At 59.3% G+C, this 461373-nt stretch carries 419 protein-coding genes, 3 tRNA genes and 1 pseudogene (2 of these 423 only partly in view); 170 read left to right on the top strand and 253 right to left on the bottom strand.

What is annotated here, in order from left to right; translation table 11 throughout:
• The 4 genes from ACA070_RS05850 to tsaA form a co-directional block, all read left to right on the top strand.
• Positions 1–581, top strand: partial view of an rRNA pseudouridine synthase gene (locus ACA070_RS05850; protein ID WP_010462687.1) — the 3' portion only. The gene continues 130 nt to the left of window position 1, outside the view; 581 of the gene's 711 nt are visible here — the last part of the coding sequence; its start codon lies beyond the left edge, outside the window; the stop codon is at positions 579–581.
• 75 nt (positions 582–656) lie between these two features.
• Positions 657–1127: a YehS family protein gene (locus tag ACA070_RS05845; protein WP_056739223.1), complete on the top strand. Its 471-nt coding sequence runs from the start codon at positions 657–659 to the stop codon at positions 1125–1127.
• A gap of 192 nt (positions 1128–1319) precedes the next feature.
• Entirely contained in the window at positions 1320–2090 is a 771-nt protein-coding gene (locus ACA070_RS05840; protein ID WP_497450391.1) for an SDR family oxidoreductase, read from the top strand.
• Between the two features lie 186 nt (positions 2091–2276).
• The gene (gene tsaA / locus ACA070_RS05835; protein ID WP_497450390.1) at positions 2277–2975 is read left to right on the top strand and encodes a tRNA (N6-threonylcarbamoyladenosine(37)-N6)-methyltransferase TrmO; all 699 of its coding nucleotides are present in this window, start codon (positions 2277–2279) and stop codon (positions 2973–2975) included.
• Positions 2976–3122: 147 nt separating this feature from the next.
• Here tsaA and fpr read toward each other — a convergent pair whose 3' ends face one another.
• Complete coding sequence (fpr, locus tag ACA070_RS05830) at positions 3123–3902, bottom strand: ferredoxin-NADP reductase (protein WP_003443014.1); 780 nt, start codon at positions 3900–3902, stop codon at positions 3123–3125.
• Between the two features lie 122 nt (positions 3903–4024).
• Between fpr and ACA070_RS05825 the strand changes: the two genes are divergently transcribed.
• Entirely contained in the window at positions 4025–4951 is a 927-nt protein-coding gene (locus tag ACA070_RS05825; RefSeq protein WP_401357356.1) for a LysR family transcriptional regulator, read from the top strand.
• Here the strand turns inward: ACA070_RS05825 and ACA070_RS05820 are convergent.
• The 3 genes from ACA070_RS05820 to ACA070_RS05810 form a co-directional block, all read right to left on the bottom strand.
• Positions 4948–5310 (bottom strand): diacylglycerol kinase, encoded by a 363-nt coding sequence (locus ACA070_RS05820; protein ID WP_008010143.1) that lies wholly within the window; start codon positions 5308–5310, stop codon positions 4948–4950. The genes ACA070_RS05825 and ACA070_RS05820 overlap by 4 nt on opposite strands.
• 74 nt (positions 5311–5384) lie before the next feature.
• Positions 5385–6035, bottom strand: a complete 651-nt coding sequence (gene erdR / locus ACA070_RS05815; protein ID WP_010462704.1) for a response regulator transcription factor ErdR — start codon at positions 6033–6035, stop codon at positions 5385–5387.
• A gap of 209 nt (positions 6036–6244) precedes the next feature.
• Positions 6245–7003, bottom strand: coding sequence for a tRNA-uridine aminocarboxypropyltransferase (locus tag ACA070_RS05810; RefSeq protein WP_497450389.1), 759 nt, complete (start codon positions 7001–7003; stop codon positions 6245–6247).
• Between the two features lie 189 nt (positions 7004–7192).
• Here ACA070_RS05810 and ACA070_RS05805 point away from each other — a divergent pair, with 189 nt between their 5' ends.
• Positions 7193–7618: a PA3611 family quorum-sensing-regulated virulence factor gene (locus ACA070_RS05805; RefSeq protein WP_497450388.1), complete on the top strand. Its 426-nt coding sequence runs from the start codon at positions 7193–7195 to the stop codon at positions 7616–7618.
• Here ACA070_RS05805 and ACA070_RS05800 read toward each other — a convergent pair whose 3' ends face one another.
• Entirely contained in the window at positions 7619–7813 is a 195-nt protein-coding gene (locus ACA070_RS05800) for a hypothetical protein (protein WP_462025857.1), read from the bottom strand.
• A 477-nt stretch (positions 7814–8290) separates the two neighbouring features.
• On the opposite strand from ACA070_RS05800, the gene ACA070_RS05795 reads away from it, so the two are divergent.
• Positions 8291–9409, top strand: coding sequence for an LOG family protein (locus ACA070_RS05795; RefSeq protein WP_497450387.1), 1119 nt, complete (start codon positions 8291–8293; stop codon positions 9407–9409).
• 55 nt (positions 9410–9464) lie between these two features.
• On the opposite strand, the gene recX is transcribed toward ACA070_RS05795, so the two are convergent.
• The 23 genes from recX to ACA070_RS05680 all read right to left on the bottom strand — a co-directional run bounded on the left by recX (position 9465) and on the right by ACA070_RS05680 (position 27086).
• Positions 9465–9932 carry a recombination regulator RecX gene (recX, locus tag ACA070_RS05790; protein ID WP_219096805.1) on the bottom strand — a complete coding sequence of 156 codons (468 nt, stop codon included), beginning with the start codon at positions 9930–9932 and terminating at the stop codon, positions 9465–9467.
• A gap of 8 nt (positions 9933–9940) precedes the next feature.
• On the bottom strand, positions 9941–10993 hold the full coding sequence (gene recA / locus ACA070_RS05785) for a recombinase RecA (RefSeq protein WP_497450386.1): 1053 nt from the start codon (positions 10991–10993) through the stop codon (positions 9941–9943).
• 83 nt (positions 10994–11076) lie between these two features.
• Positions 11077–11577, bottom strand: a complete 501-nt coding sequence (locus ACA070_RS05780) for a CinA family protein (RefSeq protein ID WP_497450385.1) — start codon at positions 11575–11577, stop codon at positions 11077–11079.
• A gap of 80 nt (positions 11578–11657) precedes the next feature.
• Positions 11658–12194: a lysis system spanin subunit gene (locus ACA070_RS05775; RefSeq protein WP_497450384.1), complete on the bottom strand. Its 537-nt coding sequence runs from the start codon at positions 12192–12194 to the stop codon at positions 11658–11660.
• Positions 12176–12739, bottom strand: a complete 564-nt coding sequence (locus ACA070_RS05770; protein WP_497450383.1) for a glycoside hydrolase family 19 protein — start codon at positions 12737–12739, stop codon at positions 12176–12178. Before ACA070_RS05770 ends, ACA070_RS05775 begins: the two co-directional genes overlap by 19 nt.
• Positions 12740–12805: 66 nt before the next feature.
• Entirely contained in the window at positions 12806–13822 is a 1017-nt protein-coding gene (locus tag ACA070_RS05765; RefSeq protein WP_497450382.1) for a phage late control D family protein, read from the bottom strand.
• A 9-nt stretch (positions 13823–13831) separates the two neighbouring features.
• Complete coding sequence (locus tag ACA070_RS05760) at positions 13832–14044, bottom strand: tail protein X (protein ID WP_497450381.1); 213 nt, start codon at positions 14042–14044, stop codon at positions 13832–13834.
• On the bottom strand, positions 14037–14420 hold the full coding sequence (locus tag ACA070_RS05755) for a phage tail protein (RefSeq protein ID WP_497450380.1): 384 nt from the start codon (positions 14418–14420) through the stop codon (positions 14037–14039). The genes ACA070_RS05760 and ACA070_RS05755 overlap by 8 nt, the downstream gene beginning before the upstream one ends.
• On the bottom strand, positions 14420–16489 hold the full coding sequence (locus tag ACA070_RS05750; RefSeq protein ID WP_497450379.1) for a phage tail tape measure protein: 2070 nt from the start codon (positions 16487–16489) through the stop codon (positions 14420–14422). The genes ACA070_RS05755 and ACA070_RS05750 overlap by 1 nt, the downstream gene beginning before the upstream one ends.
• 128 nt (positions 16490–16617) lie before the next feature.
• A complete protein-coding gene (locus ACA070_RS05745) occupies positions 16618–17202 on the bottom strand; it encodes a phage tail assembly protein (RefSeq protein ID WP_497450378.1) in 585 nt (194 codons plus the stop codon).
• Between the two features lie 179 nt (positions 17203–17381).
• Positions 17382–17888 (bottom strand): phage major tail tube protein, encoded by a 507-nt coding sequence (locus ACA070_RS05740; protein ID WP_497450377.1) that lies wholly within the window; start codon positions 17886–17888, stop codon positions 17382–17384.
• Entirely contained in the window at positions 17888–19054 is a 1167-nt protein-coding gene (locus ACA070_RS05735) for a phage tail sheath protein (RefSeq protein ID WP_497450376.1), read from the bottom strand. The genes ACA070_RS05740 and ACA070_RS05735 overlap by 1 nt, the downstream gene beginning before the upstream one ends.
• Positions 19055–19056: 2 nt before the next feature.
• Positions 19057–19242 carry a hypothetical protein gene (locus ACA070_RS05730; RefSeq protein WP_497450375.1) on the bottom strand — a complete coding sequence of 62 codons (186 nt, stop codon included), beginning with the start codon at positions 19240–19242 and terminating at the stop codon, positions 19057–19059.
• Between the two features lie 97 nt (positions 19243–19339).
• A complete protein-coding gene (locus ACA070_RS05725) occupies positions 19340–19888 on the bottom strand; it encodes a DUF4376 domain-containing protein (protein WP_497450374.1) in 549 nt (182 codons plus the stop codon).
• A gap of 3 nt (positions 19889–19891) precedes the next feature.
• Positions 19892–21808, bottom strand: coding sequence for a phage tail-collar fiber domain-containing protein (locus tag ACA070_RS05720; protein WP_497450373.1), 1917 nt, complete (start codon positions 21806–21808; stop codon positions 19892–19894).
• A complete protein-coding gene (locus ACA070_RS05715) occupies positions 21809–22444 on the bottom strand; it encodes a phage tail protein I (protein WP_497450372.1) in 636 nt (211 codons plus the stop codon).
• Complete coding sequence (locus ACA070_RS05710; protein ID WP_497450371.1) at positions 22441–23436, bottom strand: baseplate J/gp47 family protein; 996 nt, start codon at positions 23434–23436, stop codon at positions 22441–22443. The genes ACA070_RS05715 and ACA070_RS05710 overlap by 4 nt, the downstream gene beginning before the upstream one ends.
• Positions 23433–23765, bottom strand: a complete 333-nt coding sequence (locus ACA070_RS05705; RefSeq protein WP_497450370.1) for a phage baseplate protein — start codon at positions 23763–23765, stop codon at positions 23433–23435. Before ACA070_RS05705 ends, ACA070_RS05710 begins: the two co-directional genes overlap by 4 nt.
• Before the next feature lie 9 nt (positions 23766–23774).
• Positions 23775–24386 carry a phage baseplate assembly protein V gene (locus ACA070_RS05700; protein ID WP_497450369.1) on the bottom strand — a complete coding sequence of 204 codons (612 nt, stop codon included), beginning with the start codon at positions 24384–24386 and terminating at the stop codon, positions 23775–23777.
• A gap of 3 nt (positions 24387–24389) precedes the next feature.
• Positions 24390–24902, bottom strand: a complete 513-nt coding sequence (locus tag ACA070_RS05695; RefSeq protein ID WP_497450368.1) for a hypothetical protein — start codon at positions 24900–24902, stop codon at positions 24390–24392.
• A 48-nt stretch (positions 24903–24950) separates the two neighbouring features.
• Positions 24951–25301, bottom strand: coding sequence for a phage holin family protein (locus tag ACA070_RS05690; RefSeq protein WP_497315937.1), 351 nt, complete (start codon positions 25299–25301; stop codon positions 24951–24953).
• 144 nt (positions 25302–25445) lie between these two features.
• Positions 25446–25865: a tail fiber assembly protein gene (locus tag ACA070_RS05685; RefSeq protein WP_461957454.1), complete on the bottom strand. Its 420-nt coding sequence runs from the start codon at positions 25863–25865 to the stop codon at positions 25446–25448.
• 486 nt (positions 25866–26351) lie between these two features.
• Positions 26352–27086 (bottom strand): XRE family transcriptional regulator, encoded by a 735-nt coding sequence (locus tag ACA070_RS05680; protein ID WP_497451917.1) that lies wholly within the window; start codon positions 27084–27086, stop codon positions 26352–26354.
• Between the two features lie 199 nt (positions 27087–27285).
• Between ACA070_RS05680 and mutS the strand changes: the two genes are divergently transcribed.
• Together mutS and fdxA are read left to right on the top strand one after the other, a co-directional pair.
• Positions 27286–29865 (top strand): DNA mismatch repair protein MutS, encoded by a 2580-nt coding sequence (gene mutS, locus ACA070_RS05675; RefSeq protein WP_497450367.1) that lies wholly within the window; start codon positions 27286–27288, stop codon positions 29863–29865.
• 142 nt (positions 29866–30007) lie between these two features.
• Positions 30008–30346 (top strand): ferredoxin FdxA, encoded by a 339-nt coding sequence (gene fdxA, locus ACA070_RS05670; RefSeq protein ID WP_497450366.1) that lies wholly within the window; start codon positions 30008–30010, stop codon positions 30344–30346.
• Positions 30347–30816: 470 nt separating this feature from the next.
• Here the strand turns inward: fdxA and rpoS are convergent, their stop codons facing one another.
• From rpoS to ACA070_RS05630, 8 genes are all read right to left on the bottom strand, one after another.
• Positions 30817–31824, bottom strand: a complete 1008-nt coding sequence (gene rpoS, locus ACA070_RS05665; RefSeq protein ID WP_403106961.1) for an RNA polymerase sigma factor RpoS — start codon at positions 31822–31824, stop codon at positions 30817–30819.
• Positions 31825–31929: 105 nt separating this feature from the next.
• A complete protein-coding gene (locus ACA070_RS05660; protein WP_497450365.1) occupies positions 31930–32787 on the bottom strand; it encodes a peptidoglycan DD-metalloendopeptidase family protein in 858 nt (285 codons plus the stop codon).
• Positions 32788–32998: 211 nt separating this feature from the next.
• Positions 32999–33634 (bottom strand): protein-L-isoaspartate(D-aspartate) O-methyltransferase, encoded by a 636-nt coding sequence (locus ACA070_RS05655; RefSeq protein ID WP_010462773.1) that lies wholly within the window; start codon positions 33632–33634, stop codon positions 32999–33001.
• A 41-nt stretch (positions 33635–33675) separates the two neighbouring features.
• A complete protein-coding gene (surE, locus tag ACA070_RS05650) occupies positions 33676–34425 on the bottom strand; it encodes a 5'/3'-nucleotidase SurE (protein WP_497450364.1) in 750 nt (249 codons plus the stop codon).
• Positions 34413–35471, bottom strand: coding sequence for a tRNA pseudouridine(13) synthase TruD (gene truD, locus ACA070_RS05645; RefSeq protein WP_497450363.1), 1059 nt, complete (start codon positions 35469–35471; stop codon positions 34413–34415). Before truD ends, surE begins: the two co-directional genes overlap by 13 nt.
• Positions 35468–35941, bottom strand: a complete 474-nt coding sequence (ispF, locus tag ACA070_RS05640; protein WP_010462780.1) for a 2-C-methyl-D-erythritol 2,4-cyclodiphosphate synthase — start codon at positions 35939–35941, stop codon at positions 35468–35470. The genes truD and ispF overlap by 4 nt, the downstream gene beginning before the upstream one ends.
• A 43-nt stretch (positions 35942–35984) precedes the next feature.
• Entirely contained in the window at positions 35985–36830 is an 846-nt protein-coding gene (gene fghA, locus ACA070_RS05635) for an S-formylglutathione hydrolase (protein WP_497450362.1), read from the bottom strand.
• Positions 36831–36838: 8 nt separating this feature from the next.
• Positions 36839–37951, bottom strand: coding sequence for an S-(hydroxymethyl)glutathione dehydrogenase/class III alcohol dehydrogenase (locus ACA070_RS05630; RefSeq protein WP_131059174.1), 1113 nt, complete (start codon positions 37949–37951; stop codon positions 36839–36841).
• 107 nt (positions 37952–38058) lie between these two features.
• On the opposite strand from ACA070_RS05630, the gene ACA070_RS05625 reads away from it, so the two are divergent.
• Positions 38059–38955, top strand: coding sequence for a LysR substrate-binding domain-containing protein (locus tag ACA070_RS05625; protein WP_497450361.1), 897 nt, complete (start codon positions 38059–38061; stop codon positions 38953–38955).
• Positions 38956–39095: 140 nt separating this feature from the next.
• Here the strand turns inward: ACA070_RS05625 and ispD are convergent, their stop codons facing one another.
• From ispD to rpsB, 23 genes are all read right to left on the bottom strand, one after another.
• Entirely contained in the window at positions 39096–39803 is a 708-nt protein-coding gene (gene ispD, locus ACA070_RS05620; protein ID WP_497450360.1) for a 2-C-methyl-D-erythritol 4-phosphate cytidylyltransferase, read from the bottom strand.
• Complete coding sequence (ftsB, locus tag ACA070_RS05615) at positions 39800–40078, bottom strand: cell division protein FtsB (protein ID WP_008028992.1); 279 nt, start codon at positions 40076–40078, stop codon at positions 39800–39802. The genes ispD and ftsB overlap by 4 nt, the downstream gene beginning before the upstream one ends.
• A 171-nt stretch (positions 40079–40249) precedes the next feature.
• The gene (eno, locus tag ACA070_RS05610; RefSeq protein WP_008154033.1) at positions 40250–41539 is read right to left on the bottom strand and encodes a phosphopyruvate hydratase; all 1290 of its coding nucleotides are present in this window, start codon (positions 41537–41539) and stop codon (positions 40250–40252) included.
• Positions 41540–41687: 148 nt separating this feature from the next.
• Positions 41688–42533, bottom strand: a complete 846-nt coding sequence (gene kdsA, locus ACA070_RS05605) for a 3-deoxy-8-phosphooctulonate synthase (protein WP_007949350.1) — start codon at positions 42531–42533, stop codon at positions 41688–41690.
• A gap of 5 nt (positions 42534–42538) precedes the next feature.
• Entirely contained in the window at positions 42539–44170 is a 1632-nt protein-coding gene (gene pyrG / locus ACA070_RS05600) for a CTP synthase (RefSeq protein WP_131059170.1), read from the bottom strand.
• Between the two features lie 274 nt (positions 44171–44444).
• Positions 44445–45773: a tRNA lysidine(34) synthetase TilS gene (gene tilS / locus ACA070_RS05595; RefSeq protein WP_497450359.1), complete on the bottom strand. Its 1329-nt coding sequence runs from the start codon at positions 45771–45773 to the stop codon at positions 44445–44447.
• A 133-nt stretch (positions 45774–45906) separates the two neighbouring features.
• Complete coding sequence (locus ACA070_RS05590) at positions 45907–46854, bottom strand: acetyl-CoA carboxylase carboxyltransferase subunit alpha (RefSeq protein ID WP_010462799.1); 948 nt, start codon at positions 46852–46854, stop codon at positions 45907–45909.
• A gap of 139 nt (positions 46855–46993) precedes the next feature.
• A complete protein-coding gene (gene dnaE, locus ACA070_RS05585; protein WP_497450358.1) occupies positions 46994–50515 on the bottom strand; it encodes a DNA polymerase III subunit alpha in 3522 nt (1173 codons plus the stop codon).
• A gap of 83 nt (positions 50516–50598) precedes the next feature.
• Positions 50599–51237: a ribonuclease HII gene (gene rnhB, locus ACA070_RS05580; RefSeq protein WP_497450357.1), complete on the bottom strand. Its 639-nt coding sequence runs from the start codon at positions 51235–51237 to the stop codon at positions 50599–50601.
• On the bottom strand, positions 51234–52364 hold the full coding sequence (gene lpxB, locus ACA070_RS05575) for a lipid-A-disaccharide synthase (protein ID WP_497450356.1): 1131 nt from the start codon (positions 52362–52364) through the stop codon (positions 51234–51236). Before lpxB ends, rnhB begins: the two co-directional genes overlap by 4 nt.
• A gap of 2 nt (positions 52365–52366) precedes the next feature.
• Positions 52367–53143, bottom strand: a complete 777-nt coding sequence (gene lpxA / locus ACA070_RS05570; RefSeq protein WP_131059164.1) for an acyl-ACP--UDP-N-acetylglucosamine O-acyltransferase — start codon at positions 53141–53143, stop codon at positions 52367–52369.
• The gene (gene fabZ, locus ACA070_RS05565) at positions 53140–53580 is read right to left on the bottom strand and encodes a 3-hydroxyacyl-ACP dehydratase FabZ (RefSeq protein WP_008154051.1); all 441 of its coding nucleotides are present in this window, start codon (positions 53578–53580) and stop codon (positions 53140–53142) included. The genes lpxA and fabZ overlap by 4 nt, the downstream gene beginning before the upstream one ends.
• A gap of 108 nt (positions 53581–53688) precedes the next feature.
• Complete coding sequence (gene lpxD, locus ACA070_RS05560) at positions 53689–54744, bottom strand: UDP-3-O-(3-hydroxymyristoyl)glucosamine N-acyltransferase (RefSeq protein WP_497315907.1); 1056 nt, start codon at positions 54742–54744, stop codon at positions 53689–53691.
• A gap of 3 nt (positions 54745–54747) precedes the next feature.
• Entirely contained in the window at positions 54748–55251 is a 504-nt protein-coding gene (locus ACA070_RS05555) for an OmpH/Skp family outer membrane protein (RefSeq protein WP_010462812.1), read from the bottom strand.
• Between the two features lie 45 nt (positions 55252–55296).
• Positions 55297–57672 carry an outer membrane protein assembly factor BamA gene (gene bamA / locus ACA070_RS05550; protein WP_497450355.1) on the bottom strand — a complete coding sequence of 792 codons (2376 nt, stop codon included), beginning with the start codon at positions 57670–57672 and terminating at the stop codon, positions 55297–55299.
• Between the two features lie 74 nt (positions 57673–57746).
• Positions 57747–59099: a sigma E protease regulator RseP gene (gene rseP / locus ACA070_RS05545; protein ID WP_497450354.1), complete on the bottom strand. Its 1353-nt coding sequence runs from the start codon at positions 59097–59099 to the stop codon at positions 57747–57749.
• Between the two features lie 53 nt (positions 59100–59152).
• Positions 59153–60343: a 1-deoxy-D-xylulose-5-phosphate reductoisomerase gene (ispC, locus tag ACA070_RS05540; RefSeq protein WP_497450353.1), complete on the bottom strand. Its 1191-nt coding sequence runs from the start codon at positions 60341–60343 to the stop codon at positions 59153–59155.
• On the bottom strand, positions 60340–61146 hold the full coding sequence (locus ACA070_RS05535) for a phosphatidate cytidylyltransferase (protein WP_497450352.1): 807 nt from the start codon (positions 61144–61146) through the stop codon (positions 60340–60342). Before ACA070_RS05535 ends, ispC begins: the two co-directional genes overlap by 4 nt.
• A complete protein-coding gene (gene uppS, locus ACA070_RS05530) occupies positions 61146–61901 on the bottom strand; it encodes a polyprenyl diphosphate synthase (RefSeq protein WP_461979908.1) in 756 nt (251 codons plus the stop codon). The genes ACA070_RS05535 and uppS overlap by 1 nt, the downstream gene beginning before the upstream one ends.
• 13 nt (positions 61902–61914) lie before the next feature.
• Positions 61915–62472, bottom strand: a complete 558-nt coding sequence (gene frr / locus ACA070_RS05525) for a ribosome recycling factor (protein WP_338585033.1) — start codon at positions 62470–62472, stop codon at positions 61915–61917.
• Entirely contained in the window at positions 62469–63212 is a 744-nt protein-coding gene (gene pyrH, locus ACA070_RS05520; RefSeq protein ID WP_003172271.1) for a UMP kinase, read from the bottom strand. Before pyrH ends, frr begins: the two co-directional genes overlap by 4 nt.
• Positions 63213–63421: 209 nt before the next feature.
• Positions 63422–64285, bottom strand: coding sequence for a translation elongation factor Ts (gene tsf / locus ACA070_RS05515; protein ID WP_497450351.1), 864 nt, complete (start codon positions 64283–64285; stop codon positions 63422–63424).
• Positions 64286–64476: 191 nt separating this feature from the next.
• On the bottom strand, positions 64477–65214 hold the full coding sequence (gene rpsB, locus ACA070_RS05510; RefSeq protein ID WP_003219330.1) for a 30S ribosomal protein S2: 738 nt from the start codon (positions 65212–65214) through the stop codon (positions 64477–64479).
• A gap of 373 nt (positions 65215–65587) precedes the next feature.
• On the opposite strand from rpsB, the gene map reads away from it, so the two are divergent.
• From map to ACA070_RS05470, 8 genes are all read left to right on the top strand, one after another.
• Positions 65588–66370: a type I methionyl aminopeptidase gene (map, locus tag ACA070_RS05505; protein WP_497450350.1), complete on the top strand. Its 783-nt coding sequence runs from the start codon at positions 65588–65590 to the stop codon at positions 66368–66370.
• 52 nt (positions 66371–66422) lie between these two features.
• The gene (locus ACA070_RS05500; RefSeq protein WP_497450349.1) at positions 66423–69125 is read left to right on the top strand and encodes a [protein-PII] uridylyltransferase; all 2703 of its coding nucleotides are present in this window, start codon (positions 66423–66425) and stop codon (positions 69123–69125) included.
• Positions 69126–69181: 56 nt separating this feature from the next.
• Positions 69182–70381, top strand: a complete 1200-nt coding sequence (gene dapC, locus ACA070_RS05495) for a succinyldiaminopimelate transaminase (RefSeq protein WP_497450348.1) — start codon at positions 69182–69184, stop codon at positions 70379–70381.
• Positions 70382–70753: 372 nt separating this feature from the next.
• The gene (locus ACA070_RS05490) at positions 70754–71404 is read left to right on the top strand and encodes a zinc metalloprotease (RefSeq protein WP_497450347.1); all 651 of its coding nucleotides are present in this window, start codon (positions 70754–70756) and stop codon (positions 71402–71404) included.
• Positions 71405–71871: 467 nt separating this feature from the next.
• Positions 71872–72180, top strand: a complete 309-nt coding sequence (locus tag ACA070_RS05485; protein WP_497451916.1) for an arsenate reductase — start codon at positions 71872–71874, stop codon at positions 72178–72180.
• Between the two features lie 33 nt (positions 72181–72213).
• Positions 72214–73248 (top strand): 2,3,4,5-tetrahydropyridine-2,6-dicarboxylate N-succinyltransferase, encoded by a 1035-nt coding sequence (gene dapD, locus ACA070_RS05480; protein ID WP_200667793.1) that lies wholly within the window; start codon positions 72214–72216, stop codon positions 73246–73248.
• Between the two features lie 186 nt (positions 73249–73434).
• Positions 73435–74640, top strand: coding sequence for an aminotransferase class V-fold PLP-dependent enzyme (locus ACA070_RS05475; protein ID WP_497450346.1), 1206 nt, complete (start codon positions 73435–73437; stop codon positions 74638–74640).
• Positions 74637–75041, top strand: coding sequence for a SufE family protein (locus ACA070_RS05470; RefSeq protein WP_497450345.1), 405 nt, complete (start codon positions 74637–74639; stop codon positions 75039–75041). The genes ACA070_RS05475 and ACA070_RS05470 overlap by 4 nt, the downstream gene beginning before the upstream one ends.
• 102 nt (positions 75042–75143) lie before the next feature.
• Here the strand turns inward: ACA070_RS05470 and tcdA are convergent, their stop codons facing one another.
• The gene (gene tcdA / locus ACA070_RS05465) at positions 75144–75953 is read right to left on the bottom strand and encodes a tRNA cyclic N6-threonylcarbamoyladenosine(37) synthase TcdA (protein ID WP_497450344.1); all 810 of its coding nucleotides are present in this window, start codon (positions 75951–75953) and stop codon (positions 75144–75146) included.
• A gap of 218 nt (positions 75954–76171) precedes the next feature.
• Between tcdA and ACA070_RS05460 the strand changes: the two genes are divergently transcribed.
• The 4 genes from ACA070_RS05460 (at position 76172) to ACA070_RS05445 (ending at position 81397) form a co-directional block, all read left to right on the top strand.
• On the top strand, positions 76172–78763 hold the full coding sequence (locus ACA070_RS05460; RefSeq protein WP_497450343.1) for a glycosyltransferase: 2592 nt from the start codon (positions 76172–76174) through the stop codon (positions 78761–78763).
• Between the two features lie 220 nt (positions 78764–78983).
• Positions 78984–80135: a succinyl-diaminopimelate desuccinylase gene (gene dapE, locus ACA070_RS05455; RefSeq protein ID WP_497450342.1), complete on the top strand. Its 1152-nt coding sequence runs from the start codon at positions 78984–78986 to the stop codon at positions 80133–80135.
• Positions 80135–80944, top strand: coding sequence for a putative RNA methyltransferase (locus ACA070_RS05450; RefSeq protein ID WP_497450341.1), 810 nt, complete (start codon positions 80135–80137; stop codon positions 80942–80944). The genes dapE and ACA070_RS05450 overlap by 1 nt, the downstream gene beginning before the upstream one ends.
• Positions 80945–81019: 75 nt before the next feature.
• On the top strand, positions 81020–81397 hold the full coding sequence (locus tag ACA070_RS05445) for a hypothetical protein (protein WP_497450340.1): 378 nt from the start codon (positions 81020–81022) through the stop codon (positions 81395–81397).
• A 118-nt stretch (positions 81398–81515) separates the two neighbouring features.
• On the opposite strand, the gene ACA070_RS05440 is transcribed toward ACA070_RS05445, so the two are convergent.
• Positions 81516–81725, bottom strand: coding sequence for a cold-shock protein (locus ACA070_RS05440; protein WP_042557861.1), 210 nt, complete (start codon positions 81723–81725; stop codon positions 81516–81518).
• A 235-nt stretch (positions 81726–81960) separates the two neighbouring features.
• On the opposite strand from ACA070_RS05440, the gene plsB reads away from it, so the two are divergent.
• The 5 genes from plsB (at position 81961) to ACA070_RS05415 (ending at position 86861) form a co-directional block, all read left to right on the top strand.
• Complete coding sequence (gene plsB, locus ACA070_RS05435; protein WP_497450339.1) at positions 81961–84444, top strand: glycerol-3-phosphate 1-O-acyltransferase PlsB; 2484 nt, start codon at positions 81961–81963, stop codon at positions 84442–84444.
• Positions 84445–84553: 109 nt separating this feature from the next.
• Positions 84554–85150 (top strand): hypothetical protein, encoded by a 597-nt coding sequence (locus ACA070_RS05430; RefSeq protein ID WP_497450338.1) that lies wholly within the window; start codon positions 84554–84556, stop codon positions 85148–85150.
• A 153-nt stretch (positions 85151–85303) separates the two neighbouring features.
• A complete protein-coding gene (locus ACA070_RS05425; RefSeq protein WP_497450337.1) occupies positions 85304–85669 on the top strand; it encodes a YbaY family lipoprotein in 366 nt (121 codons plus the stop codon).
• 76 nt (positions 85670–85745) lie between these two features.
• Entirely contained in the window at positions 85746–86144 is a 399-nt protein-coding gene (locus ACA070_RS05420) for a YbaY family lipoprotein (protein ID WP_497450336.1), read from the top strand.
• Between the two features lie 27 nt (positions 86145–86171).
• Positions 86172–86861, top strand: a complete 690-nt coding sequence (locus ACA070_RS05415) for a DUF4197 domain-containing protein (protein ID WP_497450335.1) — start codon at positions 86172–86174, stop codon at positions 86859–86861.
• 180 nt (positions 86862–87041) lie between these two features.
• Here the strand turns inward: ACA070_RS05415 and ACA070_RS05410 are convergent, their stop codons facing one another.
• The 3 genes from ACA070_RS05410 to ACA070_RS05400 form a co-directional block, all read right to left on the bottom strand.
• Complete coding sequence (locus ACA070_RS05410; RefSeq protein ID WP_497450334.1) at positions 87042–88388, bottom strand: Fic family protein; 1347 nt, start codon at positions 88386–88388, stop codon at positions 87042–87044.
• Positions 88389–88484: 96 nt separating this feature from the next.
• On the bottom strand, positions 88485–91550 hold the full coding sequence (locus tag ACA070_RS05405) for an efflux RND transporter permease subunit (protein WP_497450333.1): 3066 nt from the start codon (positions 91548–91550) through the stop codon (positions 88485–88487).
• 6 nt (positions 91551–91556) lie between these two features.
• Complete coding sequence (locus tag ACA070_RS05400; RefSeq protein ID WP_497450332.1) at positions 91557–92657, bottom strand: efflux RND transporter periplasmic adaptor subunit; 1101 nt, start codon at positions 92655–92657, stop codon at positions 91557–91559.
• Between the two features lie 94 nt (positions 92658–92751).
• Here ACA070_RS05400 and ACA070_RS05395 point away from each other — a divergent pair, with 94 nt between their 5' ends.
• Positions 92752–93390 (top strand): TetR/AcrR family transcriptional regulator, encoded by a 639-nt coding sequence (locus ACA070_RS05395; protein ID WP_497450331.1) that lies wholly within the window; start codon positions 92752–92754, stop codon positions 93388–93390.
• A 114-nt stretch (positions 93391–93504) separates the two neighbouring features.
• On the opposite strand, the gene ACA070_RS05390 is transcribed toward ACA070_RS05395, so the two are convergent.
• Positions 93505–94287, bottom strand: coding sequence for a class I SAM-dependent methyltransferase (locus ACA070_RS05390; RefSeq protein ID WP_010462878.1), 783 nt, complete (start codon positions 94285–94287; stop codon positions 93505–93507).
• Between the two features lie 93 nt (positions 94288–94380).
• On the opposite strand from ACA070_RS05390, the gene ACA070_RS05385 reads away from it, so the two are divergent.
• Complete coding sequence (locus ACA070_RS05385; RefSeq protein ID WP_497450330.1) at positions 94381–95001, top strand: energy transducer TonB; 621 nt, start codon at positions 94381–94383, stop codon at positions 94999–95001.
• Between the two features lie 17 nt (positions 95002–95018).
• On the opposite strand, the gene ACA070_RS05380 is transcribed toward ACA070_RS05385, so the two are convergent.
• From ACA070_RS05380 to ppc, 7 genes are all read right to left on the bottom strand, one after another.
• Positions 95019–95714: an extensin-like domain-containing protein gene (locus tag ACA070_RS05380; protein WP_497450329.1), complete on the bottom strand. Its 696-nt coding sequence runs from the start codon at positions 95712–95714 to the stop codon at positions 95019–95021.
• 2 nt (positions 95715–95716) lie between these two features.
• The gene (locus ACA070_RS05375; RefSeq protein WP_497450328.1) at positions 95717–96538 is read right to left on the bottom strand and encodes an isocitrate lyase/PEP mutase family protein; all 822 of its coding nucleotides are present in this window, start codon (positions 96536–96538) and stop codon (positions 95717–95719) included.
• 33 nt (positions 96539–96571) lie between these two features.
• Positions 96572–97432 (bottom strand): DUF72 domain-containing protein, encoded by an 861-nt coding sequence (locus tag ACA070_RS05370; protein ID WP_497450327.1) that lies wholly within the window; start codon positions 97430–97432, stop codon positions 96572–96574.
• Entirely contained in the window at positions 97432–97737 is a 306-nt protein-coding gene (locus ACA070_RS05365) for a hypothetical protein (RefSeq protein WP_497450326.1), read from the bottom strand. Before ACA070_RS05365 ends, ACA070_RS05370 begins: the two co-directional genes overlap by 1 nt.
• Before the next feature lie 278 nt (positions 97738–98015).
• On the bottom strand, positions 98016–98690 hold the full coding sequence (tsaB, locus tag ACA070_RS05360) for a tRNA (adenosine(37)-N6)-threonylcarbamoyltransferase complex dimerization subunit type 1 TsaB (RefSeq protein ID WP_497450325.1): 675 nt from the start codon (positions 98688–98690) through the stop codon (positions 98016–98018).
• A 93-nt stretch (positions 98691–98783) separates the two neighbouring features.
• Complete coding sequence (gene adk, locus ACA070_RS05355; RefSeq protein WP_497450324.1) at positions 98784–99431, bottom strand: adenylate kinase; 648 nt, start codon at positions 99429–99431, stop codon at positions 98784–98786.
• Between the two features lie 288 nt (positions 99432–99719).
• Positions 99720–102350 (bottom strand): phosphoenolpyruvate carboxylase, encoded by a 2631-nt coding sequence (gene ppc / locus ACA070_RS05350; RefSeq protein ID WP_497450323.1) that lies wholly within the window; start codon positions 102348–102350, stop codon positions 99720–99722.
• A 215-nt stretch (positions 102351–102565) separates the two neighbouring features.
• Here ppc and ACA070_RS05345 point away from each other — a divergent pair, with 215 nt between their 5' ends.
• The 3 genes from ACA070_RS05345 to lptF (ACA070_RS05335) all read left to right on the top strand — a co-directional run bounded on the left by ACA070_RS05345 (position 102566) and on the right by lptF (ACA070_RS05335) (position 104558).
• A complete protein-coding gene (locus tag ACA070_RS05345; protein WP_462025727.1) occupies positions 102566–102910 on the top strand; it encodes a pilin assembly protein in 345 nt (114 codons plus the stop codon).
• Between the two features lie 390 nt (positions 102911–103300).
• The gene (locus ACA070_RS05340; protein ID WP_462025726.1) at positions 103301–103714 is read left to right on the top strand and encodes a DUF4398 domain-containing protein; all 414 of its coding nucleotides are present in this window, start codon (positions 103301–103303) and stop codon (positions 103712–103714) included.
• Positions 103715–103769: 55 nt separating this feature from the next.
• On the top strand, positions 103770–104558 hold the full coding sequence (gene lptF / locus ACA070_RS05335) for a lipotoxin F family OmpA-related lipoprotein LptF (protein ID WP_462025725.1): 789 nt from the start codon (positions 103770–103772) through the stop codon (positions 104556–104558).
• 179 nt (positions 104559–104737) lie between these two features.
• Here lptF (ACA070_RS05335) and ACA070_RS05330 read toward each other — a convergent pair whose 3' ends face one another.
• The 16 genes from ACA070_RS05330 to ACA070_RS05255 all read right to left on the bottom strand — a co-directional run bounded on the left by ACA070_RS05330 (position 104738) and on the right by ACA070_RS05255 (position 123045).
• Positions 104738–105067, bottom strand: a complete 330-nt coding sequence (locus ACA070_RS05330) for a PA3694 family proteiin (RefSeq protein WP_497450322.1) — start codon at positions 105065–105067, stop codon at positions 104738–104740.
• Complete coding sequence (locus ACA070_RS05325; RefSeq protein ID WP_497450321.1) at positions 105064–105978, bottom strand: alpha/beta hydrolase; 915 nt, start codon at positions 105976–105978, stop codon at positions 105064–105066. Before ACA070_RS05325 ends, ACA070_RS05330 begins: the two co-directional genes overlap by 4 nt.
• A 149-nt stretch (positions 105979–106127) precedes the next feature.
• Complete coding sequence (locus tag ACA070_RS05320) at positions 106128–107405, bottom strand: flavohemoglobin expression-modulating QEGLA motif protein (protein WP_462025723.1); 1278 nt, start codon at positions 107403–107405, stop codon at positions 106128–106130.
• A 36-nt stretch (positions 107406–107441) separates the two neighbouring features.
• The gene (locus tag ACA070_RS05315; protein ID WP_497450320.1) at positions 107442–108008 is read right to left on the bottom strand and encodes a hypothetical protein; all 567 of its coding nucleotides are present in this window, start codon (positions 108006–108008) and stop codon (positions 107442–107444) included.
• Between the two features lie 157 nt (positions 108009–108165).
• Positions 108166–108882, bottom strand: a complete 717-nt coding sequence (locus ACA070_RS05310) for a TetR/AcrR family transcriptional regulator (RefSeq protein ID WP_497450319.1) — start codon at positions 108880–108882, stop codon at positions 108166–108168.
• Between the two features lie 102 nt (positions 108883–108984).
• Positions 108985–110487: a lysine--tRNA ligase gene (gene lysS / locus ACA070_RS05305; protein WP_497450318.1), complete on the bottom strand. Its 1503-nt coding sequence runs from the start codon at positions 110485–110487 to the stop codon at positions 108985–108987.
• Between the two features lie 71 nt (positions 110488–110558).
• Positions 110559–111654 (bottom strand): peptide chain release factor 2 gene (prfB, locus tag ACA070_RS05300; protein ID WP_102593528.1). Its coding sequence is split into 2 segments (ribosomal slippage): positions 110559–111581 and positions 111583–111654, totalling 1095 coding nucleotides; the frame shifts between segments, so codons are not numbered across the junction.
• A gap of 293 nt (positions 111655–111947) precedes the next feature.
• Positions 111948–112949: a diguanylate cyclase domain-containing protein gene (locus tag ACA070_RS05295; RefSeq protein ID WP_497450317.1), complete on the bottom strand. Its 1002-nt coding sequence runs from the start codon at positions 112947–112949 to the stop codon at positions 111948–111950.
• Positions 112950–112997: 48 nt separating this feature from the next.
• Positions 112998–114008 (bottom strand): chemotaxis response regulator protein-glutamate methylesterase, encoded by a 1011-nt coding sequence (locus tag ACA070_RS05290; protein WP_497450316.1) that lies wholly within the window; start codon positions 114006–114008, stop codon positions 112998–113000.
• Positions 114005–116293: a hybrid sensor histidine kinase/response regulator gene (locus ACA070_RS05285; RefSeq protein WP_497450315.1), complete on the bottom strand. Its 2289-nt coding sequence runs from the start codon at positions 116291–116293 to the stop codon at positions 114005–114007. Before ACA070_RS05285 ends, ACA070_RS05290 begins: the two co-directional genes overlap by 4 nt.
• Complete coding sequence (locus tag ACA070_RS05280) at positions 116290–116973, bottom strand: chemotaxis protein CheW (RefSeq protein ID WP_497450314.1); 684 nt, start codon at positions 116971–116973, stop codon at positions 116290–116292. The genes ACA070_RS05285 and ACA070_RS05280 overlap by 4 nt, the downstream gene beginning before the upstream one ends.
• Complete coding sequence (locus ACA070_RS05275) at positions 116970–118235, bottom strand: CheR family methyltransferase (RefSeq protein WP_497450313.1); 1266 nt, start codon at positions 118233–118235, stop codon at positions 116970–116972. Before ACA070_RS05275 ends, ACA070_RS05280 begins: the two co-directional genes overlap by 4 nt.
• On the bottom strand, positions 118232–118768 hold the full coding sequence (locus ACA070_RS05270; protein WP_497450312.1) for a chemotaxis protein CheW: 537 nt from the start codon (positions 118766–118768) through the stop codon (positions 118232–118234). Before ACA070_RS05270 ends, ACA070_RS05275 begins: the two co-directional genes overlap by 4 nt.
• Positions 118768–120330, bottom strand: coding sequence for a methyl-accepting chemotaxis protein (locus ACA070_RS05265; RefSeq protein ID WP_497451915.1), 1563 nt, complete (start codon positions 120328–120330; stop codon positions 118768–118770). Before ACA070_RS05265 ends, ACA070_RS05270 begins: the two co-directional genes overlap by 1 nt.
• Before the next feature lie 461 nt (positions 120331–120791).
• The gene (locus ACA070_RS05260; RefSeq protein ID WP_497450311.1) at positions 120792–122177 is read right to left on the bottom strand and encodes a hypothetical protein; all 1386 of its coding nucleotides are present in this window, start codon (positions 122175–122177) and stop codon (positions 120792–120794) included.
• 145 nt (positions 122178–122322) lie between these two features.
• A complete protein-coding gene (locus ACA070_RS05255) occupies positions 122323–123045 on the bottom strand; it encodes a tellurite resistance TerB family protein (RefSeq protein ID WP_497450310.1) in 723 nt (240 codons plus the stop codon).
• Positions 123046–123220: 175 nt separating this feature from the next.
• Between ACA070_RS05255 and ACA070_RS05250 the strand changes: the two genes are divergently transcribed.
• From ACA070_RS05250 to ACA070_RS05220, 7 genes are all read left to right on the top strand, one after another.
• Positions 123221–124135: a LysR family transcriptional regulator gene (locus ACA070_RS05250; protein ID WP_094468922.1), complete on the top strand. Its 915-nt coding sequence runs from the start codon at positions 123221–123223 to the stop codon at positions 124133–124135.
• Positions 124136–124234: 99 nt separating this feature from the next.
• Positions 124235–125722 (top strand): gamma-aminobutyraldehyde dehydrogenase, encoded by a 1488-nt coding sequence (locus ACA070_RS05245; RefSeq protein ID WP_462025713.1) that lies wholly within the window; start codon positions 124235–124237, stop codon positions 125720–125722.
• An 82-nt stretch (positions 125723–125804) separates the two neighbouring features.
• Positions 125805–126956 (top strand): putative ABC transporter substrate-binding protein YdcS, encoded by a 1152-nt coding sequence (gene ydcS, locus ACA070_RS05240; protein ID WP_497450309.1) that lies wholly within the window; start codon positions 125805–125807, stop codon positions 126954–126956.
• Between the two features lie 213 nt (positions 126957–127169).
• The gene (locus ACA070_RS05235) at positions 127170–128207 is read left to right on the top strand and encodes an ABC transporter ATP-binding protein (protein ID WP_497450308.1); all 1038 of its coding nucleotides are present in this window, start codon (positions 127170–127172) and stop codon (positions 128205–128207) included.
• Between the two features lies 1 nt (position 128208).
• The gene (locus ACA070_RS05230) at positions 128209–129156 is read left to right on the top strand and encodes an ABC transporter permease (protein WP_497450307.1); all 948 of its coding nucleotides are present in this window, start codon (positions 128209–128211) and stop codon (positions 129154–129156) included.
• Entirely contained in the window at positions 129146–129955 is an 810-nt protein-coding gene (locus ACA070_RS05225) for an ABC transporter permease (RefSeq protein WP_497450306.1), read from the top strand. Before ACA070_RS05230 ends, ACA070_RS05225 begins: the two co-directional genes overlap by 11 nt.
• Before the next feature lie 167 nt (positions 129956–130122).
• Positions 130123–131547: a gamma-aminobutyraldehyde dehydrogenase gene (locus ACA070_RS05220; protein WP_497450305.1), complete on the top strand. Its 1425-nt coding sequence runs from the start codon at positions 130123–130125 to the stop codon at positions 131545–131547.
• A gap of 125 nt (positions 131548–131672) precedes the next feature.
• On the opposite strand, the gene ACA070_RS05215 is transcribed toward ACA070_RS05220, so the two are convergent.
• Both ACA070_RS05215 and ACA070_RS05210 read right to left on the bottom strand, forming a co-directional pair.
• Entirely contained in the window at positions 131673–132299 is a 627-nt protein-coding gene (locus tag ACA070_RS05215) for an RloB family protein (RefSeq protein ID WP_497451914.1), read from the bottom strand.
• Positions 132300–132301: 2 nt separating this feature from the next.
• The gene (locus ACA070_RS05210) at positions 132302–133552 is read right to left on the bottom strand and encodes an AAA family ATPase (RefSeq protein ID WP_497450304.1); all 1251 of its coding nucleotides are present in this window, start codon (positions 133550–133552) and stop codon (positions 132302–132304) included.
• Positions 133553–133854: 302 nt separating this feature from the next.
• Between ACA070_RS05210 and ACA070_RS05205 the strand changes: the two genes are divergently transcribed.
• Complete coding sequence (locus tag ACA070_RS05205) at positions 133855–134364, top strand: BRO-N domain-containing protein (RefSeq protein WP_497451913.1); 510 nt, start codon at positions 133855–133857, stop codon at positions 134362–134364.
• 98 nt (positions 134365–134462) lie between these two features.
• Complete coding sequence (locus tag ACA070_RS05200; RefSeq protein ID WP_497450303.1) at positions 134463–134666, top strand: hypothetical protein; 204 nt, start codon at positions 134463–134465, stop codon at positions 134664–134666.
• Positions 134667–134676: 10 nt separating this feature from the next.
• On the opposite strand, the gene ACA070_RS05195 is transcribed toward ACA070_RS05200, so the two are convergent.
• On the bottom strand, positions 134677–134862 hold the full coding sequence (locus ACA070_RS05195) for a hypothetical protein (RefSeq protein WP_438662641.1): 186 nt from the start codon (positions 134860–134862) through the stop codon (positions 134677–134679).
• A 391-nt stretch (positions 134863–135253) separates the two neighbouring features.
• Between ACA070_RS05195 and ACA070_RS05190 the strand changes: the two genes are divergently transcribed.
• On the top strand, positions 135254–136879 hold the full coding sequence (locus ACA070_RS05190) for a glucan biosynthesis protein D (RefSeq protein ID WP_497450302.1): 1626 nt from the start codon (positions 135254–135256) through the stop codon (positions 136877–136879).
• A gap of 107 nt (positions 136880–136986) precedes the next feature.
• On the opposite strand, the gene ACA070_RS05185 is transcribed toward ACA070_RS05190, so the two are convergent.
• The 4 genes from ACA070_RS05185 to ACA070_RS05170 all read right to left on the bottom strand — a co-directional run bounded on the left by ACA070_RS05185 (position 136987) and on the right by ACA070_RS05170 (position 142034).
• Positions 136987–137949, bottom strand: a complete 963-nt coding sequence (locus ACA070_RS05185) for an IS110 family transposase (RefSeq protein ID WP_497450301.1) — start codon at positions 137947–137949, stop codon at positions 136987–136989.
• A 307-nt stretch (positions 137950–138256) separates the two neighbouring features.
• Entirely contained in the window at positions 138257–139363 is a 1107-nt protein-coding gene (locus ACA070_RS05180; RefSeq protein WP_497450300.1) for an NADH:flavin oxidoreductase/NADH oxidase, read from the bottom strand.
• A gap of 360 nt (positions 139364–139723) precedes the next feature.
• Complete coding sequence (gene recJ, locus ACA070_RS05175) at positions 139724–141433, bottom strand: single-stranded-DNA-specific exonuclease RecJ (RefSeq protein WP_497450299.1); 1710 nt, start codon at positions 141431–141433, stop codon at positions 139724–139726.
• A 58-nt stretch (positions 141434–141491) separates the two neighbouring features.
• Positions 141492–142034, bottom strand: a complete 543-nt coding sequence (locus ACA070_RS05170; protein ID WP_028623872.1) for a YaeQ family protein — start codon at positions 142032–142034, stop codon at positions 141492–141494.
• A gap of 147 nt (positions 142035–142181) precedes the next feature.
• Here ACA070_RS05170 and ACA070_RS05165 point away from each other — a divergent pair, with 147 nt between their 5' ends.
• Positions 142182–143381 (top strand): CaiB/BaiF CoA transferase family protein, encoded by a 1200-nt coding sequence (locus ACA070_RS05165; RefSeq protein WP_497450298.1) that lies wholly within the window; start codon positions 142182–142184, stop codon positions 143379–143381.
• Positions 143308–144288, top strand: coding sequence for a TIGR02285 family protein (locus ACA070_RS05160; protein ID WP_497450297.1), 981 nt, complete (start codon positions 143308–143310; stop codon positions 144286–144288). The genes ACA070_RS05165 and ACA070_RS05160 overlap by 74 nt, the downstream gene beginning before the upstream one ends.
• A 169-nt stretch (positions 144289–144457) precedes the next feature.
• Here the strand turns inward: ACA070_RS05160 and ACA070_RS05155 are convergent, their stop codons facing one another.
• The 11 genes from ACA070_RS05155 to ffh all read right to left on the bottom strand — a co-directional run bounded on the left by ACA070_RS05155 (position 144458) and on the right by ffh (position 154900).
• A complete protein-coding gene (locus ACA070_RS05155) occupies positions 144458–144745 on the bottom strand; it encodes a DUF3509 domain-containing protein (RefSeq protein WP_497450296.1) in 288 nt (95 codons plus the stop codon).
• Between the two features lie 161 nt (positions 144746–144906).
• Positions 144907–146262, bottom strand: a complete 1356-nt coding sequence (locus ACA070_RS05150; protein WP_497450295.1) for a transporter substrate-binding domain-containing protein — start codon at positions 146260–146262, stop codon at positions 144907–144909.
• A 121-nt stretch (positions 146263–146383) separates the two neighbouring features.
• Positions 146384–147793: a threonine synthase gene (gene thrC / locus ACA070_RS05145; protein ID WP_497450294.1), complete on the bottom strand. Its 1410-nt coding sequence runs from the start codon at positions 147791–147793 to the stop codon at positions 146384–146386.
• A 66-nt stretch (positions 147794–147859) separates the two neighbouring features.
• The gene (locus ACA070_RS05140) at positions 147860–149164 is read right to left on the bottom strand and encodes a homoserine dehydrogenase (RefSeq protein WP_497451912.1); all 1305 of its coding nucleotides are present in this window, start codon (positions 149162–149164) and stop codon (positions 147860–147862) included.
• Between the two features lie 133 nt (positions 149165–149297).
• Positions 149298–150029, bottom strand: a complete 732-nt coding sequence (gene dsbC, locus ACA070_RS05135) for a bifunctional protein-disulfide isomerase/oxidoreductase DsbC (RefSeq protein WP_034149004.1) — start codon at positions 150027–150029, stop codon at positions 149298–149300.
• A 303-nt stretch (positions 150030–150332) separates the two neighbouring features.
• Positions 150333–151229 (bottom strand): site-specific tyrosine recombinase XerD, encoded by an 897-nt coding sequence (gene xerD / locus ACA070_RS05130; RefSeq protein WP_010462986.1) that lies wholly within the window; start codon positions 151227–151229, stop codon positions 150333–150335.
• A 99-nt stretch (positions 151230–151328) separates the two neighbouring features.
• The gene (rplS, locus tag ACA070_RS05125; RefSeq protein WP_003175895.1) at positions 151329–151679 is read right to left on the bottom strand and encodes a 50S ribosomal protein L19; all 351 of its coding nucleotides are present in this window, start codon (positions 151677–151679) and stop codon (positions 151329–151331) included.
• A 45-nt stretch (positions 151680–151724) separates the two neighbouring features.
• Positions 151725–152498, bottom strand: coding sequence for a tRNA (guanosine(37)-N1)-methyltransferase TrmD (gene trmD, locus ACA070_RS05120; RefSeq protein WP_497450293.1), 774 nt, complete (start codon positions 152496–152498; stop codon positions 151725–151727).
• The gene (rimM, locus tag ACA070_RS05115) at positions 152480–153016 is read right to left on the bottom strand and encodes a ribosome maturation factor RimM (RefSeq protein ID WP_010463008.1); all 537 of its coding nucleotides are present in this window, start codon (positions 153014–153016) and stop codon (positions 152480–152482) included. The genes trmD and rimM overlap by 19 nt, the downstream gene beginning before the upstream one ends.
• A 5-nt stretch (positions 153017–153021) precedes the next feature.
• On the bottom strand, positions 153022–153273 hold the full coding sequence (gene rpsP, locus ACA070_RS05110; RefSeq protein WP_010463010.1) for a 30S ribosomal protein S16: 252 nt from the start codon (positions 153271–153273) through the stop codon (positions 153022–153024).
• A 250-nt stretch (positions 153274–153523) separates the two neighbouring features.
• Entirely contained in the window at positions 153524–154900 is a 1377-nt protein-coding gene (gene ffh / locus ACA070_RS05105) for a signal recognition particle protein (protein ID WP_003209589.1), read from the bottom strand.
• Positions 154901–155110: 210 nt separating this feature from the next.
• Here ffh and ACA070_RS05100 point away from each other — a divergent pair, with 210 nt between their 5' ends.
• The 3 genes from ACA070_RS05100 to ACA070_RS05090 all read left to right on the top strand — a co-directional run bounded on the left by ACA070_RS05100 (position 155111) and on the right by ACA070_RS05090 (position 158890).
• Positions 155111–155923, top strand: a complete 813-nt coding sequence (locus ACA070_RS05100; protein ID WP_497450292.1) for a cytochrome C assembly family protein — start codon at positions 155111–155113, stop codon at positions 155921–155923.
• Positions 155924–155935: 12 nt separating this feature from the next.
• Positions 155936–157171, top strand: coding sequence for a transporter associated domain-containing protein (locus ACA070_RS05095; RefSeq protein WP_497450291.1), 1236 nt, complete (start codon positions 155936–155938; stop codon positions 157169–157171).
• A 402-nt stretch (positions 157172–157573) separates the two neighbouring features.
• A complete protein-coding gene (locus ACA070_RS05090; protein ID WP_497450290.1) occupies positions 157574–158890 on the top strand; it encodes an MFS transporter in 1317 nt (438 codons plus the stop codon).
• 114 nt (positions 158891–159004) lie between these two features.
• Here the strand turns inward: ACA070_RS05090 and purT are convergent, their stop codons facing one another.
• The 5 genes from purT to ACA070_RS05065 all read right to left on the bottom strand — a co-directional run bounded on the left by purT (position 159005) and on the right by ACA070_RS05065 (position 162352).
• Positions 159005–160186 carry a formate-dependent phosphoribosylglycinamide formyltransferase gene (gene purT, locus ACA070_RS05085; RefSeq protein WP_461957368.1) on the bottom strand — a complete coding sequence of 394 codons (1182 nt, stop codon included), beginning with the start codon at positions 160184–160186 and terminating at the stop codon, positions 159005–159007.
• 99 nt (positions 160187–160285) lie between these two features.
• Complete coding sequence (locus ACA070_RS05080; RefSeq protein ID WP_497450289.1) at positions 160286–160753, bottom strand: preQ0 transporter; 468 nt, start codon at positions 160751–160753, stop codon at positions 160286–160288.
• A gap of 205 nt (positions 160754–160958) precedes the next feature.
• Positions 160959–161174, bottom strand: a complete 216-nt coding sequence (locus ACA070_RS05075) for a DUF1289 domain-containing protein (protein ID WP_497450288.1) — start codon at positions 161172–161174, stop codon at positions 160959–160961.
• Positions 161171–161695 (bottom strand): gamma carbonic anhydrase family protein, encoded by a 525-nt coding sequence (locus ACA070_RS05070; protein ID WP_150701971.1) that lies wholly within the window; start codon positions 161693–161695, stop codon positions 161171–161173. Before ACA070_RS05070 ends, ACA070_RS05075 begins: the two co-directional genes overlap by 4 nt.
• 57 nt (positions 161696–161752) lie before the next feature.
• Complete coding sequence (locus tag ACA070_RS05065) at positions 161753–162352, bottom strand: CoA pyrophosphatase (RefSeq protein WP_461979771.1); 600 nt, start codon at positions 162350–162352, stop codon at positions 161753–161755.
• A 146-nt stretch (positions 162353–162498) separates the two neighbouring features.
• On the opposite strand from ACA070_RS05065, the gene ACA070_RS05060 reads away from it, so the two are divergent.
• The 7 genes from ACA070_RS05060 to nagE all read left to right on the top strand — a co-directional run bounded on the left by ACA070_RS05060 (position 162499) and on the right by nagE (position 171237).
• Positions 162499–163050 (top strand): NUDIX hydrolase, encoded by a 552-nt coding sequence (locus ACA070_RS05060; RefSeq protein ID WP_497450287.1) that lies wholly within the window; start codon positions 162499–162501, stop codon positions 163048–163050.
• 68 nt (positions 163051–163118) lie between these two features.
• On the top strand, positions 163119–163622 hold the full coding sequence (locus ACA070_RS05055; RefSeq protein WP_497450286.1) for a L,D-transpeptidase family protein: 504 nt from the start codon (positions 163119–163121) through the stop codon (positions 163620–163622).
• A gap of 445 nt (positions 163623–164067) precedes the next feature.
• A complete protein-coding gene (locus ACA070_RS05050; protein WP_497450285.1) occupies positions 164068–164799 on the top strand; it encodes a GntR family transcriptional regulator in 732 nt (243 codons plus the stop codon).
• Between the two features lie 31 nt (positions 164800–164830).
• Positions 164831–165937 carry an N-acetylglucosamine-6-phosphate deacetylase gene (gene nagA, locus ACA070_RS05045; RefSeq protein ID WP_497450284.1) on the top strand — a complete coding sequence of 369 codons (1107 nt, stop codon included), beginning with the start codon at positions 164831–164833 and terminating at the stop codon, positions 165935–165937.
• Positions 165918–166940, top strand: coding sequence for an SIS domain-containing protein (locus ACA070_RS05040; RefSeq protein ID WP_497450283.1), 1023 nt, complete (start codon positions 165918–165920; stop codon positions 166938–166940). Before nagA ends, ACA070_RS05040 begins: the two co-directional genes overlap by 20 nt.
• 35 nt (positions 166941–166975) lie before the next feature.
• Positions 166976–169492, top strand: coding sequence for a phosphoenolpyruvate--protein phosphotransferase (gene ptsP, locus ACA070_RS05035; protein WP_497450282.1), 2517 nt, complete (start codon positions 166976–166978; stop codon positions 169490–169492).
• 29 nt (positions 169493–169521) lie between these two features.
• Complete coding sequence (nagE, locus tag ACA070_RS05030; RefSeq protein ID WP_497450281.1) at positions 169522–171237, top strand: N-acetylglucosamine-specific PTS transporter subunit IIBC; 1716 nt, start codon at positions 169522–169524, stop codon at positions 171235–171237.
• Positions 171238–171878: 641 nt separating this feature from the next.
• Here nagE and ACA070_RS05025 read toward each other — a convergent pair.
• On the bottom strand, positions 171879–172190 hold the full coding sequence (locus tag ACA070_RS05025) for an NGG1p interacting factor NIF3 (RefSeq protein ID WP_497450280.1): 312 nt from the start codon (positions 172188–172190) through the stop codon (positions 171879–171881).
• Positions 172191–172195: 5 nt separating this feature from the next.
• The gene (gene purL, locus ACA070_RS05020; protein WP_497450279.1) at positions 172196–176092 is read right to left on the bottom strand and encodes a phosphoribosylformylglycinamidine synthase; all 3897 of its coding nucleotides are present in this window, start codon (positions 176090–176092) and stop codon (positions 172196–172198) included.
• A 274-nt stretch (positions 176093–176366) separates the two neighbouring features.
• Between purL and mltF the strand changes: the two genes are divergently transcribed.
• Positions 176367–177827 carry a membrane-bound lytic murein transglycosylase MltF gene (mltF, locus tag ACA070_RS05015; RefSeq protein WP_497450278.1) on the top strand — a complete coding sequence of 487 codons (1461 nt, stop codon included), beginning with the start codon at positions 176367–176369 and terminating at the stop codon, positions 177825–177827.
• A gap of 131 nt (positions 177828–177958) precedes the next feature.
• Here the strand turns inward: mltF and pdxJ are convergent, their stop codons facing one another.
• The 8 genes from pdxJ to lptF (ACA070_RS04975) form a co-directional block, all read right to left on the bottom strand.
• The gene (gene pdxJ / locus ACA070_RS05010) at positions 177959–178702 is read right to left on the bottom strand and encodes a pyridoxine 5'-phosphate synthase (RefSeq protein ID WP_497450277.1); all 744 of its coding nucleotides are present in this window, start codon (positions 178700–178702) and stop codon (positions 177959–177961) included.
• Positions 178703–178749: 47 nt separating this feature from the next.
• The gene (gene recO, locus ACA070_RS05005) at positions 178750–179436 is read right to left on the bottom strand and encodes a DNA repair protein RecO (RefSeq protein WP_497450276.1); all 687 of its coding nucleotides are present in this window, start codon (positions 179434–179436) and stop codon (positions 178750–178752) included.
• A 171-nt stretch (positions 179437–179607) separates the two neighbouring features.
• The gene (gene era / locus ACA070_RS05000) at positions 179608–180510 is read right to left on the bottom strand and encodes a GTPase Era (RefSeq protein WP_059403406.1); all 903 of its coding nucleotides are present in this window, start codon (positions 180508–180510) and stop codon (positions 179608–179610) included.
• Positions 180503–181192 (bottom strand): ribonuclease III, encoded by a 690-nt coding sequence (gene rnc, locus ACA070_RS04995; protein ID WP_010463056.1) that lies wholly within the window; start codon positions 181190–181192, stop codon positions 180503–180505. The genes era and rnc overlap by 8 nt, the downstream gene beginning before the upstream one ends.
• Before the next feature lie 184 nt (positions 181193–181376).
• On the bottom strand, positions 181377–182231 hold the full coding sequence (lepB, locus tag ACA070_RS04990; protein ID WP_462025675.1) for a signal peptidase I: 855 nt from the start codon (positions 182229–182231) through the stop codon (positions 181377–181379).
• A 5-nt stretch (positions 182232–182236) separates the two neighbouring features.
• Positions 182237–184036, bottom strand: a complete 1800-nt coding sequence (gene lepA / locus ACA070_RS04985; RefSeq protein WP_169356213.1) for a translation elongation factor 4 — start codon at positions 184034–184036, stop codon at positions 182237–182239.
• A 171-nt stretch (positions 184037–184207) separates the two neighbouring features.
• Entirely contained in the window at positions 184208–185269 is a 1062-nt protein-coding gene (gene lptG / locus ACA070_RS04980; protein ID WP_497450275.1) for an LPS export ABC transporter permease LptG, read from the bottom strand.
• Positions 185262–186380 carry an LPS export ABC transporter permease LptF gene (gene lptF, locus ACA070_RS04975; RefSeq protein ID WP_497450274.1) on the bottom strand — a complete coding sequence of 373 codons (1119 nt, stop codon included), beginning with the start codon at positions 186378–186380 and terminating at the stop codon, positions 185262–185264. The genes lptG and lptF (ACA070_RS04975) overlap by 8 nt, the downstream gene beginning before the upstream one ends.
• A gap of 307 nt (positions 186381–186687) precedes the next feature.
• Between lptF (ACA070_RS04975) and ACA070_RS04970 the strand changes: the two genes are divergently transcribed.
• From ACA070_RS04970 to rlmF, 5 genes are all read left to right on the top strand, one after another.
• Positions 186688–188178, top strand: coding sequence for a leucyl aminopeptidase (locus ACA070_RS04970; RefSeq protein WP_497450273.1), 1491 nt, complete (start codon positions 186688–186690; stop codon positions 188176–188178).
• Between the two features lie 60 nt (positions 188179–188238).
• Positions 188239–188667, top strand: coding sequence for a DNA polymerase III subunit chi (locus tag ACA070_RS04965; protein ID WP_497450272.1), 429 nt, complete (start codon positions 188239–188241; stop codon positions 188665–188667).
• A gap of 8 nt (positions 188668–188675) precedes the next feature.
• Complete coding sequence (locus ACA070_RS04960) at positions 188676–189062, top strand: DNA polymerase III subunit chi (RefSeq protein ID WP_497450271.1); 387 nt, start codon at positions 188676–188678, stop codon at positions 189060–189062.
• Positions 189063–189326: 264 nt separating this feature from the next.
• Complete coding sequence (locus tag ACA070_RS04955; RefSeq protein WP_497450270.1) at positions 189327–192173, top strand: valine--tRNA ligase; 2847 nt, start codon at positions 189327–189329, stop codon at positions 192171–192173.
• Between the two features lie 245 nt (positions 192174–192418).
• Positions 192419–193441: a 23S rRNA (adenine(1618)-N(6))-methyltransferase RlmF gene (gene rlmF / locus ACA070_RS04950; RefSeq protein ID WP_497450269.1), complete on the top strand. Its 1023-nt coding sequence runs from the start codon at positions 192419–192421 to the stop codon at positions 193439–193441.
• Positions 193442–193661: 220 nt separating this feature from the next.
• Here rlmF and ACA070_RS04945 read toward each other — a convergent pair whose 3' ends face one another.
• Positions 193662–193943, bottom strand: coding sequence for an HU family DNA-binding protein (locus ACA070_RS04945; protein WP_007905514.1), 282 nt, complete (start codon positions 193941–193943; stop codon positions 193662–193664).
• A gap of 395 nt (positions 193944–194338) precedes the next feature.
• Between ACA070_RS04945 and yejK the strand changes: the two genes are divergently transcribed.
• A complete protein-coding gene (yejK, locus tag ACA070_RS04940; RefSeq protein ID WP_497450268.1) occupies positions 194339–195343 on the top strand; it encodes a nucleoid-associated protein YejK in 1005 nt (334 codons plus the stop codon).
• Positions 195343–195693, top strand: coding sequence for a glutaredoxin family protein (locus ACA070_RS04935; protein ID WP_497450267.1), 351 nt, complete (start codon positions 195343–195345; stop codon positions 195691–195693). The genes yejK and ACA070_RS04935 overlap by 1 nt, the downstream gene beginning before the upstream one ends.
• Before the next feature lie 121 nt (positions 195694–195814).
• Here ACA070_RS04935 and ACA070_RS04930 read toward each other — a convergent pair whose 3' ends face one another.
• The 4 genes from ACA070_RS04930 to ACA070_RS04915 form a co-directional block, all read right to left on the bottom strand.
• A complete protein-coding gene (locus tag ACA070_RS04930) occupies positions 195815–196753 on the bottom strand; it encodes a glutathione S-transferase family protein (RefSeq protein WP_497450266.1) in 939 nt (312 codons plus the stop codon).
• 88 nt (positions 196754–196841) lie between these two features.
• Positions 196842–197153 carry a GIY-YIG nuclease family protein gene (locus tag ACA070_RS04925; protein WP_497450265.1) on the bottom strand — a complete coding sequence of 104 codons (312 nt, stop codon included), beginning with the start codon at positions 197151–197153 and terminating at the stop codon, positions 196842–196844.
• Between the two features lie 39 nt (positions 197154–197192).
• Positions 197193–197663: a nuclear transport factor 2 family protein gene (locus ACA070_RS04920; protein WP_497450264.1), complete on the bottom strand. Its 471-nt coding sequence runs from the start codon at positions 197661–197663 to the stop codon at positions 197193–197195.
• Positions 197664–197765: 102 nt separating this feature from the next.
• Complete coding sequence (locus tag ACA070_RS04915; RefSeq protein ID WP_497450263.1) at positions 197766–198398, bottom strand: response regulator; 633 nt, start codon at positions 198396–198398, stop codon at positions 197766–197768.
• A 354-nt stretch (positions 198399–198752) separates the two neighbouring features.
• Between ACA070_RS04915 and ACA070_RS04910 the strand changes: the two genes are divergently transcribed.
• The 5 genes from ACA070_RS04910 (at position 198753) to ACA070_RS04890 (ending at position 204578) form a co-directional block, all read left to right on the top strand.
• Complete coding sequence (locus tag ACA070_RS04910; RefSeq protein WP_497450262.1) at positions 198753–199385, top strand: DUF1120 domain-containing protein; 633 nt, start codon at positions 198753–198755, stop codon at positions 199383–199385.
• 67 nt (positions 199386–199452) lie between these two features.
• Complete coding sequence (locus ACA070_RS04905; RefSeq protein ID WP_497450261.1) at positions 199453–200073, top strand: DUF1120 domain-containing protein; 621 nt, start codon at positions 199453–199455, stop codon at positions 200071–200073.
• 51 nt (positions 200074–200124) lie between these two features.
• The gene (locus ACA070_RS04900) at positions 200125–200841 is read left to right on the top strand and encodes a fimbria/pilus chaperone family protein (protein WP_497450260.1); all 717 of its coding nucleotides are present in this window, start codon (positions 200125–200127) and stop codon (positions 200839–200841) included.
• A 121-nt stretch (positions 200842–200962) separates the two neighbouring features.
• Positions 200963–203428 carry a fimbria/pilus outer membrane usher protein gene (locus ACA070_RS04895; protein WP_497450259.1) on the top strand — a complete coding sequence of 822 codons (2466 nt, stop codon included), beginning with the start codon at positions 200963–200965 and terminating at the stop codon, positions 203426–203428.
• 10 nt (positions 203429–203438) lie between these two features.
• Positions 203439–204578 carry a DUF1120 domain-containing protein gene (locus tag ACA070_RS04890; RefSeq protein WP_497450258.1) on the top strand — a complete coding sequence of 380 codons (1140 nt, stop codon included), beginning with the start codon at positions 203439–203441 and terminating at the stop codon, positions 204576–204578.
• A gap of 17 nt (positions 204579–204595) precedes the next feature.
• Here ACA070_RS04890 and ACA070_RS04885 read toward each other — a convergent pair whose 3' ends face one another.
• The 6 genes from ACA070_RS04885 to ACA070_RS04860 all read right to left on the bottom strand — a co-directional run bounded on the left by ACA070_RS04885 (position 204596) and on the right by ACA070_RS04860 (position 211003).
• Positions 204596–205897 carry a CynX/NimT family MFS transporter gene (locus ACA070_RS04885; protein WP_497450257.1) on the bottom strand — a complete coding sequence of 434 codons (1302 nt, stop codon included), beginning with the start codon at positions 205895–205897 and terminating at the stop codon, positions 204596–204598.
• Positions 205887–206546, bottom strand: a complete 660-nt coding sequence (locus tag ACA070_RS04880; RefSeq protein ID WP_497450256.1) for a FadR/GntR family transcriptional regulator — start codon at positions 206544–206546, stop codon at positions 205887–205889. Before ACA070_RS04880 ends, ACA070_RS04885 begins: the two co-directional genes overlap by 11 nt.
• 277 nt (positions 206547–206823) lie before the next feature.
• Entirely contained in the window at positions 206824–207588 is a 765-nt protein-coding gene (locus ACA070_RS04875) for an amino acid ABC transporter ATP-binding protein (protein WP_497450255.1), read from the bottom strand.
• Between the two features lie 28 nt (positions 207589–207616).
• The gene (locus ACA070_RS04870) at positions 207617–208714 is read right to left on the bottom strand and encodes an amino acid ABC transporter permease (RefSeq protein ID WP_497450254.1); all 1098 of its coding nucleotides are present in this window, start codon (positions 208712–208714) and stop codon (positions 207617–207619) included.
• 10 nt (positions 208715–208724) lie between these two features.
• Positions 208725–209906 (bottom strand): amino acid ABC transporter permease, encoded by a 1182-nt coding sequence (locus ACA070_RS04865; protein WP_497450253.1) that lies wholly within the window; start codon positions 209904–209906, stop codon positions 208725–208727.
• Between the two features lie 65 nt (positions 209907–209971).
• Positions 209972–211003, bottom strand: a complete 1032-nt coding sequence (locus ACA070_RS04860) for an amino acid ABC transporter substrate-binding protein (protein ID WP_497450252.1) — start codon at positions 211001–211003, stop codon at positions 209972–209974.
• A gap of 467 nt (positions 211004–211470) precedes the next feature.
• Here ACA070_RS04860 and ACA070_RS04855 point away from each other — a divergent pair, with 467 nt between their 5' ends.
• The 5 genes from ACA070_RS04855 to ACA070_RS04835 all read left to right on the top strand — a co-directional run bounded on the left by ACA070_RS04855 (position 211471) and on the right by ACA070_RS04835 (position 216757).
• On the top strand, positions 211471–212127 hold the full coding sequence (locus ACA070_RS04855) for an alpha/beta hydrolase (RefSeq protein WP_497450251.1): 657 nt from the start codon (positions 211471–211473) through the stop codon (positions 212125–212127).
• Between the two features lie 85 nt (positions 212128–212212).
• Positions 212213–213700, top strand: coding sequence for an ATP-dependent RNA helicase RhlB (rhlB, locus tag ACA070_RS04850; RefSeq protein ID WP_497450250.1), 1488 nt, complete (start codon positions 212213–212215; stop codon positions 213698–213700).
• Between the two features lie 126 nt (positions 213701–213826).
• On the top strand, positions 213827–214774 hold the full coding sequence (locus tag ACA070_RS04845; RefSeq protein WP_497450249.1) for an ornithine cyclodeaminase family protein: 948 nt from the start codon (positions 213827–213829) through the stop codon (positions 214772–214774).
• 138 nt (positions 214775–214912) lie between these two features.
• Positions 214913–216040 (top strand): NAD(P)/FAD-dependent oxidoreductase, encoded by a 1128-nt coding sequence (locus ACA070_RS04840; protein WP_497450248.1) that lies wholly within the window; start codon positions 214913–214915, stop codon positions 216038–216040.
• A gap of 90 nt (positions 216041–216130) precedes the next feature.
• Positions 216131–216757, top strand: coding sequence for a helix-turn-helix transcriptional regulator (locus ACA070_RS04835; protein ID WP_497450247.1), 627 nt, complete (start codon positions 216131–216133; stop codon positions 216755–216757).
• Between the two features lie 134 nt (positions 216758–216891).
• Here ACA070_RS04835 and ACA070_RS04830 read toward each other — a convergent pair whose 3' ends face one another.
• From ACA070_RS04830 to ACA070_RS04805, 6 genes are all read right to left on the bottom strand, one after another.
• Positions 216892–217668, bottom strand: a complete 777-nt coding sequence (locus tag ACA070_RS04830; protein WP_497450246.1) for an ABC transporter substrate-binding protein — start codon at positions 217666–217668, stop codon at positions 216892–216894.
• Positions 217669–217987: 319 nt separating this feature from the next.
• A complete protein-coding gene (gene moaE, locus ACA070_RS04825; protein ID WP_461979689.1) occupies positions 217988–218440 on the bottom strand; it encodes a molybdopterin synthase catalytic subunit MoaE in 453 nt (150 codons plus the stop codon).
• Between the two features lie 2 nt (positions 218441–218442).
• Entirely contained in the window at positions 218443–218685 is a 243-nt protein-coding gene (gene moaD / locus ACA070_RS04820) for a molybdopterin converting factor subunit 1 (protein WP_497450245.1), read from the bottom strand.
• The gene (gene moaC / locus ACA070_RS04815) at positions 218682–219155 is read right to left on the bottom strand and encodes a cyclic pyranopterin monophosphate synthase MoaC (RefSeq protein ID WP_059406245.1); all 474 of its coding nucleotides are present in this window, start codon (positions 219153–219155) and stop codon (positions 218682–218684) included. Before moaC ends, moaD begins: the two co-directional genes overlap by 4 nt.
• Before the next feature lie 230 nt (positions 219156–219385).
• Positions 219386–220780 (bottom strand): PhoH family protein, encoded by a 1395-nt coding sequence (locus ACA070_RS04810; RefSeq protein ID WP_109628080.1) that lies wholly within the window; start codon positions 220778–220780, stop codon positions 219386–219388.
• A gap of 349 nt (positions 220781–221129) precedes the next feature.
• Positions 221130–222254: a polysaccharide deacetylase family protein gene (locus ACA070_RS04805; RefSeq protein WP_497450244.1), complete on the bottom strand. Its 1125-nt coding sequence runs from the start codon at positions 222252–222254 to the stop codon at positions 221130–221132.
• Between the two features lie 265 nt (positions 222255–222519).
• On the opposite strand from ACA070_RS04805, the gene yaaA reads away from it, so the two are divergent.
• The 13 genes from yaaA (at position 222520) to ACA070_RS04740 (ending at position 240776) form a co-directional block, all read left to right on the top strand.
• Positions 222520–223299, top strand: a complete 780-nt coding sequence (gene yaaA, locus ACA070_RS04800; RefSeq protein ID WP_497450243.1) for a peroxide stress protein YaaA — start codon at positions 222520–222522, stop codon at positions 223297–223299.
• Between the two features lie 808 nt (positions 223300–224107).
• Positions 224108–225424: a nucleotide sugar dehydrogenase gene (locus ACA070_RS04795; protein WP_497450242.1), complete on the top strand. Its 1317-nt coding sequence runs from the start codon at positions 224108–224110 to the stop codon at positions 225422–225424.
• 121 nt (positions 225425–225545) lie between these two features.
• Positions 225546–227027 carry a mannuronan synthase gene (alg8, locus tag ACA070_RS04790; protein WP_497450241.1) on the top strand — a complete coding sequence of 494 codons (1482 nt, stop codon included), beginning with the start codon at positions 225546–225548 and terminating at the stop codon, positions 227025–227027.
• Between the two features lie 36 nt (positions 227028–227063).
• Positions 227064–228233, top strand: coding sequence for a PilZ domain-containing protein (locus ACA070_RS04785; RefSeq protein ID WP_497450240.1), 1170 nt, complete (start codon positions 227064–227066; stop codon positions 228231–228233).
• 138 nt (positions 228234–228371) lie between these two features.
• The gene (gene algK / locus ACA070_RS04780) at positions 228372–229751 is read left to right on the top strand and encodes an alginate biosynthesis TPR repeat lipoprotein AlgK (RefSeq protein WP_497451911.1); all 1380 of its coding nucleotides are present in this window, start codon (positions 228372–228374) and stop codon (positions 229749–229751) included.
• Complete coding sequence (locus ACA070_RS04775; RefSeq protein ID WP_497450239.1) at positions 229748–231235, top strand: alginate export family protein; 1488 nt, start codon at positions 229748–229750, stop codon at positions 231233–231235. Before algK ends, ACA070_RS04775 begins: the two co-directional genes overlap by 4 nt.
• Before the next feature lie 26 nt (positions 231236–231261).
• The gene (gene algG / locus ACA070_RS04770) at positions 231262–232851 is read left to right on the top strand and encodes a mannuronan 5-epimerase AlgG (RefSeq protein WP_497450238.1); all 1590 of its coding nucleotides are present in this window, start codon (positions 231262–231264) and stop codon (positions 232849–232851) included.
• A gap of 10 nt (positions 232852–232861) precedes the next feature.
• The gene (locus ACA070_RS04765; RefSeq protein WP_497450237.1) at positions 232862–234310 is read left to right on the top strand and encodes an alginate O-acetyltransferase; all 1449 of its coding nucleotides are present in this window, start codon (positions 232862–232864) and stop codon (positions 234308–234310) included.
• A 7-nt stretch (positions 234311–234317) separates the two neighbouring features.
• Positions 234318–235442 (top strand): mannuronate-specific alginate lyase, encoded by a 1125-nt coding sequence (locus tag ACA070_RS04760; protein WP_497450236.1) that lies wholly within the window; start codon positions 234318–234320, stop codon positions 235440–235442.
• Between the two features lie 198 nt (positions 235443–235640).
• Positions 235641–237206, top strand: a complete 1566-nt coding sequence (locus tag ACA070_RS04755) for an MBOAT family O-acyltransferase (RefSeq protein WP_497450235.1) — start codon at positions 235641–235643, stop codon at positions 237204–237206.
• A gap of 11 nt (positions 237207–237217) precedes the next feature.
• A complete protein-coding gene (locus tag ACA070_RS04750; protein WP_497450234.1) occupies positions 237218–238393 on the top strand; it encodes an alginate O-acetyltransferase in 1176 nt (391 codons plus the stop codon).
• Positions 238394–238410: 17 nt separating this feature from the next.
• A complete protein-coding gene (locus tag ACA070_RS04745; protein ID WP_497450233.1) occupies positions 238411–239064 on the top strand; it encodes an alginate O-acetyltransferase AlgF in 654 nt (217 codons plus the stop codon).
• Positions 239065–239324: 260 nt separating this feature from the next.
• Complete coding sequence (locus ACA070_RS04740; protein WP_497450232.1) at positions 239325–240776, top strand: mannose-1-phosphate guanylyltransferase/mannose-6-phosphate isomerase; 1452 nt, start codon at positions 239325–239327, stop codon at positions 240774–240776.
• 81 nt (positions 240777–240857) lie between these two features.
• Here the strand turns inward: ACA070_RS04740 and ACA070_RS04735 are convergent, their stop codons facing one another.
• Complete coding sequence (locus ACA070_RS04735) at positions 240858–243725, bottom strand: RHS repeat domain-containing protein (protein ID WP_497450231.1); 2868 nt, start codon at positions 243723–243725, stop codon at positions 240858–240860.
• A gap of 166 nt (positions 243726–243891) precedes the next feature.
• Here ACA070_RS04735 and ACA070_RS04730 point away from each other — a divergent pair, with 166 nt between their 5' ends.
• From ACA070_RS04730 to ACA070_RS04720, 3 genes are all read left to right on the top strand, one after another.
• The gene (locus ACA070_RS04730; RefSeq protein ID WP_131063464.1) at positions 243892–244356 is read left to right on the top strand and encodes a multidrug transporter; all 465 of its coding nucleotides are present in this window, start codon (positions 243892–243894) and stop codon (positions 244354–244356) included.
• A 32-nt stretch (positions 244357–244388) separates the two neighbouring features.
• Positions 244389–245213, top strand: a complete 825-nt coding sequence (locus tag ACA070_RS04725; protein WP_497450230.1) for an SDR family oxidoreductase — start codon at positions 244389–244391, stop codon at positions 245211–245213.
• A 119-nt stretch (positions 245214–245332) separates the two neighbouring features.
• A complete protein-coding gene (locus ACA070_RS04720; protein WP_497450229.1) occupies positions 245333–245731 on the top strand; it encodes a DUF4440 domain-containing protein in 399 nt (132 codons plus the stop codon).
• Positions 245732–245838: 107 nt separating this feature from the next.
• On the opposite strand, the gene ACA070_RS04715 is transcribed toward ACA070_RS04720, so the two are convergent.
• From ACA070_RS04715 to ACA070_RS04700, 4 genes are all read right to left on the bottom strand, one after another.
• Positions 245839–246702 carry an efflux RND transporter periplasmic adaptor subunit gene (locus ACA070_RS04715; RefSeq protein WP_497450228.1) on the bottom strand — a complete coding sequence of 288 codons (864 nt, stop codon included), beginning with the start codon at positions 246700–246702 and terminating at the stop codon, positions 245839–245841.
• 10 nt (positions 246703–246712) lie between these two features.
• Complete coding sequence (locus tag ACA070_RS04710) at positions 246713–246913, bottom strand: DUF1656 domain-containing protein (protein ID WP_253553025.1); 201 nt, start codon at positions 246911–246913, stop codon at positions 246713–246715.
• Positions 246903–249095, bottom strand: a complete 2193-nt coding sequence (locus tag ACA070_RS04705) for an FUSC family protein (protein WP_497450227.1) — start codon at positions 249093–249095, stop codon at positions 246903–246905. The genes ACA070_RS04710 and ACA070_RS04705 overlap by 11 nt, the downstream gene beginning before the upstream one ends.
• A gap of 139 nt (positions 249096–249234) precedes the next feature.
• Positions 249235–250734 carry an efflux transporter outer membrane subunit gene (locus ACA070_RS04700; RefSeq protein WP_497450226.1) on the bottom strand — a complete coding sequence of 500 codons (1500 nt, stop codon included), beginning with the start codon at positions 250732–250734 and terminating at the stop codon, positions 249235–249237.
• 262 nt (positions 250735–250996) lie between these two features.
• Between ACA070_RS04700 and ACA070_RS04695 the strand changes: the two genes are divergently transcribed.
• From ACA070_RS04695 to ACA070_RS04675, 5 genes are all read left to right on the top strand, one after another.
• Complete coding sequence (locus tag ACA070_RS04695; RefSeq protein ID WP_010463147.1) at positions 250997–251965, top strand: LysR family transcriptional regulator; 969 nt, start codon at positions 250997–250999, stop codon at positions 251963–251965.
• 164 nt (positions 251966–252129) lie between these two features.
• A complete protein-coding gene (locus tag ACA070_RS04690; protein ID WP_497450225.1) occupies positions 252130–252642 on the top strand; it encodes a hypothetical protein in 513 nt (170 codons plus the stop codon).
• A gap of 346 nt (positions 252643–252988) precedes the next feature.
• Positions 252989–253354: a DUF6124 family protein gene (locus tag ACA070_RS04685; protein WP_497450224.1), complete on the top strand. Its 366-nt coding sequence runs from the start codon at positions 252989–252991 to the stop codon at positions 253352–253354.
• Positions 253355–253968: 614 nt separating this feature from the next.
• Positions 253969–254943: a 2-hydroxyacid dehydrogenase gene (locus ACA070_RS04680; RefSeq protein WP_497450223.1), complete on the top strand. Its 975-nt coding sequence runs from the start codon at positions 253969–253971 to the stop codon at positions 254941–254943.
• A 144-nt stretch (positions 254944–255087) separates the two neighbouring features.
• On the top strand, positions 255088–255597 hold the full coding sequence (locus ACA070_RS04675) for a DUF2165 family protein (protein ID WP_497450222.1): 510 nt from the start codon (positions 255088–255090) through the stop codon (positions 255595–255597).
• A gap of 21 nt (positions 255598–255618) precedes the next feature.
• On the opposite strand, the gene ACA070_RS04670 is transcribed toward ACA070_RS04675, so the two are convergent.
• Positions 255619–256521 (bottom strand): DMT family transporter, encoded by a 903-nt coding sequence (locus tag ACA070_RS04670; protein ID WP_497450221.1) that lies wholly within the window; start codon positions 256519–256521, stop codon positions 255619–255621.
• 283 nt (positions 256522–256804) lie between these two features.
• On the opposite strand from ACA070_RS04670, the gene ACA070_RS04665 reads away from it, so the two are divergent.
• Entirely contained in the window at positions 256805–257680 is an 876-nt protein-coding gene (locus ACA070_RS04665) for a helix-turn-helix domain-containing protein (protein WP_497450220.1), read from the top strand.
• A 118-nt stretch (positions 257681–257798) separates the two neighbouring features.
• Here the strand turns inward: ACA070_RS04665 and ACA070_RS04660 are convergent, their stop codons facing one another.
• From ACA070_RS04660 to ACA070_RS04635, 6 genes are all read right to left on the bottom strand, one after another.
• On the bottom strand, positions 257799–260228 hold the full coding sequence (locus tag ACA070_RS04660; protein WP_497450219.1) for a TonB-dependent siderophore receptor: 2430 nt from the start codon (positions 260226–260228) through the stop codon (positions 257799–257801).
• A 243-nt stretch (positions 260229–260471) separates the two neighbouring features.
• Positions 260472–261461 (bottom strand): FecR family protein, encoded by a 990-nt coding sequence (locus ACA070_RS04655; RefSeq protein ID WP_497450218.1) that lies wholly within the window; start codon positions 261459–261461, stop codon positions 260472–260474.
• Positions 261458–262021 carry an RNA polymerase sigma factor gene (locus tag ACA070_RS04650; protein ID WP_497450217.1) on the bottom strand — a complete coding sequence of 188 codons (564 nt, stop codon included), beginning with the start codon at positions 262019–262021 and terminating at the stop codon, positions 261458–261460. Before ACA070_RS04650 ends, ACA070_RS04655 begins: the two co-directional genes overlap by 4 nt.
• The gene (locus ACA070_RS04645) at positions 262021–262344 is read right to left on the bottom strand and encodes a DUF3325 domain-containing protein (RefSeq protein WP_497450216.1); all 324 of its coding nucleotides are present in this window, start codon (positions 262342–262344) and stop codon (positions 262021–262023) included. The genes ACA070_RS04650 and ACA070_RS04645 overlap by 1 nt, the downstream gene beginning before the upstream one ends.
• A complete protein-coding gene (locus ACA070_RS04640; protein WP_497450215.1) occupies positions 262345–263925 on the bottom strand; it encodes a PepSY-associated TM helix domain-containing protein in 1581 nt (526 codons plus the stop codon).
• Complete coding sequence (locus ACA070_RS04635; RefSeq protein WP_497450214.1) at positions 263922–264227, bottom strand: DUF3649 domain-containing protein; 306 nt, start codon at positions 264225–264227, stop codon at positions 263922–263924. The genes ACA070_RS04640 and ACA070_RS04635 overlap by 4 nt, the downstream gene beginning before the upstream one ends.
• 177 nt (positions 264228–264404) lie before the next feature.
• Between ACA070_RS04635 and ACA070_RS04630 the strand changes: the two genes are divergently transcribed.
• The 3 genes from ACA070_RS04630 to fecA all read left to right on the top strand — a co-directional run bounded on the left by ACA070_RS04630 (position 264405) and on the right by fecA (position 268393).
• Positions 264405–264893, top strand: a complete 489-nt coding sequence (locus ACA070_RS04630) for a sigma-70 family RNA polymerase sigma factor (protein ID WP_497450213.1) — start codon at positions 264405–264407, stop codon at positions 264891–264893.
• Positions 264890–265828, top strand: coding sequence for a FecR domain-containing protein (locus ACA070_RS04625; protein ID WP_497450212.1), 939 nt, complete (start codon positions 264890–264892; stop codon positions 265826–265828). Before ACA070_RS04630 ends, ACA070_RS04625 begins: the two co-directional genes overlap by 4 nt.
• Positions 265829–266059: 231 nt before the next feature.
• Positions 266060–268393 carry a TonB-dependent Fe(3+) dicitrate receptor FecA gene (fecA, locus tag ACA070_RS04620; RefSeq protein WP_497450211.1) on the top strand — a complete coding sequence of 778 codons (2334 nt, stop codon included), beginning with the start codon at positions 266060–266062 and terminating at the stop codon, positions 268391–268393.
• A 266-nt stretch (positions 268394–268659) separates the two neighbouring features.
• Here fecA and ACA070_RS04615 read toward each other — a convergent pair whose 3' ends face one another.
• Both ACA070_RS04615 and ACA070_RS04610 read right to left on the bottom strand, forming a co-directional pair.
• Positions 268660–269067, bottom strand: a complete 408-nt coding sequence (locus ACA070_RS04615) for an HPF/RaiA family ribosome-associated protein (RefSeq protein WP_497450210.1) — start codon at positions 269065–269067, stop codon at positions 268660–268662.
• Positions 269068–269280: 213 nt separating this feature from the next.
• Complete coding sequence (locus ACA070_RS04610) at positions 269281–270228, bottom strand: LysR substrate-binding domain-containing protein (RefSeq protein ID WP_497450209.1); 948 nt, start codon at positions 270226–270228, stop codon at positions 269281–269283.
• A 135-nt stretch (positions 270229–270363) separates the two neighbouring features.
• Between ACA070_RS04610 and ACA070_RS04605 the strand changes: the two genes are divergently transcribed.
• The 3 genes from ACA070_RS04605 (at position 270364) to ACA070_RS04595 (ending at position 273637) form a co-directional block, all read left to right on the top strand.
• Positions 270364–271740, top strand: a complete 1377-nt coding sequence (locus ACA070_RS04605; protein WP_497450208.1) for an L-serine ammonia-lyase — start codon at positions 270364–270366, stop codon at positions 271738–271740.
• Positions 271741–271801: 61 nt separating this feature from the next.
• Entirely contained in the window at positions 271802–273103 is a 1302-nt protein-coding gene (locus tag ACA070_RS04600; RefSeq protein ID WP_497450207.1) for an HAAAP family serine/threonine permease, read from the top strand.
• Positions 273104–273319: 216 nt separating this feature from the next.
• Entirely contained in the window at positions 273320–273637 is a 318-nt protein-coding gene (locus tag ACA070_RS04595) for a DUF3509 domain-containing protein (protein WP_497450206.1), read from the top strand.
• Here ACA070_RS04595 and ACA070_RS04590 read toward each other — a convergent pair.
• Positions 273634–274134 (bottom strand): phosphate-starvation-inducible protein PsiE, encoded by a 501-nt coding sequence (locus ACA070_RS04590; protein ID WP_131061150.1) that lies wholly within the window; start codon positions 274132–274134, stop codon positions 273634–273636. The genes ACA070_RS04595 and ACA070_RS04590 overlap by 4 nt on opposite strands.
• A gap of 335 nt (positions 274135–274469) precedes the next feature.
• On the opposite strand from ACA070_RS04590, the pseudogene ACA070_RS04585 reads away from it, so the two are divergent.
• Positions 274470–274724: pseudogene (locus ACA070_RS04585) on the top strand (YebG family protein); the annotation flags it as partial.
• A gap of 160 nt (positions 274725–274884) precedes the next feature.
• Here ACA070_RS04585 and ACA070_RS04580 read toward each other — a convergent pair.
• Positions 274885–275904, bottom strand: coding sequence for a Glu/Leu/Phe/Val dehydrogenase family protein (locus tag ACA070_RS04580; protein ID WP_219095759.1), 1020 nt, complete (start codon positions 275902–275904; stop codon positions 274885–274887).
• A gap of 183 nt (positions 275905–276087) precedes the next feature.
• On the opposite strand from ACA070_RS04580, the gene ACA070_RS04575 reads away from it, so the two are divergent.
• Positions 276088–276891: a SirB1 family protein gene (locus tag ACA070_RS04575; RefSeq protein ID WP_497450205.1), complete on the top strand. Its 804-nt coding sequence runs from the start codon at positions 276088–276090 to the stop codon at positions 276889–276891.
• A 111-nt stretch (positions 276892–277002) separates the two neighbouring features.
• Here ACA070_RS04575 and maiA read toward each other — a convergent pair whose 3' ends face one another.
• Genes maiA through hmgA form a run of 3 tightly spaced genes read right to left on the bottom strand, consistent with a single transcriptional unit; the run spans position 277003 to position 280263 of the window.
• A complete protein-coding gene (maiA, locus tag ACA070_RS04570) occupies positions 277003–277638 on the bottom strand; it encodes a maleylacetoacetate isomerase (RefSeq protein ID WP_497450204.1) in 636 nt (211 codons plus the stop codon).
• A 12-nt stretch (positions 277639–277650) separates the two neighbouring features.
• Positions 277651–278955 carry a fumarylacetoacetase gene (fahA, locus tag ACA070_RS04565; RefSeq protein ID WP_497450203.1) on the bottom strand — a complete coding sequence of 435 codons (1305 nt, stop codon included), beginning with the start codon at positions 278953–278955 and terminating at the stop codon, positions 277651–277653.
• A 3-nt stretch (positions 278956–278958) separates the two neighbouring features.
• Positions 278959–280263 carry a homogentisate 1,2-dioxygenase gene (hmgA, locus tag ACA070_RS04560; protein WP_497450202.1) on the bottom strand — a complete coding sequence of 435 codons (1305 nt, stop codon included), beginning with the start codon at positions 280261–280263 and terminating at the stop codon, positions 278959–278961.
• A gap of 165 nt (positions 280264–280428) precedes the next feature.
• Between hmgA and ACA070_RS04555 the strand changes: the two genes are divergently transcribed.
• Positions 280429–281220: an IclR family transcriptional regulator gene (locus ACA070_RS04555; protein WP_497450201.1), complete on the top strand. Its 792-nt coding sequence runs from the start codon at positions 280429–280431 to the stop codon at positions 281218–281220.
• 38 nt (positions 281221–281258) lie between these two features.
• On the opposite strand, the gene ACA070_RS04550 is transcribed toward ACA070_RS04555, so the two are convergent.
• From ACA070_RS04550 to ACA070_RS04510, 9 genes are all read right to left on the bottom strand, one after another.
• Entirely contained in the window at positions 281259–284675 is a 3417-nt protein-coding gene (locus tag ACA070_RS04550; RefSeq protein ID WP_497450200.1) for a dermonecrotic toxin domain-containing protein, read from the bottom strand.
• A 119-nt stretch (positions 284676–284794) separates the two neighbouring features.
• The gene (locus ACA070_RS04545) at positions 284795–287329 is read right to left on the bottom strand and encodes a LuxR C-terminal-related transcriptional regulator (protein ID WP_497450199.1); all 2535 of its coding nucleotides are present in this window, start codon (positions 287327–287329) and stop codon (positions 284795–284797) included.
• A 140-nt stretch (positions 287330–287469) separates the two neighbouring features.
• The gene (locus ACA070_RS04540; protein ID WP_497450198.1) at positions 287470–288837 is read right to left on the bottom strand and encodes a DUF1329 domain-containing protein; all 1368 of its coding nucleotides are present in this window, start codon (positions 288835–288837) and stop codon (positions 287470–287472) included.
• A 23-nt stretch (positions 288838–288860) separates the two neighbouring features.
• Positions 288861–290654 (bottom strand): DUF1302 domain-containing protein, encoded by a 1794-nt coding sequence (locus tag ACA070_RS04535; RefSeq protein WP_497450197.1) that lies wholly within the window; start codon positions 290652–290654, stop codon positions 288861–288863.
• A gap of 695 nt (positions 290655–291349) precedes the next feature.
• Complete coding sequence (locus ACA070_RS04530; protein ID WP_497450196.1) at positions 291350–292261, bottom strand: SDR family oxidoreductase; 912 nt, start codon at positions 292259–292261, stop codon at positions 291350–291352.
• 109 nt (positions 292262–292370) lie between these two features.
• Positions 292371–293273, bottom strand: coding sequence for an alpha/beta fold hydrolase (locus ACA070_RS04525; protein ID WP_497450195.1), 903 nt, complete (start codon positions 293271–293273; stop codon positions 292371–292373).
• Positions 293273–294055, bottom strand: coding sequence for a class II aldolase/adducin family protein (locus ACA070_RS04520; RefSeq protein ID WP_497308115.1), 783 nt, complete (start codon positions 294053–294055; stop codon positions 293273–293275). Before ACA070_RS04520 ends, ACA070_RS04525 begins: the two co-directional genes overlap by 1 nt.
• Positions 294056–294187: 132 nt before the next feature.
• Entirely contained in the window at positions 294188–294874 is a 687-nt protein-coding gene (locus tag ACA070_RS04515) for an LrgB family protein (protein ID WP_497450194.1), read from the bottom strand.
• Complete coding sequence (locus tag ACA070_RS04510; RefSeq protein ID WP_497450193.1) at positions 294864–295250, bottom strand: CidA/LrgA family protein; 387 nt, start codon at positions 295248–295250, stop codon at positions 294864–294866. The genes ACA070_RS04515 and ACA070_RS04510 overlap by 11 nt, the downstream gene beginning before the upstream one ends.
• Positions 295251–295346: 96 nt before the next feature.
• Here ACA070_RS04510 and ACA070_RS04505 point away from each other — a divergent pair, with 96 nt between their 5' ends.
• On the top strand, positions 295347–296243 hold the full coding sequence (locus ACA070_RS04505; RefSeq protein WP_497450192.1) for a LysR family transcriptional regulator: 897 nt from the start codon (positions 295347–295349) through the stop codon (positions 296241–296243).
• Here the strand turns inward: ACA070_RS04505 and ACA070_RS04500 are convergent.
• Positions 296224–296679: a flavodoxin gene (locus tag ACA070_RS04500; protein WP_497450191.1), complete on the bottom strand. Its 456-nt coding sequence runs from the start codon at positions 296677–296679 to the stop codon at positions 296224–296226. The two genes, ACA070_RS04505 and ACA070_RS04500, sit on opposite strands and share 20 nt — an antisense overlap.
• A 101-nt stretch (positions 296680–296780) precedes the next feature.
• Between ACA070_RS04500 and ACA070_RS04495 the strand changes: the two genes are divergently transcribed.
• Both ACA070_RS04495 and ACA070_RS04490 read left to right on the top strand, forming a co-directional pair.
• The gene (locus ACA070_RS04495) at positions 296781–297257 is read left to right on the top strand and encodes a PAS domain-containing protein (RefSeq protein WP_497450190.1); all 477 of its coding nucleotides are present in this window, start codon (positions 296781–296783) and stop codon (positions 297255–297257) included.
• A gap of 54 nt (positions 297258–297311) precedes the next feature.
• On the top strand, positions 297312–297917 hold the full coding sequence (locus ACA070_RS04490; RefSeq protein ID WP_497450189.1) for a hypothetical protein: 606 nt from the start codon (positions 297312–297314) through the stop codon (positions 297915–297917).
• A gap of 1 nt (position 297918) precedes the next feature.
• Here ACA070_RS04490 and ACA070_RS04485 read toward each other — a convergent pair whose 3' ends face one another.
• A complete protein-coding gene (locus tag ACA070_RS04485) occupies positions 297919–298878 on the bottom strand; it encodes a MerR family transcriptional regulator (protein ID WP_497450188.1) in 960 nt (319 codons plus the stop codon).
• A gap of 210 nt (positions 298879–299088) precedes the next feature.
• On the opposite strand from ACA070_RS04485, the gene ACA070_RS04480 reads away from it, so the two are divergent.
• The 7 genes from ACA070_RS04480 (at position 299089) to ACA070_RS04450 (ending at position 303661) form a co-directional block, all read left to right on the top strand.
• Entirely contained in the window at positions 299089–299658 is a 570-nt protein-coding gene (locus ACA070_RS04480) for an antibiotic biosynthesis monooxygenase (protein WP_497450187.1), read from the top strand.
• 154 nt (positions 299659–299812) lie between these two features.
• Entirely contained in the window at positions 299813–300523 is a 711-nt protein-coding gene (gene folM / locus ACA070_RS04475) for a dihydromonapterin reductase (protein WP_497450186.1), read from the top strand.
• A 22-nt stretch (positions 300524–300545) separates the two neighbouring features.
• Positions 300546–301121 (top strand): GTP cyclohydrolase I FolE, encoded by a 576-nt coding sequence (gene folE, locus ACA070_RS04470; protein WP_497450185.1) that lies wholly within the window; start codon positions 300546–300548, stop codon positions 301119–301121.
• Between the two features lie 2 nt (positions 301122–301123).
• Entirely contained in the window at positions 301124–301495 is a 372-nt protein-coding gene (gene folX, locus ACA070_RS04465; RefSeq protein ID WP_497450184.1) for a dihydroneopterin triphosphate 2'-epimerase, read from the top strand.
• A gap of 68 nt (positions 301496–301563) precedes the next feature.
• Positions 301564–301860, top strand: coding sequence for a DUF1244 domain-containing protein (locus ACA070_RS04460; RefSeq protein ID WP_017336573.1), 297 nt, complete (start codon positions 301564–301566; stop codon positions 301858–301860).
• Positions 301853–302191 carry a HopJ type III effector protein gene (locus ACA070_RS04455; protein ID WP_497450183.1) on the top strand — a complete coding sequence of 113 codons (339 nt, stop codon included), beginning with the start codon at positions 301853–301855 and terminating at the stop codon, positions 302189–302191. The genes ACA070_RS04460 and ACA070_RS04455 overlap by 8 nt, the downstream gene beginning before the upstream one ends.
• A gap of 219 nt (positions 302192–302410) precedes the next feature.
• Positions 302411–303661 carry a 2-aminoadipate transaminase gene (locus ACA070_RS04450; protein ID WP_497450182.1) on the top strand — a complete coding sequence of 417 codons (1251 nt, stop codon included), beginning with the start codon at positions 302411–302413 and terminating at the stop codon, positions 303659–303661.
• A gap of 176 nt (positions 303662–303837) precedes the next feature.
• Here ACA070_RS04450 and trxB read toward each other — a convergent pair whose 3' ends face one another.
• Positions 303838–304800: a thioredoxin-disulfide reductase gene (trxB, locus tag ACA070_RS04445; RefSeq protein ID WP_497450181.1), complete on the bottom strand. Its 963-nt coding sequence runs from the start codon at positions 304798–304800 to the stop codon at positions 303838–303840.
• Positions 304801–305115: 315 nt separating this feature from the next.
• Between trxB and cysZ the strand changes: the two genes are divergently transcribed.
• Positions 305116–305871, top strand: coding sequence for a sulfate transporter CysZ (gene cysZ / locus ACA070_RS04440; RefSeq protein WP_497450180.1), 756 nt, complete (start codon positions 305116–305118; stop codon positions 305869–305871).
• 27 nt (positions 305872–305898) lie between these two features.
• Here cysZ and ACA070_RS04435 read toward each other — a convergent pair whose 3' ends face one another.
• On the bottom strand, positions 305899–306474 hold the full coding sequence (locus tag ACA070_RS04435) for a hypothetical protein (RefSeq protein ID WP_497450179.1): 576 nt from the start codon (positions 306472–306474) through the stop codon (positions 305899–305901).
• Positions 306475–306591: 117 nt separating this feature from the next.
• Here ACA070_RS04435 and ACA070_RS04430 point away from each other — a divergent pair, with 117 nt between their 5' ends.
• Positions 306592–307797, top strand: a complete 1206-nt coding sequence (locus tag ACA070_RS04430) for a glycosyltransferase family 4 protein (RefSeq protein WP_497451910.1) — start codon at positions 306592–306594, stop codon at positions 307795–307797.
• 112 nt (positions 307798–307909) lie between these two features.
• Here ACA070_RS04430 and ACA070_RS04425 read toward each other — a convergent pair whose 3' ends face one another.
• From ACA070_RS04425 to ACA070_RS04415, 3 genes are all read right to left on the bottom strand, one after another.
• Positions 307910–309013: an NADH:flavin oxidoreductase gene (locus ACA070_RS04425; RefSeq protein WP_497450178.1), complete on the bottom strand. Its 1104-nt coding sequence runs from the start codon at positions 309011–309013 to the stop codon at positions 307910–307912.
• A 157-nt stretch (positions 309014–309170) separates the two neighbouring features.
• Entirely contained in the window at positions 309171–309653 is a 483-nt protein-coding gene (locus ACA070_RS04420) for a glutathione peroxidase (RefSeq protein ID WP_497450177.1), read from the bottom strand.
• A gap of 123 nt (positions 309654–309776) precedes the next feature.
• Positions 309777–310262, bottom strand: a complete 486-nt coding sequence (locus tag ACA070_RS04415; protein ID WP_497450176.1) for an FKBP-type peptidyl-prolyl cis-trans isomerase — start codon at positions 310260–310262, stop codon at positions 309777–309779.
• On the opposite strand from ACA070_RS04415, the gene ACA070_RS04410 reads away from it, so the two are divergent.
• From ACA070_RS04410 to yihG, 3 genes are read left to right on the top strand one after another with little or no spacing between them, the layout of a single operon-like run.
• Positions 310231–310569, top strand: a complete 339-nt coding sequence (locus ACA070_RS04410) for a DUF3565 domain-containing protein (protein WP_462025529.1) — start codon at positions 310231–310233, stop codon at positions 310567–310569. The two genes, ACA070_RS04415 and ACA070_RS04410, sit on opposite strands and share 32 nt — an antisense overlap.
• Before the next feature lie 60 nt (positions 310570–310629).
• Complete coding sequence (gene pta, locus ACA070_RS04405; RefSeq protein WP_497450175.1) at positions 310630–312729, top strand: phosphate acetyltransferase; 2100 nt, start codon at positions 310630–310632, stop codon at positions 312727–312729.
• On the top strand, positions 312730–313635 hold the full coding sequence (yihG, locus tag ACA070_RS04400) for a 1-acylglycerol-3-phosphate O-acyltransferase, YihG family (RefSeq protein ID WP_497450174.1): 906 nt from the start codon (positions 312730–312732) through the stop codon (positions 313633–313635). It begins immediately after the preceding gene.
• A gap of 171 nt (positions 313636–313806) precedes the next feature.
• On the opposite strand, the gene cysN is transcribed toward yihG, so the two are convergent.
• The 3 genes from cysN to ACA070_RS04385 form a co-directional block, all read right to left on the bottom strand.
• A complete protein-coding gene (cysN, locus tag ACA070_RS04395) occupies positions 313807–315705 on the bottom strand; it encodes a sulfate adenylyltransferase subunit CysN (RefSeq protein ID WP_497450173.1) in 1899 nt (632 codons plus the stop codon).
• Between the two features lie 9 nt (positions 315706–315714).
• Complete coding sequence (gene cysD, locus ACA070_RS04390) at positions 315715–316632, bottom strand: sulfate adenylyltransferase subunit CysD (RefSeq protein WP_090175435.1); 918 nt, start codon at positions 316630–316632, stop codon at positions 315715–315717.
• Between the two features lie 250 nt (positions 316633–316882).
• Positions 316883–317641, bottom strand: coding sequence for a Nif3-like dinuclear metal center hexameric protein (locus ACA070_RS04385; protein WP_497450172.1), 759 nt, complete (start codon positions 317639–317641; stop codon positions 316883–316885).
• A 102-nt stretch (positions 317642–317743) separates the two neighbouring features.
• Between ACA070_RS04385 and algW the strand changes: the two genes are divergently transcribed.
• From algW to ACA070_RS04370, 3 genes are all read left to right on the top strand, one after another.
• Positions 317744–318904, top strand: coding sequence for a Do family serine endopeptidase AlgW (algW, locus tag ACA070_RS04380; protein ID WP_497450171.1), 1161 nt, complete (start codon positions 317744–317746; stop codon positions 318902–318904).
• Positions 318905–318990: 86 nt separating this feature from the next.
• Positions 318991–321096: a TonB-dependent siderophore receptor gene (locus ACA070_RS04375; RefSeq protein ID WP_497450170.1), complete on the top strand. Its 2106-nt coding sequence runs from the start codon at positions 318991–318993 to the stop codon at positions 321094–321096.
• Positions 321097–321108: 12 nt separating this feature from the next.
• On the top strand, positions 321109–321834 hold the full coding sequence (locus tag ACA070_RS04370; RefSeq protein WP_497450169.1) for a DUF4198 domain-containing protein: 726 nt from the start codon (positions 321109–321111) through the stop codon (positions 321832–321834).
• Positions 321835–321950: 116 nt separating this feature from the next.
• Here ACA070_RS04370 and hisC read toward each other — a convergent pair whose 3' ends face one another.
• From hisC to ACA070_RS04320, 10 genes are all read right to left on the bottom strand, one after another.
• Positions 321951–323003: a histidinol-phosphate transaminase gene (hisC, locus tag ACA070_RS04365; RefSeq protein WP_497450168.1), complete on the bottom strand. Its 1053-nt coding sequence runs from the start codon at positions 323001–323003 to the stop codon at positions 321951–321953.
• A gap of 2 nt (positions 323004–323005) precedes the next feature.
• Complete coding sequence (gene hisD, locus ACA070_RS04360; RefSeq protein ID WP_497450167.1) at positions 323006–324343, bottom strand: histidinol dehydrogenase; 1338 nt, start codon at positions 324341–324343, stop codon at positions 323006–323008.
• A gap of 125 nt (positions 324344–324468) precedes the next feature.
• On the bottom strand, positions 324469–325104 hold the full coding sequence (gene hisG / locus ACA070_RS04355; RefSeq protein ID WP_150658807.1) for an ATP phosphoribosyltransferase: 636 nt from the start codon (positions 325102–325104) through the stop codon (positions 324469–324471).
• A gap of 143 nt (positions 325105–325247) precedes the next feature.
• Positions 325248–326513: a UDP-N-acetylglucosamine 1-carboxyvinyltransferase gene (gene murA, locus ACA070_RS04350; protein ID WP_131061197.1), complete on the bottom strand. Its 1266-nt coding sequence runs from the start codon at positions 326511–326513 to the stop codon at positions 325248–325250.
• Positions 326514–326535: 22 nt separating this feature from the next.
• On the bottom strand, positions 326536–326775 hold the full coding sequence (locus ACA070_RS04345) for a BolA family protein (RefSeq protein ID WP_007912386.1): 240 nt from the start codon (positions 326773–326775) through the stop codon (positions 326536–326538).
• A 113-nt stretch (positions 326776–326888) separates the two neighbouring features.
• The gene (locus ACA070_RS04340) at positions 326889–327194 is read right to left on the bottom strand and encodes an STAS domain-containing protein (RefSeq protein WP_461957249.1); all 306 of its coding nucleotides are present in this window, start codon (positions 327192–327194) and stop codon (positions 326889–326891) included.
• Entirely contained in the window at positions 327191–327844 is a 654-nt protein-coding gene (locus ACA070_RS04335) for an MlaC/ttg2D family ABC transporter substrate-binding protein (RefSeq protein WP_497450166.1), read from the bottom strand. The genes ACA070_RS04340 and ACA070_RS04335 overlap by 4 nt, the downstream gene beginning before the upstream one ends.
• A gap of 11 nt (positions 327845–327855) precedes the next feature.
• Complete coding sequence (mlaD, locus tag ACA070_RS04330) at positions 327856–328323, bottom strand: outer membrane lipid asymmetry maintenance protein MlaD (RefSeq protein WP_010463308.1); 468 nt, start codon at positions 328321–328323, stop codon at positions 327856–327858.
• A complete protein-coding gene (gene mlaE / locus ACA070_RS04325) occupies positions 328323–329120 on the bottom strand; it encodes a lipid asymmetry maintenance ABC transporter permease subunit MlaE (RefSeq protein ID WP_010463310.1) in 798 nt (265 codons plus the stop codon). The genes mlaD and mlaE overlap by 1 nt, the downstream gene beginning before the upstream one ends.
• Complete coding sequence (locus ACA070_RS04320; protein WP_131061203.1) at positions 329120–329929, bottom strand: ATP-binding cassette domain-containing protein; 810 nt, start codon at positions 329927–329929, stop codon at positions 329120–329122. Before ACA070_RS04320 ends, mlaE begins: the two co-directional genes overlap by 1 nt.
• A 277-nt stretch (positions 329930–330206) precedes the next feature.
• Between ACA070_RS04320 and ACA070_RS04315 the strand changes: the two genes are divergently transcribed.
• From ACA070_RS04315 to ACA070_RS04270, 10 genes are all read left to right on the top strand, one after another.
• The gene (locus tag ACA070_RS04315; protein WP_462025519.1) at positions 330207–331181 is read left to right on the top strand and encodes a KpsF/GutQ family sugar-phosphate isomerase; all 975 of its coding nucleotides are present in this window, start codon (positions 330207–330209) and stop codon (positions 331179–331181) included.
• A complete protein-coding gene (locus tag ACA070_RS04310) occupies positions 331181–331705 on the top strand; it encodes a KdsC family phosphatase (protein ID WP_497450165.1) in 525 nt (174 codons plus the stop codon). The genes ACA070_RS04315 and ACA070_RS04310 overlap by 1 nt, the downstream gene beginning before the upstream one ends.
• A gap of 7 nt (positions 331706–331712) precedes the next feature.
• Positions 331713–332285, top strand: coding sequence for an LPS export ABC transporter periplasmic protein LptC (gene lptC / locus ACA070_RS04305; RefSeq protein ID WP_131061206.1), 573 nt, complete (start codon positions 331713–331715; stop codon positions 332283–332285).
• A complete protein-coding gene (gene lptA, locus ACA070_RS04300) occupies positions 332272–332820 on the top strand; it encodes a lipopolysaccharide transport periplasmic protein LptA (RefSeq protein ID WP_497450164.1) in 549 nt (182 codons plus the stop codon). Before lptC ends, lptA begins: the two co-directional genes overlap by 14 nt.
• A complete protein-coding gene (gene lptB / locus ACA070_RS04295) occupies positions 332820–333545 on the top strand; it encodes an LPS export ABC transporter ATP-binding protein (RefSeq protein WP_109627985.1) in 726 nt (241 codons plus the stop codon). Before lptA ends, lptB begins: the two co-directional genes overlap by 1 nt.
• Positions 333546–333729: 184 nt before the next feature.
• A complete protein-coding gene (locus tag ACA070_RS04290) occupies positions 333730–335223 on the top strand; it encodes an RNA polymerase factor sigma-54 (RefSeq protein WP_497450163.1) in 1494 nt (497 codons plus the stop codon).
• Positions 335224–335297: 74 nt separating this feature from the next.
• Entirely contained in the window at positions 335298–335606 is a 309-nt protein-coding gene (hpf, locus tag ACA070_RS04285) for a ribosome hibernation-promoting factor, HPF/YfiA family (protein ID WP_007941242.1), read from the top strand.
• 12 nt (positions 335607–335618) lie between these two features.
• Entirely contained in the window at positions 335619–336083 is a 465-nt protein-coding gene (gene ptsN / locus ACA070_RS04280; protein ID WP_497450162.1) for a PTS IIA-like nitrogen regulatory protein PtsN, read from the top strand.
• A gap of 2 nt (positions 336084–336085) precedes the next feature.
• Positions 336086–336943, top strand: a complete 858-nt coding sequence (gene rapZ, locus ACA070_RS04275; protein ID WP_497450161.1) for an RNase adapter RapZ — start codon at positions 336086–336088, stop codon at positions 336941–336943.
• A gap of 15 nt (positions 336944–336958) precedes the next feature.
• Positions 336959–337234 (top strand): HPr family phosphocarrier protein, encoded by a 276-nt coding sequence (locus tag ACA070_RS04270; RefSeq protein WP_008018720.1) that lies wholly within the window; start codon positions 336959–336961, stop codon positions 337232–337234.
• A 171-nt stretch (positions 337235–337405) separates the two neighbouring features.
• Here the strand turns inward: ACA070_RS04270 and ACA070_RS04265 are convergent, their stop codons facing one another.
• From ACA070_RS04265 to pmbA, 6 genes are all read right to left on the bottom strand, one after another.
• A complete protein-coding gene (locus tag ACA070_RS04265) occupies positions 337406–338299 on the bottom strand; it encodes a ZIP family metal transporter (protein WP_497450160.1) in 894 nt (297 codons plus the stop codon).
• A gap of 30 nt (positions 338300–338329) precedes the next feature.
• Entirely contained in the window at positions 338330–338941 is a 612-nt protein-coding gene (locus ACA070_RS04260) for a superoxide dismutase (RefSeq protein WP_497450159.1), read from the bottom strand.
• Position 338942: 1 nt separating this feature from the next.
• Complete coding sequence (locus tag ACA070_RS04255) at positions 338943–339371, bottom strand: DUF2753 family protein (protein WP_497450158.1); 429 nt, start codon at positions 339369–339371, stop codon at positions 338943–338945.
• A gap of 27 nt (positions 339372–339398) precedes the next feature.
• Positions 339399–340775 (bottom strand): class II fumarate hydratase, encoded by a 1377-nt coding sequence (locus ACA070_RS04250; RefSeq protein ID WP_497450157.1) that lies wholly within the window; start codon positions 340773–340775, stop codon positions 339399–339401.
• Entirely contained in the window at positions 340756–341163 is a 408-nt protein-coding gene (locus ACA070_RS04245) for a FagA protein (RefSeq protein ID WP_497450156.1), read from the bottom strand. Before ACA070_RS04245 ends, ACA070_RS04250 begins: the two co-directional genes overlap by 20 nt.
• A 249-nt stretch (positions 341164–341412) precedes the next feature.
• Complete coding sequence (gene pmbA / locus ACA070_RS04240; RefSeq protein WP_010463346.1) at positions 341413–342759, bottom strand: metalloprotease PmbA; 1347 nt, start codon at positions 342757–342759, stop codon at positions 341413–341415.
• 108 nt (positions 342760–342867) lie between these two features.
• Between pmbA and yjgA the strand changes: the two genes are divergently transcribed.
• The gene (gene yjgA, locus ACA070_RS04235; RefSeq protein WP_007901505.1) at positions 342868–343392 is read left to right on the top strand and encodes a ribosome biogenesis factor YjgA; all 525 of its coding nucleotides are present in this window, start codon (positions 342868–342870) and stop codon (positions 343390–343392) included.
• A 49-nt stretch (positions 343393–343441) separates the two neighbouring features.
• Here yjgA and tldD read toward each other — a convergent pair whose 3' ends face one another.
• From tldD to mreB, 8 genes are all read right to left on the bottom strand, one after another.
• Positions 343442–344884, bottom strand: coding sequence for a metalloprotease TldD (gene tldD, locus ACA070_RS04230; RefSeq protein WP_497450155.1), 1443 nt, complete (start codon positions 344882–344884; stop codon positions 343442–343444).
• A 4-nt stretch (positions 344885–344888) separates the two neighbouring features.
• A complete protein-coding gene (locus ACA070_RS04225) occupies positions 344889–345749 on the bottom strand; it encodes a carbon-nitrogen hydrolase family protein (protein WP_497450154.1) in 861 nt (286 codons plus the stop codon).
• 205 nt (positions 345750–345954) lie between these two features.
• Positions 345955–349758 (bottom strand): YhdP family protein, encoded by a 3804-nt coding sequence (locus ACA070_RS04220; RefSeq protein ID WP_497450153.1) that lies wholly within the window; start codon positions 349756–349758, stop codon positions 345955–345957.
• A 75-nt stretch (positions 349759–349833) separates the two neighbouring features.
• Positions 349834–351291 carry a ribonuclease G gene (rng, locus tag ACA070_RS04215; protein WP_462025507.1) on the bottom strand — a complete coding sequence of 486 codons (1458 nt, stop codon included), beginning with the start codon at positions 351289–351291 and terminating at the stop codon, positions 349834–349836.
• A 57-nt stretch (positions 351292–351348) separates the two neighbouring features.
• A complete protein-coding gene (locus ACA070_RS04210) occupies positions 351349–351945 on the bottom strand; it encodes a Maf family protein (RefSeq protein WP_497450152.1) in 597 nt (198 codons plus the stop codon).
• A gap of 201 nt (positions 351946–352146) precedes the next feature.
• Positions 352147–352638, bottom strand: coding sequence for a rod shape-determining protein MreD (mreD, locus tag ACA070_RS04205; RefSeq protein ID WP_497450151.1), 492 nt, complete (start codon positions 352636–352638; stop codon positions 352147–352149).
• Positions 352638–353771, bottom strand: coding sequence for a rod shape-determining protein MreC (gene mreC, locus ACA070_RS04200; RefSeq protein ID WP_497450150.1), 1134 nt, complete (start codon positions 353769–353771; stop codon positions 352638–352640). Before mreC ends, mreD begins: the two co-directional genes overlap by 1 nt.
• A gap of 176 nt (positions 353772–353947) precedes the next feature.
• Positions 353948–354985 (bottom strand): rod shape-determining protein MreB, encoded by a 1038-nt coding sequence (gene mreB, locus ACA070_RS04195; protein ID WP_002555108.1) that lies wholly within the window; start codon positions 354983–354985, stop codon positions 353948–353950.
• 214 nt (positions 354986–355199) lie between these two features.
• Here mreB and gatC point away from each other — a divergent pair, with 214 nt between their 5' ends.
• The 6 genes from gatC (at position 355200) to ACA070_RS04165 (ending at position 360462) form a co-directional block, all read left to right on the top strand.
• Positions 355200–355487 (top strand): Asp-tRNA(Asn)/Glu-tRNA(Gln) amidotransferase subunit GatC, encoded by a 288-nt coding sequence (gene gatC / locus ACA070_RS04190; RefSeq protein ID WP_497450149.1) that lies wholly within the window; start codon positions 355200–355202, stop codon positions 355485–355487.
• Between the two features lie 16 nt (positions 355488–355503).
• On the top strand, positions 355504–356955 hold the full coding sequence (gene gatA, locus ACA070_RS04185) for an Asp-tRNA(Asn)/Glu-tRNA(Gln) amidotransferase subunit GatA (RefSeq protein WP_462025504.1): 1452 nt from the start codon (positions 355504–355506) through the stop codon (positions 356953–356955).
• Between the two features lie 10 nt (positions 356956–356965).
• Positions 356966–358411, top strand: a complete 1446-nt coding sequence (gatB, locus tag ACA070_RS04180; RefSeq protein WP_497450148.1) for an Asp-tRNA(Asn)/Glu-tRNA(Gln) amidotransferase subunit GatB — start codon at positions 356966–356968, stop codon at positions 358409–358411.
• A 190-nt stretch (positions 358412–358601) separates the two neighbouring features.
• A complete protein-coding gene (locus tag ACA070_RS04175) occupies positions 358602–358976 on the top strand; it encodes a septal ring lytic transglycosylase RlpA family protein (protein WP_497450147.1) in 375 nt (124 codons plus the stop codon).
• A gap of 50 nt (positions 358977–359026) precedes the next feature.
• On the top strand, positions 359027–360085 hold the full coding sequence (locus ACA070_RS04170; protein WP_497450146.1) for a calcium/sodium antiporter: 1059 nt from the start codon (positions 359027–359029) through the stop codon (positions 360083–360085).
• Positions 360082–360462: a carboxymuconolactone decarboxylase family protein gene (locus ACA070_RS04165; RefSeq protein ID WP_109627965.1), complete on the top strand. Its 381-nt coding sequence runs from the start codon at positions 360082–360084 to the stop codon at positions 360460–360462. The genes ACA070_RS04170 and ACA070_RS04165 overlap by 4 nt, the downstream gene beginning before the upstream one ends.
• Positions 360463–360608: 146 nt before the next feature.
• On the opposite strand, the gene ACA070_RS04160 is transcribed toward ACA070_RS04165, so the two are convergent.
• The 5 genes from ACA070_RS04160 to kdgD all read right to left on the bottom strand — a co-directional run bounded on the left by ACA070_RS04160 (position 360609) and on the right by kdgD (position 367239).
• Complete coding sequence (locus tag ACA070_RS04160) at positions 360609–361550, bottom strand: AEC family transporter (protein ID WP_497450145.1); 942 nt, start codon at positions 361548–361550, stop codon at positions 360609–360611.
• Positions 361551–361733: 183 nt separating this feature from the next.
• Positions 361734–363287, bottom strand: a complete 1554-nt coding sequence (garD, locus tag ACA070_RS04155) for a galactarate dehydratase (RefSeq protein ID WP_497450144.1) — start codon at positions 363285–363287, stop codon at positions 361734–361736.
• 11 nt (positions 363288–363298) lie between these two features.
• Positions 363299–364669: an MFS transporter gene (locus ACA070_RS04150; protein ID WP_497450143.1), complete on the bottom strand. Its 1371-nt coding sequence runs from the start codon at positions 364667–364669 to the stop codon at positions 363299–363301.
• A 153-nt stretch (positions 364670–364822) separates the two neighbouring features.
• Positions 364823–366268, bottom strand: a complete 1446-nt coding sequence (locus ACA070_RS04145; RefSeq protein WP_497450142.1) for an aldehyde dehydrogenase family protein — start codon at positions 366266–366268, stop codon at positions 364823–364825.
• A gap of 59 nt (positions 366269–366327) precedes the next feature.
• Positions 366328–367239 (bottom strand): 5-dehydro-4-deoxyglucarate dehydratase, encoded by a 912-nt coding sequence (gene kdgD / locus ACA070_RS04140; RefSeq protein WP_046052865.1) that lies wholly within the window; start codon positions 367237–367239, stop codon positions 366328–366330.
• 235 nt (positions 367240–367474) lie between these two features.
• Between kdgD and ACA070_RS04135 the strand changes: the two genes are divergently transcribed.
• Together ACA070_RS04135 and ACA070_RS04130 are read left to right on the top strand one after the other, a co-directional pair.
• A complete protein-coding gene (locus tag ACA070_RS04135) occupies positions 367475–368776 on the top strand; it encodes a phospholipase (protein WP_497450141.1) in 1302 nt (433 codons plus the stop codon).
• A gap of 14 nt (positions 368777–368790) precedes the next feature.
• Positions 368791–368982 carry a hypothetical protein gene (locus ACA070_RS04130; protein WP_497450140.1) on the top strand — a complete coding sequence of 64 codons (192 nt, stop codon included), beginning with the start codon at positions 368791–368793 and terminating at the stop codon, positions 368980–368982.
• 157 nt (positions 368983–369139) lie between these two features.
• On the opposite strand, the gene ACA070_RS04125 is transcribed toward ACA070_RS04130, so the two are convergent.
• From ACA070_RS04125 to ACA070_RS04110, 4 genes are all read right to left on the bottom strand, one after another.
• Positions 369140–369889: a FadR/GntR family transcriptional regulator gene (locus ACA070_RS04125; RefSeq protein ID WP_497450139.1), complete on the bottom strand. Its 750-nt coding sequence runs from the start codon at positions 369887–369889 to the stop codon at positions 369140–369142.
• A 177-nt stretch (positions 369890–370066) separates the two neighbouring features.
• The gene (locus ACA070_RS04120) at positions 370067–371794 is read right to left on the bottom strand and encodes an ABC transporter ATP-binding protein/permease (RefSeq protein WP_497450138.1); all 1728 of its coding nucleotides are present in this window, start codon (positions 371792–371794) and stop codon (positions 370067–370069) included.
• 96 nt (positions 371795–371890) lie between these two features.
• Positions 371891–372451: a response regulator transcription factor gene (locus ACA070_RS04115; protein ID WP_109627955.1), complete on the bottom strand. Its 561-nt coding sequence runs from the start codon at positions 372449–372451 to the stop codon at positions 371891–371893.
• Positions 372444–373706 carry an ATP-binding protein gene (locus ACA070_RS04110; protein ID WP_131063121.1) on the bottom strand — a complete coding sequence of 421 codons (1263 nt, stop codon included), beginning with the start codon at positions 373704–373706 and terminating at the stop codon, positions 372444–372446. Before ACA070_RS04110 ends, ACA070_RS04115 begins: the two co-directional genes overlap by 8 nt.
• Positions 373707–374067: 361 nt before the next feature.
• Here ACA070_RS04110 and ACA070_RS04105 point away from each other — a divergent pair, with 361 nt between their 5' ends.
• Positions 374068–374784 carry an SIMPL domain-containing protein gene (locus ACA070_RS04105; protein ID WP_497450137.1) on the top strand — a complete coding sequence of 239 codons (717 nt, stop codon included), beginning with the start codon at positions 374068–374070 and terminating at the stop codon, positions 374782–374784.
• A 220-nt stretch (positions 374785–375004) separates the two neighbouring features.
• Here the strand turns inward: ACA070_RS04105 and ACA070_RS04100 are convergent, their stop codons facing one another.
• Complete coding sequence (locus ACA070_RS04100; protein ID WP_497450136.1) at positions 375005–375373, bottom strand: DUF6124 family protein; 369 nt, start codon at positions 375371–375373, stop codon at positions 375005–375007.
• Positions 375374–376871: 1498 nt separating this feature from the next.
• Here ACA070_RS04100 and ACA070_RS04095 point away from each other — a divergent pair.
• From ACA070_RS04095 to ACA070_RS04060, 8 genes are all read left to right on the top strand, one after another.
• Positions 376872–378497, top strand: a complete 1626-nt coding sequence (locus tag ACA070_RS04095; protein ID WP_497450135.1) for an ABC transporter substrate-binding protein — start codon at positions 376872–376874, stop codon at positions 378495–378497.
• A 307-nt stretch (positions 378498–378804) separates the two neighbouring features.
• The gene (locus ACA070_RS04090; protein ID WP_497450134.1) at positions 378805–380406 is read left to right on the top strand and encodes an ABC transporter substrate-binding protein; all 1602 of its coding nucleotides are present in this window, start codon (positions 378805–378807) and stop codon (positions 380404–380406) included.
• A 173-nt stretch (positions 380407–380579) separates the two neighbouring features.
• A complete protein-coding gene (locus tag ACA070_RS04085) occupies positions 380580–381998 on the top strand; it encodes an OprD family porin (RefSeq protein ID WP_497450133.1) in 1419 nt (472 codons plus the stop codon).
• 78 nt (positions 381999–382076) lie between these two features.
• Positions 382077–383672, top strand: coding sequence for an ABC transporter substrate-binding protein (locus ACA070_RS04080; RefSeq protein ID WP_497450132.1), 1596 nt, complete (start codon positions 382077–382079; stop codon positions 383670–383672).
• A gap of 74 nt (positions 383673–383746) precedes the next feature.
• Entirely contained in the window at positions 383747–384757 is a 1011-nt protein-coding gene (locus ACA070_RS04075) for an ABC transporter permease subunit (RefSeq protein ID WP_131063110.1), read from the top strand.
• A 10-nt stretch (positions 384758–384767) separates the two neighbouring features.
• Positions 384768–385691, top strand: coding sequence for an ABC transporter permease subunit (locus ACA070_RS04070; protein WP_497450131.1), 924 nt, complete (start codon positions 384768–384770; stop codon positions 385689–385691).
• 10 nt (positions 385692–385701) lie between these two features.
• Positions 385702–386670 carry an ABC transporter ATP-binding protein gene (locus ACA070_RS04065; protein WP_497450130.1) on the top strand — a complete coding sequence of 323 codons (969 nt, stop codon included), beginning with the start codon at positions 385702–385704 and terminating at the stop codon, positions 386668–386670.
• Positions 386670–387650 (top strand): peptide ABC transporter ATP-binding protein, encoded by a 981-nt coding sequence (locus ACA070_RS04060; protein ID WP_462025482.1) that lies wholly within the window; start codon positions 386670–386672, stop codon positions 387648–387650. The genes ACA070_RS04065 and ACA070_RS04060 overlap by 1 nt, the downstream gene beginning before the upstream one ends.
• A 115-nt stretch (positions 387651–387765) precedes the next feature.
• On the opposite strand, the gene ACA070_RS04055 is transcribed toward ACA070_RS04060, so the two are convergent.
• From ACA070_RS04055 to ACA070_RS04045, 3 genes are all read right to left on the bottom strand, one after another.
• Positions 387766–388017 carry a hypothetical protein gene (locus tag ACA070_RS04055; RefSeq protein WP_497450129.1) on the bottom strand — a complete coding sequence of 84 codons (252 nt, stop codon included), beginning with the start codon at positions 388015–388017 and terminating at the stop codon, positions 387766–387768.
• A 154-nt stretch (positions 388018–388171) separates the two neighbouring features.
• Positions 388172–389407 (bottom strand): MFS transporter, encoded by a 1236-nt coding sequence (locus tag ACA070_RS04050; RefSeq protein WP_497450128.1) that lies wholly within the window; start codon positions 389405–389407, stop codon positions 388172–388174.
• Positions 389408–389626: 219 nt separating this feature from the next.
• Positions 389627–391210: a peptide chain release factor 3 gene (locus ACA070_RS04045; RefSeq protein WP_497450127.1), complete on the bottom strand. Its 1584-nt coding sequence runs from the start codon at positions 391208–391210 to the stop codon at positions 389627–389629.
• A 490-nt stretch (positions 391211–391700) separates the two neighbouring features.
• Between ACA070_RS04045 and ACA070_RS04040 the strand changes: the two genes are divergently transcribed.
• From ACA070_RS04040 to ACA070_RS04020, 5 genes are all read left to right on the top strand, one after another.
• Positions 391701–392417, top strand: coding sequence for an ABC transporter permease (locus ACA070_RS04040; protein WP_054049992.1), 717 nt, complete (start codon positions 391701–391703; stop codon positions 392415–392417).
• A 20-nt stretch (positions 392418–392437) separates the two neighbouring features.
• Positions 392438–393331, top strand: coding sequence for a glycine betaine ABC transporter substrate-binding protein (locus ACA070_RS04035; protein ID WP_497450126.1), 894 nt, complete (start codon positions 392438–392440; stop codon positions 393329–393331).
• A 12-nt stretch (positions 393332–393343) separates the two neighbouring features.
• A complete protein-coding gene (locus ACA070_RS04030; RefSeq protein WP_010463438.1) occupies positions 393344–393997 on the top strand; it encodes an ABC transporter permease in 654 nt (217 codons plus the stop codon).
• Positions 393994–395151, top strand: a complete 1158-nt coding sequence (locus ACA070_RS04025; protein WP_121733608.1) for an osmoprotectant ABC transporter ATP-binding protein OsmV — start codon at positions 393994–393996, stop codon at positions 395149–395151. Before ACA070_RS04030 ends, ACA070_RS04025 begins: the two co-directional genes overlap by 4 nt.
• A gap of 470 nt (positions 395152–395621) precedes the next feature.
• On the top strand, positions 395622–396785 hold the full coding sequence (locus ACA070_RS04020; protein WP_497450125.1) for a type III PLP-dependent enzyme: 1164 nt from the start codon (positions 395622–395624) through the stop codon (positions 396783–396785).
• A gap of 201 nt (positions 396786–396986) precedes the next feature.
• Here the strand turns inward: ACA070_RS04020 and ACA070_RS04015 are convergent, their stop codons facing one another.
• Together ACA070_RS04015 and ACA070_RS04010 are read right to left on the bottom strand one after the other, a co-directional pair.
• Entirely contained in the window at positions 396987–397742 is a 756-nt protein-coding gene (locus ACA070_RS04015) for a tetratricopeptide repeat protein (protein ID WP_497450124.1), read from the bottom strand.
• Positions 397739–398419 (bottom strand): Fe2+-dependent dioxygenase, encoded by a 681-nt coding sequence (locus tag ACA070_RS04010; protein ID WP_497450123.1) that lies wholly within the window; start codon positions 398417–398419, stop codon positions 397739–397741. Before ACA070_RS04010 ends, ACA070_RS04015 begins: the two co-directional genes overlap by 4 nt.
• A 205-nt stretch (positions 398420–398624) precedes the next feature.
• Between ACA070_RS04010 and ACA070_RS04005 the strand changes: the two genes are divergently transcribed.
• The 3 genes from ACA070_RS04005 to ACA070_RS03995 all read left to right on the top strand — a co-directional run bounded on the left by ACA070_RS04005 (position 398625) and on the right by ACA070_RS03995 (position 404501).
• Positions 398625–400949, top strand: a complete 2325-nt coding sequence (locus ACA070_RS04005) for a TonB-dependent receptor (protein ID WP_497450122.1) — start codon at positions 398625–398627, stop codon at positions 400947–400949.
• A gap of 249 nt (positions 400950–401198) precedes the next feature.
• A complete protein-coding gene (locus ACA070_RS04000; RefSeq protein ID WP_497450121.1) occupies positions 401199–403727 on the top strand; it encodes a PepSY domain-containing protein in 2529 nt (842 codons plus the stop codon).
• Between the two features lie 360 nt (positions 403728–404087).
• Positions 404088–404501 (top strand): endonuclease domain-containing protein, encoded by a 414-nt coding sequence (locus ACA070_RS03995; RefSeq protein ID WP_497450120.1) that lies wholly within the window; start codon positions 404088–404090, stop codon positions 404499–404501.
• A gap of 110 nt (positions 404502–404611) precedes the next feature.
• Here the strand turns inward: ACA070_RS03995 and ACA070_RS03990 are convergent, their stop codons facing one another.
• From ACA070_RS03990 to ptsP (ACA070_RS03975), 4 genes are all read right to left on the bottom strand, one after another.
• On the bottom strand, positions 404612–406153 hold the full coding sequence (locus tag ACA070_RS03990) for an alkaline phosphatase D family protein (protein ID WP_497450119.1): 1542 nt from the start codon (positions 406151–406153) through the stop codon (positions 404612–404614).
• A gap of 187 nt (positions 406154–406340) precedes the next feature.
• A complete protein-coding gene (locus ACA070_RS03985) occupies positions 406341–408083 on the bottom strand; it encodes a PTS fructose-like transporter subunit IIB (protein WP_497450118.1) in 1743 nt (580 codons plus the stop codon).
• Between the two features lie 11 nt (positions 408084–408094).
• Positions 408095–409036 carry a 1-phosphofructokinase gene (gene pfkB, locus ACA070_RS03980; protein WP_497450117.1) on the bottom strand — a complete coding sequence of 314 codons (942 nt, stop codon included), beginning with the start codon at positions 409034–409036 and terminating at the stop codon, positions 408095–408097.
• Positions 409036–411897, bottom strand: coding sequence for a phosphoenolpyruvate--protein phosphotransferase (gene ptsP, locus ACA070_RS03975; RefSeq protein WP_497450116.1), 2862 nt, complete (start codon positions 411895–411897; stop codon positions 409036–409038). The genes pfkB and ptsP (ACA070_RS03975) overlap by 1 nt, the downstream gene beginning before the upstream one ends.
• Positions 411898–412180: 283 nt before the next feature.
• Between ptsP (ACA070_RS03975) and cra the strand changes: the two genes are divergently transcribed.
• On the top strand, positions 412181–413176 hold the full coding sequence (gene cra / locus ACA070_RS03970; protein WP_497451909.1) for a catabolite repressor/activator: 996 nt from the start codon (positions 412181–412183) through the stop codon (positions 413174–413176).
• 3 nt (positions 413177–413179) lie between these two features.
• Positions 413180–413956 carry a TatD family hydrolase gene (locus ACA070_RS03965; protein ID WP_497450115.1) on the top strand — a complete coding sequence of 259 codons (777 nt, stop codon included), beginning with the start codon at positions 413180–413182 and terminating at the stop codon, positions 413954–413956.
• Positions 413957–414089: 133 nt separating this feature from the next.
• Here the strand turns inward: ACA070_RS03965 and ACA070_RS03960 are convergent, their stop codons facing one another.
• The 4 genes from ACA070_RS03960 to ACA070_RS03945 all read right to left on the bottom strand — a co-directional run bounded on the left by ACA070_RS03960 (position 414090) and on the right by ACA070_RS03945 (position 420077).
• On the bottom strand, positions 414090–414794 hold the full coding sequence (locus tag ACA070_RS03960) for a methyl-accepting chemotaxis protein (RefSeq protein ID WP_462029896.1): 705 nt from the start codon (positions 414792–414794) through the stop codon (positions 414090–414092).
• 1611 nt (positions 414795–416405) lie between these two features.
• Complete coding sequence (gene ampE, locus ACA070_RS03955; RefSeq protein WP_497450114.1) at positions 416406–417242, bottom strand: regulatory signaling modulator protein AmpE; 837 nt, start codon at positions 417240–417242, stop codon at positions 416406–416408.
• Entirely contained in the window at positions 417239–417814 is a 576-nt protein-coding gene (gene ampD / locus ACA070_RS03950) for a 1,6-anhydro-N-acetylmuramyl-L-alanine amidase AmpD (RefSeq protein ID WP_497450113.1), read from the bottom strand. The genes ampE and ampD overlap by 4 nt, the downstream gene beginning before the upstream one ends.
• Before the next feature lie 64 nt (positions 417815–417878).
• The gene (locus ACA070_RS03945; protein WP_497450112.1) at positions 417879–420077 is read right to left on the bottom strand and encodes a DUF1631 domain-containing protein; all 2199 of its coding nucleotides are present in this window, start codon (positions 420075–420077) and stop codon (positions 417879–417881) included.
• Positions 420078–420361: 284 nt separating this feature from the next.
• Between ACA070_RS03945 and nadC the strand changes: the two genes are divergently transcribed.
• Positions 420362–421210 carry a carboxylating nicotinate-nucleotide diphosphorylase gene (gene nadC, locus ACA070_RS03940; RefSeq protein WP_497450111.1) on the top strand — a complete coding sequence of 283 codons (849 nt, stop codon included), beginning with the start codon at positions 420362–420364 and terminating at the stop codon, positions 421208–421210.
• Between the two features lie 40 nt (positions 421211–421250).
• On the opposite strand, the gene ACA070_RS03935 is transcribed toward nadC, so the two are convergent.
• Positions 421251–421556 carry a DUF6388 family protein gene (locus ACA070_RS03935; protein ID WP_462025457.1) on the bottom strand — a complete coding sequence of 102 codons (306 nt, stop codon included), beginning with the start codon at positions 421554–421556 and terminating at the stop codon, positions 421251–421253.
• Positions 421557–421871: 315 nt separating this feature from the next.
• Between ACA070_RS03935 and ACA070_RS03930 the strand changes: the two genes are divergently transcribed.
• Positions 421872–422786 (top strand): hypothetical protein, encoded by a 915-nt coding sequence (locus ACA070_RS03930; protein WP_497450110.1) that lies wholly within the window; start codon positions 421872–421874, stop codon positions 422784–422786.
• Positions 422787–422794: 8 nt separating this feature from the next.
• Here ACA070_RS03930 and ACA070_RS03925 read toward each other — a convergent pair.
• The 16 genes from ACA070_RS03925 to rlmE form a co-directional block, all read right to left on the bottom strand.
• Positions 422795–422870, bottom strand: a tRNA-Thr gene (locus tag ACA070_RS03925).
• A 135-nt stretch (positions 422871–423005) separates the two neighbouring features.
• Positions 423006–425111 carry a polyribonucleotide nucleotidyltransferase gene (gene pnp / locus ACA070_RS03920; RefSeq protein WP_497450109.1) on the bottom strand — a complete coding sequence of 702 codons (2106 nt, stop codon included), beginning with the start codon at positions 425109–425111 and terminating at the stop codon, positions 423006–423008.
• A gap of 194 nt (positions 425112–425305) precedes the next feature.
• On the bottom strand, positions 425306–425575 hold the full coding sequence (gene rpsO / locus ACA070_RS03915; protein ID WP_003176135.1) for a 30S ribosomal protein S15: 270 nt from the start codon (positions 425573–425575) through the stop codon (positions 425306–425308).
• A 142-nt stretch (positions 425576–425717) separates the two neighbouring features.
• Positions 425718–426635, bottom strand: a complete 918-nt coding sequence (gene truB, locus ACA070_RS03910; RefSeq protein WP_123405159.1) for a tRNA pseudouridine(55) synthase TruB — start codon at positions 426633–426635, stop codon at positions 425718–425720.
• Between the two features lie 3 nt (positions 426636–426638).
• Entirely contained in the window at positions 426639–427040 is a 402-nt protein-coding gene (gene rbfA, locus ACA070_RS03905; RefSeq protein WP_007942872.1) for a 30S ribosome-binding factor RbfA, read from the bottom strand.
• A gap of 159 nt (positions 427041–427199) precedes the next feature.
• The gene (gene infB / locus ACA070_RS03900) at positions 427200–429731 is read right to left on the bottom strand and encodes a translation initiation factor IF-2 (protein WP_497450108.1); all 2532 of its coding nucleotides are present in this window, start codon (positions 429729–429731) and stop codon (positions 427200–427202) included.
• 27 nt (positions 429732–429758) lie between these two features.
• The gene (gene nusA, locus ACA070_RS03895; protein ID WP_045060041.1) at positions 429759–431240 is read right to left on the bottom strand and encodes a transcription termination factor NusA; all 1482 of its coding nucleotides are present in this window, start codon (positions 431238–431240) and stop codon (positions 429759–429761) included.
• A gap of 47 nt (positions 431241–431287) precedes the next feature.
• A complete protein-coding gene (rimP, locus tag ACA070_RS03890) occupies positions 431288–431746 on the bottom strand; it encodes a ribosome maturation factor RimP (protein WP_010463487.1) in 459 nt (152 codons plus the stop codon).
• A gap of 138 nt (positions 431747–431884) precedes the next feature.
• Positions 431885–431961 (bottom strand) — tRNA-Met (locus tag ACA070_RS03885).
• Between the two features lie 96 nt (positions 431962–432057).
• Positions 432058–432143, bottom strand: a tRNA-Leu gene (locus tag ACA070_RS03880).
• Between the two features lie 22 nt (positions 432144–432165).
• Positions 432166–432549: a preprotein translocase subunit SecG gene (gene secG, locus ACA070_RS03875; protein ID WP_497450107.1), complete on the bottom strand. Its 384-nt coding sequence runs from the start codon at positions 432547–432549 to the stop codon at positions 432166–432168.
• 4 nt (positions 432550–432553) lie between these two features.
• On the bottom strand, positions 432554–433309 hold the full coding sequence (gene tpiA, locus ACA070_RS03870; protein WP_497450106.1) for a triose-phosphate isomerase: 756 nt from the start codon (positions 433307–433309) through the stop codon (positions 432554–432556).
• A gap of 66 nt (positions 433310–433375) precedes the next feature.
• On the bottom strand, positions 433376–434713 hold the full coding sequence (gene glmM / locus ACA070_RS03865) for a phosphoglucosamine mutase (protein WP_497450105.1): 1338 nt from the start codon (positions 434711–434713) through the stop codon (positions 433376–433378).
• A gap of 16 nt (positions 434714–434729) precedes the next feature.
• Positions 434730–435581: a dihydropteroate synthase gene (folP, locus tag ACA070_RS03860; protein ID WP_497450104.1), complete on the bottom strand. Its 852-nt coding sequence runs from the start codon at positions 435579–435581 to the stop codon at positions 434730–434732.
• 8 nt (positions 435582–435589) lie between these two features.
• Complete coding sequence (gene ftsH, locus ACA070_RS03855; protein ID WP_497450103.1) at positions 435590–437503, bottom strand: ATP-dependent zinc metalloprotease FtsH; 1914 nt, start codon at positions 437501–437503, stop codon at positions 435590–435592.
• Positions 437504–437705: 202 nt separating this feature from the next.
• Positions 437706–438335, bottom strand: coding sequence for a 23S rRNA (uridine(2552)-2'-O)-methyltransferase RlmE (gene rlmE / locus ACA070_RS03850; RefSeq protein ID WP_008005470.1), 630 nt, complete (start codon positions 438333–438335; stop codon positions 437706–437708).
• Between the two features lie 105 nt (positions 438336–438440).
• Here rlmE and ACA070_RS03845 point away from each other — a divergent pair, with 105 nt between their 5' ends.
• Complete coding sequence (locus tag ACA070_RS03845; protein ID WP_007942889.1) at positions 438441–438749, top strand: YhbY family RNA-binding protein; 309 nt, start codon at positions 438441–438443, stop codon at positions 438747–438749.
• 9 nt (positions 438750–438758) lie between these two features.
• On the opposite strand, the gene ACA070_RS03840 is transcribed toward ACA070_RS03845, so the two are convergent.
• From ACA070_RS03840 to grpE, 8 genes are all read right to left on the bottom strand, one after another.
• A complete protein-coding gene (locus ACA070_RS03840; RefSeq protein ID WP_497451908.1) occupies positions 438759–439163 on the bottom strand; it encodes an MFS transporter in 405 nt (134 codons plus the stop codon).
• Between the two features lie 28 nt (positions 439164–439191).
• Positions 439192–439668 (bottom strand): transcription elongation factor GreA, encoded by a 477-nt coding sequence (gene greA / locus ACA070_RS03835; protein ID WP_131060787.1) that lies wholly within the window; start codon positions 439666–439668, stop codon positions 439192–439194.
• Entirely contained in the window at positions 439665–442886 is a 3222-nt protein-coding gene (gene carB, locus ACA070_RS03830; protein ID WP_497450102.1) for a carbamoyl-phosphate synthase large subunit, read from the bottom strand. Before carB ends, greA begins: the two co-directional genes overlap by 4 nt.
• A 121-nt stretch (positions 442887–443007) precedes the next feature.
• On the bottom strand, positions 443008–444144 hold the full coding sequence (gene carA / locus ACA070_RS03825) for a glutamine-hydrolyzing carbamoyl-phosphate synthase small subunit (protein WP_461979398.1): 1137 nt from the start codon (positions 444142–444144) through the stop codon (positions 443008–443010).
• A 258-nt stretch (positions 444145–444402) separates the two neighbouring features.
• Entirely contained in the window at positions 444403–445206 is an 804-nt protein-coding gene (gene dapB / locus ACA070_RS03820; RefSeq protein ID WP_109627907.1) for a 4-hydroxy-tetrahydrodipicolinate reductase, read from the bottom strand.
• Between the two features lie 10 nt (positions 445207–445216).
• Positions 445217–446341, bottom strand: a complete 1125-nt coding sequence (dnaJ, locus tag ACA070_RS03815) for a molecular chaperone DnaJ (protein ID WP_109627906.1) — start codon at positions 446339–446341, stop codon at positions 445217–445219.
• A 453-nt stretch (positions 446342–446794) separates the two neighbouring features.
• Positions 446795–448711, bottom strand: a complete 1917-nt coding sequence (dnaK, locus tag ACA070_RS03810; protein ID WP_109627905.1) for a molecular chaperone DnaK — start codon at positions 448709–448711, stop codon at positions 446795–446797.
• A gap of 102 nt (positions 448712–448813) precedes the next feature.
• Positions 448814–449380 carry a nucleotide exchange factor GrpE gene (gene grpE / locus ACA070_RS03805; RefSeq protein ID WP_497450101.1) on the bottom strand — a complete coding sequence of 189 codons (567 nt, stop codon included), beginning with the start codon at positions 449378–449380 and terminating at the stop codon, positions 448814–448816.
• A gap of 240 nt (positions 449381–449620) precedes the next feature.
• On the opposite strand from grpE, the gene recN reads away from it, so the two are divergent.
• A complete protein-coding gene (gene recN, locus ACA070_RS03800) occupies positions 449621–451294 on the top strand; it encodes a DNA repair protein RecN (protein WP_497450100.1) in 1674 nt (557 codons plus the stop codon).
• A gap of 75 nt (positions 451295–451369) precedes the next feature.
• Here recN and fur read toward each other — a convergent pair whose 3' ends face one another.
• A complete protein-coding gene (gene fur, locus ACA070_RS03795) occupies positions 451370–451774 on the bottom strand; it encodes a ferric iron uptake transcriptional regulator (protein WP_003197684.1) in 405 nt (134 codons plus the stop codon).
• A gap of 97 nt (positions 451775–451871) precedes the next feature.
• Between fur and ACA070_RS03790 the strand changes: the two genes are divergently transcribed.
• Positions 451872–452399 carry an outer membrane protein assembly factor BamE gene (locus tag ACA070_RS03790; protein ID WP_462025446.1) on the top strand — a complete coding sequence of 176 codons (528 nt, stop codon included), beginning with the start codon at positions 451872–451874 and terminating at the stop codon, positions 452397–452399.
• A gap of 61 nt (positions 452400–452460) precedes the next feature.
• On the opposite strand, the gene ACA070_RS03785 is transcribed toward ACA070_RS03790, so the two are convergent.
• The 3 genes from ACA070_RS03785 to ACA070_RS03775 are packed head-to-tail and all read right to left on the bottom strand — an operon-like array spanning position 452461 to position 454613.
• Positions 452461–452775, bottom strand: a complete 315-nt coding sequence (locus ACA070_RS03785) for an RnfH family protein (protein ID WP_497450099.1) — start codon at positions 452773–452775, stop codon at positions 452461–452463.
• Entirely contained in the window at positions 452768–453202 is a 435-nt protein-coding gene (locus ACA070_RS03780) for a type II toxin-antitoxin system RatA family toxin (protein ID WP_497450098.1), read from the bottom strand. Before ACA070_RS03780 ends, ACA070_RS03785 begins: the two co-directional genes overlap by 8 nt.
• Before the next feature lie 7 nt (positions 453203–453209).
• A complete protein-coding gene (locus tag ACA070_RS03775) occupies positions 453210–454613 on the bottom strand; it encodes a sodium-dependent transporter (protein WP_497450097.1) in 1404 nt (467 codons plus the stop codon).
• A 118-nt stretch (positions 454614–454731) separates the two neighbouring features.
• Here ACA070_RS03775 and smpB point away from each other — a divergent pair, with 118 nt between their 5' ends.
• Entirely contained in the window at positions 454732–455214 is a 483-nt protein-coding gene (smpB, locus tag ACA070_RS03770) for an SsrA-binding protein SmpB (RefSeq protein WP_131060797.1), read from the top strand.
• A gap of 145 nt (positions 455215–455359) precedes the next feature.
• Here smpB and ACA070_RS03765 read toward each other — a convergent pair whose 3' ends face one another.
• A complete protein-coding gene (locus ACA070_RS03765; protein ID WP_438657954.1) occupies positions 455360–456127 on the bottom strand; it encodes a GntR family transcriptional regulator in 768 nt (255 codons plus the stop codon).
• A gap of 262 nt (positions 456128–456389) precedes the next feature.
• Here ACA070_RS03765 and ACA070_RS03760 point away from each other — a divergent pair, with 262 nt between their 5' ends.
• The 5 genes from ACA070_RS03760 to ACA070_RS03740 form a co-directional block, all read left to right on the top strand.
• Complete coding sequence (locus ACA070_RS03760; protein WP_497450096.1) at positions 456390–458084, top strand: lactate permease LctP family transporter; 1695 nt, start codon at positions 456390–456392, stop codon at positions 458082–458084.
• A gap of 146 nt (positions 458085–458230) precedes the next feature.
• A complete protein-coding gene (locus tag ACA070_RS03755; protein WP_497450095.1) occupies positions 458231–459055 on the top strand; it encodes a (Fe-S)-binding protein in 825 nt (274 codons plus the stop codon).
• A complete protein-coding gene (locus ACA070_RS03750; RefSeq protein ID WP_497450094.1) occupies positions 459052–460506 on the top strand; it encodes a LutB/LldF family L-lactate oxidation iron-sulfur protein in 1455 nt (484 codons plus the stop codon). The genes ACA070_RS03755 and ACA070_RS03750 overlap by 4 nt, the downstream gene beginning before the upstream one ends.
• Positions 460506–461177: a LutC/YkgG family protein gene (locus tag ACA070_RS03745; RefSeq protein ID WP_497450093.1), complete on the top strand. Its 672-nt coding sequence runs from the start codon at positions 460506–460508 to the stop codon at positions 461175–461177. Before ACA070_RS03750 ends, ACA070_RS03745 begins: the two co-directional genes overlap by 1 nt.
• A protein-coding gene (locus ACA070_RS03740) for an FAD-binding and (Fe-S)-binding domain-containing protein (protein WP_497450092.1) crosses the window boundary here: on the top strand, positions 461174–461373 show its 5' portion. It continues 2620 nt past the right edge of the window; only the first 200 of its 2820 coding nucleotides appear in the window; it begins with the start codon at positions 461174–461176; its stop codon lies off the right edge, out of view. The genes ACA070_RS03745 and ACA070_RS03740 overlap by 4 nt, the downstream gene beginning before the upstream one ends.

The raw sequence follows: 461373 nt of genomic DNA, 5'->3' as shown, positions 1-461373 counted from the left end.
AGGTCGACACCCAGAAAGTCGAGCTCGATCCAGAGGCCAAGGCCACTGCACCGGAGCCGGTGACCATCCTGCTGAACGTGCCAGTGGGCATGGACGCGGAAACGGCGATGGCGACCATCAGCGCCGAGACCCTGAGCGAAGAACACCGCTTCAGCAAACGCCCGCTCAAGGGCCACTTCCTGCGCCTGACCGCCAGCACCGACTTGCAGGCCAATGCCAGCGGTCTGCTGGTGTTCACCCAGGACTGGAAGATCTTGCGCAAACTGACCGCTGACTCCGCCAAGATCGAGCAAGAGTATGTCGTCGAAGTCGAAGGCGACATGGTGGCTCACGGCCTCAACCGCCTGAACCACGGCCTGACGTACAAAGGTAAGGAATTGCCGCCGGTCAAGGCCAGCTGGCAGAACGAGAACCGCCTGCGTTTTGCGATGAAGAACCCGCAACCGGGCGTGATCGCCCTGTTTTGCCAGGCCGTCGGCCTGAAGGTCGTCGCCATCCGCCGCATCCGCATCGGCGGCGTGTCCATCGGCAAAGTGCCGTTGGGGCAATGGCGCTACCTGTCCGGCAAAGAGAAGTTCTAAGACTTTTCATGCCGCCACACATTTCGGCGCCGCTGTTTATGCGGCGCCCACTGCTGAATATCAGGATTGCACACCATGATTCATAACGACGTACTGCGCAGCGTGCGCTACATGCTCGACATCAGCGACAAGAAAGTCATCGAGATCATCAAGCTCGGCGGCATGGACGTGACCCTGGAAGACCTGGTGACGTACCTCGACAAAAAAGAGGAAGACGAGGAAGGTTTCGTACGCTGCCCGGACGAAGTCATGGCGCATTTCCTCGACGGCCTAGTGACCTTCAAGCGCGGCAAGGACGAAAGCCGTCCGCCGCAGCCGATCGAAGTGCCGGTGACCAACAACATCATCCTGAAAAAACTGCGTGTGGCCTTCGAACTGAAGGAAGACGACATGCACGCGATCCTCAAGGCGTCCGAGTTCCCGGTGTCCAAGCCTGAGCTGAGCGCGCTGTTCCGCAAGTTCGGCCACACCAACTATCGCCCGTGCGGCGACCAGCTGCTGCGCAACTTCCTCAAAGGCCTGACCCTGCGCGTTCGTCCGCAGTAAGCCCGCCACGCGCCCTGTAGGAGCCGGCTTGCTGGCGAAGGCGATCTTGAGAACGCCATCGCCAGCAAGCCGGCTCCTACAAGAGCGGTCGCAGGCCATTCTGTATAGATGTTCATTCCTCGCAAAAATAGTGGCTCCGCTTCTGGCGGCTGACGACTAGGGTGTATTGACCCTCAGCTCTCAGGACTCGCCATGCACCCGTACTTTTCCCTGCAAGGCCGCACCGCTCTGGTGACCGGCGGCACCCGTGGTATCGGCAAAATGATCGCCAAGGCTTATGTCGAGGCCGGCGCCACCGTGTACGTCTGCGCGCGGGATGCCGAAGCCTGTCAGCAAACGGCTGATGAACTGAGCACCTTCGGGACTTGCCACGGTGTGGCGGCCAACCTGGCCAATGAAGAAGGCGTGTTGCAACTGGCTACGTGGCTGGGCGAACAGATTCCTCAACTGGACATTCTGGTGAACAACGCCGGCACCACGTGGGGCGCTCCGCTGGAAAGCTACCCGGTCAAGGGCTGGGAGAAGGTCATGCAGCTCAACGTGACCTCGGTGTTCAACTGCATCCAGCAGTTTTTGCCACTGCTGCGCAAGGCCGGCTCAGAAGCCAATCCGGCGCGGATCATCAACATCGGTTCGGTGGCGGGGATTTCTTCCTTTGGCGAACAGGCGTATGCCTACGGGCCGAGCAAGGCCGCCCTGCATCAACTGTCGCGGATTCTCGCGCGGGAGCTGGTGAGCCAGCACATCAATGTCAACGTGATTGCGCCGGGACGGTTCCCTAGCAAGATGACCCAGCACATTGGTAATGATGAGCAGGCGCTGGCCGAAGATACGGCGTTGATTCCGATGAAACGCTGGGGGCGCGAGGAAGAGATGGCGGCGTTGGCGATCAGTCTGGCGAGTACGGCCGGGGCTTATATGACCGGGAATATTATTCCGTTGGATGGTGGGTTTAGTCTCTAGATCGGCGGTGCGGCCATCGCGAGCAGGCTCACTCCCACAGGGGACCTGCGTGACTACACATTCTGCGACCACAGAGGTTCAAGTGTGGGAGTGAGCCTGCTCGCGATGACGGACTGACAGGCACCACCGATTCTGGGGCGGCCCGGGTTATCATGCCCGACCAAACTCCCGCCCCGACCCCAAACCATGACCTACACCGTTTCCCCCATCGGCTTCGTACGCTCCTGCTTCAAGGAGAAGTTCGCCATCCCGCGCCAGCCGCAACTGGCCCCGGCCGCGCGTGGCGTGCTGGAACTGGTGGCGCCGTTCGATCAGGGCGATGCAGTGCAAGGGCTGGAACAGGTGAGCCACGTCTGGCTGCTGTTCCTGTTTCATCAGGCACTGGAAGAAAAACCACGCCTGAAGGTCCGCCCTCCGCGCCTGGGCGGCAACAAATCCATGGGGGTGTTCGCCACCCGCGCGACGCATCGGCCCAATGGCATCGGCCAATCGGTGGTGAAGCTGGACAAGGTCGAGGCTAATCGGTTGTGGATTTCAGGAATCGACCTGCTCGACGGCACGCCGATTCTCGACATCAAACCCTACGTGCCTTACGCGGACATCATCGACACGGCCTCCAATAGCATCGCCAGCGCCGCGCCGCTGCTGATTCCCGTGCAGTGGACGGATTCAGCGCTGCAACAGGCTCATGGCCATGCTCAGCGCCTTGGCGAGCCTTTGGTCGAGCTGATCGAGCAATGCCTGGCGCAAGATCCACGCCCGGCGTACCAGACTCCTACACCTGAGCGGGAATATGGTGCGCAGTTCTGGGACCTGGATGTGCGCTGGCATTACCCCGAGGCGGGCGTAATCCGCGTTCTGGAAGTCATTCCGGCAAAAGCTTGAACCCCAGAAACCACTGTGGGAGAAACCACTGTGGGAGCGAGCCTGCTCGCGATAGCGGTGTGTCAGTCGACCGTTACGCTGACTGATAGACCGCTATCGCGAGCAGGCTCGCTCCCACAGGGAAAGCAAAGCCTTCAGGCGTTGTGCTTACTTCTCGACGAACGCACGCTCGATCAGGTAGTCACCCGGCTCGCGCATCCGCGGCGAAACTTTCAGGCCGAAGCTGTTCAACACTTCGCTGGTCTCGTCGAGCATGCTCGGGCTGCCGCACAACATGGCGCGGTCATCCTGCGGGTTGATCGGTGGCAGACCGATGTCGCTGAACAGTTTGCCGCTACGCATCAGGTCGGTCAGGCGACCTTCGTTCTCGAACGGCTCGCGGGTCACGGTCGGGTAGTAGATCAATTTGTCACGCAGCGCCTCGCCGAAGAACTCGTTCTGCGGCAGGTGCTCGGTGATGAACTCGCGGTAAGCGACTTCGTTGACGTAACGTACGCCGTGGCACAGGATCACTTTTTCGAAACGCTCGTAGGTTTCCGGGTCCTGGATGACGCTCATGAACGGCGCCAGGCCGGTACCGGTGCTGAGCAGGTATAAATGCTTGCCAGGCTTCAAGTCATCCAGCACCAGGGTGCCGGTAGGCTTTTTGCTGATGATGATTTCGTCGCCTTCCTTCAGATGCTGCAGCTGGGAAGTCAGCGGGCCATCAGGCACCTTGATGCTGAAGAACTCGAGATGCTCTTCCCAGTTCGGACTGGCAATCGAGTAAGCGCGCATGAGCGGCCGGCCGTTGGGCTGTTGCAGGCCGATCATCACGAACTGACCGTTCTCGAAGCGCAGGCCCGGGTCGCGGGTGCACTTGAAGCTGAACAGAGTGTCGTTCCAGTGATGAACACTGAGGACACGCTCGTGGTTCATGTTGCTCATGTACGTGGGACTCCTGGAGATTTTGCCTGCGACGCTGATGTGCGCAATTGCATCGCATTCTAATGGCAGCGACAATATCTGTTAAATGGATTATTAAGATAAGGGTTATCGGTTATATAGATATGCGATTTACTCTCCGTCAACTTCAAGTATTCGTCGCCGTCGCCCAGCAGGAAAGCGTATCCCGTGCTGCGGGTCTGCTCAACCTTTCGCAATCGGCGGCGAGCACCTCGATCACCGAGCTAGAGCGTCAGTCCAGCTGTCAGCTGTTCGACCGCGCCGGCAAACGGCTGAGCCTCAACGCGCTTGGCAAACAGCTATTGCCGCAAGCGGTGGCCCTGCTCGACCAGGCCAAGGAAATCGAAGACTTGCTCAACGGCAAGTCCGGTTTCGGCTCTCTGGCGGTCGGTGCGACCCTGACCATCGGCAATTACCTGGCCACCTTGCTGATCGGCAGCTTCATGCAGCGCCATCCGGAAAGCCAGGTGAAGCTGCACGTGCAGAACACTGCCAACATCGTGCAGCAAGTCGCGCACTATGAAATTGATCTGGGTCTGATCGAAGGCGACTGCAGCCATCCGGACATCGAAGTGCAGAGCTGGGTCGAGGATGAGCTGGTGGTGTTCTGCGCACCGCAGCATCCGCTGGCCAAGCGTGGCAGCGCGACCATGGAAGAACTGACCCACGAGGCCTGGATTCTGCGGGAACAAGGTTCCGGTACGCGACTGACCTTTGACCAGGCCATGCGTCACCATCGCAGCGCGCTGAATATCCGTCTGGAACTGGAGCACACCGAAGCGATCAAGCGCGCGGTGGAATCAGGCCTGGGGATTGGCTGCATTTCGCGCCTGGCGCTGCGCGATGCGTTCCGCCGCGGCAGCCTGGTGCCGGTGGAGACACCGGATCTGGACCTGGCGCGGCAGTTCTATTTCATCTGGCACAAACAGAAATATCAGACGTCGGCGATGCGCGAATTCCTCGACCTGTGCCGCGCCTTCACCGCCGGGGTTCAGCGCAGCGACGAGATCGTGCTGCCCACCATCGCTTAAAGCAGAATCACTGCCCACACCAGCGCGATCATGCTCAACGCCACGAACTGAGCGGCGCTGCCCATGTCTTTGGCGTTCTTGGACAACGGGTGCAATTCAAGAGAGATGCGGTCGATGGCCGCTTCCACTGCCGAATTCAGCAATTCGACGATCAACGCCAACAGGCAGACCGCGATCAGCAATGCCTGCTCGACGCGGCTGACGTTCAGAAAGAACGACAGCGGGATCAGGATGACGTTGAGCAACACCAGTTGCCGAAAAGCCGCTTCGCCGGTGAAAGCTGCGCGCAGGCCGTCCAGCGAATAGCCGGAAGCGTTAAGGATGCGTTTGAGGCCGGTTTGGCCTTTGAATGGAGACATAGAGTAGGCAACTGACCAAAAAGGAGTGGGAAAGCTAGATCAACCAAAGTCAAAAAAGCGTGAACAGGCAACTCTTAGTGGCTAGAAATTGACTCAAGTTGTTGCAAGAGCAACGCAGCCTGGGTGCGAGTGCGCACATTCAGCTTACGAAATATAGCCGTGACATGCGCCTTGATGGTCGCTTCGGAAACGCTCAACTCGTACGCGATCTGCTTGTTCAGCAATCCCTCACAGACCATGGTCAGCACCCGGAACTGCTGCGGCGTCAGGCTGGCAAGGCCTTCACTGGCGGCTTTGGCTTCAGCGGAAACGCTCACGGCTTCGAACGCCTGGGGCGGCCAGAACACATCACCATCAAGCACCGCACGGACGGCTTTCTGGATGACGCTCAGGTCACTGGACTTGGGGATGAAGCCGCTGGCACCGAATTCACGGGATTTCACCATGATCGAAGCCTCTTCCTGGGCCGACACCATGACCACCGGAATCTGCGGGTACTGACCGCGGAGCAGCACCAGCCCGGAAAAACCGTAGGCTCCCGGCATGTTGAGGTCCAGCAGCACCAGATCCCAATCAGATTTTTCGTCCAGTCGGGTTTCCAGCTCGGCAATGCTTGCCACTTCCACCAGACGGACATCCGGACCCAGGCCCAGGGTCAACGCTTGATGCAGGGCGCTACGAAAAAGAGGGTGGTCATCGGCGATCAGGATTTCGTATGTGGCCATTTTTCTAATGATCCTGTTTTTCTAACAACTCAAGGCACAGCCACGGAGCTGCACCAACAGGGCACGTTCAACGCCAATCACGTGGCTATCACGTAAAGAATACGGCGTATCAAACTTTGGCCGCGCCCCAATCGGCGCCAAGCATGCCCAGCGAAACCGGGGTGGTCAAGGTGCATGGCCGGTACAGTTCTTTGCAGTATGGGCGACAATCAGCAGATGACCGGAGCCGTGCTCTGCACGAAAGGCATCAGCTCGGTGTGGGCTGGCGTTGCAACGTTCATGTCCAACTGGTGTTTCGCATCCAGGTAATGCTGGCTGAACACATCGAAATAAGCGTCCAGTGCCGATGCCGCCTCGGTATCACCCGCAAGATCCAGACATAAAGCCGCCACTTCGGCGGTGCACAAATGCTCGCTGCGGGTCGACCGACGCAACCGGTACCGCGACAGTTTCTCGGGCAGCAGGCTCAGGATCGGCAGGCGATCAAAATACGGGCTCTTGCGGAAGATCTTCCGGGCTTCGGTCCAGGTTGCGTCGAGCAGAATGAACAATGGCCGCTTGGTGCTATCGGCTTCGACGGTGTTCGTCACGCGCTCAGGCTCGACGTATTCACCCGGAAAGACCAGATACGGTTGCCACTGCGGGTCGGCCAGCAGCGCCAGCAACTGCGGATCCGTTTCGGTGCGTGACCAGATAAAGGCATGGTTGTCACGCACCACGTCGGCGATCAACCAACCGGTGTTGCTCGGTTTGAACACCTCTTTATTGGTCATGATCAGACACACGCCAGAGCGGGCCTCGACCTGCGGGCGCCAGGCGCACAGGCAGTGACTCTCGATCACGCGGCAGGCACGGCAACGCGGAGCCCTCCAGCCACGGGCCTGAATCGGCTTGATGCCCTCCTCCTCTCGCTCGTCGCGCAAGCGGGCGACGGCGTTTGCAGCAAAGGGTGGGGTTACAGGGCTCATCGCAGGCAGCACCGGAGGGGAAAGAAAATCGACACGAAGAACACTCGACAGGGCACAAAGACGCGGCAGTTTATCAGAGCAGCCGGCGCAAGCCTGTACCGTCCAGGCCTCGTCCCCTATAATTCGCCGCCACTGAACGCACAGTCATGTGACGGGTCGAACCACCAGTCACTGAACCAGGAGAGTTTCATGCTGCGCCTTATCGTTCCCACCGCTGCCATTTTGCTGGCGTCGTCTTTCAGCGCTCAGGCTGCATCCTTGAGTGAGCAGAATCTCAACAGAGAGCTGCGAAACGTCGCCGCTCAAAGCAGTGCTGGCACTCCACGGGCGATCAACGAAGACATTCTTGATCAGGGCTACACCGTCGAAGGCAACACGCTGATCAATCATCTGAGCGTACAAAGCAGCCACGCCAACAAGATGCGTGCTGACCCAAAAGCCGTGTATTTCCAGCTGGGCGCCTCTGTATGCAACAACCCATCGTTCCGCAAGCTGATGGCCAAGGGCGCGGTCATGCGTTACGACTTCACTGAAGTGAAGACCAACCGCTCAGTCGGTTCCGCCAGCTATCAGGAATCGGATTGCCCAAAAGCGGCTCCGGCCAAGAAGAAGTAATCATCGGGAATTGGCGCGCCGCTGTTCATCCTCGGCGCGCAGTTCTGCTACCAATGCCTGCAAATAACGCGAACGCCGCTCAGCGCCTTCCAAACGCCGGCAACACTCTTCTTCAAGACTCAAATGATGGGTCTCGGCGGATGACTTCAGTAATCGATACAGTTGCGTATCGATTTCCAGAATGACTCTGGCCATCGTTTACAGCCTCCCTGCACCTCGCCCTGTTTGAGCGAAAAATCCTTAAACCGCATGAACCGTGCGCCCTGCCTTTGACGCAAAGTTGTCGTGTCACGCCTGTAACTTAGTAAATCAGAGCGTTGGGCCCGTGGCTTGCGTTCAGACGAACGGTGAATTCACCTTGCAAATCGTCAATAAGCGGTTGCCAGGAAAGACTTTGCGGCGCAATGATCAAGTCAGCGAGAATCTCTGCAAGGGTCTAGATTCAGAGTGTTCACGATCACTTTTCAGGGCAGGAAAGGGGCTGCCCGTCGCGTGTCTTGTTGTGCGAATGTTTCTTTCATCCAAGGGAAAAACAGAGCCTGTATGGACGACTCGAACCGAGTCGGGTGGAGCGCCCAGGCATGGGCTTGGGTAGACAGCGACACATGAGGTGTCGCGGCGCTGACGACTGTTTTGTCGGTGCCAAGGGTTCTGTGCAGAAGGAGAAGTTGAATGCCTTACCAACCGAATGACCTCCTGAGCCGTCATTTCGAAGAAAGCGGCCACGACCTCATCAGCAAGGTCGAAGAGCAACTCAACCTGGTTTCACCCAACAGCCCCAACATCCCGATTTACCGCGACATGATCCTGACCGTGCTGCGCATGGCCCAGGAAGATCACAACCGCTGGAATGCCAAGATCACCCTTCAAGCCCTGCGCGAACTGGAGCATGCTTTCCGCGCGCTCGAACAGTTCAGGGGGCGACGCAAGGTCACCGTTTTTGGCTCGGCGCGCACACCGATCGAACACCCGCTGTATGGCCTGGCCCGGGAACTCGGCGCCGCGCTGGCGCGCTCGGACCTGATGGTCATTACCGGTGCCGGTGGCGGCATCATGGCGGCGGCCCATGAGGGTGCCGGCCTGGAACACAGTCTGGGGTTCAATATCACCCTGCCCTTCGAGCAACATGCCAACCCCACCGTTCAAGGCACCGCCAACCTGCTGCCCTTCCACTTCTTCTTTACTCGCAAGCTGTTCTTCGTCAAAGAAGCCGACGCTCTGGTCCTGTGTCCAGGTGGTTTCGGCACCCTGGATGAAGCGCTCGAAGTGCTGACGTTGATTCAGACCGGCAAAAGCCCGCTGGTGCCTGTCGTGCTGCTGGACGCGCCGGGTGGCACGTTCTGGCAAGGCGCGCTGGACTTCATTCACCATCAACTGGAGGAAAACCGCTACATCCTGCCGACCGACATGAAGCTGGTGAGCCTGGTCTACAGCGCCGAAGAAGCGGTGGAGCAGATCAATCAGTTCTACGGCAACTTTCACTCCAGTCGCTGGCTCAAGCATCAGTTCGTGATCCGCATGAACCACAAGCTCAGCGACCAGGCGCTCGAGGACATGCAGGAAGCGTTCGCCGATCTGTGCCTGAGCGACCACTTTCATCAGCATGCCTATAACGGCGAGGAGCACGATGAAGCGCAGTTCAGTCATCTGGCGCGACTGGCCTTCAACTTCAACGCCAGGGATCATGGCCGCCTGCGGGAACTGGTGGACTACATCAACCTGCCGGAAAACTGGGCTCATTCCAAACCCCCGGCGCAACAGCGAACGCGAGAGCCGTCCAAGGTGACGTGAGGCAAAATCGAGGCAAAAAAAAACGGCCCGCTATCGAAATAGCGGGCCGTTTTTATTAATCATCCATTCCCCTACCGCTGAACAAGCGGCCGATCATTTCCATGGAGTATCCCCGATAACTCAGGAAACGCCCTTGCTTGGCGCGTTCCCGGACGTCTATCGGCAGATGCCCGGCAAATTTGCGTCGCCAGGTCTCTTCCAGTTGCTCCTGCCAGTTGATACCGCTCTCGCGTAAGGCGAGTTCGATGTCATTACGTTGCAGGCCGCGCTGGCTCAATTCTTCGCGAATACGCAAAGGGCCGTAGCCGGAACGAGCACGGTAGGAAACGAAACTTTCGAGGTAACGGGATTCGGACAGCAGACCCTCTTCCGTCAAACGGTCGAGTGCTGTGTCAATCATTTCAGGGAGAGCGCCGCGCTGACGCAGTTTACGCGTCAGCTCGACTCGACCGTGCTCGCGTCGTGCGAGCAGGTCCATGGCGGTTCGCCGCACCGCGACGAGTGTATCGAGTACGGCGGTCATCGGATCAATCAGATATCAGCGTCTGCCAGGTCAGCAGCCGTCTCTTTGACTGGCGAGGCTTTGACGTCCGGCGCAGGGGTCAGCAACTTGTCACGCAGTTGCTTCTCGAGCTTGGCGGCGATTTCCGGATTGTCTGCCAGGAACTTGGCCGAGTTAGCCTTGCCCTGACCGATCTTGGTGCCTTCATAGGCATACCACGCGCCGGACTTCTCAACGAAACCGTGCAGCACGCCCAGGTCGATCATCTCGCCGTTGAGGTAGATGCCCTTGCCGTAAAGAATCTGGAACTCGGCCTGACGGAACGGCGAAGCCACCTTGTTCTTCACAACTTTAACGCGGGTTTCGCTACCGACGACTTCATCACCTTCTTTCACCGCGCCAGTACGACGGATGTCCAGACGAACCGAGGCGTAGAACTTCAGCGCGTTACCACCGGTGGTGGTTTCCGGGCTGCCGAACATCACGCCGATCTTCATGCGGATCTGGTTGATGAAGATCACCAGGCAGTTGGCGTTCTTGATGTTACCGGTGATTTTACGCAGCGCCTGGGACATCAGACGGGCCTGCAGGCCCACGTGCATGTCGCCCATTTCGCCTTCGATTTCAGCCTTCGGAACCAGGGCCGCCACGGAGTCGACGATGATCACGTCAACCGCGTTGGAACGCACCAGCATGTCGGTGATTTCCAGTGCTTGCTCGCCGGTGTCCGGCTGGGAAACCAGCAGGTCGTCGACGTTGACGCCCAGTTTGCCGGCGTATTCAGGGTCGAGGGCGTGTTCGGCGTCGACGAATGCGCAGGTCGCTCCGGCTTTTTGAGCCTGGGCGATCACCGACAGCGTCAGCGTGGTTTTACCGGAAGATTCAGGACCGTAGATTTCAACGATACGGCCTTTTGGCAGACCGCCAATGCCGAGCGCGATGTCCAGACCCAGAGAGCCAGTGGAGATAGCCGGGATCGCCTGACGGTCCTGATCGCCCATACGCATTACGGCACCCTTGCCGAATTGACGTTCGATCTGACCCAGGGCCGCAGCCAAGGCTTTCTTCTTGTTGTCGTCCATTAAAGTCCTCACGTAATCAATAAGGCCTGACGGCCAACACCTGTATAAGTAGCCAGTATTATTCCACAGCGTTTCAGGATCGCCTACCCCTGATTTGAGATTTCTCCAGCGGCATGACGCAGCAGCCCCTCTAGCGCGGCCTTAACCGTTTGTCGGCGGACCTCATCGCGGTTACCGGCGAAGTGCTGTACCTCGCTGAACAGCTGCTCACCGACGCCCCAGGCCAGCCAGACCGTGCCGACCGGCTTGTTCGGAGAACCGCCATCCGGGCCGGCCACACCGCTGACCGCCACGGCAAAATGCGCCCGGCTTTTTTCCTGCGCGCCACGGACCATTGCCTCGACCACCTCGCGACTGACCGCGCCCACCGTAGGGAACAACTCGGGAGGAACGTTCAATTGCTCGGTTTTCTGCCGATTGGAATACGTCACATAACCGGCCTCGAACCACGCCGAACTCCCCGGAATGCGAGTGATCGCCTCCGAGATCCCACCGCCGGTACACGACTCGGCAGCGGTGACGTGGGCATTCAGAACCTGCAAGCGCCTGCCAAGTTCAGCGGCCAGTTGAGTGATTTCTTTCACGGTCATCTCCTGAGCGAGCGGAATGAGCACTACCGTACACGAGCAGATTGCGCTTGCAAGGCACAGGGTCGATCAAAATGTTAGCGAGCGACGGCTCTGACGTACGCCTGACAAGCCTGCAAAGCAATCAGTCCGCTGTCGCCGGCGTCGGTGATGGCGATAATTCGTTGAGCATGCGCCGGGTCAAGTCGGGCTCGCGGGGCGCCATTATCCAGGCTGCCGGTGCTGGCAGAGGCTGGCACTGAGTTGCCTGAGGCAATGTCGCCGGTTTCGAGGAGGACTGACAGGCGCAGATCAGCAGTGGCAAGACGATCGCGCAGGCGACCTTGATCACGTTGGGCATCGCTTAGCGCTCGGTAATGGGTTAGTTCACTGGCCGACAGACGCTGCTCCAATGCCAGACGTTTGTCCTGCTCGACCTGTTGCTGAGTCGCGGCGGCCAGCGTCAGTTGATTCAGTGCCTCGGCGTGCAGCCTGACCTGTTCTGCGAGTTGCCGGCCGTACCGCCAATCCTGAACGTGCCAGGCCAGCGCCGCCGAGCCGCCGGCCAACACCACCAGAAACACAAAAAGGCCGATTGCCCGGTAAGAAAACGGCATCAGACCGAAGGCTGGCATAAAACCGCCCTCGCCCGCGCCCAGAGTTGCAGGCGATCCTGTAATCCGTTCAGGCCGCCATTGATGCGGCGAGTGATGCTGTTGAACTGATCGCGGTCGGCCAGTTCGTTGAGGCCGTTCTGCTGCCAGAACCAGGCAGCTGATTCGGCGGCCCATTGGGGTTTTTCCAGCAGCTCCGGCAGAAACAACAAGCGGTCGTCACCGAACAGTCCGAGACTGCATTGGCGGTAATTGTCGTGACCGGTGATCTGGATCAGGCCGCGGCCGCGATACTTTTGGCCGTCGCCGTCGAGCGCTGGAGTATTACCCAAACGGGAGGCCAACGTGCCTGTGTCGTACTTGCTTAAATACTGATCACTGCCGAGTTCACGCACGTACTGCAACTGGCCTGACTCATGACCGACTTGCGCGAGGAACGCGGCGATGCGTTTCGGGGTGTTGATGCTGAAACGAAGCATGGCAGTGTTGAGAGCAGAAATGAAAACGCCCGCTTGGGAGCGGGCGTTGGGCATGATGGTTTCCAGCAGTTGTTGCGTAATAGTCATGGTTATACCCATAGACCGGATGGAGAAGTCATTCGGTCGCCACCAGTAGAAATCAGTTCATATCCTTTAGGACCGCGCATCCAGACAGGTCGCCTCGATCGAACAGCGATAGCTGTTCTGACGACTGCCGCTGGCCGTTACCTTGTCGATTGACCAACGACCGCGCATGAAATCGGGCCACGTACTGTCCAGCAGCACCAGACCTTCGGCGGACAATCCTGGATTGCCGGGGCAGTCGATCTTCACCTTCAATGCTTCACGCATCATCCGGCGCACCTCGCCTTCACCGGCGGCCCGGGCATCGCCTGCGCTTTGATAGCGTTGACGAAGGGTCTTGAACGGCGCGATGCCGCTTTCCTCGACACGCACTTTACCGGCCGCTGCATCCCACCAACTGGTCTTGCAGCCCTGGTATTTTGCTCGCGCGGTTTCTTCGAGTGTTGCCGCAATAAAAGACTGTTCGCCCGGCCGATTGTTGGTCGTCACAGAGAGCTTTATGTCCGGCATGACGTTGCCCGACAGCGACTTCGCCTGACCACGTCGTGCCAGCACATACAGATCGTTGATCGGCTTGGCGACACCGTCATGGAGGCAGGCAAGCCGGGTCAGAAAACCCATGTCCGTCTCGTTGGACTGGTCGATATGTTCAATCTTGATTTGCGCCAGATCAGGAGCCACGCGCGGTGAAAATCCATGCCTGGACGTCAACTGGCGAAACAGCGTCCCCACGGTTGTCGGACCGTGGCTGACCGATCGGCGCTGCTTGAAGCCGGTCTCATCCGCGGCACTGAACGGTGCCGCCGTGGCCACCAGCGTCATACGCAGGGGAAACAGCGTCGGCGTGCGCCGTGTGACGACGAACTCACCCTTATCAACCAGACCCGACTCCACATAGCCCACTCGCAAGCCGATTTTTCCGCCCAGGCTCGGCAGTCCTTCGAGTCCTTCCAGGTTAATTGCAAGCGTCAGTTGATCGGACTCTATCCCCGCCGCATCGATGTGCTGCCATGAAATCAGGCGCTCGTTGAGCAGCGCAGCATTCGCGCCGTAGATCTCCACCGAGGGTGTGAAACCAAGTGACATGTTGCCTCCTTAATCCCAGGCCGACGCCGGCTTGGGTGCAATCGGTTTTGCATCGAGTTCAGGCAGGAGAACCCGCACACCCGCCGGCAATACCGGGGCATATTCGGCGAGCCCCGGATTGAGACGCCAAAGCGCCTCCTCGGCTGCATCGTCACAACGCTCAAGCGCCCGATACAGCAGCAGATTCACCGAATCTCCGGCAATACTTCGAACGTTACGCATTGGCAAACTCCAATAAATCGATCGTCCACTCGACCACCATCGCAGTGCCGTCATCAATCACGCTGCCTTGGGTTTCCGTCACCGTGATGATCTGCCATAGACCCCAATTGCGGCTGATGCCGTCAACCAACGGCACCGGGACGCGCAGCGCCTGCAATGCACGCAACTCGTCAAGCCGGTCCATCGCCGTCGCGTACATCGATTTGCCCGATATCTTCAACGTTTGCAGGCCTTGGCCGGTCTGACTGGCGATGGGTTTGCTGTTCTGAATATCGATGCTTTTCCATCCACCATCCGAACCGCGCACCAAGCTGCTGTAAGCGAAGTTTCTGGACAGGCCGAAAATAAAATTGCCCAACACCATTTGCTGACGCATCAGGTACCTCCGTCGGTCAGGGCCGCGTCACTTCGCATGGCGAGTGAGTTAGGCAGGGTCATAAGTGCGAATTGGCCGGTAATCTGCTGCACCACCAGGTTCGCCAACTGACTGGCGCTGGCCTGATCCTGGCCATTGATGTAGATGTTCGCCGTCATCGAGTTCTGCTGATTGCTCGTCTGGGCGCTGGTCAGGTCTTTGCTGACCTGATCCGGAGCGGCGAGTTGGTCGGCAGGTGCAGCGAGTTTTTCACCCAGCCAGCTACCCGACTCCCCACCAATCCAGCTCCCTGCCAATCCGCCGCCGACCGCACCTATCGCTCCGCCAATGGCCGTGCCAAGGGGACCGAATAAGGTACCCTCAGCGGCGCCGATGGCACCTCCTGCCGAGGCCCCCGCCCAGCCACCACCAGCGGTTCCCAGGCCAGTGCCGACCATCTTGAGGTCGCCACTCATTGTTCCTTCAATCACATCGGGGGCGGCCTTTAACGCAAATGCGCCAGGTAAAAAACGCTTGAATACGCCCAATGAAGCACTCGTGCCTTTCAGAGAATTGCCGGTGAGACGGGGAGCCTCGCCGCCCAATACTCGCTTGGCCGCCCGACTGGTCATCTCATCCATTACGGCTTTGGACAGCGCCCCCACCAGCGGTTTGATCGCTGCTGCAACCAGCACAATTGCAGCGGTGGCTTTAGGCGAGGTTTCAGCAAATTCACTCAAGCTATCAACCAGCAAACCAAGCGAGTGGATCGAGCTATCCGTCGCAGGTGCCAGCGCATCGCCCATGGCCACCGACAGATGATCAGTGCGTGCGCTCAAGACGTTCAACTGGCCTTGCCGGGTTTTCGACAGCGCGAGTGCGTCTTGCCTTACCGACCCCTTGTCACCCAGTTCCGACGTGGCGTACTGGGCTTTGTCTTTCACCTGCCAGAAGGCGGCATTCACCTCGGCAAGGTTTTGCGCCATGCGCAGTGCCGCCTGATCGCTATTGCCAAATAGCGTAGAGGCCAGCGTGGAGCGTTTCTCGGCAGGTTGCGCGTTCAAGGCCGCCAGCACCGACATCACCGTGCCAGGTGCCGCGTCCTTGTCACGCAAGCCGCTCGCCACCGCTTTCGGCTCCAGCCCCAGCTGCTTCCAGGCCACCTGCTCGGTTTTGGAGGCCTGATCCCCCTTGCCCATGGCAGTGGCGATGTCTTTTAGCGCTACGCCGGCATCAGCCTTTTGCGTACCGGTGTTCAACAATGCCGTCGTTAACGCGGCGGCTTGCGCGGGTGCCAGGCCTGCTGCTGTAGCAGCACTACCATCACGCTGCAAAACGGCGCCGATGTCAGCTGCTTTCGCACCACGGGGTATCTTGCCCAACTGGTTGACTGCATCCGCCAGGTCAAAGGCTTGAGCACCGTTGAGCTTCATGGAGGTGCGCCAGTCGACCATCATCTCTGCCACATTCATGCCCGGCATTTTGAACGCGGACGCAGCGACGCCAGCATCACTGGCGAAGCGCAGCAGCTCAAACTGTCGGTCCGAAGCATTGGGCAGATCACCCGCGATTCCTGCCTCGGCGGCCAGACTTGCAATCCGCACCAAATCAACCGCTTTAGTCCCTCCGGCCGCCACCAGCGGAGCGCTGGCGATGCGCTGGGTTTCCTGCGCCATCTCTTCGCTCTGGCGCGGAGTAAATTGGCCTGCCTGCTTCAGATCGGCCCTGGCCGAATCCATCGCTATCGCGGGTTTAAGCAGGTCCGGCGGTTCGATAAGGCTACCCGACTTGCCCGCACTCTTCTGCTCGCAGGCCGACTCACACTTTTGACCGGCTCCCGTTGCCTGCGGTAACAAACGTTGCGACGAAAGTTTCAAGGTCAACGATTCAATAGCCGTGGTCAGCAGGCTGAGCTTGAGCCCGACGTTTTCCAGCGCCAGACCGAGGCCAGGCATTTGATCCCTGGCGGACGTGCCCGCACCTGGTGCTGACACAACGCTTGTGGTTGCAGTAGTCAGGCCGGTATTTCCGAACGCCAACCCACCGTTATCGACGGCTGCGTATTTGAGCGAATATCTATCGTCCGCCATCCCGCTCTACTCCTGTTTCACGCCAAGGCGAGTGATCGCGATGTCGTAGCGGCGCAATGCCTTGCCGGCGTCCCATTCCAGAATTTCCGCCTCACTTACCAAGTAAATGAGCGGCACGACATCGAGGATTACTTCGATGTCGCGCTCCGAAAGTAGTCCGCCGGTTTGTTTAAAAAATCGTCGATGCGTACCTGAAGCTGTGTCCAGTCGGGCACCGTCAACAGATCCAGATCGGGAATCATCAGGTCGGTGCAATGAGCGGTGATGAACTCGGCGCGCTCTTTGGGCGTTTTCAGTTTCTTCATCGCCTTGGTGGCGCGCAGTACCGGCATCTCCAGAGTGAGCGAGGTCAGGCTTCGGCCCGCAGCGTTGAGCGGCTGCAGCAGTTGCACTTGGTCGGGATCGTCCAATGCGGCGTCAGCTTCGGTGTCCAGCTGTAGAAAATACGACGCCGGACGAGTCGACATCTCATGCACGTACTGCGCGATGCTCACGTAGTCCGGGCGTTTGAGCTGGTCGAGCTCCTTGACCGACAGGCCGGTGGCCAATTTGGCCAGCTCGAAGAACTGATCGTCTTCGTCATCGCCGGCGCGGGCCAGGGCTTCTTTCTGTGCGGCGTAATACAGCGGCTTGAGTTGGATCAGTTCGATCCCTGATCCGTCATCACCGGTAATCGGTGACAACAGTTCATGTTTGGGTGGCATCCAGGACATGTAAGAAATTCCTTGGTGATTCATGAAAGGGTGCTGCGCAGGGAACTGTTCGCCACAATCCTTGTGGGAGCGAGCCTGCTCGCGATAGCGTCGGGGCAGTCAACAATGATGTTGAAAGTGAAGCCCTCATCGCGAGCAGGCTCGCTCCCACAGGTAGTGCGCTATGGCTGGTCCTGGTGTTACGGGATCAGCACAGCGCGACGGGCGCCACCGAGAATGTCCACGCCGTTGAGCACGAACTTTTGTGTGCGCACGTCGATGTCGATCACGGGGATGCCGTTTTCGAGACGGTTGTAGGTGCGGCAGGACAGCTCGAGGGTGGTCTTGGGTTTGTCGTTCATTTTGAGGACGGCTTCCTCAAGGGATTTCAACTTGCCGCCGACGGTGTGGTAGGTGAACCAGGTGTTACCGTCCTGATCCTGACCGGCTTCACGCACGTTCAGCAGAATATCGTCGCCCAGCTTCACGCCGAGGGCGAGCATGATCTCCGGTCCGGCGCCTTGCAGGATCAGCTTGGAGGTCAGCGCCTTGCCACTTTTGGCCATTTCTTCGCCGATGAAGCGGCCGCCGACCATGTTTTCCATCTCGAACTCGATCTTCGGCGGGGTAAATTCTTCCACCGTCGCCGACAACGGCAGGCCTTGCAGGGTGGCCGCGATGGCCTGTCTTACGCGGTTGGTAAACATTAGAGAACGTCCTCCAGGAACTGCTCGATGATTTCATCGCGGGCATTGAGTTGATAAACCATGTGTTCGTTCGGCGCGTAGCGGCCGTAGTCGATGACGATGAACCATGTGCCGTTTTTGTACTTCTCGACGCTGTTCAATTCCGGGTGCAGATACACGCTACCGCCCGGGATGGTTTCGTCGGCGACCAGGGTTTGCAGCCAGTCGTTGATGCGCTTGACCTCCTGATCCATGAACGACTTGGTCAGGTTTTTCGCCATGGCTTTCTGGCCGGCCTTGACCAGCTTGCGGCTGATCGCATCTTCGAGGCCGACGTAGCTGATGAACTTGCCGGTGATGGAGCGGTTACCCAGCAGCGAGAAACCGCCGAGGATGGTCCGGGCGTAGTAGCTGATGCCGTAGCGATTGAGCAGATCGCCTTCAGTGGATTTGTCGAGGATGTTGTATTCCACGACCCGCGACACGTCCTCGGCATAGGTCACCTGGTTGCCCGGGCTCTCCCACTGCTTGACCTTGGCCAGGGCGGCGATGGCCAGGCTCGATGGCGAGAGGAACACGTTTTTCTTCGCTGCCTTGGAGTACACCGACGGCATGTTGTGCACCAGCAGGCAGCGGTCAAAACCGAGGTCCGCACCGCCCAGTTCCTGGCTGTAAGTCACTTGATCGGCCACCGCGGCGTCCTTGCCGTCGAGTACCACGCGCGCCTTGATGCGCTTGCCGAAGGAAGCGAACTCGCTGGCCACGGCTTTGGTGCCGGTGAAGCCTGGTGCGCCGATGATGGTCAGGTCTTCGGACACGCCGCTCAACGCGGCCAGGCCCAGTTTGCGACCGGTCACTGGCTCGATGCCGCCGATCACGTTATTCACAGTGTCCGCCGGGGCCGTGCCCTCTTCGACGATGACCACGTAGACCGGCACTTTCACCACTTTCAGGATCTGGTACACCGCGTGGAACAACGTGCCCGACTCGGTGCCGGTCGGATCGAGCAGTGCCTGGGTGGTGAAGCTGTTGATGCGAAACGGAGAATTGCGCGGAATCAGAGGATCGGCTTTCGGCGCAGTGCCGATCAGTCCGATGACATTGTCACCCAGGCCACCCATGGCCTCGGGGGATTCGGTGGCATTGACGGTGATGCCGTTGTGCTCGAAGTTCAAAACCTCAGCCATGGTTATTCAGCCTTCTTGGCAGCGGCCTTCACGGCCTTGGTGGATGTGGATTTCAGCTCCAGACGACCGGCGCTGAGCAGTGCGTTGGCCTCGACATCGAGCAGGTCCAGCTCTTGACCGGTGGTGGACCAGTGACCGCGCCCGACGGGGAACGGGACGAGGACGGTGTAGGTTTGGCGTTCTGCCATTTGGGTTTCTCCAAATATGAAAAAGCCCCTTTGTTTGAGGAAGGGGCTGTTGGGTGTTGATTAGCGGATAAGAAAACGCCCCGACGGTGCGGGGCGTTTATTGGGCTGTTGCAGCCGTTGTGGATGACAAAGAATCCGGCCATCCCGTATTGAGCATTGCATCCGTGTAGAGACCCGCCTCGAGCGCACGAAGCAAAGCCAGTTCACGGTCGAAGCAAGCTTGGACATGCGCCCTGACAGCCTTGGCAATCACGAGAATCTGCGCGGCGCCGATCTCGACGAAACCATTGACTGTTTTGAAGTTGCAGCGATAGTCAGGATCTAGCAAGGCGGAAAGACCCGTACCGGCAATCAGTGCCTGACTGTCGCGGGTTGTTTCAATTACGAATCCGGTGACGGTCACGCCACTGACCTCGTGGGCGAATCGCTCATTAGCAATAACGACCGGGTAATTCTTGGCAGTGGTTGCAGGGTCAGCAAGCGTTGGTGCTCCTTCATCATTCCAAGAGAGCTGTTTACCTGCGCAAAGGCCAACTACTAATTCGGCGTACTTTTCTTTCGTGACGCTAATGGCATCTGTGGGTATATCTGTATTGCCTGGCTGATGATAAAAGCCGCCGGTAGCGGGAGATACAAAAATGCTCATCGGTTATTTCCCTATTGAAAGCCATAGGACATTAAACCCGCCACCGGACTTAACCCCATTAGTTGTGTTGTAGCAGGGAATCACTGCGCCATTTAACGTAAGTGCGTTATACGCGTACGCTTTCTGAGTGTTCATTCCCGAAACACCGAAAATCATGAAATGGTTGGAGTTGTATGTTGTTGGCAAGGTGACAGAACAGTCACCAGAAGCATTTACGATGGAGACTCCCCATTGGATAGTGAATCCCCCAATAAATCTCGGCAATCGAATGAACCCGGTGGTCGCTACGGAGAACGAATAGCCGAACAGAAGTTTTTTTGGTGTAACGAACTTCGAGTCGTCGCCTCCCAGCTCAACCTCACTTTGAGTCGCTACTTTAGCAGTTCCCTGATTTGCCTCTGATGCTTGACTGGCCAGAGCCGCCAATGCAGCAACATCAATATTTCCCTGATTGATCGGTGCGTTCCAGGCTTTGATGCACAACATGAACGCCACGTTGTTTGGCCGCGTGATGCCATAGGTAACCTCGGGACCGCCGGGCAGCGCAAAGTTCGACTGAGGGTTCACCCCCATTAGCGTCACGCCCGAATAAAGCGCTGTATCACCACTGTCGTAGCCAACCTTTACCCTCGAGGCAGCATGATCAGCGAGGTTGCTGGCGATTGTTTGGGTGGCCGGTATATTGGTATCAATCGCTGCGATGCTGCCTTTCTGCCAACTGCCGATCATCCGGCCCGGATCAACACCACGACCATGGTCCCAGCCACGCACAAATTCGCCACGCGACTCAGGCAAACGGGTGTAACCCACAGCATCACCCGGCAAGTTGTACTTGCGGTTCAGATGGGTCGCCAAATCAGGGTACAGAGTGTCTTTAAACAGGCTGTTATCGACTTCGAGAAAACCTGGCGGAACGCTTTCCGTTGGAAAGGTGACCATCGCCCCGACCGGCAACGCCGAAGCCTGCGCAATCATCGCCTCGATTTCAGGCTTCGTGTAAGTATCCTTGATGCCGAAACCAGCCAGCGTTTCCGGATTTGTACCCGCCGTGGCGCGACCGTATTTATCGACCGTCAGACTCTTGTAAGTCCCAGCCTGGACACCCGTTCTGCCCGCCAGCATTTCAAAGCTCAGCGCAGTGGTGCCCAACGTTACCGGACCGTTCGTGACCAAGTGCCAAAGAGAGTCACCGTTCGTCGCGCCCTCCTCGACCATTACAGTCAGGTTTGGCGTCACTTTGATGCTGGCGTTGGCGTCAGTCGCCCGCAGCCACGCGCCATTGGCTGCAACATAAATGCCGTTGTCCTTCGCCGCCGTTTGCGCCACCACCAGCACACGTTGGCCAGACAGCACCGCGACGCCGTCGATCTGCTGCGCACCACTCAACACGATGTTTTCCGTGGTGGCCACGCGAACCGATTGCTTGCCGTCGAGCTTGGCCAACTCGTCCGCGAGGTAACCCATCACCCAGGCGCGCGTTGCCTTGACCACCGTGTCGTCGATCAGCAGCGTCACTAGAGAGTCGTTGCTCGTTTCGAAAATCGAGCGAATATAGAACTCTTTACCCGACCCCGACGTCGCCAATACCGGTTTAAACGACTCCGGATACTTCACGATGGCGTACAGAATCCCGGTATCGGTCCAGATCCCCGCCTCACGCACATACCAGCCGCCAACATCCGGCGGGATGGTCACTTCAGCCAGCAACCAGCTCGGATTTTTCTCATCCTGGAACAGTGCATTGAGCGGCCCGCGCCAGACTTCGCGCTTGAGCGCGGTGTCGGTTGCCGCCGGGTTGTAAACGGCGCCACCGCCGTCACCGACGGAAAGCTGAGACAACTTGATCGGCAAGCCCGCCGCCTTGCAGGCAGTTTCGTAGGCAATCCCCGCATTGGTAAGCAGGGTGTAATAGTCGGCCATTTAGGACCCCTGAGGATAAATAGTGGAGGTTTCGACGGTGTAGAGCCCGGCGGCAATAAAGGCCAGGCCCGAGGCTTCGAGCCCCTCGATGACAATCGGGTACACCGTAGTCAGCTCGCCGCACACGGTGGCCGCGCCGATGACGTGATTGCCGAAGGCGCTCAAGCCGACGGAGACCGTCAAGGTGTCGCGTTCGCTTTTAGCGTCCGCAAGACGTCGATCAAGACGGGCGTCAATTTCTTCGCTGTAAGGCTTTTCGGTAAAGGCCCTGACGGAAAAGCTATAGGGCTGGCCGGGCGGCGATTGCTCGTACCAGGCGCGCACGTCGGGTTGCAACTGCAAGCCTTTGGCGGCGTTTTCCAGCGCCTTTCGAGTACCGGCCTGCCGTGCGGTGGGCCAGGCGAGCTCGACCGTTAAACGCTTTTCAGCTTCGGGCGCTTCGGAGCTCCATTCGCTGACCCCGCGATCCGCCCCGAGATACGGCAGGAACGCCAACGGTGTTTCAGCCGGATTCATCAACTCCGGAAACGGCGGTGTAATGCGCTCAAGCAATAGGCCGAAACCGAGATCAAGCGCCCTTTCCAGCGGCGAACTGTTGGCCGGCAACAGGCTCGGACGAGGCGTGTCGTCACTCATAACGTGTCCACCTCGACCTCGACACCCGTGCAATACGGGGCCTGGAAAGCCGTGGTTACAATCGGCGCCAGCGGTTCGAGGATCTGCAACTGAACCGCGCCTGCACTGTGCAACGTGTAGTCGATCCAGCTCGGATCCACCCGCCCTTCCAGTCGATGACAGGCATCGGCATACGCCTGCAATTGCTGTTGCGCAGCAATCTGGGTCAGCCCCGAATCAGGCCCGGCGTTGATCTTCGCCACGACACGGATTTTGTAGGTCTTGATGTGCGCCCCCTGCACCGTGACAAGGTCCGTTTCGGGGCGCACGTCAGGCCGGGCGAAATGCTGGCGAACGCCATCAAGCAGTGCTTCGGAGGGCGCGCCATCACCTTCCCGGGCAAGTACGGTGACCATCACTTCACCGGGAGCGGTGCGGCGTCCGTTGCCATCCTTGACCTGCGCCGCGTAGCCATCCGGGTCGAACATGTAGGTGACCGTCACCTCGCCCGCAGCGGCGGTTTCCACCTTTACGGCGGGCCGCTCACCGAGGGTGAACACCTCACGACGGTATTGCATGCGCGACCCGGCCGCAGGTGCATGGGGCGCCAGGTAATAACGCAACCGGGCGTCATCGTCGCTTTCATAAACCGGGGCCACTGGCGGGAATGCCGCGAGATCGCCCGGGGCCAGCAATTGTCTTTCAAGACCCATGTCCGCCAGTCGCGCATCGAGATTGCTACCCGTCGCCCACCACGCGAGCATCTGCTTGATCCGCGCGTTGTACTTGCGTTCGTGGATTTGCAGACGCACACAAAAGGCTTCAAGGGCCAGGGTCAGCAACTCGCTTTCGTTGTCGAGGCTGACTTTGAGTTTTGCCGCACGCTCGGGGGAGCGGGCTGCGACGTACTCGACGACAAACGTCTTGAACTCCGCGAGCAGATCCTCAAACGCCTCGACGGTGACGATCGAAGGTTCGGCCAACTGGTTCTGGCCGGGTATCAACATACTCATGTCACTACCTCGAATGTTTGATTACGGTTTTTCCAGCTGCCGGCAAAACGCAACAGCAGTCCTGCCCCGTGGCGGCTGGCAACAATGACCTGAGGCTGGAAATCGCCAATGCCGTTCTGCTCGTTGTAAAACGCCTGCGCCGCATGGCTCTGGGCAAGCATCAGCATGTCGTCGCCGAGGTTCTGGCCCAGCAGGTCCGGGATCAGGGAGCCGTACAAAGGACGCTTCTGTCGAGTGCCCAGGGGGGTGGTCAGTGCCCGGGTTGCGCGCTGTACAAACTGCAGCCAGTCGTCGACCGTTACGCCGGTGTTTCTATCGATTCCGATCATGGAAAACTCTTATGCAGTGCTAATGACTCGACCCTGGTGATCCACCAGGGGGCCGCTCAGGTGCACACCGGATGCATCAAGCAGTAAGCCGGTCGCGCCCAATTGCAGTTGGATCGCCTCAGGCGTCATGACCAACCGGGCCGGGCCGATGCTCAGCTCGAGCGATTCACGAGTGCCGATGAATGCTGCCGGGCCGTTTTGCCAGCGCAAGGCATGACTGGCGTCGTCGTAGCCACTTTCGGTGCCGTCCTGATAGCGGCGACGCGTCAGCGAAGCCATCGTTGAGGCCGGCGGAAACTGGCCACCATTGAGGCCGAACAACGCGACAGACTGACCGCCGCTTTCGCCGCCGCCATGGTTCAACAGCACGCACTGTTCACCGACGGAGGGAATGCGCGATTCGCTTTGTGCGCCGGCACTCGGGTTGAAAAACCGGATGGCCGGCGTCAGCAATTCACCATGGCGGACCCTGCACGTATTGCTGACCGCATCGACTTCCTCGCACACGCCGATGCGGCAGAGGCTGTCGGTGCGCCGATGCAGGTCTTCAATCTCGGTTTCCATTTCGGCCAGACGCTCGATGATCGGGCCCAGTTGCTGGTTAAACAGTGCGTCAAACATGGATTACTCCTCGAGTGGCTGGTACTGGTCCGGATCGTCAATGTTCGACACCTCCCAGGTACGGGCGAATTTCGGAGTACCCAACGGGTCGTCCAACAGCAATGGGCCGAGGTATAAGGTCTGGGTGAAGGAAACGGTCCAGGTGTCGTATTCCCGGGCGTCGCTAATCAACGTGGACGCAATGCCATCGATGCTCACCGGCAGATCGCATTGATCGGCGGGCAGTTTCCAGCGGTTGTCAGTGATCAGGTTTTTCAGCTGGCTACCCAGATCGCAGGCGGCCAGAGCGGAAACGGGCGATACGACCTGCAACGAAACCGTCATTGCATGAGCGATGCGTCCGTCATTGCCACGGTCACCGGATGCGTCATGTTCCAGTGCAATCAGAACCCAGGCGGAATCGTCCGTACTGTCGAAGGCTTGATGACTTGATACCTTCAAACCTGCAATTGCAGTGCGCAGCGTCTCGGTGACGGCGTAAACCAGCTGCGAAGGCTTTTCGATGATGGCGGGCATTAATGGCCTCCTTTTCTTTTTAGCGATGCGAAGATCAACGAGGCCTGGTCACTGTCGATCAGAGCCAGAATCGCGCGGCGGCACGTCGCAAACGCCGATTCGCTTGGCCGCCCAGCGCTCATAAAGTCCGATGGCCACGTCCGCCCCGGCCATCGCCGTCAGGCAGCCAAACGCACCCGCAGCCCACATCGACATACCTGCGGCGTACAGCAGCATGATGGCCGACACCCCGCAGACCATGCAGGCTCCGGATCGCAACGCCAGGCGCCGCAGTAATGACCAGCCGCGAGCGCCCTCCTTGTCAGCGCGCCACATTTCGCCAGACACCCCACCCACCAGCGCGAGGACGATGACGAGCCAGATCGGCATGTCCAGCAACGCTTGTTGCTCGTTTGTCATGTCACGCCTCCCGGGGTGATTGATGAATGAAGTGTGGTTGTTTCAAAAACGGTGTCTCTTGAGGACTCTGACGGTAGGCAGGCACTCCAAAAAGCCCAGCGTTGGCCGGGCAGTCCCTCGTTGTATGGCGATGGCAGAGCTTGCTTAAGGCTGTACCGGCCAAACGATGGTCAGCGGAAAACCAGCTTGTTTATTCACCTGATTGAAAGCGACGCAATATTCCTTGAAGGCCTGCAGGTAAGCCTCCTCTGCATCCGTGGCAACACCCAGATCGACTTTGAACTGCAAGGTCGAAGACGCGACGCTGGCGGTGAGTTTGTCGAGGCGCTGAGTTCGTTCGTTGCGCAACTGCTCACCCAACACAGATTGCGGCCAAGGAAAACCGGAGTTGAACGTCCATACACCGTCTGTGTTGACTGCGTTATACGAGTAGTCGACCTGACTGGTGACGGTGCCGGTCACATCCACCCAGAGTTGATCGGCGGGGAACTCATCCGTGATGGCGTTGACGGTTTCGTAGAGGTTGTCGACTTTTCCATCGACAACGCGGGCGTACTTTTTCATGTTCATATCCTTATTGATTGCCGGCATCCGGCACGCTTTTATCTGCCTGACCGTAGGTAGGCATTCCAAAAAGCCCGGAGCGTTCCGGGCTTTTCAGTAATGCGGTCCTTCGCGTTGATCTTTCGGCGCTACTGGCGCGGTACGGATCCATTCAGATTGTTTTTCCGACCGCGGTCCCTGCCCGCCGGATAACTGCTTCTGGTGCTTTACGCTGCACACCCGGGTCAGTTGCCAACCCTCTGAACCGTTGAGGCCGGTTCATCGCTGCCTTTGTGGTGGAACTAAAGAGCTTCGTTTCGAGCTGCTTTGTTGAGCGGCTTGAGACAAAGAATATGCATGGATGCATATACAGTCAATGCATAAATGCATTTATTTATGCGTATAAAATGCACTGGCGCATTAGAGTCCCGAAAACAAAGGCGCTAAGGGTTTTTGGCAGGCGAAAAAAAACCCGCTCTCGGGCGGGTTTCACGGACAGCGGGGAGGTTAACGGGCGTACATGCCCCACCAGAAAACGTGACCGAGGATGACAATTTGCTCTTCCTGGACTTCCTGGAAGGTGTAGTCCTCGTCCGGGTGTTCATCGCGATTGAAGCTGCGCAGGCGAATGCCGGTGGGCAAGCGATAAAGCTGTTTCACTCGCAACTGGCCGTTGTGGTTGATGGCATACAGGTCGCCATCAATGATGTCGCCAATCCCGCATTTACCCGCATTCACGCCAACGGTGGCGCCATCGCGCAGCACCGGCAACATGCTGTTGCCGCGCACCGTCACGCATTTGGCCTGGTCGAACTGCACGCCGTTGTGGCGCAAACTGCGCTTGCCGAAACGCAGGCTAGAGCGTTCGCTCTCTTCGATGACGAATCTTCCTGATCCAGCGGCCAATTCAACCTCGCGAAGAAAGGGGACCGACACCTCGTCGTCATCGACGGGCGTATCGTCGTCCCACAGACTTATGTCCTTGAGTTCGGAATGCAATTCATCGCGCCCGGTATTGGCGGTGGCAGCGACATCCGCGCGCCCCCGCAACTGATCGGTGCTCACGGCGAAGTACTCGGCGATCTTCGAAATGTGTTTATCCGAAGGATCGACGATCTTCCCGCTGAGGATCCGCGAGAGAGTGGATTGAGGCACGCCGGTGCGACGGTGAAGCTCCGTGGGGGAGATCCCGTGCTGATCGAGCAGCGCTCTTAGGACGGTAGAAACATTGCGTTTTTGCATAACGGGCATAGTGCTTGAACTTTTTTCGGAAGACAAATGCTGTTTTGCATAAATCGTGCATAGACAGCAGAAAGGTGCAGCAGGGCTTTCATGCCTGCGTCCGGCAGACCGCTCATGTTAACCTTGCGCCCATCGCGGAAAAGCCGGGCCGATGTCCCTCCTTTGCCCTACACCTTTCAACGAATTTGCCTGATATCCGATGAATAAAGCACTCTCCGATCTGTCCTCCCACACGCCGATGATGCAACAGTACTGGCGCCTGAAGAACCAGCACCCCGACCAGCTGATGTTCTACCGCATGGGCGATTTCTACGAGATCTTCTACGAAGACGCGAAGAAGGCCGCCAAGCTGCTGGACATCACCCTGACCGCTCGTGGGCAATCGGCCGGCCAGGCGATTCCGATGTGCGGGATTCCTTACCACGCCGCCGAAGGTTACCTGGCGAAACTGGTCAAGCTCGGCGAGTCGGTGGTGATTTGTGAGCAGGTCGGCGATCCGGCCACCAGCAAAGGGCCGGTGGATCGTCAGGTGGTGCGGATCATCACGCCGGGTACGGTCAGTGATGAAGCGCTGCTGGATGAGCGTCGGGATAACCTGATCGCTGCCGTTCTGGGTGACGAGCGTCTGTTCGGTCTCGCCGTGCTGGACATCACCAGCGGCAATTTCACCGTGCTGGAAATCAAAGGCTGGGAAAACCTGCTGGCGGAACTGGAGCGGGTCAATCCGGTGGAGCTGATGATCCCGGATGACTGGCCGAAGGACTTGCCGGCTGAAAAACGTCGTGGGGTTCGTCGCCGTGCGCCGTGGGATTTCGAGCGCGACTCGGCGCTGAAAAGTCTTTGCCAGCAATTTTCCACCCAGGACCTGAAGGGTTTTGGCTGCGAAAACCTGACCCTGGCCATCGGCGCCGCCGGTTGCCTGCTCAGCTACGCCAAGGAAACCCAGCGCACCGCCCTGCCGCACTTGCGCAGCCTGCGCCATGAACGTCTGGACGACACCGTGGTGCTGGACGGCGCGAGCCGTCGCAACCTGGAACTGGACACTAACCTGGCGGGCGGGCGCGACAACACGCTGCAATCGGTGGTCGATCGCTGCCAGACGGCCATGGGCAGCCGTCTGCTGACGCGTTGGCTGAACCGTCCGCTGCGCGATCTCACCGTGTTGCTGGCGCGCCAATCCTCGATTACCTGCCTGCTCGACGGTTACCGTTTCGAAAAACTGCAACCGCAGCTCAAGGAAATCGGCGACATCGAGCGGATCCTGGCGCGGATCGGCCTGCGTAATGCCCGCCCTCGTGACCTGGCTCGCCTGCGCGATGCGCTCGGTGCGCTGCCTGAGCTGCAAGTGGCGATGACCGAGCTGGAAGCGCCGCACATCATTCAACTGGCGAAGACCACCAGCACTTACCCGGAACTCGCGGCCCTGCTGGAAAAAGCCATCATCGACAACCCGCCGGCGGTGATCCGTGACGGCGGCGTGTTGAAGACCGGTTACGACAGCGAGCTCGATGATCTGCAATCGCTCAGCGAAAACGCCGGGCAATTCCTGATCGATCTTGAAGCACGCGAGAAGGCTCGTACCGGTCTGTCGCACCTGAAGGTCGGTTACAACCGTATTCACGGCTACTTCATCGAGTTGCCGAGCAAGCAGGCCGAGTCGGCGCCGGCCGACTACATCCGCCGCCAGACGCTCAAAGGTGCCGAGCGCTTCATCACGCCGGAACTGAAAGCGTTCGAGGACAAGGCGCTGTCGGCCAAGAGCCGTGCCCTGGCCCGCGAGAAGATGCTTTACGAAGCGCTGCTCGAAGACCTGATCGCCCAATTGCCGCCGCTGCAAGACACCGCCGCCGCACTGGCCGAACTGGACGTGTTGAGCAACCTCGCCGAGCGCGCACTGAACCTCGACCTGAACTGCCCGCGTTTCGTCGACGAGCCGTGCATGCGCATCACCCAGGGTCGTCACCCGGTGGTCGAGCAAGTGCTGACCACGCCATTCGTGGCCAACGACCTGAGCCTTGACGACAATACGCGCATGCTGGTGATCACCGGTCCGAACATGGGCGGTAAATCCACCTACATGCGTCAGACCGCTTTGATCGTACTGCTGGCGCACATCGGCAGTTTCGTGCCGGCGGCCAGTTGCGAATTGTCGCTGGTGGACCGGATCTTCACCCGGATCGGTTCCAGCGATGACCTGGCGGGCGGGCGTTCGACCTTCATGGTCGAAATGAGCGAAACCGCGAACATTCTGCACAACGCCACCGAACGCAGTCTGGTGCTGATGGACGAAGTCGGTCGCGGCACCAGCACCTTCGACGGCCTGTCCCTGGCCTGGGCCGCCGCCGAACGCCTGGCACATCTGCGGGCTTACACGCTGTTCGCCACCCACTACTTCGAGCTGACCGTGTTGCCGGAAGCCCAGCCCCTGGTGGCCAACGTTCACCTCAACGCCACCGAGCACAACGAACGCATCGTGTTCCTGCACCACGTGCTGCCCGGGCCTGCGAGCCAGAGCTACGGCCTGGCGGTTGCGCAGCTGGCCGGTGTGCCGAGCGAAGTGATCGTGCGCGCTCGCGAGCACTTGGGTCGACTGGAAGCCACCGCTCTTCCGCATGAAGTTCCGAAGCCAAGCAAAGGCAAACCGGCCGCGCCGCAGCAGAGCGATATGTTCGCCAGCCTGCCGCATCCGGTGCTGGATGAACTGGCCAAACTTGATCTGGACGACATGACACCGCGTCGCGCGTTAGAAATGCTCTATACACTAAAGACACGGATCTAACGCACTTGCCTGCAAGCTGTTAGAATCTCGCGCGGTTTGGGATGCTGCAGGCTAATAGCCTGGCCTGCAGACTATCGCTCCCGAACCTGGCGACCCCAACGTGAAGGGGCTCCGCTGCCGCCGCCTGAGGAGAAAATTAGAAATGACCTTCGTCGTCACCGACAACTGCATCAAGTGCAAGTACACCGACTGCGTAGAAGTCTGTCCGGTGGACTGCTTTTACGAAGGCCCGAATTTCCTGGTGATTCACCCGGATGAGTGCATCGACTGCGCATTGTGCGAACCAGAATGCCCTGCCGTGGCCATCTTCTCTGAAGATGAAGTACCTGCCGGCATGGAGAACTTCATTCAGCTGAACGTTGAGTTGGCCGAAATCTGGCCAAACATCACCGAGAAGAAAGAATCGATGCCGGACGCTGAAGAGTTTGATCGCGTCATCAACAAATCTGTAGGTAGCAAACTCAAAGACCTCGAACGCTGATTACCCCCGCGTTCTCGAAAAGGCCCTTGCGGGCCTTTTTGCTTTTCTGCAGGCAAAAAAAGGGGCGGTTTGACCCGCCCACATTTTTTCCCTATTCCCTGTGTTCCTTTTCATCGTCCTGATGAATCGCTTCCTGCGATGTCCATTCCCCTCATCCTTGAAGGGCGTGTCTGTCCGTCGACACAGTTCAGATACTAGAGAATTCCCCACCAAGAGCAATCGGCCAAAATGGCGAAAACCCTCTGTCACATGCTTTTAATAAATAAAAATAATCATATAAATCAAATAGATATCCTAGAGGATGCAAGAAGATGGATGACTGCCACACTGTAAAAATAACGAACACTTACGAAAGAGTAAGCCAAGACTTACAGCGCAAGACTACAAACCTGAGTCGCATACCCCCCTTCTCCCAGGCATAAAAAACCCCGAACCAGTCGGGGATTTTTTATGCCACTCAAGCGTGTCGCTTACTGAAACAGCGACTCGCTCGACAGGCCGTTCTTCTCGAGAATCTCCCGAAGACGTTTCAGGCCTTCTACCTGAATCTGTCTGACCCGTTCCCGGGTCAGGCCAATTTCCAGGCCCACATCCTCAAGCGTGCTGCTCTCGTGGCCGCGCAAGCCGAAGCGGCGTACGACCACCTCGCGTTGCTTGTCGGTCAGCTCCGAAAGCCATTGATCGATGCTCTGGGACAGGTCGTCGTCCTGCAACAGTTCACATGGATCGGTTGGGCGGTCATCCGTGAGGGTGTCCAGCAGGGTTTTATCCGAATCCGGACCCAGCGAGACGTCGACCGAAGAAACCCGCTCGTTCAAGCCGAGCATGCGCTTGACCTCCGCCACTGGTTTTTCCAGCAGGTTGGCAATTTCTTCAGGCGAGGGTTCGTGATCGAGTTTTTGAGTCAGCTCCCGTGCAGCCCGCAGGTACACGTTAAGCTCTTTGACCACATGGATCGGCAACCGGATGGTCCGGGTCTGATTCATGATTGCGCGCTCGATGGTCTGACGAATCCACCATGTAGCGTAGGTCGAAAAGCGGAAGCCGCGTTCAGGGTCGAATTTCTCTACCGCCCGGATCAGTCCGAGGTTGCCCTCTTCGATCAGGTCCAGCAGCGACAGCCCACGATTGACGTAACGTCGGGCGATTTTCACCACCAGCCGCAGGTTGCTTTCAATCATGCGCTTGCGCCCGGCCGGATCACCACTTTGCGACAAACGCGCAAAATGAACTTCTTCTTCCGGGGAGAGCAATGGAGAAAAGCCGATTTCATTGAGGTACAGCTGCGTGGCATCGAGTGCCCGCGTGTAATCGATGTACTTGTGTTGCTTCAACGAAGCGGAGTGTTTGGATTTGGCACGAACGGAAGGTGGAGCAGCCCCTTCATCATTCGACATCGAATCCGTATCGATGCCGGTCTCCATAAGGAGAACCTCATCGTCGATGTCAAACTCCGGCACTTCTTTACTGAGAGCCATTGTTATAGTCCTTTGGTGAGTTCGACCCCAAGCTCAAGCGGCGCCTTTATCCTTGGCAACGCTGGAGCCTGTCCCCTCTACGTGACGGAACAGGCTGGTAACAAATCAACGACGTGGCAGGAACTGCAGCGGATCTACAGGTTTACCTTGTCGGCGAATCTCAAAATGCAGCTTCACCCGGTCTGTACCCGTTGACCCCATTTCGGCAATTGTCTGTCCGACCTTGACCTGCTGCCCCTCCCGAACCAACAGCCTGCGGTTATGTCCGTAGGCACTGACGTAGGTGTCGCTGTGTTTGATGATGACTAACTCGCCGTAGCCCCTTAAGCCACTCCCGGCGTATACCACCGTCCCATCAGACGCAGCTAAAACAGGCTGTCCCAAATCCCCGGCGATATCAATTCCTTTATTCAAACTACCGTTTGAGGAGAACTTTCCAATCAGAATGCCATTAGATGGCCATCCCCAGCCGGTCGGGGCCGGGCCGGCAGGCGGCATCGGAACAGGGGTCGGCTTGTTGGCGACGGACGGTGCAACCACCGTTGTGCTCGTAGTTGCGCCATTCGGCTGACGCCGGATTACCGTGGTTTTCAGCGTCGACGAAGGCGTTGAATCGGTAGCGCTGGCGATCGGCGCCGGGGTTGAACCGGTGCGACCATCGAAGCGAATTGTCTGACCCGGATGGATCGTGTACGGCGTAGGAATATTGTTCCGTGCGGCGAGGGCTTTGTAGTCCCAGCCGTAGCGAAAAGCGATCGAGAACAACGTATCTTTTGGTCGAACGACGTACTGACCCGTGGTCACCGCCGGACGCTGGGCGACACCCTTGTTGCGGTCGACGACACGCACGTCACTCGTTTTGGAACTGGAGCAACCGACCAGCAAGGTGCTCAAAACGAGGCCAGTCACCAGGCGCTGAAAGCTCTTTGTACCCATACGCTGCGCAATGACTGTGAGACTCACCCGCCGCTCCCTTTGTGGTGGCTGAAATTTTGGATTGCCGTGTTTCGGCACGAAATGTCGCAAGTATAACGGGCCGGACAGGCTTTACCTTTAATGAAGCGAAATCGCTTCGCGCACACGTTTGCTGCCCGCCGATGAATCCCGTTTAACCCATCGATGCCGCTGTAAGACCCGGGCAATCGAAGAGAATTCAGCGCGCCTGAATAAATGCTCAGGCGAGCGGCCCGTTGAGCAGTGGCACGAAGCGCACCGACCCCAGAACACGACGTGAAAAGCCTTGTTCTTCGCGGATGATCAGCATCAGTTGCTGCACCTCACCGGAGCCGACAGGGATCACCAGTCGCCCGCCTGGCGCCAGTTGATCGAGCAGCGCCTGAGGTACATCGGTGGCCACCGCCGTCACGATAATGCCGTTGTACGGCGCCAGTGCCGGCCACCCTTCCCAACCATCGCCCCAGCGGAACACCACGTTGCGCAGGTTCAGCTCCACCAGGCGTTCCTTGGCCCGGTCCTGCAAAACCTTGATGCGCTCCACGGAGAACACCCGTTCAACCAGCTGCGACAGTACCGCCGTCTGATAGCCCGAACCGGTGCCAATTTCCATCACCTTATCCAGCGGACCGGCCTCCAGCAGCAGCTCGCTCATGCGCGCCACCATATAAGGCTGGGAGATGGTCTGGTTGTGTCCGATCGGCAGCGCCGTGTCTTCGTAGGCGCGATGAGCCAGCGCTTCGTCGACGAACAGGTGACGCGGTGTGCGGCGGATGACTTCCAGCACCTTGGCGTTGGAAACCCCTTCCTCATACAGACGCTGAATGAGGCGTTCGCGGGTCCGCTGCGAAGTCATGCCGATGCCGCGACGCAGAATATCGTCTTGTTCACGAGCCATTAGCGCAGCCCCTCCAACCAGCCATCGAGACTTCTGAAGGCATCATTGAAGGTGCGATCCAGTTGCAGCGGGGTAATCGACACATAGCCCTGCATCACCGCATGAAAATCGGTGCCCGGGCCGCCATCTTCAGCATCCCCGGCGGCGGCGATCCAGTAACCGGATTTGCCGCGCGGGTCGACCGCCTTCATCGGTGCCGCAGCACGTGCGCGGTGCCCGAGGCGGGTCAGTTGAATTCCGCGAATGTGATCCAGCGGCAAATTGGGAATGTTCACGTTCAATACCGTGCGCGGTGGCAAGTCGAGGTCAGCGTGGGCCTCGACCAGTTTGCGCGCAAAGTAAGCGGCCGTGGGAAGGTTCTCCACTTGCCGCGAGGCCAACGAAAAGGCGAACGAAGGACGCTCAAGGAAACGTCCCTCAAGGGCCGCAGCGACGGTGCCGGAATACAACACGTCGTCCCCCAGGTTGGCGCCCAGGTTGATACCGGAAACCACCATGTCCGGTTCGCGTTCCAGCAAGCCGTTAAGGCCCAGGTGCACGCAATCGGTGGGTGTGCCGTTCATGCTGATAAAGCCGTTGGCCAGGGTTTGCGGGTGCAACGGACGGTCGAGCGTCAGCGAGCTGCTGGCGCCGCTTTTGTCCTGGTCCGGGGCGATAACCACGCACTCGGTGTAATCCGCCAGCGCAGCATAAAGCGCGGCAAGACCGGGTGCGGTTACCCCATCGTCGTTAGAAATCAGAATACGCATGGGCTGTCCGTCTGCCCCACCGGCACCAGATCGACAAGCTCGCGCACCAATACGGTGGCAAAGCATCCGGCCGGGAGGACGAATTCCAGTTGCAGAATGTCAGGCTCGGGATAATGCCACGTCAACCCACCAATGGGCAGCCGCAGGATGCGACGTTCGTGGCTCATTCCGGCGTTAATCAACCAATCGCGCAGATCTGCTTCGCGAGCGGCGACTGCCTGCTCCAGTACATGGACAGCGCCGGTCGCCGGCGAGTCACCTTCGCCCCACTGAGGACCGGTCGGGTGCAGGTCGAGAATCGCCAGGCGCGGGTCGCTGCAGTCGGCAACACCGGCCGGGAAAAAACTGCGGCTGTCGGTGAAGGCCAGCAGGTCGCCCACCTGCGCTTGCTGCCAGGTGCCGTCAGCCACACGCGCGGCCAACACCTGGTTGAACAGAAAACTGCGGGCAGTAGAGAGCAGACGCGAACGTACATTGCGCTGCTCCGGCAATGCCTTGCGCGCGGCCCAGGCACGAGCATCGACCACGTTCCCACCGTCAAAGCCGAAACGCTGGGCGCCGAAATAATTGGGAATACCTTGCTTGGCGATCAGTTGCAGCCGCGCTTCGATGGCTGCTGTGTCGCCAGCAAATTGCGTCAGGCGCAAGGTGAAACCGTTGGCCGAGTGAGCACCGCGTTGCAGCTTGCGCTTGTGCCGACCGGTCTTGAGGATTTTCAGCGTGTCGTTTTCGGCCGCCGACAAATCAGGATCAGCCTTGCCCGGCAGTTGCACGCTGAACCACTGGCGAGTCAGCGCCTGGCGATCCTTGAGGCCCGCGTAACTGACGGTACGCAATGGCACACCTGCCGCCTTGGCGATCCGCCGTGCCGCTTCTTCGGTATTCAGACCGCGTTTTTCCACCCAGATCCACAGGTGTTCGCCATCACCACTGAGGGGGATATCGAGCACTTCATCGACCTGAAAATCTTCTGTCGTGGCTTTTAGAACCGCAGTGCCGAGGGTTTCACCATAGGCCCGCGGGCCAAGCAATTGCGCTTCGTTCATGCGCGCAGCAACAAGGCAACGGAATGCACGGCAATGCCCTCTTCGCGACCCACAAAGCCGAGCTTTTCGGTGGTAGTAGCTTTCACGTTCACTTGATCCAACTCAACTTGAAGATCCGCGGCAATCAGCGCGCGCATCGATTCGATATGCGGGGCCATTTTCGGCGCCTGGGCGACGATGGTGTTATCGACGTTGCCGACTTTCCAGCCTTTGGCATGGATCAGTGCGACGACGTGACGCAACAGCACTCGGCTGTCGGCGCCCTTGAATGTCGGGTCGGTATCCGGGAAGTGCTTGCCGATATCACCCAGCGCAGCGGCGCCGAGCAAGGCATCGCTCAAGGCGTGCAGCAGGACGTCACCGTCGGAGTGAGCGAGCAGCCCGAAGCCGTGTGCAATGCGCACACCGCCCAGAGTAATGAAATCGCCTTCAGCGAAACGGTGCACATCATAGCCGTGGCCAATACGCATAAAAAAACGCCCCGATTTTTGTCAGGGCGTGATTCTACCTGCATTACACGGCTAGGGCGCGTGCGTGATGCTGCAAGTGGTCGTCAATGAAGCTGGCGATGAAGAAATAGCTGTGGTCGTAGCCCGGCTGCAGGCGCAACGTCAGCGGATGACCGGCCAGTTTGGCGGCCTGTTGCAAGGCTTCAGGCTTGAGCTGCGTGGCAAGGAAATCATCGCGATCACCTTGATCGACCAGCAGCGGCAACTTTTCGTCAGCCTCGGCAATCAATGCGCAGGCATCCCATTCGCGCCACTTCGAGCGGTCTTCGCCCAGGTAACGGGAAAAGGCTTTCTGGCCCCAAGGGCAATCCATCGGATTGTTGATCGGCGAGAACGCCGACACCGACTGATATCGCCCCGGATTGCGCAAGGCACAGACCAGCGCGCCGTGGCCACCCATGGAGTGACCGCTGATGCCACGCTTGTCCGATGCCGGGAAATGGGCTTCAACCAATGACGGCAATTCCTGCACGACATAGTCATGCATCCGATAATGCCGCGACCACGGTTCCTGCGTGGCATTCAGATAAAACCCGGCGCCGAGACCGAAGTCCCAGGCGCCATCCGGATCACCCGGCACATCTGGGCCGCGAGGGCTGGTGTCCGGCGCCACGATGATTAACCCCAGCTCGGCGGCCATGCGCATCGCGCCGGCCTTGTGCATGAAATTCTCGTCGGTACAGGTCAGGCCGGACAACCAATACAGCACCGGCAGTTTGCCGCCCTGCTCCGCTTGCGGCGGCAGGTACACAGCGAAAACCATGTCGCAGCCAAGCACATCGGAGCGGTGCTTGTAGCGTTTGTGCCAGCCGCCGAAGCTTTTCTGGCAGGAGATATTTTCCAGGCTCATGACCGACCTCAGAAATGGATGACGCTGCGGATGCTTTTGCCTTCGTGCATCAGGTCGAATGCCTTGTTGATGTCTTCCAGGCCCATGGTGTGGGTGATGAACGTATCCAGCGGGATTTCACCGGTTTCGGCCATCTCGACGTAGCTTGGCAACTCGGTACGGCCGCGTACGCCGCCGAATGCCGAACCGCGCCAGACGCGACCGGTCACCAACTGGAATGGACGGGTGGAGATTTCCTGGCCGGCACCGGCCACGCCGATGATCACCGACTCGCCCCAACCCTTGTGGCAGCACTCAAGTGCGGCGCGCATCAATTGGACATTGCCGATGCACTCGAAGGAAAAGTCGACGCCGCCATCGGTCATGTCGACGATGACTTCCTGGATCGGACGGTCGAAATCTTTCGGGTTCACGCAGTCGGTTGCACCGAGCTGTTTGGCGATCTCGAACTTGCCCGGGTTGATGTCGATGGCAATGATCCGCGCTGCCTTGGCTTTGACCGCGCCGATCACGGCCGACAGACCGATGCCGCCCAGACCAAAAATGGCCACGGTGTCACCCGGTTTTACCTTGGCAGTATTGAGTACCGCGCCGATGCCGGTGGTGACACCGCAGCCCAGCAGGCAGACTTTTTCCAATGGCGCTTCTTTCGCAATCTTGGCGACCGAGATTTCCGGCAACACGGTGTACTCGGAAAAAGTCGAGGTACCCATGTAGTGGAAAATCGGCTGGCCCTTGTAGGAAAAGCGCGACGTGCCATCCGGCATCAGGCCTTTGCCCTGTGTCGCGCGAATCGCCTGACACAGGTTGGTTTTGCCAGACAGGCAGAATTTGCACTGGCGGCATTCCGGGGTGTAGAGCGGGATCACATGGTCGCCGACGGCGACGGAGGTCACACCCTCGCCGATCGCTTCAACCACTGCGCCACCTTCGTGACCGAGGATCGACGGAAAAATGCCTTCCGGGTCAGCGCCCGACAGGGTGTAGGCATCGGTATGACAGACACCGGAGGCAACCACACGCAACAGAACTTCACCGGCCTTGGGCATGGCGACATCGACTTCGACGATCTCGAGGGGTTTCTTGGCCTCGAAGGCAACGGCAGCGCGCGACTTGATCATGTGGATTCTCCAGTGAATAAAAACGAGACAGGGAGTGTAATACACCGCATTACGAGGAATAATCCGGACAAAAGCAAAACATTATTGCCATACAGGGATAATCCTTGATGTCCGAAAACCGCTGGGAAGGGATCGACGAGTTCGTCGCTGTGGCCGAGTGCAGCCAATTCACGGCGGCTGCGGAACGCCTAGGGGTTTCTTCCTCTCACATCAGTCGACAAATCGTACGCCTCGAAGAGCGTCTTCAGACCCGTCTGCTTTATCGCAGCACCCGCCGGGTCACGCTGACCGAAGCCGGGCAAACCTTTTTGCAGCATTGCCAGCGTTTGCAGGACGGTCGGGAAGAAGCCTTGCGCGCAGTCGGCGATTTGACCAGCGAGCCCAAAGGCATGCTGCGCATGACCTGCGCCGTGGCGTATGGCGAACGTTTCATCGTGCCGCTGGTGACTCGCTTCATGGGGCTCTATCCGCAACTGCGCGTCGACATTGAACTGAGCAACCGCCCACTCGATCTGGTGCACGAAGGGCTGGACCTGGCGATCCGTCTCGGTCGCCTTCAGGATTCGCGACTGGTCGCCTCACGCCTGGCACCGCGACGCATGTATTTATGCGCATCACCGTCCTACGTGGAACGGTATGGTCGCCCGCACAGCTTGTCGGAACTCAGCCGCCACAATTGCCTGATCGGTAGTTCGGACATGTGGCAACTGGAACAGAACGGGCGGGAATTTTCGCAACGGGTACAGGGAAACTGGCGCTGTAACAGTGGGCAAGCAGTGTTGGACGCGGCGCTACAGGGCGTTGGTTTGTGTCAGCTGCCGGACTATTACGTGCTGGAGTACCTGAAAAGCGGTGAATTGATTTCTCTGCTGGAATCGCATCAGCCGCCGAACACAGCGGTTTGGGCGCTTTATCCACAGCAACGGCATCTGTCGCCGAAGGTGCGCAAGTTGGTGGATTATTTGAAGGAAGGTTTGGCCGAACGGCCGGAGTACCGGGCTTAGTTATGAGTTGCCTGACCGGCCGCTATCGCGAGCAGGCTCGCTCCCACAGTGGATCTAGGCGAACACCAAAAAAGTGGGCAACGCTAACAAGTGTGGGAGTGAGCCTGCTCGCGATGGCGGTAGAAAAGCAAACGAACCTTTCAGCGGCGATTAGCCCAACGCTGTCGCAGCCATTCCAGGTCTTCAGGGCGAGTGACCTTGAGGTTATCGGACCGCCCTTCAATCAGCCGCGGCGCCAAACCTGCCCACTCCATGGCCGAAGCCTCATCAGTGACAACCGCATCCGCCACCAGACTGTCAGCCAACGCCCGATGCAACGCCCCAAGACGAAACATCTGCGGCGTATACGCCTGCCAGATCACGCTACGATCCACGGTCTCGACCACGCGACCGTGCTTGTCGACCCGTTTCAGGGTATCGCGTGCCGGCACTGCCAGCAGTCCACCCACCGGATCGTCAGCCAGCTCTGTCAGCAACTTGTCCAGATCGTCGCGACTCAGATTCGGCCGTGCGGCGTCGTGAACCAGCACCCAATCTTCATCGTCAGCACCCTGAGCATGCAAATGCAGCAAGGCATTGAGCACCGAACCGGAACGCTCGTCGCCACCGTCTACCCGCTGAATACGCGGATCAGCAGCACACGCCAGGTTCGGCCAGTAAGGATCATCAACAGCAAGACTGACCACCAACCCCTTCAGGGCAGGATGATCAAGGAAACAGCCAAGGCTGTGTTCGAGAATAGTGCGCCCGCCCAGTTGCAAGTATTGCTTGGGACGGTCCGCGGCCATACGGGCTCCGACGCCCGCGGCAGGAATCACGGCCCAGAAGGCCGGTAACGACTGGATCATTGGGCCAACTGGTAAAGGGTTTCACCGTCCTTGACCATGCCCAACTCATGGCGAGCCCGCTCTTCAACGGTCTCCATGCCTTTTTTCAACTCACTGACTTCAGCGTCCATCACCCGATTGCGCTCGAGCAGACCCTCGTTCTCAGCGTGTTGATCCGCGATCTGCTGAGTCAGCTCGGCCACTTGCGCCAGACTGCCATTACCTACCCACAGGCGGTATTGCAGGCCAGCCAGCAGCAAGAGCAAGACGAGGAACAACCAATTGGGACTGCGCATCGAATATCAGGTATCCAGTGGAAAAAGACAGCCATGCCAAACTATGAAGCTTCTGATAGCACGAAGCCTGGAAGACCCAGGCTTGTGCTCTTAAGGCATCAGATTAGTGGCAAAAACGTCGCTGTAGCGATTTTTCCGACACAATCCGGTGTCTTTTTTACCAGTTAACGATTAACCGCGGAATTCGCTGCGACCGTTGTACTTGGCTTTGCCATTCAACTGCTCTTCGATACGCAGCAGTTGGTTGTACTTGGAAACGCGATCGGAACGGCACAGGGAACCGGTCTTGATCTGGCCAGCCGCGGTGCCCACGGCCAGGTCGGCAATGGTCGAATCTTCGGTTTCGCCGGAGCGGTGCGAGATCACGGCAGTGTAACCAGCGGCCTTGGCCATCTGGATGGCTTCCAGGGTTTCGGTCAGGGTGCCGATCTGGTTGAACTTGATCAGGATCGAGTTGGCGATCTTTTTATCGATGCCTTCTTTCAGGATCTTGGTGTTGGTCACGAACAGGTCGTCGCCTACCAGCTGAGTCTTCTCGCCGATCTTGTCGGTGAGGATTTTCCAGCCAGCCCAGTCGGACTCGTCCAGGCCATCTTCGATGGAGATGATCGGGTAACGCTCGGTCAGGCCTTTGAGGTAGTCAGCGAAACCTTCAGCGGTGAACACCTGGCCTTCGCCGGACAGGTTGTATTTGCCGTCTTCGTAGAATTCGCTCGCCGCGCAGTCCAGTGCCAGGGTCACGTCAGTGCCCAGCTTGTAACCGGCGTTGGCCACGGCTTCGGAGATCACTTTCAAAGCGTCTTCGTTGGAAGCCAGGTTGGGTGCGAAACCACCTTCGTCACCGACAGCAGTGCTCAGGCCACGGGCCTTCAGAACTGCTTTGAGGTGATGGAAAATCTCGGTGCCCATGCGCAGACCTTCCGAGAAAGACTTGGCGCCAACCGGCTGAACCATGAATTCCTGGATGTCGACGTTGTTATCGGCGTGCTCGCCACCGTTGATGATGTTCATCATCGGAACCGGCATCGAGTAAACACCCGGGGTGCCGTTCAGGTTGGCGATGTGAGCGTACAGCGGCAGGTCCTGGTCCTGTGCTGCTGCCTTGGCCGCAGCCAGGGAAACGGCGAGGATCGCGTTGGCGCCCAGGGAGCCTTTGTTTTCAGTACCGTCGAGCTTGATCATCGCGTGATCCAGCGCTTTCTGGTCGCTTGGGTCTGCACCTTTCAACAGGTCGCGGATCGGACCGTTGATGTTGGCGACGGCTTTGAGTACGCCTTTGCCCAGGTAACGGCTCTTGTCGCCATCACGCAGCTCGAGTGCTTCACGCGAGCCAGTGGAAGCACCGGACGGCGCGCAAGCGCTACCGATGATGCCGTTATCGAGAAGCACGTCCGCTTCCACGGTGGGATTGCCACGGGAGTCGAGAACTTCACGACCTTTGATGTCGACGATTTTTGCCATTGTTGTAAACACTCCAAAGTTGACGAAAACGCTTTGTGCCGCTCGATTTATAACTTGTAGGTCACATCTGTAGGAGCCGGCTTGCTGGCGATGGGGCCCATACGGACGCTATCGCCAGCAAGCCGGCTCCTACAACCGGATTCCGATGTTACGCGGTTTCTACCGTCGGAAAACTCTTCACCAGTTCGTCCAGAGCTTTGAGCTGGGCCAGGAATGGCTCCAGTTTGTCCAGACGCAAAGCGCAAGGGCCGTCGCATTTGGCGTTGTCCGGGTCCGGGTGGGCTTCGAGGAACAGACCGGCCAGCGACTGGCTCATGCCTGCCTTGGCCAGGTCAGTGACCTGAGCGCGACGACCGCCGGCGGAATCGGAGCGACCGCCGGGCATTTGCAGCGCGTGGGTCACGTCGAAGAATACCGGGTATTCGAACTGCTTCATGATGCCGAAGCCGAGCATGTCGACGACCAGGTTGTTGTAGCCAAAGCTCGAACCGCGTTCGCAGAGGATCAACTGATCGTTACCCGCTTCCACGCACTTGCTCAAGATGTGTTTCATCTCATGCGGGGCGAGGAACTGGGCTTTCTTGATGTTGATCACCGCGCCGGTCTTGGCCATCGCGACCACGAGGTCGGTCTGGCGCGACAGGAAGGCCGGCAGCTGGATGATGTCGCAGACTTCAGCGACGACCGCGGCCTGATCAGGTTCGTGGACGTCGGTGATGATCGGCACGCCGAAGGCTTGCTTGATGTCCTGGAAAATCCGCATGCCCTCTTCCAGGCCGGGGCCACGGTACGAGGTCACGGAGGAACGGTTGGCCTTGTCGAAGCTGGCTTTGAAGACGTAAGGGATACCGAGTTTCTCGGTGACCTTGACGTATTCTTCGCAGACCTGCATCGCCATGTCGCGGCTTTCCAGCACGTTCATGCCACCGAAAAGCACCATTGGCTTGTCGTTGGCAATCTCGATATCGCCTACACGGATGATCTTCTGCGCCATCGGATTTACGCCTTCTTCTGGTGTTGAACCAAAGCTGCTTTAACGAAACCGCTGAACAACGGGTGACCGTCGCGAGGTGTCGAGGTGAACTCAGGGTGGAACTGGCAAGCGACGAACCATGGATGATCCGGGGCTTCAACCACTTCGACCAGCGCGCCATCACCGGAACGACCGGAGATTTTCAGGCCGGCTTCCATGATTTGCGGCAGCAGGTTGTTGTTCACTTCGTAGCGATGACGGTGACGCTCGACGATCACGTCCTTGGCGTAGCAATCGTGGACCAGGGAACCCGGCTCAAGCAGGCAATCCTGAGCGCCGAGGCGCATGGTGCCGCCCAGGTCGGACGTTTCGGTACGGGTTTCGACGGCACCGGTGGCATCTTCCCACTCGGTGATCAGACCCACGACCGGGTGACCGCTTGCACGATCGAACTCGGTGGAGTTGGCGTCTTTCCAGCCCAGCACGTTACGAGCGAACTCGATCACGGCCACTTGCATGCCCAGGCAGATGCCGAGGTACGGAACCTTGTTTTCGCGAGCGTATTGAACGGCGGTGATCTTGCCTTCAACGCCACGCAGACCGAAGCCGCCCGGTACGAGGATCGCGTCGACACCTTCCAGCAGCGCGGTGCCCTGGTTTTCGATGTCTTCGGAATCGATGTAGCGCAGGTTGACCTTGGTGCGGTTGCTGATGCCGGCGTGACTCATCGCTTCGATCAGCGACTTGTAGGCGTCCAGCAGTTCCATGTACTTGCCGACCATCGCGATGGTGACTTCGTGTTCCGGGTTCAGCTTGGCGTCAACCACGGCTTCCCACTCGGACAGATCGGCGCTACCGCATTGCAGGCCAAAACGCTCGACAACGAAATCGTCCAGGCCCTGGGAGTGCAGGATGCCCGGGATCTTGTAGATGGTGTCGGCGTCTTCCAGCGCGATTACCGCACGTTCTTCAACGTTGGTGAACTGCGCGATCTTGCGACGCGACGAGATGTCGATCGGGTGATCGGAACGGCACACCAGCACGTCTGGCTGCAGGCCAATGGAACGCAGTTCCTTGACCGAGTGCTGAGTCGGCTTGGTTTTGGTTTCGCCGGCAGTGGCGATGTACGGCACCAGCGTCAGGTGCATCAGCATCGCGCGCTTGGCACCGACTTCGAAACGCAGTTGACGGATGGCTTCGAGGAACGGTTGCGACTCGATGTCACCCACGGTGCCACCGATCTCGACCATGGCCACGTCGGCATCGCCGGCGCCCTTGATGATGCGGCGCTTGATTTCGTCAGTGATGTGCGGGATCACCTGGATGGTTGCACCCAGGTAGTCACCACGGCGCTCTTTGCGCAGGACGTGTTCGTAGACACGGCCGGTGGTGAAGTTGTTGTTCTGGGTCATGGTCGTGCGGATGAACCGCTCGTAGTGGCCCAGGTCCAGGTCGGTCTCGGCGCCGTCGTGGGTGACGAACACTTCACCGTGCTGGAACGGGCTCATGGTGCCCGGGTCAACGTTGATGTACGGGTCCAGCTTCAGCATGGTGACCTTAAGTCCCCGCGCCTCCAGGATGGCCGCCAATGAAGCCGAGGCAATGCCTTTCCCCAATGAAGAAACAACACCGCCCGTGACGAATATGTAGCGCGTCATGAAAAACCCTAGAAGTCTGCGTTAAAGCGGTCCGAGCCGCCGGGGAAAGCGAAGGAAGGCCGAAGCCCCCGATCACCTGCATTATTCACAGTGCACCTTTCAAAAAAACCGCCGCGTTGGGACAGACCGGAAAATGAAACACCGGTACGTTGCTCGCTACACATTTTTTGGAATCGCCCAGCAAAGACTGCTTGGTAATCGGCAACTCCTGCAATTCAGGCGAATCCACAGAAGTTGTATCAAGAAGGGAGCGTAGTCTACCGGAAAGCCCCTTTCAGCTCAAACCTTGATCTTCGCCCAGTGGGTCCCAATGCAAATGCCAGCCTTCCTGCTCGTTGCCATCAAGGCCCCGCAGGTTGGCCACCGCCAGCAATTGCGCGTCCCGGTAGAGCAGCGGCAATCTGCCACGGACGAAGCCCGGAACGCCGCGTTCGTTGAGCAAACGCTTGAGGTCCCGGTGACCGCGACCAGGCAGATTCATGACCTCTCCTCCCTCACGATAGCGGATATGCAGCGGGCCAGCGGGGATTTGGCCGGTGCAGGTGAGCACGCCATTCTCCGGTAACGCCAGCGCTGTCGAGGGATCAGCCCAGCCGCCGACATATGGCGGGATACGCAGCCAACAGCCTGACAGCCACCAGATTCGCCCACCCGCCCGATGCAATTCACCCTCCGCCAATCGCCAGACCGGACGGGCATCGCCCGTGGCATCGCGCAAATTGTCCCAACCCGACCAATGGTCACTGTCCGGCAGCTGCGTCAGCGCTGTGAGCCAGTGACTCATTGCGTTGCGTTGTCGCGCGGCAGAGAGTTTTGCCAGCGGCGCCAACGCCAGGGACGGCAACCCCAGCCAATCAAAATCACTGACGGTGCGGGCACTGGCCAGATCGATTTGCGCCAGGTCATCGAGCAACCCCTGCGCTTCACTCAGATGCGCGGCGCTGCGGGCGATGGTCGCCGTCGCTTGCGGCCAGCGCTCGGTCAATACCGGGAACACTTGATGCCGCAGGTAATTGCGCGAGAACTGTCGGTCCTGGTTCGAAGGGTCCTCGATCCAGCTCAACTGATACTCGGCCGCATAGGCCTCAAGCTCGGCGCGCGTGACATCGAGCAACGGACGCAGAAGATGCCCTCGACCCAGGACGCGTTCGCGAGGCATGCCCGACAAGCCCCTCACCCCTGCCCCGCGCAACAGCCGAAACAACAGGGTTTCCGCCTGATCGTCGCGGTGCTGCGCGGTCAGCAGCAGTTCATTCACTTGAGTGGCTTCAATGAACGCGCCATAGCGCGCATCCCGGGCCGCACGCTCAAGACTGGCGCCGGGCTGAACCTCAACGTGAACCACCTGTAGTGGCACACCCAGCGCGTCACAGACCGACTGACAATGTTGCGGCCACGCATCCGCTGCAGCCTGAAGGCCATGGTGGATATGGAGGGCGCTGAGCGTTGGCAGGGATTGGGTTTTTGCGAGTTGGGCGAGGAGGTGCAGCAGGACGGTGGAGTCGAGCCCGCCGGAGAAGGCGATGCACCAGGTTGTGGCGGTCCGCCAAGGGGTTAGATTCAGCAGAAGCCGGGAAGGCAAATCATTTGAGGGCTGATCCATATCTATCCCTTTGCGCAAATCAAATGTGGGAGCGAGCCTGCTCGCGATTGCGGTTTAACGGCCAACTGATTCGTTGAATGTTAAACCCTCATCGCGAGCAGGCTCGCTCCCACATGGGTATTGCGCGTTCGGCTTAGAGACCGTAGCTCATCAGACGCTCGTAACGACGGGCCAGCAGCGCTTCGTTATCGAACTTCTTCAACATCGCCAGTTGCGAGCTCAGCTCGGCACGGATCGATGCCGCCGCAGCCGCAGGATCGCGGTGAGCGCCGCCCAACGGCTCGCCAATCACCTTGTCGACGATGCCCAGGCCTTTCAGGCGCTCGGCGGTAATGCCCATCGCTTCAGCAGCATCCGGCGCTTTCTCGGCGGTTTTCCACAGAATCGATGCGCAACCTTCCGGCGAGATCACCGCGTAGGTCGAGTACTGCAGCATGTTCAGCTGATCGCAAACGCCGATCGCCAGAGCGCCACCCGAACCACCCTCACCGATCACGGTGGCGATGATTGGGGTTTTCAGGCGAGCCATGACGCGCAGGTTCCAGGCAATCGCTTCGCTCTGGTTGCGCTCTTCGGCGTCGATGCCAGGGTAGGCGCCCGGGGTGTCGATGAAGGTCAGGATCGGCATTTTGAAACGCTCGGCCATTTCCATCAGACGGCAAGCCTTGCGGTAGCCTTCCGGACGCGGCATGCCGAAGTTGCGGCGAACTTTCTCGCGCACTTCACGGCCTTTCTGATGACCGATGATCATCACCGGCTGATCATCCAGACGGGCAATGCCGCCAACGATCGCAGCGTCGTCGGAGAAGTGACGGTCGCCATGCAGTTCGTCGAACTCGGTAAAGATGTGTTCGATGTAGTCCAGGGTATACGGACGTTTCGGGTGACGCGCGAGACGTGCGATCTGCCAGCTGGTCAGCTTGCCGAAGATGTCTTCGGTCAGCGTGCTGCTTTTGTCCTGCAGGCGGGAGATCTCATCGCCGATATTCAGCGAATTGTCGTTACCGACCAAGCGCAACTCTTCGATCTTGGCTTGCAGGTCGGCGATCGGCTGTTCGAAATCTAGAAAATTCGGGTTCATAGGCGTCCGTCTTGGGTCGACGTCCAAGAGAGCTTGGGCCGGCCGGTTGTCTATTCGCGCCCTACCTTAAGGGACAGGCGCGTTCAGGTCGAGATTAAAAATTCAGGTCGAGATCAGGGCCCTCGGCGGAACCTGACCGTCAACGGTATTGGAGGAAGACGTTGTCTCGCCCGAACTGGTCACGCAAGGCTTGAATCAACGCATCCGCCGGGTCGATTCGCCAGGTCTCGCCAAACTGCAGCAAGGCCTTCGCATCGGGGCTCGTGTACTCCATGGTAATCGGGCACGCGCCGCGGTGACGCTTGAACAACTCACCCAGCCAGCGTAGCTGATCGCCCTTCAAATCCTTGGTCTGCAGCTTCAGGCGCAAGCTTTCGGCGAGGTTGGTGCGCGCATCTTCCATGCTCATCACCCGCTTGACCCGCAGCCGCAGGCCGCCGGAGAAGTCGTCGTTGCTGACTTCGCCTTCGACCACCACCATCGCGTCGGTCTGCAACAGCGATTGCGCCGAATGGAACGCCTCGGCAAACAGCGAAGCTTCGATCCGTCCGGAGCGGTCATCGAGGGTGATGAAACCCATCTTGTCGCCCTTTTTGTTCTTCATCACCCGCAGGGCGATGATCATGCCCGCAACGGTCTGCGTATCGCGAGCCGGCTTCAGGTCGATGATGCGCTGACGGGCAAAACGGCGGATCTCGCCTTCGTATTCGTCAATCGGGTGACCGGTCAGGTACAGGCCCAGGGTGTCTTTCTCCCCTTTCAGGCGTTCCTTGAGGGTCAGCTCTTTGGCCTTGCGGTGATTGGCGTAGACGTCGGCGTCTGCCTCGACGAACAGCCCGCCAAACAAGTCGGCGTGGCCACTGTCGTGGGTGCGGGCGGTTTGTTCGGCGGCCTTGATCGCCCCTTCCATCGCATTGAGCAATACAGCGCGGTTCTGGTCGATGCTCGCTTGGTAGGCTTTCGGTTCGTCATGGAAATAAGGTCCCAGACGATCCAGCGCGCCGCTGCGGATCAAACCGTCCAGGGTGCGCTTGTTGATTCGTTTGAGGTCGACACGGGCGCAGAAGTCGAACAAGTCCTTGAACGGACCATCCTGGCGCGCCTCGGTGATCGCTTCCACCGGACCCTCGCCCACACCCTTGATCGCGCCGAGGCCGTAAATAATCCGGCCTTCGTCATTCACCGTGAACTTGAACTCCGAAGTATTCACATCCGGCGCGTCGAGACGCAGTTTCATGGTGCGAATTTCTTCGATCAAGGTCACGACCTTGTCGGTGTTGTGCATATCCGCCGACAGCACCGCGGCCATGAACGGCGCCGGGTAGTGCGTTTTCAGCCACGCGGTCTGGTACGACACCAGGCCGTAAGCGGCGGAGTGGGATTTGTTGAAGCCGTAACCGGCGAATTTTTCTACCAGGTCGAAAATGTTACCGGCGAGGTCGGCCTCGATATTGTTGGTCTTGCAACCTTCAATGAAACCGCCGCGCTGCTTGGCCATTTCTTCGGGCTTTTTCTTACCCATCGCCCGACGCAGCATGTCCGCACCGCCAAGGGTGTAACCGGCCATGACCTGGGCAATCTGCATCACCTGTTCCTGATACAGGATGATGCCGTAAGTCGGTGCCAATACGGGCTTGAGGCCTTCGTACTGGTAGTCCGAGTGCGGATACGCCAGTTCGGCGCGGCCGTGCTTACGGTTGATGAAGTCGTCCACCATGCCCGATTGCAACGGCCCCGGACGGAACAGCGCCACCAGTGCGATCAAGTCTTCCAGGCAGTCGGGCTTGAGCTTTTTGATCAGTTCCTTCATGCCGCGCGACTCGAGCTGGAACACCGCGGTGGTTTCAGCTTTTTGCAGCAACTGGTAGGTCGGCTTGTCATCCAGCGGAATGAACGCGATGTCCAGCGGCGGCTCATCGACCTTGGCGCGGTCGCGGTTGATGGTTTTCAGCGCCCAGTCGATGACCGTCAGGGTCCGCAGACCCAGGAAGTCGAACTTCACCAGGCCGGCGGCTTCAACGTCGTCTTTGTCGAACTGGGTTACCAGACCATCACCGGCCTCATCGCAATAAATCGGCGAGAAGTCAGTCAGCTTGGTCGGGGCGATTACCACACCACCGGCGTGCTTGCCGACGTTACGCACAACGCCTTCCAGCTTGCGCGCCATTTCCCAGATTTCCGCGGCTTCTTCATCGACCTTGATGAAGTCGCGCAGGATCTCTTCCTGCTCGTAGGCTTTTTCCAGGGTCATGCCGACTTCGAACGGAATCATCTTCGACAGACGATCCGCCAGACCGTAGGACTTGCCCTGCACCCGCGCCACGTCACGGACCACAGCCTTGGCGGCCATGGAACCGAAGGTGATGATCTGGCTCACCGCGTTGCGGCCGTATTTCTCGGCCACGTAGTCGATCACGCGGTCACGACCGTCCATGCAGAAGTCGACGTCGAAGTCGGGCATGGAGACCCGTTCCGGGTTAAGGAAACGTTCGAACAGCAGGTCATATTCCAGCGGATCGAGGTCGGTAATCTTCTGCACATAGGCCACCAGAGACCCGGCACCCGACCCCCGGCCAGGACCTACCGGTACGCCGTTGCTCTTGGCCCACTGAATAAAGTCCATAACGATCAGGAAGTAACCCGGGAACCCCATCTGGATGATGATATCCAGCTCGAAATTCAACCGGTCGACATAGACCTGACGCTTGGTTTCGTAGTCTTCGGTGGTGTCCCTGGGCAGCAGCACGCTGAGGCGATCTTCCAGACCGTCGAACGAGACCTTGCGGAAATACTCGTCAATGGTCATGCCATCAGGGATCGGGAAGTTGGGCAGGAAGTGAGTGCCCAGTTTCACTTCAATGTTGCAGCGCTTGGCGATCTCGATGGTGTTGGCCAGCGCCTCGGGAATGTCGCTGAACAGCTCGGCCATTTCCTCGGCGCTTTTGAGGTATTGCTGATCGCTGTAATTCTTCGAACGCCGCGGATCGTCGAGGGCGCGGCCCTCACCGATACAGACGCGGGTTTCGTGCGCGGCGAAGTCTTCCTGCTTGATAAAACGCACGTCGTTGGTGGCGACCAGCGGCGCACCGATTTTTTCGGCCAGGGCCACGGCGCCGTGCAGCTGTTCTTCGTCATTGGGGCGGCTGGTGCGCTGGATCTCCAGATAGAAACGATCCGGGAACACGGCCATCCATTCGCGCGCGAGGTTTTCCGCTTCCGCCGGATTGCCGCTGAGCATGGCCAGGCCGATCTCGCCCTCTTTTGCCGCCGACAGCATGATCAAGCCTTCGCTGGCTTCGGCCACCCACTCGCGCTCGATGATGACCGAGCCATTGCGCTGGCCGTCGATGAAGCCGCGGGAAATCAGCTCGGTGAGGTTGCGATAGCCGACAGCGTTCATCGCGAGCAGGCTGATCCGGCTCAAGGCGTTGTCCGGATCCTTGTTCGACAGCCACAGGTCGGCGCCGCAGATCGGCTTGATGCCTGCGCCCATGGCCGCTTTATAGAATTTGACCAGGGAACACATGTTGTTCTGGTCGGTGACCGCTACGGCAGGCATGTTCATGCCGACCAGGGTCTTGACCAGCGGTTTGATCCGCACCAGACCGTCGACCAGGGAATATTCAGTGTGCAGGCGTAGATGAACGAATGAAGCCGGCATAGTGATCCTGTCTAGAAACTAGAAACGTGAAGACAACAAGGCCCGGATTGTACCGGGCCTTGAGTAAAACATCAGCCTTGCAACTAACTCTCGATCAGGTTTTCCCGCGCCTCATAAGCCAGGCGTACCGGGGCGAACGAGCGACGGTGAATCGGCGTCGGGCCCAGGCGTGCCAGGGCTTCCAGATGAACGGGGGTCGGGTAGCCTTTGTGGCCGCCGATGCCGTAACCCGGGTAAATCAATTCGAAAGCAGCCATTTCACGGTCACGGCTGACCTTGGCCAGGATCGATGCCGCCGCGATGGCCGGCACCTTGCCGTCGCCCTGCACCACCGCTTCGGCGCGCATGGACAGTTTCGGGCAACGGTTGCCGTCGATCATCGCCAATTTCGGCTGGATGTGCAGCCCTTCGATCGCGCGCTGCATGGCCAGCATGGTGGCATGCAGAATGTTCAGCTCGTCGATCTCTTCGACTTCAGCCCGGGCGATGCACCAGCTCAGGGCTTTTTCGCAGATTTCATCGTAGAGCTTTTCACGGCGGGCTTCGGTGAGCTTCTTCGAATCGTTGAGACCAAGGATCGGCCGATTCGGATCGAGAATCACTGCAGCCGTCACCACCGCACCGCAGAGCGGACCACGGCCGACTTCGTCAACGCCGGCAACCAATTCTTCGACTTCGGCGACCAAGGTGAAATCGAGGCCCATCTGTAGTGCTTTTGTCATTGTGTTTTGCCGATCAGGTTCAATACTGCGTCCGCTGCCTGGTTGGAGGCATCCAGACGCAAGGTACGGTGGATTTCATCGAAGCCACGGGTCTGTTCTTCGCCACCCTCGATCAGCGGCGACAACGTCTGGGCCAGCGCTTCAACCGTCGCATCATCCTGCAGCAACTCGGGCACCAACAGGCGCTGGGCCAACAGGTTCGGCAGCGAGACGTAGGGGCTTTTCACCATGCGCTTGAGAATCCAGAACGTCAGCGGCGCCAGGCGATAAGCGACGACCATCGGCCGCTTGTACAACAACGCTTCAAGGGTAGCCGTTCCAGAGGCAATCAGCACCGCGTCGCAGGCTGCGAGCGCCAGATGGGATTTACCGTCGAGCAGGGTCAGCGGCAGATCGCGACCGGCGAGCAACTCTTCAAGCTGCGCGCGGCGCTGAGGGCTGGCGCACGGAATAACGAACCGCACACCTGGGCGCATGGCGCGCAAACGCTCGGCGGTATCGAGGAACAACGCACCCAGACGCCCGACTTCGCCACCGCGACTGCCCGGCATCAGCGCGACCAAGGGTCCACCAGGCAAACCGAGTTCGGCGCGTGCGGCGGCACGATCAGCTTCGAGGGGTATCGCATCAGCCAGGGTGTGCCCGACAAACCGCACCGGCACGCCCTTCTCTTCATAAAACTTCGCTTCGAACGGGAACAGCGTCAGCATCAGGTCGCAGCCTTCGCGAATCTTCAGCACCCGCTTCTGCCGCCACGCCCACACCGACGGGCTAACGTAATGCACGGTCTTGATCCCGGCCTGACGCAGCTTGAGTTCGATGTTGAGGTTGAAGTCCGGGGCATCGATGCCGATAAACGCGTCCGGCTTTTCGGCGATCAGGTCGGCAATCAGCTTTTTACGACGCGCCATCAGCTCGCGCAATCGACCCAGCACTTCCACCAGGCCCATGACCGAAAGACGTTCCATCGGGAAATACGAAGTCAGGCCTTCGGCCTGCATCAGCGGGCCACCGACACCGATGAACTCGACCGCCGGATGCTGGGCCTTCAGCGCGCGCATGAGACCCGCGCCCAGAATGTCACCGGAAGCCTCACCCGCCACCAGCGCAATACGCAGATTAGCCATGATTAACGTGTGATGCCGCGGGTCGAAGACTGGATGGAATCACGGAATACCGCGACTTCCGGGAACTGGTCCGAAGGTTCGGCCAATTCGGCGAGGGCCTGTTCAACCGTCAGCCCCTGGCGATAAACCACCTTGTAGGCACGACGCAGGGCGTGGATCGCGTCTTCGCTGAAACCACGACGGCGCATGCCTTCGAAGTTCATGCTGCGCGCTTCGGCGGGGTTGCCGAACACCGTGACGTACGCTGGAACGTCCTTGCCAATGGCGGTACCCATACCGGAAAAGCTGTGGGCGCCGATGTGGCAATACTGGTGGACCAGGGTAAAACCGGACAGGATCGCCCAGTCTTCGACGTGCACATGACCTGCCAACGCTGTGTTGTTGACCAGGATGCAGTGGTTGCCGATCACGCTGTCGTGGCCGATGTGGGCATAGGCCATGATCAGGTTGTGATCACCCAGGGTCGTTTCCGAACGGTCCTGAACGGTCCCGCGGTGAATCGTCACGCCTTCACGGATGACGTTGTGGTCACCGATGACCAGACGGGTTTCTTCGCCTTTGTATTTCAGATCGGGCGTGTCCTCACCTACCGAAGAAAACTGGTAGATGCGGTTATGCTTACCGATTCGGGTCGGGCCCTTGAGAATCACATGCGGCCCGATCACTGTCCCCTCGCCGATTTCCACACCTGCGCCGACGATCGACCATGGGCCGACCTCGACACCTTCGGCCAGAACGGCCGTCGGATCGATGATTGCGCGAGGGTCAATCAAACTCATAGTTTGCGTTCCGCGCAGATGATTTCAGCGGAGCAGACTGGCTTGCCATCGACCGAAGCCTGGCACTCGAATTTCCAGATTTGGCGTTTGCAGCTGATGAAGCGGGCTTCGAGGATCAACTGATCGCCTGGAGTGACAGGCTGGCGAAAACGCAGCTTGTCGGAGCCGACGAAGTAGTAAAGCGTGCCGTCGGCGGGCTTCACGTCGAGCATTTTGAAGCCAAGGATACCGGCAGCCTGAGCCATCGCTTCGATGATCAACACGCCCGGCATGATTGGATGCGCAGGAAAGTGACCATTGAAGAACGGTTCGTTGATGCTGACATTCTTGTAGGCGCGAATGCGCTTGCCTTCCACATCCAGATCCACGACCCGGTCCACCAGCAGGAACGGGTAACGGTGAGGCAGGTATTCGCGAATCTCGTTGATGTCCATCATTTCGGGGGGAAGCCTATGTAAAGATTGGGAGCGCGCGACTGACGCGCACCCCTCTAGCAAATCAAGGAGGCAGTCTAGCGGCTGTGCACACTTGATATGGAAATGGTATCAGCCATCTGATGAAGCATTACCGTCAGGGGTCACGTCCCCTACACGCTTTTCCAGCTGTCGCAAACGTCGCGCGATGTCATCGAGCTGACGGATACGAGCCGCGCTTTTGCGCCATTCGGCTGCTGGTTGCATTGCCGTACCGGAAGAATAGGAACCCTTTTCGGTAATCGAGTGGGTCACCATGGTCATCCCGGTGATGAAAACGTTGTCGCAGATTTCGATATGCCCCACCAGCCCTACGCCACCGGCGAGCATGCAATGCTTGCCGATTTTGGTGCTGCCGGAGATCCCCACGCACGCCGCCATGGCGGTGTGATCACCGACCTGCACGTTGTGGGCGATCTGAATCTGATTGTCGAGCTTCACACCGTTACCGAGTACGGTATCGGCCAGGGCGCCGCGGTCGATAGCGGTATTCACGCCAATCTCCACATCATCACCGACCAATACCCCACCGATCTGGGCGATTTTCTGCCAGACACCTTTCTCGTTGGCAAAACCGAAGCCTTCGCCACCGAGCACGGCACCGGACTGAATCACGACCCGTTTGCCGATGCGCACGTCGTGGTACAGCGTGACCCGCGGGGCCAGCCAGCCACCCTCACCGATTTCGCAACGGGCACCGATGAAACAGTGCGCACCCACGGTCACACCTGCAGCAATACGCGCGCCGCTTTCGATCACCGCAAAGGCACCGATGCTCGCCGCCGGATCAACCACTGCGTCCGCGGCCACTACCGCTGTCGGGTGAATACCGGCAGGCGCCTTGGGCTTGGGATCGAACAGATGGGAAATACGTGCGTAGGCCAGATACGGATCAGGCACCACCAATGCATCACCTGCAAAACCTTCAGCGTCAGCGGCCTTCAGCAACAGCGCTGCGGCCCGGCAGTCCACCAGGTATTTACGGTATTGGGGGTTTGCGAGAAAGCTCAACTGAGCTGGGCCAGCCTCTTGCAAAGTGGCTAGCCCAGTAATTTCTTTCTCCGGGTCGCCACGTAGCGTGGCGCCGAGGAACTCGGCCAATTGGCCGAGCTTTATAGTCGCTGTCATGGATTACTTCAGCTGATTCATGCGCTCGATAACCTGGCGAGTGATGTCGTACTGAGGTTTGACATCAATCACTGCACCACGCTCGAAGACCAGGTCAAAAGCACCTTTCTTGATGACTTCTTCCACAGCGCTGTCCAGTTTCGGCTTGAGCTGCTTCAGCATTTCACGGTCGGCAACGGCTTTGGCTTCGTTCAGTTCCTTGGACTGGAACTGGAAGTCACGAGCCTTTTGCTTGAACTCGAGTTCAAGACGTTCACGCTCGCCTTGCTGCATCTTGTCGCCACCCGCCATCAGACGGTCCTGGATGCCTTTGGCGCTGCTTTCCAGGGTCTTGAGTTTGGACAGTTGCGGGCCGAACTTCTTCTCGGCATCCACGGCGTATTTCTTGGCTGCGTCGGATTCCAGCAGGGCCATCTGATAGTTCAGAACGGCGATTTTCATGTCGGCAAAAGCCGGACCTGCTACCAGTACGGTCGCCAGGAGAACCAATTGAGTCAACTTACGCACGATGTACTCCTACAAAATCCATTGTCGTTATTGTGGGGCAGACGCTTAGAACGTCTGGCCAAGAGAGAATTGGAACACTTGAGTCTCAGCGTCATCCGGTTTCTTGATCGGCATTGCCAACGCGAAGCTCAGAGGACCCAGTGCGGTGACCCAGGTCACGCCCACACCGACGGAGCTGGCCAGGTTGCTCAGGCTGATGTCGTTGCACTTTGTATTGGACGCCGAACCGTTTGCGTTGGTGGTGTCTTTGCACTGCGAGTCAAAAACGTTACCCACATCCCAGAATACCGAAGTACGCAGGGAGCGTTGATCCTTGACGAACGGCAGAGGGAACAGAAGCTCTGCACCACCCTGGATCAGGACGTTGCCACCAAACGGCAGTGGATCCTGGTCCGGATCGGCCAATGTACCCGGGTTTGTACCACGGCTAGGCGTACTGCGCGGACCCAGGGTGCTGTCCTTGAAGCCACGAACCGAGTTGAAACCACCAGCATAGTAGTTTTCATAGAACGGCAAGCCGTCGGTCGAACCGTAACCGTCGCCATAGCCCAGCTCGGTGTGCAGACGCACGGTGTAGTTTTCAGACAATGGCTGGAACAACTGCCCACGGTAATCCACTTTGAAGAACGACAGGTCGCTGCCCGGCGTGGTGGTTTCCAGGGTCAGGCTCTGGGAACGTCCACGGGTCGCCAATACGCCTTTGTTCAGGGTGGACTCGGACCAGCCGGCCGACGCCTTGAAGTTAAGGTAGTTGTCGCCTTCCTTGTTTACGAAGTCGAAAATCTCGTCAACGGTGTACTGACCGGTCTTGATCTTGTCCTGTTGCACGCTCAGACCGAAGGTCAGGCGCGACGTCTCGCTGATCGGGTAACCGACGTTAACGCCAGCACCCAGGCTGTCTACCGCATAGCTGGCTACGTCGACATCGAGGTCATCATAGTCAGTGGTGCGATAGAAAGCGTTGTAACCCAGGCTCACACCATCAGCAGTCCAGTACGGGTCGACATAACCGAAGTTATAGCGGCTCTGGTATTCACTGCGGGTCAAACCGACGCTGACCTTGTTACCGGTACCTAGGAAGTTGTTCTGAGTGATCGAACCACCGAGGATCAGACCGGCGCTCTGAGCGAAACCGACGCTGGCGGTGATCGAGCCGGAGGCCTGCTCTTCAACGCTGTAGTTCACGTCAACCTGGTCGTCTACACCCGGTACGGCAGGCGTTTCGACGTTGACTTCTTTGAAGAAGCCCAGACGCTCAAGACGGGTCTTGGATTGGTCGATCAGGTAGGTCGAAGCCCAGCCGCCTTCCATCTGACGCATTTCACGGCGCAGCACTTCGTCTTCGGACTTGGTGTTGCCACGGAAGTTGATGCGGTTGACGTAAGCACGCTTGCCCGGATCGACTGCGAAAGTGATGTCGACCGTATGGTCTTCATCGTGAGGCTGAGGCACGCCGTTGACGTTGGCGAAGGTGTAACCCTCGTTACCCAGGCGACGGGTGATCAGCTCGGAAGTAGTGGTCATCAGTTTGCGCGAGAACACCTGGCCTTTCTGAACCAGCAGCAGGGACTTGACCTGGTCTTCAGGGACTTTCAGGTCGCCGCTCAGCTTGACGTCACGAACGGTGTACTTCTCGCCTTCGTTGACGTTGACGGTGATGTAGACGTGTTTCTTGTCCGGGGTAATGGACACCTGGGTCGAAGCGATATCCATGTTGATATAGCCACGGTCCAGGTAGTAGGAGCGCAGACGCTCCAGGTCACCGGAGAGTTTTTCACGAGCGTACTTGTCATCGTTCTTGAAGAACGACAGCCAGTTGGTGGTCTTCAATTCAAACAGGTCGATCAGGTCTTCCTCAGGGAAGACCGTGTTACCCACCACGTTGATGTGTTGGATAGCCGCAACGGTGCCTTCATTGATATTGACCTTCAGGCCCACCCGGTTACGCGGCTGCGGCACCACTTCGGTGTCGACGGTGGCCGAGTAGCGACCCTGAGCGACGTATTGGCGCTGCAGTTCGTTACGGACACCTTCGAGGGTGGCACGCTGGAAGATTTCGCCTTCGGCCAGACCGGATTGTTTGAGGCCCTTCATCAGGTCTTCAGTAGAGATCGCCTTGTTACCTTCGATCTCGATACTGGCGACGGACGGACGCTCGACTACCGTAATGACCAGGACGTTGCCATCGCGGCCCAGCTGGATATCTTGAAAGAACCCGGTTTTGAACAGCGCACGAGTGGATTCCACCAGGCGACGATCATCCGCCTGTTCACCGACGTTTAACGGCAAAGCACCAAAGACGCTACCCGCGGAGACCCGCTGGAGGCCATTGACGCGAATATCAGAGATAGTGAAGGACTCGGCGTGAACTTCGGCGATCATCAATACGGTGAGAACCGCAGTTAGCAGCAGACGTTTCATGAAGTCCTTTCTTATTCCAACTGGCAATAAACAAACTGCCGCAAAATGCGGCAGATTCGCAATTCAGCGAAGTGTTACAGACGGCCCAAATCATTGACCAGAGCAAGCAACATCACCCCGACCACCAAACTGATACCGATCTGTATCCCCCAACCCTGCACCCGATCTGACAAGGGACGACCACGCGCCCACTCGATCAGATAAAACAACAAATGCCCCCCATCCAGTACAGGAATGGGCAGCAAATTCAGAACCCCCAGGCTAATACTCAGATAAGCAAGGAAATTCAGGAAATCAGCGACACCCGACTGGGCAGAAGCGCCCGCCACTTTAGCAATGGTTATCGGTCCACTCAAGTTTTTTACCGAGAGCTCGCCGAACAACATTTTCTTGAGCGAATCGAGGGTCAGTACGCTCATGGTCCAGGTGCGTCGAGCACCCTCGCCAATTGCGGCCACCGGGCCGTAACTGACTTCGCGAATCATCTCTGGCGGCCAATCGACCGCTTTCACCCCGGCGCCCATATAACCGGTAGGCGCCTTGCTCTCGCCGCGAGCGGCCAAGGTCACAGGGACGTCGATTTGAGCACCATCACGCTCAACACGCAGCATGATTTTGGTATCCGGATGCATACGCACCGTGTCGACCACCTGTTGCCAGTCATCAAGTGACTTGCCATCGAGGGCCAACAGTCGATCGCCGGTCTTCAGGCCTGCAGCCTGTGCGGGCCCTTTCGGATCAAGCTCGGCCAACACCGGCGGCAACGCCGGACGCCAAGGGCGAATACCCAACGAACGAATAGGATCCGGCTCGTCTGCGCCCTTTAGCCATTTATCCAGCATCAGCTCGCGCGGCGAATCCGCCGTAGAGCCCTGCTCACGCACCAACAATTGAAGAGAACCGCTCTCGCCAAGACGACGGACCAGTTGCAGATTCACCGCGCCCCAGCCGGAAGTCGGCTCGCCATCGATGGCAATGATTTCCTCACCGGCACCCAGACCGGCCTTGGCGGCGATACTTCCGGATTCGACTGCACCGATGACCGGCCGCACCTGCTCGCTGCCGAGCATCGCCAACACCCAGAAAAACACCATTGCCAATAGAAAGTTGGCGATCGGTCCCGCAGCCACAATGGCAATACGCTGACGGACAGATTTGCGATTGAAGGATTGATCGACCTGATCGGCCGGCACTTCGCCTTCGCGCTCGTCGAGCATTTTCACGTAGCCGCCCAACGGAATGGCCGCCACCACGAACTCAGTGCCTTTCTTGTCGTGCCAACGCAGCAGCGGCATGCCGAAGCCCACGGAGAAACGCAGCACTTTGACCCCACAGCGACGTGCGACCCAGAAATGGCCGAATTCGTGGAAGGTGACCAGCACGCCCAACGCAACCAGGGTGCCGACAATCATATAGAGCGCGCTCATCTACTTTCTCCGCAATCCTATCCAGTGCTGCATGGGCCAACGTATTGCAGCACTTACCGCCCGTGACGACTCAACCATTGCTCGGCCAGTACTCGCGCTTTCGCGTCGGCCGTAAACACCGCCTCGAGATCATCCACCACAACCACAGGTTCGAGATTTAACACTTCCTCGATGATACTCGCGATTTCCGGGTAGCGAACCCGCCCGTCGAGAAACGCCGCGACAGCCACTTCATTCGCCGCATTGAGCATGGCCGGCGCGCTATTGCCCGCTTCGGCGGCCTGACGCGCAAGGCGCAGGCAAGGGAAACGCTCTTCATCGGGCGCCTGAAAGTCCAGGCGCGCGATGGCAAACAGATCCAGCGGCGCTACACCCGAATCGATACGCTCCGGCCAGGCCAGGGCATTGGCGATCGGCGTGCGCATGTCCGGATTACCTAACTGCGCCAGCACCGAGCCATCGATATAATCGACCAGCGAATGAATCACGCTCTGCGGGTGAATCACCACTTCGACCTGGGACGGCTTGGCGTCGAACAGCCAGCAGGCTTCAATCAATTCAAGCCCTTTGTTCATCATGCTGGCCGAATCGACCGAAATCTTGCGACCCATGGACCAGTTCGGATGCGCGCACGCTTGCTCAGGGGAAACATGCACCAATTCAGCCATCGGCGTCTGTCGGAACGGACCACCAGAGGCTGTCAGCAGAATCCGACGCACGCCGACCGCGCCAAGCCCACGGGCGAAATCCTGTGGCATGCACTGAAAAATCGCGTTGTGTTCACTGTCGATCGGCAGCAGCACCGAGCCGCTTTTGCGCACGGCCTGCATGAACAAGGCACCCGACATGACCAGCGCTTCTTTGTTGGCCAGCAGGATCTTCTTGCCCGCCTCGACCGCCGCCAGGGTCGGACGCAAGCCCGCCGCGCCAACGATGGCCGCCATGACCGCATCGACCTCCGGATCGGAAGCCACCTGACACAGGCCCTCCTCCCCCACCAGCACGCGGGTCGACAGGCCTGCGGCGCGCAAGTCGTCCTGCAAGGTTCGGGCAGCGCCCGCTTCCGGCACGACGGCAAACCGCGGCACATGACGCACGCACAAGGCCAGTAGCTCACTCAGGCGGGTAAAACCGCTCAAGGCGAACACCTGATAGCGCTCGGGATGGCGAGCGATCACATCCAGGGTGCTCAGACCAATCGAACCGGTCGCCCCCAGAACGGTAATCTGTTGTGGGCGGCTCACGGTGCGGCCATCCACAACAGCACGGCAAAGACAGGGATCGCGGCCGTCAGGCTGTCGATGCGATCCAGCACACCGCCATGCCCCGGCAACAGGTTACTGCTGTCCTTGATGCCCGATTGACGTTTGAACATGCTCTCGGTTAGGTCGCCCACGACCGAGATGAACACGATAATTGCCGCACCGATCAACCCTTTGAAGAGATCGGCAACCGTCCAGTCGCGAACCAGGCCGACAATGACAGTGATTACCAGGCTCAACGCCAGGCCGCCATACACGCCTTCCCAACTCTTGCCAGGGCTGACCTGCGGCGCCAGCTTGCGCTTGCCAAAGGCCCGACCCGAAAAGTACGCGCCGATATCGGCGCCCCAGACCAGCACCATCACCGCCATGATCAGCCAGTTACCCAAGGGTTCCTGCTTGATCTGGACCAGACCTTGCCAGGCCGGCAGCAGGATCAGCAAACCGATCACCAGCTTGCAGGCGGCGCTGGACCAGTATTCGCTGGAACGCGGGTAAGTCAGCACCAGATACGTCGCCACGCCCCACCAGAGCACCGCAGCACCCAACACCCAGGGCGCGAGCCCCGGCAGGATGTGCATGACAAACAGCATCAATGCGACCACAACCGCATAGGCAACGCGAATTGGCTGGGCGGTGAAGCCTGCCAGGCGAGCCCACTCCCACGCACCAAGGGTCACGACCAGCCCGATGAACAGCGCAAAGCCTGTGCCTTCGAGCAGGAAAAACCCGCACAAAGCGATCGGCAGCAGGATCAGCGCGGTGATGATTCGTTGTTTAAGCATTAAACCCGGGCTCCAGACTCGACCTGCTCGCTCGTTTTACCGAAGCGGCGCTGACGAGAAGCGAAATCGGCCAGCGCGTTACGCATGGCGTCGTGTTTGAAGTCCGGCCAGAACAGGTCGGAGAAATACAACTCGGCATAAGCCAGTTGCCACAGCAGGAAGTTGCTGATGCGGTGTTCGCCACCGGTGCGGATGCACAAGTCAGGCAACGGCAGATCGCCGGTGGCCAGACAGGTCTGCAACAGCTCGGGCGTGATGTCCTCCGGACGCAGATGCCCGGCCTGAACCTCCCGCGCCAAGCGCTGCGCGGCTTGCGCGATATCCCACTGGCCGCCATAGTTCGCGGCGATCTGCAAGACAAAGCGGTTGGCACCGGCGGTCATCGCCTCGGCTTCACGCATGGCTGCCTGAAGCTCGGGATGAAAGCGCGAACGATCACCGATGATGCGCAGACTGATGTTGTTGTCATTGAGGCGCTTGGCCTCGCGACGCAACGCCTTGAAGAACAGATCCATCAAGGCACTGACTTCATCGGCCGGGCGCTGCCAGTTCTCACTGGAAAAGGCGAACAGGGTCAATACCTCGACGCCGGCCTCGGCGCACACCTCGATCACTGCGCGAACCGCATCCACGCCCGCTTTATGCCCGGCGACACCCGGCATAAAGCGCTTTTTCGCCCAGCGATTATTACCATCCATGATGATCGCGACATGGCGCGGCACCGCGGACGGCGCAGTCTGCTTAGTCTTTTCCATGAAAACGCGACCCTTATACGGCCATCAGGTCTTTTTCTTTCTGCGCCAGATTTGCGTCGATTTCAGCCACGTACTTCTTGGTCAAATCGTCGATCTCGCCAGTGGCACGACGCTCTTCGTCTTCGCTGATTTCCTTTTCCTTGACCAGATCCTTCAGCGAGCTGTTGGCATCGCGACGGATGTTGCGCACCGCAACACGGGCATCTTCAGCGACATCGCGAGCCTGCTTGGTGAAGCCCTTGCGGGTTTCTTCGGTCAGGGCCGGCATGGAGATCAGCAGCAACTCACCCAGGTTGGTCGGGTTGAGGTTCAGACCCGCGCTACCGATGGCTTTGTCGACGGCACCCAGCATGTTGCGCTCAAAGGCAACGACTTGCAGGGTACGGGCGTCTTTGACGGTGATGTTCGCTACCTGCTTGATCGGAGTATCGGAACCGTAATACGGCACCATCACGCCTTCAAGAATGCTTGGGTGCGCCTGGCCGGTACGAATACGGCCGAAGTTGTGCGTCAGCGACTCCACGGATTTTTTCATACGCTCTTGAGCGTCTTTCTTGATTTCATTGATCATTGTTGGCCTTCCTCGATCAGGGTCCCTTCAGCGCCGCCATGTACGATGTTCAGCAGGGCGCCGGGCTTGTTCATGTTAAAGACGCGCAACGGCATCTTGTGGTCGCGGCACAGGCAAATGGCCGTCAGATCCATCACGCCCAGCTTGCGATCCAGCACTTCATCGTAGGTCAGATGATCGAACTTCTCGGCATGCGGGTCTTTGAATGGGTCAGCGGTGTAGACGCCATCGACCTTGGTCGCCTTGAGCACGACATCGGCGTCGATTTCGATCGCTCGCAAGCAGGCTGCCGAATCCGTGGTGAAGAACGGATTACCGGTACCGGCCGCAAAGATCACGACTTCCTTGGCGTTCAGGTGGCGCATGGCTTTGCGGCGATCGTAGTGATCGGTCACGCCAACCATGGAAATGGCCGACATCACGATGGCCGAGATATTGGCACGTTCCAGCGCATCGCGCATCGCCAGGGCGTTCATCACAGTGGCCAGCATGCCCATGTGGTCGCCAGTTACCCGATCCATGCCGGCCGCGCTCAGCGCTGCACCGCGGAACAGGTTGCCACCGCCGATCACCAGACCAACCTGAACACCGATGCCGACCAGTTGGCCGACTTCAAGCGCCATGCGATCCAGAACTTTCGGATCGATCCCGAACTCTTCCGAGCCCATCAGGGCCTCGCCGCTAAGCTTGAGTAGAATGCGTTTATAGCGAGCCTGATAACCACTGCCCTGCTGAGCCATTGCGAATCTCTCCTGCGGCGTATTTTAAAATTCTTTGCGAGCTGTTTACAGCTGGCGTTCACTCTAGCTTGGCGCTGCTTCAGCGCCATCGGAACATGGCTTTGTAAGCCAGTTCCAAAGGGAAACCAATAAAAAATTGGTGCCCCATCTGAAAAGAGGCTGCGCGCGTAAGCGGGCAGCCTCTTCAGGGCGACAGTTAAAAAACCGTCTTATTGCTTGGCGGCAGCCAGCTGGGCAGCAACTTCTTCAGCGAAGTTGTCGACCGGCTTCTCGATGCCTTCGCCTACTTTGAAGTAGGTGAAAGAAACGATTTCTGCACCGGCTTTCTTGGCCAGTTCGCCAACCTTGATTTCAGGGTTCTTGACGAACGCCTGCTCAACCAGGCTCGCTTCAGCCAGGAACTTGCTGATACGGCCTTTGACCATGTTTTCAACAATGTTTTCCGGCTTGCCGGCGATCTTGTCAGCGTTGAGGGTCAGGAACACGCCCTTCTCACGCTCTACCGCTTCAGCGGAAACTTCCGATGGCAGCAGGAATTCAGGGTTGGTAGCTGCTACGTGCATGGCGATGTCTTTGGCCAGCTCAACAGTGCCGCCCTTGAGAACAACCGCAACACCGATCTTGTTACCGTGCAGGTAACCACCAACAACATCACCTTCAACGCGAGCCAGGCGACGGATGTTGACGTTTTCGCCAACCTTGCCGACCAGAACCAGGCGAGCTGCTTCTTGAGCTTCGATCAGCGGAGCAACATCAGTCAGCTTGTCAGCGAATGCTTTTTCAACGCTGGAAGCAACAAATGCCTTGAAGTCGTCCTGCAGAGCCAGGAAGTCGGTCTGCGAGTTCACTTCAAGCAGAACGGCAGTTTTACCGTCTTCTTTCAGAGCGATAGCGCCTTCAGCAGCTACGTTGCCTGCTTTCTTGGCAGCCTTGATGGCGCCCGAAGCACGCATGTCATCAATGGCTTTTTCGATGTCGCCGCCAGCCTTGGTCAAGGCCTTTTTGCAGTCCATCATGCCTTCGCCGGTACGCTCGCGCAGTTCTTTGACCAACGCTGCAGTAATCTCTGCCATTTCAAAATTCCTCTTGGATAGGTTTTCAACCATTCCACCCGATCGAACGGGCGATCAATTCTTCCCGAACCCACTTGTTAGCAGCTGCACGTTACAGAGCCTGTAGCTGCGCCGCTCACAAACGGTTTTCGAGGTGGCAAAAAGGGGGCCAAGCCCCCTTTTTGCTTACTGAGTCAACGCCAAGGCGTCAATTACTCAGCTGCAGCTACCGGAGCTTCTTCAACGAACTGCTCGGTGCCACCGGCAACGTGGTTGCGACCACGGATTACAGCGTCAGCCATCGAACCCATGTACAACTGGATAGCGCGGATTGCGTCATCGTTGCCTGGGATGATGTAGTCAACGCCTTCCGGGCTGCTGTTGGTATCGACTACGCCGATAACCGGGATGCCCAGCTTGTTGGCTTCGGTGATCGCGATGCGCTCGTGATCAACGTCGATAACGAACAGAGCGTCTGGCAGACCGCCCATGTCCTTGATACCACCCAGGGAACGATCGAGCTTCTCAAGATCGCGAGTGCGCATCAGCGCTTCTTTCTTGGTCAGCTTGGCGAAAGTACCGTCTTCGGCTTGCACTTCAAGGTCACGCAGACGCTTGATGGAAGCACGGATGGTTTTGAAGTTGGTCAGCATGCCGCCCAACCAGCGGTGATCGACGTACGGCGAACCGCAACGTGCTGCTTCTTCAGCAACGATCTTGCCAGCGGAACGCTTGGTGCCGACGAACAGAATCTTGTTTTTGCCCTGGGCCAGACGCTCTACGAAAGTCAGAGCTTCGTTGAACATTGGCAGGGTTTTTTCAAGGTTGATAATGTGGATCTTGTTACGCGCGCCGAAAATGTACTTACCCATTTTCGGGTTCCAGTAACGGGTCTGGTGACCGAAGTGCACACCGGCCTTCAGCATATCGCGCATGTTGACTTGGGACATGATAGTTCCTTAATAAGTCGGGTTTGGCCTCCACGTATCCCAATGACCAACCAGCAGCATCAGCTGAAGGCACCCAGGTCATCGTGTCGACACGTGTGTGGATTTAAGCCTTTCGGGGTATCCCCGGAAAGCGGCGCATTTTATATCACAGGGCTGCAAAAAACGGAACCCGGATTCTCAATTCCTGACGCACGACTTCAGCCGCGCCCTTGGAATCGCCCAAGAATGCGCCAATCTATAGAGAGAAGCGATGCACAGAGGCTCAGATTTGCGCTGATCGTCTGTTAGAATCGCGTTTTTCAGGGCCGCGAAGATCGATCGCGCAATGCCCATTTCGTTTTAGCAAGCGCCATCGAGCGCAGAGAGAGCCCGTATGACCGTCACCCTCAAAACCCCCGAGGACATCGCCAAGATGCGTGTCGCCGGCAAACTGGCCGCCGATGTGCTGGAAATGATTGCCGAACATGTCAAGCCGGGCATCACCACCGAAGAACTGGACCGCATCTGCCACGACTACATCGTCAACGAGCAGAAAGCCATCCCTGCCCCGCTCAACTATAAAGGCTACCCGAAGTCGATCTGCACCTCGATCAACCACGTGGTCTGCCATGGCATCCCGAACGAGAAGCCGCTGAAGGATGGCGACACGCTGAACATCGATGTCACCGTCATCAAGGACGGTTTCCACGGCGACACCAGCCGCATGTTCCACGTCGGCTCCGTGCCGGTCTGGGCCGAGCGCCTGTCGCAAATCACCCAGGAATGCATGTACAAGGCCATCGAAATCGTCAAACCCGGCTGCCGCCTGGGCGACATCGGTGAAATCATCCAGAAACACGCTGAAAAGAACGGTTTCTCGGTGGTTCGCGAGTTCTGCGGTCACGGCATCGGCAAGGTGTTCCACGAAGAGCCGCAAATCCTGCACTACGGCCGCGCCGGCACCGGCATGGAACTGAAAGCGGGCATGACCTTCACCATCGAGCCGATGATCAACCAGGGCAAGGCCGACACCAAGGTATTGGGCGACGGCTGGACCGCGATCACCAAGGACCGCAAGCTGTCGGCCCAGTGGGAACACACCCTGTTGGTGACCGAGACCGGTTACGAGATCTTTACCTTGCGCGCCGATGACACCATCCCGCGCGTATCGGCCTGATCCGAACCCAGGCAGCACCCAGAGCCTTATAGATAGATAGGAAAGCCAATCGATGCCGCAGGTGGATCCCGAACTCTTCGACCGCGGCCAGTTCCAGGCTGAACTGGCCCTGAAGGCAAGCCCGATCGCGGCCTTCAAGAAGGCGATCCGCCAGGCCCGCGAGGTGCTCGACGGGCGCTTTCGCAGCGGCCGGGACATTCGCCGGTTGATCGAGGATCGTGCCTGGTTCGTCGATAACATCCTGCAGAAGGCCTGGGAGCAATTCAACTGGAGCGAAGACGCCGACATTGCGCTGGTCGCGGTCGGCGGCTACGGTCGCGGCGAATTGCACCCTTGTTCCGACATCGACCTGCTGATCCTGCTGGACAGCGCCGATCACGAAGTTTTCCGTGATTCCATCGAGCGTTTTCTGACGCTGTTGTGGGACATCGGCCTGGAAGTCGGCCAGAGCGTTCGCTCCGTGGACGAATGCGCCGTTGAAGCCCGCGCCGACCTGACGGTTGTCACCAATCTGATGGAAAGCCGCACCATCTGCGGCCCCGAGCGCCTGCGTCAGCGCATGCTCGACGTCACCAGCACCGCGCACATGTGGCCGAGCAAGGACTTCTTCCTCGCCAAGCGCGCCGAACAAAAGGCCCGCCACCACAAATACAACGACACCGAATACAACCTGGAACCCAACGTCAAAGGCTCGCCCGGCGGCCTGCGGGACATTCAGACGATTCTGTGGGTGGCCCGCCGCGAATACGGCACGCTGAACCTGCGGGCCCTGGCCGGCGAAGGTTTCCTGGTCGAAAGCGAAAACGCCCTGCTGGCCTCGTCCCAGGAGTTTTTGTGGAAGGTCAGGTATGCGCTGCACATGCTCGCCGGTCGCTCCGAAGACCGCTTGCTGTTCGACCACCAGCGCTCGATTGCCGGGTTGCTGGGTTTCGAAGGCGATGATGCCAAGCACACCATCGAAAACTTCATGCAGCAGTATTACCGGGTGGTCATGAGCATTGCCCAGCTCAGCGACCTGATCATCCAGCACTTCGAGGAAGTCATCCTCGCCCCGGAAGACGAAGCGCCGCCGCAGCCGATCAATTCGCGATTCCAGCTGCACGACGGCTACATCGAGGCGCGCAACGACAATGTGTTCCGTCGTACGCCGTTCGCCATGCTCGAAATCTTCGTGCTGATGGCCCAGCAGCCGGAAATCAAAGGCGTGCGTGCCGATACCATTCGTCTGTTGCGTGAGCACCGTCACCTGATCGACGACGATTTTCGCAATGACATTCGCAACACCAGCCTGTTCATCGAACTGTTCAAGTGCAAGATCGGTATCCACCGCAACCTGCGCCGGATGAACCGTTACGGCATCCTCGGGCGTTACTTGCCGGAGTTCGGCTTCATTGTCGGGCAGATGCAGCACGATCTGTTTCACATCTATACGGTCGACGCTCACACCCTGAATCTGATCAAGCACCTGCGTAAGTTGCAGTACACCCAGGTGTCGGAAAAATTCCCGCTGGCCAGCAAGCTCATGGGCAAACTGCCCAAACCCGAGCTGATCTACCTGGCCGGCCTGTACCACGACATCGGCAAGGGCCGGCACGGCGACCACTCGGAAATCGGCGCGGTGGATGCCGAAGCCTTTTGCCAGCGCCACCAACTCCCGGTGTGGGACAGCCGCCTGATCGTCTGGCTGGTGCAGAACCACCTGGTGATGTCGACCACCGCCCAGCGCAAGGACTTGTCCGACCCGCAGGTGATCCACGATTTCGCACAAGCCGTCGCCGACGAAACCCGTCTCGATTATCTGTATGTGCTGACCGTTGCCGACATCAACGCCACCAACCCGACTCTCTGGAATTCATGGCGAGCCAGCCTCTTGCGCCAGTTGTACACCGAGACCAAGCGTGCCTTGCGCCGCGGCCTGGAAAACCCGGTGGACCGCGAAATGCAGATCCGTCAGACCCAGAGCGCAGCCCTGGACATTCTGGTGCGCGGCGGTACCGATCCGGACGACGTAGAACAGCTGTGGTCGCAATTGGGCGATGACTATTTCCTGCGTCACACCGCCGGCGACGTCGCCTGGCACAGTGACGCGATCCTCCAGCAACCGGCCGATGGCGGGCCGCTGGTGTTGATCAAGGAAACCACCCAGCGCGAGTTCGAGGGCGGCACGCAGATCTTCATCTACGCACCTGACCAGCATGACTTCTTCGCCGTGACCGTGGCCGCGATGGACCAGCTCAACCTGAACATTCACGACGCCCGGGTCATCACCTCCAGCAGCCAGTTCACCCTCGACACCTACATCGTGCTCGACACTGACGGCGACTCGATCGGTGATAACCCGGCACGGGTCAAACAGATCCGCGACGGTCTGACCGAAGCCCTGCACAACCCGGATGACTACCCGACCATCATCCAGCGCCGCGTGCCGCGTCAGCTCAAACATTTCGCATTTGCGCCACAGGTGACGATCCACAACGACGCTCAGCGACCCGTGACGGTGCTGGAACTCAGCGCGCCGGATCGCCCCGGGCTGCTGGCGAGAATCGGCACGATCTTCCTTGAGTTCGACCTGTCGCTGCAGAACGCCAAGATTGCGACCCTCGGCGAACGCGTGGAAGACGTGTTCTTTATCACCGACGCCCACAACCAACCGCTGTCCGACCCGCTGCTGTGCACCCGTTTGCAGGATGCGATCGTTGAACAGCTGACCGTCAGTAACGAACCCGATATCAAATTGTCCCGACTCAGTATCTGAGTTAACAAATTTTCCCCTGTGGGAGCAGGCTCCCTCCCACATTGAAAGAGGCCCCCATGAACAACGCTCTGAACCAGTTGCAGCCCTACCCGTTCGAGAAGCTCCGCGCCCTGCTCGGCAGCGTCACGCCAAACCCGGACAAGCGCGCCATCGCCTTGTCCATCGGCGAGCCGAAGCACCGTTCGCCAAGCTTCGTCGCCGAAGCCTTGGCAAGCAATCTGGACCAGATGGCCGTGTACCCGACCACCCTCGGCATTCCGGCCCTGCGCGAAGCCATCGGCGCGTGGTGCGAACGCCGCTTCAGCGTCCCGACCGGCTGGCTCGACCCGGCGCGCAACGTGCTGCCGGTCAACGGCACCCGCGAAGCGCTGTTTGCTTTCACCCAGACTGTGGTCAACCGTGGCGAAGACGCACTGGTGGTCAGCCCGAACCCGTTCTATCAGATCTACGAGGGCGCGGCGTTCCTCGCCGGAGCCAAGCCGCACTACCTGCCATGCCTGGACGAAAACGGCTTCAACCCGGATTTCGACGCAGTTTCGCCGGACATCTGGAAACGCTGCCAGATCCTGTTCCTGTGCTCGCCCGGTAACCCGACCGGTGCGCTGATTCCGGTCGATACCCTGAAAAAACTGATCGCCCTCGCCGACGAATACGATTTCGTCATTGCCGCCGACGAGTGCTACAGCGAACTGTATTTCGACGAACACACCCCGCCGGCTGGCCTGCTCAGCGCCTGCGTCGAACTGGGCCGCAAGGATTTCAAGCGTTGCGTGGTATTCCACAGCCTGTCCAAGCGCTCCAACTTGCCTGGCCTGCGTTCGGGTTTCGTGGCCGGCGACGCCGACATTCTCAAAGGCTTCCTGCTCTATCGCACGTACCACGGCTGCGCGATGCCGGTTCAGACCCAACTGGCCAGCGTCGCCGCGTGGAATGACGAAGTGCACGTACGCGCCAACCGTGCGCTGTACCGTGAGAAGTACGATGCAGTGCTGGAAATCCTCGGCCCGGTAATGGACGTGCAGCGTCCGGATGGCGGGTTCTATTTGTGGCCAAATATTGAAGGCGACGACGAGGCGTTCTGCCGCGATCTGTTTGTTGAAGAACACGTGACGGTGGTGCCCGGTTCTTATTTGTCCCGTGAGGTGGACGGTTTTAATCCGGGCGCAGGTCGTGTGCGTATGGCGTTGGTTGCGCCGTTGGCTGAGTGTGTTGAAGCGGCCAAGCGGATTCGTGCGTTTATTACCCGCAAGCAGTAATCCATGAAGCCGTGCCAGTCAATCTGGCACGGCAACTTTTAATACCAGTACCCTACTTCAATACAAACAACCCTGCTCAATTATAAGACACCAAAGTTTTATAAAGCCATATTGCTTGCCGAGTGCAATACCCGACAACTCTAACAACACCAAGTAACACATCCCGCAAGCTCTCCCCTTTACCAAATCCAATACCAACACTAGATTCTACTTCCGCAGAAAAATCTGCTCCTTCACTAATAAACAAGGAAGTTAAATCATGTATTCCGCAGTAACTTTTTCTATCACTGTGTCCGAAGAATTAGAGGCACCCTGCAACCTTGCATTCAGAACGCACACCCCTACTCAGGTTTTCCCAGGAGTAGCAGAATAATGTGGGCCAAGAAAAACCCTTCCAAACTCTGGACTCCCGGCCGCACTATTCGCATTGCCTTTCTCAATGGCACCCAGGAGTTCAAAGCCGCGACCATCTCTGCAGCCAACAAATGGCTGCCGCATATCAATTTAAAGTTCGAATTCGTCGAAGGTAAAGAAGGCGACATTCGCATACTTAGCGAGGAAGGAACGTTCTCGTCTAACGTCGGCACAGACGCACTGTTATCTACAGATGAGCCGACAATGAGGCTCTGGCCGCATTCACCCGCCCACGCACGTTATTTTGCAGCCAATGTAATGCATGAATTCGGCCATATGCTGGGGGCAGAACATGAGCAGACCAACCCGACAGCAAACATCCCCTGGAACACGTCAGCCATCTATGCAGAACATCGATTAACCGATAACCCCGAAGAAGACGACTACCAAGCCAAAGTAACGCGAAAAAGACTGCACCAATGGTACCTGGATCGCGCAGCCCCCGACGCAAGCATTTATTCGGAGTACGACCGAAAGTCGATCATGCACTACGAAATCCGCCAATCGTGGACCGAAGGCGACTTCCGGGTATTTCTCAACTTTGATCTCAGTGAAAAAGACAAAGCCTTCATGGCGAAGGCCTATCCGTATCCGGCAGAGAACGAATAACCGTCCATTAAAGGAGAGTTATTTGACTTGCCCGAAGTCTGCTTCGCTTGAACCAAATTCCCCCAATACTTCGCGCAAAACATCATCGCTGATCTGATGCCGACGGCTCGGGTTGTTAAAAAGCCAAGCGCTACGTCCGTAGCGCTTTCAAGCGTATTCCGCTGCAGCCAATCAACAGCGGCTCCCAGGTAATCGACAGCATTGAAATGCCATATTAGCCGCTTAGAATGCGGGCTGGCCGTTGCACCAAGGTCGCATCACCCACACACACTGCAATCATTGTGGGAGCGAGCTTGCTCCCACAGGTTCTGCGTTTGACTGAACGACATGACAACCGCAGCCGACGCGAAACCGTCCGGTCATGGCATAATCCGTCACCTTTAATTTCCAGCACCTGCAAAGGGGGCAATTCCTTGACCGTTTCAAGCAAAACGTTGCACCTTTTCGGCATCAAAGCCTGCGACACCATGAAAAAGGCGCGCACCTGGCTCGATGAACACGCTGTCAGCTATGACTTCCATGATTACAAGACGGCCGGAATCGACCGTAAACACCTGACCCAATGGTGCGACGAGCACGGCTGGCAAGTGGTGTTGAACCGTGCAGGCACGACCTTTCGCAAGCTCGACGACGAACGCAAAGCCGATCTCGACCAAGCGAAAGCCATCGAACTGATGCTCGCACAACCCTCGATGATCAAGCGCCCGGTGCTTGATCTCGGTGACCGAACCCTGATTGGCTTCAAGCCAGATATCTACGCGGCAGCTCTCCAGTAAGGCAGCCCGTTCCATTTTGTTAGAGGTATCAACATGTCCACTACTCTGTTCAGCCTGGCCTTTGGTGTCGGCACTCAAAACCGTCAAGGCGCATGGCTGGAAGTGTTTTACGCACAGCCACTGCTCAACCCGTCGGCCGAACTGGTCGCGGCCATCGCGCCGGTTCTGGGCTACACCGAAGGCAATCAGGCCATCGCATTCAGCACCGCACAGGCCTCGCAACTGGCTGAAGCGCTGAAAGGCGTCGACGCTGCACAGGCTGCCTTGCTGACCCGTCTGGCCGAGAGCCACAAGCCGCTGGTCGCGACCATTCTGGCCGAAGATGCTCAGCTGACCTCCACGCCTGAGGCTTACCTCAAGCTGCATTTGCTGTCCCATCGCCTGGTCAAGCCGCACGGCCTGAACCTCGCTGGCGTGTTCCCGTTGCTGCCGAACGTGGCCTGGACCAGCCAGGGCGCCATCGACCTAGCCGAACTGGCCGAGCATCAACTGGAAGCCCGTCTGCGCGGCGAACTGCTGGAAGTGTTCTCAGTAGACAAGTTCCCTAAAATGACCGACTACGTAGTTCCGGCCGGCGTGCGTATCGCTGACGCGGCGCGTATTCGTCTGGGCGCTTACGTCGGCGAAGGCACCACCGTCATGCACGAAGGTTTCGTCAACTTCAATGCCGGCACCGAAGGCCCGGGCATGATCGAAGGTCGTGTGTCGGCTGGCGTTTTCGTCGGCAAGGGTTCGGACCTGGGCGGCGGTTGCTCGACCATGGGCACCCTGTCGGGTGGCGGCAACATCGTGATCAAGGTCGGCGAAGGCTGCCTGATCGGCGCGAACGCCGGTATCGGCATCCCGTTGGGCGACCGCAACACCGTTGAGTCGGGCCTGTACGTGACCGCGGGTACCAAAGTGGCGCTGCTGGACGAGAAAAATCAGCTGGTTAAAGTCGTGAAGGCCCGTGAACTGGCCGGTCAGCCTGATCTGCTGTTCCGTCGTAATTCGGAAACCGGTGCCGTGGAATGCAAAACCCACAAATCGGCGATCGAACTGAACGAAGCGCTGCACGCTCACAACTAAGCGCCACATAAACACCTGTGGGAGCGGGCTTGTGTGGCGAGGGAGCTTGCTCCCGCTCGGCTGCGAAGCAGTCGCAAAGCTTTTGGGGCCGCTTCGCGACCCAGCGGGAGCAAGCTCCCTCGCCACACAAGCCCGCTCCCACAAGGTCAGGCGTACACCCGCCCATGTTGACCAGGGCCCGATAGCATGATGATTCCCTCTCCCTGGCGCGCCGACTTTCCGGCCATCGCCGCTTTGCAACGGCAAGACCAGACCTATCTGGACAACGCCGCCACCACGCAAAAACCTCAAGCCCTGCTGGATGCCCTGGCGCATTACTACGCCAATGGCGCGGCCAACGTGCATCGGGCGCAACACCTGCCCGGCGCCCATGCCACCCAGGCGTTCGAGGCCAGCCGCAGCAAAGTCGCCCAATGGCTGAATGCTGGCGATTGCGGGCAGATCATCTTTACCCATGGCGCGACCTCCGCGCTGAACCTCCTGGCGTATGGCCTGGAGCACTTATTCACGCCGGGCGATGAGATTGTCATCAGCGCCCTGGAGCATCACGCCAACCTGCTGCCGTGGCAGCAACTGGCCCTGCGTCGCGACTTGAAACTGGTGATCTTGCCGCTGGACGCTGGCGGTTTGATCGACCTTGATGCCGCTGCTCAACTGATCGGTCCGCGCACCCGTCTGCTGGCGGTCAGTCAGCTGTCGAACGTGCTCGGCGCCTGGCAGCCGTTGTCCGCCTTGCTGGCGATGGCCAAGGCGCACGACGCGTTGACCGTGGTCGATGGCGCGCAAGGCGTGGTGCATGGTCGGCATGACGTGCAGGCGCTGGGTTGCGACTTTTATGTGTTCTCCAGCCACAAGCTCTATGGCCCAGACGGTTTGGGCGTGCTGTTCGGTCGCCATGAAGCGCTCAAGCAACTGCGCCATTGGCAGTTCGGCGGTGAAATGGTGCTGGATGCGGATTACCACAGCGCACGCTTTCGCCCCGCGCCACTGGGTTTCGAAGCGGGCACACCGCCGATTGCCGGTGTGATCGGTCTGGGGGCAACGCTGGATTATCTCGCGGGGCTTGATCAGGACGCCGTGTCTACCCATGAAGCGGCGCTGCATGACTATTTGTTAAAGGGTCTTGAAGCGCGCAATGGCATTCGACTGTTGGGCAAGCCGCAACTGGCGCTGGCCAGCTTTGTCGTCGAGGGTGTGCATAACTCTGATCTGGCGCATTTGCTGACCGAACAGGGCATCGCCGTGCGCGCCGGACATCACTGCGCCATGCCATTGCTCAAGAGCTTCGAACTGGCCGGGGCGATCCGGGTGTCGTTGGCGCTGTATAACGATTCCGAAGACCTGGAGCGGTTCTTTGAAGCGCTGGATCAGGCGCTGGAGTTGTTACGATGAGCTTACCGGCCGATGCGGTGACGGCGCTGCAAACCTTTGAGGATGCGGCTGGCTGGGAACAGCGGGCGCGCTTGTTGATGCAATGGGGCGACCGCCTGCCTGCGTTGAGTGACGTGGACAAAGTAGACGCCAACCGCGTGCATGGCTGTGAAAGCCAGGTGTGGTTGGTGGGGTCGCTGGAGGATGGTCACTGGCAGTTTGCGGCCAGCAGCGATGCGCGGATGATTCGCGGGTTGGTGGCGTTGCTGCTGGCGCGGGTTAACGGGTTGTCGGCAGATGAGTTGCGGCAGGTGGATTTGCCAGGGTGGTTCGATCAGCTGGGGCTGAGTCGGCAGTTGTCGCCTTCGCGCAGTAATGGCCTCAATGCCGTGCTACAGCGGATGAATGAGTTGGCAGGCTAACCGCCCTCTGTAGGAGGAGGCTTGCCCGCGAAGGCGTCTTACCTGACACACCGCTTTCGCGGGCAAGCCTCGCTCCTACAGGTTCTGCCAAACCCTTTCAGATCAAGCCGGTTTAACCCGATCTGCCGGGCGCCTAACCCCTGCCACAATCTTATCCACAGCCTTGGTCGCCGCGACCATGCCGAACGTCGCCGTCACCATCATCACCGCGCCAAACCCGCCGGCGCAGTCGAGCTTCACGCCATCGCCGACAAAACTCTTCTGCAAGCAAATGCTGCCATCCGGCTTCGGGTAGCGCAGTTGTTCGGTCGAAAACACGCACGGCACGCTGTAATGACGGGTGACGGTGCGCGAGAAGCCGTAATCGCGGCGCAGGGTCGAGCGCACTTTCGACGCCAACGGGTCATTGAAGGTCCGGTTCAGATCGCAGACTTGAATCAGCGTCGGGTCGATCTGCCCGCCCGCCCCGCCGGTGGTGATGATCTGGATCTTGCGGCGCTTGCACCAGGCAATCAGCGCAGCCTTCGCATTCACGCTGTCGATGCAATCGATCACGCAGTCGATGTTCGGCGTGATGTATTCGGCCATGGTCTCGCGCGTCACGAAATCCGCCACGGCGTGCACCGTGCAGTCCGGGTTGATCCCGCGTAAACGCTCGGCCATCACCTCGACCTTGGGTTTGCCGACAGTGCTGTCCAACGCGTGCAACTGACGGTTGGCATTGCTGACGCAGACGTCATCGAGGTCGAACAGCGAAATCTCGCCCACGCCACAACGGGCGATGGCTTCCGCCGCCCAGGAACCGACGCCACCGACGCCGACAATGGCCACATGGGCTGCGCGCAGGCGCTCCAGGCCGTCGATGCCATACAAACGGGCGATGCCTGCAAACCGCGGATCTTCTGTACTCATGACCATTACCCCAAAAACCGGCGCGCATTATAGGGCTAGTACCGCAACAAGATCTAAGTTACCGCGACAAGTGAAAGAACTTATGCGAAACGGGATTGCCAAACGTAGGGCATTTCCCTGTCAGCTATACGCTCAAGGAATGCCCGGTGTAGGATGCGCGCCCCTTGGCACACGCCGACCGGTCCTTCGTTCCACAGCCTTTGGAACCAGAAATAACTATGTCATCGCGTAAATTTGGACTCAACCTGGTCGTGGTGCTCGCCATCGCAGCCTTGTTTACCGGCTTCTGGGCGCTGATCAATCGCCCGGTAACCGCTCCCAACTGGCCTGAGCAGATCTCCGGCTTTTCGTACTCGCCGTTCCAGCAGGGTCAGTACCCACAAAAAGAGCAGTACCCGACCGACGATGAAATGCGTCGCGACCTGGAGATCATGAGCAAGCTGACGGACAACATCCGTACTTACTCGGTCGACGGTTCCCTGGGAGACATTCCCAAACTGGCGGAAGAATTCGGTCTGCGGGTCACCCTCGGTATCTGGATCAGCCCGGACGAGGAGCGCAACGAGCGTGAAATCCTGCGCGCCATCGAACTCGCCAACACCTCCCGCAGTGTGGTTCGCGTGGTTGTAGGCAACGAGGCGATATTCCGTAAGGAAATTACCGCCGCAGAACTCAGCATCATTCTGGATCGCGTCCGCGCGGCGGTGAAAGTGCCGGTAACCACGTCCGAGCAATGGCACGTCTGGGAAGAAAACCCGAGCCTGGCCAAGCACGTCGACCTGATCGCCGCCCACGTCCTGCCGTACTGGGAACATGTGCCGATGGAGCAATCCGGGCAGTTCGTACTCGACCGTGCCCGTGACTTGAAAAAGATGTTCCCGAAAAAGCCGCTGTTGCTGTCGGAAGTCGGCTGGCCGAGCAATGGCCGCATGCGCGGTGGCGCCGATGCATCGCCCGCGGATCAGGCGATTTACCTGCGCACGCTGGTCAACAAGCTCAACCGCCAGGGTTTCAACTACTTCGTGATCGAAGCGTTTGACCAACCGTGGAAGGCCAGTGACGAAGGTTCGGTGGGCGCTTACTGGGGCGTTTTCAACGCCGCGCGCCAGCAGAAATTCAACTTCGAAGGCCCGGTCGTCGCGATCCCGCAATGGCGCGTGCTGGCGGTCGGTTCGGTGGTCCTGGCGCTGCTGTCCCTGACCCTGCTGATGATCGACGGCTCGGCCCTGCGTCAACGCGGCCGTACCTTTCTGACCTTCATCGCGTTCCTTTGCGGTTCGGTGCTGGTATGGATCGGTTACGACTACAGCCTGCAATACAGCACCTGGTTTAGCCTGACGGTGGGCTTCCTCCTCGCCCTTGGCGCACTCGGGGTCTTTATCGTGCTGCTGACCGAGGCCCATGAACTGGCCGAAGCGGTCTGGACCCACAAGCGTCGGCGCGAATTCCTGCCGGTGGTGGGCGATTCGGACTACCGACCAAAAGTCTCGATTCACGTCCCTTGCTACAACGAGCCGCCGGAGATGGTCAAACAGACCCTCAATGCCTTGGCCAACCTCGACTATCCGGACTTCGAAGTTCTGATCATCGACAACAACACCAAGGACCCGGCGGTCTGGGAACCGGTGCAGGCTTATTGCGAAACGCTGGGCCCGCGCTTCAAGTTCTTCCACGTCGCGCCGCTGGCCGGCTTCAAGGGTGGCGCGCTGAATTACCTGATTCCGCACACCGCCAAGGATGCCGAAGTGATTGCGGTGATCGATTCGGACTACTGCGTCGACCCGAACTGGCTCAAGCACATGGTGCCGCACTTCGCCGACCCGAAAATCGCTGTGGTGCAGTCGCCACAGGATTACCGCGATCAGAACGAAAGCACCTTCAAGAAGCTTTGCTACGCGGAATACAAAGGCTTCTTCCACATCGGCATGGTCACCCGCAACGACCGTGACGCGATCATCCAGCACGGCACCATGACCATGACCCGGCGTTCGGTGCTCGAGGAATTGGGCTGGGCCGACTGGTGCATTTGTGAAGACGCCGAGTTGGGTCTGCGCGTGTTCGAAAAAGGTCTGTCGGCGGCGTATTACCACACCAGCTACGGCAAAGGCCTGATGCCCGATACCTTTATCGACTTCAAGAAACAGCGTTTCCGCTGGGCCTATGGCGCGATTCAGATCATCAAGCGTCACACCACCAGCCTGCTGCGCGGCAAGGGCACCGAGCTGACCCGAGGCCAGCGTTACCACTTCCTCGCGGGCTGGTTGCCGTGGGTGGCGGACGGCATGAACATCTTCTTCACCGTGGGCGCGTTGTTGTGGTCGGCGGCGATGATCATCGTGCCGCAGCGGGTCGATCCGCCGTTGCTGATTTTCGCGATCCCGCCATTGGCGCTGTTCGTGTTCAAGGTGGGCAAGATCATCTTCCTGTACCGTCGTGCGGTGGGGGTCAACCTGAAAGATGCGTTCTGCGCGGCACTGGCCGGGCTGGCGTTGTCGCACACCATCGCCAAAGCAGTGCTGTACGGCTTCTTCACCAGCAGCATTCCGTTTTTCCGCACACCCAAGAACGCCGATAACCACGGCTTCTGGGTGGCGATTTCGGAGGCGCGCGAAGAAGTGTTCATCATGCTGCTGTTGTGGGGCGCGGCGCTGGGGATTTACCTGGTGAACGGCATGCCGAGCAACGACATGCGCTTCTGGGTGACCATGTTGCTGGTGCAGTCGCTGCCGTACCTGGCGGCGCTGATCATGGCGTTCCTGTCTTCGCTGCCGAAACCGGCACCTGAGGCCGAAACGGCACCGGCAGTCTAAATCTGCGCAGATGCACTAAACGGCGGCCAATGGTCGCCGTTTTGCTTTAAGATAACCGCCATTTTGCAGGGCTTGGCGTGATATCCATCCCTGTGGGAGCCAGCCTGCTGGCGATGGCAATGTAACAATCAACGTTTATGTTGACTGCCACACCGCCATCGCCAGCAGGCTGGCTCCCACATTTAGTCCGCGCCCATATTCAAGTTTTCCGGAGTTTTCCATGACGGCCCACGCCGACCTTTCGCCGACCCTTCAACTCGCCATCGACCTGATCCGCCGTCCGTCCGTGACGCCGGTCGACGCCGATTGCCAGAAGCAGATGATGCAGCGCCTGGGCGATGCCGGTTTCACCCTGGAACCGATGCGCATCGAAGATGTGGATAACTTCTGGGCGACCCACGGCAAACACGACGGCCCGGTGCTGTGCTTCGCCGGTCACACCGACGTGGTGCCGACCGGCCCGGTGTCCGCCTGGCAGATCGACCCGTTCAACGCGCTGATCGACGAACACGGCATGCTCTGCGGTCGTGGCGCGGCCGACATGAAAGGCAGCCTCGCCTCCATGACCGTGGCCGCCGAGCGCTTTGTCGCCGACTACCCAGACCACAAGGGCAAGGTCGCTTTCCTGATCACCAGCGACGAAGAAGGCCCGGCACACCACGGTACCAAGGCGGTGATCGAACGCCTCGTCGCACGCAAAGAGCGCCTGGACTGGTGCATCGTTGGTGAACCGTCGAGCACCACGCTGGTGGGTGACGTGGTCAAGAACGGCCGTCGCGGTTCCCTCGGTGCCAAGCTGACCGTGCGCGGCGTGCAGGGTCACGTGGCGTATCCGCACCTGGCGAAGAACCCGATCCACCTCGCCGCCCCGGCCCTGGCCGAACTGGCCGCCGAGCATTGGGACCACGGCAACGACTTCTTCCCGCCGACCAGTTTCCAGATTTCCAACGTCAATTCCGGCACCGGCGCGACCAACGTGATTCCGGGCGACCTGGTGGCGGTGTTCAACTTCCGCTTCTCCACCGAGTCCACCGTCGAAGGCCTGCAAAAGCGCGTCGCCGACATCCTCGACAAACATGGCCTGGACTGGCACATCGACTGGGCGCTGTCCGGTTTGCCGTTCCTGACCGAGCCGGGTGCGTTGCTGGATGCCGTGGCGTCGAGCATCAAAGACATCACCGGCCGTGAAACCAAGGCATCTACCAGTGGCGGGACCTCCGACGGGCGCTTTATCGCGACCATGGGCACGCAAGTGGTTGAACTGGGCCCGGTCAACGCGACGATCCATCAGGTCAACGAGCGTGTACTCGCTGCCGACCTCGACGTGCTGACCGAAATCTACTACCAGACCCTGATCAAGTTGCTCGCCTGATGCTCGCTTGCCCGATCTGCAGCGAACCGCTGAACGCGGTGGACAACGGCGTGGCCTGCCCCGCCGGGCATCGTTTCGACCGTGCGCGGCAGGGTTACCTGAACCTGCTGCCGGTGCAGCACAAGAACAGTCGCGACCCTGGGGATAACCTCGCCATGGTCGAAGCCCGTCGCGACTTCTTGAACGCCGGCCATTACGCGCCGGTGGCCAAGCGCCTGGCTGAACTGGCCGCGCAATCCGCGCCCCAGCGCTGGCTGGACATCGGTTGTGGCGAGGGTTACTACACTGCGCAAATCGCCGAGGCCTTGCCGAATGCTGACGGTTACGCGCTGGACATCTCCCGGGAAGCGGTCAAACGCGCCTGCAAACGCAACCCGCAGTTGACCTGGTTGATCGCCAGCATGGCGCGGGTGCCGTTGGCCTCGGGTAGCTGCCAGTTTCTCGCCAGCGTCTTCAGTCCGCTGGATTGGGAGGAGGCCAAGCGCCTGCTCAGCCCTGGCGGCGGTTTGATGAAAGTCGGGCCGACCAGCGGCCATCTGATGGAATTGCGCGAGCGGCTGTACGACGAAGTCCGTGAGTACACCGACGACAAGCACCTGGCTTTGGTGCCGGAAGGCATGGCGCTGCAACACAGCGAAACCCTGGAGTTCAAACTGACGCTTTCAAAGGGTCAGGATCGCGCCAACCTGCTGGCCATGACGCCTCACGGCTGGCGCGCCAGTGCTGAGCGCCGGACGGCGGTCATCGAGCAGACCGAGCCGTTAGAGGTCACCGTTTCGATGCGCTACGATTATTTCGTACTTCAATAATTTTTGATTTCGAGCAACGGCTCGAGGCCGGCTAAATCCGCGAATGGATTTTTCAGACACGCAGTGAGGACATCCATGCGCCAACCCGATATCGAGATTTACCTGAAAGACGCCGACGTCGACTACAAGGCCATCGCGGCCTGGCTCGGCGCCGCTATCGGCCCGTGCAGCGACTGGGTTCAGAAGGGCCAGACCTTCAAGTGTAAGGCCGGCAATGTGCTCGTGACCTGGCTACCGAAAGCCGTGGGCAAATGGAACAGCCTGTACCTGGAAAGCGACCAGACCCCGTGGGACGACGACATCGCCTGCGCCCGCGCAGCCTTTGCCGCGCTGAATGTCGAGGTGCGTTGCGCACCGGGCACCTGGGTTGAAGAAGAAGGCGAAGAAACAGCGGATCGCTGGATGCGCATCAGCGCCGATGGTGAAGAAGAGATCACCTGGAAAACGGTTTAACACTTCACACCGCAAACCCGTAGGAGCGAGGCTTGCCCGCGAAGCTTTTAGCGCCAGTAATGACGCCTTCGCGGGCAAGCCTCGCTCCTACAGGTCATATGTGAGACCAGGAGTGGGTTTACAACCCTACAACGTCTTCGGCCTGCAACCCCTTCTCGCCCGTCACCACGGCGTATTCAACCTGTTGACCTTCAGCCAGCGAGCGATGCCCCTCGCCGCGGATCGCGCGGTAATGCACGAACACGTCCACCCCGTCGTCACGCTGAATAAAGCCATAACCCTTGGCGTCGTTGAACCACTTCACATTGCCGGTTTCGCGCGTTGCCATCTGTTCATACTCCTTTCTTATTATTGATCGGGCTTTTCGCAGGAAAGCCTCGGGAACATTGCTTGCACTGATAGGTGCCACTGTCTGGCCAGTGCGGGCACGCCGAGTATATGTCAGGCGCTAGAACTCTCAACTGGAGTTTACTTGTGTGCTTTTTTGCCGATTTTCAGTGAATACGGCACACTATCGGCCGCCCGAGCAAACGCTCGGTTTTATTCACTCACGCAGAAGCCGTATGACCCGTTCCCCGTTCCGCCGTCTTGTGTTTGGCACCCTGCGCCGACTGCTCTATCTCTGGGTTCGCTCGGAGACGATCAACCAGTCGTCGTTCACCCTCAACCTCGACCGCAGTCGTCCGGTGTTCTACGTCCTGCAAAACCCTTCGCTGACCGACCTTGCCGTGGTCGACACCGAATGCAGCAAGGCCGGCCTGCCCCGTCCGGTGCTGCCAGTGTCAGTGGGTAACCTGGTGGAACCGGCCGCATTTTTCTACCTGACGCCGGAGCCCGACTGGCTCGGCCGTCAGGACAAACGCGGTGCGCCGCCGACCCTGACCCGTCTGGTCAGTGCCCTGAGCCAGAACGCCGCCGAAGACGCGCAGATCATTCCGGTCAGCGTGTTCTGGGGCCAGTCGCCCGACAGCGAATCGAGCCCGTGGAAATTGCTGTTCGCCGACAGCTGGGCCGTGACCGGGCGTCTGCGTCGATTGCTGAGCATCATCGTGCTGGGACGCAAGACCCGCGTGCAGTTCTCGGCGCCGATTCACTTGCGCGAGCTGATCGACCACAACAAAGGCCACGAGCGCACCGTGCGCATGGCCCAGCGGATCCTGCGCGTGCACTTCCGCAACCTCAAGGCCGCAGTGATCGGCCCGGACATTTCCCACCGTCGCAACCTGGTCAAAGGCCTGCTCAATCAGCCGCTGGTCAAGCAAGCGATCCTCGATGAAGCCGAGCGCGAAAACATCTCCCCGGAGAAAGCCAAGGCCCAGGCCCTGCGTTACGGCAATGAGATCGCCTCGGACTACACCTACACCGCGATCCGCTTTATGGAAGTGGTGCTGAGCTGGTTCTGGAACAAGATCTACGACGGCATCAAGGTCAACAACATCGAAGGCGTGCAGAAGGTCGCCCCGGGTTACGAAGTGATCTATGTGCCGTGCCACCGCAGCCATATCGACTACCTGCTGCTGTCCTATCTGCTGTTTCGCAACGGCTTGACCCCGCCGCACATTGCCGCCGGGATCAACCTCAACATGCCGGGCATTGGCGGCCTGCTACGTCGCGGCGGCGCGTTCTTCATGCGTCGTACCTTCAAGGGCAACCCGCTGTACACCTCGGTGTTCAACGAATACCTGCACACCCTGTTCACCAAAGGTTTCCCGGTCGAGTACTTCGTCGAGGGCGGCCGTTCGCGCACCGGGCGCATGCTGCAACCGAAAACCGGGATGCTGGCGATTACCCTGCGTAGCTTCCTGCGTTCGTCGCGCATGCCCATCGTGTTCATCCCGGTGTACATCGGTTATGAGCGTGTACTGGAAGGCCGGACCTACCTCGGCGAACTGCGCGGCGCGAGCAAGAAGAAAGAATCGATCTTCGATATTTTCAAAGTCATCGGCGCGCTCAAGCAGCGATTCGGCCAGGTGGCGGTGAACTTCGGTGAGCCGATCAAACTCGCGGAATTCCTCGACAGCGAACAACCTGACTGGCGTAAACAGGAACTCGGCCCGCAGTTCAAACCGGCCTGGCTCAACGAAACCACCAACCGTCTTGGCGAGAAAGTCGCACAACACCTGAACGAAGCGGCGGCGATCAACCCGGTCAACCTGGTGGCGTTGGCATTGCTGTCCACCAGCCGCCTGGCGCTGGATGATCGCGCCATGGCGCGGGTGCTTGATTTGTATCTGGCGCTGTTGCGCAAGGTGCCGTACTCGCCGCACACCACGCTGCCGGAAGGTGATGGCCGGGCGCTGATCGAGCATGTGAAGGACATGGACCTGCTGTCCGAACAGAGCGACGCCCTGGGCAAGATTCTGTATCTGGACGAGCAGAACGCCGTCCTCATGACCTACTACCGCAACAACGTGCTGCACATCTTCGCCCTGCCGGCGCTGCTCGCGAGTTTCTTCCAGAGTGCCTCGCGCATGAGCCGCGAACAGATCCTGCGCTACGCCCGCGCGCTGTATCCGTACCTGCAATCGGAATTGTTCATTCGCTGGACGCTGGACGAGCTGGATGGCGTGATCGATCAATGGCTCGAAGCGTTCGTCGAGCAAGGGTTGTTGCGTTTCGAGAACGACGTCTACTTGCGCCCGGCGCCAAGCTCGCGGCATTTCGTATTGCTGACCTTGTTGTCGAAGAGCATTGCCCAAACCCTGCAACGCTTCTACATGACCGTATCCCTGCTGCTCAACAGCGGCCAGAACAGCATCAGCGCCGAAGAACTGGAAGACCTGTGCACCGTCATGGCCCAGCGCCTGTCGATCCTGCACGGGCTGAACGCCCCGGAGTTTTTCGACAAGAGCCTGTTCCGGCACTTCATTCAAACCCTGCTGGACCTCGACGTGCTCAAGCGCGACGAGGCCGGCAAGCTGAGTTACCACGAACTGCTGGGTGAACTGGCGGAAGGTGCGGCCAAACGGGTGTTGCCGGCGGAGATCCGTTTGTCGATCCGTCAGGTGGCATTGCATCGCAGTGAAGATGCGGCGGATCAGGCTTAGTTGAAGTCGCCCGTAACTTTCTGACAATGACTATAAGAACAAGGATGTTCTTATAATCGGTCAGTTATGGATTAATAGAGACCCATTTAATCCAGATACGGATATCGCAATGAACCCATTGGAAGACACAAACCAATACATCACCCTCACTTTTAGTTTGCCTGAAGACTTTCTGCCTCCAAGTGATGGCGAAACCTGTATAAACGTTCAAACTGCCAACACTTCTCCTCCCGTCATCGTAGCGCAATCCCGTGAACCTATACTACGCAGTCGGCGCTGGAACTTTTCATTTGCGCACAACTATTCCGATGTCAGCGTCAAATACCTTGTGACGATCAACATGACCCATAACGGCGTTCCGCTGTTGATTGATCTGGACTACTTTGTGATTGTCCACCGTGCACCGCACCGACAAACCTTGCATCTGAGCCCGATCGGCCGCCTCTTTATCCAGGCGCAAGCGCCTCGACCGGTCGAACCCGAACACGCCGTCACCGTTGCCGCCCACGAGCACGACGACACCCATGCACGCGTCACTCAGATACATATCAGCGAAAAAATGGCGGAGGCATTTTATCTGGAGTACGACCCAGCCACTGTCGTCCCCGGCAAACGCTATACCCTGACCGCCACCGAAAACGAATACCGGAATCCAATAGCGGTCTATCCGGAATCCGTTGTATTGAAGCCCTTTATCACGACCTGAAAGAAGCTCGACAAGTTACCCTTCGTTGCTCGTTATCTATCTTGCTGCCGATTCGCTCAGCAAGTCAGGAAATGCCCTACATAGCGTTCGTTGCGCTCGGCTATATGCTGACGGCTCGTGATTTACGACGATGCATTTGATAAGGAAATCAAAATGAGCAACGAATACGAAAAAAGTATCAGCGGCACCGTGCACTATCTACTAAGAGTTCAGTTACCCACAAATTCGACACTTCACGTCAGCCTGCTGGATGTCACTTCAGCGGATGCCCCCGCCAAAGAGCTCGCCCAGCAAGTCATCCCTCACGCAGAAACAACAGGGTTGGACTTTACCTTGCTGTACAAGAATACCGATGTCCTGCCTGACCACCGCTATGCAATCCGTGCACGGATCGAAACCACCGAACAAGTGATCTTCGCGACCACTAAAGACCACGCGGTGCAGTTGGGTGTCGATCACCTGCGCCCTGAGGACGTAATTGTCCGCAATGTTCGTACAAAACCGGACGGTAACTTCTAAGCCTTCAGCTGAATAAATCCGTTAAATTGTCGTTGGCGCCGGTCTTCTTCGGGCGCCAATGACAGGGATTCGATTCATGAAAAAACGCTCGCTTCTGGGACTGGCTGCTTTACTCAGTGCCTGCCAAACCATGCAACCTGCCGCAAAAACCAGCCTCGATGGTGAAGTCTTCTACCTGCAACGCATCGCCCTGCCGCCGAACGCCACCTTGAGCGTCAGCCTGCAGGACGTGTCCCTTGCCGACGCGCCCGCCGTTGTCCTCGACGAACAGACAGGCCTGGTCAAAGGCCAGGTGCCGCTGCCGTTTCATCTGAGTTACGATCCGGCCCAGGTCAAACCCGGCCATCGTTATTCGGTCAGCGCGCGTATTGAAGTCGACGGCAAACTGATGTTCATCACCACCGAACACCACGCCGTACAGCTTGATGGCCGCGACCCGCAGCCACTTAAAATCCGCGTTGACGCCGTCCGCTAAACTCCTCTTTCGTACAAGGAAGCTGCCATGTTCCGCCCTACCCTACGCTTCGCCGGCCTCTGCGCAGGCTTGATGATCTCCGCCAGCGCGCTGGCGCTGTCGCTCAGTGACCTGTCACAAAAAGACGCTACCGGCGGCCTCAAGGATGCCCTGACCCAAGGCGCGCAACTGGCCGTCAAACAACTTGGCACGCCGGGCGGCTTCAGCAACAACCCGGACGTGAAAATCGAACTGCCAGGCAAACTGGGCAAAGTCGCCAGCAAAATGAAACAGTTCGGCATGGGTGATCAGGTCACTCAGCTGGAAACCAGCATGAACAAAGCAGCTGAAACCGCTGTGACCCAGGCCCAGCCAATCCTGGTGGACGCCGTGAAGAAGATGAGCGTCGAGGACGCCAAAGGGATTCTCAGCGGCGGTAACGACTCGGCCACTCAGTACCTGAGCAAAACCAGCCGCGAACAGATTCGCGCCAAGTTCCTGCCGATCGTCAAGCAAGCCACCGACCAGGTTGGCCTGGCCAAGCAATACAACACGTTCGCGGGCCAGGCAGCGACCCTGGGTGTGCTGGATACCAAGAACGCCAACATCGAAAGCTACGTCACCGAGCAGGCTCTGAACGGTTTGTTCGAAATGATCGGCAAACAGGAAGAAACCATCCGCCAGAACCCTGCGGCGGCGGCGACGAGTTTGGCGAAGAAGGTCTTCGGTACCCTCTAAGCCTTAACACCGATCCTGTGGGAGCGGGCTTGCTCGCGAAAACGGTCGTCCAGTTGGATAATGTATCGCCTGACAGGACGCCATCGCGAGCAGGCTCGCTCCCACAATGGTTCACTGTCCTACGCAAATACTGTAGTCGCAGAAGATCAACTGTGGGAGTGAGCCAGCTCCCACAATGGGTCAAGCAGTCGATGCTGCACGCAGAAAGAACACCCATTCACGTCCCATCTTTCTCTTCTCAAACACATTCAACTCCACCAGCCCATTCAACGTGGCTGACGCGGTGTTGTATGAGCAGTCCAGGTTCTCTTTCACATTGACCGCCGTGAACTCTTTCGCCATCCCACTCTTGGCCACTTGGTAAACGGCGCGCTGCTTCTCGGTCAGCTGATCGAAAAATCCGGATTCTGTCAGCCAGCGATCAAAGCGTTCCGTATACGCCAGACTTTTCCGATACGCCTCGGCAAAACCACTGACAGCACGCAGAATCACTGAACACTGAAAGTCGATGAAATAAGTCAGGTCCAGATCATCCGCCTCGGTATTCAAATAGGATCGCCCATATTTCACCGGCGCATTACGCAGCAAAATGCTGATCGCTATATAGCGAAACGCAGAGAAATCATTCTTGAACATGAACCAGTAAAACAGCGCCCGCGCGACTCGCCCGTTTCCGTCACGGAAAGGATGCTCATAGCCCAGCGCAAAATGCAGCGCGATGCCTTTAATCATCGGATGCAGATAGTCCGCTCGCTCTGGATCGTCGTGTGACTGGTTGATCCATTCCGACAATGTCCGCAATCGCGAAACCAGACCCACGGCAGGTGGCGGCGTATGAACGGTGTTCCCCTCCCCGTCCTGCACCACCACATCGTCGTTGGCCCTGAATTCCCCAGGCGAATACTGAGCATCGTCAATCCCCTCGACACCGACGCGGTGCATCGCCGTTATCAGTTGGACGCTCAGAGGTTCGTAGCGCTGTTCCCAGGCAAAATTCATCATCTTGTAATTGCCCACCACCATTCGCTCATCCGGCGTGCGCGGCAGACGCTTGCGCTTGAGCATGTCCTTGGCCACTCGCGTGGTGGTTGCCGCACCTTCAAGCTGACTGCTGCTGATGGCTTCGTCTTCGATCAGGTCGTTGAGCAGATAGCTGAAATGCGCATGCTCACCGATCCGGCTGGTCATGTATTCCAACGCGGCTGTCGTGGCCTGCCGGTCTACCGCCGAAATTGCTTTTTGCGCCAACGGGGTCAGCACGAAGTTGCCCCACTGAACGGGCTCGCCCAATGGCAGGAGACTTGAATACTGTGCGGTCCGGGCTTTCTTCACCAACGCCCAGCAAAGACTCGAGTCCATTCCTGGCGCCCAGCGGTAGCGTAATTCGTGGAATGGAAGGTAACGCCCCTGATCATCCAGAGGCTTTAGCAAGGCGAGATAATCCGTAAGGCGCTCTTTGTGGGGCGACTGCGCCAACAGCTCAAACACCGGGTCGGACCTCCCCTCGAACAAGGGTGGTTTTTTCATGATTGCTGTCTCAAAAGCTCATTAAACTGAGCCTCGAGTACAGCATCCGGATCTCTCTGACTCAATATCAGAGAAATCCGAGATTGACGTAGGAAGTCAGACCGACTCTTTCTTGATCCTGAACCACGCCGCATACAACGCCGGCAAAAACAGCAACGTCAATGCCGTCGCCACGATCAATCCGCCCATGATCGCCACCGCCATTGGCCCGAAGAACACGCTGCGTGACAACGGGATCATCGCCAGCACCGCCGCGAGCGCAGTCAACACGATCGGCCGGAAACGCCGCACCGTGGCTTCGATAATCGCTTGCCACGGCTTGAGCCCGGCGGCGATGTCCTGCTCGATCTGGTCCACCAGAATTACCGAGTTACGCATGATCATCCCGGACAACGCGATGGTCCCGAGCATGGCGACAAAACCAAACGGCTGGCGGAACACCATCAGGAACAGCGTCACCCCAATCAAGCCCAGCGGCGCCGTCAGGAACACCATTACCGTGCGTGAGAAACTGCGCAATTGCAGCATCAGCAAGGTCAGCACCACCACGATGAACAGCGGCACACCGGCCTTCACCGAGTTTTGCCCTCGGTCCGAGTCTTCCACCGTGCCGCCGACGTCCAGCAAGTAGCCATCGGGCAATTCGGCGCGGATCGGGTCGAGGGTCGGCATGATTTGCTGCACCAGCGTCGCCGGTTGGTCCTTGCCGTAGATGTCGGCGCGGATCGTCACGTTCGGCAGGCGGTTGCGGTGCCAGATAATGCCCTCCTCGAAGCCATATTCCAGGGTCGCGACTTGCGACAGCGCCACGCTGCGACCGTTGTCGGTCGGCACCGCCAGGCTTGGCAGCAACGACAGTTCGGTGCGCTCGTGCAAGGTGCCGCGCAGCAGGATCTCGATCAACTCGTTGTCTTCGCGGTACTGGCTGACGCTGGAACCGGTCAGGGAGCTTTGCAGAAACTTCGACAGGTTCGCCGTGCTCACGCCCAGCGCCCGGGCGCGGTCCTGATCAACGTTCAGGTACACGACTTTGCTCGGCTCTTCCCAGTCCAGATGGACGTTCACCACATGCGGGTTCTCGCGAACCTTGGCCGCCACTTTTCGGGCCAATGCGCGGACTTCCTCGATGTGCTCGCCGGTCACCCGGAACTGCACCGGATAGCCAACCGGCGGACCATTTTCAAGACGTGTGACCCGCGAACGCAGGGCCGGGAATTGTTCGTTGAGGGTTTCGATCAGCCAGGTGCGCAGGGTTTCACGCTCCTCGATGGTCTTGGCCATGACGACAAACTGAGCGAAGCTTGCTGCCGGCAGTTGCTGATCCAGCGGCAGGTAGAAGCGTGGCGATCCAGTGCCGACGTAGGCCACGTAGTTGTCGATGCCGGCGTGATCCTTCAGCAGCGCTTCAAGGCGTTTGACCTCATCGGCGGTGTTGCTCAGGGACGCGCCTTCAGCGAGTTTCAGATCAACCATCAACTCCAGTCGCCCCGAGGCCGGGAAGAATTGTTGCGGCACAAAACGAAACAGCACAATGGAGCCGATGAACAACACCACGGTCAGCACGATGACGGTTTTACGCCAGCGCACGCACCACTCAACCAAGCGCCTGACCCGCTGATAGAACGGCGTGCCGTAAGGATCGGGCTGACCCGTGCCATGTTTGGCAGCATGAATCTTCGCCAGGTCCGGCAGGAGTTTCTCCCCCAGATACGGCACGAAAACCACCGCCGCAATCCACGAGGCCAGCAACGCGATGGTCACCACCTGGAAGATCGAGCGTGTGTATTCGCCGGTGCCCGACTGCGCGGTGGCAATCGGCAGGAACCCGGCGGCGGTAATCAGGGTGCCGGTGAGCATCGGGAACGCGGTGCTGGTCCAGGCATAACTGGCGGCCTTGATGCGGTCGAAGCCTTGCTCCATTTTGATCGCCATCATTTCCACGGCGATGATCGCGTCGTCCACCAACAAGCCTAATGCCAGCACCAACGCACCGAGGGAAATCTTGTGCAGGCCGATGCCGAGGTAATACATGCAGGCGAAAGTCATCGCCAACACCAGCGGAATCGCCAGCGCCACCACCATGCCGGTGCGCACGCCGAGTGAGAAAAAGCTCACCAGCAACACAATCGCCAAGGCTTCCACCAACACCTGAACGAACTCGCCGACACCGGTTTTCACCGCGGCAGGCTGATCGGAGACCTTGCGCAGCTGCATGCCCGCCGGGAGGTTTTTCTGGATGCGGTCAAATTCGATTTCCAGCGCCTTGCCCAGCACCAGAATGTCGCCGCCATCCTTCATCGCCACGGCCAGACCGATGGCGCTTTCCGCCATGAAGCGCATACGCGGTGCCGGTGGATCGTTGAAGCCGCGACGCACGTCCGCCACATCGGAGATGCGGAAGGTGCGATCACCGACGCGGATCGGGAAGTTCTTGATCTCGTCGACTGTCTGAAAATTCCCCGAAACCCGTAGCTGCAATCGCTCGCTGGTGGTTTCAAAGAACCCGGCCGTGGACACTGCGTTCTGCTCTTCAAGCGCTTGCTGCACGGCGGCCAGGGGCAAACCAAGCGTGGCGAGTTTGACGTTGGAGAGTTCGATCCAGATCTTCTCGTCCTGCAACCCGAGCAGATCGACCTTACCCACATCCTTCACCCGTTGCAGCTGGATCTGGATGCGGTCGGCGTAATCCTTGAGCACCGCGTAGTCAAAACCGTCGCCGGTCAGCGCGTAGATATTGCCGAAGGTGGTGCCGAATTCATCGTTGAAAAACGGCCCCTGAATACCCGGCGGCAAGGTGTGCCGAATGTCACTGACCTTTTTGCGGACCTGATACCACAGCTCCGGTATTTGCACCGAATGCATCGAGTCTCGAGCAATGAAGGTCACCTGGGATTCGCCGGGGCGCGAGAACGAGACGATGCGCTCGTATTCGCCGGTTTCCATCAGTTTCTTTTCAATGCGCTCGGTGACCTGACGCGACACCTCCTGCGCCGTGGCGCCCGGCCAGTTGGTACGGATCACCATGGCCTTGAAGGTGAACGGCGGGTCTTCGCTTTGGCCGAGCTTGGTGTAGGAAAGCGCGCCGACGATGGCCAGCAAGAGCATCAGGAACAGTACGATCTGGCGATTGCGCAGCGCCCATTCGGAAAGATTGAAACCCATCGGGGATTACTCCTTGTCCGCCAGATTGACCACGCGGTTGGAGCGATCCACCGGGCGCACTTGCTGCCCTTCAAGCAGAACATGGACACCAGCGGCGACCACCCAGTCGCTGGCATTCAGGCCTTCGAGCACTGGTACGGTTTTCTCGCCGAAGGCACCGACCCGGACCGGGGTTTTCTTCAAGGTATTGTTGGCACTGACGACCCAGACATAGGTCGCGCCGTTTTCCGCCGTCAGTGCCGACAGCGGCACAGACAGCGGTATCACGTCAGCGGTCTGGACGAATACCCGGGCGCTCTGGCCGAGTTCGGCCGGGACCTTGCCGCCAGTGAATGAAATCCGCGCGGCGAAGGTGCGCGACTTTGGATCGGCCGCGGGCGACAGCTCACGGATGCGCCCGGCGAAACGCTGATCGGGTTGGGTCCAGAGTTCCACCGACACTGGCTGACCGACCTTGAAGCGGCCAAAGTTTTGCTCCGGCAAGCTGATCAACACTTCGCGCTCGCCATCGGTGGCGAGGGTAAACACGGTTTGCCCGGCGGCAACCACTTGCCCGACTTCAACTGCGCGTTTAGCCACCACGCCATCCTGGGGCGCACGCAGCACCGCGTAGCTGGCCTGATTGGTCGACACGTTAAATTCGGCTTTGATTTGCTTGAGGCGTGCTTCACCGGATCGGTAAAGGTTTTCGGAATTGTCGTACTGCGAACGGCTGACCATCTGACGGTCCATCAGCGTCTTGTAGCGATCACGCTCGGCGCGCACCAGGCTCAGATTGGCCTCGGCGGCGGCCACCTGGGCACGGGTGGCTTCCAGTTGCAGGCGTACATCCTGAGGATCGAGTTCGGCCAGAGGCTGATCGGCCTTGACCCGCTGCCCTTCTTCAACCAGTCGTCGGCTGACCTTGCCGCCAATGCGAAACGCCAGGTCCGGCTCATAACGAGCCCGCACTTCACCCGGATAGCTTTCCATTGCCTGCGCCGACGGCTCTGGCTGCACGACCATGGCCGGGCGGACAGTGACTTGAGGCGCCTCTTCGTGGCCACACGCAGACAATAAAAACGCCAGACTGACTGGCAACGCGAGGGGCAAGGCATAGCGGAACATGGTGAAGGACCTTTCGCTAATGGTGCTTGGAATAATTATACTGGCGAGTATGTTATTAATAGCAAACTCACCAGTCCAGTATTAAAAGCGAAGAATGTCGAACAATCTTTCAGCACCCAACGGTCCGGGCCGTCCCAAGGATCTGGCCAAGCGCCAGGCCATCCTCGATGCGGCGAAAATTCTGTTTCTGAGTAATGGTTACGCCAGCACCAGCATGGATGCCGTGGCGGCTGAAGCCGGCGTGTCGAAGCTGACCGTCTACAGCCACTTCAACGACAAGGAGACGCTATTCTCCGCCGCCGTGATGGCCAAGTGCGAAGAGCAGCTGCCCACGCTGTTTTTCGAGTTGCCGGATGGCATTTCGGTAGAGACGGTGCTGCTGAACATCGCGCGTGGTTTTCATCAGCTGATTAACAGCGATGAATCGGTGAACCTGCATCGGCTGATGATGGCCCTGGGTAGCCAGGACCCGAAACTCTCACTGATCTTCTTCGAAGCCGGGCCGCAGCGCATGCTGCATGGCATGGAGCGGTTGCTGACCAAGGTTGATCAGAACGGCGCGTTGAGCATCGATAAACCGCGCAATGCGGCCGAGCATTTTTTCTGCCTGCTCAAGGGCGCGGGGAATTTCCGCTTGCTGTATGGCTGTGGTGAGCCGGTGACAGGCGATGCGGCCGAGGAGCATGTGCGGGAAGTGGTGGGGTTGTTTATGCGGGCTTACAGGCCTGAGTGAGCCTGATAGATATTGGGTGTCTGGTAGGGCGCCTTCGCGGGCAAGCCTCGCTCCTACAGGATCTCCACTGCCCCGTAGGAGCGAGGCTTGCCCGCGAATGGGAGCGATACGGTCTCAAGGCTTGAGCGCCTTCTTCGGGTAGATGTCATACCGACTGGATTTCCCATCCAGCGCATGACTGGGCTTCGGCCCCGCAATACACGGCGCCTTGCGCGGTCGCTTGACCACCACCCGATGGCTGGCCAGTGCCAGCGCGGCTTCGAGCAGTGCCGGTGCGTCCGGATCATCGCCGACCAACGGCCGGAACAGGCGCATTTCCTTCTTCACTAACGCCGTTTTCTCACGATGGGGAAACATCGGGTCGAGGTAGATCACCTGCGGCGGCTCCCCTTCCCAGTTGCGCATGACCTCGATCGAATTGCCCTTGAGCAACTTCATCCGCGCCACAATCGGCGCGACATCGAAATCTTCCGCACCACGGGCCAGTCCATCCTCAAGTAACGCACCAATCAGCGGCTGCCGCTCGATCAGGCTCATCTCGCAGCCCAGGCTCGCCAGCACGAACGCATCCTTGCCCAGCCCTGCCGTGGCATCCAGCACACGCGGACGCACGCCTTGGGCGATGCCAACCGCCTTGGCGATCATCTGCCCCGTGCCACCGCCGAACAACCGACGATGCGCCGCGCCACCTTCGACGAAGTCCACCCGCACCGGCCCCGGTGCGTCCGGCCCGAGTTGTTGCAACTGCAAACCCTGTTCGCCCACCTGCAAGGCAAACTCGCCGTCATCCACGTGCAAAGGCAAGCCCAGGCGTTCGGCCCATTGCTCGGCTTGTGGCTGAAATGCCGGGGCCGAGGCCTCGACATGGATGCGGCAGGCCGCAGGTTGCTCAATCATGGGAAAACACGCTCAAAAAATTAATGATCGGCAAAAACGGCCGATAACAGAACTAACGAGCATTTTGCCAGAGCTGAGCGTCGACCGAGAAAAATGTCAGGCATTCAATCCACATCCGTAGGCTACCTATCGCGTCATGGCGATTATGGCCTGCGAAATTCACAGGCACTGAGCGGCGTCAGTCACCTGTGGCAGGATTTTTTTGCCCAGGCCCTGGCCGAACAGTCGACCGATGTGGTGCCGGCGTGTGGCACGTTTCCACCGGTTGATCTCGAAAGCCCGGTGGAGCCGACCGTCGGCAGCGAACTGCTGGCGCACATTGTCAGCCAGCGCGAATGCGATGTGAAAGAAACCGAAGTCAAGCCACCCGAGCCGCTGTTCCTGCCGATCGCCGAGTTCGAAATGGACCTGGCCGACAAACCTTTCCCGCCGTTCCCGGCTGAAGAAATCGACGCTCAACAGAAACAACAAGACTTCGAAAGTGGCTGGGTGCGTCCGATCGTGCTCACCGCCGGTCAGCCTGTGCCCGAAGCCGGCCCGGCGCCACAACCGCGTCCGCTGCACTTGCCGATCGCCGAATTCGAACTCGACCTGCTGGACAAACCGTTCCCGCCGTTCTCCCCCGAAGAACTGGTGGAGCAACAGAAACAACTCGATTTCGATAACGGCTGGGCTCGCCCGATCGTCCTGCAGAACCTGCGCATCGCCGCCTGATCTTTAGTAACAGGCAGTCAGCGACACACCCACCACGGCCCGACATCGACATGAAAATGATTGCGATGGGCGGCGTTGTAGTCCGGACTCAACACCACACTGAACAAGCCACAGGCGCCATCGCGAACCTGACGCAGAAACCGTGCGTCCTGATTATCCTTCGGCCAATCCTTGAGCACGCTGATGGATCGACCGTCCGCCAGGCGGAAACCGGCTATGTCCAGCGCATCGGCGCTGGCATGCTGGCTTCGCCTGCCGTTTTCGCGGCCATAGACGTTGCGGCAGGCAAAGCTGCCGAGATGATCGACCCGGCTGACGGGTTGTCCATACACCGCTTGCGCGGCGGGTTGCAGGGCATGGTGTTCGAACAGGGCAAACGAAACCGCCAGACGACAACTGGCGAGAAAGCTGCTGCTCAGCGCGACATCGCCGCCCTGCACACGCAAGGTGTTGATCAATGGACACGTCGCGCCAGGGCTGTCGGCTTGGTGCGTGACGCGTAATCCGGAGCTGCTCAAGGCCTGATCACACAATTGCGGATCATCGCGCAGGCGCATCAGTTTGTAGCGCGTCAGAAAGTTCGGTTCGGCCTTCACGTCCAGCGGCGCCCATGGGTTCCACTGGGGTGGCAGAGCGATCCAGCCACGCCAGACGCTCACGCCCGTCGCTCCGATGATCAACAGCATCAGCAACAGCCACCAGCGAAACCGCATCGTCAGCCTTTGAACAATTGATTGGCCTTGGCGTACGGCATGGACCGTGACGTGAACCCGAATGTGCCCGACGTCTTGATCTCTTCGGCCGCGCGGAAAAATTCGCCGTAGGCCGCTAACGCCAGCGCCGAACCCACACTGATGCGTTTGACACCCATCTCGCTCAACTGCTCGACCGTTAACTTGAGCCCACCGGACATCAACACGTTGACCGGTTTGGGTGCCACGGCGCGGACCACCGCCAACACGTCTTCAGCGCTGCGCAGACCCGGCGCGTACAAGACGTCGGCGCCCGCCTCGGCGAACGCCTGCAAACGGCGGATGGTATCGGCCAGGTCAGGATTGCCGTGCAGAAAATTCTCGGCACGGGCGGTCAGCATAAACGGGAAAGGCAAGCTACGAGCCGCTGCGACGGCGGCTTCAATGCGCGCCACGGCATGCTCGAAACAGTAGATCGGCGCGTCTTCACGACCGGTGGCATCTTCGATCGAACCACCGACAGCACCGGCCGCCGCGGCCTGCAAAATACTTTGCGCGCACTCGGCCGGGTCGTCCGCGAAACCGTTTTCCAGGTCCACCGCCACCGGCAAGTCGGTTGCCGCGACAATTGCCCTGACGTTCGCCAGCGTATCGTCCAGCGTCAACCCGCCATCGGGCCGGGCGTTGGAAAAGGCGTAACCGGCACTGGTGGTCGCCAGCGCCTCGAAACCCAGGCTGGCGAGCATCTTCGCCGAGCCGGCGTCCCACGGATTGGGAATGACAAAAGCGCCCTCGCGTTCGTGCAGTGCTTTGAACGCCTGGGCTCGAAGGGTTTGCGCATCCATTGGCAGGCTCCTGAAAAGGGGAACGAATCCGCCTCAGAGCAGGCCAAGTTGCTCGGCGGCGGGCTCTCTGTATAGCTCAGGCAACGGCGGCAAGCCAGGCAAACGCAGCATCAGTTTTGCGTGAAAACGTTGCGCCAGTTTGGCGGCCAGCAGGTTATCGGCGGTGTGCAGGAAGATATAGGGCGTACGCCCCTCTTCGATCCACGCGGCAATTTTCTCGACCCACGGCTCGAGGAATGGATCATTCGCCTCAAGCTGTGGGTGGCCGATGAAACGCACCTGCGGAAACTGGGTAAACGCTGCCGGACGCGGCGGCACCCTGGGCTTTTTCGATTGGGCGTGGAGCACCGACGGATCGGTCGACGTGCAACTGAACAGCGCTCGCGGATCGAGGCAGATACGTTCCACGCCACGATCCAGCAGCAGACGATTGAGCATTCGCTCGCTATCCCCTTTGGCGAAGAACTCGTCATGCCGCACTTCAACGGCCAGCGGTCGTTCAAGCGCATCGATGAAGCCAGCCAGTTCGGGCAATCGGTGCGGGGTGAAGCTTTTCGACAATTGCAGCCACAGGGGTGAAACCCGCTCACCGAGCGGGCTGAGCAATTGCAGGAAGGTGTCGGCGGCGGTCAGTTGTTCGCGCAGGTCACCGCCGTGGCTGATCTCGCCGGGAAACTTGGCGGTGAAGCGAAAGTGTTCGGGCATGGTCTCGGCCCAGCGTTGCACGGTGCTGGCAGCCGGGCTCGCGTAGAAGGTCGTGTTGCCTTCTACGGCGTTGAATACTTGGGAATAGAGATTCAGAAATTCGGCGGGTTTGGCGTCTGGCGGATACAGATAATCTCGCCAGGCGTTTTCACTCCAGGACGGGCAGCCGAGGTAGTAAGGCAGCAACATCAGATGTACAGGTCGAGGCCCAGCACATCCGTATCCCAATCGACAAAACCGGCGGTACTCAGGTAGCTGGCGAGTGCCATGGCTACGCTTTTCTTCATGGCGCGGTGGTAGATCATGTCTTGCTGACGCGCCGGAAGATTGCTCAGGTGTTGTGCGGAAGCCTTGGCGGCACGGGCGGCCATTTGCTCTTCGGACGGAATTTCCAGCTCGCCGTCGATATCGACGTAGTCGTCATCCGCCACAGGGCCTTTGCGGGGCTTGCGCTTGATGGGGTAGGACTGGGAGGAAACGCCGTCTATACGCATGGAGTACATGTCCGGTATCAGTAGTGGCAGTCTAGTGGCACATAACCCACTTCGCAAACCGCCGAGTGATAACTAGAACACAGAAATACGAAAAGGTTTAAAAGCCAGGGGATAAATCGACGATTGGCTGCAGCTGGAAAGTTTTTTGTGGCGAGGGAGCTTGCTCCCGCTGGGCTGCGAAGCAGCCCCAATTATAGACAGGTACTCCGCGCAGTCTGATTTTACGACTGCTTCGCAGCCGGACGGGAGCAAGCTCCCTCGCCACAAAAGAAGTGGGATCAACGAGCCTTGGGTGTCGCCACTTTGTCGCGCAGGTAAACCGGCTGAGCCTCATCCGCCACAATCGCCTCGCCACGTTCCCAGGCAAACCGCGCCAAGGTCAGCAGGTCTTCAGCGTGGGGCAGCATGCCTGCGTCCTGCCCGCTCAGATTGACGGCGATGCGCTCGGCATACCCCCAACCCGTGCCGGCGCCGAACCATTCACCACTGGCATCGGCCGGCAAGGCGGCCACTTCCGGCGGCAATACCGCTTCGTTACCGACCAGGCGCATCTCGCCCGCCGTTTCGCGGTAGCAGCCCCAATACACTTCATCCATCCGCGCATCGATGGCGGACGCGACCTGGCTGACGCCGTGTTCGCGATAGGCCCGCTGCGCCAGCACCGCCAGGTTGGAGACCGGCAACACCGGGCGATCCAGCGCAAACGCCAGGCCTTGCACCACACCGATGGCGATCCGCACGCCGGTGAAGGCGCCCGGCCCACGGCCGAAGGCGATGGCATCGACCGCTTGCAGGGTGGTCCCGGCATCGGCGAGCAACTGCTGGATCATCGGCAACAGCTTTTGCGCATGCAGGCGCGGGATCACCTCGTAATGACTCGTGACTTTGCCGTCATGCAGCAAGGCAACGGAGCAAGCTTCAGTCGCGGTGTCCAGGGCCAGCAAGGTGCTCATCGATGTTTCCGTAAGAGAGGTCAGAAAAAGTGCGCCAGTATAAACAACTACGGCCCGCAAGCGGGCCGTAGACGATAAAGCGATTCAGTCTTTTCAGTTCAGCGCTTCAAGCACCTTGCCGGTGATCGCTTCAACCGAGCCAACGCCTTCGACGTGGCTGTACTTCGGTTTGCCTTGAGCGACGGACAGCTCCTGGTAAAACTTCACCAGAGGCTCGGTCTGGGCGTGGTAGACCGACAGGCGATGACGCACGGTTTCTTCGGTGTCATCTTTGCGCTGTACCAGCTCTTCACCGGTGATGTCGTCTTTACCGGCAATTTTCGGCGGGTTGTAGACGATGTGGTACACGCGGCCGCTGGCCTCGTGAACACGACGGCCAGCGATACGCTGGACGATGTCTTCGTCTTTAACGTCGATTTCCAACACGTGGTCCAGCTGAACGCCGGCCTTCACCAGGGCTTCAGCCTGGGGAATGGTGCGCGGGAAACCGTCGAACAGAAAACCGTTGGCGCAATCGGCCTGGCCGATGCGTTCCTTGACCAGATTGATGATCAGGTCATCGGAAACCAGGCCACCGCTGTCCATGACGCTCTTGGCGACCAGGCCCAGCTCGGTGCCGGCCTTGACCGCGGCACGCAGCATGTCGCCGGTGGAGATTTGCGGGATGCCGAACTTTTCGGTGATGAACTTAGCCTGAGTACCTTTACCGGCCCCGGGAGCTCCCAGCAGAATGACGCGCATCGATGTGCTCCTCAATTTTTTATATAGATAACAACGGATTCGCCTCGTGGGGCCAATCTCAAAAACAGGGTCGTGACCGCCCAAACGGCCAAAGGCTGATCAAGATACACAGCAGGCCCGGACCACACAAGCCGCCGAAAGTCGGAGAAACCCGCGCCTCGCGTGACCTTGCGATGGGGTACCCCAAGTCGCAACCCCATCATTAACTGTCGCCTGGCAGACCTTTTCTGCCCCTCACCCACAGGCACCCGATGCTCGCGCCGGGCGCCTTCCCCCACGACGAAAACCTTAGCCGGTATTTCGCAAACCGGCAGCAATCCCCGCCACAGACACCAGCAGCGCCTGTTCTACCGGGCTGCCCTGCGCCACTTCCTGTTGCCGCGAACGGGCCAACAGTTCGGCCTGCAATAGATGAAGCGGGTCGAGATAAGTGTTGCGCAAGCGGATGAATTCGAGGGTGGCTGGGCTATGTGCCAGTAGCTGGGACTGACCAGTCAGCCCAAGGACCACGGCGCAGGCCTGCGACAATAGGTCGCGTAAATGCGCACCCAAAGGGAGCAAATCCGGCTCGACCAGACGCTCATCGTAGGATCGGGCGATGTCAGCGTCCGCTTTGGCCAAGACCATTTCCAGCATATCGATGCGTGTGCGAAAGAACGGCCACTGTTCGCGCATCTGTCCCAGCAGCTCGCCTTCGCCACGTTCCAGCGCCTTGCTCAGCGCCGCTTCCCAGCCAAGCCAGGCCGGCAACATCAAGCGGGTCTGGGTCCAGCCGAAGATCCATGGAATGGCGCGCAGGCTTTCGATCCCGCCAGCGCGGCGCTTGGCCGGACGGCTGCCCAACGGCAAACGCCCCAGTTCCTGTTCCGGGGTGGACTGGCGGAAATACTCGACGAACTGTGGATTTTCCCGCACCACGGCGCGGTAAGCCTTGACCCCGTCAGCGGCCAATTCGTCCATCAGATGACGCCATGCCGGTTCCGGTGGAGGCGGCGGCAGCAAGGTCGCTTCCAGCACAGCCGCCAGGTACAGATTGAGGTTCTGCTCGGCGATGTCCGGCAGGCCGAATTTGAAACGAATCATTTCCCCCTGCTCGGTGGTACGGAAACGCCCCGCAACAGAACCGGGCGGCTGCGACAAAATCGCCGCGTGCGCCGGACCGCCGCCGCGACCTACGGTGCCACCGCGACCGTGAAACAACAGCAGCTCCACTTGCTGCTCGCGGCAGATATCGACCAGGCGCTCCTGCGCCCGATATTGCGCCCAGGCCGCCGCGGTGGTGCCGGCATCCTTGGCCGAGTCGGAATAGCCGATCATCACTTCCTGCGGGCCTTGCAGGCGCGAGCGATAGCCCGGCAGCAGCAACAGCTTTTCAATTACTGGACCTGCGTTGTCGAGGTCGGCGAGGGTTTCGAACAGCGGCACCACGCGCATCGGCCGCAACACGCCGGACTCTTTGAGCAACAGTTGCACGGCGAGCACGTCGGAGGCGGCGCCGGCCATGGAGATCACATAAGAGCCGAGCGAAGCCCCCGGGGCGGCTGCAATTTCCCGGCACGTCGCCAGTACCTCGGCGGTGTCGGCCGACGGTTTGAAATACGCCGGCAGCAACGGCCGACGGTTGTTCTGTTCACGCACCAGGAAGGCGATGCGCTCCTCTTCGCTCCAGTCTTCGTAGCGACCGAGGCCGAGGTAATCGGTGATTTCAGTCATCGCCGCGGTATGCCGCGACGAGTCCTGACGCACATCGAGCCGGACCAGGAACAGCCCGAAGGTCACCGCGCGGCGCAAGCAATCAAGCAACGGACCCTCCGCGATCACGCCCATGCCGCACTCGTGCAAAGACTGGTAACACAACTCCAGCGGATCCAGCAGGTCGCGGTTGTTGTGCAGTACATCGGCGGTTGCCGTGGTGGTGGCCGTCAATGAGGCGTGAGCCCAGTTACGCGTCGCCCGCAGACGCTCACGCAACTGTTTAAGCACCGCGCGATAAGGTTCGGCGCTGTCCCCGGCCTTGGCTTTCAGCGCATCGCTGGCCTGCTGCATCGACAGTTCAGCGGCGAGGTGATCGACATCGCGCACGTACAAATCAGCGGCCATCCAGCGCGCAAGCAGCAAGACTTCGCGGGTCACGGCGGCCGTCACGTTCGGGTTGCCGTCGCGGTCGCCGCCCATCCACGAGGCGAAGCGGATCGGCGCGCCTTCCAGTGGCAAATGCAGGCCGGTGGCGGCATGCAGGGCTTTATCGGCCTTGCGCATATAGTTCGGGATCGCCTGCCACAGCGAATGCTCGATCACCGCGAAACCCCATTTGGCTTCGTCGACCGGCGTCGGACGGGTGCGGCGGATTTCTTCGGTGTGCCAGGCTTCGGCGATCAGGCGCTGCAACTTCGCCTGGATCTGCTCGCGCTCGGCAGTCGTCAAGTCGCGATGATCCTGGGCGGCCAGTTGCGCGGCGATGGCGTCGTACTTCTGGATCAGCGTGCGGCGCGCCACTTCGGTCGGGTGAGCGGTGAGGACCAGTTCGATCTCCAGCCGCCCCAGTTGCCGGGCGAGGGATTCGGCGCTATGGCCTTCGGCACGCAGGCGCGCGAGCAGTTCCGGCAGCACCCGCGCTTCGAACGGGGCCGGCTGCGACTCTTCGCGGCGATGGATCAACTGATACTGCTCGGCGATATTGGCCAGGTTGAGAAACTGGTTGAACGCCCGCGCCACCGGCAGCAACTCTTCTTCGCTCAATTGGTTGAGGCTGGCGCTCAGTTCAGCGTCCATCGAACCGCGACGGTCGGCCTTGGCGCCCTTGCGGATCTGCTCGATCTTGTCGAGAAAGCCATCCCCGTATTGTTCACGAATGGTGTTGCCCAACAGCTCACCCAACAGGTGAACGTCCTCGCGCAAGCGTGCATCAATATCGGTCATCAGCAGTTCTCCAGCGAAAATCCGGGTGTCTTGGAATGCCATGCTCTGATAGCAGAGAGTGCCGCTCTAAAGCGCTTCTTACAAGCAGACGACGAAGGGACGTTAAACCTTGTGGGTTCGAGCTAGTCTGAAGAGTAAGCCGTACAACGGCTTGCCGCCGACCATTGGCGGACACTCACACCGCCTGCCACGAGCAGGAGCGCAATGAGGTTTTTATGAAAATCCGCGAGCTTGCCCTGCATTGGGAAGAAAACGCCAAGGGTCGCCTGACCGATACCGGGTACAGGATTCATCTGGACATGGAAGCTGCCGCACGGCTGGCGGCGATTACCGAAATGTACCCCAAACGCCAGCCCGAAGAGCTGCTTGGCGAGCTGATCGGCGCCGCGCTGGAAGAGCTCGAAAAGAGCTTTCCCTACGTGAAAGGATCGACTGTGGTGGCCACCGATGAAGAAGGTGATCCGCTGTACGAAGACGTCGGCCCGACCCCGCGTTTTCTCGCGTTGTCCCGTCGTCATCTGCACGATTTGTCATCCGGTAACGACAAGCAAAAACATTGATTTAACCCTATACCTGTGGGAGCGAGCCTGCTCGCGATAGCGGTGTGTCAGCCAACAGAAATGTTGAATGTTCAACCGCAATCGCGAGCAGGTCGAATCGTCGCACCGTCGCTCCCACATTGACCTGCGTACCCCCTTCAAAAATTGCGTGTCCCAAGCCTTGAAAAGGTCGGGCATACCGCTGCACATCGCCAAAGTTCCCGATTTAGAGCCTTGTCCGTTCGGTCAAAGTTTTTTCGGGCTATAGGCCATCTTCTCTGAACTTTTGAAAAACGCCTCGGGTCACAGCCATTAACCACGCCTGGGACGGCCGTTTCAAAACACCCCGGAAATTGACGGTTACGGCTCCTTGCCCAGCATGGATTTTTAAGTTTTTCAGGAGTTATACCAATGGAGTTGAAGACCATGAAGATCAGCACTGCCAAGACCTCGTTCAATCACCTGCGCGGTTTGAAACTGGCTGCCCTGGCAATCGGCAGCAGCTTTGTACTGGCCGGTTGCGCTGGCAACCCGCCGAGCGAGCAATTCGCCGTGACCCAATCCGCTGTGAATGGCGCCGTCAGCGCCGGCGGCACCGAGTTCGCCGCCGTGGAAATGAAGTCCGCGCAGGACAAGCTCAAACAAGCCGAAATCGCCATGCATGACAAAAAGTATGCCGAGGCCAAAGTGTTGGCCGAACAGGCTGAGTGGGATGCTCGCGTAGCTGAACGCAAGGCTCAGGCGATGAAAGCCGAACAGGCTGTAAAGGACTCCCAGAAAGGGGTTCAGGAACTGCGTCAGGAAAGCCAGCGCACCGTGCAGTAAGCGCGCATCCAGACCTCAGACTTGAAGCTCTTATCGATAGAAAGGACGAATTATTATGCGTAAACAATTGATGATCCCCGCTCTCCTGGCCGCAAGCGTTGCACTGGCTGCCTGCTCCACCCCGCCTAACGCGAACCTGGAACAGGCCCGCACCAACTACAGCGGCCTGCAAGCCAACCCGCAAGCCAGCAAAGTGGCGGCACTGGAAACCAAAGACGCCAGCGATTACCTGGACAAGGCCGACAAGGCGTACATGGACAAGGAAGACCAGAACAAGGTCGACCAACTGGCCTATCTGACCAATCAGCGTGTTGAAGTGGCGAAGCAGACCATCGCCTTGCGCACCGCTGAAGCCAACCTGAAAAACGCTTCGGCTCAACGTGCCCAGGCGCGTCTCGATGCACGCGATCAGCAGATAAAGCAGTTGCAGGACAGCCTCAACGCCAAGCAGACCGATCGCGGTACGCTGGTGACCTTCGGTGACGTGCTGTTCGCGACCGACCGTGCTGACCTCAAATCCAGCGGTCTGGTGAACATCAACAAACTGGCGCAGTTCCTCTCGGAAAACCCTGATCGCAAAGTGATCGTCGAGGGTTACACCGACAGCACCGGCACTGCGAGCCACAACCAGTCGCTGTCCGAGCGCCGTGCCGGCTCCGTGCGCATGGCGCTGGTAAAAATGGGCGTTGATCCAGCGCGCGTCGTTGCGCAGGGTTATGGCAAGGAATACCCGGTTGCGGAAAACACCAGCACCTCGGGTCGTGCGATGAACCGTCGGGTGGAAGTGACCATTTCCAACGACAACCAGCCAGTGATCCCGCGTTCGGCCGTCAGCTCGAACTAAGCTTCGCCTGCTGAAACACAAAAGCCCCGCCTGAGTCGATCAGGCGGGGCTTTTTTTGTCTGCAGATCACACAACGCCCTGTGGGAGCGAGCCTGCTCGCGATTGCGGACCAACATTCAACATTTCTGTCGTCTGACACACCGTCATCGCGAGCAGGCTCGCTCCCACCCTGGAATTGCTTATTGTTCGAGTTTTTGTGGGGTTTCTTCCCCCATGCAACGCACGGCTTTTTTCTTGTTGTTGACCAATACGCCGGTCAGGCCTTTTTGCTCGGTGTCGAACATCACCAGCACGCCATCGATGCACTGGGCCACTTGCGCCGCGGGTTCCAGGGAGACTTTGTAGTCTTCGCCCGGCACAGTCTTGATCATGGTGAAGTCGCTGAGCAGCAGCGCATCTTCGGGTTTGGCGAAGTGCAGGTAGCCGTAGTACCACAGGGCGCCAACAGTGCCGAGGATGCTGCAGATACCGGTGATGATCAGCGGGATGGCGTTACGTTCTTCACTCATTGCGGACTCTCTGATGGTTCATCTTCTGAATTCGGGGGTGCCGGGTAATTGGGGATTTCACCCAGGCGGCGCAGGCCGTTGAAATGCTGCGGGTCGTCTAGATAACGCAGCATCACTTTGCGCCAGACCGGGTCGGCGAACGTCTGCACATGACCACCGCGGGTCAATTGCAGCACGCGCGGCGGCGGCGCAGCTTGATACAGACGGATGCCGTTGGAAAGGGGCACGATCGGATCGTCGATGCTGTGGAAGATCAGTTTCGGCACGCCATTGAGCTGCGCCATGGAATTGATCGCACTGTCGCCGTCCGGCACCAGCCAGGACAATGGCACCTGGAACGCCCAGGTCAGCCAGGAATTGCTCAGGGCGAACCGGCCGATGCTGCGATAACTGGCGGGCACGCCGTCGAGGACGAAGGCCTTGAGTTGTTTCTGACGCTCGGGATGTTGGACCAGGTAATGCACGGCCATCGAACCACCGAGGCTCTGGCCGAGCAGGATCAGCGGTTTGCCTTTGACCTCGGGGGCCTGATCGAGCCACTTGAAGGCGGCGTCGATGTCCTGATAGATCGCCGGCAGACTCGGTTCACCTTCGGACAAACCGTATCCGCGATAGTCGATCAGCAGGACCTGATAGCCCTCCTCCGGCAACCACCAGCTGCCACCCAGGTGCATGGGCAGATTGCCGCCGTTGCCGTGCAGGTGCAGCACCGTGCCTTTGACCTCGACGCCTTTTTTCGCCGGCAGCCACCACGCGTTCAGCCTGAGGCCATCGGCGGTGGTCAGGGTCACTTCGCGGTATTCGAGCTTGGCTTTTTCCGGGGTGAATATCTGGCCGGGTTCGGGGTAAAACAGCAGGGAGCTGCAACCGCTCAGGGTCAGAAGAAGGCAGATGATTCCGAGGATTCTCATCCGTTGAAACCTCGCGAAAATGGGTAGGTATACACCGTCCCCCTGTGGGAGCGAGCCTGCTCGCGATAGCGGTGTGTCAGACAACATCAATGTCGAATGATAAGCCGCTATCGCGAGCAGGCTCGCTCCCACAGGGGATTTCGTGATCATTAGAGGATGTTGGAGTAATCCGCTTCGATCCGGTCCAGGCTCAGGTGATTGAGGAAGTTGGAGAAGCACATCCACGCCGACAGTGCGTTCAAGTCGCGGAACTGATCCGGCAAATACTTCGGTGGTACCACCAGCCCTTCATCCACCAACTGGCGCAAGGTGCGCATGTCTTCCAGCGTGGTCTTGCCGCAAAACAGTAGCGGGATCTGCTCAAGCTTGCCTTTACGCACGGCCAACTGAATGTAGTTGTAAACCATGATAAAGCCCTTGAGGTAGGACAAGTCTTTGGTAAATGGCAGACCGGTCGGTATCGAACCACGGAAAACCCGACTGGCGTTGCCGTAGCTTTCAGCCATTTCAAAACCTTGCTCGCGGAAGAATTCGAAGATCTGCAGGAAGTCCGCGCCCTCCTCCACCATGTGAATGGCCCGGGTGCGGTTGGTCAGTTTGCGCAGGCGGCTCGGGTAGGAAGCGAAGGTGATGATTTCCATCAGGATCGCCAGGCCTTCCTGGGTCACCGTCGACGACGGCGGGCCTTTGGACAGGAAGGTGCAAATCGGCTGGTTCAACCCGTTGAGCGTGGTGCCCACGTGCACCAGCCCTTCATGGACTTCCAGGGCGCGCACGTCACGTTCGTTGAACATCGCGTCGGTGCGAATCTTGATGTAGTCGGCGCCGGCCGCCGCATCGGCAACGATGCCGTCGGACTCGAACACCCGAATGGTTTCCTCGGCTTCGCCAAACACTTTGCTCAGCCGGGTTTGCAGCAGATGTACGGCATCCTTGGCGGTGAGGATTTTCGGTTCGTCCTTCAGGTCGCCCCGGCCGTCGATGTTGTTCAGGTAATCGGAGAGCATCAGGCCGAGGTCGGACAGGGTCGGGTCACCAGCGTGGAACGCGTCGGACGCGGCGCCGTACAACTCCTGGGAAATCAGCCCGAAATCTTCGGTGCCGCGCGCTTCGAGCATGCGCACCACCATCCGGTACTCCTTGCACATGCGCCGCATGATCTGGCCGACCGGGTTGAACTGGCCGAGCTGACGGGTGATATCACGCTCGATGTTCTGAAATTCCAGCTTCACTTTGCTGGAATCAAACGACAGCGGTCGATTGAGGTAATAGTCGCGGTCCACCGCCGGCATTTCCTTGCCCTTGGCCTTGAGGAAATTCTTGCGAATGCTGTCGTCCCACTTGACCGCATCGAGGACGCGAATCGGCGTCTGTGCCAGCACAATGCGATCGGACAAAATGCGTATCGTCTGCTGGTAATCGTCCACCCGAAACTCCTGTAGAAAAACCGTTAGGTGCTGGCTTTATTTAACTTCAGCTTTGGCTTTGGCCAGGCGCTGATAGCGCGCCGCCTCGACGAAGACATCGGAGTTGGCCGGATCATCGAGGTAAGCAAAAACCTGGTCCATGCTGTTGCTGATCAACACGCCATCGCCATCGTCGGTCTGGAAGCCTTCGCCACTGAGGGCTTCTTGGCCCATGGCCTGTTTGATTTGCTCGAGGTCGAGGTTGTAGACCACCAATTCGTGCTTATCGTTGAGTTCAAAACCGAAGAGGGTGAAATGCCCGCCGAATTGCGCCGGGACCTTCGCCGACAGGTACCAGCGGCTGCCATGGCGTGACACCGTAAAGGGGTAGGCTTCACGCTCTTTGGGTTTGGCCTTGAAGTAGCTGACCGCCTGATAGCGGTTGTCGCCAAGACGCGTCAGCTCCAGGTTCATCGGCTCGCCCCAGGCATTGGTGCTGGTCCATTTGCCGAGCAGACCTTTGGGCGCGGGGTCGCTGGCGGGCAGTGGGTCCTTGAAGGTCACCAGACAGCCACTGAGCAGCAGGAACGACAAGGCGATCACAACGACACGCCAGGCTTTCATTCAACACTCCCTATGAACACAGGTCCCCGAATGCTCACCGTCCCTGTAGGAGCGAGGCTTGCCCGCGAAGGCGTAGTGTCAGTCAACATACCTGTTGAATGTTAAACCGCCTTCGCGGGCAAGCCTCGCTCCTACAGGGTTGCGGTCAAGCGAGGAGTTACACCGACGCCAATACCAAGTGCATGTAGCGATTGAGGATACCGAGCATTTCGGCTTCGGCGACAGGCTCGGCGTCGTTGAGCAGGCCCTGATATTCCATCCGTCCGATAATCGCCGTCAACACCTTGGCATCCTGTTGCGGTTCGCGCGAACCCAATACCTGGAAAAGCTGGCACGTACCCTGGAGCAGAATTTGCTGATGGGAGCGCACCAAAAGCGCCAGGCGCGGGTTCAGCAGCGCTTCCTGGCGGAATGCCTGTTCGGCCATTAAGTGTTCGCGGCGGTTGATCAGTTGCCGGTGCACATAGTCCGCCATCAACCGCGCAATGTCGTCCGCCAGTAGCGAACGCGACTCGGGGCTGCCGTCACCGCTGACCACCATCTCGCGCAGCAGGCCCTCATTGTTCACCCACAACTTGGCCATGAAAGCCGCGCTGCGTTCCACGTATTGGGCGAAGGTATCGGTGAGCAAGTCATCGATATCCTTGAAGTAGTAAGTGGTGGCCGACAGCGGCACGCCGGCCTCCGCCGCCACCGCACGGTGACGCACGGCCCGCACGCCATCGCGCACGACAATGCGCATCGCCGCATCGAGAATGTCCTGTCGACGCTGCTCGCTGCCCTGTCGGCTGGCCTTGCGGCCCTGGTACTGAACGCTTTCAGCGACCGCAGTGGCGATGCCCGCTGCACCTTCTTGAGCAATTGCACGGTTCACGACAGGTATTCCTCTCTTACTTCAAAAGTAACCATTTGATACGTTTGTACCAGACAGGCAATAAAAAGCCGCCTGTTATAGGCGGCTTTTTTATTGAAACACTTACGCTTGTGGCCGCATGTGCGGGAACAGGATCACGTCGCGGATCGACGGTGAGTTGGTCAACAACATCACCAGACGGTCGATGCCGATCCCTTCACCGGCCGTTGGCGGCATGCCGTACTCCAGCGCGCGAACGAAGTCGGCGTCGTAGTGCATGGCTTCGTCGTCGCCCGCGTCCTTGTCGGCCACCTGCGCCATGAAACGCTCGGCCTGGTCTTCCGCGTCGTTCAACTCGGAGTAGGCGTTGGCGATTTCGCGGCCACCGATGAACAATTCAAAACGGTCGGTGACGCTTGGGTTCTCGTCGTTACGACGGGCCAGCGGCGACACTTCGAACGGGTACTGGGTGATGAAGTGCGGCTGCTCCAGCTTGTGCTCGACCAGTTCTTCGAAAATCATCACCTGCAATTTGCCCAGACCTTCGAAGCCCAGCACCTTGGCGCCGGCCTTCTTGGCGATGGCGCGAGCCTTGTCGATGTCGGTCAGGTCATCAGCGGTCAGCTCAGGGTTGTACTTGAGGATCGAGTCGAACACCGACAGACGCACGAACGGTTCGCCGAAGTGGAACACTTTGTCGCCATACGGCACGTCGGTGCTGCCCAGAACCAGCTGCGCCAGTTCGCGGAACAGTTCTTCGGTCAGGTCCATGTTGTCTTCGTAGTCGGCGTACGCCTGGTAGAACTCCAACATGGTGAATTCAGGGTTGTGACGGGTCGAAACGCCTTCGTTACGGAAGTTACGGTTGATCTCGAACACTTTCTCGAAGCCGCCGACAACGAGGCGCTTGAGGTACAGCTCCGGCGCGATACGCAGGAACATTTCCATGTCCAGCGCGTTGTGGTGCGTCTCGAAAGGCTTGGCCGCAGCACCACCCGGGATGGTTTGCAGCATCGGCGTTTCGACTTCCAGGAAGTCACGCTTCATCAGGAAGCTGCGGATGTGCGCAATCACTTGCGAACGCACGCGGAAAGTCTGGCGCACTTCTTCGTTGACGATCAGGTCAACGTAGCGCTGGCGATAGCGCTGTTCGGTGTCGGTCAGGCCGTGGTGCTTGTCCGGCAGCGGGCGCAGCGACTTGGTCAGCAGGCGCACTTCGGTCATTTCAACGTACAGGTCGCCCTTGCCGGAACGGGCCAGGGTGCCAACGGCTGCAATGATGTCGCCCATGTCCCAGGTTTTCACCGCGGCCAGGGTTTCTTCGGACAGGGTCTTACGGTTGACGTAGACCTGAATGCGCCCGGTCATGTCCTGGATCACCATGAACGAGCCACGGTTGAGCATGATGCGACCGGCAACCTTGACCGGGATCGCAGCCTCTGCCAGCTCTTCCTTGGTCTTGTCCGCGTACTGTTTCTGCAAGTCTTCGCAGTAGTTATCGCGGCGGAAGTCGTTGGGGAAGGCATTGCCCTTGGCGCGCTCGGCAGCAAGCTTTTCCTTGCGCAGGGCGATCAGGGAGTTTTCTTCCTGTTGCAGGGTTTGCGGGTCGAGTTGTAGGTCGCTCATGTCTTTAAAAATTCCATCACAGGTTCGTTGCCCCTACCGAGGGCAGGGGACTTAAGGTCTTGACTGGCGGTTTACAGCCCTTGTTTCAGGCTCGCCACCAGGTATTCGTCGATATCGCCGTCGAGTACCTTGTCGCAGTCACTGCGTTCGATGTTAGTGCGCAAATCCTTGATTCGCGACGCATCGAGCACGTAAGAGCGAATCTGGTGACCCCAGCCGATGTCCGACTTGGTGTCTTCCAGGGCCTGGGAGGCGGCGTTGCGTTTCTGCACTTCCTGCTCGTACAAGCGCGCCCGCAACATTTTCATCGCGGTGTCTTTGTTGGCGTGCTGGGAGCGTTCGTTCTGGCAGCTGACCACGGTGTTGGTCGGTACGTGTGTAATCCGTACGGCCGAGTCGGTGGTGTTTACGTGCTGACCACCGGCACCGGAGGAGCGGTAGGTGTCGATGCGCAGGTCCGACGGGTTGATGTCGATTTCGATGTTGTCATCGATTTCCGGCGACACAAACACGGCCGAGAACGAGGTGTGACGACGGTTGCCGGAGTCGAACGGGCTCTTGCGCACCAGACGGTGCACGCCGATCTCGGTGCGCAGCCAGCCAAAGGCGTATTCACCCTTGATGTGGACCGTGGCGCCCTTGATCCCGGCGACTTCACCAGCGGACAGTTCCATGATGGTCGCGTCGAAACCGCGTTTGTCAGCCCAGCGCAGGTACATGCGCAGCAGGATGTTGGCCCAGTCCTGGGCCTCGGTACCGCCGGAGCCGGCCTGGATGTCCAGGTAGGCGTTGTTGGCGTCCATCTCACCGCTGAACATGCGACGGAATTCGAGTTTTTCCAGCGACTCGCGCAGGCGCTCGACTTCGGCAGCGACGTCATCGACGGCGGCCTGGTCTTCTTCTTCGGCGGACATCAGCAGCAAATCTTTGGCGTCGGCCAGGCCGGAGTGCATTTCGTCGAGGGTTTCGACGATCTGCGCCAGCAGCGACCGCTCGCGGCCCAGTTCCTGAGCGTACGACGGGTTGTTCCAGACAGCCGGATCTTCAAGCTCGCGATTGACTTCAGTCAGACGCTCATGCTTTTGATCGTAGTCAAAGATACCCCCGAATAGTTTCGGAGCGCTCGGACAGGTCCTTGATACTGTTAAGGATCGGGTTGATTTCCATGGCGGGCAGCACTCGTTGGCGAACTTTTGAAAGCCGGCGAGTATAACGTAATCAAGCTGTCACGGCAGCCCGCCTGGCGGCTTTAGGGGCGAATGGTTTGCGAACACCTGTAGCAGCGGTCGAGCCCCGCGAGGCCGCGTTCGGTGCGGGCCGCGTTCGGACGAAGCCGTCGTAAACCATACAACATGGTCTTTCAGACAAACCGCGTACACAGCACTGGCGAGGACTTCGTCCTCGGACGCGGCCTCGCGGGGCTCGACCGCTGCTACATGGGATCGTATTTCAGCAACGAATTACTCAATCCCCACCTGATTACGCCCATTGTTCTTCGCCAGGTACAACCCCTTGTCCGCCGCCGAGATCAATTGCCGGCAATCACTGCCCGGCTGCGGGATCATGGTCGACAGGCCGATGCTGATGGTCAGGCTTGAGCCTTCGCGGGGGAAAATGTGCGGAATCTTCAGCGCTTCCACGGTCAGGCGCAGTTTTTCCGCCACCAGTCGTGCGCCGCCCGGCGTGGTATTGGGCAGCACCAGGACAAACTCTTCACCGCCGTAACGGGCGGGCAGGTCCGACGGTCGGGCACTGGCGTCGCGAATTGCGGTGGCGACTTTACGCAGGGCTTCGTCGCCTTCGAGGTGGCCAAAGCTGTCGTTGTAGGACTTGAAGTAGTCGACATCAATCATCAACAGCGACAATTGGCTCTGATCACGCAGCGAACGGCGCCATTCCAGCTCCAGGTATTCGTCGAAGTGCCGGCGGTTCGACAGCCCGGTCAGGCCGTCAGAGTTCATCAACCGCTGCAGCACAAGATTGGTGTCGAGCAACTGCTGCTGGCTGACCCGCAGCGCGCGGTAGGCCGCATCGCGCTGCAACAATGTCATGTAGGAGCGCGAGTGATAGCGAATGCGCGCCACCAGTTCGATGTTATCCGGCAGTTTGACCAGATAATCATTGGCCCCGGCCGCAAACGCCGCGCTCTTGATCAGCGGGTCTTCCTTGGTCGACAGGACAATGATCGGTATGTTCTTGGTCGCCGGATGGTTTCGGTATTCACGCACCAGGCTGAGGCCGTCAAGGCCGGGCATCACAAGATCCTGAAGGATCACGGTCGGCTTGATGCGAATCGCCTGCGCAATGGCCTGGTGCGGGTCGGCGCAGAAGTGGAAGTCGATATTCTCTTCGTTCGACAACCCGCGGCGCACCGCCTCGCCGATCATCGCTTGATCGTCCACCAACAGCACCATGGCGGCGTTTTCGTCGGTCTTGAAGTCGTCGAGTTGTAAGTCAGTCATGTGCGGTCACCTGAATACTGCCTGGGCCAGGATTGCTGCGAAAAGTCTTCATTTTGGGAAAATCTCCAGCAATCGTGACGCGATCTTGTCCAGTGGGCGAACTTCCACGGCGGCATCGATGGCCGCTGCCGCTTTCGGCATTCCGTAAACCGCACTGCTTTGTTGGTCCTGAGCGATGGTCAGGTAGCCCTGTTGGCGCATGAGTTTAAGCCCCTGCGCGCCGTCACGCCCCATGCCAGTGAGCAAAACACCCACGGCATCGCCGTTCCAGTAACTGGCCACGCTCTCGAAAAACACATCGATCGAGGGCCGATAGATCTCGTTGACCGGTTCGGCGGTGTAGGCCAGCGTGCCGTTTTTCAACAAGCGAATATGGTGGTTGGTGCCCGCCAGCAACACTGTGCCCGCCTGCGGGGGTTCGCCTTCCTGGGCCAGGCGCACCCTCAGGCCGCTGGCGCTGCCGAGCCATTCGGCCATGCCGGCGGCGAAAACCTGATCAACATGCTGCACCAGCACGATGGCAGCCGAAAAATCCTGTGGCAGGCCCTTGAGCAAGACTTCCAGCGCCGCCGGCCCGCCCGCGGACGAACCGATCGCAATCAGACGCTGGCGCGAGGCCGAACTGCGCAGCGGGCTGGGAGCCGATCGCTCCCGATTGCCCTTGTCACCAATCAGCCAGCCAATGTTCATGATCTTGCGTAACAACGGCGCCGCCGCCTCTTGGGCATTGCCGGCACCGAGGGCCGGGGTGTCGACCACGTCCAGCGCGCCGTGGCCCATGGCCTCGAACACCCGGTGCACGTTCTGCTGCCGGTCGACCGTGACGATGACAATGGCGCACGGTGTCTCGGCCATGATCCGCCGGGTTGCCTCCACGCCGTCCATCACCGGCATGATCAGGTCCATCAGGATCAGGTCCGGGGTATTTTCGGCACAACGTTGCACCGCGTCGGCGCCATTACCGGCGACCCAAACCACTTCATGCGCCGGTTCGAATGCCAGAGCGCGGCGCAGGGCCTCCACTGCCATGGGCATGTCGTTGACGATCGCTATTTTCATGCCCGCGCTCCTCCGATGAGCTCAACCACTGCATCAAGCAGGGCGTCGTCATGAAAACTGGCTTTGGCTAGATAATAGTCGGCTCCGGCGTCCAGTCCACGACGACGGTCTTCTTCGCGATCTTTATAGGACACCACCATAACCGGCAGCGATTGCAGGCGATTGTCCTGGCGCAACAAAGACACCAGTTCGATGCCGTCCATGCGCGGCATATCAATGTCGGTAATCAGCAGATCGAAATCCTCCGAGCGCAGGGCGTTCCAGCCATCCATACCGTCGACCGCCACGGCCACGTCGTAGCCACGATTGAGCAGCAACTTGCGCTGCAACTCGCGAACGGTCAGCGAATCGTCGACCACCAGAATCCGTTTGCGAGCCGCCTCCACGGCCTGGCTGCCCTGACGGGCAATCCGCTCCAGACGCCCGGTGTTGAGCAGCTTGTCCACCGAGCGCAGCATGTCTTCGACGTCGACGATCAGCACCACCGACCCATCGTCGAGCAAGGCCCCGGCGGAAATGTCCTGCACCTTGCCCAGACGTTCGTCCAGCGGCAATACCACCAGCGTCCGCTCGCCAACAAACCGTTCGACCGCGACACCGTAAATTGCCTCGCGCTCGCGGATTACCACGACTTTCAGGGTTTGCTGGCTGCTCGCGCTCGCCGGGCGCTGCAACAGCTGACTGGCGGCGACCAGCCCGACATGCCGGCCTTCGTGCCAGAAGTGCTGACGCCCTTCGACCTGAACGATGTCCGCCGGCTCCAGATCGCACATGCGTTCGATATGCGCCAGCGGAAACGCATACGCCTCGTCACCGACTTCCACCACCAGACTGCGCACCACCGACAGCGTCAGCGGCACTTCGAGGTGAAAACGGCTGCCCTCGCCCGCCGTCTGCTCCAGCACCACCGCGCCGCGCAACTGCCTGACCATGTGCTGAACCGCATCGAGGCCGACGCCGCGCCCGGACACTTCAGTCACTTTGTCGCGCAGGCTGAAACCCGGCAGGAACAGGAACGTCAGCAGCTCTTCTTCGCTCAACTGGGCAGCGGTTTCAGCCGGGGATAACTGCCGCGCGATGATGCTGCGGCGGACTTTTTCCAGATCGACGCCGTGACCGTCATCGCTCAACTCCAGCACCAGCAGACCCGCTTGATGGGAGGCGCGCAGACGAATCAGGCCTTCTTCAGGTTTGCCGGCCAGCAAGCGTAGCTCGGGGGACTCGATGCCGTGATCCACCGCGTTGCGCAGCAAGTGCGTCAACGGCGCTTCGAGCTTTTCCAGGACGTCGCGATCAACCTGGGTTTTCTCGCCCTCGATCTCCAGCCGCACCTGTTTACCGAGGCTGCGACCGAGGTCGCGGACCATGCGCACTTGCCCGCCCAACACATCGGCAAACGGCCGCATGCGACAAGCCAGCGCGGTGTCGTACAACACCTGCGCCCGTTGACTGGCCTGCCAGGCAAACTCATCCAGTTCGGCGTTTTTTTCCACCAGCAATTGCTGGGACTCGGCCAGCAGCCGCCGGGCATCGCCCAAGGCTTCCTGGGCTTCGAGGCTCAAGGCATGTTCCTTGAGGTGGACGTTGAGGTTTTCCAGCGCCCGCAGGCCATTGTTCTGCATACGCTTGAGGCGCTGCATCGTGGCCAGGTGCGGCTTGAGTCGCTGGGTTTCCACCAGGGATTTGCTCGACAGATCGAGCAGGCTGTTCAAGCGTTCGGCCGTGACGCGCAGCACGCGTTCGCCATTATCGGTGGTGCGCCGGGTCCTTTTCGCTGGCTCTGCGGGTGGCGGTTCGGCGACCGGAATCAGCTCTTCGACCTTTGGTGCGAGCGCTTCGGGCACGGACTCGGTGATGAACGGCGCAATCGGCGTGCTGATCGGCATGGCCAACGCGAGCGGATCCAGCAACCGCGCCATCAGTGCCACATAGGCCTCGATATCCGCCGCCCCGGGATTGTTATTCGGCGTCGCGATACGCATCAGCAAATCGGTGCCTTGCAGCAAGGCGTCAATGTGCTCGGGCCGCAGGTACAGGCGCCCTTCCTGCGCGCTGACCAGGCAATCTTCCATCACATGCGCGACGCTCACGCCGGCATCGACCCCGACAATCCGCGCCGCGCCTTTGAGCGAGTGGGCCGCGCGCATGCACGATTCAAGGTGATCGGCCTGGGTCGGATCGCGCTCAAGCGCCAGAAGGCCTGCGCTCAGCACCTGGGTCTGCGCTTCGGCTTCGAGGCTGAACAGCTCCAGCAGCGAAGCGTCGCGCATTTGCTCGGGGGTCATGTGAGGCTCCGGGTCACGGCGGACAACAGCTGTTCTTCATCCAGCCAACGCAGGCTGCGACCTTTGAATTGCAACACGCCCCGGGTGTATTTGGCACTGGCCTGGGTGCCGGACTGCGACGCAGCATCGAGGATGCGCTCGTCAATGGCATGTATGCCGTGCACTTCGTCCACCGGCACCACCACCGGCCCGCCGTGCGCAGCAATGATCAGCATCCTCGGCATCACTCGCGCACCAGACGCCACGCTGCTGGTGCCATCGAGACCGAGCAGTTCCACCAGCGACAGGCACGCCACCAAAGCACCGCGCACGTTCGCCACGCCGAGCAGGGCCCGGGAGCGCTGGTGCGGCAAGGAGTGAATCGCTTGCAGCGGCGCTACTTCGACCAGACTGCGGGTGGCCAGGCCCAGCCATTCTTCGCCCAGACGAAACATCAGCAGCGAGCGGGTTTTCACGTCGATTTCGGCCGCCACCGAGACCTGCTCGCGATCGTCCTGTTGCAAGGCGTAGCGGTCGAGCAAGCGCGTGGCCGCGGCGGAATACACCGCGCAGTTGCGACAATGAATGTGTTCGATCAGCAGCGGGCAGGATTTGTCGCCGTGGATACCGATGCGGTTCCAGCAGTCGTCGATGGCCTGGGCATCTTCATGGGTGACGCTCAAGGTGTCGGAGCCGTTCATCGTTTACGCTCACTGTCGGCGGCACGCTCGCTGCGGGCGGCGCGGTCCTGCAATCTTTTGGCACCCGCCGTGTCGCCCTGGGATTGCAGCAAGGCTGCCAGGTGCATCAACGCGTCGGGGTGTTGCGGTTCAAGGTACAACGCCTTGCGATAAAAACCCTGGGCTTCGAGAACTCTGCCGGCGACATCGCTGAGCAGCCCCAGCCAATAAAACACCTGGGCCACCGGTTCGTGACTGCGCAAATAACTTTCGCAGGCAGCGCGGGCATCGGCGCTTTTGCCTTCGTTGGCCAACGCGGCGATGTTCGCCAACAAGGTGGCAGCGTCCGAGGCTTTTGGGGAGACGGTCGGTGGCGGAATGGTTGCGAACGGACGATTGCGCACGGGCGGCGGTGTCACGCTGCGCACCGGTTGGCGCACCGGCAGGGGTGTCGGTACGAAGGCAGGCAGAGGTTCGGGTGCAGGCGCGCTTTGACGGCTGAACGCAAAAGACTGCGGGATGCCAATCGAGCGCATGCCGAAACGACCGAGCAAACTGCCTTCGGCCGGGCCGATAAACAGCACGCCGTCGACATGCGTCAGGCGTTTGAGCACTTCAAAGACTTGCTGCTGGGTGAGCAGATCGAAATAGATCAGCAGGTTGCGGCAGAACACAAAATCATAAGGCGACTCGCTGGCCAGCAGCGCCGGATCCAGCAAGTTGCCGACCTGCAAACGCACCTGTTCAAGCACTCGTTCGTTGAGGCGGTAGCCGTCGTCTTCGGCACTGAAATGGCGCTCGCGAAACTCGATGTCCTGGCCACGGAATGAATTCTTGCCATACAACGCACGTTTGGCTTTTTCCACCGACAGCGGGCTGACGTCCATGCCTTCAACCTTGAACTGATGCGGCTTGAGCCCGGCATCGAGCAAGGCCATGGCGATGGAGTACGGCTCCTCGCCAGTGGAACAGGGCAGGCTGAGAATCCGCAGCGCGCGCAGGTTATTGATCTCGGCCAAGCGTTTGGCGGCCAGTTTCGCCAACGTCGCGAAAGATTCCGGGTAGCGGAAAAACCAGGTCTCTGGAACGATCACCGCTTCGATCAACGCCTGCTGTTCGTCCCGCGAACCTTGCAGCGTGTGCCAATACTCATCCGCCGTCAGCGCTCTGGAAGCGGTGCTGCGCTGGCGCACCGCGCGCTCGATGATCGCCGGCCCCACTGACGTCACGTCGAGGCCGATGCGTTCCTTGAGGAAATCGAAAAAGCGCTGATCGCTGCTCATGACCGTTCCTCAAGCAACGCCAGGTCCAGCGGTGACGAAGGAAACAGCAGCGTGCGCACCTGATCATCGAGCAGATCGGCCACCCGAACCCATTGCAGCAAACCCTGGGCATCTTCACGAACCGGCCCCAGGTATGGCGCCTGGCGATTGTCCAGGCCATAGGGTTTAAAGTCCGCCGGGTTGCAGCGCAAGGTGTCGGTGGCTTGCTCCAGAATCAGCCCGAGCAACTTTGCAGTCGTTTCCTCATCCGGCCAATAGTGCACAAGTACTAGCCGCGTGCTGGTGCGGGCTTGCGCCGGTTGACCAAAGGTCAGCGCGCTGAGGTCGATCACCGGCACCACTGCACCGCGATAAGCGAACACCCCGGCGACCCAGTCCGGGGCCTTGGCAATCGGCTTCAACGGCAGGCGCGGCAGCACTTCGGCCACTTCGCGCGCCTGCAAGGCATAACGCTCGTTGCCGATGCGAAACAGCAGAAACAACGCGTGTTTTGCCGGCATCACCGCGCCACGCTTGACCACAAGTTCGCTCATCAGACTTTGAATCGCGAGACGCCGCCCCGCAGCCCTACGGCCACCTGGCTCAGCTCGTCAATGGCGAAACTGGCCTGGCGCAAGGACTCGACGGTCTGGCTGCTGGCGTCGCCCAACTGTACCAGCGCGTGGTTGATCTGTTCGGCGCCGGTGGCCTGCGCCTGCATGCCTTCGTTGACCATCAACACCCGGGGCGCCAGCGCCTGAACCTGGTGGATGATCTGCGACAGTTGCTCGCCGACCTGCTGCACTTCGGACATGCCGCGGCGCACTTCTTCGGAAAATTTGTCCATGCCCATCACCCCGGCCGACACCGCCGACTGGATCTCGCGCACCATCTGCTCGATGTCGTACGTGGCCACGGCGGTCTGGTCTGCCAGACGCCGCACTTCGGTGGCGACCACGGCAAACCCGCGACCGTACTCACCAGCCTTTTCGGCTTCGATGGCGGCGTTCAACGACAAGAGATTGGTCTGGTCGGCGACTTTGACGATGGTCACGACCACCTGGTTAATGTTGCCGGCCTTCTCGTTGAGGATCGCCAGTTTGGCGTTGACCAGATCGGCCGCGCCCATCACCGAGTGCATGGTCTCTTCCATCCGCGCCAGGCCTTGCTGCCCGGAACCGGCCGCTACCGAGGCCTGATCGGCGGCGGTGGAAACTTCAGTCATGGTGCGAACCAGATCACGGGAGGTGGCCGCAATTTCACGGGACGTCGCGCCGATTTCGGTGGTGGTGGCGGCGGTTTCGGTGGCGGTGGCTTGCTGTTGCTTGGAGGTGGCAGCGATCTCGGTCACTGACGTGGTGACCTGCACGGAGGAGCGCTGGGCCTGTGACACGAGCGAGGTGAGCTCGGCCATCATGTCGTTGAAGCCGGTTTCCACCGCATTGAATTCGTCTTTGCGCTCCAGGTTCAAACGGCCGCTGAGGTCGCCGGTGCGCATGATTTCGAGGATCTGCACAATCCGGTTCATCGGCGCCATGATTGCGCGCATCAACAGCAAACCGCAGATGCCGGCGGCCAACACCGCGACCAGCAGGGAAATGCCCATGATGATTTTAGCGGTGACCACGGCGTCATCGATGTTCGCGATGTCCTGGTCGGCCACGGCTTTGTTTTCGCGGAGGATGTCATTGAGCTTCATTCGACCTGCGGTCCAGGCCGGAGTCAGTTGTTCGTTGAACAACTTGATGGCGTCAGCCTCTTGATTGCGCTTGTGCAAGTCGAGCACCGCGGCCAGGAGCTTGCCGTACTCCGCATGGAGTTTTTCGAATGTCGCGAATTCGACCTTGTCTTCCTCCGTAGTCACGGTGGCGCGATAGTTACTCATCGCTTCCTGCACACGCGCTTCGTAGCTTTTGAAGTCTGCGGCGTCTTCGGCACTGATGCCCTGCCCTTCCTTCAGGCCCAGCATTTCCTGAATATGGAGAAAACTGTCGACCCAGGCACCGCGAATCGTCGAGCTGTAATAGACCCCGGGCAACGCGTCCTCACGAACGCTGGCTTCGCTGATTTCGATCTTCAGCAGCCGGGAATACGAGACGACGACCATCAGCAACATGATGGCGATAATCACCGCAAAGCTCGCCAAGATGCGTTGGCGCAACGTCCAGTTCTTCACAGTCAGTCCTCGGGGCGGTTCAAATGCTGCGGAGTATAGCTGAGGGTGTTTCATTTATAAGACGGGTGTCATGCCACTGTTGCATGTGGCGACAACCCGTTCTGTGGCTTATTTGTCGGCCGAGAGGTCTATTGCGTGCGCCACCCATTCCAGAAAGAACGGCTGCACCAAAGCTGCCAAAAAACAAAATGGACGGTGGATTGTTCCACAGGATTTGTTGGGGTTGAAGACGCCTTCGCGAGCTGGCTCGCTCCCACTTGGACCGCGTTTGTTTCGACAAGCCAGTCAACCGTGGCAACGAGCCTGCACGCGAAAACGAAGGTGCGGTTTATAGACCGCGCTTGTGATGTGGGGAGGTCCACTTTTAAAACCTGCCCCCCCACAATGGATGTGTTTCCTCGTTAATCACGTTTTACCGTAATGTTATCAATGTAAAATTGGCCATTCGTCCTGATTTTTATCTCGCTGATACCTTCGAGAGGGCCCGATACGATCTTCATTTCTTGAAAAGCATAGGGTAATCCAACAAAATGCCTCGCATCGAGTTCATTACCGTACTCGTCAGAAATCCAAAAATCCAAATAAGGGATCCGCGATGTGTTATTACCGCCGCACACCCAAAAACTTATTGAACTTGCGACACCCTCAATCAACTTCAGAGAATAAGTCATCGTACAATCGGTGAGAGCGTCATAGTTATATAACACCCGCCCTCTTATCTGCTCACTATCCCCATCGATATCGCTGATCTCTAACGATTGCATCGGATCGGTTTTGTCGATCAACTTCACATCAAAGATACTGGTCGATATCACCTCACCGATCTCTGTAATTTTTTTCAGCTCTACGGACTCAAAATCTTCTGTTTCCTCAGATAGAGCGGATCCGAGACTGAAAACCGAGACGGAGTTTGCAGCCAGATTTGCCGTACACAAAAAAGCACCGGTGGGATCAGCTGCGATATCCACAGGGCTCGGTGCAACAGGCAAACGCCCAACCTCTTTGAATGTATTGAGATCGAGCACGATGACATAATCCCCAGAAACAACGTAAGCGCACCGATTATCAGGGCTTATCGCGACAGCCCAAGGTGAGCTCTCAACAGGCGTTGTCGAAACCACTCGCTCCTTTTCCAGATCGACAAATGAAATAGTATTATCTTCAAAATTACATGTGCAGAGGAGACTACCATCGGTGTTTATGGCAACGTCTAATGGATTTTTTCCGACTTCAATACTATTGATTACTTCCCCAGTAGTTGTATCCAACACATTGACCACACCATTGTTACTTGAAAAATAAGCTTTGGTTTTGGTGGGACTGATCGCAATCGCTTGTGGTGATTTGGCATCCCATATCGAGTGCAGCACTTCCTTTGTTTCAAAATCCAAAATCACTAACTGGGGCGCGCTCAGCTTACAAAAATAGAGGCGTTTCCCGTCAAGACTAAACTCCACTGAAAAGTCGGAGCCAATTTCATCGATAGCAGATACGACTTCCAAAGTGTCGATACTTATAATAAATGAGCCATTCTGCCAACACACAACAATATATTTGTTATCTGGGCTCACGGCAATGGCGCGCACCGCCACGCCAACTTCTATAATCTTGACGACCTTCAATGTCGCAAGTTCTATTATCGTGACTGTGCCACCAGGAACATCGTGAGTAACAATGGCAAGTTTTCCATCTCGACTACAAGCAATGCCGATTGGCCTCTCGCTGACCGGAATATCGAATCTATTATTTGTTAGTGCCGAGGTGCTGTTGACTGGGTTTGTGGTCATGGTAATGGCTCCTGCCAATGGGTTTGACAGGACTATTGAGAACCCGAAACCAGCTCCCCGGCTACTGTCAGATCTGACAGTAGCCGTCTAATTCCGATGAGTGGTGATATCTGATTTTCAACATGAACCAGGCGCCTGGATCGGCCTACATGGCAGCCTGACGCACCTGCTTCTCCAACTCCGCCTTCAACCCCGGCTCAAGCTTCAACTGGCGCGCCAGCTCATCCAGGTAGGACTTCTCCATGAAGCTCTCCTCATCCACCAGCATCACACTGGCGATGTACATCTCGGCAGCCATTTCCGGCGTGCTGGCCGCGCGGGCGACTTCCGTCGGGTCGAGCGGCTTGCTGAGTTCGGCATGCAGCCACTGCTGCAATTCCTGATCGTTGTCGAGTTTGGTGAATTCACCTTCGATCAATGCACGCTCGCGCTCATCAACGTGGCCATCGGCTTTGGCCGCGGCGACCAACGCTTTGAGAATCGCCTGGCTGTGCAGTTCTACTTGCGCAGGTGGCAAACGATCGAGTGTCTGCGGCTCAGTCTTCGGCGCAGTGCCCTGCTGGGCCTGCCAGTTGCCATAAGCCTTGTAGGCAATCACGCCGAGCGCCGCGAGGCCGCCGTAGATGGCGACTTTGCCGCCGACATTGCGGGCCTTTTTGCTGCCGAGCAACAAACCCATGGCGCCGGCCGCCAGTGCGCCACCGCCCGCGCCGGAGAGCAACCCGCCGAGGCCGCCCGAACCACCGCTGCCGCCGAGCAATCCGCCCAGGCCACCGCTGGACGACTTGTTTTGATTGCCGCCGGCCTTGTTCTGCATCAGGTCCTGACCGGACTTGAGTAGTTGATCGAGCAATCCACGCGTATTCATTTTGCCGCCTCCACGAAAGGGGTTAACCGGACACTTAGGGCCACCAGCCTAGAACGAAAGTGCCCGGCGACCGGGGACGAGAGTGCTTCTGGATGTTGCCTGGAAAAACCGGCCCATCGATTAAAGCGATATACACTCATGCGAATCTATAAAAACCGCCCACCGGGTAATACCCATGATGACCTTGCGTCAGATCCGTCACTTCATCGCCGTAGCCGAGACCGGCTCGATCTCCGCCGCCGCGCAAACCGCGTTCATTTCCCAATCGACATTGACCCTGGCGATCCAGCAACTGGAGGAGGAGATTGGTGTCGGCCTGTTCAACCGACACGCCAAGGGCATGAGCCTGACCCACCAGGGCCATCAATTCCTGCGTCAGGCGCACCTGATTCTGGCCACCGTGGACAACGCCAAACGCAGCCTGCAACAGAGCACCGATCAGGTCGCCGGGCAGTTGATCATTGGCGTAACCAGTCTGGTGGCCGGTTACTACCTTGCGGATCTGCTCACCCGTTTCCAGCGCGCCTACCCCAATGTCGAAATCCGCGTGATGGAGGACGAGCGGCCTTACATTGAGCATTTGCTGGTCAGCGGCGAGATTGACGTCGGCGTATTGATCCTTTCCAACCTCGAAGACCGTCATGCCCTGCAGACCGAAGTGCTGACTCACTCGCCCCATCGGCTGTGGCTGCCGGCCCAGCATCCGCTGTTGGAACACGACAGCATCAACCTCGCCGACGTGGCCCGGGAGCCGTTGATTCAGCTGAACGTCGATGAAATGGACCGCAACGCCCACCGCATGTGGTGCGGGGCCGGCCTGCAACCGCGCATCACACTCAAAACTGCGTCGACGGAAGCCGTTCGAAGCCTGGTGGCGGCTGGACTGGGCGTATCGATCCAGCCGGACATGACTTACCGCCCCTGGTCTCTGGAGGGCGACATCATCGAAGCTCGGCCGATTGCCGACCTGAGCCAGACCCTTGATGTGGGCCTGGCCTGGCGCCGTGGCACCGCTCGCCCGGCGTTGGTGGACCCGTTTTTGACCGTAGCCCGTGAGCAACCCCACGGCGGGCGCAAGCCATCTATTTAATCGAACGCCACCTTCAGTATTTAGAATTTGTCGACCTCGGGCCTGCGCACTAGTCTTGCTACATCTATAAGACGGCCAGGCCCAGTCACCGGGAGCACCATGGCCACACAAGAAAAGAGAACCCGAAAAATGGCTGGCGCGCAGACCCCGTTGTTCACCGCGTTGTTGATCGATGGCGAATTGGTCGCGGGCCAGGGTTTTGTCGAACCGATCCTCAACCCGGCCACCGGGGAAGTGCTGACCCACATCGCGGAAGCCAGCACCGAGCAAGTCGAAGCCGCCATCCTCGCCGCCCACCGCGCCTTCGCCGGCTGGTCGCGGACCACGCCGCAGCAACGCTCGAACCTGCTGCTGGACATCGCCAACGCCATCGAAAAACAAGCCGACCTCCTCGCCCGCCTCGAATCCCTGAACTGCGGCAAGCCGCTGCACCTGGCCCGTCAGGACGACTTGAGCGCGACGGTTGATGTGTTCCGCTTCTTCGCCGGTGCCGTGCGCTGCCAGACCGGCCAGCTCAGCGGCGAATACCTGCCGGGCTATACCAGCATGGTCCGTCGCGATCCGATTGGCGTGGTCGCGTCGATTGCGCCGTGGAACTACCCGATCATGATGGCCGCGTGGAAAATCGCCCCGGCCCTCGCCGCCGGCAATACGCTGGTGTTCAAACCGTCCGAACACACGCCGCTGTCGATCCTGGCCCTGGCGCCTGCGCTGGCCGAGATCCTGCCGCGCGGCGTGATCAACATTGTCTGCGGCGGCGGTGAAGGTGTCGGCAGCCACTTGGTCAGCCATCCCAAAGTGCGCATGGTGTCGCTGACCGGCGATATCGTCACCGGGCAAAAAATCCTCCAGGCCGCTGCAAAAACCCTGAAACGCACGCACCTTGAGCTAGGCGGCAAAGCGCCGGTGATCGTCTGCAACGATGCGGACATTCAGGCGGTGGTCGAAGGCGTGCGCACTTACGGTTATTACAACGCTGGCCAGGATTGCACCGCGGCTTGCCGGATTTATGCGCAAGCCGGGATTCACGACCGCTTGGTGGCTGAACTCGGCGCGGCGGTCAGCAGCCTGCGCTTTGCCGGCAAACGCGACGCCGACAACGAAATCGGCCCGCTGATCAGTACTCGCCAACGCGACCGCGTGGCCAGTTTCGTCGAGCGCGCCCTCGGCCAGCCACACATCGAACGAGTGACCGGCGCGGCGGTGCATTCCGGCGCCGGCTTCTATTACCAGCCAACCCTGCTGGCCGGTTGCAAACAGAACGATGAAATCGTCCAGCGCGAAGTGTTCGGGCCGGTGGTCACCGTGACCCGCTTCGATGAACTCGAACAAGCGGTGGACTGGGCCAACGACTCGGAATACGGCCTCGCCTCGTCGGTCTGGACCCAGAACCTCGACAAGGCCATGCAGGTCGCGGCGCGGTTGCAGTACGGCTGCACCTGGATCAACAGCCATTTCATGCTGGTCAGCGAAATGCCCCACGGCGGCCTGAAACGTTCGGGCTATGGCAAAGACTTATCCAGCGATTCGCTTCAGGACTACAGCGTGGTGCGGCACATCATGGCGCGCCACGGCCAGCATCTCTGACTACGCTAATAACAAGCCGCTAACGGCATGCTTCACCACGTTCACAACTGCCCCGACCATAATTAAAGAAGAGGGAATTCCCATGTTCGTGCACAAGACCGCACTGCTCAGTGCAATCACCACGGCACTATTGGCCAGCGCCAGCCTCCAGGCCGCCGAACCGCTGAAAGCCGTCGGTGCCGGCGAAGGTCAGCTGGATATCGTGGCGTGGCCCGGCTACATCGAACGTGGCGAAAGCGACAAGGCGTACGACTGGGTGACCGGTTTCGAGAAGGAAACCGGCTGCAAGGTCAATGTGAAGACCGCGGCGACTTCCGATGAAATGGTCAGCCTGATGGCCAAGGGCGGTTACGACCTGGTGACGGCGTCGGGCGATGCCTCGTTGCGGTTGATCGCCGGCAAGCGTGTACAGCCGATCAACACTGCGTTGATTTCGAACTGGAAAAGCCTCGACCCGCGCCTGAAAGATGCGCCGTGGTACGTGGTCAACAAGCAGACCTTTGGCACCCCGTACCAGTGGGGCCCGAACGTGCTGATGTACAACACCAATGTATTCAAAACCGCGCCAACCAGTTGGGGCGTGGTGTTCGATGCGCAGAACCTGCCCGACGGCAAGCCCAACAAGGGTCGCGTGCAGGCCTATGACGGCCCGATCTATATCGCCGACGCGGCGCTGTACCTGAAAACCACCAAGCCGGAACTGGGCATCAAGGACCCGTATCAACTCACCGAAGCTCAGTACAAGGCTGTACTCGATCTGTTGCGCGCCCAGCAGCCATTGATTCACCGCTACTGGCACGACACCACGGTGCAGATGAGTGACTTCAAAAATGAAGGCGTGGTCGCGTCCAGCGCCTGGCCGTATCAGGTCAACGGCCTGATGAACGAGAAGCAGCCGATCGCCTCGACCATCCCGAAAGAAGGCGCCACCGGTTGGGCCGACACCACCATGCTGCACACCGAGGCCAAGCACCCGAACTGCGCTTACAAGTGGATGGACTGGTCGCTGCAACCGAAAGTCCAGGGTGATGTGGCGGCGTGGTTCGGTTCGTTGCCTGCGGTGCCGGCGGCTTGTACCGGCAGTGAATTGCTGGGTGCCGAAGGTTGCAAAACCAACGGCTTCGACCAGTTCGAGAAAATCGCCTTCTGGAAAACCCCGCAGGCAGAAGGCGGCAAGTTCGTGCCTTACAGCCGCTGGACCCAGGATTACATCGCGATTATGGGCGGTCGTTAAGTCCCCTGTGTAGCAGCTGCCGAGGAACGAGGCTGCGTTGGGCTGCGCAGCGGCCCCCGAGGGCGGTCCTGCGGACACGCAACGCAGCCTCGTACCTCGGCAGCTGCTACAGATCGCTTCCACAAGATCGCCGCGAACCCTGCGGGAGCGAGCTTGCTCCGGGCGGCGATCCGACGATGCGTTTAAAGATTCAGATTTCTGGAGTTCCGCACCATGACGCTTGCAGTCCAGTTCACCAACGTTTCCCGTCAGTTCGGCGAAGTGAAGGCCGTTGACCGGGTTTCCATCGATATCCAGGACGGCGAGTTCTTTTCCATGCTGGGCCCTTCCGGCTCGGGCAAAACCACGTGTTTGCGCCTGATCGCCGGTTTTGAACAACCGAGCGCAGGCTCCATCCGTATTCATGGCGAAGAAGCCGCCGGGCTGCCGCCGTATGAGCGTGACGTCAACACGGTGTTTCAGGATTACGCGCTGTTCCCGCACATGAACGTCCGCGACAACGTCGCCTACGGTTTGAAGGTCAAAGGCGTCGGTAAAGCCGAACGGCAGAAACGTGCTGAAGAAGCCCTCGATATGGTCGCCCTCGGCGGTTACGGCGAGCGCAAGCCGGTGCAACTTTCCGGCGGTCAGCGCCAGCGTGTGGCCCTGGCCCGCGCCCTGGTCAATCGCCCTCGCGTACTGCTGCTCGATGAGCCGTTGGGCGCACTCGATTTGAAGCTGCGCGAACAAATGCAGAGCGAGTTGAAGAAGCTGCAACGCCAGCTTGGCATCACCTTCATCTTCGTCACCCACGACCAGACTGAAGCGCTGTCGATGTCTGATCGCGTGGCCGTCTTCAACAAGGGTCGCATCGAGCAGGTCGACACACCGCGCAACCTGTATATGAAACCGGCCACCACATTCGTCGCGGAATTCGTCGGCACGTCCAACGTGATTCGCGGTGATCTGGCGAAGCAATTGAGCGGTAATCCACAGCCGTTTTCGATTCGCCCGGAACACGTGCGTTTCGCCGAAGGCCCGCTGGCCAGTCACGAGATTGAAGTCAGCGGCTTGCTCCACGACATTCAGTACCAGGGCAGCGCCACGCGCTATGAACTGAAACTGGAAAACGGCCAGACCCTCAATATCAGCCAGGCCAATGTGCAGTGGCTGGACGTCAGCGCCCAGCACCAGACCGGGCAACGCATCAGCGCACGCTGGGCGCGCGAGGCGATGATCCCGCTGCACGACACCGTTGTCGGCGGGGTGTGAGATGACCACCGTGGCTATCCCTCAAACCCCGGCCGGCAGTTCGCCGCTGCGCAGGTTTTCCAACCTGTTGTACCGCCGACCGAATTTTTACCTGTCGCTGCTGCTGGTGCCGCCGCTGCTGTGGTTCGGCGCGATTTACCTCGGTTCGCTGCTGGTCCTGCTGTGGCAAGGCTTCTACACCTTCGATGACTTCACCATGACGGTCACCCCCGACCTGACCCTGGCGAACTTTGCCGCGCTGTTCCAGCCGTCGAACTTTGACATCATCCTGCGCACGCTGAGCATGGCCGTTGCCGTGTCGATCGCCAGCGCCATCGTCGCGTTTCCGATTGCCTACTACATGGCGCGTTACACCACCGGCAAGACCAAGGCGTTTTTCTACATCGCGGTGATGCTGCCGATGTGGGCCAGTTACATCGTCAAGGCCTACGCCTGGACCTTGCTGCTGGCCAAGGGCGGCGTGGCGCAGTGGTTCGTTCAACACTTGGGACTGGAGCCGGTTTTGCAGTTTGTACTGGGCATTCCGGGGGTAGGCGGCAGCACGTTGTCGACCTCGCATCTGGGCCGTTTCCTGGTGTTCGTCTACATCTGGCTGCCGTTCATGATTCTGCCGATCCAGGCTTCACTGGAACGCCTGCCACCGTCTCTGCTGCAAGCTTCAGCCGACCTTGGTGCCACGCCGCGCCAGACCTTTATGCAGGTGACTCTGCCGCTGTCGATTCCAGGCATTGCGGCCGGTTCGATCTTCACCTTTTCGCTGACCCTGGGCGACTTCATCGTGCCGCAACTGGTGGGCCCGCCGGGCTACTTCGTCGGCAGCATGGTCTACGCCCAGCAAGGCGCGATCGGCAACATGCCGATGGCGGCGGCCTTCACCCTGGTGCCGATTGTGTTGATTGCCATCTACCTGACTATCGTCAAACGACTGGGGGCCTTCGATGCACTCTGAGAAAGCCTCAATCGGTTTGCGCATCGCAGCCTGGGGCGGGTTGGTGTTTCTGCACTTCCCGATCCTGATCATCTTTCTGTACGCCTTCAACACCGAAGAAGCGGCGTTCAGTTTTCCACCCAAGGGCTTCACCCTGAAGTGGTTCAGCGTGGCGTTTTCGCGGCCCGACGTGCTGGAAGCGATCAAGCTGTCAGCTGAAATTGCCGCCATCGCAACGTTGATCGCGATGATCCTCGGCACCCTCGCATCGGCCGCGTTGTACCGGCGGGACTTCTTCGGCAAGCAAGGCATCTCGCTGATGCTGATCCTGCCGATTGCGCTGCCCGGGATCATCACCGGGATCGCGCTGCTGGCGACGTTCAAGACATTGGGGATAGAGCCGGGGATGTTCACCATCATCGTTGGCCACGCGACCTTCTGTGTGGTGATCGTCTACAACAACGTCATCGCCCGTTTGCGCCGTACCTCACACAGTTTGATCGAAGCCTCGATGGACCTCGGTGCCGATGGCTGGCAAACCTTCCGCTACATCGTCCTGCCCAACCTCGGCTCGGCGCTGCTGGCCGGCGGCATGCTCGCCTTTGCGCTGTCGTTCGACGAAATCATCGTCACCACCTTCACCGCCGGCCATGAACGCACCCTGCCGCTGTGGCTGCTCAACCAGCTCAGCCGCCCACGGGACGTACCGGTGACCAACGTCGTTGCGATGCTGGTGATGATGGTGACCATGCTGCCGATTCTCGGCGCTTATTACCTGACCCGGGGCGGTGAAAGCGTGGCGGGCAGTGGCGGGAAATAACTGAATAACTGGAGGAACCGGATCCATTGTGGGAGCGAGCCTGCTCGCGATGACTGACTGTTATTCAACAGTGATGTCGACTGTAAGACCGCTATCGCGAGCAGGCTCACTCCCACATTTAGATCCGGTTTCGCCAGAACAATAAAAGCGTCAATGAGGACAAGACAATGCAAACCAAACTCTTGATCAACGGCCAACTGATCGATGGCGACGGCCCCGCCCAACCCGTATTCAACCCGGCCCTCGGTCGTGTACTGGTGGAGATAAACGAAGCCAGCGAAGCCCAGGTCGATGCCGCCGTGCGTGCCGCCGACAGCGCCTTCGAAGGCTGGTCGCAAACCACACCAAAAGATCGTTCATTACTGCTGCTCAAACTCGCCGACACCATCGAAGCACACGGCGAAGAGTTGGCCAAACTCGAATCGGACAATTGCGGCAAACCGTACAGCGCCGCGCTGAACGACGAGATCCCGGCGATTGCCGACGTGTTCCGTTTCTTCGCCGGCGCCAGCCGTTGCATGAGCGGTTCGGCGGGCGGCGAATACTTGCCCGGCCACACCTCGATGATCCGCTGCGACCCGGTCGGGGTGATCGCCTCCATCGCGCCGTGGAACTACCCGCTGATGATGGTCGCCTGGAAAATCGCCCCGGCCCTTGCCGCGGGTAATACCGTGGTGCTCAAGCCGTCGGAACAAACCCCGTTGACCGCGCTGCGTCTGGCTGAGCTGGCGTCGGAAATCTTCCCGGCCGGTGTGCTCAACCTGGTGTTCGGTCGGGGTCCTACGGTGGGCAGCCCACTGGTCACCCACCCGAAAGTGCGCATGGTCTCGCTGACCGGTTCGATCGCCACCGGTTCGAACATCATTTCCAGCACGTCCGACAGCGTCAAACGCATGCACATGGAACTGGGTGGCAAGGCCCCGGTGATCATCTTCGACGACGCCGACATCGATGCTGCGGTTGAAGGCATTCGCACCTTCGGCTTCTATAACGCCGGCCAGGATTGCACCGCCGCTTGCCGCATCTATGCGCAGGAAGGCATCTACGACAAATTCGTCGAGAAGCTCGGCGAAGCGGTCAGCAGCATCAAGTACGGGATGCAGGATGATCCGTCGACCGAGTTGGGGCCTTTGATCACCGCGCAGCACCGTGACCGCGTGGCCGGGTTTGTCGAACGTGCCGTGGCGCAACCGCATATCCGTTTGGTCACGGGCGGCAAGGCTGTGGAGGGGAATGGTTTCTTCTTCGAGCCGACGGTGTTGGCGGACGCTCAGCAGGACGACGAGATCGTGCGTCGCGAAGTGTTCGGCCCGGTGGTGTCGGTGACCAAGTTCATCGATGAAGCACAGGTGCTGGGCTGGGCCAACGACTCGAACTACGGCCTGGCGTCGTCGGTCTGGACCTCGGACGTCGGCCGCGCGCATCGCCTGTCTGCACGCTTGCAGTACGGCTGCACCTGGGTGAATACGCACTTCATGCTGGTCAGCGAAATGCCCCATGGCGGTCAGAAACTGTCCGGTTACGGGAAGGACATGTCCATGTACGGGCTGGAGGACTACACCGTCGTTCGGCATGTGATGTTCAAGCATTAAAAGCACATGTGGATTGCCAAGCCATATGACCACGGGACTGCGCCTGCGGGGGATGCCTGGAAGGTTGGTCGGTAAATAAGTTCGCCCCGGTGCTGGTTGCGGTGCCGGGGCGAGTTGTTACGACTTTAGATCGATTGAGGCCTGGAAAGGGTTTCGAACTCATTCATCAGCAGATGGATTTCAGTACTGGGATTGCGCTCACCGCTGTTAACAGCATCGAGAAGAATTCGAGGGGCGAGTGTCCTGGCAGTATTGAAAGGCTCTCCCTTCAACAGATCAAAATGACTGACATTTTTACCCTTCTCATAACCCTCCATCAGAGGCTGGCCCCTAAGACTTTTAGTCACAAGTTCGCCCGGGGATTTCCCACCCACTGCAGCGAATGGCTTTCTGTTGTAGCCGAAGTGCAGTAGCAACCAAAACTCGAAACAGGGAAAAGACGCTATCACTTTTATCTTGGGATGCGGCTTCGCCAAGTCGACCGCACGGTCGAAGCAAAGATGAGTGTCGCGGTCCAAGGCACAAAAAACCTTATCGAAGATTTTTTGCCGTGCAATTGCTCTTTCGACAATCCCGCTTGGATGAGTCACGCCGCAATGAGCAATTTCAACCTGAGCATTGGCTCGAAAGTGAAATGCCGCATCCTCCAGGTAGCGCTTTCCTGACTGACTGTCCTCACAAAGGATCAGCACCTTGGGTTGCTGTTTGAACCGTGATTTTTTTCGATCAAACAAGCGTGTTGTGCGCACGATGGTCACCTCCCCCTGATCAGTGGCAAACCACGGTAACGGCCTTCGAAGTAACGCTTTTCGACGTCTTCCCCCTCGCGCCCGTCAAAATCGTGGATGGAAAAAAGGCAGGTTGCCCCATTGGCATCGCGCTCGGTGATCCAGATTTGATCTCGCCGAAGCGTCTGGGTATTCATCAGATGGGTGTCATGAGTTGTAAAAATCAGCTGGGTGTTCTGCCCGCTGTCCAAATGTTTTGCAATCAGATCAGCGACTATTGCCGGATGAAGGCTGCTGTCCAACTCATCGACCGACAGTATCCCGCTCCCATCGGTGTGATTGATCATGAACCAGGGCAACCAGAATCCAATCAGGTTCTTCGTGCCGCCAGACTCTTCAGAAAAATCAAACTCCGCTTTCCCCAAATGACTGGTATGCGTCAGGGTCACTTTGTCTTTTCGCGCCGCGGCGAAGAACTCTTTAAGCGTGAGTTTTTTACTGGCTGGAGCAGAGTCTGCGTCAGTATTGAGTTGAATGTCCGAGACTGGAACATCGACCTCCTTTAGAAAGTCTCTCAAGTCGCTGGTGTAGTCCGATGCCATCTGAAGAAACCTGATGGATGCCGCCGACAACCCCATCATGTTGTTCTGCTCAATGACGAGAAGGCCGGATTGAAACCAGGTAAATGGTTCTCGCAATTGCGTCAGCTCTTCGCTGCTATTCGCGACGGCCTGCGCAATGAACAACATCTTCGGACTGGTCAAACGTCGCCAGGCATTGTGAACCTCTTTACCCCCCTCGAGGCTTGAACCAAAAACGTACTGCTCACCCTCCTCACCCAAGCACCGCTGATACAGCAGTGTTTCCTTGCCCTTGGGGTATGAAACAAGGTGTTCCTCGAGTATTCGCTGAGCCGTCATGCGCAGTACAAACCGATAGCGGAGTTCGCCTTGAATAAAGTTGTATTCGAAACAACTTGGCTCGTCGTTAAGCTGCGGGTCAAAACGAAACGGGGAAACCGGCAGAGGCTCTTCATTTGAGGCAGGGGGTGAAGCGAGCAAGCTTCCCATGACTCCCATCGCCCGGATCAGCGACGATTTACCCGACGCGTTCGGTCCGTATATCGCAGCGACCTTCAGTAAATCCGGCAACTTCTCTCCATTCACCGGCGACTTGAAGATGTTGCGCTTTTTGCTCAGGCGCGGCGTTGCTGCCATGGAAAGGGTTTGCCTGTCACGGAAGGAGCGATAATTGGAAACTGAAAATTCGATCGACATGTAGCAAACCTGCAGTTCGTTCCTGAAAGCGGAAAAACTATAGGAAAAATCAAGGCAGTAATGCGACTTGCCTGCAATTCAGGCAAAAACAGGAAATTCCTACAGACCGAACCTTCCGGTAAAAGCACCAATTCCTACAACACGCGGCGCCAGAGTAGACTTGGCGCCGCGAGTGCCTGGACGATAGGCTTCACCGGGTCGCTGCCAAATCAGCGAGCCGGTGTCGAAGCCGGAACAAAATCAATATGGCGCAACCGCGCTCCTCCGAGTGGCGGCTCCCTTTTCAACTTGGAGTCGAAAAAATGCTTAAGCACACGCTAAATCCATCTGACACCCATCCTCATTTCATCCCTTCCATCTTCACCCGCCACAACCGCTTCCTTCATGCATTCATGCAGGACAACCAAGCCTGGTTTTGCGTCCAGGATCTCGGTCGCTTGATGGGCCGTCCGCTGGACCAACGTCTCACCCTGAAACTCGATCCCGATCAACGCCGATACGTCTGGTTGCTGAAGGACGGCAAAACTGTCGAATCGCTGATGGTCAGCGAATCGGGAATGTATGCATTGCTAGTCCACCATTTCATCCCGGAAAACCGAAACCTGCGTCAGTGGCTAAGCAACGAAGTCATCCCAACGCTGCGTGAATCGAAAACGTCTGTGGATAACATTCCAAGCCTGAGTTCGTTGCAGTGGGCAGGCATCTCGGTGCCGCTGTTGCATTGGCAGAATCAGGCGTGGATCAAGTGGCGGGACATGCCTGATCTGATGCAGGCACAACGACCGTTTGCGATCGTCGGCACTTGCAGTTGAAAGTAGGGTGAATAAATGAAAAAGGGCGGACGTCGTAGTCCGCCCCCTGGTTTGGGTACACCTTTTCAAAGGTCCTCCTGAAGGAGCAATCCGCAGTCATGATCAGATCGCGAATCACCAGCCAAAGCGTCCTCGAAGTGGTTCCATGTAATAGCTCCTTTGCAGAAAAATATTTGCACCGGACCATCGTGCAGAAAAACATCGCTGCTCGCCGCCAAGCAATCCACGAAGGCATCACCGACGCCGAAGCAGGAAAACTGACCAGTCTGGCCACCGTAAAAGCCAAATGGCTTTCACGGTAACCATCCGCAGTCAAAACCGCGAAACACTCCGCATCGCATCCACCAGATACCGCATCGCAATCCGGTCGCTTTCCGACAACTCGCGGTACCGCTCCAGCAACTTCATTTCGTCCGAATTGAGACGATGCCTTCGCCGCCCGGTCGCCAGGCAGGGAAAGATTCCTAACATTTCGGTGATGCCTTGTACTTTCGTCATGGACGACGTCCTTCTATAAGACCGAGAAAACTTCAAAAACCGCATCGCCCTATCCTTTTATTAGTCGCCGGCCTGAAGGGCAGAAACCGGCCATGAACACAGAATAGGAACATTCCCGGCGCTGAAAAGCGGTTTTTAGAGTAATTAGTCAAAAAAAGCAGAAATGCCCTATAAATCAGAAAGTGCTGTCGGAAAACTTAACCGACATTTCTTGTTTCATTGCCGCATCATCAAAGTGCTACCAATCATTTTTTCTCTGCAACCGAACGGTTTAAGCTATTTGGCATCTGTTTAAAGTCCGTTGCGTTTGGCCGAAGGCATGTCCGAACCGATATTTTTGATCCAGCACGTGCCAGGAACGGCGCGGGATTGTTAACGACAGGTTGTACTTATGCATCGCAGGAATTTGCTCAAAGCGTCCATGGCCATCGCTGCCTACACCGGCTTGTCAGCCACCGGTCTGCTGGCCGCGCGTGCCTGGGCGGGCACCGGCGCCGCTGATGGCGAGGCCCAGGCGTTCGATTTCGAGGCGCTGAAGATTCAGGCCAAGCAACTCGCCGGCAATCGCTATCAGGACACCAAGCAGGTGCTGCCGCCGACGCTGGCGACCATGACGCCGCAGAATTTCAACGCGATCCGCTACGACGGCAACCACTCGCTGTGGAAGGACCTGAACGGTCAGCTGGACGTGCAGTTTTTCCACGTCGGCATGGGCTTCAAGCAGCCGGTGCGCATGTACAGCGTTGATCCCAAGACGCGTCAGGCACGTGAAGTGCATTTCCGCCCTTCCCTGTTCAACTACGAAAAAACCACGGTCGACACCAAGCAGCTCACCGGCGACCTGGGGTTTTCCGGATTCAAGCTGTTCAAGGCACCGGAACTGGACCGGCACGACGTGTTGTCCTTCCTCGGCGCCAGTTATTTCCGTGCGGTAGACGCTACCGGCCAATACGGTCTGTCGGCCCGCGGCTTGGCGGTCGATACCTACGCCAAGAAACGTGAGGAGTTCCCGGACTTCACCAAGTTCTGGTTCGAGACCCCGACCAAGGACAGCACCCGCTTCGTGGTCTACGCCCTGCTGGATTCCCCGAGCGCCACTGGCGCGTACCGCTTTGACATCGATTGCCAGGCCGAACGCGTGGTGATGGAGGTTGACGCCCACATCAATGCGCGCACCGCCATCGAACAATTGGGCATTGCACCGATGACCAGCATGTTCAGCTGCGGCACCCACGAGCGCCGCATGTGCGACACCATTCACCCGCAAATCCACGACTCCGACCGACTGGCCATGTGGCGCGGCAACGGCGAGTGGATCTGCCGGCCGCTGAACAACCCGGCGACCCTGCAATTCAACGCCTTTGCCGACACCGACCCGAAAGGTTTCGGCCTGGTGCAGACCGATCACGAGTTCGCCAATTATCAGGACACTGTCGATTGGTACAGCAAGCGTCCAAGCCTGTGGGTAGAACCTACTACCGCGTGGGGCGAAGGCTCTATCGATCTGTTGGAAATTCCTACGACCGGCGAGACCCTCGACAACATCGTCGCGTTCTGGACCCCGAAAAAACCGGTCGCTGCCGGTGATTCCCTGAACTACGGCTACAAGCTCTACTGGAGCGCCCTGCCACCGGTGGGCACGCCGCTGGCGCGCGTCAACGCGACCCGTTCGGGCATGGGCGGCTTCATCGAAGGCTGGGCGCCGGGCGAGCATTACCCGGAAGTCTGGGCACGGCGGTTTGCCGTGGACTTCACCGGTGGCGGTCTGGACCGTTTGCCGGAAGGCGCGGGGATCGAGCCGGTGGTCACGTGTTCGAACGGTGAGGTGAAGGACTTCAATGTGCTGGTGCTGGATGACATCAAGGGTTATCGAATTACCTTTGACTGGTACCCGACCAACGACAGCGTGGCGCCGGTTGAACTGCGGTTGTTCATTCGCACCAATGACCGGACGTTGAGTGAGACCTGGTTGTACCAGTATTTCCCGCCGGCGCCGGATAAGCGTAAGTACACCTGATAGCAAGAGGTTGTCTGGGCCGGCCCCATCGCGAGCAGGCTCACTCCCACAGGGGATCTTCGTCGGACACAGAAGCTGTGTCACATGGAGATCCAATGTGGGAGATTCTATGTTGCAGGGGAACCCTGCAGCCTCAAATTCGGCTGGTATTCGCTCTGGTTTTTCATGAGCGCGAATGCCACCCGGCACAGCTTGCGGGCGAGAATGACCAGGGCTTGGGTTTTTGCCAAGCCTCTGGCCAGGTAGGACTCATAGTACGGTTTCCAAGTGGGGGACCGACATGCCGCCATTGCCGCGTTGTGAGCCAGGCGCCGTATCTCCGTATCGCCTTTTTTGCTCAGGTGACGTGGGCCGTTCTTTTTCCCGGAATCTCTTGCTCTCAAGTCCATCCCCAAAAAGGCAATGAACGCATCGCCACTGACGAATTGGCCACGCATGAACGCGGTCGCCAAGCCAATAGCAGTAAGATCACCAATCCCCTCAATGGCTTTGCAACGCTTGATGTTTTCGGTGATCCCCGCTTCTTTGCTGACTTTGTGCAGTAACTTCTGAATGACCTGCTCAGCTTGTTTGAAGGACTTCAACTGCTGGGCCAACTCCTCTTTCAGAAGCGGTTCGCTCGACCAGCTCAACGTGATCCCCACACGCACGTTGATGAGTTCTGCGCGTCTATGCAGCAGACTTTTCAATACTTTGTAGGCCTGCGGAGGTGGACTCCAGATGCGCAGCCGTTCCTGCTCGCTAGTCAGGTAACGCGCCAGCAAACGCGCATCACAAGGGTCGGTTTTCGCCCGCTGGCCAATGCTTTCGCGGTAGTGGCTCAGCCGATAAGCATCCACAACGTAAACCCGATGCCCCATTTCGTGGGCCAGCTCAACCGTGTCTAAGTGGTAAATGCTGGTAGCTTCCAGGGCAATTGAGCTTTGCGCAGGCAGCGTTTTGAGCCAACGGCCAAGAGTTTCCCGATCGTTGTTGATGGCTTGAGTGATTTTCAGGTCTTCGCGGTAAGCGACGATTTCGGCCTTGGCCACATCGATACCGATTACCGTTGGCGAGGTAAGGATTGTCATGACGAATCCTCGGAGCTAGGGTTTAGGTGCTTGTCGGGGTTTACCCTTGCGCTGGCTTGCCTCTATCGTCGGTTTTACCGATGAATTCCTTATCGGCGCTTTGGGTAGAAAGGGCGGGACGAGAAGTCTCCCACGGTCCGTACTGGCTAGAGTCGGAATCGAGCTTTTAGTCCCGCCCACCCCTTCAAGTCTAAACATACAAGCGAGCCTGCTCGCGATGGGGCCAGCCCAGACAACAAACATCCCGCCCCAGAAACACAAAAGCCCCGATCAACTCGATCGGGGCTTTTTGGTTTTACAGTCGTATTCAGTCGCGCAAATCCGACTCATGAATCGGCTGATCGCGATGCGTCGCCCGCTGATACTGCGCCGGCCAGATCGCCTTGCGACCACCCAAATCATCATCCGCATGCAGCGGCCAATACGGATCGCGCAACAGCTCCCGCGCGAGGAAGATGATGTCCGCCTGGCAGGTGCGCAATATGTGCTCGGCCTGGGCCGGCTCGGTAATCATGCCTACCGTACCGGTGGCGATGCCTGACTCTTTGCGCACACGTTCGGCGAAGCGGGTCTGATAACCCGGTCCTGTAGGAATTTCAGCGTTGGCCGCCGTACCACCCGACGAAACGTCAATCAGGTCCACGCCCAGATCCTTCAGGCGTCGTGCCAACTCGACCGTTTCATCCGGGTTCCAGCCGTCTTCCACCCAATCGGTGGCCGACACTCGCACAAACACCGGCAGCTCCTCAGGCCAAACCGCACGCACCGCTTCGGTAACCTGCAGCACCAGCCGGATCCGGTTCTCGAACGAACCGCCATATTGATCGCGTCGCTGATTGCTCAGGGGCGAAAGAAACTGATGCAACAGGTAACCGTGAGCAGCGTGTACTTCGACCACTTTGAAACCGGCGGTCAGTGCCCGCTTGGCTGCGGCGACAAAGGCCTGAATGACCTCGGCGATCTCGCTTTCATCAAGCTGCTTGGGGTGCGTGTGCTGCGGGTCGAAAGCAATCGGCGAAGGCCCCACCGGCACCCAGCCCCCGTCTTCGGGTTTGACGCTGCCATGCTTGCCGATCCACGGCCGATGGGTGCTGGCCTTGCGCCCGGCGTGCGCCAGTTGAATGCCGGCCACGGCGCCCTGAGCGGCGATGAAGCGCGTGATGCGTTGCAGGGGTTCTATCTGTTCGTCATTCCACAAGCCGAGATCCTCGGCAGTGATGCGCCCGTCGGCCGTGATGGCCGTGGCTTCAGTAAAAATCAGACCGGCGCCGCCGACGGCGCGGCTGCCGAGGTGGACCAGATGCCAGTCATTGGCCAGCCCATCGACGCTGGAGTACTGGCACATCGGTGACACGGCAATGCGGTTGAGCAGGGTCAATTGACGAAGGGTATAGGGTTCAAGCAGCAGACTCATGGGGCACCTCTCGAATCAGTGGGCAGGCTCCAGGGTTCTGTTTGAAAAGTCGACGAGTGACAGGAAAAAAGGCGCAGCACCCGCCCCCGCGGGCAAAAAATTCGACAAGACGTCACAAGGCCAATCAAGCAGTGCTTAGAGCCTAGTCGACATCGGGGGATGAGGGAGGGTTCAAGAAATGAAACACATCGAATTAGAGGTCAACGCAGAACCCTGTGGCGAGGGAGCTTGCTCCCGCTGGGCTGCGCAGCAGCCCTAAAACCTGCAATCGAATTTTGCAAGACACACCGCACCGAATGGTTTACGACTGCTGCGCAGCCGAGCGGGAGCAAGCTCCCTCGCCACAAAAGCAATGGGCCACTATCTGGGTTCGATATGGGCAATCATCAACTGCACCGTCTCGTTCCCGCGAAACTCGTTGAGGTCGAGTTTGTAGGCCAGTTCCACCCATTTGATGGTCGGGTTCGGCCAGATGTCGCGGTCGATTCCGAAGGCGATGCCATCAAGTTTCACTGAGCCGCATTCGCTTTTCAGCACAACCTTGAGGTGCCGTTCGCCGACCACGCGCTGCTCAACCAACTGAAACACGCCATGGAACAGTGGCTCCGGGAAGTGCTGCCCCCAAGGCCCGGCATGCCGCAGCGCGCGGGCGAGTTCCAGGTGGAATTCCTCGACCGCCAGCGTGCCGTCCGACAGCAGACGGCCGGTCAGGTCTTCTTCGCGCAATTGCCTGCGCACTTCAGCGTCAAAGGCTTCGGCGAACAACGGAAAATTCGCTTCCGGCAAGGTCAAACCGGCCGCCATGGCGTGGCCGCCGTACTTGCTGATGAGGTTCGGATGCTGCGCGGCCACCACGCTCAAGGCATCGCGAATATGAAAGCCCTGAACCGAACGCCCCGAGCCCTTGAGCAAACCATCGCCGGCATCGGCAAAGGCAATGGTCGGACGGAAATAACGCTCTTTCATACGCGAGGCGAGGATTCCGATGACACCCTGGTGCCACTCTGGATCAAACAGGCACAAGCCAAACGGCATCGACTCGACGGGCAGATCCTTCAGTTGAGCCAGCGCTTCACGCTGCATGCCCTGCTCGATGGATTTGCGGTCCTGGTTCATGCCGTCGAGCTGCACGGCCATTTCCCGCGCCAGACCCGCGTCGTCGGTGATCAGGCATTCGATGCCCAGGCTCATGTCATCCAGACGCCCCGCCGCATTCAGGCGCGGGCCGACAATGAAGCCCAGGTCGGTCGAGGTGATGCGCGCCGGTTCACGCTTGGCCACTTCGAGAATCGCCTTGATGCCCGGACGGGCTCGCCCGGCACGAATCCGCTCCAGGCCTTGATGCACCAGAATCCGGTTGTTGGCATCCAGCGGCACCACGTCGGCGACGCTGCCCAGCGCCACCAGGTCCAGCAACTCGCCGATGTTCGGCTGCGGCGCGCTCGCGTACCAGCCAAGGCTGCGCAAACGCGCGCGCAGGGCCATCAATACGTAAAAAATCACCCCGACACCGGCCAGTGCCTTGCTCGGAAATTCGCAACCCGGCTGGTTCGGATTGACGATGGCATCGGCCAGCGGCAGTTCGTCGCCGGGCAAGTGGTGGTCAGTGACCAGCACGTTCAGGCCTGCCTTTTTCGCCGCCGCCACGCCTTCGACACTGGAGATGCCGTTGTCCACGGTGATCAGCAACTGAGGCGTGCGCGTCAGCGCCACCTCAACGATTTCCGGGGTCAGGCCATAGCCATACTCGAATCGGTTCGGCACAAGGTAATCGACATGCGCCGCGCCCAGCAGCCGCAACCCCAGCACACCCACGGTACTGGCCGTCGCGCCATCGGCGTCGAAGTCGCCGACAATCAGAATCCGCTGGCGCTGTTCGAGCGCGGTTACCAGCAAATCCACCGCCGCATCGATGCCTTTGAGCTGCTGGAACGGAATCAGCCGCGCCAGGCTCTTGTCCAGTTCCGCCTCCGATTGCACGCCCCGCGCCGCGTAAAGACGCGTCAGCAGCGGCGGCAGATCACCGAGGAATGGCAGGGTGTCGGGCAACAGGCGAGGTTCGATGCGCATGGGGTGACAGGTGCTTCTCTTGAATACGTAGGATAAAACCGGATGAAGCGGCGAATAATCAGCCGCGTTCGCCGCTCAGCCACTGCAACTGGACTTCATGCTGACCACGGTCGTCGGTGACGAAAATCGTCCCTTCACTGATCATCACGTCCCACTTGATAACGCGCGGCATGTCTTTGGCCAGGGTTTCCAGGATTTCCTGAGGCACGGCCGCGATGTGCACGTTTTTCAGGTTCTTGATCGCCGGGATCACTTTGGTTTCCCAGACACGCAGGCTGCCGTAGGCCAGCAGGCTGGTGCGCTCGGTACGGCGCGAGCACCAGGTCAGGCGATCAGCGTCAGGCTGGCCGACTTCGATCCAGTGCAGGACACGGTCGTCCAGGCTCTTTTCCCACAGGGCGGGTTCATCCACGTCTGACAGACCGCGTCCGAACGACAGCTGCTCGTTGTACCAGAAGGCGTAGGCCAGCAGCCGCACGGTCATGCGCTCTTCGGTTTCCGAAGGGTGACGGGCGATGGTCTGCTTCACGCTCTCGTAGACGCTGCGGTCGAGGTCGGTGAGGTTCAGTTCAAACTTGTAGGTCGTGGACGGCTGGGCCATGAACGGGCTTCTTGATACGAGGAAAGGCGGCAAGTCTAACCGATGCAGTAGGCAATCAACGAATTGAAGGCGATCAACCTTGGTCGTCTGACATTCGGCTATGTTAAAAGGCTATATCCGCTCAGCCTTTGTCCTACAGGATCCAGCATGCCGTTCACCGCCAAACCGCTCTCAGGCCTGAAAGTCATCGAATTGGGCACCTTGATCGCCGGGCCGTTTGCCTCGCGCATTTGCGGTGAATTCGGCGCCGAAGTGATCAAGATCGAGTCCCCCGACGGCGGTGACCCGCTGCGCAAATGGCGCAAACTGTACGAAGGCACCTCTCTGTGGTGGTTCGTGCAGGCCCGCAACAAAAAGTCCCTGACCCTGAACCTGAAACACCCGGACGGCCTGGCGATTCTGAAAAAACTGCTGAGCGAAGCGGACATCCTGATCGAGAACTTTCGCCCTGGCGTGTTGGAAAAGCTCGGCCTGGGCTGGGAAGTCTTGCACGCCCTCAACCCGAAACTGGTGATGGTGCGGCTGTCAGGGTTCGGCCAGACCGGGCCGATGAAAGATCAGCCCGGTTTTGGTGCCGTCGGTGAATCCATGGGCGGCCTGCGCTACATCACCGGTTTCGAAGACCGGCCACCAGTGCGCACCGGGATTTCCATCGGCGACTCGATTGCCGCGCTGTGGGGTGTGATTGGCGCGCTGATGGCGTTGCGTCATCGCGAGGTCAACGGCGGCCTGGGCCAGGTGGTGGACGTGGCGCTGTATGAAGCGATCTTCGCCATGATGGAAAGCATGGTGCCGGAGTTCGACGTATTCGGCTTCATTCGTGAGCGCACCGGCAACATCATGCCGGGCATCACGCCCTCCTCGATCCACACCAGTGCCGACGGCAAGCATGTGCAGATCGGCGCCAATGGCGACGCGATCTTCAAACGTTTCATGCTGGTCATCGGGCGCGAAGACCTGGCCAACGACCCGGTGCTGACCAGCAATGATGGACGCGACAGTCGCCGCGACGAGATTTACGGGGTGATCGATCGCTGGGTCAATTCGCAGCAGCTGGACACCGTGCTGGCGCTGCTGACTCAGGCCGAGGTGCCCGTCAGCCGTATCTTCAGCGCCGAAGACATGTTCAACGATCCGCAATACCTGGCCCGGGAAATGTTCTTGCACGCCAAGCTGCCGGACGGGAAAGACTTCAAGATGCCGGGGATTGTGCCGAAACTCTCAGAGACGCCCGGCGATTGCGAATGGGTCGGGCCGCAGTTGGGCGAACACAATGCGCAGGTACTCAACGATCTTGGTTACGACCAGCAACAGATTGCCAAGCTGCGCGAAGACGGGGCCATCTAAGCTGAATCGCCTCCTTTCAACAGCCATCCACACCACCCGCAGCTGGCGTACAGCGGCGGTGTTGGGGCTATTGGCCGGGCTGGCAACACCCGTTGTGGCACAACCTAAAGAGACGCTGATCTGGTTACTCCGCGACTTGCCGCCCACGATGATTTTCGAAGGTCCGAAAAAAGGTCAGGGGATTGTCGATCAGATCCTGCCGTTGTTGATTGCCGGCATGCCGCAGTACGAGCACACGCTGATGCGGGTCAACCGGGCCCGCGGCATGCAAATGCTCCACGAAGAATCGTTGACCTGCGATCCCTCGCTGATCTGGACCCAGGAGCGCGAGCAGTGGATAGCGTTCTCCATTCCGGCCTTCCGCGCGGTGAGCAATGGACTTGTCGTCCGCCGGGAAGACCGCGCGGTGCTGGATCCTTTTTTGATCGACGGTGAAGTCGACCTCGCGGCACTGCTGGCCCGTGGCGGAAAGAAAATCGGTGTCGTCGCCGAGCGCAGTTATGGCCAAGTCCTCGACGCGCTGCTGAAATTGGCACCACCGGACGAGCTGACTCCCCATTACGGCAACGATGCTCTTGCCAGTCTGTTGCAGATGCAGCGCTTGGGCCGTTTGCAAATGGTCTTGGGGTATTGGCCGGAGATTCGCTATCAGGCCAATCGAGAGCACATTGCCGACGATCAGCTGGAGTTTTTCCCGGTCAAGGGCACAGGTAAATACTTGTCCGGGCACATTGGTTGCTCCAACACGCCCCAGGGCCGACAAGCCATCCTCGAGATCAATCAGCTGTTGCGCACCCTGCCCCATGATCGATTGGATCAGCTGTACGCTGACTGGCTGGACCCGGAAAGACGCAATGACTACCTGAAAGAAGCCAAAGCCTTTTTCGAGCAGCAAATCGGGCAATGACAAATCGCAGGCAAAAGAAACCCCGAGAAGTGGGGAGACGACTCGGGGTTAAACGTGGCCTACATAAAGACCAGTAACAGCAAGCTACAAGCACCGGAGCACAATGCTTGATCCTGCTGTTACATGCTCAGACTGACCTGAGAGCAGGAAGGTTCCCACAAAAAAAAATTCAGTTGCGGCTGGCCAGGATCTTGTCCTGAGCAGCATGGCGTAAAGCCGCGATGACGCAGGGCTCCAGCCGTCCTTCGGCAATCAGCACGTCGCGGTGCAAGCCGTCGACGACATCTGTCAGCAGACGGTAATCGGTTAACTGGGCTTGATTGAACGCCCGTTCGACCACGATCGCGCCGGTCGCATTCTTCAGTGTCACCAGGCATTCGCCATGGGCGCCCGACGGGGTTAGCGTGACCTGATACGGGCTCAGAGCCTCACCGAGCAATAGACTGATACTTTCCATCTCGATCACCACTCAATAGTCCGAAAACAAAGTGCCTGGGGCGTGTTCACAGTAAGTGACCACCGGCCCGAGAAGAAAGTTCTGGATTCCAGGTGCAGACGCGTCGGCGTCCCTGGTCGACAGAGCATGCACGGCAAAGATGACAGGGAAAAAACAGCCGTTCACATTTGCCTGGTCCGGTGGCCGATATCGGTCCATCCCCCCAGCAACCCTCGCAATTGACCGTCGGCGCTGTAGAACGGCACGGTCCACTGGTAGATGTCCCTGACACCGTTGTTGAACATCAATTGGCGTTCACTGAAGCGTGGTTTTCGAGTCTCCATCTGCGCCATGAACTCGGCATGCAGCAGCGCTGCAGTGTCATTGGGCAACACATCGAGTTCAATCAGCTGCCGGCCCTGAACCTGATCAAATCGGGTGCCGAGGCTGTCCTCGTAACTCTTGTTGCACATGATCAAACGCCCTTGCAGATCACGAACAAACATCGGATCGGGCATGGCGTCCATCAACGCTTGCTGGAACGCAAGCTGATCGCCCAGACCTTTCTCAGCGTCTATGCGTTGCTTGATCAGCGCTGCGAGCCTGCGGTTCCAGAGCAAGGAAAGCAGACCGAACAGGCTGACGATAAACATGCCCCAGCAAACCCAGTGAGTCATCTGCCGCCAGGGAGAGGGAGGTGGAACGGGTGCGACCCCATTGAGCCATTTGAGGCGAATGGCACGCAATTCAGCCGCAGAAAAAGCCTCAAGCGCCTTGTTCAGAATGCTCAGCAACGGCGACTGACCTTTGCGTGCCGCGAGGTGATCAGCCTCCCATCTGCCCTCCACTGCATGCCCGACCTTGAGTTGCCCCAACGGATAGAGTTGCGCCCCGATTTCATTTTCGATGGTGGCAAAGGCTTCACCACTTTCAACCAGCGCCCGGGCTTCGGCGTACGTCTTGACCGTGCGCAACTCGATCGCCGGGTAGTCGCGGCGAATCGAGCCTTCGAGTGCGTGCCGGGCCGGCAACACCAGCACTCTTTTCGCCAACTGCTCCAGGGAGTGCACGACAGGTGCATCTGCCCGCCCGACAAACACCCACCCAGCTCCACCGAACGCATGACTAAAATCCAGGAACACCTTGCGCTCGTCATTCATTGCCAGGGTGGTGCTCATGTCCGCCTCGCCACTTTCCAGACGCTCGAGCAGCTGCTCGGTAGAAAATGACTCTTCGTGAACAAACTGCAAACCCGTCATGGCACTGATGCGATTGAGCAGATCGTTGTTCAAACCGCTCCATTGACCGTGCTCATCCTTGAACAGATAAAGCGGGTATTGCACCGACGCGACGATGACTTGCGGGTGCTCGGCAATCCATCTCGATTCCTGAGCATCCAGCTCGACAGTTGCGCCGGCTCCCGATCCCCTGGACTCAGGAGTCGCCAATTGCGCTGCCGCCACCCCTTGGTCAAAGCCCAGGACTGCGATCAAAAACATCCAGCACGCGGCTGGCTTTAACCCTCTGAAAAACAGCATTACCACTTCCTTCACGATCAACTCGCCCGTCCTTCCTGGGGCGAAAACGCGACAAGTGTGGCATGCAGAAATGAGAAAGCCCGTCAGGAGACGGGCTTCAAAATGTGACAGCTTTTACCGGTTACAGAGGCGTGCCGCGGTTGCCATGCTGACTGACAAAGGCCTGCACGGCTTTCAAATCATTCGGCAACACGGTGCAACGCTCATCTCGCTCAAACAAATCAGAAAGATGTGCAGGTAGTTCGAGCGCTTTTCCTACGCCGGCTTTCTCCACTGCATCCGGGAATTTGACCGGATGGGCCGTGCCGAGAATTACCATTGGAATATCCAGGCTACGACGGCATTCGCGCGCAGCCTTCACACCGATGGCGGTGTGCGGATCCAGCAGCTCACCGGTTTGCTCATAGACGTCGGCGATGGTTTCGCAGGTTTGCGCGTCATCCACGGCCAGGGAATCGAACAACTTGCGGGCTTCGGTCCAGCGTTCCTGTTCGACGCTGAAACCGCCACCCTGCTTGAAGCTGTCCATCAAACCGGCAATCGCTGCGCCGTTGCGACCGTGCAGGTCGAACAGCAGGCGTTCGAAGTTCGACGACACCATGATGTCCATCGACGGCGACAACGTGGCGTGCAGGGTTTCCTTGACGTACTGGTTGCCGCTCATGAAGCGGTGCAGGATGTCGTTGCGGTTGGTGGCGACGATCAACTGGTTGATCGGCAGGCCCATGTTGCGTGCCAGGTAACCGGCGAAGATATCGCCGAAGTTGCCGGTCGGCACCGAGAACGAAACTGAGCGCGCCGGGCCGCCCAACTGCAGGGCTGCGTGGAAGTAGTAGACGATCTGGGCCATGATCCGCGCCCAGTTGATCGAGTTCACCGCCACCAGACGCGTGCCCTTGAGGAAGCTCTGGTCGGCGAAGCTCGCCTTGACCATTTCCTGGCAGTCATCGAAGTTGCCTTCGATAGCGATGTTGTGGATGTTCTCGCCGAAAATGGTGGTCATCTGGCGACGCTGCACTTCGGACACGCGGTTGTGCGGGTGCAGGATGAAGATGTCTACGTTTTCGCAGTGCTTGCAGCCTTCGATGGCGGCCGAACCGGTATCACCGGAGGTGGCGCCGACAATCACCACGCGCTCACCGCGTTTTTCCAGTACGTAGTCGAGCAGGCGACCGAGCAGTTGCAGGGCGAAGTCCTTGAACGCCAGGGTCGGCCCGTGGAACAGCTCCAGCACCCATTCGTTGCCGTTCAGCTGACGCAAAGGTGCTACGGCGTTGTGGGAAAACACGCCGTAAGTCTCTTCAAGAATCTTTTTGAAATCGGCATCGGGAATGCTGCCGGTCACAAACGGGCGCATCACTCGGAAAGCCAGCTCGTGATACGGCAGGCCGGCCCAGGAAGCGATTTCTTCCTGGGTGAAACGTGGCAGGTTTTCCGGGACGTACAGACCGCCGTCGGTGGCGAGACCGGCCAGCAGGACATCTTCGAAATTCAGGGCCGGTGCCTGGCCGCGGGTACTGATATAACGCATGACTGGCTCCAATAGACAGTGTTCGCAAACCCGGGCCCGCACGCGAGCCCGGTGAACGATAACGGCTTAGTTCAGGTGCTCGACGCGGATCCGTACGACTGGACCGACCACGCCTGTCAGGGCTTCCAGAGCGGCGATCGCATCGTTCATGTGCTGTTCCAGCACGCGATGAGTCAGCAGGATCATCGGCACCAGACCGTCATGCTCTTCGACTTCTTTCTGCATGATCGATTCGATGTTGATGCCGCGCTCCGACAGAATGCTCGCGACCTGGGCCAGTACGCCCGGATGGTCTTTCGCCTGAATACGCAGGTAGTAGGCGCTTTCGCAGGCTTCGATCGGCAGGATCGGGTGCGCCGACAGCGAATCCGGCTGGAAGGCCAGGTGCGGCACACGGTTTTCCGGGTCGGAAGTCATGGCGCGAACCACGTCCACCAGGTCGGCGATCACCGACGAAGCGGTGGGCTCCATGCCGGCACCCGCGCCGTAGAACAGGGTCGAACCGGCAGCGTCACCGTTGACCATCACCGCGTTCATCACGCCGTTGACGTTGGCGATCAGGCGATCGGCCGGGATCAGCGTCGGGTGCACGCGCAGTTCGATACCGGCCGCGGTGCTGCGCGCCACGCCCAGGTGCTTGATGCGGTAGCCCAGCGCTTCGGCGTAGTTCACGTCAGCCGTGGTCAGCTTGGTGATGCCTTCGGTGTAGGCCTTGTCGAATTGCAGCGGGATGCCGAAGGCGATGGAAGCCAGGATCGTCAGCTTGTGGGCTGCGTCGATGCCTTCAACGTCGAAGGTCGGATCGGCTTCGGCGTAACCCAGGGCTTGCGCCTCGGCGAGTACGTCTTCGAAGGTGCGACCCTTCTCACGCATTTCGGTGAGGATGAAGTTGCCGGTGCCGTTGATGATCCCGGCAACCCAGTTGATGCGGTTGGCGGACAGGCCTTCACGGATCGCCTTGATCACCGGAATGCCACCGGCCACAGCCGCTTCGAACGCCACAATCACGCCCTTCTCGCGGGCCTTGGCGAAAATTTCATTACCGTGAACGGCGATCAGTGCCTTGTTCGCGGTGACCACATGCTTGCCATTCTCGATGGCCTTGAGTACCAGCTCGCGGGCAACGGTGTAGCCGCCCACCAACTCTATAACGATGTCGATCTCAGGGTTCGTGGCCACTTCGAAGACATCGTTGGTAATCGCAATACCGGTCGTTTGGAACTGAGGCTTTGGCGTGCGCGTGGCAATTTGTGCCACTTCGATTCCACGCCCGGCACGACGAGCAATTTCCTCGGCGTTGCGCTGAAGTACGTTGAAGGTACCGCCACCGACGGTCCCTAACCCACAGATGCCTACTTTGACCGGTTTCACTGTGAACTCCCCATAAAACGGCCGACTCAAGGCCGGCCGTGAAAACAGCCGCATGCTCGCGGCTCTCTATTAATGGCCCGGCAAATGTTGCCGCCGGACCATGATCGTCAAAGGCTGGCCGTGACGATGCGAATTATTTCGCGCCCAGCGCCAGTTTGGCGACTTGTGGCGCAGGCTGGTAGCCCGGAATGACCTGACCGTCCGCCAAAACGATGGCCGGTGTGCCGTTCACGCCGATCGACTGACCCAGGGCGAACTGCTTGGAAACCGGGTTATCGCACTTGGCGGCCTTGATTTCCTTGCCGTCGACCATTTTGTCCATGGCGGCTTTCTTGTCTTTCGAGCACCAGACCGCTTGCAGCTGTTCGTCACCCGGCGAGCCCAGGCCCTGGCGCGGGAATGCGACGTAGCGCACTTCAATGCCGCGCTTGTTCAGCTCAGGCACTTCGGCGTGCAGTTTGTGGCAGTACGGGCAGGTGGTGTCGGTAAACACGGTGATGTGCGATTTGGTTTCGCCGATCGCCGGGTAGACCACGGTTTCCGCGACGGGAATGGCGTTGACCAGTTTGGACACGCCCAAGCGCTCGGTCTTCTCGGTCAGGTTGACCGGTTTGCCGTCCTTGAGCTGGAACATGTAGCCCTGGACGACGTATTGGCCATCGGCGCTGGCGTAGAGCACGCGGCTGCCTTGCAGTTTGACTTCGTACAGGCCCGGCAGCGGGCTGGCGGAGATGCTTTCTACCGGCACTTCGAGCTGGAGGTTTTCCAGGCTTTTACGGATTGCTTTGTCGGCCGCGTCATCGGCGACGGCAAAGGTGCTGACCAACGCAATGGCTGCGGCGGCGAAAATCTGGGTCAGACGCATGAGAACTCCTGAAGACGGACAAATGGGACGATCAGAACGCCCGTGCCGAAACACCGGGTCATAACCGCCCATCGTGCAAACCGGCAAAGCCTACCACATAAGGCCCCTGTGGCTGAATGTGCCCGATGCAGGACATCTCGATCAAATGACACCGGGCCCTTGTAGCAGCTGGCGAAGCCTGCGTTCGGCTGCGCAGCAGTCGTGAAATCAGGCGCTGCGGCGTTTCAGTTAAAACGCGAACTCCGGATTTACGACTGCTGCGCAGCCGAACGCAGGCTTCGCCAGCTGCTACACATCCTGTGTTCATCCGCGCGGGTGGTGTTTGGCGTGCAGGTCTTGCAAGCGTGCGCGGGCGACGTGGGTATAGATCTGGGTGGTCGACAGGTCGCTGTGGCCGAGCAGCATTTGCACCACCCGCAAGTCGGCGCCGTGGTTGAGCAAGTGCGTGGCGAAGGCATGGCGCAAGGTGTGCGGCGACAGCGACTTGCCGATCCCGGCAACCTTGGCCTGGTGCTTGATGCGGTGCCAGAAGGTCTGACGGGTCATCTGCTCGCCGCGCTGGCTGGGGAACATGACATCGCTGGGACGCCCGCCGAGCAGCTCTTGGCGGCCATCACGCATATAACGCTCCACCCAGACAATCGCCTCCTCGCCCATCGGCACCAGCCGTTCCTTGCTGCCCTTGCCCATCACCCGCAGCACACCCTGGCGCAGATTGACCTGCTCCAGCGTCAGGCTGATCAGCTCCGTCACCCGCAGGCCGCACGCGTAAAGCACTTCGAGCATGGCGCGGTCACGCTGACCGATAGCCTCGCTCAAGTCCGGGGCCTTCAGCAGCGCTTCTACGTCTGCTTCCGACAGAGATTTAGGCAACGGCCTACCCAGCTGGGGCATATCGACACGCAACGTCGGATCGACGGCGATCAGCTTTTCCCGCAGCAGATAGCGATAAAACCCACGCACACCGGAGAGAAATCGAGCCGTGGAGCGGGGTTTGTAGTTTTGCTCCAGACGCCAGGCCAGGTGATCGAGGATCAATTCACGGCCGGCGTTGATCAACTCGAGCCCCTTCTCCTGCAGCCAGCCGTTGAACAGGGCCAAGTCACTGCGATAGGCATCGCGGGTGTTATCGGAAAGACCTTTCTCCAGCCACAGCGCGTCGAGAAACTGGTCTATCAAAGGATGATCGATGGCGGGCATAAAGACTCAGGCAAGACCGACAGTACGGTCAGGGAAGATAAATCGCAGGCAACAAAAAAGCAGCCCGTAGGCTGCTTTTTTCTGCATCGGAAGCTGGACTTAAGCCAGTTTTTCCTTGATGCGAGCTGCTTTACCGGACAGGTCACGCAGGTAGTACAGCTTGGCTTTACGTACGTCACCGCGACGTTTAACGGCCATGCTGTCGATTTGCGGGCTGTAGGTCTGGAAAGTACGCTCTACGCCAACACCGTTGGAGATTTTACGAACGGTGAAAGCACTGTTTACGCCGCGGTTACGCTTGGCGATAACAACACCTTCGAACGCTTGCAGACGCGAACGGTCGCCTTCCTTCACTTTCACCTGAACGACAATGGTGTCGCCCGGGGCAAAGGTAGGGATCTCTTTGGTCATCTGCTCTGCTTCGAGTGCAAGGATGATTTTGTTAGTCATGCTGTGCTCCTAAGGTAGATCGTCGGATCTACCATCGATACGTTGTTAACTATCGTCCCGCTCGCGGATGTATTCCTCGAGCAGCTTCTTCTCTTCTCCAGAAAGCGAGCGGCTTTCCAGAAGATCGGCGCGTCGTTCAAAGGTCCTACCAAGGGACTGCTGTAAACGCCAACGCCGGATATGCGCGTGATTGCCACTTAGCAACACGTCGGGAACACGCTGATCCGCATACACCTCAGGTCGGGTGTAGTGCGGGCAATCCAGCAAACCATCCGTAAAGGAATCTTCCTCGGCGGAGTCCGCATGCCCTAAAGCTCCAGGCAGCAGTCGTGTAACCGCATCGATCAGGACCATCGCCGGCAGCTCGCCGCCAGACAGTACATAGTCGCCAATCGACCACTCTTCATCGACATGAGCATCAATAAAACGCTCGTCAATGCCTTCATAGCGGCCGGCAATCAGGATCAATGCATCCAGATTCGCCAACTCGCGTACCGCCGACTGAGTCAGTTGACGGCCTTGGGGGGACAGGTAAATCACCTTCGCCGCCTCCCCGGCTGCTGCCTTGGCCTGAACCAACGCATCTTCCAGGGGCTTGATCTTCATCACCATGCCCGGACCACCGCCAAATGGGCGATCATCCACAGTGTGATGTCGATCCGTCGTGTAGTCTCGCGGATTCCAACAGGTGAGCTGCAACAGCCCCTGTTTCACCGCACGACTGGTGATGCCGTACTCGCTGATGGCGGAGAACATCTCGGGAAACAAACTGATCACTTCTACGCGCAAGCTAGCCACGCTTAGAAGTCCGCATCCCATTCCACCTTCATCTCGCCTGCGGCAAGGTCGACGGCCAACACGCATTGCTCCGTATAGGGCAACAGGCGTTCGCGATCATCCAGGCTGCCAGCGCAAGGCTTGACCACCATTACATCATTGGCGCCGGTTTCCAGAAGATGATCGATTTTCCCGAGCAATTGCCCGAGTTGATCAATAACCTTCAGACCTTCCAGCTGGTACCAGTAGTACTCGCCGTCGGTCAATTCAGGGAACAGGTTGCGCGGCACGCAGATCTCATAACCCGCAAGAAGACGAGCTTCTTCGCGATCATCGAGACCCTTGAGCTTTGCGACCAGGAACTTGTCGTTCCCGCGTCCACTGACCAGCTCGACCTGTTTCACATTACCTTCGCGCTTGAGCGTCCAGGTTTTGTACTGCAACAGGTTTTCAGTCGGATCAGTAAAGGAATAAACCTTCACTTCGCCGCGAACGCCATGAACAGAATAAATCTTGCCGATAACGATCAAATCATCAGCAATGGCTGGCGTCGCGTTCATATTGCTCAGGCCGCAGCCTTAGATGCATCCTTCAACAACTGAGCAACACGCTCAGAAGGTTGTGCACCAACGCTCAGCCAGTAGGCTACGCGCTCTTGGTTCACGGACAGACGGACTTCTTGACCACGAGCAACAGGGTTGAAGAAACCAACCTGTTCCTTGTGCGAACCGTCGCGCGGGTTGCGGCTGTCGGTTACGGTCAAGTGGTAAAACGGGCGCTTTTTGGAGCCGCCAAGGGCAAGACGGATTGTTAGCATGTGAACATCGTTCCTGTAGTCGGTGCTGCAAATCTAAAGGCACAGCGGGCATAGGTGCCCGAAAGGCCGCATATTCTAAGGAATATCCGGACTTTTGCAAATGTCTTTTTCCGGCGGCCTATCGGACGCCATCCAGATTTGCTATAGAGCCGTCGTTGAAAACGGCCAGTCAGCTCCCGCCAAGTGCGGGTTTGCTGTTGATCCCACATCGCTGTGGGTCTGCGCCGACATGACTGACGGCGCGGATTCTTTACATCTTGGGCATGCCGCCGCCGGGCAACATACCGCCCATGCCGCGCATCATTTTGGCCATTCCGCCTTTCGCGGAGAATTTCTTCATCATCTTCTGCATCTGCTTGTGCTGCTTGATCAAGCGACCGATGTCCTGCACCTGGGTGCCGGAACCCATGGCGATCCGGCGTTTGCGCGAACCGCTGATCAGCTCAGGGTCGCGGCGCTCGGCCGGGGTCATGGAATTGATGATGGCTTCCATCTGCTTGAATTGCTTCTCTGCCGCGCCCTGGGCATTGCCCATCTGCGCCAGGTTCACGCCGCCGATGTTCGGCAGTTTGTCCATGAGGCCACCGAGGCCGCCCATGTTCTTCATCTGTTGCAGCTGATCGCGGAAGTCTTCGAGGTCGAAGCCCTTGCCCTTCTTCAACTTTTTAGCAAGCTTGTCGGCTTTGTCCTTGTCGAGGGTCGCTTCGGCCTGTTCGATCAGGCTGAGCACGTCGCCCATGCCGAGGATGCGCGAAGCAATACGCTCGGGGTGGAACGGCTCGAGCGCTTCACTCTTCTCGCCCATACCGATGAACTTGATCGGCTTGCCGGTGATGGCACGCACCGACAGGGCGGCGCCGCCGCGGGCGTCACCGTCGACCTTGGTCAGGATCACGCCGGTCAGCGGCAGTGCGTCGCCGAAGGCCTTGGCCGTGTTGGCGGCATCCTGGCCGGTCATGGCGTCGACCACGAACAGGGTTTCGACCGGGTTGATCGCGGCGTGCAATGCCTTGATCTCGCCCATCATCTCTTCGTCGATGTGCAGACGACCGGCGGTATCGACGATGACCACGTCGATGAATTTCAGTTTGGCTTCTTTAATAGCCGCTTGCGCGATGTCGACCGGCTTCTGGCTCAGGTCGGACGGGAAGAAGGTAACGCCGACTTCACCGGCGAGCATTTCCAGCTGCTTGATCGCCGCTGGACGGTAAACGTCCGCTGACACGACCATGACCGACTTCTTCTTGCGCTCTTTAAGGAAGCGCGCAAGTTTGCCGGCGGTGGTGGTTTTACCCGCACCCTGCAAACCAGCCATCAACACCACGGCCGGTGGAACGGCGCTCAGGTTCAAGTCTTCGTTGGCGGCGCCCATCAGGCTTTCGAGCTCGGCCTGGACGATCTTCACGAAGGCCTGGCCCGGCGTCAGGCTGCGCGACACCTCGGTGCCAACGGCGCGTTCCTTGACCGAATTGACGAAGTCCTTCACCACCGGCAAGGCGACGTCGGCTTCGAGCAACGCCATGCGCACTTCGCGCAGGGTGTCTTTGATGTTGTCCTCGGTCAGCTTGGCCTTGCCGGTGACATGGCGCAGCGTCTGCGAGAGACGGTCGGTTAAGTTTTCAAACATTGCGCGATCCTTTCAGGCCCTGTGTAGACCGGGATAATGGCGGCCCAGACCGGAATAAACATGTGCTCGGCGAGCCTGCGGCGTGGGCAGGTCGCGGATTATAGCGAAGACTGCGTCTGGCGGACACCTCATCGTCAGGTTGCATGGTCTTTCGTGCTGCGGGGGTTCTATGCCAAACTCAGCGCCTTTCGGGCTTGCCTAACAGGATTTATGCTCCCCTTGTCACCCAGTTTGCTGACTACTCTCGCCGCCGCCTGCTTATATGCCGCTGCGACAATCTATCAAGGCACTCGTCTGGCCACCGGCGCCAAGGCGAACAAACGCCTGCTGGTCACGCTCGGCGTGCTTGCCGTGCTGGCTCACAGCGCCAGCCTGTTCACCCACCTGCTGACACCGATCGGCCTGGGCCTGGACTTTTTCAGTGCCGCCAGCCTGATTGCCGCGGCGGTCATCGCCTTGACCCTGCTGGCCTGTTCGCGGATCCCGGTGGAAAACCTGCTTATATTGCTGTTCCCGCTGGGTGCCGCCACGGTGCTGCTTGCGCAGTTTGCCCCCGCCGGCACGGTGCAGATCATCGACGAAGAGCCGGGCATTCTCGCCCACATCCTGCTGTCGATCCTCGCTTACGGCATGTTCACCATCGCAATGTTTCAGGCCTTGTTGCTGCTGGTCCAGGATCATCAGCTCAAGCACAAGCACCCGTCGGGGCTGATCAAGAACTTCCCGCCGCTGCAAACCATGGAAAGCCTGCTGTTCGGCTTCCTCTGGGCCGGCTGGAGCCTGTTGTCGCTGTCGCTGATTTCCGGCTGGCTGTTCGTCGACAACCTGTTCGCCCAGCACCTGGTGCACAAAACCTTGCTGGCTTGCCTGGCCTGGATCGTCTTCAGCGTGCTGCTTTGGGGCCGTAACCGCCTCGGCTGGCGCGGACACAAGGCCATTCGCTGGACCCTCGCCGGTTTCTGCCTGCTGATGCTGGCGTACTTCGGCAGTAAGCTGGTCCGTGAATACATCCTGCACATCTGACGGGCGGCATTAATGGACGACTTGCCCATAGGGCCGATGCTCGCGGTATTGGCCTTGCTGATTTTATGGTCGGGGCTGTTTACCGCCATCGAAACCGCGCAACAGTACTTGTTGGCCCAGCGAACCGCCTCGCGCTCCAGCGATAAACCGGTCGCGAAGCTGAGCTTCCCGCTCAACAGCCTGATCTTCTGCAATACCTTGTGCCGCGCACTGGCCGTGGTCATCAGCACCTTGCTGGCGATCTTCATCTGGGCAGAAAACGGTCCATGGATTGCCTGTGCAGGCGCCGGTACCGCGCTTCTGGTGTTTGCCGACTACCTGCCGCGCACCCTCGCCGTGCGCTATCCCGACGCCGTCCTGGCCCTGGGCAACACATTGCTCGGCGCACCCCTGAAGATCATTTACCCGGCCGCCTGGCTGCTCAATGGCTTCACTCAGCTGCTGATGCGACCGTTTGCCCGCAAAGTCAAAGTGGTGCAACAGAGCGAAGACGAGAGCCTGAACGAGCGGATGGACGATTACGATCAAGCCGTCTGCCGCCCGCACCCGCTGTCGGGCATCCACGCGCTGGACAACATCACGGTCAACGACATCCTGGTGACCCGCAGTGACGTCGACGGGATCAACCTCGACGACTCCCTCGCAGAAATCATCGAGCAACTGCGCAACAACAAGCGCACGCGCCTGCCGGTGTTCCACAGCGACATCAACCAGGTCGAAGCGGTGCTCAATACCCGGCAGATCCGCCACTTGCTGGCCGATGCGAGCCTGACCCTGGAAGCACTGCTGGCCGCCAGTCACGAACCGTACTTCGTGCCGGAAAGCACCCCGCTGCAACTGCAACTCTTGAATTTCCACAAACAGCAGCGGCGCCTGGGCATGGTGGTCGATGAGTACGGTGAAGTACTCGGCATCGTGACCCTGGAAGACATTCTCGAAGAAATCGTCGGCGAATTCGAAAGCCAGCACAGCCTGGACAATCCGCACATCCATCCGCAGGCCGATGGGCGCCTGATGATCGAAGGTGCGGCGTCGATTCGCGAATTGAACAAGAGCCTGGGCTGGCACCTGCCCAGCGATGGCCCGAAAACCCTTAACGGCTTGGTGACCGAGGCGCTGGAGACGATTCCGGACAGTGCGGTGTGCCTGAAGATCGGGCGTTATCGGCTGGAGATTCTGGAGACGGAAGACAATCGCGTCACGCGTGTGCTGATCTGGCATACCAGCTCGGCGCCAGTCGCTATCTAAACCCTGGTACCCAACCTGTGGCGAGGGAGCTTGCTCCCGCTGGACTGCGAAGCAGACCCAACCAAAGACGCTGCAATTATCCTGACAGTACCCTTCCAGCCATTTGCGGCCGCTGCGCGACCGAGCGGGAGCAAGCTCCCTCGCCACAAAAGCCATCACTCAACCCAAGCCACTTGTTTGATCGTTAGCCACCTTCCTATAATCAAATTCGCTTACCCAAGCCCCGCCAGACCACGTGCTTACCCCGCACGCAGCAGGTTCCGGCCAGACCATCGGCAATATCCGCACCACACCGACGACTGTTCCTACCTGGAACAGCGGCCGCGCCTCACTCCCACATCCCTGGGTGTTCGACCATAATAATTCGCTCCACTGGGGCACATGACTGTCAGGGATAACCGCATGACGACCAGCACGACTTATACCGAAACCACGCCTGCGCAACCGACGAACTCCGCCACCCGCGTCGCCACGGCAAGCTTTATCGGCACGGCCATCGAGTTTTACGACTTCTACGTCTACGCCACCGCCGCTGCGCTGGTGATCGGTCCGGTGTTCTTTCCGCAGACCTCCGGCACCGCCCAGATGCTGTCGGCGTTCCTCACCTTCGGCATCGCCTTCCTCGCAAGACCATTGGGATCGGCGCTGTTTGGCCACTTCGGTGACCGCATCGGGCGCAAATCGACCCTGGTCGCTTCGCTGCTATTGATGGGCGTGTGCACCACGCTGATCGGCGTATTGCCGGGTTACGACAGCATCGGGGCCTGGGCGCCAATCCTGCTTTGCGTGCTGCGTTTCGGCCAAGGCCTTGGCCTGGGCGGCGAATGGGGTGGCGCGGCGCTGCTGGCGACGGAAAATGCGCCCAAGGGCAAGCGTGCCTGGTTCGGCATGTTCCCGCAGCTCGGTCCTTCGATTGGCTTTCTGGCGGCCAACGGCCTGTTCCTGACACTGGCCATGACCCTGAATGACGAGCAATTCCGCTCGTGGGGCTGGCGGATTCCGTTCCTGCTCAGCGCCGCGCTGGTGATGGTAGGCCTCTATGTGCGGCTCAAACTCCACGAAACCCCGGTATTTGCCAACGCCATGGCCCGTCAGGAACGGGTGAAAATCCCGCTGGTCGAGCTGTTCAGTCAGTACTGGGTGCCGATGCTGCTGGGGGCCGGGTCGATGGTGGTGTGCTACGCACTGTTCTACATCTCGACTGTATTTTCGTTGAGTTATGGCGTGTCGACACTCGGCTACAGCCGCGAAACCTTTCTCGGGCTGCTGTGCTTCGCCGTACTGTTCATGGCGGCGGCGACACCATTGTCGGCCTGGGCCAGCGACCGTTACGGGCGCAAACCGGTGCTGATCATCGGCGGCGTGCTGGCGATTCTGTCCGGATTCTTGATGGAACCACTGCTGACCCAAGGCTCGACCTGGGGCGTGGCGCTGTTCCTGTGTATCGAGCTGTTTCTGATGGGCGTGACGTTTGCGCCGATGGGCGCGCTGCTGCCAGAGCTGTTTCCAACGCATGTGCGGTATACCGGCGCGTCGGCAGCCTACAACCTGGGCGGAATCGTCGGGGCCTCGGCGGCGCCGTTCTTCGCGCAGAAACTGGTGGCGATGGGGGGTTTGAGTTATGTCGGCGGGTATGTGTCGGGGGCGGCGGTGCTGAGTTTGATTGCTGTGCTGTGTCTGAAAGAGACGCGGCATAACGATCTGAATCGGGTTGCCTGAATCAGAAGCATCGCCAGCAGGATGGCTCCCACATGGAAACTGGGTGTACACAAAATCTGTGACCAACCCATAATCCTGTGGGAGCTAGCCTGCTAGCGATTGCCGCGCCTCGGTTTACAGCTCGACTACGACCGCCTGAGAAGCGCGAGTCGCTTTGGCACGTGCCGCCTCAATCGACTCATCCCGCGCCAACGCCACGCCCATCCGGCGCTGGCCATTGACCTCAGGCTTGCCAAACAGACGCAACGCCGTATCCGGCTCGCTCAACGCAGCACCCAAATTGGCGAAAGCGGTCTGGGTCGACTGCCCTTCCACCAGAATCACCGCCGAAGCCGATGGGCCGAACTGACGGATCAACGGAATCGGCAGACCCAGAATCGCCCGTGCGTGCAGCGCGAACTGCGACAGGTCCTGGGAAATCAAGGTCACCAGGCCGGTGTCATGCGGGCGCGGCGAGACTTCGCTGAACCACACCTGATCACCTTTGATGAACAGCTCGACACCAAACAGACCACGGCCGCCCAAGGCTTCGGTGACGGCTTTGGCAACGCGCTCGGATTCAGCCAAGGCAATCGGGCTCATGGCTTGTGGCTGCCAGGATTCCTGATAGTCGCCCTTCTCCTGACGGTGACCGACTGGCGCGCAGAAGGTCGTGCCGCCCACGTGACGCACGGTCAGCAGGGTGATTTCGTAGTCGAAGTCGATGAAACCTTCGACGATCACGCGACCCTTACCGGCACGGCCGCCTTCTTGCGCGTAATCCCACGCGGTTTTCACATCATCGGCGCTGCGCAGCAGGCTCTGGCCTTTGCCCGACGAACTCATCACTGGCTTGACCACGCACGGGAAACCCAGGTCCTGGACGGCCTTGCTGTAGTCCTCGAAGGTGTCGGCGAAGTGGTACGGCGAGGTCGGCAGGTCCAGTTCTTCCGCGGCCAGGCGACGAATGCCTTCGCGGTTCATGGTCAGCTGCGCGGCGCGCGCGGTCGGGATCACGGTGAAGCCTTCGGCTTCCAGTTCAACCAGGGTCGCGGTGGCGATGGCTTCGATTTCCGGCACGATGAAGTGCGGCTTCTCGGCTTCGATCACGGCACGCAGGGCGGCGCCGTCGAGCATGTTGATCACGTGGCTGCGATGGGCGACTTGCATGGCCGGCGCGTTGGCGTAACGGTCGACGGCGATTACTTCAACGCCCAGGCGTTGCAGCTCGATCACCACTTCCTTGCCCAACTCGCCACAGCCACACAGCAATACGCGGGTCGCGGTTGGCGACAATGGAGTTCCGATACGGGTCATCTCAGGTCCTCAAGAAGCGGATCATCGAGGGTCGCGGTGCCTGGCACGCTTCCCATGGGGAGAAAGCGCGGCATTTTACATGAACCGAAGGGTTTGGCTTCAGCTGGCGACGGCCTGTTTACGCAAGCGCCAGGCCATGATCAGCCACACGACCGTCACGCCGGCGAACTTCGAGCCCATGGCAGTGAGAATCACGCCCGGGGTGAACGCGTCGATCATGCCGAAGAAGATGAAGGTATCGAGGGGAATACTCAGGGCCGAACTTATCCACAGGCGATCGTGCAACGGGCGCTTGGTGATGCTGAACACCAGCCAGTCGATGCATTCCGACACGGCGAAGGCCGTGGCGCTGGCCAAAGCGATGGACGGATCGGAAGTGACATACGACAGGACCAGTGCTGCGAGCATCGCCGCGATGGCGCCGTGGCCGAAGCGGGTTTGTACCATGTCGCGCAAGACAAAAACCAACCCGCCCCAGGCAGACCAGATGATGTCCAGGTGCGGGGCTGTGGAAAAGGCGTAGTTGATCAGTACGACGCTGCTGATGTAGGCGATCAGGAAGAGCATGGGGTGGCGGGATACCTGTCAATTTGGCGCGTAGATTACTTCAGCCATACACAAGCACCAAATCGAAACACGATTCCTGTAGCAGCTGCCGAAGGCTGCGTTCGGCTGCGCAGCAGTCGTAAATCCTGAGTTCACGGTTTACCTGAAAAACCGCGGTGCCTGATTTTACGACTGCTGCGCAGCCGAACGCAGGCTGCGCCAGCTGCTACAGGTCCGGGGTTTTTCCCAGCATCCAGATCAACCCACTCGACTTCGCCCGCTCATGACACAACCCCAACACCTTGCGGCGCTCTTCGTTGTCCATCCGGCTCCAACGAGTAATCTCCTCCACCGTACGCTGACACCCGGTGCAAACGTCATCCTCGTCCAGCGCACAAATGTTCACGCACGGCGAAAGAACCGGTCGTTCGGTAGCGTTCATTCTTCCTGCTCGGCCAGATCGCGAGCGTAACGCTGGGAGTTATGCACATAGTGGGCGGCGCTGGCTTCGAGCATTTTCTTTTGCTGTTCAGTCAGCTCGCGCACCACTTTACCGGGCGAGCCCATGACCAGCGAACCGTCGGGAATTTCCTTGCCCTCACCGATCAGCGAATTGGCGCCGATGATGCAGTTCTTGCCGATTTTCGCGCCGTTGAGAATCACGGCATTAATGCCGATCAGGCTGTAATCGCCCACGGTGCAGCCATGAAGCATGGCGTTGTGGCCGATGGTCACGCCGGTGCCGATGGTCAGCGGGTAGCCCATGTCGGTGTGCATCACCGTGCCGTCCTGGACGTTGCTGTTCTTGCCGATCAGGATCAGTTCGTTGTCGCCACGCAACACGGCGTTGAACCAGACGTTGGCGCCCTCTTCCAGCTTGACCTTGCCCACCAGCACGGCATTGGGTGCGACCCAGCTTTGCGGATGGGTTTCGACGCGGGCGTCGCCCAGGCGATATTTCATCTTCTTATTGTCCTCAAGGCTCAGGCAGCCGCGTTTCACGCCATACGAACGATGGCTTCAAATATTGATAAAGCTTTTGGGTGGGTGGTGCAGGCTGATGTCGGCGTCATAGAGCAGGTTGATCAACTCGACGATCATGATCGCTGTCAGGCCCCAGATTTTGTATTCGCCGTAACGATAACTTGGCACGTACCAACTGCGCCCCTGGTAATCGATGCGATGGGTGTGTTCCCGAGGATCCTCGCGGAAAAACTCCAGAGGCACACTGAACACCGCGGCGATCTCGGCATCGTTGGCCAGGTACTCGACGAAATCAGGAATCACCCCGACATAAGGCGTGACCTTGATGCCGTGCAGGGAGATCAGCGGGCTCAGAGGGCCGATCACTTCGACCAGCCCAGGCGGCAAGCCGATTTCTTCTTCGGCCTCACGCAGCGCGGTGAAAATCAGGTCAGGGTCTTCGGGGTCGCGCCGTCCGCCGGGGAAGGCGACTTCACCTCCATGGGTCGAGAGCCCACTGGCGCGCAGGGTCAGAACCAGTTCCGGTTCGTCACTGCGGGTGATGGGCACCAGTACCGCGGCCTCGGGGAAACGTCGATCGGTTTCCAGGGTACGCGGCGTGTGGTTGCTTACCCGGTGAAGTAGCTCGTCCAGCATGAGTCTTCTCGATTTATTCGCTACCTCGCATCATGCACCAATCACACCGGCCGCCCAACCCCATAACCACTGCATGTCGCTAAACGACAACTTGCCGACTGACACCGTCGCACGCCAAGATAGGCGCAGCATTCAGGAACCCCAGCATGAAATTTTGCAGTCAGTGCGGCAACCCGGTCACCCAGCGCATTCCCGAAGGCGATTCGCGCCTGCGTTTTGTCTGTGACAGCTGTCAGGCGATTCACTACCAGAACCCCAATATCGTCGCCGGTTGCGTGGCGACCTGGGGCTCTAAAGTGTTGCTGTGCCGACGCGCCATCGAGCCTCGGCTCGGTTACTGGACCTTGCCCGCCGGTTTCATGGAAAACGGTGAAACCATCGAGCAGGCGGCCATTCGCGAGACCGCCGAAGAAGCCTGCGCGCGGGTGCGCAACCTGAGCATCTATACGTTGATCGACGTGCCACACATCAGTCAGGTGCACGTGTTCTTTCGCGCAGAGCTGGTGGACCTGGACTTTTCCGCCGGCCCGGAGAGCCTGGAAGTGCAGCTTTTCGACGAAGCCGACATCCCGTGGTCCGAGTTGGCTTTCCGCACGGTGGGCCGTACCTTAGAATGCTTCTTCGCTGACCGGCGGACCGAGGTCTACCCCGTGCGGTCCGAGTCGATCCCGGCGCTTGCTCAGCCTGCCATCATATAAAGCTCCTGGCTCCAAAATCACCTATAACTAACTAAATAGTCGCGACACCTTTCAGGGATATCGTTTCAATGCGCTGGTTGCTTGCCGTGTTTTGCTTGTCGTTCGTCGCTATGTCACAGGCTTCCGTTGCGGAAACCCTGGACGGCAAAGTCATCGAAAAAGTTCTGGTGCTCAAATCCGCCCACCAATTGCAATTGATCAATGACGGCAAGCCGCTCAAAACCTATCGCATCTCCCTGGGCAAACGGCCGAAGGGGCCGAAGCTGATGGAAGGCGACAAGCGCACGCCTGAAGGTTTCTATTGGCTGGACTGGCGCAAGGTCAGCGATAAATTCAATCTGTCGATGCACATCTCCTACCCGAACATCAGCGACTCTGCCCGCGCGCGGCGCGAAGGCGTCGAGCCGGGCAGCATGATCATGATCCACGGCACACCGGACACCGAAGAAAACCCGGAAGACCTGTTCCACACCCTGGACTGGACCGACGGCTGCATTGCCATGCGCAACATGGACATGCGTGAGGTTTGGGGCCTGGTGCCGGATGGCACGATGATCGAAATCCGCCCGTAACCCCGTTATCTGTGGCGAGGGAGCTTGCTCCCGCTGGGGCGCGAAGCGGCGCCAAAAAATGATCTCACACCACATTCGCTGATTTCAGGCCTGCTTCGCAGCCCAACGGGAGCAAGCTCCCTCGCCACAAAAGCACCGATTTCGTCTTCCGAGCGCTACCTTCGGTCGCGCCTCGAAAAATAAATTCAGATGATCGCAGCGAGCGACACCGCCCACCGGGAAGATACCAATCCCCCCGACAGGCGTTGCCGCAGGCTGCGATCTATGCGCTCAAAATCCCCACCTCTAATACCACTTGAAACCAAACCCTATTGACTGCGCCCACGAGAGCAGGCTTTCTCGCGCCAAGCGCAAAGTACTGGCATTGACATGGTATTCAAGTGGTATTAATTTTTGCCCACCACCGAGCGACAACAATCTTACATCCGCATCGGACCAAACCTACATGAACGACCTCCAGGCCCTACGCCCTGACGATACCCAGCCCACGCCGTTGTACCTGCAACTGGCGCGCAATCTGGAAACGGCGATTCATGCCGGCCAGTGGAAAGCCGAGCAGGCGATGCCCTCGGAGCGCAACCTCAGCGAGCTGCTGGGCATCTCCCGTGTCACGGCACGCAAGGCGCTGGAAGTCTTGTTCGAGCAAGGCCTGATCCGCCGCAACCAGGGTTCGGGCACGTTCATCACACCGCGCCTGGAACAACCGCTGTCGCGCCTCTCGGGTTTCAGCGAAATGCTGCGCCTCAAGGGCTTCGTCCCCGGCTCGCAATGGCTCGAACGTGAAATCACCCCGCCGACCCACGAAGAACTGATCCGCCTCGGCCTCTCGCCTAACGACAAGGTCGCGCGACTCAAGCGCCTGCGCAAAGCCGACGACACGGTGATGGCGATCGAGATGAGTACCCTGCCCGCCTCGATCATTCCCAAACCGCAAGCGGTGGGCGATTCCCTCTACGAATACCTCGACGGCCTCGGCAAGCCGATCGTCCGCGCGCTGCAGCACATCCAGGCGATCAACGCCTCGGACGAATTCGCCGCCCTCGTCGGCATCGCCCCCGGCACCGCCATGCTGCTGATGACCCGTGTCGGCTATCTGGAAGACAACACACCGATCGAAGTCACCGACACCTACTGCCGCAACGACTATTACGATTTTGTCGCAGAGCTGCGTAGATAAAGCGCTTCGCTGCTAAAACCGAGAACCGATCATGTCCGAAGACAACATCCTCACCGCCCACGGCTGGGTTCGCGGCCGGCTGATTCACGAACACGGCAAGGTCGTGTCCATCGAAGGCGTGCCCTGCGATCCGGCCGACAACGACTTGCCTTACCTGCTGCCCGGTTTTATCGACCTGCACGTTCACGGCGGCGGCGGCAAAGACATCATGGAAGGTGCACCGGCCTTCGAAACTATCAGCAAAACCCATGTGCGTTTTGGCACAACGTCGCTGTTGGCGACCACCATGACCGCGCCGCCGGCAGAGATTTCCAGCGTGCTCAAGGCCGTCGGCGAGTTCTGCGAGCAGCGGCCAAAAGGCTGCGCCCGAGTGCTCGGCGTGCACCTCGAAGGCCCGTACATCAACCCCGGCAAACTCGGCGCCCAGCCGAATTTTGCCCACACGGCGTTGATGGCCGAAGTCGAGGAATACCTGGCGCTGGCCCCGATCCGCGTGATCACTATCGCCCCGGAAATCGCCGGCCACGATGCCTTGATCCGCACCCTCAGTGCGCGCGGCATCCGCATGCAGATCGGCCACACCCTCGGCAGTTACGAGGAAGGCGTCGCGGCGCTGGCGGCCGGCGCCAGCAGTTTCACTCACCTCTACAACGCCATGAGCCCGCTGCATCACCGCGAGCCGGGCATCGTCGGCGCGGCGCTGGCCCACGCCAAATACGCTGAACTGATTCCGGACTTGCTGCACGTGCATCCCGGCGCCATGCGGGTGGCCCTGCGTGCGATCCCGTGCCTGTATTGCGTCACCGATTCCACTGCTGCTGCCGGCATGCCCGACGGCGAATACAAGCTCGGCAGCCACACCGTGACCAAATGCCTGGGCGGCGTGCGCTTGCCCGACGGCACTCTGGCCGGCAGCACGCTGACCATGGATCAGGCGCTGCGCAATCTGGTGAAAATCGGTTTGCCGATCGCCGAGGCTTCGCAACGTCTTTCGCAATTCCCCGCCGATTACCTCGGCATCACCGAACGCGGCCGCCTGCAACCCGGCAGCTGGGCCGACTGCGTGCGGCTGGATCGCTCACTCACACTCACCGCCGTCATGGTCGAAGGAGAAGACATTGACTTCAAAAATGCTTGAAGAGGCGCTGTCCTCGTTCGAAGCCGTGCAAGCTCAACTGCAGCAACTCGACCCGCAGATGATCGAGATCGCCGGGCGCCTGCGCCGTCAGCCGCCGCAAGTGGCAATGACCGTCGCTCGCGGCAGTTCCGACCATGCCGCCAGTTATTTTGCCTACCTCACCATGCAGCAACTGGGCATCCCGGTGGCGTCGTTGCCAATGTCGGTGGTGACCATGCAGCAAGCGCCGTTGAAGGTCAGCGGCCAAGTGGCGTTTGCGTTCTCGCAGTCGGGGCAAAGTCCGGACCTGGTGAACAGCCTGCGTCTGTTGCGTAAACGCGGCGCCCTGAGCATTTCCATGGTCAACGCCGAAAGTTCGCCACTGGAAGCGGCGTGCGAATTCAGCCTGCCGCTGTGCGCCGGCACTGAAAGCAGCGTGGCGGCGACCAAGAGTTTTATCGCCACCCTCAGCGCCAGCGCCCGTCTGATCGCCCACTGGAAAGAAGACGTGGAATTGCTGGAAGCCGGCAGCGCCCTCCCGGAAGGTCTGCGCGAAGCGGCGCAGCAGGATTGGAGCCTGGCCATCGACGCCCTGCGCGATTGTCAGCGCTTGATGGTGATCGGTCGTGGCGCCGGTTTTGCCATCGCTCAGGAAGCGGCCCTCAAGTTCAAGGAAACCTCGGCGATTCAGGCCGAAGCCTTCAGCAGCGCCGAAGTCCGTCACGGCCCGATGGCGTTGATCGATGAAAATTATCCTCTGCTGATCTTCGCCCCACGCGGTGCCGAGCAGGCCGGATTGCTGAGCCTTGCCGCGGACATGCGCCAGCGTGGCGCTCGCGTTCTGCTGGCGGCTCCGGATGACATCGCCGAACGCGATCTCACCCTGACCCGCGCCGAGCACCCGGCCCTTGATCCGATTCTGGCGATCCAGAGTTTCTACGTCATGGCCGCCGGTTTAGCCGTGGCCCGTGGCATGGACCCGGACCAGCCGCGCCATTTGAGCAAAGTGACGCGTACGCACTAAGTCTGCCCCGAACGATTTTCTGATGAGACCGAGCCATGCATAACAACAATAAAGAGCTGACCCTCAGCGCCCCGCTCAGCGGCCCGGTGCTCACGCTCGCCAAAGTCCCGGACCCGGTGTTCGCCAGCGGCGCCATGGGCGACGGCATCGCGATCGACCCACTGAACGACACTCTCCACGCGCCGTGTGCCGGCGTCGTGGTGCACGTCGCCCGCAGCGGTCACGCCGTCACCTTGCGTGCCGATAACGGTGCCGAATTGCTGCTGCACCTGGGCCTCGACACCGTCGAGTTGCAGGGCGAAGGCTTCTCGATGCTGGTCAAGGAAGGCGCGCGGGTCAGCAACGGCCAGCCGCTGTTGCGCTACGACCTGGACAAGGTCGCGCAGCAGTGCAAAAGCCTGGTCAGCCTGATGATCCTGACCAACAGCCAGGACTTTCAGGCGCGGCCCATTACGCTGAAATCGGTGAAGGTCGGCGATCCGTTGCTGCACATCATTCGTCGGCTGGCGCCGGGCGCGCAGGCAGACGTGGACCTTTGCGGCGAAGAACTTTTCGGCCACGTTTGCATCGCCCATCGTGGCGGTCTGCACGCTCGCCCGGCCGCGCTGATTCGTCAGACCGCGCAAGGGTTCAAGAGCAAATCGCAGCTGCATTTCGCTGGCAAATCGGCGACCTGTGACAGCTTGATCGGGCTGATGAGCCTGGCCGTCGGCGAGCAGGACGAGGTTCAGGTCAGTTGCCAAGGCCCGGATGCCGAAGCGGCGCTGCAAGCATTGCTGATCGCCTTGTCCACAGCGTTGGCCGAAGACAGCCACGCCGCCGCGCCAACACCGATTACCCGACGCAATCGGGCTGCCGAAGCGGGCGTGCTGCACGGTGTCTGCGCCGCTCCCGGTATTGTCGGTGGGCCGTTGTTTCGCTTGAACGCCATCAGCCTGCCGGTGGATGCCGGCAGCCACGATCCCGAGCAACAATTGCACGCCCTCGAGACCGCGTTGACCGCCGTGCGCAGCGAAATCGACCACACCCTGGCCCAGGCCAGGAAACACAAGAACACTGACGAAGAAGCGATCTTCACCGCGCACCTCGCCTTGCTCGAAGACCCGGCGCTGCTGGACGCGGCCAACGTCTCCATCGTTCAAGGCATGGCCGCGACGCACGCCTGGAGCCAATCGATCGATGCGCAGTGCGACGTCCTCCAGCAACTCGGCAGCGCATTGCTGGCCGAACGCGCCAACGATCTGCGCGACCTCAAACAACGGGTGTTGCGCGCCTTGCTCGGTGAGGCCTGGCATTACGATGTGCCGGCTGGCGCCATCGTTGCCGCCCATGAATTGACGCCGTCGGACTTGCTGCAATTGAGCCAGCAAGGCGTCGCCGGGTTGTGCATGGCCGAGGGCGGCGCAACTTCCCATGTCGCCATCCTGGCTCGCGGCAAAGGTCTGCCGTGCCTGGTTGCACTGGGTTCGGCGCTTCTGGATCAGGCGCAAGGCCAGGCTGTGGTGCTGGATGCCGACGGCGGTCGTCTCGAACTGGCGCCGACGGCCGAACGCCTGGCCGAGGTGCATCAGGCACAACTTGATCATCAGCAACGTCGTGCACTTCAACAATCACAGGCTCACACCCCGGCACTGACGCTCGATGGTGTGCACATCGAAGTCGCGGCCAATGTCGCCTCCAGCACAGAAGCGGCCGACGCGCTGGCCAATGGCGCCGATGGCGTCGGCCTGCTGCGCACCGAGTTTTTGTTTGTGGACCGCAACACCGCGCCGGACGAACAGGAACAGCGTCTCGCCTATCAAACCGTGCTCGACGCCATGGGCGACAAGTCGGTGATCATCCGTACCATCGACGTCGGCGGCGACAAACAACTCGATTACCTGCCGTTGCCGGTCGAGGCCAATCCGGTGCTCGGCTTGCGCGGCATTCGCCTGGCTCAGGTGCGGCCGGAACTGCTTGATCAGCAACTGCGCGCGCTGCTCCATATCCGCCCGCTTTCGCGCTGCCGGATCCTGTTGCCGATGGTGACCGAGGTCGATGAGTTGCTGCACATCCGCCAACGCCTCGACGCGCTGTGCACTGAACTCGGTGTAAGTGAGCGTCCCGAACTGGGCGTAATGATCGAAGTCCCGGCCGCCGCGCTGCTGGCCGAGCAACTGGCCGAACATGCGAACTTCCTGTCCATCGGCACCAACGATTTGTCGCAATACACCCTGGCCATGGACCGCGACCACGCCGGCCTCGCCTCGCGAGTCGACGCGATGCACCCGGCGCTGCTGCGGCTGATCGCTCAGACCTGCGCCGGTGCGGCAGTGCATAACCGTTGGGTTGGCGTCTGCGGCGCCCTCGCCTCCGACCCGCTGGCCACGCCAGTACTGATCGGCCTGGGTGTCAGCGAGCTGTCGGTCAGCCCGGTACAAATCGGTGAAATCAAAGATCGCGTGCGCCACCTCGACGCTGCCGAATGCCGACGCATCAGCCACGACCTGCTCAAGCTGAGTAGCGCCAGTGCGGTGCGACACGCCTGTCATCAGCAATGGCCTCTGAGCTGAACAACAAAAAGAATCCAGGGAGATACGCCATGTACCAATACTTTATCGAAGGCCTGCAACGGCTCGGTCGCGCGCTGATGCTGCCGATCGCGATCCTGCCGATTGCCGGTCTGCTCCTGCGTCTGGGCGACACCGATCTGCTGAACATCGCGATCATCCACGACGCCGGCCAGGTGATCTTCGCCAACTTGGCAATGATCTTCGCCATCGGCATCGCGGTCGGTTTCGCCAAGGACAACAACGGCACCGCCGGCCTCGCCGGGGTCATTGGTTACCTGGTGATGATCTCCACGCTCAAGGTGCTCGATGCGAGCATTAACATGGGCATGCTCGCCGGGATCGTCAGCGGCCTGATGGCCGGCGCGCTTTACAACCGTTTCAAGGACATCAAGCTGCCGGAGTACCTGGCGTTCTTCGGCGGGCGGCGCTTCGTGCCGATCGTCACCGGATTCGCCGCCGTCGGCCTGGGCGTGATCTTCGGTTTGATCTGGCCGCCGATCCAGCATGGCATCAACGGCTTCGGCACATTGATGATGGAGAGCGGCAGCATCGGCGCCTTCGTCTTCGGCGTGTTCAACCGCCTGCTGATCGTCACCGGTTTGCACCACATCCTCAACAACATGGCGTGGTTCGTCTTCGGCAACTTCACCGACCCGACCACGGGCGCCATGGTCACCGGCGACCTGTCGCGCTACTTCGCCGGAGACCCGAAAGGCGGCCAGTTCATGACCGGCATGTTCCCGGTGATGATCTTCGGCCTGCCCGCCGCGTGCCTGGCGATGTACCGCAACGCCCTGCCGGAACGACGCAAAATCATGGGCGGGATCTTCCTGTCCATGGCGCTGACCTCATTCCTGACCGGCGTCACCGAGCCCATCGAATTTGCGTTCATGTTCCTCGCGCCGTTTCTGTTTTTGCTCCATGCGCTGCTGACGGGGCTGTCGATGGCGATCACCAATGCGCTGAACATCCACCTAGGGTTCACCTTCTCCGGCGGCTTCATCGACATGGTGCTCGGCTGGGGCGAGTCCACCAACGGCTGGCTGGTGGTGCCGGTGGGGTTGGCGTACGCAGTGATCTATTACTTGGTGTTTGATTTCTGCATTCGTCGCTTCAACCTCAAGACACCGGGACGTGAAGAGGTGCCGACCGGTGACAAGGTTGTGGTCGCCGAGAATGAGCGGGCCGGGGCTTACATCAAGGCGTTGGGTGGTGCACAGAATTTGATCACCGTCGGGGCCTGTACCACTCGGTTGCGCCTGGACATGGTGGATCGCAACAAGGCAAACGACGCAGAGTTGAAAGCGTTGGGCGCGATGGCGGTTGTGCGCCCGGGCAAGGGTGGGAGTTTGCAGGTGGTGGTCGGGCCGATGGCGGACAGCATTGCTGATGAGATCCGGTTGGCGATGCCGGCGCTGGGTCGTGCGCTGGTCTCCTCCCCTCCTGCTGTTATTGATGCACCGAAACCTGCCGCTGTGGCAAATTCAGAAGCACAGCAATGGCTGAAGGCCTTGGGCGGCGGGGACAATATATTGCAGATGGATTGCGTGGCCATGACCCGGATTCGACTGCAACTGGTGGATGGCAAAGCGTTGTCGGAGGGTGATTTGAAGGCGCTGGGTTGCCAGGGGGTCAGCCAGCTTGAAGGGGGTGTTTGGCACTTGCTGATTGGTGACAAGGCCGCGAGTTTGAGTGGGGCGCTGGAGGCGTTGGTTAATCGTAGTGAGGTGAGTGCCAAGGTTTAGATCTTGACTGCCTGACAGTCCGCCATCGCGAGCAGGCTCGCTCCCACAGTTGAACGGTGCATCCTGCGAGAAAGTGGTCGGCTGTCAGGCCACCTTCGCGGGCAAGTCGGATCGCCGCACCGCTCGCTCCTACATTGGATCGGCGTACACGCTTCGCTCCTCACCACTCAACAGGCCGAGCGTTAGCTCGCCTGCAGCTTTTGATCTTGATCTACCCGCCCCTTTCGGGAGGCTGAGTGGAGGTGTTCATCCGGGGAGTGGCGCGCAGCGCCGTTCGACGCAGTCGAACACGCTGCATGTAGGTGCAGCGAAGCCAACCGGAGGGCAGTGTCCCCGGATGAATACCGGAGCGAAGGTACGCCGAGCATTAGCGAGGGGCCGGACGCTTGGGGCGAGCGTTTTTTTGCTTACTTTGTTTAGGCGCTTGTAAAAAAAGTGAGTCGCCGTAAGGGCGAAACCGCCAGCCGCCGTTACCGCAGGAATGGATATGTACACCTGCAAGAGACTGGTCGGCTGTCAGGCCGCCATCGCGAGCAGGCTCGCTCCTACAATTTTGAGCAACGTACATCCATAAAATCGCGGCCAATAAAAAACCCGCTGAACGCCAATTCAGCGGGTTTCTTGTCTTCACAGCCAACGAATCAAAAATCCGCCAACTGCCACACTTCATAAGCCGGCGTCTCGTAGGGATGGCTGAGTTTCAGCGCGGCCACCACGGCCACGATCAACTCATCCGCCACTACCAGCTCAACCTTCCATTCCTCAACCTGCTCGACCTGCCCCGCTTCGCCAATAAACGGCTGACTGCCATCCAAAGGCCGAAACTGACCCAGACCCAACACCTGCCACGCGCAGTGATCATAAGCGCCGATCCGTCCGCCACCGGCAGCGAACACAGCGCTCTTGACCACCTCGACATGGCTGGCCGGAACAAAAAAGCCGAGCTTATACACAGCCCTTAGTTCACCCAGACGCGAGCATTACGGAACATACGCATCCAAGGTGCGTCTTCGTTCCAGTCTTCCGAACGCCACGAGTTCTGCACGGCGCGGAACACGCGTTCCGGGTGCGGCATCATGATCGTTACGCGACCGTCGCGGCTGGTCAAACCGGTGATCCCGCGCGGCGAACCGTTCGGGTTGGCCGGGTAGTTCTCGGTGACCTTGCCGTGGTTGTCGACGAAACGCATCGCCACGCAGCCCGACAGATCGGCTTCCAGCAACGCTTCTTCGCTGGCGAACTCGGCATGACCTTCACCGTGCGCGATCGCGATCGGCATGCGCGAACCGGCCATGCCTTGCAGGAAGATCGAGTTCGACTCCTGGACCTGGACCATCGCCACGCGCGCCTCGAACTGCTCGGAACGGTTACGCACAAAGTGCGGCCAGAACTCACTGCCCGGGATCAGCTCGTGCAGGTTGGACATCATCTGGCAACCGTTGCACACGCCGAGGGTGAAGCTGTCGGTACGCTCGAAGAAGCCCTGGAATGCATCGCGAGCACGGCTGTTGAACAGCGCGGACTTGGCCCAGCCTTCGCCGGCACCCAATACGTCGCCGTAGGAGAAACCGCCGCAAGCGACCATGCCCTTGAAGTCGTTCAGGTCGACACGGCCGGCCAGAATGTCGCTCATGTGCACATCGATTGCGTTGAAACCGGCGCGGTCGAACGCGGCCGCCATTTCCACCTGACCGTTGACGCCCTGCTCACGCAGCACGGCAACCTGTGGGCGGATGCCTTTCTTGATGTAAGGCGCGGCGATGTCCTGGTTGACGTCGAAGCTGAGCTTGACGCTCAGGCCCGGGTTGTCTTCTTCCAGCAGCACGTCGAACTCTTGCTCGGCGCACTCAACGTTGTCACGCAGACGCTGGATCTGGTAGCTGGTTTCAGCCCAGGTGCGTTGCAGCAGACGACGCTGGCCTTCGAACACGGTGTCGCCGTTGAAGGTGATGTTGATCTGGCCGTTGTTCATCGGCTGACCGATCACCGAAACGCAATCGCCCAGACCGGCTGCGCTGAACTGCGCGAGGATGTCCGGCGTGGCGTCCTGGCGAACCTGGATCACAGCGCCGAGTTCTTCGTTGAACAGGATCGCGGCGATGTCGGCGGAGGTTTCTGCCAGACCGTCGAGGTTCAGGCTCAGACCGCAGTGACCGGCGAAGGCCATCTCCACCACGCTGGTCAGCAGACCACCGTCGGAACGGTCGTGGTACGCCAGCAGGTGACCGTCGGCGTTGAGGCCCTGGATCACGGCGAAGAAGGCTTTCAGGTCTTCGGCATCATCGACGTCCGGTGCTTGCGAACCGAGCTTGCCGTGAACCTGAGCCAGGATCGAGGCGCCCATGCGGTTCTGGCCACGGCCCAGATCGATCAGGATCAGGTCGGTGGTGCCCTTGTTCATGCGCAGTTCCGGGGTCAGGGTCTGACGGATGTCAGCCACTGGCGCGAAACCGGTCACGATCAGGGACATCGGCGAGGTGACGGTCTTGTCGACGCCTTCGTCGTTCCAGCGCGTGGCCATGGACATGGAGTCCTTGCCCACCGGAATGGTGATGCCCAGCTCAGGGCACAGCTCCATGCCGACCGCTTTCACGGTGTCGTACAGACGCGCGTCTTCGCCCGGGTGACCGGCAGCGGACATCCAGTTCGCCGACAGTTTGATGTCGGAGATCTTGTTGATGCGCGAAGCGGCGATGTTGGTCAGGGTTTCGCCAATTGCCATGCGGCCCGACGCCGGAGCGTCCAGCAGGGCCAGCGGAGTACGCTCGCCCATGGCCATGGCTTCACCGGTGTAGACGTCGAAGCTGGTGGCGGTGACGGCAACGTCGGCCACCGGAACCTGCCACGGGCCGACCATCTGATCACGGGCAACAAGGCCGGTGATGGTGCGGTCGCCGATGGTGATCAGGAAGCTTTTGCTCGCCACGGCCGGGTGATGCAGAACGCGCTCGACGCAGTCTGCAATGTCGAGGGTCGACGGATCGAAGTCGTCGCCCAGTTCGTTTTCGCGAACGGCCGAACGGTGCATGCGCGGGGCTTTGCCCAGCAGCACTTCGAGTGGCATGTCTACCGGGCTGTTGCCGAAGTGGCTGTCAGTAACGGTCAGTTGCGGCTCGGCAGTGGCTTCGCCAACGACGGCAAACGGGCAACGCTCGCGCTCGCAGATCGCCTGGAAGCGCTCGAAGTCGGCCGGACCGACCGCCAGAACGTAGCGTTCCTGGGATTCGTTACTCCAGATTTCGTGCGGGGCCATGCCCGGCTCGTCGTTTGGAATGTTGCGCAGTTCGAAGCGGCCACCACGGTTGCCGTCGTTGACCAGTTCCGGGAAGGCGTTGGACAGACCGCCCGCACCGACGTCGTGGATGAAGCTGATCGGGTTTTTGTCGCCCAGCTGCCAGCAACGGTCGATGACTTCCTGGCAGCGACGTTCCATCTCAGGGTTTTCGCGTTGTACGGAAGCGAAGTCCAGGTCCGCCGAGCTGGTGCCGGTGGCCATGGAAGAAGCCGCGCCGCCGCCCAGGCCGATCAGCATCGCCGGGCCGCCGAGCACGATCAGCTTGGAGCCAACGGTGATCTCGCCTTTCTGTACGTGTTCGGCACGGATGTTACCCATGCCGCCGGCCAGCATGATCGGCTTGTGGTAACCGCGAACTTCGTCGCCACGCGGGGTGGTGATCGATTGTTCGAAGGTACGGAAATAACCGGTCAGGGCCGGACGACCGAATTCGTTGTTGAACGCGGCGCCACCCAGTGGGCCTTCGATCATGATGTCCAGCGCGGTGACGATGCGCTCAGGCTTGCCGTACGGCACTTCCCACGGCTGTTCGAAGCCCGGGATCTGCAAGTTCGATACGGTGAAACCGGTCAGGCCAGCCTTTGGCTTGGCGCCACGACCGGTAGCGCCTTCGTCGCGAATCTCGCCTCCGGAACCAGTGGATGCGCCCGGGAACGGGGCAATCGCGGTCGGGTGGTTGTGAGTTTCGACTTTCATCAGGATGTGCACCGGTTCCTGCACCGCGCCGTACTGGCGGGTTTCAGGGTCCGGGAAGAAACGGCCGGCGACGTTACCGACGATCACCGAAGCGTTATCCTTGTAAGCCGACAGGACGCCTTCGCTGTGCATCACGTAGGTGTTCTTGATCATGCCGAACAGGCTTTTTTCCTGGCTCTGACCGTCGATGTCCCAACTGGCGTTGAAGATCTTGTGACGGCAGTGCTCGGAGTTCGCCTGGGCGAACATCATCAGTTCGATGTCGTGTGGGTTGCGCTTCAAACCAACGAAGGCGTTGACCAGGTAGTCGATCTCGTCTTCGGCCAGGGCCAGGCCCAGCTCGGTGTTGGCTTTTTCCAGCGCGGCGCGGCCGCCACCCAGTACGTCGATCGCGGTCAGCGGTTTCGGCTCGGCGTGGCTGAACAGGCCGGCGGCTTGTTCGAGGTTGCCCAGTACGATCTGGGTCATGCGGTCGTGCAGCGCATCGGAGATCAGCTGCGCGTCGGCGTCGCTGAACTGGCCGGCCACGTAGAACGCGATGCCGCGCTCCAGGCGCTGGATCTTGCTCAGGCCGCAGTTGCGAGCGATGTCGCTGGCTTTGCTGGACCACGGCGAGATGGTGCCGAAACGTGGCAACACCAGGAACAGACGACCGGTCGGCTCTTGTACCGGAACACTTGGGCCGTACTTCAGAAGGCGCGCGAGCACCTGCTGTTCGTCGCCGGTCAGGACGCCGGTAACTTCAGCGAAGTGGGCGAATTCAGCATACAAGCCGCTGACAGCCGGGACCTTCTGGCTCAGTTGCTCAAGGAGTTTGCTGTGGCGAAAGGCAGAAAGGGCAGGAGCGCCGCGCAGGATCAACATCTTCGGGACAGCCTCGGGAAGGGGTGTGCTTTGAGGCCGTGCATTCTAGCCTAAACCGCCCGCGACATCACCCGAAACGGTACGCATGGCTGTACCCGAACGTCGGGCCGGGTATCCGGGCCTGAAACCGCTGTTCTGCGGTGGTTATTTTTTCTGTCACAAAATGCAGTCCGGGCCCATTCCTGCGGGCTCCAAGCGGGTTTTCTGCTCCCTAGCAGACAAGCCCTTCGCTGTCGAGATATGGCGCTCGTGGTCCTTTGCGTATACTGCGCAGATGTTTTCCCCAACGGCTTTGCGTCCGCGGTACGCCAAATGGCTGATCGCAACCGGACTCTTCCTGATGCTCAGTGGCTGTGTTGATAAACCCAACACACTTGAGCGCATAAAGGAGGATGGTGTGCTGCGGGTGGTTACCCGGAACAGCCCCGCCACCTACTTTCAGGATCGCAACGGTGAAACCGGCTTCGAATACGAGCTGGTGAAACGCTTTGCCGACGATCTGGGGGTGGAGCTCAAGATCGAGACCGCCGACAACCTTGATGATCTGTTCAGTCAGGTGGGCAAGCCTAACGGCCCAGTGCTGGCTGCTGCCGGTCTGGTCAGCAGCGAGCAACGCAAGCAACAGGTGCGGTTTTCCCACTCCTACCTGGAAGTCACCCCACAGGTCATCTACCGCAACGGCCAATCGCGGCCGACCGACGCGGGCGATCTGGTCGGCAAGAAGATCATGGTGCTCAAGGGCAGCACCCACGCCGGGCAACTGGCGGAGCTGAAAAAGAAATATCCCGGCATTGAATACGAAGAGTCCGACGCGGTTGAAGTCGTCGACCTGCTGCGCATGGTCGATGAAGGTCAGATCGACCTGACTCTGGTCGACTCCAACGAAGTGGCGATGAACCAGGTTTATTTCCCCAACGTGCGGGTCGCCTTCGACCTCGGTGACGCCAGTGATCAGAGCTGGGCCGTGGCCGCCGGTGATGACAACAGCCTGCTCAACGAGATCAATACCTACCTCGACAAGGTGAAGAAAAACGGCACCCTGCAACGCCTGAAAGACCGTTACTACGGGCACGTCGATGTTCTCGGCTACGTGGGCGCCTATACCTTCGCCCAGCACTTGCAGCAACGGCTGCCCAAATACGAACAGCACTTCAAGGCGTACGCCAAGAAAGAGAAAGTCGATTGGCGCCTGCTGGCCGCGGTCGGCTATCAGGAATCGTTATGGCAAGCGGCCGTCACGTCGAAGACCGGCGTGCGCGGCCTGATGATGCTGACCCAAAACACGGCGCAGGCCATGGGCGTGTCCAACCGGCTCGACCCCAAGCAAAGCATCATGGGCGGCGCCAAATACCTGGCCTACATGAAGGATCAGCTGGACGAATCGATCCAGGAGCCGGATCGCACATGGTTTGCACTGGCGGCCTACAACGTCGGCAGCGGTCACCTGGATGACGCGCGCAAACTGGCGGCGAAAGAAGGACTGAACCCGGACAAGTGGCTGGACGTGAAGAAGATCCTGCCGCGGCTTTCAGAGAAGAAGTGGTACAGCAAGACGCGTTACGGCTACGCCCGGGGCGGCGAGCCGGTGCATTTCGTCGCGAACATCCGTCGTTACTACGACATCCTGACGTGGGTCACGCAGCCGCAGCTTGAAGGCAATCAAGTGGCCGAAGGCAACCTGCATGTGCCGGGGGTCGACAAGACCAAGCCGAATCAGGAAACCCCGCAGCTTTAGTCCGGGCAACCGAAATCAAATGTGGGAGCGAGCCTGCTCGCGATTGCGTCTTAACATTCAACGAAGATGTTGGCTGTCAGACCGCTATCGCGAGCAGGCTCGCTCCCACATTTTTGGTTCTGTGTTTGGCTTTAAGCTTTTGCGGCGGCCAGAATCAGCGCTTTCATTTCCGAAACAGCCGACTTGAAGCCCACAAACAACGCATGCGCCACCAGCGCATGGCCGATGTTCAATTCGTTGATGCCCTTGATCGCGGCCACGGCTTCAACGTTGTGATAATGCAGACCGTGACCGGCATTGACGATCAATCCCTGAGCCAGGCCAAACGCGACGCCATCCGCCACGCGCTTGAGCTCTTCAGCCACTTCAGTCGGCGTCTCGGCATCAGCATAACGACCGGTGTGCAGTTCGATCGCCGGCGCACCCACGCGACGGGACGCTTCGATCTGCCGCTCGTCCGCATCGATGAACAGCGACACTTCGCAGCCGATCTTCGCCAGACGATCCACCGCCGCTTTGATCCGCGCTTCCTGTCCTGCCACATCCAGGCCACCTTCGGTGGTCAGTTCCTGACGGGTTTCCGGGACCAGGCAAATGTGCGCCGGGCGGATGCGTTCGGCGAACAGCATCATTTCTTCGGTGACGCCCATTTCGAAGTTCATGCGGGTTTGCAGCACGTCCTTGAGCAACAGCACGTCGCGCTCCTGGATGTGTCGGCGGTCTTCGCGCAGGTGCACTGTGATGCCGTCAGCGCCCGCCTCTTCCGCGTCCAGTGCAGCCTTGACCGGATCCGGGTAGCGAGTGCCCCGGGCCTGACGCAGGGTGGCAACGTGGTCGATGTTCACGCCAAGAAGAATGCGATTGCTGGTGGTCACGGAAGCGCTCCTGAATTTAAAGATTCGGCGCACAGCATACGGGGAGACTACGGCTTGCGAAACAGTTCGCGGCTGACGAGGGGACGACCGCCCAAATGAACGGCCAGCGCCTGACGCATCAAACGTTTGGCAGCGGACAACGCGCCTGGCGCGGTCCAGTCGGCGTCGGCCATGGCCAGCAGTTCAGTGCCATTGAACAGGCCGGGTTGCAGCAAGTACACCTGCTCCAGGCCGGCGTCCACTTGCAAGCGGTAGAGTCCGTCCGGAGCGATGGACTCACCGTGGATGTCGGTGGTCAGGGCGAAGCCGTAACCGAGGTCGTCGAGCAGGCGCCATTCGAAAGAGCGCAATAAAGGCTCCAGTGGACGACCTTCGGCCAGCGCGAGCAACGTCGCGGCGTAGTGATCGAACACACCAGGGTGCGGGTCTTCGGCGGGCAACAGGCGGATCAGCAGTTCGTTGAGGTAGAGGCCGCTGAACAGCGCCTCACCGACGAGCCATGTAGAAGTACCCGCACTTTCCATGCGCCCAACATTCTTCAGCTCGCCACGCCCCCGAAACTCCACTTCCAGCGGCACGAACGGCCGCGCCAATGTCCCGGCCTTGCCCCGCGCGCTACGCAATACCGCCCGCAGCCGACCTTGCGGCGTGAGGAAGTCCACCAGCGCGCTGCTTTCGCGGTAGGCGCGGCTGTGAAGCACGAAAGCGGGTTGGCCGATGGGCGCTTGAGACATGGAAGTCAGGTTCTCAATGAACGAGCACAATTCTACGAACAACCAAAACCAGCGTGGGAGTGAGCCTGCTCGCGATTGCGGTGTGACAGTCGGCATCAATGCTGAATGTTACAACGCTATCGCGAGCAGGCTCACTCCCACAGGGTATTTCTGGAGTATATGGAACCGGGTTTACAGGTCGCCGTATCCCAGCGAACGCAGAGCGCGTTCGTCGTCGGACCAGCCGCCTTTCACTTTGACCCAGAGGTTGAGCATGATCTTGGAGTCAAACAGCAGCTCCATATCCTTGCGCGCCTCGGTGCCGATGCGTTTGATCCGCTCGCCCTTGTCGCCAATGATGATCTTCTTCTGCCCGTCACGCTCCACGAGAATCAAGGCATGGATGTGCAGGGTTTTGCCCTGCTGCTTGAACTCTTCGATTTCGACGGTGATCTGGTACGGCAGCTCGGCGCCCATCTGGCGCATGATTTTCTCGCGCACCAGTTCAGCGGCGAGGAAGCGGCTGCTGCGGTCGGTGATCTGGTCTTCCGGGAAGAAGTGATCGTTTTCCGGCAGGTAACCGGCAATCACACGCTCCAGCGCTTCGAGGTTGTGCCCGTGCTGGGCCGAGATCGGCATGATCTGCGCGTTCGGCAGCTGTTCCTGCAACCAGCTCAGGTGCGGCATCAGTTCGGCTTTGTCTTCGATGCGATCGGTCTTGTTCAGCGCCACGATCAGCGGGCCGGTCACGTACTGCACACGCTCGAGGACCATCTGGTCTTCGTCGGTCCACTTGGTGCGGTCAACCACGAAGATCACCACGTCGACGTCTTTCAACGCCGCCGAAGCAGTCTTGTTCATGTAGCGGTTCAGAGCCTTTTCGCCGCCCTTGTGCATGCCCGGGGTATCGACGTAGATCGCCTGCACGGCGCCTTCGGTCTTGATGCCCAGCATGTTGTGGCGGGTGGTTTGCGGCTTGCGCGAGGTGATCGCCAGCTTCTGACCCAGGATGTGGTTCAGCAGCGTGGACTTGCCCACGTTGGGACGGCCGACGATGGCAACATAGCCACAGCGAGTTGCAGTTGAATCAGTCATTGCCATTCTCCACACCCAGGGCAATCAGTGCTGCGGCGGCCGCTACCTGTTCGGCAATACGACGACTCACACCCTGACCTCGGCTTTTTTCATTCAGTAAGGTGATTTCACATTCGACGAAGAACGTCCGGCAATGCGGCTCACCCTGGATATCCACCACTTCGTAACGCGGCAGCTCGCAACCACGCGATTGCAGGAATTCCTGCAGGCGGGTTTTTGGATCTTTGTTGGTGTCGACCAGCGTCAGGCCTTCGAACTCACCGGCCAGCCAGGCCAGCACGCGCTCGCGCGCCATGTCCATGCCGGCATCGAGGTAGATCGCACCGATCAGCGCTTCCAGGGCATCGGCCAGAATCGACTCGCGACGGAAGCCGCCGCTTTTCAACTCACCGGAGCCCAGGCGCAAGTATTCGCCCAAATCGAAACCGCGGGCCAGTACAGCCAGCGTCTCACCTTTCACCAGGCGTGCGCGCAAACGCGACAACTGGCCTTCGCGCGCCAGCGGGAAGCGATCGAACAGCGCCTCGCCAGCAACGAAGTTGAGGATGGCATCACCGAGGAATTCCAGGCGTTCGTTGTTGCGCCCGGCAAAACTGCGGTGAGTCAGGGCCAGGACCATCAGTTCCTGATCCTTGAAGGTGTAGCCGAGCTGACGCTCTAGACGGCTTAAGGAGACGCTCACGGTTTACCCACGCTGAGTTCGTGGCTGGATTCCACCGCCATGGCCGTGGTGCGGCGCAGGCTTGGGACAATTAACGCTGTGTTCAAAAATAACGTCCTGAATATCATTGGCTTCATGCTTTCGGTGCCGATTGTGTCGACTCCAGAAATGCATTCGGCGCTGTGTTCAACAGCGCCGTGTGTGATTACTTGATCAGGCCAACCCGCGAGAAATTCGGCAGGTGACTGAGTTTGGGTTCCGGCCAGCTCATCCAGACTGCGAAGGCCTTGCCGACGATATTCTTGTCGGGAACCATGCCCAGCAGATCCTTGGGAATGCTCGGATCATCCCAGTAGCGACTGTCGTTGGAGTTGTCGCGGTTGTCGCCCATCATGAAGTAGTGCCCGGCAGGCACTGTCCAGGTATGGTCCGGCGATGCGCGATAGCGGCTCATTTCCTTGCGGATAAGGTGCTCGGCCGCGCCGAGTTTTTCCTTGTAGAGCTCTGCACTGCCCAACGTGCCCGGCTCGGAGCCGACCAATTGTTCGGCAATCGATTCGCCGTTGACGAACAGTCGCTTGTCGGCGGTGTAACGAATCTGGTCACCCGGCAGGCCTACCACACGCTTGATGTAGTTGACGTTCGGATCGCTCGGGTAGCGGAACACCATCACATCGCCGCGCTGCGGATCACCGACTTCGATGACTTTCTTGTCGACCACCGGCAGGCGGATCCCGTAAGAAAACTTGCTCACCAGAATGAAGTCGCCGACGTCCAGGGTCGGTTTCATCGAGCCGGAAGGAATCTGGAACGGTTCCACCAGGAACGAACGCAGCACCAGCACGATGAACAACACCGGGAAGAACGACTTGCCGTATTCGACCAGCAGCGGCTCTTTGTTCAGTTTCTCGACGACCACCATGTCAGCCTGGCTGACGCTCCCCTGATAGGAGTTGATGGCAGCCCGGCGCCGAGGCGCCAGGAACAACAGATCGAGCAACGCCAACAGGCCGCAGACGAACACGGCGATGACCAGCAACAGCGGGAAATTTAGTGACATAGGACCTAACTATCCAACCTGAGCACCGCAAGGAAGGCTTCTTGTGGAATTTCCACGTTGCCGACTTGCTTCATGCGTTTTTTACCGGCCTTCTGCTTTTCCAACAGCTTGCGCTTACGGCTAACGTCACCGCCGTAGCATTTGGCCAATACGTTCTTTCTGAGAGCCTTGACGGAGGTCCGCGCAATGATCTGTCCGCCAATGGCGGCCTGGATCGCGACGTCGAACATCTGGCGCGGAATCAGTTCTTTCATCTTCTCGGTCAACTGACGACCTTTGTAGTGCGCGTTATCCTTGTGCACGATCAAAGCCAGGGCATCGACCTTGTCACCGTTGATCAGCACATCCAGTTTCACCAGATTAGCCGATTGATAACGGTCAAAATGGTAATCCAGCGAAGCATAGCCGCGGCTGGTGGACTTCAGACGATCAAAGAAGTCGAGGACCACTTCGTTCATCGGCAAATCGTAGGTCACCTGGACCTGCGTACCGAGGAACAACATGTCGTGCTGCACGCCACGCTTCTCGATGCACAGGGTAATGACGTTGCCCAGGTGCTCTTGCGGCACAAGAATGTTGGCCCGCACGATCGGTTCGCGCATGTCTTCGATCGAGGACAGGTCTGGAAGCTTCGACGGGTTGTCGACGTAAATCGTTTCACCGGTTTTCAGCAACAGCTCGAAAATTACCGTCGGCGCCGTGGTGATCAGGTCCAGGTCGTACTCGCGCTCCAGGCGCTCCTGAATGATTTCCATGTGCAGCATGCCGAGGAACCCGCAACGGAAGCCGAAGCCCAGGGCATCGGAGCTTTCCGGGGTGTATTGCAGGGACGAGTCGTTGAGCGTGAGCTTTTGCAGGGCTTCACGGAAATCTTCGAAGTCGTCGGAGCTGACCGGGAACAGGCCGGCGTAAACCTGCGGCTGAATGCGCTTGAAGCCTGGCAGCACGTCAACGTCTGGCGTGGAGCTCAAGGTCAGGGTGTCACCGACCGGTGCACCGTGAATGTCCTTGATGCCGGCAATGATAAAGCCCACTTCGCCGGCCTTCAGGTCAACGGTCGCGGTGTGTTTCGGGTTGAAGACACCGACGCTGTCCACCAGGTGGATCTTGCCGGTGGACTTGACCAGAATCTTGTCGCCCTTCTTCACGCGACCGTGGCGCACGCGCACCAGGGAAACAACGCCCAGGTAGTTGTCGAACCAGGAATCGATGATCAACGCTTGCAGCGGATCTTCGTAGTTGCCGGTTGGCGCAGGAATGGTCTTGACCAGGCGCTCGAGCACTTCGTCGACGCCCAGGCCAGTCTTGGCGCTGCACTCGACTGCATCGGTGGCATCGATGCCGATGATTTTTTCGATTTCTTCTTTGACGCGGTCCGGATCGGCCTGCGGCAGATCGATCTTGTTCAGGACCGGCATGACTTCCAGGCCCTGTTCGATCGCCGTGTAGCAGTTGGCAACAGACTGCGCTTCAACGCCCTGACCGGCATCGACCACCAGCAACGCACCTTCACAGGCCGCCAGCGACCGGCTGACTTCGTAGGTGAAGTCAACGTGGCCCGGGGTGTCAATGAAGTTCAGCTGGTACTTGATGCCATCGCGGGCGGTGTAATACAAGGTGACGCTGTGGGCCTTGATGGTGATCCCGCGTTCACGTTCCAGGTCCATGGAGTCCAGCACCTGGGCTTCCATTTCGCGCTCGGCAAGGCCGCCGCACATCTGGATGAAGCGATCAGCCAGCGTCGACTTGCCATGGTCAATGTGGGCGATGATGGAGAAATTGCGGATATGACTCAAATCACTCACGGATCAACACTCAAAAAGGCTGCAGGCATAGCCCGCCGAAAAATAGCCGGGAATTGTACCTGATCCACGGCGCAAGCGTCACGTTCGCAGGTCAGACGGCACCTACAAAAACGCCCCGGTCTTGCGACAGGGGCGTTTTTTATCACCGGCGGGGTCGGGAAAACCCCCTGATCAACCGGCTCGGCGCAACAGCCAGACACCGGCCAGGGCACAGACTCCGGCCGGAACCAGCACCGCAAACAGCGGCGAGAATCCGAATACCAGGCTCGAAGGCCCCAGCAAATCCTGGACGATGCGGAAGGTGAAGCCGACCAGCACGCCAGTGAACACCCGCTGACCAAGGGTCACCGAGCGCAACGGGCCAAAGATGAAGGAAATTGCCATCAATACCAGCGCCGCGGTCACCAGCGGCTGCAACACCTTGACCCAAAACGCCAGCCAGTAACGGCCATTGCTCAGCCCTTGGTCAGCCAGGTAGTGGATGTAACCCCACAGGCCGCTGATCGACAGTGTGTCAGGCGACATCACCACCGTGCTCAGCAGTTCCGGACTCAAGGCCACATCCCAACGCTCGTCGGCGGCGGTGACCACTTCGGTGCTCTTTTCATGGAATACCGTGGTGGTGACGTCGCTCAACTGCCAGTGATCCTGATCGAACTTCGCCCGCTTGGCGAAGCTGGACGACAGCATATGACGCTCTTTGTCGAAACGATAACGGGTCACGCCGTACAGCAAACCGTTCGGTTGCACAGAGTTGACGTGAATGAACTCATCACCCTGGCGGTGCCACAAACCATGCTTGGCGCTCTGCGCATCGCCGCCACCCTGAGCCAGGGAACGGTTGGCCTGAGCGGTGACTTCGGTGGCCGGCGCGACGTATTCGCCGATCAGCACACCCACCACCATCAGCACCAGCATGGGTTTCATGACCGCCCAGACGATCCGGCCAACCGAAACACCGGCGGCGCGCATGATGGTCAGCTCGCTGTGGCTGGCCAGGCTGCCCAGGCCGATCAGGCAACCGATCAGCGCCGCCATTGGCAACATGTCGTACAAACGACGGGGCGCGGTCAGCAAGACGTAGCTCAAAACGTCTATCAAGGTGTAGGTATCGCTGACCTCACTCATCTCATCGATGAAGGCAAACAGCGTCGCCAGGCCAAGAATAATCCCCAGTACCGCCAGGATTGCTACAAATACGCTGCTACCGATGTAGCGATCCAGCTTAACCACGGGCCACCTCCAGTGCGGCGCGGCGACTCGCCATCTTCAAGCGCAGCGGCTCCCAATAGAGCAAGCCCAGGCCAATGGCCAGGAAAATCGCGTGCACCCACCACAACCCCAGCGCCGGCGGGATCTTGCCTTTTTCGAGGGCGCCGCGAGCGGCAATCAGGATGCTCAGGTAAGCCATATAAAGAAGAATCGCCGGCAGCAGCTTGAGGAAACGGCCCTGGCGTGGATTGACCCGCGACAGCGGCACCGCCATCAGGGTCACGATGAACACCAGCAACGGCAGGGACAGACGCCATTGCAGCTCAGTACGCGAGCGAAGGTCATCGCTGCCGATCAAGGAACTGGTGGTCATTGCATCGCGGTCGGTGACTTCGTCGCTGACGTCCGGCTTGGGCAGCAATACGCCGTATTCCTCGTATTTGATTGCCCGGTAGTCGGCCTGCCCCGGGTTACCGTCGTAGCGATAGCCGTTGTCGAGAATCAGATAGCGATTGCCGTCAGGGCGGATTTCCTGACGGCCCTTCTCGGCCACCAGCACGGAAATCCCGCGATCTTTCTGATCGGAGTTGGTGTTTTTTTGCGAAATGAACACGCCGCCCAGATTGATGCGGTCATCCGACAGTTGTTCGGTGTAGGTCACCCGAGTGCCGTCGCGCAAAGCCTGGAAGCGACCCGGCTCCAGGGTATCGAACTCGGTCAGCGCATCCTGCTTGTTCAGCAGCAGCTGGAACTGATTGGCACCTTGTGGCGCCAGGCTCAGACTCAACCACGCCACGACCAGCGCCACCAGCGTGGCCGGGAACAGCGTCATGGCAAGCAGACGCTGCTGGCTCATGCCGGTGGCCGACAACACGGTCATTTCGCTCTCGAGGTACAGGCGACCGTAGGCCAGCAGAATTCCGAGAAACAGGCCCAGCGGCAGGATCAGTTGCAGAAAGCCCGGCAGACGAAAGCCCATGATCAGGAACAGGGAGCCCGGATCCAGCAGGCCCGAGGCCGCCTGGGCGAGGTATTTGATGAAGCGCCCGCTCATGATGATGACCAGCAGCACGGCGCTGACGGCGCTCAAGGTCAACAGGACTTCGCGGGACAGATAACGGAAGACAATCAAACCAGACACTCCAGGGTTGTCAGGCTAAGGCGGCCAAACAAGCAAACGTATCAGACAGCCCGCAAGGCAGAGCCGCCGAAAAAGTTGGCGCATTATCCTGTGATTGAGTGCGCCTGTCACTGCGCATGCTCAAGCAGGCGGGTAATGCGTTGAAGATCGTACAACCGAGGGTTGTCAGGCGCAGTGAGCGAGGTTCAAACTGCGGCCTTTGTCGCGGGCCGTGACCTGCGTCTTTCTATTTATAAGCAAGCGTCTGTGCGCCGCCGTTTTGCCCGCGCACGTTGACCATTAACTCAGGGACCCGGACATGGAACTGGTTGTAAAAAGCGTTAGCCCAGAAACGTTGAAGACCGCCACTCTGGTGGTCGCCGTCGGCGAAGGCCGCAAGCTCGGTGCCGCTGCCAAGCAACTCGACGAACTCAGTGGCGGCGCCATCAGCGCGGTGCTCAAGCGCGGCGACCTGGCCGGCAAAGTCGGCCAGAGCCTGTTGCTGCACAGCCTGCCTAACCTCAAGGCCGAACGGGTTCTGCTGGTCGGCGTGGGCAAGGACGAAGAGCTGGGCGACCGCCCGTTCCGTAAAATCATCGCTGGTGTCCTCAACACCCTTAAAGGCCTGGGCGGCACCGACGCCGTGCTGGCACTGGACGAAATCGTGGTCAAAGGCCGCGACAGCTACGGCAAGACCCGCCTGCTGGCCGAAACCCTGGTGGACGGCGAATACACCTTCGACCAGTTCAAGAGCCAGAAAGCCGAACCGCGCGCCCTGAAGAAAATCACCCTGGTGACCATCAAGGCTGCACAGGCCGAAGTCGAGCGTGCCGTGGCCCACGCCACTGCGATTGCCAACGGCATGGCGTTCACCCGCAACCTGGGCAACCTGCCGCCGAACATCTGCCACCCGACATTCCTCGGCGAACAAGCCAAGAACCTGGGTAAAGAATTCAAGAGCCTGAAAGTCGAAGTCCTCGATGAGAAGAAGATCAAGGACCTGGGCATGGGCTCGTTCTACGCCGTAGGCCAGGGCAGCGCCCAGCCACCGCGCCTGATCGTCATGCAATACAACGGCGGCAAGAAATCCGAGAAGCCGTACGCACTGGTCGGCAAAGGCATTACCTTCGATACCGGCGGCATCAGCCTGAAACCGGGCGCCGGCATGGATGAAATGAAGTACGACATGGGCGGCGCGGCCAGCGTGTTTGGCACCCTGCGCGCCGTACTCGAGCTGAAACTGCCGATCAACCTGGTGTGCATCCTGGCCTGCGCCGAGAACATGCCGAGCGGCAATGCTTCGCGCCCAGGCGACATCGTCACCACCATGAGCGGCCAGACCGTGGAAATCCTCAATACCGACGCCGAAGGCCGTCTGGTGCTGTGCGATGCACTGACCTACTCCGAGCGCTTCAAGCCGCAAGCCGTGATCGACATCGCGACCCTGACCGGCGCTTGCGTCGTTGCCCTGGGTTCCCACACTTCCGGCTTGCTGGGCAACAACGACGAGCTGATCGGTCAACTGCTGAGCGCCGGCAAGGCTGCCGACGACCGCGCCTGGCAACTGCCGCTGTTCGATGAGTATCAAGAGCAGCTGGACAGCCCGTTCGCCGACATCGCCAACATCGGCGGCCCGAAAGCCGGCACCATCACCGCGGCCTGCTTCCTGTCGCGCTTCACCAAGAACCTGAACTGGGCGCACCTGGACATCGCCGGCACCGCATGGACCAGCGGCGGCAAGGACAAGGGCGCCACTGGCCGTCCGGTTCCGTTGCTGACCCAATACCTGCTGGACCGCGCCAAAGCCTGAAACCGATGACCTCGGGCGGCGTCACTTTCCGGTGACGCCGCCCGTGGCTCAGGAACCGCAATGACCAAAGTCGACTTCTATATCCTGCCCAGCGCCGATCCGTCGGCACGGCTGGATTTCGCCTGCAAACTCACCGAAAAAGCCTGGCGCATGGGCCACCGCATTTACCTGCATTGCAGCGATGCCGCTCAACGCGAGGATCTCGATGCACGCCTGTGGGCCTTCAAGGGTGAAAGCTTCGTGCCTCACGGCCCTGCCGAAAGCGAACCTGAGGGTTTGATTGTGCTGGGGCTGGGTGATGACTGCGGTCCGCATCAGGATCTGCTGGTCAATCTCGACCTGAAAGTCCCGGCCTTTGCCAACAAGTTCGCCCGGGTGGCGGAAGTGGTGGTGGAAGATCCGACGATTCGTGCGGCCGCGCGGGAGAGTTTCCGTTTCTACCGCGAACAGGGCTATCCTCTGCAAGACCACCGTTTACAGCGACTCTGAGCATTCCGATGGACACTCCGAAACCGCAACAGAAGTCCGCGCACCTGCTGGATGACCTCGAGTCAATCCGCCAACTGCTCGGCGATGACAACCTGCAACCGCCGCTGCTGACCGATACGGTCAATGACGGTGACCAGGAACAGATTCCCATGTTGTTCGATTCCGTCAGCGGCGCGCCGCAGACCGTCGAACCGACCCCGCCCGCCCCTGCCGCGCAACCGGCACCCGCGACCAGCAAAGGTCCGGACGCCCTGCTGCACCTGGACGGCGAACTGCGCGCTGCGGCGATGTTGATCATGCAAGACGTGATTGATGATTTTGCACCGCACATTGAAACCGAGATCAAGCGCCGGCTGGATGCGCGGATGGAGCGGTTGCTTAGCCAGTACGAATAACCCCTATCCGAGAGGGCTTCTGTGGCGAGGGAGCTTGCTCCCGCTCGGCTGCGAAGCAGCCGCAAAGCCTGAACACGCGGAGTACATGACACACCTGACTTGCTGATGTCGGGACCGCTTCGCGCCCCAGCGGGAGCAAGCTCCCTCGCCACAGGTCATTCCACATTTGGCCTGCGCGCTGTCCGCCCCTGCTCGCCCTCCGCCCCATGCCCCGCTATACTCGTCGGCTTTTCCTGAATTAATGCCAATAGGGTCCCGCCGCGCATGGATAAGACCTACCAGCCGCACGCCATTGAAACTTCCTGGTACAACACCTGGGAGTCTGAGAATTACTTCGCCCCGCAAGGCGCGGGCGAGTCCTACACCATCATGATCCCGCCGCCGAACGTCACCGGCAGCTTGCACATGGGTCACGGCTTCAACAACGCGATCATGGACGCCCTGATCCGTTTCCGCCGCATGCAGGGTCGCAACACCCTGTGGCAGCCGGGTACCGACCACGCCGGTATCGCCACGCAAATGCTGGTGGAACGCCAACTCGAAGCCCAGGGCCAGAATCGCCACGACCTGGGCCGCGAAAAATTCCTCGAGAAAGTCTGGGAGTGGAAGGATCAGTCCGGCGGCAACATCAGCCGTCAGATCCGCCGCCTCGGCTCGTCCGTCGACTGGAGCCGCGAGCGCTTCACCATGGACGATGGCCTCTCGGAAGCCGTTAAAGAAGCGTTCGTGCGCCTGCACGAAGACGGCCTGATCTATCGCGGCAAGCGTCTGGTCAACTGGGACACCAAGTTGCACACGGCGATTTCCGACCTCGAAGTGGAGAACCACGACGAGAAAGGTTTCCTGTGGAACCTGAAGTACCCACTGGCCGACGGCGTCAAGACCGCTGAAGGTAACGATTTCCTGATCGTCGCGACCACTCGCCCGGAAACCATGCTCGGCGACGCCGCCGTCGCTGTGAACCCGAACGATGAACGCTACAAAGCCCTGATCGGCAAATTTGTCGAGCTGCCGCTGGTCGGCCGCCGCATCCCGATCATTGCCGACGATTACTGCGATCCTGAATTCGGCACCGGTTGCGTAAAAATCACCCCGGCCCACGATTTCAACGACTACGAAGTCGGCAAGCGCCACAACCTGCCGCTGCTGAACATCTTTGACAAGAACGCTGCCGTACTGCCGGCCTGTCAGGTGTTCAACCTCGACGGCACGCTGAACGAAAGCATCGACGGCAAGATCCCGGCCGAATACGCCGGTCTGGACCGTTTTGAAGCGCGCAAGCAGATCGTCGCTGCGTTCGATGCAGCCGGCCTGCTGGTCAGCATCAATGATCACGCACTGAAAGTGCCGAAAGGCGACCGTTCCGGCACCATCATCGAGCCATGGCTGACCGACCAGTGGTACGTGTCGACCAAGCCGCTGGCCGAGCCTGCGATTGCTGCCGTTGAAGACGGTCGTATCCAGTTCGTGCCGAAGCAATACGAAAACATGTACTTTTCGTGGATGCGCGACATTCAGGATTGGTGCATCAGCCGTCAGCTGTGGTGGGGCCACCGGATTCCGGCCTGGTACGACGAGTCGGGCAAAGTCTACGTCGGTCGCGACGAAGCCGAAGTGCGTGCCAAGAACAACCTTGGCCCCGACGTTGCGCTGCAACAGGACAACGACGTTCTCGACACCTGGTTCAGTTCGGGCCTGTGGACTTTCTCCACTCTGGGCTGGCCTGAGCAGACCGAGTTCCTGAAGAAATTCCACTCCACCGACGTGCTGGTGACTGGCTTCGACATCATTTTCTTCTGGGTCGCCCGGATGATCATGATGACCATGCACCTGATGAAGAACGAGGACGGCACGCCGCAGGTCCCGTTCAAGACCGTGTACGTGCACGGCCTTGTACGTGATGGCCAGGGCCAGAAGATGTCCAAGTCCAAGGGTAACGTCCTGGACCCACTGGACATCATCGACGGTATCGAGCTCGAAGAGCTGGTGCAGAAACGCACCTCCGGCCTGATGCAGCCGAAACTGGCGAAAAAGATCGAGAAGCAGACCCGCGACGAGTTCGCTGAAGGCATCGCCAGCTACGGCACCGACGCCCTGCGCTTCACCTTCTGCTCGCTGGCGTCCACCGGTCGCGACATCAAGTTCGACATGGGCCGCGTCGAAGGCTATCGCAACTTCTGCAACAAGATCTGGAACGCCGCGCGTTATGTTCTGGACAAGGGCGAAGACTGCGGCCAGAACGGCGAAGCCTACGAGCTGTCACTGGCGGATCGCTGGATCATCTCGCAGCTGCAACGCACCGAAGCCGAAGTGACTCGTCAACTTGACCAATTCCGTTTCGACCTGGCCGCACAAGCCTTGTACGAGTTCATCTGGAACCAGTATTGCGACTGGTACCTGGAACTCTCCAAGCCTGTGCTATGGGACGAAAACGCCCCGGTCGAACGTCAACGTGGCACCCGCCGCACCCTGGTTCGGGTGCTGGAAGTTGCCCTGCGTCTGGCGCACCCGTTCATGCCGTTCATCACCGAAGAAATCTGGCAGCGCATCGCGCCGCTGGCCGGTATCGAAGGCAAGACGATCATGCTGCAGCCTTGGCCAGTGGCCAATGAAGAGCGCATCGATCCGGCAGCCGAGAACGACATCGAATGGCTCAAGGAACTGATGCTCGGTACGCGCAACATCCGTGGCGAGATGAACATCGGTCCGGGCAAGCCACTGAACCTGTTCCTGAAAAACGTCAGCGCCGAAGATCAGCGTCGTCTCACCGAGAACGAAGCCCTGCTCAAGAAACTGGCTCGCCTCGAATCGATCACCGTGCTGGCTGCCGGCGAAGAAGCACCGCTGTCCGCCACCGCACTGGTCGGCGAGATGGAAGTGCTGGTGCCGATGGCTGGTCTGATCGACAAGGACGCTGAACTGGCGCGCCTGGACAAGGAGATCCTGCGTCTGCAGGGCGAAGTTCAGCGCGTGGGTGGCAAGCTGTCCAACGCCGGTTTCGTCGACAAGGCCCCGGCCGAAGTCATCGAGAAGGAACGCGCCAAACTGGCTGAAGCTGAACAGGCTTTGGGCAAGTTGGCCGAGCAGCATGCGCGGATTGCCAGCCTGTAACGGCAAATCGCAATGAAAGAGGGAGGCCCAGCGGCCTCCCTTTTTTGTGCCCGCCTCGTTTTTGCCCTCTGTAGGAGCGAGGCTTGCCCGCGAAGAACGATAACGCGGTGAATCCGATTGACCGTGTCGCGCCCTTCGCGGGCAAGTCGGATCGCCGCACCGCTCGCTCCTACAGGATCCCCGCCGGACCATCGACTGTGGGACAATACCCGCCACTTTTAGCCATACCCGAATCGACATCGCCCATGAACACCCCACGCACACCAAGACCTGCGCGCAAGAAGCCTGACACCGCGACCCCGGCCAAAGCCGTTGAGCCCCGCGAAAAGGCCAGCCTGCACCCGCGCAATCGCCACCAGGGTCGCTACGACTTCCCGGCGCTGATCAAAACCACGCCGGAACTGGCGAAGTTCGTGATCATCAACCCGTACGGCAAGGAAAGCATCGACTTCGCGAGCCCCGATGCGGTGCGTGTGTTCAACCGGGCGCTGCTCAAATCGTTTTATGGCATCGCCCATTGGGACATCCCGGCCGATTACCTCTGCCCACCGGTGCCGGGGCGTGCCGACTACGTGCACTTCCTGGCCGACCTGCTGGCCAGCGTCAACGACGGTGAAATCCCGCGCGGCGCGCCGGTCAAGGTGCTCGATATCGGCATGGGCGCCAACTGCGTCTATCCGTTGATCGGCTACAGCGACTACCGCTGGCACTTCCTCGGCTCGGAAATCGACCCGACAGCCGTGGCCGCAGCCAAAGCCATCGTGCAGTCCAACGGGCTGAACAAGGCCATCCAGTTGCGCCAGCAAAGCAATCCCAAGCACATTCTGCTGGGCCTGCTTGAACCCGGCGAACGCTTCGACCTGACCATGTGCAACCCGCCGTTCCATGCCTCGATGGATGAGGCGACCAAGGGCAGCGAGCGTAAATGGCGCGCCCTGGGTCGCGCCGACCCGAAACGCAAGCTGCCAGTGCTGAACTTTGGCGGTCAATCGGCCGAACTGTGGTGCGAAGGTGGCGAAGCACGGTTTGTGACGCAATTGATCGCCGAAAGTGCGCATTTCCAGCACAAAGTGCTGTGGTTCAGCACGCTGGTTTCGAAGGCGTCAAACCTGCCTTCGATCCAGACGGCGCTGAAAAAGGCTGGTGTACTGGAAAGCCAGGTGGTGGAAATGTCTCAGGGCCAGAAGCAAAGCCGCTTCGTTGCCTGGACCTTCCAGACCAAGAGCGAGCAGCAGGTCTGGCGCGAGCGTTGGGCTCGCAAGAGCTGAGTAAAGGCAGGCAAGCCGCACATTCTTGAGCTGCGAAAATCAAATGTGGGAGCGGGCTTGCTCGCGAAAGCGGTGTATCAGTTAACTTCAATGGTGACTGACACACCGCGTTCGCGAGCAAGCCCGCTCCCACATTGGTTATAGGGTGTTTGCGGGTAAATCGCAGGCACAAAAAAGCCGTGCCCGGATTGCTCCGGAGCACGGCTTTTTTTACTGCGTCTTACTTGTTAACAGCGTCGGTCAGGCCTTTGGCCACAACCAGCTTGATAACTTTCTTGGCAGCGATTTCGATGGCAGCGCCAGTCGAAGGGTTGCGGCCGGTACGGGCTGGACGCTCGGTCACTTTCAGTTTGCCGATACCTGGCAGAGTGATTTCGCCGCCGTTTTCCAGCTGATCGGCAACGATTTGGCCCAGTTGGTCCAGAGCGTTACGCGCGGTGGTTTTTGGCGCGTCGATAGCTTCAGCGATGTCGGCGATCAGTTGGTCTTTAGTAAGAGCCATGTAGTGTTCCTTCCCTATCAAATTCATATGGATTGCAGAGTGCAGTGTCAGCCATCGAGCCCGATCTTCTGGATCTGGCACCCTCGGCCAATAACCACGGGATCGGGGTTATAGATACCGAAATCAGGGTTTGGTTCGACCTGACAAATGCTGAATGCACGCTTAACGCAGTGACTTCGCGTAAGACGGGGCAAAACTAGCACAGAGACGGGGAAATATCCGCCTCTAGCTACCCATTTGGTCAGCTTTATTGCTCTAAATCGGGAAAAAACTGCATAAGGGCCGCCGGGCGACTGCGAATTACCCTTCGAGCCGCGCCAAAACCAGTGGTTGCGGTACACTTGGCACTTTTTTGGGGGAGCACGCCCTCCTCTCTTCAATCAGCCGAGAAGCCCATGCCGATCCGTCATTGCATCGTCCACCTGATCGACAAAAAACCCGACGGCACACCTGCAATTCTCCACGCCCGCGACTCGGAACTGGCCGAGTCGAGCGCCATCGAGAACATGCTTGCCGACCTCAACGAGAGCTACAACGCCAAACAAGGCAAGGCCTGGGGTTTCTTCCATGCCGAGTCGGGCGCGCACCCGTTCAGCGGCTGGCTGAAGGAATACCTCGAGGGCGGCAAGGATTTCACGGCGTTCAGCCGGGTCGCGGTGGAACACCTGCAAAAACTGATGGAAGAGTCGAACCTCTCTGTGGGCGGCCACGTGCTGTTCGCGCATTACCAGCAGGGCATGACCGATTACCTGGCGATCGCGCTGCTGCACCACAGTGAAGGCGTTGCAGTGACCGATCAGCTGGACGTGACCCCGTCCCGGCACCTGGATTTGGGCCAATTGCACCTGGCGGCGCGGATCAACGTCTCCGAGTGGCAGAACAACAAGCAGTCCAAGCAGTACATTTCGTTCATCAAGGGCAAGAACGGGAAAAAAGTTTCGGAGTATTTCCGCGACTTTATCGGTTGCCAGGAGGGCGTCGACGGCCCGGGCGAAACCCGCACCCTGCTCAAGGCTTTCAGTGATTTTGTTGAAAGCGAAGATTTGCCGGAAGAGTCCGCCCGCGAGAAAACCAAAACATTGGTGGATTACGCCAGCAGCCAGGCCAAGCTCGGCGAACCGATGGGCCTGGAAGAGCTCTCGGAACTGATCGATGAAGAACGCCCGAAAGCCTTCTACGATCACATCCGCAACAAGGATTACGGCCTGTCGCCGGAAATCCCGGCGGATAAACGCACCTTGAATCAGTTCCGTCGCTTCACCGGCCGCGCCGAAGGATTGTCCATCAGCTTCGAAGCGCACTTGCTGGGCTCGAAGATCGAATACGACGAAGAAGCCGGCACGCTGATTATCAAGGGCCTGCCCACGCAGCTGACCGATCAGCTCAAGCGACGCAACTGATGCTCAACGGCCTGCTGAAAAAATGCCTGCTGATCCTGCTGGTGGTCGTGGTTTACCAGAACTGGGGCAAGATCGAGCGGGTATTCAATCCGAGCCAGGTCGTGTCCGAGCAGACCCAGACCAAAGCCAACGTCGTGCTCTACGCGACCGAGTGGTGCGGCTACTGCAAACTGACGCGGCGCTTTCTCGATCAGAAAGGCATTCCTTACAAGGAATTCGATATCGAGAAAGACGCCGAGGCGCGCAAGGCCTATGAGGCGTTGGGTGGCGGCGGGATTCCGATCATCGATGTGAACGGGACGTTGATTCGTGGCTACGACCCCGACGCGATCCTCGCAGCCCTGAAGTAACCCATCTGACTTACTCAATCCCTGTGGCGAGGGAGCTTGCTCCCGTTGGACTGCGCAGCAGTCCCTTTTTTGGGGCCGCTTCGCAGCCCAGCGGGAGCAAGCTCCCTCGCCACAGGTGTGTTTATCCATGTTTCTCTATGCGGAAGCCAAACCGCGGAAAGTGCACATGCACCACGCCGCCACGCTCGTCTTCTCGACGCAGAATTAATTCTTCCCTGCCCGCAAACAGCAACTCCCCGGCCACCGGGTCAACCCCGTAATCGGTCGCCGCGATCAGTACCTGCTGACCCGCCTCAAAACCATTCGGCTCATCGAACTGCTCATTCGGCAATGCGGCCGGTGTGGCGTTGCGCGCAACCTCCAGCGCTTCCTCGGATGACATCTCGCTGAACGCGCCATGCCCGAAGCCCATCACACGTCCAAACCACGCCGACACCGCCGGATAAGCATCCACCAATGGTGAAGTCACGGGCGTGGCCTTGAGAAACCACAACGGATGGGCCAGGGCAAAGTCGGCAATCGACGGCTCGCCAAACAGGAAGTCGCCCTGCTCACGCTGAAGCTGCTGCTCCAGGCGTGCCATGAGGGTCGGCCATTGATGCCTGGCTTGCTCGGCGGACAACTTAGTAGCGCTGCCACCGCTGAACAGTCCGGCGCGATCCGCCAGAAACGCCTTGATCGCTTCCGGCGGCAAATTGCCGAAACGCACCGCTATCGATTCCGGCTGAAACACTAGGCTGACCGCATGCTGGAAAACCACCGAATCGGCCCAGGCAGCGAACGTCGCGGCGATCATTTCCTGACCTTCCGGGAAGAAGGCCGGCAAGGCTTTTTCCTGCTCCAGACGACGGGCAATCAGCGAAGTGTCGCAATAAATGTCAGCACCCATCTGCAACACCGGCGTCCTGCGGTAGCCACCGGTCAGCGCGGTCAGATCAGGTTTTGGCATGATCGGCGCGATCTTCACCGAGCGCCAGGACAGCCCCTTGAAGCCCATCAGCAAGCGGGCCTTTTCAGCGAAAGGGGACGTCGGGTAATGATGGAGAATCAACTCAGACATGCTCGGCTCCGCCGCACGGATAATGAATCCGCAGCTTAGCGCGCAATCGACAAGCAGCCTACGGCTCTGCCTGATGGGAGCTTATCAGTCAGGTTGATAAGCCCGCAGCAGCGCTCGCGACCAGACATTCCTTGGCGCTTTTCTTGAGTTTTTTGATCAAGCGTTCTTGCCGCAGTGCGTCGCTTTTGTCGCGGCAGACCTCGGTATAGACCAATGCCACAGCAGGACTGGAGAGGAAGAAGCGTGCGCCCTTGCCACTCTGGTGAGTGGCGAAGCGGCGGACGGGATCGTCGCTGATCCCGCAGTACAGCGAACCATTGGCCGCGCGAACGAGGTAGACGAACCAGGGTTTGGCCACCGGCGTGTCGGCGTCGACATGGATTTCGCTGAGGGTAGTCACGTAACGATCAAGGCTTGTAGGAAACAAGCCGCGATCTTATCAGCGACTGGCCTGGAATGCCTTCAGACCCTTCAACGCTTGAGCGCGAACGGCATTTCTCACCGCTGGCGTCCAACCCAGCAAAAGCCCCTTGAAACCCAGCGCCTGCCGCGACCAGGCCCACATATCGAAGCTGTCATGGTGTTCGCAAATTTTGCCGTCACGAAAGAGGAACTGTGCCTGAATATCGTTGACCACCGTGTTGCCGGTCTGGCTGAACAGGTAGGTCGCGACCCAATGCGCGCCCCCCGTGCGTTCCTCGGCTCGAACATTGTCGAACGTCAGGGAAAAATCCTTCGCCCGAGTCGTGAGCATGCGCCACATGTCGCCGGCATCGCGGCCGCGCAGTTCGCCGAATGCCGGATCGCTGAACAGCACATCGTCGGTATAGCAGGCGCTCATGGCCTCGGCATCCAGCCGCTGAAAGGCTTGGTAGAACCGGGTAATCAATGCGCGGTTGGCTTCACTCATGGACAGGCTCCGAACGGTTGAAAGATTGCCTGCACGATAGTCTGCAAATGCACGAAACACTATTGGCATTCGTGGCGGGAATACCCTGAGGTGCGCCGAAACCTAATGCACCATGCCGCTATCACGGGCGTAAGCAAAGAGATCCACATCCGTGGAAATGCCCAGCCTCTGCATGGCCATGCTTTTCTGTTTACTGATCGTCGACACGCTGCGTTTGAAGTAGCTGGCGATTTCACTGACGGTCATGCCGCTGGCGAGCATTCTCACCACTTCATGTTCTTTGGCCGACAGCGAAGGGGAATGCGATTGAGCAGCGATGTCTGCCTGAGCCAGCGCCGTACGCAAGGACTCGCTGATGAAACGCCGCCCTTCACCCACCGACTTGATCGCCAGGGGCAGCTCCGTCGCCGAGGCATCCTTGGCGACGATGGCCATAACGCCTTGTGCGAATGCCACTCTCAGCGTCGCAACGTTGGCAAACATCGTGACCAGAATAATCGGCGTCGAAGCGTAGTGACGTCTAACCGTGCTCAGCATCTTCAGTCCATCGGCTTGTCGGTTGCCCGGCATGGAGAAGTCCGTGATCAACAGATCGCAAGGCGTGGTTGAGAGAAGGCTCAACAGGCTGTCCGGACCATCGGCCTCACCCACGACCACACACGTGCGACTTAGATCGATGAGCATCCGTAACCCGATGCGGACGACGGGATGGTCGTCAGCAATAATTACGCGCATTGTCGGATTTATCCTGTTTGGTGACTGGAATACGCGAAAAATAACGCCGTCCTATTCCGACCACAACGACCAAATCCCGACCGCATAACCACCTGCCCCAACGTATCCGGGACCCTGTCCTTTCTCTGATAAAACAAAAGGAACCGGCCTACGTTTTAAAGCTACGCAGCTCACACCAAAAGACTACAGACAACACAACGGAACATGAGATCTGTAGCCCGCCATGAACTTTCATACACCCGGCCACGCTTTTTCGTATTAGTTGCATTCCGCCCGGCTACCTCGACCGATAGATTGCGCCCTGCCTGCACAGGGCAAACTCCCAACAATCTTTCATCAAGGAAGAGCCGACACATGAACAAATCCATATCCCTCCTGACAGCTGCTTTGTTACTGACCGGCGCGTCGTCGGCGTTCGGGGCATCCACTACCGACCTGACCGTGACGGGCACCATCACACCGGTGGCCTGCACCCCCACTCTGGCCAATGGCGGCATCGTTGATTACAAGAAGATTTCGGCGAAGGACCTGAAGCCAACCACTCACACCCGCCTCAAGGATCAATCCATCCAGCTCACCATAAACTGCGATGCATCAGCACAGTTTGCGATCAGCGCCTCCGATAACCGCAAGGACACAGCAAGCCTGGGCAATTCGACCTTCGGCCTGGGTTTGATCAACGTGAATGAAAAACTGGGCTCCTACCAATTGAGTTTCGTCAACCCGGTCGGCGATGTCCCGGTGAACGCGATGTACTCGAGAAACAAGGGCGACACCTGGAATCGGCTTGACGACGACACAGCGATTTTACCGACGGACTGGGTCGGCTTTGGCAACCGGATCGGCAGTGACTGGACGCCCGATTTCCTTCAGAACGTTACGGTGGATATTGCACTGGCCACCCAGATTGCTCCCACCAACAACCTGACCCTGACCGACGAAGTGACGCTCGACGGTTCCGCGACCCTGCAAATCGAGTACCTGTAACCCGACTTCATTTAACGGGCAACGTCAGGCATGCGGCGTTGCCCGCTCAATCAAAGGACAAACGATCATGGACAGATGCTCCCTTGTATTTTGGCCTCCCTTGTTGATCGCCTGCGCACCCGCGGTTTCTGCCGCCAGCAACACCGAATTGAGCGTCACCGGGTTGATAACCCCCAGCGCTTGTACACCCAGCCTGTCCGGCGACGGTATCGTCAACCACGGCAAAGTGACGTTGAAGGATCTGAATCCGGACCAGCCCACAAGCTTGCAAAACGGCACGTTGTACCTGGATGTGAACTGCGAAGCCGCCACGCTGTTTACCCTGACGACGATCGACAATCGCGACGGTTCTTCAGCCATTCACCCGAACCACCATGGACTGGGCGTCATTAACGATGATCAGAATCTTGGCAGTGTTGCATTCGGGCTGTTTGATGCGGTGGCCGATAACGCGCCAGTGAAAACCATCATGTCCCGTAACGACGGAACCCACTGGCGAGTCTCTTCCTACCTGGGACATGCCGGCCTGACGTCGTTCGCGGCATTGACTGACCTGACCACACCGATCGCCATTAAAGACCTGAAGGCCCGACTCACGGCCTTTACCACCATCGTTCGTGCGGACGACCTGACGCTGACCGACGAAATCCCCATCGACGGGAGCTTCACCGTGCAGCTGAATTACTGACAGGCCGGTGTTCCCGGCACCTTTTTATTCGAACACTCAACGAGACACGTCATGACGTTGTTTTCATCTGTCGCCCGCCCTCTATTCCATGGCGGGATCGTTACACTCGCCCTCTTGCTGGCCGCACCGGCTCAGGCTGACGGCATGGTTCCGAACACTTCGGTGGTCATCGTCAACGAGGCCGATGGTGAAGCGTCCGTTTCCGTGACCAACACCGATGCCAACCTGGCATTAATGCATGTCACCCTCCAAAACATCGCTGAGGACAGCGAATCCCTGGTGTTCGTGACGCCTCCGCTGGCACGCGTCGAAGCGGGTAAAACCCAGTTGGTCCGGTTCATTCTGCAAACGGAAAAACCCTTGGTTACTCAGCGTTTGAAGCGGGTGATTTTCGAAGGCATCCCCCAAGGCAAACCTGCCACGAAAATCGGACAGGCACGGGTAGGCGTGACCGTGCGCCAAAACTTGCCGGTGATCCTTCACCCCAAAGGCCTGGCACCCAATCGCAGTCCGTGGACCGGCCTGCAATGGTCATTGAAGGACGGTCAACTGGCCGTGCGCAACGATACGCCTTACGTGGTTCGCCTCAGCCAGGAAGTGCAATTGTTGCCTTCCGGCAGCAGCGCGATGTTGCCGAAAACCTATGTGTTGCCCGACGAGCACATCAGCATCAAGGCGCCTGAAGGGGCTGCCACTCAGGTGCGCTTTCAACCGGCGACCGTCTATGGCTTTGCGGTGCCGCATTACGAGGCGCCCCTTCAATCCTGACACCCACCTGACAGCGCCATGAAGGAACAATGAGCGCCGATATTGCAGGGCGACGGCCGATTCGCCGTTGCCACGGGTGTGCCTGTAACCACGAGACGCCGCAACAACCCAAGTGAACCTGATGAACACAGTATCGATTGACCGTGTCAGCGAAGCCGTGCCCGTTATTCGGGCCGCCGCTCGCCCTGACCCGTTGTGGCGGCGAACCACAGTGGCGCTGCTGCTGAGCAACACGCTGATGATGCCCGACGTCCATGGGGAGGTTTCGTTGCCGACGTCGTTCGACAAAGACACGTTGGTGCAGCGAGGTATCGATCCGGGGTTGGCGACATTGCTGATGCAGGCACCGCAGTTCACGGCTGGCAGGCACCCGGTCACGCTCACCGTCAACGGCCAGCGTCATGGTCGGGTCGACGTCACGTTCAATCGTGAAGGTGCATTGTGCTTCGATCGCGTGCTGCTGGATGCCGCGAACCTGAACGTGCCCACCCGCATGCTGGACGACAGTCAGTGCCACGATTTTCTCGACACCTCGCCGCAGACAATCATCGAACCGGATCCTGCGAGCCTTGCCCTGTCGCTGATCGTACCCACCGATGCGATACGCCCCGTTGCCCGGGATTATTCCGGCTATCAAACCGGTGGCATCGCCGGTTTGCTCAATTACGACGTCAACGGTTTGCACAGCCGCTCCGGCGAGCGTACGAGCCGCTACGCCTCGGCCAACACCGAACTCGGTTTCAACGCCGGTGACTGGATCGTGCGCAGTCGTCAGGTGCAGACCTGGCAGGACGATGTTTCCCGCACCACGCACATTGCCGCCTACGCCCAGCGCACCTTCGCCAGTCAGGAAGCGGTGCTGCAGGCGGGTCAGATCAACCTCTACAACCCGGTGCTCACCGGTGCGCAGATCACAGGCGTGCAAGTGCTGAATGAGCAAGCGCTGCAGGTCGAAGGGCAAAGCGCGGTCATCGAAGGGATCGCCAACAGTCAGGCGCAGGTCGACGTTCGCCAAAACGGTTTGCTGATCCATTCCACCGTAGTGCCCGCCGGCCCCTTTGCGCTCAACAATGTGCGGCGCCTCAATACCCGCTCCGATGTCGAGGTCACCGTCAGGGAAGCCGACGGCAGCGAGCGCAGCTTTGTCATCCCTGCCGCGATGCTCGGCATCGGCTTACCGGCTCCCGGTTACTCGCTGGCGGCCGGCCAAGTGCGCGGTGACAGCGATGCACAGGGCGGCGATCCCTGGGTGATCAGTGGTGGCTGGAGTGGCGCACTTCACCCGCAAGTCTTGCTCAGCACTGGCCTGACCGGCGCCACCGACTATCGCGCAGTGGGTGCCAGTGTGGGCCTGTTGCCCACGCCCGTTACACAGGTTCAGGCCACCCTGACAGGCGCCACCGCCAGTGGCGAAAATTCCAGTCAGGGTCTTCAGGCAGACCTGAGCGTATCGCACCGTTTGAGCGAGCAGTGGGCGCTCAATGCAGGAGGTTCTTACCGGACCCTTGGCTACCGGGAACTGGAAGACACAGTGTTCGACGAATCCGGCGACAACGATTCCGCTTACCGCGACCAGCAAAGCGCCGCCCTGTCGTGGTCCCATCCCTGGCTAGGCGCCTTCAGCAGCGGTTTCAGTCGGTCCAGTTCATTCAACGGCCAAAGCAGCAGCCGCGCGCTTGCCTCATGGGGGACCAGCATCAAGGGAGTGTCTGTCTCTTTAACGGCGGAATGGCAGGTCAGCGGCACGGACCGCAGCGATGACAGCGTCTACCTCAATCTCAGCATTCCACTGGGTGAGAATCGGCGGGCGCGCTCCTGGGTACGCAACTCCTCTGGCGAATACCGCAGCGGTGTGGGGTTGAGTGAGCAGATCAACGATCAACTGGCTTACCGGCTCGGCATTGAGCACGACTCGCGTGACAAACAGGTGCAGTCCACTGCCGGCATCTCGCTGTTACCGCGCTACAGCCAACTGGACCTGAATTACACCCGCGCCGACGCCGAGCGTTCCAGCTATCAGGCCAGCGCCCGGGGCGGCGCCGTGCTGCACGGCGATGGCGTGACGCTGTCGCCTTATCCGGTGAGCGACACGTTCGCGCTGCTGTCGGTGGGCAACATGGGCGCCATCAAAGTGGCGACACCCAGCGGTCCGGTCTGGACCGACTGGCAAGGACAGGCCGTGGTCCCGCAAGTGGCGGCGTACGGCCGCAGCCCGGTGGAAGTCGACACCAAAACCCTGCCGCGCAATGCCGACATCCATAACGGACTGGCGGTGATTTCTGCCGGGCGTGGCGCCGTCGACACTATCGAATTCAGCATCACCATGACCCGCCGTGCCTTACTCAAAGTCACCAGCGCCAACGGCTTACCCCTGCCGTACGGTGCATCCGTGAATACCGAAGACGGAGAGTTTGTCACCCTGGTGCAGGACGGTGGCCTGGTTTTTCTGCCCAACGTTCTCCAGTCACGCGCACTGTGGATCAGCGCTCCAGGACTGGATCGCTGCGAACTCCGATTCGAACTGCCGGCCGACATCGACACCCTGGCGTATTACGAAACCGCCCCCGCCAAGTGCCAGGCGCTCTGAGAATAACTTCATGAAACTGTCCCGCTATTGGCTCTTGACCCCCGCTCTGTTGCTGAACGGATTTGCCTCGCCCGCCTGGGCGTCCTCTGACGACTGCCAGTTCAACCTGAGCCAGGCTGTACTCGATTACGGATTGATGAACCGGGCGATTCGCCCGGATTCAGCACCGGAGCGCACCCTGGGAGTGCGCCAGCTGAGTCTGAGCCTGAACTGTGCACAGCCCATGGACATGACCCTGTTCTACCGAGCCATGGCCGCGACGGCCACACGCTTTCACTTTGCCGACCGAGGCAACTACCTACTGCGCATCCGCGACGCCGTACTCGATGGTCAGTCGGTTGATCTGGGGTTGGTCGACGGTGTCGGCAAGCCCGCTGCCGAATCGGCGAGGAACATGATCTGGCGACCAGGCTACGGGGTCACTCCGGTGCAGGCCGGCGTGCCGATGCACGGCCGGAATTTCTCGGCACACCTTGAGCTGACGGCCTGGGTTAAAGATGAAGGAATGCAGGTGCGTGATGCCGTCACCTGGGAAACTTCCGGCGTGTTCGACGCCGTCGCTGCCGGGCGTACCAGGGAGGCTATCTTACGCGCCCGCTTCGCGCCTGCAGCTTGCGAACCGGTGCTGTCCAACGGCGGCGTGGTTGACTTCGGAACGCTGTCCAAAAACGACCTGAACCCTGACAAGAGCACGCGCCTGCCACCCAGGTCTCTGACGTTAAGCGTTGGCTGCGACGCTCCCACATCGTTTGCCCTGATCATGCATGACAACCGCGATGGCACGGCGACGGCCACCAACGAGATCTACTACGGCCTGGGTACGGACAATCGCAATAACAGGATCGGCCTGTATTCACTCAACATCGATCCGGTCAACGCCAGCGCCGACAGCTTCGCCCGCCTTTTTCGCTCCGACTCCACCACCGGCGGCGTGGCCTGGAGCAGCGCCAGCACCAACCCGATCCCCCTCGCCAAATCGAGCTATCTGGGCTTTACCGCCAGCGCCGGCAGCAATGCTGGTCCCGTGCTAATCCAGAACCTCAGCACCACGGTGACCGTCGACGCTGTCATCGCGCCCACCAACAGCCTGGATTTGAGCAGCGCCATCGAGCTTGATGGCGCGGGGACGATCGAAATTATTTACCTGTAAAACACAACCCGTCTTACTCAGACTTTTTCGCTTACGACCTGAACGTACAACGAACGCCCGGCGCCGAGGCCAGCAACAATTGCGCCGAGGCCGATCACGCCGAAGATCCAGCCCAGCGCCGTCCAGCCGCCGGTCCAGTCATGGACGATACCGACCGCGAACGGCCCCATCGACGCCAGGGTATAACCGAAGCCCTGGGCCATGCTCGACAGGTTGGCCGCAACATGGGCATCGCGCGAGCGCAGCACGATCAGGGTCAGCGCAAGGCTAAACGTACCGCCCTGCCCCAGGCCGAGCAGGATCGCCCAACCCCACAAGCCTTCGATCGGCGCATAGAGACAGCCGAACAGACCGCCGAGGGTCAGCAGCATGACCACCACAATCGCCAGACGCTGATCCTTGCCGCGAGTCGCCAGCCAAGGCGCCGCCAGAGAACTGGCCAACTGGACGATCACCGAGCCCGAGAGCACCAGACCGGCCTGAGTCGGTGTCAGCCCACGACCGATCAGGATCGACGGCAACCATCCAAACACGATGTACGCCAGCGACGATTGCAGGCCCATGTACAACGTTACTTGCCAGGCCAGTGGATCACGCAACAGACCGCGAACCCTGTACGCAACGTTATGTGCGCCGTGTTTCTGGCCGACTTGCGGCAGCCAGAAAATCGCCGCGACCAGCGCCGGCACTACCCAGAAACCAAGGCCCAGGGCCCAGCTCTTGTCGAAATGCTCGCTCAACGGCACCGTGGCACCCGCCGCCATCGCCGCGCCCAGGCATAGCGCCATGGTGTAGACGCCCGTCATGGTCCCGGCCTGTTTCGGGAAATCGCGCTTGACGATGCCCGGCAACAAAACGCCGATCACACCGATGCTCGCGCCGGCCAGCACACTGCCGGCAAACAGGCCGATCTCACCGAACGAACTGCGCAAGATGATCCCGCCGGCCAGCATCAGCAGAATGCCCAACACCACGCGCTCGGCGCCAAAACGTCGCGCCAGCAAGGGCGCCAGCGGAGCGAACAAGCCGAGGCAGAGTACCGGCAACGTCGTCAGCAAACCGGCCTCGGCCGCCGACAAGGCGAGGGTCTTCGAGACTTCGCTGAGCATCGGCGCCATGCTCGACAGCGCCGGGCGCAAGTTCAGCGCCACCAGAATCAGACCCAGCAGCAACAGCCACGGACGCCGCAGGATCGGGTGATGCTGCTGGACCTCTTCGTCATCGGCCTCGGCGTCGATCAGCAGCTCTTCGAGTTCTGCGGTGCGCTTGGGTTGAGTGATGTTGTCGCTGGACATGGAGTTCTCGGTTTCAAGGTTCATTGATCAACTGCCTCGACAGGGCCTTGGCCCGTTCCGGATCGCGTTGCTCGACGGCATCAAGCAGTTCGATATGAAGGTCGAACACCTCTTGGCGTCGGGGGGTGATGTTCAGGGTCTGGCGCAAATGCGCGCCGACGATGCTGGAGAAATAGCGATACAGCTCGCTAAGGGTCGGGTTGTGCGCGGCGTCCACCAGACGGCGGTGGAACACCAGATCGCAGGCGATGTAGCTGTCGAGATCGCCGTGGTAATGACTGCCGCTGACGCCCAGTGCTTCGCGCAAGGCCACCAGGTCTTCGTCCGTTCTGCGCAGGGCAGCGAGGCCGATGGCTTCGACTTCAAGGATGTGCCGGGTCTCGCGAGCCTGCTCGTGGGAGCAGCGCGACAAGGCTTTCATGGTGTCCAGCGGATCGATCACCGCCCGCAGGTAACTGCCGTCGCCCTGACGGATTTCGATCAGCCCGGAAAACGCCAATACGCGCATGGCTTCGCGCACGGTGTTGCGGCTGATGCCCAACTCCGCTGATAGCTCAGGTTCGGTGGGTAAACGCTGGCCGACCTTCCATGCGCCGTTATTAATGCGCTGGCGCAGTTCATCCAGAGCCTGATCGACCAAGGATCGTTTAACAAGTGGAGAAATGTCTGACATAGGATTCGCCCTTTCATCCAATCATAGGATGAATTTTCTGACATGTTAGTCAGCATCCTTAAGGAGAACAACCGCCAAGGTGAGACAAACACAGAATTTGTGGCGAGGGAGCTTGCTCCCGCTTGAGTGCGCAGCACTCAAAATAGTCAATCGCTGCCAACGCCTTGGGGCCACAGCGCAGCCCAACGGGAGCAAGCTCCCTCGCCACAGAAAGTTTAAATTTCAGGCAAAAATAAACCCGGAACATGTCCGGGCTTATTTCAACGCCTGTGCAGGATCAATGCAGAATCTGGCTCAGGAACAGCTTCGTCCGCTCATTCTGCGGATTATCGAAGAAGTCGTTCGGCGCAGCCTGTTCGACAATTTCACCCTTGTCCATGAAGATCACGCGATTGGCCACGGTACGGGCAAAGCCCATTTCATGGGTTACGCAGAGCATGGTCATGCCGTCTTCGGCCAGGCCGATCATGGTGTCGAGTACCTCTTTCACCATTTCCGGATCGAGTGCCGACGTCGGTTCGTCGAACAGCATTATTTTCGGTTTCATGCACAAGGCACGGGCAATCGCCACACGCTGTTGCTGACCGCCGGACAGTTGCCCCGGGTATTTATGCGCCTGCTCCGGAATGCGCACGCGTTCGAGGTAATGCATGGCGATTTCTTCGGCCTGGCGCTTGGGCATCTTGCGCACCCACATCGGCGCCAGCGTGCAGTTCTGCAAGATGGTCAGGTGCGGGAACAGGTTGAAGTGCTGGAACACCATGCCGACTTCACGGCGGACCGTTTCGATCTGCTTGAGGTCGTTGGTCAACTCCACGCCATCGACCACGATGCGGCCCTGCTGGTGTTCTTCCAGACGGTTGAGGCAACGGATGGTCGTCGACTTGCCGGAACCCGACGGGCCGCAGAGGACGATTCGCTCGCCCTGTTTGACGTTCAGGTTGATGTCTTTCAGCACGTGGAACTGGCCGTACCACTTGTTCACGCCCTGCATCTGAATAATGCCTTCGGGGCTCACTGTCTTTTTGATTGCTTCGCTCATTACAGAACTTCCCAAATTAGGTAGCGACTTAGCGCTTGTGCCCAGTGTCGAGCTTGCGTTCCAGATGCATGGAATAGCGCGACATACCAAAACAGAAAATCCAGAACACCAGGGCCGCGAACACATAGCCTTCAGTGGCCATGCCCAACCATTTCGGGTCGGCGGCAGCTTGTTTGACGCTGTTGAGCAGGTCGAACAGGCCGATGATGATCACCAGGCTCGTGTCCTTGAACAGCGCAATGAAGGTGTTGACGATGCCGGGGATTACCATCTTCAGGGCTTGCGGCAGAATCACCAGGCCCATGCTGCGCCAGTAACCGAGGCCCATCGCTGCAGCCGCTTCGTACTGACCTTTGGGAATCGCTTGCAGACCGCCACGCACCACCTCGGCCACGTAGGCCGACTGGAACAGGATCACGCCGATCAACGCCCGCAGCAGTTTGTCGAAGTTCATGCCTTCGGGCAGGAACAACGGCAGCATCACCGAGGACATGAACAGCACCGTGATCAACGGTACGCCGCGCCAGAATTCGATGAAGGTCACGCAGACCACGCGAATCGCCGGCATGTTCGAACGACGGCCCAAGGCCAGGACAATCCCCAGCGGCAACGCGCCGGCAATGCCGACAGTCGCGATCACCAGGGTCAGCATCAGGCCGCCCCATTGGCTGGTGGCCACCTGGGTCAGGCCGAAAACGCCGCCATGCAACAGGCACCAGGCAATGATCGGGTACAGCACCAGGAAGCTCAGGCCATACACCGCTTTACGGTGAAAGCGCGAGATGAACAACGGTGCCACACCGATGACCGCCAGCCACACGGTCAGGTCTACACGCCAGCGCAGTTCCGGCGGGTAGTAGCCGTACATGAACTGGCCGATGCGCTGCTGGATGAACACCCAGCAGGCGCCTTCCTTGGTGCAGTCGGCGCGGGTGGTGCCAACCCAGTTGGCGTCCAGGATCGCCCACTGCAGGATCGGCGGGACCACCAGGTAAATCAGATAGAACGCGAACAGGGTCAGCAGGGTGTTGAGCCAGCTGGAGAACATGTTCGCGCGCATCCATGCGATCACACCGATGCTGCTGCTCGGTGGGGGCATGTCGGGTTTGAAAGTATGAGTACTCATGCGCTTTTCCTTACCGCTCGATCAGCGCAATGCGCTTGTTGTACCAGTTCATCAGCAGGGAAATGCTGATACTGATCGCCAGGTACACGCTCATGGTGATGGCAATCACCTCGATCGCCTGCCCGGTCTGGTTCAGCACCGTACCGGCAAACAACGACACCATTTCCGGATAACCGATACCGGCCGCCAGCGAGGAGTTCTTCGCCAGGTTCAGGTATTGGCTGGTCAGCGGTGGAATGATCACGCGCAGGGCTTGCGGGATGATCACCTTGCGCAGGGTCGGACCGTTGCGCAGGCCCAACGAGTGCGCCGCTTCGGTCTGGCCGTGGCTGACCGACTTGATGCCCGAACGCACGATCTCGGCGATAAACGCCGCGGTGTATACGGTCAGGGCCAGGGTCAGCGCCAGCAGTTCCGGGATCAGCACCCAGCCACCAACGAAGTTGAAGCCTTGCAGCTTGGGCATTTCCCAGTGCAGAGGCGCACCGAAGATCAACGCGCACAGTGCCGGGATCACCACGATAATCGCCAGGCCGGTCCAGAACTTGCGGAACGGCACGCCGGTCGCTTCGAAACGTTTATTGGCCCAGCGGCACATCAGCACGATGGCGACAATGGCCACGACGACGCTGACCGCGAACGCCCAGAAACCATCAGCCATCAGTGCGGCCGGCATGTTCAGGCCGCGGCTGCTGACGAAAAAGGTATCGCCGAAGTTATGACTGTTGCGCGGCCCCGGCATGGTCAGGAATACCGCGAAGTACCAGAACAGGATTTGCAGCAGCGGCGGAATGTTGCGGAAGACTTCCACATAAACAGTCGCCACCTTGGCAATGATCCAGTTCTTCGACAGTCTTGAAACGCCGACGATGAACCCGAGGATCGTCGCCAGGATCACGCCGATGAAGGTCACCAGCAGTGTGTTGAGCAGGCCGATGACAAACACCCGGGCATAGCTGTCCGATTCGGTGTAGTCGATCAGGTGTTGGGCGATGCCGAAACCGGCACTGCGCTCCAGAAAGCTGAAACCGGAGGTAATGCCCCGGTGTTGAAGGTTGGTCTGCGTATTGTCGAACAGGTACCAGCCCATCGCGACCACCGCCACAACGGTGATGATCTGAAATAGCCACGCACGCACTTTGGGATCGCTGAGGCTGAGCCTCTGCTTTGGTGCGCCGATTGAATTTTGCATGAAGTGCCCCGGATGTAATGGAACAGAACATCACCCGGCAGTTGGCCTACCGGGTGATAGAACCATCAGCGCACTGGTGGTGCGTATTGAATGCCGCCAGCGTTCCACAAGGCGTTCAGCCCGCGGTCGATTTCCAGCGGAGTGCCCTTGCCGAGGTTTTTCTCGAACACTTCACCGTAGTTGCCGACCTGCTTGACGATCTGCACGACCCAGTCTTTCTTCACTTTCAGGTCTTTGCCGTATTCACCGTCGGTGCCCAGCAGACGAGCGACGTCCGGGTTCTTGGTGCCCTTGGCTTCAGCTTCGACGTTTTTCGAAGTGACGCCTGCTTCTTCGGCGTTGAGCATGGCGTAGCCAACCCAACGAACGATTGCCAGCCACTCGTCGTCGCCGTTACGCACGACCGGGCCCAGTGGCTCCTTGGAAATGGTTTCCGGCAGAACGACGTAGTCCTTCGGCGAAGCCAGCTTGCTGCGCTGGGCGAACAGCTGGGATTTGTCGGAAGTCAGTACGTCGCAACGACCGGATTCCAGCGACTTGGCGCTTTCGTCGGAGGTGTCGAAGGTGATCGGGGTGTACTTCAGGTTGTTGCCGCGGAAGTAGTCGGAAACGTTCAGCTCGGTGGTGGTACCGGCCTGGATGCAGATGGTTGCACCGTCCAGCTCTTTGGCACTTTTAACGCCCAGCTTGTTGTTTACCAGGAAGCCGATGCCGTCGTAGTAAGTGATGAAGCCAGGAAACTTCAGGCCCATACCCGAATCGCGGGAGCTGGTCATGGTGGTGTTGCGCGACAGAATGTCAATTTCGCCAGACTGCAGCGCGGTAAAGCGCTCTTTGGCGTTCAACTGACTGAACTTGACCTTGGTCGCGTCGCCGAATACGGCAGCAGCAACAGCGCGGCAGTAGTCAGCATCGATACCAACGATCTTGCCAGTCGAATCCGGAACCGAGAAACCAGGCAGGCCATCGCTGACGCCGCACTGTACGAAACCTTTCTTCTGCACTGCATCCAGGGTTGCACCCGCCTGAGCGAACCCGCTGACACCGAGTACTGCGGCTGCAGTCACGATGGCCAGGGTGGATTTCAACATCTTCATTCAAACCTCCAGTTTTGCTCTTGTTGTGTCGGAGCTTGAGTCCTGTCGCACCCTTATGAGGCGTAGTCGACCCGTGTTGGCTTTTTTTGGGGTCAACCGACGTAGGACCTGCGCTATGAGTCTAGTAGGAGAAAATCCAAATCATGGACCACTCACTTCTCACCAATCGGCCGAACGGGCTGTAGCCCTTTCACGTTCGCGAAGCCCGTAGCGGCCGCTGGCGAACATCCATCACCGGATTCTTGCTATCCCACCAACTACAATGGCCTGATAGTGTTACCGCCAGGCGTGGGATTTTCAGTACAGGCTTTCCCATAGCAAAGCCCGTACCAGACCGCTCGCCAAAGCCGTTCGGCGACAGGTCAATAGCAAAACTTGTACCCTTGCGACATCTTCTTAACGGATCAACCTGACGCGCACTCACCTCTCGCACTGAATGAGAGCGCACGCACAAAATTGGAGCAGCCATGACCGAGCCCTTGATTCTTCAACCCGTCAAGCCCGCAGACGCCTGCGTTATATGGCTGCACGGCCTGGGCGCTGACCGCTACGACTTCCTGCCGGTGGCCGAAGCCTTGCAGGAAAGCCTGCTGACCACCCGCTTCGTTCTTCCCCAGGCACCGACCCGCGCCGTCACCATCAACGGCGGATACGAGATGCCGAGCTGGTACGACATATTGGCCATGAGCCCCGCGCGCGCAATCAGTCGTGAGCAGCTGGAGGCGTCGGCGCAAAGAGTTTTTGATTTGATAGAAGAACAGAAGGCCAGCGGAATAGACGCCTCGCGGATTTTTCTGGCAGGTTTTTCACAGGGTGGCGCCGTCGTGTTGCACACCGCGTTCCTGAAATGGCAGGGGCCGTTGGGTGGCGTACTTGCCCTCTCCACTTATGCACCGACATTCAGTGATGAACTGGAGCTTTCCGCCAGCCAGCAGCGCATTCCCGTGTTGTCTTTGCACGGCCAGTACGATGACGTCGTTCAAAACGCCATGGGCCGGTCCGCCTACGAGTATTTAAAGCACCATGGTGTCACCGTGACATGGCAGGAATACCCAATGGGCCACGAAGTGTTACCCGAAGAAATTCGCGACATCGGCGTCTGGCTGGCTGAGCGTTTACGCTAAAAGCTACCCATTGATCCATCCCACTACGCCGCGCCCGATTCTTGCATTACACTGGCCGGCGTATATTCCTTAACCAATCGATGAGATGACCGTGCTCAAAGCACTCAAGAAAATGTTCGGTAAAAGCGAGACTGAGCAGCTCGCGCCAGTTTCCAGCGCTCCGTCTCACATCCCCAGCCACCGCACCGACGGTAATCAGCCTGGCCGGACCGCAACCGTAGCGGCACCGAAACACGAGCCTGTGACCACACCGGCCACCCAACCTGTAGAGACTTTCGCCGCCGAGACACCGCGCAGCGAAACACCGAAACCTGCAAAGCCGCGTCGCGAACCGAAACCGAAAGCGCCGGTCATTCCCTGGAAACTCGAAGACTTCGCCGTCGCCCCCCAAGAAGGCAAAACCCGTTTCCACGATTTCAAACTTGCTCCGGAACTGATGCACGCCATCCAGGACCTGGGCTTCCCGTATTGCACGCCGATCCAGGCGCAAGTGCTGGGCTTCACCCTCGCGGGCAAAGACGCCATCGGTCGCGCCCAGACCGGCACCGGCAAAACCGCCGCGTTCCTGATTTCGATCATCACGCAACTGCTGGAAACCCCGCCACCCAAGGAACGCTACATGGGTGAACCGCGGGCACTGATCATCGCGCCGACCCGCGAACTGGTGGTGCAGATCGCCAAGGACGCCGCCGACCTGACCAAGTACACCGGCCTCAACGTCATGACGTTTGTCGGTGGCATGGACTTCGACAAGCAGCTCAAGCACCTCGAAGCCCGTCACTGCGACATTCTCGTGGCCACCCCGGGCCGCCTGCTCGACTTCAACCAGCGCGGCGACGTGCATCTGGACATGGTCGAAGTCATGGTGCTGGACGAAGCCGACCGGATGCTCGACATGGGCTTCATCCCACAGGTGCGTCAGATCATTCGCCAGACGCCGCCGAAGGACGAACGTCAGACGCTGCTGTTCTCTGCGACTTTCACCGAAGACGTGATGAACCTCGCCAAGCAATGGACCACCGACCCGTCGATCGTCGAGATCGAGTCGCAGAACGTGGCCAGCGAAAACGTCGAGCAACACATCTACGCCGTTGCCGGTGCCGACAAATACAAACTGCTCTACAACCTGGTCAACGACAACGGCTGGGAGCGGGTGATGGTCTTCGCCAACCGCAAGGATGAAGTGCGGCGCATCGAAGAACGTCTGGTGCGTGACGGGGTCAACGCTGCGCAGCTGTCCGGCGATGTGCCGCAGCACAAACGCATCAAGACCCTGGAAGGTTTCCGCGAAGGCAAGATCCGCGTGCTGGTCGCCACCGATGTGGCCGGTCGCGGCATCCACATTGACGGCATCAGCCACGTGATCAACTTCACCTTGCCGGAAGTCCCGGACGATTACGTGCACCGCATCGGTCGTACCGGTCGTGCGGGCGCAGATGGCGTGTCCATCAGCTTCGCCGGTGAAGATGACTCCTACCAGCTACCGTCTATCGAGGCGTTGCTGGGTCGGAAAATCAGCTGTGAAACGCCGCCGACGCATCTACTGCGGGCAGTTGAGCGTAAGCGCCCGTAACTCGGGCCTTACTGAAAAGGGCGCAGCCGGCAACGGGCTGCGCTTTTTTTTCGCCCCGATATTGCTCGAGACAACTAAAAGTCCATAATAGACAAATTAGTTTACTTTCAGCGCCCGGAGCCGACCATGTCCAGTACGCCTTACGTGATCACCCAATCCCAGGCCCGCGAACTGCTGGCGCAGGTCGACGTGCCGCAGATCCTGCGCAAGCTGTTCCGCGACCTGGCCACCGGGCAAGCGGTACAACCAGCGCAACAGTGGGTGGAATTCCCTCAGGGCGCTGGCGATTTCATCAACTACCTGGGCGTGCTGGCTGAAGATGGCGTCTACGGGGTCAAGACGTCGCCTTACATCGTGCGTGAGCAAGGTCCGTTGGTGACCGCCTGGACGTTGTTGATGTCGATGCAGACCGGCCAACCGTTGCTGCTTTGCGATGCCGGCGAGCTGACCACCGCACGCACGGCCGCGACCACCGCCGTCGCCGTCGATGCCCTCGCCCCGTTGAAGGTGCAACGCCTGGCGATTATCGGCAGCGGCAAGGTGGCTCAGGCGCATCTGCATTACGTCAAGAATCTGCGCGACTGGCAGAGCATCAGCCTCTATTCGCCGAGCCTGAGCGATAAAAATCCTGAAACGCTGGCACAGCTCAAAAGCCTCGATCCACGCCTGACCATCGCCGACAGTCGCGAAGCGGCGATTCAGGACGCCGACGTGATCATGCTCTGCACCTCCTCCGCAGGCCCGGTGATCGACCCATCACGCTTGAGCAAACCGGCGCTGATCACCTCCATCAGCACCAACGCCCCGCGCGCCCATGAAGTACCGCCGCAGAGCCTCAATGACATGCAAGTGTTCTGCGACTATCGTCAGACCACTCCGGGGTCGGCGGGCGAAATGCTGATTGCCGGTGAGCAACATGGTTGGGACAAGAACACGATCGTTGGCGACCTGCCTGATCTGCTCAGCGGCAAGGTGCAGCGTCCTGACTACAACCGTCACGTGTTCTTTCGTTCCATCGGACTGGGCCTGGAAGACATCGCGCTGGCCAATGCCATCTACCGCCTTAAACCCTGACACCACCGAACCCTTGTAGGAGCGAGGCTTGCCCGCGAAGAACGATGATGCGGTGTATCTGACCGACCGCGGCGATCCTTTCGCGGGCAAGCCTCGCTCCTACCAAAGCACCCGATTTGCGCACTACAGGAGACGTTCATGAGCCAGGCAGACTTCATCATCATCGGCGGCGGGATTGCCGGCGCTTCCACCGGTTTCTGGCTGTCGCAACACGCCCGGGTGATCGTGCTCGAACGCGAGTCCCATCCGGCCTATCACTCCACCGGACGCTCCGCCGCCCTGTATACCGCGGCCTATGGCACACCGCAGGTTCGCGCGCTGACCCAGGCCAGCCGCGACTTCTTCGACGCGCCGCCCACCGGTTTCTGCGAACACCCGCTGCTGACTCCGCGCGGAGAGATGACCGTGGACTTCACCGGCGACCCGGCCGAGCTGAACAATCAATACCTGAGCGCCAAGGCCACGGTGTCGGAGATGCAACTGCTCAGTGCCGATGAAGCCTGCGTGCGCCTGCCAATCCTGCGTAGGGAAAAAGTCCACGGCGCGATCTACGACCCGACCGCCAGTGACATCGATACCGATGCCCTGCACCAGGGTTATCTGCGCGGAATCCGTCGCAATAAAAGCGAAGTCCATACCGACAGCGAAGTGTTGAGCCTGACGCGTACTGCCGAAGGCCTGTGGCAGGTTCAAACCAACGGTCAGACCTTCAGCGCACCGACCATCATCAACGCGGCAGGTGCCTGGGCCGACAAGATCGGCGAGTTGGCCGGCGCCAAGCCGCTGGGCCTGCAACCGAAGCGTCGTGCGGCGTTCATTTTTGCCGGCCCCGAGGGCGTGGACATCCACCATTGGCCGATGCTGGTCAGCCTCGACGAATCCTTCTACATGAAGCCCGACGCGGGGATGTTCCTCGGTTCACCGGCCAACGCCGACCCGGTCGAACCCCACGACGTGCAGCCAGAAGAGCTGGACATTGCGATGGGCATCTACCAGATCGAAGAAGCCACCACCCTGACCATCCGCCGTCCGACCCGCACTTGGGCCGGCCTGCGCAGCTTCGTCGCTGACGGCGATCTGATCTGCGGCTTCGATCAACACGTGCCCGGGCTGTTCTGGGTCGCGGCACAAGGCGGTTACGGCATCCAGACATCACCCGCCATGGGCCAGGCCGGCGCTGCGCTGGTACGCGGTGAAACCTTGCCCGAACAGCTCAGCCGTTTCGGCCTGGACGCCGAGATGCTCTCCCCCGCTCGCCTGGGCTGATTGTCATCCTCAGGTGACGTGCCGACACGATTGCGGCAAACTTCCAGCGCCCTTTTTGCAGGGCGCTGACGCTGCCTGGAGCTCCACTGTATGAACGCACCTGAAAAAGACCCGGCCCTGGACAACTACCGGGCAATCGCCGATGCGATCGCTACGTTGTTCTTCCCTCATGCCGAGGTGGTGCTGCACGACCTGCGCACGCAAAAAATCGATTACATCGCCAACAATCTGTCCAAGCGGGAAGTAGGCGATGACGCAGCGCTGGAGGATATGCTCAGCGACGATGTCAGCGAACGGAACATCGGGCCGTACGAAAAGCTCAATTGGGATGGCCAGAAGATTCGCAGCCTGAGCAGTGTCTTGCGCGACAGCGACGGCCATCCGCTGGCGGTGCTGTGCATCAACCTGAACATTTCGCTGTTCGAAAATGCCAAGGCTGCGCTGGATCTGTTCCTGTCGCCAAGCAAGCTGATTCCGCAGCCGGAATCACTGTTTCGCGATGACTGGCAAGAGCGGATCAATACCTTTCTGCACGCCTGGCTGCGCGAACGTCAGCTGAGCCTGAACCTGCTGACGCGCGACCATAAACGCGAACTGGTGCTGGCGCTCCACGCCGAAGGGGCTTTCAAGGGTAAAAGCGCTTCGAACTATGTGGCCAATGTGCTGAACATGGGGCGGGCGACTGTTTACAAGCATTTGAAGGAATTGAAGGGTTAAGCCCTGAGATGTGCGCTGGCTGAACGGGCCTCTTCGCGGGCAAGTCGGATCGCCGCCCGCTCGCTCCTACAGGGAACGCGTTTCTCTGTAGGAGCGAGCGGGCGGCGATCCGACTTGCCCGCGAAGGCGATTTATCAGTCGCCGTAGATGTCCGACTTGAAATACTTCTCGGAAATCTTCTGATACTCGCCACTCGCACGAATACCGTCGATGGCCGTGTTCAGCTCAGCGACCAACTCGCTGTTGCCCTTGCGCACCGCAATCCCGGCGCCCTCGCCCACGTACTTCGGATCCTTGAGCTCCGGCCCGGTAAAGGCATAGCCCTTGCCACGCGGCATCGCCAGGAAGTCACTCAGCGGAATGGTGTCGGCAAAAATGGCATCGAGGCGACCGGCTGCCAGGTCCATGTAGATTTCTTCATTGTTGCCATAGCGCTTGACGTTGATGCCCTTCGGTTCAAAAACCTCGGTGGCGTAACGGTCAGTGGTGGTTGCACGCTGCACACCGACAGTCTTGCCCTTTAGGCTGGCGTACTGGTCATCCATGGCCGCGCCTTCCTTCATCACCAGACGCGATGAAGTGAAGTAGTACTTGTGGGAGAAGTCGACCGACTTCTTGCGGTCTTCGTTAATGGTCATGGACGACAGCGCCATGTCGATTTTCTTCACTTTCAGGGAAGGAATCAGACCGTCGAACTCGCCTTCGACCCACACACACTTGACCTTCATCTGCGCGCACAGGGCATTGCCGATGTCATAGTCGAAACCGACGATCTCGCCTTTGTCGGTCTTGGACGCGAAGGGCGGGTAAGCGGCTTCGATACCGATGCGCAAGGTCTTGTCGGCGGCGAACAGCGTGCTGCACGCCAACAAGCTCAGCGCCAGACCGGTGATGAGGGGGAATTTCTTCATGTTCGTTCTCTCGCGGGTTGTTGTTGGTTTGGCAAGACAGATGAAGAGCAGAAACGGGAGAAGCCTTTTTTGTACTTATAATTCCATACTGGACTTTTATGTATAGATCGTCAATCGAGCGGACACAGTTGAATCTGGCCGATGGTCGGGTGGTGAGTCAGGGAGTTATTGGGTGAAGCGGATGACCCCATCGCGAGCAGGCTCGCTCCCACAGTTGATCTCCAGGAACACAAATGTTGTGTACGACGAAGATCCCCTGTGGGAGCGAGCCTGCTCCGGGCGGCGTTCCGACGATGGCGTACCTGAGAACACTGAAGATCTACTGCTTCCAGCGATCCGCCGCTGCATGATCACTGTCACGCCCTTCTACCCAACGCGATCCGTCACGGGTGTTTTCCTTCTTCCAGAACGGCGCACGGGTTTTCAGGTAGTCCATCACAAAGGCGCAGGCGTCGAACGCCGCCTGGCGGTGGGCGCTGGCGGCGCCGACGAAGACGATCGGCTCGCCTGGTTCCAGGGCGCCGATCCGGTGCAGCACTTCAAGCTTGAGCAGCGGCCAGCGCTGCTCGGCCTCAAGGGCGATTTTGCCGAGGGCTTTTTCGGTCATGCCCGGATAGTGCTCGAGAAACATCCCGGCCACATCGAGCCCGTCATTAAAGTCGCGCACGTAGCCGACGAAACTCACCACCGCGCCGACGCCGACATTGGCGGCGTGCATGGCATTGACTTCAGCGCCCGGATCGAACGCCGTGGACTGCACGCGAATCGCCATGATCAGCCCCCGGTGACGGTTGGAAAGAACGCCACTTCATCACCCTCAGTCACCGGCTCGTCGAGCTGGCAGAGGTCCTCGTTGCGGGCGCACATCAGGTTCTGCTCGCTCAGCACATCGGCACCGTCACGCTGAGCCAGCAGCGCACGCACATCGTCGACCGTGGCGAAATCGCCTTCAACCTTTACCGAATCCACGCCGAGCGCTTCGCGGTAACGGGCAAAAAACTTCACGGTGACGTTCATGGCTGATCTGCCTGGAAATGGCCGCTCTTGCCGCCGAGTTTTTCCAGCAAGCGCACGCTTTCGATGGTCATGCCACGGTCCACGGCCTTGCACATGTCGTAGATGGTCAGCGCAGCGACGCTGGCAGCGGTCAGAGCTTCCATCTCGACGCCGGTCTGCCCGGACAACTTGCAGCGCGCGACGATGCGCACGGTGTCATCGCCTTCGGCGCTGAGCTCGACTTTAACGCCGGTGAGCATCAGCGGATGGCACAGAGGAATCAGATCGCTGGTTTTCTTCGCTGCCTGAATGCCGGCGATGCGCGCCACGGCGAACACATCACCCTTGGGGTGACCGCCGCTGACGATCATCTGCAGGGTTTCGGGCAGCATGCGCACCAGCGCTTGGGCCGTCGCTTCACGGAACGTCACGGCTTTTTCGGTGACGTCGACCATGTTGGCGCGACCTTGGGAATCGAGATGAGTCAGCACGGGGTTACTCCTGATCAGGAGCGTCGATTGTAAACCTGCGGGTCAATTTTCCGCACGTTTGATTGCAATGTCCTTGTAGGAGCGAGGCTTGCCCGCGAAGGCGGTGTGTCAGGCATGTTGATGTTGGCTGTGCCGCCCTCTTCGCGGGCAAGCCTCGCTCCTACAAGGGTTTTGTATTGGGCATAAAAAAACCGGGCGGCTTTTGGGGCCGCCCGGTTCTGGTGACGCGGTTACAAATGCGATTCGGCGTATTCGGCCAGAATCGAACGTGGCACCCCTTGCAGGGTGATGTGTACACCGTTCGGGAAATCCTTGAAGCGCTCGGTCAGGTATGTCAGCCCGGAACTGGTCGCGGACAGATAAGGGGTGTCGATCTGCGCCAGGTTGCCCAGGCACACCACTTTGGAACCGGCGCCAGCACGGGTGATGATGGTTTTCATCTGGTGCGGTGTCAGGTTCTGGCATTCATCGATCAGAATCAGGCTCTGCTGGAAGCTGCGGCCTCGAATGTAGTTGAGGGATTTGAACTGCAACGGCACTTTGCTGAGGATGTAATCGACGCTGCCATGGGTGTTTTCGTCATCCATGTGCAAGGCTTCGAGGTTGTCGGTGATGGCCCCCAGCCAAGGCTCCATTTTTTCCGCTTCAGTGCCGGGCAGGAAACCGATTTCCTGGTCCAGACCCTGCACGCTGCGCGTCGCGATAATCCGGCGGTAGCGCTTGCTGACCATGGTCTGCTCGATCGCCGCCGCCAGGGCCAGGATGGTTTTACCCGAGCCAGCGGCCCCGGTCAGGTTGACCAGGTGGATGTCTGGATCGAGCAAGGCGTACAGCGCGAGGCTCTGATAGATGTCACGCGGTTTCAGGCCCCAGGCTTCCTGGTGCAACAGGGGCTCCTGATGCAGGTCGAGAATCAGCAGGCGGTCTTCCTCGATCTCCTTGATCCAGCCGACAAAACCCTGTTCATCGATGATGAACTCATTGATATGCACAGCCGGCAGGTTGTCGATCAGCTGCACCTGATGCCAGGTGCGGCCGTGGTCCTGACGGGTTTCGACATTCTTCACGCGATCCCAGAAGGAGCCGTCCATGTTGTGATAACCATTGGGCAGCAGCGAGACGTCGTCAACCAGTTGGTCGGTGCTGTAGTCCTCGGCCGCGATCCCGCACGCCCGGGCCTTGAGGCGCATGTTGATGTCTTTGGTGACCAGCACCACGGGCAGTTTCGGCTCGCGCGCGTGCAGGTCAATCAACTGGTTGATGATGATGTTGTCGTTCAGGTGTTCGGGAAGAATGATGTTCGGCTCGGCACGCTTGCTCATCAGAATTGACAGCAAACCCTTCGGCCCACTTTTGCCACGCTGGATCGGCACGCCAAGCTCGACGTCTTCGGGGCTGGCATCGCCCAGCGTCTTGTCGATCAGGCGAATCGCCTGACGGCATTCCGCAGCCACGCTGTGATGCCCGCTCTTGAGCTTGTCCAGCTCCTCAAGCACGGTCATAGGGATGGCAACGTGGTGTTCTTCGAAGTTAAGCAGGGCGTTTGGATCGTGAATCAATACGTTGGTATCGAGTACATAAAGGATTGGCTGGTTGGAGGAAGAACTACGTCCGTGATCATCCATACTCGGTCACCTTTGTGGGAGCCATTCGACGCAATACCTTGGCGGTGCTGCGCCTCGAAGTGACTACCGAATTCACCTGTGATGATTCAAGTGAACTGCTCACACAAACTGGGTCTTGGGAGACGCCACCTGTGTTGCAGGTTTCGGCGGTCTGTCTTCGTAATACTCCAAAACCCATGACAGAAAAAAGTACTTTGACGCTTTTTTGAAGTTTATTTTTCAGAGTGACCAATAGCACTAGGCGGATGGCCATCACCCCGTTAAAGTCGGAAGTCCGCCTGCATCGAAATCTTCACGAAAATCACCCCGACTTGCCCTCCTCCTCAATGATTCCGGGCTTTTTACGGTTTCAGCGAAACGCGTCCTGACAATCCTCCCAACCGATCCCGCTTTGCGCCGTTTGCGTAATGAGCCAGGGCATCGCCGTTTTCACTGCATCCTGCTTCACATTGAAGTTAATCACCCCGTGTCGCCACAGCAGCATCAGCGTCAACACGCGCTGGGCGCTGGGGTTGCCCTTGAGCTTGCCGGCGCCGTCCTGGGCATCGATGTCCCACAAGGCCACCTGCAAACCCTGAGCCTTGAAGAAGCCTTCGGCATCCGAGCGACGCTGGCCATCGGGCGGGCGAAACAGCGGCACGTAATTCTCCGGCAGTTTGCTTTTGACCAGCTCGACGCTGCGGCGCACCGAATCCTGCCAGTCCTGCCAGTGGCTGTGAGAACGAAATTCCCAGCCTTGCACGCCGATGCACTGCGCTGAATACGTCGCTTGCAGACTGGCCACCGATCGCTCGGCCAGACGCGCCTGGGTGTCTTTGCCCAGCACGAAGAACGTGCCGCTCATGTTCGACTTGCGCAGGTACTCCGCGACCCAGCCGGTGTTGTCCGGCGTGACATTGGCGGCGCTGTCGAAGGTCAGCAAAAACAGCCGGTCATGCATCTCGTCGCCGTTGCGCTCATAGTCGCCAAAACGATCGACTTCGCTGCTGGTCTGCGGAAACAGTGCAGCCTTGCGCAGTTGCTCGTCGAGATACTGGGCGTGGAACAACCGGCTCGGCTCCGACCACTTTATGTAGTAGCTGTCGTCGCTGACCTGAAACTTGGCCGCTTGCTGGCGCAGGGTGTCCATGTCCTCGACGAGGAAACAAAAGGAAGCATCCTGATCACAGCTCTGCTGGGCGAAGTTGTAGTTGGCGAGCAGGCGCTGCCACAGGCGCTGACGCAGGTTGTTGACGGACTCCAGATTGAGGGTCCGCAGACCCAGGCGCTGCGCCAGGGCGGGCTCATCCAGCGACTCGCTGGCCAGCAACACGCGGGCGAACATGAGGATTTCGGCGCGTGATGCGACGTCGAACAGCGTCGGGCTGCTGAGCTGTTCCGGCCAGGTGCTGCGATCAAGCGTCGCCACATCACCCGGCGCCGCCATGGCACCGAAGCTCAAGAGCCAGGCCGATAAAAGAAAAACGATACGCAATGGGATGTCTCCATAACAAAACCCGCGCGGCACTATAGCTGATCTGGCCCACATTCCTGCAGCAACACTGAACCCCTGTGGGAGCGAGCTTGCTCGCGATAGCGGTATCTCAGGCGACATTGATGTTGGGTGAGCTGCCGTCATCGCGAGCAAGCTCGCTCCCACAGTTTTTTGCGCAGCACCACCGATCACCTATGACGCTGATAGCTGGAGTCAACCGTCCCAACCCCCTAGAATCGCCCCCACGATTAAAGGAGACGACTTCATGCTGATGGTGATTTCCCCCGCCAAGACCCTCGACTACGAAACACCGCCGACGACCCAGCGCTTCACCCAGCCGCAATACCTCGACCATTCCCAGGAGCTGATCATGCAGCTGCGCGACCTGACGCCAGCGCAGATCAGCGAGTTGATGCACGTCTCTGACAAGATCGGCGGCCTCAACGCCGCGCGTTTCGGCAGCTGGACGCCCGCGTTCACACCAGAAAACGCCAAACAGGCTTTGCTCGCTTTCAAGGGCGACGTGTACACCGGCCTGAACGCACAAACCTTCAGCGAAGCCGATTTCGATTACGCCCAACAGCACTTGCGCATGCTCTCAGGCCTGTACGGCTTGCTGCGACCTCTGGATTTGATGCAACCGTATCGACTGGAAATGGGCACCAAACTGGCGAATGCCCGCGGCAAGGATCTGTATGCGTTCTGGGGCACGCGGATCAGCGAATGGCTGAACGAAGCACTGGCCGATCAGGGCGACGACGTGCTGCTGAACCTGGCCTCCAACGAGTACTTCTCGGCGGTCAAACGCAGCGCCCTGAATGCGCGCATCATTAATACCGACTTCAAGGACTTGAAGAACGGCCAATACAAGATCATCAGCTTCTACGCCAAAAAAGCGCGCGGAATGATGAGCCGTTTTGTCATTGAAGAGCGCGTCAACGACCCGGCAGACCTCAAAAAATTTGACGTTCAAGGCTATCGCTACAGCGCCGAGCAATCTAAACCGGACCATTTGGTATTCCTGCGCGATCACGCGCCAGAGTAAGCACCCGCACGGTGCACGACAGCAAAAAAACGTCGTGCACCGCCGTCTGATCGTCCAACAATCCCCCGCCTTACTTGCCTACATATTGGCGCCAAAAATACATCACTCAATTTTCTAACTATTGTTTCACTCGACTTTGATGATTTTTTTCAGTAGTGGCACTGAAAATTTTTATCGGTAGTGGCACAAAACTATCCAACCCGATAATCGGCCTATATATAAAGGGCCAAACGGCAAGTGCTATCAATATGAGAGCAGTGCCATCTTTCTCAATATTTCAAGAAATTTCAGAATTCGCGATGGGCGGACCGGAACTATGTCCAAATGCGTAGCTCATAACACCCGTAACGATTCTCCCAGCGTTTGTGCGAGATAACTTACGCAGAGAAGAGAGTCACGTAGCGAAGTTGTCACATAAACTTCTGCGCACTGGACCTCTGATTTGGGCGACACATAAAGGACAGGAGATACGCTAATCAATATCCCCTTCAAGGCCAAGGCAGCGCCCCTATAAACGTGCTCATCTGAGCACCCAACCGCTTGATTTACGGGCTTCTGCCTGGCATTGAGCGCGCAAGACCATTGCACGAATGTCTTCTGATTAGAAGATCGGCTGCATAACAGGGCATATCAAAATAATAAGGCCTAGTTGCGCACATTTTGAGTTCACTTATTTAGACACTCGGAACTTTGTATGCCTGCACGCGGCACTGTGGCGCCTGTAAGCCGCACTTTCGAGTGCACTATACCGCTGAACACCATTAACTCCGGCCATGTAATGGCTTGATAAAACACAGAGGTAATTGCGATGCGTATCAGCATATTTGGTTTGGGTTACGTCGGCGCAGTATGTGCCGGTTGCCTGTCTGCACGGGGCCATGACGTCGTTGGCGTCGATGTTGCCAAAGACAAAATCGATATGATCAACGCCGGTAAATCGCCGATCGTTGAACCGGGTCTGGGCGAACTTCTGAAGAAGGGCATCGAGACGGGCAAATTGCGCGGCACGACCGACTTCGCCGAGGCTATTCGCGACACCGACCTGTCGATGATTTGCGTCGGTACGCCGAGCAAGAAAAACGGCGACCTGGAACTGAACTACATCGAAGCCGTGTGCCGCGAGATCGGTTTTGTCCTGCGTGACAAGACCACCCGCCACACCATCGTGGTTCGCAGCACCGTTTTGCCGGGCACGGTCGCAAACGTTGTCATCCCGATTCTTGAAGACTGCTCCGGCAAGAAAGCCGGCGTTGATTTCGGCGTTGCAGTGAACCCTGAGTTCCTGCGTGAAAGCACCGCGATCGCCGACTACGACCTGCCGCCAATGACCGTCATCGGCGAGTTCGACAAGGCTTCGGGCGACGTTCTGCAAGCGCTGTACGAAGAGCTCGACGCACCGATCATCCGCAAGGACATCGCTGTCGCCGAGATGATCAAGTACACCTGCAACGTGTGGCACGCCACCAAGGTGACCTTCGCCAACGAGATCGGCAACATCGCCAAGGCTGTCGGTGTCGATGGTCGCGAAGTGATGGAAGTGGTCTGCCAGGACAAGACATTGAACCTGTCCCAGTACTACATGCGCCCAGGCTTCGCGTTCGGCGGTTCTTGCCTGCCGAAAGACGTGCGTGCCCTGACCTTCCGTGCCGGTTCCCTGGACGTCGAAGCGCCGCTGCTGAACTCGCTGATGCGCAGCAACGTGTCGCAAGTACAGAACGCATTCGACATCGTTTCCAGCCACGACAAACGCAAAGTCGCCCTGCTGGGCCTGAGCTTCAAGTCCGGCACCGATGACCTGCGCGAAAGCCCGCTGGTTGATCTGGCGGAAATGCTGATCGGCAAGGGTTACGACCTGAGCATCTACGACAGCAATGTCGAATACGCCCGTGTCCACGGCGCGAACAAGGATTACATCGAGTCGAAGATCCCTCACGTCTCGTCCTTGCTCAACGCCGACTTCGACGACGTGATCGCCAACTCCGACGTGATCATCCTCGGCAACCGTGACGAGAAATTCCGCGCCCTGGCGCAGAACGCTCCGCACGGCAAGCAAGTCGTCGACCTGGTTGGCTTCATGTCCAAAGCCACCAGCGTCAGCGGCCGCACCGAAGGCATCTGCTGGTAACAAGCGGTATCGGGAGGGATTGCGGCGCTCACAAGGCCCGCAACCCTCCCGGCTTTTTCGCCTGCCTTAACCCCATCGGGCCACCCCACAGGCTCGCCCGAGATAGAGACGGATGCAGATTATGCACAGGCTAAAGCACGGCCTACTTCAGGCCGCCGGTTGGCTGTTTTACCTAAGTTTATTGATGGGCATCGCCATGGCGTTGCCTGCGTCCACATTCGATTCCGATTCGAAGGATTTTATCTTCCTCATCGGTTTCATCGGCATCTGGCGCTACTCGATGGGCGCCACGCACTTTGTGCGCGGCATGCTGTTTCTGTACGTGGTCTACCCGCACCTGCGGCGCAAAGTGCGCAAGCTGGGTGATGCGGCAAACCCGTCCCATGTGTTTCTGATGGTCACCAGTTTTCGTATCGACGCGCTGACCACCGCCCAGGTTTATGCCTCGGTGATCCGCGAAGCGATTGACTGCGGCCTGCCGACCACCATGGTGTGCTCCATCGTCGAAATGTCCGATGAGAAGCTGGTGAAAAGTCTTTGGTCCCGGATGAATCCGCCGGATCGGGTCAAGCTCGACTTCGTGCGCATTCCCGGCACCGGCAAGCGTGATGGCCTGGCCTACGGTTTCCGCGCCATCTCCCGCCACCTGCCGGACGACCGCGCAGTGGTTGCAGTGATCGATGGCGACACCGTGCTCGCCGAGGGCACCGTGCTCAAGACCGTGCCGTGGTTCCAGCTGTTCGGCAATGTCGGCGGCCTGACCACCAACGAGTTCTGCGAAGTGCGCGGCGGCTACATCATGAGCGAGTGGCACAAACTGCGATTCGCCCAGCGCCACATCAACATGTGCTCGATGGCCCTGTCCAAGCGCGTGCTGACCATGACCGGCCGGATGTCGGTATTCCGCGCCACCGTGGTCACAAACCCGGACTTCATCGCCGACGTGGAAAGCGACTCGCTGCAACACTGGCGCCTGGGCCGCTTCAAGTTCCTGACCGGTGACGACAAGTCGAGCTGGTTCAGCCTGATGCGCCTGGGCTACGACACGTTCTACGTGCCGGACGCCGCGATCCACACCGTGGAGCATCCGCCGGAAAAAAGTTTCATCAAGGCCAGTCGCAAACTGATGTTCCGCTGGTACGGCAACAACCTGCGCCAGAACGCCCGCGCCCTGGGCCTTGGGGTTAAACGCCTCGGTATGTTCACCTCGGTGGTGCTGTTCGATCAGCGCGTGTCGATGTGGACCTCGTTGCTGGGCTTGACGGTCGCGCTGATCGCCAGCTTCAAGTACGGCACTGCGTTCATCCTCGTGTACCTGCTGTGGATCGGCATTACCCGCCTGATCCTGACTGTGCTGCTGTCGTTATCCGGTCACCGGATCGGCCCGGCTTACCCGGCGATTCTCTATTACAACCAGATCGTCGGCGCGCTGGTGAAGATCTACGTGTTCTTCCGCCTCGACCAACAGTCCTGGACTCGCCAGCCCACTTCCCTGACCCGTGACCTCGCCAGCTTTCAACGTTGGTTCAACACCTGGTCGTCTCGGACCATGACCTTCTCCGCCGGCAGCATCTTTGTTGCCGTGCTGCTGATGATGGTCTGACCGCCCCCTTATTGAATTAACCAGGAAAACGCCCCTATGAATACCGCCGTCAACGCCAACGTAGTGCATGAGTCAGAAGCCCAGCGCCAACACGCCCGAGTGAAAATCCCGGCCAAGTTGCGCTTCTTCGGTCCCGACCGGACCCCGATGGAAGCTCGAGTGATCGACCTTTCCGCTGGCGGTCTGGCCTTCAACGCCGGTCAGCTGCCACTGAAAGTCGGCGACGTGTACAAGGCTCGCCTGCAATTCGTCATCGATAACCTCGGCCTGGCCATGGACGTGGAGCTGCAAGTGCGCTCCTTCGACCGCCCGACCGGTCGTGCCGGTTGCCAGTTCCAGAACCTGGAACCACAAGACATCTCGACCCTGCGCCACTTGATCACCTCGCACCTGGCCGGCGACATCGTCAGCATGGGTGAAATGCTGGCAACCCTGCAGCGCGACAACTTCACCAAGGCGCGCAAGATGAAGGACGGCGGCCACGGCATGACCGCGTTCGGTCGCCTGCGCGCCGTGACGTTCAGCCTGGCGATTTTCCTCGTCGGCCTGGCGGCGTTCGGTTTCATCTTCAAGTCGGTGTACGGCATGTACTTCGTCAGCCACGCCCAGGCTGGCCTTGTCAGCGTGCCGGGCATGAACATCACCATGCCGCGCGACGGCACCGTGCAGAGCCTGATCAAGGCCGACGGCGTTGCCGCCAAAGGCGCTCCGCTCGCGACGTTCAGCACCAGCATGCTCGATGTGCTCAAGGGTCATCTTGACGACAATCAACTGCAACCGGCCAAGGTTGAAGAGCTGTTCGGCAAGCAAATGACCGGCACCCTGACTTCGCCGTGCGATTGCACCGTGGCCCAGCAAATGGTCGCCAACGGTCAGTACGCCAGCAAAGGCGACGTGATCTTCCAACTGGTGCCGCGCAACAGCGAAGCCAACGTTGAAGCACGCTTCACCTATCGCCAGTTCGCCGATGTACGTCCAGGCAACACGGTCAGCTTCCAGATCGCCGGCGAAGACACCACCCGCACCGGCAAAATCGTCAGCAGCACCAGCCTGAAAAGCGCCGACCTTTCCTCCGACATCCGCGTGCTGATCCAGCCCGACGAGCCGCTGGACAGCAAGTTCGCCGGTCGCCCGGTTGAAGTGAACAGCTCCCGTGGTCCGAACCTGAACTGGCTGATCGACAAAGCCATGGCTTCCGGTCTTTAAGCAGAGGACATGCCCGTGACTATCTCAAAAATCTCGAATACGCCGCAGTCCCTGTGGGAGCGAGCCTGCTCGCGATGGGATCGCCGCGGTTTGTCTTATGTACCGAGTCGATTGAATCGCCAGCAGGCTGGCTCCCACATGGGTGCGGTGTGTGCTTTGGCGTTGGCCGTGAGCCTCGCCGGTTGCGCCGGCCTGCCCGACCAGCGTCTGGCCAACGAAGCCCTCAAGCGCGGCGACACCGCGCTGGCGGCGCAGAATTACCAGCAACTGGCAGACCTGGGTTACAGCGAAGCACAGGTTGGCCTGGCCGATATCCAGGTCGACAGCCGTGACCCGGCACAAATCAAACAGGCCGAGGCGACTTACCGCGCCGCGGCCAGCGTTTCGCCGCGGGCCCAGGCTCGCCTGGGTCGCCTGCTGGTGGCCAAGCCGGGGTCTACCGAAGCCGAACAGCACGAAGCCGAAGGCCTGTTGAAAAAAGCCTCGGCCGCTGGCGAAGGCAACACTCTGATCCCGCTGGCAATGTTGTATCTGCAATACCCGCACAGCTTCCCGAACGTCAACGCCCAGCAGCAGATCAGCCAATGGCGCGCCGAAGGCAAACCGGAAGCGGGCCTGGCCCAGGTGCTGCTCTATCGCACCCAAGGCACTTACGACCAGCACCTGGACGAAGTGGAAACCATCTGCAAGGCCGCGTTGAACACCACCGACATCTGCTACGTCGAACTGGCCACGGTCTATCAGAAACAGGCCAAGCCTGAGCAACAGGCCGAGCTGATCAAGCAGATGCAAGCCGCTCATGCCCGCGGCACAGTCACCGCTCAACGCGTGGACAGCGTTGCCCGCGTATTGGGCGATGCAAGCCTGGGCAAGACCGACGAGAAAACCGCACAGTCGCTGCTCGAAGGCATCGCTCCGGGCTACCCCGCTTCCTGGGTCAGCCTCGCGCAATTGCTCTACGACTTCCCGGAACTGGGCGACGTCGACACGATGATGAAGTACCTGGACAACGGCCGCGCTGCCGACCAGCCGCGTGCCGAACTGTTGCTCGGCAAGCTTTACTACGAAGGCAAAATGGTGCCCGCCGACGCGAAAGCTGCCGAAGAACACTTCAAGAAAGCCGTCGACAGAGAAGTGGCCGCCGATTACTACCTCGGCCAGATCTACCGTCGCGGTTACCTGGGCAAGGTCTATTCGCAGAAAGCGCTGGACCACCTGCTCAAGGCTGCGCGCAACGGCCAGAACAGCGCCGACTTCGCCATTGCCCAACTGTTTTCCCAAGGCAAGGGCACCAAGCCCGACCCGCTTAACGCTTACGTCTTCAGCCAATTGGCCAAGGCGCAGAACACCCCGCAAGCCACCGAGCTTGCGCAAACACTCGAAGCACAACTGCCGCCTGCCCAGATCAAAGAGGCCCAACGCCTGTTGAAACAAGAACAGGCCGTTCGTGGTGCCTTGAGCCAGAACACGCTGGAACTGCATGCCCTGCAAGAAGAAGACGGCGAGGAATCCCTATGAAGTTGAATCCATTCGTGAAGGCCGGTATCGGCCTGTCATTCGCCCTCTTGTGGTCATGCCCGACCCTGGCGGCCCTGACAGAAACCCAGAACTACGGCCTTGACGTCAAAGTCACCGCCCAGTCCGAAGACGACACCGACCTGGGTACCGCAAGCGGCGGCGACGTCAACGGCGTCGGCCTCGACCTGCGTCCATGGATCTACGGCGAGAGCGGCGCGTGGAGCGGCTACGCCATGGGTCAGGCCGTGACGTCTACCGACATCATCGAGACCGACACGCTGCAGCAGTCCGACAGCGACGGCACCCAGGCCACCGACAACGGTGATCGCAAGAGCAAGAAAAACTACCTGGCGATGCGCGAGTTCTGGGTCGGCTACAGCGGCTTGACGCCGTACCCTGGCGAGATCCTCAAGCTCGGTCGCCAACGCCTGCGCAACGACGACGGCCAATGGCGCGACACCAACATCGAAGCCCTGAACTGGACCTTCGACACCACCCTGTTGCGCGCCAACGCCGGTGTCGCCGAACGCTTCAGCGAATACCGCACCGACCTCACCGAACTGGCGCCAAAAGACAAGGATCGCCTGCACGCTTACGCCGATGCGGCGTATCAGTGGACGCCGGGCAACTGGGTCGGCATTCGCGGTCATCACACCCACGATGATGGCAAGCTCGACTATCCGCAACCTGGTGTTCCCGCCGATTCTCTGGACAAGAAAGAGAACGGCGACATCAGCTGGATCGGCCTGACCGCCGACAGCGATGCCTACAACTGGCGCAACACCAACACCGTCAATTACTGGGGCAGCGTCACCGGCTTGAGCGGCGACCGCGACACGGTCAATCCGCTGAACGCCGACGGCACTCCGCCCGCACAAGCCAAGACCAGCGGCAACGTCGATGGCTGGGCCACTGACCTGGGCGTGCGTCTGCGCCTCGATCCGCAATGGCAAGTCGGTGCAGCCTATGCCCGCGCCAGCGCCGATTACGAACAGAACGGCCTGGAAAGCAACCGCTCGAACTACACCGGTACTCGCTCCCGCGTTCACCGTTTCGGTGAAGCCTTCCGCGGCGAAATGAACAACATGCAAACCGCTACGTTGTTCGGTTCGTGGATGCTTAACGACGAATACGACGCCAGCGTGATCTACCACAAATTCTGGCGCGTCGACGGCAACAAGCCGGTCGGCAGCAACGGCATCAACGCCGTGCAGAACGACACCGACGACGTGACCGGCGCCGTGCTCTCCAGCACCTCCCTGCCGCTGGAGGATGGCAACAAAGACCTCGGCCAGGAAATGGACGTGGTCGTCACCAAGTACTTCAAACAAGGGCTGTTACCGGCCTCCCTGAGTCAGTCGATCGATGAGCCTTCGGCCCTCGTGCGTTTGCGTGGCGGTGTATTCAAGCCGGGCGATGCGTATGGCAAAGGCGTCGACTCGTACATGCACCGCGCGTTTATCGACGTGATCTGGCGCTTCTGATGCGAACCGCGAAGGGAGTTCCTGACATGAACAGTCCGAAGAGAGGCTCGTTGACCTTGCTGGCCGGCGCGATGCTGCTGGCAAGCTCGGCGGCCTTCGCCACGGTGGAGCCGGCCGCGCCCGTCCAGAAAGGGCAGCCGGCGACCGTTGCCAAGGGTCTGCAACAGGCCAAGACCTACACCGTCAGCAGCGCACCGACCGAGCCGCTGGAACTGGCTGCGCCAAAACTGCCGGACACCTCCGGCTACACCGCCGAAGCCATCGCCGCGAAAATCGTGCGTACCAAGGCCGGCAAGATCAGCGTGCGCCGGATGATGCAGGAAGACGCGCTGAAGGACTTCATCGGCGGCGACAACAAGATGGCCGAGTGGGTGGTGCGTCAGCACGGCATCCCGCAGGCGATCTTCGTCGACGACGGCTACATGAACCTCAAGGATCTGGCGAAGAAGCTGCCCAAGCAGTACTTCAGCGAAACCTCGCCGGGTGTGTTCCTGGCGAAGTTGCCGATCGTGGTCGGCAAAAACGGCATCCTCGAAATCGACAAGCAGACCCAGGAATTGCGCCTGTCCCAAGAGGCCGGTTCGTTCCTGGTCAACGACGGTCAGTTGTTTGTGCGCGATACCAAGATCACTGGCTGGCGCGAGAAGGAAAACGGTCCGGCGACGTTCAAGTCCCCGAAGGAGTTCCGTCCGTTCCTGCTGGCCTGGGGCGGCACCCAGACCTACATCGCCAACAGCAAGATGGCCAGTTTTGGCTACGCCAACAGTAAGTCTTACGGCGTGAGTATTTCCCAGTACACGCCGAACATGGCCAAGGTGCTCAAGCGTCCTGAACCGACTGGCTGGATCATCGGCTCCGAGTTCTCGGACATGTGGTACGGCTTCTATTGCTACGAAACCCGCGACTTCGTGGTCAAGGGCAACACCTACAAAGACAACATCGTCTACGGCATTGACCCGCATGACCGTTCCCACGGTCTGATCATCGCGGACAACACCGTTTTCGGGACCAAGAAGAAGCACGGGATCATCATTTCCCGTGAGGTCAACGACAGCTTCATCTTCAACAACCGCAGCTACGACAACAAGTTGTCGGGCCTGGTGATCGACCGTAACAGCGTCAACAACCTGATCGCCTACAACGAGATCTACAAGAACCACACGGACGGCATCACCCTCTACGAGAGTGGCGACAACCTGCTGTGGGCCAACAAGGTGATCAGCAACCGTCGCCACGGCATCCGTATTCGTAACAGCGTGAACATTCGCCTCTACGAAAACCTCGCCATGGCCAACGGCCTGACCGGCGTCTACGGCCACATCAAGGACCTGAGCGACACCGACCGGGACATCAAGCTCGACCCGTTCGATGCCCAAGTATCGCTGATCATCGTCGGTGGCGAACTGGCCGGCAACGGCAGCGGACCGCTGTCCATCGACTCGCCGCTGAGCGTCGAGCTGTATCGCGTGTCCATGCTCGCCCCGACCAAATCCAGCGGCATCAGCTTCAACGGGATTCTTGGCGAGCGCCAGGATGAAATTCTCGACCTGCTGGTGCGCCAGCAGAAAGCCGTGCTGATCGACCCTGTCGAACGCCAGACCGAAATGCAGGACTGAGGATAATTTTATGCACCCACACTTGATCAAATTACTCAGCCTGTCGGCCCTGACCGCCGGCATTCTCGCGGCCAGCGCCGGCGTCCGTGCCGATGAAGTCAAAGCCCCTAGCTTCAGCGCCGAACCGTGCTGCAACCTGTGCCCCGAAGCCCACGACGCGAAGAACTACACCACGCGTTACCAGCAGAACTTCACCACGCTGGTGCAGGCTCAGGGCGACTGGCTGTTCCGTACGCAAGAAGACTTGCGCACCGAATTCGACACCACGCCCGCCGGCTACAAGCGCATGAAAGAGCTGCACGATGCGTTCAAGAGCAAAGGCATAGAACTGGTCGTCGTTTACCAGCCAACCCGTGGTCTGGTGAACCGCAACAAGCTGAATCCGGAAGACAAAGCCAAGTTCGATTTCGACAAGGCGCTGAAGAACTACAAGACCATGCTCGGCCGTTTCGCCGCCATGGGCTACGTGGTTCCGGACCTGTCGCCGCTGACCAACGAATCGCTGCCCGACACCCTGCCGGCGCACGACTTCTACTTTCGCGGTGACCAACACTGGACGCCGTACGGCGCCCAGCGCACAGCGAAAATCGTCGGCGAGAAAATCAAGCAATTGCCTGAGTTCGCGGACATTCCGAAGCGCGAATTCGAGAGCCATAAGTCGGGTCGCATGGGCAAGACCGGAACATTACACAACATGGCCGGTCAACTCTGTGGCACCAGCTACGCGATCCAGTACATGGATCAGTTCACCACCGAGCCCAAGGGCGAAGCCGCCGACGGCGACCTGTTCAGTGACTCCGGCAATCCAGAGATCACCCTGGTTGGCACCAGCCACAGTGGCAAGAACTACAACTTCGCCGGTTTCCTCGAAGAGGCCATCGGCGCCGACATCCTCAACGTGGCGTTCCCCGGCGGTGGCCTGGAAGGTTCGATGCTGCAGTACCTGGGCAGCGAAGAGTTCCAGACCAAGCCGCCGAAGATTCTGATCTGGGAATTCTCGCCGCTCTATCGCCTCGACCAGGAAACCATCTACCGCCAGATGATGGCGCTGCTGGACAACGGTTGCGAAGGAAAGGATGCACAGATGACCGGCAGCACCACGTTGAAACCGGGCAAGAACGAATTAATGGTCAACAGCAAGAACCTGAACCTGCAAAACGGCAGTCACCAGGTCGACATCCAGTTCGCCGATGCGTCGGTGAAAGTCCTGCAAGCCACCCTCTGGTACATGAACGGTCGCCACGAGGACATCAAAATCGAAAAACCGGAAACTTCCGACACCGACGGGCGCTTTGCCTTTGAGTTGCGTACGGACGAAGACTGGGCCTCGCAGAATCTGCTGGCCGTCGAAATCCAGGGCCCTGAAGCAGGTGCCACGCCACAGAAAGTCGAAGCGAAAATCTGCAAACGCAACGTATTCCCAGGCGCCGGGCAGCGTACCGCCCAGGCCGGGCAATGAGGTTCATATGCAAACCCGAACTTTGAAAAAGTTACTCGCACCCTCCCTGCTGACGCTGGCCATGTTCGCCGGCGCCACCCAGGCCGCCGCGCCACTGCGCCCGCCACAGGGTTACTTCGCGCCGATTGAAAAAGTCAAAACCGGCGACAAGAGCGAAGGCTGTGATGCGATGCCGACGCCATACACCGGCTCGCTGCAATTTCGCAGCAAGTACGAAGGTTCCGACAAGGCTCGTTCGACCCTGAACGAAGCCTCGGAAAAAGCCTTCCGCGACACCACCGCCGACATCACCAAGATTGAGCGCGGCACCAGCAAGCGTGTGATGCAGTACATGCGTGACGGACGTCCGGAACAACTGGAATGCACCCTGAACTGGCTGACCGCGTGGGCCAAGGCTGATGCGTTGATGTCCAAGGACTTCAACCACACCGGCAAGTCCATGCGCAAATGGGCGTTGGGCAGCATGGCGTCTTCGTACATTCGCCTGAAGTTCTCCGACTCGCACCCGTTGGCAAACCATCAGCAAGAGTCGCAGTTGATTGAAGCCTGGTTCAGCAAAATGGCGGATCAGGTGGTCAGCGATTGGGACAACCTGCCGCTGGAAAAAACCAACAACCACTCGTACTGGTCCGCCTGGTCGGTGATGGCAACGTCCATCGCCACCAACCGTCGCGACCTGTTCGACTGGGCGGTGAAGGAATACAAAGTCGGCGCCAATCAGATTGACGCCGAGGGCTTCCTGCCAAACGAGCTGAAGCGCGAGCAACGCGCCCTCGCCTATCACAACTATGCCCTGCCGCCGCTGTCGATGATCGCCAGTTTTGCCTTGGTCAACGGTGTGGATCTGCGTCAGGAAAACAATGGCGCGTTGAAACGCCTGGGTGATCGAGTACTTGCGGGTGTCGAAGACCCGGAAGAATTCGAGAAAAAGAACGGCAAGGAACAGGACATGACCGACCTCAAGGTCGACTCGAAATTTGCCTGGCTGGAACCGTTCTGCACGCTCTACACCTGCTCGCCGGATGTGCTCGAGAAAAAACACGAGATGCAGCCGTTCAAGACTTTCCGCCTCGGGGGTGACCTGACCAAGGTCTACGACCCGGCGAGTGAAAAAGGCAAAAAAGGCAGTTGAGTCATCGGTGATCGTTCCCACGCTCTGCGTGGGAATGCAGCCCGTGACGCTCCGCGTCACATGCCGAAGCGGACGCAGAGCGTCCAGTGAGGCATTCCCACGCAGAGCGTGGGAACGATCATGTACCCCCCGGTTTTCGGTGGGGGGTTTGGGGGGGCCGTTGGCCCTTGACTGTTGGTTAAACATGGAGAGACCGGGATGGTATTTTCATCCAACGTGTTCCTGTTTTTGTTCTTGCCGATCTTTCTCGGCATGTATTACTTAAGCGGAATACGCTATCGCAACCTGCTGCTGCTGCTCGCCAGCTACGTGTTCTATGCCTGGTGGCGTGTGGACTTCCTTGCGCTGTTCGCAGCCGTCACGCTGTGGAACTACTGGATCGGCCTCAAAGTCGGTGCCGCAGGCGTTCGGACCAAACCGGCACAGCGCTGGTTGCTCCTGGGCGTGGGCGTCGACCTGTGCATCCTCGGCTACTTCAAGTACGCCAACTTCGGCGTCGACAGCATCAACGCGATGATGACTTCGGTCGGTCTGTCGCCGTTCATCCTGACCCACGTGCTGTTGCCGATCGGGATCTCGTTCTACATCTTCGAGTCCATCAGCTACATCATCGACGTCTACCGGGGTGATACGCCGGCGACCCGCAACCTGATCGACTTTGCTGCGTTCGTGGCGATCTTTCCGCACTTGATCGCCGGCCCGGTGCTGCGTTTTCGCGACCTCGCCGACCAGTTCAACAACCGCACCCACACCCTCGACAAGTTCTCCGAAGGTGCCACGCGGTTCATGCAGGGCTTCATCAAAAAGGTCTTCATCGCCGACACCCTCGCGGTGGTGGCCGACCACTGCTTCGCCTTGCAGAACCCGACCACGGGCGATGCCTGGCTCGGCGCCCTCGCCTACACCGCGCAGTTGTACTTCGACTTCTCCGGCTACAGCGACATGGCCATCGGCCTGGGCTTGATGATGGGTTTCCGCTTCATGGAAAACTTCAAGCAGCCATACATCAGCCAGTCGATCACCGAGTTCTGGCGTCGCTGGCACATCAGTCTGTCGACCTGGTTGCGTGACTATCTGTACATCACGCTGGGCGGTAACCGCAAAGGCACGTTGATGACCTATCGCAACCTGTTCCTGACCATGTTGCTCGGTGGTCTGTGGCACGGCGCGAACATCACGTACGTCATCTGGGGCGCCTGGCACGGCATGTGGCTGGCGATCGAAAAGGCCCTGGGCCTGAACACCTCGCCACGCAGCATCAACCCGATCCGCTGGGCACTGACCTTCCTGCTCGTGGTCATGGGCTGGGTGATCTTCCGCTCGGAAAACCTGCACGTCGCCGGTCGTATGTACGGTGCGATGTTCAGCTTCGGCGAATGGTCGCTGTCAGAACTCAACGCGGCCAGCCTGACCGGCCTGCAAGTGGCAACCCTGGTGGTGGCTTACATGACCCTGGCGTTCTTCGGCATCCGCGATTTCTACAGCAACCTGCCGCCCGAGAAGACCAAGCCTGCGGTCAACGTCGAGGCCGACGGCCCTGCCGCTGCCACACCTGGAATGATCAAAGCCGTACCGGGCGACAACCCGGCCAGCATCCACGAGCCTGGCTACACCGTCGGCGTTGAAGCCACCGTGCAACCGGCCTACTGGACTGCGGACTGGTCCCGTTACGTGATGCGCACGCTGGTACTGGTGCTGTTCATCGCCTCGATTTTCAAACTCTCGGCGCAAAGCTTCTCGCCGTTCCTTTACTTCCAGTTCTGAGGGATCTGACCATGACCCGCTCATTACGTATCTTCTACATCGCCCTGTTCATGGTGACCTTACTGGTCCTGGGCCTGTGGTCTACGCGCAGCTTCTTCGGCTTCAGCACCAACGCCGATGCAACGGTGCTCAACGGCCGCTGGGCCAAAGCCGTGGAAACGCATTACGACGAAGAGTTCCCGATCAAGCGCCTGGGCACCAACCTTTGGGCCGCGCTGGATTTCAAACTGTTCAACGAAGGTCGTCCGGGCGTGGTGCTCGGTCGCGATCAATGGTTGTACAGCGATGAAGAATTCAACCCGATCGTCAACGAAGAGTTGAACCTGCAAGGCAACTACGCGCTCGTAGAAGGCGTGCGTCAGGAATTGAAAGCCAAGGGCGTGAAACTGGTGATGGCGATCGTGCCGGCCAAGACTCGCCTGTACCCGGAACACCTGGGCCAAGTGAAGCCTTCGAGCATTCACGCCAACCTCTATGAAGACTTCCACGCTCGTGTGGCGGCCAACAAGATCATCGCGCCCGACCTGTTCGGCCCGATGCTGAGAGCCAAGCTCGACGGTCAGCAAGTGTTCTTGCGCACCGACACCCACTGGACCCCGGAAGGCGCGCAAATCGCCGCCGAGACCCTGGCCAAGACCATTGCCGAGAAAACCCCGCTCAGTGGCGAGCCGCAACGCTTCGTCACCGAACCTGCGGAGAAAGTCACGCACAAGGGCGACCTGCGGTTGTTCCTGCCGCTGGACCCGCTGTTCGAAAACCTGATGCCGAAGACTGAACCGCTGCAAAAGCGCAACACCGTGGTCGCACAAGACCAGCCTGCCGGTGACGACGCGCTGTTCGCCAACACTGAAGTGCCGGTGGCCCTGATCGGCACCAGCTACAGCGCCAACCCTAACTGGAACTTCGTCGGTGCGCTGAAACAAGCGCTGAACAGCGACGTGGTCAATTACGCCGAAGACGGCCACGGCCCGATTCTGCCGATGCTCAGCTACCTGAAAAGTGATGCTTTCAAGAACAGCCCGCCACAGGTGCTGATCTGGGAGTTTCCTGAACGTTATCTGCCTGTGAACAACGAAATCGGCGACGCCGACCCGCAGTGGGTCGCAGAGCTCAAAGAAGCTGGTGCTCGCCAACAAAACGTAGCCGCAAACACTAAATCCGAGACGCCCGACCGGGCGCAAAACTGAAAGAGAGAGGTACTACCATGACTTTCACTACTACTCCTCGCCGTCTCGCCAAGACCTTCGCACTCGTCGCTGGCATGAGCGTGTTGTCGATGTCCGCCTTCGCTGGCGACGCCGCACTCTATGGCCCGACTGCACCAAAAGGTTCGAGCTTCGTACGTGTCTACAACGCCGGTAACGCTGAAGTCAGCGCCACCGTCGGCAGCACCAACCTGGCCGAAGTCGCGCCGCTGTCCAGCACTGACTTCAGCTTCATGCCGGGCGGCGACTACAGCGCCAAGGTCGGCAGCCAGACCCTGCCGGTGAAACTGGCCGGCGACCACTATTACACCCTGGTCAACAACGCCAGCGGCGCGCCGCAACTGATCGAAGAGCCGCCATTCAAGAACAAGCAGAAATCCCTGATTCGCGTACAGAACCTCAGCGACAAGGCCCTGACCCTGAAAACCGCTGACGGCAAGACCGAAGTGGTTCCATCCGTGGCGGCCAAGGGCCGTGGCGAGCGTGAAATCAACCCGGTCAAAGTCAGCCTGGCCCTGTATGAAGGCGCCACCAAAGTCGGCGACGTGAAGCCGGTTGCCCTGGAACGCGGTGAAGCCGCCGTGCTGTACGTCACCGGTAAAGGCAGCAGCCTGTCGCCAGTCTGGGTAAAACGCCCGGTTTCGACGCGCTAACAAATTCGTCAGGACGGTGATCCCCCTGTAGCAGCCGGCGAAGCCTGCGTCCGGCTGCGCAGCAGTCGTAAAACCGGAAAATTCGGTCTTTCAGAGAGACCGAGTTGCCAGAATTGCGACCGCTCCGCGCTCGAACGCAGCCTCGCAGGCTCGGCAGCTGCTACAGAGATCGGTGAAACGGCCTGGCTACGGAATAAGAACAAGAGTGAAACGACAGAACGCAGTAGCTCTGACCCATACGATTTTCAAGGAGTAACAACATGATTCCGGTGATCTTGTCAGGTGGTAGCGGCTCACGTCTTTGGCCGCTTTCCCGTAAGCAGTTCCCTAAACAGTTCCTCGCCCTGACCGGCGAACACACGCTGTTCCAGCAAACCCTGGAACGCCTGGTGTTTGAAGGCATGGACACCCCGATCGTGGTCTGCAACAAAGACCACCGCTTCATCGTCAACGAGCAGTTGGCCAACCGTAAACTGGAAACCCAGCGCATCCTGATGGAACCGTTCGGCCGCAACACTGCGCCGGCCGTGGCCCTGACTGCGATGATGCTGGTTAATGAAGGTCGTGACGAGTTAATGCTGGTGCTGCCGGCCGACCACGTACTGGAAGACCAGAAAGCCCTGCAACGCGCCTTGGCCCTGGCCACCGTCGCTGCCGAAAACGGCGAAATGGTGCTGTTCGGCGTACCGGCCACCAAACCGGAAACCGGTTACGGCTACATCAAGTCCACCAATGACTCGCTGCTGCCTGAAGGCGTCAGCCGTGTCTCGCACTTCGTCGAAAAACCGGACGTCAAACGCGCTACCGAATTCGTCCAGTCCGGCGGTTATTTCTGGAACAGCGGCATGTTCCTGTTCCGCGCCAGCCGCTTCCTGGAAGAGCTGAAAAAACACGATCCGGACATCTACGACACCTGCCTGCTGACCCTTGAGCGCAGCAAACAGGATGCTGACACCATCACCATCGACGAAGCCACCTTCGCCTGCTGCCCGGACAATTCCATCGACTACTCCGTGATGGAAAAAACCCAGCGCGCCTGCGTCGTACCGCTGACCGCCGGCTGGAGCGATGTCGGTTGCTGGGCGTCGCTGTGGGAAGTGAATGAAAAAGACGTCAACGGTAACGTCACCAAAGGCGACGTGGTCATTCAGGACAGCAAAAACTGCATGATCCACGGCAACGGCAAACTGGTGTCGGTGATCGGCCTGGAAAACATCGTGGTCGTCGAAACCAAGGACGCCATGATGATCGCGCACAAGGACTCGGTCCAGGGCGTGAAACAAATGGTCAACACCCTCAACGAACAGGGCCGCACCGAAACCCAGAACCACTGCGAAGTCTATCGTCCGTGGGGCTCCTACGACTCGGTGGACATGGGCGGCCGCTTCCAGGTCAAGCACATCTCGGTCAAACCGGGCGCGTGCCTGTCGCTGCAAATGCACCACCACCGCGCCGAACACTGGATCGTGGTCAGCGGCACCGCCGAAGTGACCTGCGACGACAACGTGTTCCTGCTCTGCGAAAACCAGTCGACCTACATCCCGATCGCTTCGGTCCACCGTCTGCGCAACCCGGGCAAGATTCCACTCGAGATCATCGAAGTGCAATCGGGCAGCTACCTGGGCGAAGACGATATCGAGCGGTTTGAAGATATCTACGGTCGCTCCACCCCGATCGAACGCGGCGTGTCGGTGAAAACCATCGCGCAGTAAGCGTTAAGTAAAACCAGAAGCCCCCGTCCAGTTCGCTGCGTTCCCTATCCGCAGCGGGTTGGGCGGGGGCTTTTTTGGGTGTCAGCCGTGTGACAGCTGCCGAACCGCAGCTGACTTTGACCGTCCATTGAGTGACTGCCGTCTGCCTGCGTAAGGTTTGGGCGCGACAAGTCCGATCAAGTCCTGATTTCTGTTCAACTGCTGAACCACTTCCCCCGTTTGCACGGAGAGCTCGGCAATATCTTCGAAGGCTTTCGGGTCTGAACTGCCGGAGCCGGCGAACTCTGTCTTGATTGCCTGCATCCGGAATTCCAGCATATCGATCACCACCGGCGTATCGTCATAAACCTCGCTGAGCGATGCGGCATTCAACCCCTGTGACGCCTGGTAAAACTCGAGTCCTGTCTTGATCAGGCCCGGTGCTTCTGATCCCAGCTTACTGGCGACCTTGTCGACAACGGCGGCGGTGACCTTTTTCCCCAGTTTTGCTCGCCCTTCAGGGGTCCGGGGGTCAATTGCCGACAGCTCGAATTTTATTGTCTTCAGGTTGGTTTTATTTTTGGGCTCAACGCCCTCGATGAATGACTTAGGGTTCATTTCGTTACCCTTGAAGCTGATCGGGCGATCCAGTTGATACGTATCCACCACCCTGGAAATCAGCGCACTTGCCGCTTTAGCCCCGACTGCCGCCCCCGCTTTGCTTCCCAACCCTCCGGTCACAGGACCTGCCAGCCCACCAATGGCACCGCCCGCCGCAGCCCCCGCCGCCGTACCCACCGAACTGACAGCACTGCTGGCAAGCTGGGTCACGACACGCCTGCCCAACGCTTTGAAACGATGCTGCGCATAGACATGATTGAGTAGCGAATTCTTGAAGTCAGCAGCGCCACCTCCCACGGATTTCAACAAGGAACTTTGCTTGTCCAGGCTGTCGTTCAGCTGCGAAGCTTCGGTCAATTCACCACCGTCGCTATCGACGTAAGTCATGGGAGAATTTCCCACCATCTGATAAAGATTAGGCCCATCAATGAAACCTTTGGGGTCAGGATTGAGCCAACGGCACAACCACGGTACGTAGTAGCGCAATCCATAGTAATAAAGCCCTGTCGCATCCCGCTCCTTGCCCGAATAACGAATGGTTTTATAGTCGATGGCGATCACATCCGGGCCGGCGTACCACGCGGTTTCGCCATAGGAGTAAAAGACTTCCTGGCTGATGATTTGCGCATCGTCAGCCAGTTCCACGGTGCAGGATTTCAGGTGATCGACCAGGGTGTAGCGGTACTGATCGTTGACGCCGGACGGCGGGGCGCTTTCCCAATGCAACACCCGCACGGTATTGAGGCCGGCCTGCGCGGTGATGACCTGCAGCACCTCCCCGGTGCCGTTGTCGGTACGAAGTTCCAGCCCGTGCAAGTAACGCACTTCAGCCGTCACGGTTCGGGCATTGGTCTGCAACGAGCGAATTTTGCGCACCCGCTGGCCAGCGCCATCATAGAGATAGAGTTCAAAGTCATTGCGTCCGGAATCGCGCTCTACCGGGCTGACCGATTGCAGTTCGTTACGCAGATTCCATGTCAGAAACCGTCCCTGATCCAGCTCCAGCAAATTGCCCTTGGCATCAAACGCGGCGGCGATTTCCTCTTCGGTCGGTGGCACACCGTTACGCCAGGGCAGGCAGCGGTTGCTGTAACGCGCGGCGGTCAGTTCACGGCCCGGATTTTGTGCGCCGACATGCGTCAGCTTCAGCAGGTTGCCGCTTACATCATAGCGGAAGGTCTGATGGTAATTGCTGACCGCCGCCGGATCATTGCGACCGACTGAATCCGGTCCCTGGTTGGGACCGCCCGCCTCCCAGCCAAACGCCTGGAGCAATTGATAAAGACTGTCGTAGATAAAGCGACTGACGGGATCAATACGCTGGTTGTTGAAGTAACGCACTGGCAGTGCCTTGTCTTCGATACTCAGCACATTGCCCATTAGGTCGTAGAGGTAGAACAGGTGTTGTAGCAGCCCGACGCCTTCACCGTATGCCCGTCGCTCCATCAGGCGACCATCCTCGGGACAATACGTGAGCGTTGTTCGTACGCCATTACCCGCCACTTCTCGCAGGATCTGTCCGTCGGCGTTGTATTCGATCCCGCTGACCAGCCTTTGCCAAGTAATTTTGCCGGCCAGCTTCAAGGCACTCTGGCGCAGCCGGCCATCAAGGGCAAAGGCAAAGGCCTGGCAGTTCTGCCTGGCATCGACCGTTTCCAGCACATCACCCAACGGCCCGTAACGCCATGTGGTGCGGGCTCCCTCACCTGGCTCCAGCAGTTCTTGTCGATCGGCTATCGGCTCCGGCCAATCCGCTGCAACGGCTTGGCGAGTGAAGTGCTGTACGTGCCTGATGCATTGGCCAGTGATCGCAAACGCATCAAACAGTACGGTCCCGCCGCGGCCATCCTGGCGAATCAACTGCCCGCATTGGTTACGATCGCGGTTAACCGGATCGGCACCTCCATATTCCATACGTTCGGCACATTGGGGGGGCTGCGTGGCGACATGCTCAAACACCGCCACGGTGCGAAGCAAGTCGTCGTAGTGAATCTCGCGGCGTGTACCGCGACTGTCCCAGCCTTGCAGCACTTGATTGGCCAAGCCGAACAGACTGATCTGTGAGCCGGCATCGACGCTGACCGTGCAAACGGGATGACCGGACAGCGAATGCACGGTCACGAGATTGGCGGGCGTCAGCGGATCTTGTTGCTGTAGCCCCCAAAGCCGTGGATCCCACTGTTTGACCGCGAATCCCGCGGCATCGTGGAGGGTACGATTGATGCGCGCCTGAGTCGCGGCGCCTTCGACCTCGCGCCAATAATCCACCGAACGGATCGGCAGCCCCCGCGGATCGAAGACGGACAATCCGGGGGTTTTGTAGTGCATTCCCAACGTCGAGGCCTGCATGCCGGTTCGTCCCTGTTTGCCTGCGGATATCTAACTCCTCGTGACCGGGGCTGGCTACTGTCAGAAATTACAGTGCCGACCAACGGTGATCGCGGATGATCCGTGAATGTCCATTCGCGCAGCCGTTCGGTAGGATGGTGGTCATGAGTTCAAGGAGCGTTCAAACATGTTCATCGGCGTCCTGCTGGTCATCACCTGGCTGATTTTATTGCTGCGCTACCCGGCCAAGGCGTTGCCCGTCTCTGTGGCGGCCGCCATTGGTCTGGGTCTGGTGGCCACATGGGTGATCTGGATGGACAACCGCGAGGTCAAGCAACTGGCGCGCCTGGAGTTGCGCATCACCTACGCGCCGGAACACTGTCCGGCGGACCGCCCGTTGCAGCTGACCATGAACAATGGCAATGACGTGCCGCTGACCGAGTTGCGCTGGCGCGTCGCCGCGTATGCGCCAGGCGATACGGTCAATCTGGCCGACAATCAATACGCCGCCCCGCGCTATCGCGGCCCCGGCGAACTGCAGGCCGGCGCCAATTGGGAAGACTGCTTGCCCCTGCCACCGCTGCGTCCTGGCTATCGCCCGCAAACCCTGGAGTTTCGCGCCGAGCGTTTGCAGGGTAGTTTCTCCGACTGATCCCCTATTTTTTTTTGCACAAGGACCGCGCCATGCCCGTTGCGTTAATTACCGGTTGCTCCAGCGGCATTGGCCGCGCCCTCGCCGATGTGTTCAAAGGTGCCGGATACGAAGTATGGGCCAGCGCCCGCAAGGCTGAAGATGTGGCGGTTCTGGCCGCCGCCGGTTTCACCGCTGTGCAATTGGACGTCAACGACGGCGCGGCACTCGAACAGCTGAGCGAGCGCATCAACCAGCAACATGGCGGCCTTGATGTGCTGATCAACAACGCCGGTTATGGCGCGATGGGGCCGTTGCTGGACGGCGGCGTGCCAGCGATGCAGCGCCAGTTCGAAACCAATGTGTTTGCGATTGTCGGTGTGACCCGCGCGCTGTTCCCGGTGCTGCGCCGCGCCAAAGGGATCGTGGTGAACATCGGCAGCGTTTCCGGGGTGTTGGTCACTCCGTTTGCCGGCGCGTATTGCGCTTCGAAAGCGGCGGTGCATGCGTTGAGCGACGCATTGCGCATGGAGTTGGCACCGTTTGGTGTCCGCGTGATGGAGGTGCAGCCGGGTGCGATCGAATCCAGCTTCGCCAAGAATGCCGGTCATGAGGCGGAGCAGTTGATCACCGAGCAATCGCCATGGTTTCCGCTGCGTGAAGGCATTCGTGCGCGGGCCAAGGCCTCTCAGGACAAACCGACGCCGGCCAAGGAGTTTGCGGTTGGTTTGCTCAAGGCTGTGCAGCAGGGCAAACCACCGCGGCTGATTCGCCTGGGCAATGGTAGCCGGGCGTTGCCGTTGTTGGCGGGGTTGCTGCCTAAAGGGTTGTTGGAGGCAGGGTTGATGAAGCGGTTCGGCTTGCGCGGGCAACTCTGAGACCGGGTTGACCTCATCGCGAGCAGGCTCGCTCCCACAGGGAAATACATTTCAAATGTAGGAGCGAGCCTGCTCGCGAAGGCGCCGGAACAGACTCCACAGATTTTCAGGAATCAAACATGACCGACTACACCGAATACTTTGACGAAGTGATCCAGGCCCACGTCGCCATCGAACAATGGCTGGCCGAAGACCAGGACGAATCCGCGCTTGAACACTTGCTGACGCGTTTTTCGCCGCAGTTTTCCATGGTCTCACCGCTAGGCCGGGTGCTGGATTTCGACGCATTGAGCGAGTTGTTTTTGCTGGCAGGCGGGAAGAAGCTCGGGTTCAGAATTGAGCTCAGCGAGTTGCGCGGTGTCGCGCTGTACGACGGTGGCGCGGTGGTGAGTTATCGCGAGCAGCAGACTGATGCGACGGGGCTGCACTCGGATCGCCGGTCGACGGTGGTGTTTGAGAAACAGGCCGGTGGCAAGGTGATTTGGCGGCATTTGCATGAGACGTTTTGCAAAGGCTGACAGGGTTGTCTTTTGTGGTGAGGGAGCTTGCTCCCGCTGGGCAGCGACGCGGCCCTCGAATGGGACTGCTCCGCAGTCCAGCGGGAGCAAGCTCCCTCGCCACAGGGTTACTCGTCAGCCGCTGATTTAACAACGACGGTACACGTAATCCCCGCCGCCAACAGCACCCCCTCCGGCACTTCATCAATGTGTATCCGCACCGGCACTCGCTGTGCCAGGCGCACCCAGTTGAACGTCGGGTTCACGTCCGCAATCAGCTCGCGACTTTCCGGGTTATCCCGGTCGTAGATGCCGCGAGAAATACTCTCCACATGCCCCTTCAGCACTTCGCCGCTCATCAACTGCATGTCGGCCTTGTCGCCCACCCGCACGTGCGGCAGTTTGGTTTCCTCGAAGAAGCCATACACCCAGAACGAGTTCATATCGACCACGGCCATTTTCGCTTCGCCTATGCGCGCGTAGTCGCCGCGATGCACGTTAAGGTTGGTGACGTAACCGTCCACCGCTGCGCGGACTTCGGTGCGTTTGAGGTTCAGTTCAGCCGCTTCCAGTTGTGCTTGGGCATGCTGGTAATCGGCCAGGGCCGAGTCGGCGATGTTGCTGGCGTCGTCGCGGTTTTCTTTGGAGATCACCAACGCATCCATGTCGGCACGACGATGGGCGTTGACCTTGCGCATTTCCCACGTCGACTTGCGCGAGGCCACCAGCGACTGCGCCTGTTTGACCGCGATGCGGTAATGCTCGGGGTCGATGCGCATCAGCAGATCGCCCTTCTTCACCAGCTGATTGTCGCGCACCGGCACCTCCACCACTTCCCCGGTGACGTCGGCGGCGACGTTAATGATGTCGGCGCGCACCCGGCCGTCACGGGTCCACGGCGTGTCCATGTAATGCACCCACAGGGTGCGGCCGATCCCTATCGCGAGGGCCAGCACCAGCAGAGTGGCGAGCAGGCTGAAAAGCTTTTTCATGAGGAGCGTCTCAACGGTAGACAGTCAGCGCCAGGGCGCCGAACAGACAGGTAAACAGACTCAGGCGCAGCAGCGCCGGGTGCCAGAAAAAACGGTACAGATCGAACCCGGACAGCAACCGGTCCAGCGCCCAGGCCAGTGCCGCGGCGATGAAAAACATCAGCGTCATGGTCGGCATGTATACGCCGTGGAAGGCGATTTCACGAGGCATGTTCAAGTCCTTGGGGCTGGGTGCCGGCGTACGTAGCGAGCGGTGATTGCGGGTCGAGCAACGAGGTGCGGATGAAGTGCAAATAACTCTTCACCCGACGCAACGCCGAGGTATCGAAGTGCGGCGCGAACGGTTCGTCGGTGGCTTGCACGCGACTGATGGCATGGTCGACCGCGATCAATCCGCGCTCCAGATTGCTCTGGCTTGGTTGCAGAAACAGCCGCACCAGCGAGCGGCCCATCACGCGGATCGCCTGGCGCCACGGCTGGGATTCGGCGTAGGCCGGATGCACCGGCAGAATCGCCTGTTCCTTGCGCAACTCGATGATCGCGTGGCCGACCTCCAGCACCACGAACATCCAGCGCAGCAAGTCCCGTTGCACCTGCGGCTGGCCCGCCGCAAGACCATAGGCCTGATGCAGCAAATCCCGGGTGCGGCTTTCGAAACTCGAAGCCAGGCCCTTGAGTTTGCCGCTGATCGCGTACACCACTTGCCCGCGCAAATCCTGCTCGAGCCGGCGCCATAACCAGCGGCTGTTCGGCGGCAGAATGATCGCCCCGGCCGCCGCGCACACCAGCATGCCGAGCACCATGGCGATGTAGTCGTTGATGAACGCGTAAGGGTTGTAGACGGTGAGGTTGTCCGGCACCGAACCGGTGCTGAAGAAGATCAGCAAACCGAGGCCGACACCGGCGTATTGCGGCCGCGAAGTGAGGAACGAGCCGAGCACGATCACCGGTGCGAGCATCATGCACAGCAAAGGAAAACCGTCGATCCGCGGGAAGATGAAAAACATCTCGACGAAGCCGATCAATGCCCCGAGGAAAGTCCCGCACGCCATCTGGAACGCCATGCGTTTCGGGTTGGGTGTCGCGGCGGAAAGGCCGACGGTGGCAGCGGCGATCAGGGTCATCGTTGCCCCGCTCGGCCATGCAGTGGCCACCCAATAACTGCCCAGCATCGCCAGAATGAACGCTGCACGAATCCCCGACGCCGCCGAGGCCATCCAATTGGTTTGCGGGGTGAACGGCTCGTCCCATTGCTCCCGTGCGTGGCTGTGATCGGCGAGCGAGGCGTGGGTCTGTGCATAACTGTGCAGCTCGTCGACGAAGCGATAGAGCAGTTCGTACGCGGTGTGGAAATCGAGCTGCTCGGCGTCGCTCGGATCGCTCTCCTGAAAGGTCGCCCGCAGGCTGCGAACCCGCGCCGGCAGGTTCTCCTTGTAAGTCGCCAATGCGCTGGTCAGGCGTGCGGCGTCGGGGCTGGTCAAGGAGCGACCGCTGAAGCCGTCGAGCAATTCCGCCAGGTCCTCAAGGCCCGGTTTGATCGCCGCCACCACGTGATCGGTGCCGCTGCTGTGCAAGCGTTCGAGCAATTGGTGCAAGGCGTTGAACCGCGTGGTGATGCCCATGAATTCGCTGTTCAAACGACTGAGCCGACCGTTGCGCCGACGCATGTGCGGGTCTTCGAACACGGTGACGCTGCGCAGCCCTTCCAGCCCGACAGCCTCGGCGATAAAGCGCACGTTACTGGCCTCGAAAGCCTCCCGTTTGCTGCGACCGCGCAGGCCATCGGTAACGAACAAGGCGAACACACCGAAGCGCTGATACAAGGCGTTGCGCATCGCCGCGCTGGCGGTTTGCGGCAGGATCGCGGCGCTGACCACGGTGGCGCAGAGAATCCCCAAGGAGATTTCCAGCACCCGCCAGACCGCCGCCATGAACGCGCCGTCCGGGTGCGCCAATGCGGGCAAACCTACCATCGCGGCGGTGTACCCGGCGAGCACAAAACCGTAAGCGCGAAAGTTGCGATACCGCGCGGCGCCGGCCGAACAGATGCCGACCCAAATCGCCATCGAGCCGAGGAACAGTTCGGTGTTCTGGGCGAACAAGGCAATCAACACAACCATCACCGCCGACCCGGCCAAGGTGCCCAGAAAGCGATAAAAACTCTTGGCGAACACCTGACCGCTTTGCGGCTGCATGACGATAAACACGGTGATCATCGCCGTGCGCGGTTGCGGCAACTCCAGACGCATCGCCAGCCACAGCGTCAGGAACGCGGCGAACAGCACTTTGAAAATGTAGACCCAGGTCACGCCGTCGCTGCGTGCCCAGTCGAAAAAACCCCGGCGCCATTCGAGGGAATAAAGCCAGCGCAGCGGTGCGGGCGAGGGAGTCATGGAATCCTGTTCATTGAAATTCAGACACGGTTCGGAACCTGTGGGAGCCAGCCTGCTGGCGATTGCGGTGTGTCAGTCAATGCTGATGTCACCTGACACACCGCAATCGCCAGCAGGCTGGCTCCCACAGGGTTTGTGTTCACTTGAGAAGCATCGGGGTTTTCGGTACCTGGGTCTGGCTGTCCTTCGGCACATCATTACCTGCACCGAGCCCGCCACCCAGCGCCGTCACCAATTCAGCATGAGCACTTAGCCGCGCCGCCTGAACTTGCTGCTGAACCTGCTGCTGTTTGAACAACAAGGTCTGGGCGTTGAGCACATTGAGGTAGTCGGTGAGCCCGCGCTGGTAGGCGATCATCGCGATGTCGTAGGTTTTCTGCGCGGTGGCCACGGACTCGGCGGCGAAGGTTTGCTGCTTGTCCATGGACTCGCGGCGGATCAACTGGTCGGAGATGTTCTTCAGCGCGTTGACCAGCGTCTGGTTGTACCTGGCCACGGCGATGTCATACCCGGCCGAGGCTTCGCCCAGCTCCGAACGCAAGCGGCCGCCGTCGAATATCGGCAACGAGATCGCCGGGCCGACGCTGTAGTTGAGTTTCTTGCCGGTCAAAAACTCCAGCGCCCCGCCGCCGGTGGCCATGTAGCCGAGGCTGCCGACCAGATCGACGTTGGGGTAGAAACCGGCGTGGGCAACATCGATGCCCCGTGCCTGGGCCGCGACTTGCCAGCGGCTGGCGACCACGTCCGGGCGTTGGCCGAGCAATTGCGCGGGCAGTGACGACGGCAGTTTCAGTGGTGCGGCCAACGACAGCGTAGGTCGCTGCAACTGCGTGCCATCGCCTGGGCCTTTGCCCGCGAGGGCTGCCAGTTGGTTGCGACTCAGGGCGATTTCTTCGTCCAGCGCGTCGATCTGGCGATGGGTTTCCGGCAGCGGCGTTTCCGCCTGGCTGACTTCGAAATGGGTGCCGATACCGCCGTACAAACGTTTTTGCGCCAAATCGAGAATTTGCTGCTGTTGTTTCAGGGTCGCGGCGACGATGTCCCGCTGCGCGTAATGCAACGACAGTTCGATGTAGGCGCGCACGATGTTGTTCTGCAATTCGAGCTGGGCCAGACGCGCTTCGGCGGTGCTCATGTGTGCCATGTCCACGGCGCGCTCGGTGGCGTTGCTTTCGCGTCCCCAGAGGTCGAGGGCGTAGCTGAAACCCAGCGCGGCGTTGTTGTCCCAGGTCGTGGTGTTGGCCAGCTCGCCCGGCCCGTAGAACTGATCAGTGGGCCAGTTGTGGCGCTTGAGGGTAGATTCGCCATTGATCTGCAACGACTCAGCAGACTCGGCGATGCCGGCCATGGACTTGGCCTGTCGCACCCGTGCGGCGGCCATGGCCATGGTCGGGCTGCCTTGCACGGCGAGGTCGATCCAACGGTTCAGCTGCGGGTCGCCATAGGCCAGCCACCATTTGGCGGTGGGCCAGTGAGCGTCCTGCGCGGCGCTCTGAATGGCTTCGTCGGTGGCCAGTGAATTCGCCTCCAGCGCCTTGCCCTGCGGGGCAATTCCACCGGTTCCGATACAGCCGCTGATTGCGAGGGATAAGGCCAAAACACTGAGCGTCTGAAGCGCTCTGCTGATGCGACGCGGCACTGCTGCGATTTCCTGAAAGAGAGGAGGTTGTAGGAGCCGGCTTGCTGGCGATGGTATCGCCGCGATCTATCTGACAGACCGTGGTGATGCCATCGCCAGCAAGCCGGCTCCTACAGTGGGCGCAATTCTAGGGGTGGGTCTGATGGGCGATAAGCTGGGAATCCTGTGAATCTTTGTTACCGTTAACGCGATAATCCCTTGGTCGGGGTCTCAGACTCTGAAACCTTGTGTCACAATTTGCCATCGCACCCGAGAGCACCCCATGGACACTTTGCAAAACATGCGCGCCTTCAGTTACGTGGCCGAGGCCGGCAGCTTCACCGCCGCCGCCGTGCAACTGGACACCACCACGGCCAATGTCTCGCGCGCGGTCTCCAACCTGGAAGCCCACCTGCAAACCCGCCTGCTCAACCGCACCACCCGTCGCATCGCTCTGACCGAAGCCGGCAAGCGCTATCTGTTGCGCTGCGAGCAGATCCTGGCCTACGTCGAAGAAGCCGAAGCCGAGGCCAGCGACGCCCACGCGCGCCCGGCCGGGCAGCTCAAAGTGCACACCATGACCGGCATCGGTCAGCACTTCGTGATCGACGCCATCGCCCGCTATCGCAAAACCCACCCTGACGTGACCTTCGACCTGACCATGGCCAACCGCGTGCCGGACCTGCTCGACGAGGGCTACGACGTGTCCATCGTGCTCGCCAGCGAACTGCCGGACTCGGGTTTCGTCTCTCAGCGTTTGGGCATCACCTACAGCATCGTCTGCGCCTCGCCGGCCTATGTGAAAGCCAACGGCTGCGCACACAAACCCAGCGACTTGCTCAACCACGCATGCCTGCGCCTGGTGAGCCCGGTGATCCCGCTGGAGAAATGGACCTTCGATGGCCCGGAAGGCCAGGAAATGGTCACCATCAACAGTTCGCCGTTCCTGGTGAACTCGGCTGATGCGATGAAGACAGCGATTATCAGCGGCATGGGCGTCGGCGTGTTGCCGGTGTATGCCGCGATCGAAGGCCTGCGCAACGGCACGCTGGTGCGGGTGATGCCGAACTACCGCTCGCAGGAACTGAACCTGTATGCGATTTATCCTTCGCGGCAGTATCTGGACGCGAAGATCAAGACGTGGGTCGAGTACTTGCGCGGGTCGTTGCCGGAAATATTGGCGGCGCATCAGGCGGAACTGGTGGCGTATGAATTGAGTGGGAGTCTGGGTGGGGTTCGGGTGGCTAATTGACGCGGCATTCCTTCATTTGGCAAAGGAACGCCAACCTCCATACTTAATTTCGCAAACAAATGAATGCAGCGCTCTACCTGTTATTTCTGACAGTAGACGCGCGCCCTTCCTTCATGGAGGCTTGGTGGTGCAGTTTTAGTTATCCCCTACGAAAGGAAAACGAAATGACTACCGACTTCAATGGATCAGTAAAAAAAACTAAAGCGGTATCTGGTACGGTATCGGCTGACATTCAAAAATTTGGGCGTTTCGAGGGAGAAGTAACCACCTTCGTTACCCTCGGAGAAGTCGTATTCCTAAGAGCGAAGCATTATCTGGATGAAACCAAAACCAAATGGAACCAAATCAACTTCGAGTTCCCTACAAACATTGAAAACAAAAGGCATGAGTTCTACAAGAATGGGCCACTAGCCCCTCCCAGCTTCGGAGAGGTTTGGAATAATGGAGATGCGTTTCGACCTCACACCTCAATAGTTGATGCAGGACATATAGAAATAAACTTTGATTTCGACAAGGGTACACTCGATGCCTCGTTCAACTTCACATTTGAAGAAAACCCCACTCAGGAACGACGCCAGGTAGTCGGCCTAATAAAGGATACCCAAGGCCTGGAACATAGGAAAATAAACGTTGAGGACGGCATACCGGACAAATCGTCGAAAGTCGTTATTCATTAAAAATCCCTGCCCCCGCTGGTCCTACAGACGAAGTGATTTTTGGGAATGTTTCCGACAGGTTCTGTCGGTTGTTGGGTGGGACGGGAAATGGGTAGGCTTTGTGGGTCGCTGCAAAATCAGCGATCAGGTCTGGAAAACCTGGCGAACACTTACCACACCCCATGGCATACTGCGGCGCTTTTTTCTGCACGCAAATCCTTGTAATGGCGGCTGTGCGCGGGAGACCTTCGGGTCTACCGGTTTTTGGTGGGTGTACCGGTTTTTCCAGTCCGCGCATGGCTGCCACCCTTTCGTCTGGAAAACGAAAGATGGCAGTTCCACTTCATCTGCCAATGAGTAACTCCGCATGATCAAAGAAACACCGAACCCTCCGGAAACCGACGACGTTTCCCCCTACGAATCCCTCGATTCCAAAAAACTCAACGACGCCGCCGAACGCGCGTTGGATCACTACCTAAACCCCGCCGCCCTCAAATCCCCTGCCACCCGCAAACCCAGCACGATGTTTTTGATCGCACCGGATATCAAAGACGAAGACCTGTTGGCCCACACCTGCGAGTCATTGGCCCAGGCCAGCGTGATGGCGAGTGATTTCGCGGACTATCTGGAAGGCCCGCATCGGCACAAGGCGATGGCGATTCAACAGATCGTCATGCTGGCTGAACTGGCAGCAAACCGGATGCTGGATAACGTCGCTGTACCAAAATCTTAGCCGCACAGCTGATTACTTGTAGGAGCGAGGCTTGCCCGCGAAGGCGGTGTGTCATTCAACATTAATGTCGTCTGACACCCCGCCATCGCGAGCAGGCTCGCTCCCACAATGGGACGGCGTACGCCTTCCGCTTCTCACCACTCAATAGGCCGAGCGTTAGCTCGCCTGCAGCTTTTGAACTTGATCCACCCGCCCCTTCGGGAGGCTGAGTGGAGGTGTTCATCCGGGGAGTGGCGCGTAGCGCCGTTCGACGCAGTCGAACACGCTGCATGTAGGTGCAGCGAAGCCAACCGGAGGGCAGTGTCCCCGGATGAATACCGGAGCGAAGGAACGCCGAGCCTTAGCGAGGGGCCGGACGCTTGGGGCGAGCGTTTTTTTGCTTACTTTTTTTAGGCGCTTGTAAAAAAAGTGAGTCGCCGTAAGGGCGAAACCGCCAGCCGCCGTTACCGCAGGAATGGATATGTACGCCTGAAAGAACATGGTCGGCTATCGGGCCGCCATCGCTGTCAGGCCAGCTCCCACAGAAACTCCCGGGCAATCCGCGGACTCGCACAACAGCGGGGAAGAATGTTAGCGTGCTTGGCATTCTCCAAGCCCCGACGAGCCCTCCTCCCATGAAAAAGACCGTCCTCGCCTTCAGCCGCGTCACCCCGGAAATGGTCGAGCGCCTCCAGCAAGACTTCGACGTCATCGTCCCCAACCCGAAAAACGGCGACATCAACGCCCAGTTCAACGAAGCCCTGCCCCACGCCCACGGCCTGATCGGTGTCGGTCGCAAACTCGGCCGCGCGCAACTCGAAAACGCCGCCAGACTCGAAGTGGTCTCCAGCGTCTCCGTCGGCTACGACAACTACGACGTCGCCTACTTCAACGAACGCGGGATCATGCTGACCAACACGCCGGATGTCCTCACCGAAAGCACCGCCGACCTGGCCTTCGCCCTGCTCATGAGCAGCGCCCGCCGCGTCGCCGAACTCGATGCCTGGACCAAGGCCGGCCAATGGCAAGCCACCGTCGGCGCACCGTTGTTTGGCTGTGACGTGCACGGCAAAACCCTGGGCATCGTCGGCATGGGCAACATCGGCGCGGCTATTGCCCGTCGCGGACGGCTGGGCTTCAACATGCCGATCCTCTACAGCGGCAACAGCCGCAAGACCGGGCTGGAGCAAGAACTCGGCGCGCAGTTCCGCAGCCTCGACGAACTGCTGGCCGAAGCCGATTTCGTCTGCCTCGTCGTGCCGCTCAGCGAGAAAACCAGACACCTGATCAGCCACCGCGAACTGGCACTGATGAAGCCAGGTGCCATCCTGGTCAACATCGCCCGCGGTCCGGTGGTCGATGAGCCTGCGCTGATCGAAGCGCTGCAAAACAACCGCATTCGTGGCGCAGGCCTGGACGTCTACGAGAAAGAACCGCTGGCCGAGTCGCCGTTGTTCCAATTGAAAAACGCGGTGACATTGCCGCACATCGGCTCCGCCACCCATGAAACCCGCGAGGCCATGGCCAACCGCGCGCTGGCAAACTTGCGCAGCGCACTGCTGGGCGAGCGACCGCAAGATCTGGTCAACCCGCATGTCTGGAAAGGCTAACTAAAACGGGCAGACACTTTTAAAGTATCTGCCCGCTTTTTTACACAACTTGCAATTCAGTCAACACACTAAAATCAATTAAGCGCTATACACTCCACACTCCTTATCCGACCCTACGGAAAACTGTGATGGAGCACACTCACATTGAACAGCCTTACTACCGACAAAATCATCAGATATAGCAAGTTCTCACTGATGGCTTATATAAGCTTTTTTGGACTACTGGTGATGTACAGCAACTTTACCGACTACTCATCAAACTATGAATACGTCGGTCATATCCTGAGCATGGACACCACCCGGGAAAACATCAACTTGAACTACCGGGCAATCACATCGCCCATGCTCCACCACCGGATCTACTGGTTCATTATCACCCTGGAGGTTATCTACACGGCCTTTTGCCTGGTAGGTGCCTATCACCTTTACCGAACCATAAACGCGCCTGCCGAAATGTTCCATGAGGCCAAAAAGTTTTCAATCATCGGATTGCTGATCGCTATCTTTGTCTATTACGTCTGCCTGCAAGTGATCGGCGTCGAGTGGTTCAACATGGATGAATCGCAAGTATGGAACGCCAAGGACTGGGCCCGGCATATTGTCGATTTCATACTTCCGCTGATGATATTCGTCGCACTCAGGACCGAGCGCTAAGCGCGCTCGGGCACAAGTTTTTCAAGCAAGCTTGCTATTGCCTTGCGCCATCGACGCCTTGGGTTTGCGAAACACCAGCACGTTACCCAGCATCACCAATACCAACCCCACCAATGCCGGCGCGGTCCATTGATAGCCTTCGGCAAATGCCGAGACATTCAGTGCCACGACCGGGAACAGCACGGTGCAATAAGCCGCACGCTCCGGGCCCATCCGCCCGACCAGCGTCAAGTAAGCGGTGAAGCCGATGACCGAGCCCGGAATGACCAGGTACAGCAGCGAGCCGATGTAACGCGTGTTCCATTCCATGTCGAACGGGATGCCTTTAACCAGGCACCACACCGACAACATCGCGGCGCCATACGCCATGCCCCAGGCGTTGGTGGTCAGCGGCTTCAAACCGGCCTTCTGTTGCAGGCTCGAGAGCATGTTGCCGGCCGAGAAACACAGGGTCCCGAGCAGCGCCAGGCCCAACCCGAGCAAGGTTTCCGGGCTGGCCGTGTGGCCGGCCAGTTCCGGCCAGAATAAAAGGCCAAGCCCGGACAAGCCCAACGCACCGCCCATCAATACGTTGCGGGCGATTTTCTGGCCGAAGAACACCCGTGCATTGAGCGCGTTCCACAGGGTGGCGGTGGAAAACACCACGGCGACCAGGCCGCTGGGAATCCACTGACTGGCGGTCAGGAAACACATGAAGTTGACGCAGAATAGGCACAAGCCCTGTGCCAGGCAGATCAGGTGCCCGCGACGGTTCATCACTTGTAAGCGTCGACTGAGCAGCAGCAGGACGAACAGCACCAGCGCAGCCAGGCCAAAGCGATAGACGATCGACACGGGAATGGCCACCACGCCCAGCTGCCATTTCAAGGCAATCCAGGTGGTGCCCCAGATCAGCACGGTCAGCAAGTACAACGAAAGGTTCATGGCGACAGCTCCAGGATGGGCAATGCAGTTCACTTTGTGGCGAGCGAGCTTGCTCGCGCTGGGCTGCGTAGCGGCCCCAAATCCTGGAAAATTTCCCCAGTTTTGTGAGTGCTGCGCACTCAAGCGGGAGCAAGCTCCCTCGCCACAGTGCATTGCCTGATTAGGGATCCAGTGTGCTGCGCCAAGTGTGGGCACACTTGCATAAACTTGCGCTTTTGTCGTGGCAGAGGCTGGCAGCGCAAGGTCTACGGAGTAGGATGCAAGGCGTTGGAGAGAAGCGATCATGCCCGCACTGGAAACACTGCAAGTCTTTCAAGCACTCAACCGCTCGCCCAATGCTCGACTTGAGCACAGCGCCGAGCTCGGTGACGGCATGGCTGCAGCCTTGTGGAGCAACCATCACGATGCCCAGGACTACGAGGCGCCGAGCCATCACACGCTGTCGTGCTACATCGCCGGCGGCACCGGCACCTTCCGTCGCGACCAGCCCGGCACCAAGGGCGGTCCGGACAAGCTGTGCATCCTGCCGGCCGAGCATCAATCGGGCTGGGTAATCAACGGCGACATTCGCCTGGCCCACCTCTATTTCAGCCCCGAACAATTCGCCCTCGGCTGCGTCACGCTGCTGGACCGCGAACCTCGCGAACTGCAATTGCGCGAAGCCACCTTCCTTGACGATCCGGCACAAGCCCGGCGCTTTCGGCAGATGCTCACGCTCAACTGGGACGAACCCGGCGAACGCGTGCTCACCAGCAGCCTGGCCCATGAAATGCTCAGCCACGTGTTGCTCGGCCAGGTCGGGATGCGTGAGGGCTTGCGGCTCAAGGGTGGACTGGCGGCGCATCAGCGGCGGCAGTTAGTGGAGGTCATCGACAATCAATTGGCCGAGGCCATCAGCCTTGGGCAATTGGCGGCGTTGTGTGCGCTGTCGGAGTATCACTTTGCGCGGATGTTTCGTGAAAGCTTTGGCTTGCCGCCGCATCAGTATGTGCTGGCTCGAAGGTTGAGTCGGGCACGGGAGTTGTTGCGTTCGACGTCGCAGCCGTTGGGAGAGATTGCATTGGCGTGCGGGTTTGCCAGTGCGAGTCATTTCACCAATCGGTTTCGGCAGGTTTTGGGCGGGACGCCTGGCGAATATCGTCAGGCGTTTTTGCGTTAATCCCGAGATTTGCAGCGTCTGTCATGCCGTCTTCGCGGGCAAGCCTCGCTCCTACAAGGACAACGTTAAACCTGTAGGAGCGAGGCTTGCCCGCGAAGAACGATGACGCGGTTTTCCGTTAGAACTCCAACGTACTCGACAACGAAATCTGCCGCGAATCCCCCATCGACACAAAGAACCGGCTCGCCGCCGAGGTGTAGTAGGTGCGATCAAACAGGTTCTTCACGTTGAGCTGAAACTTGACCTTCTGCCCTTCAACCTTGGTGTCGTAGGTGGCGAAGGCATCGGCCACGGTGTAGCTCGGCAGGTCGAAATCGTTCACGGCGTTACCCGCCCGCTCGCCGACATAACGCGCACCCGCGCCGACGCGCAATTGATCGCCGCCCACAATGGTGCCGAAGTCGTAGACCGCCGACAGCGAGCCACTGTTCTTCGCCACGTTTTGCAGTTTTTTGCCCTTGTAGTCCGGGTCTTCGGTGACTTCGGCGTCGGTGTACGCATAGCTGCCGATCATGCTCCAGCGGTCGCTGAGCTGCCCGGACAAATCCACTTCCAGACCACGGGAGCGCACTTCGCCGGCGGCGCTGTAAATCGTCACCGGGCCTTCGGAATTGGCCACCAGCACGTTGCGTTTCTTGATGTCGAACAGCGCGACGTTACCGGTCACGCGACCCGGCATATCGAGCTTGGCGCCGAGTTCCCAGGACTTGGCTTCTTCCGGCGCCACACTGCCGTCGAGCACGGTGCTGCTGCCACTCAATGGTGCGATGGTCGAGTTGGGTTTGAACGATTCGGTGTAGCTGCCGTAGAACGACAGTTCATCGGTGAAGCGATACACAAGACCGGCACGTGGCACCCACTTCTGGCCGTTGCTGTCGGTGTTGGCCTGGAACGGCACGCCTTTGCCGGCGTACTGGTCGTATTCCTGGAAGCGTGCACCCGCGACGAAAATCCATTGATCGGTGAGGTGGATCGAGTCCTGCAGGAAGATCGAATCGCTGCGCAGCTCATCGGTCTGCGCGCTGTCCGCCGGGCTGACCGTGGTGCCGGCGACTTCGCGGCCATAGACCGGGTTGACGTAGCTGAAGGTGCTCAGGCTTCTCTGGCGGATCAGGTCTTCGCGGTAGATCTTGCGGTATTCGTCATCGACGCCGAACACCAGGTCATGTTGCAGGCCCAGCAGGTTGACATTGCCTTCGAGGCTGGCGGTGGTGAATCGGTCGGTGCTGATGGCGTTCTGAGTGCCGTCCATGCTGCGGGTCAGCGTGCCCCGTCGGGTGTCGATGGCGGTGACGCGCACCTGGCTGGCGTCGTAGGTTTCGCGGTTCCAGCTGTAGCCGAAGTGGGCGTTCCAGTTGTCGTTGAGCTCGTGATCGGCCTCGAAGTGGTAGAGGTCCGAGCGGCCTTCCATGTTGTTGAACGGCTCGTCCAGACGTTCATTGCGAGAGATGTCCAACGGGTGGTTGGTGCGCGGGTCGATGACCGTGCCGCGGTCGAACGGGGTCAGGAATTCGCGGTGTTCATAGGAGAACAATAGCTTGGTGCTCTCGCCGAACCAGGCCAGCGACGGTGCCACCAGCGTCTCGCGGTGAGTGCCGAAGTTGCGCCAGTAATCTTCGTCTTCGTGGTCCAGCACCATGCGGTAAGCGAAACCCGAATCACCGAGGGCGCCGGTGCTGTCGAGGCCGCCGCCGCTGCCGTTTTTGCCGTCGCCGTAGGTCGAACCGCGCAGCGTCAGGGCGTTGTATTGCTCAAGCTCGGGCTTCTTGCTGACCATGTTGACCACGCCGCCCGGGTCCTGGATGCCGTACAGCAGCGAGGCTGGGCCCTTGAGCACTTCGACCCGGTCCACGGTCGCATTCATGCCTCGGCCCTGCACGATCGGCATGCCGTCGCGCATGATCGAGCCGTTGCGGTTGTCGCCGAAACCGCGGGTCATCACCGAATCCTGGGTGCTCGCCAAGGTGTTGCCCTGAGTGATGCCGCTGACGTTGGCCAGCGCGTCATCCAGGTTGCGCGGTGCCTGATCGCGAATGACCTGGGCCGGGATGACGTTGACGGTCTGCGGGATTTCCTGGAGCAAGGCCGACGAGCGCATCACCGAACTGGTGGGCGGCGGCTGATAGCTCATGGATTGATCGGCCACCGAGTTGATGGTGGTCGTGCCCAAATTCAACGTGCCGGCGGTGGGCAGCGGTTCAAGCACCAAGGTGTGAGCGTCGCTGCGGCGGAAGGTGAAACCCGAACCGCCGAGCAAACGCTGCAGGGCCTGCTCGGCGCTCAACTGGCCATTGACCCCGGGGGCGGTGAGACCGTACGGCGCTTCGTCGGTGTAGACCACGCTGATGCCGGTGACCCGGCTGAAGTCGCTCAAGGCCAGGGGCAGCGGTTTGGCAGCGATGGCGAAACTGAACTGCGTAAGCGCCTGCTTATTGGCCGCCTCAGCGGCCGATGCGACGCTCGATGGCAGCAAGGCCAACGCCGACATGCTCAGTGCAGAAACACTTAACCACTGTTTGACCGAACCCGATTTTGCCCTGGACTTCATTGCTCAATGACCTGTGTAGAACCTACGGGATGCGAATGACTCGCAGTTTCAGTCACTACACGGATGGGGGTTGGGTTTACCTCACCATAATTTTGAAAATATTTTTATTCTGAAGTCGGTGGTGTTCGATCTGGCCTCATCGCGAGCAGGCTCACTCCCACAGGGGATCAGAGTTGAACCACATTTGTGTGATCAACACCTATCCCTGTGGGAGCGAGCCTGCTCGCGATGGGGCCAGTTGCCTCACCGCAAAATAATCAGATGCCCCAAAACGCTGGTCTGCTCAAACCCCAAAACACCCTGCAACGAACCCAACACCGCCTCTGGGTCCTTGCTCGGAAAACTGCCACTCACTCGCCGCGTCGCCAATTCATTGTTGAGCAGCACAATCCGCCCCGGGTAATACCGCCCCAAGTCCTGCACCACCTCAGCCAGCGTGGCCTTGTAGTAATTGAGCCACCCCTGACGCCACGCCAGCTGCGCTTCGCTGTCGACCGCACGCAGCTGTTGCGCCGAACCTTCCCCATACGCCACTTGCTGGCCGGCGATCAGAATCTGTTGCTCGCCGTGCTTGTCCGCGGTCACGCCGACCCGCCCGGACAGCACCGTAACTTGCGCGCCATGGGGTTGCAGACGCACTTCAAACTGCGTGCCCAACACCCGCGCCTGGCCCTTTTCAGCGTCGACCACAAACGGATCGCCTGTGTGGGTCACGCTGAAAAATCCGGCACCGCGACGTAGCTGAACGTGGCGTTCACCGCGACTGAAATCCACGGCGATGGCGCTGTCGGCATCCAGCGTGACGTGTGACTGATCGGCCAACGTAATGGTGCGAATTTCCCCTGGTGCAGACACGTAGTCCGCCCCCAGGTCATCGATCCAGCGCATCGGCTGCCAACCCGCGCCGAGGCCGATCATCAGCACCAGACACGCGGCCATGGCCAGCGCACCAGACCAGCGCTGCACGCTGGTGCGGCGAGATTGGTTCATGGCATTAAGGTAACCCTGCAAGGCAAACGCCTCTTCATCGGCCAGGGTTCGCGCCGGCACTTCGCTCAATTCCCACAGCACTTGCGCCTGGGCGTAAGCCTCGGCGTGGGCAGGATCGGCCTGCAGCCAGCGGCTGAATGTGAGTTGATCGCCGCTGCTGGGCTGGTCGTGCAACAGGCTCAGCCAGGCGAGCGCGGCCTGCTCCTGAGCGGGCGTCGGGGTGACGCGGTCGAGTTTATTCACGGTGCTTTCCCTGGCGTGCGCGTTGGCGGTTCCCGCAGGCTGGCCTTGCAGGCATCGAGGGCGCGCATCATATGTTTTTCCACAGCGCTTTGGGACAGGCCCATGGCCTTGGCGATCTCGGCGTACTTGCGCCCGTGGATGCGGTTGAGCAGAAAGATTTGCCGGGTGCGTTCCGGCAACGCGCGCAACGCCGCTTCGACGTGACGCAGGTCGTTGCCCGCCTCCAGCGCGGCTTGTGGCTCGCTGCCCTGGCTGTCCGGTTGATCCGGTATCCAGCCTTCGTTGACCCGCACCCGCGTGCCTTCGCTGCGCAAATGGTCGATGGCGATGTTGCCCGCGCAACGTAGCAGGTAAGTACTGAGTTCTTCGACTTGCACCAGTGGCCGCCGCCAGAAACGCAGAAACAAGTCCTGCACCAGATCGGCGGCGGTCGCTCGGCAGCCGACACGCCGGCTCACCAGCGCTTCCATCTGCGAACGCTGGGACAGGAACACCTCGAGGAAATGCGCACGGGCGCCGCGATGTTCTTCGTCGTGTGATTCAGGTGGATTGGTGATCATCACTGCGCAAACACGACGACGGGGCTCGCGAGCACGCTCAGCCCGGCCAACGCCAGAGCCAGACGCGGGCGATACGGCATCAACAGCACCAGCAGCAAAACGCTGAGCATCAATACCGCGAACCACTCCACCAATCCCAAGCCCCAACCGGTTTGCGACACCGCCGCCCATAAGGAAACCGTCAGCAGCAACCAGCCGCTCAGCTTGAACGCTTTGCGTCGCCGGGCTGAAGTCTTGCGCCCCAGCAATTCGGCATGATGCCGATCCATCGATAAACACAGCGCGGTGAAACCGCCATAACACAGCAGCAAGGTCAGCAACATTCAGTTCACCTTCTGCTCAAGCGTGATCGGTCGGGCACGTTCTTTAACAACGCGAACCGCCTGCCCGGAGCGCTGCATTTTCCACGCAGCCCAGGCCAGGAACAGGCCACTGCCCAGGCACGTCAAATCGAACCCGGCGAGCGTCCAGTCGCCTTGAGCCAGCGTCACACCCAAGTGGTAGGGCGTGGTCAAAACATTGAGCAGCGGCACACCGCAGAACAGCACTGCGGCCAGCGCCAACTGCTCGACCCACGCCGCGCGGCCACGGCGCACCACCGCATGAATCACGCTCACGCCCCAAACGATGAAGAAGCTGTTTACTTCCCAATCCGCTCTTGTCGCCATCTCGACCGGCAGCAACCGATTGGCCCAGAAGAACGCCGCGACCGCGACCACCAGCCCGGACATGCTGGCAATGTTCAGCACTTCCACCAGCCGCAGCTCGAAGGGCATCACCGCGCTATTCGCATGTTTGAGCTGCCGCTTGCCGAGCCAGATCACCAGCCCGGTGCCAATCATCGCCGTGCTCGCCAGACCGCAAATGAAGTACAGCCAGCGCAGCACGGGGCTCGCGAAATGGCCCATGTGCAAGCCATAGAAACTGCCGGCGATGGCCATTGGCACCGGTTGCTGCGGCGTGGCGCTGAGTTGTTGGCCGGTCACGCCGTTGAAGGTCACCGCGCTGCTGGCGTCATAGATCACTCGGTCGGCGTCGTCCCTTGAGACGACAATCGAGGCATTGGCATCTCCCGGATTGTTCACCGACAAACGTTCTGCCCGACCGCCCGACCACTGCGCGCGCGCCCGCTCCAACAGCGGCGCCATCGGCGCCAGATCAGCCGGTTTGCCGGCGAGTTCAGGTGTGCTGGAGGCCGGGAACACCTCCGCGTAAAACGTACGGGCATCGCCTTCGTACGAGGCCAGGATGCTCGCCGGCATCACCATCGCCATGAAAATCACCAGGCTGCTGTAAGTGATCATCAGGTGAAACGGCAACACCAGAACGCCCACCGCGTTGTGCCCGTCCAGCCAGGAACGCTGGCCTTTGCGGGGGCGGAAGGTGAAGAAGTCCTTGAAGATTTTCTTGTGGGTGATGATCCCGGTGATCAGGCCGATGAACATCACCATGGCCGCAATGGTCGACAACCAGCGGCCCCACGGATAGGGCATTTGCAGCTGGAAGTGGAAGCGATAAAAGAAGTCGCCGCCCCTGGATTCACGGCCCTGCACTTCGCTGCCGGTTTGCGCGTCGAGGAGTTTTTCGGTGAATTGCCCGCGCTCGCCGGGTTTTGCCGGCGACTGTTGCCAGCGCACTGACAGGCCCGGTTCTCGGGCACTTGGCAAATCGATCAGCCAGCGCGAGGCACCCGCTGCGTGATGCTGAAGGTAGTTTTGCGCCAGCGTCAAACTGGCTTCGGAGGTCACCGAACGCGCCGGGATTTCAGGCTGCATCCAGTGACTGATCTCGTCCTTGAAATAGGCGAGCGTGCCGGTCAGGAAAATCGCGAACAGCAACCAGCCGAAGGTCAACCCGGCCCAGGTGTGCAACCAGGCCATCGCCTGACGAAAACCCTCTTTCATACGTGGCCCATCCAATACGCCAGCCCTGACACCGCCGCCAGCACCAGGCCCGACACGATCAAACCGAACCAGGCCTGCCACGCACTGCGACTGGCAAAACACCAGAGCACCGCGACCAGATAGACCAGAAACGAAGTCATCATCCCGGTCACCACCGCTTCGGCCCGGGCCATCGGCAGCCATAAGCTCAGGCTGACACTGGCCAGCGCCGCGACGATATAGCCGCCCAACACCGCGGCCAGCACGCGAGAAGTGACGGCCAGTCGATAAGAAACAGGGAGCGTGCTGATTTTGCCTTTCATGTTTCGACCTTGAAACCGGGTGAGGCCGCGTGAAGGTCACGGGGCCAGCAAGCGCGCAATATTAATGATAAATATTCTCATACGCAAAACAGATCCGATTGCAGGGGCCATTCCACACCTCTACAATGCGAACAATTCTTGTTCTCTAACGTATCCGTTTGTGTCGGAGTGGTCCTGTTGCAGCCCGCCAATCCCGTCGAAGTCCTCTATCACGCCCACCACAACTGGCTCACCGGCTGGTTGCGGCGCAGGCTTGGCTGCCCGGACAACGCGGCAGACCTGGCCCAGGACACGTTCATTCGCGTACTCACTGCGCGGGAAACTCCGCAGATTATCGAGCCACGAGCGTTCCTGACGACGATCGCCAAACGCGTGCTGTTCAACCATTACCGTCGTCAGGATCTGGAACGCGCCTACGCCGAAGCACTGGCGCAACTGCCTGAGGTGTACGCGCCGTCCGAGGAAGAGCGGGCAATCATTCTGCAAACCCTGATGGAGCTGGACCAGTTGCTGGATGGTTTGCCGCGCCTGGTCAAACGCGCCTTTCTGCTGGCGCAGGTCGATGGCCTGACTTATCCACAGATCGCCGCCGAACTGGGGATTTCCATCGCCACGGTCAAACGCCATTTGAGTAAAGCCGCCATGCGCTGCTACTTCGCACTATGAATGGCGCTCCCGACTTTTCTTCCCAGGTCGCCGAGCAGGCGGTGCACTGGCTGATGGAAATGCAGCAAGGCCCGCTGAACCCGCGCCATCAACAGGCCTGGCAGCAATGGCACGATGCGCACAGCGAGCATCAACGGGCGTGGGAACATATCCAGCGGGTCAATCAGCGACTTCGCAGTTTGTCTTCACCGCTGGCCCACGCGGCGCTCAATGCGCCGAAGTCCGGCGGCCGACGTCAGGCTCTGAAACTGCTGCTGATTCTAGGCGCCGGTTCTGCGGTCACCTGGGGCATGCGCGAACACAACGTGCTGCCGCCGTTGCTCGCCGATTACCGCAGCCCCATCGGTCAGCGGCGCAAGGTTGCGCTTGGCGCAGGCAATCAGTTGCAGCTCAACACCGCGAGTTCGGCGGACGTGCGCGTGGACGGTCAGCAACGGCTGATCCGTTTGCTGGAGGGCGAACTGCTGCTGACCGCCACCCAGGCGTTTCAGGTGCAGACCGCGCAGGGTGTTTTGACGACACAAGGCGGGCGATTCAACGTCCGGCAGTTCGCTGATCGCACGCAGGTGGCGGTGTTCGAGGGCAGCGTCGAGGTGACCCCGGACGGTGGCACACCGCTGGTTTTGCCAGCCGCCCGGCAACTGGGTTTCGGCCCGCGAGGCGTGGGCAAACCGCTGCCGCTGGACGCCAACAGCGGCGCTTGGGCCGACGGCATGCTGGTGGCCGCGCACATGCGCCTCGGGGATTTTCTCGACGAGCTTGGCCGGTATCGTCGCGGGCAGCTTAATTGCGATGCGAAGGTGGCGGATTTGTTGATCTCCGGGACGTATCCGCTGGACGACAGCGAGCGGATTCTTGATCTGCTGGAAATCAGTTTGCCGGTGAAGGTCAGGCGCTTTACGCGGTATTGGGTGACGGTCGAAGCGAAGGTGTAATTCTGGAGCGCGACACAATACCTGTGGCGAGGGAGCTTGCTCCCGCTGGGCTGCGAAGCGGCCCCAAATTTACGACTGCTGCGCAGCCGAACGGGAGCAAGCTCCCTCGCCACAAAAGCCAGCCAGTGTCAGCCCAGCAAAAAAGTTTTCATCCAGCGTGAGCCGTTTTTCAGATCTGGCGTGACAGAGAAGGAAAGCCCCCTTGATTCCACCTTCTCAGGATCGTCGTCCATGCACCCCACCCGCCTCACTCCGCTGGCCCGCACCCTGCGCCAACTCTTGCTGGGTGCCAGCCTGAGCTTCGGCGTGCTGCCGCTCGCACTTGCCGCCGATGCCAAGCCGTACCACATCGCCCCGTCCTCGCTGGAAAACGCCCTCAATCAGTTCGGCCGTGAAGCCGGCGTGCTGATTACCTTTGGTTCGCAAATCACCAGCGGTGTGCAAAGTCGTGGCCTGGAAGGCAACTACACCCCATCCCAGGGCTTGAACGCTTTGCTCGAAGGCACCGGCCTGCAAGCTCGCGCCGAGGGCGACAATGCCTTCAGCCTGCAACCGGCGGGCGATACCGCGCTGGAGCTGGAAACCTCGAAAGTGGTCGGCGACTGGCTTGGCGATGCGGCGCAAATCAACGTCTTCGAGCATCCCGGCGCACGTGATGTGATCCGTCGCGAAGAGTTCGAACGCCAGGGCGCGACCCAGGCCAAGGACGTGCTCAACCGTATCCCCGGCGTGAACGCACCGGACAACAACGGCACCGGCAGCCATGACATGGCGCTGAACTTCGGCATTCGCGGTCTCAACCCGCGCCTGGCATCGCGCTCGACTGTATTGATGGACGGCATCCCGGTGCCCTTCGCCCCCTATGGCCAGCCGCAGTTATCGTTCGCTCCGGTGAGCATCGGCAACATGGATGCGGTGGACGTGGTGCGCGGCGGCGGCGCGGTGCGTTACGGCCCGCAGAACGTCGGCGGCGTGGTCAACTTCGTGACCCGTGCGATCCCCGATGAACCAACGGTGAAAGGCGGTTTCCAGACCGAAACCAGCCCGTCCTCCAGCCACGACGGTTTCAAAACCACCGGCAACTTGCTGGCCGGCGGCACCGCCGACAACGGCTTGGGCGGTGCGCTGTTGTACTCCGGCACCCGCGGCGGCGACTGGCGTGAACACAGCGACACCGAAATCGACGACCTGATTCTCAAGGGCAAGTATCAGCTCGATCACGCCAACAGCTTCAACGCGATGGCTCAGTATTACGAAGGCAAGGCCGACATGCCCGGCGGCCTGAACGTCGCCGATTACGACGCCGACCCGTACCAGTCGACCCGCCCGAAAGATCAGTTCTGGGGCCGCCGGACGATGTTCAATGTCGGCTATCGCTATCAGGAAGATCGCCGGGAATTCACCGCCAACACCTTCTTCACCAAAACCCTGCGCAGCGGTTATCTGGATCAGGGCACGTTCCTGTCGCTGTCGCCGCGCGAGTATTGGGTACGCGGTCTGGAAACCCGTTTCGCCCAAGGCTTTGACCTCGGCCCGACCAGCCATGAAGTCGGCGTAGGTTATCGCTACATCAATGAAGCCGGCCACGAACTGCGCTACCGCGAACCGATCGCCAACAATACCTTCCCGACCACCAACAGCCGCAATGACCGCGACACCCGTGGCGGCACCGAGGCGAATGCGTTCTTCGTCGACGACCGGATCGACATCGGCAAGTGGACGATCACCCCAGGCATTCGCTACGAGATGATCGATTCGCAGCAGACCAACAACCTGACCAACGTGAAGTACAAGGGCGACTACAACACCGCGCTGCCGGCGTTGAACGTGCTCTATCACGTGACGGACACCTGGAATCTCTACGCCAACACCGAAGGCTCGTTCGGCAGCGTGCAGTACAGCCAGATGCCAAACCGGGTGACCAGCGGCGAAGTCAAACCGGAGAAGGCGCGGACCTGGGAGTTGGGCACCCGTTACGACAACGGTGCGCTGAGAGCGGAAATCGGCGCGTTCCTGATCAACTTCGACAACCAGTACGAAAGCAATCAGACCAACGATTCGGTGATCGCCCGGGGCGAGACGCGTCATCAAGGCATTGAAAGCAGCATCAATTATTCGCTGGATGATTTGAGCCCGTCGCTGGCCGGTTTTGATGTCTACGCCACTTACGCCTATGTAGACGCGACCATCCGCGAAGACGGACCGAACAAGGGCAATCGTGTGCCGTTCTCCTCGAAACACAAAGGCACGATCGGGGTGGGCTACACCGAAGGCGCCTGGAAGCTGAACCTGGACAGCAACTACCAGAGCGACCAGTTTGCCGACAACGCCAATACCTCGGCCGAAAGCGCTGATGGCAGCACGGGCAAGATTCCTGGGTACATGTTGTTCAGCAGCCGCGCGGCGTATGACTTCGGGCCGAAATTGTCGGATTTGAATGTGGCGGTGGGGGTGAAAAACATCTTCAATCACCAGTACTTCACCCGGTCGTTTGATGACAACAACAAGGGCAAGTACGTGGGGGAACCGCGGACGGTTTATGTGCAGACGTCGGTGGCGTTTTGATTACTGTCGACATTACTTGAGATTGTCATAGGCCTGTGGCGAGGGAGCTTGCTCCCGCTGGACTGCGAAGCAGTCCCAAAACCTGCAACCGGGTTGTATCAGGTAAACCGTGTTAGCCGGTCTGCGACTGCTTCGCAGCCGAACGGGAGCAAGCTCCCTCGCCACAGGTAATCATGGAGCCAGCGGAATCGGTGAACACCGCAAACGAGAACGGGCCTGCATCAGCAGGCCCGTTTTCAGTGGGAAGGTAAAAATTAAATCAGGCTTCAGCCGTTTTGTGCAGCCTGTTCGTTCTCGAGAAACTCGTCTTCCAGCAGCGCATCGGCAGCGACTCGTTCGAACGGCACCACAGCGGCACGTGGTTTGCCCCGCAGTTTGCCGAACAGATGCTCAAGCGCGTGTTCAAGTTTTTCGGCCGCACCGTCGATCGCCAGTTCCAGGCTAGCGGCTTTATGAGTGACAGAAATCGGTTGGTGGCCTTTTGGCCGCGCTTCCAGCTGGCAGCGCATGTCATGGGGACCTGGCTTGTCGCCGTTCTCGTCCCGCAGATGAACCTCGACGCGTGTCAGGTCCTCTTCATAACGTTCAAGCGTGCTCTCAATGGTAGTACGTACCCACTCCTCCAGTCGGATGCTGCTTTGAATATGGTTATCGCTGTTGACTTGGATTTGCATAGTTCATCCCTTATTTCAGCTAGCTTGCGAGAGGCGCATCGGCTGGCCCTTGGGCGTCATCACCGTGGCCTCTTACTTACACAATCGGTCTGCGCGCAGAACATTTCAACCCCTAAAAAAAGATAAATATGGATTCGCAAAAAAAGTCGGACAACGGCCAAAAGCGCTGTTAAGGTCGGGAGTTGGGTCGACTCGCTTATTCGTCACAATTACTCACATCTGCCGCTCCGCCAGTGGGTGCAGAGTCCGGAAAATCCCCGCCTCCTCTACCAGCCAATCATGCACCGCACGGACGCCCGGATGACTCAGCGCGCCAGGCGCATAGAGCAGCACGTAACGCTTGTGATTGGGCACCGCCAAACCAAACGGCACAATTAGCGTCCCCCGCTCCAGCTCATCGTTGAGCAACGTTCGCCGCGCAATCGCTACACCCATGCCGGCAATCGCCGCTTCGATGGTCAGGTGATTGCGATTGAAGGTATGCCCGCGCCGCACGTCCGCGCCCTCGAAGCCAATGGCATTGAGGTAGAACTCCCATTCCGCGTACTCGTAACTGCCGCGCCAGGCGGTGATGTCGTGCAGCAGCGGAAAGTGAATCAGGCCCGCCGGACCGTGCAGCGGTGGTCGCCCGCGCAGCAGGCTGGGGGCGCAGACCGGGAAGATCTGCTCGTCGAGCAGGGTTGTGGATAACAACCCGGGATAACTGCCGTCATTCAGGTCGATCGCCAGGTCGAAGTCACCCTCGTGCAGCGGCACGCTGCTGTCCTCGGCCACCAGGCGCAATTGAATGTCCGGAAAGCGCTGCTGCAATCGCGGCAGGCGCGGGGTCAGCCATTTGCTCAGGAACGATGGAATTGAACGCACACGCAGAATCCCGCTGATCATTCCCGCATCCAGTCGTCGCAATTCCGCATCGATGCTGCCGTAAGCCTCGTTGACCGTAATGGCCAGTCGCTGGCCCTCGGCGCTCAATTCCACACCGCGAGCACGGCGGTGAAACAAGCGAAAGCCCAATCGCTCTTCCAGTTGGCGAATTTGCTGACTGACTGCACCCGGCGTGATGTGCAGCTCTTCAGCGCAACGGGTGAACGACAAGTGCCGCGCGGCACAGGAAAACACGTGCAGCCAAACGTATGTCTGGGCGTGCAATTGGCGACTCATTGTTTAGTCCTGCTAAAGGCTTTCTTAGGAAGTTTCGTTGGTCACGAAGGACCGAGGTAGGCAGTATCGCCGACATTGCGCTTGTCCTACAAAAATGGCAGCGATTTCTCTTCCATTGCTTGTATAGGCTTTAGCATGGCTATCAGTGTTTTCGATCTCTTCAAAGTCGGCATCGGTCCGTCCAGTTCCCACACCGTCGGCCCGATGCGCGCCGCGGCGACCTTTGCCCAGGCACTGATTGACCAGGATTTGCTCGACGCCGTCCGTCGGGTCGAAATCCGCCTTTACGGTTCCCTCTCGGCCACCGGCGTCGGCCACGCCACCGATCGTGCCTGCGTCATGGGCCTGATGGGCGAATGGCCGGACAGCATCGATCCGACCACCATCGACAGCCGCATCCACACCCTGCGCGAATCCGGCGAACTGTCTCTGGCCGGCCAAAAGACTATTGCCTTTAACTGGCAACGGGATCTCCTGCTGCTCGACGAAAGCCTTCCTTACCATCCCAATGCCATGTCCCTGACAGCCTTCGGCGAAACCGGTGAACTGTCGGAGCAAACGTACTACTCAATTGGCGGCGGCTTCATCATCGAAGCGGCGGAAGCCGAGTCCGGCATCGCGCCGACCAGCGACGTGGTGTTGCCGTACGATTTTTCCAGTGCCGCCGAATTGCTCAAACTCTGCAACCAACACGGTCTGCGCGTTTCCGAGTTGATGATGGCCAACGAATTGGCCTGGCGCAGCGAAGCCGAGATCCGTCAGGGTCTGCTGCACATTTGGTCGGTGATGCGCGAGTGCGTCGAGCAAGGCATGCGTCACGAAGGCATCCTGCCGGGCGGTCTGAATGTTCCCCGTCGCGCAGCGAAATTGCACCGCAGTCTGTTGGAAATCGGCAAGCCGAATGTCATCACTTCCACCTTGTCGGCCATGGAGTGGGTCAACCTGTTTGCTCTCGCCGTGAACGAAGAAAACGCAGCGGGCGGACGCATGGTGACGGCGCCGACGAACGGTGCGGCTGGGATCATTCCGGCAGTGCTGCACTACTACATGAAATTCAACCCGGACGCGTCGGACGATGACGTTGTCGCGTTCTTTTTGGGCGCGGCGGCCGTAGGAATTCTCTGCAAGAAAAACGCGTCTATCTCCGGTGCCGAAGTCGGCTGCCAAGGTGAAGTCGGCTCTGCCTGCGCCATGGCTGCTGCCGGTCTGGCGGACGTACTCGGCGCCACACCCGAGCAACTGGAAAATGCCGCCGAAATCGGCCTGGAACACAACCTCGGCCTGACCTGCGACCCGGTCGGCGGCCTGGTGCAGGTGCCGTGCATCGAACGCAATGCGATTGCTGCCGTGAAGGCGATCAACGCCACGCAAATGGCCCTGCGCGGTGACGGCAAACACTTCATTTCCCTGGACCGGGTGATCCGCACCATGCGCGATACCGGCGCCGACATGCACGACAAATACAAAGAGACTTCACGGGGCGGCCTGGCAGTGAGCTGGGTGGAGTGCTGAGGAGCATTCCCTGACCGCCCGTAACCGTGAGCCCGAGCAAGAACAATAACGAGGCCAAACGATGACCGATGTACCTACACCTGCTGCCGATAATCCTGCTGTAGAACTCACACGCGACACAGCCATAGCCACCAAGGGCTGGAGCAAACACGACACCACCTGGATGCTCGGCCTCTACGGCACGGCGATTGGCGCCGGCACGCTGTTCCTTCCGATCAACGCCGGTGTGGGCGGCTTCTGGCCGCTGCTGATCCTGGCGGTGCTGGCGTTTCCGATGACCTACTTTGCTCACCGAGGCCTGACCCGTTTCGTGCTGTCAGGTCGCTCCGGAGACATCACCGAAGTGGTGGAAGAACACTTCGGCGTTGGCGCTGGCAAGCTGATCACGCTGCTTTACTTCTTCGCGATCTTCCCGATTCTGCTGGTGTACAGCGTGGCGCTGACCAACACCTTAAGCAGCTTCATGGAGCATCAATTGCACATCGCCCCGCCACCGCGAGCGATTCTGTCGTTGGTGTTGATCCTCGGCTTGATGGCGATCGTGCGGTGTGGCCAGGGCGTCATCGTCAAATGCATGAGCGTGCTGGTTTACCCATTCGTCGCGGCGTTGCTGCTGCTCGGTTTCAGCCTGATCCCAAACTGGAACGGTGCGTTCTTCGCCACCGCCAGCGAAGGCATGCCGATGCCGCTGTTCTTCAAGACCTTGTGGCTGGCAATCCCGGTCATGGTGTTCTCGTTCAACCATTCTCCGATCATTTCTGCCTTCGCCGTTGACCAGAAACAGCGCTACGGCGAGCACGCCGAGCGCAAGAGCAGCGGCATTCTCGCCATCGCCCACGCCATGATGGTGGTGACGGTGATGTTCTTCTGCTTCAGCTGCGTGCTGGCGCTGTCCCCGGCCGATCTGGCGGCGGCGAAGGCACAGAACATCTCGATCCTGTCGTACCTGGCCAACCACTTCCAGACCCCGGTCATCGCGTATGCCGCGCCGCTGATTGCGCTGGTGGCGATCACTAAATCCTTCCTCGGCCATTACATCGGCGCCAGCGAAGGCTTTCAGGGCCTGATCGTGAAAAGCCTGCGGGGCCGTGGCCGAGTGATGTCCGCGAGCTGGCTGAACCGCCTCACCGCGCTGTTCATGATCCTCAGCTGCTGGGCCGTGGCGACCTTCAACCCGAGCATCCTCGGCATGATCGAAACCCTCGGCGGGCCGGTCATTGCGTGCCTGTTGTTCCTGATGCCGATGTACGCCATCCGCCGCGTGCCGGCCTTGCGCCAGTACTCCGGCCAGGCGTCGAACGTGTTCGTGGTGCTGATCGGTTTGATTGCACTGTCAGCGATCATTTACTCGTTCATGCCCTGAAACGGGCAGGCAAAAAGAAGACGGGCCACAGGGCCCGCCTCTTTTTTGCCACGATCATTGTTCGACAATTTTTCCGGCACGTCCCTTGCTACATCACCGGCGAGGCAAAAGGACTTTTGAAAACCTCAGCGAGCGGCCTGCCGATGGTCTGGTAGTGCGAACCAACCCGATCATGGCCGGTCAACAACTGCACGTTCAATCAGGCGGTGACGCACCATGGACAACCCATTTCAGCTCATTACCGATGCCTTTGCAGCGGACTATCAGATCAACCTGAGCATTCAGGGTCTGGACGGCAGCATCATGCTGACCCTCTCCAACAGCGGCCATGTGGTTGCCAAGCGGATGATCAGCGCCGAACAACGCAATGACCCCAAGCGCCTCAAACGCCTGGTGCAAAGCATTCAGTTCGGCATCGCCATCGAACAGGGCCACAGCGCCATGACGATCCTCGAAGCCATGACCGATGGCGACAATCGCAACCCGCCGCCGCCCCAAGTCAAAGCCAAGCCCCGCCCAACCATCGGGCTTTAAATCTCGCCCTTCTCCACTTCTGGATGTTCACCGGAACCCGCACCGATCTTGCGTTGCGGGTTCTCGATCTTTACCGAAGGAAATTGCGACGAAGCGTAACGCACCACCAGAATCGCAAACGCCAGCAGCAGAATCCCGCCGCACAGGTAGATGATGCCAAGGTCCGGCGGATTGTGGTGCGAGACGTTGGAAATCAGCAGCCGCGTCAGCGCCGTGATCGCCACGTAGATCAGAAAGCGCACCGGCATGTGGTTGGTCTTGAAGTAAATCCCGACCATCGCCCCCAGTTCCAGGTAGATGAACAGCAGCAAGATGTCATCGATCTTGATGTCCCCTTCTTCGATCATCCCCAGAAATTCCATCACCGCCGCCCAGGCGGTCACTGCACCGATGGCGAAAAGCGCCAGGTAATGGAAGGTCTCGACGAACAGGTTGCCCAGGGACTCGGCCAATTGATGCACGTTCTGCCGCAGGTTCTCGGCCCAGTTGATTTTCACGATGATTCTTCCTTAGCTCGGTTCGAGCGGATGATGCGGGTTTGACGTGACGGTTGTTCTGCATGCAGAAAAAAGGCCAGAGGCGCCTGCCATATGATGGCGAGGTGCTCTAAAACGCGCTCCGTGGCGTTTGGTCGCACCCACCCCGGCCACCTCCAAACCTGTGGGAGTGGGCTTGCTCGCGATTGGAGCACCTCGGTCCACCTGACAAACCCTGATTTCGGTCTACATTAAAAAGCCACTACCCAAAGCGCAGGGATTCGCTTATCCTTTTCGCTGTATATAAATACAGTGGTCGAAACAGACAACTATCGTGAAGGCATGTGAGGTGGTGAATGGCCGTCGAAGTGGTATACCGCAGCAGCCGAGATCTGGAGCGCTTGTTCATGGATAAAGCCGAAGCTGACCGTCATGACAAAATGCTCGAACTGGCTGAATTGCTGGCTGAAGTGTTGCAAAAAGCCGTTCCGTCCCTGACCGAACAGCAAGTGGAAGAAGCCGGGATCTACATGGCGAAGAACCGCGATGTATTTGCCAAGGCATTCAAGAGCCAGCCGGATGCTTTGTCCGAACTGCTGAATGCGCCGGCAGAAGTGGTTGAAAAGGCTGAACCGGTAGAAGTGGCTGAAGCCGCTGAGCCGACCAAGCCAGCCAAAGCTGCCAAGACACCGAAGTAAACGACGCCCAAATTGAATAGGCCCTGAGTCGAATGGCTCAGGGCCTTTTTCATGTCTGGAGTAAAGGTATGGCTCAGCGGTACAGCACTTTCTCCGCCAACTCGTCCGCTACCCGTGCCGGGGACCGTTTTTCGGCCTGGGCATGGGCGAAGACTTCGGTCAGCCGCGAGGCGATTTTCGACAGGTGTGCGGTGATTGTCGTGAGCTCTTCGCCACGGTGTTTGAGCGAAACGTAGATCAGCCCGCCGGAATTGATCACGTAATCCGGCGCATACAAGATCCCGCGCCGCTCCAGTTGATCCGCGACTTCCAGGTGAGTCAGCTGATTGTTTGCAGAACCGGCCACCGCCGAGCAGCGCAGTTGCGTCACGCTGTGGCTGTTGAGCACACCGCCCAGGCCGCAGGGCGCGAGAATGTCGCACGGCGTACTGAGCAGCGCGTCGTTGGCAATCGGGTGAGCGCCCAGTTGCTCCATCGCCAATTGCACCTTGCCGTGATCGATGTCGCTGACCAACAGTTCGGCGCCAGCGGCGTGCAGTTGTTCGGCCAAGGCATAGCCGACGTTGCCCAGCCCCTGAATGGCCACTCGCAGGCCTTCGAGGTTATCGCTACCCAGACGAGCCATGGCGGTGGCACGAATGCCGGTGAACACGCCCATCGCTGCGTGAGGTGCCGGGTCGCCCGCTGAAGTGGTGCTGGTGACGTGTTGGGTCTGTTGGGCGATGCAATCCATGTCCGCCACCGAAGTGCCGCTGTCGATCGCGGTGATGTAGCGCCCGTCGAGCTGATTGATGCAGCGTCCGAAGGCTTCGAACAACGCGGCGCGGTTTTCCACATGCACCGGTCGAACAATCACCGCCACCCCGCCGCCCTGGGCCAGGCCAGCCAGCGCCGCCTTGTAACTCATGCCCTGAGCCAGGCGAATGGCATCCTCGACCGCAGACTCGTCGCTGGGATAGGCAAGGTAACGACATCCCCCCAGGGCAGGCCCCAGACGGCTGTTATGGATGGCAATGACCGCCTTCAACCCGGTGACCGGATCGACGCTCAGATGCAGCGATTCAAGGCGAGTGCTTTGCATGAGAGCGAACATCGTCGGGCTCCCGAATCACTTCTTGTAGTCGCCAGTATAGGCTTGCGCCCAAAATTTGCAGAAGCGCACCGGAATAAGCAGCGCCGCAATGCAGGCTTTCGGACATAACCTGATACCGCATGTGTGCAGCACTGGACGAATGCCGGCGACGGGGCTAAAACGAGGCATTGCCCGGAGATTTTGATGACCCCGCGCCAACATTTTTTTGATTGCCTGCAACGATCACCGCCCGCGCTGTTCGAGGCAGCGCTGTGGATGGCGGCCGAGCACGACAAAGAGGTGGATCCCGAAAAAGTCCTGGCAGACTTCCGAGACCTGCAACAGCGGGTCAGTTATGGCTTACCGATGTTGCCGGTGAGCGAATTGGCCCAGCCGCTGTTGCGGCGGATGAATGACCTGGGGTTCGCCCAGGACGACTTCACGCCGCTGCGCCCGCAAGTGGCACTGCTCAATAAGGTGCTGGAGCTCAGGCGCGGTCAGCCGCTGTCCCTGGGGCTGATTGCGCTGGAATTGGCCAAACGCCTGGAGATCCCTATGGTCGGGGTCAATTTCCCCGGGCACTTCCTGCTGCGGGTGCCGGGGGCCGATCATCTGCTGGACCCGTGCGGCGGGCGCCGCTTGTACCCCAACGATTGCCGTGAATTGCTGCAACGCCAGTACGGCCCGAACATGAAACTCAACGCCGAGCATTTGCTGACCGCCGAGCCGGCGCAGATGCTGCAACGTCTGTCACGCAACCTGCGTCAGTTATACCTTTCCCACGATGACTACATCGGCGCCCTGATCGACGCCGAGCGCGTGCTGGAACTGGGCAACGCCAACGCCTCCGATTACCTGGCCCGGGCCAGCCTCTATCAACGGCTGGACTGCCCGAACGCCGAACGCTTCGACCTGGAGCATGCGCTGCTGCTCAGCGACGACCCGATCCAGCGGATTCGCCTGACTGAACGCTTGGGGCATCTACCACCCAACTCGATCGTCCATTGATCCCTTGTGGGAGTGAGCCTGCTCGCGATTCAGACGACGCGGTTTATCAGGTAAACCGCGTTATCGTTCATCGCGAGCAGGCTCGCTCCCACATTGGGCCGGCGTGAGGCTTCAGGGGGTATCGGGCTGGTTAGCCGGGTGAGCCTTGATGAAAGCGGGATGCTGCGCCGCCAGTGCCGCCACTCGACGAATCCGTGGATACGCTTCAAGCGAAATGTTGAACCGCTCGGCTGCGTACAATTGAGGTATCAGATAGACGTCCGCCAGACCCGGCTGCGCCCCAAAGCAATACCCCTCCTCCCCGATCAACTGCTCAACCGTCGCCAACCCCTGGCTGATCCAGTGGCCGATCCACTCCACCACCTGCGGTTCATCGTGGCCCAGTTGCCGCAGCTTGTTGAGCACGCTGACGTTGTGCAGCGGATGCACGTCGCAGCCAATCACTGCCGCAACACCACGCTCGTGAGCGCGCGCGGCCAGGTCTTTGGACAGCAGCGGCACCTGTGGATAACGTTCCTCCAGGTACTCGATGATGGCCGGTGACTGAATCAACAGCTCGCTTTCATCGGTGCGCAAGGCCGGCACCCGGCCTTGCGGGTTGATGGCCAGGTACGGCGTTTGCCGGTGCTCGCCACCTTGCGGCGCGATCAGGTTGACCGGCAGTGCCTGGTAATCCAGGCCCTTCAGTGCCAACGCGATGCGCACCCGGTAAGAAGACGTCGAACGGTAGTAGGTATAGAGCTCCATGACTCGATCCTCTTAGCGTGCTGCGATCACTTTGCCACGGCATTCGCCGAACCCGATGGAGGCAAAACCGTCGCGGCTGCAACGGGCGCGCAGGATGATTTCGTCGCCGTCTTCAAGGAATTTGCGCATCTCGCCCGACGCCAGTTCGATCGGCTTTTTCCCGCCCTCGGTGATTTCCAGCAAGCTGCCGAACTGACCGTTTTCCGGCCCCGACAAGGTGCCCGAACCGAACAGGTCACCGGCCTGCAATTGGCAACCGTTGACACTGTGGTGCGCGACCATTTGTGCCACGGTCCAGTACATGTGTTTGGTGTTGCTGAGTGTCAGGCGATGGGCCGGCAGTTTTTGCTCGCGCAGGCCTTCTGTGAGCAGCAGCACTTCCAGCTCGATGTCGAATGCGCCTGCGGCTTGATCACGCTTGTCGGACAGGTACGGCAGCGGCTGCGGGTCGCCTTCCGGGCGCGCCGGCTGAGCACGACGGAACGGCTCAAGCGCCTCGGCCGTCACGACCCACGGCGAGATGCTGGTGATAAAGCTCTTCGACAGGAACGGCCCCAGCGGCTGGTATTCCCAGGCCTGGATGTCGCGCGCCGACCAGTCGTTGAGCAGGCAGAAACCGGCAATGTGATCGGCAGCATCGCCAATGGCGATCGAGTCGCCCATGTCGTTGCCCTGACCGATCCAGATGCCCAGCTCCAGTTCGTAATCCAGACGTGCGCACGGGCCAAACGTCGGCTCGGTCTGGCCGGCCGGCAAGGTCTGGCCTTTCGGACGGCGAACGTCGGTGCCGGACGGGCGAATGGTCGAGGCGCGGCCGTGGTAGCCGATCGGTACGTACTTGTAGTTCGGCAGCAATGGGTTATCCGGGCGGAACAGTTTGCCGACGTTCTGCGCGTGTTCGATGCCGACGTAGAAGTCGGTGTAATCGTTGATTTTCGCTGGCAGGTGCATCGCGCAATTCGCCGCCAGTGGCAGCAGTTTTGCGCCTTGGGCTTCGATCTTGCCGTGCAGGGTGCTGCCTTCAGCGAACAGTTCCAGCAGACGTTCACGCAAGGCAACGCGAGCCTCGCGACCCAGCTCGAAGAACGCATTGAGCTGGCCGCCACGGGTGGCTTCTACTGCAGTTTTTGCGACGCCTTCGAACAGGCCTGCGTCCAGTGCGGCTTCCAGATCAAAAATGTGTTCGCCGATGGCCACACCGCTGCGCGGTGCCGAGCCGTTCACGCTGAACACACCCAGCGGCAGGTTTTGCAGCGGGAAATCAGCATGGCCGTTGGCGGAAGAAACCCAGCTGCGAGTGATGGAAGTCTGAGTCATGGGTTATCTCCGGGTCGGGTCGAAAGTGGCGGGCAGCGTGGCCCAGCAGGCATCGTAATTGTTTTGCAGTTGCGGGCAATCCAGGGCGAAACGGCTCGGGCGCAACACCTGGCTGGTCTCGAACATGAACGCCATGGTGTTGTCGATTTTCGCCGGTGCCAGCTCGGCGTTGATCGCCTTGGTGCAGGTTTCGCCGTCCGGGCCGTGGGCGCTCATGCAGCTGTGCAAGGACGCACCGCCGGGCACGAAGCCTTCGGCCTTGGCGTCGTACTCGCCCTTGATCAGGCCCATGAATTCGTTCATCAGATTGCGGTGGAACCACGGCGGACGGAAAGTTTTCTCGGCCACCATCCAGCGCGGCGGGAAGATCACGAAGTCCAGATTGGCCAGGCCGTGGACGCTGGTCGGCGACGTCAGAACGGTGAAAATCGACGGATCCGGGTGGTCGAAACTGACCGTGCCGATGGTGTTGAAACGGCGCAGGTCATATTTGTACGGCACGTTATTACCGTGCCAGGCGACGACGTTCAGCGGCGAATGATCGAGCTCGCAGCCCCACAACTGGCCGAGGAATTTCTGCACCAGGGTGGTCGGTTGCTTGAGGTGTTCGTAATGCGCGACGGGCGTCAGGAAATCCCGGGCATTGGCCAGACCGTTGCTGCCGATCGGCCCCAGGTCTGGCAGGCGCAGTGGCGCGCCATGGTTTTCGGCGATGTAGCCGCGAGCTTGCGGGTCGAGCAATTCGACGCGAAATTTCAGACCGCGCGGCAGCACGGCGATTTCCAGCGGCTCCAGTTCCAGCACGCCCAATTCGGTGGCGATGCGCAGGCGACCCTGCTCGGGTACCAGCAACATTTCACCGTCGGCATTGAAGAACACGCGCTCCATGGAGCGGTTGGCGCGGTAGCTGTAAATGCTGATCCCGGCCGGTTTGTCCGCGCCCGAATTGGCGGCCATGCTCACTAGCCCATCGATGAAATCGGTCGGCTCGGTCGGGATGTCCAGCGGGTTCCAGCGCAGGCGATTGGGGGTCACTTCACCCAAAGGGCCACCGGCCAGTTGCCGATCCAGTTTGACGAACGCCGGGTGATTGGCCGACGGCTGAATCCGGTACATCCAGGTGCGCCGCGCTTCGCTGCGGGCCATGGTGAACGCGGTGCCGGAGAACAGTTCGGTGTAGAGGCCGTAAGGGGCTTTTTGCGGGGAGTTCTGGCCGACGGGCAGTGCGCCAGGCAACGCTTCGCTGCTGAATTCGTTGCCGAAGCCTGATTGATAAGCCAGCGCTGGCGCCGTTGAATCGAGGTTCATGGAGCCTCCTGAACAGGGAGTAGGCAATGGCCTGTCGCTCTGCTGCAGAGTTCTCGGCATGCCCGGGTTATTTTTGTCGTAATTCGATTACGCATAACGTAATTTGATTGGTATTGACCGTCAAGCTATAAAGACGCCCATTCGTCCCGGGATCAGACCGCCTTCATGGAAACGCCGCGCAACAACGACAAACAGAAAGTCCGCTCGGCCGAGGTCGGTACTGACATCCTCAAGGCACTGGCGGAGTTGTCGCCCTCGACCTCGTTGTCACGCCTGGCGGAACACGTGCAGATGCCGGCAAGCAAGGTTCATCGGTATTTGCAGGCGCTGATCGCCAGTGGGTTTGCCGAGCAGAACACGGCCACCAATCACTATGGCCTGGGCCGTGAAGCCTTGCGCGTCGGCCTTGCCGCACTCAACAGTATGGACGTGCTGAAAGTCGCCGCCCTGCCCTTGGCCGAGTTGCGCGATGAACTGAACGAAACCTGCTTTCTGGCGGTGTGGGGCAATCAGGGTGCGACCGTGGTGCATATCGAACCGGCCGTGCGCGCGGTGACGGTGGTGACGCAGTTGGGCTCGGTGTTGCCGTTGCTCAGCTCATCCACTGGCCTGGTGTTTGGCGCATTTCTACCGAAGCGGGAAACCGTGGACTTGCGCGATCAGGAACTGCAAAACGCTGCCGACCACGTCTTGGCGGACGATCAAACCTATATGGCCTTGTGCGAACAGATCCGCGAACGCGGCCTGCATCATGTCCATGGGTTGTTGATGCCTGGGGTAGACGCCTTGTCGGCACCGGTATTCAACGCCGTGGGGAATGTCGCGGCGGTCTTGACCATCGTTGGCCCGACCTCACTCTTTCACGCCGACGAAAACGGCCCGGCGGCGCAGCGATTGCTAGCGGCGACGCGGGCCGTGAGTTGGCGGATGGGGTATGAACCCTTCCGACCCGCCTGACACTACTCATTATCAGGCGGTCATTCACCCACCTGGAATCAAACCAGGGTGGTTTTGCTCCTATTGGCATCTTCTTCATCAAGTACTTGCTGGATAATTTCCTGCAGGCGCTCATGCCCCAGTGTTTGCCCCGTCGCCTTGGCGACCAGGCTCACCACAGACTTTGCTTCGCCCATCAGGTGAATCAAACCTTTCTGCACCTTAGTTACTTTATCGCCGCCCAAGGTTCCCTTGCCCAGTGTCACAAGACCAACGAGCGCGTCCTTGAAGTGGGTAAACGACGCGTCGTAATCCCCATAATATTGAGCTTTTACACCGTCGTAGAAGCTTTTACTCACTTCGACGGCGGTGACCACCAAACCGACTGGAGGGACCACCAGACTTATAATGGTTGCAGCCAATAAGACATTGTCGTAAATCAGACCCGCAATAATTTCATTGAGGCTAGTTGTTCGCGCATCAATGTCGTCAATAACCCGTTTGATTTTGACTTCGTAAGACGTGCGTAAGTTTCTGACCCTCATATTGACCATGGGTCCTGGCGATTTTACCGTACCGACAGTAGCCTGTAGTTCATCAAAATAGTCATTTACGATCTTCTGATCGAGTATCTTGACCCGATTGATATAGTAATCCCTTAACGATCCTTGACGGACACGAATGGAACCGACAAAACTGCTCGCCGGACGGAATGCCACACCATCTGGCGCATTGGGTGTGTACAGGAAATCATCAAGACGACTCCCGACACGCGCCCTGAATATATAGACACCTTCAACGTCCCGTGTTGTTTTCAGACGAAATTTATAGATACTTTCACTGTCGACAACAGGATCCGAATGGGGTTGTGATGCAGGCACTTTAAGGCTGGTGACCAGGCTGGTCAAACCCGTGAATTGGTCGAGACTCAATCCGCCTTCAAAATATTGTGTTAGTACATCCCGATGCATCTCAGCGAGTACACGCTTGAAATTAACCTCGCGCCTGATTTTTCCGGATGGAAGACTAAACGTTAAGTAATCAGACTTTAGCAACTCGATATATTTGTCACCCGAGCGCAAGGTTTTGGACCACCCGGAAATATGGCGAATATCAAGTTTATCGATAGTCGGGTGTCCTGCAATTACATAAAACTTCGGATACGATCCCGGAAGCGGCTGAGGACTGCGATTAGCCTCGAAACTACGCCCCTCGATGATCAGGCTTGTCAAAGACATTTGTTCGTCGCTGCTAATCTGTACATGGATAAGATCCGGGTCGACAGAGACATAACTTCCCTGGGAGCGAAGTACCTCTTCAACTCTGTCTTTGATCAGTTCGCGCGAGAATGCTTCAAAAGAAGGAAATCCGAGGTCACGAGCCTCTAATGTATACAGGGCCTTGAGTTCGGTGCTGAGTCGGGCATGCTGCTGGCGCAACAAGCGCTGTGCACGCCGGTAATTTAGAGGAGCCAAGCGATTGACTTCTGCAAGCGTCCACCGATAAGTCATCAGCGCAAAACCATCCAGCGCCGTTTGCGAAGTACTTCTGAGAGGTGCAAGGTTAACCGGGATTCGCTCCAGAAGATGTTGCAATTCGCGCATGACCTCACTTACCCGGACCTGGTCATTGGGATTGACAAGCGAGTTGGCATAAGCGGGATCTTCACTCATCCAGCGCTTAAGGTGAGCTGCAAAATCGTTGAAATTATTAAACCGTAAAAATTGGTACTGTCCTTCGGGATTCCTCAAGAACACTTGCTGCGTTCCATAGGTGGATTGCGGGCCTTGAAAAACCAGTACGTCTTGTAGCGGATAAGTTGCCCCTGCGACATTAATACCGTTTACGGAAACTGCCGCGTCTCCCAGCATTCCACGATTGACCAGATTCACATCGGCGTCATTGAATTTTCCCGAATAGCGCGCAACATACAGCTCATATTCCAGCTTGCTTCGCTGCTGATTGCGCAGGGCATCGAAATACTCCATAGGTGGCACGGATGATTGCATCTCAACGAAGTCCACCCGCACGTCGACGGTCTGCAGCCAGCTTTCCAGTCTGGCAGCGGTCAGGCCGGCCAGGGACTCTGTCCCGTCCAGACGTATCGAAACTCGCTGGCCAACGTCGTGCAGACCAAACGTCACAAACTCCGTAAGTGTTCGGCTGTCCTCCTGAATGATCGTTTTGCCTTCGACCTTGATTTCATATCGGCTATGTACCTGCACGGTATCCGAATCACATTGGATACCCAGTGCACTCTGGCTCCACTGCGAAACTCGCCGGCGTGCATATTCCTTAAGCGAAAAAAATTTGTTGAATGCAGCCTTCAACTCTTGCTGATATTTGATCTGTGAATATTCAAGCTCTTCATAACGTTGCTGTATTACCTTGGTTGCAGACGTTAACCATGCCGGCCATTCAGTGCGTTTTATCGCCCCTCGCAGCGATTCAAACTGCGCCAGCCAATCATTTTTAATCGCAGCCAGAGACTGGACAGATTCCAGTGCAGCGACCCGGAGTTGACCGTCGACCTCTTGCCTGCCGAACAACTTCGTAAATTCAGCTTTCTGGCATTTCAACCGAACACTGGCAAAATACTCAAATACACTTCCTTCCAGATTAATATATTTGATATCACCGCCAGGAACAGACAATCGCGAGCAAAGCACCGCGTGCAACTCATTGCTCGTGTCTAAATATTCAAAGCCATAATCCGGTGTGTATACCACATAACCATACGCATCACCATTAAGCGGTAGTTCACTGGGTGAGAACCCGCTGGTATGCACTACGAAACTTGCCGTCAGACGAAGATCTACGTTTTCATCATTGCTAATTATCTTGTATATGGATTTCCCGGCATCCGACATCACAAGATCAGCGACGCGGCGTCCTTGATGCTCGTCTATTTTGCCGCCAATAACACTCAAAGACAGTTCCGCCAACAACGTTCGAGCCAGAGAATGTTGCAACACATCTTTGTGAGTACTGCCTGGCTTGCCCGTTGCAGGCGCCGCCCAATAGTGTTTTATGGCCGCCTGATGTTCCGTATGCAGAGACTTTAGAGACTGATCCAGAATTTTTTCAATTTTCGCGATATCCAGGCCCGCGACACTGAATTCCTTGGCATTGGTATCGGGGCGATTAAAAACACCATCATCACCAATAACATAGTTAGGGAAAATGCCGCTATTCATACATTCAAAAAACACTGCCAACAGCGACCCAATCGGTCGGCTTCCGAGGTCCTCTGCATAGCTGCCTCGATTGATGAAAATCTTGTCTATCTCTACCGCTGGATTATAAGCACGAACTTTTTCAATCAATCGCTCGCGCACCATTGTTTTGAACGAAGGAATGTTTTTCAACACATCAACCAAACGCTCGCCTGCCAAGGCGGCTCTGTCCAGTTCACTGGCACCACTGGTTTTCTGGCCCATCGAATCAATCATCAAACTTGTGTATACCTTGCCCATCTTCACGGATCCTTTATAGAGTTAAGACTTGAAGCAACTCCTGTCGCCCCAACAACGCCGCCAACTCTATCGATTAACTTTCTCCAAGCGAACAAGTGGTTTATTTCAACTCATGTGAATCACCATAACTTCAAAAACCTGGCCTTCGCAACTGCTTGCGTTCGCCGTTCAACCCCCAGCTTTCCATGAATCCTTCGCGCATGTGTTTTTACGGTATGTACTGAAATATAAAGTTGCTCGGCAATTTGCTGATTCGAATTACCCTGGGCAATTAACGTCAACACTTCCAACTCTCGGCGGCTTAGTAGACTGTCGGCGGTTAACTCTGTTTTCCTCAACGCGCAGGATGAAAGCAGATCAGGTTGGCGCAGACTTAACTCTCGCAGTGACTGCTGCAAATTACAGCGCTCAATCAGGGATAACCCTTTTTGTAAAATCTCTTGAGATTGAGTGACATTGCCTCTTAACCATTCGACTTGAGCGAGCACCAGATGCAGTTCGGCTTCCAGGCTAACCATGCCTTGCTGCTGCGCCACATCCAGACGATGTTGAAGTTGGGCCAGGGGGGCGTTGGTCGGTTCAAGCTGGGTATCGGCGATGGCCAGCAAGTATTCGATACGTGGAATAAGTTCCAGCGTCGCGGGGGGTGCTTGTCGTGCGCGTGGCCCTCGGTAATGGCGTAATACGCGCGTCAACGCTTCATGAGCCAGCTGTGGACGATTTTGCTGCAACCAGAAATGGCTACTGACTTGCAGCAGGACACCGCGGTAAACCGTGTCCGGAATCTGCCGTTGTTGCATCAGTCTCTCTGCGTCGCGCAGCAAGACGAATGCCTGGGCATAGTCGCACTGGTTGGCCGCCAATTGCGCCAGACCGAGAAAGCCATAAAGCACACGTTTGTCGTGGCTGCGCAGGCACTGTTCCAGGCCGGTCCGAAAGAACGCCTCGGCGCGCTCATCGTGTCCTTGGCACAATGCAAGCCGGCCGCGCCGCAGCGCGATTCGCCCCAGCAACGGCACAGGTCGCTCGACTGGCTGACTCAGCAACTCATGGATGTTCGCGAGCAAGTGTTCGGCACGTTGGGGAGCCCCCCGCTGCTCCAGCAATTGTGCATGATCAAGCTCCAGCAACCCCTCGAAGACCAGCGAACCTTGCGCACGCGCCAGGCACAAAGCATCACGGTTCATCGCCTGAGCGACATCCAGTTCGCCCCGCAGCAATGCCTGCTGCGTCAACCCCGACAAACACATCACGCGCACGGTCCAGAACTCCGGGCCGAGGTCATTCAGCGCTTCGAGAAAATGCGCGCGCGATCCGTCCATCCGCCCTTGAAGATGTAACAGCCAACCCTGCTGAGCCTGCCACCGTGCAATCAGTTGCCGCTGCAGAATCGCCGATGGCTGCGGGGTGAATCGCGCCAGTTGTTCGATGCAATCGCCAGCTTGCTCGAATCGCCCGGCAAACAACGACGCCGCCGTGATCAACCCGACCAGTTGTGGCGAACCGAACATCAGCGCTTCGCCTTGTTGCTCGTACAACCGCAACAACAGCACGACCGTCTGCTCCTCGAACAAATGTTCGAAACTGAAATGCTGCAACAGGCTGACCGCGACCTCGAATTCTTCAGCGAGCAAGGCTTGTTCGAAAGCCGCTTTCCAGTCCAGTTCGGCGGCAAACCACTGGCAGGCGCGGCGATGCCAGGAACGTCCGGCCGGCCATTGCTCATCGCGCATCAATTGCGTGAGCGGAGGGAATATCTGCAGCCAGTCGGCCGAATCGTGCCAGGGCTCGATAAAGCACCCCAGGTCCTGCAACGTCTTCAGACATTGCGCGCCCTCCCCCGCGCCAAACAGGTGATCGCAAAGCCGAGCATTGAAGCGCGGCAAATGCGCGAGCACCCGCCAGACTTCCGTCAACTCCGGGGTCAGGCTGGTGAACAGTTCGTGCTCAAGGTAATCGAGCAAGGTGTCCGGTCGGCTGTGATGTGGGTCGTTGCGCGACCAGTCGCATTTTTGCAGCAGCGCAACGCGTACACCGGCGCACCAGCCGCCACTGCGCTGGATGATTTTGCTGGCGGCGGTTCCGGCGTCGGCCGGTGTCAGGTGATGCAATAGCGAGGCGATTTCAGTTTGATTGAAGGCCAGCGTGGCGCGCTCGCCTTCGTACAATTCGTCATCGAGCAGCAACCGTGGCCAATTGCATTGCGGGCGACGGCGGGCACCCAGCCACCAGGTCAGCATCGGACTGCTGACGGCCAACATGCGATCGAGCAGTTGGTCGAGTTCCGGGTTTGGAACGCGGCAGTAATCATCGAGAAACAGCCAGGTCGGCGCCTGCAATCGAGCCAGCGCGCCGAGCATTGCCGACTCTTCTGACGAGGCCAACCCCAGCGCTTCTGCCACACGCTGACGAAAATCCGTCGCACTCATCACCACGCCAGACAACGGCAACCAGCACACCCGGCAGTGCGGCGGCGCCTGCAACAGGCAGTCGGCGAGCAGCGCGGTCTTGCCGCTGCCAGCCGGTGCGCAGAGTAATTTCACCCGTGATGTGGACGCCAGCAAAGGCTCGGTCAAGCGATCACGCGACAGGTGATGAGAGGACAGACGGGGCAGGAATCCAGAACGGTCAAGACACGGGGTCATGGCGGTCATTGCGGCGTGCCTATTTATAATTGTCCGGCAACCCTAGCCCTCTCCAACCCGCTTGTTGAGAAGTATTCAGGACGCTGATTGGCAGCCATAAAAAAGGCGACCAACCGGTCGCCTTCTGCACTGCGAATGTATCCACTCCCTTACCGCACACCCTCGGCACGCAACGCCGATGGCGTGTAGTCCGCAGCCTTGGCTTCGAAGCCGAATTCAAAGCTGTGCTTCTCTTCGTTCTTCATCCCCAGCGCAATGTATCGACCGGCAATGATGTCGTAGAGCGCTTCCAGTGTGTACGCCTGGGCCTGGTGATCGTAGTAGTACTGAGCGTGACCCTCGGCCACTCGCCACAGTTGACCGCGACCGTCGTAGTGGTCCACCAGTGCCACTTGCCAGCTGTCTTCGTCGATGTACATGTGGCGTTTGGCGTAGATGTGCCGCTCGCTCGGTTTGACCGTGCCGATCACTTCCCAGACGCGGTGCAGTTCATAACGGGTCAGGTCCTGGTTGATGTGGCCGGCCTTGACGATGTCGTCGTACTTGAGGCTCGGCGAGTCGAGTTTGTAGCTGTTGTAGGGGATGTACATTTCCTTCTTGCCGACCAGTTTCCAGTCGTAGCGATCCGGCGCACCGGAGAACATGTCGAAGTTATCGGAAGTGCGCAGACCGTCAGCGGCAGTACCCGGCCCGTCGTAGGCCACTTGTGGTGCGCGACGCACACGGCGTTGGCCGGCGTTGTAGATCCACGCCAGGCGCGGTTCTTTCACCTGGTCGAGGGTTTCATGCACCAGCAACACGTTACCCGCCAGACGCGCCGGGGCCGTTACCGACTGTTTAAAAAAGGTCAGCACGTTGGCGGCTTTTTCCGGGTCCAGGTCCTTCATCAATTGCGGAACGGCGATCTCTTCCTCGAAGCGGATCGGCGTGTAACTGCCGTTGGTCTGCGGCGTCACCTGGGTGATGATACGGCGCAGGTTGCCGCCGTGATAACGGGTGATGTGGTTCCACAACACTTCCACGCCCGTCTTCGGAATCGGGAACGCGTAGTAGCGGTTGCCGGTGAAGTTGGCCAGGCCGTTACCCTCGTTGATGCTGTTCACGTTCAGCGCGCTGCGCTTGGCCGACTCGTAGATTTCCGGCGGCACGGCGACGGTGCGGTGGGTCGGGTAGACCGGGATCTTGTAGGTTTCCGGGTAGCGCTTGAACATCGCCACCTGGCCTTCCGAGAGCTTGTCCTTGTACTTGTCGACGTTCGCGGGGGTGATCACGAACAGTGGTTTTTCGCTGGCGAACGGGTCAGCCAGGAAGCCTTTGCTGTCCACCGAGCCAGCGTTTTTCGGAATGCCACCGGTCCACGCCGGGATCGAGCCGTCGGCATTACCGGCCTTCTCGGCCCCGAGCGGCGTGAGGGTGGTCCCGAGTTTGTTGGCCTCGTCCGGCGACACCGCCGCCATCACGTTGGCCGCCAGCAGGCTCAGGGCCAGGGCGCCGCATTGCAGAATCATCTTGCGCATCAAATTCATCCTTCTCAGCCAGATCAGAAGTTCACGCCGAAGCTCAGTGCCAGGAAGTCGCGGTCTTCCAGGGTGTTGTAGTCACCGCCGAAGAAATCGGTGTAACTGAGGCTCGCGGTATAGGTGTTGCGGTAGTCGGCATCGACGCCGACGCTGACCGCCTTGGCGCCTTCGTTGAACAGCCCGTTGGGGCCGTAGCCAGCGACGTCATGGGACCAGGACAGGTTGGGCTTGAGGTTGATCCCGCCGATCACGTTGGCGTAATCGAGGATCGCCCGGGCGCGGTAGCCCCAGGAGGTCGAGGTGACGAAACCTTCGGTATCGCCGCCGAAACCGTACTGGCCGTAGACCGAGTCGCGGCCGTAACGCAGGTTGTTGCGCGACTCCAGACCACCGACGTGAACCACCGCCGCTTCGCCGACCAGGGTCAAGCGCTGGGCGCCCCACACCTGATCGAAGAACTGCGTGAGGGTGCTCTGGATCTGCGTGATTTCCTTGCGGCGGTAGCCTTTGTTGTCGGCGCCTGGGGTGGTGGCGATCGGCGATGCGGCGCCGCCGGCAATCGGGTTGACCAATGCCAGGGTCAGGTCATTGGTGCTGACTTGTACCGGAGCATTCGGCCGATAACTGATCTCGCCGCTCCACGCGGTGCCGGTCGGCAGAGTGGTGGAGAAACTCGCGCCGTAGAGACGAATGTCTTCCGGGTATTCGAGGTAATACTGACCGCGACCAAGCATCACGCTTTGGGCCAGGCCTGCTCCGCTGCCCGGTGCCAGACGGTTGGCCACACTCACCATTCCGGGGAGGCTGGCCAGCGTCGACAGGCCGGCGGTGGTGGTGCCGACCGTCGGTGTGCGGCTGTGGTAATTCATGAAATACAGGCCGTACTCGGTGTCGTCACCGAGCCAGCGCAATGCCGTGCCCCACTGCCCCGAATCCCGCGCATCGCGGTCGCCACCACGGGGAACGACCACGCCCTCGCGAGTCACCTGGATCGGTTGACCGAAGGCTGACGCTAAAGGCGCCAACGGGGCAATCGCGGGGCTGCCGACGGTGTAGTTGTTGTTGCAACCATCCGCCACCACGTCGTTGCCGAAGAAGGTGCCGCAGTTGTCGACGACAGTCTGGTCCCACTCCAGTTGATAGAACCCTTCCACCGAGAGCTGATCGGTCAGGCCCTGGGAGGCGAACAACATGTTCACCGGAATAAGGCCTTCCTTGATCTCGGCGCCTGGGCGACGGAACGCCGAGACGTCGATCGGGTTGATGCTGTTGATCGAGTTGCCGATGAAAGTACTTTCACCCCAACTGACCACCTGCTTGCCAGCGCGCACGGTGCCTGGCAAATCGGCGATGGAATAATTGTGATAGACGAAGGCATCGAGAATCTGCGCACCGGAGGACTTCGCGCCTTCCTTGCGGCCACTGTCGCTGATCGGCTTGAACTCGCGGTCTTCGTCCTTCAGCTCGAAGTCGTACCAATACTTGCCACGGACGAACACCCCGGTGTCGCCGTATTTCAATTCGAGGTCGTGCAGGCCCTTGAAGATTTTGGAGAAGGTTTCGCCTTTCTTGAAATTCAGCCGACCGTCATCACCGGTCGAAGATTGACCGGTCCCGCCGTTGACGGTGCCCACCAACGATCTATCGGCATCGCGCATGCCCCAACTCGCGCCGACGGACAGCGAGGAGTCGAACGTCCCCTCGATTTCGCCGATGTTGAATGCAACCGCTTGCGCCTGGGCACAGCAGCCCAAGGCAACCGCAGCGGCCAGCGCTTGCGGCGTGAAGATGGCGCGCATTGTTGTTTTTGTCATGCGTCTTCCCCGGTGAGTGACAGAAGGCCCCACCCTACTGCCGCATGGAGGGAGCGATAAGCGCACCAAGGAGGTATTCGTGGTGTACCTCTAAAGGATGAATGGCCTGATGAGGCGAGGGTTTGCGCCGGGTATGGATGGGCTGGATGGGGGGTTATCAGCAGAACGCATGGCGGGCGGATGACACCGCCCCTGTAGCAGCTGCCGAGCAGCGCGAGGCTGCGTTCGGCTGCGAAGCAGTCGTCTAATCAACCAACGCGGTGAATCAGGAGATTTGTGCATGCGGGTTTTGCGACTGCTTCGCAGCCGAACGCAGCCTCGCGCTGCTCGACAGCTGCTACAGGGGAGTGGCGAGGCGCACTGTTACTCATGCTGCAACAGAGCATGTCGCGAATCGGTATTTTTCCTTCGGGCTCAAGGCCTTATTCTTGCCGGGCTTTCACGGTGCACAGCCTGGAAGCACGAAGCGATGGTGTGTGATGAGCCCGCGCCACTGGCGACAGAATCCAGATGAATCGACGTGTTATCGATTGATCGCCCCGAGTTCACTGACGTTGATTTGTAGCTCCTTGATCCAACGTCTTACTTTGGCCGCTGCGTTTGCAGCGGCCTTTTTTATGAGCGATGGTTTTGTGGCGAGGGGAACAATCGGGGGAATGGCAGGGCTCAGACAAACCTTGCGGAAGGCATCAGGGTCACAACGAATATTTCTGCAAATTCCCCATCATTTCCTTCAACGCCTCAATATTGTCCTTCGGATGCGCCGCCCCTTCGAAATCACAAATCTGCTCCCACTGCGCCGCCACGTCTTCCGGGGAGAAACCCACCCGCGGATCAAACCCGGCGCCGAGGCTGCGTTCCCAACGTACCTTGCCCATCCAGCCGCCACCGACTTCAAACAACCCGGAAGTCTCCTGGCAATTCTGACTGGCCAGGTACACCACCAACGGGCTCACCAGCTCGGGCTTGAGTTGCTCGAACACTTGCGGCGGGATCAGGCCTTCGGTCATGCGAGTGCCGCCGGTTGGCGCGATGGCGTTGACCAGGATGTTGTTCTTGCGGCCTTCGATGGCGAGTGTGCGGGTCAGGCCGTAGAGGCCGAGTTTGGCCATGCCATAGTTGGACTGGCCGAAGTTGCCGTAGATGCCTGAGGTCGAGGCGGTGAAGATCACGCGGCCATAGTTTTGCTCGCGCATGTGCGGCCAGGCGGCGCGGGTGACTTTGTAGGCGCCTTCGACGTGGACGCGGTAAACCAGGTCCCAATCGGCGTCGTCCATTTTGTGGAAGGTCTTGTCGCGCAGGATCCCGGCGTTGTTGACCACCACGTCGATGCGACCGAACGCGTCGAGGGCGTGCTGGACGATTTTGTCGCCGTCGGTGACGGAGTCGTGGTTGGCTTCGGCGATGCCGCCCGCCTCACGGATTTCCGCCACTACGCGGTCTGCTGCCGACGCGTTCGCGCCTTCCCCCTGAGCCGAGCCGCCGAGATCATTGACCAGCACTTTGGCGCCCTGCTTTGCGAACAGCAGTGCGTGAGCCCGGCCCAGGCCGCCGCCTGCACCCGTGACGATCACTACTTTATCTTCGAAGCGCACAGACTCATTCATAGGGAACTCCAGCAGACCAGGGACAATAAGTCCGAGTGTCAGGCACCAGGCTGCTGGTCACAATAAACACGGGTAGAGCTGAATGGTGCCCGATAAGGCTGGGGGATAGTCAGGAACACGCCACCCTGCGTGGTGGTGAAACCAGCCGATCCCGAAACTCCAGGTAATGCTTGAGCACCTGCGCCGGCGCTTCGGTCTGTGGGTAATGGCCAATATCAGGCAGCAGGACCGTGTCCGGGTCGGGGACCAGCTCCCGATAGCGCTTGACCATGTGAGCGCCGGAAATCGGATCGACCTCGCCGTCGATGACTCGCAGCGGCACTTCGCCGCGCTGCATGGCACTGACCCAACGCTCGCGCTGGACACGCCGTTCAGGGATGTAGGCGATGAGTTTGTGCATGATCCGCGGGCCGTGATTGCTGTCGATCAGTCCCCAGAAATCATCCATCTCGCTTTCGCTGGGTCGCGTCTGCGGACCGAAGATCTGCCGGAAACTTTTCACCAGTCTGTCGCGGGTAAAGGCTCGCCCAATCATCCAGCCCAAGGGGCTGAGCAGCAGTTTTTGCATCAATACCGGGCGGTGGGTTTCAGGAAACAGACCGCCATTGAGGAACACACAACTGGCGATATCAATGCGGGTTTCGTAATGCCGGGCCAACAGTTCCTGAGCCACGCTGTCGCCATAATCGTGGGCCAGCACATGCACCGGCTGCTCGACGTTCAGGTGCGCGAGCAAGGCCTGTTGCAGATCGGCCTGCTCCAACAAGCTGTATTCATGGTTGACCGGTTTGGCTGAGTCGCCGAAGCCGAGCATGTCGCAGGCAATCACCCGATATCGCTGCGCCAGCGGTTGCCACAGGTAATGCCAATCCCAACTGGCGGTCGGGAAGCCATGGATGAGCAGGAGCGGCTCACCCTGCCCCGCCGTCCAGTAGCGAATGTTCTGGCCTCGGAATACGAACGTCTGGCCCCGTTTGCGCCAGACGCACAGGGGGATCTCGGCGAGTGCCATTAGAGTTTATAACCCGGGTCTTGTTGATCGAGTTTGCGCAGTAACGCCGGCCAGGCTAACGCACCCCCCATCCCTTGAGCACTTTTGGTCACACCGGCGATCATGGCTTTGGCGCCCGCCAGAATCTGCGGCTCGATGGCAATCAGCTCGGCTCCACCATTCTGTGCCAGCACCTGGATATCGCAGGCGCGCTGGAAGGTAAACATCATCAGGAATGTGTCAGCGATAGTGCTGCCACAGGTCAGCAAGCCGTGGTTGTGCAGCATCAGGAAATTGTTTTCACCGAGGTCGGCTTGCAGGCGCGCCTTCTCTTCATGGTTCAACGCAACGCCTTCGTAGGCGTGGTAAGCCAGGCTGGACAGCACAAACAATGACTGCTGACTGATTGGCAGAATGCCCTGTTTTTGCGCCGACACCGCCACACCCGCAGCGGTGTGGGTGTGCAGCACGCAGACCACGTCGTGACGCACTTCATGCACGGCGCTGTGGATGGTGTAACCCGCCGGGTTGATCTCGTAAGGGCTGTCCATCAGTTTGTTGCCGGCCTGATCGACCTTGACCAGGCTCGACGCGGTGATCTCGTGAAACATCAACCCGAACGGGTTGATCAAAAAATCTTCTGTGCCCGGCACCTTGGCCGAGATGTGCGTAAAGATCAGATCGTCCCAACCATGCGAGGCGACCAGACGGTAACAGGCAGCCAGGTCGACGCGGGTCTGCCACTCGGCGGCACTGACCTGGTCTTTGACACTGTGGGGAGATTGGACGGGAGCAACTTTCACGGCAAGGACCTCCTGTTCTTATTGTTTTACTGTCGTTACAGCAGTCTAGTCAGCCCACGGATTTCGTGTAGTTGCATTCGCAGCCAGCTTGATGGCCTAACGAGTCAGTTCAGAAGAAAGCCTGGATCCATGTCAAAGGACCGCCGCCAATAACGGGGCGGCAAACAGGTTCAAAAGCCCCGTCAGAACCATGACCAGCCCCGCGACCGAGCCTTCTTCACCGCCCACCTCATGGGCCCGACTGACGCCGGCACCGTGCGCGCCAACGCCAAATAACGCGCCGCGTGCAAGGGCACTGCGCAACGGTAGCCACTTCAGCAGAATGCCGCCGAGCATCGCCCCGAACACCCCGGTAAACATCACGAACACCGCCGTCAATTCCGGAACACCGCCGAGGTCGTGAGCGAGTGGCATGGCAAAGGGCGTGGTGATGGAACGGGGCACCAACGACATCGTCACCGAACTGTCCAGCGCCAGCGCCTTGGCCAGACCGAACGAGGTGCCGATGGACGCCGCACTGCCCGCCAGCATTCCGAGCAGCAACGCCGACCAATGCTGCATTATTATCTGCCGCTGTTGCCAGATCGGCACGGCGAACGCGACGGTCACCGGCCCCAGCACCAACATCAGCCAATGGGTGTTGCTCGAATACTCCGCATACGCGGTGTGCAGCGGCACAGCGAGGGCCAGCAGCAGGGCCGGAACCAGAATCAGCGGCGACAGCAGATACCGCCCCGTTCGCCCGTAAACCCATCGACTGAACAAATAGGCCGACAACGTGAAGGCCAGCCAGAACATCGGCATCAGCTCAAGCCTCATGGGACTTCCTCAACCGCACCACCAGTTCCACGGTAAACGCGGTGACCAGCATCACCATCAGCGTACTGACGCCAATCACCAGCAGAATCCGCCAGCCGTCGTCGCGCATCAGGCTGCCGTAATCGAGCAAGCTCATCAGCGCCGGAATAAAAAACAGCAGCATCTCGGCCATCAATAAGCCTGCCCCCATTTGCAACGCCGCCGGTTTGATCCAGCCAACGGCGAACGCCAGCAGCAGCAACGCCATACCGATGACACCACCCGGAATCGGCCAGGCAAACCATGCGGCGATCTCACAGCCGAGCAGATAGATGCCGAGCAGTACGGCCAGTTCAGCGGTTAATCGGGCCAGACGTTTGAAGGTTGGTGTATTCATGATTTCGGTCCTCACAGGCGCTCATTTTACGGAGCGGGCTGCTATCCCCGAAACGAATTGTTAGACTCAGGGCTATTCCAAATTGGAATCAAGCGCATGGAATTCAAGCAGCTACGCAGCTTCGTCGAAGTGATGCACCAAGGGGGTTTCACTCAAGCCGCCAAGACCCTGCACATCAGCCAATCAGCGGTCAGCAAGCAAGTCGCTCAGCTGGAACAGAGCCTGGGCACACCGCTGCTCGAGCGCCTGGGTTCGCAAATTCGCCTGACTGCCGCCGGCAGTGTGGTGCTGCAACGGGCCGAAGGCATGCTGCGGTTGCGCAACGAACTGCTCAGCGAGCTGGACGATCTGAGCCAACTGGCTCGTGGGGAATTGCGCCTGGGCCTGCCACTGCTGGGCAGTGACGCGCTGTTCGCCGGGTTGTTTGCCGAGTACCGGCGGCGCTACCCGAATATCAGCATTCAGTTACTCGAGGGCGGAAGCCTGAACATTGAGCAGGCGGTATTGAGCGGCGAGCTCGAACTGGGTGGCAGTCTGTTGCCGAAGGATCCGCAGTTCGCCTTTCAGCCGTTCTGCGATGAGCCGCTGGACGCGCTGCTGCCGGCCGATCATCCGCTGGCGACCAAAACGGTGATTGGATTGGAAGAATTGGCCGATACACCTTTTCTGCTGTATCAGCGCAGCTTCGTGCTCAATGACCGTTTGCTGCAAGCCTGCCATCAGCTGGGATTTACGCCCAAGGAAGGTGGGCGCAGTGGCCAGGCGGATTTTCTTGCGGCACTGGTGGCCGCCGGCCAAGGCGTGGTGCTGTTGCCCAGCCTGGTGGCGCGCGGGCTGGTGCGGCCAGGGGTGGTGCGCCTGACCTTGAATGCCCCGAGCTATTTGCGCTGGGACATCGCCTTTATCTGGCGTCAGGGCGCGTACTTGTCGAAAGCCGCACAAGCCTGGCTCGCACTGCTGCGCGAGCGGCCGGTCAGCCCCGCAGCGCGGTAATCAACTCGGCCAGCCAAGGCTCGGCGTCGGTTTCCGGGGTCACACTTTCGCTGGCGTCCAGGCGCAGCATCGGCAGCACTTCGCGCAGGCCCAGTTCGCCGAACAATTCACGCATCTGCTCACCGCCACCGCAGTACGTATCGCCGTAACTTGCATCGCCGAGGCCGATCACGGCACCCGGCAAACCACGCCATTCGGCGGGCAACTGATCGCGAATCGTCGAATACAACGGTTGCAGGTTATCCGGCAACTCACCCATGCCGGTGGTCGAAGTCACCGCCAAAAACGCTTCCGGGCCGAAGGCCTGGACATCGGCAAGCGTTGCCCGCGGGTTGTGCCAGGTTTCGAAACCTGCGGTGTTTAAAATCGTCGCGGCGTGACGGGCAACTTCTTCAGCCGTGCCGTACACCGAGCCGGAAATGATGGCGACTTTCATCAAACTGATCCTGAAGCTGAGAAAAAGACTGAGATATTAACAGCACAGCCTTATTTGATCTTTTAGAATGCTGCCTCAACCCACTCGGAAAGGATTCTCCGATGATCAACGCTCAACTGCTGCAAATGGTAATAAACGCTTCCAACGACGGCATCGTGATTGCTGAGAAGGAGGGCGAGCTGGATAACATCCTGATTTACGTAAATCCAGCGTTCGAGCGTCTGACGGGTTACACCAGCGAAGAAATCCTCTATCAGGATTGCCGTTTCCTGCAGTCCGGTGACCGCGATCAAGAGGCCCTCACTGCGATTCGCAAGTCGTTGGACAGTGGCGGCTCCTGCCGGGAAATCCTGCGGAATTACCGCAAGGACGGCACGCCGTTCTGGAATGAGCTGTCCCTTTCTACAGTGAAAAACCCGGCTGACGGACAAACCTATTTTGTTGGCGTGCAGAAGGACGTTACGGTCCAGGTCAAGGCGCAGCAGCGCGTTGCGCAATTGGAAGCGCAATTGGCTGAGACGCAAGCCGAGCTTGCTGCGTTGAAAGCGACGAACGGCGAAAACAAAACAGCGAATTAATTGTCATTAACTACAATCACCGATGACTTTGTAACTTTTTCTTTCGAGTTAGCCATGCAACGCGACGCACTCCTGACACAGGATGAGCTGGATTTTATCCAGACCATGCAACACAACCCGCAACTCAATGTGCGGGATGCGACGTCGAGTCTGCTCGTCAACGGTGGGTCGCAAATCCGTGATTTGCTTACGCGCCTGGCGGCACATGAGCAAGTCACCATCCAGGCCAACTTCGAAAATCAGCAAATGACCTTTCCGCTGCACCTGGTGGAAGACGAATTTCATGCGCTGCATTTGCGCCTGGGCGTGCCGAGTATTTATGAAGACGGGCCGATGATACGGCCATGGCGCCTGACGCTTGAAGAGCCGGTGGCGCTGGAAAATGCCAAAGGCCAACCCGGCACGATGTGGGTGCACGAAATATCGTTCAAAGGCGTTTTGCTGGAAGTTCGCAACAAGACCAAACCACCCAAGCACTTTGCTTTGTGGTTCAGTCCGTCAGGCTATGAGCGGATTGCGCTGCGCGGCACTTTTGAGCGTGAAACCGAGAACGGTTTTTATGCCTACGAATTGAGCCAGACCGACAAGGACGAGACCGAGCGTCTGCGCCAGTTCATCCTTCAGCAGCATCGTCTGACACATCCCGCACTGCACATCTGAGTCAGGTATCCAGGTTTCCAGCCAGGAACTGTTTCAGACGCTGACGCATCACCATTCCCTCATTTCCCAGACAGCCGATCGACGTTCCGGCCAGGCTGTCCTGTGCCAGGTCCGACGCATCACCGGCCAGCAACAACTGACAATCCAGGCTCAGGGCCAGGCGATTCAAACGTCGAGGCAACTCAACGGCTGGTGCGTGATTGGACACCAGCACCAGTGCACTGGGCTTGATCCGCTCGCAAATCAGGGTCAGCTCGTCGAATGGCTGACCGATAGCCAGCAACTGAATCGCCGAATCGACACTGCTCAGGTACAGCGCCGTGACCAACACTTCGAGTTCATGCGCCTGATCGGCCAAGGCACAGACAATCACACGTCGCGGTTGCATGACCCGCACCAGCAGCATGCGTTGCAATACGCGAGACCTCAGAAAGCCATCCAGAAAAAGCCATTCGCTGGTCTGACCAAACGCATCGTGGCGCTGCAGCATCAGCTTCCAGATCGGCAACAGGATGTCCTGGAACACCACTGTCAGGGGGTAGCTGGAAAAAATCTGTCCGTAGACCTGCTCCAGCTGCACCTCGTCAAACGCCGTCACCGCCACCTGAACCTGCTGCTGCCACTGGGCGTAGTCGGCCTGAACGAGTTCGTCGGGAATGATCTTCGCCAAGGCTTTGAGCGGTTCGATCTTGGCCAGTATCTTGCCGACCTTGCTGACCGCGACGCCGCGGTCGATCCAGCCGCGAATGCTGCGAACCTTTTCGATATCGGCCATCGAGTACAGCCGATGCCCGCTTTCGGTGCGTGTGGGCTGGATCAGGCCATACCGCCGTTCCCACGCCCGCAATGTGACGGGGTTAATACCCGTCAGGCGGGCAACCTCACGAATAGGGAACAGATCTTCTTGCGCAATGGAAGGATCCGTCCGTGAGGCAGGGGCACTTTCAGTCAGGAAAGGCATGAGGCGGTCGACATCCATGTGCAAAATTAGATCCCATTCTAACGCTCCTGCCCTATCACTGTTCAATACATTGATAAGCGACGGATGCCGCTGGTGTAATTATCAGAATCAGGAATAATCCTTGCTTGTCTCAAGGGGCAGCCATCACCCGGCGCTGCACCTGGCGAATCTCCTACCCGGAGTGACGCGTTTGTCATATGGAGATACATAATGTCTACCTCACCCGTCACGCTGATGGTCTCGCGCCGCGTTGCCGATGGGCGTTATCAGGACCTGATGGCCTGGTTGCGCGAAGGCGAACAACTGGCCACCGATTTTCCCGGTTATCTCGGTTCAGGCGTGCTCGCTCCGCCGCCCGCAGATAATGAATTCCAGATTATTTTCCGCTTTGCCGATGAGCAAACCATGCACGCCTGGGAGCATTCCGCTTCGCGTACCGCTTGGCTGGCGCGCGGCAGCGATCTGTTTGCGCATAAGACGGAACATCGCGTCAGCGGGATCGAAGGCTGGTTCGGCGCTGTCGGCCAGCGTCCACCACGCTGGAAACAGGCCGTGGCGATCTGGCTGGCGTTCTTTCCGGTTTCCTTGCTGTTCAACTTTGTATTGGGGCCGTTGCTCGGCGAAATGAGCCTGCTGCCTCGCGTACTCATCAGCACCCTGTGCCTGACGCCGCTGATGGTCTACTTCTTTATTCCACTGTCGACCCGCCTGCTGGCCGATTGGCTGAACAGCACACCAGCACGTCCGTTGCCCGCCGAGCCCGCCCCCCAAAATCACTGATCCTTGTAGGAGCGAGGCTTGCCCGCGAAGAAGACAACTCGGTTCAACAGACAGATCGAGTTATCGTTCTTCGCGGGCAAGCCTCGCTCCTACAACAGCCACCTCACGGCTCAGCGCTGGTATAGTTTTGCTCTTACCGCGACGCGAGCCTTTCATGACCTCTTCCGCAGCTCCGATCCTCATCACCGGTGCCGGCCAGCGTGTCGGCCTGCACTGTGCGCAGCGCTTGCTCGAAGACGGCCATCCGGTGATCTTCAGCTACCGCAGCGAACGCCCCGGCGTACAGACATTGCGCGACCTAGGTGCCACCGCGGTGTTTGCGGACTTCTCCACTGAAGCGGGAATCGTCGCGTTCATCACCGAACTGAAAACCCACACCGACAGCCTGCGCGCCATTGTCCATAACGCGTCTGAATGGCTGGCCGAAACACCCGACACCGACGCCGAGGCTTTCACCCGCATGTTCAGCGTGCACATGCTGGCCCCCTACCTGATCAATCTGCACTGTGCCGATTTGCTCGAACGCTCAAGCCCCGCCGACATCGTCCACATCAGCGATGACGTGACCCGCAGGGGCAGCAGCAAACATATCGGTTACTGCGCCAGCAAAGCCGGGCTCGACAGCCTCACCCTGTCCTTCGCCGCGAAATACGCGCCGACAATCAAGGTGAACGGTATCGCGCCAGCCCTGCTAATGTTCAATCCCGACGACGACGCCGCGTACCGCGCCAAGGCCCTGGCCAAATCCGCGCTGGGCATCGAACCCGGCAGCGAAGTGATCTACCAGAGCCTGCGTTATTTGCTCGACAACCCTTATGTCACCGGCACGACCCTGACCGTCAACGGCGGACGGCACATCAAATAAGCGGCCCCCGCGAGGATATTCCATGACGTTATCCCTGCCCCAGAATTCCCTGTCCCAGAGCTATCGCGAAATCCTCATCGGCCTCGGTGAAAACCCCGACCGCGAAGGACTGCAAGACACCCCGGTTCGCGCGGCCAAGGCCATGCAGTACCTCTGCCATGGTTACGAGCAGAGTGTCGAAGAGATCGTCAACGGCGCACTGTTTGCGTCTGACACCGACGAGATGATCATCGTCGCCGACATCGAGTTGTATTCGTTGTGCGAACATCACTTGCTGCCCTTCATCGGCAAGGCCCATGTGGCTTATATTCCGACGGGCAAGGTGCTGGGCCTGTCGAAAATCGCGCGGCTGGTGGACATGTTCGCCCGCCGCCTGCAGATCCAGGAAAACCTCACCCGGCAAATCGCCGAGGCGGTACAACAAGTGACCGACGCGGCCGGTGTCGCGGTGGTCATCGAAGCCAGGCACATGTGCATGATGATGCGCGGCGTAGAGAAACAGAATTCGACCATGAACACCTCTGTGATGCTCGGCGCCTTCCGCGAGTCGAGCAACACCCGTCAGGAGTTCCTGCAATTGATTGGACGGAGCAAGTAGCAATGCCACAACTTCAACCAGGAATGGCACGCATCCGGGTCAAGGACCTGTGCCTGCGGACCTTCATCGGGATCAACGAGGATGAAATCCTCAACAAGCAGGATGTGCTGATCAACCTGACCATCCTGTATGCCGCTCAGGAAGCGGTGCGTGACAACGACATCGATCACGCGCTGAATTACCGGACCATCACCAAGTCGATCATCGCCCACGTGGAGGGCAATCGTTTCGCCCTGCTCGAACGCCTGACCCAGGAAATCCTCGATCTGGTCATGGCCAACGCATCGGTGCTGTATGCCGAGGTTGAAGTCGACAAGCCGCACGCTCTGCGATTCGCCGAGTCGGTGTCGATTACCCTGGCCGCGAGCCGCTGACCGCGTCTGGCGCATTGTCCGTCAGACTTTTATCATCCGCGCCACGATTGGATTGCACAGAGCCCGCCATGAACGATCAACAACGCCTGGAACTTGAAGCCGCCGCCTTTCGCCGGCTGGTCGCCCACCTGGACAGCCGAAAGGATGTGCAGAATATCGACCTGATGAATCTCTCCGGTTTCTGCCGCAACTGCCTGTCCAAGTGGTACAAGGCCGCCGCCGACGAACGCCAGATCGAAGTCAGCCTCGATGACGCCCGCGAAGTGGTTTACGGCATGCCGTACGCCGAGTGGAAAGCCCAATACCAGCAAGAAGCCAGCGCCGAACAACAAGCGGCGTTTGCCAAAGGAAAACCCAATGAGTGATTTGAACACCCTGCGCACCAGCCTCAAGAGCGGCGAACACGTTTTCGCCGACACCCTGGCGTTCATCGCTGCGGGTTACGATTACCAGCCCCAGGCATTCAACAACGGTGGCGTGGAAAACGCCGCCGGGCAGAACGAAGGTTCGTGCAAGACCCTGGGTCTGGCGCTGCTGGAAGGACTGAGCGATGAAGAAGCGTTGTTGGCCTTTGGTGAGCATTACCGCTCGGTGGTGGCCACGCCTGGAGGCAGTGACCACGGCAATATTCGTGCGCTGATTGCACAGGGTCTGGCAGGTGTGAAATTCACCCAACAGCCACTGACTCGCCGCTGATCAAAATCAAGAGATCGCCTCCTCGTTTCACTCGACAGCGCCTACAGAGACCGTATTTTCCCTGTAGGAGCTGTCGAGTGAAACGAGGCTGCGATATTTTGATCTTCCACTGCACATCCCGACTTTTAAGATTGACCCGGCCACTTTATTTCGTTTGCCCGAAACCACCGCTCACGGCTTAGATAAAAAGAAGCATCCCTTCTTCAGAGTCGGTCATCCATGAGCAGCGAATCCATCAGCCGGTCGATCAACATCGTGCACCCCGTCACACTCAGCCATGGCAAAAATGCCGAGGTCTGGGACACCGCTGGCAAACGCTATATCGACTTTGTCGGCGGCATCGGCGTGCTGAACCTCGGCCATTGCCATCCGCAGATCGTCGAAGCCATTCGCGAACAAGCCACCCGTCTGACTCACTACGCGTTCAACGCCGCCCCACATGTGCCCTACCTCGAACTGATGGATCGTCTGACCGCCTTCATGCCGGTGGACTACCCGGTCAGCGGCATGCTCACCAACAGCGGCGCGGAAGCAGCGGAAAACGCCCTGAAGATCGTGCGTGGCGCCACCGGTCGCACCGCGGTCATCGCTTTCGACGGCGCGTTCCACGGCCGTACTTTGGCCACACTCAACCTCAATGGCAAAGTCGCGCCTTACAAACAGAAAGTCGGCGTGCTGCCGGGGCCGGTGTTTCATTTGCCGTACCCGAGCAAGGACAACGGCGTGACTTGCGCCGAAGCCTTGAAGACCATGGATCGTCTGTTCAGTGTCGAGATCGACGTTGAAGATGTGGCCTGCTTTATCGTCGAACCGGTGCAAGGCGAAGCGGGATTCCTGGCGATGGACGTGGAGTTCGCTCAAGCGCTGCGACGGTTCTGTGATGAAAAAAACATTCTGTTGATTGCCGATGAAATCCAGTCCGGCTTCGGTCGCACCGGCCAGCGTTTTGCGTTTTCGCGGCTGGGCATTGAACCGGACCTGATCCTGCTGGGCAAAAGCATTGCCGGTGGCGTGCCGCTGGGCGCGGTGGTCGGGCGCAAGTCGTTGCTCGACACGTTGCCCAAGGGTGGGCTGGGTGGCACTTACTCGGGTAACCCCATCGCCTGCGCCGCCGCGTTGGCGACCCTGGACGAAATGACTGACGCGAACCTGCAAGCCTGGGGCGCGCAACAGGAAGAAGCGATTGTCAGCCGCTACAAATCCTGGCGCGACAGCAAACTGTCGCCGTACCTGGGCCGCTTGACCGGCGTCGGTGCGATGCGCGGTATCGAACTGATCAACGACGACGGCTCGCCGGCATCCGCACAGTTGACGCAGCTGCTGAGCCTGGCGCGAGACGCGGGCTTGTTGCTGATGCCCAGCGGCAAATCGCGCCACATCATTCGGCTGCTGGCACCGTTGACCACCGAGTCTGCCGTGTTGGAGGAAGGCCTGGACATTCTTGAGGCGTGCCTGAAGAAACTGATCTGAATATAAAGTCCCTGCAGTCCCTGTGGGAGCTAGCCTGCTAGCGATGGTGTGTCAGCTACATCGATGTGACTGACACACCATCGCTAGCAGGCTAGCTCCCACAAGGGTTTGTGTTGACCGCACTTTCTGTGGGCACAAAAAAACCGGCCGAAGCCGGTTTTTTCATTTCAACGATTTCAGAATTTGGCGTTCTGCAGGTCGTCGAGGTAACGCTCGGCATCCAGTGCCGCCATGCAACCGGCGCCGGCCGAGGTGATGGCCTGACGGTAAACGTGGTCAGCCACGTCACCGGCCGCAAAGATGCCTTCAACGCTGGTGGCCGTTGCGTTGCCGTCACGGCCGCCCTGCACAACCAGGTAGCCGTCTTTCAATGTCAGCTGGCCTTCGAATAACGACGTGTTCGGAGTGTGGCCGATGGCGACGAACACGCCGTCGACTGTCAGCTCGTCGAAACTGCCGTCGTTGTTCTTCAGGCGGGCACCGGTCACGCCCATCTTGTCACCCAGGACTTCGTCCAGGTTCGAGTTCAGCTTCAGGATGATCTTGCCTTCGGCAACCCGGGCATTCAGCTTGTCGATCAGGATCTTCTCGGCGCGGAAGGTTTCGCGACGGTGGATAAGGGTCACAGTGCTGGCGATGTTGGCCAGGTACAGGGCTTCTTCGACAGCGGTGTTGCCGCCACCCACCACGGCCACTGGCTTGTTGCGATAGAAGAAACCGTCGCAGGTTGCGCAGGCCGAAACGCCTTTGCCCATGAACGCTTCTTCCGAAGGCAGACCGAGGTAACGCGCGCTGGCGCCGGTGGCGATGATCAGGGCGTCGCAGGTGTAAGTCGCGCTGTCGCCGATCAGGGTGTACGGCTTGGCAGCGAAGTCCACGGCATTGATGTGATCGAAAACGATCTCGGTTTCAAAGCGCTCGGCGTGCTCTTTCATGCGTTCCATCAGCGCCGGGCCGGTCAGGCCGTGGACGTCGCCCGGCCAGTTGTCGACTTCGGTTGTGGTGGTCAGTTGACCACCGGCCTGCATGCCGGTGATCAGCAGCGGCTTGAGGTTGGCACGGGCGGCATAGACCGCGGCGCTGTAACCGGCAGGGCCGGAACCGAGAATAATCACTCGCGAATGACGGACTTCAGACATGACCTGCTCCTGTTGACCGGCCCGGAACACCTGGCGCGGAACGCCGGGTTGCCGGCGGGAATAAAAAAGGACCGTTGAAAGCACTTGGGGAAGGCTTGAACTCGACAGTCCTGTAAAAAGATTGGGTGCAGCGTATCGAGGGGGCGAAGATTAAGGAAATACGGTTTAACAATCCAGCTCATAGGTGGTCTCTATCCCGTCACGCTGAATATAGAGACGCCTTTGTTACAGTTGATGTCGATGCTTCGACCGCGCTTTCGCCTGTCAGGCAAAGCCGGTAAGGTCGGCGCGTTTTCCCTCTGCTCGGAGCACGTTATGCCCGCCCCCGTTCTGTCCGGCCCGCAATACCTGCGCGAAGGCCTCAAGCTGGTCTTGAGCCCCAGCCTGCGTTTGTTCGTGTTGTTGCCCTTGGTGATCAACCTCGTGCTGTTCGTCGGATTGATCTACCTGGCCAGCCATCAATTCAGCCTGTGGGTCGATACGCTGATGCCATCGCTGCCCGACTGGCTGAGTTTTCTCAGTTACGTCCTCTGGCCGATCTTTGTCGTGCTGGTGGTGCTCATGGTGTTTTTCACCTTCACCATGCTCGCCAACGTCATCGCCGCGCCGTTCAACGGCTTCCTGGCGGAGAAGGTCGAAGTGGTTGTGCGCGGCACCGATGACTTCCCGGCGTTCAGCTGGGGCGAGCTGATCGCCATGATCCCCCGCACCTTGTCTCGGGAAATGCGCAAGCTCGGCTACTTCCTGCCGCGGGCGATCGGGTTGTTCATTCTCTCGTTCATCCCCGTGGTGAACATCATTGCTGCGCCGCTGTGGCTGCTGTTCGGCGTGTGGATGATGGCAATCCAGTACATCGACTACCCGGCGGACAACCACAAACTCGGCTGGAACGAAATGCTCGCCTGGCTGCGCGAGAAGCGCTGGCAGAGCATGAGTTTCGGCGGGATCGTTTACCTGGTGCTGCTGATTCCGGTGGTCAACATTCTGATGATGCCAGCCGCCGTAGCCGGGGCGACGTTGTTCTGGGTGCGTGAGCGTGGGGCCGAGGCCTTCGCGTTGGAGAAGCGCTGAAAGGCGTCCTCCACCGCTGCGGTGACCTTAACGGTAAATAATCCACATGCCGAAAAGTGTCATCGCCCAAAGCACCACCCCCGGAACCATGAGCAAGAAGTTCAAAGCGGTGAAGCGTGAATTGCTCAGCCCCTCTGGATCATTGGCCGCGAAGTTGATCATCGGTTGGCTTTTGCACACCACAAAGGCCCTCAGCGGGATCATCAACAGCAGCCAACCGCCCAAAAATGCAAAGCCTTCGACACGCCTTGCCACCGCATCGAGCAGGTTGGCACCGACCGTCAGTACGACGAAGACGGTCGCCCACTGCTCGAAGTCCCAGTTAAAAGTACGACCGCTGCCAAGGATTTTTTCGTTAGCTCGGCGGTACAACTGGTGAATGAAAAAAATGCACAACAAGCCGCGTGCCCACGGCCAGATATCAGCCTGTGTGGCTTGTTTGTACAGACTCCAGTTTTTGTACGACCAGTAGTAGAAATACAGGCCAAAGGTAAGCGTGGCCAACGTCATGAGTTTTCGTGGCGATACGACATAAAACGCGTAAGGCTGCTCAGCGACAAGCTCCAATTGTGCCAACGGCGGGGCATAAATATTTTCGGACACGGTGGCCTCCCTGATTAATGTGTACAGCCAAGGCTAACGACCTGCCGGCCAGAAAGTTGAGCCCATCGAGCCAAAGTCAGCGTCACAAATCCATCATCCCGCCGTCACAATGACGACATAGCCTCAGCCGACACTGTGGTCATGACGACAGCTCTGCATATCACCCTGATCACCGAAACCTTCCCTCCCGAAATCAACGGCGTGGCCAATACCCTCGGCCGCTTGTGCGATGGTTTGCGCGCGCGCGGGCATCAGGTCGAACTCGTGCGGCCACGTCAGGGCTGCGATCAGCAGTTGGGCAGCAACGATGAGTTGTTGCTGTGTCGTGGTTGGCCGCTGCCGGGGTATCCCGGTTTGCAATGGGGTCAGTCGTCGATGCACAAGCTGCTGCGGCGCTGGAAGCGCAATCGCCCGGATGTGCTCTACATCGCCACGGAAGGCCCGCTGGGGTTGTCGGCATTACGCGCGGCGCGGCGTTTGGGGATTTCGGTGGTCAGCGGCTTCCACACTAATTTCCAACAGTATTCCAGTCAGTACGGGCTCGGATTGCTGTCGCGCTTGCTGACTCATTACCTGCGCTGGTTTCACAATCGCTCTACGTTGACGCTGGTGCCCAGCATCAGCCAGCGACTGGAACTGGAGCGGCGTCATTTCGAACGTCTGGCGCTGTTGTCCCGAGGGGTCGACAGCCAATTGTTTCATCCGGTCAAACGCCTGCAATCCCTACGCGAACAGTGGGGCTTGGGCGAGAAGGACATCGCGGTCATCCATGTAGGACGTCTGGCGCAGGAGAAAAACCTTGGCTTGCTCAAGCGTTGCTTCGACGCGCTGAAAACCACTTATCCCCAGCGCAACTTGAAGCTGATTGTGGTCGGCGACGGTCCGCAGCGAGGCGCCTTGGAGCAGGCACTTCCCGAAGCGATTTTCTGTGGCTCACAACGCGGCGAGGTTTTGGCCAGCCACTATGCGTCGGCGGATGTGTTTCTGTTTCCGAGCTTGACCGAAACGTTTGGCAACGTCGTGCTTGAGGCTTTGGCTTCTGGTTTGGGCGTGGTGGCGTACGATCAGGCAGCAGCGGCTCAGCACATTCGCCATGGCTACAACGGCGTGTTGGCGATGCCGGGGGATGAAGAGGCGTTCTGTGATGCTGCGACGTGGTTGCTGGAAGAACGCGAAACCTTGCGCTGCGTGCGGCTCAATGCGCGCCAGCATGCGAGTCGGCAGGGCTGGGCGGCGATTATCGAGCAGTTTGAGGGGCAGTTGCGGGGGGCTTGTGTGGGGGAGCAGGTGGTGCCGAATGCACCAACCTTGCCCCGAGCCTAAGGTGACATTAAGTCAGTCATCGCCAGCAGGCTGGCTCCCACAGGTTCCGTGTACACCGCAGAACCCCTGTGGGAGCCAGCCTGCTTGGCGATGAGGCCTTGCCAGTCGCCGCTTAAACCAAGGTCATCAACGCCTCTCGGCTGAACGGAAGGATGTCTTCCTCACGACCATCGCGCACTTTCTGCGCCCAGTCCGGATCGACCAGCAGCGCACGCCCTACCGCCACCAGATCAAACTCATCGTTGTTCAACCGCTCCAGCAGTTTTTCCAGACTGGCCGGCTGTGCGATCTTGTCGGTGTTGACCATGAACTGCAGGAACTCGCCGTCCAGGCCAACGCTGCCCACAGTGATGGTCGGCTTGCCAGTGAGCTTGCGGGCCCATCCGGCCAGGTTGAGCTCAGAGCCGTCGAACTCCGGCTCCCAGAAACGCCGCGTCGAACAGTGGAAAATGTCCACGCCTGCGTCGGACAGCGGCTTGAGGAATTCACCCAGCGCCTCGGGGGTTTGTACCAGGCGCGCGGTGTAATCCTGCTGCTTCCACTGCGAGAAACGGAAGATGATCGGGAAGCCCTCGCCGACCGCTGCACGCACGGCCTGAATCAACTCGATGGCGAAACGCGAACGTTTGGCCAGGTCGCCACCGTACTCGTCGGTGCGCTGGTTGCTACCTTCCCAGAAAAACTGGTCCACGAGATAGCCGTGGGCACCGTGGATTTCCACGCCGTCCATGCCGATGCTTTGGGCATCTTTGGCGGCTTGCGCGAATGCGGCGATGACGTCCTGGATGTCTTGTTTAGTCATGCCGTGAACCACGACCTGACCATCCTTCAGTTTCTCCGACGGACCGTAACCCGGCACGCTGGCATCCGGCTCGGTGCCGATGCGGCGCACGCTGCCCACATGCCACAGCTGAGGGACGATCTTGCCGCCCTCGGCGTGGACCGCGTCGACCACTTTCTTCCAGCCAGCCAGCGCTGCATCACCGTAGAAATGCGGCACGTTCGGGTAGCCATTGGAGGCCTTGTGCCCGACGGTGGTGCCTTCGGTGATGATCAGGCCGACGCCCGCAGCGGCACGGCGACGGTAGTACTCGATCACTTTGGAATTCGGAACGCCACCCGGCGAAAACGAGCGGGTCATCGGCGCCATGACGACGCGTGTCGGCAGTTCGAGGGTGCCGAGGTGGAACGGTTTGAACAGGGCTTTGACTGGCATGGGACGCTCCACGAAAACGATATCGACGGGACACAAATTTTATGACGGCGATAATATGCGCAGTCGAAGACGATGCACAGCACTATTGATCTGGGTGATTAAGGGTCAAAAGGCAAGCATAAAAAATCGCAGCTCGGTGGCTGCGATTTTTTGGGGTTCAGCTCAACGCTTTTTCAATTGCATGGATGACCGTCGGATCATCCGGCGCCGTACGCGGCGAAAACCGCGCCAGCACACGCCCGTCTTTGCCCAGCAGGAATTTCTCGAAATTCCAGGTAATGTCCCCCGGAAACTCCGCGCCCTCGCCCGCCAGCAGACGGTACAGCTGATGACGATCGTGACCGTTGACTTCCAGCTTGCTGGACAACGGAAAGGTCACGCCATAGTTCAGGCTGCAGAAATCCTGGATCTCTTGCTCGGTGCCCGGTTCCTGCCCGGCAAACTGGTTGCACGGCAAGCCCAGCACGCTGAAGCCTTTTTCCTTGTATTGCTGGTAGAGGTTTTCCAGCGCCGCGTACTGTGGGGTCAAGCCACATTTGGAGGCGACGTTGACCACAAGCACGACGTGCCCCTTGAGGGGTGCCAGCGGTAGCTCCTGACCATCCAGGGCTGTCAATTTAAGGTCGTGAAAAGCACTCATGACGAACTCCAGATTCCCGTGTTCTACTCGAAACAGCCACTTGGCGATGTCGCCAGGGACAGCCGCGGACTAAAAAGGCGCCCCGCGGGCGCCTCTCCAGTTCTCTGAGCTTAGCGCAGAAAATCAGTGGTGATGGCCACCTTCGCCATGGACGTGACCATGAGCGACTTCTTCCTGGCTGGCGTCACGGATGTCGATGATCTTGACCTGGAAATTCAGGCGCTGACCGGCCAACGGGTGGTTGCCGTCGACGGTGACATCGTCGCCGTCCAGATCGCGGATGGTGACGATCTGCATCTGGCCGTCCGGTGCGGAAGCGTGGAACTGCATGCCCACTTCCAGTTCGTCGACGCCTTCGAACATGCTGCGGCTCAGGGTGCTGACCAGTTCGGCAGCGTATTCGCCGTAAGCATCTTCAGGTTCAACGGCTACGGTCAGCTCGTCGCCGACGGTTTTGCCTTCCAGTGCCTTTTCCAGACCCGGGATGATGTTACCTGCGCCTTGCAGGTAGACCAGCGGCGCGCCGCCGGCGGAACTGTCGATGACCTCACCAGCGTCGTTGGTCAGGGTATAGTCGATGGAGACAGCCTTATTGGCGGCGATCAGCATGGGGCGAGACCTTTTGCATAAGAATGAAGAAAGGCCAAGTTTAGCGAAGCAATCGTCTGAAAGCGAACACAACCCGGACAGACGGATCGCGACGAAAGGCTCGACGGTCACCGGTTTCCATCAGGATGAGGACGGGCATTGGGTGGCCGAGCTTTCCTGCGGCCACACCCAGCACCTGCGTCACCAGCCACCGTGGCAATCGCGCGCCTGGGTCCTGGACCCTGCGCAACGTATTGAAAAAATAGGCCAGCCCTTTGATTGCGGTTGGTGCGCACAAGGCTCGGTTAGCGATAACCTTGGCGACTGAATTTCGGTAGACGGCCAGTCATAGGTCTTCACCATTGCCATGCTCCCTTAGAGAATCCGCATGCAAACTTTTTTTATCGCGCCCACCGATTTTGGTGTGGGTCTGACCTCCATCAGCCTCGGGCTGGTGCGCACCCTTGAGCGAGCCGGCCTCAAAGTCGGCTTCTTCAAGCCGATAGCCCAGCCGCATCCGGGTGATACAGGCCCGGAACGCTCCACGGAACTGGTGGCGCGCACTCACGGCTTGAAACCGCCTCAGCCACTGGGCCTGGCGCACGTCGAGCGCATGCTCGGCGATGGTCAGCTGGATGAGCTGCTCGAAGAAATCATCACCCTTTATCAGCAAGCCGCCGTCGGCAAGGACGTGCTGATTGTCGAAGGCATGGTCCCGACCCGCAGCGCCAGTTACGCCGCCCGGGTCAATCTGCATCTGGCCAAGAGCCTCGATGCCGAAGTGATCCTGGTCTCGGCGCCGGAAAACGAAGTGCTGACCGAACTGTCGGGCCGGGTGGAATTACAGGCGCAATTGTTTGGCGGCCCGAAAGACCCAAAAGTCCTCGGCGTGATCCTCAACAAGGTCAAGACCGAAGAAAGCATGGAAGCCTTCGCCTCACGCCTGAAAGAGCACTCGCCGTTGCTGCGCAGCGGTGATTTCCGCTTGCTCGGCTGCATCCCGTTCCAGCCTGAATTGAACGCACCGCGCACCCGCGACGTCGCTGATCTGATGGGCGCGCAAATCCTCAATGCCGGCGATTACGAAACCCGGCGCATGACCAAAATCATCATCTGCGCCCGCACCATGCGCAACACCGTGGAGCTGCTCAAGCCCGGCGTGCTGGTGGTGACACCCGGCGATCGTGACGACATCATCCTCGCCGTCAGCCTCGCTGCCATGAACGGCGTGCCGCTGGCCGGCCTGTTGCTGACCAGCGACACCTTGCCCGACCCGCGCATCATGGACCTGTGCCGTGGCGCGTTGCAGGCGGGCCTGCCGGTGTTGTCGGTGAGCACCGGTTCCTACGACACCGCCAACCAGCTGAACGGCTTGAACAAGGAAATCCCGATCGATGACCGCGAGCGTGCGGAGATCATCACCGACTTCGTCGCCAGTCATCTGGATGCCGACTGGCTGCACCAGCGCTGCGGCACCCCGCGTGAGATGCGCCTGTCGCCAGCGGTGTTCCGCTATCAATTGATCCAGCGCGCCCAGGCCGCCAACAAGCGCATCGTTCTGCCCGAAGGCAGCGAGCCGCTGACCGTGCAAGCGGCAGCGATCTGTCAGGCGCGCGGCATCGCCCGTTGCGTGTTGCTGGCGAAACCGGAAGACGTCGAAGCCGTGGCCCGCGCGCAAGGTATCGAGTTGCCGCCGGGGCTGGAGATTCTCGATCCGGACCTGATTCGCGAGCGCTACGTCGAACCGATGGTTGCGCTGCGTAAAAGCAAAAGCCTCAACGCACCGATGGCCGAGCAGCAACTGGAAGACACCGTGGTGATCGGCACCATGATGCTGGCGCTGGATGAGGTCGACGGCCTCGTGTCCGGGGTCATCCACTCCACCGCCAACACCATCCGCCCGGCCTTGCAGCTGATTAAAACCGCACCGGGCTGCACGCTGGTGTCGTCGGTGTTTTTCATGCTGTTTCCGGAAGAAGTGCTGGTCTACGGCGACTGCGTGATGAACCCGCACCCGAGCGCCAGCGAACTGGCCGAGATCGCCCTGCAAAGCGCTGACTCGGCTGCCGCGTTTGGCATCATCCCGCGCGTGGCGATGATCAGTTACTCCAGCGGAGAATCGGCCAGCGGCGAAGAAGTCGAGAAGGTTCGTGAAGCCACGTTGCTCGCCCACGAACAACAGAACTCGCTGCTGATCGACGGCCCGTTGCAGTACGATGCCGCCGCCAACGAAACCGTGGCCAGGCAACTGGCACCGAACAGCCTGGTCGCCGGTCGTGCCACGGTGTTCGTGTTCCCCGACCTGAACACCGGCAACACCACCCACAAAGCCGTGCAGCGCAGTGCCGATTGCGTCAGCCTCGGGCCGATGTTGCAAGGCCTGCGCAAACCGGTGAACGACCTGCCGCGCGGCGCGCAAGTCGATGACATCGTTTACACCATCGCATTGACCGCGATTCAAGCTGCCAACCGACCTATGGATCTTTAAATGCTGGCTTTTCTACCTGCACCCGTGCGCGGCGTAATCGCCTCGCTGCTATTGGCGCTGAATACCATTCTGCTGTGCTCGTTCCTGTTCTGCGTGGCGATTTTCAAAGTGTTGCCCTTCGCCCTCGCCCAGCGTTTCACGCTTTGGTTGATGAGCCATACCCATGAAGCCTGGATCAGCAACAACAAGGCCTGGATGAACCTGGTCTGCCGCACCCGCTGGCACCTCAGCGGCTTGCAAGGGCTGGATTATCAACACTCGTACCTGATCACCAGCAACCACCAGAGCTGGGTCGACATCATGGTGTTGCAGTACGTGCTCAACCGACGCATCCAGCCGCTGAAGTTCTTCCTCAAACAGGAACTGATCTGGGTGCCGGTGATTGGCCTGGCCTGGTGGGCGCTCGGCTTTCCGTTCATGAAGCGCTACTCCAAGGCCTACCTGGAAAAGCACCCCGAGAAGAAAGGCAAGGACCTGGAAACCACCCGCAAGACGTGCGACAAGTTCCGCAATAACTCGGTGGGGATTTTCAATTTTGTCGAAGGCACGCGCTTCACTGAAGGCAAGCATGCGCAGCAGAAATCACCGTTCAAGTACCTGCTCAAGCCCAAGGCCGGCGGCATTGCGTTTGTGCTGGATGCGATGGGTGAGCAGCTTGAGTCCATTGTGAACGTGACCATTCACTACCCGGCCGGGCGTCCTGGGTATTGGGATCTGCTGTGCGGGAACGTTGCGGACGTGGTGGTGCATTTTCAGGAACTGAAGATTCCGCCGCAGTTTATTGGCAAGAACTACGACCAGGACGGGGAGTATCGATTGCAGTTTCAGGGCTGGATCAATCAGCTGTGGGAAGACAAGGATGCGTTGCTTGCGCAGATGCATCGGGAATACCCCGATAAACACTGACCTACTGTGGGAGCCAGCCTGCTGGCGATAGCGGGTTCACATTCAGCAGATTTATTGCCTGAACCACCGCAATCGCTAGCAGGCTAGCTCCCACAGTTGACCGAGTTGATCCACAAAAAAAACCCGCCGATGATCACTCATCGGCGGGTTTTTTATTGGAGCGGCTATCGCTTAGATCGCGCCACGCGTACGCAGCAGATCCAGCACTTGCTTGACGCTTTCTTCCAGCGACAGCGACTGGGTGTCGACCACGAGGTCGGCGTCCAGCGGCACGTCGTACGGGAAGGAGTCGCCCGGGATGTTATCCCCGGCCGCCGCGTACAGGCCTTGTGGATCACGCTCGGCACAGACCGTCGGCGAGGCCTGGACGTAGACCGTCAGCAGACGCTCCTTGCCGATCAGTTCCCTGGCCTGCTCACGCCCTTCAGCACTCGGCGCAACAAACGCCGCCAGGGTTACCAGACCGGCTTCGTTGAACTGACGCGCAACGTGCGCCGCACGACGCCAGTTCTCGGTACGCCCGGCGCGATCCTGTGGCAGACCTTTATTCAGGTCGTGACGCAGGTTCTGGCCATCGAGTACAAACACCGCACGGCCCATGTCGAACAGCTTGCGTTCAACCGCATAGGCCAGGGTGCTTTTGCCCGCGCCCGACAAGCCGCTGAACAACACGGTGGCCGGCTGCTGGCCGAAACGCTGAGCGCGTTCTTCGGTGGCAACGTGCGCGAGTTTGCCGTGGTGCGTGCTGCTGCCATGCGCCAACGGCTGAGCGATGATCATGCCGGCGGCAACGGTGCCGTTGGTCAAACGATCGATGACGATGAACGAACCGGTGGTGCGGTTACTGGCGTAACCGTCCAGCGCGATCGCGGCGTCGAGGCTGACCTTGACCCGACCGATCTCGTTCAGCTGCAACGCGCTGGCAGGACCTTCTTCCAGGGTGTTCACGTCAACGCGGTTGACGATGCTGGTGATCGAACCCGGCACGTAACTCGTGGCGCGTTTGATATCGTATTTCTTGCCCGGCAGCATCGGCTCTTCGGCCATCCACACCAGCATGGCGTCGAAGGCGTCAGTCACTTGCGGCAGGTTGTCGGCGTGCACCAGCAAGTCGCCGCGAGAGATGTCGATCTCGTCTTCCATGGTCAGCGTCACTGCTTGACCTGGACCGGCGTGCTCCAGCTCACCTTCGAAGGTGACGATGGATTTCACACGGCTGCTCTTGCCCGACGGCAACACAACGACTTCATCGCCCTTGTGCACGACGCCGCTGGCCAGGGTGCCGGCGAAACCACGGAAGTTCAGGTTCGGACGGTTGACGTACTGCACCGGGAAACGCAGGTCGGTGTAGTTGCGGTCGTTGGCGATCTCGACGGTCTCGAGGATTTCCATCAGCGACTGGCCGGTGTACCACGGCGAGCGCTCGGACTTGTTCACCACGTTGTCGCCCTTCAGCGCCGACATCGGCACGAAGGCCATGGTGGTCGGCTTGAAGGCGATGCCTTCGGCGAACTTCAGGTAATCGGCCTTGATCGACTCGAAGACGGTTTCGTCGAAGCCGTTGAGGTCCATCTTGTTGATGGCGACAACGATGTGCTTGATGCCCAGCAACGAGGCAATGAAGCTGTGGCGACGGGTCTGGGTCTGCACGCCGTAGCGGGCGTCGACCAGGATGATCGCCAGGTCACAGGTGGACGCACCGGTGGCCATGTTGCGGGTGTACTGCTCATGGCCAGGGGTGTCGGCGATGATGAATTTGCGTTTGGCAGTAGAGAAATAGCGGTACGCGACATCGATGGTGATGCCTTGTTCACGCTCGGCCTGCAGGCCGTCGACCAGCAAAGCCAGGTCGATGTCTTCGCCGGTGGTGCCGACTTTTTTCGAGTCGCGGGTAATGGCTTCCAGGTGATCTTCGTAGATCATCTTGGAGTCGTGCAGCAGGCGCCCGATCAGGGTGCTCTTGCCGTCGTCGACGTTGCCACAGGTCAGAAAGCGCAGCATTTCCTTGCGTTCGTGCTGGCCCAGGTAGGCGAGGATGTCCTCGCTGATCAAATCAGATGCGTGCGACATGACAACCCCTTAGAAATAACCCTGACGTTTCTTTTCTTCCATCGAGCCTGCGCCATCGTGGTCGATGACCCGGCCCTGGCGTTCGGAAGTTCGCGTCAGGAGCATTTCCTGAATGATGTCGGTCAGGCTGGTGGCCTCGGACTCGACCGCACCGGTCAGCGGGTAGTCGCCGAGCGTACGGAAGCGGACCTTCTTCTTGACGATGCGCGCCTTGTCTTCATCGCTCAGGTGATTGAGCAGGCGTTCGTCGTCGATCATGATCCAGGTGCCATTCATCTCGATGACGTCGCGCTCGGCGGCGAAATACAGCGGCACGATCGGGATGCCTTCGAGGTAGATGTACTGCCAGATGTCCAGTTCGGTCCAGTTCGACAATGGGAACACACGAATGGATTCGCCCTTGTTGACGTTGCCGTTGTAGACGTTCCACAGCTCTGGACGCTGGTTTTTCGGGTCCCAGCGGTGCTTGGTGTCGCGGAAGGAATACACGCGCTCTTTGGCACGGGATTTCTCTTCGTCGCGGCGAGCGCCACCGAAAGCGGCGTCGAAACCGTATTTGTCGAGGGCCTGTTTCAAGCCTTCGGTTTTCATGATGTCGGTGTGCTTGGCACTGCCGTGGGTCAGCGGGTTGATGCCCTGCGCGACGCCATCGGGGTTCACGTGCACGATCAGGTCCAGGCCGAGCTCTTCGACCATGCGGTCGCGGAACGCGTACATTTCCTTGAACTTCCACCGGGTGTCGACGTGCATCACCGGGAACGGCAGTTTGCCGGGGAAGAATGCCTTGCGCGCAAGGTGCAGCATCACGGCGGAGTCTTTACCGACGGAGTACAGCATCACCGGGTTATCGAACTCGGCGGCGACCTCGCGGATGATGTGGATGCTTTCGGCCTCCAGCTGTTTCAGATGCGTCAGTTTGTCGACCATGGCTACTCACGAAAACGATCTTATGGACGGCCAGCGGGCCGTGTTCGAGCGAGGAATCCTAGCACAGCGACCTCTTCTAATCAGGGCGCCGACTAGATCGAAAGGGTATAAGAATATACCTGCCTGTTCGGGTGTACGCGGTCCTGTGGGAGTGAGCCTGCTCGCGATAGCGGTGTGTCAGACACATGAGTGTTGGATGTGCCGCAGCCATCGCGAGCAGGCTCACTCCCACAGTGGATTTGCGGTGATTTCAGATCGGATTCGGGCAATCGATGAAGATGTGCTCGAGGGCAAACCGGCGGGCCAGGTAATCACCCAATGCCTGCACACCGTAACGCTCGGTGGCGTGGTGGCCGGCGGCGATGAAGCTGATGTCGTTTTCCCGAGCGCTGTGGAAGGTCTGCTCGGAGGCCTCGCCGCTGAGGTACAGATCGACACCGGCCAGCACCGCCTGGTCGATGTAACCCTGGCCGCCACCGGTGCACCAGCCAACGCGGCGAATCATCTCGCTGCCTTCAATCAGCAGCGGCTCGCGGCCCATGACTTCCTGCACACGACGGGCGAAATCACGGGGCGTCATCGGTTCGCTCAACGAGCCGACCAGGCCGACAACCTTGAGGTTGTCCGGATCCAGCGGGCCTTCAACCGTGATATCGAGCTGACGCGCCAACTGCACGTTGTTGCCGACGTCCGGATGCAGATCCAGCGGCAAGTGATAGGACAGCAGACTGATGTCGTGCTTGAGCAGGGTTTTCAGCCGACGCTGCTTCATGCCGGTGATGCACGGGTTCTCGCCCTTCCAGAAATAGCCATGATGCACCAGCACCAGATCGGCCTGGGCTTCGACGGCGGCGTCCAGCAATGCCTGGCTGGCGGTGACGCCACTGACGATGCGCATCACCTGCGGCCGGCCTTCGACCTGCAAGCCGTTGGGGCAGTAATCGGCAATCTTGGCACTGTTAAGGTAGCGGTCGGCTTCTTCGACCAGTGTGCTCAGGGCGACGGCCATAAAAGACTCCTAAATATCCCGTTCAGAGGCGAGCTGCGCCTCGTATAATGCGCGACATTATGGGCGGTCTCATACCGCCTGCAACCTTTCAGGACGTGCTTAATGCTCAAGGCGCTGCGTTTTTCCGGCTGGCCGCTGTTGGCCGGCGTGCTTATCGCTTTACTGATCATCCAGCGTTTTCCGGAGTGGGTCGGGCTACCGAGTCTCGACGTCAACCTGCAGCAAGCGCCGCAAAGCACCACCGCGCAACAAGGTCCGGTGTCCTATGCCGACGCAGTGACCACGGCCGCGCCGTCGGTGGTGAACTTGTACACCACCAAAGTCATCAACAAACCGAACCATCCGCTGTTCGAAGACCCGCAGTTCCGCCGCTTCTTTGGCGACAACTCGCCCAAGCAAAAGCGTATGGAGTCGAGCCTAGGTTCCGGCGTGATCATGAGCCCGGAAGGCTATTTGCTGACCAACAACCACGTCACCAGCGGCGCCGACCAGATTGTGGTCGCGCTCAAGGATGGCCGTGAAACCCTGGCCCGGGTGATCGGCAGCGACCCGGAAACCGACCTCGCGGTCCTGAAGATCGATCTGAAAAACCTGCCGTCGATCACCGTCGGCCGCTCCGACAACATCCGCATCGGTGACGTCGCCCTGGCCATCGGCAACCCGTTCGGCGTCGGCCAGACCGTGACCATGGGCATCATCAGCGCCACCGGGCGTAACCAGTTGGGCCTGAACAACTACGAAGACTTCATCCAGACCGACGCCGCGATCAACCCCGGCAACTCCGGCGGCGCACTGGTGGATGCCAACGGCAACCTGACCGGCATCAACACGGCGATCTTCTCCAAATCCGGCGGCTCGCAAGGCATCGGTTTTGCGATCCCGGTCAAACTGGCCATGGAAGTGATGAAGTCGATCATCGAACACGGCCAGGTGATTCGCGGTTGGCTGGGTATTGAAGTGCAGCCGTTGACCCAGGAACTGGCGGAATCGTTTGGTCTGTCGGGGCGCCCGGGCATTGTGGTCGCGGGGATTTTCCGTGACGGTCCGGCGCAGAAGGCCGGCCTGCAACTGGGTGACGTGATTCTCAGCATCGACGGCGAACCGGCCGGCGATGGTCGTCGTTCGATGAACCAGGTCGCGCGGATCAAACCGACCGACAAGGTCACGATTCAGGTGATGCGCAACGGCAAAGAACTGAAGCTCACCGCTGAAATCGGCCTGCGTCCGCCACCGGCGCCGGTTAAAGAGAAAGAAGAAGACTGACGCTGGCCCGAGGCTCTCGGGCTAATAGAAGACATTCTCAATAGGCATGTTATATTGTTTCAATATCTATATTGGAACAACATAACATGTCGTCTCGAACAATGGCCTCCGTGGCAAGTCTTGCCCTTGGCCTGCTGGGGGATCCGGTCTTCGCGGAAGAGTCGGCCACCCTCGAACTGGATGCGATCAGCGTCACCTCCGACTACGAATCGCCTACCGGCCCGGTCAAGGGTTACCGCGCCACGCGTTCTTCGAGCGCGACCAAAACCGACACCGCCATTCGCGATATCCCGCAATCCATTAGCGTCATTCCTGTCAGCGTGCTCAACGACCTGGGCAGCACCAGCGTCGAGCGGGCCCTGGATTTTGCCGGTGGCGTCTCGAAGCAGAACAACTTCGGCGGCCTGACGCTTTACGAATACAGCGTGCGCGGCTTCACCACGTCGGAGTTCTACAAGGATGGCTTCAGCGCCAACCGTGGATACCCGAGTACGCCGGAAGTGGCCAACATCGAGCGCATCGAAGTGCTCAAAGGCCCTGCCGCCAGTCTCTATGGACGCGGTGATCCGGGCGGCACGGTCAATATCGTCACCAAGAAACCCCAGCCCGAAGCCTTCACCACCCTGCAAACCAGCGCCGGCAGTTGGGACCGTTATCGCACCGCGCTGGACGTCAACACGCCACTGGATGACGACGCCAAGGTGCTGTCTCGAATCAACCTGGCCGTCGAGGACAACCACAGCTTTCGCGATCACGTAAACAGCCAGCGAGTGTTCGTCGCGCCCTCCTTCAGTTGGCAACTGGACCCGGACACCAGCCTGTTGGTGGAGAGCGAATTCGTCCGTCACAGCTCCACGTTCGATCGCGGCATCGTCGCGCCGAACAACACGTGGAGCGGCGTGTCGCGATCAACCTTCCTCGGCGAACCCAATGACGGCAACATCGACAACCACAACAACCTGCTGCAAGCCGCGCTCGAACACCATCTCAATGACAGCTGGAAACTGCGACTGGCCAGCCATTACAAGGAAGGCAAACTCTGGGGTTACGCTTCCGAAAATCGCCCGCTGAACGCCGACGGCCACACCCTCAACCGACGCTACCGCGAGCGCGATACAAATTGGCACGACAGCATCACCCAGCTCGAATTGCGCGGTCTGTTCGATCTCGGCAGTTGGCAGCACGAACTGCTGATTGGCACCGAGTACGAAAACTTCCGCAAAAACGAACGGGTCACGACCATCGCCGGCGGCCCCTACGCCATCGATATTTATCAGCCAGTCTACGGTCAACCGAAACCCAATGGCGCGCGCTCCGGCACTGACCTTTTTGAACACGTCGAAAGCCAGGCGTTGAACCTGCAGGATCAGATCGTCTTCACCGACAAACTGCGCGGCATGCTCGGTGCACGTTTTGAACACTTTGAGCAACGCATCGACGATCACAGCCGCGGCGCTACCAGCCGCCAGAGCCACGACGCGCTGACCCAACGGGCGGGCCTGCTCTATCAGCTCACACCCGAAGTCGGGCTGTTCGCCAACGCCTCCACCTCGTTCAAACCGAACAATGGCCTGGATGCTCGCGGCAAATCCTTCAACCCGGAAGAAGGCGTCGGATACGAAGTGGGGATCAAGAGCGAGCTGCTCGACGACCGCTTGAGTACCACCCTCGCCGCCTTTCATATCGAAAAGGAAAACGTGCTCGCACTCGACCCGGGCACGGACACCAGCCGCGCCATGGGCAAGGCCCGCAGCCAGGGTTTCGACCTGCAAGTCACCGGGCAAGTGACCGACGCCGTACGGGTGATCGGTGCCTTCGCCTATATCGATGCCGAGGTCACCGAGGGCGACAAGGTGATTCCCACAGGCAGTCGCATCTTGGGCGTCGCCAAACGCAGCGGCAGTCTGCTGGGCGTTTATGAATTTCAGAATGGCCATCTGCGCGGTTCCGACGTCGGCGCGGCGTTCACTTACGTCGGCGATCGCTCGGGCGAATCCGGCAGCGATTTCGAGTTGCCGGCCTACCACACCGTCGACGTGCTGGCGCATTACAAGGCCAGTGAAAACGTCACCGTCGGCCTGAACCTGAACAACCTATTCGACGAGAAATACTACGAGCGCTCATACAGCAATTACTGGGTCAACCCCGGCGAGCCGCGCAATTTCACCGTCAGCCTCACACTCAATCTGTAAAAGGAAGTTCCCATGCAACACCTCAAACCCGCACTGCTCAGCCTGCTCGGCCTGTTGTTTACCGGCCAGGTCTCGGCCCATGGCCTCTGGACCGAACAACGTCGCGGCAACATTGAAGTGATTTACGGCCACGGTGCCGAAGACAACGCCTTCAAGGCGCAGAAAATCAGCGGCGCCTGGGCGTATGACCTCAGCGGCAAAATGATCCCGGTGACCGTGCAGCGCCTGGCCCATCACGCACGTTTGCAACCGCTGAAGCCGCCCGCCGTGATGGCGGTGGCGCTGGACAACGGCATGTGGTCGCAGACAGCGGATAAAAAATGGATCAACGAAGGACGCAGCAAAGTGCCGGGGGCCATCGAGTCAACGCAGACCTTCAAATACAGCCTGGCGATTTATCAGCCGGGGGCGAAGTTGCCGAAGCTTGATCAGATGAAATTGCTGATTCTGCCAGAGGTTGATCCGCTGACGGTCGGGCCGGGCAAGTTGCTGCCCGTGCGGGTGTTACTGGATGGGAAACCGGTGGCGGGGGTGAAGTTGATTGGTGACTATCGCAGCGCACCGAACACGTTGAGCACCGAGACGGATAAGGACGGCCGCGCGCAAGTGGTGGTGCGCAATGAGGGGTTGAATGTGATTTCGGCGCAGATGGAGATTGTGCTGAAGGACAATCCGGATGTGGCCACGCGCGGGCTGTTCAGTTCGTTGACGTTTTTGGGCGAACCGCATCACGAGTAAGACACCCCCCCTGTGGGAGCGAGCCTGCTCGCGATAGCGGTTTTGCATTCAACATCAATGCTGAATGTTATGACCTCATCGCGAGCAGGCTCGCTCCCACAGGGCCGGGGGATGGCTTAGAGGTCGCCGAGGCCATCGATCAGCGCCTGATTCTGCTCAGGCGTACCAATCGATATCCGCAGGAACTGCGCAATCCGCTCCTGCTTGAAGTGCCGAACGATCACGCCTTGCTCACGCAGCTTCGCAGCCAATCCCGCCGCATCGTGCTTCGGATGCCGCGCGAAAATGAAGTTCGCCGCCGACGGCAGCACTTCAAAACCCTTGCCTTCCAGTTGCGCAACCACCCATTCACGATGCTCGATGACCAACCGGCAGGTTTTGTCGAAGTACTCGCGATCCTCGAATGCCGCCGCAGCCCCGACATTCGCCAGGCGATCCAGCGGATAGGAGTTGAAGCTGTTCTTGATCCGCTCCAGCGCCTCGATCAGGTCCGGATGCCCCACCGCCAGACCCACTCGCAGGCCGGCCAGTGAACGGGACTTGGACAGGGTCTGGGTCACCAGCAGGTTTGGATAACGGTCCACCAGGCTGATCGCCGTCTCGCCGCCGAAGTCGATGTAAGCCTCATCCACTACCACGACCGAATCCGGGCTGGCCTTGAGGATCTGCTCGACCGCGTCCAGTGCCAGCAGGCAACCGGTCGGCGCGTTCGGGTTCGGGAAAATGATCCCGCCGTTCGGCTTGGCGTAGTCCGCCGGGTTGATCTGGAACTGCTCGTCCAGCGGCACCGCGTCGAACTTGATGCCATACAACCCGCAGTAGACCGGATAGAAGCTGTAGCTGATGTCCGGAAACAGTACCGCTTTGTCGTGTTGCAGCAAGCCGTGGAAGATGTGCGCCAGGACTTCGTCTGAGCCGTTACCGAGGAACACCTGATTGGCCTGCACGCCGTAATAAGTAGCCACAGCGTTTTTCAGCAGATCGCTGTTCGGGTCCGGATACAGGCGCAGATTGTCGTTGAGTTCGGTCTGCATCGCCGCCAAGGCTTTTGGCGATGGGCCGTAGGGGTTTTCGTTGGTGTTGAGCTTCACCAGTTTCGCCAGTTTCGGTTGCTCGCCCGGCACGTAAGGCACCAGATCCTTGACGAACGGGCTCCAGAATTTACTCATGCTCAGTTCCCCTGCCCTTGTGGAAAATCTTCATCAACGATGCGGTATTCGGCACTACGCGCGTGGGCGGTCAACGACTCGCCACGGGCCAGCACGGAAGCGGTCTTGCCCAGTTCGGACGCACCCTGCTCGGAGCAGAAGATGATCGACGAGCGTTTCTGAAAGTCGTAAACACCTAGCGGCGAAGAGAACCGCGCGGTGCCGGAGGTCGGCAATACGTGGTTAGGCCCTGCGCAGTAATCGCCCAAGGCTTCGGAGGTGTGGCGACCCATGAAGATTGCGCCCGCGTGACGGATCAGCGGCAACCAGGCTTGCGGATCGGCGACCGACAACTCCAGGTGCTCCGGCGCAATGCGGTTGGCCACTTCGATGGCTTGCTCCATGTCACGGACCTTGATCAGCGCGCCACGGCCATTGATCGAAGTTTCGATGATCTCGGCCCGCTCCATGGTTGGCAGCAATTTGGCGATGCTGGCGGCGACCTTGTCGAGGAACTCGGCGTCCGGGCTGACCAGAATCGCCTGGGCGTCTTCGTCGTGCTCGGCCTGGGAGAACAGGTCCATGGCGATCCAGTCCGGATCGGTGTGGCCGTCGCACACCACGAGGATCTCGGACGGGCCCGCGATCATGTCGATGCCGACCTGGCCGAACACGTGGCGCTTGGCAGTGGCGACATAGATGTTGCCCGGACCGACTACCTTGTCGACCTTCGGCACGCTTTCGGTGCCGTAAGCCAACGCGGCAACCGCTTGCGCGCCGCCAATGGTGAAGACGCGGTCGACACCGGCGATGCAGGCCGCGGCCAGCACCAGCTCATTGATTTCACCGCGCGGGGTCGGCACCACCATGACCACTTCGGTCACACCGGCGACCTTGGCCGGAATCGCGTTCATCAGCACCGAAGATGGGTACGACGCCTTGCCGCCCGGGACGTACAGGCCTGCGCGATCCAGCGGCGTGACCTTTTGGCCCAGCACCGTGCCGTCGGCTTCGGTGTAGCTCCAGGAATCCTGCTTCTGTTTTTCGTGGTAGCTGCGGACTCGGGTCGCGGCTTTTTCCAGCGCTTCGCGCTGAGGCACCGTGATCCGGGTCAGGGCCAGTTCCAGGCGTTCGCGCGGCAGGATCAGATCCGCCATGGACGCAACGTCCAGGCCGTCGAACTGCCGGGTGAAGTCCACCAGCGCCGCATCGCCACGCTCACGCACGGCTTTGATGATGTCCAGCACTCGCTGATTGACCGAGTCGTCAGACACACTTTCCCAGCTCAACAGATGATCCAGATGATGCGCGAAATCCGGGTCAGCCGCGTTGAGTCGGCGAATTGCAGTCGGTGCGGTCATAGCGAGAGCCTCATAGGATTGGCAAAAAACTCAGGCGCCCGAAGCTAACATTCGATCCGCTTGGGCACCTGAGAATTCTGGCTATGAGGCGGATAGACGGCGCGACTCAAGGTCGCGCAGGTGAATCAGCCGCGGTGTCGAGACTCCACTGCCTTGCGCAGGGTGTCGATCAACGCCTGGATACGGGCGTGCTGCATTTTCATTGAAGCTTTGTTGACGATCAGACGGGAGCTGATGTCGGCAATGAATTCCTGGGGTTCCAGGCCATTGGCACGCAAGGTGTTGCCGGTGTCGACCACGTCGATGATCTTGTCCGCCAGCCCGATCAGCGGCGCCAGTTCCATCGAGCCGTAGAGCTTGATGATGTCAACCTGACGGCCCTGCTCGGCGTAGTAACGCTTGGCAACGTTGACGAACTTGGTCGCCACGCGCAGGCGGCCCTTGGGCTCGACGTCGCCGACACGGCCGGCGGTCATCAGCTTGCAGAGGGCAATTCGCAGGTCCAGAGGCTCGTACAGACCCTGGCCGCCATATTCCATCAGCACATCTTTACCGGCGACGCCCAGGTCCGCGGCACCATGCTCGACGTAGGTCGGCACATCGGTGGCGCGCACGATCAGCAGACGCACATCGGCCTGAGTCGTGGGGATGATCAGCTTGCGGCTCTTGTCCGGATTCTCGGTCGGCACGATGCCCGCTTCAGCCAGAAGCGGCAGGGTGTCGTCAAGGATGCGGCCCTTGGACAGTGCGATGGTCAACATGGGAAACGTCAGTCCTTATCAGGCTACTGATGCCCGGTCGCAAACGGCGCCGGACACACTTCGAGGGCGTTCTCAATAATGAAAAGACACCCTCGACTTGAAACGAAACCAACGGGCACGTCCCTGTGCCCATGCAGCAGAAACTAGCCCGGTACGCGGCGGATCTTGGCGCCGAGCATCTGCAGTTTCTCTTCGATGCACTCGTAACCACGGTCGATGTGGTAGATGCGGTCGATCAGGGTGTCACCTTCAGCGATCAGCGCCGAGATCACCAGACTGGCCGAGGCACGCAGGTCGGTGGCCATGACTGGCGCGCCCTTGAGTTTCTCGATGCCGGTGACGATGGCGGTATTGCCCTCGACCTGAATGTGGGCGCCCATGCGGTGCAGTTCGTAAACGTGCATGAAGCGGTTTTCGAAGATCGTCTCGATCACTGCGCCCGTGCCTTCGGCAATGGCGTTGAGGGAGATGAACTGCGCTTGCATGTCGGTCGGGAACGCCGGGTACGGAGCGGTCCGCACGTTGACGGCTTTCGGCCGCTTGCCGTGCATGTTCAGCTCGATCCAGTCTTCGCCGCAGGTGATTTCAGCACCCGACTCACGCAGCTTTTCCAGAACGGCTTCGAGGATCGTCGGATCGGTGTCCTTGACCTTCACACGACCGCCGGTCACGGCAGCGGCGACCAGGTAAGTCCCGGTTTCGATACGGTCCGGCATCACTTTGTAAGTGGTCGGGTGCAGACGCTCGACGCCATCGATGGTGATGGTGTCGGTGCCGGCGCCAGTGATCTTGGCACCCATGGCGATCAGGAAGTTCGCCAGGTCGACGACTTCAGGCTCGCGCGCGGCGTTGGCCAGAACGCTGCGGCCCTTGGCCAGAGCGGCGGCCATCATGATGTTTTCGGTACCGGTTACGCTGACGGTGTCGAAGAAGAAGTGCGCACCGCGCAAGCCGCCTTCTGGCGCCTTGGCCTTGATGTAGCCGCCTTCGACGTCGATAACCGCGCCCATGGCTTCGAGACCACGGATGTGCAGGTCAACCGGACGCGAGCCGATGGCGCAACCGCCAGGCAGGGCGACTTCGGCTTCACCGAAACGGGCAACCATCGGGCCCAGCACCAGGATCGACGCACGCATGGTTTTCACCAGTTCGTACGGTGCGATCAGGGTCTTGATGGTGCGCGGGTCGATTTCGACGCTGAGCTTCTCGTCGATCACCGGCTCGATGCCCATGCGACCGAACAGCTCGATCATGGTGGTGATGTCATGCAGGTGCGGCAGGTTGGCAACAGTTACCGGGCCATCGCACAGCAGGGTTGCAGCCAGGATCGGCAGGGCAGAGTTCTTTGCCCCGGAGATACGGATTTCGCCATCAAGACGAACGCCGCCAGTAATAATCAATTTATCCATAAGAATCTCGACGCCCTTGGGCTCAGGTGCGCTCGGCCCAGGCCGCGCTGCTGAAAAATTTCATAGTAACCGCATGGATGCTGCCATCGGTGATCCATGGGTTCAAATGGGCATAGATCTGCTGCTGACGCTTCACCGGGCTCAACGCCGCCAGTTCATCGCTAATCACGTTCAGCTGGAAATTGCAGCCTTCGCCCTCAACTTCTACCAACGTTCCGGGCAGCTTTCCTTCAAGGAAGCTCTTCACTTCTACGGCCTGCATGCTCAACCTCAATCGGCGCCCTGTGCGCGCGGGTCGGACATCATACAAAAAAGCCCCGCGCCTGCGAACCCCGCGAAGCAGGACTCTGACGGGGGGCTTCTTTATAGATGCGGTTAGGGGTGCGCCAACAGCTCGGTCAATTCGCTGACCTGAGCGATTTCGCGCATGTCTTCTGGCATCCCGCGGATGGTCAGCGCCTTGCCGGCCGCCTGTGCATCACGCATGAAGCACAGCAGCAGGGACAAGCCTACGCTGCTGGACTTCAACACCGCCGAACAATCGACCACCACCTCGGCAGCCTGACTGGACTTGATCAACGCCTGCCCCTGCTTGCGCAAGCCGGGACCGGTGCGGTAATCCAGCATGCCACTGAGTCGCAGCTCGCCGGTTTCGCTCATGCGAATGGCCGACACACTCATTGGGCTGACTTCTCGGTGGCGTCTGCCGTTTTTTCCTTGGCCTTGGCGACTTCCCCGGCCCAACCGTTGATGGTCTTGTCCAGGTCATTGCCATTGCGCTGCATCGCATCAGCGAACTGATCGCGGAACAGCTTGCCGATGTTGATACCGTTGATGATCACGTTACGCAGTTTCCACTCGCCGTTGATCTTCTCGAGTGTGTACGACACCGGATAGATCGAGCCGTTGGTGCCTTTGACCGTCATGGCAACGCTGGTACGGTCTCCCGACTCATCCTTGGCAGGATCGACGGTGATGCCCTGATTGTTGTACTCGAGCAAGGCGTTGCCGTAGAACTGGAACAGACCCCTTTTGAAGTTTTCTTCAAAGGTTTTCATCTGCGCAGGCGTGGCTTTGCGTGAGTACTTGACCGTCATGATGCTTTTGGAAATGCCCTCGGCATCCACGACCGGCCCGACGATGGTGTTCAGCGCCGTGTAAAAGTCTTGCGGGTCCTGCTTGTATTTCTCTTTGTTGGCCGACAGGTCGGCCAGCAAACGAGTGGTGGTGTCCTGCACGATTTCGTGCGCTGAGGGCGCTGCCACGGCGTTAGCCATCAGCGGCAGGGCCGCGAGTAATACCAACAGGCCACGTCGCAAGGTAGAGATCATTCAAAAGCTCCTCATTTGGCGTCTTTGCTAACGGTATTGAGCAGAAATTTACCGATCAGGTCCTCGAGCACCAGCGACGACTGGGTGTCGTGAATGGTTCCACCATCCTTGAGCAAGCCTTCTTCGCCGCCCACGCTGATACCGATGTACTTCTCGCCCAACAGGCCAGCAGTCAGGATAGATGCAGTGGAGTCGGTCGGCAGGTTATCTACGCGCTTTTCCAGCTGCATCGTCACTCGACCGGTGAAACTGTCGCGGTCCAGATCGATCGCCGTGACCTTGCCGATGGTCACACCGGCCATGGTCACTTTAGCTCTGACCGTCAAACCGGCGATATTGTCGAAATACGCATAAAGTTTATAAGTATCGGTGGTGGCGCTCGGGGACAGGCCACTGACCCGCAACGCTAGCAACAGCAAAGCCAGGATGCCAGCCAGCAAGAAAAGGCCGACACCGATTTCCAGGGTGCGGTTTTGCATCAGAAATCTCCAAACATCAAGGCGGTCAAAATAAAGTCCAGGCCGAGTACAGCCAAAGAGGCATACACCACGGTCTTGGTAGTGGCACGACTGATCCCCTCGGAAGTGGGCTCGCAGTCATAGCCTTGGAATACGGCGATCCAGGTCACGACGAACGCGAAGACGATGCTTTTGATGATGCCGTTGAGCACATCGTCAGTGAACGTCACGCTGTTCTGCATGTTGGACCAGTAGGAACCTTCATAGACACCCAGCCAGTCGACTGCTACCCACGAACCGCCCCAGATGCCCACCACGCTGAAAATCATCGCCAGCACCGGCAGGGAAATGAAGCCGGCCCACAGGCGCGGGGCAATGATGTACTTGAGCGGGTCGACGCCAATCATTTCCAGGCTGGACAACTGTTCGGTGGACTTCATGTTGCCGATTTCGGCGGTCAACGCCGAACCTGCGCGCCCGGCGAACAGCAATGCCGTGACCACGGGGCCGAGTTCACGCAACAGCGTCAATGCAACCATCTGCCCGACTGCCTGCTCCGAACCGTAGCTGGACAGAATGTTGAAGCCTTGCAGCGCCAGCACCATGCCGATGAACACCCCGGAGACCACAATGATCACCAGGGACATCACGCCCACCGAGTGCAGTTGCTTGATCAGCAGGCCAAAACCACCGCCGATACCACCGCGGCCCAGTAAGGCGTGAAACAGGAAAATCGCCGAGCGCCCGAACACCGCCAGCACATCGATGCCGGCATGGCCGAAACGACGCACGCGTTCCAATAGTGAAATCTTGCGCATCAACGCTTCCCCAGAAGATCTGCGCGGTAATCCGTCGCTGGAAAGTGGTATGCGACCGGACCGTCGGGATCGCCGGTCATGAATTGACGAATACGCGGCTCCTGCGAGTTCATCAGCTCCTCGGGAGTGCCCTGCCCCAATACTTGCCCATCGCCCACCACATAAATGTAATCAGCAATGCTGGCGGTCTCGGCCAGATCGTGGGAGACCACGATACTGGTGATGCCCAGCGCATCGTTGAGCAAGCGGATCAGGCGCACCAACACGCCCATGGCGATAGGGTCCTGGCCGACAAAGGGCTCGTCATACATGAGGATCTGCGGATCGAGGGCAATCGCCCGCGCCAGCGCGACACGACGCTTCATGCCACCGGACAGCTCGTCGGGCATCAGGTCGATGGCGCCACGCAACCCCACGGCCTGCAATTTGAGCAGGACGATGTCACGGATCATTTCTTCCGGCAGCTCGGTATGAACGCGCAGCGGAAAGGCAACGTTCTCGAACACATCGAGGTCGGTAAACAGCGCGCCGCTCTGGAACAGCACGCCCATGTGCTTGCGCGCATCGAACAGATCACTGCGCGACAGCTTTGGCAGGTTCTGGCCATTGACCCAGACCTCGCCCTTGGTAGGCCGCAACTGTGCGCCCATCAACCGCAACAGCGTGGTCTTGCCACACCCGGAAGGCCCCATGATGCCGGTGACCTTGCCGCGCGGGATACGGATATCGACGTTATTGAAAATGCTGCGCGCACCGCGCTTGAAGGACAGTCCCTTCAGCTCGACCGCGTAGGCGTTATCGGCACTCATCTAAACTCCTTGCGATGCAGCCTCACACTCGGACGCCTGGCTTCCTGACGAAAGCACATACCTCCCCGGGCAGGCCGAACTGGCGGCGAACTATATCACTGCAAAGGCCAAGCGCCCAAGGCCCAAGCCGGCCCATGTTCAGCAACATGACAGGCAAAAAGCTTCGTTTAGAGGGGATTCGGTAACAGGGAATGACAAAGCATGACGAACTTGCGTGAGGGTTTTGATCATTACCGCTATAATCGCCGCCTTTTCATCAGGCTATACGATTTCTGACATGAGCCAATCCAGCGACCTGATTCAATCTGCGCAACGCACCATCCGCCTCGAACTGGAAGCCGTACAAGGCTTGCTGCCCCATATCGACGCAGATTTCGTACGCGCTTGCGAGATGATTCTGGACAGCAAAGGCCGCGTGGTCGTGGTCGGCATGGGCAAATCGGGGCACATCGGCAACAAAATCGCCGCCACCCTGGCCAGCACCGGCACCACGGCGTTTTTCGTGCATCCGGCCGAAGCCAGTCACGGCGACATGGGCATGATCACTCGTGACGACATCATCCTGGCCCTGTCGAATTCCGGCTCCACCAATGAAATCGTCACCCTGCTGCCCCTGATCAAGCGTCTGGGCATCAAATTGATCAGCGTAACCGGCAATCCGGACTCGGCGCTGGCCAAGGCCGCCGAGGTCAACCTCAACGTTCACGTCGAGCACGAAGCCTGCCCGCTGAACCTGGCACCGACCTCGTCGACCACCGCCGCACTGGTCATGGGCGATGCCCTGGCCGTTGCTCTGCTGGAAGCCCGCGGCTTTACCGCCGAAGATTTCGCCTTTTCCCATCCGGGCGGCGCGCTGGGCCGGCGCCTGCTCCTGAAAGTTGAAAACGTCATGCACGCCGGTCAAGAGCTGCCGCAGGTCCAGCGCGGCACGCTGCTCAAGGACGCGCTGATGGAAATGACCCGTAAGGGCCTGGGCATGACCGTGATCCTGGAAGCCGACGGCAAACTGGCCGGAATCTTCACCGACGGTGATTTGCGTCGCACACTGGACCGCAGCATCGACATCCACAGCGCCACCATCGATCAGGTCATGACCGCGCACGGCAAAACCGCTCGCGCCGAGATGCTCGCCGCCGAAGCCCTGAAAATCATGGAAGACCACAAGATCAACGCACTGGTCGTGGTCGACAGCGAAGACCGCCCGGTCGGCGCCTTGAACATGCACGACTTGCTGCGTGCGGGAGTAATGTAATGAGCACGGACCTGCTGCAACGCGGCAAACAGATCAAACTCGCCGTGTTCGACGTCGATGGAGTGCTGACCGACGGGCGCCTGTACTTCCTCGAAGACGGCAGCGAGTTCAAGACGTTCAGCACCCTCGATGGCCAAGGCATCAAGATGTTGATGGCAGCCGGCGTGCAGACAGCTATCATCAGCGGCCGCAAGACCCCGGTGGTCGAACGTCGAGCGAAGAATCTCGGCATTCCTCACGTTTATCAGGGGCGCGAAGACAAACTGGTGGTGCTCGACGAACTTCTGGCCCAACTCAAACTAAGCTATGAGCAGGTCGCCTACCTGGGTGACGACTTGCCGGACCTGCCGGTGATTCGCCGCGTTGGCCTGGGCATGGCTGTAGCAAACGCCGCCAGTTTCGTGCGTGAACACGCCCATGGCATCACCCACGCCCGTGGTGGCGAGGGTGCCGCTCGCGAATTCTGTGAATTGATCCTGCGCGCCCAGGGCCGCCTCGATGCGGCCAACGCCGCGTACCTGTGAGCCCATTATGCTGAGCAAAAAGATTCGAAACATCCTGGTGTTCGGTTGCATCGCGGCGTTGTTCGCCGCGGTCGGCTACTGGAACATCAGCCCGGAACGCTTCCTCGACAAACCGGTGGTCAAGGTCGATGAAAGCGCAATCGACTATTACGCCCTCAACGCCCACAGCGTGCAGTACCTGCCGGACGGCAAATTGCAGTACGAAATGACGTCCGACAAGGTCGAACACCTGAAAGTGAGCGAGGTGACGCTGCTGACCAACCCTGACCTGAACATGTTTCGCGGCACCGAGTTCCCGTGGCACGTCCAGAGTGAGCACGGCGAAGTCAACCCGGACGGCACTCAGGTCGAACTGATCGACTCGGTACGCATCACGCGTTTTGACGAGAAAAACCGCAAAACCCTGATTACCACCACCCGAATGACAGTGTTCCCGCAGCAGCAATATGCGCAGACCGATCAACCCGTTAGAATCGACGGCGCTGGCGGTGTATCGACAGGCAACGGAATGAAAGCGTACTTGAAAGAAAGCAGGATACACCTGCTATCGAACGTAAGAGGACAGTATGAGGCTCGTTAAAACTCTCCCTATTTTGCTCAGTCTGGGCGCAGCACTGGGAAGCGTGAGCGCCTGGGCTCTGCCGGACGATCAACAGCAGCCTATCCGCATCCAGGCGGACGATGCCCAACTGGACGACAAGAACGGCATTGCCACCTATAAAGGTGACGTGATCATTACTCAGGGCTCGATGAAGGTCACCGGCAATACTGTGACCATGACCCGCACCCCCGCTGGCGATATCGACGTGGTGACTTCGGTGGGCAACCTCGCCTACTTCGAGCAGCTGCAAACGGCAGGCGATACAAAGCCTGTTCAAGGCTATGGCGTCACTATCCAGTACCACGCCTCGCAAGACCGCGTCGTGCTGATCGACCGAGCTAAAGTCATCGACAAGGACGGCAACGTGACCCAGGGCGAGAAAATCGTCTATGACACCAACAAAAAGCTCGCCAGCGCCGGTCGCGCTACGGGCAGCAAGGTCACCGAGTCGCGTCCGCGGATCGACATGGTGATCCAGCCGAAAAAGAAAACCGAAGAGCAAAAGGCCCCGTAATGGCAACTCTGAAAGCTCAGCATCTGGCCAAGAGCTATAAGAGCCGCCAGGTCGTGCGTGACGTCAGCCTGTCCATCGACAGCGGTCAGATCGTCGGCCTGCTGGGTCCTAACGGCGCCGGCAAGACCACCTGCTTCTACATGATCGTTGGCCTGGTGCAGGCCGATCAGGGTCGCGTATTGATCGACGACCTGGACGTCAGCCACCAGCCGATGCACGGTCGTGCAAAGGCCGGTATCGGCTATCTTCCGCAAGAAGCGTCGATCTTCCGTAAACTGTCGGTGGCGGACAACATCATGGCCATCCTCGAGACCCGCAAGGAACTCGACAAGGCCGATCGTCGCAAGGAGCTGGAAAGCCTGCTGCAGGAATTCCACATCAGCCACATCCGCGACAACCTCGGCATGAGCCTGTCCGGCGGTGAGCGCCGCCGCGTAGAAATTGCACGGGCACTGGCCACCAACCCGAAATTCATCCTGCTCGACGAACCTTTCGCCGGCGTGGACCCGATTTCGGTGGGCGACATCAAACAGATCATTTACCACCTCAAGGCCAAAGGCATTGGCGTGCTGATCACTGACCACAACGTCCGTGAAACCCTGGACATCTGCGAAACCGCCTACATCGTCAACGATGGCCAGCTGATCGCCGAAGGTGACTCCGCCACCATCCTGGCCAACGAACTGGTCAAGGAAGTGTATCTGGGCCACGAGTTCCGCCTGTAAGCACTAAGGTGTCTGGCTGATTGTCCGGGTGCTTGTCTCGATAAAAAATCAATACTTTTTTATTGTTACGGCGCTCTAGGCAAACGCTGCAGTTTCGGGCATATAATTTGCTTATGTTTGGCGCTCCGGCGCCCTGTAGTGGATGGCGCATGTGCGCCGGCGAATAAGGTGTTAAGCCCCTGCCATGAAACCATCGCTAGTCTTGAGAATGGGCCAGCAGCTGACGATGACACCGCAGCTGCAACAGGCCATCCGCCTGCTCCAATTGTCGACCCTGGACCTGCAACAGGAAATCCAGGAGGCCCTGGAGTCCAATCCGATGCTCGAACGCCAGGAAGAAGGCGACGACTTCGATAACGCCGACCCCTTGGCCGACAAAGCCGAACAGCTCCCCAACGCCGATGTTTCGGAACCCTCCTACCAGGAAACCGCCCCGACGGTGGACAACCTCGAGGAAGGTGACTGGAACGAGCGCATTCCCAACGAACTGCCTGTCGATACCGCGTGGGAAGACGTCTACCAGACCAGCGCCAGCAGCCTGCCGAGCAACGATGACGACGAGTGGGACTTCACCACCCGCACATCGGCCGGCGAAAGCCTGCAAAGCCATTTGCTGTGGCAACTGAACCTGGCACCGATGTCCGACACCGATCGACTGATCGCCGTGACCCTGATCGATTGCATCAACAATCAGGGCTACCTGGACGAAACCCTCGAAGAAATTCTCGAGGCCTTCGATCCGGAACTGGACATCGAGCTGGACGAGATCGAAGCCGTCCTGCACCGCATCCAGCAATTCGAACCTGCCGGCATTGGCGCCCGCAACCTGGGCGAATGCCTGCTGCTGCAACTGCGCCAACTGCCCGCCAAGACACCTTGGCTGGCCGAAGCCAAGCGTCTGGTCGCTGATTACATCGACCTGCTAGGCAGCCGCGACTACAGTCAGCTAATGCGCCGCATGAAGCTCAAGGAAGATGAACTGCGCCAGGTGATCGAGCTGGTGCAGAGCCTCAACCCTCGTCCGGGTTCGCAGATCGAGTCCAGTGAAGCCGAGTACGTTGTTCCTGACGTGATCGTGCGCAAGGACAACGAGCGCTGGCTGGTCGAGCTGAACCAGGAATCGGTGCCACGGCTGCGGGTCAACGCCCAGTACGCCGGCTTTGTGCGCCGCGCCGACACCAGCGCCGACAACACGTTCATGCGCAATCAGTTGCAAGAGGCTCGCTGGTTCATCAAGAGCCTGCAAAGCCGCAACGAAACCCTGATGAAAGTGGCCACCCAGATTGTCGAGCATCAGCGCGGCTTCCTGGAGTACGGCGACGAAGCGATGAAACCGCTGGTGCTGCATGACATCGCCGAAGCAGTGGGGATGCATGAGTCGACGATTTCACGGGTGACCACGCAGAAATTCATGCATACCCCTCGGGGCATATATGAACTGAAATACTTTTTCTCCAGCCACGTCAGCACCTCCGAAGGCGGTGAATGCTCGTCCACAGCGATCCGCGCGATCATCAAAAAACTGGTTGCTGCGGAAAATCAGAAAAAGCCGTTGAGTGACAGCAAGATCGCTGGTTTACTGGAGGCACAAGGCATTCAGGTGGCTCGCCGCACCGTCGCCAAGTACCGCGAATCCCTCGGGATCGCGCCTTCGAGCGAACGCAAGCGGTTGATGTAGAGCCACGCCACAGCGTTCCAGTGGCAGGCATTTCTGCCTGCCGCTTTATGCACTGGCAACGAAGGAGAAGCTGTATGCAAGTCAACATCAGTGGACACCAACTGGAAGTGACCGAACCTCTTCGCACCTACATCGGCGAAAAACTCGAACGATTAGAGAGGCATTTCGACAAGATCACCAACGTGCAGGTCACGATGACGGTCGAAAAGCTCAAGCAGAAAATCGAAGCCACGCTGCATATTCCCGGCAATGAAGTGGTCGCAAACGCGGAGCATACCGATATGTACGCGGCGATCGACGCATTGACCGACAAGCTCGATAAACAACTCAAAAAGCATAAGGAAAAGACCCAGAGCCTCCTCCAGGGCGCGACCGGTCGTTAACACTCCCAACCCATGATCCGACTTGAAAGTATCCTGACCCCCGGCCGTTCCCTCGTGAACGTGCCGGGCGGCAGCAAAAAGAAAGCCCTTGAGCAAATTGCCAACCTAATCCATCGCGAAGTGCCGGATCTGGCCATGCAGGATGTTTTCGAGAGCCTGGTCGCCCGCGAAAAACTCGGCTCTACCGGTTTTGGCAACGGCATCGCCATCCCCCACTGTCGCCTCAAGGGTTGCACCTCACCCATCAGTGCCTTGATGCACCTCGATGCACCCATCGATTTCGACGCCATCGACGGCGCCCCGGTTGACCTGTTGTTCGTTCTGCTGGTCCCGCAAGCCGCCACCGATGCGCACCTGGAGCTACTGCGCCAGATCGCCAGCATGCTCGATCGCAAGGAGGTGCGCGAAAAACTGCGCAGCGCCCCGAGCAATGAAGCCTTGTATCAGGTTGTCCTGGACGAGCAAAACGGTCACTAATCATGCGTTTGATCATTGTCAGCGGCCGTTCCGGCTCAGGTAAAAGTACCGCACTCGATGTTCTCGAGGACAACGGCTACTACTGCATCGACAACCTGCCCGCCGGATTGCTGCCGGAACTTGCCGAGCGCGCGCTGATTCATACCGAGCTGGCACAACCGCTGGTTGCCGTATCCATCGATGCGCGCAACCTGCCAAGTCACCTGTCGCGGTTTCCGGAACTGCTGGAAGAAGTCCGCAGTCGGCATATCAAGTGTGATGTGTTGTACCTGGACGCCGACGAAGAAACGTTGCTTAAACGCTTTTCGGAAACCCGTCGTCGCCACCCTCTGAGTAACGCCAATCGCTCGCTGGCCGAGGCGATTCAAGACGAGACCCAGTTGCTGGGCCCGATCGCCGACCTGGCCGACCTCAAAGTCAACACCACCAACCTGAACCTGTATCAGCTGCGCGATACCATCAAGCTACGCTTGCTCAATCAGCCCGAGCCTGGCACTGCGTTCCTGGTGGAGTCTTTCGGGTTCAAGCGTGGCATGCCGGTGGATGCGGACCTGGTGTTCGACGTGCGTTGCCTGCCTAACCCTTACTGGAAGCCGGAATTGCGCGCCCAGTCCGGGCTCGATCAACCGGTGGCCGAGTACCTGGCGGCGCAACCGGATGTCGAAGAGATGTTCCAGGACATTTCCACGTACCTGCTCAAGTGGTTGCCGCGCTTTGCCGCCAGCAACCGCGCTTATGTCACCATTGCCATTGGCTGCACCGGCGGGCATCACCGCTCCGTCTACCTGACCGAACGTCTGGGCCAGGTCCTGCAACAATCCCTGAAGAACGTCCAGGTTCGCCACCGCGACCTCAGCTAAAGGATTCACATCGCGATGCCTGCTCTGGAAATCGAAATCATCAACAAGCTGGGCCTGCATGCCCGCGCTTCGGCAAAATTCGTCGGTGTTGCCGGTCAGTTCAAGGATTGCACGATCAGAGTAGGACGCACGCCGGAGTCCACGGTGGATGGCAAAAGCATCATGGCGATGATGATGCTCGCTGCCGGCAAGGGCACCAAAATTCATCTGAGCACGGAAGGCGAGCAAGAGCAGGAAGCGATGGATGCACTCGTGGCGTTGATCAACAACTACTTCGACGAAGGCGAGTAACCCCGCGGTTTAGGGTGCTTTTGTGGCGAGGGGGCTTGCCCCCGTCCGGCTGCGCAGCAGTCGTAAAACATCCAGAACGACTCTCCAGCGCCGTACGTTCGTTAAACCCCAGGGCCGCTTCGCGACCCAGCCGGGGGGCAAGCCCCCTCGCCACAAAGACATCGATGCCGTTCAGGCCAACGCCGTATCCATCACCATCATCAAACAAAACCCGATCAACAACCCAAGACTCGCCAGCTTGTCGTGACCATTGCGCCGCGACTCGGGGATGATTTCATGGGTGACCACCAGCAGCATCGCCCCCGCCGCGAGTGCCAACCCCAACGGCAACAGCAATTCGGCCAGGCTCACCAGCCAGGCGCACAACAGGGCGAAGACCGGCTCGACCAGACCTGATGCAGCACCGATCAGGAACGCCCTGACCCGCGACATCCCCGCCCCTGCAAGCACCAGCGCGATCACCAGACCTTCCGGCACATCCTGCAACGCGATGCCCATGGCCAGGCTGTCAGCATCCGGCATTCCACCACCGGCCGAGACACCGACGGCCATGCCTTCAGGAATGTTGTGGGCAATGATGGCAAACACAAACAACCAGATCCGTGGCGGGATGACCGGCCGCTCCAGCGTTCCGACGAGCATTTCCGGCGAAGCGCCAGACACCTTTCGATCCACCAGAAACAGCCCGAACGCGCCGAGCGCGATGCCGAAGCTGATCAGGCCGCTGGCCGCCCAAGGTGTCAGCCCCAGGCTTTCAGCGGCGGAGACGCCCGGAACGATCAGCGAAAACGCCGTCGCCGCGAGCATCACCCCGGCACCGAAACCGAGCAGCGTATCGCTGACCGCCTGCGGCATCCGCCGAATCACCAGCACCGGCACTGCGCCCAACGCGGTGCCCAAGGCACAAATCGCCCCGCCCTGCAGCGCGCGCAGCAGTTTGGGTTCGAGGTCCAGCCATGCCAGGCCATGGGCGACCAACAACGTCATGCCTGCCAGCAGCAACAGCGATCCCAACGCATAACGAAACATTCGTCCGCTTCCGATCGCCAGTGTTTCAGTGCCCATAGTCTGCCTTGGATTGTTTTTATAGAGGACTTAAACCAGCGCAGCCTGATAACGCGCAGCGACTTCGGGCCAATTGATGACGTTGTAGAACGCGTTGATGTATTCCGGACGGCGGTTCTGGTATTGCAGGTAGTAGGCGTGCTCCCAGACATCCAGGCCGAGGATTGGCGTGTTGCCATTCATCAACGGGCTGTCCTGGTTACCGCTACTTTCCACGATCAGGGTCTTTTGCGGCGTGACACTCAGCCAGGCCCAGCCACTGCCAAAACGGGTCAGTGCAGCTTTGGTGAAGGTTTCCTTGAAACTGTCCAGACCACCCAGTTGCTCATCAATCGCCGTGGCCAGCGCACCTTCCGGTTTACCACCGCCATGAGGCGCCATCACTTCCCAGAACAGCGAATGGTTGGCGTGGCCACCGCCCTGATTGATCACCGCCGCGCGGAGTTTCTCCGGCAGTTGCTGGACGCTGGCGACCAGTTTTTCCACCGACCACTCGGCAAACTCGGTGCCTTCGACCGCGGCGTTCAGGTTATTGATGTAGGTCTGGTGGTGCTTGGTGTAGTGGATCTCCATGGTCTGCGCATCGATATGCGGTTCCAGGGCATCGTAAGCGTAAGGCAAGGCAGGCAAGGTAAAAGCCATTTCAATGGACTCCATGATGTAGAGGCGCAGGTGATGCGGTATCGGTGTGCAGCAAACGGTGTGTGCGCGGGTATTCACCATGCTCGCCGATGAAATTCAGCAGCTCGACATAGGTTTTGCTGCTTTGACGCAACGCGGCTTCGCGCAGGGCCGGGGCCAGGCGCGGGTCCTGCATGGTCTGCAACAACCGCTGATGGATCGCGCACAAATACTCGGCGCTCTCCTCCGGCTGGTTAAGACGCAAATGCAGGTCTGCCAGGTTGTGGTGGGAAATCACGCAGGCCGCCACCGCTTCGTCGGCATCCGACCAGCGCTCGAACAACACTTGGGCCAGGGCCAGGGCCTGCAAGTAAGCCTCGCGGGCATCGACGAGTTCCCCCAGCATGAAATGGCGATTAGCCCTTTCGATCGTGCGTTTCCAGTGCTCCATGGTGAGCCTCCAAAGCGGTAGCGGTGATTACACGCCGCCTGCGGTGAGCTTCTCTGGGTTGAGTAATTCTTCCAGTTGGCTGCGCGTCAGGTCCGTGTGTTCCAGGGCGACATCAATCACCGGTCTGCCCTGCTGATAGGCCTTCTTGGCGATTTCAGCGGCTTTTTGGTAACCAATGATCGGGTTGAGTGCGGTCACCAGAATCGGATTGCGCGACAGCGCCTCTTTAATCCGCGCCTCATTGACCTTAAAGCTGGCGATGGCCTTTTCACCCAACAGATGACTGGAGTTGGCCAGCAATTCGATGCTGCTAAGCAGGTTCTGGGCGATGATCGGCAGCATCACGTTCAATTCGAAATTGCCCGACTGACCGGCGATGGTAATGACCGTGTCATTGCCGATCACTTGTGCGGCGACCATGGCGGTGGCTTCCGGGATCACCGGGTTGACCTTGCCGGGCATGATCGAAGAACCCGGTTGCAAGGCTTCGAGTTCGATTTCGCCGAGGCCGGCCAACGGGCCGGAGTTCATCCAGCGCAGATCGTTGGCGATTTTCATCAACGAAACCGCAGTCGCTTTGAGCTGCCCGGAGACCGCCACCGCGGTGTCCTGGGAGCCGATCAGCGCAAACAGATCCTTGCCCGGTATGAATTGAACGTGGGTCAGCTCGCTCAGCTGCTGACTGAAACGCGCAGCGAATTGTGGATGCGCATTGATCCCGGTGCCCACCGCCGTGCCACCCTGAGCCAGGGATTGCAGGCTCGGCAGCAAGTCCTGCAAATGGCCGATGTTGGCCTTGAGCTGTTGCCCCCAACCATTGAGCACCTGACTCATCCGCACGGGCATGGCGTCCATCAGGTGAGTGCGACCGGTTTTGACGTGGTGATGAACCTCTTCAGCCTTGCGCTCGATCACCTGCACCAGGCGCACCAGCGCCGGCAGCAGTTGCTCATGCAACGCCAGTGCAGCGCTGACATGGATAGTGGTCGGGATGATGTCGTTGCTGCTTTGGCCACAATTCACATGATCGTTCGGGTTCACCGGCTCGCCGAGCAGACGGCTGGCCAGGGTGGCGATCACTTCGTTGGCGTTCATGTTGGAACTGGTGCCGGAACCGGTCTGGAAGATGTCCACCGGAAAATGCTGCATGAAGTCGCCCTGAAGCAGACCCAGTGCCGCATCGACGATGGCTTTGCCCTGGGATTCACTGATTTGCTTGAGTTCGACGTTGGCACGGGCAGCGGCGGCTTTGGCCAGAATCAGCGATCGGATGAACTGCACGGGCATCGGCTTGCCGCTGATCGGGAAATTATCCACTGCGCGCTGGGTCTGCGCGCCATAGAGCGCATCGACCGGGACTTGAAGCTCGCCCATGCTGTCGCGTTCAATACGAGTCTTGTTCATCAGATGATCCTTGCACCAGTTCTATGAGAGGAATCGAGGGCTGCAACTCGCAGATCGCCAGTTGCCAGGTGTAGCTTTGCCAGCGCTTGAGGCGGCATTTGCACAGAGAGAGGCGCTCCAGATCGCGCAGCGGGCGCCAGGCCTGGTCCAGACAGTAGGTCCGCCAATGCCAGGGCAGCGCGACATCGGCGGCGGTGTCGAGCAGCAAACGGAAAGATGTTTCGGCGATGGTCCAGGCTGAGGTGGCTGTGCAGCACGCCAGATACCGGCCTTCAGCCAGGTAATGTTCGATCAGGCGCGGTTCGTCGGGGTCCATTGCGCAACGGATCTGGCGACTCATCCAGCGCCAGCTTTCGAGGTAAGGCATCTCGTGCAAGGCAGAACTCATGATCCGGGCTCATTCGGTAATGAGATTTATTATTAGATGATAATGAGAACCAAAACAACCCCGCGAGAGCACACACCTAATACATTGTGGGAGCGAGCCTGCTCGCGAAGGCGGCCGAATATTCAACATCTGTGTCGTCTGACACTCCGCTATCGCGAGCAGGCTCGCTCCCACAGGGGGTCGATGTATGGCGCATAAAAAAGGCGCGCTACCCAATGGGTGGCGCGCCTTTTTGTGTAGCGGTAAGGGTTAGCTGCCCGCGACTGTCATCCGCTCGATCAACACCGAACCGGTGCGAATGTTGCTGCGCAGTTCCAGATCATTACCCACCGCGACGATCTGCTTGAACATGTCGCGCATGTTGCCGGCGATGGTCACTTCCTGCACCGCGAACTGGATTTCGCCGTTCTCGACCCAGTAACCCGCCGCGCCACGGGAGTAATCGCCGGTGACCATGTTCAGGCCCTGCCCCATCAGTTCGGTAACCAGCAAGCCGCGCCCCATGCGGCGCAGCAAGGCGGCCTGATCTTCATCACCATGAGTGACGAACAGGTTATGCACGCCACCCGCGTTGGCGGTGCTCGGCATGCCCAGTTTGCGACCGGAATAGGTGCCGAGGATGTAGGACACCAACTCGCCTTTTTCGACGAACGGTTTGGCGTAAGTCGCCAGGCCATCGCCGTCGAACGCCGAACTGCCCATGGCGCGCATCAAGTGCGGACGCTCATCGATGGTCAGCCATTCCGGGAACAGTTTCTGACCCAGCGTGCCTTCAAGGAACGACGATTTGCGATACAGGCTGCCGCCGGAAATCGCTGAGAGGAAACTGCCGAACAAGCCACCGGCCAGCTCTGCGGAGAACAGCACCGGCACTTCGCAGGTCGGCACCGGACGTGCGCCCAGTCGGCTCGCGGCCCGTTGCGCGGCACGCTGGCCGATGCTCACCGGGTCGGCCAGCAAGTTGCCCTGACGGTTCACGTCGTACCAGTAATCGCGCTGCATTTGGCCATCAGCTTCGGCGATCATCACGCAGCTCAAGCTGTGACGAGTCGACGCATAGCCGCCGATAAAGCCGTGGCTGTTGCCGTAAACACGGCAGCCTTGATGGGTGCTGAGGGTAGTGCCGTCAGCGTTCTTGATCCGGCTGTCGGCAGCAAATGCCGCGGCTTCGCAGGTCAGAGCCTGCTCGATGGCTTGCTCCGGGGTAATGTCCCATTCATGGAACAGGTCGAAATCCTGCAGGTCCCTGGCCATCAGCGCGGCATCTGCCAGGCCTGAAGCTTCGTCTTCGGAGGTGTGCTTGGCGATGGCCAACGCAGCAGCGACGGTTTCACGGATCGCCTCAGGACCACTGGCCGAGGTGCTGGCCGAGCCTTTGCGCTGACCGACATACAACGTGATGCCAAAGCCCTGGTCGCGGTTGAATTCGACGGTTTCGACTTCACGCTGGCGCACCGAGGTGGACAGGCCCTGCTCCAGGGACACGGCCACTTCACAGGCACTGGCACCCTGACGCTTGGCTTCAGCGATGATCTGCTCGACTTGTTCTTGCAGTGCCGGCAACGCTTGTGGGCCGACGCTTTCAACTGCACTCATGCTGTTCTCCACTCAAATTCTGCTTTCGGCTGGGGCCTTCGAGCGACCGGGCCGGACAAGCGGCCCCCGACTGGTTATCATGGCGGCGTTTCTTTGCGGACGGCCACCATGGTTGATTCTTACGACGACTCCCTCGATACGGGAGAAAAAAGCAAATCCCAGGTTAAACGCGAGCTTCATGCTCTGGTTGACCTCGGCGAGCGCCTTACAACGCTCAAGCCTGACTTGCTGGCAAAACTGCCGTTGACCGACGCTATGCGCCGGGCACTGGCCGATGCGCCCAAGCACACCGCGAATATCGCGCGTAAACGGCACCTTATGTTCATCGGCAAACTGATGCGCGATCAGGACACTGACGCCATTCTGACATTGCTCGATCAACTCGATGCCTCCACCCGGCAGTACAACGAACGTTTCCATGGCCTGGAACGCTGGCGCGACCGCTTGATCGCGGGCGACGATGCGGTCCTGGAGAAGTTCGTGCTCGACTACCCGGAGGCTGATCGTCAGCAGTTGCGCTCCCTGATCCGTCAGGCCCAGCACGAACTGGCGACCAACAAGCCACCGGCATCGAGCCGTAAAATCTTCAAGTACATCCGTGAGCTGGACGAGACTCAACGCGGTCTGCGTTAAGTCCCGAATCGGGTGAGTCGCCACGCGGTTCACCCGAAGCTCCATCCTTTTACGATCCTGTGCCACCCACAGTGATCGCATCAATTTTCAGCGTTGGCTGGCCGACACCCACCGGCACCGACTGCCCATCCTTGCCACACGTCCCTACTCCGCTGTCCAGCGCCAGATCGTTACCGACCATCGACACCTTGCTCATGGCTTCCGGGCCGTTGCCGATCAACGTCGCGCCTTTGACCGGGGCGGTGATTTTGCCGTCTTCGATCAGGTAGGCCTCGCTGGTGGAGAACACGAATTTGCCGCTGGTGATGTCCACCTGCCCGCCACCGAGGTTGGCGCAGTAGATGCCGCGCTTCACCGAGGCGATGATTTCCGCCGGGTCGCTTTCGCCCGCCAGCATGTAGGTATTGGTCATCCGCGGCATCGGCAGGTGCGCGTAGGATTCGCGACGACCGTTGCCGGTGCGGGCCACGCCCATCAGGCGCGCATTGAGCTTGTCCTGCATGTAACCCTTGAGTACGCCGTTTTCGATCAACGTGGTGCACTCAGTCGGGGTGCCTTCGTCGTCGACGCTCAGGGAACCGCGACGACCGGCCAGCGTGCCGTCATCGACGATGGTGCACAGCTTGGACGCAACCATCTCGCCCATACGCCCGCTGTAAGCGGAGCTGCCCTTGCGGTTGAAGTCGCCTTCTAGACCATGGCCGACCGCTTCGTGCAGCAGCACGCCGGACCAGCCTGAACCGAGCACCACCGGCAACGTACCGGCCGGCGCAGGAATGGCTTCCAGATTCACCAGCGCCTGACGCAGCGCTTCACGGGCGTAGCTCATGGCGCGGTCTTCGGCGAGGAAGAAACGGTAATCGGTACGACCGCCACCGCCATGACCACCGCGCTCGCGGCGACCGTTTTGTTCAACGATCACGCTGACGTTGAAGCGCACCAGCGGCCGTACATCGGCGGCCAGGCTGCCGTCGGTCGAAGCAACAAGAATGCGTTCCCAGACCCCGGCCATGCTCACGGTCACTTGCTGGATACGTGGGTCGAGGGCGCGAGTTGCGACGTCGATACGCTTGAGCAGTTCGACTTTTTCCGCGCGGCTCATCACTTCCAACGGGTTGTCCGGCCCGTACAACTGGGCGACATCCGCAGTGGTGAAGGCCTGCACCGTGCCGTTCTGCCCGGCGCGGGAGATCGAACGCGCCGCGCGAGCCGCTGCGCCGAGGGCCTCGAGAGTAATGGCGTTGCTGTAGGCGAAACCGGTTTTTTCACCCGATTGCGCACGCACGCCCACACCTTGGTCGAGGTTGAAGCTGCCTTCCTTGACGATTCCGTCTTCCAGCGCCCAGGACTCGGAAATCTGCCCCTGGAAATACAGATCCGCGGCATCGATGCCCGGGCCGGCCAGATCGCCGAGCACGCCTTGCAGGCTCTCGATCGTTACGCCACCGGGCGCCAGGAGGTGTTCACTGACGGAGGACAACAACTCGCTCATATGTTTACGCCTTAAATTCGTCGTTCCGGGCAGGTCGCTGTGCGCCCTGCGAGAAAAAGCGCCGGTGACTGGACACCGGCATCCGCGCCCTGATTGACGCCTGTTCGCTGCTATCGCGTTCGGCCAGCAGCACGGCCTCGCCTTGATCCTGTTGTGCCAGCACCCGACCCCAAGGGTCGACGATCGCGGCATGCCCCCAGGTTTCCCGAGGCCCTGGGTGCGTCCCACCCTGGGCGGCCGCAAGCACATAACACTGGGTCTCGATGGCCCGTGCGCGAATCAGCACATCCCAATGCGCCGCGCCGGTCACCGCAGTAAACGCCGACGGCGCGGTAATCAATTGCGCGCCCGCAGCACGCAGTTCGCTATACAACTCCGGGAAACGCAGGTCGTAACACACCGTCAGGCCGACTCGACCAACGGGCGTGTCCGCCACCACGACCCCACTGCCATAAGCATAGTCATCGGACTCGCGATAACGCCCGCGATTGTCCGCCACGTCCACGTCGAACAGGTGCAACTTGTCGTAGCGCGCCACCGTTTCGCCCTGATCATTGACCAGCAACGAGCAGGCATGCGCTTTGGACGTCGGATGGTCCACCGGTGGTAACGGCAACGTGCCGGCCACTATCCATAACTTGAGGTCGCGGGCGGCCTGTTTCAACCACGGCAGGATCGGACCTTCACCCAACGCCTCGGCGCGGCCGATGTCGGCAATGTCACGACGGCCCATCGCGGCGAAGTTTTCCGGCAGCACAGCAAGCTGCGCGCCACCGGCCGCCGCCTCTTCGAGCAGACGCCGGGCCTGGGTCAGGTTGGCCAGCACATCGCTCTGGCTGACCATTTGAATCACCGCAAAAGTCATGGCCCCTCCTTACTTCAGATGTCTACACCGACCGTGTAGCAGCTGCCGAAGGCTGCGTCCGGCTGCGCAGCAGTCGTAAATCCCGATTGCACGGTTTGTCTGACCGACCGCGCTGACTGATTTTACGACTGCTTCGCAGCCGGACGCAGGCTTCGCCAGCTGCTACAAGGGACCTGCTTACGGCCATGCTACTCCATCGGCGTGGTCAAAAAGGCTTGTCGAAGGTGATTTTCGGCTCTTTCCACGGGCCTTTGACCGTGTATTTGACGCTGGCGAAACGTGCCACGCGGTCGCCGATCAGCTTGTCGATCAGGAACAGCGCGCCGCCGATGGCCGGTGCGCCGACAATCAACGCCGCAATCGGCAGGTTGTTGGTTACCGGCAACGTCACCAGCAGTTTCGCGTCAACCTGATCGGCCACCAGGTTCAGGGTACCGTTCAGTTCAATGTTGCTCGACGGGCCGGTCAGCAGGATCGGCTCCTCCGTCACATAAACCCCGTTGGTCGCGGCCAGCAGACCCTTGACCCGGTCATAACTCAAGCCTTTGCCGAACAGGTCGGAGAAGTCCAGGCGCAGACGGCGACCGATGGAATTGAAGTTGAGCAGGCCGAATACCCGCAGTGCCTGGGCGCTGCCCTCGACTTCCACGAACTGGCCTTTATTCAGCGAAGCATCGAGGGTGCCGGAGAAACGTTTGGTGGCCAGCCAGGCCGGTGAGCCAGGCCAGCGACCGTCGACATCCATATGAAACTCTTCACTGGTGACGCTCGGCGCAAATCCCCAGCCCTTCAGAACATCAGCGAGATTCTTGCCGCTGATCCGTCCCTTGAACCAACTGCTGGAGCTACCTGGCATGCCTTCCCAGCCGCCAGTGCCCTGCAACAGAATCCCCTTGAGGCCCAGGTCCAGCGTATTGAGCGCAATACCCTTGGCGGTCGGACGGACTTTCAGATACCAGGCACCTACAAGGTCCTGCCCCTGGAACAGCTGATTGATGGTGATATCCAGCGCCGGGATCTTGGTTGGGTCCACCGAGGCCAGCGGATCCGGCGAGTTCTCGTCGGCCAGGACCGTAGGATCTGGCGCCGGCAACCGCACTGTTTGCAGATTGATCGCAATCGGCGCACCTTTCGCATCGGGGATGCTCGCGCTGCCCTTGACCTGCTGACTGTCGAGTTGCAAGGCCCACGCCGCGGCTTTGCGATTCAACTGTACCGAAGCCTGATCGAGCGTCGTGCCGATACCGCTGAGTTTGCCAACCTTGAAGTCCGCACTGCTGAGCAACTGCTTGGCACTGCCGCCCGGATCCTGACCAGCGTACTTGTCCGCCAGATCTTTCCACGGGCCGACGTCCAGTTCCGACAGCACGCCACGCACTCGCAGACCTTTGGCGCCGGGCAACACGGCATTGCCGCCACCCAGGAACAACTCGCCACGACCGTCGGCAAAATTGCCGGGCGGCGCCGCAAACGTGAAGTCTGCCAGCTCACCATACTTGACCCAATAGCGCCGTTCCGGCCCTTGCAGGGTCATGCGGAACGTGGTGTCGCGGCCGGCATCGGCGGCCATGCCGAACGGCGCCGGCAAATCGATCGCCACGCCTTTGAGACTGGAATTGACCATCAGCTGGCTGTCGGGGCCATCAAGGCTCAGTTGCAGCTGATAGGGGATCACGCCGGACACGGGCAAAGGCTGGGTGACGCTCAACCAATCCGTGAGTTTCTTGACCTCGACCTGACCGGATGCAGTGACGCGGGTCTTGAGATTACCCGCACTGCCGTCGGCAAAAATCTGCGCGGTGACCGGTTTGTCGAAGGCGCGCGCGGTGATGTTCTGTCCGCTCAATCCCTTGGTGCTGTCGAAGCGGAAATCGCCCTTGAGTTGCGTCAGCTCCAACGATGGCTCGGCCAGCTTCAAACGCGCCTTGGCGGTCTTGAAGTCGACGAGAATTTTCGGCTGCTCGCCTTTGACCAGCGAAATATCCAGCTTCAGCTTGCCTTGCAGATCGCCCTCGCCTTCCCATCCGGCAAAGGTTTCAGCGGTGCCGATCGGCGCTTCCTGAAGAATCTTCAGGCCATCACCCAACCCGCCGGAGAACCCACCGTCGAGGAACAGGTGAACGCTTTGCCCTTCCGGCGCGTGGGGAATGTTGACGTAAATGTCGCGAACCTGAGTGTCGAGCAACTGGCCCTTGCTGGCCAGGACCCGCACGCCGCTGTCTTCAACAAACACATCGCCGGTGACTTTGCTGACATGTGGCCAACCCGGCTGGAAGGCCAGCTCGGCATCGTGCACCTTGAAGAACAGGCTGATGCTGCGGGCAGTATCGGCGGCACCGTGGTTCAGCGAGCCCTGATACTGGAAGAAGCCTTCGTCCACCGCGCCTTTGAGAATCGCCGTGCGCAGCCATTCGTCCAGCGCCGGGCTAAGCATGGTCGGCAGGTACTTGGCGGTGTAGCGACCGTCGCCGTCCACCAGGCCGACCCGCAGGTCCATGTAGTCTTCCTGGGTGTGGTCGAAATGCAGGCGGATCAAGAAGTCACCGGCAATCTTGCCCTCTTCGCCCAGCACCTTCAGGTACGGCGCGATCAGGGTGAAGCTTTCTTTGTCGAGTTTCCAGGTCAGCCGTGCGTTGGCCTGAATGTATTGCCATGGCTTGGCGAAAATCGGGTCCAGGTGCAGGACAAAGTCCTTGCTGTCCATCCGCAGTTCACCCTGGCCGAGGTCACCGCTGATGCTGCCGCTGACATTTCGCGCCGCCGGCGCGCCGTGATAGGCGTCGAAGCCGACCTGATCGAGGTTGGCGGCAAAGCTGAACTTGCTGTCGTCAGTGGCATTGGGCCGCAGATCGATCAGCACGTTGCGCAGCCCACCGGTCACCTTGAGTCGCTCGACCGCCGTGGCGACACCTTCGGGCAGCGGCCCCAAGGCGTTTATCAACGGAGTGAGAGGGGTGAGGTCGAGGCGGTCGGCCTGCAAGTGCCAGAGTTCTTCAGACTTGTCGGTGGCGGCAGTCTGTCGAAGTTGCAGGTGCGATTCCCAGCGGGTCTCGCCGAAGTTCATGGCGAGGGAATCCAGGGTCACCAGCATGCCTTCGGAGCTGCGCTGGAAATAGCCGTTGAGCGCCAGATTGTTGATCTGGATCGGCTTGCGATCGGCGTAGGCACCCTTGAGTTGCGGTGCGTTCAAGCGAATCGCGCCGCTTTGCAGCGCGCCCTTGCCCCAGTTCACCCAGAGCTCGCCGCCGGCCTTGAGCTCGGAGAAATTCCACTGCCGGGTCACGCGCTCGGGCAGCCATTTCGACCAGTCGCTTTGCGGCAGGCTCAGGTAGGCCTCGGCCTCACCGTCCTTCCACTGGCTGGCGCGAATTCGCGTACGCACACTCATGGCTACTGGCTGGCCGTCGGGCAGGGTCAAACGGGCATCGAGGCGCTGACGGGAGACGCCGGTTTTCAGATTCAGGCCAACGTAGGTCAAGGTCAGCGGTGGGTGCTCCAATGGCTGCAAGGTCACCTGGCTGTCGATCACCGACAGCTGCTGGACCATTTGCATGCGATTGAGCAACTGCTCCGGATCAAGAGGCTGGTCCTGTTGCACCGGCAACCCTTCCAGCGCCCAATGACCGTCCGCGCCTTCCTTGAGGCTGATCTTCAGGCCGTTGAGTTCCAGGTGGGCGATGCGAACATCGCGAGCCAGCAGGCTTTCCCAAAGGTCCGGCACCGCTCGCACCTGATCCAGGTGCAGGGCGTTGGCACCCTCGCCTACCGTCACATCGTGCGCCAGCAAAATCGGCGCGAAACCGCTCCAGTTACCTTCCAGCTTGCCGATCTGCAGCGGCATGCCCAAGGCGGCGCTGGCTTTGGTTTCGACGTCGGCACGGTATTCGGCTACCAGAGGCGTCAGCTCCCGGCCGAGGCTGACGTACAACGCCATCAACACCAAGACCAACGCGCACAGGCCAAGACCCCAGCGGGTCAGTGCGGCCAAAATGCGTGTCAGACGTTCCATGTCAGTTGGCTCCCATGGCAAAAATACTGCAAAAAGCTGAGGCCAGCCGTTCTAGTAGGGTTGAAACACAGCGATTCAGAGCAGCACCACGTCGTATTGTTCCTGGGAATACATGGTTTCCACCTGGAACCGAATGGTGCGTCCGATAAATCCTTCCAGCTCGGCGACATTTCCCGACTCTTCATCAAGCAAACGGTCGACGACTTTCTGGTTCGCCAATACACGATAGCCTTCCGCTTGATAGGCGCGCGCCTCGCGGAGGATTTCGCGGAAAATTTCGTAGCAGACCGTTTCCGGCGTCTTCAGCTTGCCGCGACCCTGACAGCTGCTGCACGGTTCGCACAGCACTTGTTCAAGGCTTTCGCGGGTGCGCTTGCGCGTCATCTGCACCAGGCCCAGCTCGGTGATGCCGATGATGTTGGTCTTGGCGTGGTCGCGCTCCAGTTGTTTCTCCAGCGTGCGCAGGACCTGGCGCTGGTGCTCTTCGTCTTCCATGTCGATGAAGTCGATGATGATGATCCCGCCCAGATTGCGCAGGCGCAGCTGTCGGGCGATGGCGGTCGCGGCTTCGAGGTTGGTCTTGAAGATGGTTTCTTCGAGGTTGCGATGGCCGACGAACGCCCCGGTGTTGACGTCGATGGTGCTCATGGCTTCTGCCGGATCGACCACCAGATAACCGCCGGACTTGAGCGGGACTTTGCGCTCGAGAGCTTTCTGGATTTCGTCTTCGACGCCGTACAAGTCGAAAATCGGCCGCTCACCCGGGTAATGCTCAAGACGATCGGCGATTTCCGGCATCAGTTCGGCGACGAACTGCGTGGTTTTCTGGAAGGTTTCCCGGGAGTCGATGCGGATCTTCTCGATCTTCGGGCTCACCAGGTCGCGCAAGGTGCGCAGGGCCAGGCCGAGGTCTTCGTAGATGACGCTCGGTGCACCGATGGTTTTGATCTGTTCGTTGATCTGATCCCAGAGACGGCGCAGGTAGCGGATGTCCATGAGGATTTCATCGGCACCGGCCCCTTCGGCGGCGGTACGCAGAATGAAACCGCCCGCCTCTTTGATGCCTTCTTTGGCCACGCAATCGGTGACCACTTGCTTGAGTCGATCGCGCTCGGCTTCGTCTTCAATCTTCAGCGAAATGCCGACGTGGGCCGTACGCGGCATGTACACCAGATAGCGCGAAGGAATCGACAACTGAGTGGTCAGGCGTGCGCCTTTGGAGCCGATCGGGTCCTTGGTGACCTGGACCACCAGGCTCTGACCTTCGTGAACCAGCGCACTGATGCTCTCCACCGTAGGGCCTTCACGCAGGGAAATTTCCGAGGCATGAATGAACGCGGCGCGGTCCAGACCGATATCGACGAAGGCCGCCTGCATGCCCGGCAATACCCGCACGACCTTGCCTTTATAGATGTTGCCGACGATCCCGCGTTTTTGCGTGCGCTCGACGTGGACCTCTTGCAGGACACCGTTTTCGACCACCGCCACGCGCGATTCCATCGGCGTGATGTTGATCAGGATCTCTTCACTCATGGCAGGGTCTCGTTCAGGCATGTTCACGATAATGGCCGCATCTTGTCAGTACGACGCTCAGCGCGCGTTAAGGGTTTGCCAACAGGGTATGCCGAAATGGCCGAGCAGCTCAGCGGTTTCGCACAGCGGCAGTCCGACCACCGCCGAGTAGCTGCCATTGAGCCCGGCGACAAACACCGCGCCCAATCCTTGAATGCCATAGCCACCCGCCTTGTCCCGCGGTTCGCCACTGGCCCAGTAAGCCGCCGCTTCATCGCGAGCGATGTTGCGAAAGCGCACCAGACTGCGCACCACCCGGGACTCAGAACGCTCGCCGTCAAGCACTGCAATGGCGGTCAGCACCTCATGCTCGTGCCCCGCCAACATCATAAGCATGGCGCACGCGTCAGCTTCGTCCACCGGTTTGCCGAGAATTTTCCCGTTGAGTACCACAGCAGTGTCGGCGCCCAGCACGCAAAAATCAGCGTCGGACACGACCACCCGGCGCCCGGCCTCGGCTTTGCCGCGCGCCAGGCGCTCGACATAGGCCGATGGGGATTCATCTTTTAAAGGGGTTTCATCGATGTCCGCGCTGATGGCGGAGAATGGCACGCCGATCTGCGTGAGCAGTTCACGCCGACGCGGCGAGCCTGAGGCGAGATACAACAGCTTCATCAAGACATCTCCCTGTTTAGTGCCCTGCCCCACAAATACTGTTCCTTTTGGGCGGCGTCTGTTGTTGCCATACTGCGTTGCCGCTCCTCGCCATAGCGAGCTATGACTTGTCGCGGCGCCTTGTCTGGCAACAACAGCCACTCGCCAAAAAGGAACGTATTTGCGAGGCAGGGCACCGGTGCGGGCCAATGCCTGACCGAATTAATTGATTTTGTAGCGTCGACGCAACCCGCGCAAACCGTAGCTGATCCACGGCCAGAGCAATGCGCTGACCAAAGCCGGCAGCACCAATGCCAGGGTCGGCTGACGGTTGCCGGTCAGGGCGCTCAGCCATAGTTGAACAAGCTGAGCGAGGCCGAAGATCACCAGGATCACCAGGCTCTGTTGCCACATCGGGAACATGCGCAGGCGCTGTTGCAGCGACAGCACCAGAAAGGTGATCAGGCACAGGATCAACGCGTTCTGACCCAGCAACGTGCCGTAGAGCACGTCTTCGGCCAGGCCCAGGCACCATGCGGTGACCATGCCGACTTTCTGCGGCAAGTACAACGCCCAGAAAGCCAGCAGCAAGGCCAGCCAGAGCGGACGGAGGATTTCCATGAATTGCGGCAGCGGCGAAACGCTGAGCAGCAGGCCAATGGCAAACGTCAGCCAGATCATCCAGTCATTTCGGGATGCGGTAGCACCGACCATTATTCTCGTCCCCCAGTGGAAGCCGGCGCGGAGACAGGCGGTTTGGCGGCAGGCTTCACCGCAGCCGTTTGAGCGGCTGGCGGTTTGGCTGCGGCAGGTTGCGATGCCGGCGGCTTGGCGGCGGCGGGATGCGCAGGTTTTACCGGGGTCGCCGGGGTTGCCGCCGGTGCCGGTGCCGCCGGAGTTGCAGCGGGTGCAGCGGCTGCAGCGGCTGCAGCGGCTGCGGCGGGAACCATTACGGTGGCAGGCACAGGTTTTGGCACGGTCGCCGGGATGATCGGCCCACCCCCGTGCTGGTCCAGCGCTTCTTGCGCCTGGGCAGCGTCGTTGGCGCGCTCTTCAGCGGTGCGGCCGTCGGTGAACACCAGCAGCAGGTAACGGCTGCGGTTCAACGCGGCGGTCGGCACAGCACGCACGATGGCAAACGGCTGACCGGAATCGTGAATCACTTCTTTGACTGTCGCCACCGGGTAACCGGCCGGGAACCGCTGACCAAGGCCGGAACTGACCAGCAGATCGCCTTCCTTGATATCTGCCGTGTCGGCAACGTGACGAAGTTCCAGGCGTTCCGGGTTGCCAGTGCCGCTGGCAATCGCCCGCAGACCGTTGCGGTTCACCTGCACCGGAATGCTGTGGGTGGTGTCGGTCAGCAGCAACACGCGGGAGGTGTAAGGCATCAACTCGACCACCTGGCCCATCAGGCCGCGGGCATCGAGCACCGGCTGGCCGAGGACCACACCGTCGCGCTCACCTTTATTGATGATGATGCGATGGGTGAACGGGTTGGGGTCCATGCCGATCAACTCGGCCACTTCGACCTTCTCATTGACCAGCGCAGAGGAATTGAGCAACTCGCGCAGCCGAACGTTCTGCTCGGTGAGGGCGGCAAGCTTTTGCATGCGGCCCTGCAACAGCAGGTTTTCGGTCTTGAGTTTTTCGTTTTCGGCGACCAGCTCGGTACGGCTGCCGAATTGGCTGGCCACACCCTGCCATAGCCGCTGCGGCAGGTCGGTGATCCAGTAAGACTGCATCAGCACCAGCGACATCTGGCTACGCACTGGCTTGAGCAGTGTGAAGCGGGCATCGACCACCATCAGCGCGACCGATAGCACGACCAGCACCAACAAGCGCACGCCCAGTGAAGGCCCTTTGGTGAAAAGCGGTTTAATAAGCCGCTCCTCCCAGGCAATTGTTTTCTTTATTCATACGGCAGACCGGCCTGGATGCAGACTGACAGAAGATAAACGCCAACAGGCAGCACTGCAAAGTGCCGCCTGCGCGCTCAACAGCATAGATGCAACCGGCGAGATCACTCGCTGGAAAGCAGGTCCATGGTGTGTTTATCCATCATTTCCAATGCACGGCCACCGCCGCGAGCAACGCAGGTCAGCGGGTCTTCGGCAACGATCACCGGCAGACCTGTTTCCTGGGCCAGCAACTTGTCGAGGTCACGCAGCAACGCGCCACCACCGGTCAGCACCAGGCCACGCTCGGCGATATCGGAAGCCAGCTCCGGAGGCGATTGCTCCAGCGCACTTTTCACGGCCTGAACGATGGTGGCCAGGGACTCTTGCAGAGCTTCCAGCACTTCATTGGAGTTCAGGGTGAAGGCACGTGGAACGCCTTCGGCCAGGTTACGGCCACGAACGTCGACTTCACGAACTTCGCCGCCCGGGTAAGCCGTACCGATTTCCTGCTTGATGCGCTCGGCGGTGGATTCACCGATCAGGCTGCCGTAGTTGCGACGCACGTAGGTGATGATCGCTTCGTCGAAGCGGTCGCCGCCAACCCGTACGGATTCGGCGTAAACCACACCGTTCAGGGAGATCAGCGCGATTTCAGTGGTACCACCACCGATATCGACAACCATCGAACCGCGCGCTTCTTCAACCGGCAGACCGGCACCGATCGCAGCAGCCATTGGCTCTTCGATCAGGAACACTTCGCGAGCACCGGCACCAAGGGCCGATTCACGGATGGCACGACGCTCAACCTGGGTGGATTTGCACGGAACGCAGATCAGCACCCGCGGGCTTGGCTGCAGGAAGCTGTTTTCGTGAACCTTGTTGATAAAGTATTGCAGCATCTTTTCGCAGACGCTGAAGTCGGCAATGACGCCGTCCTTCATCGGACGAATGGCCGCGATGTTGCCCGGTGTACGGCCGAGCATGCGCTTGGCCTCGGTGCCGACGGCAACGACACTTTTCTGGTTACCGTGTGTCCGAATAGCCACAACCGATGGCTCATTCAGGACGATTCCGCGCTCGCGCACGTAAATAAGGGTGTTGGCAGTGCCCAGGTCAATGGAAAGATCGCTGGAAAACATGCCACGCAGTTTCTTGAACATGGGAAAGGGACCCTAGGCAACGCGTGGGTAAAAAAGTGCGGCAAACTCTAACAACGACAGGGATTTTGGGCAAGGCGCCAATATGTTAAATTGGCCGCTTTTCTGTGCACCAACCCCCACAATCGCGGCCTTATGACCGTAGAAATGCGGTAGTGTTCCGACAATCTAACACACGGACAGCATCCGTTCTGAATTCCTTCCACTGGAGAATCCCATGACGCTTCAACGCTCCGACGTGGAAAAAATCGCTCATCTGGCCTGTCTGGGCCTCAATGATGCCGATCTTCCACACATCACTTCGGCCCTGAACAGCATTCTGGGACTGGTCGACGAAATGCAGGCGGTCAATACCGACGGTATCGAGCCGCTCGCCCACCCACTGGAAGCCAGCCAGCGCCTGCGTGCAGACGTCGTGACCGAGACCAATCATCGCGAGGCTTATCAGTCCATCGCACCAGCGGTCGAAAACGGCCTGTACCTGGTTCCGAAAGTCATCGACTAAAGGGAAAGAGCCTGCAATGCATCAATTGACTCTGGCCGAGATCGCCCGCGGACTCGCCGATAAAAAGTTTTCCTCCGAAGAGCTGACCAAGACCCTGCTGGCGCGTATCGCCCAGCTCGATCCTCAGCTCAACAGCTTCATCAGCCTCACCGAAGACCTGGCGCTCCAGCAGGCGAAAGCCGCTGACGCACGCCGGGCCAACGGTGAGAGCGGCGCCCTGCTCGGCGCGCCGATCGCCCACAAAGACCTGTTCTGCACCCAAGGCATCCGCACCAGCTGCGGCTCGAAGATGCTCGACAACTTTAAAGCACCGTACGACGCCACCGTCGTTGCCAAGCTGGCCGCTGCCGGCGCAGTGACCCTGGGCAAGACCAACATGGACGAATTCGCCATGGGTTCGGCCAACGAGTCGAGCTACTACGGCCCGGTGAAAAACCCGTGGAACCTGGAACACGTTCCCGGCGGTTCGTCCGGCGGTTCCGCGGCTGCGGTTGCCGCGCGCCTGCTGCCGGCAGCCACTGGCACCGACACGGGAGGCTCGATCCGCCAGCCCGCCGCACTGACCAACCTCACCGGCCTGAAACCGACGTACGGTCGTGTTTCGCGCTGGGGCATGATCGCTTACGCGTCCAGCCTCGATCAGGGCGGCCCTCTGGCGCGCACCGCCGAAGACTGCGCGATCCTGCTGCAAGGCATGGCCGGTTTCGACCCGCAAGACTCCACCAGCATCGACGAGCCCGTGCCTGATTACAGCGCCAGCCTCAACGGTTCGCTGCAAGGCCTGCGCATCGGCGTGCCGAAGGAGTACTTCAGCGCCGGTCTCGACCCACGCATCGCCGAGCTGATCCACAACAGCGTCAAGGAGCTGGAAAAGCTCGGCGCCGTGATCAAGGAAATCAGCCTGCCGAACATGCAGCACGCGATCCCGGCGTACTACGTGATCGCCCCGGCAGAAGCCTCTTCCAACCTGTCGCGTTTCGACGGCGTGCGTTTCGGCCACCGCTGCGAAAACCCGGTCAACCTGATCGACCTGTACAAGCGTTCCCGTGGCGAAGGTTTCGGCCCGGAAGTGCAGCGCCGGATCATGGTCGGTGCGTACGCGCTGTCGGCCGGTTACTACGACGCCTACTACCTGAAGGCGCAGAAGATCCGTCGCTTGATCAAGAACGACTTCATGGCAGCCTTTAACGAGGTCGACATCATCCTCGGCCCAACCACGCCGAACCCGGCCTGGAAGCTCGGCGCCAAGAACAGCGACCCGGTCGCTGCGTACCTGGAAGACGTCTACACCATCACCGCCAACCTCGCGGGCCTGCCAGGCTTGTCCATGCCAGCCGGTTTTGTCGATGGTCTGCCGGTCGGCGTGCAACTGCTCGCCCCGTATTTCCAGGAAGGTCGCCTGTTGAACGTTGCCCATCAGTATCAGTTGAACACTGACTGGCACACCCGCACCCCAACCGGCTTCTGAGGAGAAACACATGCAATGGGAAGTCGTGATCGGGCTGGAGATTCATACCCAGCTCACCACCCGGTCGAAAATCTTTTCCGGTAGCTCCACCACTTTCGGCTCCGAGCCGAACACCCAGGCCAGCCTGGTTGACCTCGGCATGCCCGGCGTATTGCCGGTGCTGAACCAGGAAGCGGTGCGCATGGCGGTGATGTTCGGCCTGGCCATCGATGCCGAAATCGGCCAGCACAACGTGTTCGCCCGTAAAAACTATTTCTACCCGGACCTGCCGAAGGGCTACCAGATCAGCCAGATGGAATTGCCGATTGTCGGCAAAGGCCACCTGGACATCGCCATGGAAGACGGCACGATCAAACGTGTCGGCGTCACCCGTGCGCACCTGGAAGAAGACGCCGGCAAAAGCCTGCACGAAGAGTTCAACGGTGCCACCGGCATCGACCTGAACCGTGCCGGCACGCCGCTGCTGGAAATCGTCTCCGAGCCGGACATGCGCAGTGCCAAGGAAGCCGTGGCCTACGTCAAGACCATCCACGCGCTGGTGCGTTACCTCGGCATCTGCGACGGCAACATGGCCGAAGGCTCGCTGCGTTGCGACTGCAACGTGTCGATCCGTCCGAAAGGCCAGGTCGAATATGGCACCCGCTGCGAGATCAAGAACGTCAACTCGTTCCGCTTCATCGAGAAGGCGATCAACAGCGAAGTGCAGCGTCAGATCGAGCTGATCGAAGACGGCGGCAAGGTGATCCAGCAGACCCGTCTATACGATCCGAACAAGGACGAAACCCGTCCGATGCGCAGCAAAGAGGAAGCCAACGACTACCGTTACTTCCCCGATCCGGACCTGCTGCCGGTGGTCATCGAGAACTCGTTCCTCGACGAAGTCCGCGCCACCCTGCCGGAATTGCCACCGCAGAAGCGCGAGCGCTTCCAGGCGCAATTCGGTCTGTCGGTGTATGACGCCAGCGTCCTGGCCACCAGCCGCGAGCAAGCGGATTACTTCGAGAAAGTCGTGAGCATCAGCGGCGACGCCAAGCTGGCGGCCAACTGGGTCATGGTTGAACTGGGCAGCCTGCTGAACAAGCAAGGCGTGGAAATCGACCAGTCGCCGGTCTCGGCCGAGCAACTGGGCGGCATGCTGCTGCGCATCAAGGACAACACCATCTCCGGCAAAATCGCCAAGGTCGTGTTTGAAGCGATGGCCAACGGCGAAGGCAGCGCGGACGAGATCATCGACAAGCGCGGCCTGAAGCAAGTGACCGACAGCGGCGCCATCTCGGCGGTGCTGGACGAAATGCTGGCGGCCAACGCCGAGCAGGTCGAGCAATACCGCGCGGCAGACGAAGCCAAGCGCGGCAAGATGTTCGGCTTCTTCGTCGGCCAGGCCATGAAAGCCTCCAAAGGCAAGGCCAACCCGCAACAGGTCAATGAACTGCTGAAAAGCAAGCTCGAAGGCTGACCGGAATGGAGCCAGCTCTCACTACTGGCTCCATCCTCTGTGGCGAGGGAGCTTGCTCCCGCTGGTCTGCGAAGCAGACCCAAATTGGCAACCGCATTCTTTCAGTAAAAATGCATCAGCCGATTTGCGACCGCTTCGCGGCCGAGCGGGAGCAAGCTCCCTCGCCACATTTATTTTGGGAAACCTCTGAATGAAGCGTCTACTTGGCGCCTGCGCCCTGCTCTCTCTGCTGGCCGGTTGCGCCAGCAACGATGTCATTGACCCACACGGCTACGACAAGACCGGCATGGCTTCGTATTACGGCGCCAAACACCAAGGTAAACGCACCGCCAGTGGCGAGCGTTTCAACAAGAATTCCCTGACCGCCGCCCACCGCCAGTTGCCGTTCGGCACGCGGGTGAAGGTCACCAATCTGAATAACGACAAGTCCTGCGTGGTCCGTATCAACGACCGCGGGCCGCATACCCGTGGGCGCCTGATTGATCTTTCACACGAGGCCGCCGAACAACTGGGTATGCTCCGTAGCGGCACCGCGCGCGTTCGCGTGCAAGCCATCGACGATTAACAGACGGAGCCCCGACCATTTTCGGACTTGCCGACTTACCCCTGATCAGCGTGATTGAGTTGCTCGGCGGCCTGCTGTTGCTGATCGCCGGTGCCGAGCTGATGGTCCGTGGCGCCGTGCGCCTCGCCGCGCGGTTGCAGGTGCGGCCGCTGATCATCGGCCTGACCATCGTCGCCCTGGGCAGCAGCGCACCGCAAATGGCGGTCAGCCTGCAAGCCACCCTGGCGCAAAACGCCGACATTGCCGTCGGCAGCGTGATCGGCAGCAGCATCTTCAACATCCTCGTCACCCTCGGGCTCTCGGCGCTGATCATTCCGCTGCGGGTATCGCGGCAACTGGTGCGCCTGGACATTCCGCTGATGATCGGCGCCAGCCTGCTGGTGTTTTTACTGGCGTGGAATGAAGAGCTGAACCGCGTGGACGGCATGATTCTGCTGGCCGCCCTAGCGCTGTATCTGGGCTTGCTGCTGCGCCAGTCGCGGCACTCGGCCCGTCCACCCTCCCATGACGGAACACCCCGGGCACCGTGGTTCAGCAGCGTGCTGATGATCGTCGCCGGACTGGCGATGCTGGTCTACGCCGGCCACTTGTTGCTGGGCGCTGCCGTGGCGGTCGCAACCGATCTGGGGCTGTCGGAGCGGGTCATCGGCCTGACCATCGTCGCCATCAGCACATCCCTGCCGGAACTGGCCACCTCGTTGATCGCCGCATTGCGCGGCCAACGGGACATTGCCGTGGGCAACGTGATCGGCAGCAACCTGTTCAATCTTTTGGGCGTGCTCGGCCTGACTGCGCTCGTCGCCCCCTCGCCGCTGTCGGTTTCGCCCAATGCCCTGGATTTCGACTTGCCGGTGATGCTCGGTGTCGCGGTGCTCTGTCTGCCGCTGTTCTATACCGGCTACCGGGTGACCCGCGCCGAAGGTCTGCTGTTTCTGGGTTTGTACCTGGCTTACGGTCTGCACGTGGTGTCGTTTACCACCGGCATGCCACTGGCCGGCAAGCTTGAACACCTGATGCTGTTTTTCGTCCTCCCGGCGCTGGTGGCCTATCTGCTGTTCACATCACTGCGCGCCTGGCGTCGCCAACACCACAAGAGAGAAATGCCATGACCGACAATAAGAAGCCTGGCGTTGAAGTCCGCCGCCAAGTGATGGGCGATGCGTTCGTCGACCGAGCACTGGGCAATGCCACCGAGTTCACCCAGCCGCTGCAGGACTTCGTCAATGAACACGCGTGGGGCAGCGTGTGGAACCGCGAAGGTCTGCCGCTGAAAACCCGCAGCCTGATCACCCTCGCCGCCCTGACTGCGTTGAAGTGCCCGCAGGAATTGAAAGGTCACGTGCGCGGTGCGTTGAACAACGGCTGCACCGTGGAAGAGATTCGTGAGGCGTTGCTGCATTGCGCGGTGTATGCCGGTGTGCCAGCGGCTATCGATGCGTTTCGCGCGGCGCAGGAAGTGATTGATACCTACCAGAAGCCTGAGTAATTAGCCGGCATTTTTGGTGACTGTTCGGCCGTCTTCGCGAGCAAGCCCGCTCCCACATTTTGACCGCATTCTCATGTCGGACACGGTCAAATGTGGGAGCGGGCTTGCTCGCGAAGAGGCCCGACAAAACGCCACAAATCCGGAAGCTAAATCCACCCACCCCACTGCAACAAAAAGATCCCGATATTCGTGGTGACCGCCGCCATCAACGTGGTGATCACAATGATCGCCGCCGCCAGCTCGTGATTGCCATCAGCCTGCCGGGCCATGACAAAACTGGCTGCCGCGGTCGGGCTACCGAAGTACAGAAACAGAATTCCCAATTCCGCCCCGCGAAAACCCCAAAGCCACGCCCCCAGCGTCGCCAGCACCGGCAAACCGATCATCTTCACCAGGCTTGAGCTCAGCGCCATCGAGCCGCTTTTTCGCATCGCCGCCAGCGACAACGTGCCGCCGATGCAAATCAGCGCCAATGGCAACGTGGTTTGCGCCAGGTACTGACCGGAGGTCTCCAGCCAGCCCGGCAGGCTGATCTTGAAATAGGCAAACGGCGCCGCCGCAAACACACTGATGATCAGCGGGTTGACCATCACGCTTTTGCAGATGCTCCACGGATCGGACTTGATTACCGGGCTGTACACCGCCAGCACGATGGTCGAGAGCGTGTTGTAAAACAGGATCACCAGCGCCGCGAGAATCGCCCCGAGGGAAATCCCGTAGTCGCCGTACATGCTCGCCGCCAGTGCGAGGCCGATCACACCGTTGTTGCCGCGAAACGCACCTTGGGTGTAAATCCCCCGGTCTTCACGCGGGCACTTCCAGATCGCCCAGCCCCAGGCGATGGCGAAACACACCAGTGTGGCGAGCGAGAAATAGATCAACAGCGCCGGTTGCAGCGCGGCGTGCAGGTCGGCATGCAGGATGCCCAGAAACAGCAACGCCGGCATGGTGACGTTGAACACCAGGGCCGACGCGGTGTGGATGAAGTTGTCGTTGATCCAGTCGATGCGCTTGAGCACCACTCCCAGAAACAGCATGGCAAACACCGGCGCGGTGATGTTCAGGGTTTCGAGGAAGATAGCCAGCATGCCGGGGGGAACCTTGGGTGAGCGTCGTTAGGGGGCTAATGATAAGCCACTGGAGACACCGGCGTCTGGTAGACCGCTTTCGCGGGCAAGCCTCGCTCCTACAGGTCCGTGTCGTACACATTTACCGTGCGCGGCACAGACCTGTAGGAGCGAGGCTTGCCCGCGAAGAACGATAACGCGGTCTTAAGTGATCGGCGCCGGATTGAACAGAGTGATGTCGTTATGCAGCTTATGCTGCTCCGCCCAGGTCTGCTTCTTCCCGCTGGCCACATCCAGGTAGTAGTGAAACAACTCCCACCCAAGATCTTCGATCGAAGCCCGCCCGGTCGCAATCCGCCCGGCATCGATGTCGATCAGGTCCGGCCAGCGCTGCGCCAGTTCGGTCCGGGTCGACACTTTTACCACCGGCGCCATCGCCAAACCATACGGCGTGCCACGCCCGGTGGTGAATACATGCAGGTTCATCCCCGCCGCCAACTGTAACGTCCCGCAGACGAAATCACTGGCCGGGGTCGCGCAGAAAATCAGCCCTTTGCGCTTGAAGCGCTCGCCAGGGCCAAGCACGCCGTTGATCGCGCTGCTGCCGGATTTGACGATTGAGCCCAGAGACTTCTCGACAATGTTCGACAACCCGCCCTTCTTGTTCCCCGGCGTAGTGTTGGCACTGCGGTCCGCTTCGCCCTTGGCCAGGTAACGGTCGTACCAGTCCATTTCCCGCACCAGTTCCTGAGCAACTTCCTCAGTCTCCGCACGGGAAGTCAGCAGGTAAATCGCGTCGCGCACTTCGGTGACTTCAGAAAACATCACCGTCGCGCCCGCCCGCAATAACAGGTCCGAGGCATAACCCAGCGCCGGGTTGGCGGTGATGCCGGAAAACGCATCGCTACCACCGCACTGCATACCGAGGATCAATTCGGACGCCGGCACGGTTTCCCGGCGACGCAGATCGAGCTTCTTCAAACGGGTCTCGGCCAGCGCCATGATCTGCTCGATCATCTCGGTGAAACCGTGACTGGAATCCTGCAAGCGGTACAACCACGGATCGCTCAAATCCACCGAACTGTCGCCCTCGTGCATCACCTGCCCGGCCTGCAATTTTTCGCAGCCCAGGCTGATGACCAAGGCTTCGCCACCCAGGTTCGGGTTGCGCGCCAGGTTACGCACGGTACGGATCGGGATGTACGCATCAGTCGCAGTAATCGCCACGCCACAGCCGTAACTGTGGGTCAGCGCCACCACGTCATCAACGTTCGGATAGCGCGGCAGCAACTCGTCCTTGATGCGCTTGACCGCATGGTCCAGCACACCGGTCACACACTGAACGGTCGTGGTGATCCCGAGAATGTTGCGCGTGCCGACGGTGCCGTCGGCGTTGCGATAACCCTCGAACGTATAGCCTTCCAGCGGTGCCTGCGCTGCCGGCACTTCGGTGGACAGCGGCAGGCTGTCCAGCGGTGGCGCGGTGGGCATGCGCAGTTGATCTTCCTTGACCCAGCTGCCGCGCGGAATCGGCTGCAACGCGTAGCCAATGGTCTGGCCGTAACGAATCACCTGGCCGCCCTCGGGAATGTCTTCCAGGGTGACTTTATGGCTCTGCGGCACGAAGTCCACCGTCACCAGGCCATCGGGAAACTCGGTGCCGGCCGGAACGCCCTGGTCATTGACCACGATGACGACGTTGTCGCGTTCGTGCAGGCGGATGTAGCGCGGCGAGTCGGAATGTTCAATCAACTGCATGACGCCGCTCCTCAGGAATGCGCTTGAGACAATTTGTTGTTGGTTTCAGGACCGCTGACTGGCGGCTCTTTGAGCACAACACGCTTGATCGGACCGACGATCACCAGGTAGCTGAACACTGCGACCAGTGCGTTGCAACCGACAAACACCAGCGCCCATTTGAACGAGCCGGTGGAGCTGATGATGTAGCCGATGACGATCGGGGTGGTGATCGAAGCGATGTTGCCGAAGGTATTGAACAAGCCACCGCTGAGACCGGCGATCTGTTTTGGCGAGGTGTCGGACACCACGGCCCAACCCAACGCACCCACGCCTTTGCCGAAGAAGGCCAGGGCCATGAAGCCGACGACCATCCATTCAACGTCCACATAGTTGCAAGCCACGATGCTGCTGGAAACCAGCAAACCGGCGATGATCGGCGCCTTGCGGGCGAAGGTCAGCGAGTGTCCTTTGCGCAGCAGGTAATCGGAAATCACTCCGCCAAGCACACCACCGATAAACCCGCAGATCGCCGGCAGCGAGGCAATGAAACCAGCCTTGAGGATGGTCATGCCGCGCTCCTGCACCAGGTACACCGGGAACCAGGTGAGGAAGAAGTAGGTGATGCCGTTGATGCAGTACTGGCCCAGGTACACGCCGAGCATCATGCGGTTGGTCAGCAACTGGCGGATGTAGTCCCACTTCGGACCGTCAGCCTTGGTGCCTTTGCCTTTGTCCTGATCCATGTCGACCATGCCGCCGTTGTCGGCGATGTGCTTGAACTCGGCGTCGTTGATCATCGGGTGTTGGCGCGGGCTGTAGATCACTTTCAGCCAGATACCCGAGAAGACAATGCCGATCACGCCCATGACGATGAACACGTGCTGCCAGCCGAAGCTGTAAACGATCCAGCCCATCAGCGGCGCGAACAACACGGTGGCGAAGTATTGCGCCGAGTTGAAAATCGCCGAGGCCGTGCCGCGTTCAGCGGTCGGGAACCAGGCCGCGACAATGCGTGCGTTGCCAGGGAAGGATGGCGCTTCGGCCAGGCCCACCAGGAAGCGCAGCATGAACAGCGCAACCACCGCTGTGGACATGCCGAACTCACCGACATAACCCTGCAGCACGGTGAACAGCGACCAGGTGAAGATGCTAAGTGCGTAGATTTTTTTCGAGCCAAAACGGTCCAGCAGCCAGCCACCGGGAATTTGCCCGGCCACGTAGGCCCAACCGAATGCAGAGAAGATGTAGCCGAGGGTGACCGCGTCGATGCCGAGGTCTTTTTGCAGGCTGGAGCCGGCGATTGCGATGGTAGCCCGGTCGGCGTAGTTGATCGTGGTCACCAGAAACAGCATGAGCAGGATCAAATAGCGGACGTGAGTCGGCTTCTGGGTCAATTGCATGTAGATGTACTCCCACTGATTATTTTTATGCGGGTAATAACGGTGTTGTTTTTGTGGGAGCTGGCCTGCCAGCGATGCGGGCACCTCGGTATGTCAGTCGCACCGCGGTGATGCCATCGCTGGCAGGCCAGCTCCCACAAGTATTGCGGTGTATCAGGAACCGATGTAGCTGGTTTTCACCACGGTGTAGAACTCTTGCGCATAGCGACCTTGCTCACGTGATCCATAGGATGAACCTTTACGCCCACCGAATGGAACGTGGTAATCCACGCCCGCCGTCGGCAGGTTGACCATCACCATCCCGGCCTGGGAGTGGCGCTTGAAGTGGTTGGCGTACTTCAGCGACGTGGTGGCAATGCCCGCCGACAGACCGAATTCGGTGTCGTTGGCCATGGCCAGCGCAGCGTCGTAATCGGCAACGCGAACGATGTTGGCCACCGGGCCGAAAATCTCTTCACGGCTGATGCGCATTGCGGCTTCGCTGTCGGCAAACAGGGTTGGCGCGAGGTAGTAGCCTTCGGTATCGCAGGTCACCAGGCCGCCACCGCTGACCAGACGTGCACCTTCGGACTGGCCGATGTCGATGTACTTCAGGTCCTGTTCAAGCTGGGCTTGCGAGACCACCGGACCGATGTCGGTGCCGGCTTTCAACGCGTGGCCGACCTTGATCGACTTCATGCGCTCGGCCATGGCTTCGACGAACTTGTCGTGAATCCCGGCGGTGACGATGAAGCGGCTCGACGCCGTGCAACGCTGACCGGTGGAATAGAACGCGCTCTGTACCGACAGCTCGACCGCTTGTTTCAGGTCGGCGTCGTCGAGAATGATCTGCGGGTTCTTGCCACCCATTTCCAGCTGAACCTTGGCCTGGCGCGAGACGCAGCTGACCGCGATCTGACGACCGACACCGACGGAACCGGTGAAGCTGATGCCGTCGACTTTCGGGCTCTGCACCAGCGCATCGCCAACCACACGACCGCTGCCCATCACCAGGTTGAATACGCCGGCCGGGAAGCCTGCACGAGAGATGATTTCGGCCAGCGCCCAGGCGCAACCTGGCACCAGATCGGCCGGTTTCAGCACGACGCAGTTGCCGTAGGCCAGGGCCGGGGCGATTTTCCACGAAGGGATCGCGATCGGGAAGTTCCACGGCGTGATCAGACCGACCACGCCCAGCGCTTCGCGAGTGACTTCGACGTTCACACCCGGGCGCACCGACGGCAGGTAATCGCCGGACAGACGCAGGCATTCACCGGCGAAGAACTTGAAGATGTTACCGGCGCGGGTCACTTCGCCGATGGCTTCGGGCAGGGTCTTGCCCTCTTCCCGAGCGAGCAAGGTGCCGAGTTCTTCGCGACGGGCGAGGATTTCGGTACCGACTTTATCCAGCGAATCGTGGCGAGCCTGAATGCCCGAAGTGGACCAGGCCGGGAACGCGGCACGAGCGGCGTCGATGGCGGCGTGGACCTGGGCCAGATCAGCCTTGGCGTAATCGCCGATGGTGTCGGTCAGTTCGGAAGGGTTGATGTTGGCGCAGTAATCACTGCCCGCTACCCATTCGCCGTTGATGTAGTTATCAAAACGCTTTGTATCTGCCACTAGAAGATCTCCTCACGCAAAAGGCCGCTGATTGCTCAGCGGCCTTGTTTAATCGTTTTTTACTGCGCGCCCTGCTTGTCGATCAGCGCGGCCAGAGCTTCGTACTCTTCTGGCAGCAGATCGGTCAGCGGTGCACGCACAGGACCTGCGTCATAGCCGGCAATTTTTGCCCCGGCCTTGACGATGCTCACCGCGTAACCGGCTTTGCGGTTACGGATGTCCAGGTACGGCAGGAAGAAGTCGTCGATGATCTTGCCGACGGTGGCGTGATCTTCCCGGGCGATAGCGTGGTAGAAATCCATCGCGGTTTTCGGGATGAAGTTGAACACCGCCGAGGAGTAAACCGGCACGCCCAGGGCCTTATACGCAGCGGCGTAAACTTCGGCGGTCGGCAAACCGCCCAGGTAGCTGAAGCGATCACCGAGGCGGCGACGGATCGACACCATCAACTCGATATCGCCCAGGCCATCCTTGTAGCCGATCAGGTTCGGGCAGCGCTCGGCCAGGCGTTCCAGCAACGGCGCGGTCAGGCGGCAGACGTTACGGTTGTAAACCACCACGCCGATTTTCACCGATTTGCACACGGCTTCAACGTGGGCGGCAACGCCGTCCTGGCTGGCTTCGGTCAGGTAGTGCGGCAGCAGCAACAGGCCTTTGGCGCCCAGACGCTCGGCTTCCTGTGCATATTCGATGGCTTGGCGAGTCGAACCGCCCACGCCGGCCAGAATCGGCACGCTGGTTTCGCAGGTATCGACGGCCGTCTTGATGATTTCCGAATATTCGCTGGCCGCCAGAGAGAAGAACTCACCGGTGCCGCCCGCGGCGAACAACGCCGTGGCGCCGTATGGGGCCAGCCATTCGAGACGCTTGATGTAGCCCGCGCGATGGAAGTCGCCCTGAGCATTGAAATCGGTGACCGGGAAAGACAGCAAGCCGGAAGAGAGGATGGACTTCAGTTCTTGTGGATTCATTATTCGAACACCCTGGGTAGCGACGTTTGTGTGAGAAAAGCTTTCAGCCTGCGGCCGAGTTGTAGGTCATCGTACAACTTAAATAATAACCGTCAACTGCATTTCATCGCTGTGCACGGAATTTGTGTCGGAAAGGGATTTTCTTGACGTAGGAAATTTCTCGGCTAGGATCAGATTAACTGTATATACATACAGTTATCTTGAATCATACCGACGACATATCAAGGAGCTAGAAATGTCAGGTCTACACACTCAATCGCAGGAAAACCCCGAACGGATCATTGCGAATCTGGATGATCTTTTTACCGAAGACGGAATCGTCGTCACTGCAAACAGTTCGCTGATGCTGCACCTCAGCGAACATAACGACGCACCTCAGACAATCAAAGCTACGCCCGGCAAAACCTTGAAAGGCAAGCCGCAGCTGAGGTTCGAAGGCGGCGAGCACACCGCCATTGGCGACAGCACCCTCCTGCGTTTCATCAAGGACGCCCCCGCTGTCCCGGCCTCGCAGGTTGAGCTGCATCTGCCGAATGGGCTGGCGCTTACTTACGGTCAGATCGTCGCCCTGGGCGGCGATTTTTATGGCATTCCCGATCAGCCGGTCAGCGAAGGCGCTAACGCCGCCGATCGCATCCAGCGGTTTATCAATGCCTTCAACTCGCTGGCGGTATTGCCTGCATCCAACGCCGAAGCGAAGCTGATCCTCGGCGTCATGCAGAAGGAAATCGCCGCCGTTAAACAGGCGATCAAGGACGGTAAACAGCCTCATGAGGCTTATGACGCCCTCGGAGATACGTTGTCCGAAGAGTGGAACAGAATCACTGGCGGCGGCAGTTTTGTCTCGGCGCTGTTTCCATTGGGACGCTATCTGAAACTGGCCGCCAACAATGCCGATCACTTCGCCGAGTGGGCGCTTCTGGCGTATATCGCCGGGCATGCCGCGGCGCTGCAACAAGCGGTAAAGGCTCGCAGCAGCGGCGATGAAAAACAGCTGGAACTGGCCTACGCGATGAACGCGTTTGCCGATCATTACCTGACCGACCTGTTTTCTGCCGGCCACTTGCGCGTGCCGCGTAAACAGCTGGCTGCGGTGGTGACGCCAAGTGATCTGGGCTCGCTGATTACCCGCTTCATGCACGATGAAGACAGCAAGTTTGGCCTCAATGTGCGCAACGGTAACGGCGATCAATGGCGGGCGTATGGCGACAAACGCTACTTCGATGCCATCGACAGCGCCAATCGCGTCCAGGTGAATCAGGCGGTTCAGGTGTCGGCTGACGAAGTGTTTGCGGCGTATCTCAGCGGCACCGCCCCGGCGCCCGGTAACTTCGGCGCCTTGAAAAAAAACCCGGATCTGCAAGCCGTGCTGAATCTGGCGAACAACTTTTCACCGCTGTTCCGCGTTGAAGGCAGCAAGGTGCTGCGGCGCAAGGACGTCAACAACCTGAACGACACCGCCACCGTCGACGACTGGTGGGGCTGGAGCACTTACTTGCTGCTCAAGGACTACCAACCCACTGGCAACGTGGCCTGATAAGGAGATCGATGATGACTATCAAATTGAAACTGGAATTGGCTTCGGGACAATCGCTGGAGGGCGCGCCGATGGAGTTGTTGTCCAAGGGGGTGGTGATTGGGCGGGCGATGGTGGATGAGCGTGGGGATGTGACGTTTGATGTCAAGCCCGGGGTGGCTGAATTGGCTGTGCGGGTGGATCGTTCGATTCTGCGCTCAGGCTGACAATTAAGTATTAAAGCTGCCGGCCCAATCGCTAGCAGGCTAGCTCCCACATTTAATCGAGGGTGAACACCCATAGTGGGTTCACTTGAGATCCACTGTGGGAGCTAGCCTGCTAGCGATGGCTATCTGTCAGGCAACCATCCTCCAGCCTGGAAACCTAACCCCGCTGCGCCTCGGCCTCTTCATGCGCATGGCGCAGCCGCTCGCGGCTATTGGTCAAATGCAACCGCATCGCCGCCCGCGCTGCGTCCGAATCCTGGCGCGCGATCGCGTCGTAAATCTCTTCGTGTTCACGGCTCAGGCGACTCATGTAGTGCTGCTGGTCGTCATGGGCCAAGCGCGCAGAGTTGAGGCGGGTACGCGGAATGATGCTGGTGCCCAGGTGGGTCATGATGTCGGTGAAGTAGCGGTTGCCGGTCGACAGGGCGATTTGCAGGTGGAACTGGAAGTCCGACGCTACGGCATCGCTGGCGTGAGAGACACTTTCATTCAGCGCGTCCAGCGCGGCGCGCATCAAGGCCAGCTGCTCGGCGCTGCGGCGTTGTGCGGCGAGGCCGGCGGATTCCACTTCGAGGCTGATGCGTAACTCCAGAATCGCCAGTACATCCCGCAGGGTGACCACGGTCGCAGGGTCGATACGGAATCCGCTCGGGCTCGGGGTGTCGAGCACGAAGGTGCCGATGCCGTGGCGGGTTTCCACCTGGCCAGCCGCCTGCAAACGGGAAATCGCTTCGCGCACCACGGTGCGGCTGACGCCATGGGCATCCATGATCGCCGACTCGGTGGGCAATTTGTCGCCGCGCTTGAGGTGGCCGTCGCGGATCTGCTCGGACAGCACCGTCACCAATTCCTGTGCGAGGCTGCGGCGCTTGCGAGGGAGGCGTGGTGCGTCGATCGGATTTTCCATGGTGAACGTCTGTCTCGAAAATTGCGGCTGAAACCGCATCATAGCTCAACGCGGTTGTACGATCACCCCGCCCCTGTAGGAGCGAGGCTTGCCCGCGAAGAACGATGACACGGTTCTCATGTGGAACCGAGTAACGGCCTTCGCGGGCAAGCCTCGCTCCTACAGGTTCGGAGGTGTTCAGGCTGTCACGGTTTGGTCCACTAAATGGCCATTTTCGATGCGCACATGCCGTGGGTGGAAACGCTTCAAGCTGCTGCGATGCCCGACGCTGACAATGCTCAGCCCTGGAATCTCATCGATCAACGCCTGGTACAGCGACGCTTCATCCTCTTCGTCCATCGCCGACGTCGCTTCATCCATATACAACCACTGCGGTGCATAGAGCAGCGCACGGGCGAAGGCCAGGCGTTGCTGTTCACCCGGCGACAACATGCGCTGCCAGTGATTGGCTTCGTCCAGACGCCCAACGAGGTGCGGCAAGCGGCAAGTCTCCAGCACATGCACATAACGCTCGTGCGGATAGGTCTCGCCGGCCTGTGGATAACTCAACGCCTCGCGCAGCGTACCAATCGGCAGATACGGTTTTTGCGGCAGGAACAGGTAGCGCGCCGTCGGCAGACGAATGCTGCCGTGACCCGCCGGCCACAGATGCCCCATCGCCCGAAACAACGTGGACTTGCCACTGCCGGAACGGCCGCTGATCATCACGCGCTCGCCCTCCTCCACGGTCATGTCGGCGTTGGTCAGCAGGTGACGATCATCGGCGAGGTCGAGGCCCAGGTTATGCACTTTCAACGCCGAGCCTGAATTCTGCACGTCGATCGCGGGTTCGCGCTCTTCATTGTCGGTCATGGCCTGACGGAAACTCAGCAGACGATCACAGGTGGCACGCCACGACGCGAGGTTCTGGTAGGCACTGATAAACCAGCTGAAACTCTCCTGCACATTGCCGAACGCCGAACTGATTTGCATCAGCTCGCCGAGTTCGATCTTGCCGGACAAGTAACGCGGCGAAGCGACGATGAACGGAAAGATGATGGCGGCCTGTTGGTAACCTGCGGTAAAGAACGTCAGACGCTTGGACACCTTCATGATGTCCCAGAAGTTGTGCCAGACCATCCCGAAGCGGTTGCTCAAGCGACGGTTTTCATTGGGCTCGCCGTTGTACAGCGCAATGCTCTCGGCATTCTCGCGAATCCGCACCATCGAGAAGCGTAGATCGGCTTCGAAGCGTTGTTGCTGGTTGTTCAGGCCGATCAAGCGACGACCGATCAAATGCGTCAGCCAGCTGCCGATCACGGCATACACCAGCACACACCAGAACATATAGCCGGGAATGGTAAAACCAAACACTTCGATACTGCCCGACACGCCCCACAGGATGATCGAGAACGACACCAGGCTGACAATATTGCGAAGCAAACCGATGCCCAACTCCAGGGTATTGGAGGTGAAATTATTGAGGTCTTCGGAAATCCGCTGGTCCGGGTTATCGGTGTAACCGCCCTGCTCCAGCTGGTAGTAATTCTTGTTGCCGAGCCAGCGGGCGAAATGCTTTTCCGTGAGCCAGGCACGCCAGCGAATGGTCAGCATCTGGGTCAGATAGAGCCGGTACACGGCACCGACAATCGCCACCGCCGCAATCCCACAGAAATACAGAATCAGCCGCCAGAACGCCGCTTCGTCCTTTCGCTGCAGCGCATTGTAAAAATCCTTGTACCAAGTGTTGAACCACACCGAGATCCCTACGCTGATCAGGGACAACACAATCACCGCAATCAGCAGCGTCCAGGCCTTGACCTTCTCTTCACTGCGCCAGTAAGGCGTGATCATCGCCCAGACTTTTCGAAAAAACTGCCCGCGCACAGCATCGTTGACCGCGGAATACTCAGCGTTCTGATTCATGGATAAGGCTCGATAAAGAAAAGAACACACACGAACCGATCATAGATGATCGGTTCGGGTTATCGCGAGGGCTGGCGATAATCGTTCAGCAACCGTTCAGCGACGAACCGGGCGCTTCTGCAGTTTGCGCTGCAGGGTGCGGCGGTGCATGCCCAGGGCGCGGGCAGTGGCGGAGATGTTGCCTTCGTGCTCGGTGAGCACGCGCTGGATGTGTTCCCACTGCAGCCGGTCGACCGACATCGGGTTTTCCGGCACCAGGGTGTCGAGGTCGGCGTGCTCGGAGAGCAGCGCGGCCAGTACGTCGTCGGCGTCCGCCGGTTTGCACAGGTAATTGCAGGCGCCGCGCTTGATCGCCTCGACGGCGGTGGCAATGCTCGAATAACCGGTGAGGATCACCACGCGCATTTCCGGGTCGAGTTCCAACAGTTTGGGCAGCAGCACCAGGCCCGAGTCGCCGTCCATTTTCAGGTCCAGAGCGGCGTAATCCGGGATGTCGGCCTGGGCGATGACCAGACCTTCTTCGGCGGAACCGGCGGTACTGACGCGAAAACCACGACGGGCCATGGCGCGGGCCATCACGCGGGTAAAGGTTGCATCGTCGTCTACCAGCAGCAAATGCGGCAGCTCTTCGCCTTCAACTTGGATCTCGTCACTCATGTTCGTCTCCTCGGGCGACACGGGGCAGGCGCAGCTCGGTGAGCGTGCCGCCTTCCTCATGACTGTAGAGTTTCACTGAGCCGCCGGCGCGTGTCACGCTGGCCTTGCTCAAAAACAGGCCCAGGCCGAAACCTTTGCCCTTGGTGGTAAAAAACGGTTTGCCGATCTGCTCGGCAATAGCAAGCGGCACACCAGCGCCGTGGTCGCGAATGCTGATGGTCAAGTCCTCGGCATTCCAGTCCAGCGTCACCTGCAACCCTTCGGGGCATGCATCGGCGGCGTTGTTCAGCAAATTCAGCAGCGCTTGCGTCAGGTCTGGCGGCGGCGCCATGCGCGGCACGGTGCCCTGGCCCAGGCGCTGGAAGCGGTAACTGGCTTCCGGGCGCATCAAGTGCCAGCGGTTCAGCGCTTCGTCGAGCCAGTCGGTGACGTCCTGCATCTCCACGGCCAAACGGCGATTGGCCTCGGCGGCGCGCACCAGTTGCTGCAAGGTCTCTTTGCAGAGTTTGACCTGGTCCTGCAGCACGCTCAAATCGTCCTGCAACAGCGGGTCGTGATGGTCCTGGCGCATTTCCTTGAGCAGCACGCTCATGGTCGCCAACGGCGTACCCAGCTCATGGGCCGCGCCCGCCGCCTGGGTCGCCACAGCCAGCAATTGCTGGTCGCGCAGGCCTTCTTCACGGCGGATGGCGCGCAATTCTTCCTGACGGCGCAGCTCTTCGGCCATGCGCGCGGCGAAGAACGTGATGACGGCTGCGGCGAGGGCAAAACTCAGCCACATGCCGTAGATCTGCAGGTTTTCCCGGGCGATGGGGAAGGTTTCCAGCGGATAGAACTGCGCCAGCAACAACGTATACAGCGCCAGCGCAATACCGGACAGAATCACCGAATAGCGCCACGGCAACGTCACGGCGGCGATGGTCAGCGGCACCAGGTAATACGAGACAAACGGGTTGGTCGAGCCGCCGGAGAAATACAGCAAGGCACTGTGGATAAACAGATCGCAAGCCAGTTGCAGGGCATATTCCAGCTCGGTTACCGGCCACGAGGTGCGCAGGCGAACCGCCGTGAACGCGCACAGCAGCGTCGAACAACCCAGGGTCATTGCCAGTTGCACCCACGGCAACGGCAGCAGATCGAACCAGTAGGCCAGCCCCACGGAACCGGCCTGAGCGGCGAGCACCAAGGTGCGGATGAACGTGAGCCGCCAGAGGTTCTGGCGAGTGGCGGAAGTGATTTGAACGGGGGCGAGCATGAGCTCTCCTGATGAGCGCTCCAGGCGGATCGCACGGAGTATAACCAAGCACGGGGGCTGGCAGGCAAAAGTGCGGCAAACAGCCACAGGCCTTCAGCCCACACAAAGCTCTGGTAGCAGCTGCCGAAGGCTGCGTCCGAGTGCGAAGCGCTCGTAAAACCTGAGACCTCATTCCTTCAGGTAAAACGCGTCAGCCCAATGGCGACCGCTTCGCGCTCGAACGCAGCCTTCGGCAGCTGCTACAGGGTCGCGTCGATCTGTATAGAAGTTGTAACTGTGCGAACCGGATCATTAAAGCTAGAGTCTGATGGTTTCACGCAGGCTCGGACCTTAACCCCTGCGCACCGCCCAAGGAGTTTTCATGCACAGTTTCCGCCGCAGCGCCGCCCTTCTTGCCCTTAGCGTTGGCACCGTCGCCAGCCTCCCGGCCCTGGCCGCCGACGAGCTTCATTACAACCAGATCTCCCTGCGCGCCGAAGTCAGCCAGGAAGTGGCTCGCGACCTGATGATCGTGACCCTCTACACCGAAGAACAAAACACCGACCCGGCCAAACTCGCCGCCGACGTCAGCACCACCATGAACAAAGCACTGGCCCAGGCCAAGCAGGTCAAGGAAATCACCCTGCGCCAGGGCAGCCGCAACAGCTACCCGATCTACGACACCAAGGGCCAGAAAATCACCGGCTGGCGTGAACGCGCCGAACTGCGCCTGGAAAGCTCCGACTTTGCCGCGCTGTCAAAACTGACCGGTGAACTGCTGACCGACCTGAAAATGGGCGGCATGGACTTCGCCATCGCCACACCAACCCGCAAGGCCAGCGAAGATACGTTGCTTAAAGAAGCCGTGACCGCCTTCAAGGCCCGCGCGCAACTGGCGACCGACGCGTTGGGTGGCAAGGGCTACAAAATCGTTAACCTGAACCTGAACAGCAACGGTTATCCACAACCGTTCATGCGCGGGCCGATGATGATGAAAGCCGCCGGCATGGACGGTGCGCCGGTGACGCCTGAGGTTGAGGCAGGTACCAGCCAGGTCAGCATGACGGCGGACGGCGCGATTGAAGTGCTGATGCCTTGATTCGATAACACGTACACAGAAACGGCGATCACTGAAGTGGTCGCCGTTTTTTATTGCCCGCCGGAAGCCGGGGTGGGTTTGCCTGATGATCTTGTGGTGATTGATTTACCGTCATCGCGATCAGGCTCGCTCCCACAGGGAATGAGCATGTACATGGATTTTGTGTACGACACAGATCACATGTGGGAGCGAGCCTGCTCGCGATGAACGATGACGCGGTCTATGCCGGATCGACGTTATCCAACGCCCGATTCACCGCCAACTCCGCCAGCATGATGATCTGCTGAATCGCCAACACCGTATTGCGCTGCGGACCGATCAGGTTAGCGGCGAAATCACTGGCCATGACACTCGCGGAAGCCAACGACTCGCAAGCTTGTGCCAGGAGACTTTCGCTATCCATGTCCGGGGCGATCATGAACATGGTGCTGGGACGACGGGGTTTGGGGGCGTATTGGTCGGGTGGATCGAGGTAGTAATCGAGGGCGCGTTTTATGGCTTCGCGGTCCCTGAGGAGCGCTTCGGCTTCGGTGGCTTCTGGATTGGGAGTGGTGGTGTTGACGGGCGGATCGGGGATTAACTTATCCATGGAAAACTCCTACTTAAAAATGGGAGCCATCCATTGTCGTTTCCACACGACAAATGGGTGGCGGCTGCACGCAGGGTGGAAATACCGGTTAGTAGGACCCGGCCAGACCGAAGTCTGCCCACGCACAGCCGCCATGACGCAGTTTGCAGACGAAAGAAGACGTCGGCAACGAATACGATGGTCCAACTATGCGGCTACTAAGAGATCCAGGTTTCCACGCCCGGTCGCTGAAATTGCAGCGACGGCCAAAGGTTAGAAGGACGGCTTCCTACCCGGCAACCTGAAAAACGCGTGGGAAAGCGCCGTGTTTTTTACACATGTTTCAACACAAAAATGGAACGCGGAGCGTCCCGGGCGGCATTCCCTCGCGGAGCAAGGGAACGATCAATCGGGGGCAGCAGAAAGAGTTTTGTCGGCTATCAGGCCGCCATCGCGAGCAGGCTCACTCCCACAATGGATCGGTGTACGCTTCCGCTTCTCACCACTCAATAGGCCGAGCGTTAGCTCGCCTGCAGCTCTTGATCTGGCTTTTGATTTTGATTTGCCCGCCCCGTCGGGAGGCTGAGTGGAGGCGTTCATCTGGGGGGTAGGCGCGAAGCGCCGTGCGGCGAAGCCGCACACATCGAGAGGAGGTCGAAGCGAAGCCGACCGGAGGCGATGCCCCCAGATGAATGCCGTAGCGAAGGTACACCGAGCCTAGGCGAGGGGCCGGACGCTGGGGCGAAGACCTTTGCTTCCTTTGGGGCGTTTGCCAAAGGGAGTCGCTGTAAGAGCGAAACCATAAGTGGCCGTTACCGCAGGAATGGATATGTACACCTGAAAGAACATGGTCGGCTATCAGGCCGCCATCGCGAGCAGGCTCACTCCCACAATTGGACTGGGTATACCTGAAAGTAAATGATCGACTTCCAGTCTCGCGCCCAACATTTGACCACTGTACATACGTCAGAAAATATTCATTGATCAGACGTTCAACATCTGGAAAAACCAAAAGCGCTACCGCAAGGAGCAGAGGGTTGCACCCCTGGTACTACCAACACGCCACCGCAACCCCCAGCAAATCCCAAAATCCAAAAGCCCCCCCACAGATGTCCACTGCCAAACAGTAACGAAACAATCTGCCCCTACAGACACAACAACCCTTTAAACAACAACCACCTACCCACCAAACTGGAACTCAATCTCATTCACGCCCGCCCTCCCCATCCGCACGCCTCAATGATGGGTATAAATAAGTAACACCGCGCTCCAACCGGGTGCGAAAGTCGCGCCGATTGCCCCGCAGCGGTGCGCCGGTTGCACCGAAAAAACCCTGCGCAAACGGTCAAATGCGCATGAATTTATACATATGCGACATTAAGGTACGTTCGTGCCACCGTTTAACGCCTATGGTCGTTCAAGATCTTGCATTGGGTATGGCCCCTGCATAAGTATCCGCAGGCACGGCTCACGAGGTCGTCCTCTAATTCCAAAAATGACAACAAATCATGAGGCCAACATGCTTAAACACGCGGTCATTCCGTTTTTAGTCGGCGCAGGCTTGTTAGCCTCCGCACCTTTCGCCCAAGCGGCGACTAACCTGGTGTTCTGCTCCGAAGGGAGCCCGGCCGGTTTTGATCCTGGTCAGTACACCACCGGAACCGACTTCGACGCCTCTGCAGAAACCATGTTCAACCGCCTGACCCAGTTCGAGCGCGGCGGCACCGCTGTGATTCCTGGTCTGGCGACCAAATGGGACATCTCCGACGATGGCCTGACTTATACCTTTCACCTGCGTGAAGGCGTCAAGTTCCACACCACCCCGTACTTCAAGCCGACTCGTGAGTTCAACGCCGACGACGTGCTGTTCACCTTTAATCGCATGATTAACAAGGATGATCCGTTCCGTAAGGCGTACCCAACCGAATTCCCGTACTTCACCGACATGGCGATGGACACCAACATCACCAAGATCGATAAAGTCGACGACCACACCGTCAAGTTCACCCTTAAGGAAGTTGATGCCGCGTTCATCCAGAACATGGCCATGAGCTTCGCGTCGGTCCAGTCCGCCGAGTACGCCGCCCAGCTGCTGAAAGAAGGCAAAGCCGCCGACATCAACCAAAAGCCGATCGGCACTGGCCCGTTCGTGTTCAAGAGCTACCAGAAAGACTCCAACATCCGCTACACCGGGAACAAGGACTACTGGAAGCCTGAAGACGTCAAGATCGATAACCTGATCTTCGCCATCACCACCGACCCGTCCGTGCGTATCCAGAAGCTGAAGAAGAACGAGTGCCAAGTCACTCTGTTCCCGCGCCCGGCCGACCTGGCAGCGCTCAAGGCCGACAAAACCCTGAAGATGCCTGATCAGGCCGGTTTCAACCTGGGTTACATCGCTTATAACGTGATGGACAAGGTCAAGGGCAGCAACGAGCCGAACCCGCTGGCTAACCTTAAAGTCCGTCAAGCGATGGACATGGCAGTCAACAAGCCAGAGATCATCAAATCGGTGTATCAGGGCGCTGGCCAACTGGCCGTCAACGCCATGCCACCAACCCAGTGGTCTTACGACACCACGATCAAGGATGCGCCGTACAACCCTGAGAAAGCCAAGGAGCTGCTCAAGGAAGCTGGCGTCAAGGAAGGTACCGAGATCGTTCTGTGGGCAATGCCGGTACAGCGCCCGTACAACCCGAACGCCAAACTGATGGCTGAGATGCTGCAGTCCGACTGGAAGAAGATCGGCCTGAACGTCAAGATCACCAGCTACGAATGGGGCGAGTACATCAAGCGCTCCAAGGGCGGTGAGAACCAGGCCATGATCATTGGCTGGAGCGGTGACAATGGTGATCCGGACAACTGGCTCAACGTACTGTTCGGCTGCGACTCGCTGAGCGGCAACAACTTCTCCAAGTGGTGCGACAAGAAGTTCGACGGTCTCGTCAAAGAAGCCAAGCGCACGACCGATCAGGGCAAGCGCACCGAACTGTACCAACAGGCGCAACACGTCCTCAAAGACGCAGTTCCAATGACACCTATCGCTCACTCGACGGTGTTCCAACCCATGCGCAACAACGTTGAAGACTTCAAGATCAGCCCGTTTGGCTTGAACTCCTTCTACGGCGTCAGCGTCAGCAAATAAGGTTTTGCAACGGCGACGTTTTTAACGTCGCCGTTGCTTTATCTGCCGAGAAAGTAGGAAACCGCCTACATCCAATTCCGTCGCGGATGACCGCCGTGGTGTCGGATGCGTTGCCTTTTCCCACAAGTCTTTCGGACTCTACGCATTTACTGCCAGACCCACGGCTCATACCGTCGGGATCTGACCAGTGTATGCGTGGGTTCTCGGTTTTGCTGCATGCAATGGTTTGAACTCAGTGATGCCTCCACGTCCCCGGACGGGACAGCGGCTCATTGAAAACACTTAGCGAACGAGAAAAGGGAGCGTCATGCGCCATACCTTGGTTTTATCCGCATTGCTGGGCACCGGCCTGCTGGCCGCCACTTCCATGAGCCAGGCCGCCAATAACAGCCTGGTGTTCTGCTCCGAAGGCAGCCCGGCTGGCTTCGATACTGCGCAATACACGACATCGACCGACAACGATGCCGCCGAGCCGTTGTACAACCGATTGGCAGAGTTTGAAAAAGGCGCCACCAACGTCGTACCGGGCCTGGCAACGAGCTGGGATATTTCCGAGGACGGCCTCAAGTACACCTTTCACCTGCGCGAAGGGGTGAAGTTTCACACAACCAAGTACTTCACACCGACCCGCGATTTCAACGCCGATGACGTGCTGTTCACGTTCAATCGCATGCTCGATCCGCAGCAACCTTTCCGTAAGGCTTATCCGACCGAGTTCCCGTATTTCAACGGGATGAGCCTGAACAAGAACATCGCCAAGGTCGAGAAGACCGGGCCGCTGACCGTGGTCATGACGCTCAACAGCGTCGACGCCGCGTTCATCCAGAACATCGCCATGAGCTTCGCCGCCATTCTGTCCGCCGAATACGCCGACAAACTGCTGGCCGAGGGCAAGCCGAGCGACATCAACCAGAAGCCGATCGGCACTGGCCCGTTCGCGTTCAAGAGCTACCAGAAAGATTCCAACATCCGCTACACCGGCAACAAGCAGTACTGGGACCCGAGCCGGGTCAAGCTCGACAACCTGATCTTCTCGATCAACACCGACGCTTCGGTGCGCGTACAGAAGCTCAAGGCCAATGAGTGCCAGATTACCCTGAGCCCGCGCCCCGCCGACGTACCAGCGCTGAAGAACGACCCGGCACTCAAGCTCATCGAGAAACCCGGCTTCAACCTCGGCTACATTGCCTACAACGTCCGGCACAAACCGTTCGACCAGCTCGAAGTGCGTCAAGCGCTGGACATGGCGGTGAACAAGCAAGGCATTCTCAACGCCGTCTACCAGGGCGCCGGCCAACTGGCCGTCAACGCCATGCCGCCGACCCAGTGGTCCTACGACGACACCATCAAGGACACGGTCTACAACCCGGAAAAAGCCAGGGAATTGCTCAAGGCTGCCGGCGTGAAAGAAGGCACCGAAATCACCTTGTGGGCGATGCCCGTGCAACGCCCTTACAACCCGAACGCCAAGTTGATGGCCGAAATGCTCCAGGCTGACTGGGCAAAAATCGGTCTCAAAGTGAAGATCGTCAGCTACGAATGGGGCGAGTACATCAAACGCACCAAGAATGGCGAGCACGACGTCAGCCTGATCGGCTGGACCGGTGACAATGGGGACCCGGACAACTGGCTCGGCACGCTTTACAGCTGCGATGCCATTGGCGGCAACAACTATTCCATGTGGTGCGACCCGGCTTACGACAAGTTCATCAAGCAGGCCAAGGTCGTCACCGACCGCGACCAGCGCACCGTGCTCTACAAACAGGCGCAGCACTACCTCAAACAACAAGTGCCGATCACGCCTATCGCCCATTCGACGGTTAACCAGCCGTTGAGCGCCAAAATCGAAGGATTCAAGGTGAGTCCATTCGGTCGCAACGTGTTCTCGGGTGTCAGTATCGACCAATAACCGATTAGCCAGAAACGCTGGGGGCGCTTGCGCCCTCACGCAAGCGTATTGCCGTAATTCGCCCATTCGGCCTACAGCAAACGTTTGCGAAGCCTTGTACGAGTTCTAAACCAAATAGCCGGATCACCAAAAAAGACTGGCATTAAAAAAAAAGAAAGTAAGGAGCTTCACCCATGAAACTGAGCAGCACCGCGTTATTGGCCCTGGCCATCAGCAGCGTAACCGCCACGGCTTACGCAGAAACCCAAAGCCAGGCATTCACCCCGGTTACCGTGAAAGAGAAAAGCGCCCAAAGCGAAGCCACCGGCTTTGTTGAAGGTCAATCGATCACCGGTTCCACGCGTAACTGGTATGCGAACGAGTCGTTCAAGCGGGGCGCGACGCTCAACTATCGTAAAAATGGTGAGACTCGCACGACTGACCGTCGTATCAACTGGGTGCAAGGCACGATCATCAAGTACAACTCGGGCTTCACCGAGGGTACTGTAGGTTTCAGCACCGAAATCGCGGCCTATAACGCCATTGCTCTGGACCGTGATCGCAAAGACCTCGCGTCCGGTAACGGTGGTGCTCCTGAGCCAGGTCGGGGCGGCCGTGGCAACAACCGTACTTTGACTGAAAATGGCGGTGACGCTGTTGATCAGTGGAGCAAACTGGGCCTGGCCAACGTCAAGGCACGCTTCTCCAACACCACACTGACGGCCGGTCGCCAGAACTTCAGCAGCCCGCAAGTGGATGTCATCGGTAACCGTCCACTGCCTTCGAGCTTTGAAGGTGTGACCCTGCACAGCGAAGAGCTGGAAAACCTGTCCTTCGACCTCGGCACCTTCGACCGTAACTCGCCGCGTACCGAACAGAGCCAGCGCAAGTTCCGTTCCGAATACGGCGATGGCACTGCCGAAGCCGATCACGTCAACACCGCCGGTATCACCTACCAGCCGTTTGCCAGCCTGACCACCAGCCTGTGGGGCACCCAGGCTGAAGATCTGTGGAACCAGTACTACTTCGGCGCCAGCCATGTGTTGGGCGACAGCTCGATCCTGAGCCTGACCACCGGCCTGAACTACTACAAAACCGTCGACGAAGGCAAAAAACTGCTGGGCGAAATCGACAACGACACTTACTCCCTGTCCTTGGGCCTGACTCACCAGGCCCACAGCCTGACCTTCTCGTACCAGGAAGTGAACGGTAACGAGTACTTCGACTACCTGCACGAAACCAACGGCATCTACCTGGCCAACTCCCTGCTGTCGGACTTCAACGGCCCGAACGAGAAATCCTTCCAGATCGCCTACGGCCTGAACATGGCTGAATACGGCGTTCCAGGCCTGAAGTTCAACATCTACCAGGCTCGCGGCTGGGGCATCGACGGTACTCACTATGCCGGCGGCGGTTACGACGGCGTGCAGTCGATGGACGGCGAACACCATTACGAATACGGCATTGGTACTTCGTACGCCGTGCAGAGCGGCCCGCTCAAGGCCACCACTGTTCGCGCAACCTACACCGCTCACCGTGCCAGCGAAAACCAGGCGGATGGCAGCCTCAACGAGTTCCGTCTCGTGACCACCATCCCGTTCAACATTTTGTAATGCACCTGCCGAACGGCTGATTCAGTGATGAATCGGCCGTTCGGCTTTTGTCCTTTAACCGATTGCAGAGGGTTCTTGATGAAAATGCTTCCCCTACGTGCGGCCATTGCAGCCGCGTTGCTGAGTGTCGCTGTTGGCGTCTCGGCCAAACCCTTGGTGGTCTGCACCGAAGCCAGTCCGGAAGGCTTCGATATGGTCCAGTACACGACTGCAGTCACAGCCGATGCGGTGGCCGAAACCATCTTCAATCGTCTGGCGGACTTCAAGCCCGGCACCACTGAAGTGATTCCGGCACTGGCCGACTCCTGGGACATCAGCGAGGACGGTCTGACTTACACGTTCCACCTGCGCAAAGGCGTCAAGTTTCACACCACCGAATACTTCAAGCCGACCCGCGACATGAACGCCGACGACGTGGTCTGGAGCTTCCAGCGTCAGCTGGACCCGAACCACCCATGGCACAAACTGTCGAGCGTGGGCTTCCCTTACTTTGAAAGCATGGGCTTCAAGGAACTGCTGAAAAGCGTCGAGAAAGTTGACGACAACACCGTCAAATTCACCCTGACCCGTCGCGAAGCGCCGTTCCTGGCAGACGTCGCCATGGCCTTCTCCTCGATCTATTCCGCCGAATATGCCGACCAGTTGCTCAAGGCCAATAAGGCCGGCGACCTGAACAACAAACCGGTCGGCACCGGCCCGTTCATTTTCCAGCGTTACGCCAAGGACGCTCAGGTTCGTTTCAAGGCCAACCCGGAGTACTTCCGTGGCAAGCCGCCGGCTGATGCACTGATCCTGGCCATCGCCACCGACAACAACGTGCGCCTGCAAAAGCTCAAGGCCAACGAGTGCCAGATCGCGCTGTATCCGAAGCCGGATGACATCCCGAGCATCAAGAAAGACGCCAACCTGAAGGTTGATGAGATGAACGCGATGACTGTTTCCTACATCGCGATGAATACCTCGCACAAATACATGAGCGATGTGCGCGTGCGTAAGGCCATCGACATCGCGTTCGACAAGGCTGCGTACGTAAACGCGCTGTTTGGCAAAGGCAACGCAACGGTCGCGGTCAATCCGTTCCCGGACACCCTGCTGGGCTACAACCACGACCTGAAGAACCCGCCACGTGATCTGGACAAGGCTCGCGCCCTGCTCAAGGAAGCGGGCGTACCGGAGGGCACTGTTTTCACGCTGTTCACCCGTAACGGCGGCGGTCCGACCAACCCGAACCCGATGCTCGGTGCGCAGATGATGCAGGCTGACCTGGCCAAAGTCGGGATCACTGTCGACATTCGCGTCATGGAATGGGGCGAAATGCTCAAACGCGCCAAAAACGGCGAACACGACATGGTCTCCGCCGGATGGGCGGGCGATAACGGCGACCCGGATAACTTCCTGACGCCTAATCTGAGTTGCGAAGCAGCCAAGAACGGCGAAAACTACGCGCGCTGGTGCAACGAGAAATTCCAGACGCTGATTGACCAGGCACGGGCTAAAGTGAACCCGGCGGAACGTGCAGCGCTCTACGAGCAAGCACAGGAGGTTTTCAATCAGGACCAGCCATGGATCAACATGGCGCACACCCGTATGTTTACCGCAATGCGCAACAACGTAGAGGGTTATCACATTAGCCCTCTCACCACTAATAACTTCGCCACCACCCAGGTGAAGTAGATAAGAAAACTCCCGGTGTCCCTGACTCCAGGGACACCAGGCACGCCTAACCGGCTGATGAGGTACACCACAAGATGTTTAGTTTTATTGCCCGCCGATTGGGGTTATTGATCCCCACGTTCTTCGGCATCACCTTGCTGACTTTCGCGTTGATTCGCATGATTCCTGGCGACCCCGTGGAAGTGATGATGGGCGAACGTCGGGTCGACCCCGAAATGCACGCTCAGGCAATGGAACGCCTTGGCCTGAACAAACCGCTGTATGCCCAATACCTGGACTACATCGGCAAGTTGGCCCACGGCGACCTTGGCGAATCCCTGCGTACCCGTGAAAGCGTCTGGAGCGAGTTCAGCTCTCTATTCCCCGCGACCCTGGAACTGTCCATGGCCGCGCTGTTGTTCGCCGGCATCCTGGGCCTTCTGGCCGGGGTGATTGCGGCACTCAAGCGAGGATCCCTGTTCGACCATGGGGTGATGGGCATCTCCCTGGCGGGATACTCGATGCCGATCTTCTGGTGGGGCCTGATCCTGATCATGTTCTTCTCGGTGTCCTTGGGCTGGACTCCGGTGTCCGGGCGAATCGACCTGCTCTACGACATCGAGCCGCGGACCGGCTTCATGCTGATCGACACGCTGCTGGCCGATGATGTCGGTGCGTTCTTCGATGCCCTGCATCACTTGATCCTTCCCGCCATCGTGCTCGGCACCATCCCGCTGGCCGTTATCGCGCGGATGACCCGCTCTTCGATGCTCGAAGTGCTGCGTGAAGACTACATCCGTACCGCCCGCGCCAAAGGCCTGTCGCCGTCGCGCGTGGTGTTCGTGCACGGCCTGCGCAACGCGCTGATCCCGGTACTGACCGTGGTCGGCCTGCAAGTCGGCACATTGCTGGCGGGTGCGGTTCTGACCGAAACCATCTTCTCGTGGCCCGGCATCGGCAAATGGCTGATCGAAGCCATTGGCGCACGGGACTATCCCGTGGTGCAGAACGGCATCCTGTTAATCGCCTGCCTGGTGATTCTGGTGAACTTCGTGGTGGACATCCTCTACGGTTTCGCCAACCCACGCATCCGTCACCAGCGCTGAGATCATGACCATGACCACTCCAGCTTCAACTCAAAATCAAGCGGTAACAGTCGATCAAAGCCTGCTGTACCCGTCTCCGTACAAAGAATTCTGGCAAGCATTTTCCAAGAACAAAGGCGCCGTTGCCGGCCTGATGTTCATGCTGCTGGTGATTTTCTGCGCAATCTTCGCCCCGTGGGTCGCGCCGCATGACCCGAGCGAGCAATACCGTGACTTCCTGCTGACCCCGCCATCCTGGCTGGAAGGCGGGCAGATCCAGTTCCTGCTCGGCACCGACGAACTGGGTCGCGACCTGCTGTCGCGGCTGATCAACGGTTCGCGCCTGTCGCTGCTGATCGGCTTGTCGTCGGTGGTGATGTCGCTGATTCCGGGGATCCTTCTGGGTCTGTTCGCCGGGTTCTTCCCGAAACTGCTCGGCCCTACCATCATGCGTCTGATGGACATCATGCTGGCCCTGCCGTCCCTGCTGCTGGCTGTGGCGATTGTCGCCATCCTCGGCCCTGGCCTGATCAACACCATTATTGCCATCGCCGTGGTTTCGTTGCCGTCCTATGTTCGTCTGACCCGCGCCGCGGTGATGGGCGAATTGAACCGCGACTATGTGACCGCCGCGCGTCTGGCCGGTGCCAATCTGCCACGCCTGATGTTCGTCACCGTGCTGCCCAACTGCATGGCGCCGCTGATCGTTCAGGCCACCTTGAGCTTCTCCTCGGCGATTCTCGATGCCGCGGCACTGGGCTTCCTCGGCCTTGGCGTACAACCGCCGACCCCTGAGTGGGGCACCATGCTGGCTTCGGCTCGCGACTACATCGAACGCGCCTGGTGGGTCGTCAGTCTGCCTGGTTTGACCATTTTGCTCAGCGTGCTGGCAATCAACTTGATGGGCGACGGTCTGCGCGATGCGCTGGACCCGAAACTCAAGAACGCCGCCTGAGGAGATTCAAATGTCACTGTTAGAAATCAAGAATCTCAACGTTCGCTTCGGCGACAAAAACGCCGTTCCGGTGGTCGACGGTCTCGACATTTCCGTGGACAAGGGCGAAGTCCTGGCCATCGTTGGCGAGTCGGGTTCCGGCAAGTCCGTGACCATGATGGCGCTGATGGGTCTGATCGAGCATCCGGGGATCGTCACTGCTGACGCGCTGAATTTCGATGGCAAGAACATGCTCAAGCTCAGCAACCGTCAGCGCCGACAAATTGTCGGCAAAGACCTGGCCATGGTCTTCCAGGACCCGATGACCGCGCTGAACCCGAGCTACACCGTCGGTTTCCAGATCGAAGAAGTGCTGCGCCTGCACCTGAAAATGTCCAGCAAGCAAGCCCGCAAGCGCGCCATCGAACTGCTGGAAAAAGTTGAAATCCCGGGTGCCGCCAGCCGTATGGACGCTTACCCGCATCAACTCTCCGGCGGCATGAGCCAGCGTGTTGCGATCGCCATGGCGATTGCCGGCGAGCCGAAACTGCTGATCGCCGACGAACCGACCACCGCACTGGACGTAACGATTCAGGCGCAGATCATGGACCTGCTGCTGGCGTTGCAAAAAGAGCAGAACATGGGCCTGGTGCTGATCACTCACGACCTCGCGGTCGTGGCCGAAACTGCCCAGCGCGTGTGCGTGATGTACGCAGGTCAAGCGGTGGAAGTCGGTCAGGTGCCACAACTGTTCGACATCCCGGCGCACCCGTACAGCGAAGCACTGCTCAAGGCAATTCCGGAACACAGCCTGGGTGCCACGCGCCTGGCCACGCTGCCGGGCATCGTTCCCGGTCGCTATGATCGTCCGCAGGGTTGCCTGCTGTCGCCACGCTGCCCTTATGTGCAAGACAGCTGCCGCGCGCAGCGCCCGACCCTCGACCCGAAAAGCAACAGCCTCGCCCGCTGCTTCTACCCGCTGAATCAGGAGGTGGCGTAATGGCCGTCGTACTTACCGCCCGCGACCTGACCCGCCACTACGAAGTGTCCCGTGGCCTGTTCAAGGGCCATGCGACCGTGCGCGCCCTGAACGGTGTGTCGTTCGAACTGCAAGCCGGCAAGACCCTCGCCGTTGTAGGCGAATCGGGCTGCGGCAAATCCACCCTGGCCCGTGCCCTGACGCTGATCGAAGAGCCGTCCTCCGGCTCGTTGAAAATCGCCGGGCAGGAAGTCACCGGTGCTGACAAGGCCCAACGCAAGCAGCTGCGCAAAGACGTGCAGATGGTGTTCCAGAGCCCGTACGCGTCGTTGAACCCACGGCAGAAAGTCGGTGATCAACTGGCCGAGCCATTGCTGATCAACACCAATCTGAGCGCCTCGGAACGTCGCGAGAAAGTCCAGGCGATGATGAAGCAGGTGGGTTTGCGTCCTGAGCACTACCAGCGTTATCCGCACATGTTCTCCGGCGGTCAGCGCCAGCGGATCGCTCTGGCCCGCGCGATGATGCTGCAACCGAAAGTGCTGGTGGCGGACGAACCGACCTCGGCGCTGGACGTGTCGATTCAGGCGCAGGTGCTGAACCTGTTCATGGATCTGCAGCAAGAGTTCAACACCGCCTACGTGTTCATCTCCCACAACCTGGCGGTGGTGCAACACGTTGCCGATGACGTGATGGTGATGTACCTCGGCCGCCCGGTGGAGATGGGCCCGAAGAACGACATCTACGAGCGTCCTCTGCACCCGTACACCCAGGCGTTGCTGTCGGCCACCCCGACCATTCACCCGGATCCGAACAAGCCGAAGATCAAGATCGTCGGCGAGTTGCCAAACCCGTTGAACCCGCCGTCGGGCTGCGCTTTCCACAAGCGCTGCCCGTACGCCACCGAACGCTGCAGCACCGAAGAGCCGGCCCTGCGCCTGCTCGACAGCCGCCAGGTGGCTTGCCACTACGCCGAGCAATTCCTCGACGGCGCGGCGTAACAAACTGTGGGAGCGAGCCGGCTCGCTCCCACAGGGATTTGCGATCTGTTCAATAACCCCTTCTGCCCCGGCTGCGTATCAGTCGGGGGATAAGGGGTTTTCTTTTGCCTGCTACCTAAGCCCCTTCATTTTCATCGGTATCGGCATCGGGATCGTCAGTAGTCGAGTCGTCATCGTCCGCACTGCCACCCTGCCCCTGATCACCCGGCTCTGACTCGGACTTGGCAAGCATCAAATCACCCTGCACCACCGTTGCGCTCGACGCCTGAGTATCGTGATCCTCACATTCAGCCCACACCGCCGAACTGCCGAGTGACAACATCACCACCACCTTCAACAGCAATAAAACACGTAGAAATCTGTTCATGGTCGATTCCATCCTTTTGCGTGAAACACACGTGCCTGACTGGCGCTGTGTGAAATCTAGTAGCGCTCAGCCGGGTTCTCCAGATAGGACGCTATCGAATGGGCGGAAATGCCGTCAGCGGCCAGATTGGTTTCTGATAACCCCCATAACCGAATCAGCTAAGCGAAGTGACGCGCCGCTTTTGTGGATCAAGCCCTTTCGAGGCGGCCAAACGAGTGGCCTGATAAATCAGCGGAGTGGACAACAAGGCCAGCGCGGCGCTGACGATCCAGACTATATGCCCACCGAAATGGCCATAGAGCTGACCGCCAAGTATCGGTGAAAGCAGCGCGCTCGCACTCCAGCACATGAAGAACAGGCCGAAGTACTGGCCGCTTTTTCCGGCTTGCGCATGCTGCATGACGAGTACATTCAGCGGCGGCATGAACAGGGCTTCCCCCAGCGTCCAGACCACCGTCGACAGACAGGCGTAAAACAACCCGGTACCGAGCGGCAACATGCCGAGCCCGACCGCCAGCAACACACACCCTGCCACCAGTTGCCGGCGCGCGCCCCAGCGTTCGCCCCAGTGCGACAGCGGTATTTGCAATACCACAATCAGCATCGCATTGAGCCCGAACTGCCAGCCGATGGCTTCTGTGCTCAACCGGTAATAATCCCGCAGGTAATTGCCGAGCATGCTGTAAATCGAATCGAACGCCATGCCGAGCAGGATCACCGCTGCCAGCAACCAGAGAAACGGTCGATCTCGATAAGGGACGCCTGTGCCTGTGCCGGCATCGCGCGTTTCGTCAGGCATCAGCACCGGTCGGTGCCATGTCGTGCGGACAAACCAGAGCAATGCCAGCAGCGTCATGGCCGCGCTGACAAAAAATACCCAGCGAAAATCGGTCTGCGCCAGCACCCCGCCCGCCAAGCCGGCGGCAGCCATCCCGAGATTTCTGGCGACACGGCTCAAGGCCTGCGCGCGAGGGCGCTGCGCCACCTCGCAGTACTCCATGATCAGCCGCTGATGCAGCGTACGAATCGCCCCGTCGAGTGTCCCGCTGAGCAAAAGCAGACCTGCCAGCAGCGGCACCTGCGTGGTCAGCCCGAGCAAGACCAGCGTCCACACCGAGGCAAAAAACAACGCAGCGGTCAGCCGCGCCGTGGGCACACGATCGCTCAGCCATCCGCCCAGCATCGAGCCGATCAGCAGCCCGGCGCCATAAGCGGACAGCAGCCAGCCGACGGTTTCAATGGCCAGCCCCAGTTCCTGACGCAGATACAGCGCCATGAACAGCTTGACCATGCTGCTCAAGCGATTGATGAAAAGCAGCGCCGCCAGCACCCAGGCCATGGTGCAGAAATAGCCGTCCAGCCGCAGCAGGTGAGTCAGCCGACTCGACATTCCATTGATCCTTAAAAGGCAGCTATTTGGGAATTGCCTTTCGAACAGTAGATGGCTACGACTGGGTTGTCTCGAGTAAAACCACCAATGACGAATAAACAGAGTCGAGCTACCCGGCCAAGGGAAATAACCTACAGAAGCGTGGGAACGATCAGGCTTCAGGCAATAAAAAACCCCGAGGCTTTCGCAACGGGGTTTTTCGGTATAGCCACTCAGCGCTTAGTGATGCTCACGCGTCGCACGGAATTTCACGTCCGGCCAGCGCTCTTCCATCAACGCCAGGTTAACTCGCGTCGGGGCCAGGTAGGTCAGGTGACCACCGCCGTCGACTGCAAGGTTTTCCACAGCCTTGTTGGAGAATTCCTCAAGCTTCTTCTTGTCGTCGCAATCGATCCAGCGCGCGGAATAAACGGTGATCGGCTCGTAAGAGCACTCAACCTTGTATTCCTCTTTCAAGCGGCTGGCGACCACATCGAACTGCAGCACACCGACGGCGCCGAGGATGATGTCGTTGCTGCGCTCGGGGAAGAACACCTGGGTCGCGCCCTCTTCCGCCAATTGCTGCAAGCCTTGACGCAGTTGCTTGGATTTCAGCGGGTCACGCAGGCGCACGCGGCGGAACAGTTCCGGGGCGAAGTGCGGGATACCGGTGAAGCCCAGGACTTCGCCTTCGGTGAAGGTGTCGCCGATCTGGATGGTGCCGTGGTTGTGCAGGCCGATGATGTCGCCGGCAAACGCTTCTTCCAGTTGCTCACGCTCGGAGGAGAAGAAGGTCAGCGCATCGCCGATCCGCACGTCTTTGCCGGTGCGCACGTGGCGCATCTTCATGCCTTTTTCGTATTTGCCGGAGCAGATACGCATGAAGGCGATACGGTCGCGGTGTTTCGGGTCCATGTTCGCCTGGATCTTGAACACGAAGCCGGCGAATTTCTCTTCAACCGGTTCCACGGTGCGCTCGTTGGCGACACGGGCCAGCGGTTTCGGCGCCCAGTTGACCACGGCGTCGAGCACGTGATCGACACCGAAGTTGCCCAGGGCAGTACCGAAGAACACCGGGGTCAGTTGGCCGTCGAGGAATTCCTGTTGATTGAATTCGTGACAGGCGCCCTGCACCAGTTCCAGCTGATCGACGAAGCGATCGTACTCGTCGCCCAAGTGTGCGCGGGCTTCATCGGAATCGAGCTTCTCGATGATTTTGATATCGGTGCGCTCGTGGCCGTGGCCCGCGGTGTACACGATGATGTAGTCGTCGGCGAGGTGATAAACGCCTTTGAAATCGCGGTAGCAGCCGATCGGCCAGGTGATCGGCGCTGCCTTGATCTTCAGGACCGCCTCGATTTCGTCGAGCAGTTCGATCGGGTCGCGGATGTCACGGTCGAGTTTGTTGATGAAGCTGACGATCGGCGTGTCACGCAGACGGCAGACGTCCATCAACGCGATGGTCCGTGGCTCTACACCCTTACCGCCGTCGAGGACCATCAAGGCCGAGTCCACCGCCGTCAGGGTGCGGTAGGTATCTTCGGAGAAGTCTTCGTGGCCCGGGGTGTCGAGCAGGTTGATCATGTGATCGCGATACGGGAACTGCATGACCGACGTGGTAATGGAAATACCCCGTTGTTTTTCCATTTCCATCCAGTCGGACGTGGCATGGCGGTCGGATTTACGGGATTTCACCGTGCCAGCAATCGCAATCGCCTTGCCCATCAGCAAGAGCTTCTCGGTGATGGTGGTTTTACCGGCATCGGGGTGGGAAATAATGGCGAAAGTGCGGCGTTTCGCGACTTCGGCGGCCTGTTTGGTCATGGGAAATCGCCTGGCAGGTGATTCAAAAAAGGGCGGCGAGTATAGCTTAAAACGTGTCCTCCAGACCACCGTTCGCCCGTGTAGCAGCTGCCGAGCCTGCGAGGCTGCGTTCGAGGGCGCAGCCGTCGTAAAACCTGACGATGCGGTGTATCCGGCAGACCGCGTGAGTGAACTCTGCGACGGCTGCGCCGCCGAACGCAGCCTCGCAAGCTCGACAGCTGCTACGGGAGGTAAACGAGATGCGTGGTAGCTAAATGCTGCTAAATATGGAACCTTTTAAAAGGTGGAGGCGTCCACTCCCCTGTTACAGCTCTCGTAGCAGGGTTTGAAAAACCTGCAAGTTAGCCTGACGAGGCTGCGCTTATGGCTCGATCTCATGCGGTTGCATCAGCATGAAGAGCTGCTTCTCGCGATCGTTGATTTCCCGGCAGCCAGGAATGGCATGCCACACGGGACTGCGTTCGCCGACAAAGAAAAAAGGAGTCCGCCTGTGGCTATTCGCTATGGCAAGGGGCTGATAGGAGGTGCGGTTGTCGTCGCTCTCCTGGCCCTGCTGGTCCACTGGATTGGCATCAACACGATCGAACATTACCGCGACGATTTGTTGTTTTACCTGCAAGCTCATCTGATTCTCGTCCTTGTCTCCATGCTGGCCGCCCTCGTTGTGGGCATCCCCGCCGGCATCTTCCTCAGCCGCCCGACCATGGTTGGCCGCGCTGAACGCTTCATGCAGATCTTCAACATCGGCAACACCGTGCCGCCTCTTGCCGTACTGGCCATCGCCCTGGGGATCCTCGGCATCGGCAGCGGCCCCGCGATCTTCGCCCTGTTCCTCGCCTCGCTGTTGCCGATCGTGCGCAACACCTATGAAGGCCTGAAAAACGTCCAGGGTTCGCTCAAGGAAGCGGCCGTCGGCATTGGCATGACGCCGACTCAAGTGCTGTGGCGGGTCGAACTGCCGAACGCCGTGCCAATCATCATCGGTGGCGTGCGTGTGGCCCTGGCGATCAACGTCGGGACCGCACCGCTGGCGTTCCTCATCGGCGCGAACAGTCTCGGCAGCCTGATTTTCCCGGGCATCGCCCTGAACAATCAGCCGCAACTGCTGCTCGGCGCGGCCTGCACCGCCCTGCTGGCCTTGCTGCTCGACGGTCTGGTGACACTCGCCAGCCGCCTCTGGCTCGAACGCGGCCTGCGCCCGTCTTAAGCCTCGGCAAAGGAATACTTATGAAAAGAATGACCTTGTTACTGGGCTGCGTTCTGCTGTTCGCAGGATTTGCCCAAGCCGCTGAAAAACCGGTGATCCGCATCGGCGCCCGGGTGTTCACCGAACAAACCCTGCTCGCGGAAATCACCTCCCAGTACCTGCGCACCAAGGGGTACGACACCCAGGTGACTGGCGGTCTGGGCAGCAACCTCGCCCGTAGCGCCCACGAAAGTGGCCAACTGGACTTGATGTGGGAATACACCGGCGTGTCGCTGGTGGCTTACAACCATGTCACCGAAAAACTCGACAGCGCTCAGTCCTACGCCAAGGTGAAAGAACTCGATGCGAAAAAAGGCCTGATCTGGCTGACTCCGTCGAAGTTCAGCAACACCTACGCCCTGGCCTTGCCGGAAAAAACGGCAAAGGCTTTCCCGCAGATCAACACCATCAGCGAGCTGAACACGGTGATGCAGGCTGAGGCGAAGACCAATCATCTCGTCGCGCTGGACACCGAGTTCGCCAACCGTTCCGACGGTCTGGACGGCATGGTCGACCTCTACGGCATGAACCTGACCCGCAAAAACATCCGGCAGATGGATGCTGGCTTGGTCTACACCGCCCTGCGTAATGGCCAGGTGTTTGCCGGCCTGGTCTACACCACCGACGGTCGATTGAACGCCTTCAAGCTCAAACTGCTGGAAGACGACAAGCACTACTTCCCGGACTACACCGCCGCGCCGGTGGTGCGTCAGGACTACCTCGACGCCCATCCAAAACTGGCGGAAGAAATAAAGCCGCTGGCCGAACTGTTCGACGACGCCACCATGCGCCAGCTCAACGCGCGGGTCGATGTCGATCACGAAAGCCCTTCATCCGTTGCCGCAGACTTTCTGCGCCAGCACCCATTGAATTAAGGAGGAAAAGACATGGAATTTCTGAACGCCTTTTCCCATCTCGACTGGCCACTGGTGCTGCACCTGACCTGGCAGCACATCACCCTGGTCGGAATTGCCGTGACCTTGGCGATCCTCGTTGGCGTGCCGCTGGGCGTACTGATGACTCGCTTCCCGACGCTCGCAGGTCCCTTGCAGGCCAGCGCAACGGTGCTGCTGACCGTGCCGTCGATTGCGCTGTTCGGCCTGCTGTTGCCGTTCTACTCCAAGTTCGGCCAGGGTCTGGGCCCGATGCCGGCGATCACGGCGGTATTTCTGTACTCGCTGCTGCCGATCATGCGGAACACCTACCTGGCCCTGACCGGCGTCGAACCGGGCATTCGTGAAGCCGCCCGAGGCATCGGCATGACCTTCGGCCAGCGCCTGCGCATGGTCGAACTGCCGATCGCAGTGCCGGTGATCCTCGCCGGCGTGCGCACCGCCGTGGTCATGAACATCGGTGTCATGACCATCGCCGCGACCATCGGCGCCGGTGGCCTGGGTGTACTTATTCTCGCTTCAATCAGCCGCAGCGACATGTCGATGCTGATCGTCGGCGCCGTGCTGGTCAGTCTCCTGGCCATCTTCGCTGACCTGCTTCTGCAATGGCTGCAACGCACGCTGACTCCAAAAGGACTCCTGAAATGATCGAACTTCAAAACCTCAGCAAGACCTTCCAAAGCAACGGCAAAGATGTGAAAGCCGTGGACTCGGTAAGCCTGACCGTCAATGAAGGCGAGATCTGTGTGTTCCTCGGGCCATCGGGCTGCGGCAAAAGCACCACGCTGAAGATGATCAACCGTTTGATCAAGCCAACCTCGGGCAAGATCCTGATCAACGGCGAGGACACCACCGACCTCGACGCCGTGACCCTGCGTCGCAACATCGGTTATGTGATCCAGCAGATCGGTCTGTTCCCGAACATGACCATCGAGGAAAACATCACCATCGTTCCGCGCCTGCTGGGCTGGGACAAACAGAAATGCCACGACCGCGCCCGCGAGTTGATGAGCATGATCAAGCTTGAGCCCAAGCAGTACTTGAATCGCTACCCCCGTGAATTGTCTGGGGGTCAGCAGCAGCGGATCGGCGTGATTCGTGCGTTGGCGGCGGATGCGCCGCTGTTGTTGATGGATGAACCGTTCGGCGCGGTCGACCCGATCAACCGCGAGATGATCCAGAACGAGTTCTTCGAGATGCAGCGCGCGCTGAACAAGACCGTCATCATGGTCAGCCACGACATCGACGAAGCCATCAAGCTGGGCGACAAGATCGCGATCTTCCGCGCCGGCAAGCTGCTGCAGATCGATCACCCGGACACGCTACTGGCGCATCCGGCGGATGATTTTGTCAGCAACTTCGTTGGCCAGGACAGTACGCTCAAGCGTCTGTTGTTGGTGAAAGCCGAAGACGCAGCGGACAACGCGCCGTCGGTGAGCCCGGAAACCCCGGTGGCTGAAGCCTTGGAGTTGATGGACGAACTGGACCGTCGCTATGTCGTCGTCACTGACGGTGAGAACAAGGCGCTGGGTTATGTACGACGTCGCGACCTGCACCGTCAGACCGGTACGTGCGCGCAATACCTGCGTGAATTCAACGCCACGGCGGCGTTTGACGAGCATTTGCGCATCCTGTTGTCGCGGATGTACGAATTCAACCGCTCGTGGCTGCCGGTGATGGATGCCGAGCGGGTGTTCCTTGGGGAAGTGACTCAGGAATCGATTGCCGAGTATTTGAGCTCCGGTAAGTCCCGTGGGGGCAAGACCAGCATCGTTTCGCCAGCCGAGACTGCTGTCGCCTGATCTGGCGCCATCGCGAGCAGGCTCGCTCCCACATTGGGACCTGTTGTGTACATGCGATGTATGCATCAGCACAATTCCCTTGTGGGAGCTAGCCTGCTAGCGATTGAGGCAACACAACTCCCGCCTGACACACCCCAAATCGCCCTGCAAGGGGAACATCACACTGTCATGCAGGTCGGTTACATCAGTAACTGTCCAGGACCGCACGACGGAAGCGTGCAAAAACGCGACATTTTTTGTTGATCTCAAGCCCCTCACGCCCTAAAGTTCGCGCCGAACGTCCATGCTGGAAACGATCCATCCGGCTCAAGTACTGACGACGAGACAGCAAGGCCAAGGGAAGCACCGCCTCCCGTGGCCTTTTTGCTTTCGGCGACATGCCTTGGGAAGTAGGCGAACCAAAGTGGGGATACGGAGGACGTTCATTTGCGCCCATTGATTAATCTAGTTTGCCAGTAGGAGATTCCAGCATGTCGATCAACGTCGAAGACTATTACGCGCGCGAAACCTTTCAGAGACTGAAAGCCTTCGCCGACACGCAAGAAACCCCGTTCGTGGTGATCGACACCGCGATGATCAGCCAGGCCTATGACGACCTGCGCGCCGGTTTCGAATTCGCCAAGGTCTACTACGCGGTCAAGGCCAACCCGGCCGTGGAAATCATTGACCTGCTCAAAGAGAAAGGCTCGAGCTTCGACATCGCCTCGATCTACGAGCTCGACAAAGTCATGGACCGCGGCGTCAGCGCCGACCGTATCAGCTACGGCAACACCATCAAGAAATCCAAGGACATCCGCTACTTCTACGAGAAGGGCGTGCGTCTGTTCTCCACCGACTCCGAAGCCGACCTGCGCAACATCGCCAAGGCTGCACCGGGTTCGAAAGTCTACGTGCGCATCCTCACCGAAGGCTCGACCACCGCTGACTGGCCTTTGTCGCGCAAATTCGGCTGCCAGACCGACATGGCCATGGACCTGCTGATCCTCGCCCGTGACCTGGGCCTGGTGCCTTACGGCATCTCGTTCCACGTCGGCTCGCAACAGCGCGACATCAGCGTCTGGGACGCGGCAATCGCCAAGGTCAAAGTGATCTTCGAGCGTTTGAAAGAAGAAGACGGCATTCACCTCAAGCTGATCAACATGGGCGGCGGCTTCCCGGCCAACTACATCACCCGCACCAACAGCCTCGAAACCTACGCTGAAGAAATCATCCGTTTCCTCAAGGAAGACTTCGGTGACGAACTGCCGGAAATCATCCTGGAACCTGGCCGTTCGTTGATCGCCAACGCCGGCATCCTGGTCAGCGAAGTGGTGCTGGTGGCGCGTAAATCCCGCACCGCCGTCGAGCGCTGGGTGTACACGGATGTGGGCAAGTTTTCCGGCCTGATCGAAACCATGGACGAAGCCATCAAGTTCCCGATCTGGACCGAGAAGAAAGGCGAGATGGAAGAAGTGGTCATCGCCGGTCCGACGTGCGACAGCGCCGACATCATGTACGAAAACTACAAGTACGGTTTGCCGTTGAACCTGGCCATTGGTGATCGTCTGTACTGGTTGTCGACCGGTGCTTACACCACCAGTTACAGCGCGGTTGAATTCAATGGCTTTCCGCCGCTGAAATCGTTTTACGTGTAAGCGCTACTCGTAAAAATGAAAAAGCCCATGACGTGTCATGGGCTTTTTTGTGTCTGCGATTTCAGCGACGAGATAGCCTTTGCAATGCATATCCTGTGGCGAGGGAGCTTGCTCCCGTTGGATCGCGAAGCGGCCCCAAAAAAAAGACTGCTACGCAGTCTGACGGGAGCAAGCTCCCTCGCCACAAGAACAGTGTTGGCCTCATTCCTCGTTAATCTGAAGAGTCTTCTGGTGATATTCAGCTGCCATGGCGCGAATTTGCGGATCGGTTGCACTCACCAGTGCTTTGCTCGCCACCCGCAAGAAATTCAGATTCCCGCCGTCGAGAGCCTTGCGCAGCCAGACCACCGCTTCGTCGACATTTCCCTCATCCGCCAACACAGCCGCATAACTGAACTGCCCGCGAAAATCCCCACCGAGCGCCGAGTGTCGATACCAGTCACGCGCAGCTTTCGGGTCAGCCGGACAAACCTGTCCCTCTTCCAGATATCGACCGAACAGGTTCATCGACTTCGCATGGCCCAGTTCTGCTGCGCGGCGATAGAGATTCAGCGCCCGCGCTTGATCCTCAATCACTCCACGCCCGGTCGCCAGCAAGTTGGCGTAGTTGTACATCGCCCAATCCAGCCCCGCGTCTGCCGCCATTCGATAATGCCCCGCGGCAATCGATGCATCGGCGCTGCAACCCCAGCCATGTTCATGACAACGACCGAGCATGTTGCGCGCCATCAAATGCCCGCCCTGAGCCGCAATCGCGAACCAGCGCAGCGCCAGCGGTTGATCCTGTGCGATGCCCTGCCCGTCCAGCAGAATCTGCCCAAGCAAGGCTTGAGCGTCGAGTAAGCCTTCGCGGGCTGCGATCAGAATCGCCTGCGCCGCACGAGCGGGGCTTTCCTCCAGCATGGCCTTGAGCGAATCACCGTCGAGGGCTTCCTCACGGCGCAATTGATAACTCATACCTCGACCCAGCGGCGCAACAAGTTGTGGTAGGTGCCGGTAAGGCGGATCAATGACGGGTGATCGGGCATGTCCTGAGTCAGTTGCTGGATCGCCCCATCCATCTCGAACAGCAACGCGCGCTGACTGTCCTCACGCACCAGACTTTGGGTCCAGAAGAACGAGGCATAGCGGGTGCCGCGGGTGACGGCGTTGACCTTGTGCAGGCTGGTGCCGGGGTACAGAACCATGTCCCCGGCCGGCAACTTCACACGCTGGGTGCCGAAGGTGTCCTGGATTTCCAGTTCGCCGCCGTCGTAGTCGTCCGGTTCGCTGAAAAACAGCGTCGCCGACAGGTCGGTGCGTACCCGATCGATACCGCCCTTGGGCTGACGCACGGCGTTGTCGATGTGGAAGTCGAAACTTCCACCGGCCGTGTAACAGTTCAGCAACGGAGGGAAAACTTTGTGCGGTAACGCCGCGGACATGAATAGCGGATTTTTCCACAGCCGCTCAAGCATCGCCGCGCCCACTTCCTTGGCCAGCGGGTGGCCTTCAGGCAGCTGCAGGTTGTGCTTGGCTTTGGCTGACTGGTATCCGGCGGTGATTTTTCCGTCAGCCCAATCCGCTTGCTCCAGAGCCTCGCGGATGCGCTGCACTTCTTCTTTCGCGAACACGCCGGGAATGTGCAGCAGCATGGAATGGCACCTGAGGGTAAAGAGGCGCAATGGTATTGATTCTTATTGACTGTGTAAAACCCCCACGACGAACGAATCATCAAAAACCGTAAGGCTAAATTGTAAAGAATGTAAATTCTTCGCGAATAGTAACGTTTCGCAATTGATACAAATACGCGTCTACCCTATATTCCGCGACCTCAAATCCTTGGGGAGGGGAATTCACATGTCACGCCAACAATTACAATTACCAGTCAGTTCACCGCGTTTGCTCGCGTCTGCAATTGGCGTGGCGCTCACTGCCAGCTCCGCCGGCCACATGGTTTTCGCGGCTGAAAAGGCCGACGAAAAAGCGCCGGGCAATGCGATTTCGCTGGGGGCTACCGCGATCACTGGCGAAGCCCAGGATGCGACTTCCTACAACGTCGAAAAAGCCTCCTCGCCCAAGTACACCGCACCGCTGGTGGACACACCGCGTTCGATCACCGTTATCCCGCAACAGGTTCTCAAGGATACCGGCGCCCTCAATATGCAGGACGCGCTACGCACCGTTCCGGGCATCACCTTTGGTGCCGGTGAAGGTGGCAACCCACAAGGCGATCGTCCGTTCATTCGTGGTTTCGACGCTCAGGGCGACACCTATCTGGACGGCGTGCGCGACACGGGTTCGCAGAGCCGCGAGATCTTCGCCGTCGAGTCGATTGAAGTCAGCAAAGGTCCGAACTCGGCCATTGGCGGCCGTGGCGCCGCGGGCGGCAGCATTAACCTGGTGAGCAAAAAGGCCCACTTGGGCGACTCGTTTGACGGTGGTTTTACCTGGGGTTCGGACCAGACCCAGCGTTACACCCTGGATGGCAACTATCAGTTCACCGATACCGCCGCTGGCCGACTGAACCTGATGAGCCACGAAAGCAACGTTGCTGGCCGAGACAGCGTCGACTACGACCGCTGGGGCATCGCACCCTCGCTGGCGTTCGGCCTGGGCACCGACACCCGGGTCAACCTCGATTACTACCATCTGGAAAGTAACGACACCCCGGACTCGGGCATTCCGTACACCGTTCCAGCGTCGGGCCTCACCGCCGACCGCAACAAGTCCAACCCGGACAAGCCTTACGCCGGTGGCGATGACAGCAACTTCTATGGCCTGGGCCGTGATTTCCGCAAGGGCCGCACCGACACCGCGACCTTCGCCATCGAGCACGACCTGACCGATGCGCTGACCGTCAAAAACACCTTGCGCCACGGCAACAGCATGCAGGATTACATCCTGACCCAGCCGGACGACAGCAAGGGCAACGTCAATAACGGCAGCGTCTGGCGTCGAGCCAATACCCGTGTCAGCAACACTGAGACCACCACCAACCAAACCGATCTGTTTGGCGACGTCTACATCGCTGGGTTCAAGAACAGCTTCTCCACCGGTATCGAGTTGAGCCACGAGGAAAGCGAAAAATCCTCGTACAACGTCAACACCGATACCACGCCGGCGACAGCTGCTGTGACGACCAACTGCCGCCCAACAATCATCGGCGCGCCAAGCGGCTACAACTGCACCTCGCTGTCGAACCCGAACCCGAACGATCCATGGAACGGTGCGATCTCGCGCAACTACGCTGGCACCGATACCCAGTCCGACACCTACGCGCTGTATGTGTTCGACACCCTGGAATTGTCCGAACAATGGCTGGTGAACATGGGCCTGCGTTACGACCATTTCGACACCAAGTACAAAACCTACAACGCCTCCAGCGTGACCACGTCCAAGGGCGATGACGTCAGCGAGTTCGTGACCGGCCAATTCGGCGTTGTTTACAAGCCGGCTGAAAACGGCAGCATTTACGCGTCCTACGCCACCTCCGCCACGCCTCCGGGCAACACCCTGGGCGAAGGCCAGGAAGGCAACCCGTTGGGCGGCACTCCGGATCGCAACGGCAACCTGCTGAGCAGCGACATGGAGCCGGAAACCACCAAGAACTACGAAATCGGCACCAAGTGGGATTTGCTGAACGATCGCCTGTCGCTGACCGCCGATATCTTCCGCACCGAGAAAGAAAACGCCCGCGTTCAAGTCGACACCACGTCCTATGAAAACGCCGGCAAAACCCGCGTTCAAGGTATCGAACTGTCGGCCACCGGCAAGATCACCGAAAAATGGCAGGTCTTCGCCGGTTACGCCTACATGGACAGCGAGCAAGTCGATGGGGGTGATCTGCCGGCCAACAAAGCCAACAACGGCAACGAATTGCCTAACACCCCGAAAAACAGCGCCAGCCTGTGGACGACCTACCAGGTCACGCCGAGGCTGACCATCGGTGGCGGCGCGTTCTATGTCGACGACGTATTCGGTAGCGTGGCCAACACCACCATGGTTGATTCCTACGTTCGTTACGACGCAATGGCCGCCTACAAGCTGAGCAAAAACGTCGACCTGCAACTGAACGTGCAGAACCTGACCGACGAAACCTACTACGACAAAGCCTTCTCGACCCACTTCGCCAACCAGGCGGCGGGCCGTACGGCATTACTGAGCACCAACTTCCACTTCTGATTGCCAGCCTCACGGCACTCCTCTGTAGGAGCGAGCCTGCTCGCGATGACGGCGCTTCATTCAACATTTATGTTGGCTGACCCACCGCTATCGCGAGCAGGCTCGCTCCCACACGGAGTGGTCGGCAATAAGGCCAGGCCCCGTTCATCCACATGAACGGGGCTTTTGTGCGTAAAAAAGAATGTTTCTCAGCAACCCACGGCATAATGCGCGCCGTGATAATTATTTCGAACGAACAAGGCGAGCGACGTGTTGAAGAAAACCCTGTTCCAGTTGCACTGGTTTTTCGGCATCAGTGCCGGGCTGGTCCTGGCCCTGATGGGCATCACCGGGGCGATGGTATCGTTTGAGGATGAAATCCTCAGCGTGCTCAATCCTTCCGTGCTGCAAGTCGAGAAGCAGGTTGCCGGCGTCCTGCCTCCCGCCGAACTGGTGGAAAAAATCGAGGGCGCCTCCGGCAAAAAAGTCGCGATGCTCTGGGTCGACACCGACAGTGGCAACGCCGCGCGGGTGAGCTTCACGCCGCCACCGGGCGAACGCCGTGGCGAGATGCGCTACTTCGATCCGTACACCGCCGAGTTCATGGGTGAGGTCACCGGCCAGGATTTCTTCGGCCTGATGCTGCAGCTGCACCGCTTCCTCGCCATGGGTGACATCGGTCGACAAATCACCGGCGCGTGCACGCTGATCCTGGTGTTTTTCTGCCTGTCCGGTCTGTACCTGCGCTGGCCGCGCCAATGGAAAAACTGGCGTGCCTGGCTGACCCTCGACTGGAAGAAAAAGGGCCGCAGCTTCAACTGGGACCTGCACTCCGTGGCCGGCACCTGGTGCCTGGTGTTTTACCTCCTGTCAGCGCTGACCGGGTTGTCCTGGTCCTATGAGTGGTACAACAAGGGCCTGACCCAACTGCTTTCCGACTCACCGCAAAATGAGCGCGTTCGGGGTGGTCGTGGTCCTGCACCGAGCGGCCCGGCGCCTACCGCCGACTACGCCGTCATGTGGAGCAGCATTTATAGCGCCGCAGGTCCGGCACTCAGTGCCTACAACATCCGCATGCCGCCAGTGGCCGGGCAACCCGCTACGGTTTTCTACCTGTTGAACACCTCGCCCCATGACCGAGCGCTGAACCAGATCACCCTCGATCCGGCCACCGGCCTCGTCAAACGGCATGACCGTTACAGCGACAAGAGCCTCAAGGCGCAACTGCTGACCAGCATCTACGCGCTGCACGTGGGCAGTTACTTCGGCATTGTCGGGCGGATCATCCTGACCATAACCGCGCTGACCATGCCGCTGTTCTTCGTCACCGGCTGGTTGTTGTATCTGGATCGTCGCCGCAAGAAAAAGCAGATCAAGGATGCTCGCAAAGACTTCGCGCAGACAGGCAGCAATACACCCGCCTGGTTGATCGGTTTCGCCAGTCAAAGCGGGTTTGCCGAACAACTGGCGTGGCAGACCGCCGGGCAATTGCAGGCTGCCGGCCTGCCGGTAAAGGTTCAGCCGCTGGCGAATGTCAGCGAACAGGATTTGCGTGAATCCAGCAACGCGCTGTTCGTGGTCAGCACCTTCGGCGATGGCGAAGCGCCGGACAGCGCCCGTGGTTTCGAGCGCAAAGTGCTGGGCCAGGCGCCGAGCCTGGAGAGCCTGAACTACGCGGTACTGGGTCTCGGTGATCGTCAGTATCAACACTTCTGCGGTTTCGCCCGACGCTTGCACACCTGGCTGGGCGAGCATGGCGGCAAGACCTTGTTCGCGCCGGTGGAAGTCGACAGCGGCGACCCTTACGCCTTGCGTCACTGGCAGCAGCAACTCGGCCTGCTGACCGGGCAAGCGCCGGTCGACACCTGGCAAGCGCCAAGCTACGACAACTGGACCCTGTCCCGCCGCGAGTTGATGAACCCCGATAGCGCCGGCTCGCCGGTGTACTTGCTGGGCCTCTCCGCTCCGACGACCAGCAGCTGGCTGGCGGGGGATCTGGTGGAAGTCCTGCCACGCAATTGCCCGTGGGCGATCGAGCATTTCCTTGACGGCCTGGGTATTGAAGGCCGGGCCATGGTGACCTTCGATGGCCTGTCGCAAGCGTTGGAGCAAGCCCTCGCCAGTCGACAACTGCCCGAGAACAGAACTCACCTGGTCGGCCTGCACGCGCAAGCGCTGGTAGACGCCTTGGTGCCCTTGGCCTTGCGCGAATACTCCATCGCCTCGATCGCCGCCGACGGCATGCTGGAGCTGATCGTGCGTCAGGAAATGCATGCCGACGGCAGCCTGGGCATCGGCTCCGGCTGGCTGACCGAACATGCGCCGGTGGGTGGCACTGTCAGCCTGCGGGTCCGCCGTAACAGCGGTTTCCACCTGCCGACCGAGCCGGTACCGATGATCCTGCTGGGCAACGGCACCGGGCTGGCCGGGCTGCGCAGTTTGCTCAAGGCGCGCATTGCCGATGGGCAGCAACGGCATTGGCTGCTGTTCGGCGAGCGTAATCGGGAACACGACTACCTGTGCCGCGATGAGCTTGAGGAATGGTTGATTTCAGGCGATCTGGAGCGACTGGACCTGGCGTTCTCGCGGGATCAGGCCGAGAAGATCTACGTGCAGGATCGACTGCGAGAGTCCGCCGATCTACTGAAGCAATGGTTGGCCGACGGTGCCGTGATTTACATCTGCGGCAGCTTGCAGGGAATGGCTTCCGGTGTGGATCACGTGCTCAACGAAGTGCTCGGGATTGAAGAAGTTGACCGCCTGATCGAGCAGGGCCGCTACCGACGGGATGTCTACTAAAAGCCCCCTCACCCTAACCCTCCCGAAACGTCGGACCGCCCCAAGGGGCGAGGGGACTGGACCAAGGTGTTCTTAGAGTTACATCGACCTGAAATATCGAGTCGAACTCAGGTTTGAATCCAACGCAAATCGGCTCTCTTTCCCCTCTTTACTAAGGGGCGAGGGGACTGGCCGAGGTGTTCTAGAGTTACACCGACCTGAAAAATCGAGTCGACCTCAGGTTTTGAATCCAACGCAAATCTGCTCCCTTTCCCCCTCTCCCCCGTGGGGAGAGGGCTGGGGTGAGGGGTGGTTCTATAACCGAAGTACAAAACTCCGGCTAAAGTAAAACCTTCATCCCCCTTCACACGGACGTGAAGCATGCCCACCCGCACCTCCCCCCACCTACGCCAATTCGCCCGTCACCTGCGCGCCAACCAGACCGACTGCGAGCTCCTGCTCTGGCAAAAACTCCGATCCCGGCAAATCGCCAATCTGAAGTTTCGACGGCAGTTTCCATGTCCGCCTTATGTCTTGGATTTTTATTGCATTGAGCTTAAGTTGGCCGTCGAGCTGGATGGTGGTCAGCATTATGAGACGGCGGGAAAAATCCATGATCGGAGACGAACGCTTTACCTTCAGGCACTAGGTATTGAAGTTGTGCGATTCAATAATCTGGAGGTAATTGAGCGGATGAGTGATGTGTTAGAGCAAATCCTGAGGTTTGCTGCGAATCGCAGCCCTCACCCTAACCCTCTCCCAGAGGGCGAGGGGACTGACCGTGAGTTTCTTTAGAAATTCTGCGACCTGAAAAATAGAGTCGAACTCAGGTTTCGAATCCAATAGAGGTCGGCCCCCTTTCCCCCTCTCCCCCGTGGGGAGAGGGCTGGGGTGGGATGGATCTATCAGACAGGCTGCAGCTTCTGCTCAAACACCGCCACCCCATCCAGATCCCGCAACACCACGCTCATCTCCCCCGTCTGCCCATCAATATTCACCTCGCCAAAGAACTGAAACCCGGCAAACGGCGAGGTGTTCTGCGCCGGTGGGGCTTTCTCGAAAATCACCTCGGGCCCGAAGGTCTTATCCAGCGGATTAGGCCCGTAGCTCCCCGCATTCAACGGCCCCGCCACAAACTCCCAGAACGGTTCGAAATCCTGAAACGCCGCACGTTCCGGGTTGTAATGATGGGCTGCGCAGTAATGCACGTCCGCCGTCAGGAATACAAAATTGCGCACCTGTTGGGCACGTAGAAAGCCCAACAACTCAGCGATTTCCAGTTCACGTCCCTGGGCTGGACCGGGATCACCGTTGGCCACCGCTTCCCAGCGCGCCACACCCGGGCTGACTTCACCGTCGGGGACGCCAAGGCCGATCGGCATGTCAGCGGCGATGACTTTCCATTGCGCACTGGAGGCTTTCAACGAAGCCTTGAGCCAGTCCAGTTGCTCACGACCGAGAAAGGGTTTGGCGGCGCCGAGGTTGTCGTCATTGGCGTCGCGATAGCTGCGCATGTCCAGCACGAACACATCCAGCATCGGCCCATAACCGAGCTTGCGATAAATCCGCCCTCCACCATCGGCGCTCTGCAAACGCATGGGCGCATATTCGAGCCACGCCTGCCGGGCACGGCCTACCAGGCTGTGGATATCTTTGCTCTTGTAGCGCTCATCCAACTGCTTGCCCGGCGACCAGTTATTCACCACTTCATGGTCGTCCCACTGCCAGATCTGCGGGACTTCAGCGTTGAAGCGGCGGACGTTTTCGTCCATCAAGTTGTAGCGGTAATTGCCTCGGTAGTCGTCGAGGGTCTCGGCGACTTTGCTCTTGGCTTCGCTGGTGATATTTCGCCACACACGGCCGCTTTCGGTGGTCAGTTGCGCCGGCACCGGGCCGTCGGCGTAGATGGTGTCGCCGCTGTGGATAAAGAAGTCGGGCAGGCGCAAACGCATGGCTTCGTAGATGCGCATGCCGCCGATGTCCGGGTTGATGCCGAAGCCCTGGCCGACGGTGTCGCCGCTCCAGACGAAGCGAATGTCGCGCCGGGTTTGCGGCACGCTGCGCAAATGGCCGAACCAGGGTTCGCTGGCGACACCGCTCTGGGCGTCTTCGAAATACACGCGATAGAAAATCGCCTGATCGCCGGGCAGGCCCGTGAGTTCGACCCGTGCGGTGAAGTCGGTGCGCGCATCGGCCAATGGCGAGACGAATCGACGAGGGTTGCCGAACAGGCTGCGGGTGTCCCACTCCACCACCATCCGCGCCGGCCGGTCGCTGCGGCTCCAGATCATCGCCCGGTCGCCCTGCAGATCGCCGGACTGCACACCGTCGGTGAGTAGCGGACGATCCTTGACCGAGGCGATGACGGCCGGTGCCAGGCCCGGAAGCAACAGCCCGGCGCCGACGGCTTGCATGACACGGCGACGGCCGAGGTCGAATTCGCTCATGGTGTTCTCCCTGAAAAGGGGAAACTAAAGCACGTGCGCATGAAACCGGTGTGACACAAAAATCTGCCAACACACTGATCCCCTGTAGGAGCGAGCCTGCTCGCGATGACGGTGTGTCAGACAACATCATTGTTGACTGACACACCGTCATCGCGAGCAGGCTCACTCCCACAGGTTTTGTGGTGTGTCAGGCCTTGGCGGGTTCTAGCGCCATCTCTACAACTTCCGGCCGCTTGAGCAACGCATACGCCACCGCCGTTAGCAGGCTCCCGGCCACAATCGCCAACAGATACAACAGCGCATGATTGATCGCATTCGGGATCGCCAACACGAACAATCCACCGTGCGGCGACATCAGCTTGCAGCTGAAGTACATCGACAACGCGCCAGCCAGTGCACCTCCGGCGATACTCGCTGGAATCACCCGCAACGGATCTTTGGCGGCAAACGGAATGGCCCCTTCAGAGATGAAGCACATACCCAGCACCAAGGCTGCTTTACCCGCCTCACGCTCGGTCTGCGCGAACTTGCGGCGAGCAATGAACGTGGCGATACCCAAACCAATCGGTGGCACCATGCCGGCAGCCATGACTGCCGCAATAGGCCCATAACTGGCATTCGCCGACGTCATCAACCCGACAGAAAACGCATAAGCAGCCTTGTTGATCGGTCCGCCAAGATCGACGCACATCATGGCGCCGAGTACCACGCCCAGCAGAATCGCATTGGCAGTGCCCATGGTTTCCAGAAATCTGGTCATGCTACTGAGCAATCCCGCTACCGGCTGCCCCACCACATAAATCATGATCAAGCCAACAAACAGACTGGCCAGCAGCGGGATGATCAGGATCGGTTTCAGAGCGTCAAACGTTTGTGGAAGACGCAGTTGTCGACCGATCACGGCCGCACTGTAACCCGCGAGAAAACCAGCGATGATGCCGCCGATGAAGCCCGCTCCTAACAGGCTGGCGAGCAGCCCACCAATCATCCCGGGAGCAATGCCCGGTCGATCCGCAATTGAATAAGCAATGTATCCGGCCAGCAACGGCACCATCAATGTGAAGGCCGCATCTCCGATCTGCTTGAGCGCAGCCGGCAGCGTCCCAGGCTCTTTGAATGCGTTGATACCGAATGCAAAGGACAAGGCGATCATCAGACCACCCGCCACTACCATCGGCAGCATGAACGACACGCCCGTCAACAGGTGTTTATAGACACCCGTCTTCTCTTGCTTGGCCGGGCCTTTGGCACCCGTCGCAGCGGTTTCCTGATTGCCTTCGGCCAGCGCTTTGTTCAGCGTTGCTTCGGCTTGTTTCAACGCGATACCAGTGCCGCAACGGTAGATTTTCTTGCCGGCGAAACGCTCGGTGGCGACTTCGATATCGCAAGCCAGCAGCACCACATCGGCATCGGCAATCGCGGCGGCGCTGAGTGGATTGCGCGCGCCGACCGAGCCCTGGGTTTCCACTTGCAGGTCGTAGCCCAGACGCTTGGCCGCTTGCTGCAAGGCTTCGGCGGCCATGAACGTGTGAGCGACACCGGTCGGGCACGCCGTGATCGCCACCAGACGTGGCGCGTTTTGAACGGTGGCAACAGGTTGCGCGACGACTTCAGGCGCGACATACACCTGAGCTTCTTCAGCGCCTCGGCGCAGCACCGCTTCAACATCCTGCAACGCCTGGGCCGGCGTACTCTGGAACACGCGTTTGCCAATAAACCGCGACATATCCACCGGCGTACTGGTGACCAGCAACACCCACTCTGCGGATTCAATCGTGGCTGCCGACAGCTGACGTTCCGGATGCGCGGCATCCACCACTTCGACGCTGGTGCTCCAGCCCTGACGCTGGGCCGCTGCATCAAGCAAGCGGGCGCACAGCACACTGGTGACCATGCCGTTCGGGCAGGCCGTAACAATGGCTAACTTCATGACAAACCCTCTTATTGTTCTGTCAGGGGGCGCACGCGCACACCCTGTTCGAGCCGCGCCAACTGCGCGACATCGCCAATACCGAAACCGATCTGCGTGACCGCCATCGCGGCAATCGCCGTGGCGGTGCGCAGGGTCTGTTCAGGCGTGTCGGCGCTGAGCAAACCGTGGAGCATGCCGGCCAGCAACGAATCGCCCGCGCCCACCGTGCTGACGACGCTGACCTTGGGCGGCGTGGCGTGCATCGCAGAGCCGACACTGAACCAGTTCACGCCTTCGGCACCGTGGGAGATCACCACATGCTCGATGCCTTGAGTGTGCAAACGGCTCGCTGCTTCGGCTTGCGCCGCCACCGAGATCACTTCGCAGCCGAGCGCGTCGGCCAGTTCTTCGGTGTTCGGTTTGATCAGCCACGGGCCGGCCTTGAGTGCCGCGCGCAACGCTTCGCCGCTGCTGTCGAGGGCGACGTTCAGACCCAGGTTTTTCAAACGCTCAATCAACGCCTGCAACCACTGAGGACTGATCCCTTGAGGCAGGCTGCCGGCGACGACGACAGCGTCATGACCGGGCGCGATCTGATCGAGTCGATCAAGCAACGCTTGCTGTGCCGCCTCATTGACCATCGGTCCCGGACCGTTGATATCGGTGATGCGCCCATCGTTTTCCGCCAGTTTGATGTTGCTGCGCGTCTCACCGGGCACCCGAATGAACGCATCGACAAAACCGCGTTTGGCGAACAGGGTTTCGAACGCTTGAAGGTTGTCCTCACCGAGGAAACCGCTGACCGTCAGCTGATGCCCGAGGTCGGCCAGCACCTGCGCCACGTTCACGCCTTTACCGGCGGCGTGGGTGTGCATCTCGTCGCTGCGATTGACTTGGCCGGGCTCAAGGCGCGGCAGCTGCACCGTCAGGTCCAGCGCCGGGTTGAGCGTCAGGGTCAGGATCTTGGCCATTACAGGCCCTCCACTAATGCGCGCACTTCATTGGCGCTGCCCACGGCCAGGGCCTGCTGGGCGAGAATTTTGGTTTGACTGAGGCTGAGTTCGCGGATGCGCGCCTTGACCTCGGCAATGCTGCGGCCCGACACGCTCAACTCGTCCACGCCGAGGCCGACCAGCACCGGCACCGCCAGCGGATCGGCCGCCAGCTCGCCGCACACGCCGACCCACTTGCCGTTGGCATGAGCCGCGCGCACGGTGATGTCGATCAGTTGCAGCACCGCCGGGTGCAAGCCATCAGCCTGGGCCGACAAGGTTGGATGACCCCGGTCGATGGCCAGGGTGTATTGGGTCAGGTCATTGGTGCCGACGCTGAAGAAGTCGACTTCCTTGGCCAGCACCGGAGCAAGCAGCGCCGCCGATGGCACCTCGATCATGATCCCCAGTTGCAGGTCGGCGACCGGGATTTCCAGACGCAGGCGTTCGGTCATGTCCCGCGCCTGGCGCCACTCATCAACGCTGCCGACCATGGGGAACATGATCCGCAGCGGGCGGTTGTCGGCAGCACGCAGCAAGGCGCGCAATTGCGCTTCCATGATCTGCGGACGTTGCAAGGTCAGGCGAATGCCGCGCACACCGAGGAACGGGTTTTCTTCTTTCGCAATCGGCCAGTACGGCAACGGTTTGTCGCCGCCGACGTCGAGGGTGCGAACCACCAAGGGACGACCGGCCAGGCCATCGAGTACACGACGGTATTCGACTTCCTGGGTCGCCTCGTCCGGCGCCTGGGAATGGGCCATGAAAATCAGTTCGGTGCGCAGCAGACCAATACCTTCAGCGCCCTGCTCCACCGCGCTGGTCACGCCCGCGCTTTCGCCGATGTTGGCGAACACTTCGACCGCGTGACCGTCAGTGGTCTGTGCCGGTTGATGGCGTTGTTCGGCGGCCGCTTTGAGGCGTTGCTCGCGGGTGTCGCGCTCTTCGGTGGCGCGCTGCAGGGTCGCCGCGTCGGCGTCCACGTGCAGGCGACCGCGCTGGCCGTCGATCAGCAACGGCGTGCCCGGTGCCAGCAGCAACACCGCTGCACCGGCGCCGACCAAGGCTGGAATGCCAAGCGCCCGGGCGACAATTGCGCTGTGAGCGGTCGCGCCGCCACGGGCCGTGAGAATACCGGCGACGCGGGTCGGATCGAGACGGGCGACGTCGGAGGGGCCGACTTCGTCCATCACCAGAATGTACGGCTGATCGGGCTCATTCGGGGTTTCGACGCCACTGAGTTGCGCCAGCACCCGACGGCCGATGTCGCGCAAGTCGGCAGCCCGTTCGGCGAGCAACGCGTCCTGCAGTGATTCCTGTTGCTTGGCCGCCGCTTCGATCACCGCCATCCACGCCGCTTCGGCGCTTTCGCCTTGCTTGAGGCGGGTGTCAACTTCATCGGTCAATTCCGGGTCGTCGAGCATTTCCTGGTGGGTGATGAAAATCTCGCGAATGGCCTTGGACGTGCTGCGCTCGATCAGGCCTTCGATGTCGCCACGCACGTGCTCCAGCGCTTGTTTGAGACGCTCGCGCTCGATCGCGGCAGACTCACCTCGCAACGGGTAGTCGATGGTTTGCAGCACTTGAATGTGCGCCGGGCCGATGGCGATGCCCGGTGCGGCGGCAATTGCCTGGACCAGACTGCCGGACGCTGGCGCCAAGAGCACTTCGGCCACATCGGCAAACACTTCGCGCTGCTGGCTCACGGCGGGCAACGGCTCGACTTCTTCGCCCAGACCTTCTTCGATGGCGGCGAGCAAGGCTGGCAACGCATCAGCGGCGATGCTCGGTTCGGCGACGAATTCCAGCACCTGACCGCGACGGGCGCCGAGGCTGAGCAGTTTGCTCAAGCTTTTCACCGAAACGGCGCTGTCCTGGCCATCGACGATGCGCACGCGGATTTCGCCTTCAAAACTTTTTGCCAGTTGCGCGAGGATCTTCGCCGGACGGGCATGCAAACCGTGGGCGTTGGCCAAGGCAATGCGCGCGCTCGGCCAGTCCGCCGGCAGTTCACCGCCCAGCACTTCGAGGACTTTACGGCTGCTGGTGGCGCGGCCTAATTCGTGGCCACGGCCTTCAATCAGCAACGCACAAAGGCGTTCAAGCAAGGCCTGATGCGCCTCGCCGAGACTGGCCAGGCAGAACAGGCCACTGAGGGGCTGACCGAGGTAGCGCATGGGTTTGTCCGGTGTGACGAAGGCCAGACCCGGACGCTTGACCGTTTGTTCGCTGTGCAACCACCACAGGCCATCGCCCAGCGGCAGCGCTTCGACTTGCTGCAGGACGGCGGAGAAACCGTTGCTCACGCAGTCCGCCTGGCGCAGCAAACGCGCACCGCGCCACACCAATTCTTCGAAGTCATCGGCGGAAACGCCGAGGCCGATCATCTGAGCATCCAGCGCCAGTTCCTGCGGTGCGCCTTGCAGCAGTTTCAACAAGGCTTCGGCGGAACTGGCGCGACGCAAGGCCTGGCCCAGGTCGGTTTCACCGAGCGCGCGGGTCAGCAGTTGCAGCAGTCGCAAGTGCTCATCGGATTTGGCGGCGATGCCGATCGCCAGGTAGACGATCTGACCGTCGCCCCAGTCCACACCCTCGGGGAACTGCATCAGTCGCACGCCGGTGGAAAACACCTGGTCGCGGGTTTCCGGGGTACCGTGGGGGATGGCAATACCTTGACCGAGAAAGGTCGAGCCCTGGGCTTCGCGCGCCTGCAAGCCGGCAAGGTAACCCTCGGCCACCAGGCCATCGGTGACCAGATGCCGGGCCAGCAGTTGCAACGCTTCGGACTTATCCACAGCCGACTGGCCCATGGATATCTGCTCTATGGTGAGCTCGAGCATGCTTTCTCCTTTTTGGCGTCTGTTGGCGCCAGGTATTGTTTTGAATGATTCCAGCTTAGGCGCTTAGTCTTCACTTTTGGCGGTTTCGCGGCAGAACCGGCCAAATGCACTTATAACTTAGAAAATACGCTTGCTGAATCGTTTAATCTAGAATGATTGGCACGTTACTCGATTATGTCCCATCCTTGAAGTCCAACTTGTCGGAAGCGTTGCGACAATGGTCGTCTACCGGAATCGGGTAGGATTGGCGAAAATGTCGGCCGTAAAACAAGGAAAGCCCGCGTTGAAACTCAGTGATATTGCACAATTGGCCGGTGTGTCCGTTACCACCGCCAGTTATGTCATTAATGGCAAGGCCGAACAGCAACGTATCAGCAGTGCCACCGTCGAGCGCGTTCGTGCGGTCGTCGAACAACATGGCTTCACTCCCAATCCCCAGGCCGCCGGGCTGCGCAGTCGGCACACGCGCACCTTGGGCTTCATTCTGCCGGACCTGGAAAACCCCAGTTACGCACGAATTGCCAAACTGCTCGAACAAGGCGCCCGGGCTCGCGGCTATCAATTGCTGATCGCCAGCTCCGACGATGCGCCGGACAGCGAGCGGCAATTGCTGCAACTGTTCCGCGCCCGGCGCTGCGATGCGCTGATCGTCGCCAGTTGCCTGCCGGCGGGTGACGACAGCTACCGTCAGTTGCAAGCCAAGGGCATGCCGATCATCGCCATCGACCGGGTGATGGAACCTGAGCATTTCTGTTCGGTGATCAGCGATGATCGCGAGGCCAGCCTGCAACTGACCCGCAGCCTGCTCGATCCGCTGCCCAAGCAAATCGCCCTGATCGGTGCCCGTCCCGAACTGAGCATCAGCCAGGAACGTGCTGCCGGGTTCAAGGAAGCCCTGACCGGGTTCAAAGGCGAAGTGCTGATCGAGCACGCTGAGTCGTTCAGCCGTGAGTGCGGCAAGCAGTTGATGGAAGAACTGCTTCAGCGTCTGGGGCATTTGCCGGATGCGCTGGTGACCACGTCCTACGTGCTGCTTCAAGGCGTGTTTGATGCCTTGCACGACTACCCGCTGAAACCCCGCCCGCTGCGACTCGGCACCTTCGGCGACACGCAGTTGCTGGATTTCCTGCCGCTGCCGGTCAACGCCATGGCCCAGCAGCATCAGTTGATTGCCGACAAGGCGCTGGCACTGGCCCTGGCCGCCATCGAGCAGTCCGATTACCAACCCGGCGTGCAGGCCATCGCGCGGACCTTCAAGCAGCGTATTCGCCAGGACTGAACCGTGGAGCTGATCGACAGCCACACTCATCTGGATTTTCCGGACTTCGACGAGGACCTCGCGGCGCTGCTCGCCGAGAGCCGCGCCCTTGGGGTGCGGCGGATGGTGGTGCTGGGGGTTTATCAGGGGAATTGGCAGCGGGTTTGGGATCTGGTGCAAAGCGATCCCGATCTGCATGCGGCGTTCGGGTTGCACCCCGTTTATCTGGATCAACATCGCCCTGAAGACTTACCCGAACTCGGAGATTGGCTGACCCGCCTGGCGGGCCATCGGCAATTGTGTGCAGTGGGCGAGATCGGACTGGATTACTTCATCGAAACCCTCGACCGTGAACGCCAGCAGGCGCTATTCGACGCGCAGCTGCAACTGGCAGTGGACTTCAATCTTCCGGCGCTGATTCATGTGCGGCGCAGCCATGCGGCGGTGATTGCCACGCTCAAACGTTTCCGACTGAAACGCGCGGGAATCATTCATGCCTTCGCCGGCAGCAAGGAAGAGGCTCGCGAGTACATCAAGCTCGGCTTCAAACTGGGCCTGGGCGGTGCCGCCACCTGGCCGCAGGCATTGCGCATGCACCGCGTTCTCGCCGAGCTGCCCCTTGAGTCAGTGGTGCTGGAAACCGACTCGCCGGACATGGCGCCCGTCATGTTTCCCGGTCAACGCAACAGCCCCGCGCACCTGCCGGCGATCTGCTCGGCGCTGGCCGGGATCATGGCGATCAGCCCCGAACAATTGGCCGCGGCCAGCACGGCCAATGCCTGTGAGTTGTTCAACTGGTAAATCAGCCCTGCACAATCCCCTGTGGGAGCGAGCCTGCTCGCGATAGCGGCCTGTCAGTCAACGTTGATATCGACTGACAGACCGCTATCGCCGGCAAGCCGGTCTCGCTCCCACATTTGATTCCCGCGTGCCGTCAGACCCGGAACGCGCTGATCAGTTGTTTGAGCTCCACCACCTGGGCGGACAATGCGCGACTGGCGTCTTCGGTCTGGTGCGCACCTTCGGCGGTGCGTTCGCCTGCGCGGTTGATCTCGACGATGTTCTGGTCGATGTCGTGGGCCACCGCGGTCTGCTGCTCCACCGCCGCGGCAATCTGTTGGTTCTGGTCGACGATCATGCCGACGGCGCCGAGGATGTTTTCCAGCGCCTGCTGGACCTTTTCCGACTGCCCGACGGTGCCGTCGGCCACCTGATGACTGACGCCCATGGCTTTCACCGCCGCGCCGACACCCGTCTGGAGCTTGGTAATCATCTGCTCGATTTCTTCGGTCGATTGCTGGGTGCGCTTGGCCAGGGTCCGGACCTCATCGGCCACCACCGCAAAACCACGCCCCTGCTCACCGGCCCGAGCGGCTTCGATCGCGGCGTTGAGCGCCAGAAGGTTGGTCTGCTCAGCGATGCTTTTGATCACTTCCAGCACGCGGCTGATGGATTGGCTGTCGCTGGCCAATTGATTGATCACCCGTACCGACTGATCGATCTCACTGGCCAGTTGCGCGATGCTGCCCTGCTGGGACGCCACCAGGCCGCGGCCGCTGATGGTCTCGTCGTTGACGCTGTGAGCGCTGCTGACCGCCGCCGCGGCACTGCGCGCCACCTCAAGTGAGGTGGCCGACATCTGGTTCATGGCCGTGGCGACCTGCTCGATTTGCGAGCGCTGCCCCGCCACCGCCTGGTTGCTTTGGGCAGAAACACTCTCGACCTGCCCGGCCTGGCGCTCGACCTCGTTGACGGTCTGGCCTACGCGTTCGATCAGGTCATGGATTTTCTTCACGGTGCCATTGAACACCTCGCCCAACTCGCCCAACTCATCGCGGCTTTCGGCGCGGAAGGTCACCGTCATGTCACCCGCCGCGACTTTGTCCAGCGTCGCGCCCAGTCGCTTGAGGGTGGTGCGGGTCGAGGCGTAGAAGCCGCCGTAGAGGTAGAAAATCAACACAAACACCACCGACAGCGCCACGGCCTGCAAGACCATGTGGGTGCGGTTCTGCTCCAGCCGCTGCTGCAACTGGGTGCCAAGGAATGTCAGGGTGGCTTCGTTGAGTTGGTAGGTCTGGTCCATCAGGCCGGTGACCTGATCGTAAAAGGCCTGCCATGGCGCATCGAGGGTGTCGGCCATCACCACCTGTTCTTCGAACAGTTCACTGGCCTTTTTCAGGGAGGCTTTGCTGCTTTCGGCCTGGGCCGCCAGGGTTTCACGCGCAGCCTTGCTGGAGCCCAATGCGTCATTCAGCTTAAGACCGTATTCACCCTGGAGCTTTTCGATCTGCGCCAGCAGCTCATCGAATCGGGTGCTCGACGCCGAATTGAGAAAGCCCTGCCCCAGCGAATAGGAACCCATCGCCCGGCCGTCACCCAGAATCTGGGTCACAGGCGGAGTGACGTTGGTAATGAGTTCGCTCAGCTGACGCATGTCGCTTTGACTGTCACGACTCAGGCCGGCCTGAGTGGCGATGATCTGGCTGAAAATCTGTGCATTGCCGAGCAATTTGCCAATCAGCGCACTTTTACTTTGCAGGGAGTTTTCCGCTTTCTGGGCCTTGAAGCCGGCGATCATTTCATCGCGTTTGCCGTCGAAAACCGTGATCTGCTCCGGGTCAGTGGTCATCGCCTTCAGCCCTTGCAGGCGGGCCAGAACACTTTGCTCCAGGGCGCTGATCTTCGTCTCGACATTGCCGGCCTTGCCGGACTGGCCGAGGGTAACGTTGATCTGCACCAGATTGTTCAGGGTTTCCAGATCACGCCGCAGGGTCAGGCTGCTGCCTAACAGGTCGAGGCTTTGCAGTTCGACTTGTGTGCCCTGGAATTCGCGATAGGAGTCGCGCACGAGATAGAAGTTAGTCACCAGCATCGGCACGAGGAACAGCACGCTGATCAGGCTGAACTTCATGCCGAAGCTCAGGCGATTCATTAGCGCGACGGCGGGATAGAGCAAGCTCTTCACTGGAGGTCTCCCTTTTGATTCTTATTTTTATTGGCAGGCGCGGGTCGACGGCAGATAGCCACTATTTAGCGCTGTCTCTGTATAGCTTAAATCGGCAGGGGGTTTTGTAACTTAAGGTTAACAGCGGGAAGCGCGGACCTGTAGCAGCTGGCGCAGCCTGCGTCCGGCTGCGCAGCAGTCGTGAATTCAGGCGCTGCGGTTTTTCAGGTTGATCGCGTCAGCAGGGTTTACGACTGCTGCGCAGCCGGACGCAGGCTGCGCCAGCTGCTACAAGGGATCGGCGTATCAGGGGAGGACCGTCCACAGCGCAAAACCTGCATACCAGAGCACCGCTGCACGCAGCAGCAATTCCCAGATCCGGTCCAGGCTGTTGATGCCGTCCGGCCCGACGACCGGCGCAGGAATTTCACCGGCCACCAGCCCGACCTTCTCGATCAGCTGGGCGGCGCTGATGTTCCAGTTCAGCAGTTCATGCAACATCACCCGGCTGACTGCCACAAAGTTTCCGACCAGCGCAAAACTGGCCGCCAACAGACGCACCGGCACCCAATCAAACGCGTGACGCAACTGTGCAGCGCGTTCGACCACGGCCGGGTTCTGCCCGTGCTCTTCGGCCAACGCCAGCAGTCGGTAGCTCAGTGCTGCGACTGGCCCCAACACGAAGTACCAGAAAATCACCGCGAAAAAGCTCTGGTAAGCCTCCCACAGCAAATGGCCTTCGACCCGCTCAAGCAGTTGCTCGCCGTTATCGGCGCATATATCCAGGTCGCGCTTCGCCACATGGGCAGCCGCTTGCAGGTCCTCCCGGCGCCAGGCATCGCGAAACGGCCCGAGGCCGGCCAACAAATCGCCGCGCCCCAGACTGTAAATCACCACAAGGAGATGCACCGGCAACGCCAGCAACCCGTAGGCCACCGGTTCAAGCACCACCAACAACAAACCCAGCAGCGCTACCGGCAACAACACGAGCAACACCAATATCAGCCATGGCCGATTGATCAGACGCGGGCTGACTTCAAGCTTGTTCAGTTCACGTACCCAACCGCCATCACGTTGGACCCGATGGCGAAGGGCCGAGAATTTCTCGATCCAGACAGCCAACAGCAACACCAGAAAACTCATTGTTGTTCCTCTTGTTCCAGAGCGGCTTTTGCCAGGGCGGCGCGATAGCGTGCCCAGTCGAACGCGGGTCCGGGATCCGTCTTGCGCCCCGGTGCGATGTCGCTATGCCCACAGATGCGCTGCGGGGTGATCGCCGTAAACCTGCTTTGCAACTGTCGGGTCAGCGTCGTCAACGCTTGATACTGGGCGTCCTCGAACGGCAGATCATCCGTGCCTTCGAGTTCGATGCCCACGGAAAAATCGTTACAGGTTTCACGTCCCTCGAAACTCGAGACACCGGCGTGCCAGGCGCGCTCAAGACAAGAGACAAACTGAGTGACGCTTCCGTCACGCTCAATCAGAAAGTGCGCAGACACCCGCAGGTCAGCAATCCCTGCAAAGTAGGGATGCTCCGTGACATCCAGACGATTCTGGAAAAATTCCTGCACCTTGCCGGTGGCGAACTGCGCTGGCGGCAGGCTGATGTTGTGGATCACCAGCAGGGAAATTTCGCCCGAGGGGCGCGCATTGAAGTTGGGCGAGGGGCATACACGCACGCCCTGGCACCAACCGCTCGCGGGGTCCAACTGCATACAGGTTCCTTCAACGACGACTGTGTTGGCGCCCAGTATGCCGCGATAGACCCTCGGGGCGCGATCACTTGCCGCGATTGAGACGCCGCAGATTGCCCAGCACCGACTCCAGGGCCCGGTCGAACAGCAAGGTGTCGTCCAGCGCCCGCACCGCACCACGGCGAAATTCCAGGGCCAGGCCGGTGCGGCTGCGCTCCAGCACTTTCATTCCGGTGCGGTCGACGAAGATGTATTTCCCGGTCGCTTCGATGATCGCTGCCAGCTTGCAACGCAGGGTGTTTTCTTCGTCCTCCTGGAACTCGACCCAGCTGCCGGGGCGCAGTTGATCGACTTGAAGCAAACCGGCATCGTCCGCCGGCAACCGTACTGACACCGCATCGGCGGGGCCTTCGTCGGCGCTTCGCAGCACGATTTCCTCCAGCACTTCGACCATCACCTGTGGCTCGACGGGCTGTTCAACCGCCTGGCCCGGGCGCTCGAACAGTTGCACGTGCAAGGTTTCCAACTCACTGAAAAACTCACTGGTGGCGAACGGATCGAAGGCCGAGCTGCTCAGGCCGTCGCGCAAGGACTTCAGCAACCCCGGCACCAGCGCCAACAGACGCAGGCCAGCCTCGGGCTCGTCATGGCGCTGCACGCTCCAGATCAATTGCTCCATGGTCTGCACATCGGCATGCCATTCCGCCGATGCATCACCGTGTTTGAGGCAAGTCAACAACAGCACTTTGCTCCAGGCCTCCTGGACGAAGACCACCACACCTTGCGGCAGCATTTTGCCCAACAACGCATGATTCAGCGCCTGCCCGACACGCTGGCGAGCCAGTTCGGTCCTGGCGCGGCCTTCTTCGGCGTCACGGGTGCGCTGCTCAAGCAGTTCACTGCGACGGCGCTCGTCACTGGTGAAGGCAAGAAAATCCGCGAGCAACTCGGAAAAGATCACCGGATCGTCTACAAAGTCATTCAACAGGCCCTGCACCACTTGCTCTATCCGCAGGTACAGACTGTCACGCTCGTGGTCATCGCACTCGCCCCAGCCCATGGCGGCAGCGGCGATTTCGTTGAGCAGACGCCGGGCCGGGTGGCTGGCGCGGCTGAAGAAGCTCTTGTCGAGCACCGCCACTTTGAGCATCGGGATCTGCAAACGACCAATCAACGCCTTGAGGGAGTCCGGCAAGTTGCGGTCATCAAGGATGCATTCGAAGAGCATCGCGATCAGGTTGATCACGTCTTCGTCCGCTACGCCGACCACGCGCGACTTGCCACTTTTGACGCTGACCCGGGTCAGCAGTTGTTCGAGCTGGTTACGCAGATCGAAGTCGTCCTGTGTTGCAAGCGCCGGTACGTATTGCTGCAAGTGCGAGAGCAGGCGCAACAGGTCGCGGGTGGAAATGGGCTGGGTCTGGGCACTGGCTTCGAGGGTGGGCGCGACACTGCCGCGCACGTGCAACAGCAGCTCCTGCAACGCGGCGAAGACTTCCTGCACACCGTCGTCGATCGGCGTGTGGATGCCGGCCTCGACAGGTTCGGCATGGGCACTGGCGGCCGCCTGATCGGTGACTCGTCGCGCGGGCGCGGGCTTGAGGTTCGGCAACACACCGGTAGCGATGAGCAGTTGATTGGCTTCGGCGTACAGGTGATCAGCGCTGCTGAGCACGTAGCGGTCGAACAGCTTGAGAATGATCAGCTTGACCTTGATCTCCACCCCCAGGTTGCGCCAGGCCTGCAAGAAATACTCACAGAGCCTCTCCGGCCCCAACGGGTTGTGCTGATTGTCCAGCGCCTTGCCCAGCAGAGCGCTGAGTCGAGCCGTCAGTTGGTCAAGGGCGAAACCGTCGCGGTTCAGCACTTTGCTGACCATGGCCTCCACCGCGACGCGGCGCTCCAGGTCGTCATTGGGCACTGCACCGGTATCGAACGCCAATGCCTGAGGTAAGGCCACTTGGGTGCTGTTGTGTTGCGAGAGGCTGACGAACGCTTCAAAGAACTGTTCGAGAAATCCGCGCTCGATGCTTTTTCGCTTGAGCCGCAAGTCGCGCATAGCTTCGAAGAATCGGTTCTGCTCGACGTCGTTGCGGGCCCGATCGGCCATTTCGAACAGCGTGTCGTCGGCGTTATCAAACAGCTCCTGCAAGCCATGCCTGAGCTGTTGAGTGGCCTTGTCGCGAACCTGAAGCAGAATCACAGGCAGGCGGGCGAGCGGCGATTGAATCGCCTGATCCGTAGCTGCCTTGTGCAAAGGCACTACATTCCCGTCGTTGTGCATCCAAGCCTCCTGAAACGGTGATTCAGCGAACAATCGTGAACCCAAAACACGTCAAACCCATGACGTCAAAAGCAAGGCGGATTATCTTGCAAAAGAGCCCCCGTGTGCCAGCAGACTCTGTGCTTCGCAGTGAAATAGACGCGTAGGGAAGACGCTGACTTAGTGCCAATGATTCAAGGGAATCGACCAAATGCAGGTTTGCATGCGACGGGAACGCCTCTGATGCCTTGGGTTGCCTCGCGCCATGGCCCTATAATCGGGCCACTTTGTTTGTGGAGCCCGTTATGCCGAATCTACGTCTCGCCGATTTGACCGCCGAAATCGAAGCCAACGTGCGCCGTGCGTTGCTCGAAGACATCGGCAGCGGCGACATCACCGCGCAGTTGATCCCGACCGAACGCCTGGCCAAAGCCACCATCATCACCCGCGACGCTGCGGTCATTGCCGGCACCGCGTGGGTCGATGCGGTTTTCCGACAGCTCGATCCACGGGTCGCGGTGCACTGGCAGGTGTGCGACGGCGAACGGGTAAAACCCAATCAGGCGCTGTTCCACCTTGAAGGCCCGGCACGTTCGCTGCTGACTGGCGAACGCTCTGCGCTGAACTTCCTGCAATTGCTCTCGGGCGTGGCCACGCGCGCGCAATACCTGGCAGATTTTGTCGCCGAGACGCAGGTGAAGTTGCTCGACACCCGTAAAACCCTGCCGGGGCTGCGGCTGGCGCAGAAGTACGCCGTAACCTGCGGCGGTTGCCACAACCACCGTATCGGCCTGTACGACGCCTTCCTGATCAAGGAAAACCACATCGCCGCCTGCGGGGGCATTCCTGAAGCCATTAACGCTGCGCACAAGATCGCCCCGGGCAAGCCGGTCGAGATTGAAGTGGAAAGCCTGGATGAGCTCAAGGAAGCCCTGGCGGCGGGTGCAGACATCATCATGCTCGATGAGCTGAGCCTGGATGACATGCGTGAAGCCGTGCGCTTGAACGCAGGCAAGGCAAAACTGGAGGCCAGCGGCGGTATCAACGAAAGCACGTTGCTGCCGATTGCCGAAACCGGGGTGGATTACATTTCGATCGGTGCGATGACCAAGGATGTGAAGGCTGTCGATCTGTCGATGCGTTTAAGTCTCTGAGAATGAAAAAACGCCAGCCCCATTGAGGCTGGCGTTTTTGTCAGACCACCAGATTGTTCATCTCGCAGTACTCTTCCCACTCGACACCCAATACCTCGGCCGCCTCCTTGTGCAGCACCAGGCGCGCTGCCTCGAACTCCTCCGGAGTCGAGGTGTACTTGAGCGTCAGCTCCCAAGGCTGCAAGCCCTGGGATTCCGCCTCATCCTCGAACGCCCACTGGATCTGGTCTTTCTGATCGTCGGCTGGCAAGTCCTTGATCTCTTCGGCTAGCTGGGGCGTATCCAGCAAGTACTTTTTCAGCGCTTCTTCGTGTCTGGCTTCTTGAGTCAATTCTTTAACGGTCATGTCGTTCTCGCTGATCGGGGGAATGGAAGATGGATCTGGATCATCAAGGATCTCTCTGACGCAAAAAACCGTTTGAAGCCCGGTTTGTCTGGCCTTCAGAACCATTCGGGGATCATCTGAAAACTGCAAAGTGGTACGTGTGCAACGTTCGAATATAGGACGTTTGGTCGACGATTTATATGGACTTTTACATCAAATCTACAAAAAAACCGTTGATCGGCCTTTCTGCAAATTTTCCTTTGCTACGCAGGAACAACGTTCAAAAGGTAAAGTCATAGCGATGTGCCATCTAGGCACTTCACAAGGAACCCGGTGATGCGCAATTTTTCAAAGCTTTCGTCCATCCTGTCTGCAACTGGCATGGTCGCCCTTCTTCTCGGCACCCTGGCATTGCCCGATTCGGCTCAAGCGGGTCTGGAGTACAAATCCGACAGCGCAAACTCTTCCGATAAATTCCTCGTTTTCCACAACTATTACGGCACCTACGTGATGGTCAAATCCAATATCAGTATCGAGGACGTGGAAAAATTACAAAGAATTGTTAAAACCGATTCGGCAGATCTGGAAGAGCTGAAGAAAACCGTCAGTGCACAGGCGCGGCTCATCGAAGAGTTCAAAAAGGACACGGGTTCCAGTTCAAGCTCGAATGCCGGCGAAGTGGACAAACTAAAGCGCACCGTCAGTGACCAGGAAACGGCGCTGAAAAACCTCGCCAAGGCCATGGACGAACTCAAACGCAACAGCGGCTCGAGTTCCAGCTCCAGCGCCAGCGAAGTCAACGACCTCAAACGTACGGTCAGTGATCAGAACACCGGCTTGGTAAACCTCGCCAAGGCCGTGGACGAACTCAAACGCAATAGCACCTCGAACTCCAGCTCCAGTTCCAGTTCCAGTGAAGTCAGCGACCTAAAGCGCACAGTCAGCGAACAGGAAAACGGACTTAAAAAGCTCGCCAGTCAGATGGATGATCTGAAACGCAGCAGCGGCTCGAACTCCGGTTCAAGCCCCAGCTCGAGCGAAGTGAGTGACCTCAAGCGCACTGTCAACGAACAGGAAAGCGACCTGAAACGGCTTGCCAGCCAGGTGGAAGACCTGAAGCGCAGCGCCGGATCGAGTTCCAGCTCAAGCTCCAGCGACCTGTCCAGCCTTAAGCGGGAAGTCAGCGATCAGGACAATCAACTCGATCAGCTCAAACGCACTGTGGAAGATTTGAGCAGAAAGGTGAAATAACAGGGGAATGGTGCCCGAGACAGGAGTCGAACCTGCGACCTTCGCGTTACGAGTGCGCTGCTCTACCAACTGAGCTACACGGGCGGTGAGCTAAACCTAGCACAGCTTTCGCGAGTCGCAACCGCAAGTCCGTCTCGGTTTATTGCAGACAAAAAAATGCCCCGCAGCTTTCACTGCGGGGCATTTTTTATAACGTTGAAACGGTCAGGCGAGGGGTAATTAAACGCCCGAAGCCTTGGCCGCTGCTACGTCTTTGATGGACAGCTTGATACGGCCGCGGTTGTCCACGTCCAGTACCAGTACTTCCACTTCCTGACCTTCTTTCAGGATGTCGGTCACTTTCTCTACGCGAGCATCGCTCAGCATGGAGATGTGAACCAGACCGTCCTTGCCAGGCAGGATGTTGACGAATGCGCCGAAGTCGACGATGCGCTCAACCTTACCGACGTAGATCTTGCCGATTTCAGCTTCTGCGGTGATGCCCAGAACGCGCTGACGTGCTGCTTCAGCCGCTTCCTTGGTTTCGCCGAAGATCTTGATCGAACCGTCGTCTTCGATGTCGATCGAAGCCTTGGTCTCTTCACAGATCGCACGGATGGTCGCGCCGCCTTTACCGATAACATCACGGATTTTGTCGGTGTCGATTTTCATCGCGATCATGGTCGGAGCGTTTTCCGACAGCTCGGTACGGGACTGAGCAATGATCTGGTTCATCTGACCGAGGATGTTCTGGCGCGCTTCCAGGGCTTGGCCCAGGGCGATTTCCATGATTTCTTCGGTGATGCCTTTGATCTTGATGTCCATCTGCAGCGCGGTCACACCTTTGGCGGTACCGGCTACTTTGAAGTCCATGTCGCCGAGGTGATCTTCGTCGCCCAGGATGTCGGTCAGGATGGCGAATTTCTCGCCTTCTTTAACCAGACCCATGGCGATACCGGCAACCGGTGCTTTCATCGGAACGCCGGCGTCCATCAATGCCAGGGAAGCGCCGCAGACCGAAGCCATGGAGCTCGAACCGTTGGACTCAGTGATTTCCGATACAACACGGATGGTGTACGGGAACACGTCAGCGGCAGGCAGCATGGCTGCAATCGAACGACGGGCCAGACGGCCGTGACCGATTTCGCGACGACCAGCACCACCCATGCGACCACACTCGCCCACCGAGAACGGAGGGAAGTTGTAGTGCAGCATGAACGGGTCTTTTTTCTCGCCTTCCAGGGTGTCCAGCAGTTGTGCATCACGGGCGGTGCCCAGTGTTGCAACGACCAGAGCCTGGGTTTCGCCACGGGTGAACAACGCCGAACCGTGGGTCTTTGGCAGAACACCGACTTCGATGTTCAAAGGACGTACGGTCTTGGTGTCGCGGCCGTCGATACGCGGCTTGCCGTTTACGATGTTTTCGCGAACGGTGCGGTATTCGATTTCGCCGAAAGCAGCTTTGACTTCACTGGAGGAAGGCTGGCCTTCTTCACCGGACAGCTTGGCAACCACCTGGTCTTTCAGTTCGCCCAGACGAGCGTAACGGTCGGCCTTGATGGTGATGGTGTAAGCCTGGGAGATCGCATCGCCGAACTCGGCACGGATAGCGCCCAGCAGAGCAGTGGCTTCAGGCTGTGGAGCCCAGGTCCACGTCGGCTTGGCAGCTTCGGCAGCCAGTTCTTTGACAGCGTTGATCACAACCTGGAACTCGTCGTGAGCAAACAGTACCGCGCCCAGCATCTGGTCTTCGGTCAGCTCTTTGGCTTCCGATTCAACCATCAGAACGGCTTCCGAAGTACCGGCAACGACCATGTCCAGGCTCGAAGCTTTCTGTTGTTCGTAAGTCGGGTTCAGCAGGTAGCCGGTGCTTTCGTGGAAAGCAACGCGGGCAGCGCCGATCGGGCCATCAAAAGGAATGCCGGAGATTGCCAGTGCAGCCGAGGTACCGATCATCGCAGCGATGTCCGGATCGGTCTTCTTGCTGGTGGAAACGACGGTGCAGACAACCTGCACTTCGTTCATGAAACCTTCCGGGAACAGCGGACGGATCGGACGGTCGATCAGTCGGGAAGTCAGGGTTTCTTTCTCGGAAGGACGGCCTTCGCGCTTGAAGAAACCGCCAGGGATCTTACCGGCAGCGTAAGTTTTTTCCTGGTAGTGAACGGACAGAGGGAAGAAGCCCTTGCCTGGATCGGCTTGCTTGGCACCGACTACGGTCACCAATACGCTGACGTCGTCGTCAACGGTGACCAATACTGCGCCGGAGGCCTGACGGGCGATACGGCCAGTCTCGAGGGTAACGGTCGAGTGACCGAACTGGAATTTTTTGATTACCGGGTTCACGGTGTCCTACCTTCTTTTGTGGCTCTTGGGGAACTTGTCTTCTTGCGAAATTCTTGGGCAATGTCGGGAATCGGCCCAACGCCTGTCCAGGGTAAAACGACTATCCAGATAAAACTTGAGGCTGGGAGCCTGCCATGTGCCTGCGGAATCCCACTGACACACGGCAAACAACCAACCTCTAGCGCAATCGCTTATTAGCGACGCAGACCCAGGCGACCGATCAGAGCCTGGTAACGGCCCAGATCCTTGCCTTTCAGGTAATCCAGCAGCTTACGGCGCTGGTTTACCATGCGGATCAGACCACGACGGGAGTGGTGATCTTTACCGTTGGCCTTGAAGTGACCTTGCAGCTTGTTGATGTTGTGGGTCAGCAGTGCAACTTGCACTTCTGGCGAACCAGTGTCACCAACAGCTTGCTGGTAGTCAGCTACGATTTGAGCTTTTTCTTGAACGTCGAGAGCCATGAGGCAATCCTTTTATCAGGAAACTGTTTCAGAGAAACAGCTTCAACAGGCCAGGGACAAATCCCTGTATCTATAAATGAGTAGTGACCGTGCCTGTTAACAGCCACCCTCGCCAGCCTGCTGTTACGCAGACCGGTTCCGGTCATTCTGACCGAATCAGTCGACGCGGCGCGATGCGCCCGTCTTCGCTCACTTCACCGATACCGATGAAGCGACCGTTGTGATCCTGTACCCGTACCATGCCGAACTTCGGTGCATCCGGGGCTCGTACCGGTTGGCCGTTAAGCCAGTAGAACGAGCTGTGCTCCGAGAACTGCAACAGTGGCCAATCCAGCAGGCCGCTGTCCGATGGCATCAGGAAGCGGTCGACCGCTTCGTTGCCGCCTTCGGCATGTACCGCTTCCAACTCTTCAAGCGTGACCGTCTGCGCCAGCGTGAAAGGCCCGGCCTGGGTACGTCGCAATTCAGCCACGTAAGCGCCACAACCGAGTTGCTCACCGATATCCTCCACCAGGGTGCGAATATAGGTGCCTTTGCTGCAATCCACCGCAAGCCGCGCAGTATCACCCTCAAAGGCGAGCAATTCCAAGCGCGCAATAGTAACAGAACGCGGTTCGCGCTCCACTACTTCGCCTGCACGGGCCAGCTTGTACAGCGGTTGGCCATCACGCTTGAGCGCCGAGTACATCGGCGGTATCTGACTGATTTGCCCACGAAAACCCGGCAATACAGCTTCGACATCGGCGCGACCAACGGTCACCGGACGCTCCTGCAAAACTTCACCTTCGGCATCGGCCGTGGTGGTGGTCTTGCCCAGTTGCGCCAGGGTTTCATAAGCCTTGTCGGAATCAAGCAGGTACTGGGAGAACTTGGTGGCCTCACCGAAGCACAACGGCAACACGCCGGTGGCCAGCGGATCGAGACTGCCGGTATGACCGGCCTTCTCGGCGTTCAGCAACCAGCGAACCTTCTGCAACGCGGCATTGGAGGTAAACCCCAACGGCTTGTCGAGCAGAATGATACCGCTGACGTTACGACGGATACGTTTGACCTGAGCCACCGATTACTCCTTGGCGTCTTCGGGTTCAGCCGCTACCGGGTGCTGATTGTCTTCAGCCACCGCACGCTCGATCAGGGCCGACAGGTGCGCGCCACGCACGACGCTTTCGTCGTAGTGGAAGTGCAGCTGAGGAACGCTGCGCAACTTCATCTCGCGAGCCAACTGCATACGCAGGAAACCGGCGGCGGAGTTGAGCACCTTGATGCTTTGTGCGATGTCTTCGGCGTTGTCCTGGCCCATCACGGTGATGAAGATCTTGGCGTGACCGACGTCACGGCTGACTTCAACAGCGGTAATGGTGACCAGGCCGACGCGCGGATCTTTGACTTCACGACGGATCAGCTGTGCCAGCTCACGCTGCATCTGATCGCCGATACGTTGGGTACGGCTGTATTCTTTTGCCATGTCTTGTTACCTGTTACTGCCCCACGGTGAAACCCGAGGGGTCTGAAAGCGGCAAACGCCCGGCCTGACAAAAGCCAGACCGGGCGTTGCGTTTAGAGTCCTGACGCGGTGCCGCGCATCTGCATGCGGCGGCTTGGCGTGGCCCTTGAAGTGCGCGAGTTAGAGGCTGCGAGCAACCTGAACCTTCTCGAAGACTTCGATCTTGTCACCGACTTTGACGTCGTTGTAGCTCTTCACGCCGATACCGCATTCCATGCCGGCACGTACTTCGGAAGCGTCATCCTTGAAGCGGCGCAGGGATTCCAGCTCGCCTTCGAAGATAACGATGTCTTCACGCAGTACACGGATTGGACGGTTACGGTGAACAACACCTTCGATAACCATGCAACCGGCGATCGCGCCAAACTTCGGCGAACGGAACACGTCACGCACTTCAGCGGTACCCAGGATGTTCTCGCGAACATCGCTGCCCAGCATACCGGTGAGGGCTTTCTTGACGTCTTCGATGATGTCGTAGATCACGTTGTAGTAACGCATATCCAGACCTTCCTGCTCGACGATCTTGCGAGCGCCAGCATCGGCACGCACGTTGAAGCCGAACAGTACAGCGTTGGAGGCCAGTGCCAGGTTAGCGTCGGACTCGGTGATACCACCCACGCCGCCACCAACAACACGCACTTGCACTTCGTCGTTACCCAGGCCGTTCAAGGCACCGTTCAACGCTTCCAGCGAACCACGGACGTCAGATTTGAGGACGATGTTGAGCGTCTTCTTCTCTGCCTGGCCCATGTTTTCGAAGATGTTTTCCAGCTTGCCAGCGTGAGCGCGAGCCAGTTTGACTTCGCGGAACTTGCCTTGACGGAACAGAGCCACTTCACGGGCTTTCTTCTCGTCGGACAGCACGCTCATCTCGTCGCCAGCGTCCGGGGTACCGTCCAGGCCGAGAATTTCGACAGGGATGGATGGACCGGCTTCCTTGATTGGCTTGCCGTTCTCGTCGAGCATGGCACGTACACGGCCATAGTTCGAACCGACCAGCACCATGTCGCCTTGGCGCAAGGTACCGTCTTGAACCAGAACGGTTGCAACCGGGCCACGACCTTTGTCGAGACGCGATTCAACTACAACACCACGGCCTGGAGCCGACGGAGTTGCTTTCAGCTCCAGAACTTCGGCTTGCAGCAGAACAGCTTCGAGCAACTCGTCCACGCCGGTACCGACTTTCGCCGAAACCGATACGAACGGGGTGTCGCCGCCCCACTCTTCCGAGGTCACGCCGTGAACCGACAGTTCGCTACGGATGCGATCGAGATCGGCGCCCGGCTTGTCGATTTTGTTCACAGCAACGACCAGTGGAACACCGGCAGCCTTGGCGTGCTGGACAGCTTCAATGGTCTGCGGCATCACGCCGTCGTCCGCTGCAACGACCAGGATCACGATGTCAGTCGCCTTGGCACCACGGGCACGCATTGCGGTAAACGCAGCGTGACCCGGGGTATCGAGGAAAGTGACCATGCCGCGGTCAGTTTCAACGTGGTACGCGCCGATGTGCTGGGTGATACCGCCGGCTTCGCCAGCAGCTACCTTGGCACGACGGATGTAGTCGAGCAGCGAGGTCTTACCGTGGTCAACGTGGCCCATTACGGTCACAACCGGTGCACGGGAGAACGACTCACCTTCAAACTTCAGGGACTCGGCCAGGGAATCTTCCAGGGCAGTGTCGCTAACCAGGGTCACTTTGTGGCCCAGCTCTTCAGCAACCAGTTGGGCAGTTTCCTGATCCAGTACCTGGTTGATGGTCGCTGGGGTACCCAGTTTGAACATGAACTTGATGATTTCAGCTGCCTTGACCGACATCTGCTGGGCGAGATCGCCGACAGTGATGGTCTCGCCGATCTGCACATCACGCACGACAGGGCCGGTTGGGCTCTGGAAACCGTGGGCGTTGCGTTTTTTCAGCTTGGCCTTGCCGCGACCACCACGACGGAAGCTATCGCTTTCTTCGTCGGTAGTACGTGGGGCAACGCGTGGAGCAGGCGCTTTCTCTTTGACCGAGGCACGATGCGGAGCGTTTTTACGCTCGCCGTCGCCACCACCGCTGCGACGATTGTTATCGTCGGCACGTGGTTTATCCGGTCGGCGCTGTTCGTTCTGCTTGTTGCGAACGTCAGCAGACGGTGCTGGAGCAGCGGCTACAACCGGCGCGCTTTCGCGTACTGGTTCGGCAACTGCAGCAGGCGCTGCAACGGCGTCGTTAGTAGCGGTTTGCGCAGCAGCAGGCTGGCGACGCGCTTCTTCTTCGGCGCGACGCTTGGCTTCTTCTTCAGCCTTCTGACGTGCAGCATTGTCTACTGCGCGACGTTCATCCAGTTCGCGTTTGCGCTCGGCTTCGATTTCTTCCGGGCTGCGCTGTACGAAGACTTTCTTCTTGCGTACTTCAACGCTAATGCTTTTGCTGCCAGCAACACGCAGGGTGCTGGTGGTTTTGCGCTGCAATGTAATCTTGCGCGGTTCTTCCACTTTCGCCTTGTGGCTGCTCTTCAAGTGAGTCAGCAAAGACTGCTTCTCACTATCGCTCACACCTTCATCGGCGGCGGTGTGCGGCAGACCTGCCTCACGCATCTGCTGCAACAGGCGCTCCACCGGTGTTTTGACCTCATCGGCCAGTTGTTTCACCGTGACTTGCGTCATGCACTTCTCTCCTCAGGCCGCGCCTAATTACTCGAACCAATGGGCTCGGGCGGCCATGATCAACTTGCCGGCACGATCATCGTCAATGCCGTCGATGTCGAGCAGATCGTCAATAGACTGCTCGGCCAGGTCTTCGCGGGTAATTACGCCGCGCACCGCCAGTTCCATCGCCAAATCCTTGTCCATACCCTCAAGCGAGAGCAGGTCTTCGGCCGGATGGGCGTCTGCCAGCTTTTCCTCAGTAGCGATGGCTTTGGTCAACAAACGATCCTTGGCACGAGCGCGAAGCTCGTTGACGGTTTCTTCGTCAAAGCCATCGATGTTGAGCATTTCCTCCACCGGTACGTAGGCAATCTCTTCCAGGCTGGTGAAGCCTTCATCTACCAGCACCTGTGCCAGGTCTTCGTCGACTTCCAGCTCGTCGATGAAGTTGCGCAGGATGTCGCCGGTTTCTGCTTGCTGCTTAGCCTGGATGTCCGATTCGGTCATCACGTTCAGGGTCCAGCCAGTCAATTGGCTAGCCAGACGCACGTTCTGACCACCACGACCGATGGCCTGAGCCAGATTGTCTGCGCCAACGGCGATGTCCATTGCATGGGCATCTTCGTCAACGATAATTGCCGCAACCTCAGCCGGGGACATGGCGTTGATTACGAACTGAGCCGGGTTGTCGTCCCACAGGACGATATCCACACGCTCACCGCCCAACTCACCCGACACTGCCTGGACGCGCGAACCGCGCATACCGATGCAAGCGCCTTGCGGGTCGATGCGTTTGTCTTTCGAGCGGACCGCGATCTTGGCGCGCGAACCCGGGTCACGGGACGCAGCCATTACTTCGATCAGGCCTTCAGCGATTTCCGGCACTTCGATGCGGAACAACTCGATCAGCATTTCCGGCGCGGTACGCGACAGAATCAGCTGCGGGCCGCGGTTCTCGGTGCGGATTTCCTTGAGCAACGCACGCAGGCGCACGCCAACCCGGAAGGTTTCGCGGGAGATGATGTCTTCACGAGCCAGCAACGCTTCAGCGTTGTTGCCGAGGTCGACGATCACGTTGTCGCGGGTCACTTTCTTCACGGTGCCGGAGATGATTTCCCCCAGGCGCTCGCGATAGGCGTCAACGACTTGAGCGCGCTCGGCTTCGCGAACTTTCTGCACGATGACTTGCTTGGCAGTCTGTGCAGCGATGCGGCCGAACTCGATGGATTCAATTTTTTCTTCGACTACATCACCGACCTGGGCGCCAGGGTGCGTTTCGGCAACCTTGCTCGGCCAGGTTTCGATGGCCGGATCATCCAGGTCTGCTTCTTCGACGACCGTCCAGCGACGGAATGTCTCGTAAGCACCGGTGTGGCGATTGATTTCCACACGCAGATCGACTTCGTCCTCGAAACGCTTTTTGGTAGCAGTGGCCAGAGCCAGCTCCAGCGCTTCAAAAATTACGTTTGCCGGTACGCCCTTTTCATTGGATACCGACTCAACAACCAGCAGTACTTCTTTGCTCATCGTACGCCTCGCCTTTCGCAAGCCATTGGATCCGCGGGATCCGCGTCTCAGTCAAAACTGGGAATAATGTTGGCCTTGTCGATCATATCGATCGGCAACAGGAACTCATGGTCTTCTACCTGCACCACGACGTCCTGCTCTTCTACACCGCGCAGAAGGCCCTGAAAGTTGCGTCGTCCTTCAAAAGGCGAGCGCAGCTTGATCTTCACTTGTTCACCGGCAAATTTTGCAAACTGCTCAATAGTGAACAGTGGGCGTTCCATGCCAGGCGAGGAAACTTCAAGGGTGTATTCAACGGCGATTGGATCTTCAACATCCAGGACACCGCTGATCTGACGGCTGACGATGGCACAATCGTCCACCAGCACACCGCCCTCTTTATCAATATAAACGCGCAACATTGAGTGGCGACCTTGAGCCGAAAACTCAATACCCCAGCATTCATAGCCCAGGGCCACGACCACCGGGGCCAACAAGGCCTGCAACTCTTCTAGCTTGCTCGACACCTGAACCCCCTCGTGCATGTATGTGCATGCTATGCAAAATAAAAAAATGGGCGAAACGCCCATCCTTGAAACGCCGTCGAACAGCGGCGTAGAAAGTGTCCAGCTAACAAAAAGCCCCTTAAAAGGGGCTCCTTAAACTGGTTGCGGGGGCCGGATTTGAACCGACGACCTTCGGGTTATGAGCCCGACGAGCTACCAGACTGCTCCACCCCGCGACAAAGCTGGGGCGGAAGTATACGACCGATCCCTAACAGGGTCAATGTAACCTTCCACCTACAAGAAAGCCCGCAACAGCGGGCTCTCCTGATAATTGGTACCGAGAAGGGGACTCGAACCCCTACACCCTATGGGCACAACCACCTCAAGGTTGCGTGTCTACCAATTCCACCACCTCGGCAATACTACGTTTGAAACCCTTCTTACTTTTGCTCTTGAGCTGGAGGCACGTCAGTCGCTGGAGTAGCCGACTTTTGCTCTTGAAGCACCGGTACATCATCAGAAGCCGGTTGTTGCTTTGGAACTTCCAACACTGCCGGATTTGGTAAACCTACTTGAGTCAGCTGTTGAGCTCTCTCTTTAGCAAAGTAACCTAACCCTAAGCTGGTTATGAAGAAACCGGCGGCAAGTATAGCAGTAAACTTACTAAGAAAGGTAGAGGAACCTTGGCTTCCGAACACAGTATTTGAAGCACCTGCTCCGAAAGACGCGCCAGCATCCGCACCTTTACCCTGCTGCAGCAATACCAGAGCAACTACGCCCAATGCACCCAGCAGATGAAAAACGACTACGACTGTTTCCAGCATTTTTTCAGTTTCCCGCGGCGCGACAGATCGCACCGAACTCATCTGCATTCAGGGAGGCTCCACCAATGAGCCCCCCATCGATATCCGGCATGCCGAACAGTTCGACCGCATTGGCCGCCTTCACGCTGCCGCCGTATAGAAGCCGCACACCTTGTGCGACCTCAGAATTCTCTGCCGCCAACTGCGCGCGAATGGCTGCGTGCACATCCTGCGCCTGTTGCGGCGAAGCAGTCAGCCCGGTGCCAATGGCCCAGACCGGCTCGTAAGCAATTACTGCATTTGCAAATGCACCGACACCCAGCTCCTCTATGATACTGCCTAGCTGACGCCCGACAACCTCAAGAGTTTTACCGGCTTCGCGCTGCTCAAGGGTTTCCCCTATGCACAACACCGGAATCAAGCCACATGCCTGTGCCGCTGCGAACTTGCGAATCAGCATACCGTCCTGCTCGCCCATAATCTGGCGGCGCTCGGAGTGCCCGACAAGTACCAGGGAACACCCTGCATCCACCAATTGACTCGGCGCGATTTCACCGGTCAGTGCACCTTGCATGGATTCCACCGCAGAGTTCTGCGCGCCGACCAAAATCGACTGACCTTTCAAACCATCAATCACTTGATTGATATGCAAGCAAGGCGGGAATACCGCTACATCAACACCGCTCGGCAAGGCCAGATGACGAAGGCCATTGATCAGCTCAGCGACGCTGGCGCGGGTACCGTGCATCTTCCAGTTACCAGCTACCATAGGGCGACGCATGCTGTACCTCGTCGGTCAAAGTGGGCGCAGATGTTACCCAACACAATCATGGCTGGCAAGCCGAATTCAGGCAGAAACTTCACTAACCAGTTTTGCCAGCTCTTCGGCGTAACCACGAACCTGTGTTTCGTCCTCGCCTTCGACCATGACCCGCACCAGCGGCTCCGTCCCGGACTTGCGCAACAGTACGCGCCCACGACCAGCCATAGCCTCGGTGACACGGGCACTGGCTTCCTTGACCGACGGATGATCGAGCGGACTCGCCCCGCCGCCGAACCGGACATTGATCAGCACCTGAGGGCACTTGCGCAACGCCTGACGGGCCTGAGCCAGACCTTCCGAGCGAGTTTTCAGCGCCATCAGCACCTGCAATGCAGCGATGATCGCATCACCTGTGGTGGTGTGATTGAAGCAGACGATATGACCCGAGTTTTCACCGCCTACCAGCCAGTTGCGCTCCAGCAAGTCGGCGATCACATAGCGGTCGCCAACGTTGGCACGCACAAAAGGAATCGACAAATCCGCCAGGGCCAATTCCAGCCCAAGGTTACTCATCAATGTGCCGACCACGCCACCTTGCAGCTTGTCGCGCTCGTGCAGGTCGCGGGCGATGATGTACAGCAGTTCATCACCATCAACAATGGCGCCCGTGTGGTCGACCATCAAGACGCGATCACCGTCACCGTCAAAGGCAATACCCAGATCGGCATGCTCGGCCAATACGGCAGCCTGCAATTGACCCATATGGGTCGAACCGCAATTGTCATTGATGTTCAAGCCGTTAGGTTGAGCGGAAAGCACAACGACTTCGGCACCCAGTTCACGGAACACGCTGGGCGCAACCTTGTAGGTCGCGCCGTGAGCGCAGTCGATCACGATTTTCAGGCCCGCGAAGCTGGTACCGGTCGGCACGCTGCTCTTGCAGAATTCGATATAGCGGCCAGAGGCGTCGTTGATTCGCGACACTTTACCGATCTTGCTCGACTCAACCACGGTCATCGGCGTGTCGAGCAACTCTTCGATCATCAGCTCGACTTCATCCGGTAGCTTGGTGCCCTTTCCGGAGAAGAACTTGATGCCGTTGTCGTCGTGAGGATTGTGCGAGGCACTGATCACGATACCGGCTTCAGCATGAAAGGTACGCGTCAGGTAAGCGATCGCCGGAGTCGGCATCGGGCCCAACAGCATCACGTCAGCACCTGCCGACGTCAGCCCGGCCTCGAGCGCGGACTCGAACATATAACCGGAGATCCGGGTGTCTTTGCCAACCAGCACCTTGCAGGCGCCCATTTTGCGGAACGCCATGCCTGCAGCCCAGCCAAGCTTTAGCATGAAATCAGGAGTAATCGGGTATTCGCCGACCCGACCACGAATACCGTCGGTGCCAAAATATTTTTTGCTCATAAGTGCTCCATCATTCTTATTCGGCTGATTCCACTGCGGCGATCATCCGCACTACGTCCACTGTTTCAGCTACATCATGGACGCGCAATATACGCGCACCCTTGGTCGAAGCCAGCGCCGCAAGCGCCAGACCGCCAAACAGGCGTTCTCCAACCGGGCGATTCAAGGCCTGGCCAATCATGCTCTTTCGCGAAACCCCGACCAACAGGGGTCGCCCCAAGGCATGCAGCTCTTCCATATGTTTGAACAAGCTTAGATTGTGCTGCAAGGTTTTCGCGAATCCAAAGCCCGGATCAAGAATAATCCGCTCAGCCGGTATTCCCACCAACGCACATTGGGCCATGCGCTCGGCAAGAAACTCGCCGACCTCCTTGGTCACGTCTTGATAGTGCGGATTGTCCTGCATGTCGCCCGGCTCTCCGAGCATATGCATCAGACACACTGGCAATCCGGTGGCAGCTGCCGCATCCAGGGCGCCGTCTCGACGTAGCGAACGCACATCATTGATCAAACCCGCTCCCAGCCGTGCGGTTTCGCGCATGACCGCAGGAGTGGAGGTATCGACCGAAATGATCACATCCAGTTCGCGATGGATTCGCTCAACGATAGGCGCCACACGCTCCAGCTCTTCAAGCGGCGAAACCGCCCTTGCACCGGGCCGCGTCGATTCGCCGCCGACATCGATCAGCGTGGCGCCCGCCGCAACCATCGACTCGGCGTGGCGCAGGGCCGCATCGAGCTGGCTGTATCGGCCGCCGTCAGAAAAGGAATCGGGAGTGACATTGAGAATGCCCATGACATGCGTCTGGGCCAAATCAAGAACCCGGTTGCCGCAAGGCAACCGGGTCGAGGACTGAACAGAAGTCATTTCAAGCCTTATACGTCAGCAGCCGGACCGCCAATCGGTGTTTCCGGACGCTCGTCCTGCACCACCGGAGGTGTCCCGGAAGTACCGCTACCGCCACTCGACCAGTCGCGTGGTTCGCGAGGCGTACGACCAGCCATGATGTCATCGATCTGATCGGCATCGATCGTCTCGTACTTCATCAAGGCATCGGCCATGGCATCGAGCTTGTCGCGGTTATCCGTGAGGATTTGCTTGGCCGTGCCGTAGCACTGGTCAATGATGCTGCGCACCTCGGAATCGATCAGCTTGGCCGTCTCACCAGAGAAGCTTGCACCCTGACCACCGCCGCCGCGACCGAGGAACACTTCGCCCTCGTCTTCGGCATACATCAGTGGACCGAGTTTTTCCGACAAGCCCCACTTGGTCACCATGTTCCGCGCAATCTGGCTGGCACGCATGATGTCGTTGGAGGCGCCAGTGGTAACACCGTCGAAGCCCAGGGTCATTTCTTCAGCGATACGGCCACCGTACAGCGAGCAGATCTGGCTGATCAGTGCGCGCTTGGACAGGCTGTAGCGATCTTCTTCCGGCAGGAACATGGTCACGCCCAGCGCACGACCGCGCGGGATGATCGAAACCTTGTAGACCGGATCATGCTCTGGCACGACACGACCGACGATAGCGTGACCTGCTTCGTGATAAGCGGTGTTCTGCTTCTCTTTCTCGGACATGACCATGGATTTGCGCTCGGCGCCCATCATGATCTTGTCTTTGGCCAGCTCGAATTCTTTCATTTCGACGATGCGCTTGCCGGTACGGGCAGCGAACAACGAAGCCTCGTTCACCAGGTTAGCCAAATCGGCACCGGAGAAACCAGGGGTACCACGTGCGATCACGGCCGGAGCGACGTCGTCACCCATTGGCACTTTGCGCATGTGAACCTTGAGAATCTGTTCACGACCACGAATATCCGGCAGCCCGACCACGACCTGACGGTCGAAACGGCCCGGACGCAGCAACGCAGGGTCCAGTACGTCTGGACGGTTGGTTGCAGCGATGACGATGATGCCGTCATTCATTTCAAAGCCGTCCATCTCAACCAGCAACTGGTTGAGCGTCTGCTCGCGTTCGTCGTGACCGCCACCCATGCCAGCGCCACGGTGGCGACCGACGGCGTCGATTTCATCGATGAAGATGATGCATGGCGCGTGTTTCTTGGCCTGCTCGAACATGTCGCGAACACGGCTGGCACCGACACCGACGAACATCTCGACGAAATCGGAACCGGAAATGGTGAAGAACGGCACTTTGGCTTCGCCGGCAATCGCCTTGGCAAGCAAGGTTTTACCGGTACCCGGAGGACCTACCATCAGCACGCCGCGTGGGATGCGGCCGCCTAGGCGCTGGAACTTGCCCGGATCACGCAGAAACTCGACCAGCTCACCGACCTCTTCCTTGGCTTCGTCGCAACCAGCAACGTCACCCAAGGTGGTTTTCACCTGATCTTCGGAGAGCAGGCGTGCCTTGCTCTTGCCGAAGCTCATCGGCCCGCCCTTCCCACCAGCACCGCCCTGCATCTGCCGCATGAAAAACATGAACACGGCGATGATCACCAGGATCGGGAAGCTTGCAACCAGGAGTTGAGTCCAGATGCTTTGCTGCTCAGGCTGCTTGCCTTCGACTACAACGTGGTTATCCACGAGGTCGCCGATCAAACCGTTATCCTGGATTGCAGGACGAATGGTCTTGAAGCTGTCGCCATCGTTGCGTTTGCCGGTGATCACATAGCCGTCAACTGCTACGCGCTCAACCTTGCCATCCTTGACCTGCTGGATGAAGTCGGAATAGTTGAGGGTCTGCGGCTCGTTAGGGCTGGAGAAGTTGTTCATCACTGTCACCAGGACAGCCGCGATGATCAACCACAGGATCAGATTCTTTGCCATATCGTTCAATTAACTACCCTCTGAAGCAAGCTCCGCTAATGGCGCGCGCTTCGCATGATATTCACCGGCCTAACTTACTACATTACCTACGACTCTGGCAGGCGCCGTCTGTAACCCTTTGTGAAACACTTTCTACACAATATTCGCTAATGCTCACGGGGCGAAATACGAAAAACCTATCGACCCGCAAAAATACCTCGATTTACTCACTACGGCCCCGGTAGCCCCAAGCCAGCATGTATTGCTCGCGGGAACTGCCACGTGAAGAGTCCGGCTTGATCATCTGGACCTTGTCGAATTTCTGACGAGCGTCCTTCACGTAAGCATCAAACCCTTCGCCCTGAAACACCTTGATCACGAAATTACCACCCGGCTTGAGTATCCGAGCCGCCAGATCAAGAGCCAGCTCACATAGAAACATGGCTTTGGGCATATCCACCTCAGGCGTACCACTCATATTGGGGGCCATATCGGAAATCACAAGGTCCACCTGCGAATTACCCACGGCTTCAAGGATCTGAGCGAGCACTTCGTCCTGGGTGAAGTCACCCTGGATGAAGGTCACGTCCGGAATGCTGTCCATTTCCAGGATATCCGAGGCAATCAGACGCCCCTGACCACCGATCAGCCGACTAGTGACCTGCGACCAGCCGCCGGGCGCCGCACCCAGGTCGACAACGCTCATACCCGGACGGATCAGCTTGTATTTCTCCTGGACCTCCAGAAGCTTGTAACTCGCACGCGAGCGGTAACCATCCTTCTGCGCCTGCTTCACATAGGGATCATTGACATGTCTTTGCAGCCATTTAAGGCTTGTCTTGGAACGGGCCACGGGCCACCTCGAAAATAAAACGGGTCGTGATTAACTGGGCGGTCCCGGACTCGCTCGGGTAAACTGGCCGCCGCTTTTTACAAGATCAGACGCAGGGGTCAGATTATGCCGCTCACTCAAGAGCAGAAGAAACAGTACAAATCCATTGGCCACCATCTGAAACCGGTTTTGATCGTGGCTGACAACGGTTTGACTGAAGGTGTGTTAGCCGAACTTGAACGCGCTTTGGCGGATCACGAGCTGATCAAAATCAAGCTCAACATCCTCGATCGCGAATCGCGCCTGGCGTCCATTGCAGAACTGTGCAAGGTCGGTAAAGCGGACCTGGTTCAGGTCATCGGCAAGATGGCACTGATTTACCGCAAGAACTTCAGCGTCAACAAGCAGCTGTCGAACGTCCATCGCTTCAAGTGATGGCAAGGGTCAAGGGTGTGCTTCGCGCACCCTGCCACTCCATCCCGGCACCGGCTGCAACACCAGCACCAGCCCGGAAAAGCCCAGAACTAGATAGCTGAACACCTGCCAGCGCACTGCATCCGGCCAACCGACGCGCACCGCGAAAAACATCGCACACGCATACAGCGCCATCAGCAGCAGTTGCCCACGAATATCGCGCCATAGACTGGCAAGGCCCTCGGCCCGAATCAGCACCAAAGCCTGGAAAATCAAACACGCTGTGGCGAAACCCACCATCAGCGCATTCATCATGCCTGCAATTTCGTCGATCAGCAGCGGCGCCAGACCTATCTGGCCCAGCACCGGCAGCAGACCGATGTGTAACAGCCACAGACCGCCAACCCATAACATCTGGGTCAGCTGCCAAAGCATGGCGCCCGCACGGAGCGGGCGCCTTCTTTCAGATGTGGCGGACTTCGACAATCTCGTACTCGATAACGCCACTCGGCGTTTTCACAGCAACCACGTCTCCCTCTTCCTTGGCAATCAAGGCGCGGGCCAGTGGTGAACCGACCGAAATCTTGCCGAGTTTGAAGTCAGCCTCATCCTCACCCACGATGTGGTAAGTGACGCTTTCATCAGTCTCGACGTTGGCGATTTCAACGGTGGTGCCGAAAATCACTTTGCCGGTATGAGGAATGGACGTGACGTCGATGATGACCTGATTCTGAATCCGGCCTTCGATGTCACGAATCCGCGCCTCGACCATCCCCTGCTGCTCGCGGGCAGCGTGGTATTCGGCGTTTTCCTTCAAGTCACCCAACTCGCGGGCCGTCCCGATGTCCTGGCTGAGCTTCGGACGGACGACCTTGGTCAGGTGAGCGTGTTCTTCTTCCAGGGCTTTCGCGCCCTGGACGGTCATTGGGTACTTGATCATGCCTTCAATCCTGCGTGTAGATCCTGCAAGCGGCGCACGGTCTTCTCGGGACCGAACTTCAGCGCTTCGCAGATGGCTTCGCCAGCAGCAATGGTGGTGGTGCAGTAGATCTTGTGCTGCAAGGCATTACGACGAATGGAGTACGAGTCAGCGATCGACTGACGACCTTCGGTGGTGTTGATGATCAGGGTGACTTCGTCATTCTTGATCATGTCGACCACGTGCGGACGACCCTCGGTCACCTTGTTCACACGACGCACTTTCAGGCCTGCGGCTTCGATCAGCTTGGCAGTACCGGCAGTGGCGACCACTTCGAAACCCAAGTTGATCAGATCACGGGCCACGCCTGCAACCAGTGGTTTGTCGTCGTCACGCACGCTGATGAACGCGGTGCCGCCAGTTGGCAGCACTTCGCTGGCACCCATCTGGGCCTTGGCGAATGCTTCGCCGAAGGTGTCGCCCACGCCCATCACTTCACCGGTGGACTTCATCTCAGGGCCCAGGATCGGGTCCACGCCAGGGAACTTGGCGAATGGGAACACCGCCTCTTTCACGCTGTAGAAGTTCGGAATGATTTCTTTGGTGAAGCCGATTTCTTTCAGGGTTTTACCCGCCATGACGCGAGCCGCGATCATTGCCAGGGAAACACCGATGCACTTGGACACGAACGGTACGGTACGGGAAGCGCGCGGGTTGACTTCGATGACGTAGATGTCTTCGCCTTGCAGCGCCAACTGAACGTTCATCAGGCCGACAACGCCCAGTTCCAGGGCCATTTTCTTGACCTGTTCGCGCATCTCGTCCTGGATGTGGGCCGGCAGCGAGTATGGCGGCAGGGAGCACGCGGAGTCACCGGAGTGAACGCCAGCCTGCTCGATGTGCTGCATGATCGCGCCGATCACCACGTCGGTGCCGTCGCAGACCGCATCCACGTCCATTTCGATGGCGCAGTTGAGGAAGTGGTCGAGCAGCACCGGGCTGTCGTTGGACACTTTCACCGCGTCACGCAGGTAGCGCTTGAGTTCTTCTTCTTCGTAGACGATTTCCATCGCCCGGCCGCCCAACACGTAGGACGGACGCACCACCAGCGGGTAACCGATCTTGCTGGCAGCACGAATCGCTTCGTCTTCGCTGCGCACCGTGGCGTTTGGCGGCTGACGCAGGTTCAGGCGCTCAACCATTTGCTGGAAGCGCTCACGGTCTTCGGCACGGTCGATGGCGTCAGGGCTGGTGCCGATGATCGGCACGCCGGCTTCTTCCAGGGCACGCGCCAGTTTCAGCGGAGTCTGGCCGCCGTACTGGACGATCACGCCTTTAGGCTTCTCGACCCGGCAGATTTCCAGCACGTCCTCCAGGGTCACTGGCTCGAAGTACAGACGATCAGAGGTGTCGTAGTCGGTGGATACGGTTTCCGGGTTGCAGTTGACCATGATGGTCTCGTAACCGTCTTCGCGCAGCGCCAATGCCGCGTGTACGCAGCAGTAGTCGAACTCGATGCCTTGGCCAATACGGTTAGGACCGCCGCCGAGGATCATGATCTTGTCGCGGCCCGACGGGGCGGCTTCGCACTCTTCCTCGTAAGTTGAGTACATGTAGGCGGTGTCGGTGGCGAACTCGGCCGCGCAGGTGTCAACACGCTTGTAGACCGGGTAAACCTCGAGCTTGTGACGGTGGCGACGCAAGCTTTTCTCGGTCACGCCCAGCAGCTTGGCCAGACGCATGTCGGAGAAGCCTTTGCGCTTGAGCTTGAACATCAAGTCGCGGTCGATACTGGCCAGACCCAGGGTCTTGACCTTCTCTTCTTCCTTGATCAGATCTTCGATCTGCACCAGGAACCACGGGTCGATCATGTTCATGCCGAAGATGTCTTCGACCGACAGGCCGGCACGGAAAGCGTCAGCCACGTACCAGATACGCTCGGCGCCCGGCACGGTCAGTTCGCGCTTGAGCACGCTCATGCTTTCCGGGTTGCTCAGGTCGAGCTTCTCGTCCAGACCGCAAACGCCTACTTCCAGACCGCGAAGGGCTTTCTGCAAGGACTCCTGGAAGGTCCGGCCGATGGCCATGACTTCACCGACCGACTTCATCTGAGTGGTCAGGCGTGCGTCGGCTTTCGGAAATTTCTCGAAAGCGAAGCGTGGCAACTTGGTGACAACGTAGTCGATCGACGGCTCGAAGGATGCTGGAGTAGCGCCGCCGGTGATTTCGTTCTGCAGTTCGTCCAGGGTGTAGCCGATCGCCAGCTTGGCAGCGATACGCGCAATCGGGAAACCAGTGGCTTTCGAGGCCAGTGCCGAAGAGCGGGACACACGTGGGTTCATCTCGATCACGACCATACGGCCAGTGTCCGGGCAGATGCCAAACTGAACGTTGGAGCCACCGGTTTCCACGCCGATCTCACGCAGTACCGCCAACGAGGCGTTACGCATGATCTGGTATTCCTTGTCCGTCAGGGTTTGTGCCGGAGCAACGGTGATCGAGTCACCGGTGTGCACGCCCATCGGGTCAAAGTTTTCGATGGAGCAGACGATGATGCAGTTGTCCTTCTTATCGCGGACAACCTCCATCTCATATTCTTTCCAGCCGATCAGGGATTCATCGATCAGCAGTTCTTTGGTCGGCGACAGGTCGAGGCCGCGAGCGCAGATTTCTTCGAACTCTTCACGGTTGTATGCGATACCGCCACCGGTGCCGCCCATGGTGAAGGACGGACGGATGATGCACGGGAAGCCAAGCTTCTCGAGGACCACGTTGGCCTCTTCCATGCTGTGGGCGATACCCGAACGCGGGCAGTCCAGACCGATGGACTTCATTGCCTTGTCGAAGCGCGAACGGTCTTCTGCCTTATCGATGGTGTCAGCGTTGGCGCCGATCATCTCTACGCCGAACTTCTCCAGAACGCCTTCGCGCTCCAGGTCCAGGGCGCAGTTCAGAGCGGTCTGGCCGCCCATGGTCGGCAGCAGCGCGTCCGGACGCTCTTTCTCGATGATCTTGGCAACGGTCTGCCACTTGATCGGCTCGATGTAGGTGGCGTCGGCCATGTCCGGGTCGGTCATGATGGTCGCTGGGTTGGAGTTCACCAGGATGACGCGGTAACCCTCCTCGCGCAGGGCTTTGCAGGCCTGGGCGCCGGAGTAGTCGAATTCGCAGGCCTGGCCGATCACGATCGGGCCAGCGCCAAGAATCAGGATGCTTTTAATGTCTGTACGTTTTGGCATGGGTTTGTCACTCAAATCCGCAGGTCAGTCGGCAAGCCGTCTCGTTCAATCTTTGAAGCCTTGAGGGGGGCCGCCGGTTTTCGGGACCGCCCCTCAAGCTTTGCAACATCAAGGCGAGCGATTAGCGTCGCTTGGCCATTTCGTTGATGAAGCGATCGAACAATGGCGCTACGTCGTTCGGGCCAGGGCTGGCTTCAGGGTGACCCTGGAAGCTGAAGGCGCTCTTGTCGGTACGCTCGATGCCTTGCAGGGTGCCGTCGAACAGCGATTTGTGGATCGCGCGAACGTTGGCTGGCAAGGTCGCATCGTCTACCGCAAAACCGTGGTTCTGGCTGGTGATCATCACAACGCCGGTGTCCAGATCCTGGACCGGGTGGTTGGCACCGTGGTGGCCGTGACCCATTTTCAGGGTCTTGGCGCCGGAGGCCAGGGCCAGCAGCTGGTGACCGAGGCAGATACCGAATACCGGAATCTCGGTTTCCAACACGTCTTTGATCGCCTGGATCGCGTAGTCGCAAGGCTCCGGGTCACCAGGGCCGTTGGACAGGAACACACCGTCCGGCTTCATCGCCAGAACGTCAGCGGCTGGCGTTTGAGCTGGCACCACAGTCACGCGGCAACCGCGCTCGACCAGCATGCGCAGGATGTTCAGCTTGACGCCGTAGTCGTAGGCAACTACGTGGTACGGCAGTTCGGAGGCTTCGATGGTCGCGTGGCTGTCGGTTTTCAGGTCCCAGACAGTCGAGCGCCACTCGTACTTCTCTTTGGTGCTGACGACTTTTGCCAGGTCCATGCCTTTGAGGCCAGGGAAACCCTGGGCAGCAGCGATGGCGGCTTCTTCGGAAATATTGTCACCGGCCATGATGCAGCCGTTCTGCGCGCCTTTCTCACGCAGGATGCGCGTCAGGCGGCGAGTGTCGATACCGGCGATTGCCACAACGTTGTTGGCTTTCAGGTAGTCGGACAGGGACATCGTGTTACGCCAGTTGCTCGCAACCAGTGGCAGGTCACGGATGACCAGGCCAGCGGACCATACGCGGTCAGACTCGGCGTCTTCCGGCGTGGTGCCGGTGTTGCCGATGTGCGGGTAAGTCAGGGTAACGATCTGTTGGGCGTAGGAAGGATCGGTAAGGATTTCCTGATAGCCGGTCATGGCGGTATTGAACACCACCTCACCAACGGTTTGACCGTCGGCTCCAATTGCTTCGCCGCGAAAAATGCTGCCATCAGCAAGGGCGAGTATGGCTGGCTTAGTCAAGAAGACCTCCCGTAAATAAAGCCTGAAAGGGCGATCGCAGGTGTAAAAAAGCGGAGTGACGTATGGACACGTCACCCCGCTCATTCACTGAATTATTCTGCGCGCTTTTAGTGAACACACTAAAGCTGTAGCTTACAGAAAAAGGCATTTTTGGTCTACCGCCAATGAGCCTTAAAGGCCGGAGAATGCGACAGGACGTCGCTTGGCGGAGTAAAACCGGGCTCAAACGCTGGGTTTGAACCCGATTTCGGGCACGTCTTAACGCAGGTCGAGCACGTCTTGCATGTCGTAAAGACCAGGCTCGCGACCGTCCAGCCACAAAGCGGCACGCACTGCGCCCTTGGCAAAGGTCATGCGACTGGACGCTTTGTGTGTGATCTCGACACGCTCACCATCGGCGGCGAACAGCACGGTGTGATCACCCACGATGTCACCGGCACGCACAGTGGCGAAGCCGATTGTTTCCCGAGCGCGAGCGCCGGTTTGGCCTTCACGACCGTACACCGCCACTTTCTTCAGATCACGCCCCAGCGCATCGGCAATTACTTCACCCATGCGCACGGCAGTACCCGACGGCGCATCGACTTTATGCCGATGGTGGGCTTCAGTGATTTCGATATCGACATCATCACCCAACACGCGAGCAGCGGTGTCGAGCAGCTTCAGGCACAGGTTGACGCCGACACTGAAATTAGCCGCAAAGACAATCGGAATGTCCTTGCCCGCTTCCGCCAGCAACTGCTTCTCTTCAACACTGAAACCGGTGGTGCCGATAATCATCGCCTTGTGATGCTTGCGGCAGAACGCGAGGTTTTTCAGGGTCACCGTCGGGTGCGTGAAGTCGATCAGCACGTCGAACTCGTCAACCACGCGATCCAGATCACCCGACAGCGGCACACCGATACGACCCAGCGCAGCCAACTCACCAGCATCCGCACCGACCAGCGAGCTGTCCGGACGATCAATGGCAGCCGTCAGACCCGCGCCCGGCTGCTGCTGCACGGCTTCGATCAGGGTTTTACCCATGCGCCCGGCGGCGCCCATCACTGCAATACGTCGCATGCCTGTCTCCTTACAAATCGCCGAAGAAGCGCTTCACGCCTTCGAACCAACCGGTGGTTTTCGGCGAATGGCTGTTGTCGTCCGCCAGGGAACTGCGGAACTCCTCCAGCAATTCGCGCTGACGACGACCCAGGTTGACCGGGGTTTCGACCGCCACACGGCACATCAAATCACCAGCACCACCGCCACGCACGGGCGCAACGCCTTTGCCGCGAACACGGAACTGCTTGCCGGTCTGAGTCCCCTCAGGGATTTTCAGTTTGACTCGACCATCAAGGGTCGGAATCTCCAGCTCGCCGCCCAGCGCCGCATCAACAAAGCTGATTGGCACTTCGCAGAACAAATGCTTGCCGTCACGCTGGAAGATTGCGTGCTCGCGCACATTGATTACCACGTACAGGTCGCCCGTCGGACCACCCTGCGCACCCGCCTCGCCCTCGCCAGACAGACGAATGCGATCACCGGTATCAACACCGGCCGGCACTTTCACCGAGAGGGTTTTGTACTCTTCGACACGGCCTTCGCCGTTGCAGGAGTTGCACGGGTCGGAAATGATCTTGCCCTGGCCATGGCAGCGCGGGCAGGTCTGCTGAACAGAGAAGAAGCCCTGCTGCATGCGCACCTGGCCAATACCGCCACATGTAGGGCAGGTCACCGGCGAGGAGCCTTTCTTGGCACCCGAGCCGTCGCACGGCTTGCAGTTGACCAGTGTCGGAACGCGGATATTCACGGTCGTGCCGCGCACCGCTTCTTCCAGGTTCAGCTCAAGGGTGTAACGCAAGTCGCTGCCGCGCTGAGCGCCGCCACGGGAACCGCCGCGACCGCCACCGAAGAAGTCACTGAAAACATCACCAAAGATGTCGGAGAAGTTCTGACCGCCAAAACCGGCACCGCCGCCGCCCATGCTCGGGTCGACACCGGCATGACCGTACTGGTCGTACGCCGCGCGCTTGCTGGAATCGGACAGCACTTCGTAGGCCTCGTTGGCCTCCTTGAACATCTCTTCCGACGCTTTGTCATCGGGATTACGGTCCGGGTGGTGCTTCATCGCCAGGCGACGGTAGGCCTTTTTCAGGTCTGCTTCGCTTGAGCCACGCTCAACACCCAATACTTCGTAATAGTCACGCTTTGCCATAAGTCTTTGCACTCTTAAGGACGTTCGGCAAACCTCTCCTGAGCCTCGCCAAACTCGTTGAGCCCCAATACAGGCCCGGACCCAACTCACGTCAATTCAACGATCCTGGTCTTTGATTCATTCGGTACTTTCGGCTCGAAAAGCAGGAGCATTCCCGGCCATACCATCAGCACCCTGGAGCGACCTGTATGGCTGGTTTGTTAATCAATTTCGGCGCCCGAAGCCCATATCCTGCGTTGCTGCTCCTTGCCATAGCGAGCTATGACGCGTCGCAGCGCCTTGGCTATGGACTTCAGGCATCCGAACTTGATTTAACAAAACAGCCACACAGCCCGCCTTGTCGCATGCTGTAAAAATTCGCTAACTCCAGACACGCCAACGCGGGAGCAAGCTCCCGCGCGGCGACATCCTACCAGTCACCGCCTGAAGGCAGTCAACCGGGCGACCAACAACTTACTTGTGGTCTTTGACTTCTTCGAACTCGGCATCGACAACGTCATCAGCCTTTTCAGCCTTGTCGTCCTGCGGTGCCGCGCCTTCAGCAGGCTGAGCCTGTTCGGCGTACATCTTCTGCGCCACTGGAGCGGAGACTTTCGACAGCTCTTCAACCTTGGCTTCGATTGCAGCCTTGTCGTCGCCTTTGACAGCGGCTTCCAGGGCAACAACAGCGGCTTCGATTGCAGTCTTCTCTTCAGCAGTCACTTTATCGCCAGCATCAGCGACCATTTTGCGCGTCGAGTGAACCAGTGCATCACCCTGGTTACGGGCCGCTGCCAGCTCTGCGAACTTGCTATCTTCCTCGGCGTTGGCTTCAGCATCGCGAATCATCTGCTGAATCTCTTCCTCGGACAGACCGGAGTTGGCCTTGATCACGATCGACTGAGTCTTGCCGGTGGCCTTGTCTTTGGCGCCGACGTGCAGGATGCCGTTGGCGTCGATGTCGAAGGTCACTTCAATTTGTGGCACGCCACGTGGTGCTGGTGGAATCTCGGCCAGGTCGAACTTGCCCAGGGACTTGTTCTGAGCGGCTTGCTTACGCTCGCCTTGCAGCACGTGAATGGTCACGGCGCCCTGGTTGTCGTCGGCAGTCGAGAACACTTGCGATTTCTTGGTAGGAATCGTGGTGTTTTTCTCGATCAGCGCGGTCATCACGCCACCCATGGTTTCGATACCCAGGGTCAGCGGGCTGACGTCGAGCAGCAGAACGTCTTTCACGTCACCGGCCAATACGGCGCCCTGAATAGCAGCACCCATGGCAACGGCTTCGTCCGGGTTCACGTCTTTACGGGCTTCTTTACCGAAGAACTCGGTCACCAGCTTCTGAACCAGTGGCATACGGGTCTGACCGCCGACCAGGATCACGTCGTTGATGGCGCCAACGTCGATGCCGGAGTCTTTCAGAGCGATGCGGCAAGGTTCGATGGTGCGTTGAACCAGGTCTTCTACCAGCGCTTCAAGCTTGGCGCGGGAGATTTTCACGTTCAAGTGCTTGGGACCGGTGGCGTCTGCAGTGATGTACGGCAGGTTAACGTCGGTCGACATGCTCGAGGACAGTTCGATCTTGGCTTTTTCAGCGGCTTCTTTCAGGCGCTGCATGGCCAGCGGGTCACCCTTGAGGTTCATGCCGCTTTCTTTCTTGAATTCGTCGACGAGGTAGTCGATCAGACGAATGTCAAAGTCTTCACCGCCCAGGAACGTGTCACCGTTGGTGGCCAACACTTCGAACTGGTGCTCGCCATCGACTTCAGCGATTTCGATTACGGAGACGTCGAAAGTACCGCCGCCCAAGTCGTAAACGATCACGGTGTGATCGCCCTTCGCCTTGTCCATACCGTAAGCCAGCGCGGCTGCGGTTGGTTCGTTGATGATGCGTTTTACGTCCAGACCCGCGATACGGCCGGCGTCTTTGGTGGCTTGACGCTGACTGTCGTTGAAGTAGGCCGGAACGGTGATCACCGCTTCAGTCACTGGCTCGCCGAGGTAGTCTTCGGCGGTCTTCTTCATTTTCTTCAGAATTTCAGCCGAGATCTGTGGCGGCGACATTTTCTGGCCGTTCACTTCTACCCACGCATCGCCGTTGTCAGCCTTGGCGATTTTGTAAGGCACCATCTTGATGTCTTTCTGTACGACTTCTTCGTCGAACTTACGACCGATCAGACGCTTCACCGCGTACAGGGTGTTATGCGGATTGGTCACAGCCTGACGCTTGGCCGATTGGCCAACCAGGATTTCGCCATCGTTGGCGTAAGCGATGATCGACGGCGTGGTCCGCGCGCCTTCAGCGTTTTCAATAACTTTGGCTTTGCCGTTTTCCATGACGGAGACGCAGGAGTTGGTAGTCCCCAGGTCGATACCGATAATTTTGCCCATGTTCACTCTCCCGAAACTTTGGATTTGGTTGCCGCAGCAGTGGTGGCTAACTGCGGTAGCACTTAAACGCTTGACTTATAAATGGGGGCCTTGCGGCCAATTTCAAGCCTGCTCGTCAATAGAAGGCGAAACTGGCGCCGGGGCCTTGCTGACCACGACCATGGCCGGGCGCAGCAGGCGACCGTTGAGCTGGTAGCCCTTCTGGAACACCTTGAGCACGCTGTTCGGCTCAACGTCGGCGCTTTCCTGCATGGCCATCGCCTGATGAAGAACAGCGTTGAACGGTTCGCCATGCGGATCGATTGCTTCCAGCTGATAACGCTTCAGGGTGTCCTGGAACATTTTCAGGGTCAGCTCGATGCCTTCGCGCATTGGGCGGATGCTTTCGTCATCCGGGTTGGATAACTCCAGACCACGCTCCAGGCTGTCGATGATCGGCAACAAATCGCCAGCAAATTTTTCCAGGGCGAATTTGTGAGCTTTTTCCACATCCTGCTCGGCGCGACGGCGGACGTTCTGCAGATCAGCCGCTACACGCAAAGCCTGATCATGAGCGCCAGCCAATTGCTCTTCGAGCACTTGTACACGCGCCGCCAGTTCATTACCCGAATCCTGGGCAGCCTGATCGGCGTCTAGATTTTGCGTATCCACTGTCTGTTCGTCAGCCATAGAATTCTCCTTTCAATAACGTCCGCGAGCTCAACTCGCGCTTCTGTCCCGGTATATGGGGCCGCAAAAATCAGCTTCAAGGGGTGGGTTGCGATTAACCCTACAAAAAACGCTGCATTGCGATGACTCCACGGACTAAGCATTTCGTCAGACCGAGTAAATCGAGCTAAGCAAGGGCATTGTCAGCCGCAAATAAAACACTGTATAAATAACCAGACCTAAAGCCTGGGAGCGGCCTTTATGCTGGTGCACCTGTCCGTACATAACTACGCCATCGTTGAACATCTCGATCTCGAGCTCGATCGCGGGATGAGCGTGATAACCGGGGAAACCGGCGCCGGCAAGTCGATCATGCTCGACGCCCTCGGCCTGACCCTGGGCGATCGCGCCGACAGCGGCGTGGTTCGCCCCGGCGCCGACAAGGCCGATATCCTGGCAACCTTCGACCTGGTCGACATCCCGGAAGCCAGCACCTGGCTGGCAGAGCGCGACCTGGAGAGCGATGGCCCGTGCATCCTGCGCCGGGTCATCACCGCAGAAGGACGCTCGCGCGGCTATATAAACGGTACGCCCTGCCCGCTCGGCGATCTCAAAGCCCTCGGCGAACTGCTGATCGATATCCACAGCCAGCACGAACACCAATCCCTGCTGAAGACCGACACTCACCGCCGCCTGCTCGATGAATACGCCGGCGCCACCGACCTTGCCCGGCAGGTACAACTGGCCGCCCAACGCTGGCGCCAGACTCGCCAGGAGCTGGAGCGCCTCTCCAACTCCGGCGACGAACAACGCGCTCGGCATCAGTTGCTCAGCTATCAACTCGAAGAGCTGGAAAATCTCGGCCTCGGGGAAAACGAGTTGGAGCAGCTGGAGCAGGAACACAAGAACCTCACCAACGCCGAAACCCTGCTGGGCATCTGCCGGCAAGTGGTCGAGCAATGCAGCGAAAGTGATTCCGGGAATGTCCTGAACGCTCTCACCGCCAGCCTTAACCGTCTTTCGAGCGTCAATAACTCGATCGGCGCACTGGGTGAAGCCAGCAGCCTGCTGACCAGTGCCCAGATACAGGTTGAAGAGGCTGTGGGCGAACTGAACCGCTTCCTCGATAACTTCGACGCCGATCCGGCGCGCCTTCAGTATCTGGAAGAGCGCCTGGATGCGATCTACACCATGGCGCGCAAGCACCGCATTCAGCCGACCGAGGTTGCAGAGATGCAGCAACGCCTACTGGATGAAATCGAGACCCTGAACGCCAACGACGAGTCCATCGAGCGACTGAGCGATGAGCTGGCGTCTTATGCCCGTCATTATCAGGAGAAGGCTCGCGAACTGAGCGATTTGCGTCATCAGGCATCGAACAGCCTGGCCAGTGCCGTAGAGCAGGAAATTCAGCGACTGGGCATGCCCGGCGGGCGCTTCACCATTGAATTACGCCCTAACAGCAGTGATGAGCTGCTGCCCAATGGGCTTGAGCAGGTCGAACTGCTCGTAAGCGCCAACCCTGGGCAACCATTAAAAGCCTTGGCCAAAGTGGCCTCGGGTGGCGAGCTGTCACGGATCAGCCTGGCTATTCAGGTGATCACCGCGCAGACCTCGCGCGTACCGACGCTGGTATTCGATGAAGTGGACGTGGGTATCGGCGGCCCGACTGCCGAGATCGTGGGCCAGTTATTACGTCGACTCGGGGAACGTGGCCAGGTTCTGACGGTGACTCACTTGCCGCAAGTGGCTGCGCAGGGTCATCAACATCTATTTGTGCACAAGGTGCGCGGCGAAGAGGCGACTCACACCGCTGTTTCCAAGCTGAGCAAGAATGATCGCATCGAAGAAGTGGCGCGGATGCTTGGCGGCATTGACCTGACCAAGGAATCCCTGGCTCACGCGAAAAAAATGGTCGTCACCGCCAAAATTTAAGAACGGCAGAAAGCACGAAGGCGACCCTGGGGTCGCCTTCGCTCGTTTCGCGAATGTGAAATTCGCGCGACATGCTTACTTTTTCTTGCGTACGTACAGCACCAGATTGTGATCCACCATCTCGAAGCCGTACTTGTCGACGATGGCTTTCTGCAGGCGCTCGATTTCTTCGTCGAAGAATTCGATCACTTCGCTGGTTTCGACGTTGACCATGTGGTCGTGATGCTTGCCGTCATCCAGCTCGAAGACCGCATGGCCTCCGTCGAAGTTGTGCCGCACAACAAGGCCAGCTGCCTCGAACTGAGTCAGTACACGGTAAACCGTGGCCAGACCGACGTCCTCACCAGCCTCCATCAGTGCCTTGTAAACATCCTCGGCACTCATGTGGCGTTGCTCGGCGGAATCGAGCATTTGCAGAATTTTGACCCGTGGCAGGGTCACTTTGAGACCGGCTTTGCGTAGTTCGCTATTTTCAACCATGGTCAGCTTTCTCGCGATGCTGCTTCGCAGCTTCTCTTAATGCGGGTATGATCGGCGTTTACGTTGTCCCAGCCAAGATAGTGGAAGTCGCCCACCGATGCAAAACACCAAGCTCTTGCTAACCAGTTTCACCTTTGTGGGACTGCTCGCACTCGCCGGTTGTTCATTCCCCGGGGTTTACAAAATCGACATCCAGCAGGGCAATGTCGTCACGCAGGACATGATAAACCAGTTACGCCCGGGAATGACCCGTAAGCAAGTACGGTTTATCATGGGCAACCCCCTGCTGACCGACACGTTCCATGCCGATCGCTGGGATTATCTGTACAGCCTGCAACCGGGTGGCGGTGAACGCCAACAGGAACGCATTAGCGTTATCTTCAACCCAAATGACCAGCTTGTCAGCCTCTCTGGTGATTTCATGCCAGGCGTGAGCCGCGACGAAGCCATTCTCGGTAAGGAAAGTGGCACTAACGTGACCGCGCCAGCCGAAAACGCCGAGAAGCCGAAACCGGAAAAACCGGTCAAGCCAGGTTCGTTGCTGGACCAGATCCAGAAGGACGTAGACGGTGTAGAAACCGTTCCGGTCCCGACGCCAGAACCGCTGGACACCTCGCCGCAATAATTTGCGACGCAATAAAAAACCCGGCATGTCCGGGTTTTTTATTGCCTGGCGTTTGGACGGCTCACTGATTCCGGGCTTTAGCCTCGGCAGCCTTGGCGGCGCGCAGCCGACGAACTTCTTTCGGATCCGCCAGCAATGGCCGGTATATCTCGATGCGATCACCCGCCTGAACAGGACGATTGCCCGCATCAGCGATCGCTTTACCGAAAATCCCCACCGGGCAATCGGCCAGATCCAGCTCCGCAAAGGCCTCGCCAACGCCCGACTTCAGCAAAGCTGCCCGCACGGTCGTTCCTGCTGGTACCGTCACCGAGAGAAGCACCTGACGATCAACGGCGGCGTAGACCACCTCGACGTCAATCATCGACTCAACCATGCATTTGTTTGGCGCGCTGGCAAAAGGCGTCCACCAGGGTATTCGCGGCCTGATTGAACAACGGCCCCAAGGTCGCGCGGACAATCGGCCCGGCATAATCGAACGACAGGTCAAGACTGATCTTGCAGGCCTTTTCTCCCAGCGACTTGAACGTCCAGACGCCATGCAACTGATTGAATGGCCCCTCTTCAAGGTTCATCTCGATCAATTGCCCGGGCACCAGCGTGTTACGCGTTACGAAATGCTGGCTGAGACCGCCTTTGGCCACGCCTACGCTCGCGCGCATGTGCTCGGGTGTGCTTTCCAGCACTTCGGCGGTCGAACACCACGGCAGGAATTCCGGGTAACGCGCCACGTCGTTGACCAAGTCATAAAGCGCTTGCGCCGGGTACGGCAGCAGAGCCGAACGTTGAATGTGTGTCGTCATGTCAGCGTCACTTCCACAGCTGTGCGGCAAACACTACGAGAATGCCGATGGGCGCCACATAGCGCATCAAAAACAAGGACAGGGCGAACCACGCGGGGTTGCGGATCGACAACTCGTCGCGTACCGCTTCACGCCCCATCACCCAGCCCGCAAACACCACGAAACACAAACCACCGAGTGGCAACATGATCCGCGAAGTGAAGAAATCGATCACACCAAAGAAGTCCAGGCCACCGGCCGCACCCCATTGATAGAGATGGAACAGCCCGCCTTCGTTCACGAAAAATTTGGCTTCCTTCCAGATATTGAAGGAAAACACCGTGCCCAGACCGACAAACCAGCAGATAAATGCCAGCCAGAAAGTCACCCAGGCGCGGCTGACTTTCGTGCGCTCAACCAGGTAAGCCACCATCGGCTCAAGCAGGGAAATCGCCGAACTCCAGGCAGCCACCGCGACCAGTACGAAGAACACTACGCCCATCAACTGGCCGAACGCTACGTTGCCGAAGGCAAATGGCAGGCTGACGAACATCAGGCCCGGGCCTTCGCTCGGGTTCAGGCCGGCAGCGAAAACGATCGGAAACAATGCCAGACCAGCCACCAGCGAAACGAATGTGTCGAGCAGCGCCACGCCGACCACGGTGCCGGAGATCGACGAATGTTTGGGCATGTAAGCGCCGTAAATCATGATCGACCCAACGCCCACACTCAGGGAGAAAAAGGCGTGACCCATGGCAGGCAACAAGCCGTCGAGGACTTTTTCCGGGTGGAAGTCGAACATGAAATGCACGCCCTCCATGAAATGTCCGGTGGTCATGCTGTAGCCCAGCAGCACCAGGATCATCACAAAAAGAAGCGGCATCATGATCCGCAGGCTGCGTTCAAGCCCGGCAACCACGCCTTTGGCGATGACGACGGCAGACAGCAGCATGAATATCGTGTGCCAAAGTGTCAGGCGCCACGGATCGGCGATCACGTTGCCAAAATACGCGCCAACCTGATCAGGCGTTGCACCCTGGAAGTCGCCACGGCCCATGTCGATGATGTAATCCAGCGACCAGCCGCCGACCACACTATAGAAAGACAGGATCAGCAATGCCGTGATCATCCCGGCGAATGCGCCCCAGGACCACTTGCCCGAATGCCCCGCCTCCACCGCCAGCACCTTCAATGCGTTGGCCGGGCTCTGCCGCGCGCGGCGGCCGATCAGGGTTTCGGCCAGCATGACCGGCACACCGATCAGCGCGATACAGGCCAGGAACATCAGCACGAAGGCGCCGCCGCCGTATACGCCGACCATGTACGGGAATTTCCAGATACTACCCAGGCCCACGGCCGAACCGGTCGCGGCGAGTATGAAGACCCAGCGGCTAGCCCAACTGCCGTGGACAGAAACCTTGTCTGTCGACATCGTTATCACGCCCAAGCGTTCAAAAAAGAGGGCGCATTGTCCGGGATTCAATCAACCTGCTCAAGCACGTAGCGATACCGTAGCCGACTCGCGTGCAACTCCCTATAATGCCGCCCCTATGGCTAAACAGAAGAAACACCCTACAGGGACCATCGCGCAAAATAAAAAGGCGCGACACGATTACTTCATCGAACATCGGTTCGAGGCTGGTCTGGTCCTGGCCGGCTGGGAAGTAAAAAGTCTGCGGGCAAGCAAGCTGCAACTGGTTGACAGTTACGTGCTGCTCAAGGATGGCGAAGCCTGGCTGCTCGGCAGCCACATCACGCCGCTGATGACCGCCAGCACCCACGTCATCGCCGATCCGACCCGCACCCGTAAATTGCTGCTCAACCGCCGCGAGCTGGAAAAACTCGCCGCCGCCGTGCAGCAAAAAGGTTACGCCTGCGTGTGCCTGTCCTGGTACTGGAGCAAGCACATGGTCAAGTGCGAGATCGCGCTGGGCAAGGGCAAGAAGGAATACGACAAGCGTGATACCGAGCGCGAGCGCGATGCCGGTCGCGAGTTGCAGCGTGCGGTGCGCAATAAGGGCAAGGAAGAATAATTCTTTGCCTGATCGCGATCACTGTGGCGAGGGAGCTTGCTCCCGTTCGGCTGCGCAGCAGTCGTCATGACGGCGGCGAAAAGCGAGGGCCGCTGCGCGCCCCAGCGGGAGCAAGCTCCCTCGCCACAGGTCATCAGTCACCTGACTACATCCCCTTGCGCCGCTCCGCCCGGGCCATGCGCTGTACTTCCTGACGCACCTCTTCCAGCACTTCCTGAACATACAAGATGTGTCGACTGGAGACTTCCCGCGCCTGCTCGGCCCTTCCCTCGATAATCGCCATGTACAACTCCCGGTGCTGCGTGATCAGCATGTCGCGGGTTTCCGTGCGCTGTTTGTACATGCCGCCAATGTTGGTCACCACGTTACGCTTGAGCAGATCGAACAGCCCACGAATGGTGTGCAGCAGCACGGCGTTATGACTGGCTTCAGCAATCGCCAAATGAAATTTCGCGTCCGCCGCGCCCTCTTCCGCCCGGCTCACTTCGTCATGACGCGTATAGCAGTCCTGTAACTCATTGAAGGCTGCCGTCAGACGCTCGCGATCGACATCCGTGGCGCGCAGTGCCGCGTAATAGGCACAGGACGCTTCCAGCGTATGGCGAAATTCCAGCAGATCGCGCTGGGCTTCGGGGTTACTTTCCAGCAGATGCAACAGCGGATCGCTGAAAGTCGATCCCAGCGATTCCACCACATAATTGCCGCCCCCCTGGCGACTGACCAGCAAGCCCTTGGCGGCCAGTTTCTGGATTGCCTCGCGCAACGAAGGGCGTGACACGCCGAACTGCTCGGCCAACGCGCGTTCGGCCGGCAAGCGCTCGCCAGACTTCAACGTGCCTTCGAGGATCATGCCCTCGAGCTGCTCGACAATATCGTCAGACAAACGGCGCTGACGAATCTGATCAAACCCCATAACTCAATTCTCCACGGTCCCGACGGCTCGCCGGGCTCTCTATTCTGGCCTATCGGCGCTGTGCCAGCACCTACCAGACGGCATTTGTTAAAGCGGATCAAGCACGCGCCACAGCGCTTATTCGACAAAAGTTTTAGGGCGACAAATTGACACATCGCCTACAACGCTTTTACCCTAGCCAACAGCGATTGTAAATTGGTATTACCAATTATCCAAGAACGCTGACCAGTGCCTGACCAACAACAATTAGGGGCCACCCCATATGCAAACCTGGCAACAGCTCTATACCCCGCTCGGCAGCCTCGGCGTCTCCGCGCTCGCGGCCGTTATCCCCATCGTGTTTTTCTTCCTGGCGTTGGCGGTGTTCCGCCTCAAGGGCCATGTGGCCGGCAGCATCACGCTTGCGCTGTCGATTGCCGTGGCAATCTTTGCCTTTCAGATGCCGGTCGATATGGCCTTCGCCGCGGCAGGCTATGGCTTCGCCTACGGGCTGTGGCCGATTGCGTGGATCATCGTCGCGGCCGTATTCCTCTACAAACTGACGGTCAAGAGTGGTCAGTTCGAGGTGATCCGCAGCTCGGTGTTGTCGATCACCGACGACCAGCGTTTGCAGGTTCTGTTGATCGGTTTCTGCTTCGGTGCATTCCTGGAAGGTGCCGCCGGCTTCGGCGCGCCGGTAGCGATTACCGCCGCGTTGCTGGTAGGACTGGGCTTCAACCCGCTGTACGCCGCTGGCCTGTGTTTGATCGCCAACACCGCGCCAGTAGCCTTCGGTGCCTTGGGCATTCCGATCATCGTAGCCGGGCAAGTGACCGGCATCGACGCGTTCAAGATCGGCGCCATGACCGGTCGCCAACTGCCGCTGCTGTCGCTGTTCGTGCCGTTCTGGCTGGTGTTCATGATGGACGGCCTGCGCGGCGTTCGGGAGACCTGGCCTGCTGCGTTGGTGGCCGGTTTGAGCTTTGCCATCACCCAATACTTCACGTCGAACTTCATCGGCCCAGAGTTGCCGGACATCACCTCGGCCCTGGCCAGCCTGATCTCCCTGACGCTGTTCCTGAAGGTCTGGCAGCCGAAACGCGCCGCCGGCCAACACATCGCCGGCGCCGTCTCTGCGTCCGTGGTGTCCGCCAGCGCCGGTGGTTTCGGCCAGCCGCGCACCAGCGTGGCCTCACCTTACAGCCTGTTCGAAATCGTCAAAGCCTGGTCGCCGTTCCTGATCCTCACCGTGCTGGTCACTATCTGGACCCTGAAACCGTTCAAGGCCATGTTCGCCGCCGGCGGTTCGATGTACAGCTGGGTGTTCAACTTTGCAATCCCGCACCTGGATCAAATGGTGATCAAGGTCGCACCGATCGTGACCGCGCCGACCGCCATCCCGGCGGTGTTCAAGCTCGACCCGATTTCCGCGACCGGCACGGCGATTTTCTTCTCCGCGCTGATCTCGATGCTGGTGCTGAAAATCAACTTCAAAACTGGTCTGACCACTTTGAAAGAGACCTTCTACGAGCTGCGTTGGCCGATTCTGTCCATCGGCATGGTCTTGGCATTCGCTTTCGTCACCAACTACTCGGGTATGTCTTCGACCATGGCGCTGGTATTGGCAGGCACCGGTGCGGCATTCCCGTTCTTCTCGCCATTCCTCGGCTGGCTGGGCGTGTTCCTGACCGGCTCCGATACGTCGTCCAACGCGTTGTTCAGTTCGTTGCAAGCGACCACCGCGCACCAGATCGGCGTGAGCGATGTGTTGCTGGTGGCGGCAAACACCAGCGGCGGCGTGACCGGCAAGATGATCTCGCCACAATCGATCGCCGTGGCCTGCGCCGCGACCGGTCTGGTGGGCAAGGAATCGGATCTGTTCCGCTTCACCCTCAAGCACAGCCTGTTCTTCGCAACGATCGTCGGCCTGATTACCTACATCCAGGCCTATTGGCTCACCGGCATGCTGGTGCACTAAGTCCTACACGCTAAAACGCAAAAACCGACGCCGGTCCACGATTCCGGCGTCAGCTATTCACTACCCGGTCTGTAAGGCTGCTGAAAGCTTCCCTCTCTATATTCAGCAGCCTCAGCGGGCGGGTAACCGGCCGAGAGACACGCCTGATGAGCGAGCTTTTTTACAACGCCGTGCCGAACGCGACCCGTGTCGCCCCGCCACTGCCCGAGCCTCGGCAATACCCCAGCGAGAAACCGTCACGGGTTTACCTGTTCGGGACCTGCGTGGTGGATTTGTTCTACCCCGAAGCCGGGATGGACGCGATCCACTTGCTGGAGCGCGAAGGCATTCGTGTCGAGTACCCGCAAGGGCAAAGCTGCTGCGGACAACCGGCCTACACCTCGGGTTACACCGAACAGGCAAGGACCGTGGCGCGCTCGCAACTGGCGTTGTTCGCCGGGGATTATCCGGTGGTGGTGCCATCAGGTTCTTGTGCCGGGATGTTGCGCGAGCACTATGCCGACTTGTTCAAGGACGAGCCGCACACGCTGAAACAGGTTCAGGCGCTGGCCGCCCGGACTTATGAACTGGCCGAATTCCTGCTGTTTGTCTGCAAGGTGCAACTCAAGGACAGCGGCGCGCCTGTAAAAGTGGCGCTGCACACCTCGTGTTCAGCGCGCCGTGAGATGAACACCCACCTGCACGGTCGCGAGTTGTTGTCGCAACTGAGCAACGTGGAACGAGTCGACCACAGCCACGAAAGTGAATGCTGTGGCTTCGGTGGGACTTTCAGCGTCCGTATGCCAGACATTTCCGGCGCGATGGTGGCTGACAAAACCCGGTCGTTGAAGGAATCCGGCGCGCACCAGGTACTGAGTGCCGATTGCGGTTGCCTGATGAACATCAACGGCTCGCTGGAGAAACAGAAGGAAGCTCTACGTGGCCAACACTTGGCCAGTTTCCTTTGGCAGCGAACCGGAGGTGTTCTATGAACGCTTCCGCGATTATTCCCACGGTTGCCGTGGAAGAAGACTTTCGCACCCGGGCTCACAAGGCATTGGGTGACAAGCAGCTGCGAAACAACTTTCGCACTGCGATGGATTCTCTGATGACAAAACGGGCAGCGTCCTTCAGCGATGCCCATGAAAGAGAACATTTGCGAGTGCTGGGCAATGCAGTCCGCGCCCGTGCGTTATCCAAGTTGCCCGACCTGCTCGAGCAGCTTGAACAGAACCTGACCCGCAACGGTGTGACAGTGCACTGGGCGGAAACGGTGGACGAGGCCAATGGCATCGTCCTCTCGATCATCCGCGCTCACGAGGGGCGGCAAGTGATCAAGGGCAAATCGATGGTCAGCGAAGAGATGGAGATGAATCACTTCCTCGCTGAACAGGGCATTGAATGTCTGGAATCGGACATGGGCGAGTACATCGTCCAGCTCGACCACGAGAAGCCTTCACACATTATTATGCCGGCGATCCACAAGAATGCCGGTCAGGTCGCGTCCTTGTTCCACGACAAACTTGGCGTGGAGTACACCAAGGACGTTGACCAACTCATTCAGATCGGTCGCAAAGTCTTGCGACAGAAATTCTTCGAAGCGGACATCGGCGTCTCCGGCGTCAACTTCGCCGTGGCCGAAACCGGCACCCTGCTGCTGGTGGAAAACGAAGGCAACGGGCGCATGACCACCACGGTGCCGCCGGTACACATTGCCGTCACCGGTATCGAAAAAGTCGTGGAAAACCTGCGCGACGTGGTGCCGCTCTTATCGTTGCTGACGCGTTCGGCCCTTGGTCAGCCGATCACCACCTACGTCAACATGATCTCCGGCCCGCGCAAGGAACACGAACTCGACGGCCCGCAAGAAGTGCACTTGGTCCTGCTAGACAACGGTCGCAGCCAGGCCTTCGCCGACAGCGAATTGCGCCAGACCCTGAACTGCATTCGCTGCGGCGCCTGTATGAATCATTGCCCGGTCTACACCCGAATCGGCGGCCACGCCTATGGGGAGGTTTACCCTGGGCCTATCGGAAAAATCATCACCCCGCACATGGTCAGCCTGGCAAACGTCCCGGACCATCCGAGTGCGTCGTCATTGTGTGGCGCTTGCGGTGAAGTCTGCCCGGTAAAAATTCCTATCCCGGCACTGCTGCGTCGCCTGCGGGAAGAGAACGTCAAAGCCCCGGACAGCCCGCATCAAGTCATGCGCGGCCAGGGCAGCAAATACTCGCGTAAAGAACGTTTTATCTGGAACGCCTGGGCTAGGCTCAACAGTTCGCCGACGCTCTATCGTATGTTCGGCTTTTTCGCCACACGGCTGCGCGCCCTGGCACCGAGTAATGTAGGCCCGTGGACGCAAAACCATAGCGCACCGAAACCCGCTTCCCGCTCACTGCATGACATGGCCCGCGAGCATCTGGCCAAACAGGGAGATCGTTGATGAGCGCCAAGCAAAACATCCTTGCCAAGTTACGGAAAAGTCTGACCGGCACCACGCCCGTGTCCGACGAATTCGACGTTGAACTGGTGACAGCGCCTTACACCTACACCGCCGAGCAACGCATCCCGCAACTGCGCAAACTGATGGAAGCGGTGCACACCGAAATTCATCTGACGTCCGGCGAGGGTTGGCCTTCATTGCTAGCTCAGTTGTTGCGGGATCGTCAGTTGCCCAGCCTGTTGATCGCGCCGACTACGCCTCACGGGCAACGCGTCTCGCAGCACTGGACGAATAATCCTGATCTGCCGACACTCAAGTCCTACGACCGCCCGGTTGAAGAATGGAAAGCCGAGCTGTTCAACGACACCCCGGCCAGCCTGACCACCACCCTCGGGGCAATCGCTGCCACGGGGAGCCTGATTCTCTGGCCGACGCGGGAAGAACCGCGCCTGATGAGCCTGGTGCCGCCGGTGCATTTCGCCCTGCTCAAGGCCAGTGAAATCCGCGACAACTTCTATCAGGTACAGCAGGAATTCGAATGGGCCCAGGGCATGCCGACCAACGCTTTGCTGGTCTCGGGCCCGTCGAAAACCGCTGACATCGAGCAAGTCCTGGCCTATGGCGCGCACGGTCCGAAAGACCTGGTGGTTTTGATTCTGGAGGACCAATGAGTCTACCGGCGGCTTTCCTGCGAGATGCGCAGCAACTGATTCCCCAAGAGCGACGTTTCGACGACCCGCTGTCGACATTGGCCTTCGGCACCGACGCCAGTTTCTATCGGCTGATTCCGAAACTGGTGATCCGTGTCGAGTCTGAGGATGAAGTGGTCGCGCTGCTCAAACTGGCGCAACGGGATCAAGTCCCGGT

The sequence above is a fragment of the Pseudomonas sp. LBUM1678 genome, from assembly GCF_059695575.1.
The sequence above is the reverse complement of the archived record's forward strand: the minus strand, read 5'-3'. Positions and strand labels throughout refer to the sequence as shown.

Excerpts from the sequence above, each read along its gene's own strand:
- ptsP (WP_497450116.1), bottom strand. The coding sequence starts at position 411,897 with ATGCTCGAGCTCACCATAGAGCAGATATCCATGGGCCAGTCGGCTGTG.
- ACA070_RS04480 (WP_497450187.1), top strand. The coding sequence starts at position 299,089 with ATGTCTACCTCACCCGTCACGCTGATGGTCTCGCGCCGCGTTGCCGAT.
- ACA070_RS05295 (WP_497450317.1), bottom strand. The coding sequence starts at position 112,949 with ATGACTGACTTACAACTCGACGACTTCAAGACCGACGAAAACGCCGCC.
- ACA070_RS04120 (WP_497450138.1), bottom strand. The coding sequence starts at position 371,794 with ATGAATCAGAACGCTGAGTATTCCGCGGTCAACGATGCTGTGCGCGGG.
- infB (WP_497450108.1), bottom strand. The coding sequence starts at position 429,731 with ATGACGCAAGTCACGGTGAAACAACTGGCCGATGAGGTCAAAACACCG.
- rng (WP_462025507.1), bottom strand. The coding sequence starts at position 351,291 with ATGAGTGAAGAGATCCTGATCAACATCACGCCGATGGAATCGCGCGTG.
- ACA070_RS03930 (WP_497450110.1), top strand. The coding sequence starts at position 421,872 with ATGCGCAATTTTTCAAAGCTTTCGTCCATCCTGTCTGCAACTGGCATG.
- ACA070_RS05705 (WP_497450370.1), bottom strand. The coding sequence starts at position 23,765 with ATGATCGGAATCGATAGAAACACCGGCGTAACGGTCGACGACTGGCTG.
- ACA070_RS05060 (WP_497450287.1), top strand. The coding sequence starts at position 162,499 with ATGAAATTTTGCAGTCAGTGCGGCAACCCGGTCACCCAGCGCATTCCC.
- ACA070_RS05165 (WP_497450298.1), top strand. The coding sequence starts at position 142,182 with ATGCCGTTCACCGCCAAACCGCTCTCAGGCCTGAAAGTCATCGAATTG.
- ACA070_RS04710 (WP_253553025.1), bottom strand. The coding sequence starts at position 246,913 with ATGCCTCGTGAAATCGCCTTCCACGGCGTATACATGCCGACCATGACG.
- tpiA (WP_497450106.1), bottom strand. The coding sequence starts at position 433,309 with ATGCGTCGCCCTATGGTAGCTGGTAACTGGAAGATGCACGGTACCCGC.
- ACA070_RS05485 (WP_497451916.1), top strand. The coding sequence starts at position 71,872 with ATGAAAAAGGCGCGCACCTGGCTCGATGAACACGCTGTCAGCTATGAC.
- rpsO (WP_003176135.1), bottom strand. The coding sequence starts at position 425,575 with ATGGCTCTCGACGTTCAAGAAAAAGCTCAAATCGTAGCTGACTACCAG.
- ampE (WP_497450114.1), bottom strand. The coding sequence starts at position 417,242 with ATGAGTTTTCTGGTGTTGCTGTTGGCTGTCTGGATCGAGAAATTCTCG.
- yihG (WP_497450174.1), top strand. The coding sequence starts at position 312,730 with ATGCTGGCTTTTCTACCTGCACCCGTGCGCGGCGTAATCGCCTCGCTG.
- ACA070_RS04855 (WP_497450251.1), top strand. The coding sequence starts at position 211,471 with ATGACCGAGCCCTTGATTCTTCAACCCGTCAAGCCCGCAGACGCCTGC.
- nadC (WP_497450111.1), top strand. The coding sequence starts at position 420,362 with ATGCCGAATCTACGTCTCGCCGATTTGACCGCCGAAATCGAAGCCAAC.
- ACA070_RS04425 (WP_497450178.1), bottom strand. The coding sequence starts at position 309,013 with ATGCCAGTCAAAGCCCTGTTCAAACCGTTCCACCTCGGCACCCTCGAA.
- rnhB (WP_497450357.1), bottom strand. The coding sequence starts at position 51,237 with ATGACAAAAGCACTACAGATGGGCCTCGATTTCACCTTGGTCGCCGAA.
- ACA070_RS04150 (WP_497450143.1), bottom strand. The coding sequence starts at position 364,669 with ATGCAATTGACCCAGAAGCCGACTCACGTCCGCTATTTGATCCTGCTC.
- ACA070_RS03790 (WP_462025446.1), top strand. The coding sequence starts at position 451,872 with ATGCAAAACACCAAGCTCTTGCTAACCAGTTTCACCTTTGTGGGACTG.
- ftsH (WP_497450103.1), bottom strand. The coding sequence starts at position 437,503 with ATGGCAAAGAATCTGATCCTGTGGTTGATCATCGCGGCTGTCCTGGTG.
- ACA070_RS05775 (WP_497450384.1), bottom strand. The coding sequence starts at position 12,194 with ATGCCAGCCTTCGGTCTGATGCCGTTTTCTTACCGGGCAATCGGCCTT.
- ftsB (WP_008028992.1), bottom strand. The coding sequence starts at position 40,078 with ATGCGCAGTCCCAATTGGTTGTTCCTCGTCTTGCTCTTGCTGCTGGCT.
- ACA070_RS04065 (WP_497450130.1), top strand. The coding sequence starts at position 385,702 with ATGTCACTGTTAGAAATCAAGAATCTCAACGTTCGCTTCGGCGACAAA.
- ACA070_RS04795 (WP_497450242.1), top strand. The coding sequence starts at position 224,108 with ATGCGTATCAGCATATTTGGTTTGGGTTACGTCGGCGCAGTATGTGCC.
- trmD (WP_497450293.1), bottom strand. The coding sequence starts at position 152,498 with ATGGGATGCGGACTTCTAAGCGTGGCTAGCTTGCGCGTAGAAGTGATC.
- ACA070_RS04865 (WP_497450253.1), bottom strand. The coding sequence starts at position 209,906 with ATGCAAAATTCAATCGGCGCACCAAAGCAGAGGCTCAGCCTCAGCGAT.
- nagA (WP_497450284.1), top strand. The coding sequence starts at position 164,831 with ATGTCCGAAGACAACATCCTCACCGCCCACGGCTGGGTTCGCGGCCGG.
- ACA070_RS04125 (WP_497450139.1), bottom strand. The coding sequence starts at position 369,889 with ATGGAAAATCCGATCGACGCACCACGCCTCCCTCGCAAGCGCCGCAGC.
- ACA070_RS05080 (WP_497450289.1), bottom strand. The coding sequence starts at position 160,753 with ATGCTCTTCCTGATCGCCTACATCAGCAGCGTCGTACTGATCAACTAC.
- tilS (WP_497450359.1), bottom strand. The coding sequence starts at position 45,773 with ATGGATCAGCCCTCAAATGATTTGCCTTCCCGGCTTCTGCTGAATCTA.
- ispD (WP_497450360.1), bottom strand. The coding sequence starts at position 39,803 with ATGATCCAGTCGTTACCGGCCTTCTGGGCCGTGATTCCTGCCGCGGGC.
- thrC (WP_497450294.1), bottom strand. The coding sequence starts at position 147,793 with ATGCGTTATATCAGTACCCGCGGCCAGGCACCGGCCCTGAATTTCGAA.
- ACA070_RS04575 (WP_497450205.1), top strand. The coding sequence starts at position 276,088 with ATGACCCCGCGCCAACATTTTTTTGATTGCCTGCAACGATCACCGCCC.
- ACA070_RS05325 (WP_497450321.1), bottom strand. The coding sequence starts at position 105,978 with ATGAGAATCCTCGGAATCATCTGCCTTCTTCTGACCCTGAGCGGTTGC.
- ACA070_RS05170 (WP_028623872.1), bottom strand. The coding sequence starts at position 142,034 with ATGGCCCAGCCGTCCACGACCTACAAGTTTGAACTGAACCTCACCGAC.
- ACA070_RS04025 (WP_121733608.1), top strand. The coding sequence starts at position 393,994 with ATGATCGAACTTCAAAACCTCAGCAAGACCTTCCAAAGCAACGGCAAA.
- ACA070_RS04090 (WP_497450134.1), top strand. The coding sequence starts at position 378,805 with ATGCGCCATACCTTGGTTTTATCCGCATTGCTGGGCACCGGCCTGCTG.
- pmbA (WP_010463346.1), bottom strand. The coding sequence starts at position 342,759 with ATGAGTGCAGTTGAAAGCGTCGGCCCACAAGCGTTGCCGGCACTGCAA.
- ACA070_RS05290 (WP_497450316.1), bottom strand. The coding sequence starts at position 114,008 with ATGAAAATAGCGATCGTCAACGACATGCCCATGGCAGTGGAGGCCCTG.
- hpf (WP_007941242.1), top strand. The coding sequence starts at position 335,298 with ATGCAAGTCAACATCAGTGGACACCAACTGGAAGTGACCGAACCTCTT.
- ACA070_RS05245 (WP_462025713.1), top strand. The coding sequence starts at position 124,235 with ATGGCCACACAAGAAAAGAGAACCCGAAAAATGGCTGGCGCGCAGACC.
- nusA (WP_045060041.1), bottom strand. The coding sequence starts at position 431,240 with ATGAGCAAAGAAGTACTGCTGGTTGTTGAGTCGGTATCCAATGAAAAG.
- ACA070_RS04580 (WP_219095759.1), bottom strand. The coding sequence starts at position 275,904 with ATGTTCGCTCTCATGCAAAGCACTCGCCTTGAATCGCTGCATCTGAGC.
- ACA070_RS05730 (WP_497450375.1), bottom strand. The coding sequence starts at position 19,242 with ATGGCAGAACGCCAAACCTACACCGTCCTCGTCCCGTTCCCCGTCGGG.
- dapB (WP_109627907.1), bottom strand. The coding sequence starts at position 445,206 with ATGCGACGTATTGCAGTGATGGGCGCCGCCGGGCGCATGGGTAAAACC.
- ACA070_RS05735 (WP_497450376.1), bottom strand. The coding sequence starts at position 19,054 with ATGGCTGAGGTTTTGAACTTCGAGCACAACGGCATCACCGTCAATGCC.
- ACA070_RS04055 (WP_497450129.1), bottom strand. The coding sequence starts at position 388,017 with ATGAACAGATTTCTACGTGTTTTATTGCTGTTGAAGGTGGTGGTGATG.
- ACA070_RS05195 (WP_438662641.1), bottom strand. The coding sequence starts at position 134,862 with ATGACGAAAGTACAAGGCATCACCGAAATGTTAGGAATCTTTCCCTGC.
- ACA070_RS04695 (WP_010463147.1), top strand. The coding sequence starts at position 250,997 with ATGGACACTTTGCAAAACATGCGCGCCTTCAGTTACGTGGCCGAGGCC.
- ACA070_RS04730 (WP_131063464.1), top strand. The coding sequence starts at position 243,892 with ATGTTCATCGGCGTCCTGCTGGTCATCACCTGGCTGATTTTATTGCTG.
- ACA070_RS04095 (WP_497450135.1), top strand. The coding sequence starts at position 376,872 with ATGCTTAAACACGCGGTCATTCCGTTTTTAGTCGGCGCAGGCTTGTTA.
- ACA070_RS05400 (WP_497450332.1), bottom strand. The coding sequence starts at position 92,657 with ATGTTCCGCTATGCCTTGCCCCTCGCGTTGCCAGTCAGTCTGGCGTTT.
- ACA070_RS04555 (WP_497450201.1), top strand. The coding sequence starts at position 280,429 with ATGGAAACGCCGCGCAACAACGACAAACAGAAAGTCCGCTCGGCCGAG.
- ACA070_RS04335 (WP_497450166.1), bottom strand. The coding sequence starts at position 327,844 with ATGATCTCTACCTTGCGACGTGGCCTGTTGGTATTACTCGCGGCCCTG.
- ACA070_RS05425 (WP_497450337.1), top strand. The coding sequence starts at position 85,304 with ATGAGCAACGAATACGAAAAAAGTATCAGCGGCACCGTGCACTATCTA.
- ACA070_RS05260 (WP_497450311.1), bottom strand. The coding sequence starts at position 122,177 with ATGACCACAAACCCAGTCAACAGCACCTCGGCACTAACAAATAATAGA.
- rhlB (WP_497450250.1), top strand. The coding sequence starts at position 212,213 with ATGACCGTGCTCAAAGCACTCAAGAAAATGTTCGGTAAAAGCGAGACT.
- ACA070_RS04600 (WP_497450207.1), top strand. The coding sequence starts at position 271,802 with ATGACCGATGTACCTACACCTGCTGCCGATAATCCTGCTGTAGAACTC.
- ACA070_RS04875 (WP_497450255.1), bottom strand. The coding sequence starts at position 207,588 with ATGAGCGAAGCAATCAAAAAGACAGTGAGCCCCGAAGGCATTATTCAG.
- lysS (WP_497450318.1), bottom strand. The coding sequence starts at position 110,487 with ATGAGCGACCTACAACTCGACCCGCAAACCCTGCAACAGGAAGAAAAC.
- lptC (WP_131061206.1), top strand. The coding sequence starts at position 331,713 with ATGCTGAGCAAAAAGATTCGAAACATCCTGGTGTTCGGTTGCATCGCG.
- secG (WP_497450107.1), bottom strand. The coding sequence starts at position 432,549 with ATGCTGGAAACAGTCGTAGTCGTTTTTCATCTGCTGGGTGCATTGGGC.
- ACA070_RS05390 (WP_010462878.1), bottom strand. The coding sequence starts at position 94,287 with ATGATTGAGCAACCTGCGGCCTGCCGCATCCATGTCGAGGCCTCGGCC.
- ACA070_RS04110 (WP_131063121.1), bottom strand. The coding sequence starts at position 373,706 with ATGCTCGCCCCCGTTCAAATCACTTCCGCCACTCGCCAGAACCTCTGG.
- truD (WP_497450363.1), bottom strand. The coding sequence starts at position 35,471 with ATGAACGAAGCGCAATTGCTTGGCCCGCGGGCCTATGGTGAAACCCTC.
- ACA070_RS05100 (WP_497450292.1), top strand. The coding sequence starts at position 155,111 with ATGCTCCCCTTGTCACCCAGTTTGCTGACTACTCTCGCCGCCGCCTGC.
- grpE (WP_497450101.1), bottom strand. The coding sequence starts at position 449,380 with ATGGCTGACGAACAGACAGTGGATACGCAAAATCTAGACGCCGATCAG.
- ACA070_RS05825 (WP_401357356.1), top strand. The coding sequence starts at position 4,025 with ATGCGATTTACTCTCCGTCAACTTCAAGTATTCGTCGCCGTCGCCCAG.
- ACA070_RS04965 (WP_497450272.1), top strand. The coding sequence starts at position 188,239 with ATGACCAAAGTCGACTTCTATATCCTGCCCAGCGCCGATCCGTCGGCA.
- ACA070_RS04550 (WP_497450200.1), bottom strand. The coding sequence starts at position 284,675 with ATGGGCAAGGTATACACAAGTTTGATGATTGATTCGATGGGCCAGAAA.
- mlaD (WP_010463308.1), bottom strand. The coding sequence starts at position 328,323 with ATGCAAAACCGCACCCTGGAAATCGGTGTCGGCCTTTTCTTGCTGGCT.
- dsbC (WP_034149004.1), bottom strand. The coding sequence starts at position 150,029 with ATGCGTCTGACCCAGATTTTCGCCGCCGCAGCCATTGCGTTGGTCAGC.
- eno (WP_008154033.1), bottom strand. The coding sequence starts at position 41,539 with ATGGCAAAAATCGTCGACATCAAAGGTCGTGAAGTTCTCGACTCCCGT.
- ACA070_RS03755 (WP_497450095.1), top strand. The coding sequence starts at position 458,231 with ATGAGCGAGCTTTTTTACAACGCCGTGCCGAACGCGACCCGTGTCGCC.
- ACA070_RS05440 (WP_042557861.1), bottom strand. The coding sequence starts at position 81,725 with ATGGCAACGCGCGAAACCGGCAATGTGAAGTGGTTCAACGACGCCAAG.
- ffh (WP_003209589.1), bottom strand. The coding sequence starts at position 154,900 with ATGTTTGAAAACTTAACCGACCGTCTCTCGCAGACGCTGCGCCATGTC.
- pta (WP_497450175.1), top strand. The coding sequence starts at position 310,630 with ATGCAAACTTTTTTTATCGCGCCCACCGATTTTGGTGTGGGTCTGACC.
- ACA070_RS05380 (WP_497450329.1), bottom strand. The coding sequence starts at position 95,714 with ATGCGGTTTCGCTGGTGGCTGTTGCTGATGCTGTTGATCATCGGAGCG.
- ACA070_RS05150 (WP_497450295.1), bottom strand. The coding sequence starts at position 146,262 with ATGCTGTTTTTCAGAGGGTTAAAGCCAGCCGCGTGCTGGATGTTTTTG.
- rimM (WP_010463008.1), bottom strand. The coding sequence starts at position 153,016 with ATGAACGCGACGCCAGCCATTGCTGATGATTTGATCGTTATCGGCAAG.
- erdR (WP_010462704.1), bottom strand. The coding sequence starts at position 6,035 with ATGGCCACATACGAAATCCTGATCGCCGATGACCACCCTCTTTTTCGT.
- garD (WP_497450144.1), bottom strand. The coding sequence starts at position 363,287 with ATGCAGTTGATTGAACATTCCGACTCGCCGCGCTACATCCGCCTGCAC.
- ACA070_RS05185 (WP_497450301.1), bottom strand. The coding sequence starts at position 137,949 with ATGACAATCCTTACCTCGCCAACGGTAATCGGTATCGATGTGGCCAAG.
- ACA070_RS04260 (WP_497450159.1), bottom strand. The coding sequence starts at position 338,941 with ATGGCTTTTACCTTGCCTGCCTTGCCTTACGCTTACGATGCCCTGGAA.
- ACA070_RS05680 (WP_497451917.1), bottom strand. The coding sequence starts at position 27,086 with ATGCAAAAACGCAATGTTTCTACCGTCCTAAGAGCGCTGCTCGATCAG.
- ACA070_RS04725 (WP_497450230.1), top strand. The coding sequence starts at position 244,389 with ATGCCCGTTGCGTTAATTACCGGTTGCTCCAGCGGCATTGGCCGCGCC.
- dnaJ (WP_109627906.1), bottom strand. The coding sequence starts at position 446,341 with ATGGCAAAGCGTGACTATTACGAAGTATTGGGTGTTGAGCGTGGCTCA.
- ACA070_RS04935 (WP_497450267.1), top strand. The coding sequence starts at position 195,343 with ATGCTCAACGGCCTGCTGAAAAAATGCCTGCTGATCCTGCTGGTGGTC.
- dnaE (WP_497450358.1), bottom strand. The coding sequence starts at position 50,515 with ATGCCGGCTTCATTCGTTCATCTACGCCTGCACACTGAATATTCCCTG.
- lpxD (WP_497315907.1), bottom strand. The coding sequence starts at position 54,744 with ATGACAGCGACTATAAAGCTCGGCCAATTGGCCGAGTTCCTCGGCGCC.
- ACA070_RS05625 (WP_497450361.1), top strand. The coding sequence starts at position 38,059 with ATGTCCGAAAACCGCTGGGAAGGGATCGACGAGTTCGTCGCTGTGGCC.
- ACA070_RS05695 (WP_497450368.1), bottom strand. The coding sequence starts at position 24,902 with ATGCCCGCCATCATCGAAAAGCCTTCGCAGCTGGTTTACGCCGTCACC.
- ACA070_RS05795 (WP_497450387.1), top strand. The coding sequence starts at position 8,291 with ATGCCTTACCAACCGAATGACCTCCTGAGCCGTCATTTCGAAGAAAGC.
- ACA070_RS05210 (WP_497450304.1), bottom strand. The coding sequence starts at position 133,552 with ATGTCGATCGAATTTTCAGTTTCCAATTATCGCTCCTTCCGTGACAGG.
- ACA070_RS05250 (WP_094468922.1), top strand. The coding sequence starts at position 123,221 with ATGATGACCTTGCGTCAGATCCGTCACTTCATCGCCGTAGCCGAGACC.
- ACA070_RS05715 (WP_497450372.1), bottom strand. The coding sequence starts at position 22,444 with ATGAGTGACGACACGCCTCGTCCGAGCCTGTTGCCGGCCAACAGTTCG.
- recJ (WP_497450299.1), bottom strand. The coding sequence starts at position 141,433 with ATGCGCATCGAACCTCGCCTGTTGCCCGACACCCTGCCATTCCTCGGT.
- ACA070_RS04245 (WP_497450156.1), bottom strand. The coding sequence starts at position 341,163 with ATGAGTTCTGCCTTGCACGAGATGCCTTACCTCGAAAGCTGGCGCTGG.
- mreB (WP_002555108.1), bottom strand. The coding sequence starts at position 354,985 with ATGTTCAAGAAACTGCGTGGCATGTTTTCCAGCGATCTTTCCATTGAC.
- ACA070_RS04720 (WP_497450229.1), top strand. The coding sequence starts at position 245,333 with ATGACCGACTACACCGAATACTTTGACGAAGTGATCCAGGCCCACGTC.
- ydcS (WP_497450309.1), top strand. The coding sequence starts at position 125,805 with ATGTTCGTGCACAAGACCGCACTGCTCAGTGCAATCACCACGGCACTA.
- ACA070_RS04685 (WP_497450224.1), top strand. The coding sequence starts at position 252,989 with ATGATCAAAGAAACACCGAACCCTCCGGAAACCGACGACGTTTCCCCC.
- ACA070_RS04490 (WP_497450189.1), top strand. The coding sequence starts at position 297,312 with ATGCAACGCGACGCACTCCTGACACAGGATGAGCTGGATTTTATCCAG.
- pfkB (WP_497450117.1), bottom strand. The coding sequence starts at position 409,036 with ATGGCCAAGATCCTGACCCTGACGCTCAACCCGGCGCTGGACCTGACG.
- ACA070_RS04415 (WP_497450176.1), bottom strand. The coding sequence starts at position 310,262 with ATGCTGATCGCCGCCAATAAGGCTGTCTCCATCGACTATACCCTGACC.
- lepB (WP_462025675.1), bottom strand. The coding sequence starts at position 182,231 with ATGTCACTAAATTTCCCGCTGTTGCTGGTCATCGCCGTGTTCGTCTGC.
- ACA070_RS05450 (WP_497450341.1), top strand. The coding sequence starts at position 80,135 with ATGCTCGCTTGCCCGATCTGCAGCGAACCGCTGAACGCGGTGGACAAC.
- ACA070_RS04905 (WP_497450261.1), top strand. The coding sequence starts at position 199,453 with ATGGACAGATGCTCCCTTGTATTTTGGCCTCCCTTGTTGATCGCCTGC.
- fdxA (WP_497450366.1), top strand. The coding sequence starts at position 30,008 with ATGACCTTCGTCGTCACCGACAACTGCATCAAGTGCAAGTACACCGAC.
- ACA070_RS04105 (WP_497450137.1), top strand. The coding sequence starts at position 374,068 with ATGCACAGTTTCCGCCGCAGCGCCGCCCTTCTTGCCCTTAGCGTTGGC.
- ACA070_RS04455 (WP_497450183.1), top strand. The coding sequence starts at position 301,853 with ATGAGTGATTTGAACACCCTGCGCACCAGCCTCAAGAGCGGCGAACAC.
- ACA070_RS04050 (WP_497450128.1), bottom strand. The coding sequence starts at position 389,407 with ATGTCGAGTCGGCTGACTCACCTGCTGCGGCTGGACGGCTATTTCTGC.
- ACA070_RS05205 (WP_497451913.1), top strand. The coding sequence starts at position 133,855 with ATGCTTAAGCACACGCTAAATCCATCTGACACCCATCCTCATTTCATC.
- ACA070_RS05265 (WP_497451915.1), bottom strand. The coding sequence starts at position 120,330 with ATGTTGCTGATGGTCGTCGTCTCGTATTCCCGGCTGCTGAAGATCGAA.
- ACA070_RS04690 (WP_497450225.1), top strand. The coding sequence starts at position 252,130 with ATGACTACCGACTTCAATGGATCAGTAAAAAAAACTAAAGCGGTATCT.
- yjgA (WP_007901505.1), top strand. The coding sequence starts at position 342,868 with ATGGTTGATTCTTACGACGACTCCCTCGATACGGGAGAAAAAAGCAAA.
- gatB (WP_497450148.1), top strand. The coding sequence starts at position 356,966 with ATGCAATGGGAAGTCGTGATCGGGCTGGAGATTCATACCCAGCTCACC.
- ACA070_RS05500 (WP_497450349.1), top strand. The coding sequence starts at position 66,423 with ATGCCGCAGGTGGATCCCGAACTCTTCGACCGCGGCCAGTTCCAGGCT.
- ACA070_RS04175 (WP_497450147.1), top strand. The coding sequence starts at position 358,602 with ATGAAGCGTCTACTTGGCGCCTGCGCCCTGCTCTCTCTGCTGGCCGGT.
- maiA (WP_497450204.1), bottom strand. The coding sequence starts at position 277,638 with ATGGAGCTCTATACCTACTACCGTTCGACGTCTTCTTACCGGGTGCGC.
- ACA070_RS03840 (WP_497451908.1), bottom strand. The coding sequence starts at position 439,163 with ATGCTTTGGCAGCTGACCCAGATGTTATGGGTTGGCGGTCTGTGGCTG.
- hisC (WP_497450168.1), bottom strand. The coding sequence starts at position 323,003 with ATGAGTAAATTCTGGAGCCCGTTCGTCAAGGATCTGGTGCCTTACGTG.
- ACA070_RS04220 (WP_497450153.1), bottom strand. The coding sequence starts at position 349,758 with ATGGAACGTCTGACACGCATTTTGGCCGCACTGACCCGCTGGGGTCTT.
- ACA070_RS04070 (WP_497450131.1), top strand. The coding sequence starts at position 384,768 with ATGACCACTCCAGCTTCAACTCAAAATCAAGCGGTAACAGTCGATCAA.
- ACA070_RS05770 (WP_497450383.1), bottom strand. The coding sequence starts at position 12,739 with ATGACTATTACGCAACAACTGCTGGAAACCATCATGCCCAACGCCCGC.
- ampD (WP_497450113.1), bottom strand. The coding sequence starts at position 417,814 with ATGCAGTTGGACCCCGCGAGCGGTTGGTGCCAGGGCGTGCGTGTATGC.
- xerD (WP_010462986.1), bottom strand. The coding sequence starts at position 151,229 with ATGCCCGCCATCGATCATCCTTTGATAGACCAGTTTCTCGACGCGCTG.
- adk (WP_497450324.1), bottom strand. The coding sequence starts at position 99,431 with ATGCGCGTCATTCTGCTGGGAGCTCCCGGGGCCGGTAAAGGTACTCAG.
- recN (WP_497450100.1), top strand. The coding sequence starts at position 449,621 with ATGCTGGTGCACCTGTCCGTACATAACTACGCCATCGTTGAACATCTC.
- ACA070_RS05745 (WP_497450378.1), bottom strand. The coding sequence starts at position 17,202 with ATGTCCTGGATGCCACCCAAACATGAACTGTTGTCACCGATTACCGGT.
- ACA070_RS04015 (WP_497450124.1), bottom strand. The coding sequence starts at position 397,742 with ATGAGTTATCAATTGCGCCGTGAGGAAGCCCTCGACGGTGATTCGCTC.
- recX (WP_219096805.1), bottom strand. The coding sequence starts at position 9,932 with ATGACCGCCGTACTCGATACACTCGTCGCGGTGCGGCGAACCGCCATG.
- ACA070_RS04370 (WP_497450169.1), top strand. The coding sequence starts at position 321,109 with ATGCAACACCTCAAACCCGCACTGCTCAGCCTGCTCGGCCTGTTGTTT.
- ACA070_RS03745 (WP_497450093.1), top strand. The coding sequence starts at position 460,506 with ATGAGCGCCAAGCAAAACATCCTTGCCAAGTTACGGAAAAGTCTGACC.
- ACA070_RS04290 (WP_497450163.1), top strand. The coding sequence starts at position 333,730 with ATGAAACCATCGCTAGTCTTGAGAATGGGCCAGCAGCTGACGATGACA.
- ACA070_RS05095 (WP_497450291.1), top strand. The coding sequence starts at position 155,936 with ATGGACGACTTGCCCATAGGGCCGATGCTCGCGGTATTGGCCTTGCTG.
- trxB (WP_497450181.1), bottom strand. The coding sequence starts at position 304,800 with ATGTCTGAAGTCCGTCATTCGCGAGTGATTATTCTCGGTTCCGGCCCT.
- ACA070_RS05370 (WP_497450327.1), bottom strand. The coding sequence starts at position 97,432 with ATGTTGCTGCCTTACTACCTCGGCTGCCCGTCCTGGAGTGAAAACGCC.
- ACA070_RS05055 (WP_497450286.1), top strand. The coding sequence starts at position 163,119 with ATGCGCTGGTTGCTTGCCGTGTTTTGCTTGTCGTTCGTCGCTATGTCA.
- ACA070_RS04625 (WP_497450212.1), top strand. The coding sequence starts at position 264,890 with ATGAATGGCGCTCCCGACTTTTCTTCCCAGGTCGCCGAGCAGGCGGTG.
- ACA070_RS04945 (WP_007905514.1), bottom strand. The coding sequence starts at position 193,943 with ATGGCTCTTACTAAAGACCAACTGATCGCCGACATCGCTGAAGCTATC.
- ACA070_RS05410 (WP_497450334.1), bottom strand. The coding sequence starts at position 88,388 with ATGAAAAAACCACCCTTGTTCGAGGGGAGGTCCGACCCGGTGTTTGAG.
- rpsB (WP_003219330.1), bottom strand. The coding sequence starts at position 65,214 with ATGTCCCAAGTCAACATGCGCGATATGCTGAAGGCCGGTGTGCACTTC.
- ACA070_RS05270 (WP_497450312.1), bottom strand. The coding sequence starts at position 118,768 with ATGAGCGAACTTGTGGTCAAGCGTGGCGCGGTGATGCCGGCAAAACAC.
- map (WP_497450350.1), top strand. The coding sequence starts at position 65,588 with ATGACCGTCACCCTCAAAACCCCCGAGGACATCGCCAAGATGCGTGTC.
- nagE (WP_497450281.1), top strand. The coding sequence starts at position 169,522 with ATGTACCAATACTTTATCGAAGGCCTGCAACGGCTCGGTCGCGCGCTG.
- ACA070_RS04660 (WP_497450219.1), bottom strand. The coding sequence starts at position 260,228 with ATGAAGTCCAGGGCAAAATCGGGTTCGGTCAAACAGTGGTTAAGTGTT.
- ACA070_RS05255 (WP_497450310.1), bottom strand. The coding sequence starts at position 123,045 with ATGAATACGCGTGGATTGCTCGATCAACTACTCAAGTCCGGTCAGGAC.
- ACA070_RS04885 (WP_497450257.1), bottom strand. The coding sequence starts at position 205,897 with ATGAACCTTGAAACCGAGAACTCCATGTCCAGCGACAACATCACTCAA.
- ACA070_RS04450 (WP_497450182.1), top strand. The coding sequence starts at position 302,411 with ATGAGCAGCGAATCCATCAGCCGGTCGATCAACATCGTGCACCCCGTC.
- ACA070_RS05685 (WP_461957454.1), bottom strand. The coding sequence starts at position 25,865 with ATGAAAAAGTACGCCCGCGTTGTCGATGGAAAAGTCGACAACCTCTAC.
- ACA070_RS05180 (WP_497450300.1), bottom strand. The coding sequence starts at position 139,363 with ATGAGTCTGCTGCTTGAACCCTATACCCTTCGTCAATTGACCCTGCTC.
- ACA070_RS05750 (WP_497450379.1), bottom strand. The coding sequence starts at position 16,489 with ATGGCGGACGATAGATATTCGCTCAAATACGCAGCCGTCGATAACGGT.
- uppS (WP_461979908.1), bottom strand. The coding sequence starts at position 61,901 with ATGGAAAAGACTAAGCAGACTGCGCCGTCCGCGGTGCCGCGCCATGTC.
- ACA070_RS05200 (WP_497450303.1), top strand. The coding sequence starts at position 134,463 with ATGATCAGATCGCGAATCACCAGCCAAAGCGTCCTCGAAGTGGTTCCA.
- ACA070_RS05285 (WP_497450315.1), bottom strand. The coding sequence starts at position 116,293 with ATGACCCCCGAGCAAATGCGCGACGCTTCGCTGCTGGAGCTGTTCAGC.
- ACA070_RS03960 (WP_462029896.1), bottom strand. The coding sequence starts at position 414,794 with ATGTCGGCCACCTCACTTGAGGTGGCGCGCAGTGCCGCGGCGGCGGTC.
- lptA (WP_497450164.1), top strand. The coding sequence starts at position 332,272 with ATGAGGCTCGTTAAAACTCTCCCTATTTTGCTCAGTCTGGGCGCAGCA.
- recO (WP_497450276.1), bottom strand. The coding sequence starts at position 179,436 with ATGTCTCAAGCGCCCATCGGCCAACCCGCTTTCGTGCTTCACAGCCGC.
- hisG (WP_150658807.1), bottom strand. The coding sequence starts at position 325,104 with ATGTTGACCATCGCACTGTCCAAGGGCCGCATCCTTGACGACACCCTG.
- ACA070_RS05395 (WP_497450331.1), top strand. The coding sequence starts at position 92,752 with ATGTCGAACAATCTTTCAGCACCCAACGGTCCGGGCCGTCCCAAGGAT.
- recA (WP_497450386.1), bottom strand. The coding sequence starts at position 10,993 with ATGGACGACAACAAGAAGAAAGCCTTGGCTGCGGCCCTGGGTCAGATC.
- ACA070_RS03945 (WP_497450112.1), bottom strand. The coding sequence starts at position 420,077 with ATGCACAACGACGGGAATGTAGTGCCTTTGCACAAGGCAGCTACGGAT.
- algW (WP_497450171.1), top strand. The coding sequence starts at position 317,744 with ATGCTCAAGGCGCTGCGTTTTTCCGGCTGGCCGCTGTTGGCCGGCGTG.
- ACA070_RS05065 (WP_461979771.1), bottom strand. The coding sequence starts at position 162,352 with ATGCTGGACGAGCTACTTCACCGGGTAAGCAACCACACGCCGCGTACC.
- ACA070_RS05755 (WP_497450380.1), bottom strand. The coding sequence starts at position 14,420 with ATGCGTCAGCAAATGGTGTTGGGCAATTTTATTTTCGGCCTGTCCAGA.
- rseP (WP_497450354.1), bottom strand. The coding sequence starts at position 59,099 with ATGAGCGCGCTCTATATGATTGTCGGCACCCTGGTTGCGTTGGGCGTG.
- folM (WP_497450186.1), top strand. The coding sequence starts at position 299,813 with ATGACCTCTTCCGCAGCTCCGATCCTCATCACCGGTGCCGGCCAGCGT.
- ACA070_RS04745 (WP_497450233.1), top strand. The coding sequence starts at position 238,411 with ATGACTTTCACTACTACTCCTCGCCGTCTCGCCAAGACCTTCGCACTC.
- ACA070_RS05725 (WP_497450374.1), bottom strand. The coding sequence starts at position 19,888 with ATGAGCATTTTTGTATCTCCCGCTACCGGCGGCTTTTATCATCAGCCA.
- ACA070_RS04545 (WP_497450199.1), bottom strand. The coding sequence starts at position 287,329 with ATGACCGCCATGACCCCGTGTCTTGACCGTTCTGGATTCCTGCCCCGT.
- mutS (WP_497450367.1), top strand. The coding sequence starts at position 27,286 with ATGAATAAAGCACTCTCCGATCTGTCCTCCCACACGCCGATGATGCAA.
- ACA070_RS04505 (WP_497450192.1), top strand. The coding sequence starts at position 295,347 with ATGGAATTCAAGCAGCTACGCAGCTTCGTCGAAGTGATGCACCAAGGG.
- algG (WP_497450238.1), top strand. The coding sequence starts at position 231,262 with ATGAACAGTCCGAAGAGAGGCTCGTTGACCTTGCTGGCCGGCGCGATG.
- ACA070_RS04115 (WP_109627955.1), bottom strand. The coding sequence starts at position 372,451 with ATGAGTGACGAGATCCAAGTTGAAGGCGAAGAGCTGCCGCATTTGCTG.
- ACA070_RS03985 (WP_497450118.1), bottom strand. The coding sequence starts at position 408,083 with ATGAAGTTAGCCATTGTTACGGCCTGCCCGAACGGCATGGTCACCAGT.
- ACA070_RS04870 (WP_497450254.1), bottom strand. The coding sequence starts at position 208,714 with ATGAGTACTCATACTTTCAAACCCGACATGCCCCCACCGAGCAGCAGC.
- folX (WP_497450184.1), top strand. The coding sequence starts at position 301,124 with ATGCCACAACTTCAACCAGGAATGGCACGCATCCGGGTCAAGGACCTG.
- ACA070_RS05820 (WP_008010143.1), bottom strand. The coding sequence starts at position 5,310 with ATGTCTCCATTCAAAGGCCAAACCGGCCTCAAACGCATCCTTAACGCT.
- ACA070_RS04645 (WP_497450216.1), bottom strand. The coding sequence starts at position 262,344 with ATGTTGCTGACCTTGCTGCTGTGTTATGGCGGTTTCACCGCGCTGTGT.
- frr (WP_338585033.1), bottom strand. The coding sequence starts at position 62,472 with ATGATCAATGAAATCAAGAAAGACGCTCAAGAGCGTATGAAAAAATCC.
- ACA070_RS04895 (WP_497450259.1), top strand. The coding sequence starts at position 200,963 with ATGAACACAGTATCGATTGACCGTGTCAGCGAAGCCGTGCCCGTTATT.
- ACA070_RS04775 (WP_497450239.1), top strand. The coding sequence starts at position 229,748 with ATGAAGTTGAATCCATTCGTGAAGGCCGGTATCGGCCTGTCATTCGCC.
- cysZ (WP_497450180.1), top strand. The coding sequence starts at position 305,116 with ATGCCCGCCCCCGTTCTGTCCGGCCCGCAATACCTGCGCGAAGGCCTC.
- tcdA (WP_497450344.1), bottom strand. The coding sequence starts at position 75,953 with ATGAGTACAGAAGATCCGCGGTTTGCAGGCATCGCCCGTTTGTATGGC.
- ACA070_RS04375 (WP_497450170.1), top strand. The coding sequence starts at position 318,991 with ATGTCGTCTCGAACAATGGCCTCCGTGGCAAGTCTTGCCCTTGGCCTG.
- dnaK (WP_109627905.1), bottom strand. The coding sequence starts at position 448,711 with ATGGGCAAAATTATCGGTATCGACCTGGGGACTACCAACTCCTGCGTC.
- ACA070_RS03780 (WP_497450098.1), bottom strand. The coding sequence starts at position 453,202 with ATGACGACACACATTCAACGTTCGGCTCTGCTGCCGTACCCGGCGCAA.
- ACA070_RS04640 (WP_497450215.1), bottom strand. The coding sequence starts at position 263,925 with ATGAAAGAGGGTTTTCGTCAGGCGATGGCCTGGTTGCACACCTGGGCC.
- ACA070_RS05740 (WP_497450377.1), bottom strand. The coding sequence starts at position 17,888 with ATGTTTACCAACCGCGTAAGACAGGCCATCGCGGCCACCCTGCAAGGC.
- alg8 (WP_497450241.1), top strand. The coding sequence starts at position 225,546 with ATGCACAGGCTAAAGCACGGCCTACTTCAGGCCGCCGGTTGGCTGTTT.
- ACA070_RS05235 (WP_497450308.1), top strand. The coding sequence starts at position 127,170 with ATGACGCTTGCAGTCCAGTTCACCAACGTTTCCCGTCAGTTCGGCGAA.
- mreD (WP_497450151.1), bottom strand. The coding sequence starts at position 352,638 with ATGGTCGGTGCTACCGCATCCCGAAATGACTGGATGATCTGGCTGACG.
- ACA070_RS04160 (WP_497450145.1), bottom strand. The coding sequence starts at position 361,550 with ATGCTGGCTATCTTCCTCGAAACCCTGAACATCACCGCGCCGGTGTTT.
- ppc (WP_497450323.1), bottom strand. The coding sequence starts at position 102,350 with ATGACCGATATTGATGCACGCTTGCGCGAGGACGTTCACCTGTTGGGT.
- ACA070_RS05845 (WP_056739223.1), top strand. The coding sequence starts at position 657 with ATGATTCATAACGACGTACTGCGCAGCGTGCGCTACATGCTCGACATC.
- ACA070_RS04080 (WP_497450132.1), top strand. The coding sequence starts at position 382,077 with ATGAAAATGCTTCCCCTACGTGCGGCCATTGCAGCCGCGTTGCTGAGT.
- ACA070_RS04005 (WP_497450122.1), top strand. The coding sequence starts at position 398,625 with ATGTCACGCCAACAATTACAATTACCAGTCAGTTCACCGCGTTTGCTC.
- tldD (WP_497450155.1), bottom strand. The coding sequence starts at position 344,884 with ATGAGCGAGTTGTTGTCCTCCGTCAGTGAACACCTCCTGGCGCCCGGT.
- ACA070_RS05385 (WP_497450330.1), top strand. The coding sequence starts at position 94,381 with ATGTCAGGCATTCAATCCACATCCGTAGGCTACCTATCGCGTCATGGC.
- ACA070_RS04340 (WP_461957249.1), bottom strand. The coding sequence starts at position 327,194 with ATGAGTGTGTCGGCCATTCGCATGAGCGAAACCGGCGAGCTGCGACTC.
- kdsA (WP_007949350.1), bottom strand. The coding sequence starts at position 42,533 with ATGGCGCAGAAGATCATCCGTGTAGGCGATATCGAGATTGCCAACGAC.
- ACA070_RS04765 (WP_497450237.1), top strand. The coding sequence starts at position 232,862 with ATGCACCCACACTTGATCAAATTACTCAGCCTGTCGGCCCTGACCGCC.
- ACA070_RS04665 (WP_497450220.1), top strand. The coding sequence starts at position 256,805 with ATGCCCGCACTGGAAACACTGCAAGTCTTTCAAGCACTCAACCGCTCG.
- ACA070_RS04615 (WP_497450210.1), bottom strand. The coding sequence starts at position 269,067 with ATGCAAATCCAAGTCAACAGCGATAACCATATTCAAAGCAGCATCCGA.
- ptsP (WP_497450282.1), top strand. The coding sequence starts at position 166,976 with ATGCATAACAACAATAAAGAGCTGACCCTCAGCGCCCCGCTCAGCGGC.
- ACA070_RS05280 (WP_497450314.1), bottom strand. The coding sequence starts at position 116,973 with ATGAACGGCTCCGACACCTTGAGCGTCACCCATGAAGATGCCCAGGCC.
- fpr (WP_003443014.1), bottom strand. The coding sequence starts at position 3,902 with ATGAGCAACATGAACCACGAGCGTGTCCTCAGTGTTCATCACTGGAAC.
- ACA070_RS04680 (WP_497450223.1), top strand. The coding sequence starts at position 253,969 with ATGAAAAAGACCGTCCTCGCCTTCAGCCGCGTCACCCCGGAAATGGTC.
- ACA070_RS05760 (WP_497450381.1), bottom strand. The coding sequence starts at position 14,044 with ATGCGTAACGTTCGAAGTATTGCCGGAGATTCGGTGAATCTGCTGCTG.
- ACA070_RS04670 (WP_497450221.1), bottom strand. The coding sequence starts at position 256,521 with ATGAACCTTTCGTTGTACTTGCTGACCGTGCTGATCTGGGGCACCACC.
- ACA070_RS04910 (WP_497450262.1), top strand. The coding sequence starts at position 198,753 with ATGAACAAATCCATATCCCTCCTGACAGCTGCTTTGTTACTGACCGGC.
- ACA070_RS04265 (WP_497450160.1), bottom strand. The coding sequence starts at position 338,299 with ATGGGCACTGAAACACTGGCGATCGGAAGCGGACGAATGTTTCGTTAT.
- ACA070_RS05700 (WP_497450369.1), bottom strand. The coding sequence starts at position 24,386 with ATGTTTGACGCACTGTTTAACCAGCAACTGGGCCCGATCATCGAGCGT.
- ACA070_RS05375 (WP_497450328.1), bottom strand. The coding sequence starts at position 96,538 with ATGGATGCGCAAACCCTTCGAGCCCAGGCGTTCAAAGCACTGCACGAA.
- moaE (WP_461979689.1), bottom strand. The coding sequence starts at position 218,440 with ATGGCGATTCGCGTGCAGTCCACGGCGTTCGATCCGGGCGCTGAAGTC.
- ACA070_RS05315 (WP_497450320.1), bottom strand. The coding sequence starts at position 108,008 with ATGAAAGCCTGGCGTGTCGTTGTGATCGCCTTGTCGTTCCTGCTGCTC.
- dapC (WP_497450348.1), top strand. The coding sequence starts at position 69,182 with ATGAACAACGCTCTGAACCAGTTGCAGCCCTACCCGTTCGAGAAGCTC.
- ACA070_RS03760 (WP_497450096.1), top strand. The coding sequence starts at position 456,390 with ATGCAAACCTGGCAACAGCTCTATACCCCGCTCGGCAGCCTCGGCGTC.
- ACA070_RS05220 (WP_497450305.1), top strand. The coding sequence starts at position 130,123 with ATGCAAACCAAACTCTTGATCAACGGCCAACTGATCGATGGCGACGGC.
- fabZ (WP_008154051.1), bottom strand. The coding sequence starts at position 53,580 with ATGATGGACATCAACGAGATTCGCGAATACCTGCCTCACCGTTACCCG.
- dapE (WP_497450342.1), top strand. The coding sequence starts at position 78,984 with ATGACGGCCCACGCCGACCTTTCGCCGACCCTTCAACTCGCCATCGAC.
- ACA070_RS04595 (WP_497450206.1), top strand. The coding sequence starts at position 273,320 with ATGGACAACCCATTTCAGCTCATTACCGATGCCTTTGCAGCGGACTAT.
- ACA070_RS05470 (WP_497450345.1), top strand. The coding sequence starts at position 74,637 with ATGAGCTTACCGGCCGATGCGGTGACGGCGCTGCAAACCTTTGAGGAT.
- ACA070_RS05340 (WP_462025726.1), top strand. The coding sequence starts at position 103,301 with ATGGAGTTGAAGACCATGAAGATCAGCACTGCCAAGACCTCGTTCAAT.
- ACA070_RS03785 (WP_497450099.1), bottom strand. The coding sequence starts at position 452,775 with ATGGTTGAGTCGATGATTGACGTCGAGGTGGTCTACGCCGCCGTTGAT.
- ACA070_RS04135 (WP_497450141.1), top strand. The coding sequence starts at position 367,475 with ATGTCAGGTCTACACACTCAATCGCAGGAAAACCCCGAACGGATCATT.
- ACA070_RS04385 (WP_497450172.1), bottom strand. The coding sequence starts at position 317,641 with ATGGCCGTCGCCCTGAGCACACTGGTCGAAGAAGCCGACCGCTACCTT.
- ACA070_RS04920 (WP_497450264.1), bottom strand. The coding sequence starts at position 197,663 with ATGAGTGAAGCCAACCGCGCATTGATTACCCGGTTCTACCAAGCCTTT.
- ACA070_RS04310 (WP_497450165.1), top strand. The coding sequence starts at position 331,181 with ATGAGCACGGACCTGCTGCAACGCGGCAAACAGATCAAACTCGCCGTG.
- ACA070_RS04525 (WP_497450195.1), bottom strand. The coding sequence starts at position 293,273 with ATGGCACTCGCCGAGATCCCCCTGTGCGTCTGGCGCAAACGGGGCCAG.
- ACA070_RS03995 (WP_497450120.1), top strand. The coding sequence starts at position 404,088 with ATGCCCACCCGCACCTCCCCCCACCTACGCCAATTCGCCCGTCACCTG.
- era (WP_059403406.1), bottom strand. The coding sequence starts at position 180,510 with ATGACTGATTCAACTGCAACTCGCTGTGGCTATGTTGCCATCGTCGGC.
- ACA070_RS05275 (WP_497450313.1), bottom strand. The coding sequence starts at position 118,235 with ATGAGCAGCGATCAGCGCTTTTTCGATTTCCTCAAGGAACGCATCGGC.
- ACA070_RS05765 (WP_497450382.1), bottom strand. The coding sequence starts at position 13,822 with ATGTCACTTGGTTTCACACCCTCGGTGGAGATCTACGGCGCGAATGCT.
- ACA070_RS05345 (WP_462025727.1), top strand. The coding sequence starts at position 102,566 with ATGAAAATCCGCGAGCTTGCCCTGCATTGGGAAGAAAACGCCAAGGGT.
- ACA070_RS04495 (WP_497450190.1), top strand. The coding sequence starts at position 296,781 with ATGATCAACGCTCAACTGCTGCAAATGGTAATAAACGCTTCCAACGAC.
- ACA070_RS05225 (WP_497450306.1), top strand. The coding sequence starts at position 129,146 with ATGCACTCTGAGAAAGCCTCAATCGGTTTGCGCATCGCAGCCTGGGGC.
- bamA (WP_497450355.1), bottom strand. The coding sequence starts at position 57,672 with ATGAAACGTCTGCTGCTAACTGCGGTTCTCACCGTATTGATGATCGCC.
- ACA070_RS05230 (WP_497450307.1), top strand. The coding sequence starts at position 128,209 with ATGACCACCGTGGCTATCCCTCAAACCCCGGCCGGCAGTTCGCCGCTG.
- ACA070_RS04075 (WP_131063110.1), top strand. The coding sequence starts at position 383,747 with ATGTTTAGTTTTATTGCCCGCCGATTGGGGTTATTGATCCCCACGTTC.
- kdgD (WP_046052865.1), bottom strand. The coding sequence starts at position 367,239 with ATGAATCCACAAGAACTGAAGTCCATCCTCTCTTCCGGCTTGCTGTCT.
- ACA070_RS05535 (WP_497450352.1), bottom strand. The coding sequence starts at position 61,146 with ATGCTTAAACAACGAATCATCACCGCGCTGATCCTGCTGCCGATCGCT.
- pyrG (WP_131059170.1), bottom strand. The coding sequence starts at position 44,170 with ATGACGCGCTACATATTCGTCACGGGCGGTGTTGTTTCTTCATTGGGG.
- ACA070_RS03750 (WP_497450094.1), top strand. The coding sequence starts at position 459,052 with ATGAACGCTTCCGCGATTATTCCCACGGTTGCCGTGGAAGAAGACTTT.
- ACA070_RS04535 (WP_497450197.1), bottom strand. The coding sequence starts at position 290,654 with ATGACAAAAACAACAATGCGCGCCATCTTCACGCCGCAAGCGCTGGCC.
- gatA (WP_462025504.1), top strand. The coding sequence starts at position 355,504 with ATGCATCAATTGACTCTGGCCGAGATCGCCCGCGGACTCGCCGATAAA.
- ACA070_RS05070 (WP_150701971.1), bottom strand. The coding sequence starts at position 161,695 with ATGAAATATCGCCTGGGCGACGCCCGCGTCGAAACCCATCCGCAAAGC.
- lpxA (WP_131059164.1), bottom strand. The coding sequence starts at position 53,143 with ATGAGTTTGATTGACCCTCGCGCAATCATCGATCCGACGGCCGTTCTG.
- ACA070_RS03845 (WP_007942889.1), top strand. The coding sequence starts at position 438,441 with ATGCCGCTCACTCAAGAGCAGAAGAAACAGTACAAATCCATTGGCCAC.
- ACA070_RS04785 (WP_497450240.1), top strand. The coding sequence starts at position 227,064 with ATGAATACCGCCGTCAACGCCAACGTAGTGCATGAGTCAGAAGCCCAG.
- ACA070_RS05590 (WP_010462799.1), bottom strand. The coding sequence starts at position 46,854 with ATGAACCCGAATTTTCTAGATTTCGAACAGCCGATCGCCGACCTGCAA.
- ACA070_RS04130 (WP_497450140.1), top strand. The coding sequence starts at position 368,791 with ATGACTATCAAATTGAAACTGGAATTGGCTTCGGGACAATCGCTGGAG.
- ACA070_RS04165 (WP_109627965.1), top strand. The coding sequence starts at position 360,082 with ATGACCGACAATAAGAAGCCTGGCGTTGAAGTCCGCCGCCAAGTGATG.
- cysD (WP_090175435.1), bottom strand. The coding sequence starts at position 316,632 with ATGGTCGACAAACTGACGCATCTGAAACAGCTGGAGGCCGAAAGCATC.
- ACA070_RS04860 (WP_497450252.1), bottom strand. The coding sequence starts at position 211,003 with ATGAAGATGTTGAAATCCACCCTGGCCATCGTGACTGCAGCCGCAGTA.
- ACA070_RS04320 (WP_131061203.1), bottom strand. The coding sequence starts at position 329,929 with ATGAGTGCCGATAACGCCTACGCGGTCGAGCTGAAGGGACTGTCCTTC.
- ACA070_RS05090 (WP_497450290.1), top strand. The coding sequence starts at position 157,574 with ATGACGACCAGCACGACTTATACCGAAACCACGCCTGCGCAACCGACG.
- yejK (WP_497450268.1), top strand. The coding sequence starts at position 194,339 with ATGCCGATCCGTCATTGCATCGTCCACCTGATCGACAAAAAACCCGAC.
- ACA070_RS04760 (WP_497450236.1), top strand. The coding sequence starts at position 234,318 with ATGCAAACCCGAACTTTGAAAAAGTTACTCGCACCCTCCCTGCTGACG.
- ACA070_RS05710 (WP_497450371.1), bottom strand. The coding sequence starts at position 23,436 with ATGAGTATGTTGATACCCGGCCAGAACCAGTTGGCCGAACCTTCGATC.
- ACA070_RS04715 (WP_497450228.1), bottom strand. The coding sequence starts at position 246,702 with ATGAAAAAGCTTTTCAGCCTGCTCGCCACTCTGCTGGTGCTGGCCCTC.
- hisD (WP_497450167.1), bottom strand. The coding sequence starts at position 324,343 with ATGACCGCACCGACTGCAATTCGCCGACTCAACGCGGCTGACCCGGAT.
- ACA070_RS04345 (WP_007912386.1), bottom strand. The coding sequence starts at position 326,775 with ATGCAGGCCGTAGAAGTGAAGAGCTTCCTTGAAGGAAAGCTGCCCGGA.
- ACA070_RS05630 (WP_131059174.1), bottom strand. The coding sequence starts at position 37,951 with ATGATCAAGTCGCGCGCTGCCGTTGCCTTCGAGGCCAAGAAACCCCTC.
- ACA070_RS04735 (WP_497450231.1), bottom strand. The coding sequence starts at position 243,725 with ATGCAGGCCTCGACGTTGGGAATGCACTACAAAACCCCCGGATTGTCC.
- fecA (WP_497450211.1), top strand. The coding sequence starts at position 266,060 with ATGCACCCCACCCGCCTCACTCCGCTGGCCCGCACCCTGCGCCAACTC.
- ACA070_RS05805 (WP_497450388.1), top strand. The coding sequence starts at position 7,193 with ATGCTGCGCCTTATCGTTCCCACCGCTGCCATTTTGCTGGCGTCGTCT.
- ACA070_RS05720 (WP_497450373.1), bottom strand. The coding sequence starts at position 21,808 with ATGGCCGACTATTACACCCTGCTTACCAATGCGGGGATTGCCTACGAA.
- ACA070_RS04085 (WP_497450133.1), top strand. The coding sequence starts at position 380,580 with ATGAAACTGAGCAGCACCGCGTTATTGGCCCTGGCCATCAGCAGCGTA.
- rlmF (WP_497450269.1), top strand. The coding sequence starts at position 192,419 with ATGAACACCCCACGCACACCAAGACCTGCGCGCAAGAAGCCTGACACC.
- ACA070_RS04225 (WP_497450154.1), bottom strand. The coding sequence starts at position 345,749 with ATGACTTTTGCGGTGATTCAAATGGTCAGCCAGAGCGATGTGCTGGCC.
- ACA070_RS05690 (WP_497315937.1), bottom strand. The coding sequence starts at position 25,301 with ATGACAAACGAGCAACAAGCGTTGCTGGACATGCCGATCTGGCTCGTC.
- cysN (WP_497450173.1), bottom strand. The coding sequence starts at position 315,705 with ATGTCGCACGCATCTGATTTGATCAGCGAGGACATCCTCGCCTACCTG.
- glmM (WP_497450105.1), bottom strand. The coding sequence starts at position 434,713 with ATGAGCAAAAAATATTTTGGCACCGACGGTATTCGTGGTCGGGTCGGC.
- folE (WP_497450185.1), top strand. The coding sequence starts at position 300,546 with ATGACGTTATCCCTGCCCCAGAATTCCCTGTCCCAGAGCTATCGCGAA.
- ACA070_RS05800 (WP_462025857.1), bottom strand. The coding sequence starts at position 7,813 with ATGGCCAGAGTCATTCTGGAAATCGATACGCAACTGTATCGATTACTG.
- ACA070_RS04030 (WP_010463438.1), top strand. The coding sequence starts at position 393,344 with ATGGAATTTCTGAACGCCTTTTCCCATCTCGACTGGCCACTGGTGCTG.
- ACA070_RS05365 (WP_497450326.1), bottom strand. The coding sequence starts at position 97,737 with ATGCGTATAGACGGCGTTTCCTCCCAGTCCTACCCCATCAAGCGCAAG.
- ACA070_RS04890 (WP_497450258.1), top strand. The coding sequence starts at position 203,439 with ATGAAACTGTCCCGCTATTGGCTCTTGACCCCCGCTCTGTTGCTGAAC.
- yaaA (WP_497450243.1), top strand. The coding sequence starts at position 222,520 with ATGCTGATGGTGATTTCCCCCGCCAAGACCCTCGACTACGAAACACCG.
- ACA070_RS03765 (WP_438657954.1), bottom strand. The coding sequence starts at position 456,127 with ATGGGGTTTGATCAGATTCGTCAGCGCCGTTTGTCTGACGATATTGTC.
- carB (WP_497450102.1), bottom strand. The coding sequence starts at position 442,886 with ATGCCAAAACGTACAGACATTAAAAGCATCCTGATTCTTGGCGCTGGC.
- ACA070_RS04315 (WP_462025519.1), top strand. The coding sequence starts at position 330,207 with ATGAGCCAATCCAGCGACCTGATTCAATCTGCGCAACGCACCATCCGC.
- ACA070_RS05655 (WP_010462773.1), bottom strand. The coding sequence starts at position 33,634 with ATGACTTCGCAGCGGACCCGCGAACGCCTCATTCAGCGTCTGTATGAG.
- ACA070_RS04020 (WP_497450125.1), top strand. The coding sequence starts at position 395,622 with ATGTCGATCAACGTCGAAGACTATTACGCGCGCGAAACCTTTCAGAGA.
- ACA070_RS04420 (WP_497450177.1), bottom strand. The coding sequence starts at position 309,653 with ATGAGTGCTTTTCACGACCTTAAATTGACAGCCCTGGATGGTCAGGAG.
- ACA070_RS05415 (WP_497450335.1), top strand. The coding sequence starts at position 86,172 with ATGTTCCGCCCTACCCTACGCTTCGCCGGCCTCTGCGCAGGCTTGATG.
- rplS (WP_003175895.1), bottom strand. The coding sequence starts at position 151,679 with ATGACTAACAAAATCATCCTTGCACTCGAAGCAGAGCAGATGACCAAA.
- ispF (WP_010462780.1), bottom strand. The coding sequence starts at position 35,941 with ATGCGTATTGGCCACGGCTATGATGTGCACCGTTTCGCTGAAGGCGAT.
- fur (WP_003197684.1), bottom strand. The coding sequence starts at position 451,774 with ATGGTTGAAAATAGCGAACTACGCAAAGCCGGTCTCAAAGTGACCCTG.
- fahA (WP_497450203.1), bottom strand. The coding sequence starts at position 278,955 with ATGACTCAGACTTCCATCACTCGCAGCTGGGTTTCTTCCGCCAACGGC.
- ACA070_RS04010 (WP_497450123.1), bottom strand. The coding sequence starts at position 398,419 with ATGCTGCTGCACATTCCCGGCGTGTTCGCGAAAGAAGAAGTGCAGCGC.
- lptB (WP_109627985.1), top strand. The coding sequence starts at position 332,820 with ATGGCAACTCTGAAAGCTCAGCATCTGGCCAAGAGCTATAAGAGCCGC.
- ACA070_RS05460 (WP_497450343.1), top strand. The coding sequence starts at position 76,172 with ATGTCATCGCGTAAATTTGGACTCAACCTGGTCGTGGTGCTCGCCATC.
- ACA070_RS04530 (WP_497450196.1), bottom strand. The coding sequence starts at position 292,261 with ATGAATGAGTCTGTGCGCTTCGAAGATAAAGTAGTGATCGTCACGGGT.
- ptsN (WP_497450162.1), top strand. The coding sequence starts at position 335,619 with ATGATCCGACTTGAAAGTATCCTGACCCCCGGCCGTTCCCTCGTGAAC.
- ACA070_RS04255 (WP_497450158.1), bottom strand. The coding sequence starts at position 339,371 with ATGGAGCACTGGAAACGCACGATCGAAAGGGCTAATCGCCATTTCATG.
- ACA070_RS05840 (WP_497450391.1), top strand. The coding sequence starts at position 1,320 with ATGCACCCGTACTTTTCCCTGCAAGGCCGCACCGCTCTGGTGACCGGC.
- ACA070_RS04740 (WP_497450232.1), top strand. The coding sequence starts at position 239,325 with ATGATTCCGGTGATCTTGTCAGGTGGTAGCGGCTCACGTCTTTGGCCG.
- ACA070_RS04840 (WP_497450248.1), top strand. The coding sequence starts at position 214,913 with ATGAGCCAGGCAGACTTCATCATCATCGGCGGCGGGATTGCCGGCGCT.
- ACA070_RS04880 (WP_497450256.1), bottom strand. The coding sequence starts at position 206,546 with ATGTCAGACATTTCTCCACTTGTTAAACGATCCTTGGTCGATCAGGCT.
- purT (WP_461957368.1), bottom strand. The coding sequence starts at position 160,186 with ATGACCCGTATCGGAACTCCATTGTCGCCAACCGCGACCCGCGTATTG.
- ACA070_RS04060 (WP_462025482.1), top strand. The coding sequence starts at position 386,670 with ATGGCCGTCGTACTTACCGCCCGCGACCTGACCCGCCACTACGAAGTG.
- ACA070_RS04250 (WP_497450157.1), bottom strand. The coding sequence starts at position 340,775 with ATGAACAAGACTCGTATTGAACGCGACAGCATGGGCGAGCTTCAAGTC.
- ACA070_RS04705 (WP_497450227.1), bottom strand. The coding sequence starts at position 249,095 with ATGACTCCCTCGCCCGCACCGCTGCGCTGGCTTTATTCCCTCGAATGG.
- algK (WP_497451911.1), top strand. The coding sequence starts at position 228,372 with ATGGGTGCGGTGTGTGCTTTGGCGTTGGCCGTGAGCCTCGCCGGTTGC.
- ACA070_RS05190 (WP_497450302.1), top strand. The coding sequence starts at position 135,254 with ATGCATCGCAGGAATTTGCTCAAAGCGTCCATGGCCATCGCTGCCTAC.
- ACA070_RS04485 (WP_497450188.1), bottom strand. The coding sequence starts at position 298,878 with ATGCCTTTCCTGACTGAAAGTGCCCCTGCCTCACGGACGGATCCTTCC.
- ACA070_RS05475 (WP_497450346.1), top strand. The coding sequence starts at position 73,435 with ATGATGATTCCCTCTCCCTGGCGCGCCGACTTTCCGGCCATCGCCGCT.
- ACA070_RS04960 (WP_497450271.1), top strand. The coding sequence starts at position 188,676 with ATGGACACTCCGAAACCGCAACAGAAGTCCGCGCACCTGCTGGATGAC.
- ACA070_RS03990 (WP_497450119.1), bottom strand. The coding sequence starts at position 406,153 with ATGAGCGAATTCGACCTCGGCCGTCGCCGTGTCATGCAAGCCGTCGGC.
- hmgA (WP_497450202.1), bottom strand. The coding sequence starts at position 280,263 with ATGAACCTCGATTCAACGGCGCCAGCGCTGGCTTATCAATCAGGCTTC.
- ACA070_RS04830 (WP_497450246.1), bottom strand. The coding sequence starts at position 217,668 with ATGAAGAAATTCCCCCTCATCACCGGTCTGGCGCTGAGCTTGTTGGCG.
- ACA070_RS04915 (WP_497450263.1), bottom strand. The coding sequence starts at position 198,398 with ATGCGCGTAATTATTGCTGACGACCATCCCGTCGTCCGCATCGGGTTA.
- lptF (WP_462025725.1), top strand. The coding sequence starts at position 103,770 with ATGCGTAAACAATTGATGATCCCCGCTCTCCTGGCCGCAAGCGTTGCA.
- ACA070_RS05050 (WP_497450285.1), top strand. The coding sequence starts at position 164,068 with ATGAACGACCTCCAGGCCCTACGCCCTGACGATACCCAGCCCACGCCG.
- ACA070_RS04210 (WP_497450152.1), bottom strand. The coding sequence starts at position 351,945 with ATGAAGCTGTTGTATCTCGCCTCAGGCTCGCCGCGTCGGCGTGAACTG.
- surE (WP_497450364.1), bottom strand. The coding sequence starts at position 34,425 with ATGCGTATTCTGATTTCTAACGACGATGGGGTAACCGCACCCGGTCTT.
- ACA070_RS04845 (WP_497450249.1), top strand. The coding sequence starts at position 213,827 with ATGTCCAGTACGCCTTACGTGATCACCCAATCCCAGGCCCGCGAACTG.
- ACA070_RS04610 (WP_497450209.1), bottom strand. The coding sequence starts at position 270,228 with ATGAGTCGCCAATTGCACGCCCAGACATACGTTTGGCTGCACGTGTTT.
- ACA070_RS05160 (WP_497450297.1), top strand. The coding sequence starts at position 143,308 with ATGCGCAGGTACTCAACGATCTTGGTTACGACCAGCAACAGATTGCCA.
- greA (WP_131060787.1), bottom strand. The coding sequence starts at position 439,668 with ATGATCAAGTACCCAATGACCGTCCAGGGCGCGAAAGCCCTGGAAGAA.
- ACA070_RS05075 (WP_497450288.1), bottom strand. The coding sequence starts at position 161,174 with ATGAACGCTACCGAACGACCGGTTCTTTCGCCGTGCGTGAACATTTGT.
- ACA070_RS04635 (WP_497450214.1), bottom strand. The coding sequence starts at position 264,227 with ATGAAAGGCAAAATCAGCACGCTCCCTGTTTCTTATCGACTGGCCGTC.
- ACA070_RS04605 (WP_497450208.1), top strand. The coding sequence starts at position 270,364 with ATGGCTATCAGTGTTTTCGATCTCTTCAAAGTCGGCATCGGTCCGTCC.
- ACA070_RS05490 (WP_497450347.1), top strand. The coding sequence starts at position 70,754 with ATGTGGGCCAAGAAAAACCCTTCCAAACTCTGGACTCCCGGCCGCACT.
- ACA070_RS05445 (WP_497450340.1), top strand. The coding sequence starts at position 81,020 with ATGCGCCAACCCGATATCGAGATTTACCTGAAAGACGCCGACGTCGAC.
- ACA070_RS04930 (WP_497450266.1), bottom strand. The coding sequence starts at position 196,753 with ATGTCTGAGTTGATTCTCCATCATTACCCGACGTCCCCTTTCGCTGAA.
- ACA070_RS05405 (WP_497450333.1), bottom strand. The coding sequence starts at position 91,550 with ATGGGTTTCAATCTTTCCGAATGGGCGCTGCGCAATCGCCAGATCGTA.
- mlaE (WP_010463310.1), bottom strand. The coding sequence starts at position 329,120 with ATGCGCAAGATTTCACTATTGGAACGCGTGCGTCGTTTCGGCCATGCC.
- ACA070_RS03775 (WP_497450097.1), bottom strand. The coding sequence starts at position 454,613 with ATGTCGACAGACAAGGTTTCTGTCCACGGCAGTTGGGCTAGCCGCTGG.
- purL (WP_497450279.1), bottom strand. The coding sequence starts at position 176,092 with ATGTTGATCCTGCGCGGCGCTCCTGCCCTTTCTGCCTTTCGCCACAGC.
- ACA070_RS04970 (WP_497450273.1), top strand. The coding sequence starts at position 186,688 with ATGGAACTGGTTGTAAAAAGCGTTAGCCCAGAAACGTTGAAGACCGCC.
- pyrH (WP_003172271.1), bottom strand. The coding sequence starts at position 63,212 with ATGGCTCAGCAGGGCAGTGGTTATCAGGCTCGCTATAAACGCATTCTA.
- ACA070_RS04900 (WP_497450260.1), top strand. The coding sequence starts at position 200,125 with ATGACGTTGTTTTCATCTGTCGCCCGCCCTCTATTCCATGGCGGGATC.
- ACA070_RS04035 (WP_497450126.1), top strand. The coding sequence starts at position 392,438 with ATGAAAAGAATGACCTTGTTACTGGGCTGCGTTCTGCTGTTCGCAGGA.
- ACA070_RS05430 (WP_497450338.1), top strand. The coding sequence starts at position 84,554 with ATGAACCCATTGGAAGACACAAACCAATACATCACCCTCACTTTTAGT.
- ACA070_RS03935 (WP_462025457.1), bottom strand. The coding sequence starts at position 421,556 with ATGACCGTTAAAGAATTGACTCAAGAAGCCAGACACGAAGAAGCGCTG.
- ACA070_RS04500 (WP_497450191.1), bottom strand. The coding sequence starts at position 296,679 with ATGAAAGTCGCCATCATTTCCGGCTCGGTGTACGGCACGGCTGAAGAA.
- gatC (WP_497450149.1), top strand. The coding sequence starts at position 355,200 with ATGACGCTTCAACGCTCCGACGTGGAAAAAATCGCTCATCTGGCCTGT.
- smpB (WP_131060797.1), top strand. The coding sequence starts at position 454,732 with ATGGCTAAACAGAAGAAACACCCTACAGGGACCATCGCGCAAAATAAA.
- ACA070_RS05810 (WP_497450389.1), bottom strand. The coding sequence starts at position 7,003 with ATGAGCCCTGTAACCCCACCCTTTGCTGCAAACGCCGTCGCCCGCTTG.
- ACA070_RS04755 (WP_497450235.1), top strand. The coding sequence starts at position 235,641 with ATGGTATTTTCATCCAACGTGTTCCTGTTTTTGTTCTTGCCGATCTTT.
- tsaB (WP_497450325.1), bottom strand. The coding sequence starts at position 98,690 with ATGAGCACCTTGCTGGCCCTGGACACCGCGACTGAAGCTTGCTCCGTT.
- tsaA (WP_497450390.1), top strand. The coding sequence starts at position 2,277 with ATGACCTACACCGTTTCCCCCATCGGCTTCGTACGCTCCTGCTTCAAG.
- ACA070_RS04410 (WP_462025529.1), top strand. The coding sequence starts at position 310,231 with ATGGAGACAGCCTTATTGGCGGCGATCAGCATGGGGCGAGACCTTTTG.
- ACA070_RS04515 (WP_497450194.1), bottom strand. The coding sequence starts at position 294,874 with ATGAGGCTTGAGCTGATGCCGATGTTCTGGCTGGCCTTCACGTTGTCG.
- ACA070_RS04835 (WP_497450247.1), top strand. The coding sequence starts at position 216,131 with ATGAACGCACCTGAAAAAGACCCGGCCCTGGACAACTACCGGGCAATC.
- rpoS (WP_403106961.1), bottom strand. The coding sequence starts at position 31,824 with ATGGCTCTCAGTAAAGAAGTGCCGGAGTTTGACATCGACGATGAGGTT.
- folP (WP_497450104.1), bottom strand. The coding sequence starts at position 435,581 with ATGACTTCTGTTCAGTCCTCGACCCGGTTGCCTTGCGGCAACCGGGTT.
- ACA070_RS04540 (WP_497450198.1), bottom strand. The coding sequence starts at position 288,837 with ATGCGCAAGATGATTCTGCAATGCGGCGCCCTGGCCCTGAGCCTGCTG.
- ACA070_RS04460 (WP_017336573.1), top strand. The coding sequence starts at position 301,564 with ATGAACGATCAACAACGCCTGGAACTTGAAGCCGCCGCCTTTCGCCGG.
- ACA070_RS05155 (WP_497450296.1), bottom strand. The coding sequence starts at position 144,745 with ATGGAAAGTATCAGTCTATTGCTCGGTGAGGCTCTGAGCCCGTATCAG.
- mltF (WP_497450278.1), top strand. The coding sequence starts at position 176,367 with ATGTTTTCCCCAACGGCTTTGCGTCCGCGGTACGCCAAATGGCTGATC.
- ACA070_RS04100 (WP_497450136.1), bottom strand. The coding sequence starts at position 375,373 with ATGGATAAGTTAATCCCCGATCCGCCCGTCAACACCACCACTCCCAAT.
- ACA070_RS04270 (WP_008018720.1), top strand. The coding sequence starts at position 336,959 with ATGCCTGCTCTGGAAATCGAAATCATCAACAAGCTGGGCCTGCATGCC.
- plsB (WP_497450339.1), top strand. The coding sequence starts at position 81,961 with ATGACCCGTTCCCCGTTCCGCCGTCTTGTGTTTGGCACCCTGCGCCGA.
- ACA070_RS04510 (WP_497450193.1), bottom strand. The coding sequence starts at position 295,250 with ATGAATACACCAACCTTCAAACGTCTGGCCCGATTAACCGCTGAACTG.
- moaD (WP_497450245.1), bottom strand. The coding sequence starts at position 218,685 with ATGAACGTCACCGTGAAGTTTTTTGCCCGTTACCGCGAAGCGCTCGGC.
- rapZ (WP_497450161.1), top strand. The coding sequence starts at position 336,086 with ATGCGTTTGATCATTGTCAGCGGCCGTTCCGGCTCAGGTAAAAGTACC.
- murA (WP_131061197.1), bottom strand. The coding sequence starts at position 326,513 with ATGGATAAATTGATTATTACTGGCGGCGTTCGTCTTGATGGCGAAATC.
- ACA070_RS04750 (WP_497450234.1), top strand. The coding sequence starts at position 237,218 with ATGACCCGCTCATTACGTATCTTCTACATCGCCCTGTTCATGGTGACC.
- ACA070_RS04955 (WP_497450270.1), top strand. The coding sequence starts at position 189,327 with ATGGATAAGACCTACCAGCCGCACGCCATTGAAACTTCCTGGTACAAC.
- lpxB (WP_497450356.1), bottom strand. The coding sequence starts at position 52,364 with ATGGCTAATCTGCGTATTGCGCTGGTGGCGGGTGAGGCTTCCGGTGAC.
- ACA070_RS05330 (WP_497450322.1), bottom strand. The coding sequence starts at position 105,067 with ATGAGTGAAGAACGTAACGCCATCCCGCTGATCATCACCGGTATCTGC.
- ACA070_RS04045 (WP_497450127.1), bottom strand. The coding sequence starts at position 391,210 with ATGACCAAACAGGCCGCCGAAGTCGCGAAACGCCGCACTTTCGCCATT.
- rpsP (WP_010463010.1), bottom strand. The coding sequence starts at position 153,273 with ATGCTAACAATCCGTCTTGCCCTTGGCGGCTCCAAAAAGCGCCCGTTT.
- rbfA (WP_007942872.1), bottom strand. The coding sequence starts at position 427,040 with ATGGCAAAAGAATACAGCCGTACCCAACGTATCGGCGATCAGATGCAG.
- ACA070_RS05420 (WP_497450336.1), top strand. The coding sequence starts at position 85,746 with ATGAAAAAACGCTCGCTTCTGGGACTGGCTGCTTTACTCAGTGCCTGC.
- ACA070_RS04810 (WP_109628080.1), bottom strand. The coding sequence starts at position 220,780 with ATGGATGATCACGGACGTAGTTCTTCCTCCAACCAGCCAATCCTTTAT.
- ACA070_RS04650 (WP_497450217.1), bottom strand. The coding sequence starts at position 262,021 with ATGATCACCAATCCACCTGAATCACACGACGAAGAACATCGCGGCGCC.
- dapD (WP_200667793.1), top strand. The coding sequence starts at position 72,214 with ATGTCCACTACTCTGTTCAGCCTGGCCTTTGGTGTCGGCACTCAAAAC.
- tsf (WP_497450351.1), bottom strand. The coding sequence starts at position 64,285 with ATGGCAGAGATTACTGCAGCGTTGGTCAAAGAACTGCGCGAGCGTACC.
- fghA (WP_497450362.1), bottom strand. The coding sequence starts at position 36,830 with ATGAGCCTGGAAAATATCTCCTGCCAGAAAAGCTTCGGCGGCTGGCAC.